A 448,798-nucleotide genomic window follows, 5' to 3' on the forward strand; every position below is an offset into this window, starting at 1 on the left:
TCGGATCCCCCCCGCCCACCAGCACCAGATCGCCCTGCACCACGCCCTTGACCACCGGACCCGTGGCAAGCACGGTGGTTGAAAACCGATGATCCGGGCCCAGTTTTTCCAGCGCGAACAGCGATGTGATGGTTTTGGCCACACTTGCAGGCGGCAGCGCGGTTTCGGGGCTATGCACTTCCAGCACCTCTCCCGTGCGGGCATCGAGTACCACGACAGATGTTGCCCCGCCCAGATCGGCCGCCCCCACCAGATCGGCAAGCCCGGCCTGCGGCACTGCCGCCACCGGGGTTGCCGCCTGACCATGCGTCAAGGATCGCGACAGGGGCCGCTGCGAGGTGCGGGGGGCCTCGGCTAACAGCGGCGTGGCCACGCTGGCCAAAAGCGCGGCCAGCAGGCCACGGCGAGTCAGGTCATGGGTCACGATTCCACCTCCGCGCCCTTTGCCTAGCGGGCGGGGGCGCGCCGATCTAGCAGCGCTCACGGCTTTGTGGTCCGCGCGGGAACCGAGCCGCTTCTCCATTCGCCCCGCGCGCGGATTTCGGTGGAAGAGGCGTCGTTCATCGGCAGATCGACGAAATACCACGAGGGCGGCGGGTCAAGGGCCAGCGCCTTGCCCCGCGTCACCCGGTGACTGCCGTAGGTTCGCGCCGCAACCGACAGCCGCGCCGCCACGCCGCTGCCCGGGCGTGCCAGTACCGCAACCGGCACGTCATTCAAAATCTCGCGCCAGCGGGCCCATTTGTGAAACTGCACCAGATTGTCGGCCCCCATCAGCCAGACAAAGGTGACGCCGGGATAGATCAGCCGCAATTGCCGGATGGTATCGGCGGTCAGCCGGGTGCCCAGCAGCGTCTCCAGTTCGGTGATTTTCACCCGGGGGTGCTGCATCACCTGCCGCGCCCGCGCCAGCCGGTTGGCCATGGGGGCGGGCTGGCGGGCCTTAAGCGGGTTGGCTGGGGTCACCAGCCACCACACCTGATCCAGCCCCAGCCGCTTTAGCGCCTCTCGCGTGATATGGGCATGGCCTTCATGTGCGGGATCGAACGATCCGCCCAGTAGGCCGATCACCATGCCCGGAACCGCCCCCGGAAAGCCCTGCCGCATCTGCCGGGCCTCCTGTTGCCTTGCCCCTTGCGTCTGTTTCGGGGCGGCGGCGGTGACTGTCAAGAAAAGTTGATGTTTAAGAAAGACGGCAGACCGCCGGGGGTTTCCCCCGGACCCCCAGAGTATTTTTGCCAAGAGGAAGGGGATTGCGGCGCGATATTATCTGACTAATATCAGATAAATTACTGATACGAGTCCGCGATGCCCGAAACCCTTGCCCGTATCCGCCGTTTCAACCGCGCCGTGACCCGCGAGACCGGCGCGATGGAGGAATCCTTTCTTGGCCGCGGCCGCCCCTTGGGGGCCGCACGGGTTCTATGGGCGATTGGAGAGGCTGGGCGCGATGTGGCCGACCTGCGGGCCGAGCTGGCGCTTGATTCCGGCCTTCTCAGCCGCATCCTGCGCGGGCTGGAGGCCGAAGGTCTGGCGCAGCTTGAACCCGATCCAGCCGACCGCCGCCGCCGCCGCGCCACCCTGACCGAGCGCGGGCAGGCCGAGCGCGCCGAATATGATCGGCTGAATGACCAGATGGCTGGGGCAATTCTGGCCCGCGCGCCGCGCCACCGCGACGCTCTGCTGGCGGCGATGGACCTTGTGGCCGTGACGCTGAACGCCGACCGGATCGACATTCGCCCCGCCGATCCCACAGACCCCTCTGCCCGCGCCTGCCTTGCCGCCTATTTCGCCCTGCTGTCGGACAAGATCAGCGGTATCAGCACGGCGCATGTTCCAGACCCCGATCCTGATGCCCCCCTGTTCCGCCCGCCCCACGGCACCTTTCTGCTGGCCTGGTGCGACCGGCTGCCGGTGGGGTGCGTGTCGCTGAAACCGCTGGAGCCCGGCGTGGCCGAGGTAAAGCGCCTGTGGGTCGACCCCGCCGCCCGTGGCCTTGGCCTTGCCCGCCGCCTGATGCGCGCGGTTGAAGATCAGGCCCGCGCCCTTGGCTACGGCGCGCTGAAGCTCGACACCAACGCCGCCCTGGCCGAGGCGATCACCCTTTACGAACGCAGCGGCTGGACCCCAATCGCCCCCTATACCGGCTTTCCGGCGACGCATTGGTTTGCCAAGCCGCTCTGACCCCAGAGCAACCGTTGCAGGCAAGGCCCCCAGTCGCTACATGGGTGCCAACCAGCGATCAGGAGCAGCCCATGGCCAGCTATCAATATGTCTACCACATGGAGAACGTCTCCAAGACCTATCCGGGCGGCAAGAAGTGCTTTGAGAGTATTCACCTCAACTTTCTGCCCGGCGTGAAGATCGGCGTTGTCGGCGTGAACGGGGCGGGTAAGTCGACCCTGCTGAAAATCATGGCCGGCATGGACAAGGATTTCAAAGGCGAGGCCTGGGCCGCCAAGGGCGCCAAGGTCGGCTATCTGGCGCAGGAACCGCAGCTTGACCCGACGCTGGATGTGAAGGGCAACGTCATGCTGGGCGTGGCCAAGCAGACCGCCGTGCTGGAACGCTATAACGAACTGGCGATGAACTATTCCGACGAGACGGCCGACGAGATGGCCGCCCTGCAAGACCAGATCGACGCCGAAAACCTGTGGGAGCTGGAGGCGACCGTTGGCGTCGCCATGGACGCCCTGCGCTGCCCGCCCGATGATGCCGATGTGGAAACCCTGTCGGGCGGTGAACGCCGCCGTGTCGCCCTGTGCAAGCTGCTGCTCGAAAAGCCCGACATGCTGCTCTTGGACGAACCGACCAACCACCTTGACGCCGAATCCATCGCCTGGCTGCAAAAGCACCTGATCGACTACAAGGGCACCATCCTGATCGTCACCCACGACCGTTACTTCCTGGATGACATCACCAGCTGGATTCTCGAACTCGACCGTGGTCGCGGCATTCCATACGAAGGAAACTATTCTGCCTGGCTGGACCAGAAGGCCAAGCGGATGCAGCAGGAAGCCCGCGAAGACAAATCCAAGCAAAAGGCGCTGGAAAAGGAACTGGAGTGGATCCGCTCTGGCGCCAAGGCCCGTCAGGCCAAGGGCAAGGCCCGTATTGCGCGCTATAACGAAATGGCCGGTCAGACCGTGCTGGAACGCTCCAGCAGCGCGCAGATCATCATCCCGAACGGCGAACGCCTTGGCAGCAAGGTGATCGAGGTCGAAGGGCTGAAAAAGCACATGGGCGACAAGCAGTTGATCGAGAACCTGTCGTTCACCGTGCCGCCGGGGGCGATTGTTGGCGTGATCGGGCCGAACGGTGCGGGCAAATCGACCCTGTTCCGCATGATCACCGGGCAGGAACAGCCCGATGAAGGCACCATCACCCTGGGCACCACGGTCAAGCTGGCCTATGTCGATCAGAGCCGCGACGCGCTCGACCCGGACAAGAACGTCTGGGAGGAAATCTCAGGCGGGGCCGAAGTGATCCACCTGGGCGACATGCAGATGAACAGCCGCGTCTACACCGGCGCGTTCAACTTCAAGGGCACCGACCAGCAAAAGAAGGTCGGGTTACTGTCGGGTGGGGAACGCAACCGCGTTCACATGGCCAAGCTGTTGAAATCCGGCGGCAACGTGCTGCTGCTTGACGAACCGACCAACGATCTGGACGTGGAAACCCTGCAAGCGCTGGAATCCGCCATCGAGGAGTTCGCCGGCTGCGCCATCATCATCAGCCACGACCGTTTCTTCCTCGACCGCCTTTGCACCCATATTCTGGCGTTCGAAGGCGATGCCCATGTCGAATGGTTCGAAGGCAACTTCCAGGCCTATGAGGACGACAAGGTGCGTCGTCTGGGGCCAGATGCACTGGAACCGAAGCGGGTGAAGTACAAGCGGTTTAGTCGGTAAGGGGCGCCGAAATCGACCGGGGGTAGATGGCCGCGCCGTTTGGTGCGTGAAATCATCCACCCTACCGCCAAATCCCCGGACGTATGCCTGTAGGGTGCGTGCTTTGCACGCACCAACCGCCGCACTCCATCGGCCAAAAGCCGCCGCCTGCCCTGTGCCGCCATGCGATCCGCCCTATCTCCATAGAGCAACCAAAGGAGGATCACATGAAAGGCATCATCGCTTGGTTCATGGGCGTGCCCCTGTTCGTCATCATTCTGCTCTATGTGTTCGGCTACTTCTGACCCCCGCAAAGGCCCGCCCCGACGGCGGGCCTTTCGCGGTCAGGCGCCCTTGGGCCGGCGCGCCTTGATCACAGCGGGGTCGGTTTCGACGCGCCCCGCCCCGATCAGATCCAGACAATAGGGCACGGCGGCGAAGACCGCCTCCAGACTGGTTCCAATCGCATTGGGGCTGCCCGGCAGAGTGATGATCAGCGTGCTACCCCGGACAGATGCGCCCTGCCGGGACAGGATCGCCGTGGGCACCACCTTGAGGTTCGCGGCCCGCATCGCCTCGCCAAAACCCGGCAAATCAAACTCTGCCACCGCGGCCACCGCCTCTGGCGTCCGGTCGCGGGGCGCAGGGCCGGTGCCGCCCGTGACCAGCACCAGCCCCGCGCCCCAAACATCGGCCAGATCGACCAGCGCCGCCGAAACGCTGTCCACCCCATCCGGCACAATCCGGCGCTGCACCTCGATCTCTGATGTGATCACCCGCCGCAGCCACTCTTCGACGGCAGGGCCACCCCGGTCCTCATATTCGCCTTTCGAGGCCCGGTCCGACACCACCAGCACCGCAATCTTCACAGCCATTCCGCCCATCCTTTTGCAGGGCGGTTTACGCCGCCGCCCCGGCACCTTACCTTGGCCTGAATACGAATCCCGCGAGGCAAGATGCAAGACCATCCCGAGCAAGGCTATCAGGTTCTTGCCCGCAAATATCGCCCCGAAACTTTCGCCGATCTGGTGGGGCAAGAGGCGATGGTGCGGACCCTGAAAAACGCCTTCGCGGCCGACCGCATTGCGCATGCCTTCATCATGACGGGCATCCGGGGCACGGGGAAAACCACCACCGCCCGCATCATCGCCAAGGGGCTGAACTGTGTTGGCCCCGATGGCACGGGCGGCCCGACAACCGAACCCTGTGGCCAATGCGAACCCTGCCGCGCGATTGCCGAGGGCCGCCATGTCGATGTGATGGAGATGGACGCCGCCAGCAGAACTGGCGTGGGCGACATTCGGGAAATCATTGATTCCGTTCACTATCGCGCCGCATCGGCCCGGTTCAAAGTGTATATCATCGACGAAGTTCACATGCTGTCGACCGCCGCCTTCAACGCCCTGTTGAAGACGCTGGAGGAACCGCCCGCCCATGTGAAATTCATCTTTGCCACCACCGAGATCCGCAAGGTTCCGGTCACCGTCCTGTCGCGCTGCCAGCGGTTTGATCTGAAGCGGATCGAGCCAGAGGTCATGATTGCCCTGCTGCAAAAGATCGCCACGGCGGAAAATGCGCAGATTTCCGACGATGCGCTGGCCCTGATCACCCGCGGGGCGGAAGGGTCGGCGCGCGATGCGACCTCGCTGCTTGATCAGGCGATTTCACATGGTCAGGGCGAAACCAGCGCCGTTCAGGTCCGCGCCATGCTGGGGCTGGCCGACCGGGGCCGCGTGATGGACCTGTTCGACCTGATCATGCACGGAGAGGCGGCGGCGGCGCTGTCGGAACTGTCGGGGCAATATTCCGACGGGGCCGACCCGATGGCCGTGCTGCGTGATCTGGCCGAGATCACGCATTGGATTTCGGTGCTGAAGATCACGCCAGAGGCGGCGGAAGACCCCACCGTGCCGCCCGCCGAACGGATGCGCGGGCAGGACATGGCGGCGCGGCTGCCGGTGCGGTCGCTTAGCCGGATGTGGCAGATGCTGCTGAAGGCGATTGAAGAGGTGGCACTGGCCCCCAATGCGATGATGGCCGCCGAAATGGCGGTGATCCGGCTGACCCATGTCGCCGACCTGCCCGACCCCGAAACTCTGATCCGCAAGCTGACGACCGACCCGCGCCCGCCTGGCCCAACCGGCGGCGCGCCCGCGGGCGGCGGTGGCACCACCGTGCATGGCGCGGTTATGCGCGCACCCATGGCGCCGATGCGCGGCCCGACCATGCAGGCCGCCGCCCCCGCGCTGGCCCATGGCGCTGTGCCCCTGATCGCCAGCTTTGCCCAACTGGCCGAGGTGATCCGCGACAAGCGCGATATGAAGCTTTTGATGGAGGTCGAAACCGGCGTCCGTCTGGTGCATTTCGCCCCCGGCCGGATCGAGTTTGAACCTGCGCCCAATGCTCCGGCGGACCTTGCCGCCCGCCTGTCACAGCGCTTGCAGGGCTGGACCGGGCAACGTTGGGGTGTCTCGGTCGTAGGGTCTGGCGGCCAGCCGACAATTGCCGAAGAGCGTGAGCGCGAACAAGACGAGGCCCGCGCCGAGGCGATGCAGAACCCGCTGGTGCAGGCCGCGCTGACGGCGTTCCCCGGCGCGCGGATCACCCAAATCCGCACCCCGGAACAACTGGTTGCCGAAGCCGCCGCCGAGGCGCTGCCCGAGGTGGAAGATGAATGGGATCCGTTCGAGGACGGCTAGCGGCGAATATTGCCCAAACCGCGGGCGATGCCTATCTAGACGCCAGATTTCAAAGGAGTGACGAGATGCTGAAAGGGTTGGGCAATCTTGGCGACATGGCCAAGATGATGAAGGCCGCCACCGAAATGCAGGGCAAGATGGCCGATTTGCAAGAGCAACTGGCCCGCACCGTCGTGATCGGCGAAAGCGGGGCCGGTCTGGTCAAGGCCCGCGCCACGGCCAAGGGCGAGGTGACGGGCCTCGACATCGACGCCTCCATTCTGGTGCCGACCGAAAAGGAAGTGCTGGAAGACCTGATCCTTGCCGCGATCAAGGATGCCCAATCGCGCGGGCAAGAGCGTAACATCGAAGAGATGCGCAAGCTGACCGAGGCGCTTGGCCTGCCGTCGAACATGCCGCTGCCGTTCTGAATGGACAACACCCGCGAGATCGAAGCGCTGATCGAACTGATGGCGCGGCTGCCGGGGCTTGGCCCCCGTTCGGCCCGCCGTGCGGTTCTGGCGCTTTTGAAGCGTCGCGGGCAGTTGATGGCCCCCTTGGCGCAGGCCATGGCGACCGTGGCCCTGAACGCACGCGATTGCACGGTTTGCGGCAATATCGGCACCGCCGATATCTGCCCGATCTGCGCCGACCCCGACCGCGCCACCGGCGAGATTTGCGTGGTGGAAGACGTTGCCGACCTGTGGGCGATGGAGCGGACCGGCGCCTTCAAGGGGCGCTATCATGTTCTGGGCGGCACCCTTTCGGCGCTGGACGGGCTGGGACCGGACGAACTGGGCATTCCGCGCCTTGTGCGGCGTGTCGCGGATGAGGGCATCTGCGAGGTGATCATGGCGCTGAATGCCACGGTCGATGGCCAGACCACCGCACATTACATCGCCGATGCCCTGACCGAGACGACGGTCCAGATCAGCTCTCTGGCGCAAGGCGTGCCGATCGGCGGCGAGCTGGACTACTTGGATGATGGCACAATTGGTGCCGCGCTGCGTGCCCGACGCCGGTTATAGGCGCAACCTCACCGCAACTGCGCCACAGTTGCGCCCGAATCCTGCGCCCAAATACCCCAAAGACAAGGGGTTTTGCGATGGCCGTGGTATCCGTAATCTTGGGTGGCATATTTGGCTTCGTAGCGGCGACAATCGCCGTTTTTTGCGGGGCCACCGCCCTTGCAGCCCTTGCAATCTGGAGCGGAACTGGCCTTACAGCTGCCGTTTTCGTGATGTTGCTGGCCTATTTCCCGCGCCATAACGCCGAACATCGGCTGGCAGCCCAGAAAGTCTGATCAGAGATCTGGATCAAATTGATCGAATTATTGCAAGATTGCCGCGCAGGCTGATCTGCAACCCACGTCAGGCCAGCGGCGACAAGATCGCCAAACCTGATCATGTGATCGAAACCCGAGATCAGACCTGACGTTGCGGTTCATACTCACGCAGTGCCATGCGGTCGCGCAACGCATGCTCAAACCCGACCCGCATCGCCACCGCCGAAAGGGGTGCGCGCAGCACCGTGGCCATCGCCCGGTCCTGCGGAAATTGCTGGTGGGCGCATTCGCGGCTGACCAGAATGACCGGCACCTTGCCGACCGCCTCTCCCAGCAGACCGACGGCGCGCTGCCCCCGCTCCAAGCCGCCGAAGCTGTCGCAATCGATCACCACCAGACCATAGTCGCGCGGCGATTCGATGATGGCATCCAGCGCGGAATAAAGTTCATCTTGCCGCTCGATGATGCCGCCCAACCCGGCCAGACGATGCGCGATTGTGTGATCCGCGCTCTGCGCCGCAACAAGCAAAACATGCAAACCAAAGCCGACTGGTGATGAACTTTCCTGCTCTAGCCCACGAAGGATCTGCATAGCGACCTCGAATTCTTGCCCTATCGCAGGCTGCAGGCCGCGAATGGCAAAACTAAGGACGCTTCCCGGCATTTCTGCCGTATTCAAACAAGAAACGATCTGTTGCGGCGACAAGATTAACCCCAAGCCTCGGCAGGAGACCAGCGTGAGCCAGACCGACTATCGCAATATGATCGACGAGCCGACCTGGGCCTTCATCAAGGCGACCGATGCGGAATATCCGCCCGATACCGCCACCCTGACCATAGCCCAGCAGCGCGCGATCTATGACCGGATGTGCCGCGCCTTTCATCGCGGCTATCCGGCAGGTGTTGTCGCCGAGGATAGGGCCATTGCCGGTGTGCCCTGCCGTGTCTTTGACGGGCCGGGGCCGATGGTGCTGTATCTGCATGGCGGGGGGTTTGTAGTCGGCGGTCTGGAAAGCCATGATGACATCTGCGCCGAAATCCGGGTGCGAACCGGCCTTGGCGTGGTCTGCGCCGATTACCGGCTTTCGCCCGAACACCTGCACCCCGCCGCCTTCGACGATTGCATCGCGGTGGCGCGCGCAGTGGGGGCCGACGGGCCGATCCTCTTGTGCGGGGACAGCGCGGGCGGCAACCTCTGCGCCGCAGTGGCCCACGCCCTGCGCCGGACGGCTGTGAAAATTCTGGGGCAGGTTCTGGCTTATCCGGGCCTAGGTGGGGATAGCGACAAGGGCAGCTATCTAACGCATGCCCATGCGCCGATGCTGACCCGCGACGATGTGCTGTTTTACAAGAACATCCGCCACGGCGCCCCATCCCCGCAAGGCGATGCCACCGTAAGCCCCTTGCAGGACACGGATTTTTCTGACCTGCCGCCCACCTTGGCGATTTCGGCGCAATGTGACCCCTTGGCCGATGACGCCCGCGATTATGCCGCAAAGATAACCGCCGCCGGGGGCTGTGCCCTCTGGGTCGAGGAGGCGGGCCTTGTCCATGCCTATCTGCGCGCGCGCCACACCGTGCCGCGCGCCGCCGCCAGCTTCACCCGCATCGTCGATGCCCTGTCTGCCATGGCCAAAGGCCAGTGGCCCCAAGGAGAGACCAAATGAACGCCCACACCAACCTGACCCATCTGGCCGAGCGCGTCGATATGGCCGCCGCCTTCCAATGGACGGCGCATCTGAACATGCACGAGGCTGTGGCAAACCACTTCTCGCTGGCGGTGAACGACGACGGCTCTCGCTTTCTGATCAACCCCAACGGCCGCCATTTCAGCCGCATCAAGGCCAGCGATCTGCTGGAACTGGACGCGAACGACCCCGCCACGATGGACCGCCCCGATGCCCCCGACCCGACCGCCTGGGGCCTGCATGGCAGCATCCACCGCGCCCTGCCCCATGCCCGCTGCGTGATGCATGTCCATTCGATCCACGCCACCGTGCTGGCCAGCCTGGCCGACAGCCACCTGCCCGCGATTGACCAGAACACCGCGATGTTTTTTGGCCGCCATGTGGTCGATGATCATTACGGCGGCATGGCGTTTGAAGAAGAGGCCGCACGCTGCGTGCATATGCTGGCCGACCCCAAGGTGACGACGATGATCATGGGCAACCATGGCGTGCTGATCATCGGCCAGACCGTCGCCGAAACCTTCAACCGGCTGTATTACTTCGAGCGCGCCGCCGAAACCTATATCCGCGCCCTGCAAACCGGGCAAAAGTTGCGCCTGCTGCCCGATGCCGTGGCCGAAAAAACCGCCCAAGAATGGGAGGCCTATCCGGGCTTTGCCAACGCCCACCTGCGCGAGATCAAGGCGCTGCTGGATGTCAAAGGGTCAGACTACGCCGCCTGATCCCTTCCTCTTGGCAAAAATACTCCGGGGGTGCGGGGGCAGGCCCCCGCGTCTTACGCCACCATGAAGGGCGCGGCTTTCATGCTATCCGGCACCGCCACCCCCAGCCGCGTCAATATCGACGGGGCCAGCGCAAGCTGGTCCAGCACCACATCCGGCCCCGGCATCTCGGCATCGCCGAAGTAATAGAAGGCAAAGTCGCGCTGCGCCTCGGTCGTCCCACCGTGATGGCCGCGGACGTCCTGCCCGTGATCGGCGGTGACGATCACCTCATACCCCGCCATCCGCCAGCGGTCGATGAACGGCGCCAGCGTGGCATCCATCTTGAAGCACGCGTCGTCCATCTCTTCGCAATCGTGATAGAAACGGTGGCCCATGCTGTCCAGCGTGCAGGTATGCAGGATGCCGTAGTCGATGCCCTTCACCTCGGCCAGCCGGGTCAGCGTGCCGAACAGGTCGTAATCGGCGGGGGTCATCTGGTTCACATGGCCATAGCCGTGCATGGTGTGAAACCGCCCATGGGTGATCGGGCCTTGTGGTTCGTCATATTCAATATCACGCACCACATCGAAAGGCGCGCGGTTGAAGAATTCGGACCAATAGGAATGCGTCACCGCCCCGGTTTTCAGGCCGGCCTTGGTCGCCTCGCTGAAAATATCGGGAAATTCCAGCCGCCGGATGCTCGCATTATCCCAGATCTTGTGAACCTGCGGTGGAACCCCAGTGTGGATCGAGGCATAGCAGCAGGCAGAGGTTGACGGCAGCACCGCCCGCATCCGCCACACCCGTGCGTCGCCATGGGCGACCCATCCTTCCAGATTGCCGAACAGCCGCCGCCAGTTGGCATAGGGCACCCCGTCAAGGATGATCAGCAGCAGTTTGCGCCCATTCGGCATGCGGTATCTCCCAGCCCCGCCGTGCGCCTCCGGCGGGGATATTTATGAACAGATGATGTCAGTTTCCGGCGCTTTCCATCTTGCGATGGGCCAGCACCTCTTCCAGCCAGCCAAGGCGCATTTCGGGCACCGAAGAGAGCAGGAGATCGGTGTAATCATCAAACGGCGGGGTCAGCACATCGGTTTTGCTGCCATAGCGGCGGACCTCTCCCTTGTACATCACAGCGATCTTGTCAGCGATGGCTTTGACCGTTGCCAGATCGTGGGTGATGAAGAGATAGGCCACCTGCTGCTGGGCCTGCAATTCCAAGAGCAGCTTGAGGATGCCATCCGCCACCAGCGGGTCAAGAGCCGAGGTCACCTCATCACAGATGATCAGCTTGGGCTTTGCCGCAAGCGCGCGAGCGATGCAGACACGCTGCTTTTGCCCGCCCGACAGTTCGGCGGGATAGCGATTCTCATAGCCTTTGCCCATTTCGATCTGGTCAAGAAGCTCTTGAATTCGCTTGCGCTTTTCCTCGCCCTTCAGGCCAAAGTAAAACTCCAACGGGCGGCCGATGATGGTGCCGACGGTCTGGCGCGGATTCATCGCCACATCGGCCATCTGGTAGATCATCTGCAATTCGCGCAGGTCGTCCTTGGTTCGTCCCGCCAGATCGCGTGACAGGTCGCGCCCGGCAAAGGTGATGCGGCCCGAGGTCGGCGGCAAAAGGCCTGTGATCGCGCGGGCAAGGGTGGATTTGCCCGATCCGCTTTCCCCCACGATGGCAAGGGTTTGCCCCGGCGCAACATCGACCGAGACATTCTTCAGCACATCGAAATGGGTGCCACGATAGCGGGCAGTCACATTGGAAACCGTCAGCACAGGTTTCGCCGCTGTCTTTTCCACATGGTCGATTGACCTGACCGAGACAAGCGCCTGGGTATAGGTTTGCTCGGGGCGGTTGATGATGTGGTCGGTGCTGCCGTATTCCACCTTTTTACCGTGGCGCAGCACCAGAATATCGTCGGCCACCTGCGCCACGACGGCAAGGTCATGGGTGATATAAAGCGCCGCGACCCCGGTTTCATGGATCGCCCGCTTGATCGCCGCCAGAACATCAATCTGCGTCGTCACATCGAGAGCGGTGGTAGGCTCGTCAAAAATCACAAGGTCGGGCTTGGGGCACAGCGCCATTGCCGTCATCGCGCGCTGCAACTGCCCGCCCGAAACCTGATGCGGATAGCGGTCGCCGAAGGTGTCGGGGTTGGGCAGACCAAGCTGAGCAAACAGACTGCGTGCCCGTGCTTCGGCCTCGGCCTTGGGCATCACGCCATGGGCAAGCGAGGTTTCGATCACCTGCTCCATCAACTTGCGCGCCGGGTTGAAGGCGGCGGCGGCCGATTGGGCAACATAGGTCACCTCTTTGCCCCGCAGATTGCGCAAGGCCCCGACCGGCGCCTCTCGGATGTCGCGCCCGTTCAGCAGGATCTGCCCGCCCGTCAGCCGCACGCCGCCCCGGCCATAGGCCATGGCCGACAGGCCGATGGTCGATTTTCCCGCGCCGCTTTCGCCGATCAGGCCAAGCACCTTGCCCTTTTCAACCGAAACCGAAACGTCATCAACCAGCACCACATGGCGCGGCGGTTCGCCGGGCGGGTAAGAGGTCGCCTCAATCCGCAGGTTGCGGATATCCAACAGGGGTTCAGGCACCGCGGCCTCCTTTCAGGCTGGTGGTGCGCGACAGGATCCAGTCGGCCACTAGGTTGACAGAGATGGCCAGCGCGGCAATCGCCATTGCGGGCATCAGGGCGGCGGATTTGCCATAGACCAGCGCATCCTTGTTTTCCTTGACCATCCCGCCCCAATCGGTCAGCGGTGGCTGGATACCCAGTCCGAGGAACGAGAGGGTAGAGATAAACAGCACTGCAAAGATGAAGCGCAGGCCGAATTCGGCAACCAGCGGCGAAAGCGCGTTGGGCAGGATTTCCCTAAAGATGATCCAGCCACCGCCCTCGCCGCGCAGGCGCGCGGCCTCGACATAATCCATCACGGTGATGTCGACGGCGACGGCACGCGACAGGCGAAAGACGCGCGTGGCATCCAGCACGCCCATCACCAGGATCAGTACCGTCAGGTTCAACGGCAGCACTGACAGCACCACCAGAGCGATGATCAGCGACGGGATGGCCATGACCAGATCGACCAGCCGCGACAGCACCTGATCGACCCAGCCCCCCTTCGTTGCCGCCACAAAGCCCAGAATAGCCCCCAGCGAAAAGGCAAGGATCGACGATGCGGCAGCCACGAAAATCGTGACCTGCGCCCCATAGATCAGACGCGACAGGATATCGCGGCCAATGGTGTCAGTGCCAAGAAGATAGGTCGAGGAGGGTGATTCCCAGACCCCACCCACGGCGGAATCAATCGGATAGGGCGCAAGAAACTGGGCGAAGATCGCCACGAACAGGAACAGCCCGGTCAGAACCAGCCCGATCAGGGCGGAAAGCGGCATTTTCATCTTGGGTGCCTCAGACGCGGGTTGGCGACGATGGCGATCACGTCGGCAAGGATGTTGAGCGAAATGTAGACGCCGGCGAAGATCACCCCCACGGCCTGCACCACCGGCAGGTCGCGCTTGGCCACATGATCCACCAGAAATTGCCCCAGCGCGTTATAGCCGAACACAACCTCGACAACGACGACGCCCACCACCAGATAGGCCAGGTTCAGCACCACGACTGAAACGATGGGTGCGATGGCATTGGGGAAAGCGTGGCGCCAGATCACCTGCATCGGTGACAGGCCCTTCAGCTCTGCCGTTTCGATATAGGCCGACTGCATGACGTTCAGAATGGCGGCGCGCGTCATCCGCATCATATGGGCCAGCACAACCAGCACCAGCACGATGACTGGCAGCGCCACGGCATGAAGTTTTTCCCAGAACCCCATGCCCGGAAAGACCATGGCCACCGGATTGAAGATAGGGATCAACTGGGTCAGCAGATAGATCACGAAATAGGCCGCCACGAACTCGGGCAGCGAAATGGTCGAAAGCGTGATGCCCGAAATCAGCTTGTCTGGCCAGCGCCCGTTATAGCGCGCGGCAACCAGACCCAGCAAAATCGCCAGCGGAACGGAAATCGCCCCCGCGCAGGCGGCCAGAAACAGCGTATTGCCAAGGCGCTGGCCAATCGCCTGCGCGATGTCCTGTCCATTTGTCAGCGCTTTGCCCAGATCGCCGGTCAGAATGCCGCCGAGCCAGTGAAAATACCGGACCATCGCCGGCTGATCCAGACCCATCTTCTCGCGAAGATTGGCCAGTGCCTGCGGCGTGGCCGACTGGCCAAGAATGGCCTGCGCCGTATCGCCGGGCAGCGCCTCAACCCCCAGAAAAATCACGGCCGAAACCGCAAGAAGGAGGAGGAGGCCCAGCGCAATGCGCTGGGCAACCAGTTTCAGAACAGGATGCACCTTGTGGTCCTTACGAATTCAGCCAGCAACGCACCTGCGCACGGCCGTTCATCAACTCGCCATTCGGATCATCCTGCCAGCCACCGATGGTGTCGCTGACACCCGACACGAAGTCGTTGAACATCGGCAGGATCAGACCACCCTCATCGCGCAGGATATTGGCCATTTCGCTGTATTCCGACTTGCGCTTGGCGGCATCCAGCTCGCCACGGGCTGCCAGCAGCAGTTCGTCGAACTTGGCGTTCTTGAACTTGGTGTCGTTCCATTCGGCGGTGGACAGATAGGCCGTGGAATACATCTGGTCCTGCACCGGGCGTCCGCCCCAATAGCTCGCGCAGAAGGGTTCGACATTCCAGACGTTCGACCAATAGCCGTCATCGGGCTCCAGCTTCACTTCCAACGGGATGCCTGCCGACTGGGCTGACGCCGCGAACAGTTGCGCCGCCTCTACCGCGCCGGGGAAGGCACCGGGGGCGGTGCGCAGGATGATCGGGCTGCCGTCATGGCCCGACTTCTTGTACAATTCGCCCGCCTTGGCGGCATCGAAGGTACGCTGCGGGATCGAATCATCAAACAGCGGATAGGCAGAGTTGATCGGGAAGTCATTGCCGACCGAGCCCAGACCGCCCAGAATTTTCTGCACCATCTCGTCACGGTTGATCGCCAGCTTCAGCGCCATGCGAACATCGTTGTTGTCGAAGGGTGCCTTGTCGCAATGCATGATGAAGACGTAATGCCCACGGCCCGCAACGGCCTTGATCGATACGCCCGGCACACCTTTCAGCAACTCCACGATCTTGGGGTCAACCCGGTTGATCATGTGAACCTGACCCGATTGCAGCGCGGCAGTCCGGGCGGTGTTGTCGTTGATCACCAGAATTTCGACCTCATCGGCATGGCCCATGGTGCTGTCGAAATAGTTGGCATGCTTGGTGAAGGTGTGGCGCACGCCCGGTTCGTTGACATTCACCTTGTAGGGGCCGGCCCCGATGGCTGCGGTCGGATTGTCCACACCGCCGCCGGGCTGGATGATGAGGTGATAATCGGCCATCAGATAGGGCAAGTCAGCATTCGCCTCGGACAGCTTCAGCGTCACCATGTCGCCTTCGGCCTTCATCTCTGCGATGCCTTTGACAACGCCCAGCGCACCCGACTGCGACTTTTCATCAGTATGGCGCTTCAGCGTGGCCACCACATCCTCTGCCGTCACGGTGGCGCCGTTGTGATATTCAACGCCCTTGCGGATCTTGAACTTCCACTCCGAAGCGTCCGGGGTCGAGGAGACCTCTTCGGCAATCCGCATGTCCAGCGTGCCGTCGGGCTTCACATCGGTCAGCATTTCGCCCCAGGTCATGTTGACCTGGAATGGCACTTCCGAAGCTGCCAGCGCCGGGTCAAGGCTGTTGGTGGATTCGCCACCCGACATGCCAACGCGGATCACGCCGCCCTTTTTGGCCTCTTCGGCGCGCGCGCCCTTGGTGAAGATGGCCGAAGCCAGCGCGGTCGAGACACCCAGCGCCGTTGCACGGCCCACGAACTCGCGGCGGGTCATGCCGCCCTGGCGCATCTGCATGACGATGCGGTCGAACTGTTCACTCATTGTCTTCTCCCTGTCAGCCGCCATTTGGCGATTTTGTTTATTTTCAAAAAGTAGAACCCGATTCTTCCCATCCGCAAAGCGGAATCTGGATCGGCCGGGGCTTAGACAAAAAGGCGCGACACCTCGTCGTCAAAGTTCCTGTCAAAAACCACGCGCTCACCCTCCCATGCGGTCAGCCGGGCGGTCATGCGCAAATGGGTGGCGGTGCCGGTCATTTCGGCCTCGGCACGGGTCCGCACCGACCAGTCGCCGCGCGACAGGCGCTGTTCCCAGATATGCACCGCACGGGCGGCCAGCGGATCGTCGGGATGCACCTCCCACAGCTCGCTCATCGTCTCGCCGGTGATCAGGCCGTGGCTCAGGTTTTCGGCATCACCCAGATCATCGTTGATCAGCAGCGCAACCTTGCCGCTGATCAGATCGGTCTCGATCCGCCGCGTGGTCTTGCCGGGGCGCAGCACCTTATGCTTCCACGCAGGTGCCATTTCGGGCTGCGGCGGCTGCCATTCCCCCTCGCTGCCCTGATGAACCGGCAGGTTCAGCCGCCCCGCCGTAACCGTCAAGGCCCCGGCCTCGGGCGACGGCCATACAAAGGGCCAATAACTGTTCGACAAGGCCAACCGCAGCCGGTGCCCCGGCGCAAGACGATAGGCCATCTGGTCAATGTCGAACGCCACCTCAACCTCTGCCCCCGGCATCATCGGCTGGGGCGCCTCGCGACTGTCACGGTGGCACAGGTTCACCATGCCATGGGCAATCCGCACCGAACTGCCATCGGGCGCTACATCATTCAGCCGCGCCACCACAAAGCCCAAGGGCTTGTCCGAAGACAGCCGCAGCACCAGCCGCGCCGCACCCAGCAGGTCCAGCGGAGCCTCCAGCGGCGCCCCGTCAAAACAGACCGACAGCGCATCATCGCCCGCCTGATCGCCCGGCATTTCGGCGTTCAGCCCCATCGGGAAAAACTCACCCGTATACATCCCCAGATGCTGCGGCGTCGCAATCACAGCCCGAAAGCGGCTTTCATCTTGGCTCAAATATCCTCGGGGGGTGCGGGGGGCAGACAGCCCCCCGTCCGCCGCCAGATGCAGCACCTCGCGCCGCACGCGCGGGCTGGGCCATTCCGCCTCGGCCACCCAATGCCCTGCGCGGTGTTTCGCACTGGCATCCGGCGGGGCGGAATGGATCATATAGGCGCGATAGGCCGGGTCATCCTCTGCCCCGTTGTCGATGCCCTTCAGCCAGCGGTCCCACCAGCGCACCGCCAGTTGCAAAAACCCGACCTGTGGTCCCGGCACAGCGGTGTGCGGGTACTGATGCACCCAAGGCCCGATGATCGCCTGCGCCGGGCCAGCGCAATTGCGCACCAGCGCATCCGAGGTGTTCATGTAATTGTCGGCCCAGCCGCTGAACGACAAGACCGGCACCGTCATGCGGCCATAGTCTTCGCAGACCGAGCCATGTTTCCAATAGGCATCGCGCGCCTGATGCGCAGCCCAGCGCGGGGCCAGCCAAGGCTCTGCCTCCAGCCGGTTCAGCCAGACCTCGCGCCAGTCATCGCGCAGCGCCGGGTCCGGCGGGCGGCTGGAATAAGACAGCATAACCGCGCCCCAGCCGAAATTCTCACCCAACAGGCAACCGCCCTTCCAGTGGATATCATCGGCAAACCGGTCGGTGGTCGAGCAGACCGAAATTACCGCCTTCAGCGCCGGCGGCTGCAAAAAGGCGGTTTGCAGGCAGTTAAAGCCGCCCCAGCTTTTGCCCATCATCCCCACGGTGCCGCTGCACCACGGCTGGGCCGCCAGCCAGGCAATCACCTCACAGGCGTCCGACAGTTCCTGTTCGGTATATTCGTCGGTCATCAGACCGTCGCTGTCGCCATTGCCGCGCATGTCCACCCGAACGCAGGCATAGCCGTGGCCCGCGACATAGGGGTGCATCATTTCGTCGCGTGGCAGGGTTCCGTCCCGCTTGCGATAAGGAATGTATTCCAGCACGGCGGGAACCGGGTGTGTCCCGGCATCGGCCGGCAACCAGACTCGCGCGGAAAGCCTACAGCCGTCGGCCATCACAATGCCCATATCCGGCAGGTCCAGAACGGCCCTCTTCTGGTCTGTCACTATCGTCATCTTTTCCCCGGATTTCTGCCGATTGGGCACCGGGAACGCCCTTTCGCCTTGCTCGAAAACGGCACTCTACAGTGCAATACGACATATACCCGCCCACATGCCACGCTTTTCCCCTGCTTGCCGCCGCCCTCGGACGGGCAGAGGGCTACGTTCGTCAAACGGTTGGAATTTCAAGAAAAACGACCATTTAAATCGTCGAATCAACTACTGCGGTTTTCGGCTCACCACGGGCGAAGGCCCGCCCCTGAATCGCGTGAAGATCCGCCATCGAAATCGGGGGCGAAAGGCACCGATTACGCATCGGGCGCAGAAAACGTCGCCGCAGGCCCTCGCCCGTCCGACCGGGTTTGCCTATGGTGATGCCAACAAAAAAGGTGCCCTCCGATGACGCAACGCCCTAACATTCTGATCCTGATGGTTGACCAGTTGACCGGCACGCTGTTTGCCGATGGCCCGGCCGATTTCCTGCATGCGCCGAACCTGCGCAAACTGGCCGCGCGCTCGGTCCGCTATGCCAATGCCTACACCCCCTCGCCGCTGTGCGCGCCCGCCCGCGCCGCCTTCATGTCGGGTCAACTGCCGCGGCGGACGCGGGTCTACGACAACGCGGCCGAGTTCACGTCCGACATCCCGACCTATGCCCACCACCTGCGCCGCGCGGGCTATTTCACAGCGCTTTCGGGCAAGATGCATTTCGTCGGCCCCGACCAGATGCACGGGTTTGAAGAACGCCTGACCACCGACATCTACCCCGCCGATTTCGGCTGGACCCCCGATTATCGCAAACCGGGTGAGCGGATCGACTGGTGGTATCACAACCTCGGCTCGGTCACCGGCGCGGGCGTGGCCGAAATCACCAATCAGCTGGAATATGACGATGACGTCTGCCACCAAACGGTGCAGAAACTCTACGATCTGTCGCGCGGCATGGATGCCCGGCCCTGGTGCCTGACCGCCAGCTTTACCCACCCGCATGACCCCTTTGTCGCGCGCCGCAAATACTGGGATCTGTATGAAGGCATCCCCGAACTGGAGCCGCCCCCAGCTCTGGCCTATGACGACATGGACCCCCATTCGCAGCGCCTGATGGACGCCTGCGACTGGCGCGGGCTGGACGTGACCCACGACCATATCCGCCGTGCCCGCCAAGGCTATTTCGCCAATATCTCCTATGTCGATGACAAGATTGGCGAAATCCTGCAAGTGCTGGAGGCGACGCGCCAAGAGGCGATCATCCTTTTCGTCTCCGACCATGGCGAGATGCTGGGCCGCAAGGGTCTGTGGTTCAAGATGAACTTCTTTGAAGGCGCGGCCCGCGTGCCGCTGATGGTCGCCGCTCCCGGCCTGACGCCGGGTCTGGTCGAAACCCCGGTCTCAACCATCGATGTAACGCCAACCCTGTGTGACCTCGCGGGCATCTCGATGGCCGAGGTCATGCCTTGGACCGATGGGGAAAGCCTTGTCCCCCTTGCAAAAGGGACACCGCGCACCAGCCCCGTGGCGATGGAATATGCCGCCGAAGGCAGCATCACCCCCATGGTCTGCCTGCGCGAAGGCCCGTGGAAATACATCCGCTGCATGGCCGACCCCGAGGTTCTGTTCAACACCGCGAATGACCCCGAGGAGGAAACTAACCTCGCCGCCGATCCGGCCCATGCCGAAACCCTTGCCCTGTTCCGCACCATGGCCGATGCCCGCTGGGATTTGCCAGCCTATGACGCCGAAGTGCGCCAATCACAGGCCCGTCGTTGGGTAGTTTACGAGGCCCTGCGCAACGGCGCCTATTTCCCGTGGGATTACCAACCCCTGCGCGCCGCATCCGAACGCTATATGCGCAACCATATGGATCTGAACGTGCTGGAAGAAAACAAACGCTTCCCGCGCGGCGAGTGACAGAAGGGGGCGCTGCCCCCCTCGGCCCATCCGGGCCTCACCCCCCGGAGTATTTCCAGAAGGGCAAGCCATTTGCCCTTCACCAAATACTCCCGCCGGAGGCAGCAACGCATCAACCCATGCGCCATCAAACAGGTCGCCGCGGGCCAAAGGTCCGCCCGGCCGTGCGGGCTCGATGCCCGCGAAGGACGGCGCCCCTAGCGCGCGTCGGCCAGCACCATCTCGGCCCCCTTCCACCCCACCATCATCGACGGCGCATTGGTGTTGCCCGCGATCAGGTTCGGGAAAGATGCGGCATCAATCACCCGCAGCCCCTCCAGCCCATGCACCCGCAACCGGGCGTCGATGACCGAGGTCGCCGCATCCGGCCCCATCCGGCAGGTGCAGGACTGGTGATAGACCGTTCCTGACCGAGCGCGGAAATCAGCGATCAGGTCATCATCCGATTGCACTTCCGGGCCGGGGCGCAATTCGCCCTCGACCCAGCGCGCCATGGCGGGCTGGGCCATGACCCTGCGCAAGAACTTCACCGCCAGCAGCATTTCCTCGACATCCTCGGGCGTCGAATAGGCATTGGCAGTGATCTCGGGATGCACCCGCGCATCGGCCGAGGAGATCCTGACATGCCCCCGGCTGGTGGGGCGGCAGTTCGACAGTCCCAGCGACAGGCCCGGGAACGGATCTGGCGTCAGCAGGGGGCGTTCGCCCGCCCTTGGCAACAGGGTCGAAAACGCCTGCATGTAAAGCTGCATGTTCGGCCGGTCGTGCTCTGGCCGCGTCTTGAAGAACCCGCCGCCGTGGTTGATCGACTTTGACAGGGGGCCACCGCCGGTCAGCAAATATTGCAGTCCGACAAATGCCTTGCCCCACCACGGCCGCAGGATGCCGTTATAAGTCGGCACCTTCATCCGCCAGGTATAGTTCAGCCCGTGATGGTCGGTGTAATGCGCGCCGACATTGGCGTTTTCGCGCAGAACCGGAATGCCAAGGCGCTGCAACAACGCCCCCTCGCCTACACCCGACACCTGCAACAGCTGCGGCGAACCGATGGCGCCCGCTGACAGGATCACCTCGGCCTTGGCGCGCAGCACCTTGCGCTGGCCGTCCTGCAAATATTCCACCCCAACGGCCCGGTTGCCTTCGAAAACCACCCGCAAAACCTGCGCCTTGGTGATCACCCGCAGGTTGGGCCGCTTCATCGCAGGATGCAGGAACGCCCGCGCCGCCGAATTGCGCCGCCGCCCCTTGATGGTCATCTGATAGGTGCCCGCCCCTTCCTGCGTCGCGCCGTTGAAATCGGGGTTCCAGGGCAGACCGGCCTCGCCGCAGGCGGCGATGTAATCTTCAACCAGCCAATGCAGGCCCTTGCGGTTTTTGCTGACAAACAGCGGCCCGCCCTGACCGCGCCATTCATCGGCGCCCGCCTCATTGTCTTCCATCGCCTTATAAGCAGCCAGAACCTCATCCCAACCCCAGCCGGGGTTGCCCGCGGCTTTCCAGTCGTCAAAATCAACCTTCTGGCCGCGAATATATACCATGGCATTGATTGAAGACGACCCGCCCAGAACCTTGCCGCGCGGAATATGATCCTGCTGGCCCGCCAGACCGGGGTCAGGTTGGGTTTTGTAAAGCCAGTTCACTGCAGGGTTGTAGAACAGCTTGCCGTAACCCAAGGGCAACTGGACATAAAACCGCATGTCGGTTCCGCCCGCCTCCAGCACCGTGACGCGGTGTTTGCCGGATTCTGTCAAGCGGTTGGCCAGCACGCAGCCCGCCGAACCCGCGCCTACGATGATGTAATCGGTCTCGTCACTCATGCGGCACCCCGGTTTGATCAAAGCAAACTAAAGCGTCGCGCGCGGCGGGCCTGCAAGTTTTCCGACAGGAAATGTCGCCTTCGGTCAGTGCTTGGGCGCGGGCAGGGCAACCGGCCCACCCGCCTCGGCCCAGCCGGAAAAGCCGTCGCGCAGATGGGCGGCCTGAAATCCCATGTCCTGCAAGGTCGCCACCGCCAAGGCCGAACGCCAGCCAGAGGCACAGTAAAAGACGAAGCGCCGATCCTGTCCGAAAATCTCTTTGAAATAGGGGCTTTCCGGGTCAATCCAGAACTCCAGCATGCCACGCGGGCAGTGGAAGTTGCCGGGGATCATGCCGCCCCGCTCTCGCTCTCGCGGGTCGCGCAGATCGACGAACAGGACCGAAGGGTCATCCAGCAGAGCAATCGCCTCCGCTGTCCCGATTTCCTCGATCCGCTGTCGGGCGGCGGCGACCATGGCCGCCGCAGTCATCTTCAATGTCACCATGGCGCACCCCCGATCAGGATGGCGGATGCGCCCATGGCGATCAACGCCCCTTCCAGACCGGGTCGCGCTTTTCGGCGAAAGCCTTGGCGCCTTCCAGTTGATCCTCGCTGGAATAAAGCCGGTCCACCGTTGGCATCAGACGTTTCGACACCCGGTTCAGCGCATCCTGGAACCGCATGTTTTCCGCCTCGCGCACCACTTCCTTGATGGCGGCGTAAACCAGCGGCGGGCCGGATTCCAGCAGGCGGGCCAGCGCCCAGGTTTTCTCCATCAGGTCTTCCGGCGCACAGATTTCCTTGATCAGCCCCCAGCGGAACGCCTCTTCCGCGTCAAACCAGCGGCCCGTCAGCAACAGGTCCATGGCGACGTGATAGGGAATGCGCTTGGGCAGCTTGATACTGGCGGCATCGGCCACGGTGCCGCTGCGGATTTCCGGCAGCGCAAAGGTGGCCGTGGTGGAACACATGATCAGATCGGCCGAAATCGCCAGTTCAAGGCCCCCGCCGCAGCAGATGCCTTGCACGGCAGCGATGACCGGCTTGTTCAGGTTGGGCAGTTCCTGCAAGCCGCCAAAGCCGCCTACGCCATAGTCACCATCGACCGCATCGCCCTCTGCCGCCGCCTTCAAGTCCCAGCCGGGGCAAAAGAATTTCTCGCCAGCCGAGCGGACGATGCAGATGCGAAGCGAGTCATCATCGCGGAAGTCGCGGAACACCTGCCCCATCACGCGGCTGGTCTTCAGGCTGATCGCATTGGCCTTGGGCGCGTCCAGCGTCACCTCCAGAATGGCGCCTTCGCGGCGGGTTTTCACCGGGCCTTCGGTTCGCATTTCCATAGCCATGTCACACCTTCCTGATCAGGGCATCCACCGCCACGGCACCCTGTTGGCGCGCGAGGATGGGGTTGATTTCAATTTCTTCCAAGGAGTCATCGTCCAGCATCCGCGCACCAAGGCGCAGGGCAATATCGGCCACCGCGCCCATATCGGCGCGGGACCTGCCGCGATAGCCATCGAGCAGCGGCCAAAGGCGCAGTTTCCCCATCGCCTCAAGCACTTGGGCCTTGGTTGCGGGCAGAACCAGCGTGACCGTATCGGCCAAAACCTCGGCCGTAACACCGCCCATGCCAAGGGTCAGCGTCACGCCGTAAACCGGGTCACGGCGCAGGCCCAGCAGGATTTCGCCGACGATACCGGTTACCATCTCTTCGGCCAGATAGCCGGTGGCGCCGGGTATTTCGGCTTGGCCGTCAAGGGTTTGCAACCCCAGCCGCACCGCCCCCGCCTCGGTCTTGTGGGCAAAACCCAGCCCTTTCAGGGCGATAGGTGCGGTCAGGCCATGGGCCTTTTCCTGCACCTCAGCCAAAGTCGCCCCGGTCACCGCGCGCGGCACCGGCACCCCTTCAGCGGCCAGCAGGGCCTTGCCCTCGGCCTCGGTCAACATCCGGGTTTCGCGCGGCGGCAAGGCGCGGGCAGGCCGCCAGCCATCAACACCCGGCACGGTCTGCGCCGCCTTGATCGCCGCCAGCGCAGTTTCAAGGCCCATCAGCGTGCAGACCCCCTGCTCCATCATCGCCGCCGCCCGCGCCTCACCAAAGTTTTCGGCCATCGAGGCAACGGGAAGGGCAATCTTGCCGGTGGTCTTTTGCGCCGACACGATGGCATCGAAAGCGGGCTGATAGCCTGAGGGGTCGCAGCGGTCAGGGCGCGGGCTGTCGATGATATAGATGGCGGCGTCATAGGCATCGAGCATGGCGGTAAAAACCTCGGTGGTTTTCGGCCCGTCACCCCAGATGAAGGTGTGATAGTCCAACGGGTTGGAGATGGTGGGGATTTCCCCCAGCACGGCAAACAGCCGGTCATGGGTGGCCTGCGGCACGGGGGGAAATTCGATGCCAAAGGGGGCTGCAAGATCGGCCACCAACCCCGCCTCGCCGCCCGAGCAGGACAGCGAGCAGATGCGCTTGCCAAGGCCCGGCCCATGGACGTGAAGGATTTTCAGTGTTTCGATCAGCTCCGATGGCGTGTTGACCTCTGCCACTCCGATCTGGCGCAGGAAGGCGCTGGAGGCTGCGCCGCCCCCGGCAAGGCTGGCGGTATGGCTGGCCGCCGCCGTGCGCGACAGTTCGGTCTTGCCCGATTTTATCGCCACAATCCCCTTGCCCATCGCACGGGCCTTTTCTGCCAAAGCGGCAAAGGCGGGGGCATCGTCAATCCCCTCGATATACAGACCCACAGCCGTCACACGCGGGTCATCCAGCAGCGCCCCGGTCAGATCGGCCAGCCCCACCACGGCGGCATTGCCAAGGCAGGCCACATAGGCCACCGGCAGGGCGCGCTGCTGCATCCCCATGTTGATCACGATGTTCGACGACTGGCTGACCAGCGCCACACCTTTCGGCACGCGGATGCCGCCATGCTGGTCGGGCCACAGCAGCGCCCCGTCCAGATAGTTGATCACGCCATAGCAGTTCGGCCCCAGAATGGGCATATCACCCGCCGCCGCAACCAGTTGCGCCTGCAATTCCGGTGCGCCCGCCTCGGTCCAACCACTGGCAAAACAGATCGCCCCGCCCGCCCCCATCGCCGCCAGTTCGCGCACCACATCGACGGTGGCAAAGCGGTTCACGCCGATGAACACGGCATCCGGCGGCTCTGGCAGGTCGGCAAGGCTGGCATAGGCCCGCAGCCCCCCAATCTCGGGCTTGGAAGGGTGGACCGGCCAGACCTGCCCGGCAAACCCCATCTTGGCGCATTGTTCGATGACGTTCAGCGCCCAGCCCGCGCCCAGAACGGCGATGTGGCGGGGGCGGAGAAGGCGGTCGAGATTCTTCATATTCTGTCCTGTCGGTGCCCCCTCACCCTGCCCTCTCGAATGGAGAGGGTGGCGAGGTGGGAAACGTGGTGCCCATGGCTAAAGGGGGCGCATTCCCTCTCCCCTTGTGGGAGAGGGTCAGGGTGAGGGGTTACGCCCCCAAAGGCCGCAGCAATTCGCGGCTGATGATGTGGCGCTGAATTTCACTGGTGCCTTCCCAGATGCGTTCCACGCGGGCATCGCGCCAGATGCGTTCCAAGGGCAGTTCGTCCATCAAACCCATACCGCCATGAATCTGGATCGCCTCATCCGCGATATGGGCCAGAACCTCGGTCGCCTTCAGCTTGGCCATCGACATGTCGGCCTCGGTCACGGTGCCTTGATCGTACTTCCACGCCGCCTCACGGGTCAGCAGTTCCGCCGCCTTCAACTCCATCGCCATGTCGGCCAGTTTGAAGGAAATGCCCTGGAACTTGCCGATCTGCTGGCCGAATTGTTTGCGTTGGGCTGCATATTCCAGCGCATGGCCCATGGCGCGTTCGGCCCGGCCAAGGCAAGTCGAGGCGACTTGCAGGCGGGTGGCGCCCAGCCAGCTGTTGGCCACCTCGAACCCCTTGTGAACCTCTCCCAGAATCTGGCGCTTGTTCACGCGGCAATCATCGAATTCCAGGATGCAGTTGGTATAGCCGCGGTGGCTGACGTTGCGATACCCGTCGCGCACGGTAAAGCCGGGGGTGCCCTTGTCCACAAAGAACGCGGTAATCTTTTTCTTCGGCCCGCGCGGGGTGTCTTCCTCGCCGGTCGCCACGAAGACGATGGCGAAGCCAGCCAGATCGGCGTGGCTGATGAAATGCTTGGTGCCGTTCAGCACCCAGTCATCGCTATCCTGCCGCGCGCTGGCCTTCATGCCCCGCAGGTCGCTGCCCGCGCCCGGCTCGGTCATCGCCAGACAGTCCCAGGTTTCGCCCCGGATACAAGGCATCAGATACTGCTCGCGCTGTTCGGCGTTGCCAGCCAGAAGGATGTTCGACGGGCGTGCCACGGTCGTCCAGTGCAGTGCGTAATTCGCCCGCCCAAGTTCCTTTTCGTAAAGCAGCCAGGACAGGGTATCCAGACCCGCACCGCCAACCTCTACCGGCATGTTCGCCGCGTAAAGGCCTGCCGCCATAGCCTTTTTCTGAATCTCGCGGATCAGCTCCATCGGCACATGGCCGGTGCGTTCTACCATCGCCTCATGCGGATAAAGTTCGTTTTCCACAAAGGCGCGGGTCGCCTCGACGATCATCGACTGTTCTTCGTTCAGCCCGAAATCCATGGCTTACCCCTTCCGCTGACCGACATACCGGCCCACCGCAGCGGGCTTTTCCAAACCCTTGTGCGCCTCGGCAATCGGACCGACGATGTTCAGGATTTTCGCCGGTGCCGCCACGGCCTTGCCGGCCTTCATATCGACATGCAGCAACATCTGTTCGACCGTCGCCACCGCCACATCGCCCTTCATGATGCGGAAGAACAGGTGCAGGCGCTTTTCGTCATGGCCCAGAACCTGCACCGTACCCGTCAGCCGGTCACCCAGCTTGGCCTCGTCCAGATGCATGATGTGGGATTCAGCGGTGTAATAGCTGTGGCCGCCCGCGACATAATCCATATCCGCGCCGATCAACCGCAGGAACGCATCGCAAGTCTCTGACGCGGCGAACAAATAGCGGCTTTCGGTCATGTGGCCGTTATAGTCGATCCAGCCCGGCAGCACTTGCAGATGCGCCATCACCAGGGGGTCGGCAGAGGGGCCGCTGGCAATCGCGGGCAGGCTGGCCTGCCAGGCATCGCGGCGGCGTTCGTCATGTTCGCGCAGCACCTTGCCCGCGCCCCAGTTGCTGTCTTTCAGCGACCGCAGAAAGCCCACGAGGTTCTGGTCGCGGATACGCTCCAGCTCGCGAATGCCATACATGCCGGATTGCGCGTCGGACTGGTTGGCGACCAGATCAACCAGCTCATCGTTGAACTCGGGTACATCCATCAGCTTGGTCCAGGGCCATTTCAGCGCCGGGCCGAATTGCGCCATGAAGTGCCGCATCCCGGCCTCGCCCCCGGCAATCCGGTAGGTCTCGAACAGGCCCATCTGGCCCCAGCGCAGGCCAAAGCCCATGCGGATCGACTCGTCGATTTCCTCGGTGGTGGCAACGCCGTCTTTCAGCATCCACAGCGCCTCGCGCCAGACGGCTTCAAGGAAGCGGTTGCCAAGGAAGGCGTCAATCTCATGCCGGATCACCAGCGGGAACATCCCGATGTCCTTCATGATCTGCACGGTCTTTTCCACCGTTTCGGCCGTGTTCTTCGGGCTGCCCGACACTTCCGACAGGGGCAGCAGATAAACCGGGTTGAACGGATGCGCGACGATGATGTTTTCCGGCGCGGGGCTGCCCTGTTGCAGGTCAGACGCCTTGAAACCGCTGGTCGAAGAGCCGATCAGAATGCCCGGATTGGCCTGCTGCAACTGGGCATAGACCTTGTGCTTCAGCTCGATCCGTTCCGACACGGATTCCTGAACGTATTCAGATCCTTCCACCGCCTCGGCCATGGTGTCGGCAAAGGTCAGCTTGCCCTCGGGCGGCATCGGCACGTCGGACAGCGACGGTAGCGCACGGCGGGCATTGGCCAGAACCTCGTTGATCTTGCGCTCGGCCTGCGGATCGGGGTCGAACACCGCCACATCCCAGCCATTGAGCAGGAACCGCGCAGCCCAACCGCCGCCGATAACCCCGCCCCCGATGATTGTTGCCTTGCGCGTCATTTTTCACTCATTTGATAGAAGTTCGATTAATCGGTGACTGGCTCAGTCTGCGCACGCCACAGCAACCTCTTGCCCCTTTTCAAGGACAGGTTCGCAGTACCAGTGGTTCACAATCGGCGCGCAAGTTCCGCCTTTCGCAAGGCATTCGCCAGCTTCGCATTGAGAGCCGTCGGAGCAGGACTTTCCGGCATCGCGTGCGGGGCGCTCGGGCTTCTTGCAGTAAGCCATCTGCGCGTACAGGCCAGTACGAGAAAACTGTCCACCCTCCGCCTGACAGCTTGTTGCTAAAGCCTTTTCCTCAGCCGTATGCGGCGGGCGATCATATTCATCGACGCAAGATGCCAGCAGAAAGGCCGCGGCAATGATTTGGACGGATCTCATGCCCATCTCACTTCCCCAACGGCGCCCGCTTTTCCAGCTTCAGCTTGGCGCGCACCTCGGCGGGCGTGATCACCCGCGCGCCCAGATTGCTGATGATCGTCACAGCCCGCTCCACCAGTTGCGCGTTGGTGGCCAGAACGCCCTTGTCCAGCCACAGGTTGTCCTCCAACCCGACGCGCACATTGCCGCCGCCCAGCACCGCCGCCGCGACATAGGGCATCTGGTGACGGCCCAGCGCAAAGGCCGACCAGAACCAGTGCTTCGGCACATTGTTCACCATCGCCATGAAGGTGTTCAGGTCATCCGGCGCGCCCCACGGAACGCCCATGCACAACTGCACCAGAACCGGGTCGGGGATGATACCCTCCTCGGCCAGCGACTTGGCCAACCACAGATGGCCGGTGTCAAACGCCTCAATTTCAATCCGCGTGCCCGATGCCACCATGCGCTTGGCCATGTCACGCAGCATACCCGGCGTGTTGACCATCACATAATCGGCTTCGTTAAAGTTCATCGTGCCGCAGTCGAGCGTGCAGATCTCGGGCCGGCATTCCACCACATGGACCACGCGCTCCTCGGCCCCCGCCATGTCCGACTTCGGCCCCATGCGGTTCATCGCCTCGGTGCCGTCGAACAGAAGGTCGCCGCCCATCCCTGCGGTCAGGTTCAACACCACATCGGTGCCCGAATCGCGGATACGCTCGGTCACTTCACGATACAGCGCCAACTCGCGCGAGGGCTTGCCGGTTTCCGGGTCACGCACATGGCAATGGACGATGGCAGCCCCCGCCTTGGCGGCGTCGATGGCGGAATTGGCAATCTGTTCGGGGCTGCGCGGCACATGCGGGCTGCGGTCCTGCGTGCCACCCGAGCCGGTGATGGCGGCGGTGATGAAGACTTCGCGGTTCATGGTAAGGGGCATCGGGGCGACTCCTGTTCGTTGTGGGCAGATTAGCGGGCTTTACGCCGTCTGCTTTGCGTTTTACGAAAGAAATATGGCAAATCACGCAACGATCTTCGCCGCATCGCGGCAACCGCTGACCTTGGCGCTGCTGGTGCTGCCGCAAGCCTCGATCCTTGAGGTCGCCTCGACCCTTGACCCCCTGCGCGCCGCTAACCGCCATCTGGGACAGGAAACCTATCGCTGGCGCGTGGTCTCGCCCGATGGCCGCGCCGTGCCGCTGACCTGCGGAATCGAACTGCCCTCGAACGGCCCGTTGCAGGCGGCCGAGGGGGCCGATGCGCTGGTGGTCATCGCAGGCTTCCGCCAATCGGAAATGGCGACCGCGCCGCTGATCCGCGACCTGTCGCGCATGTCGGGGCGGTTCCGCGCCTTGGGCGGGATTGACGCAGGCCCCTGGGTTCTGGCGCGGGCAGGCCTGCTGGATGGCTACCGCGCCACCTGCCATTGGGAGGATCACGAGGATTTCGCCGCCGCCCATCCGGGCATCGACGCGCTGCCAGACCGCTATGTGATTGACCGTAATCGCTTTACCGCCGGGGGCGCCGCGCCTGCCACCGATATGATGCTGCACCTGATCCGCTCTCGCCATAGCCCGGCACTGGCATTGCAAGTGGCAGGCAGCTTTCTGACCACCCCGCGTGATGGGCATGAGCCGCAACTGCGCCGCAAGAACCCCAGCCCCCACCTCGACCCGCGCGTCGCCACCGCCGTCGCCCGCATGGATGCGATGCTGGATACCCCCGAAACCACGCCCGAAACCGCCGCCGCCCTCGGCCTGTCGCCCCGCAGGCTGGAACAATTGTTCCAGGATAACCTCGGCATATCGCCCGCCGCCTATGCGCTGACCCTGCGCCTGCAAGCCGCGCGGCGCATGATCACCGACACCCGCCACCCCCTTGCCGAAGTGGCCCTGCGCACCGGGTTCTCCTCGCCCTCCACCCTGTCACGCGCCTTTACGCGGGCCTTTGGCCATCCCCCCCGGCACCTGCGCGCCTGAAACGTTGGCAGCGGGGGTTTCACACCCCCGCACCCCCGTGGGATATTTATGAACAGATGATGAAGGCCGTTTTGCTTTTCATCTGTTCACAAATATCCTCGGGGGTGAGGCCGCAAGGCCGAGGGGGCAGACCGCCCCCTATGCGACGTCCAGCAACCCGCGCCCCTTCAGCAGCGGCTCGACCCCCGGCATCCGGCCGCGGAACCGGGTATAGAGCACCTCTGCCTCTTCGCTGCCGCCCGCCGACAGGATGTCTTTTTCCAGCCGCGCCGCCGTGGCCGGGTCAAACGGATCGCCCGCTTCCTCAAAGGCGGCAAAGGCGTCGGCGTCCATCACCTCGGACCACATATAGCTGTAGTATCCGCTGGAATAACCGTCGCCCGAAAACACATGGGCGAAATGCGGCGTGGCATGGCGCATGCGGATGGCGCGGGGCATGCCCAGCCCTTCCAGCACCTCGGCCTGTTTCTGCATCGGATCGGCGGGGGCAACCCCATCGTGGAACGCCAGATCGACCAAAGCCGAGGCAAGGAATTCGACTGTGGCAAAGCCCTGATCATAGGTGCCCGCACCCAGCAGGCGTTTCAGCAGATCGGCGGGCATCGGCTCTCCGGTCTGCCAGTGACGGGCATGGGCCTGCAATACCTGCGGCACCTCCAGCCAGTGCTCATAAAGCTGGCTGGGCAGTTCGACGAAATCGCGCGCCACGCTGGTGCCCGAGATGAAGCCGAAGGTCACGTTCGACAGCATCTGGTGCAGCGCGTGGCCGAATTCGTGAAACAGGGTGCGCGCATCGTCATAGCTGAGAAGGCAGGGGTCGCCCTTGGCGAAGTTGCAGACGTTCACCACGATGGGGCGCACATCACCGCCCAGCCGTCGCTGGCTGCGCATCGCCGAACACCACGCACCCGAGCGTTTCGATCCGCGCGCGAAGTAGTCGCCAAGGAATACCGCAACATGCTCGCCCCTGCGCGTGACCTCCCACCCCCGCACATCGGGGTGATAGAACGGGCCGGGCAGTTCGCGGAATTCCAGCCCGAAAAGCCGTGTCGCACAGTCGAAACAGGCGGCGATCATCGCATCCAGGCTGAGATAGGGCTTCAGCGCCGCCTCATCCAGATCATGCTCGGCCTTGCGCCGCTTTTCGCTGTAATAGCGCCAGTCCCAGGCCTCCAGCGGGCCGGGAATGCCATCGGCACGCAGCATGCCCTCCAGCACCGCCGCATCCGACAGCGCTTTTTTCCGTGCCGGTTCCCAGACCCGCATCAACAGGTCGCGCACCGCCTGCGGGGTCTTGGCCATTTCAGGTTCCAGCTTGAAGGCCGCGAAGGTGGGATAGCCCAGCAGGTTCGCCCGTTCCTGCCGCAGGGCGAGGGTTTCCGCCGCAATCCCCCGGTTGTCATTGGCATTGCCATTGGCACCACGCGCCACCCAGGCCTCATATGCCTTTTGCCGCAGGGCGCGGCGGGGCGAGAATTGCAGGAACGGCACGATCAAGGATCGGTTGGTGGTGACAACCGGACCCAGCCCGCGCTCGGCCCCCGCCGCGCGGGCGGCAGCGGCGGCGAAATCGGGCAGACCTTCCAGATCGGCCTCGGCCAGTTCCATGAACCAGTCACGTTCCTCGGCCAAAAGGTTCTGGCTAAAATCGGTGCCCAATACGGCAAGGCGCGATTTCACGGCCGTCAGCCGATCCGCCTGTTCGCCGTCCAAAAGCGCGCCGGACCGCACGAACATCTGGCGATAGAGGGTCAGAACCCGCAACTCCTCGGGTGACAGGTCAAGGGTTTCGCGCCCCTGCCACAGCGTTTCAATCCGCGAAAACAGCGCCTTGTTGTTCGTCACCTCGGATGAAAAGGCCGACATTTTGGGCGCAAGGTCGCGCATCAGAGCCTCTCGGGCCGGGTTCGAATCCGCGCCCGACAGGTTGTAAAAAACGCCCGAAACCCGATCCAGCAGCCCCTCGGCCAGCTCCAGCGCCGCAATGGTGTTGGCGAAGGTCGGCACCTCGGCAGTGCCGGAAATCGCCGCGATGTTGGCACGCGCCTCGGCCAGGGCGGCGTCAAAGGCGGGGGCGAAATCTTCGTCGCGGATGTCGGCGAAGGGCGGCAGGGCAAACGGGCCGGTCCAGTCGGACAGAAGGGCATTGGTCATGGGCATCTCCTTTGCCGGGGCAATCTAGGCATCCGTGCCGCCCGTGACCAGAGACGAAGAAAGGGGGCCAGACCGGCCCCCTTTCGCGTTGTGCAAGACTGCTTAGGGCTTTACCGCCGGGAACGGCCCGATGTAGCCCACATAGCCACGCGCCTCGGCAGCGTCCTGGATCTTGTCTTCATCCGATTCGCCAAAGGGATGCTGCACGACCATGGTCAGATAGGCATGGCCGTTCACATCGGCGTACCAGTCAACCGAGGTCGCCTCGGCGCCATAAGGCGTGGTGGCGATGCGGGTCAGCGTGGCCTTGGCCATGTCATAGGCCCAGACGGCATCATTCTGATGGCCTTCGCCGGTATCTTCGCCAATGATCAGGGTGCCATAGCCGGGGATGAAGGTGATGTTGTCGGGGCTGGCAATGCCCTCCACATCACAGGTTTGCCCGGCATAGGGGCTATCGGCGGCATATTCGATGGGCTTGCCCACCACCAGCGCCTGCATCTTGTGGCCGACAAAGGCATCATCCAGCGCCATCGAATAAACCGCGCCACAGCCGTTCTTGGCCAGACGAATGTCGTTGCGCCCGCCCTTATCGGCCTTTTCGTCATTGTCGGTCATGCCCTTGCCGATTTCGGACATCGCCAAGAAAAAGGTCTTCGACACCGGATCAAAGGCCGAACCTTCCATCTTGCGGAACTCGGTCGTGGCCCCCATCATCGAGGCATAGCGCCGAGTTTCCAGACGCGAGGCCACCGCCTCCATCCCCGGTTTCACCTTCAGGCATTCCGAACGGCCCTCGGCGATCGAGACCATGAACCCTTCGGGGCATTTGCCATCAGCCGTGAAATCGGCCGTCTCGAAAATATCCGAGAATTTGGTGCCCTTTTCGATGGCATCATGGATCGTGGCATCATCGGCATGGCCAAGGTCGATCCACTCAATATCCGCCGCGCCGCCATTGTCGGCAGAGGTCTGCACCCATTTCGCGGCAAACAACTGGCCTGCCGACAGATCGCCCGCCTTGTCGGCGACAAAGCGGAACAGGCCGACGTTGGTGCCATCGTCCGAGATATAGGCGGTCTTCTGGTCGGGCATGATATTGGCCAGTTCCACCGAAACCCGGCCCATGGCGAAATGCTTGGCCACGCTGGTTTCGCCCGTTTCGCTGACGGTCACTTCGGTCGGGAAGCCGTAGCGATAGGGGTTCACCGCAGCGCGGAATTCGTCCGCCGTCATCACCCGCGGATCAAGGCCGAAATAGGCCGCCATCTGGACGGCTTCCTCATCCAGATCCTTCAATTCCTTGGCCGCTTCAACGGCGCGGGCGTCGGTGGGGTATTCTTCCGAACCCAGATGGGTATTCCACGGCGTCACCGACCCCGCACAGGGGTTCCACAGCCCGCCCACGGCCGAAAAATCAACCGGCTTGGTCCAGACCGGCTTCAGGTTGCCATCCGCATCCTGCGCCAGTTCGCTGACATACATGCCTGCGGGCAGGTCTTCGAAATGGGTGACCGAGAACACCTTGCCGCCAATCGGCAGCAACGAGGTGTAATCCGGGTTGGTCGAAGGGCCTTTTTCCGAAGCGGGCTTGCCATCCTTGTCGAGAATTTCGGCAAAAGTCGCCTCGCCCAGCTTGTCGCCCGAACGATAGAGGACATGATAGCCGGTCTTCACCGCCACGCCGTCCAGTGTCACGTTGTCCGACACCACAACCGACCGCTTGGCGGCATCATCAGCCGGAACGGGAACCGGGGCAAAGCCCAGATCGCCCGCCAGAACCGGCCCAACCGTGCCGCACAGCGCGGTGGCCGCAAGTAGGATGGAATGCAGTTTCATGATCGCCCCTGAAATACCGTAAAAGGCATGACGCCCTGGCCCGGTCTGGGGCTGAGAGGTAACAGCCTGACCGCCAGCACGATGACGGTTGCGTGAACCTTTGACGATCAGGCGCCAGACCGCCCAGAGCGGGCGCGCAAGCGGTCCTCCAGCCGTCGCAAGGCCAGAGACAGGCCGATGGTCATCGTCAGATACAGCAGCGCCGCGACGTTGTAGGTTTCGAAGTAGCGAAAGTTTCCCGCCGCCGTCACCTTGGCAAGCTGGGTGATGTCGGCCACGCCCAGCACCGACACCAGCGAGGAATCCTTGACCATCGCCACGAAATCATTGCCCAGGGGCGGCAGGATCATGCGGAAAGCCTGCGGAAAGACGATGTGGCGAAACCGTTGCCAGCCGTTCAGGCCAAGGGCCTGCGCCGCCTCGATCTGGCCCTTGTCCACCGCCTGCAAACCAGCGCGGAAAATCTCGGCCAGAAAGGAGGAATAGGCCAGCATCAGCGCAATCACCGCCCGCGCGATCAGCGGGAAATCCCGCGCCCGCCATTCGGCAAACCCCAAGGGCGACAGCGCCTTGTTCACCAGCCAGACCAGCCCCGGCGACAGCACAAAGGCGACGTAGAGCAGCAGGACCAGTATGGGAATGCCGCGCATCACCTCGATATAAAGCCGCGCAGCCTGCCGCAGCACCTTGTGGCGCGACAGGCCCATCACCGCCAGCCCCAGCCCGATCAGGCACGCCCCGAGATAGGCCACCAGCGCCACCCCCACCGTCACGCCGATACCCTTGGCCAGCGTGCCAAGCGCGGCGGCATAGATGTCGCTGGCCAGCACCTGCCAGAACAGCACAGCGCCGATGACCACAAGGATCACCAGCCACCATGGAAAATCACTGTCGGGTTTGGGTTGGGGGATCATCGGCAAGGCCACCCCCGGCAAGCACAGTGAAAACACGGCGCCGGGGGCTGCAAGGGCTTATTCGCCCATCTTGTAATCAAGGAACCATTTCTTGTTCAGACCATCCAGCGTGCCATCGGCGCGCAGGCTGTCGATGGCGGCATTGATCGGCACAACCAGATCGGACCCCTTGGGGAAGATGAAGCCGAAATCCTCGGCCCCCAGCGGTTCGCCCACGATCTTGAGGCCCCCTTCCGAAGTGGCCACATAGCCCTGCCCCGCCGTGGCATCGGTCAGCACGGTATCAACATCGCCCGCCTTCAATGCCTGAACGCTGGCACCAAAGGTTTCAAACAGCTTGATGCGCGGGTTCTGTTCGTTGCCGTCCAGCACGGCATAGACAGCGGTATAGAACGGGGTCGTGCCCGCCTGCGCGCCGATCAACAGATCGGGGTTGGCGGAAAAGGTCTTGGCATCGGTAAAGCGCGCCTCATCACCGCGCACCAGCATCACGCTTTCCGACCGCATGTAGGGGGCCGAGAAATCAACCTTTTCCTTGCGCTCGTCGGTAATCGTGATGCCGGTCATGCCCATGTCATACTGGCCTTCGGCCACCGCCGGTATCATCGCTTCCCAAGAGGTATTCTCATACTTCACAGTGATATTCAGCCGCTTGGCAATCTCGGCCACGGCGTCATATTCCCAGCCGATGGCCTTGCCATCGCTGCCGGTGAATTGCAGCGGCGGATAGGCGTTTTCGGTCACGATCACCACCTCGCGCCCCTTGAGGTCGGGCAGGTCGGCAGCAAGGGCGGGGCTGGCAAGGGCCAGCGTCAGACCCAGAAGGGCGGCGGTTTTCATAGGTGGACTCCCTGTCACAGAGCGATGCGGGACTATGGCAGGGGATCAGCGCGAAGTGCAAGACGCGCTGATCAGGGTGGGCAGGGCAGCTTCAGCCGTCTGGGCCTGCGGATGGGGACGTATCCTCTACAGTCTCGAACATTGAGAGACGTCCGGTCACCAAGCCAAACACGATAGCAAAAACGCATCCAATATTGAAAAAGAGAAAACCGGACATCGTGGCGGGAGCTAGTCCTTGGAACGCGCGGTAGAGCGGGAAGCCGTCATTAAGCCAACCGCAGGCGCTGCCAAGAAAGCCTGTCCACCAAGGGAGTACAAAAGCCAAACTAAACAACACCGAAAATGCCCATACAAGTTTGGTCGCACTGACGATCCGGTTTCGCGCGATATTCCACCTATCGGTCGGCGTACTGGAGTTTCCGATTTTCACCGGAGACACAGGTTGAACCTTGTCCACAACACCCGGCCTTTTCAGCAACGTCATTTGCCCATTGGCAAGGGAAATACTCGCGCCCAACCCAAATCCCAATAAGCCGAGCCAGAACGCCATATTGGCATATTGCACGACATAAATGTCCGTCGCCACCTGCCCGATATAGGCGGGCAGACACGCAGCATTTCTGGCAAGCTTAGGGATCCACTGTGTTGCCGTCGCGGGGTGATAGAACGGGAACGGCGGCAGGAAAAGCACAAAGCCACAAACAGCAAGCAGGCCGCAAATCAGCGCCGACACCCATATCTTAAAGCGGATCGGCATATAGTTATCCTTTGGGGCGTTCGTCTGCTTTGCAAACGATCTTACCACAGCCTACTCACAGGATTGGCGACGGAAGTTGAGCTTGAGGGCGATCGATACAGATCAATCGCTGACCCGCACCTCGATCAACCTTGGGCCATCACATGGCTGCCGAAGCGCCCAGTCGAGCATTTCCGGTTCCTGCGGCACCGACAGGAACGGCAGGTCGCAGGCGGCGGCAAAGGGTTCAAGGTTCAGGGGCGTCGGATCGCAGCCGATCACCTCGGTATTGGCGCCCCGCATCGCATCGGCAATCTCGCGGAAGGCAGCGTTGTTCCAGACAAGGAAGGTGATGGGCAGCCGCTCATCCACCGCCGTGCGCAATTCGCCGGGGCTGAACTGCAACCCGCCATCGCCGATCAGGCAGACAACCGGCACACCGGGGGCCGCCACCGCCGCCCCCACCGCCGCACCGGGGCCATAGCCCAAGGCGCCATAGCCCGTGGCCGCATTGAACCAGGCATTCGGGCGGTCGTGGTCGTAATACAGGTTGCCAGCATAGATCGGCTGGGTTGAATCCCCCACGATCAGCGCGCCGGGCATCGCGGCGCGGATCACCTCGACCATGGCCAGACGGGGGGGCATCTTGGCGTCCAGCAGCCCCACCTCGGCCCGCGCGGCAATGCGCGCCGCCTCGGCCCGCGCGGCCCCGTCACCCGATTTTTGCACCAATTGCGCCAGCAGCGCGGCGACGAACCCGGCCCCATCGGCCTGCACCGCCAGCGCCGCCGGATGGCGCGCCAGTTGGTCGGCACAAACATCGACCCGGATCATGCCAGAGGTGTCGGGCAGGCTGCCCGCAAGGTTCATATCGTAATCGGTCTGGCCAAACTCGGTTCCCAGCGCGATCAACTGATCGGCCCCGGCCATCAGGGCGCGCACCGCCTCCAGGCTGGGCGAAGCGGGCACGGTCAGCGCATGGCCGTGCATCTGGCCGCGTGCATTGGTGGTCTGGATCACCGGGGCATCCAGCCGCTCTGCCAGGGCCTGCACCGCAGCACCCTGCCCGCGCATGCCCCCCCCGGTCAGGATCACCACCCTGCCCGCCGCATTCAACAGCCGTGCCGCTTGCGCCACCTGATCTGCACTGGCCACCGGCGGCGCGGGCATGGCCACCGGGGCGGCCAGTTCGGCGCAGTCCAAAGGCATCACATCGGTCGGCACCTCCAGATGCACAGGGCCGGGGCGCCCCCCCAGCATCTGCGCAAAGGCCCAGTCGAGCGCGGGGCCGACATCCTCTGGCGTGGCGATCTGGCGCGACGGGCAGAGCGCGCGCACCATGGCCGCCTGATCGGGCAATTCGTGCAGCAGGCCCAGGCCCTTGCCCAGCGAATTGCGCCGGTTCACGCCGGAAATCACCAGCATCGGCACCGAATCCTCGCGCGCCTGCGCCATCGCGGTCAGCGCATTGGTGATGCCCGGCCCGGTGATGACACAAGCGACCCCCGGCTTGCCCGCCACGCGCGCATACCCATCGGCCATGAAGGCACAGCCCTGTTCGTGGCGCGCCGTCACATGGCGCACCGGGCTGCCCGACAGCCCGCGATAAAGCTGCACGGTATGCACGCCGGGAATGCCAAAGATCACCTCGACCCCACGGGCATGAAGCCCCTCGACCAGACGTTCTCCCACGGTTCTCATGCTTTGGTCTCCTGCCGGGCGGCAAAGGCGGCGATACGGTCACAGGCCAGCGCGATCAGCGCATCGGGCTGGGTCAGGCTGACGCGCAGCCAGCCTTGCAAGGTGGTCCCGAAACTTTCGCCCGGCATCACCGCCACCTTTTCCTCTTCCAACAGCGCCAGCGCAAAGGCTTCACCCGAAAGGCCAGTGGCGCGCACATCGATCAGCGCGAACATCCCCGCCTCTGGCTGATGCACGCGCAGGCCCGCAACGCCCTGCAAGCGGCCTGCGATCATCGCGGCGCGGTGGGCAAAGCGGGCGCGCATCCCTTCGGCGACGGCAGAAGGTTCGGCCACCGCCACCGCCGTCATGTCGGCAATGAAGGGCTGGCTGCCAAACAGCATGGTTTCCGACAGCGGCAACAGACGCCGGATGAACTCAACCGGCCCAACGCACCAGCCCGACCGGAACCCGGGTGCCGCGTGGGATTTGGAAATGGAACAGGCCACAATCGTGCGTTCGGCCAGTTCCGCGAAATCCAGCGGCGAGGCGAAGGCCACGTTGTCGAACACCAGCTCCTCATACACCTCGTCCGACAGGATCCACAGGTCATGGGCGCGGGCCAGTTCGCCCAAGGCCGCAATCTCATCGCGCCGCAATACAGCACCCGTGGGGTTGTGCGGCGTGTTCAGGAACAGCACCCGGCTGCGCGGCGTGATCCGGGCGGCCACATCGGCCACCGTCATGCGGAACCCGTTTTCGGGCCGCAGCGGCACCCGCACCAGCGTGGCCCCGGTCGAAGCGACCAGCCCTTCATAGGTGGCGTAGAGCGGATCGCCCAGCAGCACCTCGTCCCCGTCGGTGACAAGGGCGCTGAGAACGGCAAACAGCGTGGTCTGCGTGCCCGGCAGCGTCATGATGTTGTCCGGCCCAAAGGCCCGGCCCCGCCGCGCGGTATAACGGGCGGCCAGCGCCCGCAGCAGCCCAGCCTCTCCGTGACCGTTGGAATAGCCGGTGCGGCCATCCTCCATCGCGCGGGCGGCGGTTTCGATCAGCTCGGGCGGGGTGGGCACGTCCGGCTCGCCGATGGTCAGTTCGATCACCTGCTCACCTGCGTGCTTCATCGCGCGGGCGCGGGCATGTATCTGCCACTTGGCCCCGCCAAGCCCGGCAAGCCGGTCGGTTACGGGTGCATATCTCATGGGTGGTCCTTTTCCGGTTCCGGCAGGTCGGCGCCCAGAATGGCCCCCACCGCCCGCAGCCCGATCTGTTCAATCAGATCGCCACTGAAATCTTCTGGCAAAGCCGCACCTTCCAGCCACAGCCCGTCGATCACCCCGTTGCAGGCGATGGCGTCGGCGCGGCAGCGCGCGGCATCGGTGCCGGGCCGGGCAAGCGCCACGATCAGCGCCTCCAGCACGTCGCGGTAGCCGTGATAGGTTTGTCGGTGGATGGCACGCATTTCAGGATCACTGTGCAGCAGTTGCAGAAACCCCGTCCACAGTGACAGGCGCAGTGGCTCCATCACCGGGGGGCGCAAAGAGCTGGTGACGAACCGCGACAGGCGCGCGCGCGGATCATCCGGGCCTGCCGCCATGGCCGCAACACTTTCCGCCGTCATCCGCTCCATGAAATAGCGATAGGCGGCGCGGGTCAGGTCATCCTTGCCCGCAAAATAATGCCGGATCAGGCCCGGTGTCACCCCGGCACGATCTGCAATCGCGCGCACGGTGGCCACCGCAGGCCCGCCTTCGGCCAAAAGATCAAGCGCGGCCAGAACCAGCGCCTCGCGGCGCGATTCTTCGCTTTCACGACGATAGCTGCGCCGTTCGCCTGTCATCGCGGCCCCGTTGTTATACGAATGTATAATAGCGTCAGTAAAGGGCCTGCCCCGCCGAGCCTCAACCCAATTAGCGACGAGTCACAGACATATTCCGACGCAATTGACCTTTGGTCAAATTGAATGCGAGGCGAAAAAGCCGCCAATCATTCAATGATTTCACCGGGATCGACACCCCAAAGCGACTGTTTTGGCAACCAGCCCTTGTCACCCTCAACACTCAGGCGGCACCAGTCGGGTTCACATTCCAGAATGCGACCGATCACACCCGCCTCGGCCTTGAACACCACGTCAGACCCGGCATCGGGGCTGGAATGAAACTCGGCCAGTTCGGCCGTCACAAGGGCAGTGCGAACACCCGACAACAGAATGTAGTGAACCCAGCCCCCCATGCCTTCGGCATCCTCGACCCGGCGCCAGTTCTCATGCTCTGCCGTCACCCGCAGCGGCATACCGGCATGGGTGAACACCCAGTCAATGCGGTGCGTCACGCCGGGGCCGCGCCGGGCATTGCCGACGCCCCCCTTGAGGCTGACATAGCGCGGCAGGGGCAGGTTGGTGACCGGGCCACGACCTGCCTCGTTCGGCGCAACCTCTGGTGCGGCCTCTTCGGCCTCGGGGGGGACGGTTTCATCCAGCACCGCTGTCGCGGCATCCTCGGCTGCGGGCGCTTCCGGGCGCGGCAGAGGGCGGTTGGGTTTGGGCTTGATGACGATGGTTGCAGTGGCCCCCGCTTGCTGCGTGGCCTCTTGGGCGGCGGCATGGCGCACCTCCCACATCAGGCCGGTTGCGCCCAGAACGGCCAAAGCCATGGCCGTCGATCTTGCCCAGTTCATCCGAACCGCTCCTTCCGGCCCCGCGACATAGTGCTGCCGGGGGCGGTTTGTGCCTCTGCCGGGGCTTGTGCAGCGCCCCGCTTCCCGGCACTTTGCCACCAAGAGTGCCGATTTGGAAGCACAGGGAGAAAGCCGGATGCCCGCAAGCCGCCTGAGTGTTGTCGTGACGCGACGCTTGCCCGAACCCGTCGAGACGCGGATGACCGAGTTGTTCGATGTCCGCCTGCGTGAAACCGACGACAAGATGACCCGCGAAGAGCTGGCCGAAGCGATGGCCACCTGTGACGTGCTGGTGCCCACCATCACCGACCAGATCGACGCCGGCCTGATCGCCAAGGCCGGAGAGCGGCTGAAACTGATCGCCAGCTATGGGTCGGGGTTTGACCATATCGATGTGGCCACGGCGCGCAGCCGGGGCATTCTGGTGTCAAACACGCCGGGCGTGGTGACCGAAGACACCGCCGACATGACCTTGGCGCTGATTTTGGCGGTGACGCGGCGCATTCCCGAAGGGCTGGCCGCCATGCAGGCCGGGGAATGGCAGGGCTGGGCGCCCACTGCGTTTCTGGGCGGGCGTCTGGGCGGGCGGCGTCTGGGCATTTTGGGCATGGGGCGCATCGGGCAGGCCGTGGCGCGGCGCGCCCGCGCCTTTGGCATGCAGGTCCATTACCACAACCGCCGCCGCCTCCGCCCCGAGATCGAGGCAGAGCTGGAGGCGACCTATTGGGACAGCCTCGACCAGATGATCGCTCGGATGGATGTGCTGACGGTCAACTGCCCGCATACCCCCTCGACCTTCCATCTGCTGAATGCGCGGAGGCTGAAGCTGCTGAAGCCGTCAGCCGTCGTCGTCAACACCTCGCGCGGCGAGGTGATTGACGAAAACGCCCTGACCCGGGGGCTAAAGGCACGCGAGATTGCCGGGGCGGGCTTGGATGTTTACGAACACGGCACCGATGTGAACCCCGAACTGCGCAGCCTGCCGAATGTGGTTCTGCTGCCCCATATGGGATCGGCCACACTGGAAGGCCGGATCGAGATGGGCGAGAAAGTCATTATCAACATCAAGACCTTCGCCGACGGCCACCGTCCGCCGGATCAGGTGGTTCCCGCGATGCTCTGACCATTAGTCAGAACCAGATCCGCCACCAGCGGCAGATGGTCCGAGGCGCGGGCCGCCTCGGCATTGCGAAAGACGCGGATATCCTCGGCCGTCAGGCCGCCGGTCACGGCGATCCGGTCCAGCGCGAAAAGCGGGTGGCGGCTGTGATAGGTCGGCCCGCCCGCCAGAATGCGAAAGCGCGGTGCCAGACGGCCCAGACCCACCGCCAGCGAGCGTTCGTTGAAATCGCCCGCGATCAGCGTGGGCCTGTCGGCCCCCTGCCCCAGCATCCGGTTCAGCGCCGTCAATTGCTGGCGGCGCGACCGGCGCAGCAGCCCCAGATGCACCCCCAGAACCCGCAGCGCCTGCCCCTCGATCTCCAGCTCCGCCATCACCCCGCCGCGCGGCTCTATCCCCGGCAGGTCGAAATGGCGGCGGGCGGTCATGTGCAGATCGGGGCGCACCAATATCGCATTGCCATGCCAGCCCAGACTGTCGCGGCCATGATCGAAATTCAGCGCCACAAGCCCGGTGCGGTCCAGCACCATCGCCCGGTCAAACACCGGCGGGCGCGGCGGCAGGCGAAAATCGGCCTCTTGCAGCAAACAGATGTCGGCGCCCAGATCGGCGATCACCGCCAGAATACGCCCCGGATCGCGGCGGCGATCGGTGCCCAGCGCCTTGCGGATGTTATAGGTGGCAACCCTTAGCTTGATCGTCACAGGATCGGCGCCCCCAGCCGGAATACGCTTTCCATCAGCCGCCGACCTGCCCCCGAAGGCAGAACACCCTGCGCGCAATCGGGTTGCAGGCTGGCAAACCAGCCTTCCAGTTCGGCAACAGGGTCGCGGTCATAGAGGAACAGCGCCAGTTCAAAATTCAGCAACATCGAGCGCACGTCGAAATTGGCCGATCCGACCCAGCCCACCCCGTCGATCAACCCGGCCTTTGCATGCAGCATTCCGGGCAAGAAGCGGCAGACCCGGCAACCCGCGCGCGCCGCCTCGCGCAGATAGGCACCGCGGGCCAGATCGGCGGTCCATTGGTTGGAACGGTCGGGCAGGAAAATCCGCACATCCACCCCGCGCCGCGCCGCCGTGGTCAGCGCCAGCGACAGGGCCTCGGTCGGGATGAAATAGGGCGTGGCAATCCAGACGCGGGCCTCGGCACGGTGAATGGCGCTGACCAGACCGTCATGCAGCACGTCCAGCCGCTCATCCGGGCCGGCGGGCACCAGTTGCAGGGTGGCGGGGCCTTCGGCTGCAATCACCTGCGGTGCCGGATCGGCCCCAGGTTGCGCCCAGTCGGCGGCAAAGACATCGGCAAAGGCCCGCACCACTGGCCCCTCGACCGTGTAACTAAGGTCCAGCCACGGCGCACCGGGGTTGGCCAGATAGACATCACCCACATTGCGCCCGCCTGCCCAGACGCGCGCGCCATCGGCAATCACCAGCTTGCGGTGGTTGCGCAGGTTCAGATGCCCGCCCGCGCGAATGTTGAGGAAGGGCGAAAAGAACTGCAACTTGCCGCCCGCCGCAACGAAATCGGCCAAGGCGCGGCGGGGGCGCGACAGGGTGCCCAGCCGGTCGATGTTCAACCGCACCTCGACCCCCTGATGCAGCTTTTCGGTCAGGCGCTGCACAAAGGCGCGGCCACTGTCGTCGCGCTCGATAATGTAAAGCAGGATATCCAGCCGCTCTGTCGCCCGGTCGATCATGTCGTACAGCTCGGCCAAAGCCGCCTCGGGCGTCCGGTGCAGCGCGATCCGGTTGCCCGCCAGCGGCGCGGGCGCACCAAGCCCCGCAAAGGTGCGCGCCATGGCATCGGCATCCTCGGTCAGACCGCCGATGTCGGAAAAGTCGATGGCGGCAAAGCGGCGGCCCCGCTTGCGCACCCCCAGAACCAGGAACAGCGGAAGTGCTACATAGGGCAGCAGCACGATCGACAATATCCACGCGACAGAGGATTGCGGCGAGCGGCGTTGCTGCAACGCCAGCACCATCGCCAGCGCGACAGCCAGCACGCCAAGGACGACCAGAAGGTGTTCCAACAGCAGATACATAGGCCCCATGCTAGCCGCGCACCCGGCCTTATCCTAGGGCTGTCGCGGATGATGCGGGCAAAATCATCGGTCGAAACGGGTAGAATGAGTACACAAGGCGGGTTGAATCACCCGTGATCAATTCCTAGTTACCGCACAACAACAAAGCAGACCGGGACATCCATGGAAATCTTCACCTATCCGGGCTTCATCGCCCTGTTGCAGGTCATCGGCATCGATCTGGTGCTGGCGGGCGACAATGCCATCGTGATCGGCCTTGCGGCAGCAGGTCTGCCCAAGGAACAGCGCGGGCGCGCCATTCTGGTGGGGATTCTGGCCGCGACGGTGATGCGGATCGGCTTTGCGCTGATGACAACCTACCTGCTCGGCATTGTCGGGCTGGTGCTGGCAGGCGGCATTCTGCTGCTGTGGGTCTGCTGGAAGATGTGGCGCGAACTGCGCGAAGGCCATGCCGATGAGAACCGTGCCGAAGAGGCGCTGACCGGCGAGGACATCAACGCCGACGGCACCGTGGCCGGTGGCGGACCGACCAAAACCTTTGCACAAGCCGCCTGGCAGATTGTCATCGCCGACTTGTCGATGAGCCTTGATAACGTGCTGGCCGTGGCCGGGGCCGCGCGCGAACACCCCACCGTTCTGGTGGTGGGTCTGGTCCTGTCCATCGCGCTGATGGGCATTGCCGCCACCTTCATCGCGCGGCTTTTGAACAAATACCGCTGGATCGCCTATGTCGGCCTGCTGATCATCGTCTATGTCGCGCTCAAGATGATCTGGGAAGGTTGGCATCAGGTGGAGCCGATTGTTTTGGGAATGCTCTGACGATCAGGCCGCCTTCGGGCGGCCTTTTCATTGCGCCTATTCCGCCGCCAACCGCCCCGCCGCCTTGCCCGGCATCGCCAAGCGATAGCCCAGCGCCTCGGCGACATGGGGCTGACGCACCGCAGCGCTGCCCTCCAGATCGGCGATGGTGCGCGCCACGCGCAAAACCCGGTGATAGCCGCGCGCCGACAGGCCAAAGCGTTCGGCCACCCGCGCCAGCAGCGCGCGGCCTTCGGCGTCGGGGGTGGCCACTTCCTCCAGCAAGCGCCCCTCCAAATCGGCATTGACGCGCAGGCCCGGATGGTCCTGAAACCGGGCCTGCTGGCGGTCGCGCGCCGCCCTGACACGCTGGGCCGCCGTGGCAGAAGTGTCGCCGCTGGGCGGCAGGTCCAGATCGGTGAAGGCGACGGGTGGAACCTCGACCCGCAGGTCGAACCTGTCCATCAGCGGGCCGGAGATACGGCCCATGTAATCGTCGCCGCAAACCGGGGCGCGGGTGCAGGCGCGGCCCGGATCGGACAGATAGCCGCATTTGCAGGGGTTGGCGGCGGCAATCAGCAGGAACCGGCAGGGATAGCGCACATGGGCGTTGGCCCGCGCCACCACCACCTCGCCCGCCTCGATCGGCTGGCGCAGGGTTTCCAGCACGGCGCGGGGAAATTCGGGAAACTCATCCAGAAACAGCACGCCGTTGTGGGCCAGACTGATCTCGCCCGGCTTGGCCCCCTTGCCGCCGCCCACAATCGCCGCCATGGATGCCGTGTGATGCGGTTCGCGAAACGGCCTGTCGCGGGAAATCCCGCCCTCGGTCAGCAGCCCGGCCAAGGAATGGATCATCGAGGTTTCCAAGGCTTCCGCCGCTGACAGGGGCGGCAGGATGCCCGGCAACCGCGCCGCCAGCATCGACTTTCCCGACCCCGGAGAACCGACCATCAGCATGTGGTGTCGCCCGGCGGCGGCAATTTCCAGTGCCCGTTTCGCGCGCTCTTGCCCTTTGACGTCACGCAGGTCGCGCGCCGCCGGGGGGGCCGCAACCTCTCCGGCCTCGGCCGGGGTCAGGGGGGCCTGCCCAGTGTAATGGCGCACAACATCGTTCAGGCTGGCGGGGGCCAGCACCTCGGCAGCGCCGACCCAGGCCGCCTCGGCTCCGCTGGCGCGCGGGCACATCAGCGCCTTGCCCTCTGCCGCCGCCGCCATCGCCGCAGGCAGCGCCCCCACCACGCCGATCAGCCGCCCGTCCAGCGCCAGCTCGCCCAAGGCAACGGTATGTTCAACCTCGTCCTTCGGAATGATCTCCAGCGCCGCCAGCAGGGCCAAGGCGATGGGCAGGTCGAAATGGCTGCCCTCTTTCGGCAAGTCGGCGGGCGACAGGTTCAGGGTGATCCGCTTGGATGGCAGCGCGATGGACAGCGCAGAAAGGGCGGCGCGCACCCGTTCCTTGGCCTCTGACACCGCCTTGTCGGGCAGGCCCACAAGGGTGAATGACGGCACCCCGGGCGAGACCGCGCATTGCACCTCGACCAGCCGCGCCTCGACCCCCTCGAACGCCACGGTAAAGGCCCGCACCATCATTTTCCACCTCGCCCAATGGTTAACGGCTAGGGGCAAAGAATTAAGGATGGGTTAATGCGCGCCGCCTCCCGGCCTAGCCCCGCAACAGCGCCATAAACTTCGGCCAAGCCTCTGGGTCGGCCACGGTCTTGTCGCGGCAAAAGGCGTTGCAAAAGCCAAGGCGACGGCCTTCGATCTCCAGCACATGGGTCACGGGCTTGCCGGAATAGGGGCAGGCGGTGTTTTGAGCCTCCGCCCCCTCTACCGCCCGCGCGGCCATGGGCACCGGGCCGGGCCAAGGGCGGCGCGGATAGGGGCGGCGGTAAAAGTCCTGATCCGCGCCATCGACCAGCCCCATCGCCCGCCAGCGGCGGAACGACGGATGCGCCAGATGGGCCTGCACATAGGCCATCTGGCGCGGGGAAACCGGCAGATTATACCCGGCGATGCGGGCGGCCACCGGGGCAAAGAACGCATCCGCCGCCGAATAGTCACCACAGAGCCAAACCGTGCTGCCGGTCTGGTCGCGCGCCCAGTCCCAGATGGTTTCCAGCCGGGCCAGATCGGCCAACACCTCATCAGGCGGTTCGCAGCCGGTATAGCTGACGCGCAGGTTCATCGGACAATAGTCGCGCAGGGCGACGAACCCGGCGTGCATTTCTGCCGCCAGCACCCGCGCCACCGCCCGCGCCTTGGGGTCGGATGGCCACAGGCCCGCATCAGGGTGGCGGCTGGCCAGCTCTTCGGCGATGGCGATGGTTTCGGGCACCACGACGCCATCGGGGGTCCGCATGGTGGGGGCGGTCTTGGCCGGGTGATAGGCTTTCAGCATATTCGGCAGCGCGTCCGAATAAAGCCGCGCCAGATGGGTTTTCACCGGAATGCCAAAGGCATCAAACAGCAGCCAGCCACGCAAGCTCCAACTGGAATAGCCCCGGTCGCCAATCACAAGATCATAGGTCATCAATACGTCCCCTTTTGCCACAGGCTAGGGGCGATGACCCATCAGGAAAAGCCGTGATTTGTGGGGCTGTCCATCACGGACAGTGATTGATCACCCCGGCCTGCCAGCCTTGTCCGTCATAGGAAAGGCAGGTGACGGACAAATTGTCGATCTTTTGGCCCAGCACCTCGGCCGGGGTTTGCCCCAGCGCCGGGGCAAGCTGGGACAGGATCACCCCGAAATGCGCGACCACGATCAGATCGGCGCGCGGCACAGCGACCAGCCCCGCCACCGCCTGCGAAACCCGCGCCGCCGCCATGTTCCAGCTTTCGCCACCGGGGGGCGTGATGTCGCCCGGCTCCTCCCAATAAGCGCGCGACAGGTCGGGGTCGCGATTAGAAACGTCATCCCAGTGCATGCCGTCCCAATCGCCGAAATGAAATTCGCGCAGACCGGGCACATCGGGCAGGCGGGGCCGTGCCCCGGCAATCGCATCCGCCGTGGCGCGCGCGCGGATCAGGTCCGACGAGACCACCGGCGCATCGGGCAAAAATGCCTGCAACCGCGCAACCGCCGCATGGTCGGACAGATCGGCCGGCACATCGCGCCAACCGCAGAACGCCTTTTCATGCGTCGGCCCGTGGCGCACCCACCACAACCTCATCTTGCCCCCTCGGGCAATGCGCCCTTCAGCACCATCGGCAGACCGGCCATCACGCCCACCACCAGATCGGCCAGCGCCGCGATCTGCTGGTTCAGCCGCCCCTGTTCATCGCGGAACCGCCGGGCCAGCGCGTTTTCGGGCACGATACCCCAACCCACTTCGTTTGACACCACCACCACCGGGCCGGGATGAGCCTGCAAGGCCGCCAAAACGGCGGCCACTTCGGTGCCTAGATCGCCTTCGGCCAGCATCACATTGGTCAGCCACAAGGTCGCGCAATCCACCAGAACCGCGCCCTGTGCGCCCGCCAAGGCGCCACACAGGTCGCGCGGTGCCTCCACCGTCTGCCAGCCCCCGCCCCTGTCATCACGGTGCTGGGCAATCCGCGCCGCCATCTCGTCATCCCAGGCCTGCGCGGTGGCGATATAGGTCAGCGGCAGGCCAGCGGCGCGCACCAAACCTTCGGCCAGCCGCGATTTGCCCGACCGCGCGCCCCCGACCACCAGCGACACTCTGGGGAAACCTTGCAAAAGATGTGATCCGGGCACGCGTTTTCTCCGTAGCCCTTTCGACCGCATGGGAAGGAAAGGGATTGGCATGGAACGCGCCCGGTATACCGACCTTGACCTCTCGCGCCAAGCGCGCAAGGCCGAACTTCTGGATCACCCGACCGAGGCGGCATTGGCCCGCGCCTGGCGCGAGAGCCGTGATGCCGCCGCGCTGAACCGGCTGATCACCGCGCATCTGCGGCTGGCCATCGCCGCCGCCGCCCGGTTTCGCCGCTATGGCGCGCCGATGAACGATCTGGTGCAAGAGGCATCGGTCGGCCTTATGAAAGCCGCCGAAAAGTTTGACCCCGATCAGGGCGTGCGCTTTTCCACCTATGCGAATTTCTGGATCAAGGCCTCCTTGCAGGATTTCGTGATGCGCAACTGGTCGATGGTGCGCACCGGGTCCACCGCCGGGCAAAAGACGCTGTTCTTCAACCTGCGCCGCACGCAAGCCAAGCTGGAGCGGGAGGCCCGTGACCGGGGCGAGGTGCTGGATGCGGCCACCCTGCGCACGATGGTCGCCGCCGATCTCGGCGTGACCTTGGCCGAAGTGACGATGATGGAGGCGCGGTTGCAGGGCAGCGATGCCTCGCTGAACGCGCCACAGGCGTCGGATGCCGAGGGGCGCGAATGGATCGAGCTGATCCCCGATGACGCCCCCCAGCCCGAGGCGATCGTTGCCGCCGCTCATGACGGCCGCCGCATCCGCGACGGGCTGGGCCGCGCGCTGGCCGATCTGTCACCGCGCGAACGGCGCATTGTGGCCGCCCGCCAGTTGGTAGACCGGCCGCTGACGCTGGAAACCCTTGGGTCAGAGCTGGGTGTGTCGAAAGAGCGGGTGCGCCAGATCGAATTCGGCGCCTATGCCAAGCTGCGCGCCGCTCTGACTGCCGATGCGCCAGAGTTGCTGGCTCTGATTTCGTAAGGTTGCGTCCTGCCCCCGCGCCGCCTAAGTCTGGGGCAGCGGAGGGCCATGATGCTGACGGGAAAACGCATTCTTCTTGTGATCGGCGGCGGGATCGCGGCCTATAAGTCGCTGCTGCTGATCCGGCTGCTGCGCGGACAGGGGGCGACGGTGACGCCGGTTCTTACGGCGGGCGGGGCAGAGTTTGTCACGCCCCTGTCGGTCTCGGCGCTGGCGGGCGAAAAGGTCTACCAATCGCTCTTCGACCTGACGGATGAGGCCGAGATGGGGCATATCCAGCTTTCCCGCGTGGCCGATCTGATCGTTGTCGCCCCGGCCACCGCCGATCTGATGGCGAAAATGGCCACGGGGCGGGCGGATGACCTTGCCTCGACCCTGCTGTTGGCCACCGATACGCGGGTGCTGGTGGCACCGGCGATGAATGTGCGGATGTGGCAGCACCCCGCCACGCAACGCAACATCGCCACCCTGAAGGCCGATGGCGTGCTGTTCACCGGCCCGGACGAAGGCGAGATGGCCTGCGGCGAATACGGCCCCGGCAGGCTGGCGGAACCCGAGGCGATTCTGGCCGCCATTCAGGCGGCTGTGTCGGACGGCCCGCTGACGGGCAAGCATGTGCTGGTCACCTCTGGCCCCACCCACGAACCCATCGATCCGGTGCGCTATATCGCCAACCGCTCCTCGGGCGCGCAAGGCACGGCGATTGCGGCGGCGTTGCGCGATCTGGGCGCACGGGTCACTTTTGTCACCGGCCCGGCCTCGGTGCCGCCGCCCGAAGGGGTGGCCGTGGTGCGGGTGGAAACTGCACGGCAGATGCTGGAGGCGGTTGAGGCCGCCCTGCCCGCCGATGCCGCCGTAATGGCGGCGGCGGTGGCCGATTGGCGCGTGGCCAATGCCGCCGGGCAAAAGATGAAAAAGGATGGCTCTGGCAAGGCTCCGGCGCTGGAATTCGCCGAGAACCCCGACATTCTGGCAACGGTTTCCAAGGGCGCGAACCGCCCCGCGCTGGTGGTGGGCTTTGCCGCCGAGACGGAAAAGGTGGTCGATCACGCCACCACCAAACGCCTGCGCAAGGGCTGCGACTGGATCGTGGCCAATGACGTGTCGCCCGAAACCGGCATCATGGGCGGGACGGAAAACGCCGTGACGCTGATCACCGAGGCGGGGGCAGAGGTGTGGCCACGCATGACCAAGGATCAGGTCGCCCGCCAGCTAGCCGCCCGTATCGCACAGGCACTGGCATGACTCCGCTGGTTCAGGTCATCTGGGAAGACTGGGCAGACCGTGCCCTGCCGCTGCCCGCCTATCAAACCGCAGGATCGGCGGGTGCCGACATCTGCGCCAACCTGCCGCCAGAACTGCGCGCCGGAGGCATCACGCTGACCCCGATGGAGCGGATGGTGGTGCCGACCGGCATCCGCGTGGCGATTCCGGCGGGGTTTGAAATGCAGATCCGCCCCCGGTCGGGCCTTGCGACCCGGCATGGCATTACCCTGCCCAACACCCCCGGCACCATTGACAGCGATTATCGCGGCCCCTTGGGCGTGGCGCTGGTGAACCTTGGACCCGCCGCCTACACCATTCACCACGGGGACCGCGTGGCGCAATGCGTGATCGCCCCCGTGCTGCAAGCCAGCTACCGCGTGGTTGACGCGCTGGATGAAACCGACCGGGGCAGCGGCGGCTTCGGCTCTACCGGGTTCCGCTGATGCTGGTGCTGGGCCTTATGGCGACCCTGTGGGGCTTGGGTTGGGCGTTTGGCCTGCCGTCACGGCTGCGGGCGCAGACTGTCATCTTGCTATGGGCGGCGGCTATTCTGGCGCATCTGATATTGCCCGAGGAAAGCCCCCTGCGGCAGATGATCGGCGGATCAGCGGCAAGCTGGCTGGTGCTGGGCGCGGTTGCAGTGCTGGTTCTGGCCTACCGCGCCGTTTTGCAGCGGCTTAGGGCTCGCGCAGCCCCCGAAGTCGTGCCCGAAAGCGGCCCGTTCCGACAGGCCGAACTGACCCGCTATGCCCGCCACATCCTGCTGCGCGAAATCGGCGGGCCGGGGCAGTTGCGGCTGAAAGATGCCAAGGTGCTGGTGGTGGGCGCGGGGGGGCTTGGCTCTCCGGCGATCCTGTATCTGGCGGCGGCGGGGGTGGGCACCATCGGTGTGATTGACGGCGATGTGGTCGAGGCATCGAACCTGCAACGCCAGATTCTGCATACCGAAGACCGCATCGGCCAGCCCAAGGTGCAATCTGCCCAAGCGGCGGTGCAGGCGCTGAACCCCTTTGTGACCTTGCGCTCCTATAATCGCCGCCTGACGGAAGAAATCGCCCGCGACTTGATCGCCGAGTACGATCTTGTGCTGGACGGGACCGACAATTTCGACACCCGCTATCTGGTGAACCGCATCTGCGTTGCCTTGGGCAAGCCGCTGATTTCCGGTGCGATGACCCAGTGGGAAGGGCAGGTTTCCCTCTATCACCCCGCCGCTGGCGCGCCCTGTTACCAATGCGTTTTCCCCGAACGCCCCGCCCCCGGCATGGTGCCCACCTGCGCCGAGGCGGGCGTGGTGGCCCCCCTGCCCGGCATCATCGGGTCGATCATGGCGACAGAGGCCGTCAAGCATCTGACCGGCGCAGGCGAAACGCTGGCGGGGCGGCTGATGATCCATGATGCGCTTTATGCCGAAGCCCGCGTGATCGGGGTCAAGCGGCGGGCCGACTGCCCGGTCTGTGGCGGGCTGCACCAGTCCTGACCGCTTTTAGCGCCGGGGGATGCGGGGGATGGAACTGCGCTGGAATTTGTATTCTGCCGGCGGATGCGGCGGCTGGCCCTGATTGGCCTGCCAATAGCCCTTGCCACCCCGTCGCAGCCATGCCGGAACCGCCAGCAGCAGCCCGCCGACAAAGCCGCCCGCATGGGCCCAATAGGCCACGCCGCCACCATCGCTGGGCACAGAGACGCCGCTGAAAACCTGAATGCCGAACCAGACGCCCAGCACGATCCAGGCCGGAATGGCAAAGACGCGGAAGAATATCACGAAGATGAACAACACATCGACCCGCGCCTTGGGGAACAGCAACAGATAGCCGCCCATCACCCCGGCAATCGCCCCCGACGCCCCCACCATCGGCATGGCTGAGGCGGGATCAGCCGCCACCTGCAAGGCCGCCGCAGCCAACCCGCCCGCAAGATAGAACAGGACAAAGCGGCCATGGCCCATCTCATCCTCAAGATTGTCGCCGAACAACCACAGGAACCACATGTTTCCCAAAAGATGCATCCAGCCTCCATGCAAGAACATCGAGGTCAGGATCGTCTCATACCCCTGCCCCGCCATGATGTGCTGCGGCACAAGACCCCAAGTGTAGAAGAACAGGTTCAGCCGGTAGTCATCGCGAATGGTCAGCCAATACCCCAGGAACACCACCACATTGGCGATGATCAGGGCATAGGTCGCATAGGGCGTGCGCCCCGAGGGGTTATGGTCGCGGATGGGAAACATCGCACAGCCTTTTCCGAAGCCCGCCGATCAGTCAAGCAAAAGGCCCGGACAATGGCCGGGCCTTCGCGGAATGGGTCAATGCGCGGGTTATTCCATAGCCTTCATCAGATCATCAATCGCGGCGCAGACCTTTGTCGGATCGTCGCCAGCATTGGCCAGATCGGCCTGAATCTCTTGCGCCTTCTGCGCGACAGCCGCCAGCTTCTCGGGGCTTGTCGTCGCCAGTTGCTGCATCTTGGTCGTCATCTCGACCGCCTTCTTCTGCGCCTCTTCTTGGGTGCAGCTGGGCTAGTCATCCTTGCAAGCAGACAGGCCAAGCGTGGCGACCAGCGCCAAAAGAACAACACTCGACTTCATTTCACTCTCCATGAACAACCGGCATGCCAGCATCCGGTATTAACCGGACACCACAAAGGCAACAATCACACCACCGACTATGCGCTGGCGACCTCCGCCAAAAGTTGCGCATTGCCGCCCAAGGCGGTGATGTCGCTGCAAGTATGGTGTTCCGTCACCTAATGGCCGGTATCTGGCGCGGCGGTGATCAGCGGGGCGCAAAGGTCATTGCTGCCGGCCATCGACAGGCAATCAGCAGCGCGGTTTCGATTGACCCCGCAACTCTTGGGTAACCCGACCGAAGGCATGCATAACATCCGGTGGCATCAGTAAAGCCGCCGCAACCATCGCTGCGGCGGCTTGTAAGATATTCGCTGTGGCCTCAGGCTGCCTCGGCCCGCACCGCATCTTCTGTCGTGGCCCGCGGAAACAGCAGTTGCAGGCCGGGCATCAGCATCGGAACACGGGCCGCATAATCGTGATACTCGGGGAAGGTCAGCGACAGAACCTTTTCCTCCATCCGGGCGCGGGCCACCTGAAAGCACAGGCAGGCCACCGCGATCATGTAGGCGGCAACCGACCCGTTCGACATGGCGATGCCGACGATGGTCAGCGCTTCGGCGGCATAAAGCGGATGGCGCACAATGCGGTAAGGCCCGCTGGTCACAAGCGACCGCGCTGCGGGCACGACCGAGAATGATTTGCCCAAGCGCGACAGACACAGGATCGACAGAATGGTGCCCACGACCACGAACACCGTCGATGTGATCCGCAAGGCCGGGCTGATATCGACATGCGGGGTGATCCCCACCAGCATCATGCTGAAGGTGCCGATAACCGCAATCAGCCGTGGCATTACACCCGTCAGCGTGTTGCGCGGCGGCAGACGCGTCAGCGTAAAGTAAACCACCAGAGCAAGGAACAGCAGGTTGCTGAACTGCGCCAGAAAGATCAGCGAGCCATAGGGCACCTGTTCATAATTCATAAGCAGGACGGCCAGATACTTCATCGACGTTGCCGCCGAATAGCTGAACACAAGGATCAGAAATGCCTTGCCAAAACGGTCTTCGGTAGGGTTTGCCACTCGTGACTCCATTGGGTTGCCGTGCTGGGTGCGTTCCTGAAAGATCCTTTTGAACGGGTACAGCAATTGTTGGGGATATGTTTTGGGAACCGGGTCCGACACGCCGTAACGCTCTGGCCGGTTTTTGGGCAGAAAGATGGTTCCGCCGATGACATCGATCACCGACAGCAGGGCGGAAAAGTTGCGGTCATAGGCCTCTCGCTGGTTGGCGTGGTGCCAATGGTGATATTCGGGCGAGGCGATCAGCCATTTCAGCGGACCGATCGTGATGCGGGTGTTCGAATGCAGCCACAGCGACTGCGCCTGAAAGATCAGGCCGAATAGCACCATCGCAGGGGCCGAAAAGCCCAGGCAGAACACCGGAAACAGCGACAGCGTATTGGTGAATATCTGGTCGAACGGATGCACCCGATGCGAGGCCATCCAGTCCATCTCTTCGATGCTGTGATGCACCGAATGGAATTTCCACAGCATCGGAATGGCATGAGACAGCCGGTGCGCGGTGTAATAGCCGACATCGGCCACCACCAGAACGCCGATCACCTGTGCCCAGAGGGGCAAGGCGCGCACCCAGTCGGTTGCCGAATGCGGCACCGCCCAAGTATAGGCCGCCATCAACCCGCCAACCACCACCACCGATCCGGCCCGGATCAGGAAATGGTTGAACACCAGATGCGTCAGGTCCAAAAACCAGTCGTGCCGCAGGATGCGTTGCCCGGAATGCAGCGGCAACAACCGCTCCAGCGGGATGAAAATGCAGGCAAGGATAAGAAGCGCTGTGTAGTTCACGGTGATACTTCGATGCCTGCTGGGAATGGGACTTTCGAAGCGTATAATTTGAACGGCAATGTGGCCAAACTAGGGGGTCAGCGTGGACGACTGCGCACCAATTGAGGGCCGACTTTGGCAGCCTCCCGGCAGATCGTGGCAAAATTTCAGCGCGCAAGCAGAAAGAAGCCGGTAAGCGCCCCAATGTCCGAACTTGGCCGGTTTGCTCTTGGCCTGTTTACCCCTGCGGTCCCGCGCGCTCTGGCCGTCGATGGCCGCCTAACGGCGACCGGGCGCGCCGCATCGGATTGTCGAAATCGCCGACGCAAGCCCGGCTGAACTGATCTAACGACGGGCGAGGTTACCGGCTGGCTATTGCCCCGTTCGCCTGAATCAGGCGCATCTCACCTTTGTCGGGCTGCGGCATCCCGATACGCGCGGGGCGGGCTTGCAGGCACTCAACCGCGCCATGCTTGCGGTGCCAGACATCGAACAATGCCACATGATCGCCAGCCGGTTCTACCATCGGCTCAATCTTCACAGCTCCGCCATACAGCACGACCGTCGGTGCTGGCCAAGCAGATCATCGCGCTGCCCCATGTGGCGCGCGTTCCGCGCCATCGCGCAATGCAGGCGGCGCAAGAAGTTTCCTGAACACTCGCAATATGATCCGTCACGCCCTATTGCCGCCATTTTCGTGAACGATCATCTTTTGAACTTCACTGGCTCAGGGGCAGGAAATGCGGTTGATCAGGCGGATCTGGCCTTTGGTTGCGGGGCTTTTGGTGGCGGCAGGCGTGGGTTCGGCGGTGCAGGCCCAGGACCAGGTGCCGCAACAGCAAGCCTCGTTCGGGCGGGTGACGCTGGGCTGGGGCCGCTTTTTCTACAACGATCTGCTGGGCGACGGGCATGACCGCTGGCAGACCGGCGGCTATACCGTCAGCATCCTGCGTGGTGACCGTTTTGACGGCCACCTGCCAGACCGGCCCGGCCGGATTCTGGAATACCGGCTGGCCGCCAGTATCATCGCACCCGCCAGCCTGACCTCGCCCGAACCCGATGACCGGCGCTATGCAGGCACTCTCAACCTAGGGGTGCATACCCCATGGGAGTGGCGCGGAACCGAACTTTCGCTGGGTGCCGACATGGTTGTTACGGGGCCGCAGACCGGCGTCGGCCGGTTTCAGCGTTGGGCGCATGAGCGGCTGGGCCTGGAGGAACCCGAAGTTCTGGGCAACCAGATCGAGGATGGCTTCTACCCCACCCTGGTCGCCGAGGCCGGGCACACCCTAACCTTGGCTGGCGGCCGCCTGCGCCCCTTTGCCGAACTGCGCGCGGGCGACGAAAGCCTGATCCGGCTGGGGGCCGACCTCAGCTTTGGCCAGATCGGGTCCGATGACCTGATGGTGCGCGACAAGACCACAGGCCAACGCTATCGCGGTGCGCCGGGCACCTATCGGCAAGGCGTTACCCTGACGCTGGGTGGCGATGTGGCGCATGTCTTTTCCAGCGTCTATCTGCCCGAAGGCGAAGCTGCGCAGTTGCGGTCCGACCGTTACCGCCTGCGTGCCGGGCTGGCCTGGCAGGGCAAGAAAAGCAGCCTGTTCTATGGCCTGACCTACCTTTCGCCCCAATTCGAACAGCAAGCCGAAGGCCAGGTGGTCGGCGGGCTAAGCCTGCACGTGAAGTTCTGATCGCAAGCTATTGTTTTGCTCAAGGAAACTTGCGTTGTTGCAGAAATGCAATAGCGCAGCGCTCGCGAAATTGTTAACGTACAAGCAATAATAAGAACGAGCAGGCTTGCAGGTATGAAAACGGGCTCACAGGGCACGTTTGTCATCTCCTGGTCACAGACAGAAGTAGATGGCCTTCGGGCTGCGTCGCTGGAGGTTCTTGCGGTTGGTGCCACTTGGCGCTGGACCGGAGCAGCCGTGCGCGTGGACGGACCGCAGGGCCTGTTGCTTCTGGAGGCGGCGGAAGGGGCGGCAGACATTCGGATGCGCGCGGCACGCATGGTGCGGCGGTTGGTCGGTGCGGCGGTGGGAACCGCGCCGGTCGAACAGGAACAGGATGAAGCGCTGGTTCAGGACCAGAGCTTTGTGGTCACCGACGGCCATCACAGCTTTACCATAACACTGATCCCGGTGCCCGATACAGGTGCGCGGCTGTTGATGGTGGTGGGCGACCTGCCGCCGCCTGATCAGGATTTGTGGGTGGTGCGGACCGCGATTGATCGCACCCCGGCGGCGGGGGCCCAATCCTCTGGCGGGGTGATCTGCTTTACGCCCGACACCCGTATCGCCACCCCCGACGGCCCGCGCATGATCCAGAACCTGCGGCAGGGCGACCTGATCCTGACGCGCGACAACGGCGCGCAGCCGGTGATGTGGTCGGGCCATCGCCGCATGTCGGGCGCGCGGCTTTATGCCATGCCCCACCTGCGGCCCATCCGCTTTCGCACCGGCGCCCTTGGCATTGACCGCCCCGATCAGGAACTGGTCGTCTCGCCCCAGCACCGCATGCTGATCAAGGGGGCGGCGGCGCTGGCGCTGTTCAACACGCCCGAGGTTCTGGTCAAGGCCGAAGACCTGCTGAACGATGCCACCATCACCGTCGATCATGCCATGCGCGAAGTCACCTATGTGCATGTGATGCTGGAAGCGCATAACATCGTCTGGGCCAACGGGGTCGAGACGGAAAGTTTCCACCCGTCGAACACCGCGCTGGACATGATCGATCCCGCCCAGCGCGAAGGGTTGCTGGCCCTGCGCCCCGACATTGCGGTGGACCCGCACCGCTATGGCGATTATGCCCGGCGCAACCTGTCGGGGTCCGAGGCGGCGATCCTGCGACACGAAATGGCGCATTAAGGGGGCCACACGGCCCCTTTCCTTTCCCCGTTCCGCCTGTCAGCAAGGGCGCATGAAACCCTCCTCCCCCCTGCTGCGTGCCGCCCCTGTCCTGTTCCTGACCCTGTGGTCTTTGGGCTTTCCGGTGGCCAAGATGGCGCTGCACCATGCGCCGCCCATCACGCTGCTGGCCTTGCGCTATGTGCTGGTTCTGGCGTTGCTGGTGCCGGTTGCGCTGGTACTGCGCCCGCCCTTTCCGCGCGGCTGGCGGGCGGTTGGCCATGTGGCACTGGTGGGCTTTCTGATTCAGGTGGTCTACTTTGGCTTGTGCTATTTCGCCTTTCGCGTTGGCGTTTCTGCTGGAGGGGTGGCGATCATCGTTTGCCTGCAACCCGTGCTGGTCGCCCTTGCCGCCCCGCGCTTCGTGGGCGAAGCGGTGGGCCCACGGGTGTGGCTGGGGCTGTCGCTTGGCCTGTTGGGCGCGGCGCTGGTCATCTTTGGCCGCTCGGCCATTGCAGCCGAAAATGCCACGGGCATCGCGCTGGCCTTTCTTGCCCTGCTGGGCATGACCGGCGGCACCCTCTGGGAAAAGCGGTTCGGCGTCAGCCACCATCCGGTTGCGGCGAACCTGATCCAATACGCCGTGGGCGCAGCCTGCACGCTGCCGCTGGCACTGCTGACCGAAGATATGACGTCGATAAGCTGGACGGGCGAGTTTGGGGTGACGCTGGCCTATCTGGTCCTTGGCAACTCGATCCTTGCCATGTCGCTGTTGCTGGCGATGATCCGGGCAGGAGAGGTGGCGCGGGTTTCGGCCCTGTTCTACCTTGTGCCCGCGCTGTCGGCGCTGTGCGCCTGGCCCCTGCTGGGCGAGGCGATGCCACCCCTGGCTTGGGCCGGCATGGCGGTGGCGGGCCTTGGCGTTGCCATGGCCAGCAAACGCTAAAGCGCAGGAACCGCCAGACCCAGCTTGGCCGCCAGCGCGGCCATCGGCCCCGCCGCCGCGACCCAATCCGCACCACGCGACGCGTAAAGCGTGGCCTGACTTTGGTGGATCGGCCCGTCCGCCAGCACCTTCAGGTGGTTCGCGCGCAGCGTCTCACCCGTGCTGGTGATGTCGGCAATCGCCTCGGCGGTCAGGTTTTTCACCGTGCCTTCGGTCGCGCCCTGACTGTCCACAAGCTGATAGTCGGCCACGCCCTGTTCGGTCAGGTACTCGCGCACAAGCCGATGATATTTCGTGGCAATCCGCAGGCGGAACCCGTGGGCCGCGCGAAAGGCCGCCGCCGCCGCATCCAGATCGTCGATCGAATCCACGTCGATCCAGCAGGCCGGAACCGCGATGATCAGGTCGGCATGGCCAAAGCCAAGGGGGGCCAGTTCGGCCACCTGCCCTTCCCAGTCGGCCAGCTTGTCGCGCACAAGGTCGCTGCCGGTCACACCCAGATGAATGCGCCCCGCTGCCAGCTCTCGCGGGATCTCCCCCGCCGACAGCAGCACCAGTTCGACGCCCGAAACCCCCTGAACCTCGCCGGAATATTCCCGCTCGTTCCCGGTCTTGCGCATGGTCACGCCGCGCGCCTCGAACCAGTCAAAGGTTTTTTCCATCAGCCGGCCTTTGGACGGCACACCGATTTTCAGCATGGCGTGGCCCCCCGCAAATCGGCAACCATATGGGGCCGGATGATCCCGCCCACCGCCGGAATGGACCGCCCCGCGCCCAGCCGCGCCGTTAGCGCGTCATAGCGCCCGCCGCTGGCGACCGAGGGCTGGCCCTGCGGGCCAAGGAAAACGAAGGTGAAGCCGTCATAATATTCCATGCTGGTGCGGCCAAGACTGGCCTCGAACGGCAGGGTTTCCACGGCAATGCCGCGCGCGGCCAGCGCCTCCAGCCGCGCCGCGAACCGGTCCACCGCAGGCGCAATGGCGGGCAGCAAGGGGGTGATGCCGCGCAGGTGGTCAAGTGCCGCCTTGGCGGGCGCTTGCAGGCCCAAGAGGTCATACAGCAGCGCCGCCTCGGGCGCGGCGATGGGCTTGACCGCCGCGTCTTCCAGCAGGGCCGCGGCACGGGCTGCAATGTCGTCCTCGCTGCGCAGGCCGATCACCGGACCCGCCTGCGCAATCAGCGCATCGGGCGCGCCCTGCGCCAGTTTCTCCAACAGTTGCGCCCGCGCCACAGGAACCGGCGCACGCCCTGCATAACGGTCCAACAGTGCACGGAACCGCTTGGGCCGCCAGATGTGGCGCAAGAGCGCGGCCTTGCGGCGGTCGGTCGTGTCCAGCCCCCGGACAGCCGCCATCAGGATGCCGATGTCGCCTGTCACAGGGCGCAAAGGCAGACCCGCCAACAGGCCGGAAAACAGCGCGAACACCTCGGCATCGGCCTGCGCGGGATTCGAGCCGTCGAAGATTTCGAAGCCGACCTGCAGGTATTCCCGTGCCCGCGCGCCCAAGTGATCCTGCTTGCGGAACACCTCGCCCATATAGGAATAGCGTGCCGGTTCCTCGGCCTTCGACGCCATATGCGCCTGCACCACCGGAACGGTAAAGTCGGGGCGCATCATCATCTCGCCATCCAGCGGATCGGCGGTCACATAGGCGCGGGCGCGGATATCTTCGCCGTAAAGATCCAGCAGAGTGCCCGCCGGTTGCAGAATATCCGTCTCGACCGGCTGCGCACCGGCGGCGGCAAAGGCGGCGAACAGCCGTTCGGCCTCGGCGCGGATGGCGGGGCTGGTCATTGGGCCAGCATCTTGCGGACAGCGGCCACCAAATCGGCGCGCGGCACTTCGACCTGGGCGGGGCGGTCTTTCCACTCTTCCAGCGTCGCGTCTTTGGCGATCTGGGCGCCAAGGATCAGATCTTTCAAGATGACCGTGCCCTTTTCCGCCTCGTTCCCGCCTTGGATGACGGCGACAGGAGATTGGCGTTTATCGGCATATTTCAATTGGTTGCCAAAGTTCTTGGGGTTACCCAGATAAACCTCGGCGCGAATGCCCGCGTTCCGCAGGTCTGCAACCATGGACATGTAATCGGCCATCCGGTCACGGTCCATCACCGTCACCACCACCGGGCCAGCGGTATCGCCCGTGCTGCGCCCCTTGGCACGGAGCGCGGCCAGCAGGCGGTCCACCCCGATAGAGACGCCCGTTGCAGGCACATCCTGCCCGGTGAAGCGCTTGACCAAACCGTCATAGCGCCCGCCGCCCGCGACCGAACCGAACGACCGCTTGCGCCCCTTTTCGTCGAGGATTTCAAAGGTCAGTTCGGCCTCGAAGACAGGGCCAGTGTAGTAGCCGAGGCCACGGACTACGGAGGGATCGATCCTGATCTGATCAGGACCATAACCGCCCGCGCCAAGCAAGTCCGCTATTTCTTTCAGTTCCTCAACACCTTGAATGCCGATTTTAGATGTTCCGACAATGTCAGATAGATAATTTAGCGTCCTGGTATTCAAAAGCCGAACTGAGCCCAATGTATGCTTTTCGCCGTCGGCCCTTCCTGCACCTCGCTCGATAAGTAGCAGCCTCTTGGCGTCCTCGTAATACTGCCTATTTTGTTCAGCCTCATCTGCATCTTCCAAATAGGTCTGTGTACGATCAAGAATCCGATCGATCGCCATCGCAAACCCCATCACGACATCGGCCTGCGCCTCACTCAGCCCAGCACCCTTGGTGAAATCGCCGCTCTCGTCCTTCCGCCCCTCACCCAGCAGCGCGCGCACCCCGTCCTCGCCCAGCCGATCAATCTTGTCGATGGCGCGCAGGACGATGCCGCGCTCGGCGTCCTTGTCGTCACCGGCAAGGCCCGCGACCTCCATCACCCCGTTCAGAACCTTGCGGTTGTTGACCTTGACCACATAGTCGCCACGGGGAATGCCGACAGTCTCCAACGCATCGGCCAGCATCGCGCAAATCTCGGCATCGGCGGCAACGCTGCCCGACCCCACCGTATCCGCATCGCATTGATAAAACTGACGGAACCGCCCCGGACCGGGCTTTTCATTGCGCCAGACCGGGCCCATCGCATAGCGGCGGTAGGGCGATGGCAGGTCATTGCGATACTGCGCCGCCACGCGCGCCAGTGGGGCAGTCAGGTCATAGCGCAGGGCCAGCCAGTCCTTGTCCTCATCCTGCCAGGCAAAGACACCTTCGTTCGGGCGGTCTACATCGGGCAGGAACTTGCCCAGCGCCTCTACCGTCTCAACCGCGCTGGTTTCCAGCGGGTCAAAGCCATAGCGGTGGTAAACCTCGGCGATCTTGTCCAGCATCGCCTTGCGCGTCGTCACTTCCGCGCCAAAATAGTCGCGGAAGCCTTTCGGCGTTTCGGCTTTCGGGCGGCGGATTTTCGCGTCGGACATGGGAAGGCCCCCTTGTATCGGTCGGGAAACCCCTTATCGGATGGGGCTTGGGGCGGCAAGGGCGGCACGGGCATGGACAGGCAAGAAGCACTGGAAGAACGCATAGCGCATCTGATCCGCGCGGTGGATGACCTGTCGGATGTCGTGGCCCGCCAAGCGACCGAGATCGACCGCCTGACCCGCCGCGTTCAGATGCTGATGGAGCGCGAGGCAGACCGAGAGGCGCAAGGCATGGGAAGTGCGGAGGCCAATGTGCCCCCCCCTCATTGGTAGTTTTTGCCACGCAACCGGCCCTGACGCCAAACTCGGCAGGCTGCGTTCAGCCCTTGCCCCGCCACGGCACCAGCGCGCGTTCGGCAAGGCGCATCAGAATGTCGATGCCATAGCCGATCACGCCGATCAGGATGATTCCCATCACCACGATGTCGGTCAGTTGGAATTTTGACGCGACAAGGATCATCATCCCCGCCCCTTTTTCCGCCGCGACCAGTTCGGCCGCCACCACCGTGCCCCAGCAGACGCCCAAGGCCACGCGCAGGCCGGTGAAAATGTCGGGCAGTGAATTGGGGATGATCACATGCCATAAAACCTGCGCCTTTGACGCGCCAAGGCTGTAGGCGGCATGGATTTTCGACAGTTTCACCCCCGTCACCCCGGTGCGCGCGGCGATGACCATGATCCACAGGGCGGCCAGAAACAGCAGGATGATCTTGCCCGCCTCCCAGATGCCGAACCAGATGATGATCAGCGGGATCAGGGCCAAGGGCGGCACCGGGCGCATGAATTCGACGATCGGGTCAAACCAGCCCCGGAACCAGCTTGAAAGCCCCATGGCATAGCCCAGCGGAATGCCGACCACCGCACCCAGCACAAGGCCCCCCAGCACCCGCCACAGCGAAAAGCCCAGGTGTTCCCACAGCGAATGGTTCTGATAGCCGCTCTGCGCAATTTCAACCAGCCGGGCGGCTACGGCTTCGGGCGCGGGCAGCCAGATCGGCTCCATCTGCCAACCGGCATCGGGGGTGAAAGACAGCGATCCCTTGGGCGTCAGCAGCACCTCGCCATCGGCGACGCGAACCGGCACGCCGGGGGCAATCGGCTGGCCGTTGATGGCGATGACCTTTGCCCCCTGCCCGTCATTTTCGGCAGGTTTCACCAAGGCGCTGCGCCAGGCAACCGAAGTGGCCGCGTCATCGCGCACAATACCGCTGCCGCCCGTGGCCACAGGCAGGTCGGCCTTGGCGCCGGGGCGGGTCACGCGGATGGTCACCGTCCCCTCGCCCGTGGCACCCGCTTCGTTCTGGGCGGTATAGGTGAACCGGGCATCCCCGGTGAACGGCCCCGGCACATGCAGCGGCACCAGGTTAGAGCCGGTAAAGGCACCCCAGATCAGGAAAATCGCCACAACCGACAGGGCAGAGGCAAGGCGGTTGGGCCGCACCGTCGCTGTATCGCCAAAGGTCGCCGGGGCGGCGTTGCGGTTGAAAAACCGCCCCATGGCCCAAGCAGCCACAAACAGCGCGATATAGGCGGACAGAACGATCATGCCGCCACCTCGGACCGGCCCATGATTTCCTCTTCCATACCCCAGATCAGCGACAGGATTTCTTCGCGGGTGGCGGCGAAATCGGGGCGCTTTTTCACCTCTCGCAGGTCGGCATTCACGCCGGCTGCGGCAAAGGGCAGCCGGTATTCGCGGAAAATCCGCCCCGGTCGCGGGGCCATCACGATCAGCCGTTCGCCCAAAAGCAGCGCCTCTTCCACGGAGTGGGTGATCAGGATCACGGTCTTGCCGGTCTCCTTCCACAGCTTCAGCACCAGACCTTGCATCTTTTCCCGCGTCAGCGCGTCCAGCGCGCCAAGGGGTTCATCCATCAGGATCAGGTCGGGGTCATTGGCAAGGCACCGCGCCAGCGCAACGCGCTGCTGCATCCCGCCCGACAGTTCGTAAACCGGCTTTTCGGCGAAATCCGCCAGCCCGGTCAGAGCCAGCAGCCGCGCGGTGATGCGATCACGCTCGGCCTGCGCGACGCCCTTCATGCGCGGCCCGAAATCGACATTCCTGCGCACGCTCATCCATTCAAACAGCGCGCCTTGCTGAAACACCATGCCCCGGTCCGGCCCCGGCCCGCGCACCTGCCGCCCCTCCAGCGTCACGGTGCCTGCGGTCGGGTGCAGGAAGCCCGCCAGAATGTTCAAAAGCGTGGTCTTGCCGCAGCCCGAGGGGCCAAGGATCGACACCAGCTCTCCCTTGGCAATCGACAGCGAGACATCCTGCAACGCCTGCGTTGGCGTGCCGCCGGGCGGGGTGAATTTCATCGAGAGATGCTCGATCTCTAGGCCGCTCATCTTTGGTCCTTTCAACATCAAGGCGGCGCGAGGGGCACCCCGCGCCGCCACATCGGGTATCTGCCCGCGGTCAGAGCTTGGAGGCCGCTTCCAGATAGGACGCGTCCACCGCACCGTCATAGCTGTCGAGCGCCGAGGGAATGTTGCCGGTGCTTACAAAGAAATCGGCGACACTTTTCAGGAAGGCTTGCAGCCCGCCAGCCAGCCATTTGTCAGACAGCTTTTCTTCGATGGTGGGGAACTGAAAACCGTCAAGCTGCGCCTTGGTGCCCGCCTCGTCCAGACCGGAATCCTTGGCCAGAACCGGAACAAAGCTGGCCGGGTCGGCGGCGTAGGCCACGTTCTCGTCGTTCAGCACTTTCAGGAACTTGGTCACGAGGTCCGGGTTTTCGGCGGCAAAGGCGCCGGGGGTGGAAATCACGTCGAACACGCGAATACCCGCCGCCTCCTTCTCAGGGCCGGTCAGAAGCACATTGCCGTATTCCTTGGCGCGGGCCAGCGATCCGCCCCAGCCGCAGAACACGTCGATGTTGCCTTGGGCAATCGCGGCGGCGGCATCGGGCGGCGTCAGGTCAACCACCTGCAACTGCGCGGCGGTCAGGCCAAAATGCTCAAGCTGCTTCAGGAAGCCGTAATGCGCGGCGGTGCCCAGCGGCACGCCCACCTTTTTGCCCACCAGTTCCGTGGCGGCATTGTCCTTGGTGATCTCCAGATCCTTGCGGACGACGCAATTGTCATTCTCGGAATAGTTGACCGAGATGTCGATGGCCTTCAAATCCTGCCCCGCCGAGGTGGCGGTGACAAAGGGCGGCACCCCCTGGCTGATCAGGAACTGCACATCACCCGAGGCGGCGGCGGCCGACATGGCAACGCCGGTATCAAAGCTGCGCCAGTTGACCTTGACGCCCAGCGCCTTGTCAAACGTACCTTCCACCTTGGCGCGTTCAATCGGCAGCGGCCATTCAAGGAAATAGGCGACGGTGATTTCCTTCACCTCGGCCTGTGCGAAGGTGGTGGCGGCAAACAGCGCGGATGCGGCAAGGCCAGCAAGGCGTTTCATGTTATTCCTCATGATGTTGCGGAGGTCATCCGATTTACACGACTCATTTAGTCGTTGATCGGCAATCTGGCCTAACCACGCGGCAGAGACCATTCCAAAGCCGGGCACGGGCGCAGAAGCCGCCATTGGGCTCTGGCAGGAAAAGAGAAGAATATTCTCCGGCAGTTCTTAAACCGGGCGCACGCTGGCGACAGACTGATCGGGCGTGGCTTGGGTCACCACGCTTTCAGGCGGCAGGCTGCGGGTCAGCCAGACGCCGCCGCCGATGACCGATCCGCGCCCGATGGTGATACGGCCCAGAATGGTTGCCCCCGCATAGATGACCACGTCATCCTCGATCTGCGGATGACGGGGCAGGCCCTTGACCAGATTGCCCTCGCCGTCATCTTCAAACCGTTTCGCGCCAAGGGTGACGTGCTGATAAAGCCGCACATTGCGCCCGATCACTGCCGTCTCGCCAATCACCACGCCGGTGCCGTGATCGACAAAGAAGGCCGGGCCGATGCGGGCACCGGGGTTGATGTCAATCCCGGTCAGAGAATGCGAATATTCCGCCATGATCCGGGCAATCATCGTGGCACCCAGCCGATAAAGCTCATGCGCAAGGCGGTGGCGCAGGATGGCTGCGGTGCCGGGAAAGCAGAACACCACCTCATCCAGACTTTTGGCCGAAGGGTCACCCGCGTAGGCCGCCGCAATATCGGTGTCATGCAGGTCACGTACCCGGATCAGCCGCGACAGAAATTGCCCGGCGGCATCCTCGGCATAAAGGTGGCAGGCGGCGGTATCGGCGTCATCTGCCAGCAACAGCTCCAGCTCGATCTGATGGGTCAGCCGCAGCCGGGCCGAGGCAAGCGTGCGTTCCACATGGCCATCGGTCTGATCCGCCGTCAGGCCAACGGGGCCGAAATGGCGGGGGTAAAGCGCGCCGATCAGGTCGTTCAACACCTCGATGATCACGGCTTTTGACGGCAGATGCGGCGTAGGCCGCCCATGATAGCGGCGCTGCTGCGACACCGTGCGGATCAGGCGCAGGCGTTCGGTTATTGCGCCGATATCAAGGGAAACGCGGGCCTCAATCGCCCCGCTATCCTGCGTTCCATCCATGCCAAGCATGTCCTTGCCGGGGTTCACCTGTTGACGAGACGGCTAGCGGAAAGCATCCCGCCTGCCAATGGATGGAACTTTCGTTCTTGACCCGCCGGAGAGAAGTTTGTTTTCCGCCCCCACCGAAACAAAGGCACGGTCCCACAGGTCCGACAGGTTCTGGCTTGCCAGCGCGGGGCCGCTGACTGTCAGGCGGGCGACAAGACGGGCAGCGGCGGCCTCATCCAGAACCGCCGCAATGGTGGGATGTGCCAACAGCACCTCTGCCTGCGCGCGCAGGCGCGGCAGACCGGCCCCAAGCTTGGCCTGAAAATGCTGGTCGATCACCCGCAGCCGCCACAAAAGCGGGGCCAGCGCAATGGACAGGTTGCTTAGGGCTCCTTGCGGCCTGTCTTGACGGGGCAGCTCCAGCACCTCGTCAATCGGGCGCAAAAGGCCGCGCAAACGGTAGACCGCCAGATCAAGGTCACGCGGGTCCTGCGCCGACGTCACCGCCGCAAGGCTTTGATGTGCGGCCATAATTCTGCCGATCAGATCACGGTGATGGGCACGCAGCGCGGGGTCGGCGGGGTGCAAGGGATGATCGGGGAACAGATCCTCGACCAGTTCCAGCATGGCGACACTGTCATGCAGGACCAGACTGCCCTTTGCAAAGGCCTGTGCGGGTGCGCGATAGGTCAGGCGGCCCTGCCCTGCCACGCCGTTGTGGGGGCGCAAGGTTGTCATCTCCAGCGTCACGCCGCGCAGCGACAGCGCCAGTTCGATGCGCTGCGCCACGGCACAATCGGGCGGCGCTGCGATGTGAAAGACGGGATGGCGGGGGGGCATGGCGGATCCTGTGCTTTGTGGTCGGGGACGGGCTGCGGCTGGCCTGTTCAGGCGGCGGGAACGGGCCGCACCGTCAGCCCGCCTGCCCCGGTCAGCGCGCCAAAGCCGCCCTCAACATCGGCCACATCGGCCTGCCCCGCGGCCACCAGCGCCTCGACCAGCGGCCCCGACCCCGCGACCGAGCCGCAGAACAGGATCACCGGCTTGCCCGAGGTGCCCGCGCGCAGCCGCCGTGTGACGAAATCGACCACATCCGATTTGGCAACGATCACCGCGCCCTGCACCTCGCCATTTTTCTGGCGGCCCTGTTCGGACCGCACATCGATCAGGATCGCGCCTGTTTCCCAAGCGCGCAGGGCGGCGGGGCCATCAAGGCGGGTTGAATGCAATTGGGTCATCTTGGTCTCTCCGATGGGGGGATCACGAGCCGGTTTGTCGCAGGGGGGCGGCGCGCAGCCGGGGAAGGATGCGGGCGAAATCGCGGACGATCTGGGCATAGTCGTCGTGCGGAAACTCATACGGCAGCTCCAGCCGGAATTCGGACACCCGCTGCGCGATGGGGTCGTGCGACAGGTGGTCCAGAATTTCGTCCAGCGTGCCGATGATGTCGGGGGCGAAAAGGGTGCGCTTTGGCCCCTGCGGGCCAAGCGTGCGGGCATGACGGCTGGCCACATAATCGCGGTAGCGTCGGCGTTGCGCCGGGCTGGCACCGTCAAGCGGCAGGATCACCCGGCCAAGGGCAATGCGGGGGCCGACCGCACCTTGCCAACTGGCAAGAAAGCGGTCGATCAGCCCGCCCTGCGCGGCCCGAAAATCATCGGTCGCCTCGCCGGTCACGATGTTGCCGGTCAGCATGTGCCAGCCATTGCGACCCGCCCATTCCGCCGATTTCAGCGACCCGCCACCATACCACAGCCGGTTGGTCAGCCCCTTGGCGACGGGTTGCAGGCGCGGCACCTGCGCCCCCGCCGCATTGCCCGCCACCGCCTGATCGGACATGGGTTCCGACCGCAACGCCCGCGCCAAACGCTCGGCCCGGCCATGGCCAAAGTCGATCAGCGAGGGGTGGCCATCATAAAGCAGGTCGCCCAGCAGATCGCCGAATTGCGGCGGGTTGGCCGACACGCCGACATTCAGCCGCCCCTTTGACAGCACATCCACCGTCGCCAGATCTTCGGCCAGCCGGAACGGGTTTTCATAGCCCAGAGGAATGACAGCCGTGCCAAGCCCGATGGTCTTTGTGCGCTGTGTCGCCGCCGCCAGAAAGGTCGCGGCCGAGGAAATCCCGCGTTCCAGATGTCGCTGGCGCACCCAGGCGCTGTCATAGCCCAGCACCTCGCCCTCGGCGATCAGGTCCAGCGTCTGTTCCAGGCCGGTCAAGGGATCTTCCTCGGCGAAATTGCCGGGGATCAGAAAGCCGATATGGGAAAAATGTGTCATGTCACTGGTCCCGAATGAGAAACCCGGCGGCGCCAAGGGGATGCCGCCGCCGGGACCGTCGGGCTTACGATTTGGGCAGGCCCGGCGGGTTGGTTTTCGCCTGCGCCACGGCTTCGGATTCAATGCCCCAGCGGGCCAGAACCTTGCCATAGGTGCCCGATTTGATCTGGGCGTTCAGCGCGGCGGTGATGGCGGCATCAAGGCCCGACCCCTTTTTGGTGGTCACGGCAATCTCGGCGGTCAGCGGGTAGCCACCCGAGAACTGGCCCAGCAATTTGCGGTCGCCCTTCAGCGAGTTCTTGTAGGCCTCGGCGGCGTTGGGGCCGAAATAGGCATCGGCGCGGCCCGAGAACAGCGCGAGGTCGCGCGCCGCCTCATCATCGAAATAGACCAGTTCGGTCGGGGCAAGGCCGGCCGTCTTGTTCTCTTCAATCCAGTTCAGCAGGATCTGTTCCTGATTGGTGCCCGACCCGACGATGACCTTCAGGCCAGCGATATCCTTGGCCGCCTCAATCTTTTCCAGCTTGCTGTCCTTGGGGGCGTAAAAGCCCAGAAGGTCTTGGCGATAGGTGGAAAAGTCGAATTTCTCTTTCCGTTCCTCGGTCACGGTCACATTGGAAATCACGGCATCGTATTTGCCCGAAGAGACACCCAGCGGCCAGTCGGCCCAGGCGACGGGCACCAGTTCCAGTTCCAGCCCAAGGCTGTCGGCGACCAGTTGGGCCACATCGGGTTCGGCGCCCACAGCGGTGGCATTGTCGGTGGCATAGACGCCGAACGGCAATTGCCAGGGGCTGGTCGCCACGGTCAGCTTGGCCGCCGTGACAAAGGGAAAGTCCTTCGGCAGCAGGTCGATAGCCTCTTGCACCTTTTCGGCGCGGATGCGGCCGGGTTGTTCGGGCGACAGGTCAGGTTCCAGCGCCAGCGCAGGCAGGGCGACAAGGCCGGCCGCAAGGCCAAGGATAAGGGATCGCAGCGGTTTGGTCATGGCATTTCCTTTGGGGTTTTCAGGGGTGCCGCCCCCGGTCCGGTCGCGCGGGAGCGGCGCGCCGGTGGCTTTGGGGCGGTTTTCGTAGGGAACGTCGGGGTTACAGCACCTTGGCCAGAAACTCCGCCGTTCGGGGGTGGTCCGGGCGGTTGAACACCTTTTCGGGGGTGCCAACCTCCAGAATGCGGCCCTGTTCCATGAAGACGATGGTATCGGCAACTTCACGGGCAAAGCCGATTTCGTGGGTGACGATGATCAGGGTGGTGCCCGACCGGGCCAGTTCCTTGATCACGTCCAGAACCTCGTTCACCAGTTCGGGGTCCAAGGCCGAAGTGGGTTCATCGAACAAAAGCACCTTGGGTTTCAGCGCCAGCGTGCGGGCAATCGCCACGCGCTGTTGCTGGCCACCCGAAAGCTGGCGGGGATAAGCGTCGGCCTTGTCGGCCAGACCCACGCGGGCCAAAAGGCCGCGCGCCAGCTCTTCTGCCTCGGCCCGGTTCAGGCCGCGCGCGGCGCGAGGGGCCTCGATCAGGTTTTCCAGAACCGTCAGGTGAGGGAACAGGTTGAAGTTCTGGAACACCATGCCAACTTCGGTGCGGCGGCGGCGGATGTCGGCCTCTTTCAACTCATAGAGCGTCTGGCCGTGCTGGCGGTATCCGACCAGTTCGCCGTCGATGGCGATGAAGCCTTCGTCCACGCGCTCCAGATGGTTGACGGTGCGCAGCAGGGTGGATTTGCCCGACCCCGACTGGCCAAGGATCGCCGTCACGCTGCCCGACGGCAGGGTCAGCGACACATTGTCCAGCACCCGCAGCGGGCCGAAGCTCTTGGTGACATTCTGAATCAGAACCTCACCCCCACGCGGCAGGCTTTCGGCCCAACTGCCCGAAGGCACCACCGTATCGCGGCGGGTCTGGGCCACCTGTGCGGCGGGGCGCACAAGCCCAAGCCGGGTGGCGGCAACGCGGAACAGATCGGGTGGCGGGTTGCGCAGGGCGCCACGGGCATAGTGCCGCTCGATGTAATACTGGATCACCGAAAGGACGGACAGGATGACCACATACCAGACGGTGGCCACCATCAGCAGGGGAATAACCTCTAGGTTCCGGCGATAGATGATCTGGATGGTGTAGAACAATTCGGGCAGCGCCAGGATGTAAACCATCGAGGTGCCCTTGGCCAAACCGATGATTTCATTGAACGCCGTGGGCAGGATCGCCCGCATCGCCTGTGGCAGAACGATGCGCCGCGCCTGCCGCCCCTTGGGCAGGCCAAGGGCCGCCGCCGCCTCGTGCTGGCCCTGATCGACCGACAGGATGCCACCACGGATCATCTCGGCCGAAAAGGCCCCCATGTTCAGCGTCAGGCCAAGGACAGCAGCAAGGAAAGGCGTGATCGACTGGGTGGTCGGCAGCGACAGAAAGGTGATCTCGGTGAACGGCACGCCGATGACGATATGTTCGTAAAGATAGCCCAGGTTGTTGATCAGCAGCAGCAGCACGACCAGCGGGATCGAGCGGAACAGCCAGATGAACCCCCAGCTGAGCGCCACCAGCAAGGGCGAGGTGGACACCCGCGCCAAGGCCAGCACCGTGCCCAGCGCAAAGCCGAACACCGCGCCAAGGGCGGTCAGCAGCAAGGTCTGGCCAAGGCCGGTCAGAACGGCAGGGTCAAAGAACCAGCGGGCAAATACATCCCAGCCCCAGCGCGGGTTGGTGAAAACCGAATGCAGCAGCGCGGCCAGAACCACCACCGCAACCACCGTTCCGACCGTGCGGCCATGGTGGCGCGCGGGCACGATGCGGTGGCGGCTGTAATCTTGCGTGCCGGCCTGCGGCGGGGCGGCAAGACCGGGGTTGATATCGGCGGTCAAGCTCATGACAGGGCACCGCCGTATTGCACCTGGCTTAGCCCTTCGATGCGTTTCGGCGCGGCATGGGCCAGCTCGGGCGGATAGTCGCCCGGCACCTTCAGGGGGCTGGTGCCGGGCTTTCCCGCCTCGGCCCCGATGTGTTTTTCAAACGGCAGGGTCAGATACAGCTCGGGGTCAAGACGGGGGTCGAACAGGGGGCGATAACCAAGGCCCAGATACAGGCCCACCGCCTCTGGCTGGCGAAAGCCGGTGGTCAGGTAAACGCGGGTATAGCCCTGATCGGCGGCCTTTTCTTCCAGCGCCAGCACGACCTTGCGGGCAAGGCCCTGACGGCGCAGGGCGGTATGGGTCCAGATGCGTTTGAACTCGGCAGTCTTGTCGTCCAGCCGCATGAACGCCCCGCCGCCGATGGTTTCGCCATTGCGCTGCAACAGGATAAAATTGCCATCGGGGGCTGCAAAGGTTTCGGGCGGATAGCGAAACACCTCGGCCCGCGCGCCTTCGGCGTTGAAACGGGTGCCATAGCGGCTGTCGTATTCGCGGATCAGATCCTCGACCAGGGGCTGCGCCTCTGGGGCAAGGGGGTGGCTTTCGACAATCTGGTCGGTCATTGCGCGTCTCCGGTCAGAAAATCCTGCACAAGCTGCACCCAAAGGGCGGCGGCAGGGGCAAGGATGGCATCGTTGAACTGATAGCGGGGGCTGTGCAGGGGGGCGCCGTCGCCCGCACCAAGGATCAGGAAGGCACCGGGCCGTTCGTGCAGGAAAAAGGCGAAATCCTCGCTGGCGGTGCGGGGGCGGAAAGTGTCGATCAGGGCGGCGGGTCCGAACAGCGCTTCGACCGCGCGGCGCGCAATGGCGGCTTCGGGCGCATGGTTGGTGACCGGCGGGAAGCCGCGCGCATAGGTCAGGTCGGCCGTGGCCCCGAACGCCTCGATCACCCCGCGCAGGATCGCGGGCACCCGCACGGCCAGAATATCCTGCGTCGCGGGGGTAAAATAGCGCAGGGTCAGCTTGGCCTCGACCGTATCGGGAATGACGTTCGACGCCTCGCCCCCATGAATCGACCCCACCGTGACCACGGCGGCATCCTGCGGGTCGATGTTGCGTGACACGACCGATTGCAGCGCGGCAATGGCATGGGCGGCGGTGACCACCGGGTCCACCGTTTCCTGCGGGGCAGCGCCATGGCCGCCCCGGCCCTGCACGGTCAGAAACACCTGATCAATCCCCGCCATCACCGGGCCGGGCAGGATGCCCCATTGCCCGGCGGGCAGGCCCGGCCAGTTGTGAAGGCCAAAGACGGCATCCACCGGAAAGCGGGTGAACAGGCCATCGGCAATCATCGCCCGCGCCCCGGCCCCGATTTCCTCGGCAGGCTGAAAGATCAGCGTCACGCGGCCATCAAAGGCGCGCGTTTCGGCCAGATGCTTGGCGGCAGCCAGCAAAATGGCGGTGTGCCCGTCATGGCCGCAAGCGTGCATCACCCCCTTCGCCACCGAGGAAAACGGCAGCCCCGTCGCCTCGAAAATCGGCAGCGCATCCATATCGGCGCGCAGGCCGATTGACCGGGTGCCGCTGCCCGCCTGCAAGGTGGCCACGACGCCGGTGCCGCCCACCCCTGCCGTCACCTCATACCCCCAGCCGCCCAGCAGACCGGCGATGATGCCCGCCGTGCGGTGTTCTTCACGTGACAGTTCGGGGTGGCGATGCAGATCGTGGCGCAGGGCGATGAATTCGCCAATCCCGGCGGCAATCGTAGCCAAGGTATCGGGGCGCAAGGGTAGGCTGTGCAGGGTCATGGCTTATTCCGCCGCCGTCTCGTGCCGCTGCGCGGCAAGGTGGCGGCTGGCCTTGAACGGCAGGCCAAGGTGATCGCGCAAGGTAGCCCCTCGCAGAACGCGGCTATACCGCCCCCGCGCCTCCAGTTGCGGAATGACCTGCGTGACGAAATCCTCCAGCCCTTCGGCCTGCACCGAAAAGCCAAGGATGAAGCCATCGGCGGCCCCCGCATCGATCCAGCGGATCAGCTTGTCAGCCACCTCTGCCCCGGTGCCCAGAAAGGTCGGGCGCGGGGTTGCCACCTCCAGCGCCACCTGCCGCAGCGTCTTGCCGTTTTTCGCGGCATCGGCCTTGATGCGGTCGGTGGTGGATTGAAAGCTGTTCTTGCCCACATCGCCCACACCGGGAAACGGCGCATCCAGATCATATTGGCCAAAGTCGTGGTGGTCGAAGAACCGGCCCAGATAGGCCAGCGCCTCATCAATCGTCAGCAGATTGCGGATGGCGTCATACTTCGCCTCGGCCTCGGCGCGGGTGGTGCCGACGATGGGGGCAATGCCGGGGAAAACCTTGACATCATCGCGCGCCCGGCCATGGGCCTGTGCAGCGTCCTTGACCTTGCGCGTGAACTCGGCGGTGCCTTCCAGCGTGTCCACGTTGGTAAAGACCGCATCGGCGTATTTGCCCGCCAGCGCGATGCCCGGCCCTGAAGACCCGGCCTGAAAGATTACCGGCTGGCCCTGCGGGCTGCGCCCGATGTTCAGCGGGCCTTCCACTTGAAAGAACCGCCCCTTGTGGTGCAGCACATGCAGGCCCGCAGGGTCAAAAAACTGACCCGTCTCGCGGTTGCGCAGAACCGCGCCCTCATCCCAGCTATCCCACAGCCCTTGGGTCACCGCCAGATATTCGTCGGCAATCTCATAGCGCAGCGCATGATCGGGATGGGCGCGGCTATAGTTCCGACCACTGCCCTCCAACGGCGTGGTCACCACATTCCACCCGGCCCGGCCGCCGGAAATCAGGTCCAGAGAGGCGAACTGCCGCGCCACGGTGAACGGGTCGGAGTAGCTGGTCGAAACCGTGCCCGCCAACCCGATCTTTTTCGTCGCCATGGCCAGCGCCGACAGGATCGTCAGCGGCTCGAACCGGTTCAGGAAATGCGGGATCGACTTTTCATTGATGTAAAGTCCGTCTGCGACGAAGGCAAATGCGATGCCCGCCGCCTCGGCCTTTTGCGCAACATCGATCAGGAACGGCAGATTGACCGAGGCATCGGCCGGGCCAGAGGGGTGCTTCCACGAATTCATATGGCCACCTGCGCCGTGTAGCATGATGCCAAAGGGGATGTTTCTGGTCATGGGGCGGTCCTTTCAGGCGGCGCGGCGCAGACCGGCCTCGGCCAAAAGCTCGATGGCTTGCAGGCGGGCGGTGCGGTCGGCGGTGGGAAGATCAAGGATGAATTCGGTCACGCCAAAGCGGTGGTGCAGGGCGTCCAGCTCGGCCCGCACCTCGGCCCCAGTGCCGATCAGAACCGAGGGGCGGCGCTCTTCCAGCGCATAGGGCTGGCCGCCCGCCTGCCGGGCATATTCGGCGGCGGCCTCGGGGGTGGGCAGGTTGACGGAATGGCCATCGGCCAGCGTCACCTTGTAGATACGGTGTTCCGCCCCCTGCGCCTCGGCCTCGGCCCGCGTCGGTGCGATGATGGCTGCCAGCGCCAGGGATGCCTTGCGGTCGGCTGCGCCTTCATAGGCGGCAAGGGCACGGGCGACGGCCTCGGGGTTGCCATCGTGATGCCCGGCATAGGTGAAATCCCACCCCAGACGGGCGGCAAGGGCGGCGCTGTCGGGCGAGGCGCCCAGCAGGAACTTTTGCGGCTGAAGCGGCGGGCGCGGCAGGGCCACGGCGCCATGCAGCGCGTGGGTTTCGGGCAAGCTGTCGGTCAGGAACTGCTCCAGCTCCTCCAGTTTCGCCTCGAAACTGCGGCGGGGTTGCCCATGCTCCGATTGCAGCGCGCGGGTGCCGAACGGCAAGCCGCCCGGTGCCTTGCCGATGCCAAGGTCAACCCGCCCCGGCGCAAGGGCCGACAGCACGCCAAACACCTCTGCCACCTTGAAGGGGCTATAGTGCTGCAACAACACCCCACCCGTGCCGATACGGATACGCCGGGTAGCAGCCAGCAGATGGGCCACCACGATCTCGGGCGCGGAACTGGCCAGTTGCGGCGTGCCATGATGTTCAGCGACCCACAATCGGTGATAGCCCAGCCGCTCTGCCGTCTGGGCAAAGGCGACCGAGGTCTGCAACGCCTCGACCACCGTGCTGCCGGGGGCGATGGGGCTTTTGTCCAGAAGGCTGATCCGATAGGGCATTTCGTGGCGTCCGTTTGCAACCGCTTTAATCACGACAATTTCAGTAGATAAAACACCCACAGGCAAGACATGGGGCGTTCTTTTGTTCTGCCGGAAAAGGGCTGCGATCTGCCGCGCAACTGCGCATCGGCGAAAGAATGTTCCCCCGGCCAGCCTGCCGGAGAGGATGGTGCCAAGGGCAAAACCCGCCTCGACAACAGGCAGCATTTCCAAAGACACCCCGGCAGAGAACAGACGCCCTGCCACCGCCTGTGATCAGAGAAAACCGGGCCTGTATCGCGGGTAATGCGCGTCCGGCATGCCGTGAAACCGACTCGGCCCGCCGCAACTGCGGACCTGAACGGCTTCTGACCAAGGCCTGCTGCGCCGTGTTATGCTCATGCGCCCAAGGCGGAACGCAGCATCGCTTCATGGGGGCAACGCGGCAGGCAAGCAATTGTAATGGAACGGAATAGCAAGGAGCTTACGGTGCTTCTTCCCAAAGGGCAGACCACCAAAGAAGCCTGCCGTCCCCTTTTTCACCCCCTATCCAGAACGAAACCATCGTTTCCTCTGCAACTTTTGGAATGGCTGGCCCCGCTCGACCACGTTAAAAATCTACAAAAGAAATCGTTATTAATTGGAGCCTCCCATGCCCCTCCGCATCATCGGTTTTGCCGGCAGCCAAAGCAGCCCCTCAAAGACCCGCAGCCTTGTTGATATTGCCGCCACCCGCACCGCTGCCCGCTTCGGCGGCACCACCGAAACCTATGACCTGACCGACCTGCAACCCGCGCTTGGGGCTGCCGGATCACTCTCCGACATTCACGGCAAACCGCGCGCCATCATTGATGCGATCCTGTCTGCCGACGCGCTGATCGTTGGCAGCCCGGTTTACAAGGGCAGTTATACCGGGCTTTTCAAACATCTGTTTGACCTGATCGATCCTACAGAGCTGGCGGGCAAGCCGGTCTTGCTGACGGCAACCGGCGGCGGCGACAAACATGCGCTGGTCATCGAACATCAGTTGCGCCCGCTGTTCGCGTTCTTTGAGGCGGCGGTCCTGCCGACCGGCGTCTATGCCTCGGCGTCAGATTTCGCAGCCGGCAGTCTGGCATCCGATGCCCTGTTGCAACGACTGGACCGCGCCATCGGCCAGTTTGCGCCCTGGGTATCATCCTCGGTGGCAGAGCGAGCGGCCTGACCGGCGCGGGACTGCCCTCTACTATGGGCAGTCCTTGGGCCTGGGGGCGACGGAGTGGCCCTTGCTTTCCCGAAGAACTTGCGATCCTTCGCCGACTGGCACGCACAGACTACCCGGCAAAGCAAAAGGCCCGCCAGTGTTGCACTGGCGGGCCTTTTCATCTGTGGCGTGCCTAGCCCAGAATCTCGACAGTCAGATCGGCATGATGGGCCGCCGCAACATCGGGATGCGACCGCAGGCGGCTTTTCAGATGGTTGATGCCGACGTTGCGGAACAGCGGGTTCAACGGATCGACCGTCAGCCCGCGTTCAAGCTGTTGCAGATCATCCGGCAAGGGCAGCACGGGAATATCGGCATCATAGCGCGCGCCAAGGAAGAAGGCGAAAGAGAACCTCTCAATCCCCGGTGGCGGGGCCACGACGTCATGCACATCGGCGCGGACAAAGCCGTTGGTCGCCAGTTCCAGCAACTCGCCCGTGTTGATGACAAAGGTGCCCGGCACCGGCGGCGCCTCCAGCCACTCGCCTTCCAGCGTCTGCACCCTCAGGCCCGGCACCACGTCTTGCAAAAGAATGGTGATCAGCCCGCCATCCTTGTGCGCGCCAACCCCCTGATCGGTTTCGGCCACATCGCGGCCCGGATAGCGGATCAGCTTCAATAGCTGGGTCGGCTGGGGGTCATAAACGGCGGCAAAGGCATCCTCGGGCTGACCAAGTGCAAGCGCGATGGCTTTCAGCAGATCAATGCCCAACGCCGTCACCCGCGCCTGATAGTCCAGCACAATCTCTTTCAGCTCTGGCACCGCCTCTGGCCATTGGTTCGGGCCGTGAAGCCGCGCCCAGCCGGGACTGTCCGGCCCGATAGGCCGGGCCGCCCCTTCGGTGTTGAAGTCGATCTGTTCGCGCCAGTCCTGCTTGCCCCGCGTATGTTCCAGCCCCGCGCGGTTATAGCCGCGGAAATGGGGCGAGCGGACCATCTCGATCTTCAACTTTTCCTCGGGCGGCAGGGCGAAGAATTTCTTCGAAGCCGCCACCAGCCGGTCGATCAGCGCCTGCGGCACGCCGTGCCCCGTCAGATAGAAAAAGCCGTGATCATGCAGGATGCCGCGCAGATCGGCGACAAAGGCCGCCCGCTCGGTCGGGCTGCCGTGAAAACGCGAGGCATCAAGAACCGGCAGGTTCGCGGTTGCACTCATGGGGATACTCCTTCTGCGGCCAGATCAACGGGCCGGTCTTGGGTTCGGGTTCGCGCATCGGGCCCGTTTGCCTTGCGCCAGTCCGACAGGCGGCGCGCGGCCTCCAGCAACACAGGCTCGGGTTTGGCAAAGCAGAAACGGATATGGGTTTTCACATCGCGGTTGCCGTAAAAGCCCGAGACGGGAATGGCGGCCACCCCGGCCTCGCGCACCAGCCGTTCGGCAAAGGCCAGATCGTCGGGTGCGCCGCCGGTTTCAGGCAGGCGCAGCGTGGCGAAATAGGTGGCGGGCACCGGGTCGGGCTGAAACCCCGCCGTGCGCAGGGCGTTCAGGAACAGGTCGCGCCGCACCTGCAACCGCGCCTTCAGCCCGGCGAAATAGGAATTCGGCAGGTTCAGCCCCGCTGCCACCGCCGTTTGCAGGGCGGGCGAGGTGGTAAAGGTCACATATTGATGCGCCCGCTGAATCGCCGACAACAAGGGTGGTGCTGCACTGACATAGCCCACCTTCCAGCCCGTCACGGAAAAGCTTTTCCCCGCCGACCCGATCCGCACCGCCCGGTCGCGCAAACTCGGATGGCCCAGAACCGAACGGAAGGGCCGCCCGTCAAAGACGATATGCTCATACACCTCATCCGACACCACGGTCAGGCCAAATTCGCCCGCCAGTCGCGCCAGCAGGTCGATCTCGGCCAGCGAGAACAGCTTGCCAATCGGGTTCATCGGCGTGTTGACCACAATCAGCCGGGTGCGCGGCGTGATCGCGGCGCGCAAGGCCTCCTCGTCCAGCGCCCAATCGGGCGGGGTCAGCCGCACCGGCACCACCACCGCCCCGGCCCGCGCCAGCACCGGGCGATAGCTGTCATAGGCCGGTTCCAGAATGATCGCCTCATCCCCCGGATTGATCAGCGCCAGAAAGGTCGAAAGCAGCGCTTCGGTCGCACCCGATGTCACCAAAACCTCGCGGTCGGGGTCCAGCGTCAGGCCGGCAAAGCGCAGGGCATTGTCGGCCACCGCCTGCCGCAGCACCGGCAACCCCTGCGACGGCGGATATTGGTGCGACCCGCTGCGCAACGCCTGGGCGGCGACCTCGATCAGTTCGGGCGGCTCGAACCCTTCGGGAAAGCCCTGCCCCAGATTGATCGCCCCCAGTTGCCAAGCAAGGCGCGACATGGATTCGAAAACTGACGTTCCGAGACCGGCGAAGACGGAGTTTGTGGTCAGGTTCTGCATCCTTGTTCTTGGCCCGGCGGGGAGGAGGTGCCCGCCGGGCCGGTCCTTCAGGCAGCGACGCGCACGGTTGCAGCGGCAGCGTCCAACGCCTGACGAAGATCGGCGATGATGTCCTCGGGATGCTCGATCCCGATCGACAGGCGCACATAGCCGGGCGTCACCCCCGCAGCCAGTTGCTCGGCTGGGGTCAGTTGCTGATGCGTGGTCGAGGCGGGGTGGATCGCCAGCGACCGCCCGTCCCCGATGTTCGCTACATGGTGGAACAGCCCCAGCGCGTCGATGAAGGCGCGGCCCGCCTCGACCCCGCCCTTGACCTCAAACCCCACAAGCGCGCCGTGACCGCCCTTCAGATAGGCATCGGCGCGGCGGCGGTGTTCGCCGGTTTGCAGCCCCGGAAAAATGGTGCGCGTGACCAGCGGATGGCCGTTCAGGAACTGGGCCACCTCGGCGGCGTTCTCATTGTGCTGGCGAATGCGCAGCGGCAGGGTTTCCAGCCCCTGAATGAACAGAAAAGCGTTCTGCGGCGCCACCGCAGCCCCAATGTCGCGCAGCAGTTTCACCCGTGCCCGCAAGATATAGGCGATAGGGCCAAGCGGCTTTGCCGCCTCGGTCCAGACCGCCCCATGATAGGCGGCATCGGGTTGGGTCAGCAGGGGAAAGCGCGCGCCATGCGCCTCCCAATCAAAATTGCCGCCGTCCACGATGGCCCCGCCAATCGCCGTGCCATGGCCGCCGATGTATTTCGTGGTCGAATACACCACCACCGCTGCGCCATGCTCCAACGGGCGGGCGGTCAGGGGGGCGGCAGTATTGTCCAGAATCAGCGGCACGCCGATCTTGCGGCCAAGCGCAGCAACCTCGGCAATCGGGAAGACTTGCAGCTTGGGGTTGGGCAGGGTTTCGCCAAACCAGGCGCGGGTCTTGTCATCCGTTGCCTTGACGAAATTCTGCGGATCATCCTGATCGACGAACCGCACCTCGATGCCGAACTGCGCCAGCGTCTGCGACAACAGGGTGACCGTGCCGCCATAAAGATCGGTCGAGGCGACGATATTGTCACCCGCCTGCGCGATGTTGGTCAGCGCAAAGAACGTGGCCGCCTGACCCGAGGCGACGGCAAGGGCCGCCACCCCGCCCTCAATCGCCGCAAGGCGTTCCTCGAACACGTCAGAGGTGGGGTTTTTGATGCGGGTATAGATCTGGCCCAACTCTTCCAGCGCGAACAGGCGCGCGGCGTGGCCGGTGTCCTGAAACTGAAAGCTGGTGTTCTGGTAAATCGGCACCGCCAGCGACCCGGTCGCCGGATCGGTGCGCCAGCTGCCGCCATGCAGGGCCAGAGTTTCGGGGTGCAGGCTGGTCGTAGTCATGGGATTCTCCTTGTTCGGCGGTTGGGGCCGCCGATTGGGCGGGTCTGGCCCATAGGATCACCTAAATCACGCTTAATTCTATCGTCTTTTTTCCTGGCAAAATGGAATGCCCTTCCCTCGGAACCGCATAAAACAGCGGCAGCGTTCTTTTCTAAGCAGAGACACGCCTGAAAACCACGAGTCGTGCCCTCTGACGGGGTTTTTGATCTTTTTACAGACCAAGACACGACTCATTAAATCGTGATTCTCGCTTCCGCCCCGGAAAGATTTTCTGCGGCGCAGCGCGGGCATGGCAAAAACTTCCACGCTCGCCATGAAATTTGAAAAAACATAACAAAATCAATGGGCGCAATTGACGTTTCCGCCACAAGTCATTCCATTTAAGCCCATAAAACAGGCGAAAGCCAAACAAGAGAGCATGACGAATGAGCAATTTGAGCATCTTTGGCAAAGCAGGCCGCGCCCTTGCCGCCGCCGCCGTGGCCGCCGCCACCCTGCCAACCGTGGCCAGCGCCGGCCCCACGCTGGACCGCATCAACGAACGCGGCGTTATCAAGGTGGGCGTCGGCACCACCCCCGGCTTCTTTGCCCCCGACAGCAACGGCAAGTGGCAGGGCTTTTTCATCGACTATGGCCGCGCCCTGTCGATTGCCGTCTTTGGCACGCCGGACAAGGTGGAATTCACCTCGTCCTCGCCGCAGCAACGCCTGCCCGCGCTGCAAGCGGGTGAGTTCGATGTGCTGCTCTCAGGCGTGACCGTCACCACCACCCGCGCCTTCAAGCTGGGCTTTCACTTTGGCCCGACGGTGTTTTACGACGGTCAGGCGATCCTTGCCCGCAAGGATCTGGGTGTGACCAGCGCGGCAGAGCTGGACGGCGCCACCATCGGCGTGCAGTCGGGCACCACGGGCGAATTGAACATCGCCGACTTCTTCCGCAAGACCGGCAAGCAGTTCACCCCGGTAACGATTGAAGACACCTCGGAATTCCTGTCGGCGCTGGAAACCAACCGCGTCGATGCGATCACGCAAGACAGCTCTGACCTTGTGGGCAAGCTGCAACAGCTCAAAGACCCCTCGGCCTATGTGCTGCTGCCCGAACGCCTGTCGAAAGAACCGCTGGCCCCGGCCATCGTGGGCGGCGATGACCGCTGGCTGGAGATCATAAACTGGACCGTCTACGCCACCATTCAGGCCGAAGAATGGGGCATCACCCAAGCCAATGTCGATGAGTTCCTGAAGTCGGAAGACCCCGCGATCCAACGCTTCCTTGGTGTTGACCCGTCCTTTGCGCAAGACATCGGGCTGGATCCGAAATGGGCCTATAACATCATCAAGACCGTGGGCAACTATGGTGAGATCTATGACCGCAACCTTGCCCCCCTTGGCTGGGAGCGTGGCTATAACCAGCTGTGGACCAAGGGCGGCCTCCTTTACTCGCCCCCTTTCCGGTAAGACCGCGTGACCCTCCCTGTCACGTCAGACGGCCAAAGCCCCCACCCCTTCGCGCGCGGAAAGTTTGCCGCACTGGTCGAATGGTGGGGGCCACGGCCCTGGTCGCAGATCGCGGCGATCCTTGGGATCGCCGCGCTTCTGCTTTGGTTCGGGCTGAATGTCGCGGCCTCGTTGCAGCGCGCGGGCATCACCCCCGGTTTCGGCTTTCTGTTCCGCTCGGCGAATTTCCAGATCGGCGAGAGCACATTGGCCTTTCAGGCGGGCGATACCTATCTGCGCGCGATTGCGGTGGGCATCGTCAACACGCTGAAAGTGGCCGTGGCGGGCTGTGTGCTGGCCACAGCGCTGGGCGTTGCCATCGGCATCGGCGGGCTGTCGGCAAACCCGATCCTTGGCGGACTTGTGCGGTTTTATATCGAGGCAATCCGCAACACGCCGCTGCTCTTGCAACTGTTCTTCTGGATCGCCCTGGCCCGCAACCTGCCGGGGCCAAAGCAAGCACCGGGCGGGGCGGGGTTTTACCTGTCGAACCGCGGCATTTTTGTTCCTGCGCTGACCTCGGCCAGCGGCTGGCTGGTGCCGGTGGCGGTTGTGGCCGGGTTGGGACTGGCCGCAATCGTTGCCAGCCGGTTTCTGTCGCGCGGGCGCGGACTGGTCTGGCTGGCTGCCGTTGCCCTGTCGGCGTTGGCCTTGTCTGCCTTGGGTGTCGGGCTGGATATTGCGCATCTGCAAGGCTTCAACATCCGGGGCGGCATGTCGCTGTCGCCCGAGTTTGCCGCTCTGCTGACCGCGCTGACCGTGAAATTCTCCGCCTCCATCGCCGAGATCGTGCGCGCAGGCATCTTGTCAGTGCCCGTCGGCCAGCGAGAGGCGGCGCGGGCGTTGGGCCTGAACGACTGGCAGATCCTGCGGCTGGTGGTTCTGCCCCAGGCATTGCGGGTGATCGTGCCGCTGATCACCTCCAGCTTCCTTGATCTGGCCAAGGATTCCAGTCTGGCGGTTGCGATCGGCTATCCCGATCTGGTCAGCATTCTGAACACAACGGCCAATACCACGGGGCAGGCAATCGAAGCGGTGTTCATCATGACCGTCAGCTTCCTTGCGCTGAACCTGTCGGTTGCCGCCCTGATGAACCGCTATAACACGCGCGTCGCCCTGCGCGGACAGGTGAAACGATGACACTTTCCTCCACCCTGCGCCGCGCCTTTGCCGGGCCCGCAAACATCGCGCTGTCCTTGGCCACGCTGAGCATTCTGGCGCTGATCCTGCCGCCCTTGTTCGGCTGGGCGGTTACCCATGCCGTCTGGCAGGGTGACATGGAAACCTGCCGCGCGGCCAGCGGGGCTTGCTGGGCGTTCTTGCAGGCCAAGGCGCGCTTCATCCTGTTCGCCTTTTACCCTGCCGAGCAGCTTTGGCGGCCTGTTCTGGTGGTGATGGCCCTGCTGGTGCTGATGATCCTGTCGACCCTGCCGCGCCTGTGGGGCAAGGCCCTGCTGACGCTGTGGCCCATTACCCTGCTGTCGGCGTGGTGGCTGATGGCGGGCAGCGGCCCCCTGCCCCGCGTCTCGGTGAACGACTGGGGCGGATTGCCGGTGACATTGCTGGTCTGGACCACCTGCATGGCCTTTGCCCTGCCCACCGCTGTGCTGCTGGCGCTGGCCCGGCAATCGCGCATGGGCGGCCTGCGCAGCCTGTCGGTCGCCTATATCGAGGTGATGCGGGCCACGCCGATGGTAGCGATCCTGTATTTCGCCATGCTGATCCTGCCGATGGCCCTGCCGAACGGCATCATCCTCGACAAGATCGCGCGCGCCACAATCATGACCGCCCTGTTCTTCACCGCCTATCTGGCCGAGGTGGTGCGCGGCGGCTTGCAAACCATTCCGGCAGGGCAGGCAGAGGCGGCATCGGCCCTTGGCCTTGGCTATTGGCGCACCGTGCAGCTGATCGTGTTGCCGCAGGCGCTGAACAAGGTGATCCCCGGTCTGGTCAACCTTGCCATCGGCTTTCTGCTGGCCACCTCGTTGCTGGCGGTGATCGGGGTGTTCGACCTTTTGAACGCGGCCAAAGCCTCAACCACCGATCCTGCCTGGATGGGTTTTTATGATGAGGCGTATATCTTCGCCGCGCTGATCTATTTCGTGCTGTGCTTTGGTGGGTCGCGTTACAGCCTGTGGCTGGAACGACGGCTGCAGCGGCACTAACGGGCCGCTCAGGCCGGGGTGCGCTTGCTGCGCAACCCGGCGCCCGCCGCCCCCAAGATCAGCGCCGACCCGGCCCAGAACAGCTCTGGCCGGTAGAATTTTGGAAGCAGCGGGTGGTTTGCATCGCACAGCGACAACAGCAGCGCGCAGACATAATCATTGCCCCAAAGACACTGGCTGGCCTGCACATAGCTGCCATAGCCGCGCGCGACCACCGGCCCGAACACGACATACCACCACAGCACGGCCAATCCCACAGCCAGACTGCCAAGCCCCGCAAACAGCCGGGGGCGCAGGATGCGATCAGACATCTTCCAGCACCCCCAGGTTTGCCAGCAGGGCAGACCGCATGGCGATCAGCGCCGGGTCATCGCGGCGGCGGGGGTGGGGGCTGTCCACACGCACCTCTTGCACAATCCGCGCCGGACGCGGGCTGAACAGGATCACCCGGTCGGCCAGCAGCAGCGCCTCTTCCACGTCATGCGTGACAAGGATCGCGGTAAAGCCGCGCGCCTGCCACAGCCGCACAAGGTCTTTTTGCAGGTTCAGGCGGGTCAGGCTGTCCAGCTTGCCCAAGGGTTCATCCAGCAAGAGCAGACGGGGGTCATTCACCAAGGCCCGCGCAATCGCCGCGCGCTGCGCCATGCCGCCCGAAAGCTGATGGGGAAAGGCCTCGCCAAACGTCTCCAACCCGACAAGCGCCAGCGCCTCATCCACACGGGCGCGCTTGGCCGCCAGCTCTCCCCGCGCCTCTGGCCCCGCCTCGACATTGCCGCGCACGGTCCGCCAGGGGAACAGGGTGGCGTCCTGAAACACCAGAATACGGTCAGGTCCGGGGGCGGTTATGGGGGTGCCGTCGCCCGAAACCCTGCCCCGCACCGGCACCTCCAGCCCCGCCGCCAACCGCAGCAGGGTGGACTTGCCGCAGCCAGAGGGGCCAAGCAGCGCCACAAACTCGCCCGGCTGAATATCCAGCGTCACATCCTCCAGCACAGGCAGAACCGTCTTGCCAATGTCATAGCCATGCGAGACGCGGTCAAAACTCAGCCCCAAGGGGCGAACGGCGGTATGATCCGGCATCACAGGATTCCCTTCTGCCAGCCCAGCACCCGGTCACGCACCACGAACAGTGCGCGCACCAACCCTGCGCAGATCAGCGCCATGACCACCAATGCCGCATAGACATTGGCATAGGCCGAATAGGCGGTGTTGAATTGCAGATACCAGCCAAGGCCGAACTTCGCCCCCAGCATCTCGGCCACGACCAGCACGGCAAAGCTGTAGTAAAGCCCCATGAACAGGCCGACGAACACATTGGGCAACGCCGCCGGAATGGCCACATTCCGCACCTGCCAGCGGGCAGATGCCCCCAGCGTGCGCGCCACGTCATAATAGGCGCGGTTGACCTGCGAAATGCCAGAGGCGGTCAGGATCGCCACCGGAATGCCCGAAGCCAGCGCCACCAGAAAGACCGAGGCATGGAACGTGCTGGGAAAGATGAAAAAGGCACAAGGAATCCAGGCGCTTGCTGGAACCGGGCCGATCAGTTTCAACAGCGGCATTCCCCAATAGGCGAACCGCTTTGACCAGCCAAGGCCCACACCTGCCACAAACCCCACCGCGATACCCAGAAAGAACCCCAGCCCCCACAGCCGCGCCGTATAGGCAACGCAGATCAGCAGACGGTCCCAATCGGTCACATAGACATGCAGCAGGCCTTGGGGCGGCGAAAAGAACGGCTTTGGCAGCCAGCCTAGCTTGGCGGTGACAATCTCCCACCCCAAGAGCCACAGGCCCAAGGCAATGAACCACGGGCCATAATGGGTCAGCGTGCCCCCCTGCCAGCCACGCAGCGGCACAAGGAAAGCCAATGCCAGAAAGACCAAGGCGACAAGGCCGGACAGGATGGCGAACAACCCCGTCGCGCCCCATTGGATCACATCGGGCAGGCCCCATGTCACCACGGCGGTCGCACCCCAGGCCAGTGCGGCAAAAATCCCCTCCCGCCACGGGCGGAAGGGGTTTGCGGCCGAAAGCCCGGCCTGTCTGAAATCAATCGCTTCGGTCATGGAAATCAGGCAAAAATGTCAATGGTGATGCGGCTGGCAATCTCTTCCGGGTCGGTCGAGGCATCGACGACGCCGGTCAGCTTCAGGTCTTCATAACCGCGTTTGACTTCATCGCGCAGTTTGTCGCCGAACCAGTGGTCGTGATAGGTGAAGGAGGCCAGAACCTCGGTCAGCGTCTCCACCGACATGCCGGGGCGCAGGGTGTCGAAATACCATTGCGCCACCTCGTCCGGGTGCTGGGCGGCGTATTGGTGAACCTCTAGGTTCGCCGCCGCCACGCGCTTCAGCGCCTCTTTGTTCGCCTCATAATAATCGCCGTTCACACCCAGCACGCAGCAAACGCGGTCCTTGAAGGTGCCGGTCTGGGTATCAGCCACGCGGTGGAACTTGTGTTCCTTTTCCCAGCCGTAGGCCCAGGGGTCCATATGGGCCAGCGCGTCTGCCTCGCCACGCAGCACAGCCTCGGCCACCAGATCGAAGGGGAAAACCTTCCACGTCACATCCTGCTCGGGGTCGATCCCGGCCTTTTTCAACGCGACCGAGAAGGCCACGCGCGAGGGCGACATCACATCAAAGGTGCCGATAGTCTTGCCCTTCAGGTCGGTCAGCGTCTTGATGCCGCTGTCCTGTTTGGTCAGGATGCTTTGGCAACCGCCATGCGAGCCGGCAAACAGTTTGACATCAAAGCCCTGCTCGATGGGTTTCAGCCAATCATACAGCAACCCCGGCCCCGCCTCGGCCTTGCGGGTGGCAAGCGCCTGAATCAAGGTCTGCCCGCTGGCGCCCTGATAGAACAGCTCCACATCCAGCCCGTGCTTGGTGAAAATGCCCTTGTCCAGCGCAAAGCCCACCGGCGAATGGCAGGCTGCAACCTCGGTCCATTCCAGCTTGATCTTGGTCAGGTTGCCCGCAATGGCATAGCGCGTACCCTGCCCGGTCAGGATGCCCGCCGCCCCGATGCCCGCCGCCGCAGCGCCGGTCTTCAAAAGCTGCCGACGCGACAGAAGCCCGTTCGATTTTACTGGCATGGTCTTGCCCCTCATTTGATTGGTTGCCACGAGGATAGGGGTTTCGCGCAGGAAACGGTTTTCGAAGTTGGCCTGCGAAAGAGCAGATTTCGGCCCCGAAAATTATCTACTGGATAACTTTATTTTTATCACGGCAGATATGCGAATCGCGCTGCCGCACCCATAGCTGTACCAGGATCTATCCCCGGCCAACGGAACTGAGACGACCCTTACGATCAGCCCCACAGTCACCACCACATCGGGTTGGGATCAAACCGCCGATAGACACATCGTCGATGATGCCGGTCAGCGCCTCGGGTAACAGCACTTGGCAACTCCCCCGTCGGTCAGTCCAATATGATGCGGCTGGAAAGCGGCATCTTCCCCACCCGCCCACATCAGGAGACTACCGCAACCGCAATTCCGCTTCACAGAATCAGCGTTGCGCACCCGCTGATTCCCGAACCGGGCAGCGAATTCTTTCCCCGCACCGCCCCGCCACAGCACAAGCCTTTCGTCCGGGCGGCAAATTTACATCCATTCAATCTATAGACAAATAACACCCCATAATCGCACCCTAGGGGAAGCCAACGAACCCCTGCGAAAGACATCGCCATGACCCGCCAGATCCACTTCAACGCCTTTGAGATGAACTGCGTTGCCCACCAGTCGCCCGGCCTTTGGGCCTATCCCGGCGACAGGTCGTGGCAATACAAGGATGTGGAATACTGGCAGGATCTGGCGCGCATTCTGGAGGGCGGGTTCTTTGACGGCATCTTCATCGCCGATGTGATCGGCTATTACGATGTCTATCGCGGCAAGAATGACGATGCGATCCGCGAGGGTGCGCAGATTCCAGTGAACGACCCGCTGCAACTGGCCGTGCCGATTGCGCTGGCAACCGAGCATCTGGGCATCGGCATCACCGCCTCGACCAGCTTTGAACACCCCTATACCTTCGCCCGCCGCCTGACGACTGCCGACCACCTGACCAAGGGGCGGGTGGGGTGGAACATCGTCACCTCTTACCTTGAAAGCGGGGCGAAGAATGTCGGCGAAGGCGGGCTGCGTCGCCACGACAACCGCTATGAGGTCGCCAGCGAGTATCTGGAGGTGATCTACAAACTGCTGGAAGGCAGTTGGGAAGATGGCGCGGTGCTGCGTGACCACGAACGCCGCATCTTTGCCGACCCTGCAAAGGTTCATGAAATTCGCCACAAGGGCAAATTTTTCGACGTGCCGGGCTATCACCTGTCGGAACCCTCGCCCCAGCGGACGCCGGTTCTGTTTCAGGCCGGAGCCAGCGCCAATGGCATCGAGTTTGCCGCCAGCAATGCCGAATGCATCTTTGTCGCCGCCCCCACCAAGCCTGTGTTGAAGGGCTATATCGACCGGCTGAAGGCGCAGGCCGCGCGGTACGGCCGGGCGGGGGATCATCTGGTTTACAACCTGACCACCGTGATCGTCGATGAAACCGACGCCAAGGCGCAGGCCAAGTATCAGCGCTATCTTGACCACGCCTCTTATGACGGCGCGCTAACCTTTGTTTCGGGCTGGAGCGGGGTGGATTTCGCCCAATACGCCCCCACCGATCTGGTGCGCAAGATCGACACCAATGCCGTGAAGTCGCTGCTGGAACATTTCACCAATGGTCAGCAATGGTCGGTGGCGGAACTTGCGCAATGGGCGGGTATCGGCGGGCTTGGCCCGGTGATCGTGGGCGGGCCGGAAAAGGTCGCCGATGAATTGCAGGCCTGGCAAGAGGAAACCGGGGTGGACGGGTTCAACCTGGCCTATGCCGTGGCGCATGAGACCTTTGAATCGATTGCCGGTTACCTCGTGCCCGAACTGCAACGCCGTGGGGTTTATCGCACCGCCTATACCCCCGGCACCCTGCGCCACAAGCTGTTCGGCAAGGGCGACCGGCTGGCCGCCCCCCACCCCGGTGCCAGCTATCGTGACCTTGGCGCCCGTCTGGCCGCCGGTCAGGTCGCTGCCGAATAACCGACGACAAGGAACCCCCGAGATGGGACGCACCGAACGAGACTGGCCGCTGGCCGCGCGCTACGCGGAACTCAAGACCCACTTTCAGCCGATCTTTGACCGCATCGCCGAAGGGGCCCCTGCACGAGAGGCAACCCGCGCCCTGCCCCACGAACAGATCGGCTGGCTGAAAGCAGCGGGCTTTGGCGCCCTGCGCGTGCCGGTTGATCAGGGGGGCAGCGGGGTGACGATCCCTGATCTTTTCCGCCTGCTGATTGATCTGGCCGAGGCGGACAGCAACATCGCCCAGTCGCTGCGCGGCCATTTCGCCTTTGTCGAAGACATTCTGGCCCGCCCCGAGGCGGTGGCAAAGCCGTGGTTCGCCCGTTTCGTCGCCGGTGAGATCGTCGGCAACGGCTGGTCCGAAGTGGGCGATGTGAAGCTGGGTGAGCGCAAGACGCAACTTGTGCCGCAGGGCACCGATTTTGCGCTGGAGGGGGTGAAGTATTACTCGACCGGCGCGATCTTTGCCGAATGGATCGACGTTCTGGCCACCCGCAGCGACGATGGCACGGCGGTGATTGCGGCGGTGGACACGCGGCAGCCCTCGGTCCAGCGATCCGATGACTGGACCGGCTTTGGCCAGCGTACCACCGGCAGCGGCACCACCACCTTCACAACTGCCCCTGTCGCCGCGGCGCATGTCTTTCCGTTTGAAACCCGCTTTCGCTATCAGACCGCGTTTTACCAGACCGTCTTGAACGCGGTTCTGGCCGGATCGGCGGCGGCGGCGGTGCGTGATGCGGCCGCGTTCCTGAAGGCGCGCAAGCGGGTTTACAGCAGCGGCACCGCGCCGGTTGCGGCGCAAGACCCGCAGCTTTTGCAGGTGATCGGCCGCGCCCATGCCTTTGCCGAAGCTGCCCGCGCCACCACCCTTGCCGGGGCCGAAGCCGTGCAGACCGCCTATGAAGCGCAATTCCTGAACGATGAGGCCGCCGAAAAGGCTGCCAATATTCAGGCCGAACTCGCCTCTGCCCGCGCGCAATCTGCCGCGGCCGATCTATCCTTGCGCGCCACAACCGACATCTTCAACGCGCTGTCGGCCTCGGCCACCGATGCCGGGCTGGCGATTGACCGGCACTGGCGCAACGCCCGCACCGCCGCCAACCACAACCCCCTGATCTTCAAGGAACGTATCCTTGGCGACCATGTGGTCAACGGCACCGAACCCCCGTTCCTGTGGCAGATCGGCACGCCCGACCTGCCCAAAACCGAAAGATAATCCCATGGGATCGCTTAACCAGACCCAGATCGACCACAGTATCCACCCCCGCGTCAATTCAGCCGATCCGGTCCCGCCGCGCCCCCGCCCGGCAACGCCCCCCCATGGGCTGAAGGACGATGCCGAGGCCATTGCCATCGCCCGGCGGCTGGCCGCGCAATTCGCCCCCGGTGCCGCCCTGCGCGACCGAGAGGGGCTGCTGCCCCTGGCCGAGCTGGACGCCTATTCGCAAAGCGGCCTGTGGTCGATCAACGTGCCCAAGGCCTATGGAGGGCCGGGCCTGAGCCATGCGACGCTGGCCAAGGTGATCTCGATCATCGCCGCCGCAGATCCGGCGATTGCCCAGATCACCCAGAACCATCTGGCCATCCTCAACACCGTCGATCTGGAAGGCACCGAGGCCGAGAAAAAGCGCACCTTCGACTGGGCGCTGCAAGGCATCCGCTTTGGCAATGCGTTTTCCGAGCTGAACAGCAAGACCGTCGCCGCCTTTGAAACCACCGTGCGGTTTGACGGCGACGAGGCGGTGGTGAACGGCGAAAAGTTTTATACCACCGGCGCGCTTTTGGCCCATGTCATCCCCACCGTCGCCATCGACAACGGCACCGCCTATCTGGTCTTCATTGACCGCGACACGGCGGGCCTGACCGTGACGAACAACTGGTCCAGCTTTGGCCAGCGCACCACCGCCTCGGGCGGGGTCAAGCTGGACAATGTGCGCGTGCCCAAGGACCGGGCGGTTCGGCTGAAATCATTTGACGAACACCCCACAATCGCGGGCCCCTTGTCGCAGATCATCCAGGCCGCGATTGATGTGGGCATCGCGCGGGGGGCGATTGACGATACCATCGCCTTCATCCGCAATCACAGCCGCCCGTGGATCGACAGCGGCAAGGAAAAGGCCAGCGAAGACCCCCTGAGCATCATCGCCATCGGCGACCTGAAAATCTGCCTGCACGCGGCAGAGGCTCTGCTGGACATCGCGGGCCGGTCCATCGATGTGGGCTATGCCGAACCCACGCTGGATAACGTCAGCGAGGCGACGCTGCGCACCGCCGAGGCCAAGGTTCTGACCACCCAGATCGCCATTGAAGCCACGAACAAGCTGTTCGAACTGGCCGGCACCCGCGCCACTCTGAACCAGCACGGGCTGGACCGTCACTGGCGGAACGCCCGCGTTCACACGCTGCATGACCCTGTTCGGTGGAAGTTCTACCACATCGGCAACTTCTATCTGAACGACGCCCATCCGCCACGCCACCCCTGGAACTGAGGTTCGGGGCCAGCGGACCCACCAAGGGTGGCGGCCAAAAGGTCGCCGCCCTGTTGAATGGCGCAAGCACTGTCATAGCCCACGCCAGAAGAATACTGTTCCCCTTGGCAGGCCAGCTTTGGAATGGCGTTTTTCGAATGCCGACGGACAATGACTACATAAATGATCGTGATTTAATCGCGCAAACCGGCAGCAGGCAGAAACGACATGACCCAGCACAGCAAAGGCACCGCGCATCACGTCACTGTTGTGGGCGGCGGGCTTTCGGGCGCGGCGATTGCCTATCACCTTGCCCGTCAGGTTGACCCCACCCTGGTGCAGATTACCGTGATCGAACCGCGCGCGGAGCTGGGCCAGGGTCTGGCCTATTCTACCCCCGACCCCGACCACCGTCTGAACGTGCCCGATCACAAAATGTCGCTGTCGGTGGACGACCCCGAAGATTTCCACCGTTGGCTGCATTCGCCCGAAGGCCCCGTTCTGCCCGGCGCTTCGGCCACCCTGAGGGGAGAGATTTTTGCCCCCCGCCACGTCTTTGCCAGCTATGTCGCCGCCCGCCTGCGTCCCTATCTTGCCAGCGGCCAGATCCGGCATCTGCAAGACACCGCGACTGGCGCCGAGGAGCTGGCCGATGGCAGGCTGGTCCTTCGCACCGAAGGCGGTGCAAGGATCTTCGCGGACCAGTTGGTCCTCTCGATCACCCACCCCGCCCCGCGCCTGCCGGCCGAGATTGCCAGATTGGCCGGGCACCGCACCCTGATCGCCGATGCCTATGCCCCCGGCGCGCTGGACGGGATTGCCCCGACTGACCGGGTTCTGGTGCTGGGCTCGGGCCTGACCGGGGCCGATGTGGTCGCAACGCTGGTTCAGCGCGGGCATCTGGCCCGGATCGACCTTTTGTCCCGCCATGGCCGCTTTTCTGCGCCGCATGGCCCGGTGCAGGCCGAAACCAGTGGCGACTTTGCCAAGGCCCCTGAAAAAACCGCCCTTGAACTGCTGCGCCGGGTTCGCGCGGTTTTGCAGGCCGATGCGGCGGCAGGGCTGACATGGCACGCCGCCTTTGACCGGCTGCGCGCCCAAGGGCCTGCCATTTGGGCCGCCCTACCCCAGCCAGAGCGGCGGCGCTTTTTGCGCCATCTGAGGGGCTTGTGGGATGTGCACCGCTTTCGCATCGCGCCGCAGACCCATGACATCTTGCAAAAATCCATTGCCGCCCGCCGGGTTCTGCCGGTCGCCGGGCAAATCACCATTGCGCAGGCCAACGGCCGAAAGGCCACGCTGCAAATCCGCCTGCGCAAAAGCCAAGAGCTTTTGACGGTCGAGGTTGACCGCATCATTCTTGCCACCGGCCCGTCGCACAGCGATGCGATCCGCCAGTCGCCATTCCTGACCGCGCTGGCCGGGCTGGGGCTGATCGCGCCCGATCCCTTGGGCCTTGGCCTTGCAACCGCCCCAACGGGGGCCGCGCGCCATATCGACGGAACCGCCGATGAACGCATCCTGATCGGCGGCCCCTTGGCCCGTGGCACGGTGGGCGAATTGATGGGCGTGCCAGAGGTCACCTCTTGGGCCGCGCGCCTTGCGACGGAACTCCTTGGCCGGGTTCCGGTTGCGGCGACAACCGTGGCCGCCGGATGATCCACCGATGCGCTATTTGTTGATCAGCCCCCGGCGACTGGCCCCCGAGGCACGCAAGCGCTGCGGCATGCCGAATGGCCAACTGATCCAGCATACCCCCGACAGCAGCCGGGGCCTGCGCCATGCCGAAGAGGATCTGGAGCGCGCGATCAGCAGTTGCGGCCCCCTGCCTTGGCTGGTTGCCGCTGGCCCGGCAGTTGCGCTTTTGCAGCATGTGGTGACCAGAACCCTGTCGGCCCGGATCATGGGCGCAATCCTGCTGCACCCCGCAGACTGGGCTGAGGACCGCATCGCCCTGCCCCTGACCGATACGCCCTTTGCCTTTCCGGTTCTGACGCTGGGGGCATCTGCCTTTCGGGTTGCGGCCTGGCAGGCGGTGGAATTACCAGCCAATTCGCAAGACCAGATTCTGTTGACCCCTGCCTTCACATCCCTGCTGGCCGCGCGCCGGGCGGCCTTGCAGCGGGCGGGCGCTCTGGTCAGCTAGGGGCCCGCCCTACCCGGCGCGCAGGCTCGCGTCGCCCCGCCCCGCGTCGCCCCGCGCCAACCCGGTGTTTGCCATCTCCAGCAAGGTCTTGCGGTCCAGAACCGAGGCGACGGCATCGCGCACCTCCAGCATGGTTAGCCGAACCGAGCAGGCCCGCACATCCCGACAATCGGAACAGGGCACATAGGCCGTGCGGCTGGCGCAGGCGATCGGGGCCAGGGGGCCGTCCAGCACCCGCAACACCTCGCCGACCGAAACCACATCTGCGGGCCGGGCCAGCCGATAGCCCCCCGTTCGTCCCTTGCGGGTGCTGACGATGCCCGCAACCCGCAGCTCGGCCAGAATCGTATCAAGGAACTTTTTGGAAATGCCATGCCGCTCGGCCATATCGGCCGATTGCAGCACCGTCTCCGGGTCGGACATGGCAAGGTCGGACAGGGCCTTCAGCCCATATTTGCTTTTCATCGTCAACATTATCTCGCCTCCTCCTGCCCCGGCCAGGTGATACCATGGCCGCAGTGTCGGTCCATACCCCCGATTGGCCAAAAGCGTAAATGACCACTGCGGGGATATTCATTTCCGGCAGGGGCGCAACCCGCCCCCTCGGTGCCCGTCAGAGAGAATGTTCTTTCCGGCCCCATCGGAATGGCGAAATTTTTCACCTCTATCCACCAAAACCTTTGGAATCGCGGGCAGGCGTGGCGCGGCCTATCATGCAGCAGGAAATCTCGACAGGAATAGTCCATATGCGTGATCATCGTTTTGGCAGCACCTCCTGTGCCGACATCGGGGGGGATCATGGCTGACCGCCTGCCCCGTCCAATCATTGTGAACGCGTTCAACATGAATTGCGTCGGCCATATCAACCATGGCCAATGGACCCATCCGCGCGACACCTCGGTGAATTACAAACGGCTGGAGTATTGGACCGGCCTTGCAAAAACGCTGGAGCGCGGACTGTTCGACGCGATCTTTCTGGCCGACATTCTGGGCACCTATGACGTTTATGGCGGCGGCATCGATGTGACCGCGCGCGAAGCGGTGCAACTGCCGGTCAATGATCCGCTAATGCTGGTTTCGGCGATGGCCGCCGTGACCAAGGGCCTTGGCTTTGGCGTTACCGTCAATGTGAACAACGAAGCGCCCTACAGCTTTGCCCGGCGGATCAGCACGCTGGATCATCTGACCGATGGTCGCATCGGCTGGAACATCGTCACCGGCTATCTGGACAGCGCCGCCCGCGCCGTGGGGCGCGACGGGCAAACCGGCCATGACCTGCGCTATGATCAGGCCGACGACTATCTGGAGGTGCTGTATAAGCTCTGGGAAGGGTCGTGGGAGGAAGATGCCGTGCGCGCCGACCGCGCGGCCCGCGTCTATGCCGACCCGGCCAAGATTCACCCGGTTCACCATCGCGGCCCCTTCTACCGCGTCGATGGCTATCATCTGTCCGAACCCTCGCCCCAGCGCACGCCGGTGCTGTTTCAGGCCGGCACCTCGGGGCGCGGGCAGCGCTTTGCCGCGCGCCATGCCGAATGCGTCTTTATCTCGGTGCCCGACAAGGCGGCGGCCCGCGCCGCCTCTCGTGCCATTCGCCAAGCGGTGGCCGATGCCGGGCGCGATCCGCAAGATGTGCGCATCCTGAACGGCATTTCCGTGATCACCGACGCAAGTCGCGCCGCCGCTTTTGACAAGCTGGCCGAATATCGCGCCGCCTCCAGCCCCGAGGCGGGGCTGGCGCATTATTCGGCCTCTCTCAACATCGACTTTGGCCGCTATGGGCTGGATGATCCGATCCCCTTTGGCCAGACAAATGCCATCCAGTCGGCGGCGAAACTGGCCGAAAGCCGGGGCTGGACCAAAAGGCAACTCTTGGACCAACTGGCCCTTGGCGGGCGCTATCCGCTTGCGCTTGGCACGCCTGCCGAAGTGGCGGACGAGCTGGAATCATGGGTGCGCGAGGGCGAGATTGACGGCTTTAACCTGTCCCGCATCGTCACCCCCGAAAGCTATGCCGACTTTGCCGATCTGGTGGTGCCCGAACTGCAAACCCGCGGACTTTACAAGACCAGCTACGGCCAGGGCACCCTGCGCGCCCGCATTTTCGGCCAAGGCGACCGCCTGCCTGCAACCCACACCGCCCATGCATTCCGCATCGGCACCCAACTGAAAGGAGCGGCGGAATGAGCGCGCTTCCCACCCCTGAAATCTTCTGGTTCCTGCCCACCTCAGGCGATACCCGCTATCTGGGCCGGTCCGATTTTGGCCGCCCGCCAACCAGCGCCTATATGCGTGACATCGCGGTCACGGCCGAACGGCTGGGCTATGATGGCCTGCTGATCCCCACCGGCTCCAGTTGCCAGGACCCTTGGGTCACCGCCTCCAGCCTTGTGCATGTGACCAGCCGCATCAAGCTCTTGGTGGCTTTGCGCACCTCGATCATGGGGCCGACCGCCTCGGCCCGGCAGGCTGCCACGCTGGATCAGGCGCTGAACGGGCGGCTGTTGCTGAACGTGGTGCCGGGGGGGGATGCGACCGAACTGGCCGCCGATGGCGTGTTTCTGGCCCATGACGAACGCTATGAGGCGGCGGATGAGTTTCTGACCGTCTGGCGCAGGCTGCTGGCCACCGACCAGCCGGTGGATTTCACCGGCAAGCACATCCGTGTGGAAAAGGCCCGCAACTTTTATCCGCCGGTGCAGGCGCCCTATCCGCCGCTCTATTTCGGCGGATCGTCCCCGGCGGCCCATGACCTCGCCGCCAAGCATGTCGATGCCTATCTGACCTGGGGCGAACCGCCCGAAGCCGTGGCCGAAAAATTCGCCGACATCCGCGCCCGCGCCGCCAAACTTGGGCGCAAGGTGCGCTTTGGGGTGCGCCTGCACGTCATCGCCCGCGAAACTGAGGCTGAAGCCTGGGCCGAGGCTGACCGCCTGATCTCTCGTCTGTCGGACGAAGATATTGCGGCGGCCCAAGGCAATCAGGCGAAAATGGATTCGCATGGTCAGGCGCGGATGGCCGCCCTGCACGGCGGGCGGCGCGACAAGCTGGTGGTCGGCCCCAACCTGTGGGCCGGGGTCGGTCTGGTACGCGGCGGGGCGGGCACGGCACTTGTGGGCAACCCCGAACAGATCGCCGAACGTCTGCGCGAATATCAGGCCGCCGGGGCCGATACCTTTGTGCTGTCGGGCTATCCGCATCTGGAGGAGTCGGTGCGCTTTGCCGAACTGGTCTTCCCCCTGCTGGGCAAAGAGGCGGTCACCGAACGCGGCGCGCTGCAAACCGGCGGCGCGTTCGACGTGCGGTCCGATCTGCGCCGCGCGGCGGCAAGTTAGGGCGCTGGCGGCACCTTGCTGCCCCGCAGCACGGGTGCCGCAACTGCAATATTCTCTTTCAGATATGGCCTTTGGAATGGCCACCGCCCCCGACCCGCCGTTAATGTCGTGTAAGTTACTCGTGAATCTTTTGCCGGTCGCGTTGCCAATACTGTGACCCGTCGGCAGCCACTGAAAACCCCCGCCAACACCCTGGCAAGCCCGCCCACCCCGGCGGGCAACAGCCCCTCCTTGCCCCGAGGCACCGATGACCAACACCACCCTTGACGGCCCTCTGTCCGATAGCCGCCCCGCCCCCCGACTGCCCGATCTTGCTTTGCGCGAAACCGCCGAGGCGATCTTTCGCAACACCTTTGCCATCGCGCTGTTCCTGCTGGCGTGGGAGCTTGCCCCCCGCCTTGACCTGATCAACCGCACCTTCCTGCCACCCTTTTCCGAGGTGGTCGTGAAAGGGTGGGAATTTGCCCTGTCCGGCAAGCTATGGCCGCAGATCTGGGTCAGCCTGCAACGCGCCTTTGGCGGCTTTGGCCTTGGCGTCATCATCGCCGTGCCGCTGGGGCTTCTGTTGGGGTATTTCCGCAAGCTGGATGCCTATCTGAACCCGCTGCTGCAACTGTTGCGCCAGACCAATCCGGTGTCGCTGTTCCCGGCCTTTATCCTGTTCTTCGGCATCGGTTATCTGACCAATGTCGCCATCATCTTCTGGGTGGTGGTCTGGCCGATCCTGCTGTCTACCGTCACCGGCGTGCAGCAGGCCGATCCGGCGCTGGTGAAATACGCGCGGTCGGTCGGGCTGAAACCCTTTGCGCTGTTTCGCAAGGTCATCCTGCCCTCGGCGCTGCCCTCGATCATCACCGGCATGCGGCTAGCGGCCACCTATTCCTTCCTGATGCTGGTCGTGTCCGAGATGGTCGGCGCCTCCAGCGGGCTGGGATACCTGATCGTCAACGCCCAATACCTGATGAGCATTCACCTTCTTTACGTCGGCGTCATCGTGCTGGCCCTGCTGGGCATTGCCGCGAACTGGGCGCTGGTTGCGCTGGAACGCCGCCTGACCGGCTGGAAGCAAGACTTCCGCGCCTGATCCTCCTCCCCTGACATTCCCACGGAGCTTGAAATGTCGAACCTTCTTACCCCCACCCGCCGCCAGTTTGGCACCCTGCTTGGCACCGGCCTTGCCGCTGCCATGATCAACCGCCGCGCCGCCGCCGGCACGCTGCGCAAGGCCCGCGTCTTCGTGCCGCCACTGAACGCCAACTGGACCAGCGGGTATGAGCTGATCGAGCTGGCCGATGCCAAGGGCCTGTTTGCCAAACATGGCGTGGAAATCGAATGGGCCGTGCTGCCCTGGGATCAATACACCGTGGCGCTGGACAGCGGGGCCCTCGATTTCGCGCCCTATGCCGATTATGCCTATTTCATCAACGTCTATGACAAGGGTCTGAAGGCGAAAGAGGTCGTGTCCTCGACCCTGCCCTTCATTCCCGGCAGCGCGGGCGAAGGGCTGATCGTGCTGAAGGACGGCCCGATCCAGAAACCGGAAGACATTCGCGGCAAGAAGATCGGCACGCAATGGCCCACCTTCTCGGGCGTGTGGTTCGCTGCCGACTGGCTGAAAAAGTACGGCGTCAGCAAGGATGAATACGAAATCGTCCCCGTTCCGCAGGCGCAGGCCGAACAGGTGCTGCTGCAAGGCGGCATCGATGCCGCCATCGTCTATCAGCCGATCGACATCGAACTGGCACGCAAGGGCCAGACCCGGCAGCTATTCTATGTGTCCGACATCGCGGGCCGTTTCGTTACCCGCGGCGGCACGATGGCGTCGGAAAAGTTCATCGCCGAAAACCCCGACACCGTGCGCGGCTATGTCAATGCCATCGCCGAGGCGGCCGAGATTGCCAACGCTGATCCGGCAGCGGTGATCAAGCTGGGGCTGGAACGCGGCAAGCTGGACCCGAAATACCTGCCCGCGCTGTATAACCGTGATGACAAGGACGATTACAGCCACCTGAAATGGGCAGCCAAGGGTCTGCACGTCGAGGAAGATCTGGCCTTCTGGCTGAAACTTGTCGAGGACGCCGACATCGTTCCCAAGGGCAAGCACAAGCCGACCGACTTTTACACCAATGAATTCAACGCCCTTGCCTAAGGGGCCGCCCCGGCCCGGCAACGGGCCGGGGCCTTGCAGCATGGAACAATGACATGAGCAGCACGATCCAGATCCAGAACCTTGGCAAGGTCTTTCCCCTGCGCGGGGCGGCGGGCAAGACAGGGGCCACCTTTACCGCGCTTGACGACATCAACCTAGAGGTCAGGGCGGGCGAGTTTCTGTCCATCGTCGGGCCGTCGGGCTGCGGAAAATCATCCCTTCTCGACATTCTTGCCGGGCTGGTTCCGCCCAGTTCGGGGCGTGTGCTGATTGACGGTGCCACCATCACCGGCCCCTCGCCCGACCGGGCCGTGGTGTTTCAGCAATACGCTCTGCTGCCATGGCGCACCGCCATCAAGAACATTGAATTCGGGCTGGAGGCCAAGGGAATTCCTGCTCGCGAACGCACCGAAAAGGCGCGGCACTTTCTGCAACTGGTCGGGCTGGAGGGGTTCGACAATCATTACCCGCACGAACTGTCGGGCGGCATGAAGCAGCGCGTGGCCATCGCCCGCAGTCTGGCCTGCGACCCCGGTGTTCTGTTGATGGACGAACCCTTTGCCGCGCTGGACGCGCAGACCCGCGAAATCCTGCAAGACGAGTTGCTTCGCATCTGGGAAACCGCTGGCACCACCATCGTCTTCATCACCCATGGCATTGATGAGGCGGTCTATCTGGGACAGCGCGTCGCTGTGATGAGTTCGCGCCCCGGACGCATCAAGACCGTGGTGGACATTCCGCTGACCAACCGCTGGAACGCAGGTCAGGATACCCGCAGCACCCCCGAATTCACCCGCCTGCGCCATGAAATCTGGGGCTTTCTGCAAGATGAATACCGCAAGGCCGAAGCGCAGGAACGCGTGGCCGTCGCCGCAGCACATCAGGTGACAGCGGCAGAATGATCCGCCTGCTCGCCAGCACAACGGGCGTTTTTGCACCCTGACCCTCTCCGTCGGCCGGTGCCCCCGGCCGCCGCTTCTTTCAAAGGCAAGACCATGACCAGCACCGACCAGCCACTTGATTTCCTGTGGTTCATCCCCTCGTCCGGCGATGGCAGTTATCTCGGCACCGATTTTCTGGCCCGCGAAGGCGACCCGGATTACTTTCGTGAAATCGCGCAGGCGGCGGACCGGCTGGGCTATTCTGGTGTGCTGATCCCGACCAGCGTCGCCTGCGAGGAGTCCTTTCTTCTGGCCGCCAATCTGGCCGCCTATACCCAGCGGCTCAAGTTTCTAGTGGCGGTGCGGCCCGGCACGGCCTCGCCCGCCTATTACGCGCGCCTTGCCTCCTCGCTGGACCGGGTGTCGCGCGGGCGGCTTTTGCTGAACATCGTGGTGGGCGGCAGCGCGCAGGAACTGGCGGGTGACGGCATCTTTTTGCCGCATGACGAACGCTATGACCACGCGCATGAATTCTTTGACGTGTTCAACAGCCTCTTGGAAACCGGCCATGCTCATCTGGATGGCAAGCACATCAAGGCCCACCACGCCCGCCTTGGCCTGCCGCCCGTGCAAACCCCGCGCCCGCCGCTGTACTTTGGCGGTTCGTCCGGGGCCGCGCATGATTTTGCCGGGGGCAGGGTTGAAAAATACCTGACATGGGGCGAACCCCCGGCGCAGGTGGCCGAAAAGATCGCAAGCGTCCGCAAATCGGCCGCCGCCCATGGGCGACAGGTGACCTTTGGCATCCGCCTGCATTTCATTGTCCGCGAGACCGATGAAGAGGCCTGGGCCGCCGCCGACCGGCTGATCGGGCACCTGTCCGACGAAACCATCGCCGCCGCACAAGAGGTGCAGCGCAACCAGTCGGACTCGGTCGGGCAGGAACGGATGCGCCGCCTGCATGATGGCCGCCGTTACCGGCTGGAGGTATCGCCAAACCTGTGGGCGGGCGTGGGCCTTGTGCGGTCGGGCGCGGGCACGGCTTTGGTGGGGTCACCCGCCACGGTGGCCGCGCGGTTGCGCGAATATCAGGCCCTTGGCATCGATACCGTCATCGCCTCGGGCTATCCGCATCTGGAAGAGGCGTATCGCGTAGCCGAACTTCTGTTCCCCGAAATCGGCATCACGCCCCCGGTAGCACCGCTGCGCAGCTCTTTCGGGGAAAAGCAGGTGTTCGGCGGTGGGGGTCATGGCGGCAATGTGAAGACGGCGCCTTAAGGCCCTTTCAAAACACGCGGCCATCGCGCGCACTGCGGGAAGGACGCGGCAAAAGGTTGTGCGCCGGCGCCCTCTAAACCTCCTCGACCATCACCACCCCCTGCATCGCCTTGATCGCGCCCTTGATCTGGGGCGTCACGGGGTAGGGCTGTGGTAGAAGAAGGTCGATCTCTCGCCCATCCTCTTCGGGAATGCAAAGCGTGATCTGCGCCTTCACGCGCCCCTGCACCGTGGCCAGCAAGGCGGCAAGCGAGGGGATCGCCTCGGCCCGGTTCAGGTGGATGCGCAGGTCGGCCGAACCGGCTTGCGCAATCGCGGCATCGGGGGAGGCGACCGAGTTGGCCAGCAGTTTCACGCCCTCACCATCAGGGTCGACCCGAACGCTGAGGATCACGTTCTTGCCTGGCTCCAAGAGGTCGCGGGCGACCTCCAGCACATCGGAAAAAACCGTCACCTCATAAAGGCCCGTCGGGTCGGACAGGGCGACGAAAGCAAAGCGGTTGCCCTTGGCCGATTTGCGTTCCTGCCGGGCACTGACGGCACCGGCGACCTTGGCGACGAAGGGCTGGCCCTTCTGCAGGGCCTCTTGCGTGATCTGGGCCAGGGTCTTGACCCCATCACGCTTCAGCGCGGTCATATAGTCGTCCAAGGGGTGGCCGGAGAGGTAGAAGCCCACCGCCAGATGCTCATTGCCCAGCCGTTCCACCGGCAGCCAGTCATTCCGGTTCACCATGCGCGGCTCTGGCAGGTCGGCACCAGCCTCGCCGAACAGGCTGACCTGAGACGAGGTTTTCGCCTCATGGATCGCCGCCGAATAGGCCACCAGCCCGTCCAACCCCTCGAACACCCGCGCGCGGTTGGCGTCCAGCACGTCAAAGGCGCCCGCACGGGCCAGCATTTCCAACGGGCGCTTGCCGACGCGCTTCAGGTCAACCCTGCGGGCAAGATCGAACAGAGTGGCGAAGGGCTTGTCGCCGCGGGCTTCCACGATCAGCCGCATCGCATCGACGCCGACGTTCTTCAGCGCGCCCAGCGCGTAAACCACCTTGCCGTCCTTCACGTCAAAGGTCGCAAGGCTGCGGTTGACACAAGGGGGGACGGTTTCAATCCCCATCTTGTCCAGCTCTCGCTTATAGACGGCCAGTTTGTCGGTCAGATGGATATCGCAGTTCATCACCCCGGCCATGAATTCAACCGGATGGTTCGCCTTCAACCAGCCGGTCTGATAGCTGACCACGGCATAGGCGGCGGCGTGGGATTTGTTGAAGCCGTAGTTGGCGAATTTCTCTAACAGGTCAAAGACCTCGCCCGATTTCTTCGCATCAATCCCGTGGGTCTTGGCGCAACCTTCCACGAACTTGGGCCGTTCCTTCGCCATTTCCTCGGCGATCTTCTTGCCCATCGCGCGGCGCAGCAGGTCGGCCCCGCCAAGGGAATAGCCGCCCATGACCTGCGCGATCTGCATCACCTGTTCCTGATAGACGATGATGCCTTGGGTTTCCTTCAGGATATGGTCGATGGTCGGGTGGATCGACTCAAGATCACGCTGGCCGTTCTTGACCTCGCAATAGGTCGGAATGTTCTCCATCGGGCCGGGGCGATACAGGGCCACCAGCGCCACGATATCCTCGATGCAGGTGGGCTTCATGCGCCGCAGCGCATCCATCATGCCCGACGATTCCACCTGGAACACCGCCACCGTCTTGGCGGCGGCGTAAAGATCATAGGTGACCTTGTCGTCCAGCGGGATATGGCCGATGTCATTCTCTGCCCCCGCAGGCGGGGCAAAAAGCTGCCGCCCATCCTGCGCCACATGCAACGGGCGCCCGCCTTTCAGAATCAGTTGAATCGCGTTCTGGATCACCGTCAGCGTCTTCAGGCCCAGAAAGTCGAACTTCACCAGCCCCGCCGCCTCGACCCATTTCATGTTGAACTGGGTGGCGGGCATGTCGGACCGCGGGTCTTGATACAAGGGCACCAGCTCGTCCAAGGGACGGTCGCCGATCACCACACCGGCGGCGTGGGTGCTGGCGTTGCGATAAAGCCCTTCGATCTGTTCGGCGTAATTCAAAAGCCGCCCGACCACCTCTTCCTTCGCCGCTTCGCGCAGGCGCGGCTCATCTGCCAGCGCCTTGGTGATCGAAACCGGCTTTACCCCTTCGACCGGGATCATCTTGGACAGCTTGTCCACCTGCCCGTAAGACAGTTGCAGCACGCGGCCCACATCGCGCACGGCGGCCTTGGACAGCAGGGCGCCAAAGGTGATGATCTGCGCCACCTTGTCGCGGCCATATTTGCCCTGAACATAGCGGATCACCTCTTCCCGCCGGTCCATGCAAAAGTCGATGTCGAAGTCGGGCATCGAAACCCGCTCCGGGTTCAAAAACCGCTCGAACAGCAGGGCATAGCGCAGGGGGTCAAGGTCGGTGATGGTCAGCACATAGGCCACCAAGGAACCAGCCCCCGACCCACGCCCAGGCCCGACAGGAATGCCCTGCGCCTTGCCCCATTTGATGAAGTCGGCCACGATCAGGAAATAACCGGGAAACCCCATCTTTTCGATGATGCCCAGTTCAAACCGCAACCGCTCCTCATAAACCTCGCGAGGTTCGGCCAAGGGGATCACGGCCAAGCGCCGCTCCAGCCCTTCCCACGCCTGACGGCGCAACTCCTCCACCTCATCCTCGGCGAAAACCGGCAGGATCGGCTTGCGCTTGTAGACCATGAAGGCGCAGCGGCGGGCGATTTCGACGGTATTCTCCAGCGCCTCGGGCAGGTCGGCGAAGAGGGCGCACATTTCGGCTTCGGATTTGAAATAATGCTGCGGTGTCAGGCGGCGTCGGGGCTGCTGCTGATCGACATAGGCCCCTTCGGCAATGCAGATCAGCGCGTCGTGCGCCTCGTACATCTCGGACTTGGGAAAATAGACATCATTGGTCGCCACCAAGGGCAAACCCATCTCATAGGCGGTTTCGACATGCCATTCTTCCGAAGCGGCTTCCGCCGGGGTCGGCTTGCCGCCCTCGCCCGGATGGCGCTGCAATTCCACATAAAGCCGGTCGGGGTAAATCGCCGCCAAGGCCTGCATCAGCGCCCGCGCCTTTGTCCCTTGCGAGGCGACCAGCAACCGCCCGAACGGCCCATCCGGCCCTCCGGTCAGACAAATCACCCCCTCGGCATGTTCCGCCAACTGATCCAGCCGCACCTGCGGCAACTGCCCGCCCGCATCGATATAAAGGCAAGAGTTCAGCTTCATCAGGTTCATGTACCCCGCCTCGGACTGCGCCAGCAGCACGATGGGCGCAGGCAGACGCGGCTTTTCGCCGGGCTGGCCGGGGTCATAGGTCAGGCTGATCTGGCAACCGATGATCGGCTGCACGCCCGCATCCTTGGCGTGGGATGAAAACTCCAGCGCACAGAACATGTTGTTGGTGTCGGTCACCGCAATCGCGGGCATCTCGGCCGCCGCAGCCAGCTTGACCAGTTTTTTCACCGGAACCGCGCCTTCCAGCAACGAATGTTCGGTGTGGGTGCGCAGGTGAATGAATCGGACGGGGTTTGCCATGGCCAGACCCTAAGCCGCCAGCCCGCCGACGCCAACCCCGCGCGCATTCTATGCCAAAGCCAAAAGCTGCTTTCGGCTGGGAGTGAAAACTGCCCCTTGCCAGATTACCGGGCAACCGCTTCACTATCGCCACCAACGGGCGCGAAAATGCCCGCCGGGGCCGCGCGCCCGCTTTACGCCGCATCGGGTGGCCGCGCATCATCGCCCCAAACGAAAAGACCGCGGCAGGTAGATGACATGAGCGAGATCGCGTTTCACCTGAACGGAACGCCGGTTCGCATTTCGGGCGAACACCCGACGCGAACCCTGCTCGACTGGCTGCGAGAGACGCGCGGTCTGACCGGCACGAAGGAAGGCTGCAACGAAGGCGACTGCGGGGCCTGCACGGTGATGGTGACGGATGAGGCTGGACCAAAGGCGCTGAACGCCTGCATCCTCTTTCTGCCGCAACTCCACGGCAAGGCCGTCCGCACGGTCGAGGGGCTGACCGGCCCCAAAGGTCAGGCCCACCCGGTGCAAGAGGCGATGGTCGCCCATCACGGCACGCAATGCGGCTTTTGCACCCCTGGTTTCGTCATGTCGATGGCCGCCGCCCATGCCACTGGCCGCAAAGATCACGACGATGTGCTTGCGGGCAACCTCTGCCGCTGCACCGGCTATGCCCCGATCATCCGCGCAGCTGAAGCCGCCGAAAGCGCGCCCGTACCGGACTGGATCGTCGATGACCCCATTCCCCTTCTCGAAATATCCTCGGGGGGTGAGGCCGGAGGCCGAGGGGGGCAGACAGCCCCCCTGCGACCGCAGTCGTCCGACGAGTTGGCCGCAGCCTACCTCGCCACCCCCGACGCCACCCTGATCGCCGGGGCCACCGATGTCGGCCTGTGGGTTACCAAACAACTGCGAGACCTCGCACCAGTCATCTTCCTGAACGCCATCGCCGACCTGCAACAGATCGAAACCACCCCCGACAGCATCCGCATCGGCGCGGGTGTCACCATCGAAACCCTGCGCAATGCGATGAGGGTCGCTCACCCCGCTCTCGCCGAAATGCTCCGCCGTTTCGCAAGCGTTCAGGTTCGGAACGCCGCCACCATCGGCGGCAATATTGCCAACGGCAGCCCCATCGGCGACGGCCCGCCCGCGCTGATCGCGCTTGGCGGTACGCTGCATCTGCGCCGGGGCGACACCCGCCGCGACCTTGCCTTGGAGGACTTCTTCCTCGACTACCGCAAGCAAGACCGTCAGCCGGGCGAATTCGTTGAGGCTGTGACGATCCCCGCCACCGCCCCCGGTCTTCGCATCTACAAGCTGTCAAAACGCTTTGATCAGGATATTTCGGCGGTCTGCGGCGCTTTCAACCTGACGGTTGAAGGCGGCACGATCACCGCCGCCCGCATCGCCTTTGGCGGCATGGCGGGCATACCAAAGCGCGCCACCGCCACCGAAGCCGTCCTTCTGGGCCGCCCCTTCACCGAACCCACCATCCGCGCCGCCATGGCCGCGATGACGCAGGACTTCCAACCCCTGAGTGACATGCGCGCCAGCGCCGCCTACCGGATGCAAACTGCGCAGAACATGGCTTTGCGCTATTTCCACGACCTGAACGGCACCCCCGTGAACGTACTGGAGGTCGCGCCATGAGCATCGGCAAACCCCTTCCCCACGACTCCGCGCCCATCCAGGTAACCGGACAGGCCCGCTATACCGACGATATCCCCCTGCCCGCAGGCACCCTGCACCTTGCCTTCGGCCTGTCGCCCATCGCGCATGGCACGATCACCGCGCTGGACCTTTCGGCTGTCCGCGCCGCGCCGGGTGTGGTGATGGTGCTGACGGCGCAGGATTTTGACGAGGTTCCCGACTGCTCGCCCTCCACCCACGACGAACCCCTGCTTTCGACGGGCGAGGTTCATTTCGTGGGCCAACCCATCTTCCTTGTCGCTGCCGAAACTCACCTTGCCGCCCGCAAGGCGGCGCGTCTGGCCAGAATGGAATTCGCCGACCTGCCCGCCCTGCTGACGGTCGAAGACGCCCTTTCCGCCAATTCGCGCTTTGAACAAGGCCCGATCATCTGGACCAAGGGCGATGCGGCCCAAGCCATCACCAACGCCCCGCATATGGTGGAAGGCGAATTCGAGGTCGGCGGGCAGGAACACTTCTACCTTGAAGGCCAGGTCGCCGCCGCCTTGCCGCAAGATGACGGGATGCACGTCTATTCCTCAACCCAGCACCCCACCGAGATCCAGCACAAGGTCGCCCACGCCCTTCACCTGCCGATGAGCGCGGTTCGCGTCGAGGTGCGGCGCATGGGCGGCGGCTTTGGCGGCAAGGAAAGCCAAGGCAACGCGCTGGCCATCGCCTGCGCCGTCGTGGCCGCCCGCACGGGCCGCCCAGCCAAGATGCGCTATGACCGCGACGATGACATGGTGATCACCGGCAAGCGGCATGACCTGAAAATCCGCTACCGCGCCGGGCATGACGCCCAAGGGCGGATTCTGGGGGTAGAGTTCACCCACTTGATGCGCTGCGGCTGGTCGCAGGATCTGTCACTGGCCGTCGCCGATCGCGCGATGCTTACGGCCGACAACTGCTATCACCTGCCCGACATCCGCATCGAAAGCCACCGGCTGAAAACCAACACCTGCTCGGCCACCGCCTATCGCGGCTTTGGCGGGCCACAGGGCATGATCGGCATCGAACGGCTGGTCGATCACATCGCCTTTGCAGTGGGCCGCGAACCTTTGGAGGTGCGCCGCCTCAACTTTTACCGCGCCGCAGAGCCTACTGGCCCCGGCACCGGCCACCGCTATGGCGGCCCCCATTCCCCCGCCAATGCCGCGCCGCAAACCACGCCCTATCACATGCCGGTCGAGGACTTCATCGCGCATGAGTTGGTGGCTGAGTTGGAGAAATCCAGCAACTACACCGCCCGCAAGGCCGAAATCGCCGCCTGGAATGCGAAAAACCCGATCCTGAAACGCGGGATCGCCCTGACCCCGGTCAAATTCGGCATCTCCTTCACGCTCACCTGGCTCAATCAGGCGGGGGCCTTGGTGCATGTCTATCAGGATGGCTCGATCATCCTGAACCACGGCGGCACCGAAATGGGTCAGGGCCTGAACCAAAAGGTCGCGCAGGTCGTGGCCGATGTGTTCGGGGTCGATACCTCGGTGGTAAAGATCACCGCCACCGACACCGCCAAAGTGCCTAACACCTCGGCCACTGCGGCCAGTTCCGGGTCCGACCTGAACGGCATGGCCGCCCGCAATGCCGCCAAAACCATCAGGGCCCGCATGGCTGATTTTCTCGCCGACCGTCACCAGACCACCGCAGACAAGGTGCGCTTTGAGGGGGGCGAGGCCCATGTCGCGGGCGAAAGCTACCCCTTCGCCAAACTCGCCTCGCTTGCCTATCAGGCGCGCGTTTCCCTGTCTTCAACCGGGTTTTACGCCACGCCGAAAATCAACTGGGACCGCATCAACGGCAAAGGCCGCCCGTTCTTCTACTTTGCCTATGGCGCGGCAGTCAGCGAGGTGGTGATTGACACGTTGACGGGGGAAAACCGCATCCTGCGCACCGACATCCTGCACGACACCGGCAACCCGCTGAACCCGGCCATCGACATCGGCCAGATCGAGGGCGCCTATGTGCAAGGCGCCGGCTGGCTGACGACCGAGGAGCTGGTCTGGGACGCCAAGGGCCGCCTGACGACCCACGCGCCTTCCACCTATAAAATCCCCGCCTGCTCTGACCGCCCCCGCATTTTCAACGTCGCCCTGTGGAACCAGCCCAACCGCGAAGACTCGGTAGGCCGGTCAAAGGCGGTGGGCGAACCGCCCTTCATGCTGGGCATCTCGGCCTTCCTCGCCCTCCGCGACGCGATTGCGGCCTGTGGCGATGGTCGCCGCTATCCGGCGCTGAACGCCCCTGCCACGTCGGAACGGGTGCTGATGGCGGTGCGCGAACAGCAGGGGCTGGCATGAGCAGGCTTGCACAATTGCAATCTCTGATTGTTTTTGCAAAACGCGAAGGGCCAAATGTTTGACCTTTCCGAACTTTCCGCCGCAACCAATGCCCACGGCACCGTTGCCCGCGTGGTCATCGCCCATCACGAAGGATCGTCCCCGCGCGAGACCGGCACCGCCATGCTGGTCTGGTCCAATGGCCAACAGGGCACCATCGGTGGCGGCGCGCTGGAATGGCAGGCGGTGCAGACTGCCCGCGTGCTCTTGGCCACCGGAGGCAGCCGCCTTGACCGCCTCTCCCTTGGCCCGAATCTCGGGCAATGCTGCGGCGGCGCTGTCACCCTGCTGACCGAAGTTTACACCCCTGCCACCCTGCCCCGGCCCGAAGCGGGCCTTGTCGGCCGTGCAACCGACGCCTCCCCGATGCCCCTCGCCGTCAAGCGCCTGCTCGACCGCGCCCGCGCCCAAGGCACCCTGCCCGCCCCGCAACTGCTGCAAGGCTGGCTGGTCGAACCCCTCGCCCAGCCCCTGCGCCACCTGTGGGTCTGGGGCGCGGGCCATGTCGGGCGGGCACTGGTTGATGTCATGGCCCCGCTGCCAAACCTTGCAATCACATGGGTCGATGTGGCCCCCGACCGCTTTCCTGAAACCATCCCCCCGACCACCCGCGCGCTGCCCACGCCCGCCCCCGAAGCCGCCGTGACACTGGCCCCGCCCGATGCCGACCACCTGATCCTGACCTTCAGCCACGCACTCGATCTTGACCTCTGCCACCGCCTCCTCGCTCATGGCTTTGCCACTTGCGGCCTGATCGGCAGCGCCACGAAATGGGTGCGCTTTCGCAACCGCCTTGCCGCACTCGGCCATTCCCCAAAGGACATCGCCCGCATCACCTGCCCCATCGGCGACCCGGCCCTTGGCAAACACCCACAAGCCATCGCCATTGGCGTCGCGGCCAGCTTCCTCAACCCGGCCCGACAGGCCTGCACCCTCCCGCGCGCAAGCAAGACCTGACCCCATCATCTGTTCATAAATATCCCACGGGGGTCCGGGGGTGTGAAACCCCCGGCGCCAGCCAACAGCCCAAAGGCCCAGCATGTTCGACCTTATCGTGAAAAACGCGAACCTCCCCGATGGCCGCACCGGCATCGACATCGCGGTGACCAATGGCACCATTGCCGCCGTCGAACCCGGCATCACGGCCGAGGCGCGGGAAACAATCGACGCCACAGGCCGTCTCGTCTCGCCGCCCTTCTGCGACCCGCATTTCCATATGGATGCCACGCTTTCGCTGGGCCTGCCGCGCATGAACCGCTCTGGCACCCTGCTGGAAGGCATCGCGCTTTGGGGCGAACTGCGCCCCATGCTGACGCGAGAGGCGCTGGTCGAACGGGCCTTGCGCTATTGCGATCTGGCGGTGACGCAGGGCCTTTTGAACATCCGCACCCATGTTGATACCTCTGACCCCCGCCTTGTGACGGTCGAGGCGATGCTGGAGGTCAAGGAACGCGTCGCCCCCTATATCACGCTGCAAACAGTCGCCTTCCCGCAAGACGGCTATTTCCGCGCGCCCGAAGGTGTGAAATCGCTGGAACGCGCCTTGGACATGGGTGTCGATATTGTCGGCGGCATCCCCCATTTCGAACGCACGATGGAAGATGGCCGCGCCTCGGTTCAGGCTTTGTGCCGCATCGCTGCCGACCGTGGCCTGCCGGTCGATATGCACTGCGATGAAACCGATGACCCGCTGTCGCGCCATGTGGAGACGCTGGCGGCGGAAACCATCCGCCACGGACTGCAAGGCCGGGTCGCCGGGTCGCATCTGACCTCGATGCATTCGATGGACAATTACTATGTCTCGAAACTCATCCCCCTGATGGCCGAGGCGCGGATGAATGTGATCCCCAACCCCTTGATCAACATCATGTTGCAGGGCCGGCACGATACCTATCCCAAGCGGCGCGGCATGACGCAGGTGAAGGAGTTGATAGCGGCGGGGCTGAACGTCAGCTTCGGCCATGATTGCGTGATGGACCCGTGGTATTCGATGGGCTCGGGCGACATGCTCGAGGTCGGGCATATGGCCATTCATGTCGCGCAAATGGCGGGGCTGGATGAAAAGGCTGCGATCTTCCGCGCCCTGACCGAAAACTCTGCCGTGACCATGGGGCTGGAGGGATACGGCCTTTCCAAGGGTTGCAAGGGCGATCTGGTGGTGCTGCAAGCCCGCGCCCCGGCCGAGGCGCTGCGGCTGAAATCGGTCAAGCTGGCGGTGGTTAAAGGCGGCAAGGTCATCGCCCGCACCCCGGCACGCGAAGGGGCGCTGTTTCTGGACGGGCGGCCAGAGCGGGTAGATCCGGCAACGGGCTTTGCGCCGGAGTATTGACCCCCTCCCCAGCCCTCCCCCTTTTCAGGGAGAGGGGGCGGCAATCCGGACCGCCCTTTGCAATGCCGCGCTTCCCTTCCCCTGTCAGGGGGAGGGAGAGGGAGCTACCCCCAGAACCCCTCATGGACTGCCGCGGCTTCCTTCTCCAGCATCGGGCCGATCACCTCAACCTTGCGCTGACCGGCGGCGAAAACCACCTCGCAGGGCAAATCAAGCGTCGGGTTTTCCGGGTGGTTGCCGGTGATCTTTTTCAGGTCGCGCTCGGTCAGGCCATAGACCACCCGTTTCAGCCCGGTCCAATAGATCGCGCCGGCACACATCGCGCAGGGCTCGGCGCTGGTATAGATGGTGCAGTGCTTCAGCAGATCATGCGACAGGGTGGTCGAGGCACGCGTCATCAGCACGCGCTCGGCATGGCCGGTCATGTCATGGTCGGGCATGAAGGCATTGTGCTGCGTCATCAGCACCGTGCCATCCGGTCCCACCAGAATGCAGGCGAAGGGGTGGTTGCCCGCGTCGCGCGCCTTGCGGCTTTCTTCGATCGACAGGCGCAACAGCGCAACATGGTCCAGCGCGGATTCGGTCATGGGGCTCTCCTTGGGGGCTGTCCCTAGCATATGCCGCACCCTTGCCCCTACACTGCCCCAGTGCAACCCCGATGCACCCCCCGCTTTCGGCGCCCTGATACAGGTTTCCCGCTATGACCGATGGCACGAGGCCCGGATTGCCCGATTTTCAGGCAAGACAGCGCGGAAACAAGGCACCCCGCGCCAGACAAAACGCATCCCGCGCCGCTTTCAGACCATACGGTCAAGAATTGATTTCCTTGCCTCAGATCCAGAATTTCAAATCTATATCATACAGATAACCAAAAAGATCAAAGCTACGCCTGCCGCCAGAAGCAGCCAGATTTACCGCTTATCAACACAGCGCCCAGATGCTTGAATCGCTTGTGGGGGGCCGTGTTTCCGGTCTAGCCTGCTTGGGAAATATGCAGATCGGGTAGGGGACCTGGTAGAAAGATGGGCGGGCGCGGGCTGGAATGGGATGAAATCCCGCTTTTCCGGCCTAGTCCGGCGGCAGAACCGGGATGTTCGGGAAATCTTGAAACTGTTTCATGCGCCCGCAGCGTAGGCAGGCAATCCTCCCCTCGCCCACACTCTGCCCCTGTCCCACCGGCCACCCTGCCCGGCTGAACCACGGAGCGTCGATGGAGCCTTCCTCCCTTCCCCCTCGTCTGGAACTGACCGGCATCACCAAGCGCTTTCCGGGGGGGCTGGCCAATGACCATGTGGGCTTTGCCGTCAGGCCGGGGGAAATTCATGCCCTGTTGGGCGAAAACGGCGCGGGCAAATCCACCTTGGTCAAGATGATCTACGGCATCATGCAGCCCGACGCCGGCGAGATTGCATGGAACGGCCAGCGTGTCACGATCCAGAACCCCAAGGCCGCGCGGCGGTTGGGCATCGGCATGGTGTTTCAGCACTTTTCGCTGTTCGAGGCGATGACCGTGCTGGAAAACATCGCGCTTGGCATGGATGCCAACATTCCCGCCCGCGCGCTGGAGGCGAAGATTTTGCAAGTCATGGGGCAATATGGCCTGAAACTCGACCCGCATCGCATCGTTTCAACGCTCTCGGTAGGCGAGCGGCAGCGGATTGAAATTGTGCGCGCCCTCCTCTTGAACCCCAAACTGCTGATCATGGACGAACCGACCAGCGTGCTTACCCCGCAAGAGGTGGAACAGTTGTTCGTCGTGCTGCGGCAACTGGCGGCGGAAGGGTGTTCGATCCTGTATATCAGCCACAAGCTGCATGAGATCAAAGCCTTGTGCGATACCGCCACCATCCTGCGCGGCGGCAAGTTGGTGGATACCTGCGACCCCAAGGTGGAAACCAGCCGCTCGATGGCCGAAAAGATGATCGGCGGAAGCCTTAAAGACATTCAGCGCAGCGCCGACCGCGGCTTTGGTCCGGCCAAACTGTTGGTCAAGGGGCTGTCGCTGACGCCCCCCGGCGCCTTTGCCGTGGCGCTGCGCGACATCAGCTTTGCGGTCCGCGCGGGCGAGATTTTCGGCATCGCGGGTGTAGCAGGAAACGGGCAGAACTCGCTTCTGCTGGCGCTGTCGGGCGAAGAGGTGGCACCTGATCATGGTGCGGTTGTGGTGAATGGCGATGCGGTGGGCGGGCTGGCCGCCAAAGAGCGGCGGCTGAAGGGCATGGCCAGCGTGCCCGAGGAACGCAATGGCCATGCGGCGGTGCCCACCTTCAGCCTGACCGACAATGCGGTGCTGACGGCGCGCGACCGGCTGGGCATGGTGCGCGCGGGCCTGATCGACGCACGGGCGGCGCGAACCTATGCGGGCGAGGTGATCGAGGCGTTTTCGGTCAAAGCCACCGGGCCGGGGGCAGCGGCGGAAAGCCTGTCTGGCGGGAATTTGCAGAAATACATCATGGGTCGCGAAATCCTGCAAAAACCGCAGGTTCTGGTGGTCAGCCAGCCGACCTGGGGGGTGGATGCGGGCGCAGCTGCGGCGATCCATCAGGCGCTGGTCGATCTTGCTGCCACCGGGTCGGCCATCGTGGTGATCAGTCAGGATCTCGATGAACTTTTGTCGCTGTGCGACACGCTGGCCGTGATCAACGAGGGGCGCTTGTCGGCTCCGATGAAGGTGGCGGATGCCAGGATTGAAGAAATTGGCCTCTTGATGGGCGGCATCCACGGCGAAGGGGGCAGCACCCATGCGGCTTAAGCTGGAAAAGCGGCAAGAGCCGAGCATGGCGATGCTGATCGCGACGCCGATCCTTGCGGTGGTGGCGACCATGTTTATCGGCATGATCGTATTCGATTTTCTGGGGATCGACGGCTTTCGCGCCGTGATCGACATCTTTCTGACGCCGCTGCTCGCCAGCTATAAATGGCAGGATGTGGCGGTAAAGGCTGCCCCCCTGATCATCATCGCGCTGGGGCTGTCTGTGGGCAACCGGGCGCAGGTGTGGAACATCGGTGCCGAGGGGCAGTATATCATCGGCGCGCTGGCGGCGGCGGGGGTGGGCATCGCCTTTGGCCCGGTGGGCGGGTTCTTCGTGATCCTGCTGATGATCATCGCGGGTATGATCGGCGGCAGCGCTTGGGCGGCGGTTCCCGCCGTGCTGCGCACCCGCTTCAACGTGAATGAAATCCTGTCCAGCCTGATGCTGACCTATGTGGCGGCTCAGGTTCTCAGCTATATGGTCGGCGGTCCGTGGAAAGACCCCAACGGCCGTAACTTTCCCGCCACCGCCCCCCTGACCGAAGCGCAATCGCTGCCCATCGTCGTGCCGGGCACCACGATTCACCTTGGCGTGCTGATCGCCCTTATCCTGCCCTTCGTCTTTTGGCTGGTGATGAGCCGGGCGGTCTTTGGCTATCAGGTGCGGGTTGTCGGGTCGTCACCGCAAGCCGCCCGTCATGGCGGGTTCGACAGCCGCCGCACCATCATTTCCACATTGATGATCGGCGGGGCAATGGCCGGGCTGGCGGGCGCGTTGGAGTTTACTGGGGCGCTGAAGGCGATCAACCTGGGCTTCCCGTCGGGCTATGGCTTTAGCGCGATTATCGTCAGTTTCCTTGGCCGCTTGCATCCCATCGGCTGCCTGATTGCGGGCATCGTGCTGGCCGTTACCTATGTCGGCGGGCAGGTGGCGCAGACCACCGTGCATATTCCCAACGCCACGGCGGGGATCTTTCAGGCGATGATGCTGTTCCTGATCCTCGCGTCCGACATCCTGATCCGCTACCGCGTCCGGTTTGTCCCGTCCGCCAAACCCCAAGCCGTTGCGGGAGAGTAAGATGACCGTGGATCTGATCATTGCCGCGCTGATGACCGTCGTGGGCCTGACCACCCCCATCCTGCTGGCCGGATTGGGAGAGTTGGTCACCGAAAAGGCGGGTGTCCTGAACCTTGGGGTCGAAGGGATGATGCTTATGGGTGCCATCAGCGGCTTTGCCGTGACGGTGTTCACCTTCAACCCCTGGCTGGGCGTTCTGGGCGCGGCCTTTGGCGGCGCGGCCAGCTCGATGCTGTTTGCGGTGCTGGTTTTGCAACTCAACTCCAATCAGGTGGCGACCGGGCTGGCGCTGACCATATTCGGCACCGGGCTGTCGTCGCTGATCGGGCTGTCCTTCGTGGGGCGGATCGTGCCGCCCTTCACCTCGCCCTTCCCCGCAGCGCTGTCGCGCCACCCCTATTGGGAAGTGATTTTCGGCTATTCGCCCATCGTCTATTTCGCGGTTCTGATGGTCCCGCTGACGGCGTGGTTCCTGCACCGCACCCGTGCGGGCCTGATCCTGCGCGCGGTGGGGGAAAACGACCATTCGGCCCATTCCATCGGCTATTCGGTGGTGGGCGTGCGTTATGCGGCAATTGCCTTTGGCGGGGCGATGGCGGGCATTGGCGGGGCCTATTTCAGCATGGTCATCACGCCGATGTGGGCCGAGAAAATGACCGCAGGCCGTGGTTGGATCGCGCTGGCGCTGGTGGTCTTTGCCGGTTGGCGCACCGGGCGGCTGCTGGCCGGGGCCTATTTCTTCGGCATCCTTATGGCGTTGGAGCTTTATGCCAAGGCCGCCGGATTTTCCTTCATGCCGTCGCAGTTCTGGGCGGCGATGCCCTATCTGATGACCGTTGTTGCACTGACCATCATCTCGGCCCGTGGCACGCAAGGCGCCAATGCGCCCGCCTGCCTTGGCAAGCCCTTCCTACCCTCAACCTAAAAAACCAACAGGAGAGTAATCATGGCAAATGTTTCCCGCCGCGCGTTGATGAAGGGGGTCGGTGCCGCCGCCACCCTGTCGATGATCGCGCAGATGGCCAAAGCCGAAGGCAAGGTGAAGGTCGGTTTCATCTTCCTTGGCCCCATCGGCGACTATGGCTGGACCTGGGCCCACAACAAGGGCCGCGAGGCGATTGACGCCGCTTTGGGCGACAAGGTCGAAACCGTCTATGTCGAGAATGTCGCCGAAGACGCCTCGGCCATTCCGCTGATCCGCGACCTTGCCAATCAGGGCTGCAAGCTGATCTTCACCTGCTCTTACGGTTACATGGACCAGACCATTCAGGTCGCCTCCGAATTCCCCGATGTGAAGTTCGAACATTGCACCGGGTTCAAGCGGGCGGACAACGTCTCGACCTACAATTCGAAATTCCACGAAGGCCGCGCCGTTCTGGGCACCATCGCAGGCAAGATGTCGAAATCGGGCGTGCTGGGGTATCTCGGCTCCTACAAGGTGCCAGAGGTGGTTCTGGGCGTGAACGCCTTCTGCCTTGCCGCGCAAAAGCAGAACCCCGATGCCAAGGTAAAGCTGGTGATGATCGATTCGTGGTTCGATCCGCCGAAAGAGGCTGCGGCCACTGACACGCTGATCAACTTGGGTTGCGATGTCGTCACCACCCACACCGACAGCCCCGCCGCGCTGCAAATTCTGGAACAAAAAGGGCTTTATGGCTTTGGTCAGGGCGCGGACATGTCGTCTTTTGCACCGAACGCCCATCTGACCGCGATCGAAGACATCTGGGGCCCCTATTACGTTCAGCGCGCGCAAGCCATCGTCGATAGCACTTGGAAGTCGGAAGACACCTGGGATGGCATGAAGGAAGGCACCGTCGTGATCTCGCCCTACAACAAGGCGGTTCCGGCGGATGTAGCGGCGCTGGCCGATGCGGTTCAGGCCGGTTGGAAAGACGGCACCTATGACATCTTCAAAGGTCCGATCTACGATCAGGACGGCAACCTGAAGGTCAAGGAAGGCGAGACGATGACGCTGGCCGATCTGGCCGTGATCGACTGGTTCGTCAAAGGCGTCGAAAGCGCCGCCTGACCCCGGTCTTGCGTGACCGAAAGGGCGGGCCAAGGCCCGCCCTTTTCATTTGGGGTTGCGGCATTTTCACCATATACATTAACATATTTGAATATATACTACTGACGCACACCGGAGGGAGGAACGGGAATGGCGCATGTGGTGGTATTGGGGGCGGGCCTGGGCGGGTCGATCATGGCCTATGAGTTGCGCGACCAGTTGCGCAGCGAAGACAGGATCACGGTGGTGACGAAAGAGCCGAAGTATCACTTCGTGCCGTCAAACCCCTGGATCGCGGTCGGCTGGCGGCAACGAGAGGAGATCACCGTCGACCTGGCCCCGGTGATGGCGAAAAAGGGCATCGACTTCAAAGCCGTGGCCGCCGAGCGGGTCATGCCAGAGGAAAACCGCATCGCGCTGGCCGATGGCACCTCGGTTTCCTATGATTATCTGGTGATCGCCACCGGCCCCGAACTGGCCTTTGACGAGATCGAGGGCTTTGGCCCCCATGGCGGCCACACCCAGTCGGTCTGCCATATCGACCATGCGGAACAGGCACGCGGGGTGTTTGAAAAGCTGTTGAAAAACCCCGGTCCGGTGATCATCGGCGCGGCACAGGGCGCAAGCTGTTTTGGTCCGGCCTATGAATTCCTGTTCATCCTGGAAACCGCGCTGCGGCGTGCCAAGATCCGCGACAAGGTGCCGATGACCTTCGTCACCGCCGAACCCTATGTCGGCCACCTTGGCCTTGATGGTGTGGGCGACACCAAGGGCCTTCTGGAATCCGAAATGCGCGCCAAGCACATCAAATGGATCACCTCGGCCCGTGTGCAAAAGGTGGAAGAGGGCAAGATGTGGGTTGAAGAGGTGGCCGATGACGGCACCGTCAAGGCCACGCGCGAGATGCCCTTTGCCTTTTCGATGATGCTGCCCGCCTTTCGCGGCATTCCGGCGGTGCGCGGCATCGACGGCCTGTCAAACCCGCGCGGCTTTACCATTGTCGACAACCACCAGCAGAACCCGAAGTATCGCAATATCTTTGCCGTCGGGGTCTGCGTGTCGATCCCGCCGATGGCCCCTACCCCGGTGCCCTGCGGCGTGCCCAAGACAGGGTTCATGATCGAATCCATGGTCACGGCCACTGCCCACAACATCGGCAATATCGTGCGCGGCAAGGAACCTGATCGCGTCGGCACCTGGAACGCGATCTGTCTGGCCGACTTCGGCGACGGGGGCGTGGCTTTCGTGGCCCAGCCGCAAATTCCGCCGCGCAACGTCAACTGGTCGTCCAGCGGCAAATGGGTGCATCTGGCCAAGGTCGGGTTTGAGAAATACTTCCTGCGCAAATTGCGCAAGGGCACCTCGGAACCGTTCTACGAGGCCTTCGCGCTGAAAACCCTTGGCATCGACAAGTTGAAAGCCACGACAGAAGGCTAACGGGGCGAAGCCTGCGCGCGACGGGCCTGCGTCGCGCGCAGGCTGGCATCTCGGGGGCAGGCATGACAGTCTGCGCCCGATCCTAGCCTTGCCTGACGGAAAGACCCAATGACCTACGATTTCCTGATCATCGGCGGTGGCATCGCCGGTGTTTCCGCCGCCGCCCGCCTCGCCCCCCTTGGCCGCGTTTTGGTGCTGGAGGGCGAGGCCCATCTGGCCCACCACGCCTCGGGCCGGTCGGCGGCGCTTTATGAGCCGAACTATGGCCTGCGTCCGGTGGTCGAACTGTCGCTGGCCTCGTCCGATCATTTTCACGGCGCGGGTGACCTTCTCAGCCCCCGTGGCCTGATGATCCTTGGCAAACCCGGCGAGGATGCCGCCTTTGCCGCCGACATCGCCGCGATGGACCTGCCCCGCATCGAGATGGATCAGGCCCGCGCCATGGTGCCGATTCTGAACCCAGAAATTGTCACCATGGCCGCCTTTGGCGATCACGCCTGGGACATTGACACCGACCTGCTGATCCAGCGCTTTGCACGCGAGGCAAAGGCGAATGGTGACATTCTGACAAATGCCCGCGTCACCGCCATCCGGCGCGACGGCGGGCTGTGGCATGTCACCTCTGGCGCGGGCGAACATTCTGCGCGGGTGCTTATCAACGCGGCTGGGGCCTGGGTTGACCAGATAGCCACCATGGCCGGGGTAAAACCGCTGGGCTTTACGCCCAACCGCCGGTCAATGGCGCGCATCCCGGCACCGGGCGGCCATGATGTCAGCAAATGGCCGATGATGTTCGGCGTGGGCGAAACCTGGTATGCCAAGCCCGATGCCGGCGCGCTGATCGTCAGCCCGGCCGAGGAAGACCCGCAAGAGCCGCATGACGCCTGGGCCGATGACATGGTTCTGGCCGAAGGCCTTGCGCGGTATGAGGAAATGGTGACCGAACCCGTCACTCGCCTCATCTCCAACTGGGCGGGCCTGCGCACCTTTGCCCCCGACCGCGTGCTGGTGATCGGGCACGATACTGCGGTGCCCGATTTCTTTTGGCTGGCCGGTCAGGGCGGCTACGGCTTTCAAACCTCGCCCGCCGCCAGCCTGCTGGCCGCCGACCTTATCGCGGGCCGCACGCCTGCACTGGCCGCCGATGTCGTGGCCAGCCTGTCGCCCGCGCGCCTCGGCTGACCATCGGCAAGAAACGCCAACCGCCTCTCGGCGCCTGATGACATCGGGCGCCGGTTTTGCGACGATGGCACATGATCCGCATCGCCCCTGCCATCACCGCCCTCGCCCTGATCCTCACCCTGTCCGCCTGCGGCTCCCGCGCGCCGCGGGCCCCTGTGGAGGAGCCGTCCAGAGTTTCCATCACCTCGGCCAATTTCACCGATGCAAGCCCGGTCGAATGGTCGGGCACCGCCCCCACCGATCACCCGGTCCATGGCATCGACCTGTCGGTCTGGAACGGCCAGATCGACTGGCAGCAGGCGCGCGCCAATGGTGTGAACTTTGCCTTTCTTAAGGCGACCGAGGGCGGCGACCGCGTTGACGCCGCCTTTGACGCCAACTGGCGGGCTGCGGCCCAAGCGGGTGTGCAACGCGGGGCCTATCACTTCTTTTACCACTGCCGTGCCGCCTCGGAGCAGGCCGACTGGTATATCCGCCACGTCCCGCGCAGTGCAGGCGCGCTGCCCCCCGTGCTGGATATGGAATGGAACCACCAATCCCCCACCTGCCCCGGCAAGCGCCCCAAGTCCGAGGTGCAGGCCGATGCCCGCACTTTCATTTCAGCCCTGACCCGGCATTACGGCAAGCGCCCGATCCTTTACACCACCGTTGATTTCTATGAGGAAAATCAACTTTGGGAAATCTCGGGTGTCGATTTCTGGCTGCGCTCGGTCAAGGAACACCCGTCCGACCGTTATCCCGGCCAACACTGGACCTTCTGGCAATATTCCGGCACCGGCCTTGTGCCCGGCATTAACGGCAAGGTCGATCTGAACGCCTTTTCCGGCAGCCGCGCCCAATGGCAGGCCTGGCTGGCCCGCGCCACCGGATAAGAAAAGGCGAGCCTGACGGCCCGCCTTCCCCTTCACCAAATATCCTCTGGGGGTCCGGGGGGCGAAGCGCCCCCGGCCTTGGCAGGTCAGCCATCCACCCGGATCTTGACGTTCTTGGGGTCGAAGGGGCTGTCCTCAACCACCTCGGCATCCCATTCCTTCAGCAGCATCTTGACCTTCAGCTTGGTGCCCACCTCGGCCAGTTCCGGCGAGACATAGCCCATGCCGATCTGCTTGCCAAAGGCCACCGAATAGCCGCCCGAGGTCAGACGGCCAACCTTGACGCCATCCTTCAGCAGAGCCTCTTTGCCCCACGGGTCGGTATCATCCGGCCCGTCGATCAGCACGGTCACGCATTTGGAACGAATGCCGGTGGCCAGCATCGCCTCTTTGCCCTGAAAATCCTTGTTCAGGTCAACGAAACGGTCCAGCGCGGCCTCCAGCGGCGTAGCATCGCGACCCAACTCGTTGCCAAAGGCGCGGTAGCTTTTTTCCTGACGCAGCCAGTTCTGCGCACGGGCACCAACCAGCTTCATCCCGTGCTTTTCGCCCGCTTTCAGAAGCTGTTCCCAGAGGTTGCGCTGCATCTCGATCGGGTGGTGCAGTTCCCAGCCCAACTCGCCGGTATAGGCCACGCGGATCGCGTTGACCGGCACCATGCCCAGTTCGATCCGGCGGGCCGACAGCCAGGGGAAGCGCTTGTTCGACAGCGCGGTTTCCGGCTCGGCGTCGCGGATCAGTTCGGCCAGGATCTTGCGGCTGTTCGGACCGGCGATGGCGAACACGCCCCATTGGGTCGTGACATCGTTGATCTCGATATGGCCGAACTTCGGCGCCATATCCTCGGCGCATTTGCGAAGGTAATCGGCGTCGTAATCGGTCCAGGCCCCGGCGCTGACAAGGTAATAGTCATTCTCGCCATTGCGGACGATGGTGTATTCCGTCCGCGTCGTGCCCGCAGGGGTCAGCGCATAGGTCAGGTTGATGCGGCCCACCTTGGGCAGCGCGTTGCAGGTGAACCAGTCGAGGAACGCCGTCGCCCCCGCCCCGCGCACGGTGTGCTTGGTAAAAGCGGTGGCGTCGATCAGACCGGCGGTCTCGCGGATCGCCTTGGCCTCTTCCACCGCATATTGCCACCAAGCGCCGCGACGGAAGCTGCGGGCGTTATGGTCGAAATCTTCCGGCGCGTCCTTGGGGCCGTAATAGATCGGGCGTTCCCAGCCGTTCACCTGACCGAATTGCGCGCCCAGCGCCTTTTGCTTGTCGTAGACCGGGGCGGTGCGCAGCGGGCGGGCCGCTTCGCGCTCTTCATCCGGGTGGTGCAGGATGAAGACATGCTCATAGCATTCCTCGTTCTTCTTCACCGCATATTCGGTGGTCATCCAGTTGCCGTAACGCTTGGGGTCAAGCGAAGCCATGTCGATCTCGGCCTCGCCTTGCGTCATCAGCTGGGCCAGATAGTAACCCGTGCCACCGGCAGCCGTGATGCCAAAGCTGAAGCCTTCGGCCAGCCACATGTTGCGCAGGCCGGGCGCCGGGCCCACCAGCGGGTTGCCGTCGGGGGTATAGCAGATCGGGCCGTTGAAATCGTCCTTCAGGCCCACGGTTTCCGAGGTCGGAATCCGGTGGATCATGCTCATGTACTCCGCCTCGATCCGCTCCAGATCCAGCGGGAACAGGTCGGCGCGGAACGATTCCGGCACGCCATAGGCGAAACGGGCAGGCGCGTTGCGCTCATACGGGCCAAGGATCCAGCCGCCACGCTCTTCGCGCACATACCATTTGGCATCGGCATCGCGCAGCACCGGGTGTTCGGCGTTGCCCGCCTTGCGCCAGGCCACCAGCGCGGGGTCCGGCTCGGTCACGATATACTGGTGTTCCACCGGAATGGCGGGGGTGCGGATGCCCAACAGCTTGGCGGTGCGCTGCGCGTGGTTGCCGGTCGCGGTCACCACATGCTCGGCATGGATTTCGTATTTCTCGTCCGTCGGAACAAGGTTGCCGCCGACATCGGCCATGCGGGTGACCGAAACGATCCACTCGCTGCCGGTCCAACGATAGGCATCGACCTGAATCTTGCGCTCGATCGTGGCACCCAGCTGGCGGGCGCCCTTGGCCATGGCCTGCGTCACGTCGGCGGGGTTGATGTAACCGTCCTGCGGGTGGAACAGCGCACCCTTCAGGTCTTCGGTCCGCACCAACGGCCAGCGTTCCTTGATCTGCGCGGGCGTCAGGAATTCGTGATAGACCCCGGCCGTTTCGGCGACCGAGGAATAGAGCATGAATTCGTCCATCCGGGCATCGGTCTGCGCCATGCGCAGGTTGCCGCAGATGGAAAAGCCCGCGTTCAGGCCGGTCTCCGCCTCAAGGCTCTTATAGAATTCCACCGAGTATTTGTGGATGTGGGTTGTCGCATAGCTCATGTTGAACAGCGGCAACAGGCCTGCGGCGTGCCAGGTGGACCCCGCCGTCAGCTCGTCGCGCTCGACTTGCAAGACATCCCAGCCCGCCTTGGCCAGATGATAGGTGATGCCGGTGCCAACGGCACCCCCGCCGACGACCAGGGCTTTGACATGGGTTTTCATGAACGCGACTCCGCGAGAATGGGTTTCATCCATAGATGCCGCATGGCCCGGTTTTTTGCGACGGCGCGCCGACATGTAACAGCGAAAAACGACATGCCTGCCGGAAAGCGGCATCACCGCGGCATCACGGACACTTGACCAGCCACAAGCGCGGGGCGAAAAACACCGAGATGAGCGTTCAAACCGCCCTTGGCCGCCTGCGGGCGGCACTGATGCTCTTGCCCGCACTATTGGCGCTGGCGGTGCTTGCGCTGGTGCCGGTGGGGGTCATGCCCGCACAGGATTCGTCGGGTGGCATCGTTATGGTGATCTGTTCCGGCGATGGCCCGGTCAGCATGACCTTCAACCCCGCCACCGGCGAGGTGACGCCGGCCAAGCCAACCCCGGCCAAGCCCGGCTGTGATTGGACGATGGCGCAGTTCATCAGCGATCTCGGCCAGCCTGTCGCGCTGCCCCTGCCCGCCTTTGGCACCCGGCGCGCCGCGCCGGCGCTGGCCGCTGACCTGTGGCGCCCGGCGCATGATCCGCGCGGCCTTCAGGCCCGCGGCCCCCCTTCTGTGATCTGATTTCCCCAAAATTCCGAAATCAATCTCAGGAGTCCTTCGATGGCATCCGTCGAAACCAATGGGCCAGCCCGTGCCCAAAAGCTGTATTTTGCCGTCTGGCGCTGGCATTTCTATGCCGGGCTTTACGTTATCCCCTTCCTTTTGATGCTGTCGCTTACGGGCGCGCTGATCATCTGGTTCACGGCCGTCGCCCCCGAATACGGAGACCGGCTGCCCGTCGCTGTCAACGGGGTGGCGCTTACCGTCACGCAACAGATTGATGCCGCGCTGACAAACCACCCCGACGGGGCGGCAACCGCCTATATCACCCCAATTGATGCGACCACCCCTGCGCTGGTGCAAATCACCGCGACGACAGGCGCGCGGATGGTGGCGGTTGATCCCTATACCGGCACCGTCCTGTCCGACCGTCCCAAGGCAGGCACCTGGAACGAATGGCTGACCGACCTGCATGGCACCCTGTTTCTGGGGCCGGATGGTGGCCTGGGTGATTTTCTGATCGAGGCGGCGGCAAGCCTTGGCCTGCTGCTGATTGTCACCGGCATTTATCTGGTATGGCCCCGGAACGGCGGCAAGCTTTCGGCCGTATTCATTCCCAACCTTGCCGCCAAGGGCCGCGCCTTCTGGAAATCGCTGCATCAGTCGCTTGGGTCATGGATCGCGATTTTTCTGGTGTTCTTCCTGATCTCGGGCCTGGCTTGGGCGGGGATCTGGGGCGGCAAGTTCGTGCAGGCCTGGAGCAGCTTTCCCGCCGAAAAATGGGGCGCACCCCTGTCAGACAAGACCCATGCCAGCCTGAATGACACCGCGCTGAAAGAGGTGCCATGGGTGCTGGAACTGGCCCCCTTGCCCGAAAGCGGCAGCCAGACCGGCGTACAATTGCTGCCCGAGGGCACGCCCGTGACCTTTGAAACCGCCGTTGCAGGGGCCCGCGCCCTGGGATTCACCGCGCGAGTGCAGGTGGCGGCCCCCGCCGATGACACCGGCGTCTGGACCCTTTCCCGCGATTCCATGAGCTATGACAGCCCCAACCCCACCGCCGACCGCACCGTGCATATCGACCGTTATAGCGGCAAGATTCTGGCCGATGTCCGTTTTGCCGATTACCCTTTGGGTGGCAAGGCGATGGCCGTGGGCATCGCCTTGCACGAAGGGCAGTTGGGTTGGTGGAATGTCGCGCTGAACTGGGCGTTCTGCGCCTCGATCTGGGGCGTCAGCCTGTCGGGTCTGGTGATGTGGTGGAAACGCCGCCCCGATGGCGCACTGCGCCTGGCAGCTCCTCCAGTTCCTGCCGACGTGCCCTTGGCCAAGGGTGTGGTGCTGATTACGCTGGCCCTGTCGCTGGCCTTCCCGGTTCTGGGCCTGACCCTGCTGGCGATTCTGGTGCTGGACGTGGTGCTCCTGTCCCCCATCCCCTTCCTGAAACGCGCGCTGTCATAGCGTATAAGCGCAGGGCTGGTACATTGCCCGCCCCGCCCCCTTTCGGGCGTCAGTTGCCCGATGAACAGAACTTGGTGCCCGCCTTGGTCTGGCACCCTTCGGTCATACTGCGAACGGCGGGCAGATCTGGCTTTTTGGCAATACTTGGCTGCGGCGTATCGGCGGCGGCTGTCGGGACCGGCATGGCCGCAGGCTCCGGGGTTTCGACGGCCGTCCTCGCGCCGACGCCCATCCTGCCGGTGATGGTGGCAAAATAGCTGGCGGGCGTCATTTGCCCAAGGCCCTGCCCCGTATGTCTGCTCTGGTTGGCATAATCCACTCCGCCCACGGCAATCAGACAGATCGTCCCGAAGCCAAACAATCCCTTGTTCATTGCCATCTCCTGCACCCCAGCGCCCGCCCGGCCTAGCGGCCAATACGGGCGACATTCCGGCAACAAGCGTGCATTATCGGGCCGTCAGCCGGGCCGCAGCCGCCCCAACGCCACCGCCAGCGCAAAGATCACCGCCGCCACCGCCACGATCGACGGACCAGCGGGCGTATCCTGCGCCATGGCCAGCGCCAATCCGCCAAGGCTGGAGGCGGCACCCACGCCGATGGCCAGCCCCGCCATGCCTTCGGGCGTGCGGGCCAGCGCACGGGCGGCGGCGGCAGGGATGATCAGCATCGCGGCGATCAGCAGCGCGCCCACCACCTTCAGCGCCACGGCCACCACCACGGCCAGCGCCAGCGTCAGCACCAGCCGCTCTCGGTCGGAGTTCAGGCCGCTGGCATGGGCCAGATCTTCGTTCACCGTCGCCGTCAACAGCGCCTGCCAGCGCCAGACCATCAGCGCCAGAACCAGCACCGCCCCGCCCCAGATGAAGGCCAGATCGCCCTTGGTCACCGCCAGAATATCGCCGAACAGCCAGCTTTGCAGATCGCTGCGCACCCCCGGCACAAAGGAAATTGCCACCAGCCCAAAGGCCAGCGCCGAATGCGCCATCACCCCCAGCGTGGTATCCATCGCCCAGCCCCTGGCCGCCAGCGTGGACACCACCAGCGCCATCGCCAGCGCCACGCCCAGCGTGCCCACCGAAACCGGCAGGTTGAACGCCAGCGCCAGCGCCACGCCCAGAATCGCAGCATGAGAGGTGGCATCGCCGAAATAGGCCATCCGCCGCCAGACGACAAAGCTGCCCAGGGGGCCGGTGGCCAGCGACAGGCCAACCCCGGCAAAGGCGGCGCGGATCAGGAAATCGTCAAACATGGTCGTGGCCGTGATGATCGTGGGAATGGTCGTGGCTGTGGTCATGCGCGTGTTGATACAGCGCCAGCGCCCCTTGGGTACCAAGCCCGAACAGGGCGCGGTATTCTGGCGCGTTCGACACCACGCGCGGCGCCCCTTCACAGCAGATATGGTGGTTCAGGCAGATCACCCGGTCCGATGCCGCCATGACCACATGCAGATCATGGCTGACCATCAGCACCGCTGCCCCGGTATCACGCCGCACCTCTTCGATCAGGCGGTAGAAGGCCGCCTCGCCGGGTTGGTCCAGCCCCTGCGTCGGCTCGTCCAGCACCAGAATCTGCGGATCGGTCAGCAAGGCCCGCGCCAAAAGCAGCCGCTGGAACTGTCCACCCGACAGCGCCGCCATCTGCCGCCCGCCCAAGCCCTCCAGCCCCACACGGGCCAGCGCCGCGTCTGCCGCCGCATCATCCACCCGCCTTGGCAGCGACAAAAAGCGCCGCGCCGTCATCGGCATCGCCCGGTCCACCGCCAGCTTTTGCGGCACATAGCCGATGCGCAGCCCTTCGGCGCGGATCACCCGCCCCTGCCAGGGTGGCACAATCCCCAACAGCGCCCGCAGCAGCGTGGATTTGCCTGACCCGTTAGGACCAAGAATCGTCACGATCTCGCCCGGCTGGATCGCCAGCGTGATGTCATGCAGCACCTCGGTCGCACCAAAGCGCACGCACAGGGTATCGGCGGCAATCAGGCTCATGCTGCCTCCGCGCAGGCGGGGCATAGGCCGACAGCCTCGATGTTCGATCCCTCGACCGTAAAACCAACGGCAGCAGCGGCCTCGGTCAGCGCGGTGCGGATCGGCTCTGCCGGGGCCTCGGCCACCTTGTCGCAGGCACGGCAAATCAGAAAGGCGGGGGAATGCGCCTCGCCGGGGTGCATGCAGGCGGTAAAGGCGTTCAGGCGGCGGATGCGGTGGGCAAGCCCTTGCTCCTCAAGGAAATCCAGCGCGCGATAGGCCACGGGCGGCTGGTTGCCATAGCCCTCGGCCGAGAGCCGCGTCAGCACATCATAGGCCCCCAGCGCGCGGTGGGATTCGAGCAAGATCTCCAGCACCCGGCGGCGCACCGGCGTCAGGCGCTGCTTGCGCTCGGCGCATAGGGCATCGGCGCGGGCAAGCGCATCGGTTGCGCAATGGGCATGGTCATGGCGGGCAAAGGCCAGATCGGGGGCTTGGCAGCCGGGACAGGACGCATCGTGCAGGTGGGCCATGATTGCCTCTTGCAATGTTATACTATCACAATATATCCCTTTCGCCATCGCCGCGAAAGAGGTCATGATGCGTTATACCATAGCTTTGGCACTTGCCACCGTGCTGCCCCTGCCCCTTTGGGCCAAGGTGCCGCATGTCGTGACCGACATTCCGCCGGTTCACGCGCTGGTGGCGCAGGTGATGGGCGATCTGGGTCAGCCAGTGCTGTTGCTGGCCAAAGGGGCTGATGAACATGACTTTGCCCTGCGCCCCAGCCAGATGGGCGATATCGCCGACGCGGGCCTTGTGGTCTGGATCGGGCCGGAACTGACCCCATGGCTGGACCGGGCGCTGCAAGGATCACCCGCCGCGCAACTGGCGCTTTTGGAGGCACCCGGCACCCAGACCCGCGACTATGCGCCGGGTGAGGATGACGAGGCGGAAGGCGACGGTCATGTCCACGGTGCCATCAACCCCCATGCCTGGCTTGACCCCGGCAATGCTGCCGTCTGGCTGCGGCTGATCGCCGCCGATCTGGCGCGGCTGGACCCCGAAAACGCCGCCACCTATGCCGCTAATGCCGATACCGCCCGCGCCCGGCTGACCGCGCTGGATGCCGAGGTGACGGCCAGCCTTGCCCCGGTCAAGGACAAGCCCTTCGTCACCTTTCACGCCGCCTATGGCTATTTCACCGCGCATTACGGGCTGAATCCTGCGCCCTCGCTGGCCCTTGGCGATGCAGCGGCACCGGGGGCTGCACGGGTGGCGGAATTGCAAGCGCAGGTGACCGCCGATCACATCACCTGCCTGTTCCCCGAGGCGCAGCACGACCCGGCCCTGCTGCGTGTGCTGACCGAAGGCACCGGCGCAACCCTTGGCGGTGCGCTTGACCCGGTGGGGTCCAGCTATGACCCTGGCCCCGATGCCTATGCGGCGATCCTGAAAGGCATCGCCAGCACGCTGGCCGACTGTCTCAATCACTGAACCCGGCAAGCCGTCCCCCCTTCCCCCCTCTGCATGGGCCAAGGGGGGCACCGACCCCGAAACTGCGGCTTACAGCCGCGCGATGATGTTGCCGCTGGTCTCGACCCGGCCAAACTCTCCATCCAGGTCGGCCAGCGTCAGCGCCAGCACATCGGCGGCGGGCATCACCCGCCCGTCACCCAGACGCTGACCAAAGTTGATCAGCGCGTCAGAGGCCACGGTGACTTGATACCCCAGATTGCCAGCCATCCGCGCGCTGGAGTTCACGCAATAATTCGCAGCCCCACCCGCGATGACCAAAGGCGGATTGCCCAAGCCCGCCAACCGCTCGGCCAGATCGGTGCCGATGAAAGCGGACGATCCCTGCTTGATCACAACGGCCTCGCCCGGCGCGGGCGCCGCACAGACCATCACCTGCGCCCCCGGCGCGTCGCGGTGGAAATCATCCTCAGGGTCGGTGCCGTGGTGATGCACATGGATCACCGGCAGCCGCCGCTTGCGAAAGGCGGCCAGCAGGGCGGCAATCGCCACCTCTGCCCCCGGATTGGCCCAAGGGTTGCCCCGGTCGCGCCGCGCAACAAAGGCCCGCTGCACGTCGATCACCACCAGCGCCGCCATGGGTCAGCCGCCCAGAAAATCGACCTTGCCCACCTCGACCCCGTTTGACCGCAGGATGTTATAGGCCGTGCCCATGTGGAAGTAGAAGTTTGGAACGGCATAGCCGTGCAGGTATTGCGCGCCGGGGAACGACAGCTCGCGCGGACCAGCCTTGATGGCGATGATTTTCGCCTCTGCCCCCTCGAACGCCGCATCGGGAATGGTCTGGATGAAGGCGATGGTCTTGGCGATACGTTCCTTCAACTCTGCCAGCGTGGTTTCCGTATCCGGGAAAGACGGGTTTTCCGTACCCGACAGCCGGGCCGACGCACCCTTGGCGTGATCGGTCGCGATCATCACCTGCCGCGCAAAAGGGAACATGTCGGCGATCAACCGCAACTGCGGAATGACCTCTGGCTTCAGCCTCTTTGCCTCGGCAAAAGCCTCTGCCTTGTCGATGATCTTGGACAGTGCGGTCAGGGAATGGACGAAATACGGAACGGGCGATTGCATCGCGGACCTCTCAGTTGGTTGACGGCATCAAGCACCTGATGCCGCCAACCTGCAAGAGCGGTCACACCCCTAGGCACCAGCGCATCACGGCCTTTTGCGCGTGCAGGCGGTTTTCGGCCTCATCAAAGATCACAGAATGCGGACCATCCATCACAGCGCTGGTCGCCTCGTCATTCCGGTGCGCGGGCAGGCAGTGCATGAACAGGCTGTCGGGGTTGGCGGCCGCCATCAGCGCCTCATTCACCTGATAGGGGCGCAGCTGATTGTGGCGGCGTTCCTTGGCGGATTCCGGGTCGTGCATCGACACCCAGGTATCGGTGACGACCAGATCGGCACCCGCGACAGCCTTGAACGGATCACGCTCGATCAGCACCTTGCTGCCCTTTTCGCGGGCAAAGCCAACGAACTCCGGCTCTGGGTCAAGGGTTTGTGGGCCGGTGAAGGTAAAGTCGAAGCCGAACTGCCCGGCAGCATGCAGGAAGCTGGCGGCGACATTGTTGCCGTCACCCGCCCAGACCACCTTTTTCCCGGCAATCGGGCCGCGGTGTTCTTCATAGGTCATCACATCGGCCATGATCTGGCAGGGATGGGTGCGGTTGGTCAGGCCGTTGATCACCGGCACGGTGGCATGTTCGGCCATTTCCAGCAGGGTCTGTTCCTCGAACGTGCGGATCATGATCAGATCGACATAGCGCGACAGCACGCGGGCGGTATCGGCAATCGTCTCGCCGTGGCCAAGCTGCATTTCCTTGCCCGACAGCACCATGGTCTGCCCGCCCAACTGGCGCACGCCGACATCAAACGACACGCGGGTGCGGGTAGAGGGCTTTTCGAAGATCAGCGCCACCATGCGCCCCGCCAACGGCTGGTCGTCATCAGGCGTTCCCTTTGGGCGACCGTTGCGCGCGGTTTTCATCGCATGGGCGCTGTCGATCATGGCCCGCAACTCGGCGGCGTCAGTCTTGTGGATATCAAGGAAGTGCTTCATCGGAATGGTCTTTCGTGTGGGTAGCGCCGGGGGCTGTCTGCCCCCGGACCCCCGAGGATATTTAGAGAAGGGGAAATATGCGGTCCGCCCTCTCTCTTCGTCGGCTGCGATGCTGGGTTTCGGTCGCGGCTGTCATGGGGCCTCAACCGCCGTGGCGGTGGCGTCCAGCCGTTTCAGCGCCTCGGCAATATCCACATCGGGGATATTCAATGCGGGCAGAAGGCGGATCACGTTGTCCGAGGCGGCAACGGTAAGAAGGTTCTGGCCATAGCCCGCCTTGACCACATCGGTGTTGGGGGCGACGCATTTCAGGCCCAGCATCAGGCCCTGCCCGCGCACGGAGTCAAAGACCTTGGGATGGGCGGCGACCAGACCTTCCAGACCTTGCCGGAACAGGGCGGCCTTGCGGTTCACTTCCGACAGGAAGGCCGGGTCGGTGATAATCTCGACCACCTTTGCCCCCACGGCGCAGCCAAGGGGGTTGCCGCCATAAGTGGAGCCGTGGGTGCCTGCGGTCATGCCCTTGGCGGCCTTTTCGGTTGCCAGCACCGCGCCTAGGGGAAAGCCGCCGCCAATGCCCTTGGCGACCATCATGATGTCGGGCGCGACCCCCGCCCATTCATGGGCGAACAGGCGCCCGGTGCGGCCCATGCCGCATTGCACCTCGTCAAAGATCAGCAGCGCGCCGTGCTGGTCGCACAGATCGCGCAGGCCTTTCAGGCAGGCGTCGGGCATGGTGCGGATGCCGCCCTCGCCCTGAATGGGTTCGATGATGACAGCGCAGGTCTTGTCGCTGATCGCAGTCTTCAGCGCCTCGTGATCGCCAAAGGGAAGCTGTTTGAAGCCGGGCATAAGGGGGCCATAGCCCTTGGTCATCTTTTCCGATCCGGCAGCGGCGATGGCGCCGGTGGACCGGCCATGGAAGGCACCGTCAAAAGCGATGATTTCTTCACGCGGGGTGCCTAGATCATAGTGATACTTGCGCGCCATCTTGATCGCCAGTTCCGCCGCCTCAGTGCCCGAGTTGGTGAAGAACGCCGTATCGGCAAAGGTGTTCTCGACCAGCAGGTCGGCCAGATGCTCTTGTTCCGGGATGCGGTAGACGTTCGACACATGCCACAGTTTTTGCGCCTGTTCGGTGATCGTCTCGACCAGTTCGGGCGGGCAATGGCCCAGCGCGTTCACCGCGATGCCCGACCCAAGGTCAAGATATCGCGTGCCATCCTCGGCGGTCAGCCAGCAGCCCTTGCCATGGGTAAAGGCCATGGGCGCGCGGTTATAGGTCGGCAGGACGGCGGAAATCATGCGGAAGCTCCCGTAGTGAAGGCCAAGGAGTGCCAAGGCCGGGGCGAAAGGTCAACAATGGATGGGGGTGTGGCAGGCGGCCACGGGTGATCAGCGCGCTGTCAGGCGCGTCGGCGTCGGATAAACAGGGTCACCGCGTTGATCATTCCGCCCGGATAGCGCGGGCGGGCCGCCCTGTCCAATGGTTTATTGCGATGGGGGTTTATTGCATCAGCCGGGCGGCAAGGCGGTTCTGCCGTTCGATCACATGCGGCAGATCGAGCGTGGCCAGATGCCCGGCGCGCACCACCTGCCTGCCTTCCACGAACAGATCGCGCACGCGGGTCGGGCCACACAGCATCAGGGCGGCCACCGCATCCCATGCGCCTGCAGCCTCAATCCCCCGCATATCCCAGATCGCCAGATCCGCCCGCTTGCCGGATTCGATACTGCCCAGATCGCTGCGGCCCAGCACCTGCGCGCCGCCAAGTGTGGCAATCTCCAGCGCCTCACGCGCGCTCATTGCGTCAGCGCCGCGCGCGACCCGTTGCAACAGCATGGCCATCCGCGCCTCGGCCACCAGATTGCCGGCGTCATTGCTGGCCGACCCGTCGACGCCCAGCGCCACCTTTACCCCTGCATCCCGCATGGCCCGCACCGGGGCGATGCCCGACCCAAGGCGGCAGTTGGAACAGGGGCAATGCGCCACGCCGGTGCCGGTGCGGGCGAAAAGGCTGATCTCGCCCACATCCAGTTTGACGCAATGGGCGTGCCACACGTCATCGCCCGTCCAACCGAGGTCTTCGGCATATTGCCCGGGGCGGCAGCCGAACTTGGCAAGGGAATAGGCGATATCCTCTTCATTCTCGGCCAGATGGGTGTGCAGCATCACGCCCTTGTCGCGCCCCAGCAGCGCCGCCTCGCGCATCAGGTCGCGGCTGACCGAAAATGGCGAACAGGGCGCAAGGCCCACGCGCACCATCGCCCCCTCTTTCGGGTCGTGGTGGGCATCGACGACGCGGATCATGTCGTCAAGGATCGCCGCCTCCCGCTCCACCAGCGAATCCGGCGGCAACCCGCCCGCACTTTCCCCAATGCTCATCGCGCCCCGCGTGGGGTGAAACCTCAGTCCAACCTCGGCCGCCGCCGCGATGGTATCGTCCAGCCTTGAACCGTTCGGGTAAAGATACAGGTGGTCCGAGGTCATCGTGCAACCCGATAGCGCCAGTTCGGCCAAACCGATCTGCGCCGATACAAACATCTCCTCGGGTCCGAACCGCGCCCAGATCGGGTAGAGCGTCTTCAGCCAGCCAAACAGCAGCGCATCCTGCCCGCCCGGCACCGCGCGAGTCAGCGTCTGATAAAGGTGATGATGGGTGTTCACCAAACCCGGCGTCACCACGCAACCCGTGGCATCGACCACCTCGGCCCTCTGCGCCACCAGCCCCTGCCCCACGGCTGCAATCACCCCGCCGCGCAGCAGCACATCGCCCACAAACTCGCGGCGGGTGGCATCCATCGTCACCACGGTGGCGTTCTTGATCAGAATTTCAGGCATGGCTGTTCCCTTGCTGCCCCTTCGGCAAACGGGAACGACCGGGCGACAGAAGGGGGAAGGACTCGGCTCCGGCAGGCCAAGAATAGCCAAAAGAAGCGCCGGATCAAACCCTTTGCCCTTCTGGAAATACTCTCGGGGGGTCTCGGGGGGCAGACGGCCCCCCGCCTGTCCACAAGCGCTGTCAGGTGTTCAGCAGCGCCAGCGCCTCGGCATGGATTTCCCGGTTGGCAGCCGCCAGAACCCGGCCACCATCGTGGCAGGGCCGCCCGTGCCAGTCAGTAACAATCCCGCCAGCCGCCTCGATCACCGCAATCGGGGCCTGCACGTCATAGGCCTGCAAACCCGCCTCAATCACCAGATCGATCTGGCCCGCAGCGATCAGGGCATAGGCATAGCAATCCATACCATAGCGCACCAGCTTGGCCTTGGGCGCGACACGGCGGAAGGCCGCGCCCTCGTCAGGCGCGCCCACTTCGGGAAAGGTGGTGAACAGGATCGCCTGCGACAGCGGGCGGGCGCCACGGGCCTTCAGCACGCCCTTGCCCATCGGGCCGTTCACTTGGGCCCGGCCAAAACCGCCCTCGAACCGCTCACCAATATAGGGCTGGTCGATGATGCCATAGATCGGCCCGCCCGCGTCGCGGATCGAGATCAGCACCCCCCAGGTCGGCGTGCCCGACAAATAACCGCGCGTGCCGTCAATCGGGTCCAGCACCCAGGTCAGGCCCGATGTGCCCTCGGTCCGGCCAAACTCTTCGCCCAGAATCGCATCCTGAGGGCGGCGGCGGGCCAGTATCTCGCGCATGCGTTGTTCCGACAGACGGTCAGCGACGGTAACCGGATCAAACCGCACGGTTTCCTTGGAATCGGCATCCAGCCCCGGCTGACGGAAATGCGCAAGCGTTGCCACCCGCGCGGCATCGGCCAGCTCATGCGCCGTGGCGATGATGTCGGAAATCTCTTGGTCATTCAGCTTCGTCATACCAGCCCCCAACGGAGCCGTGACAAAAAGAAGCCCCCGTGCCGGGCTATCGGCACGGGGGATTCGGGTCAAGCCAAACGGCCCGTCAGTCAGTCTTTCAGACCGTCAGACTTTCAGGCTGCGTCAGAAAGAACGCGCGCCAGATCAAACAGGCGACGGCGCTGCGCCTCGGGGATCGAATAGTAGGACCGCACCAGTTCCAGCGCTTCCTTGTCGGCCATCAGATCGCCGGTGGCGTGGGTCAGGTCGGCAGCACCTTCGGACAGACCTTCGAAAAAGAAGGCAATGGTCACGCCCATGGCATCGGCAATGTCCCAAAGACGAGAGGCGCTTACCCGGTTCATGCCGGTTTCGTATTTTTGGATTTGTTGAAACTTGATCCCAACCTTGTCAGCCAGTTGCTGTTGGGTCATGCCAATCATCCAGCGACGATGACGAACGCGCTTACCAACATGGGCATCAACAGGGTGCTTCATTACTCTCTCCAATACAGGGTTACTCAGAACCACAAACGACGCGGCCTGTGCTTTCTAGTAAGCAATTTTCTTGCCAAATCTCGCACAAGCCTAACGAATCTGCATTTCCTTTTCGGATGCCTGCAAACCTGTCTTTTTGGATATGTCCTATTATACAAGTGAAGAAGAAAACCCGACTGAGGTGAGGTTGTCTCGCTAGGATTTCGTCGGGCAACACAAATTCCCGTTATGCGGGTAATCCGTTTTGCGATGCAAAATGCAAAGATTTTCGGCGATGATTTGCGCATTTTGCAAATCTCTCGGCCAAGACTTGCCAAACCTCTTGTATTCGGCACCTTTGGAACAGGAAAATGAGGAACCGAATGCGCATCTGGCAGATCGAACATCTGGGCGAAGGCCCGTTTCTGGCGCAAACGACAACGCCACAACCGGCTGCGGGACAAGCTCTCGTCCGGGTTGAAGCGGTCGGCCTGAACTTTGCCGACCTTCTGATGCGCGACGGCAAATATCAGGTAAAGCCCGCCCTGCCCTATGTACCGGGGATGGAAATGGCCGGAACCGTCGAAAGCCTTGGCCCCGGCACCCTTGGCCCCGCGCCAGGCAGCCGGGTGCTGGCCTATGTGGGACAGGGCGCGCTGGCCGAATGGGTCTGCGCCCCGGCCGACCGGCTACTGCCCATTCCCGATACGATGCCCTTCGATCATGCGGCGGCATTTCCCATCGCCTATGGCACCTCTCATCTGGCGCTGGACCACAAGGCCCGCCTGCAACCGGGGGAACGTCTGCTGGTGCTGGGCGCCGCCGGGGGCGTCGGGCTGACCGCGGTCGAGATTGGCGCAAGGATGGGGGCCGAGGTGATCGCCTGCGCGCGCGGCGCAGAGAAATTGGCCGTCGCGCAGGCCGCAGGGGCCACAATCCTGATCGACAACGACACCCCCGACCTGAAAGCCGCCTTCAAGGCGCTGGGCGGCGTTGATGTGGTCTATGACACCATCGGCGGCGAGATGGGCGAGGCGGCCCTCTCTGCCCTGCGGCCAGAGGGGCGGTTCCTGACCATCGGATTTGCCGGGGGCACGCCGCCTCAAATCAGGGCGAACCACCTGCTGGTCAAGAACATCAGCGTCATGGGCCTGTGGTGGGGCGGCTATCTGAATTTCGCACCCGACGTGCAGGATGCCAGCCTGCGCCAGTTGCTCGCGTGGTATGCAGCGGGTGGCCTGCGCCCCCATGTCAGCCACAGCCTACCGTTCGATCAGGTGCCACAGGCGCTGGACCTACTGGCGGCCCGCAAATCGACCGGCAAGGTGGTGATCACCCGCAGCTAGCCTAAACCACGCGCAGCTCGGCCCGCTCGTTCACCACCGGCTTGCCACCGGGGCGCTGTGCATAGGCGCGGCGCAGCATTTCGGCCAGCGCAGTGACGGCGGGCGAATGGGCGGGCGTTGCCGCGTAAAGGTTGACCTTCATCCGCGCCAGTTCCGGCAAGGTGCCGCCATGGGCGATGCGTTCGACATAGGGCGGCTCTGACCCGGCCAGCACAGTATGCACCGCCAGATCGGCGCTGACCGAGGCTTCGACCGTGCGGGTGCTGTCGCTTTCCACCGCCATCTGCCAGGGGATGCCCGCCAGATCCAGCGCCGCCTGCACGCCCTGCCGGAAAATGCAGTGCTGCTCGTAAGCCAGCCGCAGGGGACGCTGCCGCCAGGCCACGCCCCCCGGCGCGCCAACCCAGATCAGCGGCAATTCGGCCACCGTCTCGCCCCCGGTCTCGACCACGGCCTCGGTTGTCAGGATCACATCGCATTCGCCACGCGCAAACTGCCCCTTCAGCACCCGCGTGAACGAGGACAGCAACCGCACCCGCATCTTGGGGTAATCGCGCGCGAACTGCTTCAGCACCTGCGGAATCGCCGGGTAAACGATGTCATGGGGCACACCCAGCACCACCTCGCCCTCATATTCATCGCGGGTCAGGCGGGCAAAGGCCTCGTCGTTCAGGGCGAGCATCCTGCGGGCATAGCCCAGCAACTGCTCTCCTGCCGCCGTCAGCCCGACCTGCCGCGCGCTGCGGTCCAGCAGGGTGACATCCAGCATCTCTTCCAGCCGCTTGATCTGCATCGACACGGCTGATTGCGTCAGGTTCAGAAAGCCCGCCGCCCGTGTCACCCCGCCGGCATCGGCGATGGCCACGAAAGACCGCAGCGACGTCATATCCAGATTGCGCGGCATATCACATTCCCTGATGCGTTACGTCAAAAGCATTCATTTCAAGAATGAATACGATTCGGGTAAATGGATCAAGCATTCTGATGGGTTCCCGCCCACAGATTACGAAACCCGATGATACCCCCGATGTTACCAGGAAAGGATTTATCATGCTGGCCCCCGCGAACACCTGCTGCACCGCCCTGCAATCTCCGGCCCTTGCACAGCCCGCGCCGCATGCCACCCGCAAGCAAAGCCTGCTGGCCCGCCTGCTGACTGCGCTTGCCCTGCACCGCCAGCGCCAGCACCTTGCGCGGCTGGATGATGCGATGCTGAAAGACATCGGCCTGACCCGAGAGGCCGCCCAACACGAGGCGCAGCGCCCGATCTGGGATGCGCCGGGCCATTGGCTGCGTTGATCCTGCGGATTTTGCAGCGGAAATTCTTGAAATCCGGCCAAAGGGTTCCGATATTGTCCGCATAAGGCGATGCGGCGCCATCCGCGCAGCCCTGCCACATGCAACATCGGAGGCTATTCATGGCACAGTTTGACACGATCAGGACGGTAGGCGTCGGCGCCAGCGCCCAGATCGACGCGGGCCTTCGCGCCCATATGAACAAGGTCTATGGCCTGATGTCCGTGGCGATGCTGCTTACCGGCGCCGCTGCTTGGGCTGTGGCAGGCCTTGCTGTGACCACTGATCCCTCGTCCGGGATGCAGATTGGGGCTGGGGAATATCTGACCAGCTTTGGCTATGCGCTCTATGCCTCGCCGCTGAAATGGGTTGTGATGTTCCTGCCGCTGGTGATGGTTTTCGCCTTTGGTGCCGTGATCAACCGCCTGTCGGCCTCGGCGGCGCAACTGTTTTTCTATGTCTATGCGGCCGCCATGGGCCTGTCGCTGTCGTCGATTTTCCTGGTGTTCACCGGCACCTCGATCGCGCAGACCTTCTTGGTGACCGCAATCGCCTTCGCGGGCCTGTCGCTTTATGGTTACACGACCAAGCGTGACCTGTCGGCCTTTGGCTCGTTCCTGATGATGGGGCTAATCGGCATCGTCGTCGCCTCAATCGTTAACATCTTCCTCGCCTCGTCGGCGCTGGCTTTTGCCATCTCGATCATCGGGGTGCTGCTGTTTGCGGGCCTGACCGCCTATGACACGCAGAATATCAAGAACACCTATATCCAGCACGCCGCCATGGGCGACCGCGAATGGCTGGGCAAGTCGGCGGTGATGGGGGCCTTGCAGCTTTACCTCGACTTCATCAACCTGTTCATGTTCCTGCTGCAATTCATGGGCAACAACCGCGAATAAGCGGGCAGGACCAGAAAGACGAACGGGCCGGGGTTCTCCCCGGCCCTTTTCATTTCAGACCACGGCCCCGAACAGTTTGCCCACGCCCGCCGTAACTGCCATGGCCACAGCGCCCCAGAAAGTGACGCGCAGCACGGCACGGGCCACCGGCGCGCCGCCTGCCCGCGCGCCCACCGCCCCCAGCAGCGCCAGAAAAGCCAGCGACAGCGCCGTGACCCAAACCGTGATCTGTACCTCAGGCACCAGCGCCGCCGTCGCCAAAGGCAGCGCCGCCCCCACCGCAAAGGTCATGGCAGACGCGGCAGAGGCCACCAGCGGCCGGGCCTCGCTATGGGCCGAGATACCCAGCTCATCACGCACATGGGCGGCCAGCGGGTCTTTGGCGTGCAGCGCCTCGGCCACTTGTCGGGCAAGGTCGGGCGGCACACCGCGATCTTCGTAAATCCCGGCCAGCGCCCGCAACTCTTCTGCCGGATCGGCCTCGATTTCGGCCCGCTCACGGGCAATATCGGCCTGTTCGGTATCGGCCTGCGACGACACCGACACATATTCCCCCGCCGCCATCGACAAGGCCCCGGCGGCCAGCCCCGCCGCACCCGCCACCAGAACCTCGGCCCGGCCAGAGGCTGCCGCAACCCCGACGATCAGCGAGGCGGTTGAAACGATGCCATCATTCGCCCCCAGAACCGCGGCGCGCAGCCAGCCGACGCGCGCGATGAAATGTTCTTCCCGGTGGTTGCGTTCCATTCCGACCTCCAAAACGAAAAACCGCGCCCAAGGGGCGCGGCTTTCGGACCAAGGTCAAGGCAGATCTTACTTGATCTTGCCTTCCTTGTATTCCACATGCTCCCGCTTTACGGGATCGTATTTCTTCACGACCATTTTGTCGGTCATGGTGCGGGCGTTCTTCTTGGTCACATAGAAGTGGCCTGTGCCCGCCGTCGAGTTCAGACGGATCTTGATCGTCGTCGGCTTTGCCATTGCAGTCTCTCCTTGGGCCTGGGCCCAAGCCCATGGGTGAATTCTTGAAGTCCGCCTTTTACCGATGACCCCGGCAGAGTCAACAGGGGGCGGGCGGTTTTTTAGGGGATTACAGCCCCTGAAGCTCCTTTGGCAACAGGCTTTCGGGCAGGTTCTGGAACGCCACGGGCCGCAGCCAGCGACGAATGGCCAGCGTGCCGACCGAGGTGGCACCGAAATTGGTCGAGGCCGGGTATGGCCCGCCATGAACCTGCGCATCCACCACCTCTACCCCGGTGGGAAAGCCGTTGGCCAGCACCCGGCCGGCCTTGCGCGCAAGGGTGGGCAGCAGGGCACGGGCGGCTTCGGTATCGGCGTCGTCCATGTGCAGGGTGGCGGTCAATTGCCCCTCCAGCGCCTGTGCGACGGCCAGCATCTGGGCAGCGTCACGGGCGCGGATCACGATGCCAAGGGGGCCGAACACCTCTTCGGCCAAGACATGGTTGCCCAGCCAATCCTCGCCCGACACTTCGAACAGATAGGGCGAGGCGTTGCGCAAGGTGCAGGTGGTGGCGACGAGTTCGCGCACCCCCGCCTGTGCCGCCACATGGTCCGCCCCGCGGCGATAGCTGTTGGCGATGCCTTCGGTCAGCATGACCTGCGGACCGATGGCGGCAACGGCGGTCTGCGCGGCGGCGGTGAAGGCATCGCCCTCTGGCCCCGCCAGCACCACCGCAAGGCCGGGGTTGGTGCAGAACTGGCCAGCAAACAGGGTCAGCGACCCGGCCCAGCCCTTGGCGATGGCCTCGCCCCGGTTGGCCACGGCGGCGGGCAACAGGAACATCGGGTTCACACTGCCCAGTTCGCCGAAGAATGGAATCGGTTCGGGACGCGCCGCGCACAGGTTGAACAAGGCGCGCCCTGCCCCCAGCGAGCCGGTAAAGCCCACCGCCTTGATCGCCGGATGCTGCACCAGTGCCTCGCCCGCCTCGCGCCCCGGCGACTGGATCAGCGAGAACACGCCGGGGTGCATGCCGGTGGCCTTGATGGCGGCGTCGATGGCCTCGGCCACCACCTCGGCGGTGCCGGGATGGGCGGGGTGGCCCTTGACCACCACGGGGCAACCAGCGGCCAAGGCCGAAGCGGTGTCACCGCCAGCGGTCGAGAAGGCCAGCGGGAAGTTTGACGCGCCGAACACGCCAACCGGGCCGATGGCAAGCTGCATCATGCGGATATCGGGGCGGGCCGCGGGCTGACGGTCGGGCTGGGCCGCGTCGTGGCGCAGATCGAGGAAATTGGTGCTGCGGATGTGGGCCGCGAACAGGCGCAACTGGCCCGTGGTGCGACCCCGTTCCCCATCCAACCGCCCGGCGGGCAGGCCGGTTTCCACCGTGCCGATGGCGGTGATGGCCGGGCCGCGCGCCTCGATCTCATGGGCGATGCGGTCGAGGAAGGCGGCGCGCACCTCTCGCGGCAGGGCGGAGTAGATCGGGAAGGCGTCTTCCGCAGCGCGGCAGGCGGCATCGACATGGGCGGCGGTGCCGACGGCGAAGTCGCGCGCGGGGCCGGTGACGGGCATGTTCTGAAAGGTGGTTTCGCCCGCGACCCAGTGGCCTGCGATCAGGTGGTGTCCGTTTGGCATCGTGGTGTCCTTTGGCAGCGGAAGGGCGGGGGTTTCACACCCCCGCACCCCCGTGGGATATTTATGAACAGATGATCAGAAGTGAAAGGCTTCCGTAACATCGCGACGACCGAGGGTCAGGGCATCGGCGACATGGGTCATCGGGGCAAGGTCAACCTCGGACTGGCCGGTGGCGACCAGTTCGGCCATGCGCGCGTAAAGGGCGGGATATTCACCCATGATGGTGTTTTCGCCCGCCGTGGCCTGCCCGTCGATTTCCAGCACATTGCCACCCATGCGCAGGGCCAGATGGCCTGCATCGGTTTCAACCGTGATATCCCAAGTTTGCGGGCCGGTTTGCCGCCAGTCAAAATCGGCGGTGACATTGCCGGAAAAGGTCAGCGCTGCCGCGATGGGGGTCTGGCGGTTTTCGGGGAATGTCAGGGTGGCGGCAGTCAGGTGGACGGGCGCGGGCAGGATATGGGTCAGGATCGACAGCGCATTGATGCCCGGATCGAACACGCCCATGCCGCCGGGTTCGAACACCCAGTCCTGCCCGGGGTGCCATTTGCGCACGTCCTCTCGCCAGGTGATATGGGCGCGGCGGATGGCCTTGTCCGCCAGCCAGGCCCGCGCCGGGGCGACGGCATGGGCCATGCGGCTGTGCCAGGTGGTGTAAAGGGTCAGGCCATTGGCCTTGGCGAGGGCATGCAGCTCATGCACCTCGGCCAAAGTGGCACCGGGGGGCTTTTCCAGCATGACATGGCGGCCTGCGCGCAGCGCCGCCTCGGCATAGGCAAAGCGCGGCACCGGCGGCAGCGCCAGCGAGACCACCGGCACATCGGAACGCTCCGCCAGAAAGGCCGCGAAATCGGTGAAGGCGGGCACCCCCGGCACCGAGCCGTGACGGCTGACCGTGGCGGCCAGCTCCCAATCGGGGCTGTTGGCTATGGCGGGGACGTGCTGATCGACCGCGATCTTGCCGATGCCTACCAGAGCAACTTTGGTCCGTTCTGGCATCAGTGCGAGTCCCGGCCAACCGGCGCGCCACGGGAGCCTTTCAGGAAGTCGAGATCGGCCCCGGTATCGGCGCCCTGCACATGCTGTTGATGCAGCCAGGCATAGCCCGACTGATATTGCTCATGCAGCGGTTGCCAGGCGGCAAGACGCGCGGCCAGTTCGGCATCAGAAATATCCAGATGCAGGCGGCGGTTCGGCACGTCGAGTTCAATGAAATCGCCATTCTGCACCACGGCCAGCGGGCCACCGGCGGCGGCTTCGGGCGAGGTGTGCAGGCAGACCGTGCCATAGGCGGTGCCCGACATGCGCGCATCGGAAATGCGGACCATATCGGTAATGCCCTTGCGCAGCACCTTGGGCGGCAGGCCCATATTGCCCACCTCGGCCATGCCGGGATAGCCCTTTGGCCCGCAGTTCTTCATCACCATGATGCAGGTCTCATCAATGTCGAGCGCCTCGTCATTGATCTTGGCCTTGTAGTCGTCGATGTCTTCAAACACCACTGCGCGGCCCCGGTGGGTCAGCAGATGCGGCGAGGCGGCAGAGGGTTTCAGCACCGCGCCCTTGGGCGCTAGGTTGCCCTTCAACACCACGATGCCACCCGATTGCGCCAGCGCCTTTTCGGCGGGCAGGATCACGTCATCGTTGTGGTTGGTTACATCCTTGACCTGATCCCACATCGTCTCGCCCGAAACGGTCAGCGCATCCTTGTGCAGCAACCCCGCCTCGCCCAGCCGCTTGATCACCACGGGCAGGCCACCGGCGTAGAAGAACTCTTCCATCAAGTATTTGCCCGAGGGCATCAGGTTCACCACCGTCGGCACATCGCGGCCGCAGCGGTCCCAATCGTCAAGTGTCAGGTCCACCCCCACCCGGCCCGCGATGGCCAGCAGATGAATCACGGCATTGGTGGAACCGCCGATGGCGGCATTGGTGCGGATGGCGTTTTCAAAGGCCGGTTTGGTCATCACGTCAGAGGGCTTCAGGTCATCCTTGACCATCTGCACGATGCGGCGGCCCGACATTTGGGCCATCACCCGACGGCGTGAATCCACCGCCGGAATGGCGGCATTGCCGGAAAGCGCCATGCCAAGAGATTCCGCCATGCTGGCCATGGTACTGGCCGTGCCCATGGTGTTGCAGGAACCTGCACTGCGCGACATGCTGGCTTCGGCCTCGGCGAATTCATCGGCGCTCATCTCGCCTGCCTTCACCGCCTCGCTGAATTTCCACAGATGCGTGCCAGAACCGACCCGCTCGCCCTTGAAATAGCCGTTCAGCATTGGGCCGCCGGTGACGACGATCGACGGCAGGTCGGTCGAGGCGGCAGCCATCAGCAGGCTGGGCGTGGTCTTGTCGCAACCGACCAACAGCACGCAGCCATCCATCGGCTGGCCGCGCATCTGTTCTTCCACCGACATGGCGGCAAGGTTGCGGAACATCATCGCCGTCGGGCGGAAGGCGGATTCGCTGGTGGAAAAGGCCGGCACCTCAACCGGGAAGCCGCCCGCCTCATAAACGCCGCGCTTCACGAACTCGGCCAGCACGTTCAGATGGGCGTTGCAGGGCGTCAGCTCTGACCAGGTGTTCAGAATGCCGATGACCGGGCGGCCATCGAACAGATCATGCGGAAAGCCCTGATTCTTCATCCAGCCGCGATGGTAGATCTGGTCGCGGCCGGTGCCGCCGAACCATTCCTGAGAACGCAGGGGACGGGGCCATTTGGCGGGCTTGAAAGTCATTTTATCCTCACAGGGCTTTCACGGCCAGCGCACCCGGTTGGGCGGGCGCGAAGGCAAGGGTATTGCGCAAGGCCAGGCCAAAGGGCGCGGCCTCAATCTCGAACGTGTCGCCCGCCTCGGTCTTGATGCCATCGGCAAACGACAGGGTGGCGGTGCCGAACATATGCACATGCAGGTCGCCCGGCTGGCGGAACACGTCATATTTGAAATGGTGGTGTTCCAGATTGGCGAAGGTGTGGGACATATTCGCCTCGCCCGACAGGAACGGCTTTTCCCAGATTACCTTGCCCGCGCGGATCACCCGGCTGGCGCCCCGCACATCGGCGGGCAACTCGCCCACCAGAATCTCGGGGCCGAAACTGGCCTGACGCAGCTTGGAATGGGCCAGCCACAGGTAATTCACCCGTTCCGTCACATGGTCGGAAAACTCATTCGCCACGGCCCAGCCGACACGGCAAGGCGTGCCATCGGGGGCGATCAGGTAGATGCCTGCAAGCTCTGGCTCCTCGCCGCCATCCTCGGCGAAACCGGGGGCCTCCAGCGGCTTGCCGGGGGCGACGGCGGCATGGCCGTTGCCTTTATAGAACCATTCCGGCTGCGCACCTACCGAGCCAAGGGCAGGACGACCGCCCTCCAGCCCCATGCGGAACATCTTCATGCTGTCGGTCAGGGTTTCTTCCCCGCCCAGCTTGGCGTGCATCGCATCGCGGGCGGATGCTGACCCAAGATGGGTCAGCCCCGTTCCGGTCAGGTGCATGTGGCACAGGTCGGGATGGGTGATGGGCAGCGCCAGCCGCCCCTCTTCTGCCGCGCGCAGCAGATCAACCGGCGCGCCAAGGCCGTGGGCGTTGATCACCTCGGCCAGCGAACGCCCCGAAGCGATCGCCTCACTCGCCAGGTCATAGGTCGAGGTTGCGCCTTTGACCTCGGCCGCCTCAGACCCTTCGCGCACCACGACGGCAAGGCTGCCATCGGGGCGGTGGATTTGCGAAATCAGCATCAGGGGCCTCATTTATTCTTGTTGTAAACGTCGAAGATCACGGCGACGAGCAACACCAGACCCTTGATCACCTGCTGGTAATCGATGCCGATGCCCAGGATCGACATGCCCATGTTCATCACACCCATGATCAGCGCGCCGATCACCACGCCGACAATCTTGCCCGACCCGCCCGTCATCGACGCGCCGCCGATAAAGACCGAGGCGATGGCGTCCAGTTCGAACCCGACACCCGCCTTGGGTGTGGCGCTGTTCAGACGCGCGGTCACGATCATGCCCGCCAGCGCCGCCAGCACGCCCATGTTGACAAAGCACAGGAACACCAGCCTGTCGGTGCGGATGCCCGACAGCTTTGCCGCCTTTTCATTGCCGCCCAGCGCATAGATACGCCGCCCGGTCACGGTGTTTTCGGTGAAAAAGGCATAGATCGCGGTCAGCACGGCCAGAACCACCATCACATTCGGCAGGCCACGGAACTGCGCCAGTTGCCAGCCGACAAAGGCGGTCGCCCCGGCGATGATCAGGTTGCGGCCCCAGAACAATCCGGTCGGCTCGGGTTCAATGCCGAATTCGGCATCGCGGGCACGGGCGCGGAAACCCAGCCAGAACTGCAACCCGATGGCGATGGCAATCACGATCAGCGTCAGTCCATGCGGGCGACCGATGCCGGTCAGATCGGGGATGAACCCGTTGGACAGCGCCTGAAAGCCCTTGGGGAATGGCCCGATGTTCTGCCCGCCCAACAGCCACATGGTGGCGCCGCGAAACACCATCATGCCCGCCAGAGTCACGATGAACGACGGAATGCGCCAGAAGGCCACCCAATAGCCCTGCACCGCGCCGATGATGCCACCGACCACCAGTGTCAGCGGAATGACGATGTAGAACGGCAGCCCCACCTTGACCGTCAGCCAGGCCGCCACCGCGCCGGTAAAGGCCGCAACAGAGCCGACCGACAGGTCGATATGCCCCGCCACGATGACCAGCAACATGCCCAGCGCAAGGATGATGACATGGCCGTTTTGCAGGAAGATGTTGGTGATGTTCTGCGGTTGCAGAAAGTTCACCGGCTGCGGTTGCACCTGCAAAAGAATGGAAAACAGCGCCACGATGGCGACCAGCGCCACAAGCATGCCGTTTTCCCGCAGATGGCTGCCCAGATGGGCGCCCAGACCTTTTTGCTCTGCCATCACGCAGCCTCCCCCTCGTTGTCTTTCTTCTGACCGTTGTCGCGGATGATCAGGGCCATGATCCGTTCCTGGCTGGCTTCCTCTTTGGAAAGTTCCCCCAAGATACGGCCCTCGTTCATCACATAGATGCGGTCGCACATGCCCAAAAGCTCGGGCATTTCCGAACTGATCATCACGATGCCGCGCCCTTGGGCGGCCAGATCGTTCATGATCGTATAGATTTCAAACTTGGCCCCCACGTCGATGCCGCGCGTGGGTTCATCCAGAATAAGAACCTCCGGTTCGGTGAACAGCCATTTGGCCAGAACCACCTTTTGCTGGTTGCCGCCCGACAGGTTCACCACCTTTTGCTGCACGCTTGGCGTGCGGATCGCCATGGCCTTGCGATAGCGCTCGGCCACCTCGGTCTCGCGCCGTTTGTCCAGCACGCCACCGTTGGAAACCCCCGGCAGGTTGGCCAGCGTGGTGTTCCTGACGATGGGTTCTTCCAGAATCAGACCCAGAACCTTGCGGTCCTCGGTCACATAGGCCAGCCCGGCATCGACGGCCCTGGTCACGCTGCTGGTATCGGCGGGCTTACCGTTCATCAGGGCTGTGCCGGTGATGTCGCGGCCATAGCTGCGGCCAAAGAGACTCATCGCCAGTTCAGTGCGCCCCGACCCCATCAGGCCGGCGATGCCGACGATCTCGCCCTTGCGCACGGTGAAACCGGCGTCCTTGATGACCTGACGGCCCACCTGTTCGGGGTGCCAGACGTTCCAGCCCGACACCTCCAGCAATACCTCGCCGGGGTTCGAAACCCGGTCGGGGTATCGATGCGCCATATCGCGGCCCACCATGTCGCGGATGATGCGGTCCTCGGTAATCTCGTGCTTGTCCATGGTGGACACGGTGGACCCGTCGCGGATGACGGTGATCCGGTCGGCCACGCGGGAAATTTCATTCAGCTTGTGGGAAATGATGATCTGGGTAACGCCTTGCGCCTTCAGCTCCAGCATCAGGTCGAGCAGCTTCTGGCTGTCGTTTTCCTGCAGGGCGGCGGTGGGTTCGTCCAGAATCAGCAGGCGCACATCCTTGGCCAGCGCCTTGGCAATCTCGATCAGTTGCTGCTTGCCGACGCCCAGCTTGCCCACCTGCGTCGTGGGCACTTCGGACAGGCCCACCTTTTTCAGCAACTGCTCTGTCTGCTTGAAGGCCTTGGGCCAGTTGATCACACCGCCCTGCGCCACCTCATTGCCCAGAAACAGGTTCTCGGCGATCGACAGCAGCGGCACCAGCGCAAGTTCCTGGTGGATGATGATGATGCCCTTGTGTTCGCTGTCACGGATCGAGCGGTTTTCCAGCACCGCACCATCATAGTGGATCTCGCCCTCATACGACCCATGCGGATAGACGCCAGAAAGCACCTTCATCAGCGTCGATTTTCCGGCCCCGTTCTCGCCGCAGATGGCGTGAATCTCGCCCTCCTCAACGGTCAGGTTCACGCGGTCCAGCGCACGCACACCGGGGAAGGTCTTGCCGATCCCCCGCATTTCCAGCAGCGTTCTGGTCATCTGGCATCCCCCCGGAAGAAAAATGGCCCGCCGCAGGACAGCGGCGGGCCAAGAATTGCAGGCTTACTTCAGCTGGTCAGCGGTGTAATAGCCCGAGGTGACCAGAACAGCTTCGTAGTTCGCGGCGTTCACCGGCTGGCTTTCCAGCAGGTAGGACGGCACGACCTTGACGCCGTTGTCATAGGTTTTCTCGTCGTTGATCTCGGGCGTGCCGCCGGAAATGATCGCATCGACCATCTTGACGGTGACCTTGGCCAGTTCGCGGGTGTCCTTGAAGATCGAGGAATACTGCTCGCCCGCGATGATCGACTTGACCGAGGGCACCTCGCAGTCCTGACCGGTGACGATCGGGAACTTCAGATCGCCAGAGCCATAGCCCACGCCCTTGACCGACGACAGGATGCCGATCGACAGGCCGTCATAGGGTGACAGCGCGCCGTGCAGAACCTTGTCGCCGTAGTTGGCAGACAGCAGGTTGTCCATGCGGGCCTGGGCGACCGCACCGTCCCAACGCAGGGTGCCCACAACTTCCATGCCCATCTGGCCCGACGGAATGGCAATCTCGCCCGAGTCGATCATGGGTTGCAGGACCGACATCGCGCCGTTGTAGAAGAAGAAGGCGTTGTTGTCGTCGGGCGAGCCGCCGAACAGTTCGACGTTCAGCGGCTTGGTGTCGGGGAAGCGTTCCTTCATCCCTTCGACAAGGCTGGTGGCCTGTTGCACGCCGACCTTGAAGTTGTCGAAGGTGGCATAATAGTCCACATCGCCCGAATCGCGGATCAGGCGGTCATAGGCGATAACCTTGATGCCGCTGGCGGCAGCATTGGCCAGCGCGTTCGACAGCGTGGTGCCGTCGATGGCGGCGATGATCAGAACCTTCACACCCTTGGTGATCATGTTCTCGATCTGGGAAAGCTGGTTCGGGATGTCATCTTCTGCATATTGCAGATCGGTGTCATAGCCCGCTTCCTTGAACTGCGCGACCATCGATTCCCCGTCCGAGATCCAGCGGGCCGAGGATTTGGTGGGCATCGCGATGCCGACGGTGCCCTTGGACTGGGCAAAGGCCGGCAGGACGTGGGCCGAGGCGGCAGCGGCGGTCAGCGCCAGCAGCGCGCGTCTTGAAATTTGCATGGTATTCCTCCCCATGGCCGCGCGTTGGCGGCGTGTCAAAAGCCGGATGCATCCGATGCCCCCGACCGTGCGCGACTGTTGCAATGGCCGGACATATCCGTCAAATCATGAATTGCGATGATGCAATGACAGAATTGGTATATCAATGTCCGACGACCGCGACAGTCTTCAGCGCCGGGGCCTGAAACTTGGGCATCTGCAACTGATCGCCGAATTGGCGGAAACCGGGCAGCTTGGGCTTTCGGCGCTGCGATTGGGCATCGCGCAACCCGCCGCGTCGCGCATGCTGGCGGAAATGGAACGCATCGTGGGGCAGGATCTGTGCCTGCGCACCGGGCGCGGTATGGTGCTTACCCCCGCCGGGCTGGCGCTGGCGGCGCGGGCGGCGCGCATCCGGCTGGAAATGCGCGATGCCGCGCGCGAGATGGAGGAACACGCCCGCGGTGCCTTTGGCAACGTGCGGATCGGGGCGGTGACAGCCCCCGCGCTGGAAATCGTGCTGCCGGTGCTGCGCACCTTTCGCCTGACCCATCCGGGGGTGACGGTGGATGTGGCGGTGGCACCGTCCGATACGCTGAACACGCAGTTGCTGGATGGCCAGATCGACTTTGCGCTTGGCCGCCTGCCCGCCGCCCCGGCCGAAGCCGCCCTGCTGGACATGGACGAGATGGGGGATGAACCCGTGTCGCTGCTGGTGCGGCGCGATCATGCCTTGCTGGCCGGCCCCCTGCGTGACCCGGCCCGGCTGCTGGAGTTCGACTGGGTGATCCCCGGTGGCGACAGCCCCCTGGGCCGCGCCGTTCTGGCCCATCTGGCACGACTGGGCCTGCCGCCACCGCCCCGCCGCCTTTCCACCGCATCCTTCCTGCTGACGCTGGCGCTGATCCAGCAATCGAACGCGATTGCCCCTTTGGCCCGTGCGGTGGCCGATCAGTTCGCGCGCGGGCCGGATGCGCCCTATGCCGAATTGCCGATCGATCTGGGGATCGTCGTGGCCCCCTATGGCCTGCTGACGCGCAAAGGGGCCATTCTGCCGCCCGCAGCCCGGCTGCTGGCACGGGCGATGCTGAACGCCGGGCGGCGCACGGCGGGCTAGCCGAGGATTTGCGCGGATGGCCTGTAAGCCGGATTCTGTCCGGGGGTTTCCCCCCTGGATGACCATTCCTCTGCCGCTCGTGTTGCCACGGCGGTCAAGCTGCCAACCCGGACCTCTGGGCTGAAGTGTCCCTGCGGAGGTCTCTGCCATCGCCTTTCGGCAGTCGCAGACCTTTCCGCGCAAGGTCCCTATTCGGCATTGCTCCGGGTGGGGCTTGCCGTGCCGTCCCGGTTGCCCGGTCCGCGGTGGGCTCTTACCCCACCGTTTCACCATCACCCTGCATGCAGGGCAGACTCTTCTCTGTGGCGCTTTCCCTGGGGTTGCCCCCGCCGGGCGTTACCCGGCACCCTTACCTCATGGAGTCCGGACTTTCCTCGAGGCATTCGCCCCGCGGTCATCCAGCCATCCGCGCGGGCCGGGGATTACGCCGGGCGCGACACCGCGTCAATCGCCCTTGCCGGAAATCCGTGGCAGGATGGGGAATATAGCCGTAATGGTGCCCCATGCCCCTGTTTGCCCCATCCCAACTGCCCGCAAAATGCGACCTGATCGCGGCCCGCGACAATCTGGCGTTCTTTGACAGCCAGTCGATCACATTGCCCCGCCCCATCACCGCGCTGGACGGCTGGAACCTGCAAATGGCGCGCGCCCTGCCCCTGATGGCACTGGCCTCCCGCATCCGCGATGCCATTTCGGCGCGCTTTGGCGTCAAGCGGATCGGCGGGTTTTCCGGGCAACGGGCGACAGCGGTGCAGCCCGGTGATCACCTTGATTTCTTTCTGGTCGAACGATCCGAACCCGAAGTGCTGACCCTGACCGAGCGTGACCGCCATCTGGATGTGATGACCTGCCTCACCACCACGGACGGGCGGCTGGCCATCACCTCTTCGGTCATCACACACAACTGGTTCGGGCAGGCCTATATGCTGCCGGTCGCCCCGGCGCACCGGCTGATCGTGCGGCTGATGCTGCGGCGGTTGGCACAAGACTTGGCCGTTCAACCCGCTGGGTAACGCTGCGCCAGATCGGCAGCCAAGCCGGCATCCACTCTGTCCAGCGGCCCCGTCGCCCAAGGCCGAAACCGCAGGCGAAAGGCGGCAAGCTGCGCCTCTTGGGGCGCATCGGGATAACCAAAGACGCGCGTATTTGCGGCGAAACTGTCCGGCGGGGCCTCGCCCGCCTTGGGCCAGACCGACAACCCGGCCAGGGCCAGCCGCCGCCAATCGAACCGCGCGCCCGGGTCGCCCTTGCGCAACGGGGCCATGTCGGAATGGGCAATCACCCGATACGGCGGAATAGACCAGCGCGCCAAGACGCCCGCCAGCACCCGCTCCAGCGCCGCCATTTGCGGTTCAGGGAACGGCTGACTGCCGGAATTGGCCATTTCGATTCCGATGGAATGGCTGTTGATATCGGACAGCCCTGCCCACTCGCCTGCACCGGCATGCCAGGCGCGATGCGCCTCATCTACCAGCGCCTCGGTCTCTCCGGCCTCGGAAATCAGCCAATGTGCCGAAACCTCATGTTCCGGGGCGCACAGCCGATCCCGCGCCTCGGCGCAACTGGCCATGGCGGTGTAATGCAGTACGATTAGCGTTGGCCGCACGCCCCCCCGCCGTTCCCCAAAGTTGGGCGAGGGGTAGGCGCTCACTGTAGCGCGGTGCGGAAGGGGCGCGGATCCCACGAGCAGGCAAAGCCGTCGCCATCGGGGTCCAGCCCCTTGCGGTCACGCTCTGGCCCGCCTGCCTCAAGGAACGCTTGCTGCGCCAGATCGGGCGAAGGATATTTCGCACAAGCCCGGTCGGGGTTGGTGAACCCAAGGCCCGACCGCTTGTAGATCGGCTCGCCGACGTTGTTTGTGGCCGCCAACGCGAATTGCACGATGTTCGGCCCTTCCGCGCCGGTGCGCGACGGCAGGGCGGTGGGCTGATCAACCGTATATTGCGCCTTGTTACGCTCAATCCGGGCCTTGTCGCTTTCGATGGTCTCGCGCGCTGAAACCGCACCAAAATCATTCTCGTCCGAGATGGTCTTGGGTACATTGGGCATCTCGCCCGTGTCTTCCTGAATGGTCGTAGGCGCGTTGCCGCGCGGGCGCACGCCAGTTGCGGGCGGAGCGGCAGCATAGGTCGGCGCGGCAGTGGCCGGTGCCGCGCCATTGGCTCGCGCAATCGCCGCCGCAGCACCTTCGGTCGAAAAACCGGGCTGCGCCGCCGCAGGGGCCGCAGGCTGGCCATAGGTCTGCGCCGCCCCGTTCTGCTTCATATAGCTGTTGTAATCCTGAAAGCCGGCACCCGAATCCGGCGTCGCCGGGGTGCAGGCTGCCAGCCCAAGGGCCGCCATCATCGCAAACTGGACACGCATATTCACACTGCCTCGATCAAAGTTGGGCGTCGTTTCACGTCTTTTCGCGCCCTTACCACCATTTTGCAGGCTTGGAAACAAAGCCCGCCGCCCGTTCCAGCACATAGGCGTGATTGAGAAGGTCGCCCTCCTCCCACGGCTTGCCGATCAGTTGCAACCCAAGGGGCAGACCCTTGGCATCCAGCCCTACCGGAACCGACACGCCGGGCAGACCGGCAAGGTTCACCGTGACGGTGAACACATCGTTCAGATACATCTCGACCGGATCGGCCGATGCCATCTCGCCAAGACCAAAGGCAGACGACGGGGTGGCAGGCGTCAGGATCGCGTCGATCCCGGCGGCAAAGGCCAGTTCGAAATCACGCTTGATCAGCGCGCGCACCTTGCGGGCACGGTTGTAATAGGCATCATAGAAGCCCGCCGACAGAACATAGGTGCCCACCATCACGCGGCGCTGCACCTCGGCCCCAAAGCCTTCGGCGCGGGTTTTCTCATACATCTCGGTGATGCCATCGCCCTGCGCCAGCGTGGCACGGTGGCCATAGCGCACCCCGTCATAGCGGGCGAGGTTGGACGACGCTTCTGCCGGGGCCACAACGTAGTAGGCGGGCAGCGCGTATTTGGTATGCGGCAGGGAAATATCGACAATCTCGGCCCCGGCATCGCGCATCATCTCGATGCCCTTCTGCCACAGCGCGTCAATCTCGGCCGGAATCCCGTCCAACCGGTATTCGCGCGGAATGCCGATCTTCTTGCCACGAATGTCGCCGGTCAGCGCCGCCTCAAAATCGGGCACCGCCAGATCGGCGCTGGTCGAATCCTTGGGGTCATGCCCGGCCATCGAGCCAAGGAAAATCGCCGCATCGCGCACCGATTTGGTCATCGGCCCGGCCTGATCAAGGCTGGAGGCAAAGGCGACGATGCCCCAGCGCGACACACGCCCATAGGTCGGCTTGATCCCGACGATGCCGGTAAAGGCCGCAGGTTGACGGATCGAGCCGCCGGTATCGGTGCCGGTCGCCGCAAGGCACAGGTCCGCCGCCACCGCCGCAGCCGACCCGCCGGATGAACCGCCGGGCGTCAGTTGACGGCTGTCAACCTTCCACGGGCTGACCACCGGGCCATAGCAGGCGCTTTCGTTGGAACTGCCCATGGCGAATTCATCCATGTTCAGCTTGCCCAGCATCACCGCGCCGTCGCCAAACAGCTTGGTCGTGACGGTCGATTCATATTCGGGCTTGAAGCCTTTCAGGATGTTCGAGGCCGCTTGGGTCGGCACGCCCTTGGTGGCGAACAGATCCTTGATCCCCAATGGAATGCCGCACAGCGACGGCGCACCGCCCGCCGCAATCCGCGCATCCGCCGCTCGCGCCTGATCCAGCGCGATATCGGGGGTCTTGTGAACAAAGGCGTTCAGCCCGTCGGCGGCATCGATTGCCGTCAGGCACGACATCGTCAGGTCAACGGCCGAAATATCGCCCTTGCGCAGCGCCGCGCGTGCGGCGGCGATCGTCCAAGAATTCGCGCTCATTCCACCACCTTCGGCACGGCAAAGAACCCTTCACGCGCATCGGGCGCGTTCTTGAGGATCTGGTCCTGAATGTTGCCGTCGGTCACCACATCGGCGCGGCGTTTCAGCCGCATCGGCGTGACGGACACCATCGGCTCCACCCCGTCCACATTCACTTCGTTCAACTGCTCCATGAAACCCAGAATGCCCGAAAGCTCGCGCGCCAGATCGGGCAGACGGTCTTCCTCCACCCGGATGCGGGCCAGTTTGGCCACCTTCCGCGCGGTATCAATGTCGATGGACATGGGATCACCCTTGGTTTTCGTTCGGCCCCGTTTAGCCGCGTGCCCCCCGCCCTGCAAGGCGTTGGGCGGCCTGCGCGGCCCGGTTTTCAACATTTGCGCACAGGCAAAGCTGCGCCGAAGCACCCCGGCTGTCATCAAACCGTCTGGCCGAACCGCGCAGATGCCCTAACTTGTCACAGGGGCAACCGCAAAGGGCATTCCATGAAAATCATCTGGCTGGGCCATTCGGGCTTTCGCATTGAAATCGAACAGGCGGTGCTGCTGGTCGACCCCTGGCTGACCGGCAACCCGATGTTCCCAGCAGACCGACGGGCAGAGGCGCTGGCGGGGGCGACCCATATCCTGCTGACCCACAGCCATGGCGACCATGCCGCCGATGCCGCCGCGATCTCTGCCGAAACCGGCGCGCCGGTGGCCTGCATCCACGAACTGTCAGAATGGCTGGGCGGCAAGGGCGCACAGACCATCGGCTTTGGCAAGGGCGGCACCATCGACTGCGGCGGCGCAAAAGTTACCATGGTCAACGCCACCCATTCAGCCAGCATCGACTTTGGCGGTGGCCCGCTGCTGCCCGCAGGGTCGGCGGCGGGCTTCATGATCGCGGGCGAGGGCCATGTGATCTATGTCTCGGGCGATACCGACATCATGGCCGACATGGGCTGGATGGCCGATTACCACAAGCCCGACATCGGCATCCTGTCCTGCGGCGGGCATTACACGATGGATATGGACCGCGCCGCCTATGCCGCGCGGACCTTCTTTCAGTTCCGCACCGTAATTCCCTGCCATTACCGCACCTTCCCCCTGCTGGCGCAGAATGCCGATGCCCTGCGCGCGGGCCTGCCGCCGGGGATTGAGGTGGTGGAACCCCAGGTGCTGGACCCCATCAGCTTCTGACCCTTTCGCCGCAGGGCAACGCGCCCTATCCTGCCTGAAAACCGGGGGAAACGATGGGCAAGATTGCCGTGATGGGTGCAGGTGCCGTGGGCTGTTACTACGGCGCCCTGCTGGCGCAGGCGGGTGAGGATGTGACCCTGATCGGCCGCCCCGCGCTGGTTCAGGCCGTGGCGCGGCAGGGCCTGTTGCTGGAAAAGGGCGGCCAGACAGCTGCGATTGCCCTGACCGCCACAGACAGCCCGGCAGGCGTTGCCGGGGCCAACGTCGTGATCATCGCCGTGAAATCCGGCGACAGCGCCGAGGCCGCCCGCCAGATCGCGCCGCATCTTGCGCCCGATGCCACGATCCTCAGCCTGCAAAACGGCATCTCGAACGGCGAAACCCTTGCCGCTACGCTTGGCCGCCCCGTCATCCCCGTAGTGGTCTATGTCGCCACCGACATGGCAGGCCCCGGCCACGTCCGCCATCATGGCCGGGGCGAGCTGGTCTTTGCCCCCGGCCCCCGCGCCGAACCCGCCGCCGCCCGCTTTCGCGCCGCAGGCATCGACGCGCAGGTTTCGCCCGATGCCGCCACCGCGCTTTGGACCAAATTCGCCATCAACTGCTGTTTCAACGCCGTCTCGGCCCTGACGCGCCAACCCTATGGCACCATCGCCGCCCAACCCGGCGCGCTCGACACGATGCGCGTGGTGCTGGACGAATGCTGCGCCGTCGCCAAAGCCGAAGGCATCCCCCTGCCCGATGACCTGTGGCACCGGATCGAGGCGATCACCCATCAGATGGCGGGCCAGTTCTCCTCGACCGCGCAAGACATGATGCGCGGCAAACCAACCGAAATCGATTATCTCAACGGCGAAATCCACCGCCGCGCCGCCCGCCATGGCATCGCCACCCCGGTCAATACCGCGCTTTGGGCCTTGGTGAAACTGGCCGAAAAATCCGCCTAATCGCGCCGTCCGGCGAAAAAGTCTTTCAGCAACCGCTCCGCCTCACCGGCCGCGATGCCATCGTAAACCTCGGGCACATGATGGCACTGGGGGTGCGAATACACCCGCGCGCCCACTGTCACCCCGCCGCTTTTGGGGTCGCTTGCCCCGAAATACAGCCGCCCGATCCGCGCAAAGGAAATCGCCGCCGCACACATCGGGCAGGGTTCCAACGTCACATAAAGGTCATGCCCCCCCAACCGCTCGCTGCCCAAGACCGCACAGGCCGCCCGCAGCGCCAGCACCTCGGCATGGGCGGTGGGGTCGTGCAACTCCCGCGTCCGGTTCCCCGCCCGCGCCACTACCCGGTCGCCCAGAACCACGCAGGCCCCCACCGGCACCTCGCCGCGCGCACCCGCCGCCCGCGCCTCTTCCAGCGCAATCTCCATGAAAGACCGGAAGCCGCGTTGCTCTTTCATACTGGCTCAAATATCCTCGGGGGTCCGGGGGCAGACGGCCCCCGGCGCTAACCGCGTGCGCAAAGGTTCCCGTTCATGGCCGAAAACACAACCCCCGAAGGGGACCGCATTGCCAAGGTCCTGTCCCGCCGGGGCGTCGCCTCGCGCCGAGAGGCAGAGCGGCTGATCGAAGCCGGAAAGGTCAAGGTCAACGGCAAGACCATCACCTCGCCCGCGCTGAACGTGACCGACAAGGACAAGATCACCATTTCCGGCCACCCGCTGCCGGTTCTCGAACCGCCGCGGCTGTGGCTGTATTACAAACCCGAAGGTCTGGTCACCTCGGCCTCTGACGAAAAGGGCCGCGATACGGTGTTCGATCACCTGCCCGAAGATCTGCCGCGCGTCATGTCGGTCGGGCGGCTTGACCTCAATTCCGAGGGCCTCCTTCTGCTCACCAACGACGGCGAGTTGAAGCGCCGGCTGGAGCTGCCTTCGACCGGCTGGCTGCGCAAATACCGCGTGCGGATCAACGGCAACCCCACCGACCCCGATCTGGAACCCTTGCGCAAGGGCATCACGGTGGATGGCGAACGGTTTCAGCCGATGCACGTCACGCTGGACCGGGTGCAAGGTGCCAATGCCTGGCTGACCATCGGCCTGCGCGAAGGCAAGAACCGTGAGATTCGCCGCGCGATCAATGCGATAGGGCTGATCGTGAACCGCCTGATCCGCACCAGCTATGGCCCGTTCCGTCTGGGCGATCTACAACCCGGCCAAGTCGAAGAGGTGCGCCAGCGCGTGCTGAAGGACCAGTTGGGCGAAGGCGGGGCCACCGACCCCGAAGAGGCCCCCGCCCGCCGCCGTGGTCCCACAATCGCCCGCCCCGCGGCCCAGAAACCCCGCCTGAAACCCGGCGAGGCGCTGAAAGACCTGTCGGAAACCTGGCAAAAGGCCACCACCCGCCGCCGCACGCCCGACAGCGCCGATACCGCCGACCGCACACCCCGTGGCCGCGCCGCGCCCGAGGGCGACGCGCGCAGCGCCAAACCAACGGGCAAACCCTTTGGCAAACCCGCCGCACCGCGCAGCGCGGCTGACGCCCCCCGCCCACCGCGCAAGCCTGCCGCGCCTCGTCCCGGCTCTACCCGCAACGCCCCCCGCCCACCGGCAAAGCCCGGAAAATAGCGGCGAATCGCCTCTTGCGCGTATGACGCGCGCGCCGACGTGATGTCAGGGGAAAATTCCCGCCGAATCCCCCCAAGCCCCACTGGCAAGGGCCTTGGCCCTTGCCTATAGTCACCACGTCGGCATAGCAAAGCAGGGGTGTCATGTCAGGCCAGGGCCTTCAGTCGCTTGCCTATTTCGTCCTTCTTGCGCTGATCCTTTATGTCGCCGCTTCGGGGGGGGCATAATGGCCCAGCGTTACGGTGGAAAGTTCAGCCCCGACGCCGGTCCACAGGCCGCAACGGACAATGCTCCCCTGGCAGCGCCGCCGCCTTCGCGCGCGCGGAAACGGTCGAAATGGCTTTATTTTACCGCCTTCGCCTTTCTGATCCCGGCGTTCCGGGGCAGCCCGCGCGAAATGGTGATCTCGCTGGTCGCAGGCGGGCTTGTGGTCCTTGCCGCCTGGCTGACGCAGGAAGGCGCCCGCGCGCAAGACGAATATGACGCCCGACGTGTCGCTCGCCGCCCGGCCATTCCGCGCAAGATATTTGCCGCCGTCATCCTGGGCGCAGCCCTGTTCGCCGGTGGCCTCGTCGCGCAAGCCAACCCGGTCTATCCTGTGCTGTTTGCGCTCCTGGGCTTTGCCCTGCACCTGATGGCCTTTGGCCCCGACCCCTTGCGCGACAAGGGGATGGCAGGGATGGACCCGTTCCAGACCGGGCGCGTCGCCAAAGCGGTGGACGAAGGCGAAGCCTACCTTTCGGACATGAAAGACGCGATCCTGCGCGCCAATGACCGGATGCTGGAAGGCCGGGTTGACCGCTTTGCCACCGCCGCCCGCCAGCTTTTCCGCACGGTCGAAGGCGATCCCGCCGACCTGACGGCAGCGCGCAAGTATCTGTCGGTCTATCTGATGGGCGCGCGCGACGCGACGGTGAAATTCGCCGACCATTACGCCCAGACCCGCGACCCAAAGGTCCGCGCCGATTATGAGGCGCTGTTGACCGATCTGGAAACCACCTTTGCCGAACGGTCAAAGGCGCTGCTTGCCGGCAGCCACACCGATCTGGATGTTGAAATACAGGTGTTGCGTGAACGCCTGAAGATGGAAGCCTGACCCCCTTTTTGTGAGAGTGATCATGACCGACAATATCCGCGACCAGGCCGCCGCCGCCCTTTCAGAAGTTGAAAAAGTCACCGCCACGCTGTTGCCCGAACCCGGCACCGCCGTGGTGCCGCTGGCCGATGCCACACCCGCGCAAGCCGATGAGATCAGAAAGCGCATGGACGAGATCGACATGACCAACACCCAGTCGATCATTTCCTTCGGCGCGGGCGCGCAGGCGGAACTGCAAGTCATCAGCCAGGAAATGCTGTCGGGCGTGAAGAACAAGGATGTTGGCCCCGCCGGCGACAGCTTGCGGGAAATCGTCTCGACCATCCGCGGGTTTTCGGGCGATGAGCTGGACGTCGGCCGCGAGCGGAGCTGGTGGGAAAAGCTGACCGGGGCCGCCGCCCCTTTGGCTCAGTTCGTTGCAAAGTATGAAGAGGTTCAGGGCCAGATCGACAAGATCACCGAAAACCTGCTGATGCACGAACACACCCTGCTGAAGGATGTGAAAAGCCTTGATATCCTTTATGAAAAAACGCTGCGGTTCTACGACGAACTCGCGCTTTACATCGCCGCAGGCGAGGCCAAGCTGAAGGAACTTGACACCACCGCCATCCCGGCCAAAGACGCGGCGGTCAAGGCCGCACCAGAGGCGGATCAGGTGAAAGTGGCGCAGGAATTGCGCGACCTGCGCGCCGCCCGCGATGATCTGGAACGCAGGGTGCATGACCTGAAACTGACCCGTCAAGTCACCATGCAATCCCTGCCCTCGATCCGCCTTGTGCAGGAAAACGACAAATCGCTGATCGCCAAGATAAACTCGACCTTGGTCAACACCGTTCCGCTGTGGGAAACCCAGCTTGCGCAGGCTGTCACCATCCAGCGCAGCAAAGAGGCGGCAGAGGCGATCAAGGACGCCAATGACCTGACCAATGAGCTGCTGACCGACAACGCCGAAAACCTGCAAGAGGCCAACCGCGTGGTGCGCACCGAGATGGAGCGGGGCGTTTTCGACATCGAGGCGGTGCAAAAGGCCAACACCAGCCTGATCGCCACCATCGAGGAAAGCCTGCAAATCGCCGATGAAGGCAAGGCGCGCCGCGCGAGCGCCGAGGAACAACTGATCAAGATGGAGCATGACCTGCGTGACACGCTGGCTTCGGCCCGCGCCCGCACCACCGGGTCGGCCACGGATCTTGGAGCCTCGACCGGGGAATGACGCGCGCGTTGCGCCCCTTTGGCCTGATGCTGGCGGTGGGCCTTGCGCTGTCCGCCTGCGTCACCCCGCCCGCGGGGCGCAATGTTACGCCGCCCGCGCGGCCCATCGCGCAGACCCCGCCCGCCAATGCGCCCGACACCCCTGCCAGTGCAGCGGCGCGGGCCTATTACGGGCAGGTGCAGCAGGCCTTGCTGTCGCAAGGCTTGTTGCGCACCGATGGGGGCGGGCCGGACACGCCGTTTTCGGCCGATCTTCTGACGCGCAATTTCATCAAGATCGCGCTTTATGATGAATATGACCGGGGCGGCGCGCCCTCCAGCGTCGGCCAGTTGCGGCGCTGGAATGCGCCGGTGCGGGTGGGCCTGCGCTTTGGCGCCTCGGTTTCCGCCCAAAGGCGGGCGACAGATACAGCCATGGTCGGATCTTACCTTGCGCGGCTGTCGCGGTTGACCGGGCATGCCATCGCGCTGGATGACATCGCGCCGAATTTCTACGTCTATATGGTGTCAGAAGACGAACGCCGCGCCCTTGGCCCCGAGATTCGCGCCGCCATGCCCGAACTGGGGCCGGGCGACGTGCGCAGCGTCACCGATATGCCGCGATCCACCTATTGCATCGTACTGGCACAATCGGCGGGCAGCACAGGTGTCTATCAGCACGCCTTTGCCGTGATCCGTTCCGAACACCCCGACCTTTTGCGCCTGTCCTGCGTGCATGAAGAGATTGCCCAAGGCCTTGGCCTGCCCAATGACAGCCCCCTCGCCCGCCCCTCGATCTTCAATGATGATGAGGAATTCGCCCTGCTGACCCGGCAGGACGAGATGATGCTGCGGCTGCTATACAACCCCGCCCTCCGCCCCGGCATGACCGAGGCCGAGGCCCGCCCCATTGTGACCGACCTTGCCAAAGGGCTGGTCGGTGGTGAATCATGACCCCGTTTCAGGGGAAGGAGTGACCCATGGTCTTCGATTTTCTCAAAGGCGAATTCATCGATGTCATTTCCTGGCTGGACGACACGCGCGACACGATGGTGTGGCGGTTCGAACGGCGCGGGAATGCGATCAAATACGGTGCCAAGCTGACCGTGCGCGAGGGGCAGGCGGCGGTTTTCGTGCATGAGGGGCAGCTGGCCGATGTGTTCGGCCCCGGCCTTTACATGCTGGAAACCAACAACCTGCCGATCCTGACGACCTTGCAGCACTGGGACCACGGCTTTCAGTCGCCCTTCCAGTCCGAAATCTATTTCGTCAACACCACGCGCTTCAACGACCAGAAATGGGGCACCAAGAACCCGATCATGGCACGCGACCCCGAATTTGGTCCGGTGCGCCTGCGCGCTTTTGGCACCTATTCAATGCGGGTTTCCGATCCGGGCACCTTCATCAAGGAGATCGTCGGCACGGATGGAGAGTTCACCGCCGACGAAATCTCGAACCAGATCCGCAATGTGATCGTGCAAGAAGCCAGCCAGACCCTGGCGAAATCGGGCATTCCGGTGCTGGACATGGCCGGGAACACCGGCGATCTGGGCAAGCTGATCGCCACGGCGATCACGCCCAAGGTGGGCGATTACGGCCTGTCGATCCCGGAATTCTATATCGAGAACATCAGCCTGCCCGAAGAAGTCGAAAAGGTGCTGGACAAGCGCACCTCGATAGGGGTCGCGGGTGATCTGTCGAAATACATGCAGTTCAACGCCGCGGAATCGCTGGACAATCCCGGTTCCGGCGCGGGCACGATGATGGGCGCGGGCATGGCCGCCGGCATGGGGGCCGCGATGGGTCAGAACATGGGACCATGGGGCGCGGCCCCGGCCGCCGCAGCGCCCGCCGCCCCGCCGCCACCGCCCCCTGCGGGCAAGGCCTGGCATATCGCGGACAATGGCCAGACCAAAGGCCCGTTCAGCGAGGCTGACCTTGCACAGATGGCGCAAACGGGCAGTCTGACCCGCGCGACGCTGGTTTGGACCGCCGGGCAAGACGGCTGGAAACCCGCCGCCGACACCGATCTGACGCGCCTTCTGGCGCAGGTGCCGCCGCCCCCGCCTGCGGTGTAACGTGGTCCCCAAGGTCACACAGGAACACCGCTGGCCGTGCAGCGCCTGCGGGGCCGAGTTGCGTTTTGCCCCCGGGCAAACGCAACTGGTGTGTGACCATTGCGGCCATGTCGAAACCATCCCCGCCGCCGACGCTCCCCGCCGCGCCCGCGCGCTTGGGGAACTGGATCTTGCCCAAGGCCTGCGCGACGATCTGCCGGATGAGGCGACGGCAGAGGTGCGCACCACCCGTTGCCCCAACTGCGGCTCTGTCGTCGAATTTCAGGGCGCCAGCCACGCCACCGAATGCCCGTTCTGCGCCACCCCCGTCGTCATTGATACCGGCAGCCAGCGGCGGTTGAAACCGCAGGCCGTCGTGCCCTTTCAACTGACCGAGGCGCAGGCGCGCGACAGGCTGACCGGCTGGCTGGGGGGGCTGTGGTTTGCGCCGAACCGCCTGTTGGAATTCACCCGCAAGGGCCGCGCCATGGCGGGCATCTATGTGCCCTACTGGACCTTTGATGCCGACAGCGCCAGTCGCTATTCCGGCGAAAGGGGCGATTACTATTACACCACCGAATGGGTCACGGTAGAGGTGAATGGCCGGACCGAGCGTCGCCAGCAACAGGTGCGCCACACCCGCTGGACCAGCGTTTCCGGGCGGGTTGCGCGGGCGTTCGACGATGTGCTGATCCTCGCCTCCACCAGCATTCCGCCCCATCTGGGCAATGCGCTGTCGAACTGGGATCTGTCTGCCCTTGCCCCCTATTCGCCTGATTATCTGGCGGGTTTTCAGGCCGAAGGCTACACCGTCCCCTTGTCTGACGGTCATTCCCGCGCGCGCGACTGGATGGGCCGGGTGATCGCCGAGGATGTGCGCCGCGACATCGGTGGCGACGAACAGCGCATCACCGACATCGACAGCACCTTCCGCGCCGAAACCTTCAAGCACATCCTGCTGCCGATCTGGATGGCTGCCTATAAATACAACGGGCGCAGCTATCAGTTTCTGGTCAACGGTCAGACCGGAGAGGTGCGCGGCGAACGCCCCTACAGCATCTGGAAGATCACCCTTGCCATTCTGGCCGTGGCGGCCATCGTCGGCGTCGCCTTCTACCTGAACGATCAGGGCATGCTGAACCGCTGAGGGCGCTCTTGCCGTAAATGGGTTGGCACAGGATACCGCCCGTTCCAATGGGCCCCTCCCCTGCCGCCGTGGGCGATAAATAGTCCCCTAGCGTGATGTTTGAGATCATGCACCTTACCGCGCATCCCAAGCGCCCGCAGTTATTTGCGTTGCACGCACGCCAAAAGGGCCGGGGGTACGCCCGAGCCGAATGCTCCCGGCGCGCCACCCGTGAAAACATGACTCTTAAAAACAGATATTCGTGATCCGCCGCCAAGGCACCCGCCTGCGGTTGACACCCCCTCCCCACGGGTCTAGCCCGGCCCTGTTCCAACCGGAACGCCGCATCAGGACGCTGCGATGATCCTTTCCGAGACCGATGCCACGATGCAGGGCAAACACGTCCTGCAAAACCGTAACTATCGCCTCTTCCTCACCTCGCGCACCTGCTCGTCGCTGGGGTTTCAGTCGCTGACCGTGGCGCTGGGGTGGATGATCTACGACCTGACCGGCAGCGCCTGGATGCTGGGCTGGGTCGGGTTCTGCCAGTTCCTGCCGATGCTGCTCCTGACCTTCGTGGTCGGCACCGTCGCCGACCGCTATGATCGCCGCCGCATCGGGCTGATCTGCCAATGGGTACAGGCGGTCACCGTGCTGACCCTCGGCACACTGGCTTGGCACGGGCTCTTGACCGCGCCGGGTATTCTGGCCGCCGTCGCGGTCCTTGGCGCGGCACAGGCGTTCGAACGGCCCACCATGGCCTCGCTGGTGCCCGGCATCGTCGGGCCCGCCATGCTGCAACGCGCTATCGCCACCTCGACCTCTTTCATGCAGACGGCGCTGATCGTCGGGCCATCGCTGGGCGGCATCCTCTATGGCGTGGACAGGCTGGTACCGTTTTTCACCTCTGCCGTACTGTTTCTGGCCGCAGGCATCGCCGTCTCGCGCATCCGGCTGATAGCACCACCTGCGGCCCGAGCGCCCGTGACCCTTGCGACGGTTTTTGCCGGGGTTGCCTTCATCCGCCAAACGCCTGCCGTGCTGGGCATGATCTCGCTCGATCTCTTCGCCGTCCTCCTCGGCGGAGCCACAGCACTTCTGCCGATTTACGCCAGCGACATCCTAGACGGCGGCCCCTTTGCGCTTGGCCTCTTGCGCGCGGCACCCGCCATCGGCGCGCTTCTCATGTCGTTTTACGTCGCGCGCCACCCGATCCGGCGCGGCGCGGGCAAAAAGATGTTCGCCGCCGTCGCCGTCTTTGGCCTTGCCACCATCGTCTTCGCGCTGTCCACCAACATCACCCTGTCCATTCTGGCGCTCCTCGTCGTCGGCGCCTCCGACAATATCAGCGTCGTCGTCCGCTCCTCGCTGGTGCAGCTGATGACACCGGATGAGATGCGGGGCCGGGTCAATGCCGTGAACTCGCTCTTCATCGGCACCTCGAACCAGTTGGGAGAGTTTGAAAGCGGCATGGTGGCGGGTGCCCTTGGCCCGGTGGCGGCGGGTGTCATCGGCGGCGTCGGCACGCTGGCCGTTGTGGCGCTGTGGATGGCCGCCTTCCCCACCCTGCGCCGGATCGAACGGCTGGACGGCACCTGATCCCTTCCTCTTGGCAAAAATACTCCGGGGGAGTCGCGGCACGCGACGGGGGCAGCGCCCCCTTCCCTGGTTGACAGCACAAGCCCCCTTGCCCATAGCGACAAGGACGACAAAGGGACCGCCGCCATGCACTATGACCCGACCCGCACCCTGCCCGAAGCGCGGATTGCCGACCTGCCGAACCCCTATTTCGGCAAGGTGCGCGATTGCTATGATCTGCCGGATCAGCGCCGCATCCTGATCTCGTCAGACCGGATTTCCGCGTTTGACCGTATTCTGGCCGTCATCCCCTACAAGGGCCAGGTGCTGACCCAGATGGCGCGGTTCTGGTTCGATGCCACAGCCGACATTTGCCCCAACCATGTGCTGGCCTACCCCGACCCCAATGTGGTGGTGGGCAAGCTGGTCACCATCCTGCCGGTGGAAATCGTGGTGCGCGGCTATCTGGCGGGCACCACAGGCACCTCGGTTCTGACGATGTACAAAAAGGGCGTGCGCCAGATGTATGGCCACACATTGCCCGACGGGATGCGCGACAATCAGGCGCTGCCCGCCCCGATCATCACCCCCACCTCCAAGGCCTTTGACGGCGGCCATGATGAGCCGCTGACCGAGACCGAAATTATCGCCCAAGGCCTGCTGACCCAAGCGCAGTGGAATGACGTGTCGGCCAAGGCGCTGGCGCTGTTCGCGCGCGGGCAAAAGATGGCCGCCGAACGCGGTCTGATCCTTGTCGATACCAAATACGAATTCGGGCTGGATGCCGCGGGCAACATCCTGATCGCCGACGAAATCCACACCCCCGATTCCAGCCGCTATTGGATCGCACACAGCTATGCCAAAGCGTTCGAGACGGGCGAGCGCCCCGCCTCTTTCGACAAGGATGTGATCCGCGCCTGGGTCGCCGCGCGCTGCGACCCCTATGTAGATGACATCCCCGAGATTCCGGCCGAGATGATCGAAAAGACCGCCCGCGCCTATATTGAGGCCTATGAGATGATCACCGGCACCGCTTTCGTGCCCGATCTGACGGGCGAAACCGTGCTGGCGCGGGTGCGCAGCAACCTGCGGCAATTCTTCACCACCTGAGCAAATGTTTGCGCAAACACCGCGCTTTCGGCTAAATCCGGCGAACGGGAATGGAGGAACCAGATGATTCTCAGCGCAGGTGAGGCCCTGATCGACATGCTGCCACGCACCGCCACCAGCGGTGAGGCGTGTTTTGCCCCCTATGCGGGCGGTGCCGTGTTCAACACTGCTATCGCACTGGGGCGTCTGGGCGCGCCCTCGGCCTTTTTCTCGGGCGTGTCCACCGACATGCTGGGCGAGATTCTGGCAGAAACGCTGGCGGCCTCTCAGGTGGAGACCCGGTTCCTCGCGCGGTCCGACCGCCCCACCACGGTTGCCTTTGTCAAACTGGTGAACGGTCAGGCGACCTATGCGTTTTATGATGAAGGCACCGCTGGCCGGATGCTGGCCACCGCCGACCTGCCCGCCCTGCCGCCCGAAATCAGCACCGTCTTTGTCGGCGGCATCAGCCTGGTGAACGACCCCGCCGCCAGCACCTATGAGGCGCTGCAAGCGCGTGAGGCGGCGACCCGCGTCACCATGATCGACCCCAACATCCGCCCCGGTTTCATCGCAGGCAAGGAAACCGAATACCGCGGCCGGATTGAGCGGATGATCGCGCGGGCGGATCTGGTGAAGCTGTCGGATGAAGACCTGCACTGGCTAATGGGTGAGGGCGATCTGACCACTCTTGCGCGCGGCCTTCTGGCCAAGGGGCCAAAGGCCGTCTTCATCACCGAAGGCGCCAAGGGCGCCCGCGCCGTTACCGCCCGCCAAGACCGCTTTGTCCCCGCCCACAAGGTCACCGTCGCCGATACCGTCGGCGCGGGCGACACCTTCAACGCGGGTGTCCTTTGCGCGTTGCACGAGGCCGGTGCATTGACCAAGGCGCGTGTCGGGGTGCTGACCGATGCCGAGCTGGATGCCGCCCTCTCTCTGGGCGTCGCCTCTGCCGCCATCACCGTCAGCCGCCCCGGCGCAAACCCGCCTTGGCGGAACGAATTGTGAGGGCCGTTCTTCAGCGCGTCAGCCGCGCCAGCGTTTCCGTCGATGGAGCCGTGGTCGGCGAGATCGGCCCCGGTCTGATGATCCTCGTTTGCGCCATGCAGGGCGATACCGAGGCGCAGGCCGACAAACTGGCCGCGAAAATCGCCAAGCTGCGGATTTTCAAGGATGAGGCGGGCAAGATGAACCTGTCGGTCAAGGACGCGGGCAACGCTGCCCTGATCGTCAGCCAGTTCACCCTTGCCGCCGACCTGCGCGGCAACCGCCCCGGCTTCAGCCCCGCTGCTGCCCCGGATGAGGGCAAGCGGCTTTATGATTATTTCACCACCCGGATTGCGGCCGAAGGCATTGCGGTCGCAAACGGCATCTTCGGCGCCGATATGGATGTGTCACTGGTCAATCAGGGGCCGGTGACCATCTGGCTGGACACCGACACCCTGTAACCTGCCTATCCGCGATCAGTTGAACGGGTTGGCATCGCCGCCCTTGCTCAGTGCATCAGAACACTCGACCAGCGCATTGATCGAGGCGTTCGATCCGGCCAGCGAATAATCGACCACATCCGACCCATCGGCGCTGCGCAGATAAAGCCGGCTGCCCTGCGCCACCTCGATCAGGAAATTCACGCCCTGATCACTGTCGGGCAGGTCGAACAGGACCGAATTCTTGTAAAGTTCTGCCCCCGTCAGGTTCCAGGGCGCACGGCTGCCGATGGCAACTTGCAGATCGGCGGTCTGGCCTTCGCCGAAATCCCAAGAGGTGGAATAGAACTGCAACCGCACCGATTTGTCCTGAAACACCCAGATGGTGAAACTGTCGCTGCCGCCGTCCACCGCTGCCGTGCAGGACATCGTGCCATCGTCCAGCGCAATCACCTCGACCTGCCAGTGTTTGTGCTGAAACACGATCTGCGATTTCGCTTCAGCCAACGCCGGTGCCGCCGACAGCGCCATAACCCCGGCGAAGACCGCGCCTAGAATAGCTTTTTTCATACCCTAACTCCCTCACGAATTGGTGATAGGAATAATGCGGCAAGTGCGCGCTGCAAAATGAAAAAGGCGGTCATCCGCAAGATGACCGCCCGAAATCGTTTCCAAAATCCACCAGAATGACGGGTTTCGATCAGTCCGCCCATTCCCAGGGCCGGGTGAACCCGCCCAGAACCGATGTAACCTTGGCCTCGTCAACCGCGCCATCCCGCGAAAGGCGCGCCACCAGCCCGCGCTTTTTATCCTCGATCACCTCGGTGACCTGTGCGGCAAGCCCGGCCCCGGCCAATGCCGCATCATAGGTGCGCGTGATCGCCAGCCGCCGCAGATCGGGTTTGAACACCTTGCCCACCGCCGTCTTTGGCAGTTCCGACAAAATCTCCAGATGCTTCGGCACGGCGGCCCGCTCACTGATATGGTCCTGCGCATAGGACATCAGTTCGTCCTCCGTCGCTGCGGCCCCCTTGACCAGTTCGACATAGACGCAAGGCACCTCGCCGGCATGGGCATCGGGTTGGCCGATAGCGCCCACCATCGCCACCGCCGGATGGCCCATCAGTACCTCTTCTATCGTAGCGGGGTCGATGTTGTGGCCCCCCCGGATGATCAGATCCTTGGCGCGCCCGGTGATGTAAAGATAGCTTTCCGCATCCAGCCGGCCCAGATCGCCGGTGCGCAAAAATCGCCCCTCGGCGAACAGGTCGCGGTTCTTGTCCACCTCGGTATAGGTTGACCCTTCGAACACGCCGGGGTTGGCGACGCAAATCTCGCCCACCTCGTCCACTGCGCAATCGCGGAACCCTTCGGGCGTCTTTTGCAGGATGCGGACGTGGCTATAGGGAAAGGGCAGCCCGACCGAACCGATTTTCTTTCGCCCCTCGGGCGGGTTACAGGCCACAAGGCAGGTCGCTTCGGTAAGGCCATAACCTTCGATGATCTGGATGCCGGTGGCCTTTTCGAACCGGGTGAACAGCTCTAGGGGCAAGGGGGCAGAACCGGAAAACGCACCGCGCAGGGTGGAGATATCGGCATTGATCGGGCGCTGCATCAGCGCCGAAAGTGCTGTGGGCACCGTGATCAGATAGGTGCATTTCCAGCGCTCGATCAGCTTCCACAGATTGTCGAACACGCCTTCACCCCGATAGCCCGCAGGGGTGGGAAAAATCACATGCGACCCGGCGGCGATCATCGACATCAGCACCGGATAGGCGGCAAAGACGTGAAACAGCGGCAAGGGACACATCACCGCATCGGTTTCGCGGAACAACAACTTGTGGCCGACCCAACCGTTATAAACCATGCCCGACACCTTGTGCTGGGCCACCTTGGGCATGCCCGTGGTGCCGCCGGTGTGGAAATAGGCCGCCACCCGGTCGGCCGGGTCATCGGGAAAGGTCAGCCGGTCGGCAGGCTGGCGCGCAATGCCTGCGGTGAAATCAACCGTCCTGGCGTTGTGGGCCACCGGGTTCTTTGGCCGGATCAAGGGCACGATCAGCGATTTCAGCCCCGCCAGATAGCGCACCAGATCCACCTCGACCACGGCTTTCACGCCGGGGGCAAAGCGCACCGCTTCGGCCACCTTTTGCGGCACGTCTGTTTTCGGGAACGCTTTCAGGGTGACGACGACCTTGGCTTTGGTCTCGCGCAGGATGGCGCTGATCTGTTCGGGCTCCAGCAGGGGGTTGATCGGGTTGACGATCCCGGCAACCGCCCCCCCCAGCAGAGTGATCGCCGCCTCAAGGCAGTTGGGCAGAACATAAGCCACCACATCCTGCGGCCCCACGCCCAGTTCGCGAAACAGGTTAGCGGCCTGGGTGACCTTGCCGTGCAATTCGGCCCAGGTCAGCGTGATCGCCTTTGATCCCGGATCGGACAGCAGTTGATACGAGATTGCGGGCCTAGCCCCATGGGCGGTTTTGGCGCGGCCCACATATTCGTGCATGGTCCGGGCAACATCGCGCGCGGCCCATGGAGTTTCATCCTCGATGGCCCGGCTGTCCGCGATGGACGCAAAATTCCCCATGATCCCCTCCCAAGGCTCCGCCTGCCGCGGATGTCATTGGCATAAATGATGGGCAGTTTTGCCGGCCTTGCCAAGAAGGACGCAGCGTCCATGGGCAAATCGGCGGGTCAGGGACGATCCAGCCCCGGAAGGAGCCGGTGCCGGCTCGTCGCCCCTTACGCCGCTTGCGGAATGCGCAGCACCTGACCCGGATAGATCTCGTCGGGTTGCGACAGCATCGGCCTGTTTGCCTCGAATATGTCCATATAGCGGTTGGCGTGGCCCAGTTCAGCCTTGGCGATATGCGACAGGGTTTCCCCCTTTTTCACGGTGTGAAAACGTGGTGCCGGGGCATTCGGCTCATCCTCGGCCTCGACCGAAGCGACGCCCTGCACGTTGCCAACTGCAAGGATGACCTTTTCCTTGACCTCGGGCGAAACGGCCTGCCCTTCCAGCTTTACCTTGTCGCCCTCGACCTTGATCTCCAGGCCGGTGGTGTCCAGACCAAGATCGGAAACCTCTTTTTTCAGAACCGCCGGGGTCGGGGCGGCATCGGGGGTCTCGGTTTCCAGCTTTTTGCCCGAACCATGCAGAAAATCCCAAAAGCCCATTACACTTCTCCATGATGTTCACGTCCCACAGCGGGTCCGTGCACATCATGCGTAGCGGGTGAATGTAACGCGCGGGGAAAAGCGGGTGATTTCTCCCGTCAGTCCAACGACCCATCGGTGAACTGCAACCGCGCCAGCCGCGCATAAAGCCCGCCCTCGGCGACCAGCGCCTCATGGCTGCCGGTCGCGACGATGCGGCCCTGATCGAACACCACGATCCGGTCGGCTCGTTTCACGGTGGCCAGTCGGTGCGCCACCACCAGAACCGTGCGGCCCTGGCCCAGACGCTCGACCGCCTCTTGCACCAGCCGCTCGCTTTCGGCGTCCAGCGCGCTTGTAGCCTCGTCCAGCAGCAGCACGGCGGCATCGCGCAGAATGGCCCGCGCAATGGCGATGCGCTGCTTTTGCCCGCCCGACAGCATCACCCCACGTTCGCCTAGATAGGTGTCATAACCCATAGGCAGAGCTGCGATAAAGTCATGGGCGGCGGCGGCGCGGGCGGCAACCTCCACCTCCTCATCACTCGCCTCCGGCCGGCCAAAGCGGATGTTTTCGCGCGCCGAGGCGGCAAAGATCACCGGGTCTTGCGGCACCAGCGCCAGCGCATGGCGGAAATCGGCGCGGCTCAGGTCGCGCAGGTCGATCCCGTCCAGCCGGATCGCACCGGATTGCGGATCGTAGAACCGCATCAACAGGTGCAGCACCGTCGATTTCCCTGCACCAGAGGGACCGACCAGCGCCACCGTCTCGCCCGGTTTCACCACCAGCGAAACGCCGTCCAGCGCCGAAACGCCTGGGCGCGCGGGATAGCGGAACTGCACGTCGTCAAACACGATCTCGCCCCGCACCGGGCGCGGCAGCGCCATCGGCACCGCAGGGTCGCGCACCGTATCCTCTGCCCCCAGCATCTCGACCAGACGTTCGGTAGCACCCGCCGCGCGCTGCAACTCGCCCCATATCTCTGACAGGGCGCCAACTGACCCCGACACCAGCACCGCGTAAATCACGAACTGCACCAGTTCGCCCGCGCTCATCGTGCCAAGCCGCACATCGCGCGCGCCCATCCACAACACACCCACAACCCCGGCAAAGACGAGGAAGATCACGATGACCGTCATCACCGCCCGTGTCCTGATCCGCTGTTGCGCCGAATCGAAGGACCGCTCGGTCGCCACGGCAAATTCGCCGCGCGTCTGGGTTTCGTGGGTGAAGGCCTGCACCGTCTGCACCGCCAGCAGCGCCTCTGACGCCTTGCCAGAGGAATTGGCGATCCAGTCCTGATTTTCCCGGCTTAAACTCCGCAACCGACGCCCCAGCACGATGATCGGCACCACGACGGCGGGCACCACCAGTAGCACCAGCCCCGTCAGCTTGGCCGACGTCAGCGCCATCAGCACGATGCCCCCCAGCAGCATCAGCACATTGCGCAACGCAACCGACACCGAAGATCCGATGACCGACAGAATCAGCGTGGTATCCGTGGTGATCCGGCTAAGAACCTCGCCGGTCATCACCTTTTCAAAGAACGCCGGGCTCATCCCCAGCACGCGGTCAAACAGCGCGCGGCGCAGGTCGGCCACCACCCTTTCGCCCAGCCGGGTAACGAAATAATACCGCATCCCGGTGCCCAGCGCCAAAAGCCCGGCAATGCCAATGGCCGCCAGAAAATACTGGTCCAGCAGATGGATCGACTCATTGAAGCCGTCCACCACCCGGCGCACCGCTATCGGCAGGATCAGACTGACGGCAGAAGTGATGACCAGCGCCACCCCCGCAAGGGCTGCCATGGTGCGATAGGGCCGTATAAAGGGCCAAAGCGCCTTCAGCGCGCCAACCCGCCGCGATTTCTCGCGGCTTTCTGCGGTGGTATCAGCCATGCTCGGCCCCTATCCTGCCAGACCCGTCCTTTCAGACCCGCGGCTTATGCCCCCAAAGCCCGGCACCGCGCAAGCGTGGCGGGCTGTCGCGCCCTATTGCACGATGCAGGATTTGCCGCGCCCGATGGCCTTGCACACCGCACTGACCCCCGGCGGCAGCACGGTGGACGGCGGATCGGCCTTTTTCTGATAGGGAAAGTCCGGCAACTGCCCATCGGACACCCCGCACAGGAAGGTCATCGAATACCACGTCACCGCCCCGGCAAAGGTATCGGTCAGCAGCATGCCCGAATGGCTTTCGCTGCCGATCACCTGATACGAGCCTTTGCAGTACTCTGCCGCCTCGTTCATGCACTTGTTCGGGCTGCGCTTGCATTTCACATAATCAACCGTCACGCCCGAGGGCGTGTCGATCTGCTCGATGCTGTCGGCCATCGCCAGACCGGGCAACAGCAGGATCAGAAAAACCAGGAATGCTCGCATATCGGCCTCTGTTGGGCTTTTCGGGCGGTTTACGGGGTTTTGGCCAGTTTGGAAAGTCACAACGCCGCAGGCTGGACCCGATGGACAGGCGGACCGAGTCGCGCAAGACTTGGGCCGCACCGAAGGAGGCAGGGATGAGCCAGACCGACCCAAGGATCGACACCTTTTTCGCCCAAGCGCCGGTCTGGCAGGCCGAGCTGCTTTTGCTGCGCCAGATCGTGCTGGGCTGCGGGCTGACCGAGGAATGGAAGTGGAGTTCACCGGTCTATACCGCGCAGGGCGGCAATGTGGCGATCCTCTGGGGCTTCAAGGATCGCGCGACGCTGGGGTTCTTCAAGGGCGTGCTGCTGGCAGATCCTGAAGGAATACTGGCCCCGCCGGGCGACAATTCCCGCTCGGCCCGCGTCGTGAACTTTACCAGTCTTGCGCAGATCGTGGCCCTTTCGCCGGTGCTGCAAGACTATCTTGCTCAGGCGATCGAGGTCGAAAAGGCGGGCATGAAGGTGGATTTCGCCAAGGACGACCTGCACATGCCGGAAGAGCTGGCGCAGACCCTGGCCACCGACGCACCCTTGCGCGCGGCGTTCGACGCGCTGACGCCGGGCCGCCAACGCAGCTGGATCCTGCATATCGGTCAGGCCAAGGCGGCGGCAACGCGGCTTGGCCGGGTTGAAAAGGCCCGCCCCGCCATTCTGGCGGGCAAGGGGCTGAACGACCGCTAACCCCAGCCGCCCAGCAGGATATTGCGCGTCACCTGTTCCACCGGGCGGTCGCGGGCGATCAGGCCTGCCACCCACTCGCAACTGGCGGCGTTGAACACCGCGCCCTTGCCACGCCGATACTCTGCCATGCAGCCATTGCCCCGGCTGGCGCGGCCAACCGTCTCAGGCGTGACCGCGCCATAGACATTCAGCGCCACCTCTTCGGCATCCGCCGTGCCGATGAAACTGTCGCGGTCATGCGGCCCGGTGTGGTGCGACAGGGTCGTCGCGGGCGACAGGCCGACAATGGTCAGCGGTCCGTCCAGCGCCGCCTCTTCCGACGGTTCGGGCAGGCCCTGACGGAAGGTGAAATCGATCCCGTCCACCTCATAGCCGAAAATCTTCGACGCGGCCCCTAGCACATCGCCATAGCCCAGCCCCGTGCCCCGCATCGCCCAGTGATCAGGCCGCCAGATCAGGAACCCGCCGGTGCCATGGGCGGCGCAGCGGCTCCACCCGGCATAGACGCCCATCGCCCCGGTCAGGCCCATGGTCCGGGTGGCGGGCCGGGCCACCTGCGGGTCGTCCCAATAGCTGGTCAGACGGCGCGGGTCGGGTGTGGGGTCTTCGGCATGAGCGCGGGATTTGAAACAGGTCTGGGTGGTCAGATCATCCGAAAGCCGGGTTTGCCAAAAGAAATTGCCACCAAACCGCGCCAGTTCGCCCCCCCGGTCCAGCCAGCCGTCCAGATGGTCGCGCATCTCCCATGTCCAGTATTCGTCATGCCCGGCAATCAGCGCGCGGGGGTATCCATCCAGCTCTACCGCGTTCCGATGCAGATCGTGCTGGGTGGTATAATCCAGCGCGATGCCCTGCGCTTCGCACCACAGGGCAAAGGGCCGCTCAAACGCCGCCCAGCCGGACGAGGCGTATTTCTTCGAAATCCTCTTGGCACGGGCATAGTTCATATGGGGATAGCGCGGCTTGGTCAGCAAAGGCGAGGCATGGGGGATGCGCGGCGCATCCGATGGCCAGCGCACGAACCCCTTGGCCCAGGGGCGCAGCAGGCTGACATGAGGTGCGAAATCATCACCCTTCGGCCCCGACAGCCCCTGATAATGGTTCGACCCGCCCCAGTCGTTATAGGCGCACCAAGTGCCCGTCGCCAGAACCATGACGATCTTGGCGGATGGCTTGCTGGCCCGCAGCACGAACATATGCTGGCTTTCATGCCCCGGTACTGTCAGCGTGATGGTGTAAACTCCGCTTTGCCACTCCGCGGGGATCGGCAGGGCCAGCGCCTCGGGCCAGTTGCAGCCGGTTTCCGAACAATCGGCAGGGGTATGGGCAAAGGTCGTGGCGATCTCGGCGCGATAAACCACCTGCGGCACCAGCCCGTCGCGGGCAATCGTGAGGCTGGCCTTGTCTGCGGTCGAGGTCAGATGCAGCCGCAGGGTGTCACCCGGCAGATAAGACAGCGCATCGGTATAGCCCCAGACCTGCGGGCGGTTACGGTCGGACGAGGCCATTTCATAGTAATGCCCGGTAACGGGATCACCGTCATCAAAGGGGCCTGCGGTGAAGAAACCGTTCATCCCCCCATCCTTTGCGCCACATCCAGCATCCGGTTGGAAAAGCCCCATTCGTTGTCATACCAGCCGAACACCCGCAGCATTCCGCCCTTGGTGACCCGTGTTTCCGGCAGGGCCATGACGATACTTTCGGGCCGCGCGCGCAGGTCGGTGGAAACCAGCAGTTTTTCAGTCCAGCCGATCACGCCCCCCACAGCGCGCAGGGCGGCGTTCACCTGATCCACTGTCGGCACCCTTTCCACCATCACCGCCAGATCGACGGCGGAAACCGAGGCGGTCGGCACGCGGACCGCCGATCCTTCGATCCGCCCGGCGATCTGGGGCAGCACGGTATCCAGCAGGCGCTGCGCGCTGGTCGTTGTCGGCACCATTGACAGGGCGGCGGCACGCGAGCGGGCATAGTCGGCGGCAGGCGCATCGACCGTGGGCTGGCTGCCGGTATAGCAGTGGATCGTCGTCATAGACCCGGTGACAACGCCCCAGTTTTCATCGATCAACCGCGCCAAAGGGGCCAGCGCATTGGTGGTGCAAGAGGCGTTCGAGACGATGCGCTGATCCGCCAGCGTGGCGTCATTTGCGCCCAGAACCACGGTAAGGTCGGCCGCTTGCGAGGGGCCAGAGATCAGCACCCGCCGCGCGCCTGCCGTCAGGCCACGTTCGGCCACCGCGCGCGCATCGGCGCGGCCGGTGCATTCCAGCACTACGTCAACGCGGGACAGATCAAGGCCCGAAATATCGGATGTGCGGTGCAGCGGGATCGCCTTGCCATCGACCACCAGCGCGCCATCAGTCAGGGCCACCGTGCCCGGCCATGGGCCAAAGACCGAGTCGAATTCAAACAGATAGGCGCACATCGCGGCATCGGCGATGTCATTGATGCCGGCGATGGTCATGCCGGGCACCGCCCCCTTGGCCCAGGCCCGCAGAACCGACCGTCCGATGCGGCCGAAGCCGTTGATGAAGATGCGCATCCTGTCTCTCCGCCTTGGTCTTTTGGGCCGTCCTGGCCTGTTTGGCCGTCTTGGGCGCAGTCTCACCACCTTCGCGCGCGTCCCGCAATGGCTGCAATCATATTTGATCAAATCGCCCGGCTTTCCCTTGTGCGGAACCCGCGTCATGATGGCGGGAAAGGAGCCGCCGATGGAAAATCTGGAACCGGGCTATGACATTCCCGCCCTGCCGGGCTGGCGCGAGGATCAGGTGCAGACCCCTGCCCTGCTGGTCGATCTGGACGCGCTGGAGGCGAACATCGCCCGCATGGCGGCGGCGGCGCAGGCGGCGGGCGTTGCGCTGCGCCCCCATGGCAAGATGCACAAATCAGCCGATGTGGCGCGGCTGCAGATGGCGGCGGGGGCGGTGGGCCTGTGCTGCCAGAAGGTATCAGAGGCCGAGGCCTTCGTGCGGGCGGGCCTGCGCGATGTGCTGGTCACGAACCAGATCGTCGATCCGGCCAAGATCGACCGGCTGGCGCGGCTGGCCGGAATGGCGGCGGTGGGGGTCTGCGTGGACAATGCGGCCAATGTGGCCGACCTGTCGGCGGCCTGCCTGCGGCATGGCACCACCCTGCGCGTGCTGGTCGAGGTGGATACCGGGCAGGCGCGCTGCGGTGTGGACACCCCGGATCAGGCGGTTGCGCTGGCCCGTGCCATCCAATCCGCGCCAGGTTTGGACTTTGGCGGGGTGCAGGCCTATCAGGGCGCGATGCAGCATCTGCCCACCCATGCCGAACGGCAGGCGGCGTTTCAGGCATCGCAGGCACGGCTGGTGCCGGTGCTGGCGGCCTTGCAGGCGGCGGGTATCGCCTGCCCCACCGTGACCGGGGGCGGCACCGGGTCTTGGGGGTTCGAGGCGGCAAGCGGTCTGTGGACCGAGCTGCAATGCGGGTCTTATGCCTTCATGGATGCCGATTACGGGCGGATCACTGGGGCCGGAGGGAGTCGGCTGGACGCAGAATGGCAGAATGCCCTGTTCGTGCTGGCACAGGTGATGAGCTTGTCGCGCGGTCGTGCGGTCTGTGATGCGGGGCTGAAGGCGATGACGGCGGAAAGCGGGCTGCCGCTGGTCCGGGGCCGCGAGGGCGTGACCTATCAGGGTTATTCCGACGAACACGGCCAGTTGGATGACCCAGCCGGGCGGCTGCGGCTGGGCGACCGTATCCGCCTTGTGCCGGGCCATTGCGACCCGACCTGCAACCTGCATGACTGGATGGTCGCCACGCGCGGCGGGGTGGTGCAGGCTTTGTGGCCCGTCACCGCGCGCGGCAAGGTGTTTTAGGGTCGGTGCGTGCCAAACACGCACAGCAACCTTAGGCCAACGCGCCCGCCTTGGCGTGGATGTGGCTGACAAGGCCGGGGTCAAGCCGCAGGCGCGCGGCCAGCAGGGCCAGATAGCCTTTTTCCACGGCCCCCTCTGGGTCCACAGCCATGACCGAAGCGGCATAGACCTCGGTCGCCTCCTCCTCGGTCGTGGCCAGCTTGACCACATCGCCAATCTCCAGCGGCGCGGCCAGTTCGTCGGCGATCAGCGCCTGCGCATCCCCGCCAAGGCCAAGGTGCGACAGGCCGCCGGTGATGCGGGCCTGTTCGTCTGCCGTGATCTGGCCATCAGCATTGGCAGCCGCGATCATCGCCTTGAGCAGCCGGTGCGACAGGGCATCGGCGGCCTCCTGATCCTGCGGCATGAAGTTGGGGGCGGGCGGGGGCAACTCAACCGGATCGGCCTGCGTCTCCTGCGCCTGCGCGTCCTTGCCAGCCTTCCAATCCTCATAGGCCTTGTAGGCGAGGCTGCCGATCAGCGCGGCCCCACCCACCTTGACACCAGTGCCGATCATCCGGCGGCCACCGCCGGTCAGGATCGCGGCCAGAAGGCCGCCGGCAATTGCGCCCTTGGTGGCGCCCGACTGGTTGTTCCAGGTGGCCTTGGCCTTGCCCAGCATGTCATTCGCGCCCTGACCAGAGGTCAGATCCTTTACCCCACCAATCAGGCTATCAAGAAAACTGGCCATGGAACCCTCCGCTTGGCTGTGCCCATGACTATGTGCATGCCGCGTGACGCACTCAAGACGCGCCCCAGCCCCCCCCGCCCGGCGTCAGCATTTCAAAGGCCGCGTCGGCGGAAAGGTGCCGTTCGTCATTGCCATTCAGGGTTTCCACCCGGCCATCTGGCCAGAGAACGCGATTGACGCCACAGGCGCCGGGCTGACCGCCCGCCATGCCGAAGGGCGGAATTTCACGGCTGCCGCACAGCGTGGTGACGGTGACGGACTCAAGGAATCTCAAGACCCGCCGCGCGCCGTTGCCGCCGTGATGCTGACCTGCGCCACCAGAGCCTTGGCGGATGCCGAAAACTTCCAGCCGCACGGGGAAGCGGCGTTCCAGAATTTCGGGGTCGGTCATGCGGGTGTTGGTCATATGGCTTTGCACCGCGTCGCAGCCGTTGAACCCCGGCCCCGCCCCAGTGCCACCAGCGATGGTTTCGTAATTCTGAAACCGCTCATTGCCCCAGACGAAATTGTTCATCGTGCCTTGCCCCGCCGCCAACACGCCCAAAGCGCCATAAAGTGCGTTGCAGGCGGCTTGGGAAACCTCGGTATTCCCGGCAATCACGGCTGCCGGGGGTGCCGGGTTCAGCATCGAGCCTTCGGGCACGATCAGGGTGATGGGGCGCAGGCAGCCTTCGTTCAGGGGTATGGGTTTGCCGACAAGGGTGCGGAAGACATACAGCACCACGGCGCGGGTAATGGCGGCGGGGGCATTGTAATTGCCGGAATGCTGCGGGCTGGTGCCGGTGAAATCCACCACTGCCGTGCGGTCGGCATGGTTGACGCGGATGGCCACGCGTATTTCCTGCCCGGTGTCCATCGGATAGCGGAAACTGCCATCTTGCAGCCGGTCAATCACGCCGCGCACCATCGCCTCGGCATTCTGCTGCACATGGGTCATGTAGGCGCGCACCGTATCCGCGCCGTGGCTGTCGCAGACGTTCAGCAACCCGCGCCGTCCGGTTTCATTGGCCGCAATCTGGGCCTTGAGGTCGGCCATGTTCTGGTCAACCGCCCGGCAAGGATAGGGGCCAGAGGCCAGCAGGGCACGGGTTTCGCCTTCGGCCAGTTCGCCAGCACGGACAAGGTGGAAGAGGTCGATCAGCACCCCTTCCTCGGCGATGGTTTTCGAGTCGGGCGGGGAAGACCCCGGCGTCCGCCCACCGATGTCGGCGTGATGGCCACGCGAACCCAGCCAGAAGGCCGGTTCATCGCCGATGAACACCGGGGTGATCACCGTCACATCGGGCAGATGGGTGCCGCCGTTGAAGGGGCTGTTCAGCATCCAGGCGTCGCCGGGTTTCGCGGTGCCCTTTGTCGCCGCGATCACGATTTTTACCGCATGCGACATCGACCCCAGATGCACCGGCACATGGGGTGCGTTGGCCACCAGATCGCCCGCACCGTCAAAGATCGCGCAGGAAAAATCCAGCCGTTCCTTGATGTTGACCGACCAAGAGGTGTTGGCCAGCGTGGCCCCCATCTGATCGGCGATGGACATGAAGAGGTTGTTGAACACCTCTAACAGAACCGGGTCGGCCTGCGTTCCGGCGGCGGGCGGGCGGGCCTGCGCCTCGGTCCGCTCAAGGATAAGGTTGGCTTGGGCGTCAACGCGGGCGGTCCAGCCGGGTTCGACAACCGTGGTTCCCGTGGCTTCGCGCAGGATCGCGGGGCCGATGATGCGGGTTGCGGTTCCAAGAGTGGGGCGGTCGTAGAGGGGCACGGCTTGCCACTGGCCGCCGATGAAGATGGTCAGGTAGTCCAGCGGGTCGGCGGTGCCTTGCTGCGCGGGCGTTTTGGGCAGCGTTGCGCCCTGACCAATCGCCTCAACCGCCAGAAATTCAAACACCAGCCCCCGTTCGGGCGAGGCAAAGCCGAAACGGGCGCGGTGGGCGTTTTCAAATGCCTGCGCCATGGCTGCGGGCGGGCCAAAGGGCACGGGCAGCGGCTGGTGCTGGCCCTCGTATCGCAGATGGGCAAGGCGGATGACCTGCGCATCGGTAACGCCCTGTTCGGCCAGCTCGGCGCGGGCCTCGGATTCGAGGTCTGCAATCCGGGCAGCGGCCTGCGTATGATCGGCCACAGGCGCATCGAACTGGCCTTCACGCAGGGCGCGCAATTCGGCCAGCCCCATGCCAAAGGCCGACAGCACCCCGGCAAAGGGGTGCAGGAACACCCGGCCCATCCCCAGCGCATCGGCCACGCCGCAGGCATGTTGCCCACCCGCACCGCCAAAGCATTGCAGGGTATAGCCGGTCACATCATGGCCACGCTGGACGCTGATTTTCTTGATCGCATTCGCCATGTTGTCGATGGCGATGCGCAGGAACCCCTCGGCCACCTGCTCGGGCGGTTGCGGCGGCTGGCCAGTGGTGGTGGCGACCTGCGCCGCAAGGGCTGCGAACTTTTCGCGCACCACATCCACATCCAGCGGCTGATCCCCACCGGGGCCAAACACCGCCGGGAAGTGGGCAGGCGACAGGCGGCCCAGCATCACGTTGCAATCGGTGATCGTCAGCGGCCCGCCGCGGCGGTAACTGGCCGGGCCGGGGTTGGCGCCCGCGCTTTCGGGGCCAACCTGAAAGCGCCCATCACGGAAGGTGCAGATCGACCCACCACCCGCCGCAACGGTGTGAATATCCATCATCGGCGCGCGCATCCGCACACCCGCGACCTCGGTTTCAAACGATCGTTCAAATGTGCCTGCGTAATGGCTGACATCGGTGGACGTGCCGCCCATGTCAAAGCCGATCAACTGGTTGAAACCAGCCGCCTCGGCGGTTTTCACCATGCCGACGATGCCGCCTGCGGGGCCGGACAGAATCGCATCCTTGCCCTGAAACCTGCCTGCCTCGGTCAGACCACCGTTTGATTGCATGAACAACAGCCGCCCGGTGGCGCGGCCCATGTCCAGCGCCCCTTCGACCTGCGCCACATAGCGGCGCAGGATGGGCGAGAGGTAAGCATCAACCACCGTCGTATCGCCCCGCGCCACCAGCTTGGCCAGACGGCTGACCTGATGGGAAAGGGAGATTTGGGTAAATCCCTCCTCCTCGGCAATCGCGCCCAGCCGCGCCTCATGCGCGGGGTTCAGCCAGCCGTGCATCAGCGCCACCGCCACGGCGCGGATGCCTGCGGCATGCGCGGTTCGCAGCGCCGAACGGGCGGCGGCTTCATCCAGCGGGCGGACCTGATCGCCATTGGCGTCAAGACGGCCCGGCACCTCGACCACCTGTTCATAGAGGAGATCGGGGCGGCGGATGTTCAGGGCAAACAGGTCAGGCCGGGCTTGGGTGCCGATGCGCAACAAATCCCCGAAGCCTTCGGTGATCAGCAGCAACACCCGCTCACCCTTGCGCTCCAGCAGCGCATTGGTGGCAACGGTGGTGCCCATCTTCACGGCGGAAATCGCGCCTTCGGGCAGGGGATCGGCGGTGCCAAGGCCAAGGCTGTCGCGGATGCCCTGCACGGCCGCATCGGCATAGCGTTCAGGATTTTCCGACAAGAGCTTGCGGGTCTCCAAGCCGCCATCCGGCCTGCGGGCCACGATGTCGGTAAAGGTGCCGCCCCGGTCGATCCAGAATTCCCAAGCCATGCCGCCCCCATCTTTCGGCCCTTGGTGCGGGCCGATCCGCCCCAAGTCAAGCCGAAGCGTTGCGTGGCGGCCCAGCGCGCCGCACGGTGCCGCCAGCCGGGGTTAACCCATCGCCCCTATTTCTGCCGCCCGAAACAGGTGCGGCGTTACGCCGGAATTTCAGCGCATGGGTGAGATATGAACAAGGCGATTACTCAGGGTCTGGTATTGATGCCGCCAGCATTTTCGGCAGGTCTCAACCTGTGGTCGCGAGAAGACGGATTGCCGGGTCAGGGGTCTTATCTGGCGCAGGCCAATGCCGCCTATGTGCCCTCGGATCAGGATTTCGGCGGCTGTCTGGAGCTGCAAAAGACCACGACAACGCAAAAGCTGCGGTGCTTTCAGAACATCCCCTGTCAGCCGAGCCTGTATCTGCGGGTAACGGCCAAGGTAAAGACCATGTCGGGCGCGCTGCCCTCGGTTGCCATTGCGGGCTGGGCCGGAACCTCGGGCGGCGCGAATGTGACCACAGCCCAGCAGGTCGGGCCAAGTGTGGCGCTGACCGGCTATGGCACGGTGGTAACGGTGACGGCCATCATCGGGTCGGGCAACCGGCAAGGGGTGGACATGGTCTGGGGCACCGCGCCCGCCTTTGGCCATTTCGGCCTGAACCTGACCGGCGCGAATGGCGGAATCGTGCGGATCGACGACATCCAGATCGAAGATGTCACCGATGTCTTTCATGCCGAGATGTTCAACTGGGTCGATGTGCGTGATTACGGCGCCAAGGGCGACGGCATCACCGACGACCGCGATGCGTTCGAGGCGGCGGATACCGCTGCCGCTGGCCGCACTGTCGTGGTCTCACCCGGCAGCTATTTCATCGGGTCGAACCTGACCTTTGACAATCCGGTCAAGTTCGAGGGCACCATCACCATGCCCGATGCGGCCCGTCTGGCCTGCACCCATGATTTCGATCTGGAAACCTATGCCTCTGCCTTTGGCAATGAGCTTTTGGGGTTCAAAAAGGCGCTTCAGGCGCTGTTCTATTTCACCGACCATGTGGAGTTGGACCTTAAGGGGCGCCGGGTAGAGCTGGACGGCCCAATTGACGTGGCCACCCTGTCGGGGCTTACCAACTTTGCCCAGCGCCGCCTGATCTGCAACGGCCAGTTGACCACCCTGCCCGGCACCCCATGGGCCACGGCCACGGTGACCTCAACCGCCACCTATACCACCGCCAACACGCAAAAGCTTACCGGCGTGACCAATATCGCGCAAATTCCGGTGGGCGCGCGCATCAGCGGCACCGGGGTGGGGCGAGAGGTTTATGTGACGGGGCGCAACCTGGCCACCGCCACACTGGACCTGTCGGCCCCCTTGGTCGGCGGTTCGGGCACCCGCAGCTATACGTTTGACCGTTACAAATACATGCTGGACTTCTCGGGCTTTGCGCAACTTTCCAAGTTCGAGCTGGTCAATCTGGAAATCCTGTGTGGCGGCGATGCCAGCGGCGTTCTTCTGGCCGCAACGGGCAGCACCTTTCGGGTGGCCGATTGCGTGATCAACCGGCCCAAGGACCGTGGGATTACCTCTTACAATCAGGGGTGCCAGGGCTTGCTGATCGATGATTGCCAGTTCCTGTCGAACGAACAGGGCGTGCCCGCGCAGACCCGCACCACCCTTGCGCTGAACACCAATCAAAACGACGTCAAGATCCGCAACTGCCGCGCGGCCAAGTTCGGCACCACGGTCGTGATGCAGGGCACAGGCAACCTGATTTTAGGCAACCACATCTTTCAGGGCGATGACGAACCAACCGGCACCCGCCGCGCCGCCATCGTGCTGACGACGCCTAATTCCATGACCACAATTACCGGCAACTACATCGACAATTGCTTTGTTGAGCTGACGAACGAACATTCCGACCAGCCTGACTACAATGCGCAATACAGCTTTGGCGGGCTGACCATCACCGGCAACACCTTTACCGCACAAAGCGTCGGCGCGTGGTTTTCATGGATCGTGGTAACCCCACGCGGCACGGGGCATTTCATCTCTGGCTTGTCAGTGATGGGCAATGTGTTTCGCTGCCGCGAAGTGTCGATAGACCGGGTTGAACGGGTCGATACCACCTATGCGCCGCTGGTCTATACCGGGTTCCGCAATGTCATCTTTGACGCGAACACCTATAACGGCGTGTCGCAGGAAACCTCTAGCCCGCTTTTGATCGAACATGTTCAGGCCACCGCCAGCGACACTTGGGTGGTGGATGGGGCGGGCTATATGCCCTTCCTTGGCCGGGCGCGGAATGTGACGGGCGTGGTGCTGGAAGGCGCGCTGACCAATGCGGCCAATGCCACGCAATGGGCGCAGCCCTATGCGCTGACCGAACAGGGCGCGTCAGGCGGGCAGGTCAACCTGAAATGGCCCTCGGCGGTCAAGGGGCGGGCGCAGGTGACCATTCGCTGCGACAACCCTATCTGAGATATGGCCTATCTGATGTGGCCTATCTGAAGGGGCCGGTTTAAGGCAACCGCAGATCTTCGGCGGTCAGGCGGAAAGCCTTGCCAAACCCCGCGTTCAGCAGGGCGATCTGCGGCACCAGCCGGACAAAGGCGAAATCGGCGAAATCGACATAAAGTTTCGCCTTGGGATGCGCGGCCAGCCACTGGTCGCGCATTGCTGTGCGGGCCGGGTCATCGGCCGCGACAAATTCCGCCCGCGCCTGCACCATCAGGCGCGGGTGGGTCAGCGGGTCGCCCCGAAAATCGCCCCGGTCGCCGACCTCGCCAAGCATCATCGAACACAGCGGGTTGGCGCGCAGCCCGGCGAAATGCGATGCAAGGGCCGAAATCAGTGTGATCGGCCCGCCATCCGGACCTAGGCCAAAGGCGATACGGCTGATCATCGGGGCCGCCGTTGCCGGATCGGCATAGGCCAGCGCGGCATGGGTCGCGCCTTGCAACAACGACAGGGCCAGTGCGCGCGCCGCATCATCAGCGGGCTGAACGGGGTCGGGGCGGGTGGTCATGGTGTCGCGGGCCGTTGACAGGGGGCGGGTCCGGGCGTTTGGTAGCGGTGTTTCATGACGCCCGCCAGCATTTGGCCCTACCTTCCTTTCGGGACAGCCCCACCATGACCCATGCCAGCGATCCGGCGCAACCCGCGGCGGAGTTTCTGCCAAAGCTCGTCACCACCTTGCGCGAAGGTTACCGTGCCACCGACCTGCGCGCCGATGCCTTGGCCGGGCTGACGGTCGCCATCGTCGCGCTGCCCCTGTCGATGGCCATCGCCATCGCCTCGGGCGTCGGGCCAGAGCGGGGGCTGTTCACCACCATCATCGGCGGGTTTCTGGTTTCGGCGCTTGGCGGCAGCCGGTATCAGATTGGCGGGCCAGCGGGTGCCTTCATCGTGCTGGTCGCGGCTTGCGTGGGCCAGATCGGCCTGCCGGGGCTGCTGCTGGCCACCATCCTGTCGGGGCTGATGCTGGCCGCGCTGGGGCTGTTCCGTCTGGGCACCTATATCCGCTTTATCCCCTATCCGGTCACGGTGGGATTTACCGCAGGCATTGCGGTGATCATCTTTTCCAGCCAGATCAAGGATCTGCTGGGCCTGACCCTGCCGGGCAAGGAACCATCTGACATCCTGCACAAGATCCCCGCGCTTTGGGCCGCGCGCAGCACGCTGACACCGGCGGCGCTGGCCGTGGCGGCAGGCACCATTGCGGTGATTGTCGGGGTAAAGCGGTGGAAACCACAGGCCCCGAACATGCTGATCGCGGTCGTACTGGCCTCGGTCGCCGCCGCTGTGCTGCATATGCCGGTAGAAACCATCTTTACCCGGTTCGGTGCCCTGCCCCGCGTGCCGCCCGCCCCCAGCCTGCCGCCCATGGGGGTGCAGGCGGTGCTGGCGGCTCTGCCCTGGGCCATCAGCTTTACGCTGCTGGGGGCGATTGAATCGCTGCTGTCGGCCGTGGTGGCCGATGGCATGTCAGGCCGCCGCCACCGCCCGAATGCCGAACTTTTGGCGCAAGGCGTCGCCAATGTCGGATCGGCGCTGTTTGGCGGCATCTGCGTGACCGGCACCATTGCCCGCACCGCCACCAATGTGCGCGCGGGCAGCCGGGGGCCGGTGTCGGGCATGCTGCATGCGGTTTTCGTGCTGGTGTTCCTGCTGGTCGCGGCGCCGCTTGCCGGCTTCATCCCGTTGGCTGCCCTTGCCGGGGTGCTGGCCGTCGTCGCCTGGAACATGGTGGAGCGCGAGGCAGTCTGGCAACTCTTGCGCATATCGCGCGCCGATGCGGTGGTGCTGCTGGTCACATTCCTGCTGGTGGTGTTCCGCGATCTGTCCGAAGGCATCGTGGTGGGCTTTGCCCTGTCGGGCATCGTCTTCATCCACCGCATGTCGGATGCGACCACCGTCGATCACGCAGCACCCGAGATCGAGGGCGAGGCGGCGAATGGCCAAATCGTCTATCACCTGCACGGGCCGTGGTTCTTTGGTGCCGCAGCGCGACTGGGGGCGCTCTTGGATCAGGTGGCCGAAAGCCGCAGCGTCTTTGTCGTCGATTTCACCGATGTGCCGCTGATCGATTCTTCGGGAGCGCATGCGATGGAAATGCTGGCGCGCAAGCTGCACCGCAAGGGCGGGCGGCTGTTCCTGATCGGCACAAGGCCGGATGTGCGCCATGCGCTGCACAAGGCGGGGGTGCATGACCCGCTGGCCCGCTTTGTGCCGAACCTTGCCGCCGTGTAAAAGGCCTTGGTTCAGAACGGGTCGGCCGGATAGCCCACGCCCGTCAGATACAGCCCGTCGGGCGGGGACACCGGCCCGCAAGCCGCGCGGTCGCGCGCCTCCAGCGCCGCCTTCACATCGCCCGGCGCCCATGCGCCTGCGCCTACCCGCTCCAGCGTGCCCACGATCGAGCGCACCTGATTGTGCAGGAACGACCGGGCGCGCAGGGTAAAGCGGTATTCGGTGCCGCCCGGATAGGGCAATTCGGCCACCGCAATCTCATCCAGCGTCTTGACCGGGCTTTTCGCCTGACAGATCGAGGCGCGAAAGGTGGTAAAGTCGTGCAACCCCACCAGATGCGCCGCCCCTTCCCGCATCGCCGCCAGATCCAGCGGGTTCTTCACCTGCCAGACATGCCCCCGGTCATGGGTTGCAGGTGCCCGCCGCACGACCAGACGGAACAGATAGCGCCGCTCGATGGCCGAAAACCGGGCGTGGAAATCATCGCCCACCCGCGCCACGGCCAGCACCGAAACCGGATGCGGCCGAAGGTGGTGATTCAGCGCCTCGCCCACGCGAAACGGCTCCCATTCGCGGACCAGATCGCAATGCGCAACCTGCCCGGTGGCATGAACCCCGGCATCGGTGCGCCCCGCCGCCGCAATGGTATGCGCCCCCGGCTCCAGCCGCGCCAGTGCCTCTTCGATCACGCCCTGAACCGAGACTTGCCCCTGCGCCTGCCGCTGCCAACCGGCAAATGGGCCACCGTCATATTCGATTTTCAGGGCATATCTGGGCATACCCCCCGGTTACCCCCACCGCACGGCTCTGTCCATTCCCCCCTCACCCTGACCCTCTCCCCCGAGGGGAGAGGGGGAGGCACGCATCGGGCAGGGCGGGAAGCTGAAAAGGGGGCACTCCCTCTCCCCTCGGGGGAGAGGGTTGGGGTGAGGGGGGCCTCCCACCCGAATTGCCGCACCCCGCCGCCCATTCCCCCTACACATACCCCGCCCCCGCCCCTATCTTGATCTCGCAAGAACCAGAGCAGCGCCGTTGAGCCTTTCCTCTCTCACCAACCAGATCGCCCGCAGCCTCACCTCCCTCGCCGGGGGTGAACCCAGCTTGCGGCTGGGCGTCACCGGCCTGTCACGGGCGGGCAAGACGGTGTTCATCACCGGGCTCGTGGCGAACCTCCTCGACCGCGGCCGCATGCCGCAACTGCGCGCTGCCGCGCAGGGCCGGATCGAGGCGGTCTATCTGCAACCCCAACCCGACGACACGCTGCCCCGCTTTTCCTATGAGGATCACCTTGCCGCGATGACCGGCGATGACCCGCACTGGCCCGACAGCACCCGCGCCGTCAGCGAATTGCGCCTGTCGTTCCGCACCCGGCCCACCGGCTTTCTGTCGGGCCTGACCGGCCCGCGCGTCCTGCATCTCGACATCGTGGATTACCCCGGCGAATGGCTGCTGGACCTTGCCCTGCTGGACAAATCGTTCGACGACTGGTCCGAGGCCACCCTTTCGCGCATTGCAAACCGCCCCGAGGCCGCCGAATTTCTCGCCACTGCCCGCGCTGAGGATGGCGCGCTGCGGCTGGATGAGCAAAAGGCCCAAACCCTCGCCGCCCTCTTCACCACCTACCTGCGCGCCGCCCGCAAAAAGGGCTGGTCTGACTGCACCCCCGGCCGGTTCCTTTTGCCCGGAGAGCTGGAGGGCAGCCCCGTCCTGACCTTCGCCCCCCTGCCCAAGCCGGCGATGACCCCGCGCGGCAGCCTGTGGCGAGAGATGGCGCGGCGCTATGACGCCTACCGCGACAAGGTGGTCCGCCCCTTCTTCCGCGAGCATTTCGCCAGGATCGACCGCCAGATCGTGCTGGCCGACGTGCTGGGCGCCATCCACCACGGCCCCTGGGCTGTCGAAGACCTGCGCCGCACGCTGGCCGAGGTTCTGGGTGCCTTTCGCCCCGGCCAGAACTCGTGGCTTTCGGGCCTGCTGGGCGGCCACCGGGTTGAAAAAATCCTGTTCGCCGCCACCAAGGCCGACCATCTGCACCACGAACAACACCCCGCCCTGACCATGATTACCGAGGCCCTGTTGCGAGAGGCCAAATCCCGCGCCGATTTCGCCGGGGCCGAAACCATGGCCCTGTCGCTCTCGGGCCTGCGCTGCACGGTTGAGGACCGTTTGGGAGAGGGCAATCTTCCCGCCGTGCGCGGCCGCCTGTTGGAAAGCGGCAAACAGGCCCTGATGTATCCCGGCGAATTGCCGTCCGATCCCAACCGCCTTTTGTCTCCCGCGCGTCAGGGTGCGGAAAACTGGCTCGATGCCGATTATGGCCTGATGGCCTTTGCCCCCGCCCGCACCTCCCTTCGCCCCGGTGAAGGCCCGCCCCATATCCGGCTGGACCGCGCCGCTGAATTCCTGTTCGGGGATGAACTCTGATGCGCCCCAAGATCATAGCCGAAATCACCCCCGCCCTGCCCGGCGACGCCCCCGCATTGGCTCGCATCCTTGGCGACTGGGTACGCGAGACCGGCTGGATGCGCGTCCTGCATAGCCGCGACGAAGACCTTGCCCACCTGCGCCGCCGCATCGCCCTTGGCGGTGTCCGCATTGTCCACCTCAAGGGACGCCCCGCCGGGTTCATCGACCGCGCGGGCGCAGAAATCCTGTCGCTCTACATCACCCCCCATGCTCGCCGCCAAGGGTTGGGAAGTGCACTGTTGGCCGAGGCGAAAGAGGCCGCCCCCCGCCTGACCCTGTGGACCTTCCAAGCCAATACCCCGGCCCGCACCTTCTGGGCAGCCCAAGGCTTTGTCGAGGCCGAAAGCACGAGCGGCCAGAACGACGTGGACCGGAACGACGAAGGCCTGCCCGACATCCGCCTGACATGGAACGGAACCGCCTGAATGGCCGCCAAAGCCGAACTTCCCGACCCCACCCTTCCCCGCCTCGCCCGCCCCGCCATGGTCGAGCTGGATGACACAAACCCCGCCGACCCCGGCCTTGCCGACGCCCCGCCCGAGGCCGAAGGCCGCGCCATGCTGGCCGCCGCACGGCTGGCCACGCGCCGCGCATCGCCACTTACACGCTTTGCCATGTGGGTGTTTTCGGCCCTGTTCTCGCTGGTCCTGTCGGTCGCGGCCTACAACTTTGTTACCGGCCTTCTGACCGCCAATTCGGTGATCGGCTGGATGGCCTTTGTCCTCGTCGGCCTTGCAGTCGTGGTCCTGATCCTGCTGGCGATCCGCGAACTTGCCGCCATCTTCCGCATGGCCCGGCTGGACCGCCTGCGCCAGCGCGCCGCCGAGGCGCATGTGAAGGGTGATCTCAAAGCCGCCCGCCTTGTGACCGCCGACCTGAAATCCCTCTACTCCTCCCGCCCCGACCAAAGCTGGGGCTTGGCCCGTCTGGCCGAGCGGGAAGGTGACATGATGGACGCCGACGCCCTTTTGAACCTGACCGAGACCGAACTGATGGCCCCGCTCGACCGCGCCGCCTTGGCCGAGGTCGAGGCGGCGGCGCGGCAGGTTGCAACCGTCACGGCGCTGGTGCCGATGGCGCTGGCCGACGTGGCCACCGCGCTGTTTTCAAACCTGAAAATGATCCGCCGCCTGTCCGAGATTTACGGCGGCCGTTCCTCGACCCTTGGCAACCTGCGTCTGATGCGCCGGGTGTTCACCGCCCTTCTGGGCGCGGGGGCGATCTCGCTGGCCGATGAACTGATCGGCGGCTATGCCTCGGGTGGTGTCCTTGGCCGCCTGTCGCGCCGCTTTGGCGAAGGGGTCGTCAACGGCGCCCTGACCACCCGCGTCGGCATTGCCGCAATGGAGGCCTGCCGCCCGATGCCCTTCACCGCCCAGCCCCGGCCCGGCACCACTGCCACCACCAGCCGCGCGCTGGCAGGCTTTCTGAATCGGGCCAAAGAGGCCCAGTCCTGAATTCCTTCCTCTTGGCCCAAATACTCCACGGGGGTGCGGGGGTGCGGGGGTGTGAACCCCCGCCGCCAACAGATCAACCCCGGCGCAACTGCGGCAGTCTGCGCGCCGCTCAGCCCGGCCCCAGCGTAAAGCACTCCATCCCCTTGGCCTGCAACCGCAGGCAGGCGCGCTCGGCCTCCTGCTGGCCAAGGCCCAGGAAATTCGCATCATACCCGCCGCTTTTCTGCACGATCTTGCGCAGGCTTTGGCCCAGCGTCTCGCCTTCGGACAATTGGGTTTTCATCAGAACCTTGTCGGCCTGCGACCAGCTATTGTAGCGCCCGATGTTGATGCCCCAATGCCGCCCGCCAGAGGTAGAGACCTGCGTCACCACCTCTTGCTGGGGCTCCACCTCGGCGGCGGCAAGCTGTTCAGGCACCGGATCGTCATAGATCGGCGCGCGGCGCTTGGCCGGACGAACCGAGGTTTCCATCAGCGCGACCGGCGCCACTTCGGTCTTGGCCGTCACCCGCAGCGGCGCGGGCACCTCGGCAGCGGCGACGGTCTCAACCGCGGCGACATCGGCAAGCACCTGCTCCAGCGGTAGGGGCGGTTCCAAGGGCTGTGCGGCAGCCACTTCCAGCGCCTGCGCATCAAGCGTAGCGGGTTCGGGCGGCGGGGCCGCAGCCTCTGCCACCGCGCTGGCGATGGAATCGGCAATGGCATCCACCTGCTCACTCGCCGCCGCAACCGTTTCATGGTCAGGCCGTGACAAGGGCCGCTGAGAGGCCGCCGGGGCCATCACCACGCGCAGGGTCTTGCCCGCCCCGCCCTCGACCTCTGGCAGATCCTCATCGACATCATCCGCCGCCATCGGCGCATTCGACGCCACCAGCTCTTCATCCGCCGGGCGGGCCGGAACCGGGGGCTGCACCGTCACGTTGCGCTTGGCCTTGGCAAAGCCCAGATCCAGCAGATCGGCCATCTTGGCGTTGCGCATGTCGGTCGAGGTGCCGCCAAACACGGTCGCAATGATCCGCACGCCGTTACGCTCGGCCGAGGCGGTCAGGTTGAACCCCGCAGGCACGGTAAAGCCGGTCTTGATACCATCGGCGCCGGGATATTTATCCAGAAAACGACGGTTGGTGTTTTGCACCGTCGCCATCCCCGCATCTGTCGAACGGCGCGAGAAGATGTTGTAATATTGCGGAAAATCGTAGAACAGATGCCGTCCCAGAATGGCCATGTCATGCGCGGTGGACAAATGGCCCTGCGCCGTCAGCCCGTTGGCATTTTTGAACGTGGAATTGGCCATGCCCAGCTTTTTGGCCGTGCGCGTCATCCGGGCGGCAAACTTGTCCTTGTCGCCACCGATGGCATCGCCCAGCGCCGCCGCCGCGTCATTGGCCGATTTCACCGCCGCAGCGCGGATCAGATAGCGCACCTGAATCTTTTGCCCCGCCTTCAGCCCCAGCCGGGAAGGCGGCTGTGCGGCGGCGTTCTTTGACACCGTGACCATGCTGTCCAACGACAGGCGGCCCGCCTCGATTTCCTGAAAGGTGATGTACAGCGTCATCATCTTGGTCAGCGAGGCCGGATGCAGCCGCGTATCGGCATTTTCCGAATACAGCGTTTCGCCCGTCCGGGCGTCCATGACATAGGCCGCATAGGGGGCCGCGCCGGTTTCCTGCGGACCAGCACAGGCGGCAATGAAAGACATGGCCACAAGGACCATGAACTGCCGAATGAACTGCCCCAGCCAGGAGGTCACCTTGGTGATCATCTGCTCTGCCTCGTCTCGCGGCTTCGTTCGTGCGAAGTCGCATTATTTGGGTCAGGGTAGCACAGCAGAAATTGCCCGAAAACCCCTTTATTTCAAAGGGTTTTCGATTAATCCTAATGCTGTCGCCCAAGGCGCGGAAGCTATATGTAGTGGCTAGCAGCCACCTTACCCACCAGATCGGCCAGCCCGGACAGGCTTTCCAGCGTGTGAAACCGGCGCTCGCCCTGTGGTGGATCGGCGGATTCCAGCGCCCATGTCAGGCCATGTGGCACATGCACGCCCCAGCCCCCTGCTGAAATCATGGGCAGAACATCCGATTTCAACGAGTTGCCAACCATCATCCCCTGATCGGCCCCGGTGCCGTGGCGGGCAAAGATTGTCCGGTAAACATCTGGCTTTTTGTCGGACACAATCTCCACCGCCTGAAACAGATCGCCCAGACCAGATTGCGCCACCTTGCGCTCCTGATCCAACAGATCCCCCTTGGTGATCAGGATCACGCGGTATTCTGCCGCCAGCGCCGTCACCGCCTCGCGCGCATGGGGCAACAGGTTGACCGGATGGGCCAGCATCTCGCGCCCCGCCGCCAGAATTTCGCCAATCACCGTTGCGGGCACCCGGCCATCCGTCACCTCGATGGCGGTTTCGATCATCGACAGGGTAAAGCCCTTCACGCCAAAGCCGTAACGGTCCAGATTGCGCCGCTCTGCCGCTAGCAGCCGGTCATGCAGATGGTCCGGCGCGGCATGGTCGGCCAAGAGGTTGGTGAACCGCTCTTGCGTCAGGCGAAAGAAGCTTTCGTTCTGCCACAGCGTGTCGTCGGCATCGAATCCGATAGTTGTCAGCATTGTTTCCCCCTTGGGCGCAGGGTTTGCCGGGCCAGACCCTTTTCGCAAGCCGGAAAATCGCTATATTGTCGGCAGAACCCCACCCCGCCGAATCCTTCAGTCCGAGGCTGCCTTGCCCTTTCGCACCCCCGTCATGTCCGACAAAACGCCCGGCGGCCCCGGCAGCGATGCCTCGGTGCTGACCAAGACCAAGCCAAAGACCCAGCGTCCGCCGCTGTACAAGGTCATGCTGCTGAATGATGATTACACGCCGATGGAATTCGTGGTTCATGTGCTGGAACGGTTCTTTGGCCTAAGCCACGCGCAATCGTTTGAAATCATGCTGACGGTTCATAAAAAGGGCCTCGCGGTCGTGGGTGTGTTTTCCTACGAAATTGCCGAGACCAAGGTGGCGCAGGTGATGGATTTTGCCCGCCGTCACCAGCACCCGCTGCAATGCACCATGGAAAAGGAATAGGCCGCATCTGGCCTGACCATGCGCTCCACCCGACTAGAGATGGCCCTGGATCAGGGCGCCTTCGCGCCGCCTGCGGGCGATATTCTGGTGCTGCGCCCGCGCGCGGGCGACGATCTGTCCGCCCTGTCGCGCGACAGGGTTGTGGTTGAAACCGGCTTTCGCCCCGACCATGACCATTTCACCGCCAAGGGGTATCGCACCACCGGTGGCCCCTTTGGCAGCGCCGTCATCTGTCTGCCGCGCGCCAAGGCCGCCGCGCTGGCGCTGATCCATCAGGCGATGGCCTCGGTTCCTGCGGGCGCGCCTGTTCTCTTGGACGGCCAAAAGACCGACGGCATCGACCCGGCCATCAAGGCCTGCCGCGAGGCGGGGTTTGACATGGGCGAGTCGCTGTCAAAAGCCCATGGCAAGGCGATTTGCCTGACGGCCGCCCCCGCCCCCGCCGGTTGGGCCGCCCCCCCCCGCGCGGTTGAGGGCGGGTTCGTCACCCTGCCCTTCTGCTTTTCCGCCGACGGGCCGGACCGCGGGTCGGCGCTGCTGGCCGCCGTCCTTCCCGACCGCCTGCCTGCCCATGTCGCCGACCTTGGCGCTGGCTGGGGGTATCTGGCGCGCGCGATCCTGTCGCGCCCCGGTGTGCAGCACCTCGATCTGGTCGAGGCCGAAGCACAGGCGCTGGATTGCGCGCGCCAGAACGTGCCCGATCCGCGCGCGGCCTTTCACTGGGCTGATGCCACTGCCTTCAAGCCAAAACACATGTGGGATGCCGTGGTGATGAACCCGCCCTTCCATACGGGCCGAGAGGCAGAGCCAGATCTTGGCATCGCCTTCATCCGCACCGCGCATCGCTACCTTGCGCCCTCGGGCACGCTGTGGCTGGTTGCCAACCGCCACCTGCCCTATGATCGCACACTGACCACGCTGTTCCGCCAGATCGAAGACATCGGCGGCGATGCCACCTTTCGCCTGACCCGCGCCGCCCTTCCCATCCGCAGCCGCTGAGGTTTCCATGTCCTTCTCCATCGACGGCAAGACCGCCATTGTTACCGGCTCGGCCAATGGCATCGGCCTTGCCATCGCCCGCCACTTCCTTGACCGGGGCGCGCGGGTGATGTTCGCCGACATGGACGAGGAGCGGCTGGAGGCCGAGATTGGCGCCGAGGCCCGCAGCGAAGGGGCGGTGCGCCTGTTCGCGGGCGATCTGCGCGACAAGCTGACCATCGCCAACCTGCTGTCGGCCACGATTGATGCCTTTGACCGGGTGGATATTCTGGTCAATGCCTCGCGCAAGGTCGTGTTCGCCAACCCGCTGAAACCCGGCGAGGATTGCGTGGACGAGATGATCCAGCAAAATCTGATGACCGGGCTGCGCCTGTCGCAGATGACGGCAAAGCGGATGATCGCGCAGGCGCCCGAGGATGGGCCGGCGGGGGCCATCATCAACCTCTCGTCCATCGCCGCACGGCGGACGCAGGCCAATATGATGGGCTATTCCATCGCCTGCGCGGCGGTGGAACAGATGACCCGCTCGCTGGCCATGGCGCTGGCGCCGCACCGCATCCGGGTGAATGCGGTGTCGGTGGGTTCGGTCATGTCGGCCAGCCTGCAAACGGCGCTGAAGGAAGATCCCGCCTGGCGAGAGACGATCATTGCAGCCACCCCCCTGGGCCGCATCGCGCCCGCGTCAGAGGTGGTGGAGACGGTGCAATACCTCGCGTCGGACGCCGCATCCTTTGTGACAGGGCAAGTGATTTCGGTCGATGGCGGGCGCGGCGTGATCGACGCCGCGATGCCCCCCGCGCATTAAGGCCCCTCCCGCCAGCCCATGTCCGGGCGGATCAGGAAACGCACCGCGCATCCCCGCCCGTGCGCGACATGTCCGCTGGAGACGGTTCCACCAGAACACCCAGAGGCCAGCGCCCGATCCGAGCAGGCGAGAAGCGCCCGCCGGGGGCGGGTCGGGCGCAGGCCGGGCCTTATGGGTCCGGCGGGGCAACCTGCTGTTGTATGGCATGGCGAAGGCGATGGCCTTCGCCAGACCGAGCGGGGTGATCCATAGGACTCAGACCGAATGCAGCCCCGTCCCAGACTATCCCACCCTATTCCGGGTACTGCGCCCGGCACTGCGCCACAGCGCTGGCCGAGGCGCGGGCCAGTTCGTTGCGCTTGGCCTTCAGCCCTGCCAGCTTGCGCCCTTCGGCGGCCAGATCGATCGCCACGGCCTTGCGGGTGGTGCGGGCCTTTTCGTCCATGCACATGCGCGGGGGGCGCGGCTTTTGCCCCTCTGCTGCGGGTGGGCCGTACCAGCACGGCTCCCACACCGGAACGTAGACGGTGGTTTCCTCATAGGCATAGCCGCGCCGGATGTTGCCTTCGCTTTCCGCGATCAGGCGATCCAGCGTGCGCTGATCCCTGATCGCACCATTGATACAGCGTTCCTGCGGCGTACCACAGGCGGCCAGCAGAATCAGCAGGGGCAAGGCAAAACGCTTCATGACACACTCCTAAACCTTTGCCGCAGTATACCCCGCCCGCTCCGATATGCCATATCAGCCGCGTTGAGCCTGCCCTGCCCCGGTGCTAACAGGGGGCTGAAAAACCGGAGGGGCCGATGCCAGAACCGTTCACCACCGAAAAGGCCGCCGCCGCGCAATGGTTCCGCACCCTGCGCGACCAGATCGTTAGCGCCTTCGAGGCGCTGGAGGATCTGCCGGGCCAAGGCACCCCCGGCCGGTTCGAGGTGACGCCCACCACACGCCCCGATGGCGGCGGCGGGTTGATGAGCGTGCTGCGCGGCGGCCGGGTCTTTGAAAAGGTCGGCGTCAACTGGTCAGAGGTGCATGGCACCCTGGGAGAGCGGGCGCAAAAGGCCATGGCCGCGCGCGGCGTGCCGGGCATGGACAGCGATGCCCGGTTCTGGGCCAGCGGCATCAGCCTTGTCGCCCATATGCAAAACCCCCATTGCCCCGCCGTTCACATGAACACCCGCATGCTCTGGACACCGGGCGCCTGGTGGTTCGGCGGCGGGGCCGACCTGAACCCCTGTCTGGAATACCCCGAGGATACCGCCCATTTCCACGGCCAGATGCGGGCCGCCTGCGATGCCCATGACCCCGGCTATTACCCCCGCTTCAAGGCTTGGGCGGATGAGTATTTCTTTGTCCCCCACCGCGGCCGGGCGCGCGGCGTGGGTGGCATCTTTTATGACGATCTGAACACCGGCAACTGGCAGGCCGATTTCGCCTTTACCCAATCCGTAGGCCGCGCCTTCCTGCCTGCCTTCCTGCCGGTCACCGAACGCCGCCTTGGCACCGTCTGGTCCGACGCGGACCGGGAAACCCAGTTGATCCACCGTGGTCTTTATGCCGAATACAACCTTGTCTATGACCGGGGCACCAAATTCGGCCTTGAAACCGGGCATGATGCCAACGCGGTTCTGATGAGCCTGCCCCCGATTGCGAAATGGACCTGAGGGAAAGACCATCATGGCGGACGTGACGATCAAGGCAGCGTATGCCACCGTGGCCGAAGACGAAGGTTTCCGCTTTGTCGGCTTTGTCGAGGGGGATGACGAAGGCTATGCCCTGTTCCGCCAGCCGCTTTCCGGTGGCCCGGTGTGGTTTGAGCTGAACGACGAAGATTTCGGCGACGAAGATGCGCTGGTTTCCGTCACCGCCACTGACAAGGGGCTGGAGATCGCGCTGATCCCCGCCATGGCCCCGCGCTTTGGCTGGGCCAGCAGCGTCTCGGTCAAGGCAGGCGCCCGGTGTGACGGGCGCGAACAGGCGTTTGCCGCGCTGCGCGAAATGCTGGGCGCGCTGTGGCACGAGGCGTAGCAAATTCCTTCGAAGGAATTTGGGCGCTCAATTGGTCAGCAGGTAATAGCTGTTCAGCTTTGCCCCGTTGTTCTGCACTGCCACATGAAAATAGCCGTTCCAGGCCGGGGTAAAGCTGCATGACATCTTGTCCGACCAGCTTACTTCAAAGCAGATCGTGTTGCCGTTCTCATCCGTGACCAGCACATCAAGATTGGCGTCGCCATCGCCGATCACAGCCACCTCGGCATAGGATTCGCCGTAAAATGGCACCTGCCACACATCGGTCTGGCCCGCAGACAGGGCCGACAGGGTTTGAGACGCCCCGCCCATGCGGCCCCGTGTTCCCTCGGCCTCGGCATCCTCGACCAGACCGGCAAGGGTTTCATCCTCGCCCGCCAGTTCGCGCGCCTTGGCCAGCATCGCCTTGGCATCCACTGGCGCGCCGGTGCCGTCTTCCTGCCCGGCAAGTGCAGTGCCTTCGGTTGTCTTGCTGCGCTCGACGGTCTTGGCATCGACCGAAGCGGCCAGCCGTGCCGCTGTCAGCACAGACAGGGCATCCTTGCGCGCCAACCCGATCTGAAACAGCTCTTGCGCCATGGCCAGCGTGACCGCCCCGCCCGGCGCTGCCACCGGGGCATTGGCCACAAGGTTGGGCTTTTTCTCCTCGGCCCAGACCGGCATGGCCGCTGCAACAAGGCAGGCAGACAGCAGCGCAGTCAAATTCACGGTGGTCTTCATGGCCCGGACACTCCTTTGGCAAATGCCCGATGGGCGATGCGCACCAGCTTTGCATCGCGCGCCGGGCCGGGGCAAGCAGGTGCGGATTGCGATTTCGCACCAAGAAATGCCGCAGCCCCGCTTTCCCCCGTCGCCACACCGCGCTAGCCATGTGCGGGAAGGAGATACCCATGACCCCGCGCGACATTCTTGCCCGCCTGCTGGCCTTTGACACCGTATCATCGCGCCCGAACATCGACCTGATGCTGTGGGTGCAGGGCCTTTTGGCCGAAGGCGGAATTGATGCCGTGCTGATCCCCGATGCAGGCGGCGGCAAGGCCAACCTGTACGCCACGGTCGGGCCACAGGGCATGGGCGGGGTGATGCTGTCAGGCCATACCGATGTTGTCCCGGTTGAAGGCCAGCACTGGACCAAGCCGCCCTTTGCCCTGACCGAAGAGGCGGGCCGCTATTACGGCCGGGGTGCCGCCGACATGAAGGGCTTTGTTGCCTGCGCCATCGCCGCAATGCTGGATGCCGCACAGCGCCCGCTGAAGGTACCGCTGCATCTGGCGCTGTCTTATGACGAAGAGATCGGCTGCATGGGCGTGCGCAGCCTGATCGACATGCTGCAAGGTGCCCCGGTGCGGCCCCGGTTCTGCATTGTGGGCGAACCGACCGGAATGCAGGTGGCCACCGGCCACAAGGGCAAGGTCGCGCTGCGGGCCACTTGTGTGGGGCGAGAGGGGCATTCGGCCCTTGCCCCGCTTGCGCTGAACGCGCTGCATCTGGCGGCGGATTTCGTCAACCTTGTGCGCGACACCCAAGGGTTTGTCGTCGAACACGGGTTGCGCGACGGGGATTATGACGTGCCCTATTCCACGCTGCATGTCGGCAAGCTGAATGGCGGCGTTCAGGTCAATATCGTGCCCAATCATGCGGTTGTGGATTTCGAAATCCGGTCGCTGGCGGGTGAGGATGTGGATCGCCTTATCGACATTCTGCGCATCGGAGCCGAGGACATCATCGCCCCCCTGCGCGCAGACTTCCCCGAGGCGGAGATTCGCATCGAACGGCTGTGGGATTACCCCGGCCTTGGCACGCCGTCAGAGGCGGCGGTGGTCAATTTCGTCAAGGGCCTGACAGGGGCGAATGGCACGATCAAGGTGGCCTTCGGCACCGAAGGCGGGCTGTTCGATCAGCGCCTTGGCATTCCCACCGTGATCTGCGGGCCGGGGTCGATGGCGCAGGGCCACAAGCCGGACGAGTTTGTGGCGGTCGAGCAGATGGAGCGTTGCGAGGTGATGCTGGCTGCATTGATCGGGCATCTGGAAGCCGGCATCTGACCGCACAGGTTTCGTTTTTCTGCACAATAGCCCTGTCGTTTTGACGATCAAACGCATCATTTCCGCCAGCTTGCCCGGCGCTTTTGTTTGGTTAGCCGCCTAATCTGACCAAAAGGTCATGTGGTGGAGAGCAGGATGACATTCACGAAAATCGCGGTGCTGGGTCTGGGCAAGGTTGGCCATCTGGCGGCGGAACTGCTGGTTGACAGCGGGTTTCAGGTGACCGGCATTGACGCGCGCGCAGTCAATGCCCCCTTTGCCACCAAAGCGGTCGATCTGTCGGACACCGCCGCGCTGAAAGACACGCTGGCCGGGCAAGAGGCGGTGCTGTCCTGCCTGCCCTACCATCTGAACATCGGCGTTTCGACCGTGGCCCACGCCCTTGGCCTGCATTACTTTGACCTGACCGAAGATGTGCCCACCACCCGCCACATCCGGGAACTGGCCAAAACCTCCAAAGGCCTGATGGCCCCGCAATGCGGCCTTGCGCCCGGTTTTGTCGGCATCGTCGCCGCCGATCTGGCGGCGCAGTTTGACACCGTCCGCTCGATCCGCCTGCGCGTCGGCGCCCTGCCGCAGAACCCCACCGGCCTTTTGGGCTATGCCTTCAACTGGTCGCCAGAGGGCGTTGTGAACGAATACCTGAATGATTGCGAGGTGATCGAGGAGGGCGTTCTGAAAACCGTCTCGGCCATGGAATGGAACGAGGCGATCTATATCGACGGCATGCAGCTGGAGGCGTTCACCACCTCGGGCGGGCTTGGCACGATGTGCGAGACCTATTTGGGCAAGATTGAAAACCTTGACTACAAGACCATGCGCTATCCGGGCCATGTGCGGCTGATGAACTTCTTCTTCCACGAACTGCTGATGCGCGAAAACCGCGCCGAGGCGGGCCGTATCCTGACCAACGCCAAGCCCCCGGTGGATGAGGATGTGGTTTACGTCCATGTCGCCGCCGAAGGCCGGGTGGATGGCCAGTTGCGCCGCAAGGAATTCGTGCGCAGCTACTACCCGATTGAAATCGGCGGAAAATCCCGCACCGCGATTGCCTGGACCACCAGCGCCTCGGTCGTCGCGGTGATCGAAATGGTGCGCGGCGGCGCGCTGCCTGCCAAGGGGTTCCTCAAGCAAGAGGAAATTCCCCTGAAACCCTATCTGGCAACCCGCACCGGCGGCTATTACACCACCGGCCACAAGGCGCGCCACGCCTGAACCACAGGTGCGTGCTTTGCACGCACTCCTTCCTACCCCCGTGGCGCCGCAGCCCGCCGCAGCCGGTCGTTGATCGCCCGGCCAAGGCCGGTCTCGGGAATGGGTGCGATGGCGATGGTGCCGCCCGGCCCCGCCAGCGCATCAGCCTGCCGCAACAGGTGGAACAGGGTCGCGGCAGCCTGAACCAGATCGCCCGTCGGCGACAGGTTCAGATCGGCAGCACCAGGGCCAAAGCCAAGACGCACCTCTCGGGGGCGCGGGGCATCGGCATTCAGCCGCACCGCCGCACCGGGGGCATAGTGGCTGAGAAGCTGGCCCGGTGCGTTGGGTTTTGCAGCATCGCCACCTGCCGCGATGGGGCCAAGTAGCGCCTCTAGCGCCTCGACCGGCACACCACCGGGGCGCAGGAGGCTGGGCGGTCCGTCAAGGCCCAGAATCGTCGATTCCACCCCCACCGCACAGGCCCCGCCATCGACCACCGCTTCGATCCGGCCATCCAGCCCTGCCAGCACATGGTCGGCCCGGGTCGGGCTGATCTTGCCCGAAGGGTTGGCCGAAGGTGCTGCCAAAGGCCCACCAAAGGCGCGCAGCAGCGCCTGCGCCACCGGATGGGCGGGCACGCGGATTGCCACGGTCGGCAGTTCCGCCGTGACCAGCGGCGACAGGCCCGCATCGGCGCGCAGGGGCAGCACCAGCGTCAGCGGGCCGGGCCAGAAGGCCGCCGCCACCGCGCGGGCGCGGTCATCAAACAGTGCCAGCCGCTCTGCCGCTGCAAGGTCGGGCACATGGGCGATCAGCGGGTTGAAGCGCGGTCGCCCCTTGGCCTCGAATATCCGGGCAACGGCAAGGTCACTGGTCGCATCGCCGCCAAGGCCGTAGACCGTTTCGGTCGGAAACGCGACCAGCCCGCCCGCCCGCAGCAGGGCGGCGGCAGTCTTGATCCCGTTAGGATCAGCCAAAAGTCGCAGGGTTTCGGGCATGACGTGACGTAGCGTTCACTGTTGAAGGATGGGGCGCGGCGGGTAGTGTTGGCGCAACGCCCTTATCCGGCCCCATTACCCGACGCAGGCCCCCTTGCCAAGTCGCCCGAACGGAGACTGCCATGCCCTACCGCGCCCCGCTGTCCGATTTTCGCTTTTTGCTGGGCAGGGTGGTCGGCTTTGGTCAGGTCGCGGCCACCGACCTTTTCGCCGAGGCGCAGCCCGAAACCGTCGAGGCGATTTTGTCCGAGGCGGGGCGTCTGTGCGAAAACACCCTCGCCCCCCTGAACCGGGCAGGGGACAAGGAACCTGCGCGGCTGGAAAACGGCGTCGTGCGCACCTCGCCCGGCTATGCCGACGGGTATCGCGCCATTACCGCAGGCGGCTGGGTCGGCATTGCGGCGGCACCGGAAAATGGCGGCATGGGCCTGCCGTTGACGCTGGCCACCTGTGTGAACGACATGATGGGGTCGGCCTGTCTTGCGCTGCAACTGAACCCATTGATGACGCAAGGCCAGATCGAGGCGTTGGAGCATCACGCATCGGATGCGATCAAGGCGCTCTATATCCCCAAGCTGATTTCGGGCGAATGGTGCGGCACCATGAACCTGACCGAAGGTGGTGCTGGCAGCGATGTGGGCGCCCTGCGCACCAAGGCCGAGCGGAACGGCGATGGCACCTATGCCGTCACCGGGCAGAAGATCTTCATCACCTGGGGTGACAACGATTTTTCCGGCAACGTCTGCCACCTCGTCCTTGCCCGCCTGCCCGATGGCGCGCCGGGAACGCGCGGCATCAGCCTGTTCATGGTGCCCAAGTTCCTGCCCAATGACGATGGCAGCCTTGGGCCGCGCAACAGCCTGAAGGTCGTCAGTCTGGAACACAAGCTGGGCCTGCACGGCAGCCCCACGGCGGTGATGAGCTATGAGGGTGCCACCGGCTGGCTGATCGGCAAGGAACACGGCGGGATGGCCGCGATGTTCACCATGATGAACAACGCCCGCCTTGGCGTGGGCATGCAGGGCGTTGCCGTGGCCGAAGCGGCATTTCAGCAGGCGCTGACCTATGCGAGCGAGCGCAAGCAGGGCAAGACCCCCTTGGGCGATGGCGCGATCATCGACCATGCCGATGTGCGCCGGATGCTGGGCCAGATGAAGGCCGAGGTATTTTCAGCCCGTGCCATTGGCCTCGCCTGCGCCGTGGCGCTGGATATGGCGCGCGCCACAGGCGATGCGGCATGGGCGGCACGGGCGGCCCTGCTAACGCCCATCGCCAAGGCTTATGGCACCGATGTCGGCAATGAGGTGGCCTATATGGGCGTGCAGGTCCATGGCGGCATGGGCTTTATCGAGGAAACCGGCGCAGCGCAGTTTGGCCGCGATGTGCGGGTGACGGCGATCTACGAAGGCACCAACGGCATTCAGGCGATGGACCTTGTGGGCCGCAAGATGATGGACGGAGGCGAGGCCGCCTTTCGCCTGCTGGGCGAGATAGAGGCGGCGGCGCGGGCTGCGCGCGCGCACCTGCCCGACCTTTCGACCGATGTCTGGAACGCCGCCGAAGGCTTGCGCGAGGGGACCGAGGCGCTGCTGACAATGGCCCCGAATGACCGCAACGCCGGGGCCGTGCCCTACCTGCGCGCCTTTGCCCGCGTCCTTGGCGCGCATTACCACCTGACCGCCGCGCTGGCCGATCCGTCCCGCCTGCCCCTGGCCCGCTTCATGATCCGCCGCCTGTTGCCCGAACATACCGCGATGCTGGCGCAGATGCGCGAAGGGGCCGAGGGGATCTATGCCCTGACGCCAGAGGCGCTGGTGGGGTAAAGGCGGAATGGTGCGTGAAATCACGCACCCTACGGCACGGGGCGAACGGGCGCGACCTTGGGTGGGCTGCGTGGTTTCACGGCCCCCTTGGCACGCCACTCTATTTGGGAAATGACATCCCCCATGTCGCCCCCCATGTCCAACGCCCTCACCTTCCCCTTCCCCGATGCCCCCGCCCCCGGCGCAGCGGTGCAGGTTGCCTCCGGCATCCTGTGGCTGCGCCTGCCGCTGCCGATGGCGCTGGACCATGTGAACCTTTATGCGCTGGACGATGGCCCCGGTTGGACCCTTGTTGATACCGGCATAAACAGCCGCACCTCGCGCACGATGATGCAGGCGCTGCTGGATGGCCCGCTGGCAGGAAAACCCGTTACCCGTGTGATCCTGACCCATCACCACCCTGACCATGTTGGCCTTGCTGGCTGGTTGCAAGACCGGGGCGCGGAACTGCTGGCCACCCGCACCGCCTGGCTTTATGCCCGGATGCTGACGCTGGATGTGCAGCCCAGCCTGACCCCGCAGGCCCGCGAATTCCTGATCCGCGCCGGAACACCGCCCGCCCTGCTGGCGAAACGCGAAGCCGACCGCCCCTTCAATTTTGCCGATGTCGTTCACCCCCTGCCCACCGGCTTTACCCGCATTGCTGAGGGCGACGTGATTCGCGCCGGGGGCCGCGACTGGCACATCCGCCTTGGCCACGGCCATGCCCCCGACCATGCGACGCTGTGGAGCGAAGACGACACCCTGATCATCGGCGGCGATCAGTTCCTGCCCGGCATCTCGCCCAATATCGGGGTTTACCCGACCGAGCCGCAGGCGGATCCGCTGGAGGACTGGCTTGCTTCTTGCCGGGCCTTCGTGCCCCATGCCCGCGACCATCACCTTGTGCTGCCCGGCCACAAGCTGCCCTTTACCGGCCTGCCCTTCCGTCTGCGCCAGATGGCCGAGAACCACGAACAGGCGCTGGCCCGGCTGACCGGCCGCCTTGCCACCCCGATGACCGCCGCCGAAACCTTCCCCGCCCTGTTCAAGCGCGAGATTGGCGAGGGCGATTTTGGCCTCGCGCTGGCCGAGGCGGTGGCGCACCTAAACTGGCTCTTGCGGCGGGGACTGGTTTCCCGCAGCCTGCGGGCAGATGGGGCATGGCTTTGGCAGGCGGGGGAAGAATGACATGGCGAAACTGACGCCCGAGGCCGATGCGGCGCTTGATGCCGCCGTCGCCAAGGCCGCCGACCTTCACCCGCCACAGGGCGCAATGACCGATGATCTGGCGCTGTTTGCGGGCACGCCCTTGCCAGAGCCCCAGGAAACCCCACTGGATCAGAAAAGCCCGGCCGAATGGGCACATGACCGATTGATCCTTTATATCCGCAACTTCGAACAGCAGCTTGACGCCGATCAAGAGGTGGCGATGGGCTTTGCAGGATCAGACGCCGGGGTTATCAGCATTGAGGGGATCGGCTTTTTCGCGCCCGACCTGCTGACCTTTTATGGCCGCGACCAAGACGGCATGAAAACCCAGCTTGTCCAGCACGTCAGCCAGTTGTCAGTGATGCTGCGCGCCGTGCCCAAGGCCGAACCCGAAGAACCCGCCCGCCGCATCGGGTTTCGCCTGACCACCGGCTGGCAGGGCGGTGAGGCAGGGGATGCGTCGGCCTGACACCGCCTACAGCACCTTGACCAGCCGGTAAACCACATGCCCGGTTTCGTCATCCAAACGGCTGACGCCGGTGGGCTGAAACCCCTGCCCTTCCCAAAACGCCCGCCCGCGCGGATTTTCCTGAAGAACGGCCAGATACAGCCGCGGGCAACCCTCCGCACGGGCCAACCCTTCGATATGACCCAGAAACTGCCGGCCATAGCCCCGGCCCCGCGCATCAGGATGCAGGATCATCAGGCCCAGATAGGCATCTTGCGGCTGCGGAAAGCCAAAGGACAATTCAGCCAGCCCCACCAGCGCGCCCTCTGCGAACAGCCCCAGCCGATGTGACCGGGCTGGGTCGCATCCCGGCGGGCCATCCGTGAAGAAATCGGCGGCCTTTTGCGGGCCGGGGGGGGCCCGGTCAGCCAGCAGCCAATAATCAGCGGCTTGCCGGTTGAACGCCTCGACCAGCGCCAAATCGGACAAGGGGTCAAGCGGGCGGATCGTCGGCTGCATCACAGGGCAACCTCAGCGCGGGGCATCATCGGCAAAGGCAATTCTCACGACCTCCAGCACCATGGCCCCTGCCGGGCGCCGCCATGTCACTTCGTCCCCGACCTCGGCCCCCATCAGCGCGCGCGCCAGCGGCGATTGTGGCGCGATACGGCCCAGGGCCGCATCCCCCTCATCCTCGCCCGTAATCTCATACTTGGTCTCGTGCCCGTCCTCATCAGCCACTGTCACCACCAGACCAAAGGCCACCGACCGCAGGTCATGCACCGCTGGATCAACCGGAATCGCCCCGCGCAGCCGGGCCTCCAGGTAACGGATGTCACGTTCGGCCGCCGCCTCGGGCAGTTTGTCCAGCCGTTCGGGGCGCGCGCGCAGGCGGGCCAGATCGTCCTGCACCTCTGCCAGCCGGACGCGCAAGCTGGCCAGCCCGCGCGGCGTGACATAGTTCGGATGCGGCGAAATCGGCAGATCTGGCAGCGGCTCCAGCTCTCCGGTGCCTTCCTTGACAAAGGCGCGGCTCATCGCACGATCACCTCCAAGGGATCATAAAGAATGCCCTGCCCCCAGGCGGCGGCAGGCAGGCTGTCGGGTTTGAACCTGATGCCTGCCAGATCGGTCCGGGCAAAGAACCGCCGTTCGGTCACCACGCCTTCGGGGTCGCGCCAGTCCGCACTGATCGCCCCGTGCAGGATCGTGCAGCGGAAATAGATATCAACCTGATGAAACCCGCTGGCGGGGTCGTGGAATTCATTCACCAGCGCCGGGTCGCCCACGCTGATGCGCAGCCCGGTTTCCTCGGCAACCTCGCGCACAAGGTTGTCGGGCAAGGATGCCCCCGCCTCAACCCCGCCGCCCGGCGCGCACCACAGGTCCGACACGCCGCCGGGATAGGCATTGACCAAGAGCAGCCTGTCCTGATGGACAATCAGCGCACGGGCAGCAAGGCGGGGAGAGCCGGGTCGGGGAGATCGCGTCTTCATCGCCGCAAGCTGGCGCGGCCTAGCAGCTTTGTCCAGCCCGTCGGACACAAGGCCGCCAAGAGGCCGGGGCAGAAGGCAACCTTGCCCCGCCACCACCGGCGCGGGGCAAAAGTGGATGCAACGCAACGGCATTTTGTCAGCCCTCACCCCAATGTGGCTTGAATCGCCGTCAAAAGGTGGCGATTTGTGTCTGGTCATGATCGGCGCGTGGCCCCGCAACGGTTCGCCCCGCCACCACCATCACCGCAGCGCCATTTCTGCGGATTGCCCCGGAGACGAGCATGAGGCTTTCTTGCAAAGCGATCCGCGTGGCAGGCAGGGCCGACACCTGCGCCCCGATGTGGCAAGGCGGGCGGGCATGAAGGCCCGACTGGTGGCCTTGATGGCTCTGCTGGCACCGGGTCCGGTGGCGGCGCAGGATTGCGTGGTGCTGCTGCATGGGCTGGCGCGCCATGCCACCTCTATGGCCCCGATGGCGGCGGCCTTGCGGGCGCAGGGCTATCATGTGGTGAACCGTGGTTATCCCTCGGCGTCGGCCCCGATCGAAGATCTGGCGCAGGGCATCAGCGACCGGGTCGCGGCTTGCCCTGCCGGTGCGCGTATTCATTTCGTCACCCATTCGATGGGCGGCATCCTGTTGCGGCAATGGCTGATCACGCAGCGTCCGCACAACCTTGGCCGCGTCGTCATGCTGGCCCCGCCGAACGAAGGGGCGCAACTGGTCGATCAGTTGCAGGCGCTGGCGCCCTTTCACTGGCTGAACGGTCCGGCGGGGGCCGAACTGGGCACCGGCCCCGCTTCGGTTCCCCGCGCTCTGCCGCCTGCCGATTTTCCCCTTGGCATCATCGCGGGGGACAGGTCGCTGAACCCGGTCTGGTCGGCGATGATCGAGGGGCCGAACGACGGCAAGGTGGCGGTGCGCGAAACCCGGCTGGCGGGCATGACCGACCATTTGGTACTGCCGGTCACCCACACCTTCCTGATGAACAACCCCACCGTCATTGCCCAGACCATCCTGTTTCTGCGCGAAGGCCAGTTCAACCATGGCCTGACCGGGCGCGATGCCCTGCGCATTGCCCTTGCACGCAGCTAGCCCCCCTGCACAGGATCACCGGGCCTATGCCCCGAAAGAGGCCGCCATGACCAGCAAACGGCTTTACGCCAATATCGCTAAATCCATCTCTCGTCTTTGCGGGCGGCCCGGCACCTTTCTGCTGGCCGTCTCGACCATTCTGGTCTGGATCGTGACCGGCCCGCTGTTCGGTTTTTCCGACACCTGGCAACTGGTGATCAACACCGGCACCACCATTATCACCTTTCTGATGGTGTTCCTGATCCAGAACACCCAGAATCGCGACACCGCCGCCATCCAGTTGAAACTGGACGAGTTGATCCGTGCCACCAGGGGCGCGCACAACGCCCTTCTTGATCTGGAAGAACTGGACGAAAAGGCGCTGGAAGAATTCCGCGACCGCTATGAAGAGCTGGCGCGCTCGGCCCGCACGCGCCGCGCCTCGGGGCTGGAGGATACCGATACTCCTGACGCCTGATCCGGTCAGGATCGCCAGACTCGCCCGGTTGGTCACATTGCGCTATACTGGGCGCTATACTGGGGTCATTGGAAAACAGGTGATGATGCCGATGCGCCTTGCTGCACTTTCCTCTCTGCTGTTGCGGTGCCTTGCGGTCGCGCTGGCTTTTGCCGTGTCACCCGTCCATGCCGGGGAAGGCCGCGTGGCGCTGGTGATCGGCAATGAGGCGTATGAGAACGCCCCACCGCTGGCCACTCCGGTCCGCGATGCGCAAGACATGGCCCGCGCTCTGCGTGATCTGGGTTTTGACGTGACGGTGCTGACCGATGCCAACCCCGATGTGTTCAAGGCCGTGCTGGGCGCCTTTGCCGCCAAGGCCGCAGGTGCAGATACGGCGCTATTCTATTATTCCGGCCATGCCTTTCAGCAAGGCGGCCTGAACCGTCTGGTGCCGGTCTCGGCCCGGCTGGACGATCCGGCCAAGCTGGCCGATGAAACCCTTGCCCTGAACGAGATTGCCACCGCGATCCGGCCCAAGGACGGGCAATTGCTGATCTTTCTGGATGCCTGCCGCACCAATCCCTTGCCCGATGCGCCGCAGGATGCGGGTCTTGCGCAATATGATGCCGGTTCCGGCAGTTTCGTGGCCTTTGCCACCGCCCCCGGTCAGGTCGCCTGGGACAAGGGGGCCGATGGTGCCAACAGCCCCTTTACCGGCGCGCTCTTGCGCCATGTTGCCGAACCGGGGCAAAGCCTGTCGGACCTGATGATCCTTGTGCGCAACGATGTCAGCGACCAGACCGGCGGCAAGCAGATCCCGTGGGAGCAGTCTTCGCTGCGCAGCCAGTTCCGTTTTGCCCCCGCAGGTCAGCCGGCGACCGAAGCCACCGCCCCCAGCTTTGACGCCCCCAGCTTTGACACTGTCGATGCCGATACCGTTCTGCTGGACGACACCGCTTTGGCAGAGGCCGATCCGGTTCGCCTTGCCGCGCTGTCCTCGGAAACCCGCAGCCTTGCGACCGTTGCCCCTGTATCCCCCGATGCCCCCCGGATCGCGGGATCAGATGTGGCGCCTGGCGGCGTGGCCCTGCCCGAAAACCTGCCCGAAGGGGTGCAGCAAGAGTTGAAGCGCGTCGGCTGCTATTCCGGCAAGGTCGATGGCGACTGGGGCAACGGCTCTCGCCGGGCGTTGGGGCGCTATTTCGATGCGGTGAAATCTGACAGCAAGGAAACCGAGCCGACGGCAGAGGTGTTCGTGGCCCTGACCAAAGCGGCAGAGAAAACCTGCAAGCCGCAGCCCGTGGCGGCCAAACCCGCCACCAAAAAGTCCGGCACCTCTGCCAAGAAATCAGCCCCCGACACCACGAAATCGAACGGTAACACGACCAAGAAGCAAGCGCCTGCCCAAGCCGCCCCCGCCCCTGCGCCCGAAAAGAAAGGCCCGCGCTGCAAGTTCCTTGTGGTGGCTGTGGTCTGTAGCTAGCCCCCTGCGCAGGCAGAGGTTCCCACCCTACCGCTCCTTGAGCAGAGGCACCACAGAGCTGCCGCAAGCACCGCCTTGACCTTTACAACGAAGGGGAAAGGAAGGCTTGCTGCGGCAAGCCCCCCGATCCGTCAGTCCTGCGAAATCACCGCATCGGCCGTGCGTGACCCTGCCACCGCGCGGCGGATGTTGGGCAGGTCGTTGCCGTCAATCCAGGCCCGCGCCGCCTCGGCCGTCTTGCCATGATGGGCCCAGCGCGCCACCAGCCTGCGGTCCAGTTCCGCCTCTGGCACGTCGATCCAGACCGTCAGGTCATAGCGCGCCTGCTGCCACGGTTCTTCATCCAGCAGCAGCCAGTTGCCCTCGACCACCAGAATCTTGTCCGCCGCTGTGACCACATCTGCCCCGGCGCGAGAGATTTCAAGATCGCGGTCAAACAGTGGAATCGCCACCTCATCCTCATGCCGCAGCCGGGTCAGCAGATGCAGAAAGCCATGCACGTCAAAGGTTTCCGGTGCGCCTTTGCGGTCTCGCTGGCCGCGCGCAATCAAGATGCCGTCATCATAGTGAAACCCGTCCATCGGCACCGCCCGCGCGCCTGCACCCAAGGCCTGCACCAAGGCCGCCGCCAGCGTTGATTTCCCCGCGCCGGGCGGCCCGGCCAAGGCCACCAGAAACCGCTTTTGCCCCGCCTCTTCTGCCCGCGCCCGGATTGTCGCCGCCAAGTCCTGTGGTGTCATGGCATCCCCCTTTTGGTCACCCTTGCCGATCCGCCCGGCGGGGTCAATCCGACCGTTGCCGGTCGAATTTTCTTGATTCCCCGCCCCTTGCCCCCCATCTGTGAGGAACCCGCCGCGAGAAAACCAACCCCGCCACGACGAGCGCCACGACGAGGACCGCCTGCCTTCATGCCCCTTTTCCTGATCGCAGCCCTGCCGTTTCTTGGCGCCCTTATGCCGGGGTTGACCATCCGCGCCGGGCGGTCGGCCTATGCGGTGGCATCGGCGGTATTTACCGCTTTGGCGCTGTTCGGCGTGCTGCAACACGCGCCCGCCGTGATGGCCGGGCAGGTCGTGACATGGCGGATGGACTGGTTGCCACAGGCGGGCCTTGCTCTCAGCCTGCGGCTGGACGGGCTGGGGTTGCTGTTTGCCGGGCTGATCCTTGGGATCGGCCTGCTGATCCAGCTTTACGCCCGCTTTTACCTGTCGCCCGCCGATCCGGTAGGGCGGTTCTTTGCGTTCCTCATGCTATTTCAGGGCGCGATGCTGGGCATCGTTCTGTCAGGCAACATCCTGATGATGGCCGTGTTCTGGGAGATGACCTCGCTGTCATCTTTCCTACTGATCGGCTATTGGCGGCACCTGCCCGGCGGCCGTCAGGGCGCGCGGATGGCGCTGGCCGTTACCGGCGCGGGCGGGTTGGCGATGCTGGCCGGGTTGATCCTGTTGGGCCAAGTGACGGGAAGTTATGAGCTTTCGGACATTCTGGCCAAGGGCGATCTGGTGCGCCAAAGCCCGCTGTACCGGCCCATTCTGGCGCTGATCCTGCTGGGCGCTTTTACCAAATCGGCGCAGTTCCCGTTCCATTTCTGGCTACCGCAGGCGATGGCAGCCCCCACCCCGGTTTCGGCCTATCTGCATTCGGCGACCATGGTGAAGGCCGGGCTGTTCCTGATGGCGCGGCTTTGGCCGGTGCTGGCGGGCACCCCGGAATGGAGCGTGCTGGTCGCCGGTGCGGGGCTGGTGACGATGCTGCTGGGCGCGGGCGTGGCGCTGTTTCGCACCGATCTGAAGGCGATTCTGGCCTATTCCACCGTCAGCCATCTGGGCCTGATCACCTTTCTTCTGGGCCTTGGCACCGAGGAGGCCGCCAGTGCCGCGATGGTGCATATCCTTGTCCATGCCAGTTTCAAGGCCGCCCTGTTCATGCTGGCGGGCATAGTGGATCACGCCGCCCATACCCGCGACATTCGCCAGTTGGGGGGCCTGCGCCGCCTGATGCCCGTCACCTTTGCGCTGGCGCTGGTGGCCACGCTGTCAATGGCGGGCATTCCACCCTTGAACGGGTTCCTGTCCAAGGAGCTGATGCTGGAGCAGGCGGCCCATGCGGGCACACCGGTCGCCTTGGCGGCCCTGTTCGGCGCGGCGCTGTCGGTCGCGTATTGCCTGCGGTTTCTGGCGGGCACCTTCCTTGGGCCAGAGCGCGCCGATTACCCCCATACCCCGCATGATCCCGGCCCCGGCCTGTGGGCCGCGCCTGCGCTGCTGGTGGCTGTGGTCATCGCCACCGGCCTTTTCCCCATGCTGCTGGCCCCCTTGGCCGCCGCCGCTGCCGCGGCAGTTACAGATGTGCCGCAACACTTGCATCTGGCGCTGTGGCATGGGCTGGGGCCTGCCGCGCTATGGATGTCGCTGGGGGCCATCGGGCTGGGCCTGACGCTATGGGGGGGCTGGCCGCGTCTTTCCTTGCTGCCTGCAATGCCCGAGGCGAAAACGATCTACGATCTGAAAATTGCCGCACTTGTCGCCCTGTCGCGCAGCGTGAACCGGTTGGTTGACCATGGCCGCCTTGCCCCACCCCTTGCCATCGCCAGTCTGACCATCCTTGACGTCGGCCTCTGGGCCTTCCTGACCGGCAGTCACACCCCCGGAACCCGTGCGCTGACACCGCTGGAACCCGCGCCGCTGGCTGGCTTTGTCCTGCTGGTGGCGGCCACCCTTGGCACCGTCGCCTTCCATCGCCAGCGGCTTTTGTCGCTGTTGCTGATCGGGATTGCCGGGCTGATGATCTCGGCCTTTTTCGCCTGGGCGGCGGCACCCGACCTTGCCCTGACCCAGATCACGGTAGAGGTGGTGACGGTTCTCCTCATGCTCCTCTCGCTGTCGTTCCTGCCCGCCCTGACCCCCGCCGAAAGCCGCGCCACGCGCCGGCTGCGAGATGGTCTGATCGCGGGGACAGTGGGCCTTGGGGCCGCCGCACTTACCTATGGCCTTCTGGTCCGCGACTTCGCGTTTCCAACAATTTCCGCCTTTCATCTGGCGAATTCCAAGCCCGGCGCGGGTGGCACCAATGCGGTCAACACCATCATCGTCGATTTTCGCGGCTATGACACCTATGGCGAAATCATCGTGCTGGGCATCGCCGCCTTGGTGATCTTTGCGCTGGCCGAGGTGCTGCTGGCTCCCGGACCCGCCAATAACCGCCTGCTGGCCCGCAGGCCGGACCCGGCCCGCGCGGGCGACCGTCATCCGATGATGCTGGTCGTCGTGACGCGGTTCCTGCTGCCCATCGCGCTGATGGTCGGGGTCTATATCTATCTGCGCGGCCACAATCTGCCGGGGGGCGGCTTTGTCGCGGGGCTGGTGGTGGCCATCGGCTTTTTGTTGCAATACCTCGCCTCTGGCCATGGCTGGACCGAGGCGCACCAGCGCGTCAACCATCATGCGCTGATCGGCGCGGGGGTGCTGGTCGCCTCGGCCACCGGCATCGGCGCGTGGCTGGCGGGCAGGCCATTCCTGACTTCGGCCTATGGCTATATCCACCTGCCGCCGCTGGAAGAGTTTGAATGGGCCACCGCTGCCGCCTTTGATCTTGGGGTGTTCCTGTGCGTGCTGGGGGCGGTGATGCTGGCCTTGGCCTCGCTGTCGCGGCTGGCGCAGCGCGGGGGCGAACGGGTGGCCCCCCGCGCCCATGACGTGCTGTCGGAAGAGGCGGAGAACTGACATGGAAATCCTGCTTGCCGCCGCCATTGGCCTACTGACCGCCGGGGGGATCTATCTTATCCTGCGGCTGCGGACCTTTCCGGTGATCCTTGGGCTGTCGCTGCTGTCTTATGCCTGTAACCTGTTCATCTTTGCCGCGGGCCGCCTTGCGCCGGGGCTGGTGCCGATCATCCACAAGGGGTCTGCGGGCTATACCGACCCCTTGCCACAGGCGCTTGTGCTGACCGCGATTGTGATCAGCTTTGGCATGACGGCGGTTCTGGTGATGCTGGCCATCGGGGCGCATCTGGGTGGTGGCGACGACAAGGTGGACCTGAACGAATGATGGGCAACCTGATCATTCTGCCAGTCGTCCTGCCCGCCGTTCTGGCCGGTCTGACCGTGCTTCTGGCGCGGGATAACCTGCGTTTGCAACGGGTTATCGGCTGTGTCGGCATGCTGGTCTTCGCAGCGCTGGCCCTGTGGCTGCTGCTGCATTCCAACGCGCCGCAAGCCTACCGCCTTGGCAACTGGCCTGCGCCCTTTGGCATCGTGCTGATGCTGGACCGGCTGTCGGCGCTGATGCTGGCGCTGTTGGGTGCGGTCGCGCTGCCGGTTCTGGCCTATGCCATCGCCACCGGATGGGATGCGCGGGGGCGGCATTTCCATGCGCTGTTCCTGTTCCAGTTGATGGGCCTGTCGGGCGCGTTCCTGACCGCCGATGCCTTCAACCTGTTCGTGTTTTTCGAGGTGCTGCTGATCGCCAGTTATGGCCTGATGGTTCATGGCGGCGGCGATGCGCGGCTGCGGGCGGGGCTGCATTATGTGGTGACGAACCTTGTGGGATCGACCCTGTTCCTGTTCGCACTGGCCACGATTTATGGCGTGACTGGCACGCTGAACATGGCCGATCTGGCGCAGAAATGGCCGCTGCTGCCGCCCGGCGATCAGGCGCTGGCGCGGGTGGCGGCGGGGCTGCTGCTGCTGGTCTTTGCCGTCAAGGGGGCGCTGGTGCCGCTGCAATTCTGGCTGCCCGGCACCTATGCCAATGCGCCGGGGCCGGTGGCGGCGCTGTTTGCGATCATGACCAAGGTGGGCGCCTATGCCACGCTGCGGCTGGGAACGCTGGTGTTTGATCAGGGGCCGACGGCGGGCATGTGGGCCAGCCTGCTGTGGCCCGCCGCCCTGCTTACGCTGGCGCTGGGGGCCTTTGGGGCCTTGGGTGCGCGTGGCCTGTCGCGGCTGGTGGCCTTTACTGCCATCGGGTCGATGGGCACGGTGTTTCTGGCGCTGTCGGCGGGCACGGTGCAGGCCACAACGGCAGGCCTTTACTATATGATCCATTCCACCCTTGCCGGGGCGGCGCTGTTCCTGATTGCCGATCTGGTGCTGTCGCGGCGTGGAAACCACCGGCTGGAGGATACCCGCCCCATCGCCCAAAGCGGCCTGATCGCCGCACTGTTCATGGCCGCCGCCATCGCCATGGCCGGGGTGCCGCCGCTATCAGGCTTTCTGGGCAAGTTGTTGGTGTTGAACGCCCTGCCCTTTGTGCTGGGATGGGCCACGATCCTGATTGCCAGCTTTCTGACCCTGCTTGCGCTGGCACGCGCCGGGTCTGCCCTGTTCTGGAAGGGCAGCGGCCAGCCGCCCGCGCCGCACCCGACGCAACCCATGACCCTTGCTGCCACTGGCACACTGTTGGCAGGCCTTGTCGCACTGACGCTTTTCGCAGGCCCGCTCACCACATGGTTGTCCGAAACCGCGCAAGACCTGCACGCGCCCGCCGCCTATGTGGCGGCCACCGCCTTGCAGGGGGGAAACTGATGCGCCGCCTGTTTCCCCACCCCTATCTGACCGTCACGCTGGTGGTGCTGTGGCTGCTGCTGGTCAACCGGCTGGCACTGGGCAGCGTGGTCATGGCGCTGATCCTTGGCACCGCCATTCCGCTGATCACCGCGCGTTGGTGGCCAGGCACGCCGCCGGTGGCGCGCCCGCTGGCGCTGATCTCCTACATCGGGCTGGTGATCTGGGATGTGATCATCGCAAATCTCCAGGTGGCAAGGATCGTGCTGTTCATGCCAACCGCCCGCATCAAAAGCGCCTGGATCACCGTGCCGCTGGATCTGACCAGCCCCGAAGCGATCACCCTTCTGGCGGGTACCATCACCATGACGCCCGGCACGCTGACCGCCGACATCGCATCGGACGGGAAATCGCTGCTGATCCATTCGCTGCATGCGCCCGACCCCGATGCCATCCGCGATGACATCAAGGTGCGCTATGAGGCCCGGCTGAAAAGGATATTCGCGGAATGATCGCCTATGCCCTTACCTTTGCCATCGGGTGTTTCGCATTGGCCCTGCTGATGAACCTGATCCGGCTGGCCACCGCCAAGGCACCGGGTGACCGCATTCTGGCGGTGGATACCATGGTGATCAACGTCATCGGCCTGATCGTGCTTTATGGCATCAAAACAGCATCCGGCCTGAATTTCGAGGCGGCGATCCTGTTCGCCATGACCGGCTTTGTATCTACCGTCGCCTTCGCCAAATTCCTGCTGCGCGGAAACATCATCGAATGATCCTTGACCTGCTGATCACCGCAGCCCTGATCATCGGCGGCGCTTTCGCGCTGATCGGCAGCTATGGCCTGTTGCGCCTGAAAGACCCGTTTCAGCGGCTTCACGCGCCGACAAAGGGCAGCACGCTGGGCGTTGGGGCGGTTCTGGTCGCCTCGGCCCTTGCCCATTTCGCACGCGGGCAAGGAGCATCGTGGCACGAGGTTCTGGTGACGGGCTTCATCTTCCTGACCGCGCCCCTGACCGCGCTGTATCTGGCGCGGGTGCATCTGCATCGGGCGGAGCCGAAGCCGCCGCTGCCCTCACCGGCCACCGGGTCTGGTTGGGCCAGCCGTGATCTTGGGTTGGAAAACATCCAACCTGAGCGCGAAAAGGAATAATTCCCCGTTAATAAACCATTGTTTCTGTGGCATAGTTTCTGCGCGATGCGCGAAAAGCGTGCGTAACAGGCAGGCAACGAACCTGCGGGGCATCAAAGGAACAGTGAAATGATCAATGAATTCAAAGCCTTTCTGATGAAGGGCAATGTCATGGACCTTGCCGTTGGTATCATCATCGGCGCGGCCTTCACCGCAATCGTCAACAGCCTTGTGGGCGACCTGATCAACCCGATCATCGGTCTGATCCTGGGCGGCATCAATTTTTCCGACATGTTCCTTGACCTGTCGGGCACCAATCCGGCCTCTCTGGCAGCCGCCAAAGAATCGGGCGCTGCGGTGTTCGCTTATGGCGCGTTCATCACTGCCGTGATCAACTTTGTCATCATCGGCTTCGTGGTGTTCATGCTGGTCAAGGCGATGAACAAGCTGATGCCGCCCAAGGCGGCAGAGCCCGCGCCGCCCGCCGGCCCGACGGAAGTGGACGTGCTGAAAGACATTCTGGCCGCCCTGAAGAAATAAGCGGCAGAGCAGTGCAAAAGGCCCCCGGATCGCCTCCGGGGGCCTTTTTCGTTACATGGCCAGCGCCTCGGCCCCGGTGATCGAGGGCAGGCCGAGGGCGGCCCCGACGGCGGCATAGGTCAGCTTGCCCGCATGGACGTTGAGGCCATTCAGCAGGTGCTTGTCCTCGGCGCAGGCACGTTTCCAGCCCTTGTCGGCCAAGGCCAGCATGAAGGGCATGGTGGCGTTGCCCAAGGCTTGGGTCGAGGTGCGGGCCACGGCGCCGGGCATGTTGGCCACGCAATAGTGCATGATACCATCCACCTCATAAATCGGGTCCTGATGGGTGGTGGCGCGGCTGGTTTCAAAGCAGCCGCCCTGGTCAATCGCCACATCGACCAGCGCCGCGCCGGGTTTCAGCTCCTTGAGCTGCGCCCGGCTGATCAGCTTAGGGGCTGCCGCGCCGGGGATCAGCACGGCACCGATGATCAGATCGGCCTCGCGTGCAAGGGCAATGGTGTTGCCCGCCGAGGCGTAGGCATTCTTGAACTGCCCGCCGAACACGTCATCCAGATAGCGCAGGCGGTTCACGGAACGGTCGATCACCGTCACATCAGCGCCCATCCCCGCAGCCACCTTGCCCGCATGTGTGCCGACAACACCGCCGCCGATGACCAGCACCTTGGCAGGCAGCACGCCGGGCACGCCGCCCAACAGAACCCCGCGCCCGCCATTGGCCTTTTGCAACGTCCACGCCCCCACCTGCGGTGCCAGACGGCCCGCAACCTCGGACATCGGGGCCAGCAGCGGCAGGCCGCCGCGATCATCGGTGACGGTTTCATAGGCGATGCAGGTGGCACCCGAGGCAAGCAGATCATGGGTCTGCTCAGGGTCGGGCGCGAGGTGCAGATAGGTGAACAGCACCTGACCGGGCCGCAGGCGCTTGCGTTCCACCGCCTGCGGTTCCTTGACCTTGACGATCATGTCCGCCTTGGCGAACACTTCCTCTGCCGTGTCGATGATCTTTGCCCCGACGGCGGTATAGTCGGAATCGGAAAAGCCGGCCCCAAGGCCGGCCTTCGTTTCGATCATGACCTCATGGCCATGGGCAATCGCCTCGCGCGCGGCATCCGGCGTCATGCCGACGCGGAATTCCTGCGGTTTGATCTCTTTCGGGCAACCGATTTTCATATGAACCTCCAAAGGGGCCTCCCCGCCCCGTGTGGGATCAGGATTGCGCGAATCCGCTGCGGGAAGTTTGAATTTCCTGTGGCAGTTCTGGCGAGCCGTGGTAGATTTTTCGCAGAATTTGGAAAAATGCCGCAGGAAATCCCATGGATGCCAGCCTTGACGCCACCGACCGCCGCCTTCTGACCGTGTTGCAGCGCGAAGGCCGCATCACCAATGCCGAGCTGAGCGAGCGGGTGAACCTGTCACCTTCCGCCTGCCACCGCCGCGTTCAGCGGCTGGAGGAGGATGGCTATATCGCCCGCTATGTCGCGCTGCTGGATACCCGCAAGATCGGCAAGCCAACCACGGTTTATGTGGAAATCACCCTGCAAGGGCAGGCCGATGAGTTGCTGGACGCCTTTGAGCGCGAGGTGGCCAAGGTGCCGGACATTCTGGAATGCCATCTGATGGCCGGGCAGGCCGATTACCTTTTGAAGATCATGGCCGAGGATACCGAGGATTTCGCCCGCATCCACCGCCAGTATCTGTCACGGCTGCCCGGCGTGCGGCAGATGCATTCCAGTTTCGCGCTGCGGACGGTGGTGCAGACCACGGCGCTGTCGGTGTGAAAGGCGGGGGCCAGCCCCCGCACCCCCGGGATATTTATGAACAGATGATGATCAGGCGAAAAAGCCCGGGCCTGCGCGTTTAAGCAGATCGGCGGCGAGGTCGCGGCCCATGGCGGCGCCATCGGCGGCAGAGCCATGGCGTTCGCCCGCGATCACCTGAGTTCCGTCAGGGCGCAGGATTTCGCCGCGCAGCCACAGGGTTTGGCCCTGTAGTGTGGCAAGCCCGGCAATCGGGGTTTCGCAAGACCCATCAAGATGCAGAAGGAAGGCGCGTTCGGCCGCCAGCCGCAGCCCCGTTTCGTGGTGGTGAATGGCGTCCAGAAGCGCCTTGGTGCGGGCATCATCGGCGCGGCGTTCGACACCGATCGCCCCTTGGGCCACAGCGGGCAGCATGTGATCGGGGTCGATGGCCGACCGGGCGACATGGGCCATGCCCAGCCGGTTCAGGCCTGCCATGGCAAGGAAGGTGGCCGCCGCGACGCCATCGCCCAGCTTTTTCAGCCGGGTTTGCACATTGCCACGAAATTCAACCAGTTGCAGGTCAGGGCGGCGGTGCGCCAGTTGGGCGCGGCGGCGAAGCGAGGACGAGCCGACCGTGGCCCCCTGCGGCAAATCCTCCAGCGTGGCGTAAGCGGTGGAGACGAAGGCATCGCGCACGTCCTCTCGCGGCAGATAGCAATCCAGCAGCAGCCCCTCGGGTTGCAGGGTCGGCATGTCCTTCATCGAATGCACGGCGATGTCGATGCTGCCATCCAACAGCGCCTCTTCAATCTCGCGCGTGAACAGGCCCTTGCCGCCGATGTCTTTCAGCGCACGGTCCTGAATCTGATCGCCGGTGACCTTGATCACCACGATCTGGAAAGCGTCCTGCGGCAGGGCAAAGGCCGCCATCAGCCGGTCGCGGGTTTCATGCGCCTGTGCCAGCGCAAGCGGAGAGCCTCGGGTGCCGATGTTCAGCGGGCGGTCTGGTGTGGGCAAATCATGGGTCATGGCCAGACCAATACCCGCGACCAAAGCGCCGATCAACCGCCTGCCGCTTGACATGCCGCCGCAGGCGGGCAAGGCAAGGGGCGAATGGAGACCCCGATGACCAAGCTGATCCTGCGCGCCCTTGCCGGTGAAACCCTGCCCACCCCGCCCGTCTGGATGATGCGGCAGGCCGGGCGATACCTGCCGGAATACCGCGCGACGCGGGCGCAGGCGGGCGACTTTCTGTCGCTGTGCTACAACCCGGAACTGGCCGCCGAGGTGACCTTGCAGCCGATCCGCCGCTATGGCTTTGATGCGGCGATCCTGTTCGCCGACATTCTGTTGTTGCCGCAGGCGCTGGGGCCGAAGCTGTGGTTTGAAACCGGCGAGGGGCCGCGGATGGAAACGACGACGACACCAGAACAGGTGGCGGCGCTGCGTACGTCCGGGGCGATCCACGACACGCTGTCGCCAATTTATGAGACCATCCGCATCCTGCGCCGCGAACTGCCTGAGGAGACCACGCTGATCGGCTTTGCCGGGGCGCCCTGGACGGTGGCGACCTATATGATCGCCGGGCGCGGATCGAAAGATCAGGGCGCGGCCCATGCGCTGAAGGCCGCCGACCGCGCCACCTTTGCCGCGTTGATCGACCGGATTACCGAGGCCACGGTGGAATACCTGTCGGCGCAGATCGAGGCCGGGGCCGAGGTGGTCAAGCTGTTTGACTCGTGGGCCGGTAGCTTGAAGGGCGCAGATTTCACCGATTTCGCGGTGGAACCCACCCGCCGGATCATCGCCGTGCTGAAGGTCCGCCATCCCGAGACTCCGGTGATTGCCTTTCCGCGAGAGGCAGGGGCGGGCTATATCGGCTTCGCCAAGGCCACCGGGGCCGATTGCGTGGCCATCGACAATTCGGTCAGCCCGGAATGGGCGGCGGAAAATGTGCAGCCCGGCGGTTGCGTGCAGGGCAATCTTGCGCCCGGCCATATGGTGACGGGCGGGCAGGATCTTATCGACGCCACCCGCCGCGTGGTCGATGCCTTCCGGGGCGGGCCCCATATCTTCAACCTGGGCCATGGCATCACGCCGGATGCCGACCCGGCCAATGTACAACTGATGGTCGATACGGTGCGGGGCGCCTGACCTGCGCCATCTGATCAACTCTGGTTTCAGATTGGGTCACAGATATTGACTTATCCTCGCCGGGGCGGAAGGGTCGCCCCAACCTTGGGAGGGATCAGATGAACTGGGCGCATGTATTGGCCAGCCGCTCGTCGCGGATGAAGGCTTCGGAAATCCGTGAATTGCTGAAGCTGCTGGATCAGCCCGACATCATTTCCTTCGCGGGCGGCATCCCTGACCCCGCGCTGTTTCCGGCCGAAGCCTATCGCACGGCCTATGCCAATGCCCTGTCGGATGACCGCGCGGCGGGCGCTCTGCAATATTCGATCTCGGAAGGCTACAAACCCCTGCGCGACTGGATCGCGGCCGACATGACCCGCCTAGGCATTCCCTGCGATGCGGGCAACATCCTGATCACGAGTGGCAGCCAGCAGGCGCTAGATTATCTGGGCAAGCTGATGATCAGCCCGAATGATACGGTTCTGGTCGGCTGGCCCACCTATCTGGGCGCCTTGGGGGCCTTCAACGCCTATGAGCCGAACTATGACCGGCTGGACCCGCGATCGAACCTGTCGCCAGCCGATTTTGCCGCGCGGGCAGAGGCCAAGGGCGGCCGGGTGAAATATGCCTATCTGTCGGTCGATTTCGCCAACCCCACCGGCCAGACGCTGGACCGTGCCGCGCGCGAGGCGGTGATTGATCTGGCCGATGCGATGGACATCGCGGTGGTTGAGGATGCCGCCTACCAGACCCTGCGCTTTGATGGCGAACCGATCCCGCCGATCCTGGCGCTGGAAATCGCGCGCAAGGGCAGCATCGAGGAGTGCCGGACGATCTATTGCGGCTCATTCTCGAAATCGCTCGCCCCCGGCCTGCGGGTGGGCTGGGTTTGTGCGGCGAAAGAGGTGATCGGGCGGCTGGTTTTGATGAAGCAAGCTGCCGATCTGCATTCCTCGACCGCGAACCAGATGGTGACGGAAGAGGTGGCGCGCCTGCATCTGGCCGATCATGCCGAAACCCTGCGCGCCGTTTATTCCGCCCGCCGCGACCATATGCTGGCGGCGTTGCAGCGCGAAATGCCTGCGGGCGTGGAATGGACCCGGCCTGAGGGGGGGATGTTCGTCTGGATCACCCTGCCCCAGCATATCGACGGCGCCGAACTGCTGGCCCAGTCGCTGAAATCCGAACGGGTGGCCTTCGTTCCCGGCCGCGCCTTTTTCGCCGACGGATCGAACGGCAACACCATCCGCCTGTCGTTCTCTTGCGCGAACGAGGCGATGATTGACGAAGGCATCAAACGCCTTGGCCGTCTGGTCAAAGCCGCCTGATCATGCAGCATCTGTGGATCGCCGCGACGCTGATTGCGGCGATTGCGCAAACCGGGCGCAATGCGGCGCAGGCGGGGCTGACCAAGACCATCGGCACGGCGGCGGCAACGCAGGTGCGGTTTTTGTTCGGCCTGCCCTTTGCGCTGCTGTTTCTGGCGCTGGTGGCGGGGTTTGGCCCCGATGCGGTGCCACCGCTGACCCTGCGCGCGGTGGGTTTCACCGCGCTGGGGGCCGTGGCGCAGATCGGCGGCACGGCGATGATGCTGCGCCTGATGCAAAGCCAGAGTTTCGCCGTCACCACCGCCTGGCTGAAAACCGAACCCGTGCTGCTGGCCATCGCGGCCTTTGCCGTGTTGGGCGACCCACTGACGCTGCCCACCCTTTTGGCCATCGCGCTGGCCACCGCCGGCGTGGTGGTGATGACGCTGAAACCCGGCGCTGCCAGCCGCCTTGCGCAGGCGCGCCCCGCGTTTGCCGGGCTGATGGCGGCGTTTCTGTTCGGGCTGTCGGCCATCGGGTTTCGTGGCGGGATCACGGCACTGGAGCAGGGCGGCTTTCTGATCCGCGCCACCACCATCCTGTGCCTGAGCCTTGCGCTGCAAACAACGATCCTTGGCCTGTGGATGGGCCTGTTCGACCGGCGTGGCCTGATAGCCAGCTTTCGCCACTGGCGCGGGTCGGTCACCGCCGGGTTTCTGGGGGCCTTTGCCTCTCAGTTCTGGTTCATCGGCTTTTCGCTGACCTCGGCCGCGAACGTCCGCACGCTGGCGCTGATTGATCTGGTCTTTGCCCAGATGGTTTCGGCTTGGGTTTTCCACCAACCCACCAGTCGCCGCCAGATGGCAGGCATGGCGCTGATCGTGGCGGGGGTGGCTGTGTTGCTGAGGGCAGAGATTTAGCGGCCAACCCATCTCCGGGCGGATCAGGAAACGCAGCGCGTTTCCCCGCCCGTGCGCACCGTTTCAACAAGAGTCGGGTCCACCAGAAGCCCGAGAGGTCAGTGCCTACCCCGGTGGGCGAGAAGCGCCCGCAGATGGCGGGGCGGGCGCTGGCCGGGCCTTTGAGGCCCGGTGGTTCTAATTGCAACTTCACCGCGTGTCGAAGGCGATGGCCTTCACCAGATTGGGGCACTGCCCAATGAAAAGGGCGGCCTGAAGGCCGCCCTTTCCGCATTCCCAAACGGGATGGATCAGAAATCCATACCGCCCATGCCGCCGCCGCCCGGCATTGCCGGAGCAGCCTTGTCGGCGGGCTTGTCGGCGATCATCGCCTCGGTGGTGATCAAGAGCGAAGCAACCGAAGCCGCATCTTCCAGAGCGGTGCGGGTCACCTTGGCCGGGTCGATCACGCCGAACTTGAACATGTCACCATATTCTTCGGTCTGGGCGTTGAAGCCGAACGAAGCATCAGCCGATTCGCGGATCTTGCCAGCCACGACAGCGCCATCGACGCCAGCGTTTTCAGCGATCTGGCGCAGCGGAGCTTCCAGCGCGCGGCGGACAATGGCGATACCGGCGTCTTGGTCGGAGTTCGCACCCTTCAGGCCGTCCAGCGACTTCGCGGCCTGAACCAGCGCCACGCCACCACCCACGACGATGCCTTCCTGCACGGCCGCACGGGTCGCGTTCAGGGCGTCATCCACGCGGTCCTTGCGTTCCTTCACTTCCACTTCGGTCATGCCGCCAACGCGGATGACGGCAACGCCGCCCGCCAGCTTGGCCACACGCTCTTGCAGCTTTTCGCGGTCGTAGTCCGAGGTGGTTTCCTCGATCTGCGCGCGGATCTGGGCCACGCGGGCTTCGATCTCGGCCTTGTCGCCAGCGCCATCAACGATGGTGGTATTGTCTTTGTTGATGGTGATCTTCTTGGCACGGCCCAGCATGTCGATGCCGACATTTTCCAGCTTCATGCCCAGATCGTCGGAAATCACCTGACCGCCGGTCAGGATCGCGATGTCTTGCAGCATCGCCTTGCGGCGATCGCCGAAGCCCGGAGCCTTGACGGCAGCGATCTTCAGGCCGCCACGCAGCTTGTTGACGACCAGCGTGGCCAGAGCCTCGCCTTCAACGTCTTCGGCCACGATGACCAGCGGGCGCTGCGACTGGATCACGGCTTCCAGCAGCGGAACCATCGGTTGCAGCGACGACAGTTTCTTTTCGTGCAGCAGGATGTAGGCGTCTTCCAGGTCGGCAATCATCTTGTCGGCGTTGGTGACGAAATAGGGCGACAGGTAGCCACGGTCGAACTGCATGCCTTCAACCACGTCGGTGGTGGTTTCCAGGCCCTTGTTCTCTTCGACGGTGATCACACCCTCGTTGCCGACCTTCTGCATCGCATCCGCGATCTGACGGCCGATTTCGGCCTCGCCGTTGGCGGAAATGGTGCCAACCTGCGCAACTTCGGCGGTGTCCTTGACCGGACGTGCCGCAGCCTTGATCGCCGCAACGACCTTGGAGGTCGCAAGGTCGATGCCGCGCTTCAGGTCCATCGGGTTCAGGCCAGCGGCCACCGATTTCAGACCGTCCTTGATGATGGCCTGCGCCAGCACGGTGGCGGTGGTGGTGCCGTCGCCCGCTTCGTCATTGGTGCGGGAAGCGACTTCCTTCACCATCTGGGCGCCCATGTTCTCGAACTTGTCAGCCAGTTCGATTTCCTTGGCAACGGTCACACCGTCTTTGGTGATGCGGGGCGAACCGAACGACTTTTCGATCACCACGTTGCGGCCTTTCGGGCCAAGCGTCACCTTCACCGCATCGGCGAGGATGTTGACGCCGCGCAGCATGCGGTCACGAGCGTCCGACTGGAATTTTACGTCCTTGGCAGCCATTGCTGTTCTCCTTGGAAATTAGTTGAGGGGGAAAAGCGGTCTCAGGCCAGAATGCCGAGAATGTCGCTTTCCTTCATGATCAGCAGTTCTTCGCCGTTCACGGTCACTTCGGTGCCCGACCATTTGCCGAACAGCACCCGGTCGCCGGCCTTGACCGACGGAGCGATCAGCTCGCCCGAATCCTTGCGCGCGCCTTCGCCGGTCGAGACGACCTCGCCTTCAGCGGGCTTTTCCTTGGCGGTATCGGGGATGATCAGCCCGCCCTTGGTCTTTTCCTCGGACTGGACGCGACGGACCAGCACGCGGTCATGCAGCGGTTTGAAAGCCATCTGGTAACACTCCCTAGGTTCCAGGAACTATGGTTCTTAGCACTCATGATGGACGAGTGCTAACGAACGCTTAGCTAGGCCTCGTGCGGCCATGAGTCAACTGTGCAATGATGAAATTTCTGCGTCAGTTCCCCCCGCCCCTTGGCGGCGGCGGCCAACGGTGCCACCCTTGCTGGCAGAGGTAAGAGGTTGCCATGCGTCTGTTTTCCGAGCGTCTGTTCCCCGCATTTCTGCTGTCATTCGGTCTGGGCTTTGGCGCCGCCAGTGCCGCCTGTGTCGGGCGCGACCTGATCGCCGATCTGCCGCAAGCGGAGCGGCAAGCCTTGCAGGCCGCCACCGACACCGTCCCCTTCCCCTCGGGCAACCGCTGGCGGGCCGAAAAGGCGGGGCAAGTGGTTGACCTGATCGGCACCTATCATCTGGACGATCCCCGCATTGCGCCGATGCTTGCCTCGGCCCTGCCCGCGCTGGACAAGGCCACCGCCCTTTTGGTCGAGGCCGGGCCCGACGAGGAAAAGGCGCTGAAAGAGCGTATCGCCCGCGAACCGGCGCTGCTGGTCATCACCGATGGCCCCACCCTGCCCGAAACGCTGCCCCCAGAAACCTGGACCCGCCTGTCGCAAGCCATGGCCGACCGCGGCATCCCCGGCTTTATGGCTGCCAAGTTCCGGCCCTGGTATATCTCGATGATGCTGTCGATTCCGACCTGTGCCCTGACCGACATTGGCACACCGAACGGGCTGGACAGGCAGTTGATCGATGCCGCCACGGCGCGCGGTACGCCGGTGCAGGCACTGGAACCCTATGACACCGTGTTCCGCATCTTTGACACTCTGTCCCGGCAGGATCAGGAGTCGATGATCACCTCTGCGCTGGCGATGGTGGATGGCGCCGAAGACATGTCCGCCACCCTTGCCGCGCAATATTTCGCCGGTGAAAACCGCCTGATCTGGGAATTCATGCGCGCCGAAACGCTGAAGCTGCCCGGCTATACCCCCGAACAGGTGGCGCAGGAATTTGCCACGATGGAAGAGACGATGATCAACGCCCGCAACCGGGCGTGGATTCCGGTGATCGATGCGGCAGCTGCAAAAGGCCCGGTTCTGGTGGCCTTTGGCGCGCTGCATCTGCCGGGCGAACAGGGCGTGCTGAACCTTCTGGCGCAGGACGGCTGGGCGATCACCCGGCTCGACGGGCCATGATTGGACCGCGCTTTTTAATGTGCAAGCGGGCTGCGGCATCCTCGGCCCGTGACAACAGGGTTCTTGTGGGCTAAAGGGGCGCCAAACTTCCGATCTTCAGAGGCAGACCCATGACCACCCTCGTCTTCGGCCACAAATCCCCCGACACCGACTCGACCGGATCGCCCATCGTCTGGGCCTGGTATCTGTCCGAGGTGAAGGGCACCCCCGCCAAGGCCGTGCTGCTGGGCGAACCCAACACCGAAGCGGCCTTTGTGCTGCGCCATTGGGGCCTGGACAAGCCCGCGATCATCGCGGACGTGACGGCCGACGACAAAGTGGTGATCGTGGACACCAACAACCCCGCCGAACTGCCGCCTTCGATCAATGACGCCAAGATCCAAGCGATCATCGACCATCACATGCTGGTTGGCGGCATCAAGACCAAGACCCCGATCGACATCACCATCCGCCCGCTGGCCTGCACCGCGACCGTGATGCACGACCTGATGGGCGCCGATGTGGCCAAGGCGCCCAAGGCGATCAAGGGCGCGATGCTGTCCTGCATCCTGTCCGACACGCTGGAATTCCGCAGCCCGACCACCACCGCCCATGACCGCGCCGTGGCCGAGAAACTGGCCGCCGATCTGGGCGTTTCGATCAACGAACTGGCGACCGCGATGTTCGAAGCCAAGTCGGACGTGTCGTCCTTCTCGGATGCCGAATTGCTGCGGATGGACAGCAAGGAATACAACGTCGCGGGCAAGGAACTGCGCGTCTCGGTGCTGGAAACCACCGCGCCCAAGGTTCTGTTGGACCGCAAGGCCAGCCTGATGGCCGCGATGCCCGCCGTGGCAACCGAAGACGGTGCCGATCAGGTGCTGCTGTTCGTCATCGACATCCTGAAGGAAGAGGCCACGCTGCTGGTGCCGAACGATCTGGTCAAAGGGCTGGCAGAGGCCTCGTTCGGCGTGAAGGTTTCGGGAGACACCGTGGTGATTCCGGGCCTGATGAGCCGCAAGAAGCAGATCATCCCGGCACTGAAGCTGTAAGCGGCGGCAGCGGGGGTTTCACAGCCCCGCACCCCCGTGGGATATTTATGAACAGATGATGGGGGGCGGTTGCGCCCCTTTTTCTTTTACACGGCGCGGGCTAGGGATGGGGCGACCCGAGGGGATGCCATGACCGAACTGATCACTTCGCTTGCCGATATTTCCGACCGTTATGACGTGGTGTTCTGCGACCTTTGGGGTTGCCTGCACAATGGCAAGGCGCCCTTCCCTGCCGCGGTGGCGGCCTTGCAGGCGTTCCGGGCCAAGGGCGGCAAGGTTGTTCTGATGACCAACGCTCCGCGCCCTCGGATGGCGGTGGAGCGGCAGTTGGTGGGCATGGGGCTGCCGCGCGATGCCTGGGATATCATCGTCGCCTCGGGCGATGCGGCGCAGGCGGCGCTGTTGCATGGGGCCGTGGGGCGCAAGGTGTTTCATATTGGCGCCGACAAGGATCTGCCGTTCTTTGAGGAGATCACGCCAGAAAATCAGCCCCTTGTCGGGGAACCTATTCAGCGTGTGGGGATGCTGGAGGCCGAAGGCGTGGTCTGCACCGGCCTTGCCGATGACAGCACCGAGACGCCCGAAGACTATCGCACCACGCTTTTGCTGGCAAAATCGCGCGACCTGCCGATGCTGTGTGCCAACCCCGACATCGTGGTGGATATGGGGGAAAAGCGGGTCTGGTGCGCGGGGGCTTTGGCCGAGGACTTCGTGGCCATGGGCGGCGCGGCCAGCTATTATGGCAAGCCGCATCCGCCGATTTATGATCTGGCCCGCCAGCGCCTTGGGCTGGAGGAGGCGCGCATCCTGTGCATCGGGGACGGCATCGCCACCGATATTCAGGGCGCGCAAGCCGAAGGGTTGGACGCGCTGTTCATCACCGGCGGTATTGCCACCGCACATTTCGGGCCAGACCCGGTCAACCCCGACAAGGCCCTGCTTGACAGCTGGCTGGCGCAGCAACGCCTTTCGCCCCCTTGGGCAATGCCGTTCCTGGCGTAACGGTCCGGTAACATTATTGCGGCCTTGGTCGCATTATGGCACAATTCATGCGCGATCATATTGCGCTGCGGCGCAGCATGATCTATGCTGCACCGCATGAGCACCGGGAATCGCGACATGCTTGACAGCCAGCACAATCTGCCTCGCGGAACGATCTGCATTGAAGATCTGGAGGTGGGCATGGTCCGCTATCTGGATAAAACGGTGACCGACCGCGACATTGAGCTGTTTGCCGAAGTGTCAACCGACCGCAACCCGGTGCATCTGGACGACGCCTATGCTCAGGATACCATTTTTCAGGGTCGGATTGCCCATGGCATGCTGACCGCCGGGCTGATTTCCGCCGTCATTGGTGAACAACTGCCCGGCCATGGCACGGTCTATCTGGGCCAGAGCCTGAAGTTCATGGCCCCTGTCCGCCCCGGCGACCGGGTTCATGCCGAGGTCAAGGTGATCGCCATCGACCACGCCCGCCGCCGCGTGACCCTTGAAACCCATTGCGCGGTGGGTAATACCGTGGTCCTGAAGGGCGAGGCGCTGGTTCTGGCGCCTAGCCGCAAGTTCGACTAGCGGGGCTTTCCCCGCCGATCCGGGGAAAGATGCAGGTTCACCGTCACTGGCAGGGTTTGCCCGAAGCGGCGCGCGGCGCATCCGTCGCAATGGGCAATTTCGACGGCCTTCACCTTGGCCATCAGGCGGTGATTGCCGAGGCGCGCGGCCATGCCCCCCTTGGCGTCGTGACCTTCGAGCCGCATCCACGCGAGTTCTTTCGCCCCGACGCCCCGCCCTTTCGCCTGATGAACGCCGAGGCGCGGGCCAACCGGCTGGCCAAGCTGGGGGTAGACCACCTTTATGAGCTGCCCTTTGACGCCACACTTGCGGGCCTGACCCCGGATGCCTTTGTCGAACAGGTTCTGGTCAATGGCCTTGGCGTGGCCCATGTGGTCGTGGGCAGTGATTTTTGCTTTGGTAAGGGCCGCAAGGGCACGGTCGCAACCCTGAAATCGCTGGCCACCCGCCACGGCTTTGGCATCACCGTGGCTGAGATGGTCCGCCACGGCCCGGATGAGATTTCGTCAACCGCGATCCGCGCCGCTTTGGCCGAAGGCCGCCCGCGCGATGCCGCCGCCATGCTGGGCCATTGGCACCGCATTGACGGCGAGGTGATCCACGGCGAAAAGCGCGGGCGCGAGCTGGGCTATCCTACCGCGAACATGTCTGTCGCGGGACTGCACCTGCCAAAGCTGGGGGTCTATGCCACGCGCGTCGATGTGCTGACCGGGCCGCAGGCGGGCAGCTATCTGGGGGCCTCCTCGCTTGGGGTGCGGCCGATGTTTGGCGAAAACGCCCCGAACCTTGAAACCTTCCTTCTGGATTTCAAGGGCGATCTTTATGGCCAGCACCTGTCGGTTGCGCTGGTCGATTATCTGCGGCCAGAGATGAAATTCGACGGATTGCCCGCGCTTTTGGTGCAAATGGCCGCAGACGTGGAACAGGCCCGCAGGATATTGTCGGCGCCATGACCACCTTGCGCCCCCGGTTCTGGGAAACCGTTCCCCTGTCAAAGATGACCGCCCCCGAATGGGAGGCGCTGTGCGATGGCTGCGGCAAATGCTGTCTGAACAAGATCGAGTATGAGGATACGGGCGAGGTGGAATATACCCGTGTCGCCTGTCGCCTGCTGGATGGGCAGACCTGCCGCTGCACGCAATATGAAATCCGCCATCAGTTCGTGCCCGATTGCGTGCGCCTGACGCCCAAGACCCTGCCGAAAATTGCCTATTGGATGCCGAAGACCTGCGCCTACCGCCTGCTTTGGGCCGGAGAGCCGCTGCCCGACTGGCACCCCCTTGTTACAGGCGACCCCGAAAGCCCGCATGCGGCGGGCCAGTCGGTGCGCGGCTGGACCGTGCCAGAGTTCGAGGTGGATGAGGACGACTGGGACGATTACATCATCGAGGAAACGCCCTGATGTGGTTTACATCCGACAATGCCTCGGGTGCTGCGCCCGAAATCATGACGGCACTTCAGGCGGCAAACGCCGGGTACGCCCGCAGCTATGGGGCCGATGACCTGATGGCGCAGGTTACCACGCAACTGCGCAACACGTTTGAGGCACCAGAGGCCGCCGTCTATCTGGTCGCCACCGGCACCATCGCCAACTCGCTGTGCCTTGCCCTGACCTGCCCGCCCTGGGGCGCGGTGTTCTGCCATGAGCATGCCCATGTCGCCGAGGATGAATGCGGCGCGCCCGAATTCTACACCCACGGGGCCAAGCTGGCCCTGGTGCCGGGTGACCATGGCAAGATGACGCCCGAAACGCTCGCCCCTGTGCTGACCCGCACCGGCACCAGTGTGCATGGCGTGCAAAAGGGCATGGTCACCATCACCAATGTGACCGAAGCAGGCACCGTTTACACCCCTGCCGAGATTGCCGCCCTGACCGCCGCCGCCCAAGGCCTGCCCTGCCATCTGGACGGCGCGCGCTTTGCCAATGCGCTGGCCGCAACTGGTGCTACGGCGGCAGAGATGACATGGAAGGCCGGCATCGACCTTGTGTCCTTCGGCGGCACCAAGAACGGCTGTCTGGGGGTCGAGGCGGTGGTGATCTTTGATCCCGCCAAGGCGTGGGAGTTTGAGCTGCGCCGCAAGCGGGGCGGGCATCTGTTTTCCAAACACCGTTTTTTGTCGGCGCAAATGTCGGCCTATCTGCAAGACGGGCTGTGGCTGCGGCTGGCAAGCCATGCCAATGCCATGGCTGCGCGTCTGTCCGCCGGGCTGATGGCCAAACCCGGCGTCACACTGACCCATCCGGCGCAGGCCAACATCCTGTTCCCCGAATGGCCCGCAGGCACCCATGCCCGTCTGCAAGCCGCCGCAGCCGCCTATTACGACATGCCCGCGCCGAAGGGCCGTGAGGCTGCGCGGCTGGTGACAAGCTGGTCCACAACCACCGACGATGTGGATCGTTTCCTGTCTGCCCTTTAGGCCAGATGTGCCGCCACCAAGGGCGCAAGCGCGGCGGCATGGGTCACCGGCAACATATGCCCCGCCCCGTCCACGCATTCGCGCCGCGCATCGGGCAAACGCCGCGCCAAGGTGGTCTGGATTGCCGCTACAACGGGCGGGCTGGCGGTGCCCTCTACCAGCAGCACCGGACAGCGCAGCCCCTCCAGCCGCCCTGCGGCCAGCAGTGCAGCCTCATCCTGAACCAGCACGCCGTTCTGCGCCGGGATGATTGCGATCCGCGCCACCATATAGGCCCGCAACCCCGCAGGCAGGCTGGCGAAGTCAGCCCCGCCGCCCCAGTCGGCGTAGAACGCCGCTGCCGCCGCCTCGGCCCCGCCCGCCGCGATCAGCCTTGGCAACTGCGCATTGCGCGATTGAAAGGCCACAAAGGCCGGGTCACCTTCCGCCGCGGCAAACAGGACAGGTTCAACCAGAACCAAACGCTTCACCAGATCGGGCCGCTCTAACGCCAGCCGCAGGGCGACCGTTGCGCCAAATGAATGGCCGATCACATCGACGGGCGACCCAAGCATTCCGGCCGCCGCTGCCGCCTCGCGCACCGCCTGTGCGTGCAAATCGCTTTGCCCGTCCCAATCCGGCTGATGGCCATGGCCCGGCTGATCAGCAGCCACCAGCCGCACGCCCGACAACAGCGCAGACAGCGCGGACCACTCCCCGGCATGCGACAGCGAACAATGCAGCGCCAGAACCGGGGGCGCGTCGCTTGGCCCCCACGCGCGGTGGGGCGGCAGATCAGTCATTCACAGCTTGCCCTGCAAATACAGGTCCAGATCGTCCAGCCGATCCTGCCCCCAGAATTTCTGATCGCCCACCACGAAGAACGGCACGCCAAAGACCCCGGCTGCCACGGCATCCTCCAGGTTGGCGGCATAGGTTTCCGCCGCCATCAGCATGCCCCGGTCGGCCACTGCCGGGTCGAACCCGTTTGCCGCCAGCGCGGCGCGGATCACCTCATCATCCGAGAAATCCTTGCCTTCTGCCCATAGCGCCCGTCCAATCGCCTGCACGAACCCGGCCAGATCGCCGCCACCCGCTGCCTGCGCCGCAATCAGCGCATAGGCCGCCGGGGCCGGGTTGGCCGACCGGAACAGGGGGGCGGCGTCCAATGTCACGCCCAGTTTGCGCGCCTGCCGCGCCCGGTCTTGCGTGCCATAGTCGTTGCGCGATGGGTGACGCTCTTCGCGCACCTTGCCGCCAGTACGCGGGAAAAGCTGCGCCACATCCAGTGGCCGATACACCAGCTTTGCGCCATGTTTCGCAGCAATCTCGGCCGGGCGGCGGCCCGCCAGATAGACATAGGGCGACTGCAGCGCCAGAAAGTAGTCAATCTGTGTCATTTCGCGCCCGTTTCCCTGCCCCGCATCGGTTTGCAAGACCCTAGCCGGGTGATAAGCGGTGTCAACGCAACGAATCCGCCCCGACCGGAGATCCCCATGCCCGCCCTCACCGAACCCAAACTGATTTCCGGCAACGCGAACCTGACGCTGGCCCGCTCTATCGCGCGGCGGATGTCGATGCACCGGGGCACCTCGGTCAATCTGGTCGATGCGCGAGTCGAACGCTTCAACGATCAAGAGATTTTCGTCGAGGTGTTCGAGAATGTGCGCGGCGAGGACATGTATGTCATCCAGCCCACCTCGAACCCGGCGAACGACAACCTGATGGAACTGTTGATCATGACCGACGCGCTGCGCCGGTCTTCGGCCAGCCGCATCACCGCTGTGATCCCCTATTTCGGTTATGCACGGCAAGACCGCCGGTCAAAGGCCCGCACTCCGATTTCGGCCAAGCTTGTCGCGAACCTGATCGAGACGGCAGGCATTGACCGCATCCTGACGCTGGACCTGCACGCCGCACAGATTCAGGGATTCTTCGACATTCCGGTGGACAACCTTTATGCCAGCCCGATCTTTGCACTGGACATCGAGCATCACTTCAAAGGCCAGATGGAAGACCTGATGATCATCTCGCCCGACGTGGGCGGTGTGGCGCGGGCGCGTGAACTGGCCAAACGGATCAACGCCCCCCTCGCCATCGTGGACAAGCGGCGCGAGAAGGCGGGCGAAGTGTCCGGCATGACGGTGATCGGTGATGTGAAGGGCCGCAAGTGCATCATCGTCGATGACATCTGCGACACCGCGGGCACGCTGTGCAAAGCCGCCGAAACGCTGATGGAGGCGGGTGCGACCGAGGTTCACAGCTATATCACCCATGGCGTCCTGTCGGGGCCTGCGGTGGAGCGGGTGCAGAATTCGGTGATGAAATCGCTGGTGATCACCGATTCCATCGAGGCGACCGACAAGGTCAAGGCGGCGAAGAACATCCGCATCGTGCCGACCGCACCGATGTTTGCGCAAGCCATCCTGAACATCTGGGGCGGCATGTCGGTGTCGTCGCTGTTTGAAACCGATACCCTGACCCCGATCTATGAAGGGTTCTACCCGCGCGGCTGACCGGAATGGTGAGTGGGGACCACGCAACTTACCCAAATGCCCTAGGATGCGTGAATTCACGCACCGTTCATGCCACGTCCCAGTCATCCTCGTCCCGCACCGGGCCGAGGGCGGTCCAGTCTGCGCGCACCCGCGCGATGCGTGTGTCGCCCCAGGTGCGAAACACCAGGTGAAAGCCGGTTGCGCTGATGTTTTCGGCCACAAGGTCGGCGCGGGCGTTATGGCGATGGTCGATGTCCCACATCGCTATGCCCACCAGAACCGAAGGCGGCGCGATGAACGGCTCCTTGAACGTCACGATATGGCGGCTTTCACGCTCGCCAGTGCCGGTCCACATCTGCCCGCCATCGGCATAGTCGGAAAACAGCACCCGCGTGCCTTGCTGGATACCGACGCAAGTGGTTGAAATACGCTTCATCCCCAACGCTCCCCTAGGTGCAGGATAGAAGCCGCTCGGGGCCGGGCCAAGACGATTTTGTGACGAAAAAGGGCCCCGAAGGGCCCCGATCCGTCATTTGCCTGTGATCGCTCAGTGATGCGAAAGCACCGCATCCCGCAGTGCCAGAACGTCGTTCACCACCTTGTCGGCGGCGTTCTTGTCCTCTGGCAGTGCGGCGGCAGCCAGCGAGCGGGCCTCGGCCAGAATGTCATCCAGCACGGTGCCGGTGGCTTCCTCGACCGGAACGGCACGCTCGGCCAGAACCGTCACATTGGCCGCGCCGATTTCGGCAAAGCCGCCTGTCACGACATAGGATTTGACACCCTCGGTCGTCACCGCGCGCAGCAGGCCGGGACGCAGCGTGGTGATGGTGGGGGCATGCCCCTCCATCGCCGTCATGTCGCCATCGGCGCCCGGAATCATGATCTCGGTCGCCTGTGCGGAAGCGAGCTTCCGTTCAGGGCTGACCAAATCGAACTGCATGGTGCCAGCCATGTCGCCCCCTTACGCCGCAGCCGCGGCGAGTTTGGCAGCCTTGGCTTTCACTTCTTCGATGTCGCCGACCATGTAGAAGGCGGCTTCCGGCAGGTGGTCATATTCACCGGCAACAACCGCCTTGAACGAGGCGATGGTCTTTTCCAGCGGCACCTGAACGCCGTCCGATCCGGTGAAGACCTTTGCCACGTCGAACGGCTGGCTCAGGAAACGCTCCAGCTTGCGGGCGCGGGCAACGGCGGTCTTGTCGTCTTCGGACAGTTCGTCCATCCCGAGGATGGCGATGATGTCCTGCAGCGACTTGTAGCGTTGCAGCACCTTCTGCACGCTGGTTGCCACGGTATAATGCTCTTCGCCAATGATCAGCGGATCGAGCAGACGCGAGGTCGAGCCCAGCGGGTCCACAGCCGGATAGATGCCTTTTTCCGAGATCGCACGATCCAGAACGGTCGTGGCGTCAAGGTGGGCAAACGAGGTGGCGGGCGCCGGGTCGGTAAGGTCGTCGGCCGGAACGTAGACGGCCTGCACCGAGGTGATCGAGCCATTCTTGGTCGAGGTGATGCGTTCCTGCATGGCACCCATGTCGGTCGCCAGCGTCGGCTGATAGCCCACGGCCGAAGGGATACGGCCCAAGAGAGCCGACACTTCCGAACCCGCTTGGGTAAAGCGGAAGATGTTGTCCACGAAGAACAGCACGTCGGCGCCGGTCTCGTCGCGGAACTGTTCGGCCAGGGTCAGACCCGACAGCGCAATCCGCATCCGCGCACCCGGAGGCTCGTTCATCTGGCCATACACCAGCGCGATTTTCGATTTGGTCAGGTCTTCGATGTCGATAACACCGGACTCGATCATTTCGTGATAAAGGTCGTTGCCTTCACGGGTCCGTTCACCCACACCGGCGAACACCGACACGCCCGAGTGAACCTTGGCGATGTTGTTGATCAGTTCCATGATCAGAACCGTCTTGCCCACACCGGCACCGCCGAACAGGCCGATCTTGCCGCCCTTGGTATAGGGGGCCAGAAGGTCGATCACCTTGATGCCGGTCACCAGAATCTGGCTTTCGGTCGCCTGATCGGCAAAGGCCGGGGCGGGTTGGTGGATCGCGCGGGTGGCCGTGGCGTTGACCGGGCCCTTTTCGTCCACCGGCTCGCCGATGACGTTCAGGATGCGGCCCAGCGTGGCCGAACCGACGGGGACCGAAATCGGCGCGCCCAGATCTTTCACGGCAGCGCCGCGAACCAGACCTTCGGTTGCGTCCATCGCAACCGCGCGGACGGTGTTTTCGCCCAGGTGCTGTGCGACTTCCAGAACCAGCCGCTTGCCATTGTTGTCCGTCTCAAGCGCGTTCAGAATCGCCGGCAGCGCGCCTTCGAACTGAACGTCCACGACAGCGCCGATCACCTGCGTGACTTTGCCTTGTGCCATTGTCGTTTCTCCGGTTCCTCAGAGCGCCTCGGCGCCCGAAATGATTTCGATAAGCTCTTTGGTGATCGCGGCCTGACGGCTCCGGTTGTAGCGGATCGTCAGCTTGTTGATCATGTCGCCCGCGTTGCGCGTCGCGTTGTCCATGGCGGACATCCGCGCACCCTGTTCCGAGGCGCCGTTTTCCAAAAGAGCGGTAAAGACCTGCGTGGCCACGCCGCGCGGCAGAAGGTCGGCCAGAATGCCTTCCTCTGACGGCTCATAGTCATACAGGGCCGAAGCGCTGCCCGCAGGCGCATCAAACGCCGCCGGGATCACCTGTTTCGCGGTCGGGATCTGGCTGATCACCGACTGGAAGCGGTTGTAGAACAGCGTCGCCACGTCGAATTCGCCGCCGTCATAGCGCGACAGGATTTCCCGCGCGATCCCTTGCGCGTTCGAATAGCCCAGCCGCTTGACGTCGCTCAGATCAACATGACCGACGAAGTACTGGCCATAGTCGCGCTTCAACTGCTCGCGGCCCTTCTTGCCGACGGTCAGAACCTTGACCGTCTTGCCTGCCGCCAGCAGTTCCTGAATCTTCGCCCGCGCAAGGCGGACGATGGTGGTGTTGAAGCCGCCGCACAGGCCACGCTCTGAGGTCATGATGACCAAAAGCTGCACCTTGTCGGCGCCGGTCCCGGCCAAAAGGCGCGGGGCACCAGCAGAATTGGCAGCGCCCGAAGCCAGCGCACCCATCACCGCATTCATCCGCTCGGCATAAGGCCGGGCGGCTTCCGCAGCTTCCTGGGCGCGGCGAAGTTTCGCCGCGGCCACCATCTGCATGGCCTTCGTGATCTTCCGCGTGTTTTTGACGCTTTGGATCCGGTTTTTAAGGTCCTTAAGGCTGGGCATGTCCCTGTCCTTTCAGGCCGCTCAAGCGAAGTCTTTTGCGAATTCCGCGATCGCGTCTTTCAGCTTCTGCTCGTCGGCACCCTTGATCTTGGGATCGGCGCTGGTGATCCAGTCCAGAATATCCTTGCGCTTGGTGCGCAGGAACTTGACCAGACCAGCCTCGAACCGGCCCACGTCCTTGACGGCAATCTTGTCAAGGAAGCCGGCGGTGCCCGAATAGATCACGCAGACGATTTCCGCGTTGGTCAGAGGCGCGTATTGCGGCTGCTTCATCAACTCGGTCAGACGCGCGCCCCGGTTCAGCAGGGCTTGCGTCGAGGCGTCAAGGTCGGAACCGAACTGGGCAAACGCCGCCATTTCGCGGTACTGTGCCAGCGACAGTTTCACCGGACCGGCAACCGTTTTCATCGAGTTGGTCTGCGCGGACGACCCCACGCGGCTCACCGACAGACCGGTGTTCACAGCCGGGCGGATGCCCTGGTAGAAAAGCTCGGTTTCCAGGAAGATCTGGCCATCGGTGATCGAGATCACGTTGGTCGGGATAAAGGCCGACACGTCGCCGCCCTGGGTTTCGATGATCGGCAGCGCCGTCAACGAACCAGCGCCGAAATCCTCGTTCAGCTTGGCCGAACGCTCCAGCAGGCGAGAGTGCAGATAGAACACGTCGCCCGGATAGGCTTCGCGGCCCGGCGGGCGGCGCAGCAGCAGCGACATCTGGCGGTAAGCCACGGCCTGCTTCGAGAGGTCATCATAGATGATCAGCGCATGGCGGCCGTTGTCGCGGAAGAATTCCGCCATGGCGGTTGCCGAATAGGGCGCCAGGAACTGCATCGGCGCGGGGTCCGAAGCGGTGGCAGCCACGACGATCGTGTAGTCGATCGCGCCGGTCTCTTCCAGCTTCTTCACCAGCTGCGCCACGGTCGAGCGCTTTTGCCCGATGGCGACGTAGATGCAGTAAAGCTTCTTCGATTCGTCCGAACCGGCAGCCTCGTTATAAGACTTCTGGTTCAGGATGGTGTCCAGCGCCACGGCGGTCTTGCCGGTCTGACGGTCGCCGATGATCAGTTCGCGCTGGCCGCGGCCAACCGGGATCATGGCGTCCACGGCCTTCAGGCCGGTTGCCATCGGTTCATGCACCGATTTGCGCGGGATAATGCCGGGGGCCTTGACGTCGGCCACACGACGCTCGGTCGCCGCAATCGGGCCCTTGCCGTCGATCGGGTTGCCCAGACCGTCAACCACGCGGCCCAGAAGGGCGTTGCCAGCGGGCACGTCCACGATGGACTTGGTGCGCTTGACGGTGTCGCCTTCCTTGATGTCCTGGTCGGACCCGAAGATAACGATACCGACGTTATCGACTTCCAGGTTCAGCGCCATGCCGCGGATGCCACCGGGGAATTCCACCATTTCACCGGCCTGAACATTGTCCAGCCCGTGAACGCGGGCGATACCGTCGCCAACCGACAGCACCCGGCCCACTTCGGCCACTTCGGCTTCTTTGCCAAAGTTCTTGATCTGCTCCTTGAGGATCGCAGAGATCTCAGCAGCCTGGATTCCCATCACCCAACCTCTTTCATTGCATTCTGCAGGGAAGCGAGCTTCGACTTGACCGACGTGTCGATCATGGTCGAGCCCAGCTTGACGATAAGTCCGCCGATAAGGGTCTCATCAACGGTGGTGTTCAGCTTGACGGTCTTGCCGATCTTGGCCTTCAGCGTCTCAGCCAGCTTTTTCGACTGTGCGGCGGTCAGCTTGGCAGCAGAGGTCACCTCTGCCGTGACTTCGCCTTTTTCATCGGCGATGCGGGCCTTGAGGTTCGCGACCAGATGCGGCAGCACGAACAGGCGGCGGTTGCCCGCCATCAGCGCCAGCGTATTGGCGGTCAGCGCCGACAGACCCAGCTTTTCACCAACAGCGGCAATGGCGCGGGCCTGCTCTTCACGGGTGACAACCGGAGATGCGATCACCTCGCGCAGCTCGGGGCTGGCGGCAAGCGCCTCTCCCAAAGCATCGGCATCGGTTTCCAGCGCTTTCAGCGCCTTGCCGTCCTTGGCAAGCTCGAACAAGGCTTGGGCATAGCGCCCTGCAATGCCGAGCGAGATCGAAGCTGGTTCGGACACGTCATCCCTTCCGCTGTCTTAGGCCCCCCTTCACCGTCCTCGGGTCACGACCCGATTGGCGGCGTACACTGGGGCATACGTCTTCAGATTTCGGGCGTCATTAGCAGAGGGATTGTAACGTAGCAACCGGGAAGGCCTGCCAAGGGTCGCCAAAAAAGATGCGGCAAATATGTGTTCGCTGCACTGCGGCAGGAAAGGCACGGCCCTGCGGGCACTTTCTCCAGCAAGATCGGGCAGAATCACGCGCGCCTTCACGGCCTCCTCACGCGGCGGTGATCAGGATTCGTGGCGCGGCGTCACCTGCGGCGTGGGCACCGGCTGCCCCACCCCTTCCAGCACCCGAAGCGGACGACGCACTACCGCCCCCAACCCGCCACGCGTCGGCGCATAGGTCTGCTTTGACGCCTCGATCATCAAAACGCCGCCAGACAGCCAGGGCAACCGCCGTCCGACCCCTTCCCAGAACCCTGCTGTGCGCAGCCAGAACGGCGCCTGACTGGGCGGGGCGTGCAGCAGTGTCCGGCTGACCTCGGGGGTGAAGCCATGCTGCTTGATCAGTGCTTCAAGCTGTGCCGCCGAATAGGGGCGGCCCACACCGAAGGGCGTCGCATCGCTGCGCGACCACAGGCCTGCGCGGTTGGGCACCACGAACAGCACCCGCCCGCCGGGGCCAAGCACGCGGTGCGCCTCTTCCAGCAGGGCGGCGGGGTGGTCCGAGGTTTCCAGCCCGTGCATCATCACCAGCCGGTCCACCAGCCCGGTCGAAATGGGCCACTGGGTTTCCTCGCACAACACGCTGACATTCTCCATGCCCGCGGGCCAGGGCATCACCCCCTGCGGACCCGGCATCAGCCCGATCACCCGGCGCGCCTCGGCCAGATAGGGCCGCAGCAGGGGCACGGCAAAGCCGAACCCCACCACCGTCTGCCCGCTTAACGGCGGCCAGAATTCAACCACGCGGTCGCGGATCGCGCGCTGCGCCACGCGCCCCAATTGGGTGCGATAGTAAAAGTTCCGCAGGTCCAGCACGTCGAGGTGCATTGCAGCCGCCCGCCCTTCGGTTCAAACTGCCTCAACATACCGAGGAAAACGCAGAAAACCATGCCGCTTGAACTCGTCACGATCCCCTGCCTGCAAGACAACTATGCCTATCTGCTGCATGCTCGCGGCACCAACCGGGCCGCCTTGGTCGATGCGCCCGAAGTCGGGCCGATCCTGAAAGAGCTGCTGAAACGCGAATGGCTCTTGTCTGATATTTTCCTGACACATCATCATGATGACCATATTCAGGCTGTGGCGGAACTGCGCGAGGTGACGGGCGCCAAGGTCTGCGGGGCAGAGGCGGATCGCCATCGACTGCCGCGGCTCGACTGGTCGCTGGAACAGGGCGATCTGGTCGAGGTGGCGCGGGAATCAGGCCGGGTGATTGACGTGCCCGGCCATACCCGGGGCCACATCGCCTTGCATTTCCCCGGCTCGAATCTGGCTTTCACCGGCGACAGCCTGATGTCGGGCGGCTGTGGACGCCTGTTCGAAGGCACCCCGGCCGAGATGTTCGCGAGCCTGCAAAAGCTGGCCGCCCTGCCGCCTGAAACCGTGATCTGCTCGGGCCATGAATACACCGCCTCGAACCTGCGCTTTGCCGCGACGATCGAACCCGAGAACCCCGCGCTGCAAGCCCGCATCGCCGCCTGCACCGCCGCGCGGGCCGAAGGCAAGGCTACGGTGCCGGTGCTTTTGTCGGAAGAGCTGGCAACCAATCCTTACCTGCGCTGCCACCTGCCGCAGGTCAAAGCCGCCGTCGGCCTGCCAGATGCCAGCGAGCTTGAGGTCTTTACCGAGATTCGCGCCCGCAAGGACCGGTTCTGATCCGACCAACCCGTAGGCTGCGTGATCTCACACGCCCTTCGCAGCCCCCTTGCAAATACCGCGCCGCGCCCCAAATACCCCTTGCGACAGGGCCGTGACGGCTCGCGCGCTTCCGAAATGATCACATTTTGTGCCGCTTTCGAAAGAAAGCACAAATCCGGTGCGATGGGGCTTGAAACCTGTCCCAGAAAACCGATCCTTTACCTTATGAGGCCATGGTCGAGGTGACGCCCTCGACCCGCAGGAACAGGAGCACTCAACGTGCCATCTTTTACCACGACGCTGGAACAGGCCATTCACGCCGCGCTTGCCCTTGCCAATGCGCGCCGTCACGAACTGGCCACCCTGGAACACCTGCTCTTGTCCCTGATTGACGAGCCTGATGCGGCGCGCGTGATGAAGGCGTGTTCGGTCAATCTGGATGATCTGCGCAAAACGCTGGTCGAATTCATCGACGATGACCTGTCCACCCTTGTAACAGAGGTTGAAGGGTCAGAGGCCGTGCCCACCGCCGCGTTCCAGCGCGTGATCCAGCGCGCGGCGATCCATGTGCAATCCTCTGGCCGCACCGAGGTGACGGGCGCCAATGTGCTGGTGGCGATCTTTGCCGAGCGCGAATCGAACGCCGCCTATTTCCTGCAAGAACAGGACATGACCCGCTATGATGCTGTGAATTTCATCGCGCACGGCGTGGCGAAAGACCCATCCTATGGCGAAACCCGCCCCGTCTCTGGCGCCGATGAAACCCAGCACGAAACACCGAAGGGCGAGGCCGGAGAGGCAAAGGAATCCGCCCTGTCCAAGTATTGCGTCGATCTGAACGTCAAGGCCCGCAAGGGCGACGTTGATCCCCTGATCGGGCGTGAACAAGAGGTGGAGCGTGCCATTCAGGTTCTGTGCCGCCGCCGCAAGAACAACCCGCTGCTGGTGGGTGACCCCGGCGTTGGCAAGACCGCCATTGCCGAAGGTCTGGCCAAGAAGATCGTGGACAAGCAGACGCCGGAAATTCTGGCTCATGCCACGATTTACAGCCTCGACATGGGAGCGCTGCTGGCCGGAACCCGCTATCGCGGTGACTTTGAAGAGCGGTTGAAGCAGGTGGTGAAGGAGTTGGAAGATCACCCCGACGCGATCCTGTTCATCGACGAAATTCACACCGTCATCGGCGCTGGTGCGACCAGTGGCGGTGCGATGGATGCCAGCAACCTTTTGAAGCCCGCGCTTCAGGGCGGCAAGCTGCGCTGCATGGGCTCGACCACCTACAAGGAGTTCCGTCAGCATTTCGAGAAGGACCGCGCCCTTAGCCGCCGGTTCCAGAAGATTGACGTGAACGAACCCACCGTGCCGGATGCGATCAAGATCCTGCAAGGTCTGAAACCGCATTTCGAAGATCACCACGACGTGCGCTACACCGCCGATGCGATCAAATCGGCGGTTGAACTGGCCGCGCGCTATATCCACGACCGCAAACTGCCTGACAGTGCGATTGACGTGATCGACGAGGCGGGCGCGGCCCAACACCTGTTGCCCGAAGGCAAGCGCCGCAAGACGCTTGGCACCAAAGAGATTGAGGCTGTGGTCGCCAAGATCGCCCGCATCCCGCCGAAAAATGTCTCGAAAGATGATGCGGAAACCCTGCGCGATCTGGAAAAGACGCTGAAGCGCGTGGTTTTCGGTCAGGACAAGGCGGTTGAGGCACTGTGCTCGGCCATCAAACTGGCCCGTGCTGGCCTGCGCGAACCCGAAAAGCCCATCGGCAACTATCTGTTCGCCGGGCCGACGGGTGTGGGCAAGACCGAGGTGGCCAAGCAACTGGCGTCTTCGCTGGGTGTGAAGCTGCTGCGCTTCGACATGTCGGAATATATGGAGAAACACGCCGTCAGCCGCCTGATCGGCGCCCCCCCCGGCTATGTCGGCTTTGATCAGGGCGGCATGCTGACCGATGGCGTCGATCAAGACCCGCATTGCGTGCTGTTGCTCGACGAAATGGAAAAGGCGCACCCGGATGTCTACAACATCCTGTTGCAGGTTATGGACCACGGCAAGCTGACCGACCACAACGGCCGGACGGTGGATTTCCGCAACGTGATCCTGATCATGACCTCGAATGCCGGCGCGACCGAAATGTCGAAATCGGCGATCGGATTCAACCGCGACCGTCGCACCGGCGAAGACACCGCCGCGATTGAACGCACCTTCACGCCCGAATTCCGCAACCGTCTGGATGCGGTGATCTCTTTCGCGCCCTTGTCGAAAGATGTCATTTCGCAGGTGGTGGAAAAGTTCGTCTTGCAACTCGAAGCGCAGTTGATGGATCGCAATGTTCACATCGACCTGTCGCCAGAGGCGGCGGTCTGGCTGGGCGACAAGGGCTATGATGACAAGATGGGCGCGCGCCCCTTGGGCCGCGTGATTCAGGAAAACATCAAGAAGCCGCTTGCCGAAGAGCTGCTTTTTGGCAAGCTGGTCAAGGGCGGCACGGTGCATGTGGGCGTCAAGGATGACGCGATCCACCTGACCTATGAAGAGCCGGGCAAGCCAAGGCTCACAGGGCAAAAGCCGCCGCTTCTGACGGCGGAATGAACAGAAAGGCCCCCCAAGCGGGGGCCTTTTGCTTTCGCCCAAGGGTGCATGAGAACACGCCACCCACCAAAGCGCTGCCATCCAACACCTTGCCCATCTCTCGCCCAACTAACGAAATGGCGGGCTGATAAAACAGACCACACCACATCCATAGGATGCGTGCTCCGCACCGCGACACCGGCGCAAGCGCCCCCTGTGTGGAGAGGGGCGGGCCATCCGCCACCGCCTCAAGCCCGACACTCTCTCAGAATTCCCATTTCCCCCGCCGCACGCCTCGCCTAGCCTTGCCCCATGACAAAAGCCCCCAGCCCCCGCACCCGCGTTCGCCGTCTGCACGACAAGGCCGCTTATGACCTCGACACCATCCACGCGATTCTGGATGCGATGCCGGTCGCCCATGTTGGCCACCTGATCGACGGCTTTCCCGTCGTCACCCCCACCCTGCAATGGCGCGAGGGGGACCACATCTACTGGCACGGATCATCCGCCAGCCGCATGACCCGCGCGGCCACCGGCGGGCCGGTCTGCGTGACCGTGACGCTGACCGATGCCATGGTGCTGTCGCGGTCAGGCCTCGAACATTCGGTCAATTACCGCTGTGTGATGGTGATGGGCACAGCGCAGGCCGTCACCGACCCGGCGCTCAAGGCCAGGCATCTGGAAACCATGATGGAGCAGATGTTCCCCGGCCGCTGGCCCCAACTTCGCCCGATGACGGCGCAGGAACTGAAGGCAACCGCCATCCTGACACTGCCGCTGAATGAAGCGTCGGCCAAAGTCTCTGCCGCCGCCCCCGGCGACAGCGACCCGGCAGAGGATAAGGATTGGCCGGTCTGGGCCGGCAACCTGCCGATCACCCTGACCATGGGCGCACCGCAACCCGCGACAGACCTTGCGCCCGGCATCCCCCTGCCCGATCATGCGGCGGGCTATCGCTTTGGCAAGGCGCCGAAATGACCGCTGTCCTCTTCGTCTGCCTGGGCAATATCTGCCGCTCTCCCACTGCCGAAGCGGTGCTGCGCACCAAGGCAGCGGGGATGGACCTGACAGTGGACAGTTGCGGCACCGGCGGTTGGCACGAAGGAGAGCCGCCCTATCTTCCCGCCATCGAGGCAGCGGCCCGCCGGGGCTATGACCTGCGAGCGCTCAGGGCCCGCCAGATCTCCGCCAGTGACTTTCACCGCTTTAGCCATATCCTCGTCATGGACAGATCAAACCTGCGCGACACCTTGTCGCGGATGCCGCCCGGTGGAACACGGCCCCGCCTGCTGCTGGACTATGCGCCAGATCTTGGCAAAACCGACATCGCCGACCCTTGGTACAGCCGCGATTTCGATGGTGCACTGGATCTGATCGAGGCCGCCTGCGACGGCTTTATCAGAACATTGCAATCACAGGGCTGATTACTGGGCCGCGCAATAGGCCTCTGCCTGCGCGGAGAACGCGGTATAGCGCTCCCAGAACGCATCGTCGGAACTGCTTTTCGACATCTTCACCGACTGCGCTTTTTCCGGGTCTTTGAAGAACCCGGCCACGCGACGTTGGTCACCGCCCTGCAACGTGAAATCGGCCACCTGCTGGATACAGCCACAGAGCGCCCGGTTTGCAGCCCCGCGGTCCGAGCGCAGGCAGGCGCTCTCAATCGGCCCGGCCGATGCAGCACCCGCAAAACAGGAAAAGGACATAGCCGCAAGGGCTGCCCGCACGATCATCTTGGTCATCATCTGCCTCAGTGTCCCCCGCGCGGTTTTTCCCGCCGGGTATTTTTCTGCCACGCAGTCTAGCCATCCCAAGCAGTTTTTTCAATCCCACCGGATGTTTGGCGGAATCTGGCCCATCCCTCCGCCCCAAGCCCCGCCAAATTGTGTCCACCACCTTCGGCCCCCCCATATCCTGCCCCCGCACAGTCGTCACCGGCCGCCCTGCCCTGCGACTCACCCGCGCGCCAGAATCCCCTTCCCGCGTTGCATCCAACCCGATATACGCCCGCCCATGACCCAGCTTGACCTCATCCGCAATTTCTCCATCGTGGCCCATATCGACCACGGCAAATCCACCCTCGCCGACCGTCTGATCCAGATGACAGGCACGGTGGCCGAACGCGACATGAAGGCCCAGCTTCTCGACTCGATGGATATCGAGCGGGAACGCGGCATCACAATCAAGGCCAACACGGTGCGGATCGAATATCCGGCCAAGGACGGCAAGACCTATATCCTGAACCTGATCGACACCCCCGGCCACGTTGACTTTGCCTATGAGGTTTCCCGGTCGATGCGCGCCGTCGAAGGCTCGCTCCTGGTGGTTGACGCAAGCCAAGGGGTAGAGGCGCAAACCCTCGCGAACGTCTATCAGGCCATTGATGCGGGCCACGACATTGTGCCCGTGCTGAACAAGATCGACCTTCCGGCGGCCGACCCCGACCGCGTCAAGGAAAACATCGAGGATGTCATTGGCATCGACGCCTCGAACGCGATCCCGATTTCCGCCAAGACCGGCCTCGGCATTCCAGACGTACTGGAGGCCATCGTCACCCGCCTGCCCGCGCCCAAGGGCGATGCCAACGCGCCACTGAAGGCGATGCTGGTTGACAGCTGGTATGACGCCTATCTTGGCGTCGTCGTCATGATCCGCATCGTCGATGGCGTGGTCAAAAAGGGCGACCGCATCAAGATGATGCAGACCGGCGCCGTCTACGGCATCGACAAGCTGGCGGTTCTCAAACCCCAGATGGTCGATATTGCCGAACTGGGGCCGGGTGAGATCGGCATCTTCACCGCCAGCATCAAGCAGGTCCGTGATACCCGCGTCGGTGATACCGTCACGCATGAGAAAAAGCCCTGCGCCGAGGCACTGCCCGGCTTTAAACCCGCCCAGCCCGTGGTGTTCTGCGGCCTTTTCCCGGTTGATGCGGCGGATTTCGAAAACCTGCGTGACGCCATCGAAAAGCTGGCCCTGAACGACGCCTCGTTCAGCTATGAGATGGAAACCTCGGCCGCTTTGGGTTTCGGCTTTCGCATGGGCTTTCTTGGCCTTTTGCATCTGGAGGTTATCCGCGACCGTCTGGAGCGCGAATATGACCTTGACCTGATCACCACCGCGCCCTCGGTGGTCTTCAAGCTTTACATGAAAGACGGCGAGGTGCGCGAATTGCACAACCCCGCCGATATGCCCGACCTGACCTATATCGACCATATCGAAGAGCCGCGGATCAAGGCTACCATCATGGTGCCCGATGATTATCTGGGCGACATTTTGAAACTGTGCCAGGACCGGCGCGGCATTCAATTGAACCTGACCTATGCCGGCACCCGCGCCATGGTGGAATATGACCTGCCCCTGGCAGAAGTGGTATTCGACTTTTACGACCGCCTGAAATCGGTCACCAAGGGTTATGCCAGCTTTGACTACCAGATTTCCGAATACCGCGAGGATAACCTCGTGAAAATGTCGATCATGGTGAATGATGAGCCGGTGGATGCCCTAGCCATCATGGTTCACCGCGACCGGGCTGAATCCCGTGGCCGCGCCATGGTGGAAAAGCTGAAAGAGCTGATCCCCCGCCATATGTTCAAGATCCCGATCCAGGCCGCCATCGGGGGCCGCGTGATTGCCCGCGAAACCCTGTCCGCCATGCGCAAGGACGTGACCGCCAAGTGCTATGGCGGTGACGCAACGCGGAAGCGCAAGCTCTTGGACAAGCAGAAAGAGGGCAAGAAAAAGATGCGCCAGTTCGGGAAGGTGGAGATTCCGCAGACGGCGTTTATCAATGCGTTGAAGATGGATGGGTGAGGCGCGGCCCCGGCTTTAGCCGGGGAGAAAAGGCTCCAGTGGAGCGTTTTCAGTGCCGAACGCCCGCGAAAGCCTTCGCGGGCAGGCGTTTACTTTTTTGCTTTGGATTTTTTATTACCCAATGTAGGGTCGCAGAGGTAGAAAATACCATAGAGAAACCTGACAATAGGGGAGTCAATTGGCTGAAGCGACCTTGTTACCCGACACACGCGATACGCCAGTAGTATTAACTCTTACAATCGAGAACTCACAGCCAATCGAGCTTTCAGCTTTTGTGGGAGCTTTTACCTCCTTAGCGGCAGAGTACCGAAGAAGCGTCAAACAGAATGACGATCTGGAGGATGAGGCCGTCATATTCGTTAAACAGGTTAGATCAGGGTCAATCATTGCTGATTTGATACCTGTAGTGGCGCCAGCACTCCCCATCATAGCGTCTCATGTAGATCAAGTCTGGCAAGCAATCGAATTTGTGGAAAAATGGGGAGAGAGGATAAAGAAGCTGGCTTCCGGCTCTATCCCGCCTAGCTTTGGAAAATCCGACCTGAAAACATTTTCAGATGCCATGGAGGCCATCGCACGAGACCCTAATGGATCATCAAAATTAGAAGCTGCTACTTTTGAAGACGGAAAACGTCAAGTTAGGGCGGCCTTTAAGTTCTCTACAGGGCAAGCTCTAGAAGCATCTAAAAAAATTGACGCTGAGTACAAGAGAATCGAAGCCAAGTCGGACCGCTCCGTTGAACGGGTTCTTATGGTATTTACCCGCTCCGACATCAAGGATGCTCCTACCGAGAAGCGTAGTGGAGAACGGGTGTTAATACCAGAAATAGACAATCGCGATATCCCACTTATTTATGCATCAGAGCTTTCTGAGCAGAGAATAAAGCATGAAATCCGAGAGGCTGACGATAATATTTTTAAGAAGGGGTTTGTTGTTGATGTGATTGTTATACAGAAAGGTGAAAGGGCAATAGCTTACAAAGTAACAAATGTTCACGATGTAATTGATCTGCCAGACTGACGGCTTGAGTGTCAGACGCTGCTTTTTAAACACGAGTTTAACGTCGTTCTATGCGATGTGGTGAGTGAGGCCCCCCGGCGCGATAAGGCAGCCGTCCTGTGGACGGATGCCCGCGCCGTTGACCGAAGGCCAGCGGCCGAAGGGCAAGGGGTTATCCACCCACGCCAACGGTGCCAAATTCTGATGGGGCCGCCCCGGTGGGCGCGAATGCGTCCGCCGCCCGGGGGGCGGACGCAGCAGAATTTCGTCATATCGCCGAAATTCTGCAAGGGTGGCAATCCGGCCTGCCAATGGCCTCAAACAAACCTTTCCAAACCCTTAACATTAAACACAAACCAAAGCCTTTCCAATACCTTACCCCGGATTTCACTCGCGAAATCCGGGTCAGAGTTTTCCCTGCGGGCCTCGCTTCATGCCGCCCGCAACTCCACCCTGGAAAGGTCCGGCACCGCCCCGTTTGACAGCGCGGCCAGTGGCACCCCGTCCATCAGAATCGTCACCTCGCCCGCCTGATCGACCGACAAGGAAAGCTCGGGCGCGGGGTGGGCCACGGCGTCGTAATAGACCACCAGATGGTCCAACTGCGGGTCGAAATCGCTGATATGGGCCATCTCACCCGCCCCCAAATTCAGGTCATCCAGCAGAAAGCGGTCCTCGCCCTCGCCGCCATTCCCCCAGTCATCGGCCCCCAGGTGCAGATCATCCGCGCCCGTCCCGCCGTTCAGAAAATCCGCCCCCTCGCCGCCAAACAGCGCGTCATTCCCGTCGCCGCCCTCCAGTGTATCCTGCCCCGCGCCGCCTTGCAGCCAGTCATTTCCGCGACCGCCCGACACCACATCATCCCCCGCGCCGCCCGACAGCACATCATTTCCGCCGCCGCCTTCCAGCACATCATTCCCCTCATCGCCGGTCAGGCTGTCATCGCCCTCGCCACCGGCAAGCCGGTCATCACCCGCGCCGCCCTGAAGGTCATCCTTGCCATCGTTGCCATGAAGCAGGTCGTTCCCCGCCCCACCGAAGACGAGGTCGTCCCCCGCCCCGGCCTCTACGGCGTCATGGCCAGCGCCACCATCAATCGTGTCATCGCCGTCGCGGCCGCCCAGCAAGTCCTGCCCCGCGCCGCCGCTGATATTGTCATCGCCGCCGTGCGCGGAGTGGATGTCATCCCCCTGCCCTCCGGTCCAATCCTCCGCGGGGTCAGCGGTGGAGGGGATGTCGTCGGAATGGGGCATGCCATCTTCCAGGGCGGCAGGGGGCGAGATCACAGGATCATCGGCCAGAATGTCGCCCAGTGACGCCGGCTCTTCGTGGGTATCCGGGGTATCCCCCTCGTCCCCATCCGGGCCATCATGGCTGGCCGGAACCAGCGAGTCGACCATTATGCCCGCAACCAATGCCCCCATCAAACCGATCAGACCAAGCACTTACGCCTCCGTCTCCCGTTGGCCAGGGGTGGGGCCGCGAGGTTGATTGCCAGAAATTAACCGCTTGAAAACCAATGGCTTCCAAGGCATGATCCTAGCACAAAGTGCCATGATCCGGCCTGCAATCTGGCAGGATGGTAAACGGCAACAACGGGCTTTCCTTTTCGCCCGATTTCCCCTATACGCCGCCATCCCCTGACGGGGAGCCAAGGGCCCTGCTGGACGACATCCCGGCTTGTGCCGTCACCCAAAACCGCAAGGAGACATCCGATGTCGATCACCGTCGAAGAAAAAGCCCGCCTGATCAAGGAATACGCGACCAAGGAAGGCGACACCGGTTCGCCCGAAGTTCAGGTTGCGATCCTGTCGTCGCGCATCGCTACCCTGACCGAGCATTTCAAGTCGCACAAGAAGGACAACCACTCGCGTCGTGGCCTTCTGATGCAGGTCGCGCTGCGCCGCAAACTGCTGGACTATCTGAAGTCCAAGGACGAGGCACGCTACACCTCGCTGATCGCCCGTCTGGGCCTGCGCCGTTAAGCGTATCCGGTTTTCGGATTGAAACGCCCGTAGCGCAAGCTGCGGGCGTTTTCCTTTGCTCGGCTTACGCTGCCGGATTGTCACGCCAGATCCGCCAGTTTAACGCCGCCGCCACGCTGAGCCAGAGGATGTAGGGCAACAGCAGCAGGCCCGCGACCCAGTCGAGCCCGAAGGCAACCACGATCAGCCCAGCCACCACCAGCCACAGCAGCGCAAGAATACCCATACCCGCCTTGACCCGGTGCGCGCCAAAGAAAACCGGGGTCCACAAGGTGTTCAGGGCAATCTGAGCCGACCACAAGGCCAGCGCCAGCCCCGCCCCCGGCACCACTGCCAACCGCGCACCCGCCCAGGCAATCAGGATGTAAAGCGTGGTCCAGACAACCGGAAACACCCAATTGGGCGGTGTGAAGGATGCTCGCCGCAGCCCGCGATACCACTCGCCCGGCGGAAAGATCACGCCAGACGCCGCCGCAGCAGCACAGGCGAACAGGAGGGTGAGGAAGATCATGGCGGTCTCCGCGAATTTGATTTGCCTTTAAGGTAGGGCATCGCCCGCCTGCCGCAACCCGCCACCCCAGCAATGAAGCCGCGCAATGGGGCCCGGGATTTGATCGAACACTTCCCATCCGCCACTTTTTCCTGTATGGCCCCCGCCATCTGTGACGTGAGGCCGCCCCCCCGGCCGCATGCAAAGGATAGGGGGAGGCGGCAATGGGGCCGCCATACACGGAAGACCCGGCAGGGGCCGGGAGTGCTTCCAAGAGGATGCTAGATGTTCCATACCACAACGAAATCAATCCAGTGGGGCGGTGAAACGCTGACTCTGGAAACCGGCAAGGTTGCCCGTCAGGCAGATGGCTCGGTTATCGCCACCTTGGGCGAAACCTCGGTCATGGCCAACGTGACCTTTGCGAAATCGCCCAAGCCCGGCCAGGACTTTTTCCCCCTGACCGTGCATTATCAGGAAAAATACTATGCGGCCGGCAAGATCCCCGGCGGCTTTTTCAAACGCGAAGCGCGCCCGTCCGAGAAAGAGACGCTGACCTCGCGTCTGATCGACCGGCCCTGCCGCCCTCTGTTCGTTGAAGGTTTCAAGCATGAAGTGCTGGTCATGGCGACCGTGCTGTCTTGCGACTTGCACAACGACCCCGACATCGTTGCCATGATCGCCGTTTCGGCCGCGCTGACCGTTTCGGGCGTGCCGTTCATGGGCCCGATCGGCGCCGCGCGCGTTGGTTTCACCAACGGCCAGTATGTGCTGAACCCGGCCATGGATGACATGACCCAACTGCGCATGAAGCCCGAGCAGCGGCTTGATCTGGTCATCGCAGGCACCAAGACCGCCGTGATGATGGTGGAATCCGAAGCCTATGAGCTGTCGGAAGCCGAGATGCTGGGCGCGGTCAAGTTCGGCCATGACGCCATGCAGCCGGTGATCGACCTGATCATCGACTTTGCCGAACTGTCGGCCAAGGAACCCTTCGACTTCTCGCCCCCCGACATCTCGGCGATCTATGGCAAGGTGAAAGCGGCTGGCGAAACCCAGATGCGCGCCGCCTTTGCGATCCGCGACAAGCAGGACCGCACCAACGCCATCGGCGCTGCGGTTGACGCGATCAAGGCCGCCCTGTCGGAAGAAGACCAGAAGGACGCCAACCTTGGTTCGGCGATCAAGCAACTGGAATCCGCGATCCTGCGCGGCGACGTCGTGGCAAACGGCATCCGTATCGACGGGCGCGACACCAAGACCGTCCGTCCGATCATCGCGGAAACCGGCATCCTGCCGCGCACCCATGGGTCGGCCCTGTTCACCCGCGGCGAAACCCAAGGTCTGGTTGTGACCACCCTTGGCACCGGCGAAGATGAGCAGATCATCGACGCGCTGAACGGCAACTATCGGTCAAACTTCCTGCTGCACTACAACTTCCCGCCCTATTCGGTTGGCGAAGTTGGCCGCGTGGGTTCGCCCGGCCGCCGCGAAATCGGCCATGGCAAGCTGGCATGGCGCGCGTTGCAGGCGGTTCTGCCTGCGCCGACCGACTTCCCCTACACCATCCGCGTCGTGTCCGAGATCACGGAATCGAACGGCTCGTCCTCGATGGCTTCGGTCTGCGGTGGCAGCTTGTCGATGATGGATGCGGGCGTTCCGCTGAAGGCGCCAGTTGCCGGTGTGGCCATGGGCCTGATTCTGGAAGATGACGGCAAATGGGCCGTGCTGACCGACATCCTGGGCGACGAGGATCACCTCGGCGACATGGACTTCAAGGTCGCGGGCACCGAAGCGGGCATCACCAGCCTGCAAATGGACATCAAGGTTGCGGGCATCACGCCCGAGATCATGGAGCAGGCCCTGGCGCAGGCCAAAGACGGCCGTCTGCATATTCTGGCCGAGATGGGCAAGGCGCTGTCGGCCCCGCAAGGCTTCAGCGAATATGCCCCCAAGATCGAGACCCTGAGCATCCCGACCGACAAGATCCGGGAAGTGATCGGCTCTGGCGGCAAGGTCATTCGTGAAATCGTTGAAGTGTCGGGCGCCAAGGTCGATATCAACGATGACGGCATGATCAAGATCGCCTCGAACGATCAAAAGGCGATCAAGAAGGCCTATGACATGATCTGGTCGATCGTGGCAGAGCCGGAAGTGGGCCAGATCTACACCGGCAAAGTTGTGAAGCTGGTCGATTTCGGCGCCTTTGTGAACTTCTTCGGCAAGCGTGATGGTCTGGTGCATGTGTCCCAGATCGCCAACAAGCGCCTGACCCATCCGAATGAAATCCTGAAGGAAGGCCAAGAGGTCAAGGTCAAGCTGCTGGGCTTTGACGAGCGCGGCAAGGTGCGCCTTGGCATGAAGATGGTCGATCAGGAAACCGGCGAGGAAATCGCCGAGAAGAAGGAAGAGTCGGCCGAAGGCTGACATCGGTCATTTTTCGCCGATCAGGGGCCGCGATTGCGGCCCCTTTTTCTTTGTCGCTTGGCAACTTTCACAACTTATAATAGATGAAAGAGGTGCAAAAAATTCAATCTAAAGTTGTTTATGGTAATAATCATGAGCTTACGTTCCATACTCCCCTCTTGGAAAATTCAACGTGAATGGCTGCGGCTGAAACAACAGGTCAGTCAGGTTGAGTGGCTGTTTTTCGGGGCCATGCGGCGCGCAAGTTATGATAGAAACCGTCACAAGCTGGTTTCGGTGACCGAGGGCAATCAGCCTTTGTGCCCCGATGTTGCCGTCATCCTGATATTTCAACCCAAAGGGATTCTGCCTTCGCTGATTGAAGAGCTGACCCATTTTACCACCAATGGCATATCTCCGGTCGTGATCTCGAACTGCCCGCTTTCGGTCGCTGACCGTGGCTTGTTGCAAGCGCACTGCCACTTGGTGATCGAACGACCGAATTTTGGCTATGACTTTGGCGGTTACCGCGAAGGCATTCTGGTGCTGTCCGAACGCGGTGCGCAGATCCGTAATCTGTTCGTCAAAAATGACAGCATCTGGTTTCCTGTCTCAAATGACTGCACGCTTTTGGATCGCGCCCTGGAGTCCAAATCGGATATCTATGGCATCTACCTGAATGAAACGCCAAAACAGGCGCATAGGGCGCATTTGCAGTCTTACTTTTACCGTTTCAGTCCTCGGCTTGTGAACGACCCCATATTTTTAGATTACTGGCGAAATATTCTGCTAACCGACAACAAATTCATGGTCATCCGCCAGTGTGAAATGAAGCTGACAGAAGCATTTCGTGCCAAGGGTTTCAGCATCGAGCCGCTGTATCGGATGTCAGACATGCAAACCGCGCTCAAAGCTCTTAGCAATGCCGAACTGGAGGATGTGCTGCACTATCAGATTCAGGTCGATACACGATCAATTCATAGTGTGGGCGGCCTCATGGGGCACAGTGGCGAACCAGGATGGCGTGAAAAGGTGGAGGCGCTGATCGATCAAGGGAAAGTTGGCAAGTATTTCCTGATTGCGCATCCCTTAGCCCTTATACAGAATCTTCATTGTCCGATTCTGAAAAAGGACCGCCAACCGATGTATCGCTTGCAACGCGCTGAAATTTCACGTGCAGGAATGGCCATGTTGCTTCCAGATGTCGTGCGCTCAGAGATTATGACCTGGGATGCAGCGTGAAAGGCGCCAGTCATACATTTTGTAGATTTGGCAGCCGATCACCATCATACTGATAGCCATAAAGATCGATATCAACTCGGCAGCATTGCGCAATCAACGCGCGCGTTTCATCGGTGTAAAAGCTGCGCCAATCGCGGCTGGCTGGCGCGCGCCATTCACCTTTTGCCTTTTGTGTCGGAAGTTTAAGGTCAATACCCAGCGCGTTGCCGACTTCGGCAATGTTATGTCCAAGGCTCTCGTAAAAGATCACGTGATCAGCCCGGAATCTTCCCTTATAATTGCATAGTTCGGACTGAACCATGCGACAGGCCCGATTGCGCCCTTCAAGCCTGTCGATCAAGCGGCGCGAAAAGGTCAAGCGCGACACCTTGTGAACAAACCGGGTAAACGTCTCTCGCTGCACCTCAAGTGGATGGCTCTTTATGTCGGTATTCCGGTAGTTGTCATAGAACTCTGACACCGCGCGATCCCAAGGGTTTCGTGCGAGGGTGATAACCTTGTAGGACAAGATGTCCTCACCCATCACATGAACCAGACGCGACAGCGAGGAATGTACCCGTATCGTCCGTGGCCAACCCTTGCTGTAGTGCCCAACCTGGGCCTGTGTCGGTAGCGGGTTTTCCAGATCGTCAACATTGACGCCCATCACCAGATCACCTGCTGCAAGATGCGGCATGAAGGCCCATTGCACGGACGAGCTTGCGACCTTTCTCGGGCGAACAAGAAGGAAGCGTTTGGAGTGGCTTATGATCACGAAGTCGGCCCTTGGCATCAAACGAAGATTCGGATGATGCGAGAGAACCCGCTTCTCGTCCAGCGCACATTAAAAGAAAATTAACCTCCGCACCGCGGAAGGTTTGAATTGCCCAGTATGGCGGCCGGTCCTCCGGCCGCCACGTCGAACATGGCACGCTTATACCGGACGCTTGGCAAAGCGCAGATAGGGCAGCTTGATGTCCAGCTCGCCATATTTGGCCTTGGCATCCTCGGTCGGAACCGACAGCGCCACGATCACATCCTGACCCGGCACCCAGTTGGCTGGGGTGGCGAAGGGCACGCCGTCGGTGGCTTGCACCGCATCCAATGCGCGCAGGATTTCGGCGAAGTTCCGCCCCACCGACATCGGATAGGTCATCGTCAGCCGCACCTTCTTGTCCGGCCCGATGATATAGACGGTGCGCACCGTCGCTGTGTTGGCCGGGGTGCGACCTTCGGCGGGCAAATAGTATTCGGCGGGCAGCATGTCATAGGCTTTGGCCACGGTCAGGCTGGTATCGTCGATGATCGGGAAATCGGCGGGGGCACCGGCAAACGCCTCGATGTCGCGCTTCCATTTGCCGTGGTCTTCGACCGAGTCCACCGATACGCCAATCACCTTGGTCTTGCGCTTGGCAAATTCGGGGGCCAGCTGGGCAACCGCACCGAATTCTGTGGTGCAAACGGGTGTGAAATCGCGCGGATGGCTGAAGACGATGGCATAGCCATCGGCCAGCCACTCATGGAAATGGATGGTGCCAGCGGTCGAGTCGGCGGTGAAATCCGGCGCGATGTCGTTGATGCGGATACCCATGGCGATCTCCTTGGGGGGTTAGTTTGGGGTGTTTGTGGCTGCGATATAGCGGTTTTGGAACGAAGTTTCACCCGTCGCGCACCATCTGAACAAAAAGAATGATGATTTGCCAGACCCGACTGCGGATACGGAATATTCTTCCCCTGCGGGCAGGGCGCGGGGAACGGTGAAGACTGTCGCGATTTGATCAAATTTGGCGCAGACCCGCTTGCGCCGCCGCACGCAGAATGCCATTTTTTGCCGCGCAACAGGAGGGCTGCCATGATCATCCGCCGCGAATTCTACATCAACGGGGCCTGGGTTGCCCCCGCCAAAGCGCGCGATTGCGCCGTGATCGACCCTTCGACCGAGGAAGAGGTGGCGATCATCAGTCTGGGCGACCAGACCGATACCGATGCCGCCGTTGCCGCCGCCAAGGCCGCCTTTCCCGGCTGGGCCGCAACGCCGCCCGCAGAACGCCGCGCCGCTGTCGTCCGCATTCTGGAACAGTACGAGACCCGCAAGGAAGAACTGGCCCGCACCATCAGCCTTGAGATGGGCTCGCCGCTGGAACATGCCCGCACCCAGCAGGCCCCCTGCCTGCCCTTGCACACCAAAAACTTTCTGACCGCGTTCGACACGCTGGAATGGGTGCGCCCGCTGGGCCCGCACGCCCCAAACGACCGTATCGCGCTGGAGCCGATTGGCGTGGTGGGCCTGATCACGCCTTGGAACTGGCCGATGAACCAGATCGCGCTAAAGGCCATTCCGGCGATTCTGGCGGGTTGCACCTGTGTGCTGAAACCGTCCGAGGAAAGCCCGCTGAACGCGATGATCTTTGCCGAGTTCTGCCATGACGCAGGCCTGCCTCCGGGCGTGTTCAACCTGGTGAACGGCGACGGGCCGGGCGTTGGCAGCCAGCTTTCGACCCACCCGGATGTTGAAATGATCTCGTTCACCGGATCAACCCGCGCGGGTAAGGCGATTTCCGTTGCCGCCGCACAGACGCTGAAGCGGGTCACGCTGGAACTGGGGGGCAAGGGCGCCAATGTGATCTTTGCCGATGCCGACTACAAAGCGGTGGAACGCGGCGTGCGCCACATGATGGACAACACCGGCCAGTCCTGCAACGCACCCAGCCGCATGCTGGTGGAACGCCCGATCTATGACCGCGCGGTGGAAATCGCCGCGCAGGTTGCTGACAGCATCAAGGTTGGCCCCGCCAGCGCAGAGGGCAACCACATCGGCCCGGTGGTGAACAAGCGCCAGTGGGACCAGATTCAGGGCTATATCCAGAAGGGCATCGACGAAGGCGCGCGGCTGGTTGCCGGGGGCCCGGGCCTGCCCGACGGCTTTAACCGGGGTTTCTATGTGAAGCCCACGATCTTTGCCGATGTCACCCCCGGCATGACGATTGAACGCGAGGAAATCTTTGGCCCGGTTCTGGCAATGATTCCCTTTGACGGCGAGGAAGAGGCGGTGCGCATCGCCAATGACACACCCTATGGCCTGACCAACTATGTCCAGTCGCAAGACGGGGCCAAGCGCAACCGCATGGCGCTGCGCCTGAAATCGGGCATGGTGCAGATGAACGGCAAAAGCCGCGCCGCCGGATCGCCCTTTGGCGGGGTGAAATCCAGCGGTCGGGCACGAGAGGGCGGCGTCTGGGGGCTGGAAGAATTCCTGGAGGTCAAGGCCATCTCTGGCTGGGACCCGGCGACCGAGTAAACCGGCCAGACATACCCAAAAGCCCCGGCCCTTGCGCCGGGGCTTTTTCTTTGTTGCCTGCAACAGAGAACTTGACACATGTGTCGATTTTTGGCGAGATCACCCGGCAACCCCGGAGCACGCCCATGAGCCAGCACCCCCGCCTGACCTCTCCTCTGCAATTGCGCGGCCAGACCCTGCGCAACCGCATCGTCTTTGGCGCCCATACCAACAACATGGCCGATATGGGCCTGCCCGGCCCCCGGATGGAGAATTATCTGGTCGAACGTGCCCTTGGCGGCGCGGCGATGGTGGTGTGCGAGCCGGTGCCCGTACATCGCACCGGGGTGCTGACGCGCGGCAATGTGCTGCCTGAAAGCGATGCGATCATTCCGCATTTCCAGAAGATCACCACCCGCATCCGCGAGGCGGGGGCGGTGGCGATCCAGCAATTGTATCACGTCGGCGCGCACGGCGATTCTGACCTGTCGTTTCAGCCACACTGGTCGCCCTCGGGCGGGCCAAGCTATCACGACAGCGACGGCTCTCACCGCATGACGGAAACCGAGATCGAGGAGTTGCTGGAGGCCCATGCCGCTGCTGCCCGCCGCGCCAAGGCCTGCGGCTGGCAGGGGGTAGAGGTCTGGGCCGCCTATCACTCGCTGGTCGATCAGTTCTGGACGCCGTGGTCAAATACCCGCGACGACAAATGGGGCGGCAGCCTTGAAAACCGCACCCGGTTTTCGCGCGAATTGATTGATCGTATCCGGCGCGAATGTGGTGAGGATTTCATCGTCGGTCTGGCGATCAGCTATGCGCCCGGCTACAAAGTGGCGCTGCAAGCAGAATCCATGTGCGAAATCATCGGCCTGCATGATGCCACCGGCCATGTGGACTATGTGACCTGTGGCGCCGGCAGCTATCTGGAATTCGACGCGATCATCCCGCCCTTCACCCATGGCGAAAAGCTGACCACCCCGATGACGGCGCAGCTGAAAGCCTTGGTCAAACATGCGAAGATTACCAGCGAGGCCGGGGTGCGCACCCCCGACAATGCCGAAACCATCCTGTCCTCGGGCGAGGCGGATCTGGTTTCGATTGTCCGCGGCCAAATCGCCGACCCGCATCTGGCCGCCAAGGTCACCCAAGGCCGCAGCGAGGATATTCGCGGCTGCATTTCCTGCAACCAGATGTGCTGGGGTCGGCGCAGCCGGGACTACTGGATTTCCTGCCTGATCAACCCTTCTGCGGGGCGGGAATGGGAATGGGGTGGCGACAGGTTCACCCCCGCCACCACCGCGCGCAACGTTCTGGTGGTGGGCGCGGGCCCTGCGGGGCTGGAGGCGGCGCGGGCCGCTGCCGAGCGCGGGCACAGGGTTGAGGTGGTTGAGGCCTTGCCCGTGATCGGCGGCCAGTTCCGACTGGCGGGCCAGCAACCGCGCCGGGCGCAGATCATCGATCTGATGGATTGGTACGAACGCCAGTTCACCAAACTGGGCGTGACCCTGCGGCTGAACACCTTTCTGGACGAAGACGAAATCGCGTCCCATCCCGCCGATACGGTCATTCTGGCCACCGGGTCGCTGCCGGATGAAACCGGGTTTCAACGCTGGCGCCCCGATCTGGGCGAATTGCCCGGCATCGGCCTTGGTGGCGTCTGGTCGCCCGAGGCCGCCATGCGGCGCGAGGCGCGGCTGGGCGATGCGGTTGTGGTGTATGACGAAGGGTCAAACTGGCGCGGCGTCGGCACCGCCTGGGCGCTGGCTGAGCGCGGCCACAAGGTCACCATCGTCACGCCCGAAGCCATGGTGGGCAAAGAGATTACCCGCACCGCCGCCGACGGCGCTGCACGGCGCTATATGGCCAAGCTGGGCGTGCGGTTCCTGACCGAACACAGCCTGTCGGCCTGGCACGGCAACGGGGTCACGGTGCAGAACATGCTGACCGGGGCAGAGGAAACCCTGCCTGCCAGCGGGTTGATCATGTCCACCACCAACCGGTCGTTCGACCCCTGGCCCGAGGCGTTTGCGGGTAAAGACACCCACCGGATCGGCGATTGTTCGGCCCCCAGGCTTGCCGCCTATGCCTTTCACGAAGGCCGCAAACTGGCGCTTGCCCTATAGGGCAGGCGCAAAGCTGCCCGATTGCGCCATGGCCCAGGCCTTGGCAAAACCCTTGGCCGAGGCAGGGTCAGCCAGCAGCTGGCCCGGCGCAAGCGTGGGGTAGATGTCCGACAGCGGCAGCGCCCCGGTCGTCGCCCCGATGCGGCGCTGAAAGTGGTGCGACATCAGCTGCGCGGGGTGGTCCACCCCCGCCGCCGCGGTCAGTTCGGCCAAGGCATGCAGCGTGTTCTTGTGGAAATTCGCCACCCGCTCGGCCTTGTCGGGCACCACCAAGGCGCGTTGGCGGGCGGGGTCGGGGCTGGTCACCCCCGTCGGGCAGTGGCCGGTGTGGCAAGACTGGGCCTGAATGCAGCCGATGGCGAACATGAAGCCGCGCGCGGCATTGCACCAGTCGGCGCCCAGCGCCATGATCCGCGCCATATCGAAGGCCGTGGTGATCTTGCCACTGGCCCCGATGCGCACCTTGTCGCGCAGCCCGGCGCCGATCAACGCGTTGTGGGCAAAGGACAACCCGTCGCGCAACGGCATGCCCACATGGTCCATGAATTCCAACGGGGCGGCGCCGGTGCCGCCCTCTTTCCCGTCGATCACGATGAAATCGGGGGTGATGCCGGTTTCCACCATTGCCTTGCAGATCGCCAGAAATTCCCACGGGTGGCCGATGCACAGCTTGAACCCCGCAGGCTTGCCGCCCGACAGGTCGCGCAGGCGGGCGGTAAACTCCAGCAGGCCCACCGGCGTTGAAAAGGCCGGATGGGCCGAAGGAGAGACGCAATCCACACCCATCGGCACGCCACGAATGGCCGATATCTCTTCGGTGATCTTGGCGGCAGGCAGCACGCCACCATGGCCGGGCTTGGCCCCTTGCGACAGCTTCACCTCAATCATCTTGATCTGGGTGTCCTTGGCGGTTTCGGCAAAACGGGCCGGATCAAACCCGCCATCTGCGGCCCGAGCGCCGAAATAGCCCGATCCCAGCTCCCACACCAGATCGCCGCCGCCTTCGCGGTGATAGGGGGAAATGCCACCCTCGCCTGTATCGTGGTAAAACCCGCCCGCCTTGGCGCCCCGGTTCAGGGCGCGCACCGCATTGGCCGACAGCGCCCCATAGCTCATCGCGGAAATGTTCAACAGAGAGGCGGAATAGCTGCCAACCTGCACCCGCATCGTTTCAGCCTTGGCCAGGGGGCGGGGGGCCAGCGAATGGTGCAGCCATTCGTATTCGTCCTGATAAACATCAAGCTGCGTGCCGAAGGGCCGCTTATCCAACGCCTTCTTGGCGCGCTGATACACAATCGCACGCTTGTCACGGGCAAAGGGCGCACCATCCTTGTCGCCCTCAAAAAAATACTGCCGCATCTCTGGCCGGATACCCTCCAGCAAAAAGCGCAGCCGGGCGGCGATGGGATAGTTGCGCAAGATCGCGTGGCGCGTCTGAAACAGGTCATAAACCCCGACAGCCACAACAGCCGCCAGCACCAGCGCCACCACCTCCAGCCCCGCGCGCCCGCCGGGCCACAGTGTCGCCGTCAAAACCGCAAGCACCAGCAAGATCGCAGGCCAGGTCAAAAGCGCATAGCGCAGTTCAAACGCGGTTTTCATCGGGCATGGTCTCCGTTCGGGCCATGTTCATCATGCCCAGATTTCGGGCAGGTTAACGGGGAAATGTGACGGTCAGAACGGACAATCTGCCGTAAAACTCATCCAGTTGCCCGTCTCAGGGTGATGCAGCCCCAGAGTTTCGGCATGCAGCATCAGGCGTGAATGGTCGGCGCGTGTTTCCGGCGCATAGATCTGGTCGCCCAGAATGGGATGGCCCAGCTCCAGCATATGCACGCGCAACTGATGGCTGCGCCCGGTCAGCGGCGAAAGCTGCATCCGGGTTTCACCGGGGGCGCGGCCAATAACCTGCCAGTCGGTCAGTGCCGGTTTGCCCTGATCGAAGTTGACCATCTGGCGCGGACGGTTCGGCCAATCGACCGAGAGGGGCAGATCAATCCGGCCCGCCTCGCCCGCCACCTCGCCCAGAACGCGGGCGACGTAGGTCTTTTTCGCGCGGCGATGTTCAAACTCTTGCCCCAGAAATCCCTGCGCCTGCTTGGTCCGGGCAAAGATCATCACGCCAGATGTGTCACAATCCAGCCGGTGCACCACCAGCGCATCCCAGTATTCGGCCTGCAACCGGGTGATCAGGCAATCGGCCCGCCCTTCCAGCTTGCCGGGAACCGACAGCAGCCCCTCGGGCTTGTTGGCTACGATGATCTGCGCGTCCTGATACAGTATATTCAGCGGCACATCGGGCGGGGTGTAGGTGAATTCGATCCTCATCGGATGGTGTGACCATCGGCGCGCAGGGCAGCGGCAAGGTGGCGGATATGGGTGGGGCCAACCTCGCAACAGCCGCCAACGATGGTGGCCCCCAGATCAACCCATTGCAGCGCAAAGGCGGTATAGCGTTCGGGCGTCAGGTCGTGGCGGTGAGTATAATCAGGTGCCGCCCCGCCATCAGGCAGGGGCAGGCCCGAGATTTCGCTGAACCCGTTGGCATAGGCACCAAAGGGCAGGCCAAGGGTGGAAAGTTCGCGCAGGGCTGCCAGCATCGCCTCGGGCAGCGAGCAATTGGCCAGAACCGCTGCCGTCGGATGTTCGGCAATCACCTCGCGCAGGCCAGCAACGGGTTCGCCCGAGCGCAGACGGCTGCCATCGCGGTCATCGACCGAAACCGACAGCCAGACCGGCACCCCTGCCGCCTGCGCCCCGGCCAAGGCCCCGCGCGCCAGATCCAGCGAAGACATGGTTTCGATCAGGATTACATCGACATGGGGTGCCATGATCCGCGCCTTTTCGGCGTAAAGGGCGGTTGAAACGGCAACCGGGGGCGTCAGATCGGGGCGATAGCTTTCGCCCAAGGGCCCCATTGACCCCGCAATCAGGCCGCGCCCAGCGTGGGCCCTGGCCTCATGCGCCTCGGCCAGCGCGCGCAGATGCAGGGCGTGATAAAGGGCATCAAGTCCAACAGGCTCTAGCCGGTCATGCAGGATGTTGTAGGTGTTGGTGGTGGCAACTGAGGCCCCGGCGGCAAAATAATCCTGATGGATTTCCCGCACGAGACCGGGGTGGTCAATCATCACGCGCGTCGCCCATAGGGCACCGGGGTTGTCGCCTGAGCGTGCGATGAGTTCCTGGCCCATACCGCCATCCAGCAGGGTGATTTCAGCCATGATTACCTCGTCAGGATCAGGCGAGCGGCAAGGCCCGCGAAAAGAACCGCCGCCAGCTTGTTCACGAACACCATGCGCGCGCCGATAGCGTTGCCCGCATATCCCGCCAATGCGCCGAAGACCACCGTTGTCCAGGTGCCATTGAACGCAAAGATACCGCCCAGAATGACGATCTGCTGCCAGACCGGCAGGTTCGCCCCCGGCACCACGAATTGCGGCAGGAAGGCCAGAAAGAATAGGATCGGCTTAGGGTTGAGCACATTCGACAGGATGCCGCGCAGGAAAGCGCGGGTCAGCGAGGGCGTGCCCTGCCCTTCAGGCAGATCGCCCGCGCGCCAGCTTTTGACCGCAATCCATAACAGATACGCCGCCCCGGCATAGCGAATGGCCGAGAGCGCCGCCGGATGGGCCGCGACCAGCGCCGACAGGCCCAGAGCCGCCAGCGCGATGTGCCAGAATACCCCAACGCCCACGCCAAGGCCCGCAACCACCCCGGCGCGCGGGCCGCCCTGCACGCCGCAGGCCGTGGCAAAGACGATGTCCTGACCGGGCGCAAGATTGACCACCAGCCCGCCAATCAGGAAGGTCAGGAACTGGTCGGCGGTCAGAAAGGCGATATGGTCCCACATGCCCGCACCATCGGGTGCGTAATGGCGAAGATCAAGAAGCTGATTTGACCTTTTGGTGCATTGCGGCAAGGCTGGGCTAAGAGGTGCCCGATGGATTATGAAACCGTTCCCGCCGCCCAGTTCGGCCATGCGCTAACCGGGATCAGCATCAACCTTCTGGTGCGCGATGTGCGGGCCGAGGCAGCCTTTCTGGCGCTGGTTTTCGACATGGCGGTGCACCGGCTGTCGGATGCGTTCGCGATTGTGCTGCATGGCGGGCAACCGTTCCAACTGCATTCGGATGCCACCTTTGCCAATCACCCGTTGAGCGCCCTTTTGCCAGTGGCCGGACCGCGTGGGGCTGGGATAGAGCTGCGCCTGCACGAAGCAGACCCCGACCTTGCGGCAGAGCGGGCGGCGCGGCTGGAAAACGCGATTGTGCTACAGGCACCGACCGACAAGCCCGGCCACGGCTTGCGCGAGGCGGTCATCCTGTGCCCGGCAGGCTATGCTTGGGTGCCGTCACGGCGGATCTGATACGGCAGGTTAGTCGCGCCCCACCGCCTGCGGCAGACCGTCATCAAGGGTATAATAATCGCCTTTGTCGGCCACAAAGATATGCTGCGAAATCTGTCCGCCCGTCGGATTGTCGATGACGCCCGCCTCGACCGAAAAACTGCCGTCCGAGGCGCGAAAATACAGGCTTGACCCGCAATCGGGGCAAAAGCCACGCGCGCTACCGCCATCCGTTATATGTTCGGCAACGTGGCGAGCCTGCCAGTCCATCGCCTCCTCCTCTGTGTCGAAAGAGGCCGCATAATGCCCTGAAAGTTTACGGCATTGCGAACAATGGCAGGACCAGACGGCTCCCATCGGACCGGGCAGGCTGAAACGGTTGGCACCACACAAGCACGAGCCATGCAAGGTTTCTGCCAGTGTGGGCGCTGCGGGCGGGCCTTCGGGGCTGTAATAATCGCCCGCGACCTCGCCAAACCAGTGGCTTTCTATGTGCAGGCCAGTCGGGCCATCCAGGGCGCCGGCGGCAAGGGATATGCGCGCCTCTCCTTCCGGCTGCCACAGCAGAAAGGCCCCGCAGTCGCGGCAAAAGCCGCGCTGCGCCTCGGGCGAGGCGCGATACCACGCAAGGCCCCGGTCTTCGACCAGATGAAAGTGGTTATGCGGCACCGAAGTTGCCGCCCAATAGTGCCCCGATTGCTTGCGGCATTGTGTGCAATGGCAGGCGACCACATCGCGCAACGGAGGTCTCACATCGAAAACCACGCCGCCACACAGGCAAGAGCCGCGCATCATGCCGCCTCGTAGAAAACTTCGGCCAGCAAGGGCACCAGCCAGTCTTCATCGGCCTTGGTAAAGGCGGCGGGGGTGTTGCTGTCCAGATCCAGCACGCCCAGCAACTGCCCTGCCCCGTTCCAGACCGGAAGCACCAACTCCGACCGCGTGGTCGAGGAACAGGCGATATGGTCGGGGAAATCTTCGACATCGGGCACGTTCTGAATTTGGCCGGTGCGGGCCGCAGCGCCGCAAACCCCGCGCGCAAACGGGATGACAAGGCAGCCATGCCCGCCCTGATAGGGCCCGATCTTCAGCAACTCTGGTGCAACGACACGGTAAAATCCCGTCCAGTCGGCAAAGGGGTGGTGGTTGTGAATTTCGCACACCACAGTCGCCATCAGCGCGACGGCGTCAGTTTCGCCGTGGCAAAGGGCGCGGATCGAGTCCGTGACTTCATCATAATTCATCTTAGTACCCCAAAGCGCAGCCGTCTTTGCGTGGATCGGAGCCGCCGATCAGCACGCCGCTGTCATCGATCAGGATGGCCTGCGCCCCGCCGATCGGATCGTGCGGCACCGACACCTGATGGCCCATGGCCGCCAGTTCGGTGCGCACGGCCTGCGAATAACCGCGCTCGACCTGCATCCCCTCTTCGCCGCTGAAACAGCGGGGGGCGTCGATGGCAGATTGCAGGTCCATGCCGTAATCCACCAGATTTGTGACAAAGCGGGCATGGCCATTGGGCTGATATGCGCCGCCCATCACACCAAAGGGCATGATCACCCGCCCGTCGCGTTTCAGCATGCCGGGAATGATAGTGTGCATCGGGCGCTTGCCGCCCGCCGCCTCATTCGGATGACCGGGTTCAAGGCTGAACCCCGCTCCCCGGTTTTGAAAGTTGATGCCGAACTTGGACGAGGCAAGACCCGCGCCAAAACCCCAAAAGATCGAATAGATCAGCGAAACCGCCATGCCGTCGCGATCTACCACGGTGATATAGACGGTGTCCTTGTGGACGGCCTCGGTCAGCGGCGCAGCGCGGTCCATGGCGCGGTTGGGGTTGATCAGCACGGCCAGTTTCGCCGCCGTTTCGGGGGCCAGCATATGGTCCAGCCGCGAAGTAGTTTCCGCGATAAAGCGGTTGCGGGCGTCATAGGCCAGCTTGGCGGCCTCGGCCTCGATATGGGCGCGCTGGGGGCCAAAGGGGTCCATCGCGGCAAGGTCAAAGTGTTTGAGGATGTTCAGCATCAGGATCGCGGTCGCACCCTGCCCGTTCGGCGGATGTTCGACCAGTTCGACGCCATGATATTCGCCCGTCACCGGCTCCGTCCAGTCGCACTGCGTCGCCGCCAGATCCTGCAAGCTATGGCTGCCGCCAAGCGCACGCAGCGAGGTGATCATGTCTTCGGCCACCTCGCCTTCGTAAAACCCGGCGCGACCCTGGGCGGCGATGCGACGCAACACCTCGGCCTGACCCGGGGCGCGGAAAGTCTGGCCAAGGCCCGGCACCTGTCCGTCGATCAGATAGTGGCGGCGAGCGTCACCTTGCAGGCAGGGGGCATCTTCGGCCCAGTCAAAGGCGACGCGCGGGGCCACGGGCACGCCCTCTTCGGCATAGCGGATGGCCGGGGCCAGAACACGGTCCAGCCCAAGGGCACCCCAATCGGCATTCAGGCGGCAAAAGGCGTCGATCGCACCGGGCAGCGTCACCGCCTCTATCCCGCGAATCGGCATCTTTTGCAGGCCTTTGGCGCGCAATTGATCGGCCGACAGGCCGACAGGCGAGCGGCCAGACCCGTTCAGGGCACTAATGTCATTTGACCCGGCGGGCTTCAGCAGCACAAAGCAATCGCCGCCGATCCCGGTCATCTGGGGTTCACAAATGCCAAGAAGAACCGCCCCTGCAATGGCAGCGTCGGCGGCATTACCGCCCGCTTGCAGGATCTCGATGGCGACTTTGGCAGCAAGCGGATGCGACGTGGCGCACATCCCGTTGGCGGCATAGGTGGCCGAGCGGCCGGGCAGATGGAAATCGCGCATTAGGGTACCTCCGCCGCCGAACCTAGGGAGGCGCGCGGCAGAAGCCAAGCCTAGAGAACCTCGGCATCGCGGACTGGGTGGGGGCTGTTACCGCGACGCCGAGGGAAGCCTTATGCAGCTACCACGCCAGATTTTCAGCGGGTCCGGGCGGATTGACGGGAAAATAATGGCGTAATTGCGGCACAATCTGCGCATCAGCCACAATCTGCCAACCAGCCAGGGATTGTCACACAGGAAGCGAGAATTGCAGATAATTCCGCCCGGCCAGCCGGTGATATTCTAGCCCGGTCGTCAGGGTACGAATCAAATTCCAGCCAAAGCCTCCTTCTGGCAGGTCGCCACCCAGATTGGGCGGATCACCCGCAGGCAACCGCTCTTCCGGCATCGGCAGGCCGGAATCGATGATCTGGCAATGCAGGCACGCGGGATCGACGGTCAACCGCAGCTCTATTTCCCCCGGATAGCGGGCATAGGCATGTTCGACCACGTTGTTCAGCACTTCTGCCAGAACCAACTCTGTCGTGCTGCGGCCATCGGCCGTCAGCATGGTGAGTTGGCGCGCGCGCATCACGCGTTGCAGCGCAAGGCTTACCGCATCAGGTTGCGCTGGAATCAAGAAGTGCAGAGACGTCCCTTCAGTCGATGCCATCGGAACCTTACAGTCACACCGCATCTTGCAGACCGTCATCCCAACGGTCGTGAAGGGTGAAAATGCTGTCCATCCGGGTCAGGCGAAACACCTTTTGCACCGTGGGCGTCAGGCCAAGCAACTCCAGCGGGCGCTCTCCCCCCAGCGCCTTGCGCACTGCCACAACGGCACCAAGCCCGGAGCTGTCGATAAAAGTCACCTGCGACAGGTCAAGTACGACACGCCCTTGACCTTCAAGGGAAATTTCGCGCATCCGATCCTTGAACTGAATTGCGCAGGCCGCATCGATGCGGTCCTGCGCCACGCGCGCCAGCAGCAAATTGCCCTGCTTTTCGACCGTAATATCCATCTGACACCTCCGCCGGGAACAGCGTCAGATTAAGCGGCAGAGGTTACCAAAGCGTAAGCGCGATCAGTTAAGCTGAAACTGCAACGGATAGCGACCATCCTCGAAATCGCCGAACAGGTCGGGCAGATCGGGGTGGGTCACGGGCTGGCCCGTTTCGTCCGGCACAAGGTTCTGCTCGGACACATAGGCGACGTAATAGGACTGATCATTCTCGGCCAGCAGATGATAGAAGGGCTGGTCCTTCGACGGGCGGCTTTCCTCGGGGATCGCCTCGTACCAGGCGTCGGTATTGTTGAAGATGGCATCGACATCAAAGACCACACCACGAAACGGATGCTTGCGATGGCGCAGCACCTGTCCGATGTGATACTTGGCGTCGGTCTTCAACATAACACTACCCCCAGCCTCATATTTACTCCTGACAGCGGGGGCTGTCCATGTCGGGGGCGGGGGTGTCGGGGAAACAATACCGTTGCATGATGGCGACAGTTGGGGGCCCGTCTCGCGGAATTCTGATCGGATTGCAGATGTTGCGGCATTTCCCTTGGGGGGCTTTTCCCCTAAGGTGCCCTCAAAAGTGAATGCGCGAGGGGCAGATGAGCAGAACTCTCCGTGCGTCGATCCTGTTACTGGCTCTTGCCTCTTGTGGGGGTGGGAACTTTTCGGCGCCCCGTGATCTTGACGACGCATGTTCGATCTTGCGTCAGCGGCCCGGATATTTGCGGGCGATGCAGGCAACCGAGCGGCGCTGGGGCATTCCAGTGCATGTGCAGATGGCCGCGATCCATCAGGAATCGAAATTTGTCGGCAATGCCCGCACTCCGCACCGCTTTGCGCTGGGGGTCATTCCGATGGGGCGGCAATCGTCGGCCTATGGCTATAGTCAGGCGCTGGACGGCACCTGGGAAGAGTATCAGGACGAAAGCGGCCATCGCGGCGCGCGGCGCGACCGGATCGAGGATGCTACCGATTTCATGGGCTGGTACATGCGCGGCACCACCGACCGGCTGGGCATTTCGCCGGGTGATGCGGAATCGCAGTATCTGGCCTATCACGAGGGGCGGACCGGCTTTGCCAACCAGTCTTATCTGGGCAAGCCCTGGCTGGTCGATGTGGCTGCCAAGGTTGGCAGCCGCGCCGAACTTTATCGCCAGCAACTGGAATATTGCCGCTGACTGGTCGGCGGCGGCCTAGTTCTGCCGCCGCTCAATCTCATCCTTGATGTTGAAAAAGCCGGGGGCAAAGCCCTTGCCGGTGGTCAGATCGCCAAGGATCACGGTGGTCTGCTGTCCGACATCATCGGTGATGATCCACTGACGCAACGTCACCGGGCTGGCGGTAAACACCAGTTCGATCGTGCCATACTCGGGATGCTCGGGGTCTTGCGCGATCACGCGGGTGGTGTTGTCCACCTCTTTATGGCCCATGACCATCTTGGCTTTGCCCAAGTTGATCTTGTCGGCCAGAATAAGGCTAAGCGGCGTGCGGCGCAGCGGATATTGTTCGGGCGGCTGGTTCGACTTGGCATCAAAAATCGCCACATTCCCGGACGAGGCCAGCACCAGACTTTTGTCAGGGGGCGCGTATTCGAACCTCACCCGCCCGGGCCGCTGGATGAACAACTTGCCCAGCACGACCGACCCATCGGAATTCACCTGGGTAAAGTCCGTCCGAACCGAAGAAATCGTGTTCAGATAGGCCGACAGATCGGCCAGCGGAATCGGCGCGGCCACGGCGGGCAGCGTCAGGGCGATCAGGGCAAGCGGGGCCAAAAGGGCGGTGCGTCTGTTCATACCCCCTATATAGGCCGAACCAACGCCGCCTGCACCCCCTGCCCCGGTCACATGGCGGCGAGTTGCCTGTAACAGAAACCACCCGATTTCAGCGGCTTGGCGGGACGTCGGCGAAAGACAGGCCAAGACAGGTTTCCTTGCTTGGATGCCGTTTTTTACGCAAGAAAGACGCGTATGATTGGAAATTATGCAGAATAAAGCACGGACAATTTTCATATATATCGAATTATCTTCTGAAAACAGGTATCCAAAGCACCAACTTTGCCAAGAACTGCCAGAGGATTTGCCTATCCTGCCCGAATTCCCACAGCGAACGGGCAGGAGAGGCAGATGAAAGTCGTTGTTCTTGGCGCAGGCGTGATCGGCGTGACTTCGGCCTGGTATCTGGCCCGCGCGGGCCATGAGGTGACGGTGATCGACCGGCAGGACGGCCCCGCGCTGGAAACCTCTTTCGCCAATGCAGGCGAGGTCAGCCCCGGCTATGCCAGCCCTTGGGCCGCGCCGGGCATTCCGATGAAGGCGATGAAGTGGCTGTTCATGCGCCATGCGCCGCTGATCATCCAGCCGCGCGCCGATTGGGCGACGATTTCGTGGATGGCGCGGATGCTGTCGAACTGCACTTCGGCGGCCTATGCCGTCAACAAAAGCCGGATGGTGCGGTTGGCCGAATACAGCCGCAATTGCCTGATCGCGCTACGCGCCGACACCGGCATCAGTTATGACGAACGGACCAAGGGCACCCTGCAACTGTTCCGCACCGAAAAGCAGGTGGAAGCAGCGGCCAAGGACATCAAGGTTCTGAAGGCCGATGGCGTGCCGTTCGAGGTGCTGGACGCCGTGGGCTGCATCGCCGCCGAACCGGGTCTGGCCACCAGTCGCGACAAGATCGCAGGCGGGCTGCGCCTGCCGGGGGATGAAACCGGCGATTGCTTTAAATTCACCAATGCGCTGATGGAACTGGCCAAGGCGGCGGGCGTGACCTTCCGCTGGAAGGTGGGGATTCAAGCGCTGGAGGCCGAGGCGGGCCGCGTGGTTGGCGTGCGCACCGATGCCGGGCGCGTTACGGCAGATGCCTTCGTGCTGGCTTTGGGCAGCTATTCTCCGGCTTTGGCGCGGCCCTTGGGCATGTCTCTGCCGGTTTATCCGGTAAAAGGGTATTCGATCACCGTGCCGATCACCGATGCCTCAAAGGCTCCGGAATCGACGGTGATGGATGAAACCTACAAGGTGGCGATCACCCGCCTGGGCGACCGGATCCGCGCCGGTGGCATGGCCGAAATTGCCGGCTTTGACCTGACCTTGCGTGAGAAACGCCGCGAGACGCTGGTGCATTCGGTCGAGGATCTGTTCGGCGGCGCGGGCGACCAGACCAAGGCCACCTTCTGGACCGGCCTTCGCCCGATGACACCCGATGGCACGCCCATTGTAGGCCGCTCCAGCCTGTCCAACCTGTTCCTGAACACCGGGCACGGCACGCTGGGCTGGACCATGGCAGCAGGGTCGGGCCGCCTGCTGGCCGACCTTATGTCGGGTCGGGCGGCAGAGATCGAGCATGCCGATCTGGGCTATGCCCGCTATCTGCGCGCACCCCTGCGCAGCCAGACCGGGCGACAGCCCGTCGCCGCCTGAGGCCAGTTCAGGTTAGACAAATGCCGCGAAAGCGTTGGATTTTCCGGCGCTTTCTTCATTCATGTCATAAGTTTACCACAAATTTCCTTCAGCCGTGTCGGCCTGAACCGCAACCGCCGCGCACAGACAGGGCTGGAATCTCGCAATTGACTTCGCAAGGGATTTTTGCTGTCTCGCCCACAGGTTCCGGTGTGCGTCCCGCCACTCCAACCCATTTGGCCTATGCGCCACGAGGAGGATTACCTTGCGCCATTTTTCCTTTCCGCTTGCCCTGACCGCCGCCCTGTGGGGCACCACCGCATTGGCCCAAGCCACGCCCGAAGGCGCGGCAGAGCTGACCGCGACCTTGCAGACCTATCTCGGTGCTACCGCCGGTGTCGTCTCGGTCGCGCCCGAGGGCGATGCTTACGGTGTGAAGATCGACTTCACCCCCCTGCTGGCCAAACTTCCGGCAGAGGCGGGCGAGGCCACTGTCACGCCGATCACCTTCCAACTGACCGACAATGGTGATGACACCTGGGCCTATGCGCAGGACCAAAGCTTTGCGCTGACGGTGAAAGCGCCGGGCAAGGCCGACATCAGCCTGAACATCGCCAACCTCGAGGGCACCGGCACGTTCGATGAGGCGCTCCAGTCGTTCTCGACATCTTCGACCACGATCACCGACCTTCAGATGAAGGAACTGGTCACCGATCCGGCCGGCACCACCACCGATGTGCAGTATTCGGTCGCCTCGACCCAGTATGACAGCACGGCGGTTGCGGGGGCCAATGGCGGTGTCGATAGCACCATGACCTATTCGGCGACCGGCTTTGCCGAAACCTTCACCATCCCCGGCGGCGAGGGCATTCCGCCAACCGTGATCGGCGTGAAGGCCAATGACTACACCGGCAATGGCGTGGTTCAGGGCCTGCGCCCCGATGCGGTTTACAAGCTGGTCGCCTTTTTCGTCGCCAACCCCGAGGCCGCCGCGATTGCCGCCAAGCAGGGCGATCTGAAAACCATCGTGACCGAAGGGCTGCCGATCTTTAATCACCTGACGGCCAATGCCGCGATGGGGGGTGTGTCGGTTGAAACGCCTATGGGTCCGCTGTCGATTGCCACCGCCAAGGTGGATGTTGAGGCCAATGGCATTGTCGAAACGGGTCTGGTGCGCGAAGCCATCGCCATCAGCGGCCTGACCCTGCCGCCGGGCCTGGTGCCCGAATGGGCCACCACACTGGTGCCCAGCGATGTGACGCTGGATTTCGGCCTGTCACGCTTTAACCTTGATGCGCCGGTGCGTCTGTTCCTGCAAGCTGCCGACCTGACGAAAGAGCCGCCCGTCGGCCCAGAGGTCGAACAGCAATTGCTGGCCGCCCTGTTGCCCGAAGGCGTGGTTGACCTGACCATCGCCCCCGGGACCACCACCGCCCCTGACTACACGCTGGGTTACACCGGCACCCTTTCGTTCGGGCCGCAAACCACGGTTCCTGTCGGCAAAGCCACGGTCTCGCTGACCGGGATGGACAAGGTGACCGCTACGGTTCAGGCCGCTCCGCCTGAGATCAACCAGCAGTTCGCCCCCTTCCTTGCCATGGCGACCGGCATGGCCAAGCCCGGCGACGGTGGCGCGCTGATATGGGAGCTGGAGACGACGGCCGCTGGCGGCATGCTGATCAACGGCACCGACCTGTCCGGGATGGCACAGTAATGGCAACGCCGGGTCTGGTCATTTCGCGCGAAAGCCCGACGGGGCCGGACCTGGCGCTGTTGTTCGAACGCCACACGGCAGACATGCACGCCGACACGCCACCCGAAAGCATCCATATGATGGATGCCTCGGAGCTGGATAGTCCCGACATCGCGTTTTTCGTGATGCGCGATGCCGGGCGCCCGGTGGCCATGGGCGCCTACAAGCGAATCTCGCCCACCCATGCCGAGATCAAGTCAATGCATGTTCTGGCCGAAGATCGCGGTCGCGGCCTGTCGCGTCAGATGCTGGCCCATCTGGTTGCCGAGGCACAGGCCGACGGGTTGAAGCGCCTGTCGCTGGAAACCGGCGTACAACCAACCTTCATCGCCGCCCGCGCGCTGTATGAGCGGGCAGGCTTTACCTATTGCCCCCCGTTCGAGGGCTATGGCGCAGACCCGAATTCGGTTTTCATGACCCGCCAGCTTGATTGACGCCTTGATCGGCGGCGCAACCTGCCGCAAAAGGGGCGCGTGGTCCCGTAGCTCAGCTGGATAGAGCAGCCGCCTTCTAAGCGGCCGGTCGAGGGTTCGAATCCTTCCGGGGCCGCCACCCTTTCCCATCACTAGAGCTTCAAGGCAGCGTAAGGGCCGCCGACCGACAGGGTGCCTCCAGGAGTGCGGCAAGCTCCGGATCGAGGTGCAGCAAGCTGAGGGAGACACCGGCCATATCAAGCGAAGTGTAGTATGGCCCGACAAGGCAGCTGTGAACACCGATACCGCGAGCCTTGAGCCTTTGCCGGACGCGGCGCAGGATGATGTACAGCTCCATCGCCGGAGTGCTGCCCAGCGAATTGACAAGCACCGCGACCTGATCCCCTTCTGACGGGTGCATTTCGGCGAGTATCCGGTCCAGCAGCAGATCCGCGCTTTCGTCGGCAGAGATCAGCTTTTGGCGCACCACGCCCAGTTCGCCATGAACACCCACCCCGATTTCAATCTCATCCGGCCCAAGATCGAAGCTTGGTCTTCGGGTTTCGGGTGGGCTGCCCGGCTCCAGCGCCAGACCCATTGTATAGGTCCGGGCATTGGCGCGCCGCACAACGGACTCGCAGGTATCAAGCGGCATCATCCGGTCTGCCGCGGCGCCAGCAATCTTGAAGATGAAGACGTTACCCGCAACGCCGCGCCGCGCCGCCCGCGACTCGACCGGCGAAGAGGCGATGTCATCCGTCGTTATGATGGATCGGACAGCAATCTGCTCTTCGGCAGCCAGTTCGGCGGCCATGTCAAAGTTCATGACATCGCCTGAAAAGTTGCCATAGATATAAAGCACACCCGCCCCGCGATCCGCAAACTGGGTGGCGGCAAGGATCGGACCCGGCGGGGGCGATGCAAAAAGATTGCCGACAGCGGCAGCATCGGCAAGCCCACGCCCGACATATCCCCAAAAGCTGGGTTCATGCCCGGCACCGCCACCGATTACGATGCCAACTTTGCCTGCACGCGGGCCATCTTTCGCGACGATCGCGCGCGGCGTATCGGGCAGCGCCATGATCAACCGCTCATGTGCAAGCAGTGCGCCTTTAAGCGCTTCGTCCACCGCATCTTTCGGAGCGTTGATAAGCTTTTTCACATGATTGCGCGCCGGAAGCGGGGCCTGCGACGGAACGGCGCGGCGCGGCGCATCCTTGTAGCCCTCCGCCGTAAGAATACCGCGCCCGGTAACCGCATCCGTCACCAGAACATTGGCATGCCCCCCGCGCAAGGCGGCAAGGATTGCTGCAACCTTGTCAACCCCACCGGCCACGGCGATCCGCTGAGGGATACGCCGCAATGCCGCCAGATCGATGCCGATGGTGCGTTCGTGCATCGGTCCGATCACGGGTTCCCCCCGCGCATCAATGAACCGACCGACGATACTTCCAACCGCATCCTGATAATGCGCATGCTGTACCCCACCCTCCAGAAAGCCGCTGGTATGGATGGTGCTTTCCGGTCGGAGCGATGAAATCCCCATCACGATCCGGTCGGCCTCGGCCAGAATTGCGAGCTGTTCGGCAAGAACCGGTTCCTGCATCAGCATGCTGCGCATCACGGCAGAGGAAACGATGGCGGGCGCAGAGATCGGAATACTTCTGGCATTCAGCGCCTCGGCCATTCGCGCGGCACATGCCTCTGGTGTCCAGGGAATTTTTGCCGTGGTGCCGCCGGTCGCCTGGATCACCCGCACATCCTGAAGGCCGGGGTGGTCCAGGGCCTCTGCCAAGGCAAGAACCGTGCGCCCCCAGGTTACGGCCAGCGTATCACCAGATTTGACAAAGCGCGTCAGCGCCTGCGCCCCCGCAGCCCCCAGCCGGGCGATCAATGGCCTGTCTCCGCCATCGGTTGGAATGACAAGGCAATCCTGCAAACCAAAATGGTCGCGCAGTGCCTGTGCGATGGACAAGGTGCGGAACTTATCGGGATCAATCTCGATATTCACGATGCCGCGCGTGCGCGCATCGGCCAGATAGGCATTCACCGAAGGGCGCGACAATCCCATCTTTTCCGCGATATCGCTTTGGGTCAGCCCCTCTTCGTAATAAAGCCACGCGGCCCACAGCAACGCATCGTCACCATAGCGCAATGGCATGGCGAAAACGGTGTCGCCGTCGCCTGCCTTGCTGATGGCGCGCGGCGCCATCAGTTATGCCCGCCTGACAGATGCGGAGCCAATCCATCACGCAGGGCGGCAATGATGATTGCTGCCGATGCGGCTCCGGGGTCGACATGGCCAAGACTGCGCTCGGCCAAACGTGCCGCGCGCCCGACAGAGGCTGCCATGGCGCGTGTCGCATCGCGCCCCCCCTCGGCGGCGACAACGGCGCGATCAAGCCGCGCGAGTGGCCCTTCCGCCGCCAGGCTGGCGGCTCTGGCGGCGGGTGCCCAGACATCCATCATTGTCTTGTCGCCGGGCCGCGCCTTGCCCCTGTCTGCGATGCCTTCGGCAAAATCGCCGATAATCGCAGGCAATTCCTCTGCCGCAATCGTGGTTTGGCCAGCAAACCGTTGCCCTGCCCGCATGAAAGCACTTGCATAAAGTGGCCCGGATGTCGCCCCCACCGCATTCAGGAACGCGCGGGCTGCCACCGCGAACAAATCGCCCGCAGCGGTGCCACGTGCTGCCGCCTCGGCACCAGATTGCACCACCATGGCAAAGCCATCGGCCATTGCCGTGCCATGGTCGGCATCGCCGATCGCACCATCCAGCGCCCCCAGTTCAACCCTGGCATCCGCCAGACGACGTGCAATCACACGAAACAGGAAGACGACTTGTTGGGCATCCAGTTGGGTCATATACGCACTTGGCCTTAAACGCGGCCCCATGGCAAGGGCAGAGCCGGTTCGCGGCCCGTCAGGCCAGCCGCCGCAGCACCGAATGGCCCAGCGTGGTCAGGATCATGCAGCAAGAGGTTGCCCCGGCATCCAGCACGCCGCGCGACCGTTCGCCCAACCGGCTGGCCCGTCCGATCTTGGCCACCAGATCAATCGTGCTGTCGCGACCCTGTTCTGCGGCGGTGATCATGGCGGCAAGGGCGGGGGCAAAGCCCTGCGCCTTGGCGGCATCAAAGGCGGTGACGGCGGGAACCAGCGTGTCGATCAGAGTTTTGTCACCGACCTGCGCATTGCCGACGCCCTGCACGCCCGCCAGCCCGGCGTTCAGCATGGCCGAAAAGGTTTCGGCATCAAGCTGATTGTGGCCTTTCAGCGCACCTGCCATGTCTTCGAACATCAAGCCATAAAGCGGCCCCATCGACCCGCCGATTTCCGACATCAGCACATCGGACAGAACCAGCATGGCGGCATCCAGAGTCATGTCCTTGCCGTGAATACGCTCTGCCGTGCGGCCAAAGCCCTTGGCCATGTTGATGCCGTGGTCACCGTCCCCGATCTTGCCGTCAATTTCTGACAGCCAAGCCTTGTTGGCCACGATCACCTCGGCCAGTTCCTCGACAATGGCCGTCTGGCCCGCATTCGTGATTGCGTTCATCTTGATCCCCTGATGCGTCAAAGTGCGGCCGAGGCGGTTTCGACATCAAGCAGCGCCTTCAGTTCGGCATCAAGTGCCATGACCGTCAGCGTCGCCCCCACCATTTCCAACGAGGTGAAATAGTTGCCGACCAGCGCCTTGTGGACCGTCATTCCCATGGCGGTCAGCCCGGTCTCGATCCGGTCAAAGATCACATAAAGCTCGTTCACCGGCGTCGCACCAAGGCCAGAGACCAGAACCGCCAGTTCGGTTCCGGCGGGCAAGGCGTGATCGTCCATTACGATCTTCAGCATGTCGTCGGCGACCTCGCTCGCGGTCTTCAACGCCTCAATCCTTGTGCCGGGTTCGCCGTGGTGGCCGATGCCCACCTCCATTGTGCCGGGTTCGATCTGGAAATTCGGGTGCCCCACGCCGGGCAGGGTGCAGGGTCCAAGGCCCACGCCGACCGACCGGCAGGCATCGATGGCCTTTTGCGCCGCCGCCTGCACTTCGGCCAGAGGCGCGCCGGTGGCTGCCTTGGCACCGCCGATCTTCCACATGAAAATTTCGCCCGCCACCCCGCGCCGCTTGGCGCGTTCATCTTGCGGCGCGGAACAGACGTCATCATTGGCGACGACGGTGGCCACCTCGATCCCGTCCTTGGCAACCATGCGGGCCGCCATTTTCACGTTCATGTTGTCGCCCGCGTAATTGCCGTAAAGAACGGCAACACCTGCCCCGCCGTTGGCGGCCTTGATCGCATCGGCAAAACTTTTCGCCGTGGGCGAGGAGAACAGCTCCCCCACCGCCACCGCATCCACCATGTTGCGCCCGGCATAGCCGATGAACGCAGGCTCGTGACCAGACCCGCCGCCGGTGACGATGCCCACACGGCCCGCCTTAGGGGCTGCGTTCGACACCACAACGCGCGGGTTTGCCGCATCCAGATGCACCAGATCGCGGTGCGCCTTGACGAAACCTGCCACGGTTTCATCCACCAGATCGTCGGGATTGTTGATGAATCTTTGCATGTTATCTCTCACTTCACCGTATATCCGCCATCGACCAGCAGGTCGGCGCCATTGATCATCGCAGCCTCGGATGAGGCCAGGAACACCGCAGCCGCCGCGATTTCATGTGGTTCGGCAAAGCGGCCCATGGGAATCTGCGCCTTCATCGCCTCGCCTTTCGGCCCGTCCCATGCCTTGCGGCCAAGGTCGGTCAGAACCACCGTTGGCGAGATGGAATTGACGGTAATCCCATGGCGGCCCCACTCCAGCGCCAGCGTCTTGGTCACGCCGAGAATACCGAATTTCGACGCGCAATAGGCCACATGACCATCAATCGCGACCGATCCGGCCTGACTGGCCAGATTGACGATCCGCCCGCCCTTGCCAGCGGCAATCATCGCGCGCCCCACGGCTTGGGCCATCAGAAAGCTGCCTGTCAGGTTGACGGCAATGGTGCGGTCCCATGCGGTGGCCGTCAATTCTTCGGCGGGGGCAAGGTCAACGATGCCCGCGCTGTTGACCAGAATATCGATCCCGCCCATCTCGGCCTGAACGGCGGCCACTGCGGCGCCAACGCTGGCCGCATCGGTGACGTTGCAGGTAAAGGCCCGCGCCCCGCTCAGGCCCGAAGCCTGTGCCGAGGCCGCCTCAAGGTTCATGTCCAGCAAGGCCACACGCGCGCCCTTGGCGGCAAAGGCCTGCGCAATCGCCGTGCCGATCCCCGAGGCAGCGCCGGTCACGACGGCAATCTTGCCGGCAAGTGAAAAGTCGAAAGTCGGAGGGGCCATGGGGTGTTCCTTGATGCTCGGGCCGTGGGTGGTGTGCCCCCGGGCCGGGGAGAGCGGCCCAGGAGCAATGCCGTCGTGGTCAGGTTACTGGCGAGCGGCCAGCAGCGCATCCACATTGTCGGCAGTCACAGGCGTCCATGGAACGCTGTATTCCTTGGCCTTGCCGTCGGCCCAAGGCATGTCGGGATAGGCTGTCCAGATTTCCGACATCGGTTTGTAGTCGGGCAGCACCGCAGCAATCGCCAGATCCAGCGCGCCTTGGGCCTGTGCAGCCCCGTCTTGCAGGATTGACGCCATGTTGCCGTCCTTGACCGCGTGCAGCGCATCGGTCACGCCGTCGATACCGGCAATGGCGAAGGATTTGGGGTCAAGACCTGCGGCCTTGACCGCCTCGATCGCGCCCAGCGCCATTTCGTCATTCTGGCCGATGATGCCGTTGATTTCGCCGGGATGGGCGGTCAGCCAGTTTTCCATCAGGGTCTGCGCTTCGGCGCGGCTCCAGTTCGCGGTCTGATCCTCCAGCACCTTCACATCGGGGCATTCGGCCAGGGCCTTCTTGTTGCCTTCCAGACGCTGGATCTGTGCCGATTGCCCAACCGGACCTTCGATGATGACGACGTTGCCTTTGCAGCCGATCTTGTCGAGGACGTATTTCGCCTCCATATAACCCGACTGCACGTCATCGGACCCGACATAGGCTGCCAGCTTGTCGCTGTTGACGCGGGTGTTCGACCCGAAAACCGGGATGTTGGCGGCAGCGGCGGCATCAACGGCGGCGGCACCGGCCTCGATGTCGATCGGAACGAAGATGATCGCATCAAACCCTTGGGTGATCATGGTTTCGAACTGATCTTGCTGGGTCAGCGCGTCATATTTGCCATCGAACACGGTCACATCGACCAGACCCTGCTTGACCGCCGGGTGGTTTTGCAACGCTTGCGCCCAGATCTGCATGAACTCGGCGTTCAGGCCATAGACGGCGGCCCCGATCTTGGGCTTGTCGTCGGCGAAGGCCGCACCGGCCACAAGGGCCAGGGTGCTTGCCATTGTCAAAAGCTTCTTGGTCATTCGCGTTTTCCTCCCATGGATACGCTGGTTGTGTCGCCGGTGCCAATCGCCCCGGCTGTGGCAAGACAGGGTGATCAGTCCTGCTTGTTCTTCGAGCGGTCCATCATGACGGCGGCGACGATCAGGACGCCCTTGATGACCTGCTGGTAGTAGGATTCGACCCCAAGCAGGTCGAGCCCATTGTTCATGACGCCGATCAGCAGCGCACCGATCAGCGTGCCCGACACCCGGCCGATGCCGCCCGCAAGGCTGGTGCCGCCGATGACAACCGCCGCAATCGCATCCAGCTCATAGGCGATACCCGCCTGGGGCAGGGCCGAGCCGGTGCGGGCGGCAAGGATGATGCCTGCAAGACCTGCAAGGCCACCCGAGATCACATAAACCGCAAAGCGGATGCCGTTGACCGGCAGGCCGGAAACCTTGGCGGCATGGGGGTTGCCGCCCACCGCATAGACATGGCGGCCAAAACGGGTCTGGGTCAGGACGAAATGCGCCACGGCAAAGGTGCCTAGCAGCACAAAGATCGGAACCGGAACACCGAACAGGCTGCCTGTGCCGATCCAGCGAAAGCCCTCGGACAGGGCCGGAATGGGCCGCCCGCCGGAATAGAGCAGCGTCAGCCCCCGCGCCGCCGATAGCATGCCAAGCGTCGCAACGAAGGCGGGAACACGGAACCGCGCGACGATTGTGCCCGACACACCGCCACAAGCCATGCCAACCACCAACCCGATGGCAATCGCCAACAGCGCAGGCCAGGGCGCACCCGGAATGAACCCGGTCGTGGCTGTGGTGGCGAACGACGAGGCCACAACCCCGGTCAGCGCGACCAGCGAGCCGACCGACAGGTCAATGCCCCGCGTCAGGATGACAAAGGTCATTCCGATGGCCAGCACCCCGTTGATCGAGGTTTGCCGCAACACGTTCAGGATGTTGCGCGTCGTCAGGAAGTTTTCGCTGATGAAGGTCAGCGTCACACAGGCCAGCGCAAGGGCGATAAGTATGCCATACTTTTGCGCAATCGCACCCGCCGTCAGGCGCGGGCCTGCCGTGGTCTGCTCGTTCCGTTCCATAGTCTTGATCCTCCCTCTGCGTCCCGCCTTCAGGCGGCAAGATGCAGCAATCGTTCTGCCGAAAGTTCCCCCCGGCGCAGTTCTCCGGCCATTTTGCCGTCTTTCAGGACGATGACCCTGTCGGCCATTCCCAGAATCTCATCGGTTTCGGATGACACCATCAACACCGTGCCGCCCGCCTTGGCGAATTCGGACATCACCCGGTAAATCTCGCGTTTCGCGCCGACATCGACGCCCCGTGTCGGTTCGTCCAGCAACAGGATGCGCGGTTCGGTCAGGAACCATTTGCCAAGGACAACCTTTTGCTGGTTGCCGCCCGACAGGCTGGCCACCCCCAACGCATCGCTGGCGGTCTTGATGCGCAACTCCTCGATCATGCGGGCCGCCGAAGCGCCTTCGTTCGCGGCCTGCATCACACCTGTCGGTGACAGGCGGTCCAGCGTGGCAAGGCAAAGATTGTCCCGCACACTTGCCGACAGGACAAGGCCCGAGCCTTTGCGGTCTTCGGTCACATAGGCGATACCTGCTGCGATGGCATCAACCGGGGTGCCTATGGTCACGGGCTTGCCTGCCAGTTCAATACTGCCGCCCTTTGCATCAGACAGGCCGAACAGACGGTCGAACACCTCGGTTCGCCCTGACCCCATCAGCCCGTATATCCCCAGAATCTCGCCCTTGTGAGCGGTGAATGAAATACCCCGCACCCCACGCGCCGCAGTCAGGTCGGTCACTTTCAGCGCCGGTTCCGGGCTGGGCGTATTGTCCTTGATGAACTCTTCTGTCAGGGGCCGCCCGACAATCAACTGGATCAACTGATCCTTGTTGATATCGGCAATCGCGCCGTCCTGCACAAAACGGCCATCGCGGAACACGGTATAGCTGTCGGCGATGGCAAAGATTTCAGACAGGCGGTGGCTTACGTAAATCACGCCCTTGCCACGCTGTTTCAGCATGGCGATGGCGGCGAACAGATACTCTGCCTCCGCCTCGCCCAAGGCGCTGGTGGGTTCGTCCAGAATGATGACCTCGGCGTCATAGCTCAGCGCCTTGGCAATCTCGACCAATTGGGTCTGCGCCACGGTCAGGTCCATCATCAGCGAAGTGGCGCGGATGGCAAAGCCGAAACCGTCCAACAGATCCTGCGTCTGACGGTTCAGGGTGGCAAAGTCGATGCGGCCAAAGCTGCGCAGCGGTTCGCGCCCCATGTAGATGTTTTCGGCAACCGTCATGGCGGGCACCGGCGACAGCTCTTGCTCGACCATGGCGATGCCGTTGGCCAGCGCCTCTGCCGGACTGCTAAAGGAAACCTCGCGGCCATTGCGCCGGATCACGCCACCGTCGCGCTGCTGGATGCCCATGACGATGGTCAGAAAGGTGGATTTTCCAGCCCCGTTGCCGCCACACAACGCATGAACCGATCCTGCCTGAAGTCGGAAACGACCATCGCGCAGCGCCGGAACGCCGGAAAAGCTTTTGGCGAGGTCAGTGACCTCGAGTACTGGCTGCATGTCTCCCCCCTCGGCGTCAAAAATCATCAGATATTCGACATATGTAAAACTACGCGTCTTTCGATTTATGTCAATATGACTCTGACTTTTGATAAATCGCCGAAGGGATCCAATTAATATATTGATTTATTTATATTATACAGAAACTGCGCTGCCAAACGCGCAATCACGATGCCATCAAAATCCGCCATGGGGCAGGCAAGCTGCAAGAATCGCAGGACAGAACTCGGACCTCCTTGGTCGATTCTGCCCTCTGAACCGAAACCTCAGCATGTTCTGTTGCCCTGCCACCCTGACCAAGCCAAAGCGGGAGATGCGATTGGCCTTGACCACCTCTGCTGACCGCCCGGTTCGGGTTGGACGAACGTCGCATGGTTCTGCCCGTTTGGCCGACCTAGGGTTCTGCCATGCTGCGGATCATTGCCGGGATATTCCTGTTTCTTTTCCCCTCCCCCTGGGCCAGCGCCGAACCGCTGGACCGGGCCGGTATTGCCGCGCTGATCCAGCCGCCCTATGCCTTGGGCGATCCGGTGAACGACAAGGGGGTGTGGACGCTGCTGAACTCGGGCGGCGCCCCGGCAGGCTTTGCCTTCGAGACGCAGGAACTTGCCCCCCTTCCCGGCTTTTCCGGCGCGCCTATCAACCTGTTCGTCATGCTGGATGGCGAGGGGCGGTTCCTCAAGGTCAGCCTGATTTCGCAGAACGAACCGATCTTTGTCTCGGGCTTGGGCGAGGCCCCTTTCCGAAGGTTTCTGGAGCAATACGCCGGGCTGTCGATCAACCAGCCCATGACCATCGGCTCGCCCTATGGCAAAGCAGGCGCGGGCAGCGAGCTGACCTATCTGGACGGTGTGACCAAGGCCACCGCCAGCGTGCGGATTGCGCATGACAGCCTAATGGCGGCAACCCTGCAAGTCGCGCGCGAAAAGATGCAAGGCATCTCGGTCGGCCCGCCCGCCTGGCCCGACCCTGACCATGCCGAGGCATTGGATTGGCAAGCCTTGGTCGATCAGGGGCTGGCCGGGCATCTGCGCATCACCAATGCGCAGGCCGATGCAGCGTTTCAGGGCACAACCTGGGCCGATGACGACCCAGAGGCAAAAGCCGATGCGGCGGGCAATTATCTTGACCTGTGGCTGGTTGATCTGGGTCCGCCCTCGATTGCACGGGCCGTACTGGATGCGGACGGTCTGGCGGCGCTGGCGCGGCTGCACCACCTGTCGCCGGATGAAGAACCACTTCTGGTGATCGACACCGCGCGCCACGGACTGGTTAGCCCCGAATTCGTGCGCAACACCGCGCCCGATCGACTGTCCGCCGAACAGGATGGCCTGCCCGTCGCGCTGAAGGACGCCGATCTGACCTTTGGCACACTGCCCGGCGTGCCGCAGGGCGTGGCGATGATCCTGCGGGTGGACCGGCGGCTGGGGTTTGACCCCACACGCGACTGGCGTCTGAAGGTGCAGGCGGTGCGGCTGCACGGTGTGTTTCAGGCGGCGCCCGGATCGGTCGATTTTCCGCTGACCCATCATACCGATGCCCGGTTCTACAAGCGCGCCGAGGCGACAACCCCGATTTCACCCTGGCGCGAGGCGCTGCGCAACCGGGCGGGCGATATGGTCGCGCTGGCGGTCTATCTGGTGGTTCTGATGGCCGCGCTGCTGGGTGCGGTGCGCTGGACGGCGTCGCATCCGGCCTTTCCTTGGGCGCGTCGGGGGGCGCAGGCTCTTACGCTGGGCTTTGTCGGCTGGTGGGGTCAGGGGCAGCTTTCCATCGTCACGCCGCTGGCCGTGCTGCGCACCGCGATGGACGGCGGCAGCTATGCCTATCTGCTGTATGATCCCTTTTCCCTGCTGATCTGGGCGGCGGCGATTGCAGGTTTCGTGCTGGTCGGGCGCGGGTTTTTCTGCGGCTGGCTGTGCCCTTTTGGCGCGCTGCAAGAGTTTGCCCATGCCCTTGGCCGCAGCCTGCACCTGCCCCGGTGGGAGCCGTCTGCCATATGGGACCACCGCCTGAAATGGGTGAAATACATCGCGCTGGCCGGGTTGGTGGCGACGGTGCTGATCTCTCCCGATGACATCGATACTGCGGTCGAGGTCGAGCCGTTCAAGACCGCGATCACCACGTTTTTCGTGCGCGACTGGTATTATGTGGCCTATGCCGGTCTGTGGCTGGCGCTGGGGCTGTTCACCTATAAAGGGTTCTGTCGCTACATGTGCCCCTTGGGTGCCTTGATGGCGATTGGCGGGCTGCTGCGGATGCGGCAGTGGATTCCGCGCCGGATGGAATGCGGATCGCCCTGTCAGTTGTGCCGCGTGCGCTGCCCCTATGGGGCGATCAGCGCCAAGGGGAAGATTGAATATTCCGAATGCTTCCAATGCCTTGACTGCGTGACGATTCACGATGACGCAAAAACCTGCGTGCCGCTGGTTCTGGCGGCCAAGGGGCGCAAACTGGCGGGGACGGCAAGATGAAACGGCGGCGATTCCTGCAAATTCTGGCGGCATCAGCAGCGGTGCCGGGGGGCGCTGTAGCTATGGACTGGACGGGCCAAGCCTTGGGGGCCGAGGTGTCGTTGCGGCTGCGAGGTGGGCCAAAGGGGGCCGCAGGCCGGGTGCTGGCCGACCTGCCCGCCGTTCTGGCGGCAATCGAGCGGGAGTTCAGCCTTTATGATCCGCAGTCGGCACTGTCGCGGCTGAATGCTGCGGGGCGGATTGATCATCCCTCCGACCAGATGCTGCAATTGCTGCACCTGTCCGACGATATCCACGCCGCAACCGATGGCCTGTTCGACCCGACGGTTCAGCCCCTGTGGCAGGCGCTGGCGCAGGGGGGGGATGTGGTTGCGGCGCGGCAGGCAATCGGCTGGCAGCGGGTGGCGTGGCAGGGCGCGGTGCAACTTGCCCCCGGTCAGGCGCTGACGTTCAACGGCATTGCGCAGGGCTTTGCGACCGATCTGGTGTGCGCGCTGCTGGCGCGGCACGGCTTTGATCAGGCACTGGTGAACATCGGCGAATTTGCGGCGCTGGGGGGCCCATGGGCGCTTGGCATCGAAGACCCCACCTTTGGCCAGTTGGCGCTGCGGCATCTGACGGGCGGGGCAATTGCCACCTCCAGCCCGATGGCCACACTGGTCGGCGGCAGGCCCCATATCCTGCATCCGCAGGGCGGGCCTGCATTGTGGTCTACCATCGCGGTCGAGGCGGACATTGCGGCACTGGCCGATGGGCTGGCGACGGCGCTGGTGCTGGCACCGCGCAGCATGGCAGAGCGGGTACTGGCACAGGTGCCGGGGGTGCGACGCATAACGCTGGTGGGGTTTGACGGCGATCTGACAACGCTGGCTGCCTGACAGTCGCAGACGATCAGCGTTCTGGGGCGGTGAAGCCTAACCCCAGATCGGCATAAAGTGCCGCCACCCTTCCATCGGCCAGCGCCGCCGCAATGGCGTCATCCACCGCATAGCCCAGATCGCGGTGGCTTTGATGCACCGCCGCCCCCAGCGTCCAGCGGCTAAGGGAAAAGCCCGGCAGGGGCGGCGTATGCACCGCAACCCCGTCACCCGCCCCGTACTGCAATTGCGCCAATGGCCCCATTACCGCCATCACCCTGCCTTCGTGCAGCGCCTGCATGGCGGCATCAACCGTAGGAAACCGCAGGATATGCGCCGCAGCCCCGGCCCCAAGGGTGGAGGTCAGGAAAAAATCGCTGATGGAATCGTTCTGCACACCCACAGTATCATAGCGGAAAAAGGCGGGCACCGGCGCATCCTTGATCCGCCCGCCACTGTCGGGTTCCGTCGCCGCATCCGGGTAGGCCGCGCGCGAAAAGGCAATCGCGATCCGCTCGTCCGCATATTGCCCGGTCAGCACGGCCTGCTCGACCCGGCAGATGAAATCGCTGTTGTAAGGCACCCGCAGCATGACATTCGAGACATGCCCGCCAATCGCCGCGCCCTTCCAGACATAGTTCATCAGGTCAGCCTCGACCGTCTCACCCGCCTGCACAAACCGGAACTGCGCTTTCACGCCCAGCGCCTTGGCGATGATACGGCCTATGCCGATGTCGATGCCCTTCGGCTCGTCATCCTGTTGCCAGCTATAGGGGGGGAAATTCTCGTAGACAGCGATCTCTATGAACCCGCGCGCGACAATCTCGTCCAGCGTCTGGCCAACAAATTCATGCGGTGTGTTCTGTGGGCGCTGCCCCGGCTTGACCCCTTCGCACCGCGCAAAGGCCATGCCGGGGCAGGCAAGAGCAGCAATCAGGGCATGGAGGACCCGACGTCGCTGCATCTGTTCCCCCTAATGCGCTGCCGAAAGGCCGATGGTCAGCATTTCGGCGGCGTGCTTTTCGGCCGCATCCGTGCCGTCCAGCGCCAGCGCCGCACGCAGCGCCGCCGAATCCGCCTTGGGCGCGCCAGAGGCGGTTTTCACCTCGGCGGCAATCGCCATCAGCTCTTCCCTCAGCGCCGCCGCATCGCCCTTGTTCGCGGCCAGCTCATCACGGATCGCCTTTAGACGGTCGGCATGAGGTTCCAGCGCGCCGTCCTCGGGCCGGGTTTCGATATAGGTGCGAATGGCCCAGCCGGCCTTTTGGCCCAGAACCTCGCCAAAGGCGGGCATCTTGGTGGTGCCATCTTGGGTATAGCCGTGCTGAAATCGCTCGACGAACCATTCGTCGCCATATTCCTCGGCCTCAAGAAACCGCAGGTCTGGGGCAAGCCCGCCGGACACGGCACCCAAACCGTGGCAGCGCGCGCAGTTCTGGTTGAACCCGCTGTCGCCGGTCATAACCGCCTGCCACCACACGTCATCGCCCGCCTTGGCGGCACGATAGGGGTTTTCGGTCAGCCATTCCTCGCCCACCTCTGGCAGGGCATCGGTATTGACCGGCTGCGGCGTCACATCGCCATGGGCATGGGCAAGGCCCGCCGCGGCCAGCGTGATGCCGATAAACAATCCCCCAAAGCGCATGAACATCGTCTCCTCCCGGTCTCCTGTCGGGTTGATACCTATCCGCTGGTGGGGGAACGGGCCTATGCGACCTTGGTGCAAAACACCGAATCCAAGCCTAGGACTTTCGTCCTATTGGGCCGGATGCCTCCTTTCGCCCACCATGATGGGGGGAGGAAAGTGCAATGCTGGCAAAGATTTCTGGCATGCTGACGGCTGCGGTTGCGGCCGTTGCTTGGTCAGGGGCCGCATTGGCCGAGGTCAAGGTGAACATCCTGTATCTGCGGCATGAGGTGGCCCGCCCCCCCGTGCTGTCAAACCTTGATCCGGTGCCAGAAAATCTGGGGATAGCCGGGGCGGAACTGGCCGTCAACGAGGTGGCGACGACCGGCAGGTTCCTCGGCCACAACTATGCGTTGACGGTGCTGTCGGTGCCGCCCGAGGGCGATTTCACCGCAGCCGCACGGCAAGCGCTGGGGCAGGCGCAGCTTGTGCTGCTGGATGCGTCCGCGCCCGACATGCTGGCCGTGGCCGATCTGCCAGAGGCGGCAAACGCGCTGCTGTTCAACACCTCCTCTGGCGAGGGGCGGCTGCGTGACGCTGATTGCCGCGCAAACCTGCTTCACACCGCCCTGGAAACCGCAGCCCGCAGCGACGCGCTGATGCAGGTGCTGCAAGCCAAGCAATGGCGCAGACTGGCGATGATCGTGGGGCCAAAGCCCGCCGATCAGGATTTCGCGGCGGCGCTGCGCCATTCCGCCGCCAAATTCGGGCTAACGATCGAGGGCGAGAAGGACTGGACCTTTGATACCGACCTGCGGGAATCGACGATGGACGAGATTCCGCGCTTTACTCAGGATCTGCCCGACCATGACGTGCTGCTGGTCGCCGATGAAACCGATGATTTTGGCCGCTATGTCGAACATAACACCTGGGCACCGCGCCCGGTTGCCGGGTCGGACGGGATGGTGCCGACTGCATGGTCGCCCGTGATCGAGGCTTGGGGTGCCGCCCAGTTGCAAGACCGTTTCACCCGCCAGACAGGCCGGGGCATGGCGGCCCAGGATTATGCCGCCTGGATCGCCGTGCGTGCCATTGGCGAAGGGGTCACCCGCACCGGCAGCGCCGCCCCCGCCACCCTGCGCGCCCGTCTGCTGGACCCTGCACTGGCGCTGGACGGGTTCAAGGGCTGGAGCCTGAGTTTCCGCGACTGGAACGGCCAGTTGCGCCAACCCGTCGCGGTGGTGAACGCCCGCGCACTGGTGACGCTGGCCCCCCTGCCCGGCTTTCTGCATCAGGTGAACGAGATGGACACCCTTGGCCTTGACCGCCCCGAAAGCACCTGCACCGCCTTTGGAGGCACCCCATGAAATATCTGGCCTGCCTTATCACCCTTGCCGCCACCCCCGCCTTGGCCGACGAGGCCTGGGTGACCAATGAGAAAGACAACACCATCAGCGTGATCGACATCGCGACGCAAGAGGTGACACGCACCATCGAAACCGGCGAACGCCCACGCGGCATCACCTTTTCCAAGGATTTTTCGCGCGTCTATATCTGCGCCTCGGACAGCAACACCGTGCAGGTGATGAACCCGGAGACGGGCGAGATTCTGAACGATCTGCCCTCTGGTGAAGACCCCGAACAGTTCGTGCTGCACCCCGATGACCGCCACCTTTACATCGCGAATGAAAACGACGCCGTGACCACCGTCGTTGATGTGCAGGACCGCAAGGTCGTGGCCCAGATCGATGTAGGGATCGAACCCGAAGGCATGGCGGTTTCGCCCGATGGCAAGGTGGCGATTGCCACCTCGGAAACCACCAGCATGGCCCATTGGATCGACACTGCCACCCACCAGCTTTTCGCCAATACCCTGGTCGATAGCCGCCCCCGCCATGCAGAGTTTACCGCCGATGGGGCGCAGCTTTGGGTCAGCGCGGAAATCGGCGGCACGATCACGGTGTTCACAACTGCCGATCAGGCAGAGGTGGGCAAGGTCCATTTTGCCATTCCGGGCGTCAATCAGGATCTGATCCAGCCGGTGGGCTTTCGCTTTTCACCAGATGGGACCAAGGCCTATGTTGCCTTGGGTCCGGCGAACCATGTCGCCGTGGTCAACACCCAGACCCTTGAGGTTGAGAAATACATCCTAGTCGGCCGCCGGGTCTGGCATCTGGCCTTTTCGCCCGACAATTCGCTGATTTTCACCACCAACGGCGTGTCGGGCGACGTAACGGTGATTGACGCCGCCACCGATGAACCCGTCAAGTCGATCAAGGTCGGTCGCTTTCCCTGGGGTGTCGCGATGCGCCCCACCCCCGCAAACTAAGACAGGAGAGCCGATGCAATCCTTGCCCTGCACCGCACTTTGCCTTGCCCTTGCCCTGCCAACCATGGGCGCCGCCCAAACTGCTGGCCTTCTCTCGCGGGAAAACCGCGAAGACCTGCCGCCCCTGACGCTGGCCTCTGGTGAGCCTGTGTCAAAGGGGCCGCTGCATCTGAAATCGGGCACCTATTACACGCTGGAAATCAGGGCCGACGGCAGTCAGGAACTGGCGCTGGAAGGGGCAGGGTTTTTTCACGCCATCTGGGTCAATGAAATCGTGATCAACGATATCGAGGTGCGCCCCCTTGGCGTCGCCTCGCTGGAGTTTGATGATGAGGGTAGTGCCGAAATCTCTTTCATCGCGATCAAGCCGGGCAGCTATGAGCTGCGCGTTCCCGGCACCACCGGCGACAGCCAGCGGGTGGAGATTGTGATCGAGTGAGCGCGGGCCTTCAGATCAGGGGTGTCAGCTATACCTATGGGCCAAAGGCGGCGCTGTCGGACATTTCGTTCGCGGTTCCGGCGGGCAGATTCTGCGCCCTTCTGGGGCCGAATGGCGCGGGAAAATCGACCCTGTTCAACCTGCTGACGCGGCTTTTGGTGCCGCCATCGGGCCAGATCATGGTCGCGGGGCATGATCTGGCCAAGGTGCCGGGGCTGGCGCTGGCGGCGATGGGCGTGGTGTTTCAGCAACCGACCTTTGACCCCGAATTGTCGGTGCGGCGGAACCTGTTGTTCTTTGCCGCCCTGCATGGCCTTGCCGGGCGCGAGGCGGCAGCGCGGATCGATGCCGCGCTTGAGCGGCTGGCAATGCGCGAGCGCGCGGGCGAACGGGCGCGCGATCTGAACGGTGGCCACCGGCGGCGGATGGAGATTGCCCGCGCCCTGATTCACCGCCCGCAGTTCCTGCTGCTGGATGAGCCAACCGTGGGCCTTGATGCCGCCAGCCGCCGGTCTGTCACCGACCATGTTCACGCCCTTGCCGCCGACGGGATGACGGTGCTGTGGGCCACGCATCTGACGGATGAGGTGGCCCCTGATGACCAGTTGGTGATCCTGCATCAGGGCCGGGTTCTGGCCGATGGCACCGCCCGCGACATCGCTGGCCCCGACGGGCTGACCCCGACCTTTCTGGCGCTGACGGGAGGAGAGGCATGAGCGCCCGGCTGATCGCCCTGCGCGCCATCCTGCTGCGCGAGGCGCTGCGCTTTACCCAACAGCGCAGCCGCTTCATCGCGGCACTGGTGCGCCCGCTGGTCTGGCTGTTCGTCTTTGCCGCCGGGTTCCGCGCTGCCCTTGGCCTGTCGATCACCCCGCCCTATCAGACCTATATCACCTATGAGACCTATATCCTGCCCGGCCTCTGCGGCATGATCTGCCTGTTCAACGGCATGCAATCCTCGCTTTCCTTGGTTTATGACCGCGAGATGGGGGCGATGCGGCTGTTGCTGACCTCGCCCCTACCGCGCTGGTGGCTCTTGTTTGCCAAGCTGATCGCGGGGGCCGTGGTGGCGGTGTTGCAATGCGTGGCCTTTCTGGGCATTGCGGCGATCTATGGCATCCGTCTGCCGTTGGTGGGGTATCTGGCGATCCTGCCTGCGATACTGATTGCCGCGCTGATGCTGGGGGCGCTGGGGCTGTTGCTGTCATCCCGCATACGGCAACTGGAGAACTTTGCCGGTGTGATGAACTTTGTCATCTTCCCGGTGTTCTTCCTGTCCTCGGCCCTTTACCCCTTGTGGAAGATGCGAGAGGCCGGTCCCCTGCTGGCCGATCTGTGCGCGCTGAACCCATTCACCCAAGCGGTCGAACTGATCCGGTTTGCCGCCTACGGTCAGGCGAACCTGCCCGCACTGGGCTGGACGGTGCTGGCCTTTGTCCTCTTCGCGGCACTGGGGGTGCGGGGGTATGATCCGGGCCGGGGGCTGACGAAAAGCAAAGGCTGATCCCGCTTTGCGACCATCGGGCTACGACCATCGGGCCATCGCAAGGGCCTGTGGGTTTTGCTAGCATCCCAGAATAAGTGAGGAGGATCGTGATGCGTCTGGCTGCTGTGTTTGTTGTGCTTTCGGTCTTGCCCGCCACAGCCGATACCGAGGCCGACCAATACGGCACGCTGAACCCGGAAGAGCTGTCGATCAATCGCGTGCTGAAAGACATCGAGGACGGCATGACCTCGATGACCAACTGCGCCACCGGCTATTTCATCACCAAATCGGGCGACCATACCAATGCCCGCAAAGTCTTCACCCGGTGCGCGCAAGATGGCTATTCCGGCGCGATGACCTGGATGGGCCAGATGGATGACAACGGCCTTGGCGGCCCCGAAAACCCGGCCGCCGCCGCCGCATGGGACCGGCAGGCTGCCGCTACCGGCGATCCGGTGGGCCAGTTCAACCTTGGCCTCGACCTGTTGCGCGGGCGCGGTGTGGCGCGTGATGAGGTCGCCGGGCGGGCACTGATAGATCAGGCCGCAGACCAGGGCCTTTCGATGGCCCGCCGCCTGCAAGGGGCCGATTATGACACTGACGAAGTGACCCCCGATGCCGATAACTGGAAATATGGGCAGCGGCTGTTCTAGGTCTTGGCCTTTGGTCGAATAGGACCGCAGGCCCCGACGCGCTAGGCTTTCATGACCAGAGGAGGAACTATCATGAAATGGACGAAACCGAAGGCTGTTGAGATTCGCTGCGGCATGGAAATCAACATGTACGGCCCCGCCGAAGACGATCTGCCGCCCTCGTTCTAAGGACTGGCCATGATCATCCGGGTCCTCGGTGCCGCAGCCGGCGGCGGGGTCCCGCAATGGAACTGCGCCTGCGCCAACTGCATGGCCGCCCGGCGCGGGGACCTGCCACGCATGACCCAGTCATCCGTGGCAGTTTCCGCCGACGGGGTTCATTGGGTCATCCTGAACGCCTCGCCCGACATTCGCGCCCAACTGACCGAAACGCCCACCCTGACCCCGCCGGGTCTGCGCGGCAGCCCGGTTTGCGCGGTGGTGGTGACGAATGCCGATGTTGACCACATTGCGGGCCTGCTGACCTTGCGCGAAATGACGGCGTTCGAACTGTTCGCCTCGCCCGAAACCCATTCCGCTCTGGCGGCAAACCCGGTGTTCGGCGTGCTGGATTCTACACTGGTAGCGCGTCGGGAGATTGTGCCAGACGTAGCGTTTTCTCCCGCCCCCGGCCTGATCGTCACCGCCTTTGCAGTGCCGGGCAAGGTTGCCCTGTTTCTGGAAAAAACTCATGGATACGAGATGCGCCTTGGTGGCCAGACCGTAGGCCTGCGCCTTAGCGATGGGCACAAGACCGCCTTTTACATTCCCGGCTGTGCCGCCCTACCACCCGATCTGATCGCGCGGCTGGACGGAGCAGACCTGTTGTTGTTTGACGGCACCGTCTGGGCCGATGACGATATGCTGCGCAGCAAAACCGGGGCCAAGACCGGCGGGCGCATGGGCCATATGCCGATCAGCGGGCCTGACGGTAGCATGGCGGCACTGGCGGGCAGCCGGATCGGCCGCCGCGTTTATATCCACATCAACAACACCAACCCGGTCCTTGACCCCGCCAGCCCGGAGCGCGCAGAACTGGCCGCAAAGGGATGGGAAATCGCCCAAGACGGGCGGGAGTTTGCGCTATGACCGATCTGACCCCGCCCCCTTCGACGTTTGAGGCGCGGCTGCGCCAGATCGGGGTTGAGCGGTATCACGACCGCCACCCGTTTCACAAAATGCTGCACGGCGGGCAGTGCAGCATTGATCAGGTCCGCGCCTGGGTGGTGAACCGCTGGTATTACCAGTCGCGCATTCCGATGAAGGATGCAGCCTTCCTTAGCCGCGTCGAAGACCCCGCGTTGCGCCGGTCATGGCGGTCGCGGATTGAGGATCATGACGGCACCGATAGCCAGCCCGGTGGCATCGCCCGCTGGCTGAAACTGGCCGAGGCGGTGGGGCTGGACCCCGATTATGTCGCAGCGGGCCGTGGGGTTCTGCCTGCCACCCGTTTTGCCGTGGATGCCTATGTGCATTACGTCCGCGAACGTCCCTTGTTGCAGGCCGTTGCCTCGTCGCTGACCGAACTGTTCGCGCCCAAGATCCATGCCGAGCGGATCACCGGCCTGCTGGAGCATTACAATTTCGCCACCCCCGAAACGCTGGCCTATTTCCGTCACCGGCTGACCGAAGCGCCCAAGGATGTGGCTTTTGGCTTGTCATGGGTCATCGACCACGCCCGCACGGCGGAGGAGCAAGACGCCGCCTCCGCCGCCCTGACCTTCAAGACAGAGGTGCTGTGGGCGCAGCTTGATGCCCTTTACCACGCCTATGTTGCGCCGGGGCACATCCCGCCCGGCGGCTGGCAACCGGGCGAGGGCCTGTTGTGACCCCCGCCACCGTGCCCCACCTGCCGCGCGGCGTGCGCCTGCACCATGACCGGGTGAGGGGCACCATGGTGCTGCTGGCCCCCGAACGGGCGCTGATGCTGGATGAGGTGGGCGCGGCAATTCTGGGCCGTGTGGATGGCGCGGCGGAGGTGGGACAAATCGCCGAAAGTTTGGCGCAAGAGTATGACGCACCGCTGGCCGAAGTTTCGGCGGATGTGGCCGAATTCCTGTCAGACCTGGCCCGTGAGCGTCTGGTGGACCTGCATGGCTAACCCCCCCGCCCCCATCGCCATGCTGGCTGAACTGACACATCGCTGTCCGCTGTCGTGCCCCTATTGCTCGAACCCGCTGCAACTGGCGGGGCGAGAGGCGGAGCTGACCACCGAAGACTGGGAGCGCGTCTTCCGGCAGGCGGCAGAGATCGGCGTGTTGCAGGTACATCTGTCGGGGGGCGAACCCGCCTCTCGCCGCGATCTGGAGGCGTTGGTGGGTGCCGCATGCGACGCGGGGCTTTACACCAACCTCATCACCTCTGGCATCGGCCTGACGCCCGACCGCTTGCAGGCAATTGCTGACCGGGGGCTGGACCATATTCAACTGTCGGTGCAGGGCACCACGGCCATCAGCGCCGACCGGGTGGGCGGCTATCGCGGCGGCTTTGACCGCAAAATGCTGATGGCCGAGGCGATCCATCGCATCGGCCTTGCGCTGACGCTGAACGTGGTGATGCACCGCCACAACCTTGAGGAACTGCCCGAGGTCTTCGACCTTGCCGAACGCCTTGGCGCGCGACGGGTGGAAATTGCCTGCGTGCAGTTTCAGGGCTGGGCGCTGAAGAACCGCGCCACCCTGCAACCGACCCGCCAGCAGGTAGACCGCGCCAAGGCGCTGGTGGCCGAAGCGCGCACCACCCGCGCCGGGCGGCTGGTGATCGATTTTGTGCCGCCCGACTACTATTCCGACCTGCCCAAGGCCTGCATGGGCGGCTGGGGCACCACCGGCCTGAACGTATCCCCCGACGGGCAGGTGCTGCCCTGCCATGCCGCGCAGACCATTCCAAGCCTGACCTTCTCGAACGTGCGCGACCGCGATCTGGGTTGGATCTGGGCCAACGACCCCGCCTTCAACGCCTTCCGCGCGACCGACTGGCTGCCAGAAGCGTGTCGCGCCTGCGACCGGGTCGGGGTGGATTTCGGCGGCTGCCGCTGTCAGGCCATGGCAATCCTGGGCGATGCCAGCCTGCCCGATCCGGTCTGCCGCCGCACACCGGGGCGCGCGGCGCTGGATGCCGCGCTGGTCGCCGAAGGCAATGCACCGGGGCTGGATGCGGCAATTTTCCGGCGCATGGGTGCGATTGCTGGCTGATCTACGACCACAAGGCCGGCCAAACTACGACCCTAAGGGCCGCTTGGCTTGATGCAGGTCAAAATGCCTTTGGGGGGCGTTGCGCAATACTCGGGCCAGAAACGCACCCACCCAAAGAGGTTGACATGACCCACCATTTGACCGCCGCCCTTGGCCTTGTCCTATGCGCCGCCCTGCCCGCCATGGCGCAGGAAGACACCACGTCCCAGACCATCAAATTGGATGCAGGCAAGGCATTTTTTGATGCCACCTGCCGCCGCTGCCATTCCACCGATGCCGACAAGGCCAGCTATGGCCCCTTGCTGGATGGCGTGGTCGGGCGCAAGGCCGGCAGCTTTGCAGGTTATCCCTATTCCGCCGCGCTGAAAGGGGCCGGTTTCGTCTGGACGCCCGGCGCCCTGCGGGCCTGGATGGAGGATAACGATGCCTTCGTACCCGGCACCAAGATGCGCCATGTCGGCGTGACCGACCCGACAGTGCAGGATTTCATCCTGTCCTACCTCGGCTCTCTACAGGGTTAGGGGCCATGACCGGATCGGCAACCACCGACCTACTACCAAGGTCGCAAATCGGTGGCCGACCGAGGCAGGGCAAGCCAATCCTTCGATAAACTCATTATATTACAGATGGTTAATCCGAGGCCAATCTACGCCGTCCTTGCATATCTAGCCACAGGGGCAGCCCCCGCAAGGCCCTTACGACGAAGGTGCAATACCCCCGGGCTGCCGTGGTCCGCATGATTTTCACGGGACCGCGGCACGCCCATGGAGGGGGTAGGCTTCAGTCTTTCCAACATCTCAGGGAGGACACAATGAATCGTTTCGTCATCGCCGTTGCGGCGGCATTGATGACGGCGTCGCCGGTCATGGCCGGCGTCACCGAAGAGGATCTGGCCAACGATCAGACCACCACACAGGACGTGGTTTCCAATGGCATGGGGCGCAATCTGCAACGCTTCAGCCCGCTGGAAACGCTGAACAAGACCAACGTCAAGAATCTGATGCCTGTCTGGGCCTTCTCGCTTGGCGGCGAAAAGCAGCGCGGGCAGGAAACCCAGCCGCTGGTGCGTGATGGGGTGATGTATATCACCGGATCTTATTCGCGGCTTTGGGCGATTGACCTGAAGACCGGCAAAGAGCTGTGGCAGTATGATGCCCGCCTGCCAGAAGGCATCCTGCCTTGCTGCGACGTGATCAACCGGGGTGCAGCCCTTTACGGCGACAACATCTATTTCGGCACGCTCGATGCCCGCATCGTGGCCTTGAACGCCAAGACCGGCGATGTGGTGTGGAACAAGAAGATCGCCGAATACAAGGAAGGCTATTCCTATACCGCCGCGCCCCTGATCGTGAACGGCCTTGTCATCACCGGCAACTCTGGCGGTGAATTCGGCGTCGTTGGCGAGGTTCAGGCCCGCAACGCCGAAACCGGCGAGACGGTGTGGACGCGCCCGGTGATCGAAGGGCACATGGGCACACTGAACGGCAAGGAATCCACGATGACCGGCACGCTGAATGCGACCTGGCCGGGGGATCTGTGGAAGACTGGCGGCGGTGCGACCTGGTTGGGCGGGTCCTATGACATCGACACCAATACGCTGGTGTTCGGCGCGGGCAACCCTTCGCCCTGGAACAGCCATTTGCGCAACGCGGGCAAGCCGGTTGAAGGCAATACCGGCGACAACCTTTATGCCGCCAGCCGTCTGGGGATTGATCCGGCGACGGGCGAGATCAAGTGGCACTTTCAGACCACGCCGCGCGAAGGCTGGGATTACGATGGTGTGAACGAGGTCGTGGCTTTCGTTGACAAGGACGGCAACAAGAAATTCGCCACTGCCGACCGCAACGGGTTCTTCTATGTGCTGAACCGCGAGGACGGCAAGTTCGAGCACGCCTGGCCCTTTGTGAAAGACATCACCTGGGCCAAGGGCATCGATGAAAACGGCCGCCCGGTCTACAACGAAGAAAACCGCCCCGGCGACCCGACCGCCGCAGCCGATGGCAAGAAGGGCGAGGTCGTGTTCGCATCTCCCTCGTTCCTGGGCGGCAAGAACTGGATGCCCATGGCCTTCAGCCAGAAAACCGGGTTGTTCTATGTACCGTCGAACGAATGGGGCATGGACATCTGGAACGAGCCGATCACCTACAAACAGGGCGCGGCCTATCTGGGCGCGGGTTTCACCATCAAGCCCAACTACGAAGACCACATCGGCAGCCTGAAGGCGATTGATCCCGCGACCGGCGAATGGAAGTGGGAATACAAGAACGGCGCACCCCTGTGGGGTGGCGTGATGACCACCGCTGGCGGCCTTGTGTTCTTCGGCACCCCCGAAGGCGAGTTCAAGGCGCTGGATGACGAGACGGGCGAAGAGCTGTGGAGCTTCCAGACCGGATCGGGCATCGTCGGTCAGCCGGTGACGTGGGAACAGGATGGCGAGCAATATGTCTCGGTCGTCTCGGGCTGGGGCGGTGCTGTGCCTCTGTGGGGCGGCGAGGTGGCCGAGAAGGTCAACTACCTGAACCAGGGCGGCATGGTCTGGACGTTCAAACTGCCCAAGCAACTGGCCTCTAACTGACCATGCAGCTCTGAACTGCTCCCTTTGCCCCCGGTGACATGCGTCGCCGGGGGTCTCTCATGGGGTCGCAATCGCCAGAACCCCTGCCTAAAACTTCGGCTTGCGCCCTAAATCACGAAAATAATTTTCTCCTGCGTAAATTTTCGATTGCTTCCTTTCAGATTTGGGTTTGTCCTTGGTTACGGGCTGGCCCTGCCACAACATGGGAAACGGCGGCGACCAGAACCTCTCAGGACGCCCGTAGTTACGGGAAACGCGCGGGAACGCAGATCCGGCAAAACGAGATCGCGGCCCTTCAACACTGGAACGGGGAACAGTCTGATGGAGAGGTTCATATGTCGTCGATTTCGACGGACACGCCCGGTGCTGTGACAGAGAAGCGCGGCAACCTGGTTCGCGCTCTAAGCTGGAAAGGCGCCTTCTGGATCGCGGCAGGCGTGCCGCCCCTTGTCCTATTCTCAATCGGCGGGATCGCGGGCACCACGGGCAAACTTGCCTTTGTGGTGTGGATGGTCTCGATGCTGATGGGGTTCCTGCAATCCTTCACCTATGCCGAAATGGCGGGCATGTTCGGCAACAAGTCGGGCGGCACCTCGGTTTACGGGGCGACGGCGTGGCTGCGCTATTCCAAGCTGATCGCGCCCTTATCGGTGTGGTGCAACTGGTTCGCCTGGTCGCCCGTGCTGTCCTTGGGGTGCGCGATTGCCGCTGGCTACATCCTGAACGCGCTGTTCCCCATTCCGCTGGCCGACTCGCAGCCGGTGCTGGACTGGATCACCGCCAACCTGTCCAGCCTGACGGCCGACAGCCCGCGCGTGCTGGAATACATCACTGCGAACCCCGGCACCGCCCCCGCCGATGCGGTGCAGGCGCTGCTGTCAGGCGATGCGATTGCCGCGCTGACCCCGGCAATCCGCAACTGGTCGGCGCTGGAACTGCCAATTCCCGGCCTTGGCGTCCTGCATTTCAACACCACCTTCCTGATCGGCACGGTCTTGATGCTGATCATGCTGGCCATCCAGCACCGCGGCGTGAATTCCACGGCCACGGCGCAGAAATGGCTGGCGGTGATTGTGCTTGTGCCGCTGCTGCTGGTGGGCCTTGTGCCGCTGTTCACCGGGGCGATCAACTATGCCAACGTGACCAACCTTGTTCCCCCCACCGCCGCCTATTCGGGCGAGGACGGCACTTGGAACATCGGTGGTTGGACGCTGATCCTTGGCGGTTTGTACATCGCGGCCTGGTCCACCTATGGCTTTGAAACCGCCGTCTGCTACACCCGCGAACTGCGTGACCCGTCGCGCGACACGTTCAAGGCCATCTTCTACTCGGGCCTGCTCTGCTGCGTGTTCTTCTGCCTGATCCCGTTTTCGTTTCAGGGCGTTCTGGGGCTCTCGGGCATGCTGGAACCCGGCATCGTTGATGGCACCGGCGTCGCCGAGGCGCTTGGCGGCATGATCGGCGCGGGCCGCGTCGTGGCGCATCTGTTCACCATCCTGATGATCATGGCGCTGTTTCTGGCGATCATGACCGCAATGGCCGGGTCTTCGCGCACGCTTTATCAGGGGTCGCGCGATGGCTGGCTGCCCAAATATCTGGGCCATGTGAACGAACAGGGCGCGCCCACCTCGGCGATGTGGACCGACTTTGCCTTCAACCTGTTCCTTCTGGCGCTGGCCTCGGACGTGTCGGGGTATTTCTACGTTCTGGCGATTTCGAACGTGGGCTACATCCTGTTCAACTTCCTGAACCTGAACGCCGGGTGGATTCACCGCATCGACTCGGGCCACATGGAACGCCCGTGGAAAGCGCCGACCTGGCTGATTGGCCTGAACACGGTGCTGGCCTTTGTGAACGCGCTGTTTCTGGGCGCGGGGGCCAAGGTTTGGGGCTATTCCAATGCGCTGATCTCGGGCCTGATCTTTGCAGCGCTGATCATTCCGGTTTTCTGGTATCGCCACTACTACTGCGACAAGGGCGTTTTCCCGCCCGAGGCGATGGAAGATCTGGGCCTTGGTAATGACGACACCACCCTTGGCCCGCGCAAGGCCGGATTCCTGCCCTATCTGGCGCTGATCCTTGGCGCGGCCATCGTGATATGGGCGAACTGGTTCTTCGTTCTGCCGGGCTAAGCCCCCCGCCAGCTTTTAAACCACCCCCGGCAAGTGTTGCTTGCCGGGGGTTTTTCTTTGTCCCGAATAAAAAACGCGCCGGAAAAACCGGCACGTTGCAGTTTGGGGACGACAGGAAGGGTCAGTCCGGGAAGATACCGGGCGAGGTTTCGGCGCCGTCATCAAACTGCGCCAGGTAATCCACGATCATCGGGCGGTTGACGGCGAAACCCTTATAGGTCGCCAGTTCCTCGGGCAGGTCGCGCAGCACCCGGTGCAGGCGGCGGCCCCATTTCGGCACCGTCACGATGTCTTCCAGCGAACACAGATAGCAGCGGATCGGGAAGGCGATGGCGTTCGAACGGGGCAACCGCCACAGCGTCTGCAACTCTACTCGCAGAAACTGTTTTTCGCCCACATTTCCGGGCGTGATCGTGCGCTTTTCCGGGCCCCATTTGTGATAATTCTCGGGGCTGGTATCAAGACGCGGATTGACCGTCATCGTCCAGTTCAGCCGCCGCACCGGGGCGCCTTGTTGCAGGTTCAGCAGAAACTTCAGCGCGCGCTGAAACACCCCCATCTCATGCGCCTTGGGCACCGGGGCGTGCCATTCGAAAAAGTTCATGCCGATGTCGAAATCCAGACTCCAGTCGGCCTGGCTGGTGATCATGCCGGCATCCATCCACAGGTTGCCATCGCGCTGGTCCAGCAAGGCATGGTCGCCTTGGGTCTGGCGGGTGATGTATTCCATCGGGCCGCAGGGCAAAGTTGTGGCATCCAGAAATGTGAACCGTTGTTCGATATTCAGCGGCCGGTTGATCCAGTGCCAGCGATCGCCGTCGCGGTGCAGGGTGAACAGGTCGGGGTAATCCTCGGCCTTGGTGGTCATCACCAGTTCCAGAAAATCCCAGCCCGCCAGTTCCATATGCGGCAGCGACTGGCAGCGCAGCGGATCTTCGGCCAGCGTGATTTCCCGGTCGCGCATCTCGGCGACGTAATGCTCGTCCACGTCAAAACGGTTTTCAAACACCGATCCGGCCCGCCCGCCTTTGTGCAGTTCCAGATTGACCGAGTACATATAGCTGTCCTGATCAAACGGGAACGGAAAGCGGCGCACGGCCTGAGGCGAGTTGCGGAAGGTATAATCGCCGCGAAAGGTTTCGTCGTTGAAGCGCAGGGTCATCGCGGCCTCCTACAGGTCAAGGGCAAGGTCCGCGCCGGAAAAGCGCGAAACGCAGGGCATGATGCGGGTCTGGCTGGCCTTCTCGGCGTCGTTCAGCCAATGATCGTGGTGTTCGATATGACCATCGCAGCGGATAACGGCAGTTTCACAGCGCCCGCAGGCACCGCCGCGGCAGGACCAGTCGGGCTGCACCCCCGCCGCCTCCAGCGCCTCGAGCAGGCTTTGATGCGGGCCGACGGTGATCTTGCGGCCAGACCGCGCCAGCGTCACATCAAACGGCGCGCCGGGCGGGGGCGACAGGAACGCCTCAGAATGCAGGGCACCTTTGGGCCAGCCAAGGCGGGCGGCGGTTTCAGCCACGGCATCAATCAGCCCCTCAGGCCCACAGGTATAGACATGGGTGCCCAAGGGCTGGCCCGCCAGAACCGCGCCAAGGTCCATCCGGTTGCCTTCGTCACTGACATGCAGATGCACCTGCGGCAGATCGGGCAGCAGCGGCAGTGCCGCCGCCTCGTCCCGGCTGCGCACGGCATAATGCAGCTCAAACGGGGCATGAAGGCGGGCGATTTGTTTTAGCTGCGCCAGAAACGGCGTGATGCCGATGCCGCCCGCAATCATCAGGTGGCGCTTGGCCCGCAGATCCAGCGAGAACAGGTTGACCGGAACGGTCACACGCAGCAGATCGCCAAGCCTGAGCCGGCTGTGCATATAGCGCGACCCGCCCCGGCCCGCATCCTCACGCCGCACGGCAATTTCATAGCCCGAACTGTCCACCGGATCGGAAATCAGCGAATAGGAATTGCGCCGCAAAACCGCACCATCGGGCATTTCCACCACCACATGGGCACCCCCGGAAAACACCGGCAGCGCCGCGCCTTCGGGGTGTTCAAAGCGAAAGCGGGTAACGTAGGACGACAGCGGGGTGATGGCGGCCACGCGCAGCATCTGGGTGATCATGGCTTGATCTCCTGCACCGCGGGCACATCGCCGGGGGTTTCTGCATCGACACAAACGCCCTGAAACGCCCCCAGACGGCGTGAGTAATGGTCACGCACGAACAGCGTCAGCCCGCAATGCGCGCAAAGAAAGGGGTCGGTCGTCACCCCTTCGGTGATGCCCTTGCAATGAACGCATTGCATCCGCCGGGCAATTCCCCCGCGATGTTCGGTTTCAATCGCATCGGCAGGCAGACCTGCCGCCAGCGCCTCGGCAACCGCCTGCCCGATCATCCCCTCGCTGCCTGCCACATAGAGGCGCGTACCCATATGCGCATCGGCCAGCGCCTTGCGATAGCGGTCCAGCGCCGTGGCAAAGCCCGGCACCTCGACATAGGATTTCGCCCCCAGTGCCCGCAATGCCGGGCCGTGCCCCGTGCCCGCCGGGATAAAGATCAGATGCGCGCGGTCCATCACGGCGGCATCCTGCGCAGCAAGGTCAAGGATCGCCTCGGCCCCCTCGCCCTCGGCTAGCATCAGCGCCGAGGAGGAACCGTGAGAGGACAGACCGGAATAAACCGGGCGGCTGGGGATAGAGGGCGTAAATTCGGTGCGTGGCATGGGCAGTCCCTGTTGTGGCCAGGGGGCCGTCTGCTGCGGCCCGCCCGGAATTTCGCCTTAACCCTTCGCGGTGCGGCGCTTTTTCTCGATGTCAAAGAACGGCATCGGGCTGGTGGTGGCGGCAATCTCGCCATGAGTGGCGCAGTTGACGGTCAGCTTGGTGCCCTCATTCGCGCAATCCACCGGCAGGCGGGCGATGGCCACCGTCCAGTCGTTCAGCGGCGAATACATGGCTTGGGTCACCAGACCCACCTGTTTGCCGCCCTGCATCACCGGCGCACCATTGCCGGGCGGGTTCTTGCCCGCCAGCTTCAGGCCCCAGATCTTGAAACGCTCTTTGCCCTTCAACCGGTAATGCTCTTCCGCCCCCCGGAACCCTGTCTTGCCGAGACTGACCGTGAAGTCGAGGCCCAGTTCCCACAGCGTGTCTCCGCAGGGCTGGTCATCGAACGGATACATCTCGGAATTGTCATAGGGGAAGAACAGCAGATAGCTTTCGGTGCGCAGCAGATCCAGCGTGGTGAACCGGCAGGGGATGATGCCCATCGCCGCCCCTTCTTCCAGAATCCGGTCCCAGATCATCGGCGCATCCTGCCCGCGCACGAACAACTCATACCCCCGCTCACCCGTATATCCGGTGCGGGAAATCATCGCGGGTTTGCCGAACAGGCTGGTCTGCATCTGCGCGAAATAGGGCAGATCGCGGATGCCCGACACATGGGGGGCCAGATAATCCACCGCCAGCGGCCCTTGCAGCGACAGGTCGTGCAGGTTGTCGTCAAACCGGATCGAGACATCGCGCCCAGATGCCGCCATCGTCAGTTGCTCAAACCCCTGACCGGAACCATGGACGACCATAAATGCATTCGGCCCGGTGCGGTAGATCACGCAATCATCCACGAACTTGCCGCCGTCGTTCAGCATCGCAGCGTAAACCGAGCGGCCCGGCATCAACTTTTCTATGTTGCGCGTGGTGGCGCGGTCGATCACATGGCTGGCCGCCGGGCCGGTGATGTGGACTTTTTTCAGACCCGACACATCCATCAGCCCCGCCTTGGTGCGGATGGCCATGTATTCGGCAAGGGGGTCGCCGTCATAGGACCATGCGGTGCCCATCCCGCTCCAGTCTTCCAGGGCCGAGCCGAGGGCGCGGTGGCGGTCGCCAAGGGTCGAAAAGCGCCAGGATGCCGTCATGATTTCCTCCGAGTTCGCGTTGTTCCTGTGGCCATGGTCAGGACCGTGGCCGTTCCTTTTTCGGGTCGTAATGCGGGAAGGCGGTGATGCGGGCGGGGATACGCTTTTGCAGCGTATCCAGCTTGCCCACCTCAATCTCGGTCCCCGTCTCGGCATGGGTCACATCCACCCGCGCCAAGGCGATCTGCTTGCCCAACAGAGGCGACCACATGGCAGAGGTCACCTCGCCCACCTGTGCCCGCCCGATATGCAGGCAATCGCCGTGGCCCACCGGGATGCGACCCTCGATCTCCAGACCGACGAACTTGACGCGCGGGTTTTCCTTGCGGCGGATCAGCGCCTCGCGCCCGATGAAATCTTCGGCTTTGGATTTCAAGGGCACGGTAAAGCCGATGCCCGCCTCGAACGGGTCAGTTTGGTCGCTGAAATCATAGCCGGCAAAGATGAGGCCGGATTCGATGCGCAACAAATCCAGCGCGGCAAGACCCATTGGGCGAATTCCCATCGGTTCGCCTACCGTTGCAATCGCGTCAAACACCGCCGCGCCATCCTTGGGATGACAGAACACCTCATAGCCCAGTTCGCCGGTATAGCCGGTGCGCGACACCACCACCGGCGCGCCCTCTGGTCCACCGATCCGGCCCACGGTAAAGCGGAACCAGTCCACCTCGCCCACTGCGGCCTGATGCGGCGCGGTCCAGATCACGCCTTTCAGCAGATCGCGCGACTTTGGCCCCTGCACCGCCAGATTGTGCAACTGATCGGTCGATCCCCGGATCATCACGTTCAGCCCCAGCGCCTGCGCCTGTTCGCGCATCCATTCGCCGCCGAAATCGCTGCCGCCGATCCAGCGGAAACGGTCTGGCCCAAGGCGGAACAGCGTGCCATCGTCGATCATCCCACCATGCGGGTAGCACATCGCCGAATAGACCACCTGCCCCGTGCCCAGCTTTGTCACATCGCGGGTCAGCACCCATTGGCACAAAGCCTCGGCATCCGGGCCGGTGATCTCGAACTTGCGCAGCGCCGATAGGTCCATCATCACCACGCCCTCGCGGCAGGCGCGGTATTCCTCGACCGGATCGCGCCCGGCAAAGGTGTTGGGCAGCCAGAAGCCCTTATACTCCACAAAATCCCGCGTCAGCGCGGCGAAACGGTCGTGAAAGGCGGTCTGGCGGGTCATGATCGGGTCGGCCTCGGGCATGGGGCGCCAGGCGACGGCGCGCTGAAAGCGCTCGGTCGCGGCATAGCTGCGGACATGGATGTCAGAGAGGTGCCAGCCATTGGCGGGCGAGGTGTCATCGGGGCAGGCAGAGGAGACGCAGACCAGATCGGTCATCGCGCGCAGCAGCACATAGTCACCGGGGCGCGACCACGGCTCATCCGTCATCACCACCCCGTGCCCGTCGATCCAGGTGTTGAAGAAGAAATTCGCCGCCATCCAGCCGTGACGTGGGGCAACGTCGAACTTCGCCAACGCGCCATTGAAATTGTCGGAACAGTTGGCATGGCCGGGATAGCCGATGTCGTCATAGTATTTCGCCGAACAGGCCATGGCAAAGGCGTCGTGGCGGCCGCAAGTGTCCTGCACCACCTCGACCAATGCGGTCATGTCCTGATCGAAATACTTCGAATGCAGGCCCGGCATGGCGTAGCTGTGGCCAAGAATGGTGCGGGTCGTCGTCACATCCAGCGGGTTCTGTATTCCCCGGTCCAGCTTGCGGGCGTCAAAGCACTGAAAGTCGGTGCATTGGCGGCCATCAACGTCGATGATCTGAAAATACTCGCCCGCACGGATGAAATAGCTTTCGGCAGTGGCCGATTTCACCCGCAGATCAAGGATCGGGTCCGCAAGCGGGTCCGACAGGTCAAACCCCAGCTTTGGCCGCCCCGCTGCGCGTTTGATCAACAGGGTCAGGGGGCTGGCCGTATCCTGCGCGCTGGGGTCCATCGCCTGCCCCGGTGCGGCCACCACCAGCCAGCCCGCGCCAGTGGCAGTAAATTCGGCCCGGTCGCCCGCGGGACTTGCCGCACCGAACAGGGTGACGGCGCAGCGGCCCTCAAGGCTGATCCCGCGCGCCGTTAGCGCGCGTGACAGCCGACGCAGGCTGTCATCAGCGCTTGCCAGCAGCGCGCGCAGGCCCAGAGGCTCGGCATCCGCCACGACACCCAGCAGCCCCGCATCGCTGCGCCCGTCAACCGTACTGGTCACCAGTTCGGCACGTTGCCCGCCCTCGGCGTTGATCACCATGATCCGGTCGCCCGGACCAGTGGCCACCAGCACTGCCCCGGCACCGGCAACGGTGTGACGCTCTTCTGCCGGGCCAGTGGCCAAGGCCCCCACAAGGCGCGGGCGCGTGGGCACTGGCGGACCGGGCCGCAACAGGTTCGGATAGGTAATCTGGCTCATTGTGAACCCTTGTTCACGAAGAAAAAGAGGGGGCGGCGGGGAACGTCCGCCCCCCAGTAGGGGATCAGTTCCGCAGATAGGCTTCCATCGAATCGTCCAGCGCGTCCTTCCACGGCGTGTGGTGCGCCGGGGCCATCGTGCCGGTCATGACCGATTTGTAGGAATGGTTGCGGAAGGCCATGATGTCGTCGGCCTTGTGGTGCTTCCATTCAAAGAAAGCCTCACAAGCGCCATCGACATCAAAGTTGGGGTAATCGGTGTCGGCGATCAGTTCCTTGACATAAGCGCCCTGATACTTGATCGCATATTTCACATCATCGGAGGCAACCTCGCGCTCTTCCCGCTCTGCCACATCGGCCAGCAAAACGGCCTTGTCGGCGGGCACCGCAATGCGCCCCATGATGATGTCCCGCACATACCACGCCTGCGCGTCGAACATGTTGAAGGTGAACCACTGGTCCTGCATGCCCAGATAGAACAGCGCCGGATTGTGAACGTAGACCACGCCCTTATAGAGGTCTGCCGTCGCCAGCCGGTTCTTGGTTTTCAACCGAAGATCGTCGGGCAGGAAGGGGAAATAGTGCTTGTAGCCGGTGCAAAGAATGATCGCATCAACCGGCTTTGACGTGCCATCCTTGAAGAAGGCGGTCTTACCCTCTACCCGAACCAGCGCCTGCTTTTCTTCCCAGTTATCCGGCCAGTTGAAGCCCATCGGGGCCGAGCGATAGCAAGAGGTCACCGTCTTCGCACCATACTTCCAGCACTGCGAGCCAATGTCTTCCGCCGAATAGGACGACCCCACCACCAGCACATCCTGTCCGGCAAACTCGCGCGCATCGCGGAAATCATGGGCATGGATAATGCGGCCATAGAACTGATCGAAACCGGGATAGTCGGGCACATTCGGCGATGAGAAATGGCCCGAGGCGCAGATCACATGGTCAAACCGCTCCTTGTAAACATGGTCGGTTTTCATGTCGTGAACGGTGATGGTGAAATCCTGCGCAATGGGGTCGAACTCGACCCAGCGCACCACCGAGCTGAACCTGATCCAGTCGCGCACGCCCGCCTTGTTCACCCGGCCCTCGATGTAATCGACCATCACGGCGCGCGGCGGGTAAGAAGCGATCTGCTTGCCGAAATGTTCCTCGAACGAATAGTCGGCAAACTCCAGGCCCTCTTTCGGGCCGTTGGTCCACAGATAGCGGTACATCGAACAATGCACCGGTTCTCCGTTCTCATCCACGCCGGTGCGCCAGGTGTAGTTCCACAAGCCACCCCAGTTCGCCTGCTTTTCAAAGCAGACAACCTCTGGAATCTCGGCCCCTTTTTGCGCGGCAGACTGAAAGGCCCGCAACTGGGCAAGGCCGGAAGGACCGGCACCGATGATGGCTACGCGTTTCGTCATGTCAGGCTCCCTGTTTCCGGTATGGACCAGATTTAACAACTGGTTCTTTCGGCATGGACCAATCTGACAGGCGACTCGCCTTTTGCGTCAAGAATTTTTCTTCTGTGGAATGCAACTTTCGTAGATTCCCGCGTTCATCCGGGGCAGAAAGCCGGTATAGGTTATTTTATGAGCAGCCCTTCCTTCGCCCAGCGCCTTGCTGTCACTGGTTCCCTACCCCGTCTGGGCGCGCGGAATCGGGCACCGCTGCGGATCGGGTTCCTCACCCCGCTGTCTGGGCCAGAGAAAGACTGGGGCCAGCCGGGGCTGGATGGCTGCCGGATATGGACCGACTGGATCAATGACCGCGGCGGGCTGATGGTGGCGGGCAAGCGCGCCCGGATTGAAATTGTCGCCCATGACAGCGCCGCTGGCCCCGCCGCCACGCTGGAGGCCGCGCGCGAGATGGTGGAGCGCCACCGCGTTCGGCTGATCCTGACGCTTGGCGGTGACAGTTTTGCCCCCGCCCTGCCCTATCTGATGGCGCGGCGCGTTCTGGTGGCCACGCTGCTGCCGTCTGACCTGTCGCCAGACACGCCCTATCTGATCGCGCCGGCAGAGGTGCATCCGCTGTTCAACGTCACCGGCGTCGAATGGCTGGCCCGCGAACGCCCCACAGCGCAACGCGTCGCCCTGTGCAGCCAGAGCGACAGCCTTGGCCTGCCCTCGCTGGCCGTCTATCGCGCTGCGTTCGAGGCGGCGGGCCGTGCGATGGTGAAAGAGGTGCGCTATGCCCCCGACACCACCGATGCCCCCGGGATCGTCCGCGCCATGTTGGCCGAAAACCCCGATGTACTGTGTTGGTGCTCCTCGGCTCCGCCGATGATGGCCGCGCTGACCGAGGCGGCCTTTCAACAGGGGTTCCGGGGCGAGATTCTGGCCTGCACCGCCGACGATTACCCCCAGATGATCGCCCGAACCTCTGCCGAATTCATGGAACGCTATACCTTTCAGTTCCCTGATTTCGACGACCCTGCGCTGGCCGATACCGCATTTTTCTTCCGTCGCCCCAAGGCGTTCTTTGATGCCTATAACACCCGCTTTCCCGGCGAATGGACGGCGGTAAGCTGGGAATATGCCTCGATCCTTGATCTGTGGCACAGCGCGGTGGAAATCGCCGACACGACAGAGCCGGTTTCGGTGCTGGCCGCGATGAAGCGGGCGCAGGAAATGCCGCACGCCTTTGGCACCGCGCGGTGGTGGGGTGAACAGGTGTTCGGTATCGATAATGCGCTGGTCGGTGATTGGCCGGTGGTGTCGATCCGGAGCGGCAAGGCGCGGATTCAGGAGTTTGGCTCGGTGCTGGACTGGCTGGGGCGAAATGAGGCGCGGTTGCTGCATCACCTTCAGGATCTGGGCCAGACGTGGCATCAGCGGCTGGCCCGTAGGCGCAAGATGCGGCCTAATCCTCTTGCATCAAAAGCTTCTGGTCTTCGATCAGGCTCAACTTCATGAATTCGGTCGCTTCTTCGATATCGCGCGCGGCAATGGCGTTGAACAGGGCGTTATAGCCGCGCTGATAGGCGGCAATGCGATTGGGCGTCAGATGGCGGCGGTACATCGCGGCGCGAAAACTTTGCCGCCGCGCGTCGATCACCAGATTGTAGCAGGCGATCAGCAGGGGGTTGCCGGTGCCCGCCGCGATCTGGCGGTGAAATTCCTCTTCCAACCGCACAAAGGCCCCGGCATCGGTCTGCACCGCCTCCATCTGCGAAAGGGTCTGGCCCAGCGCCTCGATCTGGCGCGGCGGCATCGAGACGATGGCAAGGCGCACCATCTCGGGTTCCAATATCCCGCGCACAACTTGCAACTGCAAAGGCCCGGTTTCGGCGGCAACCGGCGCGACGGACTCACTGGCCCCGTTCGCATCATAGGTGACGAACGATCCAGAGCCCGCGCGACGGCGGATCATGCCGCGCAGCTCCAACTGGTCCAATGCCTCGCGCACCGTGTTGCGCGCTACGCCCAGATCTTGCGCCAACTGCCGTTCCGAAGGCAGCCTCTCATCCGCACCATATTCCTGCGAAACGATCCGCATGGTCAGCGTGTCGATGACATATTGCACCGTAGCACCGACAACAGTTTCGGCGGGGGCGGGCGGGGAGTTGCGAACGGGGGAAACCGACACTTTGAAATCCTGACGTCAGCCCATGGCGGGCCAGTGCAGAATAGCCGCTGGCCCAACGGAAAAGCCAGCCGGGAAACGCCCCCAGACGGATATGGCTTCTCCCCAACCGGTTGCAGCAAACGCCGCACACTCCGTTTGGCCGATCCGCCCCGGCCCGTGCCTGGAATTGTTCAGGCCGCGATCAGGCAACATCCAACCGGCGCGCCGCCGCTTCAATGGCATGAAAAGCCGACCCTGCCGCCGACCGCATCGCCCACAGCGCCAGTTGCCCCTCGGTGCGGCGGATCAGGAAGACCGACATATGCTCCAGCCCGGTCCGTAGGGCGCTGCCGGGCACAAAGCGGGAGGCATCAATATTCACCAGCTTTTCCAACAGCGCCTCAAGCGTCGCTACACTGGCGGCAATCTCGAACACCGCCCAGCCGTCGGTCTGTTCAGCCACCGAACAGCCCGGCGCTTCGGCCTTCAGCGCGCTGGCGAAATCGTCCTCGGCGCGGCCATCGGCCTCGATCATCCACGCGCCGGGCCCAGTCCAGAAAGCGCTGGTCGCCCCGGCATTGGCCCAGCCGCCGGGGCCGGGCAGCGGCAGGCCAAAGGGCTGCGGCGCGCCCCCGCCCTGCCGCAGCGCCAGCGAGGCCAGTGCCAGTCCGGCGTTTTCGGTGATGGTCAGGGTACCGATGCGAACGGCCTGCGGCACGGCATGGCCCAGCGCAGAAATCGGGGAAAGGTCAGTCACGCAGGCGCCCTCCATCCGGGTCAACAAAATGCGGGGAAACCACGCGCAGGCGGGTGGATTTCCCCTCCAGCGGGTTGGCGGCCACGATCACCTCGCCCAGTCGCGCCACACCATCGGTCAGGAACCCAAGGCCGATAGCGGAACCGACATGGGGCGAGAAACAGGCAGAGGTGATCCAGCCCTGATCGCTCCAGGTATCCTGCGCCGCGCCTTCGGCGAACAGATGCGCGCCTGCGGTGACAGGATCGGCCGGATCAACCGGTTGCAGGCCCACCAGAATGCGGCTTTCGGCCAGCATCCCTTCGCGGCGGGTCATCACCGTGCCGATGGCATCCTTTTTGGCCGAAACCATCTTGCCCATGCCTAGCATCTGCGCCGTGGTCTGGCCGTTCAGCTCATTCCCCGCCGCATGGCCCTTTTCGATCCGCATGACGCCCAGCGCCTCGGTGCCGTAGGGTGTGGCACCCAGATCGGCCCCCACCTGAACCAGCCGCGCCATCAGCGCATTGCCGTATCGTGCGGGCACCGCAAGTTCATAGGCCAGCTCGCCCGAGAACGAGATGCGGAACAGCCGCGCCCGCAGCCCACCACAGACCGTCAGCGGCGCGCAGGCCATGAAGGGGAAAGCCTCGTTCGACAGATCAAACCCGTCCACCACCCGCTCCAGCAGCTTGCGCGCATTCGGCCCGGCGACGGACAGTTGCGCCCAGGCATCGGTGGTGGAAATCAGTTGCACATCCAGATCGGGCCACAGGCATTGGCGGGCGAATTCCATCTGGCGATAAACCGGCCCGGCCTGCGCCGTCGTGGTGGTGACGACGTAGTGATCCTCGGCCAGACGCGCGCAGGTGCCATCGTCATAGGCATGGCCATCCTCGCGCAGCATCAGGCCATAGCGCACCATGCCGACCTTCAGGCTGGCCATCGGGTTGGCGTAAAGCCGGTCAAGGAAGGACCCGGCATCGCGGCCCTGCACATCCACCTTGCCCAAGGTGGTCACGTCGCAGATGCCGACGCCCGCACGGGTGGCCAGAACTTCCCGGTCCACGGTTTCGCGCCATGTCGCCTCACCCGGCCGGGGGAAGTATTGCGCCCGCATCCATTGGCCCACCTCGACAAACACCGCGCCTTGGGCGGCGGCCCAAGGGTGGGTGGGCGTCAGGCGGCGGGGGCGGAAATTCGGCCCCGTATCGCCGCCACCCAGAACGGCCAGCGAAACCGGCGTATAGGGCGGGCGGAAAATCGTGGCGCCAGTCTGGGGGATCGACTGGCCCGTCAGCTCCGCCATCACCGCCAGCGCGGTTACATTGGCGGTCTTGCCCTGATCGGTCGCCATGCCCAGCGTAGTCCAGCGCTTGAGGTGTTCAACCGGGCGCATGTTTTCCTGATGGGCCAGCTTGATGTCTTTCACGGTTACATCATTCTGAAAATCCACCCAGGCGCGGTGCTTGCCGGGAACGTGCCACAGGGGATGCTGGTTGCCCTTGGCGTCGCTGGCCGCCGGCAGGTCAGGCAGGCTTGCCGCAATGCCCAGATCGGCCAGCGCCGCCTGTGCCGCCTGCGCGCCATGGGTCAGCGCGGCTTGGGTCGTGCCCTGCCCCGCCGCAGCCCCGGCCACGCTCAGGCCGGGCGGGCCACCGGCGGCTGCGGGCAGAAACGCCAGATGCGCGTCGGACCAAACCGGGCGACCGCGATGGTGCGAGGCGAGATGCAGGTTCGGGTTCCACCCGCCCGCAACGCCCAAAGCGCCCGCCTCAACCCAGACCGGCGCGCCATCGCGCGTGATCTGCACATGGCTCAGCCCAAGGCGGCCCCGGGTATCGCTCACCACGGCCCCGGCATACAGCGGGTATTGGCCCAGCGCCTTGGCATCGCGGCGCGGGTCGATGACGGCAGTAACCTGCATGCCCTTGGCCACCAGATCGGCGGCGGTGCGGTGGCCATCATCATTGCTGGTAAAGATCGCCACCTTGTCCGCGGGGCTTGCCGCCCAGCGGTGGACATAGGCGCGCAAGGCCCCGGCCAGCATGATGCCGGGGCGGTCATTGTTGGCGAATGGGATGTGCCGCTCCGTCGTGCCCGCCGCCAGAAGCGTGCGTTTGGCAGTGATGCGCCACAGGGTTTGCCGCACGGTCTGCGGGGTGGGCAGATGGTCGCCCACCCGCTCCACCGCGCCATAGATGCCGTGATCGAAAGCGCCGAACACCGTGGTGCGGCGCAGAATGCGCAGGTTGGGCAGGCTGGCCAGTTCCGCCTCTACCCCCGCTACCCAATCGGGCGCTATGGCATCGCCAAGGGTTTCCCCCTCGGCCAGCAGGCGGCCACCAAGGCGGAAATCCTCATCGGCCAGAATCACCCGCGCCCCGGACCGTGCTGCCGTCAGCGCAGCCGCAAGGCCAGCAGCCCCCGCGCCAATCACCAGCAGGTCGCAATGCAGGAACCCTTTGTCATAGGCATCCGGGTCGGCCTGCATCGACATGGCGCCCAAACCCGCCGCACGGCGGATCATCGGCTCATACAGCTTTTCCCAGAAGACCTTGGGCCACATGAAGGTCTTGTAATAAAAACCCGCCGCGAAGAACGGCGACAACAGGTCATTCACCGCCAGCAGGTCAAAGTTCAGCGGGCCAACATGGTTCTGGCTGGTTGCCTGCAACCCGTCGAACAGTTCGGCCACCGTGGCCCGCGTGTTCGGTTCTGCCCGCGCGCCGCTGCGCAGCGTAACCAGCGCATTCGGCTCTTCTGACCCTGCCGCGAAAATCCCGCGCGGGCGGTGGTATTTGAAACTGCGGCCCACCAAACGCACGCCGTTTGCCAAAAGGGCAGAGGCCAGCGTATCGCCGGGATGACCAGTGTAACCCTTGCCGTTGAACGTAAAGCGCAGGGTCTTGCTGCGGTCGATCAGACCGCCGGAAAGCCGGGTCATTTCTGCCTCCGAAGTGCCACATCACGCGCAAGCTCCGCACCCAATATCTCATGCGTCACGGTGTTGCGGGTCACGACCAGCCAGCTTCGGTCGCCCTGTTCGTGAAACCACAGTTCGCGGTGAACGCCCGCCGGGTTGTCGCGCAGGTAGACGTAGTCGCAAAACGCCGCCAGCGCGCCCTCGGCCATGCCGTCGGGGCGGTTCAGCAGGCTGGCGTCGCCCAGATAGGTGAACTCCTGCGCATCGCGCGGGCCAAGCAGGGGATGGGGGATCAGCATATTGGCGCCTTCAGTGCAGGTTGGGTTGGGCACCCATGCCCTTTTCATCAATGACATAGCCGCGCTCAAATCGGTCCAGCCGCATGAAACGCGTGGTGTCGTGGGTCTGGCCGGTGGCAAGCAGGTGGGCAAAGGCATAGCCGCTGGCTGGCGTCGCCTTGAACCCGCCATAGCACCAGCCCGCGTTCAGATAGAGGCCACCCACCGGCGTCTTGTCGATGATCGGCGTGCCGTCCATCGACATGTCCATGATGCCGCCCCAGGCGCGAAGCAGCCGCGCCCGCCCGATCATCGGCATCAGGGCCATGCCGCCCTCGGCCACATCCTCGATCACGGGCAGGTTGCCGCGTTGGGCGTAAGAGTTGTAACCGTCGATGTCGCCCCCGAACACGAGGCCGCCCTTGTCGGACTGGCTGACATAGAAATGCCCCGCGCCAAAGGTGATCACGCCGGGGATCAGCGGTTTCAGCCCTTCCGACACAAAGGCCTGCAAGACGTGGTTTTCGATGGGCAGCCGCATCCCGGCCATCGCCATCACCCGGCTGGAATTGCCCGCAACCGCCACGCCCACCTTGCCCGCACCGATATAGCCGCGAGAGGTTTCGACACCCAGAACCCGGCCGTTTTCAATGCGGAACCCGGTGACTTCGCAGTTCTGGATCAGATCGACCCCATGCAGATCGGCCCCACGGGCATAGCCCCAGGCCACGCCGTCATGCCGCGCGGTGCCCGCCCGCCGCTGCACCAACCCGCCCTTGATCGGAAAGCGCGCATTGTCAAAGTTCAGGAAGGGCGCCATCTCGCGCACCTGATCGCGGTTCAAAAGCTCCGCATCCGCCCCGGCCAGCAGCATGGCATTGCCGCGCCGCCGATAGGCATCGCGCTGGCCATCCGTATGGATCAAGTTCAAAATCCCGCGCTGGCTGACCATCGCGTTGAAGTTGAACTCTTGCTCCAGCCCCTCCCACAGCTTCATCGAGAATTCGTAGAAGGGTTCGTTGCCCGGCAGCAGATAGTTCGACCGGATGATCGTGGTATTCCGGCCAATGTTGCCAGACCCCAGCCAGCCCTTTTCCAACACCGCGATCCGCGCCTTGCGAAAGGTCTTGGCAAGGTAGTAGGCCGTGGCCAGCCCGTGCCCGCCGCCGCCGACAATGACATAATCATAGGCGGGCTGCGGGTCGGGATTGCGCCACAGGGGCTTCCACCCCTTGTGGCCTGTCAATGCCTCGGCAATGACGCGGAAACCGGAAAAGCGCATGGGGTTTGTCCGTCAGATGTCAAGCGTGGTGTCACGCTCCCACTGGGTCAGGTGGGCGGTGTAGGCGTTCCATTCCTGGGTCTTCAGCTTCAGATAGGCAGCGGAAAACTCGGTGCCCATCGCGGCCTTCAGCCCCTCATCCGCGTCATAGGCGCGAATGGCGTCCAGCAGGTTCAGCGGCAGCTTGGGCGCGCCGGTGACGGTATGGCCTTCGGCATACATATCAATGTCCCAGCGCTTGCCGGGGTCTGCCTTGGATTTCAGGCCCGACAGGCCCGCCGCGATGATGACGGCCTGCAACAGATAGGGGTTCACCGCGCCATCGGGCAGGCGCAGCTCAAACCGCCCCGGCCCCGGCACGCGCACCATATGGGTGCGGTTGTTGCCAGTCCATGTGACCGTGTTCGGCGCCCAGGTCGCGCCCGAAATCGTGCGCGGCGCGTTGATGCGTTTATAGCTGTTGACCGTGGGGTTGGTGATCACCGCCAGCGCCGAGGCGTGCTTCATGATCCCGCCCAGGAAATGGCGGCCCTGATCCGACAGGCTCAGTTCCTTGCTGGGGTCGGAAAAGGCGTTTTTGCCATCCTTGGTCCAGACCGAAATATGCGCGTGGCAACCGTTCCCCGTCAGCCCCATGAAGGGCTTGGGCATGAAGGTCGCCCGCAGCCCATGCTTTTCGGCGACCGAACGCACCATGAACTTGAAGAACGAATGCTTGTCGGCGGTGGCCATCGCACCATCGTATTTCCAGTTCATTTCGAACTGGCCGTTCGCGTCTTCGTGGTCGTTCTGATAGGGCTCCCAGCCCAGCTCCAGCATGTGGTCGCAGATCTCGGCGATTACATCATAGCGGCGCATCACCGCCTGCTGGTCATAGCAGGGCTTCACGGCGGTATCCGCCCCGTCTGAAATGGCCATGCCATCGGGTGTCAGCAGGAAGAATTCCGGCTCCACCCCGGTTTTCACCTCCAGCCCCATGTCGGCGGCTTCGGCGATCATCCTTGCAAGCGTGTTGCGCGGGGCCTGCGCCAGATCGGGGCCGCCCGCCATCACGCAATTCGACGCGACCCAAGCCACATCCTTTTTCCACGGCAGTTGAATGACCGAAGGGGCATCGGGCACCGCCAGCATGTCAGGGTGCGCGGGCGTCAGGTCCAGCCAGGTGGCGAACCCGGCAAAGCCTGCGCCATCCACCTGCATATCGGCAATCGCCTGCGACGGAACCAGCTTGGCACGCTGCGCGCCGAACAGGTCGGTGTAGGAAATCATGAAGTATTTTATGCCCTTCTCGCGGGCAAAGGCGGCAAGATCGGTCATTCTGGTGTCCCTGTTGAAGGATGGGGGGTGCGGGCGGAATGCGTTGCCCCGCCCGTCAAAATTGGTTCAAAGGCCCGATTTTCCGGGAATCCAGTCGGTGCCCGCAAGGGGAACGCCCGCCATGGCCGCCGCCTCGATGGTCAGGGCGCACAGGTCTTCGGGTTCCAGATTGTGGACATGGCTTTTGCCGCAGGCGCGCGCGATGGTCTGGCATTCCAGCGTCAGCACGGCGAGGTAGTTGCGCAGCCGCCGCGCCGCCTCTACCGGGTCAAGGCGCTTCATCAACTCGGCATCCTGCGTGGTGATCCCGGCGGGGTCTTTGCCTTCGTGCCAATCGTCATAGGCATCGGCGGTGGTGCCAAGGGCCGCGTATTCCGCGCTCCACTTCGGGTCATTCTCGCCCAGCGCAATCAGCGCGGCGGTGCCGATGGCGACCGCATCGGCCCCCAAAGCCAGCGCCTTGGCCACATCGGCCCCGGTGCGGATGCCGCCCGACACGATCAGTTGCACCTTGCGGTGCATACCCAGATCTTGCAGCGCCTTTACCGCTGGGCGAATGCAGGCCAGCGTCGGCTGGCCGACGTGTTCGATGAACACATCCTGCGTGGCAGCGGTACCGCCCTGCATGCCGTCAAGCACCACCACATCGGCCCCGGCCTTCACCGCAAGTGCTGTGTCATAATAAGGCCGCGCGCCGCCGATTTTCACATAGATCGGCTTTTCCCAACCCGTGATCTCGCGGATTTCAAGGATCTTGATCTCCAGATCATCCGGCCCGGTCCAGTCGGGGTGACGGCAGGCCGACCGCTGGTCAATCCCCACCGGCAGGTTGCGCATGTTGGCGACGCGCTGGGTGATCTTTTGGCCCAAGAGCATCCCGCCGCCGCCGGGTTTGGCCCCCTGCCCCACCACAATCTCAATCGCATCGGCGCGGCGCAAATCGTCGGGGTTCATGCCGTACCGGCTGGGCAGATATTGATAGACCAGCTTTTCGGAATGCCCGCGTTCTTCATCCGTCATCCCGCCGTCGCCGGTGGTGGTCGAGGTGCCGGCCATCGTGGCCCCCCGGCCCAAAGCCTCTTTCGCCGGGCCGGACAGCGCGCCAAAGCTCATCCCGGCAATGGTCACCGGGGTTTTCAGCTCAATCGGCTTTTTGGCAAACCGGGTGCCCAGAACCACCGTCGTATCGCATTTCTCGCGGTAGCCCTCCAAAGGATAGCGACTGATCGAGGCGCCCAGAAACAGCAGGTCATCGAAATGCGGCACGCGGCGCTTGGCGCCACCCCCGCGGATGTCATAAATGCCGGTCGCAGCGGCACGGCGGATTTCTGAATTGATTTCGGGGCTGAAGGTCCAGCTGTCGCGCGGCTTGGTTTGCGGGGTCTTGTCCATTCTACGGTCCTCAGTACGCGCCAGCGTGATCAACGTGGAAATTATAAAGCTTGCGGGCAGAGCCGTAGCGCTTGAACTCCTCCGGCTTGGCATCGGCACCAGACCGGGCCAGAAGGTCGGTCAGAATGGCGATATGTTCAGGCCGCATCTCTTTTTCGATGCAGTCGGACCCCAGCGATTTCACGCTGCCGCGCACGAACAGGCCCGCTTCGTACAGACTGTCGCCCAAGGCATCGCCCGCATCGCCCAAGACCACCAGATTGCCCGATTGCGCCATGAAGGCCGACATGTGGCCGACGTTGCCGTAAACGACGATGTTGATGCCCTTCATCGAAATACCGCAGCGGGAAGAGGCATTGCCCTTGATCACCAACAGCCCGCCATGGCCGGTGGCCCCGGCATATTGGCTGGCATCACCTTCGATGATCACGGTGCCCGACATCATGTTTTCGGCCACACCCGGCCCGGCCGATCCGGTCACATGCACCGTCGCCTGCTTGTTCATGCCCGCGCAGTAATAGCCGGTCGATCCCTTCACCGTCACTTCGATGGGGGCATCCAGACCCACGGCAACGGCGTGGGCGCCACGAGGGTTTTCAATCGCCCAGGCGGTCTGGTTGGTCTTGGCCGCCTGCGCCTGTAACATCGCGTTCAACTCGCGCAGGGGGGTGGTGGCCATGTCGATGGTCTGCATTCTCAACGCTCCCAGAAATACACGGTGGCGGGTTCGGGTTCCCAGATGCGGGCGTCGTCAATGCCGGGCAGCTTGGCGAAGGCGCGGTATTCGGACCCGAAGGCCACATAATCCGCCGTCTCGGCCATCACAGCAGGTTTGCAGGCGACCGGATCGCGCACCACACCAAAGCCGTTCTTGGTGCCGACGACAAAGGTGAAGAACCCGTCAAGATCCTGCAACGTGCCGTCCAGCGCCTGCCCCAGATTGGCCCCTTCGGCGAGACGCGACGAGATATAGCAGGCCGCCACCTCGGTATCGTTCTGGGTCTGCGGCACAAAGCCCTTGGCCGACAGAACGCGGCGCATCTGGTTGTGGTTTGACAGGCTGCCGTTGTGCACAAGGCACTGGTCATCGCCGGTTGAAAACGGGTGCGCGCCAAGCGTGGTCACGGCACTTTCGGTGGCCATCCGGGTGTGGCCGATGCCGTGGCTGCCGCCCATATCGCGGATGCCAAAGCGGGCGGCAACATCCTTGGGCAGGCCGACCTCTTTGAAAATCTCCATCGAATGGCCGGTGCCCATGATGCGCAGCCCCCGCGCCGTCAGGAACGCCCGCGCCGCCGCCTCGGTGCCGTCGGGCAGCGACAGAACGGCATGGGTATCCAGCACCTTGACCGTGACCGGCGCGCCCAGCACCTCGGCCAGCGCCACCTCCAGGCCCGCAAAGGCCACCTTGGGTGTATCCGACTGGATCGTCATTTTCAGACCATCCTGCGCGTCGCCATAAATCGCGATGCCCGCGCTGTCAGGGCCGCGGTCGGTCATGGTGATCAGCATGTCGGTCAACATGCTGCCCAACTCTGGCCGCAGCGCCTCGTTCTTCAAAAACAGTCCAACGATGCCACACATGAGTGCCTCCGTTCTTTACCGGCGATCTGCCGTCATGGATTGACTATTAGGAAACTAATTTGCCGTGCAAGATATTTTTCACGAAAAGAAGCAAGTTTGCCAGACAAGAAAAAAGCGCCCGAAATTTGGGCGCTTTTTCGGGAGTGGCAGGGGTCGCGGGCTACTTTGCTTGCGGGTAGGTGATGATCGACAGATAGCGCGCAGGCAGATCGACCAAAGTCTCCGGCCCATGCGGCGCGTCTGAGTCGAACAGCAGACTGTCGCCCGGCTCCAGCCGGTAAATCTGGTCGCCGTGGCGGTAATCGACCACACCCTCCAGCATATACAGCATCTCGATCCCTTCGTGCTGAAAGGTCGGAAAACGGTCACTCTCGGTTGAGAGCACGATCAGATAGGGTTCGACCACCACGCCTGAATTGTTCGACCCGATATGGCCCAAAAGGTGATATTGATGCCCCGCGCGGGTGCCCGCGCGTTCAATCTCTACCCCCTGCCCGGCCTTGACGTGCATCGCGCCGCGCACCTCCTCATAGCCGGAAAACAACTGCACAAGCGGCACGCGCAGCGCATTTGCCAGAACCTGCAACGTGGTCAATGAAGGCGAGATCACCCCGTTCTCGATCTTGGACAGCATCCCCACCGACAGCCCGGTCTGCGCCGCAAGGTCCGATCCGGTCATCCGCTGGCGTTTGCGCAATTCGCGCACCTGACGGCCAATCGCAACCTCCAGGTTCTTCTCGCGGCCATCGCGCAGGGCATGGGGGTTCTGGGTCAGGCGCGCGTCGCTGGCGGCCACTTGGTCGGTCATTGCCTGTCTCTTGTCCTGCACCGCCCCTATGCGGTCGGGCAATGGTGAAAGACTTGTCCGGCAGGGTCAAGGCGGCTGGCCGGCAGGCGCAGGTTCAAACCGGGGGCGCAAGCCCTTCGACGATTACCACATGGGCGATGCTGGCCGCCTCGCGCCGCGCCAGCGCCGCCTGATATTCGCCCGAGGCGTAGCAGGCCTTTGCCGCTGCCAACGACGGGAATTCGATCACCACATGGCGGTCCAGCACAGGCCCCTCCATCACCTCGCTTGCCCCGCCCCGCGCCAGAAACCGTCCGCCATGCGCGGCAAAGGCCACCGGGGCCAGCCGTTGATACTCGGCATAGGCGGCGGGGTCGGTCACGGTAACATGGGCAATCCAATAGGCGGTCATGGGGCCTCGATCAGCAGGGTGTGGGCGATTTCGGCGGCATCATCCAAATGGTCGCGCACCGCCTGCGCCGCCCCTGCCGGATCGCTGCGGCAGATCGCGGCACAGATGCGCGCCATGTGGGCGGGGCCAGAAATGCGGCGGTTGGTGCTGGCCAGCGTCAACGCCCGCAGGCGCGAGATGCGCCCGTTCAGCCGCTTGACGATCTCCCAGGCAATGTCATTTTCGGCGGCGGTAAAGATCACCTCGTAAAAGGCGGTCGTCGTGTCGCGCGCCCGGCTGGCCACCCCTTCGCTGACCGCCACCTCCAACACGGCCAGCGCGGCTTGCAGGCGGGCGTGCACCTTGGCATCGGCCTTGCGCGCGCAGGCGGCGGCGGCATCTGCCTCCAACAGGCGACGAATGTCATAGATCTGGCGCGCGCGCGGCCAATCCAGCGTGGCCACCACCGGCCCGCTGCGCGGCATGGTTTCAACCAGCCCCTCGGCCTCCAGCACCCGGATCGCCTCGCGCACGACAGAGCGCGAAACGCCCAACTGGTCGCACAAAGTGCGTTCAACCAGACGATCACCGCCGTTGAACCGGGCAGAGATGATGGCGTTGCGCAACCGCTCTACCGCCAGCTCGCGCAGCGTGGTCGGTGAATGCTCTATCCGCAGGTCGGTGTCATGCGTGTTATCCATGCCCCGTTTTAACGATCCGCGCCCGACCTCGCAACAAAAAGTTGACATTCGGTATTATGGTATACCAACATACCAAAAATCCCACCCCGGAGGCCGCCATGCCAGCACAGATTCGCAAGACCTACCTCAACATCGAAACCACACTGATCGAAGGGGGCCGTGCCGCGCCAAAACCGCTACGGCTGATCTCGGCGGCGGCTGTGCTGAAAAACCCTTGGGCCGGACGCGGCTTTGTCGAGGATCTGAAGCCAGAAATTCACGCCGTCGCCCCCGAACTGGGCGCGCTGCTGACCGCGATGATCCTTGAGGCGGCGGGCGGGGCCGACAATGTGGAAGGCTATGGCAAGGCCGCCGTAGTGGGCCTTGACGGAGAGCTGGAGCACGCCAACGCCCTGATCCACACCCTGCGCTTTGGCAACCATTACCGGCAGGCGCTGGGGGCCAAGACCTATCTGGCCTTCACCAATGTGCGCGGTGCGGCCAACACGCCAGTAATGATTCCGCTGATGGACAAGAATGACGAAGGTCGCCGTTCGCATTACCAGACCATTCATTTCGCCATTCCCGATGCTCCTGCGGCGGATGAGATCATCGTGGCGCTTGGGGCCTCGACCGGGGGGCGTCCGCATCACCGCATCGGCGACCGTTATCAGGATCTGAAGGATCTGGGCCATGATGTCGCAAACCCTGCGGCTGTCTGACGGCGCGACCGCCCGCTTGCTGGTGGCGGGCGCGGGCGAGCCGTTGCTGCTGATCCATGGTGTCGGCCTGCGGGCCGAAGCCTGGGGGCCGCAGATCGACGCGCTGGCGACTTCGGCACGGGTGATCGCGGTCGATATGCCGGGCCATGGCGACAGCACGCCACTGCCAGAGGGCGCGCGCCTGCCCGATTACGTTGCCTGGGCCGCGCGTGTCATTGCGGCGCTTGGCCTCGGGCCTGTCAATGTTGCGGGCCATTCGATGGGATCGCTGATCGCGGCGGGCCTTGCTGTCGAACACCCTGATCTGGTTCGCCGGGTTGCCCTGCTGAATGGCGTTCACCGCCGGGATCAGGCGGCCCGTGCCGCCGTTCTGGCCCGCGCGGATCAGATTTCCACGGGGCATGGCAGCATCGATGCCCCTCTTGCGCGCTGGTTCACCGAAGATCAGGCCGCACAGCGCCAGCAGGTCGCAGGCTGGCTAGGTCAGGTCAGCACCGCTGGCTATGCCGCTGCCTACCGTGCCTTTGCCGAGGGTGATGGCGTTTATGCCGACCGCCTTGGCGAAATCCGCTGCCCGCTTCTGGCGCTGACCGCCGATGGCGATGCCAATTCCACGGGGCTGATGTCTCACAGCATGGCCGCGCAGGCTCGATTGGGCCGCGCCGTGGTAATTCCGGGCCACCGCCATATGGTTAACCTGACCGCCCCCGGAACGGTTTCGGATGCGCTGAGAAACTGGCTTTCAACCAAGGAGTTTCAGGAATGACACCTGTCGATCCCCGCGCGCTGCGTGATGCCTTCGGCTGCTTCATGACCGGCGTCACGGTTGTCACCACCACGACGGCCGAAGGCAAACCGGTGGGCTTTACTGCCAATTCCTTCTCGTCGGTCTCGCTGGATCCGCCGCTGTTGCTGGTGTCGATCGCCAACAGTTCTTCCAACCTGACGGCCTTTGCTGCTGGCAAGGGTCTTGCCGTGAACATTCTGGCCGAAGGACAAAAGGATGTCTCGTCAACCTTCGCGCGCCCGTCCGATGACCGCTTTGCCAGCGTCTATTGGCGCCAAGGTCCGGTCGGCTCGCCGCTGATCGCAGGGGTCTCTGCCTGGTTTGACTGCACGCTGGAACAGGTGGTTCCGGCGGGCGACCACACCATCCTGATCGGCCGCATCGGCGCGTTCGAGGCAACCCCCGCACCCGGCCTTGGCTATTACCGGGGCGCCTATGTCACCCCGGCGCAGACGGCAGCGCAACTGCCCACCGGGCCGGATGTGGTGATCACCGCCATTCTGGAATGCGAAGGCAAGGTTCTGCTGCAAGATGACGGACGCGGCGGGCTGACCCTGCCCATGGCCCGCGTTGGCCGCGAAGGCGTGCAGGTGGCTCTTGCCCAACTGATCGCCGGCACCGGCCTGCCCGCCACGGCAGGCGAGATTTACGCCGTTTATGACGATGTGGCCCAAGGCAAGCAGCACATCGCCTTTCGCTGCCCCGCCAGCCCCGGCACGCCCGCCAAGGGCAGCTTTGTCGATCGTTCGCCCGAAGGGGTTGCCGATGTTACCGACCCCGCCATGCTGACCATGCTGGAACGTCTGGCTGCCGAGGCGCGCATGGGCAATTACGGCCTTTACTTCGGGACACATGAACAGGGACGCGTGCAACGGATCGGGGAAAGGAAAAACCCATGAAATTCTCACTCTTCATCCATATGGAGCGCGTTTCGGCCGAGGACGACCAGCGCCAGCTTTATGAGGAGATGATCGAGCTGTGCCGCATTGCCGACGAAGGCGGAATGCACGCCATCTGGACCGGCGAACACCACGGCATGAACTTTACCATCGCGCCCAACCCCTTGCTGAACCTTGTCGATCTGGCACGGCGAACCAAGAATGTGCGTCTGGGCACCGGCACGGTGATTGCGCCCTTCTGGCACCCGATCCGCCTGGCGGGCGAGGCGGCGATGGCCGACATCATCATGGACGGGCGGCTGGACCTTGGCATCGCGCGCGGGGCCTATTCTTTCGAATATGAACGGCTGATGCCCGGCATGGATGCCTGGGGCGCGGGCGGGCGGATGCGCGAACTGATCCCGGCGGTCAAGGCGCTGTGGGACGGCGATTATACCCACGACGGTGAATACTGGCAGTTCCCGAAAACCACCGCTTCGCCCAAACCCCTGCAACAGCCCGGCCCGCCGATCTGGGTCGCCGCGCGCGACCCCAACAGCCATGACTTTGCCGTCTCGCAAGGGTGCAACGTGCAGGTGACGCCGCTTCATCTGGGCGATGAAGAGGTGGTCAGCCTGATGGACCGTTTCAACGCCGCCTGTGCCGCCCATCCGCATGTGCCGCGCCCCAAGATCATGGTGCTGCGCCACGCCTATGTTGCCGACAGCGAGGCGGATGCCCAACTGGCCGCCGACGAAATCAACAAGTTCTACTGCTATTTCGGGGCCTGGTTCAAAAACGAACGCCCGATTTCGCAAGGGTTGATTCAAGAGCTGACCGACGCCGAAATCGCCGCCCATCCGTTCTATTCCGCTGCCGCCATGCGCAAGAACCAGATCATCGGCGAACCGGCCGAAGTGATCGAGCGGATCAAGGGCTATGAAGCACTGGGCTATGACGAGTTCAGTTTCTGGATCGACACCGGGATGAGCTTTGCGCGCAAGAAAGCCTCGCTTGAACGGCTGATCCGCGATGTAATGCCCGCCTTCGCCTGACACCGCCTGACAGGGAACCCCGATGGACCGCTTTCAGCATTATATCGACGGCCAGTTCGAAGATGGCAGCGCCAGTTTCGACAGCCTTGATCCCGCAACCGGCACGCCTTGGGCCACCATGCCCATGGCCACGGCGGGCGATGTGGACCGCGCGGTAAGGGCGGCCCATCGGGCCTTCGTCGCTGGTCCCTGGCCCGCGCTGACGGCTTCGGCACGGGGCAAGCTGTTGATGCGGCTGGCCGATCTGGTGCAGGCGGCAGCCCCCGATCTTGCGCGGTTGGAAACCCGCGATACGGGCAAGATTATCCGCGAGACATCGGCCCAGATCGCCTATGTCGCGGAATATTATCGCTATTACGCGGGCCTTGCCGACAAGATCGAAGGCGCGCATCTGCCGATCGACAAGCCTGATATGGAGGTGTGGCTGCGCCGCGAACCCGTGGGCGTGGTGGCCGCCATCGTGCCGTGGAACAGCCAGTTGTTCCTGTCGGCGGTGAAACTTGGCCCGGCGCTGGCCGCAGGCTGCACTGTGGTTCTGAAAGCGTCTGAGGACGGCCCAGCCCCCCTGCTGGCTTTTGCGCGGCTGGTTGAACAGGCGGGCTTTCCGGCGGGCGTCGTCAATATCCTGACCGGCGGGCCAGAGGCGGGGGTGGCGCTGACTACGCACCCCAAGGTGGCGCATATCGCCTTTACCGGCGGGCCGGAGACCGCGCGGCATATCGTGCGCGGATCGGCCGAAAACCTAGCCAAAGTGTCGCTTGAACTGGGCGGCAAATCGCCCTTCATCGTGTTTGAAGATGCCGATCTGGACAGTGCGGCGAATGCGCAGGTTTCGGGTATCTTTGCTGCGACCGGGCAAAGCTGTGTGGCCGGGTCGCGCCTGCTGGTGCAGCGCAGCGTCAAAGATGCCTTTCTGGCCCGGCTGAAAGCCAAGGCCGAAGCCGTGGCCATCGGCGCGCCCGACCGGATGGAAACCGAGGTTGGCCCCCTTTGCACCGCACGCCAGCGTGACCGCATCGCCGCGTTGATTGCGCAGTCGCTGGCGGCAGGGGCAAAGCTGGTTACCGGCGGGCAAGCCCCAGAAGGCGCGGGCTTTTACTTTCCACCGACAATTCTTGATTGCAGCGAGGTGCCCGACGCCCCTGCCCTTCAACAGGAATTCTTTGGCCCTGTGCTGTCGGTCGTGACCTTTGATACCGAGGAACAGGCGCTGGCCCTTGCCAATGATACCGCATTCGGCCTCGCCTCGGGCGTCTTCACCCGCAGCCTGACCCGCGCGCATCGCATGATCCGGCGCATCCGCGCCGGGGTCGTCTGGGTGAACACCTATCGCGCGGTGTCGCCCATCGCGCCCTTTGGCGGCCACGGCCTGTCGGGCCATGGGCGGGAGGGCGGCATGGCGGCGGCATTGGATTACACCGCGGTCAAAACCGTCTGGCTGCGCACATCGGACGACCCGATCCCCGACCCGTTCGTGATGCGCTAGGGCTGCATCCGCCCGGTGTCGCGCAGGCGAACGTGCCAGGACAGTGCCTCTTCCAGCACATGGGGGGTGTGGCCGCCCAGTTTGCAGGCGCGGGCATGATAGTCGGCCAGCAGCGGGCGCCATTCGGGCGCGGCGCAGTTGTCGATCACCCGAAGCGCCCGTTCGCGTGGGGCAAGGCCGCGCAGATCGGCAAGGCCATGTTCGGTGACCAGAATATCCACGTCGTGCTCGGTATGATCGACATGGGAAACCATCGGCACCACCGAAGAAATTCGGCCACCCTTGGCGGTGGATTTCGACACAAAGATCGACAGCAGCGCATTGCGGGCAAAATCGCCCGATCCGCCGATGCCGTTCATCATCTGCGTGCCCATCACATGAGTGGAGTTGACGTTGCCGTAGATATCCACCTCCAACGCGGTGTTGATGGCGATCAAGCCCAAACGGCGCACCACCTCCGGGTGGTTCGAAATTTCCTGCGGGCGCAGGATCAGCCGCGATTTATAGCGCTCGAACTCTGGCATAACCTGCGCGTTCTTCGCCTCGGACAGGGTGATCGAGGAGCCAGAGGCAAAGGTCAGCTTGCCCGCATCCATCAGATCGAACGTCGAATCCTGCAATACCTCAGAATACATCTTCAGGTCATGGAACGGGCTGTCGATCAGCCCGTGCAGCACGGCATTGGCAATCGTGCCGATGCCGGCCTGCAAGGGGGCAAGGCGGTTGTCCATCCGGCCCGCCGCCACCTCGTTCAGAAAGAACGCGATCAGATGCCCGGCAATGGCGCGGGTTTCATCATCGGGCGGCTGGATCGCGGCAGAACTGTCCTGCTTGTGGGTCAGCACGATGGCCGCGATTTTCTCGGGTGGAATCGGAATATAGGGCAGGCCGATACGGCTGTCGGGCGTCACGACTGGAATCGGCATCCGGTTGGGCCGGTAGGTCGGAATGAAGATGTCATGCAGCCCTTCGAACGACAGGGGCTGCGCGGTGTTGATTTCAACGATGACCTTGGGTGCGAGGATGGCAAAGGACGCCGAATTTCCAACGGAAGAGGTGGGGATGATCCCCCCTTCCTCGGTAATCGCCGCTGCCTCGATCACGGCAATATCCACGCCCGGAATCTGCCGGGTGCGCAATTGTTCGACCGTTTCCGACAGATGTTGGTCGATGAACATCACCTCGCCCGCGTTGATTGCGCGGCGCAGGCCCGGGTCAGACTGAAACGGCATGCGGCGGGCGGTCACATGCGCCTCGGCCAGAATCTTGTCCAGGTCATGGCCCAGGCTTGCCCCCGTCATCAGGGTGATCTTCAGCGGCTCGGTCTTTGCCCGCTCGGCCAGCGCCAGAGGCACCGCCATCGCCTCGCCCGCGCGAGTAAAGCCTGACATGCCAACGACCATGCCATCCTTGATCATGGCGGCGGCTTCGGGGGCGGACATGATGCGCTGATGCAAGGCGGCGTTGCGGATACGGTCCTGCATGGGATGGCCTTTGTTCAGGGGCATGATCTTGTTGCCGTAAACGACGGCGGCACTCTTGCATACAATTGCATGCTGAACTCTGCCATGCGAAATTTGCATGGCTATATTAAAAAACAAATAACTCAGTCACCCACGCAGCGCCGCCTTCCACGCGTGCCACGATGCCTTGGGCAACCGCACCTGCGTGTCAAAATCAACATGCACCAGCCCGAAGCGCTTTTCATATCCCAGCGACCATTCGTAATTGTCCAGCAGAGACCATGCCATGTATCCGGCAAGCGGCACACCATCGGCAATGGCCCGGCGGCAGGCCTGCAAATGGCTGGCGAAATAGGCGATCCGGTCGGCGTCGTCACACCCCCCGCCGCGCAGCACATCAGGCGCGGCCATGCCGTTTTCGGTGATATAGAGCGGCAATATACCCGTATAGTCGTGCGCGACCCGCACCAGAAAATCATGCAGGCCCTGGGGGTAAATCTCCCAACCCATCGCCGTCTTGGGCAGCGGCCCCTCTACCTCGGCATGGGCGGGCCATGGGCCATCCGTCGGCGCAATGCGTTTGCAGGTGTAGTAGTTCAACCCGAACCAATCCAGCGGGGCCTGAATGGTGGCGAAATCATCCTGCCAGCCTGCGGGCATATGCGGGGCAAAGGCCTGCATTACCTCATCGGGATAGCTGCCCTTGAAAAGACCTTGAGCAAAGAACCTGTTGTAATGGGCATCATACCTTTGCGCTGCGGCGGCAGCCTGAGGTGTGTCATCGGCCGGGTGGGCATATTCGAAATTGCACACCGCCCCCAGATTGCCCATGCCAAGACCCCGCATCACCTGAATGGCGCGGCCATGGGCCAGAAGGATATGGTGCATCGCCCGCGCGGTGGCGCGAATGTCGCGCAGGCCCGGCGCATGCAGGCCCAGAAAATGCGACAGAAAGCCCACGCACCACGGCTCGTTGATCGGCGCGGCAGACCACACCCGGTCGCCCAAGCGGCGGCAGACGACCTGCGCATAATCGGCAAACCAGTTGGCAATATCGCCGTTGCGCCAGCCGCCCAGATCGGCCAGCGCCGACGGCAATTCCCAATGATACAGCGTCAGCGCCGGTTTGATGCCGCGCTCCAGCATCCCATCCACCAGCCGGTCATAGAAATCGAGACCCTCGGCATTCACCGCGCCCCGCCCCTCGGGCAGGATCCGCGCCCAGGATGTGGAAAAGCGGTACAGGTCAAACCCCGCCGCCGCGATCAGGTCCAGATCCTCGGGCCAGCGGTGGTAATGGTCGCAGGCAACAGCGCCATCCTCGGCCCGCACCACGTTGCCGGGGGTGGCGGCAAAACTGTCCCAATGGGTCTGCCCCGCGCCGCCAAAGCGATGCCCCTCGATCTGATAGGACGAGGTGGCGGCCCCGAACAGAAACCCCGGCGGAAACGTGCTGCGGTTGGGAATCATGGCCTGTCCTTTACACTCCTGGCGCCGGTCCGGTTGACGCGCCCACGATCAGCGGCGCCTCCAGCAATTCGCCCACTGGCTTGGGAACCGCGGCCTTGCCCAGCTCGATCTGGCGCAGCAGCAACCGCGCACAGCGCCGCCCGGCATCGCGCACCGAGGACCGGGTGGCGGTGAAAATCGGCTCATCCCCGCCATTGCGCAAATAGCTCAGGTCGTCGTCATGCGTCACGATCGACACATCGCGCCCCAGCACCAGCCCCAGATCGCCCAGCGCCCGCCGCACCCCCATCGCCGACAGCAGCGAAGAGGTCAGGAACGCCGTCGGCCGCTGTGGCCCCGCCAGCATCGCCATCGCTTCGTGGTATCCCTGCGCCTCGGTCATCTCGCCCGACGCCATCAGCCCCGGATCGGCCTGCACCCCGCGCGCGGCCAGCGCCTGTTCAAACCCCAACCGGCGGCGATGGGCGAAATCCATCGTCTCGATCCCGTTGATCAGCGCAATACGGCGGTGGCCCAGATCAATCAGAAACTCTGTCGCGCGGTGAAAGGCGCGGATGTTGTTCATATCCACCCAGGAATAGGGGCCGGTTTCCAGCGTGGCGCGGCCATGCACCACGAAAGGCAACCCCAGTTCGCGCAGCAACCCGATCCGCGGCTCTGCCATTTTGGGGCTATGAACGATGCAGCCATCGACATTCCTCTTGGACCGGATCTCGCGGTAAATCCGGTCCTGATCCTCATCCGGGACAATGGTCATCAAAAGATCATAGCCGGACCGGGCATAAACCTCGCCCGCGCCAGCGATGAAATCGGCGAAAACCGGGTTCACAATTTCATGCTGGGTCGAGATTGGAATAACATGGCCGATTGCCATCGCCCGCCCGGTGGCCAGCCGCTTGGCCTGCGTATTGGGCCGATAATTATAGCGCCGCGCCGCATCCTCGACCCGCGCGCGCGTGACCTCTGACACCTCGGGATACCCGTTCAGCGCCCGGCTGACGGTGGTGGGTGACAGGTTTAACTGATCTGCCAGATCCTTAAGGTTCATCCCGCAAGCCCGGCGGTCAACCGGCCAGCAGCTTGTGCTGCGCCATTCAAACCGCTTTGATTACTTTGACGCTATCGACAGCAAGCGCCAAGGTCAATGCGCCCACGCCGGAAACCCTCGCCCCATGACACTGCCACTTCCTCAGTAAAATAAAGCTTCAAAGTACAGGCGCTATCAGAATCGTTGACTTTACACGCGCCCTCGCCCACCTTTCGCCAACCAAAGCGCTTTGGAACGGGAGTACCCATGCGCTTTATTGCTCCGGCATTTCGAACGGGCGGGTTTGGGAGGAAGATATGAAAAGATTGCTGACGCTTGGCGTGGCGATGGCCGCGCTGACGACCACGGGCGCTTTTGCGCAAGACCTGAAATTCGCCCCCGGCGAAGACAGCCGGTTCCACTGGGATTCGTTCGAAGCCCTGAAATCACAGGACCTGAAGGGCCAGAAGATCACCGTCCTCGGCTCTTGGCTTGGGCCGGACAAAGAGCTGTTCGAAAGCGTCGCCGCGTATTTTGAGGCCGCAACCGGCGCCGACATCGTCTATTCCGGCTCGACCAGCTTTGAACAGCAGATCGTCATCGACAGCGAAGCAGGCTCGCCCCCCGATATCGCAGTCTTTCCGCAACCGGGCCTTGCCGCCGATCTGGCAAAAAAGGGCTATCTGCTCCCCTTGGCCGATGGGGTCGAACAATGGGTGAAAGACAATTACGCCGCCGGGGATAGCTGGGCCGCCTATGGCCGCTATGCCGGCAAGGACGGGGCAGAGCATATGTATGCCTTCCCCTACAAGGCCGATGTGAAGTCGCTGGTCTGGTATGTGCCCGAGAATTTCACCGATGCGGGCTATGAAATTCCGCAGACCATGGAAGAGCTGAAGGCGCTGACCGAAAAGATCGTGGCTGATGGCGGCACCCCGTGGTGCATCGGTCTCGGCTCGGGCGGGGCCACCGGCTGGCCTGCGACCGATTGGGTCGAAGACCTGATGCTGCGCATCAACACCCCCGCCGACTATGACGACTGGGTGACCAACAAGCTGAAGTTCGACGACCCCAAGGTCATCGCCGCCATCGACGATTTCGGCTGGTTCGCCAAGACCGACGCCAATGTGGCTGGCGGGGTGGCCTCGGTTGCCGCCACCGACTTCCGCGACAGCCCCAAGGGCCTCTTCTCCTCGCCGCCGCAATGCTACATGCACCGTCAGGCGTCGTTCATCCCGTCGTTCTTCCCCGAAGGCACGGTGATCGGGCAGGATGCCGACTTCTTCTATTTCCCCGCCTATGCCGACAAGGATCTGGGCAAGCCCGTCCTTGGTGCGGGCACTATGTTCGGCAAGCTGACCGACAATGCGGCCTCGGACGCCTTCATCGCCTTCCTGCAAACCCCCATCGCCCATGAAATCTGGATGGCGCAAACCGGCTTTGTCACCCCCTACAAGGGCGTGAACACCGAAGTCTATGGCGATGCCACGCTGAAAAAGATGGGCGACATCCTGCTGAACGCCTCGACCTTCCGGTTCGACGGGTCTGATCTGATGCCCGGTGCGATTGGCGCAGGTGCGTTCTGGACCGGCATGGTTGATTTCACCGGCGGCAAGTCGGCGGAAGATGTGGCCAAGCAGATTCAGGCCACCTGGGACACCTTGGGCAAATAACCCCCACCGCATCGCCCGCCCCACACACGGGGCGGGCGCATTTGCCATAACCTGCCCCTTGCGGCGGGACGGAGGAGGACCATGGAACAGATCCTGTTCGGCCTGACCACCATCATCGTCGGCGTTTTCGGCTGCGCGGCATGGTTCTGGGGCACCAATTTCCTGCTGGACGCCGCGCTGCCCGCGCGTGGCCCGAATGCCGCGCGCAACATCACCCGCGCGGGCCTGATCCGGCCATGGTTGTTTCTTGGACCGGCGCTTTTGGCGCTTGGGCTTTACCTCGTCTATCCGGTCTTCGAATCCATCTGGCGCAGCCTGCACGATTCCGCGGGCGAAAACTGGGTGGGCCTGTCGAACTATACTTGGCTGTTTTCCGACCCCAAGTTTCAGGAATCCATCCTGAACAACCTTGTCTGGCTGCTGGTCGTGCCGTCGCTTTCCACCTTTTTCGGCCTGATTGCGGCACAGGTGACCGACCGCATCCGCTGGGGCAACCTTGCCAAAAGCCTGATCTTCATGCCGATGGCGATTTCCTTTGTCGGCGCGGGCGTGATCTGGAAATTCGTCTATGATTTCCGCGCCGAAGGCCGCGACCAGATCGGGCTGCTGAATGCCATTGTGCAGGCCTTGGGCGGCGATCCGCAAACCTGGTTGTCAATCCCGTTCTGGAACAACTTTTTCCTGATGGCGGTGCTTATCTGGATTCAGACCGGCTTTGCCATGGTGATCCTGTCCGCCGCCCTGCGCGGCATCCCGGAAGAAACGGTCGAGGCGGCCATTCTGGATGGTGCCAACCCCTGGCAATTGTTCTTCCGCATCAAGGTGCCGCAGATCTGGGGCACCATCGCCGTGGTCTGGACCACCATCACAATCACCGTGCTGAAGGTGTTCGACATCGTGTTCGTGATGACCAACGGCCAGTGGGGGTCTCAGGTGCTGGCGAACTTCATGTATGACTGGATGTTCCGCGGCACGCCCGATTACGGGCGCGGGTCAGCTATTGCTATCGTGATCATGGCCTTGGTCACGCCGATCATGGTCTGGAACATCCGCAACGCCCGGCGGGAGATGCAGTGATGGAAAATATCGCCGGAACCAAGGCCCGCCTGACTTGGGCCGTGAACCTTGCCGCCCTGCTGCTGGTGATCGTCTGGACGGTGCCGACACTGGGCCTGCTGGTCTCCTCCTTCCGTGACAAGGACCAGATCGCGGCTACCGGCTGGTGGCAGGCGGCTTTCCCCTCCACCCAATCCGACTTTTTCCGTGCAGGCACAGCGGCGGATCAAAAGCAGGAAGGCGACCTTTGGGTCATCGCGGGCAATGCCTTTGAACCCGGTCAGGTGATCAGCGCCTGGGGCACCACGTCGAAGGCGCCCGATGCGCTAAAACCGGGTGACGTGGCCGATCTGAAAGACGGCCAGAAACTTACCGTGGCGGCAGATGGCGCCTATCGCCTGACCTCGCCGACCCAATTCGAAGAGGGGCGCGGGATGCGCATCTTCTTCACCTCGACCCAACCGCCCAAGTTCACCACCGACAATTACGTCAAGGTGATCGGGGCCGAAGGGCTGGGCCGCGCCTTCCTGAACACGATGACGGTGACGATTCCGGCCACGCTGATCCCGATCCTGATCGCCGCCTTCGCCGCCTATGCGCTGGCGTGGATGGATTTTCCCGGCCGGTCGCTGATCATCGCGGGCATCGTCGGCCTGCTGGTGGTGCCACTGCAACTGGCGCTGATCCCGCTTTTGAAATTCCACAACGACATCGGCCTTGGCAAAAGCTACCTTGGCATCTGGCTGGCCCATACCGGCTTTGGCCTGCCGCTGGCGATCTACCTCTTGCGCAGCTACATGACCGGCCTGCCGCGAGAGATCATCGAAAGTGCCCGCGTCGATGGCGCGACCGAGTTCCACATCTTCCGCAAGATCATCCTGCCGCTTTCCTTCCCCGCACTCGCCTCTTTCGCGATCTTTCAGTTCCTGTGGGTGTGGAACGACCTGCTGGTCGCCACCGTCTTCCTTGGCAACCGCCCCGACCAACTGGTGATGACCGGGGTCTTGCGCGAACTCCTCGGTTCCAAGGGCGGTGACTGGGAAATCCTTGCGGCCTCGGCCTTCATCTCCATCGCAGTGCCGCTGATCGTCTTCTTCTCAATGCAAAAATACCTGGTGCGCGGTCTGCTGGCCGGCTCGGTCAAAGGTGGCTGAATGAACATGCTGAAAAAAGACCCCGACTGGTGGCGGGGCGCCGTGATCTATCAAATCTACCCGCGCAGCTTTCAGGATACGAATGGCGACGGCATCGGCGATATGGCGGGCATTGCCCAGCGCCTTGGCCATGTCGCCTCGCTGGGGGTAGATGCGATCTGGATTTCGCCGTTCTTCACCTCGCCGATGAAGGACTTTGGCTATGACGTGTCGGATTACTGCGACGTTGACCCGATGTTCGGCACGCTGGCCGATTTCGATCAGGTGATTGCAACCGCCCATTCCCACGGGCTTAAGGTGCTGATCGACCTTGTGCTGTCGCATACCTCTGACCAGCACCCCTGGTTCAAGGACAGCCGCGCCAGCCGCAGCAACCCCCGGTCGGATTGGTACGTCTGGTCCGACCCAAAGCCCGACGGCACGCCGCCGAACAACTGGCTGTCGATCTTTGGCGGCTCTGCCTGGCAATGGGATGCACGGCGCGAGCAATATTACCTGCACAACTTCCTGACCTCGCAGCCCGACCTGAATTTCCACTGCGCCGCGATGCAAGAGGCGCTGCTGGATGTGGCGCGGTTCTGGCTGAAACGCGGGGTTGATGGCTTCCGGCTGGATACGATCAACTTTTACATGCACGACGAACTTTTGCGCGACAATCCGCCCCTGCCGGTGGCAGAGCGCAATGATCAAACCGCGCCCAAGGTCAACCCCTACAACCACCAGCGCCACCTCTACGACAAGAACCACCCCCGCAATATCGAGTTCCTGAAGCGTCTGCGCGCCGAGATGGACCCCTATGGCGCAGCGGCAGTGGGCGAGATTGGCGACAGCCAGCGTGGCCTTGAAATCCTTGGCGAATACACCAGCGGCAATGACCGGATGCAGATGTCTTATGCGTTCGAAATGCTGTCGGGCCACGCCCCCCTGTCGGCCAGCTTCATCGCCGACACTTTCCACAAGGTGGATCAGGTCGCGCCCGGCGGCTGGGCCTGCTGGGCCTATTCCAACCATGACGTGGCCCGCCACATCAGCCGCTGGAACCTGTCCGATGCCGGGGCGCGCGCCTATGCGACCCTGCTGATGACCCTGCGCGGATCGGCCTGCATCTATGAGGGCGAAGAGTTGGGCCTGCCAGAGGCGCAGATTGCCTATGACGATCTGCAAGACCCCTATGGCATCCAGTTCTGGCCAGAGTTCAAGGGCCGCGACGGTTGCCGCACCCCGATGGTCTGGACCCAGAATGCCACCAACGGCGGCTTTGCCGGCAATGCAAAGCCGTGGCTGCCCGTGCCCGCCGAACACCTGCCCCTGGCCGTCGATGCGTCAGAGGCGAACCCGGCCAGCCTGATCCACCACTATCGCCGCGCCATCGCGCTGCGGCAGGCGCACCCTGCGCTGCGCGTGGGCAGCATGACGGGAACCAAGGCCACCGGCAGCGTGCTGACCTTCACCCGCCAATCGAGCACGGAAACCCTGTTCTGCGCCTTCAACCTGTCGGACGCGCCTGCGACTGCACCCGCCCCTTCCGGCACATGGTCGCCCAGCGCGCCCGATCTGACCGACATCGCCCCCAAAGGCGGAACCCTGACGCTGGCCCCCTGGGCCTATGCGATCCTCACTTCAACGGGAGGCTGAGATGACCGATCTTTCCCTGCGCAATGTCGTCAAATCCTATGGCGAGGTCAGCGTCCTTAAAGACATCAACCTAGAGATCAAGACGGGCGAGCTGATCGTTTTCGTCGGCCCCTCGGGCTGCGGCAAATCCACCCTGCTGCGCATGATCGCCGGGCTGGAGCGGATTTCCGGCGGCGATCTGCTGATCGGCGGGCAGCGCATGAACGACGTGCCCCCGGCCCAGCGCGGCATTGCGATGGTGTTTCAAAGCTATGCGCTTTACCCCCATATGACCGTGCGGCAGAACATGGAATTTGCCCTGCAAATCGCCAAGATGCCCAAGGCCGACATCGACAAGGCCGTCGAGAATGCCGCCCGTATCCTGCAACTGACGCCCTATCTTGACCGCCTGCCCAAGGCGCTGTCGGGCGGCCAGCGTCAGCGCGTCGCCATCGGCCGCGCCATCGTGCGCGACCCCAAGGTGTTCCTGTTCGATGAACCGCTGTCGAACCTTGACGCCGCGCTGCGCGTCGCCACCCGGATCGAGATTGCCCAGCTGAAAGAGGCGATGCCCGACCGCACCATGATCTATGTGACCCATGATCAAGTTGAGGCGATGACTTTGGCATCTCGCATCGTCGTTCTGGCCCGCAAGGGCATCGCCCAGGTCGGCACGCCGCTGGAGCTGTATGAACGCCCGGTCGATGAATTCGTGGCGCAGTTCATCGGCTCGCCCGCGATGAACCTGCTTCCGGGTGAAATCATCGCCACCGGTGCCGAAACCGTAGTACGGCTGGACGGTGGCGGCACCGCGCGGTCCGCCGTGCCGACGACTGCCGCCGATCAGGGCCGCAAGGTCAACGTCGGCGTGCGGCCCGAGGATATGGTGGCCGTCCCCGCCGAAGGTCTGTTCGCCGGAGAGATCGAGATTGTCGAAGCCTTGGGCGAGGTAACACAGCTTTACGTCGCCCGCCCCGGTGGCGGCGCGCATATCATCGCCAAGCTGCCCGGCATCCACCCTGACCTGCGGCACAAGACGGTGACCTTTGGTGCCAGCCCCGCCAAGGTGCATATCTTCGCCGATGGCCGGTCGCTGCTGTATCGCTAACCTCGTCAGGGGCGGTCCTCCGCCTTCTTTGGCTGGATGAAACAGCTTCCCCCTTCTGCGCCACCGGCACCTCTGGCAAATTGCCGGAGCCGGTGCAATCAATGGCGGGGCCGTCATGGCACGCAGAAGGGAACCGATTTCATGACCGATGCCTTCCCCCGGATGACCGGAACCCCCTTCACCCCCGACTGGTTCGACACGATCAGCGTCAACACCCCTGCCGCCGAGCGCCGCGCCAGTAGCCTTGCGGGCCGCCGCACGGTGAAAAAAGACTGGCAGGCCGCTTGGCTCGCCCGCGCCATCACCTGCATCGACCTGACGACCCTTGCGGGCGATGACACCGCAGGCCGGGTGCAGCGCCTCTGCGCCAAGGCCCGCAACCCGGTGCGTGCCGATCTGCTGTCGGCCTTGGGGCTGGAGGGGCTGACGGTTGGCGCCGTCTGCGTCTATCCTACCATGGTTCCCCATGCCGCGAAGGCGCTGGAAGGCAGCGGCATCCCCGTCGCCTCGGTCGCCACCGGCTTTCCGGCGGGGCTGACGCCGCTGCCCCTGCGGCTGGCCGAAATCCGTTACGCGGTGGAACAGGGCGCGGCCGAGATCGACATCGTGATCACCCGCGAACTGGCGCTGACCGGGCAATGGCAGGCGCTTTACGACGAAATCCGCCAGATGCGCGAAGCCTGTGGAGATGCTCATATGAAGGCCATCCTTGCCACCGGCGATCTGAAAACCCTGACCAATGTGTACAAGGCCAGCATGGTCGCCATGCAGGCAGGCGCCGATTTCATCAAGACCTCGACCGGGAAAGAGGAGGTGAACGCCACCCTGCCCGTCTCCCTTACCATGGTGCGCGCCCTGCGCGATTTCCGCGATCTGACCGGGCAATGGGTGGGCTTCAAGCCCGCGGGCGGCCTGAAAACCGCCAAGGATGCGATGAACTGGCTGATCCTGATGAAAGAGGAGCTGGGCACGCGGTGGTGCATGCCCGACCTGTTCCGCATCGGGGCGTCGTCGATGCTGGGCGATATTGAACGCCAGTTGGAACACCACGTCACGGGCCGCTACTCGGCCGCCAACCGCCACGCGCTGGCCTGAGGACAGACCCATGCCCACCATCAAGGACATCATGGAAACCATGGAATACGGTCCCGCCCCCGAAGCCCATGCCGAGGTTTCCGCCTGGATTGCCGCGCGCCCTGTGATTGGCCATTTCATCGCTGGCAGGTTTGTCGAACCCACGGGCAAAACCACCGAAGTCGTCAACCCGGCCACCGAAGCCGTGCTGACCAAAGTGGCCCTTGGCTCCGAGGCCGAGGTGGATAGCGCCGTCCGCGCCGCCCGCGCCGCATTCCCCAAATGGTCCGCCCTGCCGGGGCATGAGCGGGCGAAATACCTCTACGCCATCGCCCGCCATGTGCAAAAGCGCGAACGCTTCCTGTCGGTTCTGGAAACCATCGACAACGGCAAGACCATCCGAGAGTCGCGCGACATCGACATTCCTCTGGTCGCGCGCCATTTCTATCACCACGCCGGTTGGGCCGAATTGCTGGACTCCGAGTTTCCCAACCATGCACCCGTCGGTGTCTGCGGCCAGATCATCCCGTGGAACTTTCCACTGCTGATGCTGGCATGGAAGGTCGCGCCCGCCTTGGCTGCGGGCAACACCGTGGTGCTGAAACCCGCCGATCTGACGCCCCTCACCGCCCATGCCTTTGCCGGGATTTGTGTGGAAATCGGCCTGCCCCCCGGCGTCGTCAACATCGTGCAGGGCGACGGCGCCACCGGGGCCGCGATTGCCGGGCACCCGGATGTGGACAAGGTGGCCTTCACCGGCTCAACCGAGGTGGGCCGCGTGATCCGCCGCCAGATTGCCGGATCGGGCAAGAAGCTGTCCTTGGAACTGGGCGGCAAATCGCCCTTCATCGTGTTCGAGGATGCCGATCTGGATGCTGCCGTCGAAGGCGTCGTCGATGCCATCTGGTTCAATCAGGGCGAGGTCTGCTGCGCCGGTTCCCGCATTCTGGTGCAGGAAGGCGTGTCCGAGCGTTTCTTTGACAAACTGCGCGCCCGCATGGCCACCATGCGCGTCGGCGACCCGCTGGACAAGACAATGGATGTCGGTGCAATCGTCTCGGCCACGCAGCTTGGCCGGATCAACGGCCTGTTGGCCCAAGGTCAGGCCGAAGGTGCCACCCTGCACCGTGCGCCCGGCGCCCTTCCCGCCAAGGGTGCCTTCTGCGCGCCCGGCTTCTTCACCGGCACCGCCCCGGCCCATACCGTCAGCCAGACCGAAATCTTCGGCCCCGTCGCCACTACCCTGACCTTCCGAACCCCGGACGAGGCGATCACTTTGGCCAACGACACCCGCTATGGGCTGGCGGCAAGCGTTTGGTCCGAGAATATCAATCGAGCGATTGAAACTGCCGCGAAGGTCAAGGCGGGCCTAGTCTGGATCAACGCCACCAACATCTTCGATGCAAGCGCCCCGTTCGGCGGTTTCCGCGAAAGCGGCTATGGCCGCGAAGGGGGCCGCGCGGGCATGGCGGAATACCTGACGACCAAATGGGAAAAGGTGGGCAAGGCGCGGCCTGCGCCCGTGCTGGTGCCCGATGTGACTCCGGCGGCCAAGGCCCAAGGAAGCGACATTGACGTAACCGCCAAACTCTACATCGGCGGCAAACAGGCCCGCGCCGATGGCGGCCAAAGCTATACTGTCCGTGGCAAGGGCGGTACGGTTCTGGGACAAGCCGCCCTCGCCAACCGCAAGGATGTGCGGAACGCGGTCGAGGCCGCAGGCAAGGCGACAGGCTGGGGCGGCCTTACCGCCCATAACCGCGCACAGGTGTTGTATTTTCTGGCCGAAAACCTAGTGCAACGTCGGGCGGAATTCGTGGCGGCACTGGCTGCGACCGGCACCCCCAAGCCCGAAGAAGAGGTGGACCTAACGATCCGCCGCGCCTTCTGGTATGCCGCACAGGCCGACAAGTTCGACGGTGCGGTAACGGCCACCAAGTCGAACCATGTCACCATGACGGTGAACGAACCCTTCGGCACCATGGGTATCGTGGCCCCCGATGAGGCGCCACTGCTTGGCCTGATGTCGCTGATCTTGCCCGCCATCGCCATGGGCAACCGGGTGGTCGCGGTCGCCAGCCAAAGCCAACCGCTTGTCGCAGCGCGCCTTTATCAGGTGCTTGAAACCTCGGATATTCCCGATGGCGTCATCAATCTGCTGACGGGTGAGCGGGATGTGTTGGCAAAAACGCTGGCGGAACACGACGACGTTGCGGCCCTGTGGTATTGCGGCAGCGCCGAGGGGTCGACCATGGTCGAAAAGGCCAGCGCGGGCAACCTGAAACCCGTCTGGTCAGACCTTGGCCGCCTGCGCAAGTGGCACGACTCGGAACAAGGCCAAGGTATGGAATACCTGCGCCGTGCGGTGCAGGTCAAAACCATCTGGCTGCCCTACGGCGCCTGAGGCCCCGGCGATTTAGGCGGGGGCGGCTCAAGCCGCCCGGCGCTTGGCCTCGATCACTTCCCAGATACGAGCGGCGGTGTTGGTGCCGTCGAACCGCTCCAACTCCTGAATGCCGGTGGGCGAGGTCACGTTGATCTCAGTCAGCCAGTCGCCGATCACGTCGATGCCGACGAAAATCTGCCCTTTTTCGCGCAAGGTTGGCCCGATGCGACGGCAAATCTCCAGATCGCGCTCGGTCAGGCCGACTTTTTCGGGCCGCCCGCCGACATGCATGTTCGACCGGGTTTCCCCCGCCTGCGGCACCCGGTTGATGGCGCCCACCGGCTCGCCATCAACCAGAATCACCCGCTTGTCGCCCTTGGAGACATCCGGCAGGAACTTCTGCACGATCATCGGCTCGCGACTCATGCCCGTGAACAACTCGTGCAGGCTGGCAAGGTTGCGGTCATTCGGGTCCAGCCGGAACACCCCCGCACCGCCGTTGCCATACAGCGGCTTGAGGATAATATCGCCATGCCGCGCCTTGAACGCGCGGATCGTCGCCAGATCGCGCGCAATTGCGGTGGGCGGCGTCAGATCGGGAAAGCGCAGAACCAGCAGCTTTTCAGGAAAATTTCGCACCCAGAACGGATCATTGACCACCAGCGTTTTAGGGTGAACCATGTCCAAAAGATGGGTGGAGGTGATATAGCCCATGTCGAACGGCGGGTCTTGCCGCAGCCAGACCACATCATAATCAGCCAGATCCACCTCGGTTTCCGGGCCGTAGGTCACATGGTTGCCCTGCTCGCGCCGCAGCTCGATCGGAAAGCCCCGCGCGATCACCCTGCCCTCGACAAAGGCCAGCTTGTCCGGCGTGTAGAAGAACAGCGAATGCCCCCGCGCCTGCGCCTCTAACGCGATGCGGAATGTCGAATCGGCGTTGATATTGACCGACCCGATCGGGTCCATCTGCAAAGCGACCTTCAGGGCCATGACGCATCCTCCGGGATTTCAAGGCCCCTTGATGGCCGAAGCCGCGCCGGGATGCAATTCACGCCGCGAAGGCGTTTTCCAGAATCTCCACCCGGCCCTGCCCATCGACCAGCGCCAGATCAAAGCGGCATGGCGTCAACTGCCCCGCCGGTTCACCGCCAATGAATTCCGCCGCCGAGGCACAGATGCGTGCAATCTGCGCCGGGCCCAGCTTCAGCGCCGCCTCCGCATGGGTGCGGCTGGCCTTGACCTCAATGAAAATCACCTCCGCCCCATCGCGCGCGATCAGATCCACCTCGCCCGAAGCGCCGCGCCAACGCCGGGCGCAGATTTCACGGCCGGAGAGCGAATAAACCCGCTCCACCGCCTCTTCGGCATGCAACCCTTTACGATAGGAAACCAGTCCGCTCATTCCCGCCCCCGTAGCAGTGCCATCCGGTACACCTCTTTGCGCGGCAGGCCGTAAGCTTCGGCCACCGCCGCCGCCGCATCCTTCACCGACATCGCCTGCAAGGCGTGATCCAAGGCTTTCTCCACCGTTTCGGCATCCGCCGCCACCTCTGCCCCGCGATCGACGACCACGACGATTTCGCCCTTCACCTCACGCTCTGCAAAGGCGACCACCAGTTCTGCCAAAGTCCCGCGTGTGATCTCTTCGAAGCGTTTGGTAAGCTCCCGACAAACGGCGGCCTGGCGCATCCCTCCCAGATATTGGGCCAGATCGCCTAACAATTGGTTAATCCGCTTTGGCGATTCATAGAGGATCAGCGTCGCGCGCACCGGGGCCAGTTCTTGCAGAAACGTCGCGCGCGCCGATTTCGCATTGGGCGGAAAGCCCGCGAACAGGAACCTGTCCGATGGCAGGCCCGAAACCGTCAGGGCACACAGGACTGCCGATGGACCGGGTGCCGCGATCACCGGCAAACCTCGCGCAGCCGCCTCGCGCGCCAGCTCGAATCCGGGGTCCGACACCAGCGGCGTTCCCGCCTCTGACGCATAGGCGACGCTTTTGCCTTCGGCCAGCGCGCCCAGCAGACGCGGCAGCGCCTGCCCTGCGTTATGATCATGATACGCCACCATGGGCCGCCCGTTCAGGGGCACGCCATGAATCTCCATCAGGTGGCGCAGGGTCCGGGTATCTTCGGCCGCCAGCACATCCGCGCTGGCCAGCGTATCCAGTGCGCGCAGCGTGATGTCGCGCGCCGCCCCGATCGGCGTTGAAACGAAATGCAGACCCGGCGGCAAGGGGCGAAGTTCGGCCGCAGCTTTGACGATCGTCACCGCGACCTCCCTGACAAGTTTACTTCCTGCCGCGAACTGCTTACGCTTCGCATCCAGTTACCCAGCCTTCGGGCACCCAGCCTTCGGGAGTGAGGATTTCCCATGTTGTCTCTTTTGCGCCGCGCCCGCAAGTCGCTGGCCCAGATCGCCCTTGGCCTGTCTGCCGTTGCCTTGGCCGCCTGTACCCCCGGAACCGGCCCTGCCCCCACGGTAGGCAGCAGCGGCAAGGTTCAGGTCGCCCTGCTTGTTCCCGGCGGCTCTGGTCAGGCCAGTGACGAGATGCTGGCCAAGTCGCTGCAAAATGCCGCGCGGATGGCGATTTCGGATCTGAACGGTGTGCAGGTCGATCTGCGCGTCTATAACACCGCAGGCCAGCCATCGCAGGCCGCCAGCATGGCCACCAAGGCCGTGGCCGAGGGCGCGCAGGTCATCCTTGGCCCGGTTTACGCGCAAGAGGCGAATGCGGCAGGCGTGGCTGTTGCCTCGTCCGGGGTCAGCGTTCTTGCATTCTCGAACAACCCCGATATCGCGGGCAACAACGTCTTCGTGCTTGGAACCACCTTCGACAGCGTGGCCCGCACCCTTGGCCGCTATGCCGTCGGCACTGGCAAATCAAGCGTGATGATCGTGCATGACAAGACCGCCGCAGGCGAGATTGGCCGCGCCGCCATTCAGCGCGGCTGGACGGCCGCGGGCGGGTCAGTCGTGGGCACCGCCAGCTATGAATTCTCGCAAAATGGCATCGTGCAGGCGGCCCCGCAGATCGCGGTGCAGGCCAAGGGCGCAGGCGCACAGGCCGTGTTCCTGACCGCCGATACGGCGGGCGCGCTGCCGCTGATCAGCCAGCTTTTGTCCGAAAACGGCCTGCCCACAGGCGCTGTGCAATATGTCGGCCTGTCGCGCTGGGATATTCCAGCGGCCACGCTGTCGCTGCCCGGCGTGCAGGGTGGGCTGTTCGCCATTCCCGATCCGGGCACTTACGGCGCTTTCCTGTCGCGCTATCAGGCCTCGTTCGGCGAATCGCCCAACCCGATCCTGACTGGGCTGGCCTATGATGGCATCGCCGCCATTGGCGCGCTGTCGGACAAGGCTGCGGGCGGGCCGATCCCCAAGGCAGCATTGACTCAAGGCGCGGGCTTTCTGGGCGTGAACGGCATTTTCCGCCTGCGCAGCGATGGCACGAATGACCGAGGCCTTGCCGTGGCGCAGGTCACCAGCGGCACCTACAAGGTGGTGCAGGCCGCGCCAAAAGCTTTTGGCGGCGCAGGGTTCTGATACCGGACAGGAGCAGACACCCATGCCGCTTCCACAATCGGGGCCGGATCTTCTGATCCCGGCCCCGGACCTTATCGACCCGCCCACCCTGCTGGCCGCCATCGCCGCCGAGGTTGAGCGCGGCGGCGATACCCGCGCCAACCGTGCCGTGGCCGTGCGTCATCTCGCAGCCGCCAAGGCCCGCGCGAATGAGATGCTGGCCGCTGCCTTCCGCACAGCCCCGCATGAGGCGCGGGCGCTGATCTCGGCGCAAGCTGCGCTGACCGACGGGCTGGTCTGGGTGGCGCTGTCGGTCGCACGAGAGCTGCTACACCCCCAGCCCAATCCCAGCCAGGGAGAGCGTATCGCGGTTGTGGCCGTGGGGGGGTACGGCCGGGCCGAAATGGCCCCCTATTCCGATGTGGACCTGTTGTTCCTGACACCCTGGAAGGTGACCGGCTGGGCCGAAAGCGTCATTGAATCGATGCTTTACATCCTGTGGGATCTGAAACTGAAGGTCGGCCATTCCAGCCGCACCGTAAAAGACTGCCTGCGTCTGGGCCGCGAAGACATCACCATCCGCACCGCCCTGCTGGAACATCGCTTTATCGCAGGCCATGCCCCGCTTGCGCAGGAGCTGAGCGAACGCCTCTGGGCTGACCTTTTCCGCAACACTGGGCCGGAGTTCATCGAGGCAAAGCTTGCCGAACGCGCCGAGCGCCACAAGCGGCAGGGCAACCAGCGCTATGTGTTGGAACCCAATGTCAAAGAAGGCAAGGGCGGCCTGCGTGACCTGCAAACCCTGTACTGGATCGGGAAATACCTGCACCGCGTGCAATCGCCCGCCGGTCTGGTGGCGGCGGGCCTGTTCAGCGAAGAGGAGTTCGCCACCTTTCAGCGCGCCGAAGATTTCCTGTGGGCCGCGCGCTGCCACATGCACTATGTCACCAACCGCGCCACCGATCAGTTGACCTTCGACCTTCAGGTCGAGGTGGCAGAGCGGATGGGCTATCACGATGCCAGCGGCAGGCGGGCGGTCGAGATTTTCATGCAGGACTATTTCCGCCACGCCACCCGCGTCGGCGAACTGACCCGCATCTTCCTGACCGAGCTCGAGGCCCGTCACGTGAAGCCAGAGGCGCGGCTGAAGGGCATTTTCACCCGCAAACGGCTGAAGCCCGGCTACAAGGTGTTGCAAGGCCGCATCGACGTGGCCGACCCTGCCGCCTTTCTGGCCGATCCGCTGAACTTCTTGCGGATTTTCGAAGAAGGCATGCGCACTGGCTATCTGATCCACCCCAATGCCATGCGACTTCTGGCCGCCAATCTGGACCGGATGGATGACGATACCCGCGACGCGCCAGAGGCGTCGCGCATATTCCTTGACCTGCTGCTGAAACACGGCAACCCCGAACGCGCCCTGCGGCGGATGAACGAGTTGGGCGTGCTGTCGGCCTATATCCCGGAATTTGAACCCATCGTCGCGATGATGCAGTTCAACGTCTATCACCACTACACGGTGGACGAACACATCATCCAGACCATCAGCGTTCTCGCCCAGATCGAGCGGGGCGAGCTGGTCGAAGACCTGCCGCTGTCGTCCTCGATCCTGAAGGCCGGGGTCAACCGCAAGGTGCTTTATGTCGCGCTGCTGCTGCATGACATCGGCAAGGGGCGCCCCGAAGACCATTCAATCCTCGGCGCCCAGATCGCGCGGCGCGTGGCCCCCCGGCTGGGGCTGACAGATGAGGAATGCGAGACCGTCGAATGGCTGGTGCGCTGGCATCTTCTGATGTCCGACATGGCGCAAAAGCGCGACATCGGTGACCCGCGCACCGTGCGCGACTTTGCCAAGGCAGTGAAAACCCGCAAGCGGCTTGACTTGCTGACCGTGCTGACCGTCTGCGACATTCGCGGCGTGGGGCCGGATACCTGGAACAACTGGAAAGCAATGCTGGTCCGCCAGTTGCACGCCAGCACGACCGAGGCGCTGGAAGGTGGGTTGGAGAACTTCAACCGCGAAAAGCGCGAGGATGAGGCGAAAGCTGCGCTACGCGCTCGTCTGGCCGGTTGGTCCACCGCGGAACTGCGCGCCGAGGTGGGGCGGCACTATGCCCCCTATTGGCAGGGCCTGACCACCGACACGCAAGAGGTCTTCGCCCGCCTGCTCCGCGGTCTGGGCGATGATGAGATCAGGATCGACCTGCATCCCGAACCCAGCCGCGACGCCACCCGCGCCTGTTTTGCGCTGGCGGACCATCCGGGCATCTTTTCCCGCCTTGCCGGGGCCTTGGCGCTGGTAGGCGCCAATGTCGTCGATGCCCGCACCTATACCTCAAAAGACGGCTATGCGACGCCGGTGTTCTGGATACAGGACCGCGAGGGTAAGCCCTATGAGGTCGCGGGCCTGACCCGCCTGCGCCAGATGATCGAACGCACGCTCAAGGGCGAAGTCGTTGCGCGACAGGCGCTGGCCGGCCGCGACAAGGTGAAAAAGCGCGAGCGCGAATTCCGCTTTCCAACCCACATCACCTTCGACAACGAAGGCTCGGAAATCTACACCATCATCGAGGTCGATACCCGCGACCGGCCCGGCCTGCTCTATGACCTGACGCGCACGCTGGCCGCCAACAACATCTACATCGCCAGCGCCGTGATCGCGACCTATGGCCGGCAGGTGGTGGACAGCTTTTACGTCAAGGACATGTTCGGCCTGAAACTGCACGCCAAAAGCAAGCAAGAGGCGCTGGACCGCAAGCTGCGCCAGGCCATCGTCGAAGGCACCGAAAGGGCCGAGGCATGAGGCCGATTTCCCTGATCCGCTCGGTCCTGACCGTGGGCGCATGGACGCTGCTGTCACGCGGCGCGGGCTTTGTGCGCGATGCGATGATGGCGGCCTATCTGGGCACCGGGGCGATGGCCGATGCCTTCAACGTCGCCTTCTCGCTGCCCAACATGTTCCGCCGGTTCTTTGCCGAGGGCGCCTTCAACCAGGCCTTCGTGCCGATGTTCGCCAAAAAGCTGGAATCGGGCGAGGATGCCGGCGGCTTTGCCGAAGATGCCTTTAACGGCATGGCGGCCATTCTGGCGGTGTTTTCGGTTCTGGGCACCCTTGCCATGCCGTTTCTGGTCTGGGCCATGGCGTCCGGCTTTGTCGGCAACGAACGGTTTGATCTGGCAGTGATCTATGGTCAGATCGGGTTCAACTATATCCTGTTCATCTCGCTCGTCGCCCTCTTGTCGGGCGTGCTGAACGCCTATGGCCATTTCACCGAGGCCGGGTTCGTGCCGGTCCTCCTCAACCTGATCTTCATCGCGGCGATGTGGCTGGCCACCTGGGCGGGCTGGAACATGGGGATGACGCTGGCGTGGTGCGTGCCGATCACAGGCGTCGTGCAACTGGCCTTCACCATGTATTCGGCCCACCGCGTCGGCTTTCGCTATCATCTGCGCCTGCCGCGCCTGACGCCAGAGTTGAAGCGTCTGGCGATCATCGCCGCGCCTGCCGTTCTGGCCGGGGGGGTGGTGCAGATCAACATGATCGTGGGCCGTCAGGTCGCGAGTTACACCGAAGGGGCCGTGTCGTGGCTGGTCTATGCCGACAGGCTTTACCAATTGCCACTTGGCGTAGTCGCCACCGCCATCGGCACGGTCCTGCTGCCCGACCTTGCCCGCCGCTTGCGCGCTGGCGATGCCGTGGGCGGCCGTGCCAGCTTCAACCGCGGCACCGAGTTCGGCCTTGCCCTGACCCTGCCCGCCGCCGTGGCGCTGGTGGTGATTGCATGGCCCTTGACGCAGGTGCTGTATCAGCGCGGCGCCTTCACCGCCGCCGATACCGATGCCACCGCCCTTGTGCTGGCGATCTATGGCGCAGGCCTGCCCGCCTTTGTTCTGACCAAGGTGCTGCAACCGCTTTACTATGCCCGCGAAGACAGCCGCAGCCCGTTTCGCTTTGCCATTATCTCGATGATCGTCAACGCCGCCATCGCCTTTGGCGGAATGCCCCTGATCGGCTTTTCCGCCGCCGCATGGGCCACCACCATCGCGGGTTGGTTCATGGCAGCCCAACTGTGGCTCGGCGCGCGGAAAATGGGCGAGGAGGCGCGCTTTGACGACCGGATGAAAGCCCGCCTGCCGCGCATCCTGCTGGCCTGCGTGGTGATGGGCGGGGTTCTGGGCGCGCTCGCATGGGCGCTGGCCCCGGCACTGGCCAGCCATGGCTGGCGCTATCTGGCGCTGGCGTGTTTGGTTATGGCGGGCATCGCCAGCTATTTCGGGACCGGCTTTGTCATCGGCGCCTTCCGCCTGTCAGACCTGCAATCCTTCCGCCGTCAGCGCTGACGCAGGCGCGCGTAAACCTCGCGCGCGCCGCCGGGCGAGACCAGATAAGACAGCAGGAACCCGGTCACAAAGGCCGGAATCTCGGCCACGACATCCCAGCCCCATCCGAAAATGGGCGACACCAGAATGCGGAACAGCAACAGCGACCCGATCATGGTGAACGCCCGCCACCGTTTGGCCCCGTCATTCCTCAACCGGTGCCACAAGATGAAGCTGACACCCCCGATCAGCCCGTAAATCGGCACCCAGCCGCCAATCAGCGGCGTCTGGATCGTGGGCAGCACCGCCGTATAAACCAGCGCGCCTGCGATGCCAGAGATCACAAAGATCGCCAGCACGGCCCACCAGCGGAACGCCTCGCCCACGAACTTGCCCAAGGCCAGCAGGAACACCGCCACGAACAACAGGTGGCTGACCGACAGATGCACGAACGGATAGCTGACCAGCCGCCACATCCCATTCAACGGGTATTGATGCGCCTCAACCATGGCGCGCATGAAAACCGGGGAATAGGCCATCTCTTGCACCGCCGCCGACCGCCAGCCAATCGCCGTCGGCCCGCCCGCGATGCCCGCCTCGCCCGCCGACAGCACCACCTCCAGCGCGATCATCGGCAAAACCAGCAGCCAGGCCACCCAAGGCACCGGATTCAGCGGCGAAACCTTTTCTTCCTGCATCACACACTCCCACGGGCCATGATTGACGCCCCTGCCGCCCAGCGATAAGCCCGATGGGCACAACTTTCCAGAGGATCCCCAGATGTCCGAGCCGGTCCAAACGCCTCAGACCCAAGCCAGCGCCCGCTTCACGCCCCGCATCTTTTCGGGCATTCAGCCGTCGGGCGGCCTGACCCTTGGCAACTATCTTGGCGCGCTGAAGCGCTTTGTCGAAAAGCAGGATGAGGGGATCGAGACGATCTATTGCCTTGTCGACATGCACGCCATCACCGTCTGGCAAGACCCCGAACGCCTGCGTCAGCAAACCCGCGAAGGCGCCGCCGCCTTTATCGCCGCGGGCATCGACCCGGCGCGCTCGATCCTGTTCAACCAGTCCCAGGTTTCGGCCCATGCGGAACTGGCGTGGATCTTCAACTGCGTCGCGCGGCTTGGCTGGATGAACCGGATGACCCAGTTCAAGGACAAGACCGCCGGCAAGAACGCCGAAGCGGCCAGCCTTGGGCTTTACGCCTATCCCAGCCTGATGGCCGCCGACATCATGGCCTATCACGCTACCATGGTTCCGGTGGGCGAGGATCAGAAACAGCATCTGGAGCTGACCCGCGACATCGCAATCAAGTTCAACAACGATTACGGCGTCGATTTCTTCCCCGTGGTCGAACCGCTGATCGAAGGCGCTGCGACCCGCGTGATGTCCTTGCGCGACGGCACCAAGAAAATGTCGAAATCCGATCCCTCGGATCAAAGCCGCATCAACCTGACCGATGATGCCGACATGATTGCCGCCAAGATCCGCAAGGCCAAGACCGACCCAGAGCCCCTGCCCGGCTCGGTAGACGGGTTGCGCGACCGGCCCGAGGCGAAGAACCTCGTGAACATCTACGCCGCTTTGTCCGGGCAGACGGTGGCCGAGGTCATTGCCGAAAATGCGGGCGCCCAGTTCGGCAGCTTCAAGCCCAAACTGGCCGATCTGGCGGTGGCGAAACTGTCGCCGATCACGGTTGAGATGAACCGCCTGATGAAAGACCCCGCCGAGATCGACCGCATCCTTGGCAACGGCGCCGACCGCGCCGAAGCCATCGCCCGCCCAATCTTGGAGCGGACCAAGGACATCGTGGGGATGATCCGGTCGCGGGCGCGCTGACCCTACGCAGAACTGGCAGGGAACAGGCTGCCCTCAAGTCAACTCCTGGGCGCCCCATAGATCAGGGCGTCCAGCTCTTCCTCTGACAACTGCTTGTCACGCCGGGGCAAGAGAACAAGCCTGTCGCCATCAACCAGAACCGGAGGAATTGGAAGGTTGCGTGCTATAAAACCGTGGGCGATCAGCAGGCCGCTGGCATCGTAACGCGCGGTGCATCTTACGCAGTACCAACTGGCACAATCATCCACAGAATCATTGCCCAGCCGCATTTTGCAACCCTGCCCATCACCGCCTTGCATAAGTACAAACCCATACCGTGCGGCTCCACATGCAGCACAAACGCCCTCGTAAAGCACGAAGCTGCCGTCCGCCGTTATCCGGCGGTTGGCATCTGTAGCCGACGCAGTTGCCGCAAGATTGGCGTTTCGTGCAGTCGGGTCGGGCAATGCGTCATCATAGCCCCGTTCGGCGCGCGCAATCATTTCGGGTGAGCGATGCCACAGGACAAAGTAGTTTCCATCGGGTCCGGTCAGAAACTTCGTCTGCCCCTCAGCCACTTTCGACAAATCAACAACGACATTCCTGGCTCCAACCGAAGCATCTGAGGTCAGCGCGCCAAGCAACCCCTTGGCCGCAGCGCCCGACGCAACCAGACCCGCCCCGGCAAGCGCGAAATTCAGCATGTCCCTGCGCGTCTTGGTCATGGCCATTTCCGCTGTTCCATTGGCTTAGCGTAACACCGGCAAACCGCCGTTCAAAGCTGAACCCGTCACGGAATCGATTCACTCCGCTGCCAATCTGGTCGCGGGGGCGCCCCGCCCCCGTCTGTCCCCGCTCGCTGGCCCACGCTATTAGGGCCGCGCCCCCGGCCCTCCCCCGGACCGGGGGCTTTTTCTTGTCGCGGTCCGGCTTGCGGTTCGCAGGCCCATCGGCGATGATCTGGCCCGAAGGGGAGAAATCATGCGTAAGTTTCTCGTCGTTCTCGACGATACCCGCGAATGCCTGAATGCCATGCGTTATGCGGCGATGCGGGCTTCTCATACGGGGGGGGGCGTTCAGATCCTGTCGATCATCCCGCCCGATGAGTTTCAGCACTGGATGGGCGTCGCCGACCTGATGCGCGCCGAAGCGCGCGAGCGGATCGAGGCGCATTTCGAGGTCTTCGCCAAATGGATGCGCGACAAGCAAGGGGTGAACCCTGAACTTGTGATCCGCGAGGGTGATCCGGTGAATGAAATTCTGGCGCAGATCCGCGAAGACAGCGAGGTTGCGATCCTGGTTCTTGGGGCGGGCACCGAAAAGAACGGCCCCGGCCCGCTGGTCAGCCACCTGACGCGCAACGCGGGCACCCTGCCGGTGCCGATCACCATCGTTCCTGGCGACATGTCAAAGGAACGGCTGGAGGCGATCAGCTAAGATCATGAAGACAATCGGCCTGTTGGGCGGTATGTCTGCCGCTTCAACCCAAACCTATTACCGGCGCCTGTGCGACCTGACGCGCGAGGCTATGGGTGGGCTGCACTCCCCCGACCTGATCATCCGGTCGCTGGATTTCGCGCCCATCGCAGCCGCGCAGGCGGCAGGCGACTGGGAGGCATTGGCGCAGCGTCTGAATGCCGAAGCGCGCCTTCTGGAACAGGCCGGGGCACAGGTGATCGTATTGGCCACCAACACCATGCACAAGCTGGCGGCCCAGATGATGCAGGGGGTCTCGGTCCCGCTGATCCACATTGCCGAAGCCACCGCACAGGCCATCGCATCGGCCGGCCTGCACCGCCCCGGCCTGATGGCCACGGCCTTTACCATGGAACAAGGCTTTTACACCGACGCCCTGCGCGCAGCGGGCCTTGCGCCCGTCCTTCCCGCCGCACCAGACCGGGCCGACATTCACCGCATTATCTATGACGAATTGTGCAAGGATGTGGTGACGCCACCCTCTCGCCTGTTGTTCGAGGAAATTGCCCGACGGCTGGAACAGGCCGGGGCTGACAGCCTTGTTCTGGGCTGCACCGAGGTGGGAATGCTTTTGAACGCGCAAAACGTGCCGGTTCCGGTTTTCGACACGGTGGAAATCCATTGTCAGGCCGCGATCAGGACTGCTTTGGGCACCTGATCCGGCCGTAACGTCATGCGCATGCCGCAAGGCACCATCCCGCATCCGTGCCTTTCTGCGGCGCAGCAAAAACCCTATATTGCCGGCAGGGAGGCAGACGAAAGGATTTATCATGTCCAACCGTGTCGCCAAACCGGCCAGCCTTGCCGTTACGCCAAGCGAAGTTCCCGGCTTGGCCTATTTCACCGAAGCCGGCGCTGCCGCACCTGCCGAGAAATCTGCCCGAAAGCCCGCCAAGCCAACCGCCATCGACCAGATGTTCGCCTATTACACGGCTGAATGATCAGGGGGATTGATTGGGGCCTGACCTTGACTCGGGGCTTTGCCGGGCGCATATCCGACTGGAATAGTAGGGAAGCCCCGCCATGTTCATTCAAACCGAATCCACGCCGAACCCCGCCACGCTGAAATTCCTGCCCGGCCAGTCCGTGCTGGAACTGGGCGCTGCTGATTTTCCCAATGCCGACAGCGCCGCGAAATCGCCGCTGGCCGCGCGGGTCTTTGCGGTTTCCGGGGTAACCGGGGTCTTCCTTGGCACCGATTTCGTGACCGTGACCAAGGCCGACGATGTGGAATGGCAGCATATCAAGCCCGCCATCCTAGGTGCCATCATGGAGCATTATCAGTCCGGCGCGCCTGCGATTGAAGGCGAAGGTCAGGCCGCCCATGCCACGCATGACGGCCCCGATGGCGATATCGTCAGCCAAATCAAGGAACTGCTGGATACCCGTGTCCGCCCCGCCGTGGCACAGGATGGCGGCGACATCACCTTTCACGGGTTCGACCGTGGGGTGGTTTACCTGCACATGAAGGGTGCCTGCGCTGGGTGCCCCTCGTCCACGCTGACGCTGAAGATGGGCATCGAAAACCTGCTGCGCCATTACATCCCCGAGGTGACCGAGGTTCGCCCTGTTGCCGCCTAAGGCCATTCTGGCATTCGACACATCGGCGGCGCATTGCGCCGCCGCTTTGCTGTCGGGGGGCCGCGCTTTCCTGAAGTCCGAAGCGATGGACAAGGGGCAGGCCGAACGCCTGATGCCCCTGCTGCACGAATTGCTGGCCGAAGGCGGCATCGGCTGGCATGATCTTGCCGCCATCGGCGTCGGCACCGGCCCCGGCAACTTTACCGGCGTGCGGATCAGCGTTGCGGCGGCGCGGGGGCTGGCGCTTGGCCTTGGCATCCCCGCCATAGGTGTCACCCGGCTGGAGGCGCTGGCCCACGGTCTGCCGCGCCCCCTGACTGTGGCCGAAGATGCCCGGCGAGATGAGGTTTATCTGCAAACCTTTACCGCCGATGGCCCCGGCCCTGCCACCCTTGCCCCAGCTTCGGCCCTTCCGGCAGGGGCTCTGACCGGATCGGCCGCGCCCGGCGGCCTGCCCGCTGCCATGCCACTTGCTCAGGCCATTGCCGAAATCGCCGCCGCGCGCCTTGGCACCGATCAGCCCCGGCCCGCGCCATTCTATCTGCGCGGTGCCGATGCCGCTCCGCCGTCCGACCCGCCCCCTGTGATTCTGCCATGACGCCGCAAAACATGGCCTCTCTACATGCGGCCTGTTTTACCATGCCTCGCCCGTGGTCGGCCCACGAATTTGCCGAGATGCTGTCCAGCCCAATGGTTTTTACCCTGACTGCGCCAGACGCCCTCCTTCTGGCCCGCGTCGTTGCTGACGAGGCTGAGTTGCTGACCCTTGCCGTCGCCCCCGCCGCCCGCCGCAACGGCCTTGGCCGCCAGTTGGTGCAGCAGTTTCTGGCCGAAGCGCAGCGGCGCGGTGCCGAATCGGCCTTTCTGGAAGTGGCCGCCTCCAATCAGCCCGCACAGGCGCTTTACCTAGCGGCAGGTTTCACCCAAGCGGGCAAAAGGCGCGGCTATTACCACATGCCCGATGGCACAAGCGACGATGCGCTGATCCTGATTTTCGCTTTTCCGCAAGAAGTTTAGCGCGCGAGCGTCCGGCCGGCGATGCGGCCCCAGATTTCTGTTGACCCTTCGGTCAGGTTTTCCCCTACTATGGCCCGGAACCCGCTGCACGTTGCCCGGTTCGGGCGGTGACAGCGGGGCAACGAACCTTGAAACCGGGAGATTACAATGACCATTCTCAAGCACCTTCTGGGTGCAGCCGCGACGCTGGCGCTGACCTCTGCCGCCGCCATGGCTGAACCAGCGCTGATTTTTGACCTTGGCGGCAAGTTCGACAAATCCTTCAACGAGGCCGCCTTCAACGGCGCCGAGAAATGGGCCAAGGAAACCGGCGGCACCTATAAAGAGCTGGAAATGCAGTCCGAGGCGCAGCGCGAACAAGCCCTGCGCCAACTGGCAGAAAGCGGTGCCAACCCCATCGTGATGACGGGCTTTGCCTTTGGCGATGTGCTGAACACCGTCGCCCCCGATTATCCCGACACCAAATTCGCCATCATCGACATGGTGGTGGAACAGCCCAATGTGAAATCGGTGGTCTTCAAGGAAGAAGAAGGCTCGTACCTCGTCGGCATCATGGCGGCCAAGGCGTCGAAAACCGGCACGGTCGGCTTTGTCGGCGGCATGGATATTCCGCTGATCCGCAAGTTCGGCTGCGGCTTTGCCGAAGGCGTGAAATCGGTCAACCCCGATGCCAAGATCATCGCGGGCTTCACCGGCACCACGCCTGCCGCCTGGAACGATCCGGTCAAGGCCGCTGAAATCGCCAAGGGCGAAAAGGCCCAAGGCGCCGACGTGATCTTTGCCGCCGCCGGGCAAAGCGGCCTTGGTGTGCTGCAAGCTGCGGCTGACGAAGGCATCCTGTCGGTCGGCGTCGATTCCAACCAGAACCACCTGCACCCCGGCTCTGTTCTGACCTCGATGCTCAAGCGTGTCGATGTCGCCGTCTATGATGCGTTCAAGGAAGGTGAAAACCTGACCCCCGGCATCAACGTGCTTGGCCTTGCCAACGAAGGCGTGGGCTATGCGATGGACGAGAACAACGAAAAGCTGGTCACGCCGGAAATGAAGGAAGCGGTCGATGCCGCTGCGGGCAAGATCAAATCGGGCGAACTGGTCGTGCATGACTACATGGCCGACAACACCTGCCCGGCGGTGGCGTTCTGATGGTCGAAAAGACCGATGTGGGGCGGCAGGCAACTGCCGCCCCCTCTTCCTACGCAATCGAGCTCAAGGGCATTTCCAAAGCCTTCGGCCCGGTGCAAGCAAACCGTGACATCAACATCGCCGTGCCGCGCGGCACGATCCACGGCATCATCGGCGAAAACGGCGCGGGCAAATCCACGCTGATGTCCATTCTTTACGGCTTTTACAAAGCAGACGCTGGCGAGATTCTGATCAACGGCACCCCCACCACCATCCCCGACAGCCAGAGCGCCATTCGCGCCGGTATCGGCATGGTGTTTCAGCATTTCAAGCTGGTGCAGAACTTTACCGTGCTGGAAAACATCGTTCTGGGCGCGGAAGAGGGCTTTGCCCTCAACACCTCGCTGTCGAAGGCCCGCAAGGCACTGGCCGATCTGTCGCACGAATACGAGCTGAATGTCGATCCCGATGCGATCATCGAGGATCTGTCCGTCGGACATCAGCAGCGTGTCGAGATTCTCAAGGCCCTGTATCGTCAGGCCGAAATTCTGATCCTTGATGAACCCACCGGCGTGCTGACCCCGGCCGAGGCCGATCACCTGTTCCGTATCCTTGCCAGCCTCAAGGCGCAGGGAAAGACCATCATCCTGATCACCCACAAACTGCGAGAGATCATGGAGGCGACCGATCATGTCAGCGTCATGCGGCGCGGCACGATGGTGGCCACGGTGAAAACCACCGACAGCAGCCCAGAACAGCTGGCCGAACTGATGGTGGGCCGCAAGGTGCTGCTGGATGTCGCCAAAGGCCCCGCCAACCCCGGCCCCGTGGTGCTGTCGGTCGAAAATCTGCGCGTGCAGGACGAGCAAAAGGTTGAACGCCTGAAAGGCGTCAGCTTTGAAATTCGCGCCGGAGAGGTTCTGGGCATCGCCGGCGTCGCCGGGAATGGGCAGTCCGAATTGCTGGCGGCTCTTGGTGGCATTCAAAAGGCCACTGGCAGCGTGACGCTGAAGGGGCAGCCCCTGCCGCTATCTGGCCCCGGCGCCGATGGCCGCACCCGGCGCGAGGCGGGCATGGGCCACATTCCCGAGGACCGCCAGCTTCTGGGCCTGATCATGGATTTCACGGCCTGGGAAAACTCTGCGCTTGGCTATCACAACGCCGCGAAATACCAGAAGAACCTGCTTCTGATGGATAATACCGCCATCCGCGCCGATACCGAGGCCAAAATGGCCACTTTCGACGTGCGCCCCCCGATCCCCTCGCTGGCGGCCAAGAATTTCTCGGGCGGGAACCAGCAAAAGATCGTGGTGGCACGAGAGATTGAAAGCAACCCCGACATCCTTTTGATCGGACAGCCCACCCGCGGTGTGGACATCGGCGCGATTGAATTCATTCACAAGCAGATCATTGCGCTGCGCGATGCAGGCAAGGCGATCTTGCTGGTCTCGGTTGAACTGGATGAGATTCTCAGTCTGTCAGACCGCATCGCCGTGATGTTCGATGGCCAGTTGATGGGCTTTCGCGACCCTGAAACCACCAATGAGCGTGAGCTGGGCCTGCTGATGGCGGGCGTTACCGATACGAGCAAACCAGACGCGGGCAAGGCGGCATAACATGGCAAAACTTCCCCGCTGGGCCGATCTGGCGCTGGTTCCCTTGATCTCGCTGGTTCTTGCAGCCCTGGTCTCGGCCATTGTGCTGGTGCTGATCGGCCAAAGCCCAATGCAGGCGCTGTCGGTCATGGTTGACGGCGCGCTCGGCTCGGCCTCGGGCTGGGGTTACACGCTGTATTACGCCACCTCGTTCATCTTCACCGGGCTGGGCGTGACCATCGCCTTTCATGCAGGCCTGTTCAACATCGGGGGTGAAGGTCAGGCCCAACTGGGCGGGCTTGGTGTGGCGCTGGCCTGCCTGTTCCTGCCTTGGCCACACTGGACGGTGGCGCTGGTCGGGGCTTCCCTCGCCGCCGCGCTGTTCGGCGCGGCCTGGGCCGCCATTCCCGCCTGGCTGCAAGCGAAACGCGGCAGCCATATCGTGATCACCACGATCATGTTCAACTATATCGCTGCCGCCCTGCTGATCTATATCCTGGGCGAAATTCTGCGTCCGGTGGGCAGCATGGACCCGGCCTCGGCCCGCTTTCCCGCAGAACTGGGCCTGCCGCATTTCCACGAAATGCCGATCTTGCGCGACTTTTTCCTGAAATACGGCCCAGATGGCGCAGTCAAACTCAGCGCGCAGGGCCTGCCGGTCTATTCCCGCGTGCCCGCCAACATCACCTTCTTCCTCTCTCTCATTGCGGCCTTCGGGGTCTGGGTTCTGCTGTGGCACACCCGGCTGGGGTATGAGATGCGCGCCTTTGGCAAACAGGAAAAGGCCGCGCGTTATGCCGGGATTTCGGCCTTCAAGATCATCATGGTCGCCATGCTGCTGTCGGGCGCACTGTCGGGCCTGATGGCAATCAACAATGTCATGGGGCAGGCCGAGCGGCTTTTGCAGAACTCGGCCGAAGGGGCGGGCTTCATCGGCATCGCCGTGGCGCTGATGGGGCGCAACCACCCCCTTGGCGTGGTGCTGGCCGCCGTCCTGTTCGGCTTTCTCTATCAGGGCGGCGCGGCGCTTGGCTTGAACACCAGCATCCCGATAGAACTGCGCACCGTGGTTCAGGGCCTTGTGATCCTGTTCACCGGCGCGCTGGATTACATGGTCCGCATCATGTTGACCTGGGTCTTTTCGCTGCGCCAGACGGAAAGGGCTGCGTGATGGATTACGCCACCCTGCTGCAAATCCTCGATTCCACCATCCGCCTTGGCACGCCGCTTCTGCTGGCTTGCCTTGCAGGCCTCTACTCCGAACGCTCGGGCATTTTCGACATCGGGCTGGAAGGCAAGATGCTTGCCGCCGCCATGGCCTCGGGCGCGGTGGCGGCGCTGACGGGCAATGTCTGGTTGGGCCTTCTGGCGGGCATCGCCGCTTCGATGATCTTCGCCCTGATCCACGGCCTCGCCTCGATCACCTTTCGCGGCAACCAGCTTATTTCGGGCGTGGCGCTGAACTTCGTCGCCTCGGGCATCACCGTGCTGATCGCGCAAAGCCTGTTCGGCCAAGGGGGGCGCACCCCGCCGCTGGAAGGGGCCGCCCGCTTCAACCCCATCACCCTGCCCTTCGCCGAACAGGTGCAAGGCGTTCCCGTCATCGGCCCGCTTTATTACGAGGTGATCTCAGGCCACCCGATCCTCGCCTATATCGCCTTTCTTGCCGTGCCGGTAACGTGGTGGCTGCTTTACCGCACCCGCTTTGGCCTGCGCCTGCGGGCTGTGGGAGAAAACCCGGCGGCGGTGGATACGGCCGGCATCTCGGTCACCGGGCTGCGCTATGCCGCCGTGGCGATCACCGGCCTTCTCTGCGGCATCGCCGGGGCCTATATGGCCACCGCCCTGCAAGCGGGCTTTGGCCGCGAAATGACCGCCGGTCGCGGCTATATCGCGCTGGCAGCGCTGATTTTTGCCAAGTGGAGACCGTGGCAAGCACTGATGGCCACCATGCTGTTCGGTCTTTTTCAGGCACTCGCCCTGCGCCCCGATGTGATCGAGGGCATCGCCGGCATCAAGATTCCCTCCGCCGCCCTTGATGCCCTGCCCTATGTGCTGACCGTGCTGGCGCTGGCGGGCTTTGTCGGCAAGGCCACCCCGCCCCGCGCGGGTGGAGAGCCTTACGTCAAGGAACGCTAACCCCATCATCTGTTCATAAATATCCCACGGGGGTCCGGGGGTGTGAAACCCCCGGCGCAGGCAACAAGGAACCACGATGGACGCGCTTTCCCTCATCCAGTCCCGCGCCGGAACCGAGCCCGTCCGCCTTGGCCTCATCCTCGGTTCGGGCCTTGGACATCTGGCGCAGGCGGTCGATGGTGTCGCCATCCCCTATGCCGACCTGCCCGGCTTTCCCCATGTGGGCGTGTCGGGCCACAACCCCACCCTCGTGATTGGCATGTTGGAGGGCACCCGCGTCGCGGTCTTCGGCGCACGCGAGCATTTCTATGAAAACGGCAACCCCGCCGCGATGCGCCCTGCACTTGAACTTTTGAAGGCGCTGGGGGCCTCGGCGCTGATCGCCACAAATGCCGCAGGCTCCTTGCGCCCCGAGATCCGGCCCGGCGACCTGATGCTGCTGTCCGATCACATCAATTTTTCCGGCCTCAACCCCTTGATCGGCGAGCGCACGGATGCCCGTTTTGTGCCCATGACCGACGCGCATGACCCTGCCTTGCGCGCCCGCCTCCGCGCAGCGGCAGAGGCCGAGGGCATCCCCCTGCCCGAAGGCGTCTATGCCTGGTATTCCGGCCCCAGCTTTGAAACCCCGGCCGAGATCCGCGCCATCCGCATTCTTGGCGGCGATGCCGTCGGCATGTCCACCGTGCCAGAGGTCATTCTGGCCCGCTTTCTTGGCCTGAAGGTCGCCGCCATCTCGACCATCACCAACATGGCGGCGGGCCTGTCAGACGAACAGATCAGCCACGAGCATACCAAGGCCATGGCCCCCTTGGGCGCGGCCAAGCTGGAACGCATCCTGCGCGCCTTCCTGCGTAGGATGTGAGACCTTCAGGCCATCATCGCCAACCGAATGAGTCCAGCCCGGACAATCGTTTGACAAGCCCTGCCCTTGTGCGCATGGCTTGAAAAAACAGGCATCGAACCATCATCCGCCCATGCAATTGTACCTCCCGATCGCCGAGGTCTCGATCAATGCCTTTCTTCTGACTGGCATCGGCGCAATCGTGGGCTTTTTGTCCGGCATGTTCGGTGTGGGTGGCGGCTTTCTGATCACCCCCCTCTTGCTGTTGATCGGCGTGCCCCCCGGTATCGCGGTCGCTACCGGCGCCAATCAGGTCGTTGCCTCCTCGATCTCGGGCGTCTTGGCGCAGTTCCGCCGCAAGGCCGTCGATGTGCCGATGGGTCTTGTGCTGATGAGTGGGGGCCTTGTCGGCTCTTGGATCGGCTCCAAGGTCTTTGCCTGGATGACCGCGCTGGGGCAGGTCGATCTGTTCGTTCAACTGTCCTATGTGGCGTTTCTGGGCATCATCGGCACGGTGATGTTCATCGAATCAGCGCGTGCGATCTGGCGCAGCAAGCGTCCCGGCAGCGTGCCGGTGCGCCGGGCCCATACCCATGGCTGGATGCACGGGTTGCCCTTCAAGATGAAATTCCGCGCCTCTGGTCTTTATATCTCTGTCCTGCCACCCATCGCGGTCGGAACCTTCGTGGGCTTTCTGGGCGGCATCATGGGGGTGGGCGGCGGTTTCATCCTTGTGCCAGCGATGATCTATTTGCTGGGCATGCCAACCAAGGTCGTCATTGGCACCTCGCTGTTCCAGATCATCTTTGTTTCGGGCTTCACCACGGTTCTTTACGCGGTGAACACCCATACCGTGGACATGCTGCTGGCGCTTTTGCTGATCGTCGGCGGCGTGATCGGGGCGCAGGTCGGCGCGCAAGTTGGCCTGCGGCTCAAGGCCGAACAATTGCGCATCCTGCTGGCGATTCTGGTGCTGGCCGTCGCCATCAAGATCGCCTTCGACCTGCTGTTCCAACCGACAGAGCTGTTTTCCATCAATATCGGGCGGCTGCCATGATCCGGGCGCTGACCCTTGCCCTTTGCCTGCTGGCCCTGCCGGCCGCCGGTTCGGAGACCATCGTGGCGGGTCTGTCGCAAAGTCGTGTGTCGATCACCGCCAATTTCGACGGCTCGGAAATCCTGATCTACGGCGCGGTCAAGCGGGATGCGCCCGAACCCGAAGACGCGCCGATGCAGGTGATCGTCACTGTCGAAGGCCCGTCAACCCCGCTGACCATCCGTCGCAAGGAAAAGACCGCTGGCATCTGGATCAACCGGTCCGCGGTCAATGTCGGTTCTGCGCCCAGCTTTTACGCCGTGGCCACCTCTGGCCCGTTGGACAAGATTCTGTCCAGCACCGAAAACCTGCGCCACAAGGTGTCGCTGGATCAGATCATCAGCGATGTCGGCATCACCGCGCAGGCCGAAAATTCGGATGATTTCATCACCGCATTGAAACGTATCCGCATTGCCGACGGCAGCTATCGGCTGGATGACAACAGCGTCATCCTGAAAGAACAGACCCTGTTTCGCGCCGATGTCCAACTGCCTGCGAACCTTACCGAAGGGGCCTACCGCGTCCGCATCCTGCTGACCCGCGACGGCAAGGTGGTAGACAGTTCTGAACAGCGCATCTTCGTGCATAAAGAGGGGCTGGAGCGGTTCCTGTTCAACATGGCCAAGCAGCAATCCTTCCTTTACGGCCTTGCCTCGCTGGCGATGGCCGTGGTGGCGGGTTGGGCCGCCTCGGCCGGGTTCAGATTGCTGCGGCGCTGACGCGGGCCAGTACGGCCGGGAATATGGACCGCATCGTCAGGCACCGCGTGGCGTTCAGCACCAAAAGCGCCGCCCACAACCCGTGATCGCCCATTGCCCACGTCAACACGACCAGCGTCACCGCATAGACCGCCACCGACAGCGCCATGGTGCGCAGCATCTCACGCGTCATCAACGCGCCGATGAAGATGCCGTCATAGATCCAGCTTGCGAAACTGATCACCGGGGCCACGATCAACCAAGGCAGCAGCGTGCGTGCTTCGGCCCGCACATCGGGCGCCGTGGTCATCAGGTCGATCAGCCAGGGCCCAAAGACCAGGAGCACCAGCGAGATCAGCCCCGCCCCGATCAGCCCCCATTGCATGGTCAGCCGGGATGCCTGCCGGAACTGCGGCAAGGACCGCGCGCCCAGCGCCTGCCCGGCCAGCGTTTCGGCGGCAATGGCGAACCCGTCCAGCGCATAGGCGGTTATTTCCAGAAACTGCAACAGCACCTGATTGGCCGCCAGCGTCACATCGCCATACCGCGCGCCCAGAAACAGGAAGGCGGTGAAGGACAGCTGCAACAGGATTGACCGCAGCATGATGTCGCGGCTGGCGTGGAACATACGGCGCAAGGCCGCACGATCCCACAGCCGCGCCAGCGCCGCCGCCAGATCGGACAAGAACGCATCCCGCGCCAGCCACAGCGCAAAGATCACCCCCACATATTCCGCGATCAGCGTGGCCGTCGCCACCCCCGGTACGCCCCAGCCCAACCCCAGCACGAACCAGACCGACAGCACCACGTTCAGCCCGTTCTGCACCAGTTGCAGCCACAAAACGCCGCGCGTCCGCTCCATCCCCACCAGCCAGCCGGTCAGCGCGTAAATCGCCACCGTCGCAGGCGCCCCCCAGATGCGGATGGACAGGTATTGCCGCGCCAGCCGCTCGACCTCCTCACTGGCGGGTGCCACCGCAAAGGCCGCGCCGAACAGCAGCGCTTGCAGCACGATCAGCCCCAGCCCCGCCGCCCCGGCCACCATCAGCGCCCGCAGCAAGATCGCCGACCGCTCCACCCCGTCGCCCGCGCCATGGGCCTGCGCGGCAAGGCCCGAGGTGGACATGCGCAGGAACCCGAACACCCAGTAAAACGTGGCCAGCACCATCGCGCCCAGACCCACGGCACCAATCGGCGCGGCAAGGCCCATCTGGCCGATGACGGCGGTGTCCACCGCCCCCAGCAAGGGCACCGTCGCATTCGACAGCACCACCGGCAGCGCGATTTTTACCACGCGGGCATAGGTGATACTGTTCATTCCGCAGGTTGCCCCGGTGCGGGGGGCATCAAAAGATGCACCGTCCCCAACGCGAAAGGTCGGTCACGGTTGTCCTGCCACGCCTCGACCGTCACACTGGAAAAACGGCGGCCCGAGCGCAGAATCCGCGCCCGCGCATAGGCGTCGCGCGGCAAGCCCGACCGCAGGTAATCCACCGTAAAGTCAATGGTGCGTGGCAGGGGCGGCAGCGCCTTGCCCGCCACCTCTGCCGGGTCGATCCGCCCGGATTCGAACTCTTCCCACAGCGTGGCCCAGGCCAGGCTGACGATCGCCGTCACCTCCAGAAACGCCGCCGTCACCCCACCGTGCAATGCTGGCAGGGTGGGGTTTCCGATCAGCTTGTCATCATAGGGCAGCACCGCCGTCAGCTCATCGCCGCGCCGGTCAAAGACAATGCCCAGAAACTGCACATAGGGAATGCCGCCAGCCAGCCATGCCAACGCCCCGTCGCGCCGCGATTTCACCACCTGAACCGGCTCTGGCCGCTTGCGGTTGCCGCTCATTTCCCGCCCTCCCGCGCGCGTTCCAGCGTGAAGACGCCGTTGCCCATCGCAACCGGGCGCGCGGTATCCTCATCCATCGCCAACACCCGTACAAAGGCCACGCTGCGCGTCGCATGGTGGCATTCGGCGCGCGCGGTGATGGCCTGCCCCGGTGTGGCCGGGCGCATGTAGTCAATCCGCAGGTCCAGCGTCGCGGTGGACAAGGGCGCAGACGGATGACTCATCGCCGCCGCCCCCGCCGCCGTATCCATCAAGGCCGAGATTGCCCCGCCATGCAGCACCCCCGTCGCCGGGTCACCCACCAGCCGCGCATCATAGGGCATCGTGATAGCGGCCAACCCCGGGCCCAACTCGCTCAGGTCCATGCCCAATTCGCGCGCATGGGGAATGGCCTCGATAAAGCGGCGCGCAAAGGTCAAAAGATCGGTCATCGCATGTTCCCTTCCCGCGCCATAATCCGCCGCTTCTGTCCGGACGCAACCCCTTCCGGTTGTTGCATCAAATGCTGTCGCGTCCTAGGCTTTGCACCAAGAGGAACACCATGACCGACACCCCCCGCCTCAACTTCAAGGAAATGTGCGCCCGGTTCGACGTGACCCCGCGCACCTTGCGTTATTACGAATACATCGAACTGCTCGCCCCACAGAAAGAGGGCCGCGCCCGGTTCTACAGCCCGCGAGAGGTGGCGCGCATGACGCTGATCTTGCGCGGCCGTCGCTTTGGCTTCTCGCTGGAGGAGATTCGCCAATGGCTGCTGATCTACGGCAAGAAGGGCGAAAAGCAGCAGTTGGAGGCGTGGCTGCAAATGGCCGACCGGCAATTGGCCGAGCTTGACCGCCAACGCAGCGAGCTTGATGGCACGATTGACGACCTGCGCAGCCTGCGCACCACTGCGGCGAACGAATTGGCCAAGCACGACTGAGCCGACATCACGTCACATCCGTTTCTGACGCCACGTCATATTTACGTTAACGTCAACTTTGCTCCTATCATGGTATCCGAACCGCCTGGGCTGCCCCCGCGCAATGGACACCATGACCCGACACACAACCGACACCCTGACGATCCGCCAGATGTGCGACGCTTTCGGCGTTACCCCCCGCACCTTGCGCTTTTATGAGGCGAAAGAGCTGCTGTCCCCGCTGCGGCAGGGCACGCGGCGGCTGTTCTCTCACAAAGACCGCGCGCGGTTGACGCTGATCCTGCGCGGAAAACGCTTTGGCTTTTCGCTAGAGGAAATCCGGCAGCTTCTGGGCATGTATGACCCCGCAGGCTCGAACGGGGCGCAGTTGGAAAAGACCCATGAAATCGCGCTGGAACGCCTTGCCCTGATGGAAGCGCAGCGCGCCGACCTTGATATCGCGATCACCGAACTCAAAGGGCAGCTGGTTGAAATTCAGGGCAGGATCGCCCGGTTTCGCGCCGCCGCCGAATGACTGACCACGACGGGAGGAGCCGCCGATGACCACCTATACCGCACCCTTGAAGGATATGCAGTTCCTGCTGCATGACGTCCTGAACATCACGCAATCCGACACTCCCGGTTATGCCGATCTGGACGCAGGCTTCACCTCGGCCGTGCTGGAAGAGGCGGCAAAGCTGGCGCAAGACGTACTGGCCCCGCTGAACGCCGTGGGCGACCGGATGGGCTGTGTGCTGGAAAACGGCGTCGTCCGCACCCCCACCGGTTTCAAGGCCGCGTTCGACCAGATCCGCGAGGGCGGCTGGACGGCGCTCGACTGCGACCCCGAGTATGGCGGTCAGGGTCTGCCCTACCTGATGAACTCGGTCGTCGGCGAAATCTTCGTCTCGGCCAACATGGCGTTCAACATGTATCAGGGCCTGACCCACGGTGCCTATTCCGCAATCCATGCCCATGGCACGGCTGAACAAAAGGCCAAATACTTGCCCAAGATGGTGACCTGCGAATGGACCGGCACCATGAACCTGACCGAACCGCATTGCGGCACCGATCTGGGCCTGATGCGCACCAAGGCAGAGCCGCAGGCCGATGGCAGCTATCTCATCACCGGACAGAAGATTTTCATCTCGGCCGGCGATCATGACATGGCCGACAACATCATCCATCTGGTGCTGGCCAAGGCCCCCGGCGGCGGTGAGGGGACCAAGGGCATCTCGTTGTTCATCGTCCCCAAATTCCTCGTGAACGATGATGGCACCCCCGGCGCGCGCAACGCGGTATCCGTCGGCAAGGTTGAAGAAAAGATGGGCATTCACGGCAATGCCACCTGCGTGCTGAACTATGACGGGGCGACCGGCTGGCTGCTGGGTGACCTGCACAAAGGCATGCGCGCCATGTTCACCATGATGAACGAGGCGCGTCTGGGTGTCGGCCTGCAAGGTTATGCCGTGGCCGAGGCCGCCTATCAGAACAGCCTTTCCTATGCCAAAGACCGCCTGCAAGGCCGCGACGTGACAGGGGCCAAGAACCCCAAAGGCCCCGCCGATCCGCTGATCGTACACCCTGATATCCGCCGCAACCTGATGGATCAGAAATCCTTCGTCGAAGGTGCTCGCGCCTTGACCTTCTGGGGTGCCAGCCTGATTGACGCCGCCCACCATGGCGACGCGGCGGCAGACGGGCTGATCGGCCTGCTGACGCCGGTGATCAAGGGGTTTCAGACCGACAAGGGCTTTGACATGGCGGTGCAGGCCCAGCAAATCTGGGGCGGGCACGGCTATATCGAGGAACAGGGCATGTCTCAGTTCGTCCGCGACGCCCGCATTGCGCAAATCTACGAAGGGGCCAACGGCGTGCAGGCGCTGGACCTCGTGGGCCGCAAGCTGGCGCAGGATGGCGGCAAGCATGTCATGGCCTTCTTTGAGCTGGTCAAGGCCGAGTGCAAGGCCCATGACGGCGATGACCGCATGAAGCCGTTCACCGATGCCCTGAAAGCGGCGTCAAAACAGATGCAGGCTGCAGGCATGTTTTTCATGGCAAACGGCATGAAGAACCCCAATGCGGCGCTGTCCGGCAGCTACGATTTCATGCACCTGATGGGCCATGTCTGTCTTGGCCTGATGTGGACCCGCATGGCCAAGGCGGCCTATGCCGCGCTGGATGCAGGCGGCGGCGATACCGGCTTTCTGGAAACCAAGGTCGCAACCGGGCGCTATTACATGGCCCGGCAACTGCCCGCCTGCGCCATGCACCTTGCCCGCATCGAAAGCGGGGCCGATCCGGTCATGGCACTGGCCGCCGAGGCGTTCTAAGCTGTCAGCAAATTCCTTGAAGAAAGGAATTTGCGCCCAGCCCGACCGGAGGTTCCCAGATGCCCAAGCGTTTCCGCCTGACCCGCCGTTTTCCCGTCGCGATGACCGAAGAAGGCTATCGCCGGCTGAAACGCTTTGCCACCGATGCGGGCCTAGATGAAGGCGAGGCGCTGTCGTTCCTGTTCGAGCATTTCGACAGCGTGATGCACAAGGACAACCTGACCCACCGGCTCAGGCTGTTCAATTCGGAGCTGGAAGACCGCAAACGCTGATCGGCGTGCAGGCGGAAACGGCGGACGCCTCCGGCGGGGGAGTATTTGGGCCAAGAGGAAGACCGGTTGGTCCCCCCCTGTCCCATCATCACCCCCGGCTTGGCTATCCAGTTGGATGGGACAGGGCTTCCCCTTGGGCGGCCATCGGCTCTCCAGCCTGTGCCGTAACGGAAGACTTGCAGGAGAAGGGTTAACAAATCCTTCTTCCTCTTGGCGAAAATACTCCGCGGGGGTGCGGGGGCGCGAAGCCCCCGCTCTTCGGCAGCAAACAGGAGGAACGCATGACAGCACAACTCTACTGCTTTGGCGAAAGCGGCAATGCCTACAAGGTGGCGCTGATGCTGACGCTGACCGCCACCCCTTGGCAGCCGGTCTTCGTCGATTTCTTCAACGGCGCGGCCCGCGGCCCGGCTTTTCGCGCGATCAACGAGATGGGCGAGGTGCCGGTGCTGGTGATGGGCGGACGAACGCTGACACAATCTGCCGTGATGCTGCGCCATCTGGCCAAGGCGACCGGCCAGTTCGGCTGGACGACCGAGGAGGAGGAAGACGAAATCCTGCGCTGGCTGATGTGGGACAACCACAAGCTTTCGACACAAGTAGGCACCACCCGCTTTCTGATGAACTTCCTGCCTGCCGACAAGCGCCCCGAACAGGCCATTGCGTTCCTGCAAGGCCGCCTCAAGGCCGCTTACACGATCCTGAACAACCATCTTGCCAGCCGTGATTGGGTGGTCGCCGGGCGCGCGACCATTGCCGACTTGTCGCTGTGTTCCTACCTTTATTACCAAGAGCCTTTCGGCTTTGCGCGTGCCGATTGGCCCCATATCGACGCCTGGCTAGCCCGCATCGCGGCGCTGCCCGGCTGGCAACACCCCTATGATCTGATGAGCCGGGCCTTCCCGCCCGCCACCGCCTGAGGAGACCCCTATGACCGAAGCCTATATCTACGATTCCGTTCGCAGCCCGCGCGGCAAGGGTCGCGCCGACGGCGCGCTGCATGAGGTTACCTCGGTGTCGCTTTCGGCGCAGATGCTGAACGCGGTCAAGGACCGGAGCGGCCTGACCGGCCATGCGGTTGAGGATGTGATCTGGGGCAATGTCACGCAGGTGGGTGAACAGGGCGGCTGCCTTGCGCGCTCTGCCGTGCTGCTGTCAGATCTGGATCAGTCGATCCCCGGCCTTGCCATCAATCGCTTTTGCGCCAGCGGGATGGAGGCGGTGAACCTGGCCGCCAATCAGGTGCGGGGCGGGGCGGGGCAGGCCTATATCGCTGGCGGGGTTGAGATGATGGGCCGCGTGGCGATGGGCAGCGACGGGGCGGCGATTGCCGTTGACCCGACGCTGGCCATGAAAACCTATTTCGTGCCGCAAGGCATCAGCGCCGACATCATCGCCACCGAATACGGGTTCACCCGCGAACAGGCCGATGCGCTGGCGGTGGAATCTCAGCGCCGCGCCGCTGCGGCTTGGGCGGACAACCGCTTTGCCCGCTCCATCGTTCCGGTCAAGGACCAGAACGGCCTGACCATCCTCGCCCATGACGAATACATGCGCCCCGGCACCAATGTGGCGGCGCTGGGGAAACTGGACGCCAGCTTCAAGATGATGGGCGAGGTGATGCCCGGCTTCGACAAGGTGGCGATGATGAAATATCCGCATCTGGAGCGGATCACCCATATCCACCACGCCGGGAATTCCTCTGGCATCGTCGATGGCGCGGCGGCCATTCTGATCGGCAACAAGGAATTCGGGCTGGCCCATGGCCTGAAACCGCGCGCGAAAATCCGCGCCACGGCCAAGATCGGCACCGATCCCACCATCATGCTGACCGGCCCGGTTCCGGTGACGGAAAAGATTCTGAAAGACAGCGGCATGTCGATAAAAGACATCGACCTGTTCGAGGTGAACGAGGCTTTCGCTGCCGTCGTCCTGCGCTTCATGCAGGCGTTTCATGTGGACCCGGCCATCGTCAACGTCAACGGCGGGGCCATCGCCATGGGCCACCCGCTGGGGGCATCGGGGGCCATCATCATCGGCACCCTGCTGGATGAATTGGAGCGTTCGGGCAAGGGCGTGGGCCTTGCCACGTTGTGCATCGCCTCTGGCATGGGGGCCGCCACCATCATCGAGCGGGTCTGACACCATGCCTCGCCGCCAGCCGCCAGATTCCGCCGACTGCCGTAGCGTCACTTGCCTTGCGGCCTTGAAAAAGGTCATACAGGCTGACCATCTCGCGGGCTTCGCGAGTGAGGGTGACGATGTACGGACGAATTGCAAATCTGATGGCCTGGCGGGCTGGCCTGATGATGGCAGGCTGCGCGGACGCTTTGGCGCGCGAGCATCTGTATCCCTATGCCGTCTATTTCGGCGACCGCTTGCAAGCCATGCCGTCCTCGACAGAGCTGGTGCAGGCCTACCGCACCATTCACGGCGCCCTGACGGCCCTTGGCGCGCGCCAGTTGGAGGCGCGGGTCATCGCCCTGGGTCTGCCCAAGGGCGGGCGCTTTCGGATCTGGGTCGATTGGTGGGCCGAACTGGACGACGGGTCGTGCAGGCTGGTGGCGCAAACCGTGGAATACATGCGCGAGACGGCCGAAGGCTCGCGCTGCGAAATGACCGAATGCAGCGGTTGGGCGCCGCCTGCATCCATCGCGGCCCGCTAGCGGCCCTTGCCGCGCCTTTCGGGCCGCCCGCAACAGGCAGCACGCAAAGGGAGGCGCACTGATGCCCAAACTCGACCTTACCAAAGTTCCGGTCAAGACCGGCTCGATCTACCCCGAACCCTATGCCTCAATGATGAAGGGCCGCAGTTCGCTGCGCTTGGGCGATGCGGCTGGGCTGACGCAGTTCGGCGTCAACCTTGTCATGCTGGAACCGGGCGCGGTTTCCAGCTTGCGCCACTGGCACATGGCCGAAGACGAATTCGTCATGGTGACCGAGGGTGAATGCGTCATGGTGCAGGACGATGGCGAAACCGTGATGCGGGTGGGCGATTGTGCGGGCTTTCCCGCCGGGTCCACCAACGGCCACCATTTCCTGAACCGCAGCGACAAACCCGCCAAGTTTCTGGTGATCGGCAGCAAGGCCAAGCGAGAGGTCGCCACCTATTCCGACCACGATTTCGCAATCGAAATCGAGGGCGGCAAGGCGCGCTTTACCTATCGTGACGGCACCGACTGGAAAGGTGTGCGGTGAAGGTCGACCCCGCCCTTGCCCCGCTGAACCGCGCAGACAACGGCACGGAAACGCTGCATCTGTCTGATGCGGGCGGGCTGCGGCAATTCGGTTGCTATTTGGAAACCCTGCCGCCCGGCGCAGGCTCGTCCGACCGCCACTGGCATTCGCATGAGGATGAGTTCCTGTTTCTGCTGTCGGGCAGCACCGTGGTGATCGACAATTTCGGTGAACACCTGCTGTCCCCCGGCGATGCCATCTGCTGGCCGCATGGCGAGGCGAATGCCCACCGGGTGGAAAACCGGGGCGACCAGCCCTGCCGCTATCTGATCCTCGGTTCGCGCGTTGAACGCGACATCTGCCACTACCCAGACCTTGGCCGCCGCCTGATCAACACGCCGACCACCTGGGCTGTGGTCGCCGACGATGGCACCCACCTGCGCGGTGGCGATCTGCCAGCGTATCTGCTGAACCTGTCGCCGCTCTGGGGTCAACCCGCCGAAGGCCCACCCCAAACCCGCATCCTGCCCGCCGCTGCCCGCGCATGGGTGGATGAGGGCGCTTTGACCCACCCGATCATCGGCGGCGGCCTTGGCCCCTATCGCCACTCCGTTCTGGGCGACCTTGGTGGCCTGTCACAATTCGGCGTCCATTTGGAAGAGCTTCCCCCCGGCAGCCAGTCCTCTTTCCGCCACTGGCATGAGGGCGAGGATGAGATGATCCACCTCCTCTCCGGCACCGTCATTCTGGTCGAGAACACCGAGACCGCCCTGCACCCCGGCGATACCGCCGCTTGGCCTGCGGGCCAACCCATCGGACATCAGTTGCAGAACCGCAGCGACGCACCCGCGATTTACCTGACCATCGGCACCCGGCATGTCCGCGATGTCATCCATTATTCCGATCATGACCTGATCACCCACAAGGACGGCAAGGCCCGCCGCTATCTGCACCGCGACGGCACGCCTTACCCGCAAGGAGGACCCAAATGACCGATTTCACCAGTGTTACCGATGCCGATGGCGTTGCCGTCATCACCTGGGATGTTCCGCAAAAGTCGATGAACGTCATGTCAACCGAGGCGTTTGCCCTGCTGTCTGATCTGGTCGATCAGGCGCTTGCTGACTCTGCGGTGAAGGGCATCGTCATCACCTCTGGCAAAAAGGATTTCGCGGGCGGGATGGACCTGAACGTCATCGCGCAAATGCGGGCGGGTGGCGCGCAGGCGATCTTTGACGGCGTGATGATGATGCACAAGGTTCTGCGCAAGATCGAGCTTGCGGGCATGGACCCGAAAACCAAAAAGGGCGGCAAGCCGATTGCCGCCGCCCTGCCCGGCACCGCCCTTGGCATCGGCCTTGAACTGCCTCTGTCCACCCACCGAATCTTTGCCGCCGACAATCCCAAGGCCAAGATCGGCCTGCCCGAAATCATGGTCGGCATCTTCCCCGGCGCGGGCGGCACCACGCGCCTGTCGCGCAAGCTGGGCGCGATGATTGCAGCGCCTTTCCTGCTGGAAGGCAAGCTGAGTGACCCCAAATCGGCCAAAGCCGCTGGTCTGATTGATGAGGTGGTTCCTGCGGATGAGCTGCTGGCCCGCGCGAAAGACTGGGTGCTGAATGCCAAGGATGCCGATCTGGTCAAACCCTGGGATGACAAGGGCTATAAAATGCCCGGCGGCGCGCCCTATCACCCGGCGGGCTTCATGACCTTCGTGGGCGCCAGCGCCATGATCAACTCGAAGACCCAAGGCGTCTATCCTGCCGCCAAGGCCCTGCTGGCGGCTGTGTATGAGGGCGCGATGGTGCCCTTTGACGTGGCCCTGAAGATCGAGGCGCGGCAGTTTACCTCTGTGCTGCTGAACCCCTCGTCCTCGGCGATGATCCGCAGCCTCTTCATCAACAAAGAGGCGCTGGACAAGGGCGCAAACCGCCCCAAGGTCGCCGATCAATCGGTGAAGAAACTGGGCGTGATCGGCGCGGGCATGATGGGCGCGGGCATCGCCTATGTCTCGGCCAATGCGGGCATCGAAGTGGTGCTGATTGACGCCAGCCAAGAGTCGGCGGATCGCGGCAAGGCCCATTCGGCTGACCTTCTGGACAAGGGCGTCAAGCGCGGCAAGGTGACCCCGGCGAAGAAAGAAGAGGTGCTGGCCCGCATCACCGCCACCACCGATTATGCCGCCCTTGCCGGGGCCGATCTGATTGTTGAGGCGGTGTTCGAGGATGTGGCCGTCAAGGCTGGCGTGACGAAAAAGGTGCTGGCCGCCGTTGGCCCCGACTGCATTTTCGCCACCAACACCTCGACCCTGCCGATCACCCAACTGGCCCATGCCTCTGACAAGCCGGCGAATTTCATCGGCATCCACTTCTTCTCTCCCGTGGACAAGATGAACCTTGTCGAGATCATCAAGGGCCACGAAACCGGCGATACCGCCGTCGCCAAGGCGCTGGATTTCGTGCGCCAGATCCGCAAGACCCCCATCGTGGTCAACGACGCCCGCTTCTTCTATGCCAACCGCTGCATCATCCCCTACATCAACGAAGGCATCCGCATGGTGGCCGAAGGTGTGGAGCCGGCGCTGGTCGAGAATGCCGCCAAGCTGGTCGGCATGCCGCTGGGCCCGCTGCAACTGGTCGATGAGACCTCGATTGATCTGGGCGTCAAGATCGCCAAGGCCACCAAGGCCGCGATGGGCGACGACTATCCCGATGAGGCCGTGGACAAGGTGATCTTCTGGATGGCCGATCAGGGCCGTCTGGGCCGCAAGGCCAATGCGGGCTTTTACACCTATTCCGACAAGGGCGACCGTCTGGCCCTGTGGGAGGGGCTGGAGCCGAAATACCCGCTCGACAAACTGCAACCCTCGCTGACCGACGTGCAGCATCGCCTGCTGTTTGCGCAAGTTCTGGAAGCGGTCCGCGCGCTGGAGGAAGGCGTTCTGACCGACATCCGCGAAGGCGACGTGGGCGCCATCCTTGGCTGGGGCTTTGCGCCGTGGTCGGGCGGGCCGTTCTCGTGGCTCGACATCCTCGGGGCCGCCCGCGCGGTCGAGATTTGCCGCGGCCTGACCGCCCAGTTCGGCCCCCGCTTCCACGCCCCCGCCTTGCTGCGGGAGATGGCCGAAAAGGGCGAGACCTTCTATGGCCGCTTTGGTGGGCAGAAACAGGCGGCCTAAGCGCCGAAATCGTCGAAGGCATAGCCGAACCGGGCTATGTCTTCGGCAGAAAGATCAGCCAGCAGCGCGGCATCGGCGTCGGAGTAATACCCCCGCCAGTCACGCTGCCGGTCGCTTTCATTGGCACGGCCCAAAGGCGTCAGGCGAAAACCCAAATGCGCCTCGAACGGGGCAATATCCTGGGCCAGATGCTCCAGCCGAAGGAAATTCGCGGCTCGCTCTTCGCCCCGCGCATCCCGCAGATAGGCGCCATAGGGCCACAGGCGAAACGCGGTCTGTGTCTGCGGATGGTTCAGAAACCCGCTGAAATCATGCGATTTCGCCAGACCCACCGCCGGATGGGCAAAACCCTGCACCCGCAACCAGTGGTAATAGCTGACCGCCCGGTCCCACGGATTGCGGACCAGCGTGACCAGCCTCATCGCCTCCAGTTCGGCGCCCGACAAAACCCCGTCAATATCGGCCAGCGTCGAATGCTTCCACAACCGCCCCGCCGCCTTCAGCGCCTTCACCCGCGCCCGCCGTGCCCGCGCCTTTGGCGTGTCGCCGATCAGAATGTCGTCCTTCATCGCCCGCGCCTCCAGCGCCAGCGACAAGGCGGTGCCCCCGGTCTTGGGGATATGCACGAACACATAGCGCCGCCCGCGAGAGATGATCATGGCAAGCCCCCCGCATCAGTCCGGGACGCTCTGCGGGGGATATTTATGCCAAGATGAAAGCGAAAGGCCAGCGCCCCCTCCTCTTGGCCCAAATACTCCCACCGGAGGCATCCGCCGCCCGCCATCATGCAACCAAGGTAGGCAGCTGCAGATCGAAGCCACGCAATTCGTCGGGGAACAGCGGGGCGGTCCGGTCGCGCAGCGTCGCATCGAACCGAGCGCTGGCGGCGGCAAGCACCGTATCTGGCAAGCGGCTGGTGATCAGCAACCGCATCAGAACATCCTGCCGCCCAATGGCACCGTCTGATCGGGCGATAACAGCACCACCTCGCCCGCTTCATCCGGCACGCCCAGCACCAGCACCTCGCTCATCACCTTGCCAATCTGGCGTGGCGGAAAATTGACTACCGCCATAACCTGCCGCCCGATCAGCCCTTCGATGGTATAATGCCGGGTGATCTGCGCGGAAGAGCGTTTCTCGCCGATCTCGCCGCCAAAATCGACCCACAGCTTATAGGCGGGCTTTCGCGCCTCGGGGTAGGGTTCGGCGCGGGTGATGCGGCCGACACGAATATCCACCTTGGCGAAATCGTCATAGGTGATCGTCACTTTCCCAACTCCGCACCACGATCTGCTGCCGCCTTGACCGCGCGGGTTAGCAGGGCCGGAAAGCCGGTTTCCCCATCCATCAGCACCGCAAGCGCCGCCGCCGTTGTTCCGCCTGGCGAGGTCACATTGATGCGCAATTGCGCCGCCGCTTCGGGAGAACGGTAGGCAAGTTCCCCCGCACCGCACACGGTGGCACGCGCCAGCTGCATCGCCACCTCGGGCGACAGGCCCTGCGCCACACCGCCTGCCGCCATCGCTTCGATCAGGTGGAAAACATAGGCCGGGCCAGAGCCGGACACGCCGGTGACGGCATCAATCTGATGCTCACCATCCAGTTCGACCACTTGCCCCACCGCGCTCATCAATGCGCGACCAAGGGCCAGCCCCTCGGCCCCGGCAGTGGCATTGGCACAAATGCCGGTAATGCCGCGTCCCACCATGGCCGGGGTGTTGGGCATGGCGCGCACGACCGGGGTGCGGTCGCCGAACACCTGTTCGAAGGTAGCAATCGAGGTGCCCGCCGCGATAGAGACCACCAGCGTCTTGCCATTGCCCAGCGCCTGCAAGGCGGGCAATGCCGCGCCCATCATCTGCGGCTTGACCGCCAGCAGCGCAACGGCAGGTGCAGGCGGCACGCCTTGGTTCAGATGAACACCAAGACCTTGAAGCCAGTCTGTCGGATTTGGCTCGATCACCCAGACCGCCGTGGGGGGCAACCCTGCCTCCAGCCAGCCCGCAAGCAGGGCCGACCCCATCTTGCCGCATCCCAGCAACACAATCCCGTCGCGGGCAACCTTTTCAAGCGCCATTCCAGCCTCCGTTCATCGAACGGCAGGTTAGGCGCGGCCGTAGGCCTCGGCAATGGCAACCTTCATCGCGTCGGCGGGGGTATGACCCGCCCAGGCCACCAGTTGAAACGCCGGATAGAACCGCTCCGCCGCCATCACAGCGCCGCCGATCAGCCGGTCGATCTGTTCCAGCGCGGCACTTTGCCCGCCCGCCAGGCACAGACCATAGCGCCAGACCATCAGCTTCTGCTCGGCCCACCAGGTAAATGCGCCGTTCCACACCATGTCGTTGCAGCGGTTCAGCACATCATAAAGCGCCGCCTCGCGGTCGTCTGGCGGCTCCATCTCGAACGTGCATAGCAGGCGCAATGTCTCATCATGGGCCGACCATGCCAGCGTCAGGGAATAGGTCCGCCACTGGCCTTCGACCGACATGGCGATCTGGTCATCGGTCACGCGATCGAACTCCCAGTCGCGATGCGCGGCGATATCCTCGACAATGTCGATGGGGTGCAGGTCATCCGACAAATGAAATTCTTCTGAAACCGACATACGCCCCTCATCATGAAGCTGCCCGAGAACATACGATCTCAACAGACTGGGTGTCAGACCATAAGCTGCGGCTGACGGGGAAATGCTTACTAGATATTGAGGATATTGGAAGGTGTCGGGGGGTGTGTAAAGCGGAAACTGGGCAAATCTTCTGTGGACAAAACCGAAATCCGGCCAAAAAACACGCCGCAGACCGATCTGGCCTGCGGCGCCAATTGTTTCCGAATGAAAAACAGTCTCTGTGTGCGCCTAATGCGCGTTCACCGGAGCAAGGTCATTCTGGCGGGCCAGTTCAAAGGCCATGTGCCGATCGGCAACCAGGGCAAGGCGCTCTCCATCCGGGCGGTTCACAGAATAGACGGTGGACAATTCGCCCACCTGCTCGCGCACCTCATCCGGCAGATCCGCAACTGCGACCGGGCGCACATAGACGATGCTGTCGTCCCGTTGGGGCAGCGCGTTGAAGTTCATGTTCATCCTAAGATCTCCCCTATTTTCGCCCGATGCGGATGGTCTGCACCACCGTGTCGGGCACCGAGCGCCGCAGATCGATATGCAGCAAGCCATGGTCCAGATGCGCGCCCGCTACCTCGACCCCGTCGGCCAGCACGAAACTGCGCTGAAACGCGCGCGCCGCAATGCCGCGATGCAGGAACACCCGGTCCGCGCCGTCATCGGCCTGACGGCCCCGGATCACCAGTTGCCGATCCTCGACTGTGATCGCCAGATCCTCGTCGCGGAACCCGGCCACCGCCAGCGTGATGCAATAGGCATTCTCTGCCGTCGCCTCGATATTGAAGGGCGGATACCCTTCCGAGGCAGTCTTGGCCGTGCGCTCGACCAGCCGTTCAAGCTGTTCGAACCCCAGAAGATGCGGATGCGCACCAAAGGAAATCTTCGTCATCTGCCCTGCCCTTGCGAAAGCGACATGGTTGGCGGGCCCCACACGGGCACCCATGCGGTGAATATGGGCCTGCCAACGCCCCCCTGCAAGGCCCCGGGGCAAAGCGATTATTTGATCAATTGCCCCAATTTTCTCGCCTGCACCCCTGCGAATCATGTAATCTGATTGCAGAAGCAAGAAGACCGGATGTCATCCAGCCATGCACGCCCCCAGCGAGATGAATTTTGAAGAGATGTTGCGCGTCAAGCTGGAGGTGCTGCGCCGCGAACATCGCGATCTGGATGAGGCGGTTCAGGCGCTTGAACTGACCGGGCGGCCCGATCAACTGACCCTGCGGCGGCTGAAAAAGCAGAAACTGGGCCTCAAGGACCAGATCGTGAAGATGGAAGATCAACTGATCCCCGACATCATCGCGTAGCGGTGCGTGAAATCACGCTCCCCTCCCCATATCCAAGCGTTCTTGCCCTGTGCTGCCCCCCGGTATAATCGGCAGACAGGCAGGATTGGGGCAGGCAACATTGGGGGCGCATATGGCCGTGGATGTCGGGATCATCATGGGAAGCCAGTCAGACTGGCCGACGATGAAAGAGGCCGCCCTGATCCTTGATCAGCTTGGCATCCCTTATGAGGCAAAGATTGTCAGCGCCCATCGCACGCCCGACCGGCTGTGGACCTATGGCAAGACCGCTGCCGAACGGGGGTTGAAGGTCATCATCGCGGGCGCCGGCGGCGCCGCCCATCTGCCCGGCATGATGGCATCAAAAACCCGCATTCCCGTGGTGGGCGTGCCGGTGCAGACCAAAGCCTTGTCGGGCATCGATAGCCTTTATTCCATCCTGCAAATGCCCAAGGGCTATCCGGTCGCCACCATGGCCATCGGCGCGGCGGGTGCCGCCAATGCGGGCCTGATGGCGGCAGGTATCCTTGCCATTTCCGATCCCGCCCTTGCCGCCCGCCTTGATGCCTGGCGCGAGGCCCTGTCCGCCTCTATCCCCGAGGAGCCGAAGGATGAGTGACGTTTTGCAAACCGGCGCCACCATCGGCATTCTGGGGGGCGGCCAGTTGGGCCGGATGCTGTCGGTCGCAGCCAGCCGCCTTGGCTTCAAGACCCACATCTTTGAACCGGGCGCCAACCCGCCCGCAGGCCATGTGGCCGACCGGGTGACCACCGCGCCTTATGAAGACCTGAATGCCCTGCGCACCTTTGCCGCTTCGGTCGATGTCGTCACCTATGAGTTCGAGAATGTGCCGACCGAGGCCTTGGACGCGATTGAGGCCCTGCGCCCCATCCGCCCCAACCGCCGCGCGCTGGCCATTTCGCAGGACCGCATTCTGGAAAAGGATTTCCTGAACCAGATCGGCCTGACCACCGCCCCCTATGCCGCGCTGACCACCGCCGCAGAGCTAGAGGCGGCACTGCTGAAGGTGGGCCACCCGTCTATCCTGAAAACCACGCGGCTGGGCTATGACGGCAAGGGGCAGGCGCGGATCATGTCGCTGGCCGATGCCGCACCCGCGCTGGCATCGATGAACGGCGCGCCTTCGGTGCTGGAAGGGTTCATCGACTTTAGCCATGAAGTTTCCGTCATCGCCGCCCGTGGGCTGGATGGTTCCGTCGCCTGCTATGATCCAGGCGAGAATGTCCACAAGGACGGGATTCTGGCCACCACCACCATCCCCGCCCGCCTGTCACCCAGCCAGCGCACCGATGCCGTGCTGCTGGCCGCCCGCATCCTGAACGCGCTCGATTATGTCGGCGTGATGGGAGTGGAACTGTTCGCGACGCCCCAAGGCCTGATCGTCAACGAAATCGCCCCCCGAGTGCATAATTCCGGCCACTGGACGCAGAATGGCTGCGCGGTCGATCAGTTCGAGCAACATATCCGCGCCGTAGCCGGCTGGCCTCTGGGCGACGGCAGCCGCTTTGCCGATGTGGTGATGGAAAACCTGATCGGCGACGATGTGCTGCGCGTGCCTGCAATTGCCAAGGAACGCGACGCCGCCATCCACCTTTACGGCAAGGCCGAGGTGAAACCGGGCCGCAAGATGGGCCATGTGAACAGGGTCAAACGCACCTGACCGACGGGCAAAGAAAAACCCCCGGCAAGCCGGGGGTTGATCGGATGGGCCTCGCGACCCCAGTTTTCGGAAAAACGCCTTAGATTGCGCCTTCGCGTTGGGCCTTCTTACGCGCGAGTTTGCGCGCACGGCGGACCGCTTCGGCTTGCTCACGCGCTTTTTTGACGGAGGGCTTCTCGAAATGCTGCTTGAGCTTCATTTCCCGAAACACGCCTTCGCGCTGGAGCTTTTTCTTCAGGGCCCGAAGGGCCTGTTCGACGTTATTGTCACGAACGCTGACCTGCATGTGGTTGTCACCACCTTCCTAAGCTAGAGTTGCACGATAAAGTGCAGGCGTGCGGGCCATAGCAAAGGCGGGGCCGCTTGTCTACATCGCTGGAAAGGTTCGGGCCATGCAGGACACAAACACGATGGATCAGGCGAAAGAACGGCTTTTGGCGGCAGCCCTACCCCATGTTCCCTTTGACGGGTGGAGCGATACGACCTTTCGTGCGGCAGTCGCCGATTCGGGTCTGGGTGACGCGCTGGCCCGCGCGATCTGTCCGCGCGGCGCGCTGGATCTGGCGGTCGCCTATCACAAGGCGGGCGATGCGACGATGCAGGATCGGCTTGCCGCAACCGACCTGACATCCCTGCGTTTTCGCGACCGGATCGGGCAGGCGGTGCTGTTTCGGTTGCAGGATGCCGACCCCGAGCTGGTGCGCCGGGGGTCTGCCCTGTTCGCCCTGCCACAGCACGCCAGCGAAGGCGCGCGCCTGATCTGGGGCACCGCCGATGCCATCTGGCGGGCCTTGGGCGATAGCTCAACCGACCTCAACTGGTACACCAAGCGCGCCACCCTGTCGGCGGTTTACGGGGCCACCGTGCTGTTCTGGCTGGCCGATACCTCTGACGAGAAACAGGCGACGACGGACTTTCTGAACCGCCGTATCGACAATGTGATGCAGTTCGAAAAGGCCAAGGCCGCATTCCGTGACAACCCCTTGGGCAAAATGCTGGCCCGTGGCCCCTTGCGCCTGCTGGGGGCGATCCGCGCGCCCCGCGACACCAACGACCTGCCCGGCCACTGAGGACATCATGCAGCTTTCCGATTCCATGCTGGCCATCGAGATCAGCGAACCCGGCGCGCCCGACGTGCTGAAGCCCGTCTCGGTGGCCGTGCCGGTGCCCGGCCATGGGCAAATCATCGTGCGGTTGGCCTATGCCGGGGTGAACCGCCCCGACGCCCTGCAACGCGCGGGCCTTTATGCGCCGCCCCCCAGCGCCTCGCCTCTGCCGGGGCTGGAAGGGGCGGGAACGGTGGTAGAGACGGGCCCCGGCGTGACCCGCTGGAAGATTGGCGACAAGGTTTGCGCCCTGTTTCCAGGCGGGGCCTATGCCGAGTATGCCGCCTGCCATGAAAGCCACGCGCTGCCCATTCCGCAGGGCCTGAGCCTGCGCGAGGCGGCCTGCCTGCCCGAAACCTGTTTCACCGTCTGGTCAAACATCGTCATGCGCGGCGGGCTGAAGGCGGGCGAGCGCTTTCTGGTTCACGGCGGCACATCCGGCATCGGCACCACCGCCATCCAGATCGCCCGCGCCTTGGGCGCTCGGGTCTTCGCCACCGCTGGCAGCCCCGAAAAGGCCAAGGCCTGTGAGGGGATCGGTGCCGAGCGCGGCATCAACTATCGGGATGAGGATTTCGTCGCCATCGTCAAAGAGGCAGGCGGTGCCGACCTGATCCTTGACATGGTGGGCGGCCCCTACCTGCCGCGCAACGTCAAGGCGCTGGCCGATGACGGGCGGCTGGTGCAGATCGCCTTTCTGCAAGGGCCCAAGGTCGAGTTGAACTTTGGCGAGGTGATGATGCGTCGGCTGACCATCACCGGCTCAACCCTGCGCCCGCAATCGGATCAGGCCAAGGCCCGTATCGCCGCCGCGGTGGAGGCCTATGTCTGGCCGATGGTGGCCAGCGGCAGCTTCAAGGTCATCATCGACAGCGAGTTTCCCCTGAAAGATGCCCCCGCCGCCCATTGGCGTATGGAAAGCAGCGGCCATATCGGAAAGATCGTGCTGAAGGTGGAGTAATGGCGCCCCTCTCCCCTTGGGGGACAGGGAAGGGTGAGGGGGTCAATCCCCCAGCTTGCGATGCACCTCGTCCAGATCAACCTCGGCCAGCGGCATCTTGTTGTCGGGGTCGTCGAAGTCGTATTTGAAAAGCTGGAAATCCTTCTTGTAGATTTCCCAGACCAGATGGCGCGACAGATCATCGAAATAATCGCTGACCTTGTGCAGCCGCTTTGGCCCGTGCCCTTCGCTTTCGTTGAACCGGGGGATCTTTTTCAGGTCGATCTTGTGCTTGGTCTTGATCTTTTTCAGGACCTTGGCCATGCCCTCGTCGAATTTCTCGGTAAAGAAAATCTGGTCATATCGCCCGCCGTTCACGATGAAGGTGCTGATATGGCCTGACATGGCCGACCAGTGGATGTCCGGCTCCATCGGTTTGCGGAACCGGATCGTGTCGCGCGCGAACAGCAAAAAGCGGCGAAAGCTGGCAATCTGGTCAAAGTCATCCTTGCCCTCTGGCCCGCCAACCTCGGCCCCATAGCGCTGCACCAGCATCGGCACCAGATTGCCGCGATAGCGTTTGCCATTCCGTTGCACGCCGCAAATCTTGTCGAAAAAACTGGACAGGATGCGAGCGTATGGGTTGCGCACACAGGTGAAGGCCAAGGACTTGTGGCCCTTCACATTCGCCTCGATCAGAGGCTGGCTGGCCTCTATCGCCCATTTGTGCATGCCAGCTTGGGCATCGTGGATATCGCCGTCGAAAAACTTGCCATGGTCGGAATAGAACATGATCTGCCCGATGGTCGAGCAGGCGCATTTCGGCACCACGCGGTAAACCACGCTTTCACTTTCCGTCATCCAGGTGCCGGGAAACCCCATCAGTCACTCCACTTCGACCACCGTTTTGCGCCCGGCCCGGTCAGACCGCCACAAAAAAGCAAAGAAACTCTATCTTTACAATGTCTGTCCGCGCAAATTAGGGAAACAGTCAACCGCTCTGTGCCCTACTGTCGGTGTCATGGCAAGAATCGCCTATATCCTTCTGTGCCACAAAGACCCCGATGGCATCATCGCTCAGGCGCAACGCTTGACGGCGGCGGGCGATTTCATCTCGATCCATTTCGATGCCCGCGCCTCGCGCGAGGCCTATGAGCGTATTCGCGAAGGGCTGGACGGCAACCCCGCCGTGACCTTTGCCCGCAAGCGCATCAAATGCGGCTGGGGCGAATGGAGTTTGGTGCAAGCCACGCTGAATGCCATCGAAGCTGCGGTCGATGCCTTTCCCCGCGCCACGCATTTCTATATGCTGTCGGGCGATTGCATGGCGATCAAATCGGCCGAATTCGCCCATGATTTTCTGGACCGCAACGAGACCGACTTCATAGAAAGCTTCGATTTCTTTAACTCTGACTGGATCAAGACCGGCATCAAGGAAGAGCGGCTGATCTATCGCCACTGGTTCAATGAACGAAACAGCAAGGCGCTGTTCTATGCCTCGATGGAATGGCAAAAGCGGCTGGGGCTGACGCGCAAGGTGCCCGCCGACATGGCGATCCAGATCGGCAGCCAATGGTGGTGCCTGCGCCGCCAGACGATGGAAGCGCTGCTGGAGTTCGTGCGCAAGCGGCGCGATGTGGTGCGTTTTTTCCAAACCTCGTGGATACCGGACGAGACGTTCTTTCAGACGCTGGTGCGCCATCTGGTGCCCGAACACCAGATCAGCACCCGCACCCTGACCTTTCTGATGTTCACCGATTACGGCATGCCGGTGACGTTTTACAACGACCACTACGACCTGTTGCTTAGCCAGGATTACCTGTTCGCCCGCAAGATCAGCCCCGAGGCGAAAGAGCTGAAAGAGCGGTTGGGCAAGCTTTATGCCGCCAAAGGCGTGCGGTTCGACATTTCGAACGAAGGGCGCAGCCTGTTCAAATTCATGGTTGACCGGGGCCGCCTTGGCCGCCGCTTTGCGCCGCGCTTTTGGGAAACCGAAAGCTCGCTGGGCCGTGAACGCACGCTGATGATGGTGACCTGCAAGAAGTGGCATGTCGCCAAGCGGCTGGTGGACCGGGTGCGCCAGGTCACCAACATGCCCGCGCTGGACTATCTGTTCAACGAGGCCTCTACCCCCCTGCCCGATCTGGGTGGCATCCAGTCCACGCTGGAAAAGCGCACGCGCCACCGCCGGGCGCTGGTTCGGATGCTGTATGATTACTGGCAGACCGACCGGCTGATCTTTTGCATTGATCCGGCCAACATCGATCTGATGCAGGATTTCTACAACGACAAGGCCAAGGTGCGGTTGCTGGAGGTGGATTGCGACTTCACCGACGAATACCTGCTGGGCCATGCCAAACGCGTCGGTCTGGCCGGCGAACGCACGCCCAAGGAAACCATCGACCGGATTCTGCCGACCATCCGCTATGACGTGAAATTCGAAAGCGACCGCATCCGCGACGCGGGCTTTGCCAACATCTACCGCGTCCGCCAATCGGCCAGCGTTGATGAAAACACCGTGCCTCTGGCGGAATTCCTTGATATTCCAATGGAGAAAGCGCGCGAGATCGCGGGCACTCATTACCTGTTTGTGGACTGACCCATGGCCTATACCTACGACCCCCAGAATATCTTTGCCCGCATCCTGCGCGGTGAAATTCCAAACAAGACCGTGGTGGAAACCGCCCACACGCTGGTGTTCCACGACATCCACCCCCATGCGCCGGTGCATGTGCTTGCCATTCCCAAGGGGGCCTATGTGAATTTCGACCATTTCGCGGCCGAGGCCAGCGCGGAAGAGATCGTCGATTTCCACCGCACCGTGGCGCAGGTCATCGTCGATCTGGGCTTGTCGGGTGAGGCCGGGTATCGCGGCATCACCAATGCTGGCAAGGCCGGGTTGCAGGAAGTGCCGCACTACCACATGCACATTCTGGGCGGGCGGGTGCTGGGCCGTCTGGTCGATCCGGCCTGATTGCGCAAGCTCCGGGTCGCGGGAGCGCGGCCCGACCCCCATTCTGGCTCCGCAACCAGGAGGCCAGAATGATCCGTTTCACCCCAATCCCCACCAAAACCGTCCGCGCCTATCAGACGGGCGGGCCTGATGCCAATGGGCAGGTGCCCGAGCGGCACATCGCGGAAGGCACCGGCAATCCGTGCCGTCATTGCCTGCGGATGATCCCCGAAGGCGCGGGCCTGTTGATCCTGTCCCATCGCCCGTTTCCAACGCCCCAGCCCTATGCCGAAACCGGCCCGATCTTTCTATGTGCCGATGCTTGTCAGGCGGAGGGTGGCGAAGACCTGCCCGAAATGTTGGCCTCGCCCGAATATATCGTACGGGGTTACGGGCAGGATGACCGCATCGTCTATGGCACGGGTGGGGTCATACCGACGCCTGGCATTCCGGCGCGGGCGGCGAAACTGCTGGCCGATCCGGCCATCGCCTATGTCCATGTCCGTTCTGCCCGCAACAACTGCTATCAGGTCAGGATCGACCGCGCTTGATCCTGCGGGACGGTGTGCCTCGCAATTTACGCTGCCCCGGATCACGTCCGGGGCAACGAGGGATATAACGCCAACACCAATCCTAAACCGGCGACTTCCCCTCTGCCAACCGCGCCAAAAACTCGGCCATCCGCTTGGTCCGCGTCTCTGCCCGCTTCGCCGTGGTTAAGCGGTAGTAAATTGCATAGCGCTCCTTGGCATCCAGCGCCGCAAATGTCTTCTGCGCCGACTGTGGGGCTGTTGCCAAAGCCTCCAGAAAATCCACGGGCAGATCAGCCCCCTTGCCGCCCGAATAAGTCGCCTCCCAGCGCCCATTCGCGCGCGCCGCCTCCACGGCTGCCAGCCCCGCCGCCTGCATACGTCCCGAGACGATCAGCCGTTCAGCATGAGCGCGGTTGAGCTGGCTCCACGCCGAGCCGGGTTTGCGTGGCGTAAAGCGTTGTATCCACTGGGTTTCACTTTGCGTCTTGCGCACACCATCAATCCAGCCCCAAGCCAAAGCCTCTACCACCGCCTGCTGCCAGTCGATCGAGACCACGCCTGAACCCTTTTTGTGATACAGTACCCAGACTTCGCTTTGTGTGGCATGGTTCGCCGCCAACCAATCATGCCAGTCCACTGCTGTCGCAAACGCCTGCAGAGTCACTGTGCATCCCAATCGCGCAAGAACCGCTTCGGAGCTGCGTCGCGCCACTGCTGCACCAGCCGCGCCCGCGCCCAACCCGGATCAATCCGCCCCGCCCGCACCAGAACCAAATTGTGCGGGGCGTAATGCGGATGCAGAAAGAACGTCTCGGGGTCAGCCGCCATCAACATCTCACGCTCATCTGCTGCTGCTTTGAACACCGCCGCTTCCTCGTAATACGACCAATAGCACCACATCTTGCCAAAGGCTTTCAACGCCTCATGCCCCCAGGGTGTGGCAAGGGTGATCTCGGGCAGATCAAGCGCCAGAGCAAAAGCCTTCAACTCCGCCCAATTGTGGATCACCCGACACTCCCTTTGCGTTCCCTACGCTCAAAGAGGTCTGAGGGTTGGGAAACCCCCAGCTTTTACCTCAATGCGCCGCAGCCCATGTCGCTCCGACACCCGCCTCCACCGTCAATGGCACTTTCAGTTGCACCGCAGGGTGCGAGGCCCCCTCCATCACATCCTTCGCCACCTTGATCAGCGCATCCGAGGCATCCTCGCCCACCTCGAACAGCAGTTCGTCATGCACCTGAAGCAGCATCTTTGCATCCATCCCGGCAATCGCGGCAGGCATGCGGATCATGGCGCGGCGGATCACATCGGCCGCCGTGCCCTGAATGGGGGCGTTGATCGCCGCACGCTTGGCAAAGCCCGCACCGGGGCCTTTGGCGTTGATTTCCGGCGTGTTGATCTTGCGACCGAACAGGGTCTGCACATAGCCCCGCTCTTTGGCAAAGGCGATGGTCTGGTCCATGTATTCGCGGATGCCGGGGAACCGTTCGAAATAACGGTCGATGAAGCCCTGCGCCTCGGCCCGGGGAATCCGCAGGTTGCGGGCAAGGCCAAAGCCGGAAATGCCATAGATGACGCCAAAGTTGATCGCCTTGGCCCGGCGGCGGATGTCGCTGGTCATCTGGTCCAGCGGCACGTTGAACATCTCGCTGGCCGTCATGGCGTGAATATCCAGCCCGTCGCGGAACGCCTGCTGAAGGGCGGGAATATCGGCAATATGGGCAAGGATGCGCAGCTCGATCTGGGAATAGTCGAGGCTGACCAGAACCCGGCCTTTCGGGGCCACAAATGCCTCGCGAATGCGCCGCCCCTCTTCGGTACGGACCGGGATGTTTTGCAGGTTGGGGTCGGTTGAGGCCAGCCGCCCGGTGTTGGCCCCCGCGATGGAATAGCTGGTATGCACCCGCCCCGTTTCCGGGTTGATCGCGGTTTGCAGCGCATCGGTGTAGGTGGATTTCAGCTTGGAAAGCTGCCGCCAATCCAGAATCCGCGCCGCAACGCGCGCGCCTTGGGGGTGCGTGTCTTCCAGCGTGGTGATGTCTTCCAGCACATCGGCGCCGGTGCCATAAGCGCCGGTCTTGGTTTTTTCGCCCCCCGGCAGGCCCAGCCGGTCAAACAGAAACTCACCCAGCTGCTTGGGCGAGCCGACGTTGAATTTCTCGCCCGCCGTATCCTGAATTTCATCTTCAAGCTGCGCCATTTTCTGCGCAAAGGCGTTGGACATGCGCGACAGGGTATCGCGGTCCACCTGAATGCCCGCCATTTCCATATCGGCCAGCACGGGCACCAAGGGGCGCTCCAGCGTCTCATAGACCGTGGTGACGCGGACTTTCGGCAGTTGCGGCTTGAACATCTGCCACAGGCGCAGCGTTACGTCGGCATCCTCGGCGGCATATTTCACCGCCTTGTCAATTTCGACCTGATCAAAGGTCACCTGCGCTTTGCCAGAGCCGATCAACTCTTTGATCGGAATGGTCTTGTGGCCCAGATACTGCTCGGCCAGATAATCCATGCCGTGGTTATGCAGGCCCGCGTGCATGGCATAAGACATCAGCATCGTGTCATCCAAGGGCGCGATGCGAATGCCGTGGCGGGCGAAAATCTTCCAGTCATATTTCATGTTCTGGCCGATTTTCAGGATACTGGCATCCTCCAGCACCGGTTTCAGCGCAGCCAAGGCCTGATCCAGAGGGATTTGCCCCGCCACCCGTTCGCTGGACCCAAAGAGGTCACCGCCGCCCTGACGATGGCTCAACGGGATGTAACACGCCTGCCCCGCCTTGACCGACAACGAGATGCCCACCAGCTCGGCCTGCATTTCATCCAGGCTGGTGGTCTCGGTATCCACCGCCACGCGGCCCGCCTCGGCAATGGCGGCGACCCATCGGTTCAGTGCATCCATATCGCGCACGGCTTCATAGCCGGCATGGTCAAAGGGCAGACGGTCGGGGGTTGCCGCGGGTTCGGCATGGGCACCCGAAACTTCAAACCCCTTGCTCGCCTCGATCAGCGGGGCCGCGACCTTCAGCTTGGTCGCAACACGGGTCGCAAGGGTGCGAAACTCCATCCGCGACAGAAACTCCATCAGCGGCTCGGCCTCGGGGGCACGCACCGTCAGCTCATCCAGACTGACCTCAACCGGAACATCGCGTTTCAGCGTCACCAACTCGCGCGACAGGCGGATCTGGGCGGCATTGTCCACCAAGGTCTCGCGGCGTTTGGGCTGCTTGATCTCGCCCGCCCGCGCCAACAGACTTTCCAGATTGCCATATTCGTTGATCAGCAGAGCCGCGGTTTTCAGCCCGATCCCCGGCGCGCCGGGCACGTTATCGACCGAATCCCCCGCCAGCGACTGCACATCCACAACCCGATCCGGCCCGACGCCGAATTTCTCGATCACCTCGGCCTCGCCGATCGGGCGCTGCTTCATCGGGTCGTACAGGCCCACCCCCGGCCCGACCAATTGCATCATATCCTTGTCAGAGGTGATGATGGTGCAATCGCCCCCCGCTTCCTGCGCCTGCCGGGCCAGGGTGGCCATGATGTCATCCGCCTCGAACCCCTGGATTTCAATGCAGGCGACGTTGAAGGCGCGGGTGGCATCCCGGGTCAGGGGGAACTGGGGCCGCAGGTCTTCGGGCAACTCGGGGCGGTTGGCCTTGTATTCGGGGTAGATGTCATTGCGAAAGGTCTTGGACCCGGCGTCAAAGATCACGGCGATATGGGTCGCCTTGGCCTTGCCCGCCGACCCGCTGGAAAGCTCGCTCCAGATGAGGTTGCAGAACCCGGCAACCGCCCCCACCGGCAGCCCATCAGACTTGCGCGTCAGGGGCGGCAGCGCGTGATAGGCGCGAAAGATAAAAGCCGAGCCATCGATCAGATGCAGATGATCGCCCTTGCCGAATGCCATATGCCCGCCCTCCTCTGCTGTCCGGGGATGAGTATTGGCACGAACCGGCGCGCGCTGCCACCCGGCAGGGCGTTTGGATCAGGGCTGATTGGCCCAGATTGACAGGGCAACCGCCTGCGGCGTCGGCGTCCACAAACCAAAGCGCAGCCCCGCGCCGCGCAGTTGCGCCCCAATCCAGACATTGCAGGTGCGAAACAGGTCGAACCCGCCGAGCCCGTGCCAAAAGCCATCGGTGCCGGTGAACCCCGCCACGGCAACCGGCTGCGGCTGGCCCTGCGGATCGCTGGCAAAGCTGTCGCGGATACCGCTGCGCAGGCGGGCGTATTGCGCGGGGCTAAGGTGTATCCAGTTCAGCCCCGGCACCTCTTGCCCCGCCAGATCGCCCCAGGCATCGACCCGCATCACCGAGGCGTCGCCCGTGGCCGCCTGCCACACGGCCCCAGCCGAAATATCGCCGTAGCTGCCCGCCGTGGTGTAAAACGCCTCTGACCCCCACCCCACCACCAGCCAGCGGGCGTCGGGGTGGTTAACCGGCACACCGCGCTGCTCAGCGGCAAAGGCAAAGGTCTGACGGGTGGCGGAATCAAGCGGCAACAGAAAATCATAGTGAATCGGCCCGCGCAGCAGCCCGACCACAACGCCCGTAGCTGGCCAGTTGTCACCAGACGACACCAATGCCCCGGCAAGTCCGGCAAGGTAATATCCGCATGGCACCAAAAGCAGCACCGCGATCGCCCGCCGCAGCCAGCGCCCGAACACGTCTAGATCGTCGGCTTAGTGGTCGTCGTGGGCGTGGTCGCGGTCGATAACATAACGCTTGTCGCAATAGCCGCATTCGACAAAGCCGGTGTCTTGGGGAATCGACAGCCAGACACGCGGATGGCCCAAGGCCCCCTCTCCCCCGTCGCAGGCCACTTTCTTGGTGGTGACGACTTGGGTTTCCGGCGCGGCGATGGTCATGGGGTGCCCCTTTGGCTTGGCGATATACGCACATTCTAGCGATCTGGTCGGGGCGGGCAAGGGCCGGACGCGCGCGCGCCGCTTCTGGCCGTTGACAAGCCGCCGCCCCTCCTCGACAAACCGGGGCAACCGAGAGGCGCCATGTCCTACATCCCCTTCCCCAATATCTCGCCAGAGATTTTCACCATCAGCCTTGGCTCTTGGGAGTTCAGCCTGCGCTGGTATGCGCTGGCCTATGTCGCGGGACTGTTGATCGGCTGGAAGCTGATCGTGACCATCCTGAAGTCGCCGCGCCTGTGGCCGAACGGCGCCCCGATGCAGCCCGAAGCGGTAGAGCGGTTGCTGACCTGGGTCATCCTTGGCGTCATCATCGGCGGGCGACTGGGTTATGTACTGATTTACGATCCGGCATTTTTCTGGGCCAACCCGTCGCAGATTCCCGTCGTCTGGCATGGTGGCATGTCGTTTCATGGCGGTTTTATGGGGGTTGTCGTCGCGGGGATCCTGTTTTGCCGAAGGGAGGGCATCCCCATGCTGACGATGGCCGATCTTATGGCCATTGCCACACCTGCTGGCCTGTTCTTTGGCCGCATCGCCAATTTCATCAACGCAGAGCTGTGGGGCCGCCCCACCGACCTGCCCTGGGGCGTGGCCTTCCCGGGCGAGGCGGCGCAAAGCTGCCCCGACCTCTTGACCATCTGCGCCCGCCATCCCAGCCAACTTTATGAGGCGGCGCTGGAGGGCCTGGTGCTGTTCGCCGTTCTGGCCTGGGCCATCTGGCGCGCAGGCTGGCTGCGCTATCCGGGGCGCGTGGCGGGGCTGTTCTTTGCTGGCTATGGCCTGTCGCGCTTTGCCGTCGAATTCGTTCGCCAGCCCGATGCGCAGTTCATCACGCTGGGCAATCCCTTGGGGTTGGCGCTGCATCTGGGCGGCTATGGCCTGACCATGGGGCAACTGTTGTCGCTGCCGATGATCGTGGCGGGCATCTGGTTCATCGCCCGCGCAAGGGCCGCATGACGGCGCTGGCCGATATTCTGAAGGCCCGCATTGCCGCCACGGGGCCGATGCGGCTGTCCGATTACATGGCCGAATGCCTGCTGAACCCCCAGCACGGTTATTACTCCATGCGCGACCCCTTTGGCACGGGCGGCGATTTCATCACCGCGCCCGAAATCTCGCAGATGTTTGGCGAGCTTTTGGGCCTTGCCCTTGCGCAATACTGGCTGGACCTTGGCCGCCCTGCCCCCTTTACGCTGGCCGAGCTTGGCCCCGGCCGGGGCACGCTGATGGCCGATGTGCTGCGCGCCACCCGCGCGGTGCCCGGCTTTCACGCCGCCGCAAAGGTGCATCTGGTTGAGGCCAGCGCCACCCTGCGCCGCGTCCAGCGCCAAACGCTGGGCGATCACACCGTCACATGGCTGGACCGGGCCGAAAGTTTGCCGCAAGCGCCCCTGTTCCTTTTGGCCAACGAATTCTTCGACGCGCTGCCCATCCGCCAGTTCACCCGCGATGCTGCAGGATGGCGCGAAACCATGGTCGGGCTGGAAGGTGACAATTTGCGCCTTGGTCTGTCCACCCCCGGCCCCTTTGGCGCGGTAGAGGACCGTCTGGACGATACCACGCCCGGCGATGTGGTGGAAATCTGCCCTGCCGCCGGGCCGGTCATGGCCGGGGTCGGCCAACGCATCGCCGCCCACGGCGGGCTGGCAATGATCATCGATTATGGCAACTGGACCTCGCTGGGCGATACGTTTCAGGCGATGAAAGCGCACCGCTTTACACACCCCTTGGCTGAACCGGGCGAGGCTGACCTGACGGCCCATGTTGCCTTTGAACCCTTGGCTGATGCGGCCCTGCCCGCCAACCATGCCTTTGTGAATCAAGGCTATCTGCTGACCACGCTTGGCATTGGCGCGCGCGCTGACCGGCTGGCGCAGGGCCTGACCGGCGCGGCGCTGCTGGCGCATCAGGCCGCCACTCGCCGCTTGACCGCACCCGAGGAAATGGGACACTTGTTCAAGGCGCTGGCTATCTTTCCGCCCGGTGCCCCGCTGCCGCCCGGATTCGCATGACCCTTGACCTGATCACTTCAGCATCCCTGGCCCCGCGCCACGGGTTTTTCACCCGCAAGGGCGGGGCGTCCTCGGGCATTTTTTCGGGGCTGAACTGCGGCACCGGGTCAAGTGACCAAAGCGAGATCGTGGCCATCAACCGTGCCCGCGCTGCGGCCGCCCTTGACCTTGCACCAGAGGCGTTGGTGTCGCTGCATCAGGTGCATTCCGCCGATGTGATCGCCGTGACCGGCCCTCTGGCAGACAAGCCCCGCGCCGATGGCGTGGTTACCGCGACCCCCGGCCTTGGCCTTGCCATCCTGACCGCTGATTGCCAGCCCGTGTTGTTTGCCGATGCGGGCGCAGGTGTGATCGGGGCCGCCCATGCCGGATGGCGCGGTGCAAAAGAGGGGGTGCTGGAAGCGGTTCTGGACGCGATGGAGAGCTTGGGCGCCAGCCGGGCAAACACCGCCGCCGTGATCGGGCCCACGATCAGCCAGCGCGCCTATGAGGTTGGGCCTGAGTTTTTTGAGGCCTTTACCGACGACGACCGCGCAACCAACCGCTTTTTCACCAGCGGTTCGGGCGACCGGTATCTGTTCGACCTGCCGTCCTATGGCCTGTGGCGGCTGCGGCAGGCGGGGGTGGGCAGCGCCGAATGGACCGGCCATTGCACCTATTCTGATCCGGCGAGATTCTTTTCCTTCCGCCGCACCACCCATGCGGCCGAGGCGGATTACGGGCGTCTGATCTCAATCATCCGTCTTTAGGGTGCGCCTTTTGGCCCGGATTTTGGCGCTTTTGGCGCAACAATCTGGCCATATCATTTCCCAAAAAGAAACAAGTTATGGAAAATCAGTCCTTTACAAACAAGGCGTCACCGCCACGGTTCCCGCCCCTTTGCGCCCTCAATTCCGCGTTTCAGTCCAACCTGCGCCGCAAAGCCCTGCGAAACATGGGGCATACCGGAAAACCGGACCAGACCAGGAGAGCAAGATGACCAAGCAGCGCCGCTGGATGAAATCCGCTATCGCCGCCTCGATCGAGGTTCAGGTGGCCTTACCTTGGGCACGCGCCACCCGCCGCCGTCCCGAGGCGATGAAAACCAAGCCTCAACAGCCGATCCGGGCGCTTGCCGCCCGCTAAGTCCCCGCAAATGTGGCAGGGGCGATTCGTCTTTTGGCAGAGCGCGCCCCGCCCCAGTCACCGCTTTTGTAACGAGTTTTGTGAACAGTTTGCGTTGCTACAGGTACTTTGTGTTGCAATCTATGCGTAATGTGCAGACCCCTTTGACAACCCTGACGCGTTTCGCCTAAATTTCCCCTTAGTTGCCCTAAGATGATGGCGGCTGGGGAAATTGTAAGACCCTACTGGGCTGCCCTCGCCGCGCCGGACACCTTGTTCGGTCATGTTCGGTCAAGGCCGCCCCGGCGTTCTCTGGCGCCACATAAGGGGCGGCCTGAGCATTTCAGGCCTCCCCTTTTCACCCATGCGCCCCGGCTATCCCTTGAACCACCCGGCATATTCGGCGCGCAGCAGGTTCTTTTGCACCTTGCCCATCGTGTTGCGTGGCAAATCGGCCAACACAATCGCCGCCTTGGGTTGCTTGAACCGCGCCAGCCGGTCGCGTAGGCCCGCCAGAACCGCCTGCGTATCCAGTATCACGCCTTTTTGCGGTGTCAGCACGGCAAAGACCGCCTCGCCAAAATCCGGGTGTGGCAGGCCGATCACCGCGCTTTCCAGCACGCCGGGCAGTTCATCCAGCAACATCTCGACCTCTTTGGGATAGATGTTGAATCCGCCGGAAATGATCAGATCCTTGGCCCGGCCCACGATGGTCACATAGCCATCGCTGTCCAGCGTGCCCAGATCGCCGGTGATGAACCAGCCATTCTCGCGCAGCTCTTCCCGCGTCTTCTCAGGCATCTGCCAATACCCCTGAAACACGTTCGGCCCGCGCACTTCGATCACGCCGACCTCACCCGACGCCACCGCACCCGCCTCGCCCATCAGCCGCAACTCCACCCCCGGCAAGGGCTGACCCACCGTTCCTGCCCGCCGGTCGCCGGCATAGGGGTTAGAGGTGTTCATGTTCGTTTCCGTCATGCCATAGCGTTCCAGAATGCGATGACTGGTACGGGCCTCAAACTCCCGATGGGTCTCGGCCAGCAGCGGGGCCGACCCGGAAACGAACAGCCGCATATGCCCGGTCAGCGCCCGGTCGAACCGAGCATCGTCCAAAAGCCGCGTATAGAAGGTTGGCACCCCCATCATCGCCGTCGCGCGCGGCAGCAAACCAATCACCTGATCAGCGTCAAAACCGGGCAGGAAAATCATCGCGCCGCCCGTCAGCAGGCTGATGTTTGACGCCACGAACAGCCCATGCGTGTGAAAGATCGGTAGCGCATGCAGCAGCACATCATCTTTGGTGAAGTGCCACAAATCAGCCAGCACCTGCGCATTCGACAACAGGTTGCCGTGGCTCAGCATCGCCCCTTTTGATCGCCCAGTCGTGCCCGAAGTGTAAAGGATCGCCGCCAGATCACCGGCCCCGCGCGCAACAGGTGCAAAGCTGTCGGGCTGCCCCGCAGCAAGTTCGGCCAGTTCGCCGCCGCCCGTGGCCCCCAGCGTGATAAGCCGCGCACCATTCCGCGCCGCAACCGGGGCCAGCGCCGCCTGCCGGACCGGATCGCACAGGAACACCCTTGGCGTGGCATTGCCCAGGAAATACTCCACTTCCTCGGGCGTATAGGCGGTGTTCAGCGGCAAAAACACCGCGCCCAAGCCGACGGTCGCCGCGTAAACCGCCAGCGCCTCGGGTGATTTCGCCACCTGCACCGCCACCCGATCACCGGGCAGCACGCCAGCGACCCGCAGGGCGTGGGCCTGCCGCGACACCAACCGCAGAAAGGCATCACCCGTGATCTCGCGCCCGTCGGCCAAGATCAGCAGCGCCGTCTCACGACCGGAAAGCGGGGTAAACAAGGCATCGAACAGCGTATTCGTCATGGCGTGGGCTTCCTTCAGCTCTTGCCACGGTTCTGCCACGGCCAAGGCAGTTTGCTCAAGCTGCGTCACAACCCGCCCGCGAAAGGCGCCAAAAACACCCTTTGGCGGACATTTTCCTGCCCCGGTTCGCTTGCAAGTTGAATTTATGTAAAACGGGAGGAAGCAATGCAGCTTTACCGCAACCTGATCGCCCTGCTGGGTCGCAAGTCCACCACCGCAGCCCCTGATGCGTTCGCTGATCGCCTGTCGCGGATCGGCCTGCGCGAAGCCCGCCGCAGCCAGGTCTGCTCGGCGCTCTTCAGATATTCACCTCAACACCTGGAAGCCTGAGCGCCTTCAACAGATCGCGCACCTCCTGACGTGCAGCGACATTCGAAAGGTTCAACTGGTCCACGCCAGTATCTTTCAGGTCCAGCACCGTCAGGCCGCGCGGAAACAGTTCGCGAAAGATCACCCGCTCGGCAAAGCCAGGCGCGACACGAAAGCCGATCCGGCGCGACAATTCTTCCAGCGCCGCGCCTACCTTGCGCTTGTTGTGCATCACCTGCGCGCCAACGCGATTGCGCAAAACGATCCAGTCGATGGGCTTCAGCCCGGCCTGCGCCCGCAATTGCCGCGCATTCCATACCATTTCCGAATAGATCGACGGCCCGATGATCTTGCCTGTCTCGGCATCAATCCGCGCCAACAGGTCGAAATCGACAAAACTGTCGTTCAGGGGCGTAATCAGCGTATCGGCCAGCGAATGGGCCACCTGACTTAGCCGCGTATGGCTGCCGGGGCAGTCGATGATGATGAAATCGCTGACGGGTTCCAGTGCCGCCACCGCCGCCGACAGCCGCGCATCATAGGGGTTTTCGCCGGGCAGCATCTGCGCCGGTTCCACCTCTGGCAGATCGCGGTAATCGGGCGAGGGCAGGTCGATTCCGGTGCGCGACAGATAGGCGCGGCGGTTTTCGACATAGCGACCAAAGCTTTTCTGCCGCAGATCCAGATCAAGCGCCCCAACCCGGCGCCCCATCCGCACCAGCGCCGTCGCCACATGCATCGAGGTGGTGGACTTGCCCGATCCGCCCTTCTCGTTTCCGACGACGATGATATGCGCCATTCTTTCCCCCGGCAGATTTCTTGCAGCATTCATAAGCGGCAAGGCGCCGGGAAGGAAGCGGCAAGGCGCCGATTACCGCCCTGTTGCGGGCCCAAGGTCACGTTTTGCCGCCGCCTGCCGTCGCGCCCCGCGTAAGCTGGCCAGCCGCAACAGCCGCCGGAAGGTCGGGCATTCCAGATGCGACGGCGCCCGGCAATCAGCAACATGGCGCAAGGTGTCGCGCAGCGCGGCCAGATCGCGGATCTGACGGTCCAGATCATCGGCCCGCGCGCGCAACTCGCCACGGGGAATATCGGGCCTGCCGTCCTTGCCAATCATCCCGGCAATATCGGCCAGCGAAAAGCCCGCTGATTTACCCAGCGCCACCAGCGACAATCGCAACAACGCCTCTGGCCCGTATTGGCGGCGCAGACCATGGCGGCCTTCGGACGCGATAAGCCCGATCTCCTCGTAATAGCGCAAGGCAGAGGGCGGCAGGCCAGTGCGGGCGGCCAGCGCCCCGATGTCCAGCGATTTCATTATTGACCTCAAGTGAACTTTAAGTGGCAGATTGCCTGCCTTGGATGATTCGAGCAAGCGAGGTTCCCATGTCTGCCCTCTCCCTGACCGCACCCCGTACCCGTCTTGCGACGGCAGGCCCTGCACTGGCGATGCTGCTGGCGTCCTTGGGCACCAGCATTGCCAACATCGCCCTGCCCCGCCTTGCCGAGTCGTTTCAGGCCCCCTTTGGCGTGGTTCAGTGGGTAGTGCTGGGCTACCTGTTGGCCGTGACCGTCGCAATTGTCGCAGCCGGGCGGCTGGGCGACCGCTTTGGCCACCGCCGGATGCTGGCGGCGGGCCTGTGGGTCTATACCCTTTCCGCAGCGCTGGGTGCCATTGCCCCTTCGGTCTGGGTGCTTATCATTGCGCGGGTGGCGCAGGGCTTTGGCGCGGCACTGATGATGGCGCTTCCGGTGGCGCTGTTGCGAGAGACGACGCCTCCAGAACGGCTTGGCCGTGCGATGGGGCTGATGGGCACCACATCGGCCATTGGCACCGCCCTTGGCCCGGCGCTGGGCGGGGCGCTGATCGCCGCCGCCGACTGGCGCGCGACCTTTGCGCTGCTGGCTGGACTGGGGCTTGTTGCGTTGGCTGTGGTGGGCGGTGGCGGGCAAGCCACTGGCGCGGCCCGCCGCTTGCCCGACCGGGCGGGGGCGGTGCTTTTTGCTTTGGCCGTCATGGCCTATGCCCTTGCGATGACAGCGGGGCCGCGCAATCCGGCGTGGATGGCCGGGTTGTTGCTGGGCGCGGTTGTCGGAATGGGGGTGATGCTGGCGGTCAGCCGACGCGCAGCGATGCCATTCCTGCCCGTATCCTCTCTGGCTGCACCGGGGCTGCGGGTGGCACTGTTGGCAAACATGCTGGTGACGACGGTGATGATGGCCACATTGGTCGTCGGCCCGTTCTATCTGACGCGTGGGCTGGGCCTGACCGCGTGGCAGGCCGGGCTGATCATGGCTATCGGGCCGGTCACCTCGGCCCTGACCGGCGTTCCGGCAGGGCGGCTGGTGGACAGCGTGGGCAGCCTGCTCGTTGCGCGGATCGGGTTGGCAGTCAGCATCACCGGGGCGCTGCTGATGGCCATGCTGCCCGCTCGGATCGGGCTTTGGGGATATGTTGCCGCCATTGCCCTGATGCCGCCCGGCTTTCAGTTGTTTCAGGCCGCGATCACCACACGGGTGATGGAAACCGCCGTGGCTTCAGAGCGCGGACTGATCTCTGGCCTGCTAAGCCTGTCGCGCAATCTGGGTCTGGTGACGGGGGCCTCGCTGATGGCGGCGGTCTTTGGCTGGATTGCTGGCAGCCAGAACATCGCAGGCCTTGGAGCGGCAGCGGCCGGTCAGGGGTTGGCGGCAACCTTCTTGCTGGCGGCAGGCCTGCTGGTCGTGGCCTTGGGGTTGACCCGCATCATCCGGCGCTGAAAACGAAAAGGCCCCGGAAAACCGGGGCCTTTCCTGTCAGAAGGGCGTTGGCTCAGAAACCAAGGCCCGCGTACTTGTTCTTGAACTTCGACACGCGGCCGCCGGTGTCCATCAGCTTGGCGGTCTGGCCGGTCCAGGCGGGGTGCGACAGTGGATCGATGTCGAGCGACAGCGTTTCGCCTTCCTTGCCCCAGGTGGAGCGGGTGGAATAGGTCGTACCGTCGGTCATTTTCACTTCGATGAAGTGATAGTCGGGGTGAATACCGTCTCTCATGGCAGCCGCTCCTTACTCGGATTTCGCTTTGTAGGTCGAATCTTCCGCGATCCGGGCCGACTTGCCGCGGCGCGAGCGGAGGTAATACAGCTTGGCGCGACGGACCTTGCCGCGGCGCACGACATCGATCGAATCGATGTTGGTCGAGTACAGCGGGAACACACGCTCCACGCCTTCGCCGAACGAAATCTTGCGGACGGTGAACGAGGCAGAGATGGTCGCGCCACCCTTGCGGCCGATCACGACGCCTTCATAGTTCTGCACGCGGGTCCGGGTGCCTTCGGTGACCTTGAAGCCAACGCGAACGGTGTCGCCGGCCTTGAAGTCTGGGATCTTCTTGCCAAGCGCAGCAATCTGCTCGGCCTCAATCTGTGCGATCAGGTTCATCGCCTGTCTCCTGTTGCTCGCGGTTAGGGTCCGCGAAGTGAAGCCGTTCCAGAGCTCCTGGTCTTCGATCGAGTCCCCGCGATGACCGCGAGCCCGCCGGAGATGGAAAGGCGTTTTCCTGTACCTTTTCCTGCGGCCCAGCCCGCCGAAGAAGACGGGTTCGATAGCAAAAGGAATCGGGTCCGGCAGGCTTTCACCCCGGACTGGCCGCGTATAGGGGGGATGGGGGTTCGGGTCAAGGGCCAGCAGGGGCTACGGCGGCACCGGATTTCACGCGCAAAATTCCGGTTATCAATTTGATATTAATATATAAAATATTGAAGATTAGGGGTTTGTTGAGAGGTTTTCGGTGGGTGGTGCGTGCGAAGCACGCATCCCACGGCGTGGTGGCGGTATGGGCGCGGCTTCCCACCCTCTCTTTCAAGGGAACGCGTACTACCCCTTGCTCCGATACTTGGCCCACAGATCGGGGCGGCGAGTGGCAGTGATCTGTTCGGCCTGGGCGTGGCGCCATTTGGCGATGGCGCCGTGGTTGCCGCTGGTCAGTACCTCTGGGATATCGGCACCCTGCCAGCTTTGCGGGCGGGTGTATTGCGGGTGTTCCAAAAGGCCGTCGGAAAAGCTTTCTTCCTCGGTCGAGGCCTGGTTGCCCAGAACGCCGGGGCGCAGGCGGACGGTGGCGTCGATCAGGGCCTGTGCCGCAATCTCGCCGCCGGTCAGCACGAAATCGCCCAACGAGACCTCTTCAATCTGCCAATGGTCCAGAACGCGCTGATCGACCCCTTCGAACCGGCCACACAGCAGCGTGACGCCATCGCAATCGGCCAGACGACGGGCGGTGGCCTGATCGAACGGCCTGCCGCGGGGCGAGAGGTACATCACCGGCCAGCGGGCACGGTCGGTGCTGGCGCCCTGCATCGCGGTGCGAAGGGCAGCATCCACCACATCGGCACGCAGCACCATACCCGCGCCGCCACCGGCGGGCGTATCATCGACATTGCGGTGCTTGCCTTCGCCAAAGCCGCGCAAGTCGTGGGTTTCCAGCCGCCACAGCCCCATATCCAGCGCCTTGCCCATCAGCGACAGGCCAAGGATGCCGGGAAAGGCATCGGGGAACAGGGTGACGATGCGGGCCTCCCACGCCCCTTTCAGGCGCGGCTGTTCGTCCATCAGATCGCGCGGCTTCAGGCTGGCGCGGATGGAAAGGCGGCCATGGGATTTGGGCGGTTCTTCGGTCATGGGGGCCTTGTAACCGAAGGGGGAAGACGGCGGAAGAGTGTGCGAAGGCCGCTTAGGCCGCATCCGGGCGCGCAGTGGCGGCAACTTCGTCATTGGCCATCTCTACGCGGGCGGCCCGCTCTGCCGCCTCGGCGCCAAGCCGTTCCATCTCTTCGGCCATCCACGGGTCCCAGATCAGCCGTGCCAAAGGCACCGACAGAAAGCTGAGAGACAGAGGAAACCACGCAGGCCAGCCGACCACCGCGCCAAGCGTGCCGCCAATGCCCCGGCCAACGCCGAACAGCACCGCAACAAGCAGGCATTGCGCCACCACTTGCGTCAGCGCATGCAACAAAACGGCGGGATCGCACCACTGTGCCGCGCTGCGTGGCCAGGCCTGCGGGCGAAGCACGATCAGCCACAGCGTGAAGATCATGGCAAAGGCGTAAACCGCAGGCCAGCCTGCCCCACCCAGCCCCGCCAGCAGCGGGCCAAAATACAAAAGCGCCATTGCCGACATCAGCAAGGTCGCACGATCGAACATTCTGGTGTTTGCCATTCTGGCACCGTCCCGCTGTTGTTGTCGGCGCCTTGCGGCGCGGTCTAGTCCAACCCCTCGGGCAGATCGACGACGATCTTGCGGGCGGTCAGATCAACTGTGGGCACAGCAGCAAGCGTGAATGGCACCATCAGGGCAGATTTGAGGCCGGAGCCGGAAACTTCCAGAATATCGCCTGCGCCATGATTGTGAACCGCCTGCACGGTGCCAAGAGCAGCACCCCCGGTATCCTGCACGGCAAGGCCTATCAGGTCTGCGTGGTAATATTCGTCATCGGGCAGATGCGGCAAGCGCGCCCGGTCGGCATAAAGCTGGGTGCCGCGCAGGGCATCGGCCTCTTCCTTGGTCTTGACGCCCTGAACGCGGGCACCAAGGCCCCCGGCAACTGGCCGGGTCAGGGTGATGCGAAAGCTGCGCGCGCCGTCTTCGGTATAAAGCGGGCCGTAATCGGCGATGGCCGTGGGCTCGGCGCAATAAGATTTCAGGCGAACTTCGCCCGCCACGCCGAAGGCTCCGGCAATTGCGCCGACACAGATGCGGTCAGGGTCTGTCATCGCCCATCCTTTCGCAAAAGCGGGCGGCCCGAAGGCCGCCCGTTCAGATCACTCTTCAGCCGGAGCAGCAGCGCGAGCGGCCTTTTTGGCAGCGCGTTCGGCCATTTGCTTGCCGGGAACGGCAGCCTTGGGGTTCGAGCGGGTTTTCTTGGCCAGAACGCCAGCCGCTTCCAGGAAACGGGCCACGCGGTCGGTCGGCTGGGCGCCGGTTGCCAGCAGTTCCTTGACGCGGTCAAGGTTCATCACAACGCGCTTTTCGTTGTCCTTGGCCAGCATCGGGTCATAGGTGCCCAGCTTTTCCAGAAAACGGCCGTCGCGCGGCATGCGGCTGTCGGTCACGACGATGGAATAGTGCGGGCGCTTTTTCGAGCCACCACGGGCCAGACGGATCTTCGTTGCCATGTCATTTCTCCTTTTTCGATGGCGATTGCCGGCAGATGCCGGTTATTCCTTGGGTTACTTTTGCAGTTTCTCGTGATGCCTGATGACTTCGGAAATGATGAAGTTCAGGAATTTCTTGGCAAATTCGGGGTCCAGATCGGCCTGTTGGGCCAGGGCTTCCAGACGCTCGATCTGGCGGGCTTCGCGCGCCGGGTCCGACGGCGGCAGGTCGTGTTCGGCCTTTAGCTTGCCCACGGCTTGGGTGTGCTTGAACCGCTCAGCCAAGGTATAGACAAGGATGGCATCCAGCCGGTCGATCGACTGGCGATGCTCGCCAAGGATTGCGGCGGCGCGGGCGGCGTCGGTCATGGCCTCTCCTTTGGTCATCATTGCGGCACCGCTTCGGGGCCGGGGTGGCGCCAGGTCTGAACCTGCCCATGAATCTGGTCGGCCTTGGTCGTTTCCAGATGCGCGCCCATGCGGGTGGCAAGCGCGGCAGAGCGGGCGTTGCCTTCGGCAATCAGGCTGATCGCGGTGGTCCAGCCAAGCGTTTCATAGGCCCAGCGGCGGGCGGCGCTTGCGGCCTCATAGGCAAGGCCCCGGCCTTCGGCGGCGCGCGACCAGATGGTCCAGCCAATCTCGGGTTCAGGCCACCCTTCAGGGAACCATGGCCCGGCCATGCCAAGGGGTTCGCCGCTGGCCTTGTCGGCAAAGACGAACATCGAATAGCCCCGGTGCAGCCAGTGCCCGGTCATGTGACAAAACCCGCGCCATGCCAGCCCGCGGTCCAGCGGCCCGCCGATAAAGCGCGACCGGTCCGAGGCGGCGCATTCAGCCCAAGGCTCAAAATCCGCCGTCTCGGGGCCACGCAGAACCAGCCGCTCGGTCTCAAGCCGCGGAATACCGGATAGGGCGATCATGCCAGCCCCCGCAGGTCATGCACGATCACCACATCGCCGGGGTCTATGCCGGGGCGGGTGGCATCGATCCGGCCGCCAAGGCGCTGGCCCAGCGCCACAGACCGCGCATTGCCACCGTCGATGATGTTGACGATCTCGTCCCAGCCAAAGGTTTCGCGCGCCCAAGCCATCACCGTGCGGGCAGCCTCAAGTGCAATGCCCTTGCCCTCGGCTTCGGGCACGACGAACCAGCCCAGTTCCGGTTCGGGGTATTCGGCGGGGTGGTAGATACCAACCTCGCCCATATAGGTGCCGTCCATGTCCACCGAGAACGGGCCATAACCCATCAGCGGCCATTGCCCGACCTCTGACGCCCAAAGCCGCCACGCTGCGTTGCGCGGCAGCGGCCCACCCTCCCAGACCGAACGGTCAGAGGCGTAGAAGGCAGCGCGATGTTCGAAATCGGCCAGAGCCGGCATCCGCAGGGTCAGGCGCGGGGTGCTTAGTGTCGGGGCAAGCCCCCTCACCCTACCCTCTCCCCCGAGGGGAGAGGGGGCCATACCCCCACCCGCAGCGCAACGCTGCTCCCTCTCCCCTTGGAGGAGAGGGCTGGGGTGAGCGGCCTCGCCACCAATATGCGCGCCTGCCTGCATCACTTCTTTTTCATCAGCCCCGACAGGCCCGAGGGCAGCGACAGGCCGGGGAAGCCGCCGCCCATGCCCATGCCCTCTTTCATGCCTTTGGCCGCCTCGGCCATCTGTTCGGGCGACATCTTGGACATGTCAGGCATACCGCCCTTGCCCATCATCTGCTTGATGGCCTGCTTCATCATGCCGCCCTTGCCCATCTTCTTCATCATGTCAGCCATCTGCTTGTGCTGCTTGAGAAGACGATTCAGTTCAGCCACATCAAGGCCCGCCCCGGCGGCGATGCGCTTTTTGCGGCTGGCGGCCAGCAGATCGGGGTTCGCCCGTTCCTTTTTGGTCATCGAGTTGATCAGCGCGATCTGGCGCTTGAGCATCTTGTCGTTGAAGCCCGCAGCCTCGGCCTTTTGCGCCATGCCGCCCATGCCGGGCAACATGCCCATCAGGCCCTGCATGCCGCCCATCTTCATCATCTGCTCAAGCTGCATCTTCAGGTCGTTCATGTTGAACAGACCCTTGGCAAAGCGCTTGGCCATGCGCTCGGCCTGCTCGGCCTCAAACGTCTCGCGCGCCTTTTCGACAAGCGCCACGATGTCGCCCATGCCAAGGATGCGGCCCGCGACACGCTCGGCCTCAAAGGTTTCCAGCGCGTCCATCTTTTCGCCAAGGCCGACAAAGCGGATCGGCTTGCCGGTGACGGCACGCATCGACAGGGCGGCACCGCCACGGCCATCGCCGTCCATCCGCGTCAGCACGACGCCCGAGATGCCGACCTTGGCGTTGAACTCGGTCGCGACGTTCACGGCGTCCTGCCCGGTCAGACCGTCGACCACCAGCAGGGTTTCACGGGGTTGCGCGATGTCGCGGACCGCCTGCACCTCATCCATCAGCACTTCGTCGATGTGCAGACGACCGGCAGTATCCAGGAACAGCACGTCATAGCCGCCAAGGTTGGCTTGGGTCTTCGCGCGCTTGGCGATCTGCACGGCAGTTTCGCCCTTGACGATCGGCAGGCTGTCCACGCCGATCTGGGTGCCAAGGATGGCAAGCTGCTCCATCGCCGCAGGGCGGTTGGTGTCAAGGCTGGCCAGCAGCACCCGCTTGCCGTTCTTGTCTTTCAGGCGCTTGGCCAGTTTCGCCGTGGTGGTGGTTTTCCCCGAGCCTTGCAGACCGACCATCAGGATCGTCGCAGGCGGATTGTCGATTTTCAGCGCATCGGGTTCACCGTCACCGGCCAGAAAGCGGACCAGTTCGTCATGGACAATCTTGACGACCTGCTGGCCCGGCGTGACCGATTTCGTCACGGCCTGCCCGGTGGCCCGCACCTTGACCGCCTTGATGAAATCGCGCGCAACGGGCAGCGAAACGTCGGCCTCCAAGAGCGCGGTCCGCACCTCGCGCAGCGCGGTCTCAACGTCGGCCTCAGACAGGGCACCCTGTTTGGTCAGGCGGTCAAAGACACTGCCAAGGCGCTCTGAAAGGCTTTCGAACATCGGTCGGCTCCGGTTACTGGTTGCCCCGATATGGGGCGGCGGCGGTATTTCCCAAGGCCAATGCGAAACGGCACCTGCGGGCGCAACGCGCTGGCAGATGGCGATCCCTTGCATGGGCAAAGGGACCGGAAGCGTGGGGCTTCCGGGGAATTGGGTCGGGCGATACGCTTATTGCTTCCCAGAGTCAACCGCGCTTGGGCTTTCGCGGCTGAAGCCAGGCCTTCATCGCAGTTACGGCCTGGGTCGTTCCGGTATCGGCGGAATAGGTGCCGGTCAGCGGGACCACCTTGCCATCGATCAGCACCAGAACCGCCCGTTGCAGCGGATGGCCGGATTTTGTGCGCTCCTTGCCCGGGTCGGCCTCCAGCTTTGCCTGCCGGATGTCCGACAGCTCCAGCCGGATGCCTGAACGACCAAAGACCGAGCGGCGGGCAATCACCACCTCGCCTGCTGTGCGGTCAAAGGTGGCTACGGTTTCGCGCACAAAGACCACAAAGGCGATAAGCAGCATTCCCATCGGCAGGGCTGCCCTCTCGGCCTCGGCGCTGTTGCCTGCAATGGCATTGGCAATCACCACGGCGGCGAAAATAGCAATCCCACCGCCGATAATCGCCGCCAGCAGCAAAGGGCGAGAGCGCAGGATCAGACGGTCAGTCGAGTTGACGACAATCTTCATCACTTTCCCTCCGCGCATCATTTTGCGCCCATTTTCACATTCGCTCAATCACGACCTTGCATCCCGGCTGGCTTCGGCCTCATCTGTGCGCGACTGCACAGGAGTTCGGCATCATGGACAACTGGGACGAAATCCGCACCGCCTTTCAGGTGGCTCGGCTGGGCACCGTTTCGGGGGCGGCGGATGTGCTGGGCGTGCACCACGCCACGGTGATCCGCCATATCGATGCACTGGAAAAACGCCTTGGCGCGAGGCTGTTTCAGCGCCACGCCCGTGGCTATACGCCCACAGAGGCGGGGCGTGACCTGCTGTCGGTGGCCCAGACCACCGAAGAGCAGTTCGGCCAGCTTGCCAGCCGCATCAAGGGCCAGGGCGAGATGGTGTCGGGCGAGTTGGTCGTCACCGCGATCACCGGGCTGTCAGACTTGCTGGTGCCCGTCCTCAGCCAGTTTCAGGCCGAACATCCGCAGGTTCTGGTGCGCTATCTGTCCGACATGCGGCTGTTCCGGCTGGATTACGGCGAGGCGCATGTGGCCATTCGCGCCGGGGCCACGCCGCAGGAACCCGACAATGTGGTGCAGCCCTTGGGCAGGATGCGCACAGCGCTTTACGCCTCTCGCAGCTATGTCGAGGCGCATGGCCTGCCGAAATCAGAGGCAGATCTGGCACAGCACCGCTTTGTCGGCCCGGATGACCCCGAAAGCCGCGCGCCCTTCAGCCGCTGGCTGCGTGAGAATGTCAGCGAAGACCGCATCACCATGCGCATAACCGAGCCGTCTTCGGGCGTGGCGGCGGTGCGTGCGGGCATGGGGCTTGGCTTTATCACCACCGAATATGCCAAGACGCGGCCCGATCTGGTTGAGGTGCTGCCACCACGGCCAGACTGGGAATCGCCCTTGTGGATCGTCACCCATGTCGATCTGCACCGCACGCTCAAGGTGCAAAGTTTCCTGAACTGCCTGAAAACCGCAGCGACAGGCTGGGCCTGCATATGACCGCCACTGTGACGCCCCGGCAGGGCCATCTGGCCATGCTGGCCTTTTCGGCGCTGGTGGCGGGATCGTTCAGCCTTGGCGCAATGGCGGCCCCGCATGTGTCGCCCAGCGCGCTGACGGTGCTGCGGTTCGCGCTGGCTTGCGCCGTTGCGGGCGGGTTTGTCTGGGCGCGGGGCGGGGTGACGCGGGCAGCGTTTCATGCGCCTTGGCGGCATCTGGTGCTGGGCGGGCTTTACGCCGCGTATTTCGTGCTGATGTTCGAAGGGCTGCGCACCGCCAGCGCGGTTTCGGAAAGTGCGGTCTTCACGCTGACCCCGATCATGGCGGCGGGGTTCGGCTGGCTGATCCTGCGGCAGGTCACGACGCCGCGCATGGCGATGGCGCTGGCCTGTGGGGCGGCAGGCGCGCTGTGGGTAATCTTTCGCGCCGATCTGTCCGCGTTGCTGGGATTCCATGTTGGCCGGGGTGAGGTGGTTTATTTCTGGGGCTGCGTGGCCCATGCGGTTTATGCGCCGCTGGTGCGGCTGTTCAACCGGGGCGAGCCGCCTGCGGTTCTAAGCCTTGGGGTGATGATCTCGGGGCTGGTGCTGGTAAGCCTGTGGGGCTGGCGCGATGTGGTGGAAACCGACTGGGCCGCGCTGCCCAATATCGTGTGGATCTGCCTTGTCTATGTGGCCGTGGCAGCGACGGCGGTGACCACGATCTTGCTGCAATATGCCGCGATCCGCCTGCCTGCGGCCAAGGTGATGGCCTATACCTATCTGGTGCCAAGCTGGGTGATTTTGTGGGAGCTGGCATTGGGCCATACCGCGCCGCCCCTGATGGTGCTGGGCGGTGTGGCGCTGACCGTGGTGGCGCTGCTGCTTTTGCTGAAGGATGAACACAAATGACCCGTGCGCGCGATCTTGGCCTGCCATTTCCCGGCACCCCCGGCCCGTTCAACGCCATCACCGATGTGGCGGGCGTGCGGGTGGGCTTTTGCACCCTGACCGATCCGGCCAAAAAAATGCGCACCGGCGTGACGGCCATCCTGCCCCGCCCCGACCACGGGCGGCCCCAGCCGGTCTGGGCCGGCCATGCCGTGCTGAACGGCAATGGTGAGATGACGGGCACCCATTGGATTGACGACGCCGGATACTTCATCGGGCCGGTGCTGATCACCAACACCCATGGCATCGGCGCCGCCCATCATGGTGCCGTGCGCTGGATGATGGAAACCTATGCCGACTATTTCACCGACACCCATGCCTGGGCCATGCCCGTGGTGGCCGAAACCTATGACGGTGTGCTGAACGACATCAACGCCCTGCATGTGACGGCGGATCATGCCGTTGAGGCCATTCGGGGCGCCCAAGGCGGGCCGGTCGCCGAAGGCTCGGTCGGCGGTGGCAACGGCATGATCGCCTATGAGTTCAAGGCGGGCACCGGAACCTCTTCTCGTCAGGTGAATGTGGGCGACGCGGGCTATACCGTCGGCGCGCTGGTGCAGGCCAACCATGGCCAAAGGGCGTGGTTTCAGGTGCTGGGGAAACCCGTGGGCGCGCTGATGCCCGAAGGGGCGTTCCGCCGGAAGGAGCAGGGGTCGATCATCGTGGTGATTGCCACCGATGCGCCCTTGTCGCGCACCTCGCTGCGCCATCTGGCGCGGCGGGCGGGAGTGGGGATTGGTCGGGGTGGCACTCCGGGGGGGAACAGTTCGGGCGACATCTTTCTGGCGTTTTCCACCGCCAACCCCGGCCCGATGCCACAAGAGGCCGGGCCGCTGGTCAACCGGGCAGAGCTGAATAACGAACTGCTGGACCCGATCTATCTGGCGGCGGTTGAGGCGGTGGAGGAAGCCGTGGTGAATGCCATCGTCGCCGGAGAGGATGTGGCGGCGGTCAAGCCCGCCGGCGTGGTCGTGCCGGGGATCGACCGCGACCGGCTGCGGGATTTGTTCGCACAAGGCTGAGCGGGCGCCCTACCCCGCCTTCGCCGCCTGAACCGCCTGTTTGATAGCAACGGTCAGGGTGGTGACCAGTTCGGCCAGCTCCTCTTCGCTGGCGTTGTAAGGCGGTGCGAGGATGACGGTATCGCCCGCCACGCCATCGACATTCCCAGTGCAGGGGTAGCATATCAGCCCATGATCAAAAGCAATGCGGCCGATTTCGCCATGCACCTTCAGCCCCGGCGCAAACGGGGTTTTCGCCGCCGGATCGCGCACAATCTCCAGCCCCGTGAAATACCCCCTGCCCCGGATATCCCCAACCTCTGGCACATCGGCCAAGGCGCGGGCCAGTTCGGCGCGCAGGGTTTCGCCGCGCACCTTCACATGCGCCAACAAGCCATCCCGTTCCACCACGCGCTGCACAGCAACGCCTGCGGCACAGGCGGCGGTGTGGCCGGTAAAGGTGTGGCCCGTCATCACCGCGCCGTGGGCGGCGGTCAGCGCATCACCCACCTTGGCGGAATAAAGCGCCGCCCCAAGCGGCACATAGCCCGCCGCAAGCCCCTTGGCGACCGACAGGATATCGGGGGCGATGCCGTCCTGCTCCAGCGCCATCCAGGTGCCGGTGCGGCCCGATCCGCACATCACCTCGTCCCCGATCACCAGAACGCCGTGGCGCTGACAGACGGCCTGCATCGCCTTGGCATAGCCCGCAGGCGCTGGCACCACCCCGCCTGCCGCCCCTACAACGGGCTCAAAGATGAACGCCGCCACCTTTTCAGGGCCAAGGCGCAGGATTTCGGCCTCCAGTTCCGCCGCAAGATGGGCCACCAGCGCCGCCTCATCCGTGATACCTTCGGGCATCCGGTAGCTGTTGGCAGGCGAGAGATGAGAGACCTCGAGCAGACTGCCTTCAAACGCATCGCGGCGCGATTTGAATTCCGACACCGACAGCGCCCCAAGGGTATTGCCGTGCCACGAGCGCCGCCGCGCGATGAAGCGACGGCGCGATTGCTGCCCGATGGCGGTCTGGTATTGCAGCGCGATCTTCAGGCAGCTTTCCACCGCCTCGGACCCCGAGGACACCATCACCGAATGCGGCAGGCCGGTGTTGCGGGCCATGATCTCTGCCAGTTCATCCGCTGCGTCAGAGGTGAACAGATAGCGGTAGGCATGGGCGATGCGGTCCATCTGCGCCTTGACCGCCTCGGTCACCTCGGGGTGGGCATGGCCAAGGCAATAGACGGCTGGCCCGCCCGAGCCATCCAGATACCGCTTGCCCGTCACATCATAAAGATAGCTGCCCCGCCCGTGCGAGATGCGGGGCAGGTTTTGGATGCCATAGCTGCCGGAGCGGTTCGGAGTTGTCATTGCGTCGATACCTGCGGTCAAAGGGGTTGGCTACAGGCTAGGGGTCTGGCTGTGGCGGTCTAGCCCGCTGCCGACAGGGGCACGGCGGGAAAACGGCGCGGGCCTTGCGTCCTGGGGTGCATAAAGGCCGGCGTTGAACACACGGCCCACGGACTGCCCGGCGGGGTCTTTGGGGGCCAAGGCCTGCCGGGGGTCTTCCGACTGATACCTGGGCAGGCATTGCCATTGGGTATTTCTGGTGGACCAGACACTTGCAGAAACCGCACATGCGGGCGAGGAGGCAATGTGCTTCCTAATCCACACCGACTTCGGCTGGCTGATCGCCAGTCTGCCCTAGATCAGCCCTTCCTTGCGGAACAGTGCCTTCAGGTCCGCCTCTGGCCGCGCGCCGAAATGGCTGATCACCTCTGCCGCCGCCACGCAGCCCATTCGGCCAGCGGTTGCCAGCGTCTGGCCCGTCGCCATGCCATAAAGAAACCCGGCAGCGAACTGATCGCCCGCGCCCGTGGCATCGACCGGCACCACGCGGCGCACCGGAACCACGGCGCGGTCATCGCCCATCATCAGGATGACCTCATCCCCCGAACGGGTGCAGACCACCAACCCGCAATCCTTGACCGCCTGCGCCAACGCCGCGTCAAGATCGCATTGATAAAGGCTCGACCATTCGTGTTCGTTGCCGATCACATAATCCAGCTCGCGCACCAGATGGCGGAACCCGTCGCGGTGGCGATCCACGCAGAACGGATCGGACAGCGCAATGCCTGCCTTGCCGCCGCCCTGCTGGCACAGCTTGGCCGCACGTTCAAACGCCTGCTTGCCCTTGGGCTTGTCATACAGATAGCCCTCAAGAAACAGCACTTCGGCCTTGCCCGCCACGTCATCCGACACATCCTCTGGCCCCAGTTCCGAGGAGATGCCCAGATAGGTGTTCATAGACCGCTCACCATCCGGCGCCACGAAGATCATGGAGCGCGAGGTCGGCAACTCGCCGCCCGGCACCGGCGGGTTGACGAAATCGGTGCCCTCATCCGCCATGGTGCGGGCATAGAACCGGCCCAAAGCATCATCATGCACCCTGCCAATGAAGGCGGTGGTCAGCCCAAGGCTGCCCAGACCCGCCAGCGTGTTGGCCACCGACCCGCCCGGCGCCTGCACCCGGTCTTTCATCGCGGCATAAAGCAGCTCGCCCCGCTCGCGTTCGACCAGTTGCATGATGCCTTTTTCAATGCCCATCAATTCAAGGAAAGAATCGTCGGCAGACGAGAACACATCGACGATTGCATTGCCGATGCCCACAACCTGATAGCGCTTCATGCGGTCTTTTCCTCGAACTGGCAGTCTGCGGCGATGATGCAATCGGCGCAGCGGGGTTTTCTGGCGGTGCAGATATACCGGCCGTGCAGGATCAGCCAGTGGTGGGCGTGCTGTAGAAATTCAGCCGGAACATTATCTTCGATGGCGCGTTCCACCACCGTTTCATCTTTGCCCGGCGCAATGCCGCTGCGGTTGCCGATGCGAAAGATGTGGGTGTCCACCGCCTGCGCGGCCTGATGGAACCACATGTTCAGCACGACATTGGCGGTCTTTCTGCCCACACCGGGCAAGGATTGCAGCGCCGCACGGGACGAGGGCACCTGACCGCCGAAATTGTCGATCAGCAGTTGGGAAAGGCGGATGACGTTTTTCGCCTTGTTGCGAAACAGTCCAATCGTCTTGATATGCTCGATCAGCCGTTCCTCGCCCAAGGCCAGCATCTTTTCGGGCGTATCGGCAATCGGAAACAGACCGCGCGTGGCCTTGTTCACCCCGGCATCGGTCGCCTGCGCCGACAGGGCCACGGCGACCAGCAGGGTAAAGGCGTTCACATGCTCCAGCTCCCCTTTCGGTTCGGGGTTGGCGTCACGGAAACGCGAAAAGATGCGGTGCATCGTGGGGTAATCAAGCTGGCGTGCCATGGCAAAGGGTATGCCCGCGCCGCCGGGTTTGGGCAAGCGCAGGTTTCGCGCAGGAATCGGGTCGCAACGTTGGGCCACCCGGCCTAACTTTGCCGCCAAGGAGACCGCCATGACCGACCAATCGCCCAGCTATCATTACAATGTCATCGCCCGCGCGCTGAAGATCATCGATGAGGGCGGGCCAGGCCTGTCTCTTGATGACCTCGCCGCGCGCATGGGCATGTCGCCCAGCCATTTCCAGCGGGTGTTCTCGGCCTGGGTCGGCATTTCGCCCAAACGCTATCAGCAGTATCTGACGCTGGATCACGCCCGCCGCCTGCTGGCCGACCGTTTCACGGTGCTGGAAACCTCGCTGGAGGCCGGTCTTTCAGGCGGGGGCCGCCTGCACGATCTGTTCCTGCGGTGGGAGGCGATGAGCCCCGGTGACTATGCCAAGGGGGGTGAGGGGCTGGTGATCAACTGGGGCTGGTTTGACAGCCCCTTTGGCCCCGCCATCGTCATGGGCACCGACAAGGGCATCTGCGGCATGGGCTTTGCCGCCGAGATGGGGCACGATCCCGCGCTGGTTGACCTGACGCGACGTTGGCCCAAGGCGCAATTCATCGAAAACGCCGATGCCCTCCGCCCATGGGTGCAGGCTGCCTTTGGCGCAGACCCCGATGGCCCTACCCCGCTGCACCTGATCGGCGCACCCTTTCAGATCAAGGTGTGGGAGGCGCTGATGCGGGTGCCCTCTGGCCATGTGACCACATATTCCGAGATTGCGGGCGCGGTGGGCCACCCCGCCGCGATGCGCGCCGTCGGCACCGCCGTGGGGCGCAACCCGATAAGCTTTCTGATCCCCTGCCACCGCGCACTCCGGCGCGATGGCGGGCTTGGCGGCTATCACTGGGGGCTGCCCGTCAAGCGCGCAATTCTGGCATGGGAGGCCGCAAGAGCCGATGCCATCCCGGTTTCGTGATGCGCGGAAACTTGCGCCAAGAGGGCAAGTCGCTGTCGCTATAGGCGAAACACTGCTATTCAAACGGTCGAGGGCACATCAGGCCCTGCAATATTTCGAGGCGTAACATGAGCTTCAAGACCCCTCTTCTTGCCACCCTGTCCGGTGTTGTCCTGCTGGCTGGCTGTGTTGACCCCAACACCTCGGGCGATCCGAATGCCCGCACCAAGAACGGCGCCATGATCGGCGGTCTGGTCGGTGCCTTGGGTGGAGCGGCTGTCAGCGATGACGACAAGCTGAAAGGTGCGCTGATCGGTGGCGCGCTGGGTGCCGGTGCCGGTGCGCTGATCGGCCAGAACCTGGACCGTCAGGCGGCAGAACTGCGTGGCAGCCTGTCGAATCCCAACATCACCGTGACAAACTATGGCGACTATCTGGTCGTGAACATGCCGCAAGACGTGCTGTTCGCCACCGACAGCGCCGAGTTGCGCGGTACGCTGACCCGCGATGTGCAGGCGGTTGCCAACAGCCTGGTCAAATACCCCAACAGCACCATCCAGGTGATCGGCCATACCGACAGCACCGGGTCGGATGCCTATAACATGGACCTGTCGCAGCGCCGCGCCTCGTCGGTCGCCAATGTTCTGTCCTATTCGGGCGTTCCGTCGTCGCGCATCCAGACCATCGGCAAAGGCAAGACCCAGCCGATTGCCTCGAATGCGACCGAGGCAGGCCGTGCGCAGAACCGTCGGGTGGAAATCATCATCCGGCCCTACCGCTAAGTCAGCGCCGATATTTTAGGCAAAGGGCCGGATTTCCCGGCCCTTTCGCATTGAAGGCAGGCGCAGATTGGTCATATTCTTCGACCAATCGCGGGGGACGCTATGCCTTTCCACAAGATCGAAGCCGAGAAACTGTCACATAGCGTGGTTCGTCAGGTCGAACTGCTGATCTTGCGCGGTATCCTGCGCCCCGGTGAGCGCCTGCCGTCAGAGCGCGAACTGTCCGAGAAACTGGGCGTGTCGCGGCCCAGCCTGCGCGAAGCGGTCGCCGATTTGCAGGCACGGGGCCTGCTGATCAGCCGCCCCAACTCTGGCATCTTTGTTGGCGATGTGCTTGGCTCTGCCTTCGCGCCAGCGCTGATCCAGCTTTTCGCCAGCCATGACGAGGCGGTGTTCGACTATATCGCCTTTCGTCGCGACATGGAGGGACTGGCCGCCGAGCGCGCTGCGCGGATGGCCTCTGACACCGATCTACAGGTGATCAGCACGATCTTTGCCAAGATGGAGGCCGCCCATCAAAAGCGCGACCCGACGGATGAGGCCGAGCTGGATGCCAGCTTTCACATGGCGATCATCGAAGCCAGCCATAATGTCGTCATGCTGCATATGATGCGGTCGATGTATGACCTGCTGCGCGGCGGTGTCTTTTATAACCGCCAGATGATGTTCAGGAACCGCATCACCCGCGATCAGCTGCTGGACCAGCACCGCGCCATCAACTCGGGCCTGCAACGCCGCGACCCAGCCGCGACCCGCGCGGCGGTCGAGGCGCATATGGACTATGTTCACAGCGCCCAGTCAGACCAGATTCGTGCCGAGCGAAACGAGGCCATTGCGCGCCAGAGACTGGACCATGAAAATACCCGCTGACTTGTGGGGCAGCCTGCCAGCCCTGTTGTGAAAACCCTGTCGCGAAAAGCCGCAAACGCAAAAGGCCCAAGGTTTCCCCTGGGCCTTTGTGCATTCTGGTGCAGCGATCAGTGCAGCTTTGCTTCCACCTGTGCAATCGCCTCATCAATCGAGGCCGCGGCACTGGCAGCGGTCTTTTGCTTGGCCAGCACGGTTGACGCAGCAGCCACGGCCACATCGACGGCATGCTCGCGCACCTTGCGCACCGCAGCCGTTTCAGCCGAGGCGATCTGGTCTTGCGCCGCAGCCAAACGGCGGGCGATCGACAGTTTCAGATCATCCTTGGCCTTTTGCGCCGCAATGCCAGCCTCTTCCTTGGCCGAAGCCACGATGCGGTCGGCCTGCTCCTGCACTTCTTTGTGCTTCTTCTCATAGGAAGCCAGCAGCGCACGCGCCTCATCCCGCAGCGCCTTGGCCTCTTCCAGTTCGCCCTTGATCGTCGCCGCGCGACCATCAAGCATACCGGCAATCTTGGCCGGAACCTTGGCGACCAGCAGGATCGCCACGAACAGGATGAACGCCACCGACACCACGAAATCGGTGTTGTGCAACGAGAAGAACGGACCAGAGGCCGCCATCGCAGGCGTTGCGGTCAGGGCTGCAAGGGTAAAGCTGAGTTTCTTCATGGCTTACCCTTTCAACGCGGCTGCGACCGCAGCCTTCACGGCTGCCGGATCGGCCTGACCGCCCAGCGCTGACACCACGGCATCCGCCGTATCCAGCGCCACCGCAGACACGGCCTGCTCTGCCCCGGCCCGAATTTCGGCCAGCGCCTTTTCCGATTCTGCCGTTTTCGCGGCAATTTCGGCATCGGCCTTGGCAATCGCGGCGTTCAAATCGCCCTGAATGTCGGCCTTGGCCTTGGCGACGATACGGCCCGCCTCTGCACGGGCAGCAGCCAGCGCGTCGTTATAGGCCTTTTCAGCGGCAAGCGCCTTTTGCTTCAGCTCTTCTGCCGCAGCAAGGTCGTTGGTGATGGTGCCACGGCGTTCGGCCAGAACCGCCCCGATCCGGGGCAGGGCCACGCGCCACAGCACAAGAAAGATCACGACAAGCGCAACCGCCAGCCAGAAGATCTGGTTCGCCCAGGTCGTGATATCAAGCTGCGGCATCCCGGTGGCGTGCCACGCCGGTGCCGCTTCATGCGCTTCGGTCGCCATGTCATTTCCTCACGGTCTTGAAACACTAGGCCGGCGGGGCAGCGCGCCCCTCCGGCCGAGACGTTAGACGGTCAGGATCAGACTGCGAACATCAGCAGCAGAGCGATCAGGAACGAGAAGATGCCCAGAGCTTCGGCAAATGCGATGCCGACGAACAGGTTCGCGGTTTGCGAAGCGGCAGCCGACGGGTTGCGCAGGGCGCCCGCCAGGAAGTTGCCGGCAATGTTGCCCACGCCGATACCAGCGCCGCCCAGACCGATAGCAGCCAGACCAGCACCGATGTATTTGCCGAGAAGGGCGAGTTCACCAACTTGTTCCATGTTTTTCTCCTTTGGTATGCGATGTTTGAGGATAGGGTTCAGACCTTAGTGGTGGGCATCGCCCACCGCGTCTTTCAGATAGACGCAGGTCAGAATGGTAAAGACATAGGCCTGGACCACAGCCACCAGCAGTTCCAGCCCGTAGATGGCCGAGACAGCGCCGATTGCAACGGGCGAGATCACCGCCATCGAGGCAAAGCCCGCGAAGACCTTCATAACGGCGTGGCCCGCCATCAGGTTACCCGCAAGACGAATAGAATGGCTGACGGGGCGCACGAAGTAGGAAATGATCTCGATCACCGCCAGCACCGGGCGCAGCGCCAGCGGCGCCGACGATACCCAGAACATGCCCAGAAAGCCGATGCCCTTGCGCGCCAGACCCAGCAGGGTAACGAACAGGAACACGATCAGCGCCAAGGTCACAGTGACGGCAACATGGCTGGTGGGTGTAAAGCTTTTCGGCAGCAGGCCCAGCAGGTTGGAAAACAGGATGAACAGGAACAGCGTCATCACGAAGGGGAAGTATTTCACCCCGTCATGGCCCGCCACATCCTCGACCATCTTGTGGATGAAGCCATAGATCACCTCGCCCACCGATTGCAGGCGGGTCGGAATGACGGCGCGGCCACGAGAGCCGACAACCATCAGCAGAGTGATCACCAGAACCGCAACGGCCATCCAGACGGTGACATTGGTGATGTCATACCAATGAATGTTCTGCGTGCATTCGTTGATCAGCGGCGTTGCCGGATCATCGTGGCAGAACCAGCGTTTCACGACGAACTGGTCCATCGGGTGAATTGCAAAGGCGCCTTCAGCCACGTCTGTCATCCTTCGGTTCCGGCAGGTCACCCTGCCCTTGTCGTTGCGCCTCGGCCTTGGCCTGCATGTCGCGCGCGGTGCCAATCACCGTGCGGATGCCCGCCACAAAGCCAAGCAGAACAAAAATCACCAGGAAGATGGGGCGCGTGCCGAACACATGGTCCAACCCAAAGCCGATACCGAGGCCGATCACCATGCCGGCAACCAGCTCGGACACCATCCGCCAGGCCACTTCGCCCTGCGAAAATCCCTTGCCTGTTTCCGCTGGCTCGGCCCTTGCCGCCTTGGCCGCCGCCAGCTTCGCCTCAAGGGCGCGCAGGCGGTCAGGATCGGGCGTTTCAGGCATCATCAGGCCCCCGGAACAGTCGCCGCGAACCTACGCAGCACGCGAATGTGAGTCAAGCAAAGCATCAACCAGCAAGAGCCTGATATTAAACGATTTTCTAAATATCCCTCAACGCCCCGGTTCAGATTTCGGCACATTTCCGCCGCAAGTCATATTCAACCTTTCGGTTGACGATCTCCCGAAACCCCGGCCAGATACGCGCATGACCGACCCCCTCAGCCCCGTCTTCGCCGCCCTTGCCGATCCGACCCGCCGGGCGATCCTGTCAATGCTGCTGGAAGATGACATGGCCGTCACCGATGTGGCCGAACCCTTCCAGATGAGCCTGGCCGCCATCTCGAAACACCTTCAAGTGCTGGCCGACGCCCGTCTGATCACCCGCGAAAAGCGTGGTCGCGTCATCTGGTGCAAGCTCGACCCCGACGCCTTCCGCGCCGCTTCGGTCTGGATGCAGGGCTTCGGGCAGTTCGAACCCGTTGACCTTGATGCCTTCGAACGCTTTCTGGAAACCGAATTCAGCGCCCCGCCCGAAGACTGAATCCCCCTCATCTGTTCATAAATATCCCGGGGGGTCCGGGGGGCTGGCCCCCCGGCCTTCGGTCAGGCGTTCTTCGCCAGCCGCTCTTCCAGCACATCAAACGGCAGGCCCGGCTCGTCCTTGGCACAACGGATGACCAGACTGGTCTTGACCGAGGCCACATTGTCCGCCGCCGTCAACTGATCGGTCAGGAAATGCTGAAAGCTCGACAGGTCGGGCGCCACGCATTTCAGGATAAAGTCGATCTCGCCGTTCAGCATGTGGCACTCGCGCACCAGGGGCCATTCCTTGCAGCGCCGCTCGAACGCAGACAGGTCCACCTCGGCCTGACTGCGCAGCCGCACCATGGCGAACACCCGCACCTCAAAGCCCAGTTCGCGGGCATCGACATCGGCGTGATAGCCCTTGATATAGCCCTGCTCTTCCAGCGTCCGCACCCGGCGCAGGCAGGGCGGGGCCGAAATACCGACCCGGCTGGCCAGCTCCACATTCGTCATCCGCCCGTCGGCTTGCAGCTCTGCCAGAATGCGGCGATCAATCGGGTCCAGCTTCGAGACGGCCATGGGTGACTCCATTTTGGGCGTTTGATAGGCCAGCGGCACGCTCTGCGCAATAATATTACGCAAATGCACCCCTATATTTCGCGCTCTTGCGGAAACTGCCTGCCTTTACGGCGGCCGATCCGGGGCCTTTCGCGCCCCGGTTTCACCGCCTATATCGGGCGGGACGAATCCGGCAGAGGGTATCATGGGCGAGACGCGGCACACAAAGGTTCTGATCATCGGCTCCGGCCCCGCAGGCTATACGGCGGCGGTCTATTCGGCCCGCGCCATGCTGAACCCTATCCTTGTGCAGGGCCTGCAACCCGGCGGGCAACTGACCATCACGACCGAGGTCGAAAACTGGCCCGGCCAGACCCATATCCAGGGCCCCGACCTGATGGTGAACATGGAAGCCCATGCGACGGCCATGGGGGCCGAGGTGATCTCGGATTACATCACCTCGCTTGACCTCGGCTCGCGCCCCTTCACCGCGCGGGCCGACAGCGGCACCACCTATACCGCCGATGCGGTCATTCTGGCCACCGGCGCGCAGGCCAAATGGCTGGGCCTGCCATCCGAGGAAAAGTTCAAGGGCTTTGGTGTTTCCGCCTGCGCCACCTGTGACGGCTTTTTCTATCGCGGCAAAGAGGTGGTGGTGATCGGCGGCGGCAATACCGCCGTGGAAGAGGCTTTGTTCCTGACCAACTTCGCCACCAAGGTAACGCTGATCCACCGCCGCGATACCTTGCGCGCCGAAAAGATCATGCAGGACCGGCTGTTCAAGCACCCAAAGATCGAAATGCTGTGGAACAGCGAGGTCACCGAAGTTCTGGGCTCCGATGCCCCCACCAGCGTGACTGCCGTGCGCACCCGCAATCTGGTGACGGGCGAGGTGAAAGACGTGCCCTGCCACGGCTTTTTCGTCGCCATCGGCCATGCTCCCGCCAGCGAGCTGGTGAAGGATCAGCTTCCGTTGCATTCGGGCGGTTATGTCTCGGTCGAAGCGGGCAGCACCCGCACCGCGATTCCCGGAGTCTTCGCGGCGGGCGATCTGACCGACCATATCTATCGTCAGGCGGTCACTTCGGCCGGGATGGGCTGCATGGCGGCGCTGGATGCCGAACGCTGGCTGGCAGAACAGGGCTGAATCGGCGAAAAACGGGACATGTCCTTTCGGATAGGTGTTCTTACCGGTCTTCCGGCAAATGACTGAAAAACATCATAAAATTCGAAATACCCAGAAATCTGCGTTCACAACCGGGAAACATTGCATCTTCAACCCACAGAATAGTGCCCGGATCGAGTTTCTGGCATAAAGAGTTTACGCGAGGGAGATTTGAAAATGGATGTTGGTTTAATGGTTCTGTCCCTCGCGGCTGTGTTTGTATGTGCCTCTGCCCTGTTGGCGGGTGCCATGGGGATCCATGGTGCCAAGGCGCGCGGTCAGCTTGTTGCGGTTCGTACCAAAGGCTGACCACCGCGCCAGCTTTGTTTCTGGCTCGTTCTGCCGTGCGTTATTTGTTTCCTCCTTTCTGTCATTACGATTGAAAGGCATCTCCTTTGCCACGCCTTGAGTGATGCCATGTTTATGCCCTGACCGCCGCGATGCCCCGGCGGTCAGGGCTTTTTTATCGCCCCGCACTCCCCCGCGGCCATCGCGCGCCCATACCGTTGCGGTGAGACAGGTTCCGCATTCTGGGCGGGCGAAGGAACATTTTCGCGCCGCATCCGCCACCGGCGCAACGCCAATCCACGCGCTGCCATTCCTGCCGGAAAACCGCCTTTTCCCACGGAACCTGCGCTGTTTCGCTTGAAACTCGCCCGATTCCGTCGCTAATTCCGCGCCAAACGGCGACCCCGCCCCTCTCAGGCAGCACAAGCGAGCACGGCCATGGCCCTTTCAAATCACGCTCCGATCCCGGAGCTTTATGTTTCCAACGAATCCGCCCAGAAGCTGAAGGTCGAGGCCGGTGGCCTGCCGTCGTGGGATCTGACCCAGCGTCAGGTCTGCGATCTGGAACTGTTGATGAACGGCGGGTTCAACCCGCTGAAGGGCTTCCTGTCGGAAGAAGATTACAACGGCGTCGTGGAAAACATGCGGCTGGCCGATGGCACGCTGTGGCCGATGCCCATCACGCTGGATGTGAACGAAGGCTTCGCGGAAAAGATCGAACCCGGTCAGGATATTGCCTTGCGCGATGCCGAGGGTGTCATTCTGGCTATCCTGTCGGTCACCGACAAATGGGTGCCGAACAAATCGAACGAAGCGGCCAAGGTATTCGGCGCCGATGATCTGGCCCACCCGGCCGTGAACTATCTGCACAATACCGCCGGCAAGGTCTATCTGGGCGGCCCGATCACCGGCATCCAGCAGCCGGTGCATTACGATTTCAAGGCCCGCCGCAACACCCCAAACGAATTGCGTGCCTATTTCCGCAAGCTGGGCTGGCAGAAGATCGTGGCCTTCCAGACCCGCAACCCCCTGCACCGCGCGCATCAGGAGCTGACCTTCCGCGCCGCGCGCGAAGCACAGGCCAACCTGCTGATCCACCCGACCGTCGGCATGACGAAGCCGGGCGACGTGGACCACTTTACCCGCGTGCGCTGCTATGAGGCGGTGATCGACAAATATCCGCAATCCACCACCACCATGTCGCTGCTGGGTTTGGCGATGCGCATGGGTGGCCCGCGCGAGGCGGTCTGGCACGGCCTGATCCGCAAGAACCACGGCGTGACCCATTTCATCGTTGGCCGCGACCACGCCGGCCCCGGCAAGAACAGCCAGGGTCAGGATTTCTATGGCCCCTATGACGCGCAAGACCTGTTCAAGAAATACGAGGCCGAAATCGGCGTAACCATGGTTGATTTCAAGCACATGGTCTATGTGCAGGAAAAGGCCCAGTATTTCCCGGCGAACGAGATCCCCGAAGGCTCGACCGTGCTGGACATTTCCGGCACCGAACTGCGCCGCCGCCTGCGTGAAGGGCTGGACATCCCGGAATGGTTCTCGTTCCCCGAGGTCGTCGCGCAACTGCGCAAGACCAGCCCGGCGCGTGACAAGCAGGGCTTTACCGTGTTCTTCACCGGCCTTTCCGGTTCGGGCAAATCGACCATCGCCAACGCGCTGATGGTCAAGCTGATGGAGATGGGCGGGCGCCCGGTTACGCTGCTGGATGGCGATGTGGTCAGGAAACATCTGTCGTCAGAACTGGGCTTTTCGAAAGAACACCGCGACATCAACATCAAACGCATCGGTTATGTCGCAAGCGAGATCACCAAGAACGGCGGCATCGCCCTGTGTGCCCCGATCGCGCCCTATACCGCCACCCGCCGCGCTGTGCGCGAGATGATCGAAGCCTATGGCGCCTTTATCGAGGTGCATGTGGCGACCAGCATCGAGGAATGCGAAAAGCGTGACCGCAAGGGCCTTTATAAACTGGCGCGGGAAGGCAAGATCAAGGAATTCACCGGCATTTCCGACCCATACGAGGCCCCGGAAAAGCCCGAACTGCGCATCGACACCACTGGCACCGACGTGGATGCCTGCGCGCATGAAGTGATCTTGAAGCTGGAGGCCATGGGTCTGATCAAGGCCTGAGCTTTCCAAACAACCAAAGGGCCGCCCATTTGAGCGGCTCTTTTCGTTTCACAATTGTGCGATGGATTGGTGCGTCCCTACGGCATCACCTCGAACTTATCGACATCGACCATCCCGTGATCGGTGATCTTCAGATGCGGGATCACCGGCAGCGCCAGGAAGGCCAGTTGCAGGAACGGCTCTTCCAGCACCACGCCCAGCGATTTGGCCGCAGCCCGCAGGGCGATCAGCTCTTGATGCACCGCCTCGAACGGTTTCAGGCTCATCAACCCCGCCACAGGCAGCGCCAGTTCGGCCAGAATTTTGCCCCCTTCAACCACAACAAACCCGCCCTCAATCTGCCCCAGCCGGTTGGCTGCCACGGCCATATCGCCCGCATCCGCGCCCACCACGGCGATGTTGTGGTGGTCATGGCAGACGGTCGAGGCAATCGCGCCCCTTTGCAGCCCGAAGCCCTTCACGAACCCGGTGGCGATGTTGCCGTTCACCCCATGCCGTTCCACCACCGCAATCTTGATGAGGTCGCGCGCAAGGTCTGGGCGCTTGTCGCCATCCACGGGTGCGATGTCATAGGTCAGATGTTCGGTGATGATCTTGCCGGGAATGATGCCGATCACCGGAGTTTCCACACGGTTGCCGCCGGTGCGGAAACTCTCTGCCGTCACGGGACGGGCCTTGACCGAATGCCGCGCCACGGGGGGGATGGTGTCGCGGGCGGCAAAGGCGGCTGCGGTCACCTCGACCCCGCCGGCGTAGACCGCCGACACATGGCAGCCCTCCAGCCCGTCAATCACCGCAATATCGGCCCGCCGACCCGGCGCGATCAGGCCCCGGTCTTTCAACCCGAACGCCTCGGCCGCCGACAGGCTGGCGGCGCGGTAAACCGCAAGCGGAGGCGCGCCCAGCGCAATTGCGGTGCGGATGATCCAGTCCAGATGGCCATGTTCCGCAATATCCAACGGATTCCGATCATCGGTGCAAAGACACAGATAGGGTGAATGACGTTCGGTCAGCAGCCCCACCAGCGCGTGCAGATCCTTCGATACCGACCCTTCGCGGATCAGAACCCGCATCCCCTTGCGCAGCTTTTCCAGCCCCTCGTCGTAGCTCGTCGCCTCATGCTCGGTGCGGATCCCGGCGGAGAGGTATCCGTTCAGGTCAGCCCCCCGCAGCAGGGGCGAGTGGCCGTCGATGTGCCGCCCGTTCCACGCCTCCAGCTTGGCCATGCAGCCTTCATCCAGCATCAACACGCCGGGGTAATTCATGAACTCGGCCAGCCCGATGTTGCGGGGGTGGTCCATCAGCGGGATCAGGTCCGCCGCCTCCAGCCGCGCACCAGTGGTTTCCATATGGCTTGAGGGCACGCCGGACGACAGTTGCACGCGAATATCCATCAAGGTGCGGGTGGACGCCTCCAGGAAATAGCGGATGCCGGTCAGGCCGCAGACATTGGCAATCTCATGCGGGTCACAGATCGCCGTCGTCACGCCATGCGGCAGGACGCAGCGGTCGAATTCGAAGGGCGTGATCAGCGAGCTTTCGATATGCAGGTGGGTATCGATGAAGCCCGGCACCAGCACCTTGCCCGCCACGTTCACCTCTCGTCGGCCCTGATAGCTGCCGAAGGTTCCGACGATGGTATCGCCGCAAATCGCCACATCGGTTTCAACCAGATCGCCTGTGATCAGGTCGAACACCCGCCCGCCTTTCAGCACCAGATCAGCAGGCACCTGCCCCCGTCCCTGCGCGATACGGTCAGACAGCGGGGCAGCGGCCGGAATATGGGGCATGGCAGTCTCCTTTCACCATAGGGAAGCGCAAGGGGCTGGCTGGTGCAAGGGCGTTGCGGCCTTACGGCCCCCATTGGTAATGGATGTCATAGCCCTCAGAACCCAAGGCACGAAAACCGGCCCCCAAGTAGAAAGCATTCGCCGCGCTGTGCCGCAGCGCCATCAGGCGGACCGGCGTGCCAAGGCTGCGCGCCTTGTCCTTGATCGTTTCGACAATCCACCGCCCGATACCCTTCCCCTGCTGGTCTGGCGACAGATAGAAGTGATCAAGGTAAAGATGGTCCCCACGGTTGCGCAGGACGTAAAACCCGGCAACCAGCCCATCTGTCTTGATCAGCGTGGTATCCCCCGCACAAAACCCGTCCAGCAGGCGGTGGCGGGCACGGTCGGTATCAAACCGGCCAAGCGCCTCAAGACTGGGGCGCATCGCTGCAACCCGGATATCGGCCAGATGCCCGGCATCCTCGGGGGATGCCTGTTGCGTACTGATCCGCTCCATCGCGATACGGGATGTCATACCTGACTCCTTGGGTGGCGGGCGGCAAACCCCTGTGCACTCGGTCGCTAACCGTAGCTTGAACCCACCCGCGTTCTGCCGCAAGACGAAGGGGCAAAAGGAATCCTCATGCGTCCCCTGCGCGGCATTACCTTCAAACTCTGCTCGGTCCTGATCTTCATCGTCATGCAGGCGATGATCAAGGCGACCACTGGTCATGTGCCGGGGGGCGAGGCGGTGTTTTTCCGGTCGCTGTTCGCCATTCCGGTCATCGTGCTGTGGCTGGCGGTGGTGGGAGACCTGCGCCAAGGCTTGGGCACGGCGAACCCGTGGGGCCATGTCTGGCGCGGGTTGATGGGCACGCTGGCAATGGGGTTGGGGTTTTCGGGGCTGGCCTATCTGCCGCTGCCGGAAGTCACCGCCATCGGCTATGCCGCGCCGCTGCTGACAGTGATTTTCGCAGCGATGTTTCTGGGCGAAGAGGTGCGGCTGTTCCGCATCTCGACCGTCATCCTTGGCATGATCGGCGTGCTGATCGTGCTGTCGCCGCGCCTGACGGTTGTCAAAGGGGCTGCTGGCACAACAGAGGCCTTTGGCGCTGTGGTTGTGCTTGGAGGCGCGATCTTTGCCGCGCTGGCGCAGGTGACCGTGCGCAAGCTGGTGGCAAGCGAACGCACGCCGGTGATCGTGTTCTGGTTTTCCGTCACCGCCACCTGTCTGTCCCTGATCACCATTCCCTTTGGTTGGGTCATTCCCACACTGGGCGAGGCTGCGCTGCTGATAGGTGCAGGCCTTCTGGGCGGTGCAGGCCAGATTCTGCTGACCTCCAGCTACCGCGAGGCGGATGCCTCGCTGGTGGCGCCATTCGATTATGCCTCGATGATCTTTGCGCTGCTGATCGGCTGGTTCATCTTTGCCGAGGTGCCCACGCCAACCGTGCTGGGCGGGGCCGCGCTGGTGGTTACGGCGGGGTTGCTGATCATCTGGCGCGAACGGCGGCTGGGGCTGGAACGCGCCCGCCAGCGCAAGGCGATGACGCCGCAGGGGTAAGACCTAGGGCTGAACCCGATGCACCGGCATGGCAAAGGCCACATCGCCGCGACGGTCCGCCAGATACAGCCCCAGCGAAGCCGCCAACGTCACGGCAGACCCGATCAGCGCGGTTGTGCCATAGCCGCCAATGGCCATGCCCGCCGCAAAAATTGCCGCCGCACAAACATCGCTGACCAGCTTTTGCAGCGCGAACAGCGCCGCCGCAGCCCCGGTGCGCCCATTGGTCAGATCCTGATAATAGCCGATTGGCAGGGTCAGAATGGCCGCCCCGCCCATGCCCGCCAGCAGCGGCAAAAGCCACAGCGACCAGTGCCCCACCAAGACCGGCATCAAGGCCAGATGCCCGGTATAAATCGCCGCGCCGACGGCGATTTGCGTGGCCCGCCGGACCCGCCCTGCCAGCCGCGACAGCACAAGCATGAAGGGCACCTCCCACCCGGCGACCATGCCGACATAGAGTGCCACATCCCCCGCCGACCGACCGGGATTGGCCTGAAAGATCAGCGAGACCAGCATCATGTAAAGCGTGCCAATCGACAGCACGCCCCCCAACAGCCCCATCCGCAGCAAGATTTCCGGGCGGGCGATTTCGGCGAAACTCTGGATCAGGTTCAACCCCGAGGGCGCGTGATTCCACGCCCCCCGGCCATCGCGCGGCCACATGAACACTGAAACCGCCACCAGCCCCGCGCTGAAAATCGCCCCCGCCAGATAGATCTGGCCAGGAACGAACCTGTCGGCAAAGGCAAAGGTGAACCAGATCAGCAGCGCCAGAAACCCCGCCGACAGCCCCGCCCGAATGACCGCCTGCACCCCGTCGCGCCCCGGCTGCCCCGCCATGACCAGACCGGCCAGCGCGAAAGACTGGCCCAGTAGGCTCCACGCCAGCGGGAACATCACGCCATGGGCCACAATCAGGCTGACGACGCCGGGATGGACCAGCATCGCCAGATTGCCGATCAGCGCCGCGACCGAGGTGGCAATGACCAGCGTCTTGCGGTTGGCCCGCAGATCGCCGATCACCCCGATCAACACCGAGGCTGCCACCGAAAAGCCCGAGGAAAACGTCATCAGCAGCGCCAGCCCGTTATCTGACAGCCCCACCTCGTGAATGGCGATGCGCGACAGATAGGGGTAGATCGCTGCACTATGGGCGCCTTGCAGCACCAGCATCAGCGCCAGCATCCGCAGTACGGGCTGGCGGGCAATCTGGGCAAGCGGGCTCATTCCGGAATGACCTTGCCGGGGTTCATGCGGTTTTCGGGGTCAATCGACTGTTTGATTGCGCGCATCACGGCCAGCGCCACCGGGTCTTTGCGCCGCTTCATCGTGGCCAGTTTCGACAGGCCCACCCCATGTTCGGCCGAAAAGCTGCCATGCAAGTCCTGCACCACATCTTCGACCGCCTCGACCACGGCGTCATAAAGCGCGGGGTCGTCGCGGGTCGGATAGACGGTGTAATGAATGTTGCCGTCACCCAGATGCGCCACCGACAGCGTATCGCAACCGGGGTCCAGCGCGGGCAGGCGGGCCTCGATCCGGGCAAAGAATTCGGGCACCAGATGCAAGGGCAGCGCGATGTCGGTATCAATCGTCGGCTGGCGCGCGATGGTGATTTCGGCGGCCAGTTCGCGGCGGTGCCACATGGTCAGACGCTGCGCCTCATTCTGCGCGATCTCGGCATCCAGCACGGCGCCTTCCTCAATCAATTGACCAAGGGTTTCCTCCAGCAGCGCGGTCAGCGGCACGGTGCCATCTTCGGCCACCGCCGCATCGCGGGGGGCGGTGGCGGCGATTTCGACCAGGATATTCGTCTCATACCGCTGCCCGCCAAAGGGCAGCGCCACATCGGGCCGCGCCTCGGCCAGCCGCTGCATATAGGTGGCGGGCATGTATTCAAACGCCTCGACCAGCCCGCCCGTCACTTCGCGCAGTCGGTTCAGCAATGCCAGCGCATCAGGCAAGGACCGCGCCGCCAGCGTGGCGGTGGCATAGGCGCGCGGGGCGGGCACCAGCTTCATCACGGCGGCGGTGATGATACCCAGCGTGCCCTCTGCCCCGATGAAAAGCTGTTTCAGGTCATAGCCGGAATTGTCCTTGTGCAGTTCCGACATCAGGTTCAGCACCCGGCCATCGGCCAGCACCACCTCCAGCCCCAGACACAGCGCGCGGGTGGAGCCATAGCGCAGCACATTGCTGCCGCCCGCATTGGTCGAAAGCACGCCCCCGATCATCGCCGAGCCGCGCGCCCCGAACCACAGCGGGAAATACATCCCCTGCCTTGCTGCCGCATCATGCAGGCGCGACAGGATCACCCCGGCCTCGACCACCGCCGTCCGTGCCTCGGACCGGATCTCGCGAATGCGGTTCAGCCGTTCGACCGACACCATCAGGCCGCCCGTCGTCATCGCACCGCCGACAAGGCCGGTCAGGCCCGAAACAGGCACCACAGGCACGCCATGGCGCGCGGCAATCTGCACCACACCCGCCACCTCGGCTGTACTGGCCGGACGGGCGACGATGGCGGGGTTGGGGGAATAGTGGCCCGACCATTCGGCGCGGTAGCGGGCAAGGTCATCGCCGGTCAGCACATGAGACGCCCCAAGAAGGGCGACAAGATCGTCGTGAAGGGACATTTGCAACGCAACTCCGGGAACGGTCGGAAGATGCCTGTTTCCTACAGCAAAGACCAGAGGAGCGGATGCCCGGCAGCGTCAGGAAATCTGTCGGATATTTCAGGGAGAGAAGGATTTCACCCGGCCCAGAAGCTCCAGCACCTTGGGGCCCAGGCCCGCAACGATCTTTTTCACCCCTTCGGCGTTGGGGTGAATGCCGTCAGCCTGCATCATCGCATGCGCTGCCGCCGGGTCGGCCATCTCTGTCAGGGGCGCGAAGAACGAGGGCAGAAGAACAGCGCCGTATTGCGCCGCAAGATCGGGGTAGATCGCATCGAACCTGGCCTTGTAATCGGCGCCGAAGTTGCCTGGTGCCTTCATGCCCACCAGCAGCATCGGCAAACCCCGCGCCTGTCCGCCCTTCAAAATCGCCTCAAGGTTCGCGCGCGCCTCTTCGGGGGACAGGCCGCGCAGCATGTCATTGCCCCCCAGCTCCACGATCAACGCATCGGTTTCGGGCGTCAGGCTCCAATCCAGCCGCGACAGCCCGCCCGCCGTTGTATCGCCAGAAACCCCGGCATTCACTACCACCACATCGCGGCCCTGTTCGGTCAGCCATGCCTGAAGCTGCGGCACCAACCCCGCCTCGGGCGCCAGCCCATAGCCCGCCATCAGACTGTCGCCCAGTGCCACAACCGTGATGGGTTCGGCCCATGCAGGTGCAGAAAAGATCAACCCGACAGCCATGCAGACATTGCGGATCGCCCGGCCCGACGCATATCTGAACCGAAGCGTTGAAAGGTGTAACATGGCGGACCCTGTCCTTAGGCTGGAAGACGTGGGCCTGACCCTGCGCGGCAATGCTGGCCCTGTCGAGATACTTAGGGCCATTTCGCTGACTGTCATCCCCCAAGAGACGGTGGGGCTGGTAGGGCCATCGGGGTCAGGCAAATCGTCGCTGCTGATGCTGATGGGCGGGTTGGAGCGCGCGACGGCGGGGCAAGTCACAGCCCTAGGGCAGGATCTGGGCGCGATGGACGAGGACGGGCTGGCGCGGTTCCGACGGGGCCGCATGGGGGTGGTGTTTCAGAACTTCCACCTGATCCCCACGATGACCGCACTGGAAAACGTGGCCCTGCCGATGGAGATTGCGGGCACGCCCGACGCCTTTGCCCGGGCCGCAGCAGAGTTGGAGGCCGTTGGCCTCTCCCACCGCGCCGACCACTATCCCGCCCAGCTTTCGGGGGGAGAGCAGCAGCGCGTGGCGCTGGCCCGCGCCGTGGCCCCCCGCCCGACGATTCTGCTGGCCGATGAGCCGACCGGCAACCTGGACAGCGCCAATGGTGCCGCGATCATGGACCTGCTGTTTGCCCTGCGCGACCGTCATGGCGCCACGCTGATCATGGTGACGCATGCCCCCGAACTGGCGGCGCGCTGCGACCGGATCATCCGGCTGGCCGATGGCCGGATTGACGGGCCTTCGGCATGAGCCTGCGCCTTGCCGCCCGCATCGCCCGCCGAGAGTTGCGCGGCGGCATCGCCGGGTTCCGCATTTTCCTGATCTGCCTGGCGCTTGGGGTCGCGGCGATTGCGGCTGTGGGCATGGTCCGCTCTGCCATCGAGGCGGGGTTGAGCGAACAGGGCGCCGTCATCCTGGGCGGCGATGCGCAGGCCGAGTTTACCTATCGCTTTGCCAGCGAGGCCGAAAAGGCGTGGATGGCGGGCGTGGCCAGCCAAGTGTCCGAGATTGTCGAGTTCCGGTCTATGGCGATTGCGGGCGACGATCAGGTGCTGACGCAGGTCAAGGCGGTGGACGGGGCCTACCCTTTACTGGGCAGCCTTGCCCTGCAGGGCGACCAGACGCTGGCGCAGGCCTTTGCGGGCAAGGACGGCCTGCCCGGCGCGGTGATGGAGCCTTTGCTGGCCGACCAGATGGCCTTGCGCCCCGGCGACCGCTTTCGCCTTGGCACGCAGGAATTTGTGCTGGCCGCCCTGCTGGCGAAAGAACCAGACAGCGCCACCGGCGGCTTTCAGATGGCCCCGCGCACCCTTGTGCGGACCGCCGATCTGGCACGGTCGGGGCTGTTGCAGCCGGGCACGCTGTTTGACACCTCTTACCGGATGGCTCTGCCGCCCAAGGCCGATGTGGCCGCGCTGAAGACCGAAGCGGAGGCCAAGTTCCGCGAAACCGGCCTGCGCTGGACCGACCGGCGCCGTGCGGCCCCGGGGGTGGAGCGGTTTGTCGATCAGGTGGGCGCGTTTCTGATTCTTGTCGGGCTGTCGGGCATGGCGGTGGGCGGGATTGGCGTTGCCTCGGCGGTGAGGGCCTGGGTTGAGGCGCGAATCTCCACGCTGGCCACCTTGCGCACGTTGGGGGCGGATAGCCGCCTGATCTTTCGCGCCAGCCTGATGCAAGTAGCGGTGCTGTCCGGGCTGGGCGTGACGCTGGGGCTGGCGGCGGGCGTGGGCCTGCCGCTGCTGTTCGCACAGCAGATCGCCGCCGCCCTGCCCTTTCCGGCAACCATTGCGCTTTACTGGCGCCCGGTATTCGAGGCGGTGTTTTACGGCGTGACCTCGGTCTTTCTGTTCGCGCTATGGCCCCTTGCCCGCGCCGCGCGGATCAGGGCGGCGGCGCTGTATCGTGGAGGGTTAGGAGGCTGGCCCGCGCGCCGGCATATCGCGGCGGTGGTGGCGCTGGCCGGGCTGCTGATCGGCGGGGCGGCAGTGCTGTCTGGCGCATGGACGCTGGCACTGGGCACGGCAGGCGGGGTGTTGGCCGCGCTGGGGTTGCTGGCGTTGGCAGCGGTCGGGCTTATGCGGTTGACGCGCCGGTTGGCGCGGCTGCGGGCCATACAGGGGCGGCCCGCGCTGCGGCTGGCGCTGGCCGCGATTGGCGGGCCACGGGCGGGCACCGTGCAGGTGGTGCTGGGCCTTGGCCTTGGCCTGTCGGTTCTGGCCGCCGTGGGGCAGATCGATACCAATATCCGTCAGGCGATTGCCCGCGACCTGCCAACCCGCGCGCCCAGTTTCTTTTTCATCGACATCCAGCCCGACCAGATTGACCCGTTCCGCGCGATGATTGCCGCAAATCCTGCCGTTACCCGGCAGGAAAGTGCCCCGATGCTGCGCGGCGTGATCACCCGGATCAACGGGCAGGATGCGCGCAAGGTGGCGGGCGATCACTGGGTGGTGCGCGGCGACCGGGGGCTGAGCTACGCCGACGCCCTGCCTGCGGGCACCACGATCACCGAAGGCGCGTGGTGGCCCGAGGGCTACACCGGCACGCCCCAGATGAGCTTTGCCGAGACCGAGGCCAAAGAGATGGGCCTGAAGCTGGGCGATGTGCTGACCGTGAATGTGCTGGGCCGCGACATTGAGGCCCCCATTACCAGCCTGCGGGCGGTGGATTTTTCCAACGCCGGGATGGGCTTTGTCATGGTACTGAACGCGGCGGCCTTACAAGGCGCGCCGCATAGCCATATCGCCACCGTTTATTCTGGGCCGCAGGCAGAGGCAGGCATTCTGCGGCAGGTGACCAAGGCCTTCCCCAATGTAACCGCGATCAGCGTGCGCAACGCGGCGGCCCGCGTGGCCGAGGCGCTGTCGGCGATTGCCGATGCGGTGACGCTGGCAGCACTGGCCACTTTGGTCACCGGCTTTGCCGTGCTGATTGGCGCGGCGGCAACCGGAGAGGCTGTGCGACGGCAAGAGGCGGCGGTGCTGCGGGTGCTGGGCGCATCGCGTGGGCGCATTCTGTGGTCATTCGCGATGCGTGCAGCGCTGACCGGGGCGGCGGCGGGGTTGGTTGCAATTGTCGCAGGCGGAGTGGCCGGCTGGGCGGTGATGCGCTTTGTCATGGACAGCAGCTATCAATTCGCCTCCCTGCCCGCGCTGGTCGTTGTTGCAGGCGGGGTGCTGGCCACGCTGCTGGCCGGGTTGGCCTTTATGCTGCGCCCGCTGGCGGCGCGGCCCGCACAGGTGCTGCGCTCGGCCGAATGATCAGTTTGCAGGCACGGTGCGCAGCTCCAGTTGCAGGATGGCGGGACCGGGGCCATCTGCGGTCTCCTCCTGCAACGCGGTGGCGCTGCGGGTGGTCTGGCCAAACCCGGCCTCGGCCAGTGCGGCATTCAGACCAGAGCGGGTTGAGACGTCGCGGGTGACATCAAGGCTGGGCTGGGCAAGAAAGCCAAGATCTTCGACAGGCGATTGCGCTGCAGCGGGGGTCAGCACGATGATTAGCCGCTCAGCGCCCAGAACCGCGTCGGAAATCTTGAACAGGCCCTTTTTCAACCTGTCGCCCGGCTGCAACCGGCCCGAATACCAGTGCGAGATTGACCAGTCGGCCCCGATGTAAAGCACGTTCACGTCAACCAGAATAGCCATGCGGTTTTCGGCCACGACATGCACCTGATCACCGGGAATCAACCGGGGAATGGCGCTGGCGGGCATGGGCCGCAGCGCATCCTTGTTGGGGCCGGCCAGCAGTTGAACATCGACATCCAGCCCGCCCGCCCCCACCGCGCCCGCCATTTTCGTAAGATTGATCGCCTTGGCCATGGCGCCCAACAGCGCGCCCATCGCCTGCGCCACGCCCTCCGCATCCTTGTCGGCGGTTGAAACCGAGGGCGTGGTGGTCAGATCGTCAGCCAGCCCGGTCGCAGGCAGAACCCAGACCGCATCGGGGCGGGGGCTGTCCGGCAGGATTGCAAGGCGCAGATCGGCACTGGCATCGCCTGCGGGCACAAAGGTGATGCGGGGGCCTGCGGCTTTAATCAGCACCGGCAGGGCGGTTGTCAGGGCATCGGTTGCAAGGCTGCCCGCAGGCGGCAGGGCGACGGTCAGGCCAAAATCAAGACCGGCGCCGATCTTGCGCAGCATCAGACCCTTGGGCAGCGCATCGGGCAAAGCCTTGCCCTGCTGCACAATTGGAACGGCCTGCGCGCCAAAGGTCTGAACCTGCGTCAACCGGGCATAGCCCAGCGCATCCGGGGTTGCATCCGCCGCCGTCGCCATCACCGCCAGTACATCGCCGGTGGCCAGACCATGCAGGCTGCCAGCCGGAATTGTGAATTCCTGTTCACCAACGCGGGCCACCCATTGATCCACCCGCCTGCCCGGCAGGCCGGAAAAAGCCACCTGACCCAGATCGCCTTCGAACATCGGGGTGGTGCGGGCAATCGAGGTGGTGGCGTATTTGCGCAAGACCTCTTGCCCGATCTGGCCATAGGTGGCGTTCGGATATTCGGCCAGCACCTGCATCAGCGTATAGGTGAACACCCCCTGCGGCACGCGGCCCGGCTTGCCCTTGGGCAAGTTCTTTTCGGGCGTCACCTCGGTCGTCTGGGCGGCAAAGAAGGCGACGAAGCTACCCGTCTGTGGCCCTGCGGCCCCCACCTCCACCGGTGCATCTGGCTCGGCACGCGGATCGGACGGGGTTCCACGGGTGCGTGCGGCGGCAGCCTCAATCGCCGCGCCAGAGATACCCAGCGCCTGCGGCGTCACTTGCCGCGTGCGCAGCTCTTCTTCGCCATCAGGCGCGCCGCGCGTGACGGTGCCCGAGTGGCAGCTATCAAACACCGCCCAGACATTCGCCCCCTTGGCGCGCAACCTATCGATCATCGCGCCGATCTCGTCATCGACCAGCGCATTCTGCACATGGCCCACGTCGGCCAACCATGGCCCGATGTCACGGGGCAAAAACACCTCGTCCAGACCATCCAGTTCAGATTCGGGGTCGGCGGCAGGGGCCTGGGTGCCGTGGCCGGAAAAATGCAGATAGACGAAATCGCCGGGCTGTACGCGGGCCGTCAGCGCCGCCATCCGGTCGCGGATATGGCCCAGCGTGGGGGTGTCGGTGGCACCGGGAACGCCATCGGCCAGCACCACCACATTCTGCGGGGTGAATTTCACCGGCGCCTCGGTCGTCAGATATGTGGCGACCAGTGCCATGTCATTGGCCGGACCTTTCAGCCAGTATTTCCGGTCCAGCGCGGGATACTGGCTGACCCCGATCAGCAGTGCGTAATTCTCGCGTGCCAGCACAGGCACGGACGCAAGGATCAGCGTGATCGCGAAAGCCAGACGGCGCACCGTAGCCTCAGTTCGTCATCAGGGCGTAGGCCGCACCTTTGGGGCCGTGGTTTTCCACCTTCATGGTAAAGCCTGCGGTCTGATCAGGCCGCCAGCCGCAATAGGCAATCGGGCTGCGGTCGGTATCGGAACACACAAGGCGGCCCTGCGCGTCATAAACGGTCAGGTTCAGGTCGGTGGCATCCTTGGCCTCGACATAGATCTCGGCATATTCGCCACCAATAAAATCAACCGCCGGATAGGTATCGGTGCCGCCGTTGCCCAAGCTGCCAATGTTGTAAACCGGGCCAGAGGTAACACCCCGCGCCCCTTCGTCGCGGGTGTCTTCGATCAGGCCTAGTACGGCATCATCGCCTGCGGCAAGCTCTTCGGCTTTGGCCAGCATCTCTTCCCACGCCAAAGGCGCGCCCTCGCCCGCGGCTGCCCCTTGCGCGGAAAGCGTGCCCTTGGTGGGGTTCAGCCCCTTGCGCAATTTCGCCGCCGACAGGATCAGCACAGCATCGCCCGTCTCCAGCCCGGCTTGGTAAAGTTGCGCCGAAAGCTGCGCGGTGCGGACCGGCGACAGCGGTTCCGCAATGGCGGGCAGCGCAAGGGCAAAGGACAGCAGGACGGCAAGGCGCAGCATATGACCCCCTATGGCTTGGTGACGACCCATAGTCGCCAGCCGCAGCGCCCCTGTAAACCAAGGATTTCGGCGGGGCATTTTTTGCCGCAGGCCCAGCCGAAATAGCCGTTCGGCGCGAAAGACGGCCGCTGTTGCCGATGTTGGTGCGGCCTGATCAGGCGCAGCCCAAGCCCTCTGGCACGGCGGGGCCACAAGCGTGCTGTCGGTGCGGTTGCAGGGCTTGCCGAACACCATCGCGCCAAACTCTGCCCGCCACCGGCGGAAAAGGGTTTCGCACTGCGGATCGGCTGGCCTAAGCTGCCCCCCGGAACAGGGGCAGCAGGCGATTCCGGTATGAGACGACTTTTCCTGTGCCTAGCCTTGCTGGCGGCCTGCGCGCCCTGGAACCAGCCGATCAACCAGCCCCTGCACGGCGCCAATGCCCCCTTGGTCGAGGATGGCGCGGGCGTGGGAGAAACCTGGGTGGGGCTGGCCTTTTCGGGCGGGGGCATGCGCGCCTCGGCCTTTGCCTATGGCATGTTGCAGGAATTACAGGCGCAGACGACCGGCACGCCCGATGGTTTGCTGAATTCGGTGCGCCTTGTCTCTGGCGTGTCGGGCGGATCGGTGACGGCAGCGCAGTTCGGCCTTTACGGCCCCGGTGGCCTGACGGATTACCGAGAGCGGTATCTGCTCACCAATGCCGAAAAGTACATGGCCACCACCGCCTTTAACCCGCTGACCATCGCCAAGGGCATCGCAGGGGGCGCGAACGGGCGTGCCACCTTCGGCCGCTATCTGGACGAGACGCTGTTTCACGGCGCAACCTTTGCCGACCTGCGCCAGCGCAGCCATGTGAAAACCTGGATCAACGCCACCGATATTGCCAACAACACACCCTTCCTGTTTTCGCCCGAAACCTTTGACGCCCTGTGTTCCGACCTGTCAAAGCTGCCGGTGTCAGAGGCGGTTGCGGCATCTGCCGCCTTCCCCATTGCCTTCACGCCTGTGGTGCTGGAAACCCGGCCAGGCACCTGCCGCTATAAAGAGCCGGACTGGCTGACCGCCGCGCGGTTCAACCCCGAAGCCACCGCCACGATGCGCGCCTATGGCCAGACGTTGGAAAGCTATGCCGTGGGTGGCGACGTGAAATACGTCAAGCTGCTGGATGGCGGCATCACCGACAATTTCGGCACCACTGGCCTTGCGTTGGAATGGGCGCGCGCGCAGCAGCCCTATGCGCCGATGACGGCCCAAGAAGCGGTGCGGATAAAGCGGATGCTGTTTCTGGTCGCCAATGCCGGGGTGGAAAGCGAATATGGCTGGACGCAAAAGGTGCCGGGGCCGGGGGGCATGGGCCTTGGCATGTCAATCGCCACCGCCTCGATGTATGCGGCCACGCGGTCGGGCTATGATGCGATGCGGGGCGAGTTGCGGCGATGGGAGGGCGATCTGGTCGAATGGCGCTGTTCACTGGGGCCTTCCGAGGTACGCCAGTTGCGTGGGTCGCTGGACGGCTGGGATTGCCGCGACGTCAAGGTGTTTGTCGGCCAAGCCGGGGTGGAAAATCTGCCCGCCCCGTTGCAAAAGGAAATGAACAAGGTGCCCACCCGCCTGCGCCTTCCGCCAGATCAGGTGGATCTGGCGATAAGGGCAGGCCGCCTTGCCACGCGCGCCACGCCCGAATTCAACGGCTTTCTGGCGGCACTGGAGGGCAATGACGTGGACAGCCGCATTCAAAAGGGCATCGCTGCCGGTGGGCGGCGCATCACGCCGATCAACTAGGAACACCATGACAGGCCCGACAATGACTGGCCCTACCCTGACCGTCACCGCCGACCGCTTTCGCCTTGCCGAAACCTTCACCATCTCGCGCGGGTCAAAAACCGAGGCGCAGGTGCTGACCGTGTGCATCACCCGCGACGGCGTGAGTGGCTGGGGCGAATGCGTGCCCTATGCCCGGTATGGCGAAACGCTGGACAGCGTGACAGCCCAGATCATCAGCCTGCCCGCCAGTATCACGCGCGAAGGATTGCAGCGGTTCCGCCCGCCGGGGGCCGCGCGCAACGCGGTGGATTGCGCTTTGTGGGACTGGGCGGCGAAGAAAGCCGGTCGCCGGGTGTGGGATGTGGCGGGCCTGCCCGCCCCCGGGCCGGTGGTGACCGCTTTTACCCTGTCGCTGGACAGCCCCGAAAACATGCGCGCGGCGGCGGCGCGGAATGCGGCACGACCGCTGCTGAAGATCAAGCTGGGCACCCCTGATGACATGCCCCGGCTGGAAGCGGTTCGGCAGGGGGCGCCCCATTCCACCCTGATCGTCGATGCCAACGAAGGCTGGACACCCGAGGTTTATACCGACCTTGCCCCCCATCTGATCCGCCTTGGCGTGGCGCTGGTCGAACAGCCGCTGCCTGCGGGTGCCGATGACATGCTGGCCGAGATTGCCCGCCCCCTGCCGGTCTGCGCCGATGAAAGCGCCCATGCGACCGATGGGCTGGCCGGGTTGGTCGGTAAATATGACCTCGTGAACCTGAAGCTGGACAAGACCGGCGGTCTGACCGAGGCGCTGCTGGCGCGGGACGAAGCCCGCAGGCTGGGCCTTGGCGTGATGGTGGGCTGCATGGTGGGATCGTCGCTGGCCATGGCCCCCGCCGCGCTGCTGGCACAGGGGGCGGCGTTCTGCGATCTGGATGGCCCGCTGCTGCTGGCCCAAGACCGCCCCCATCCACTGACCTATCAGGGCTCCACCCTGCTGCCGCCAGACGCCGCGTTGTGGGGTTAGGGCCAAAACCCTCTTGACCCCATGCGCCCGCAGGCCCAAGACGCGGCCAACCCCAGTTGCGAAAGGTTTCCCCCGATGACCCGCACCGTTTACGTCAATGGCGACTACTTGCCCGAAACCGAAGCCAAGGTTTCCGTGTTCGACCGTGGCTTTCTGATGGCCGATGGCGTTTATGAGGTGACCTCGGTTCTGGGCGGCAAGCTGATCGACTTTCAGGGCCATTGCGTCCGCCTTGCGCGCAGCCTGTCGGAACTGGACATGACCAACCCGATGACCGACGCCGAATGGCTGGCAATGCACCGCGAACTGGTGGCGCAAAACGGTATTCAGGACGGGATGATCTATTTGCAGGTCACGCGCGGCAACCCCGGCGACCGTGACTTTGCCTTTCCCGGCCCCGATGTGACACCGACCGTGGTGGCCTTTACCCAAGCGAAGCCCGGTCTGGCCGAAAACCCGCAAGCCGCCATTGGCATCCGCGTGATCTCGATCCCAGACATTCGCTGGGGGCGACGCGACATCAAGACGGTGCAGCTGCTCTATCCGTCGATGGGCAAGATGATGGCGAAAAAGGCGGGTGTCGATGACGCCTGGTTCGTCGAAGAGGGCCATGTGACCGAAGGCACCTCGAACAACGCCTATATCGTCAAGGGCAACCGCATCATCACGCGCCCGCTGTCCAGCGATATCCTGCATGGCATCACCCGCGCCGCCGTGCTGCGCTTTGCCGCCGAAGCGCAGATGGTGGTGGAAGAGCGTCTGTTCACCGTGGAAGAGGCCAAGCAGGCGGATGAGGCCTTCATCTCTTCCGCCTCGGCTTTTGTGATGCCGGTGGTGGAACTTGACGGCGCGCAGATCGGTACCGGCAAGCCGGGCAAGCTGGTTCCGCGCCTGCGCGAGATTTATCTGGAAGAAATGCGCAAGGCCGCAATTTGACGACATGATCCGCGCGCCCTTTACGCTGGCGGGGTTCGGGCGCGGGGTCCGCTTTGGGCTGGCGCTTGCCCTGCCCATCGGGCTTTACGGGCTGGCATTCGGGCTGGTTGCAGCGCAGGCGGGGATGGGCTGGGGCTGGGCCACCGGGTTCAGCACGGCGATCTTTTCCGGTTCGGCCCAACTGGCCACGATCAGCGTTCTGCAAACCGGTCATGCCACCCTGACCGCCGTTGCTGCGACGGTTCTGGTGATGAACGCGCGCTACCTGTTGTTCGGCGCGACTTTGCAGCCTTGGCTATCACAGGCCGGACCGGCCCGCGCCCTGCCCAGCCTGCTGTTGTTGGGCGATGCCAACTGGATCATCACGATGCGCGCGATTGACGCGGGCGAAAAGGACCGCGCCTTTCTGGCCGGAACCGGCATTCCACCGCTGGTGGTCTGGCTGGGTGGAACGGTGGTTGGCGCGATGTTTGGCAGCATCCTGCCCGATCCCAAGGCGCTGGGGGCTGATCTGATGCTGCCCGCTTTTGCTGCCGCAATGATGGCGGTGATGGTGCGGGGGCCCGCCTCACTTGTCCCCGTCGCGGTGGGCGCGGTGTCGGCTTTGGGCGTCGGGCATCTGGCTGGGCCGGGCTGGGGCATTGTTGCCGCGGGGCTGGCCGGGGCCGGGTTTGCCGCCCTGACCGCCCGCCCCAAAGGGCACGCCAATGCTGCCTGACCTGCCCGCCTTTCTGCTGGTTGCCGCCGCCGCTGCCGTGGCCTGCCGGTTTGCTGGATATGTGGCGATGCGCTGGCTGCCCCCGTCGCACCGGCTGGACGCCGCCTTGCGCGCCACCCCGCTGGCGGTGATGGCGGGCATCACCGCAATGGCGCTGGCCGTAGGCGGGATGACCGAGGCATTGGCCCTGACTCTGGCCGGTGTGGTCGCCCTTGTCACGCGCAACGATGTGGGGGCGGCGGTGGCGGGGGTCGCGTTTGGGGCTGTGCTGCGCGCCTTTGGCCTTTAGCCAGCCGCAACCGCCGCCGTCAAAGCTTCCGTCAGAACCGGAGCCAGCCGCGCGGCCCAATGCGCCTGCCCCTCGGAAGTGGCGATCAGATCGTTCCGCACCTCGATCAGCGTGTTCAAGCGGCCCGTTTGCAGGGCGTGCCGGTCAATCGCATCGCCGGGCAGATGGCCGGAATAGGGTTCATTGTCTCCGACGCAAAGATCGCTCTGCACGGCCAGCCCTGCGATCAGCGGGGCCGAGAGCCGGTCGTCCAGGTGGCTATACAGGATACCAGCCTGCCAGGGTCGGGGCGGACGCCCTTTCAGGCAAGGGGTGAAGGAATGCACCGCAACAATCACCGTATCGGCCTGCCGGGCCGCCAGACTGGCCAGCGCCGCGTGATAGGGGCGGTAAAGCCGGTTCAGACGCTGCTCGGTATCCGCCGCACCGGCATGGCGGTTGGCTGGAATGATGGTGCCGTCATACAGCTTCATCACCAGCGTAGGGTCATCCTCTCCCCGGTTCGGATCAATCACCAGCCGCGAAAAGGCCGAGCCGATCACTGGGCTGTCCAGTAACTGCCCCAGCGCCCGTGCCACCCCCCAGGCCCCCACATCCCACGCGATGTGGCGGGCCATGTCCTCGGGGCCGATTCCCAAGGTGCCGCCCGAAATCCAGCCCGGCACCGCATTCGAGGCATGATCACAGGTGATCAGCCAGCGGCCGGGCCGTACCTCTCCCTCGATCTGATAGGCCTCATCCATCCTTCACTCCCTCTTTTCCGCTGCATGGCGCGGGATTTTGCGGATGAAAAGAGATTGTGTTACGCTTGCGCAGAAAAGTTAGCGCTAACGCGCCACAACCGTTGCCGCCTTGTCGCTTTTGCGCGATAAAACGCGCGGCCTGCGACAGATGAAAAAGGAAACTGCCATGAGACGCCTGCGCAACGTGAAAATCGTCGCAACGCTGGGGCCTGCCTCCAACGATTATGCGATGATCCGCGCCCTGTTTGAGGCCGGGGCCGATGTGTTCCGCCTGAACATGAGCCACGGCACCCATGCCGACATCGCCGCCCGTCATGCCATCATCCGCAAGGTCGAGGCCGATCTGGATCGCCCGATCGGTATTCTGGCCGACCTTCAGGGGCCAAAACTGCGCGTCGGCACCTTTGCCAACGGCTCGGAAGAGCTGATCGAGGGTGCCAAGTTCCGCATGGACCTGTCTGCCGCCCCCGGCGATGTGAACCGCGTGCAACTGCCCCACCCCGAGATTTTCGCAGCGCTGGAACCCGGCGCCAGCCTGCTGGTGAACGACGGCAAGATCCGGCTGGAAGTGGTGGATTGCGGCAAGGATTACGCCAATTGCACCGTGACCGTGGGCGGCACGATTTCCAACCGCAAGGGCGTGAACGTGCCCGACGTGGTGCTGCCGCTGGCGGCGCTGTCGGAAAAGGACAGGGGCGATCTGGAATTTGCCTGCGAGCTGGGCGTGGACTGGCTGGCACTGTCGTTCGTGCAGCGCCCCGAGGATGTGATCGAGGCGCGAGGCCTTGCCAAGGGGCGCGCCGCCATTCTGTCCAAGATCGAAAAACCCGCCGCCGTAAAGGCCTATGACGCCATCCTGCAAGTGTCGGACGGGATCATGGTGGCACGCGGCGATCTGGGCGTTGAACTGCCGGTCACCTCGGTTCCGCCGATCCAGAAACGTCTGGTGCGCGGCGCGCGTGCGGCGGCCAAGCCGGTGATCGTGGCGACCCAGATGCTCGAATCGATGATCGAATCGCCGGTGCCGACCCGCGCCGAAGTGTCCGACGTGGCGACCGCGATCTACGAAGGCGCCGATGCGGTGATGCTGTCGGCCGAATCCGCCGCCGGGAAATATCCGATCGAGGCGGTGACGACGATGAACAACGTCGCCATGTCGGTGGAAAAAGACCCGACCTATCGCCAGATCATCGACGCCAGCCGCGTCGTGCGCCGCGAAACCATCGCCGACGGCATCGTTTCCGCCGCGCGCGAGATCGCCGAGGCGACCAACATCAAGGCCATCGTCTGCTTCAGCCAGTCGGGCAGCACGGTCAACCTGGTGTCGCGCGAACGGCCCAAGGTTCCGATCATCGCGCTGACGCCGCTGATGTCCACCGCTCGGCGCTCGGCGCTGATCTGGGGTGCGCATTGCGTGATCACCGAACCGCAAGACCGCTTCAAGGGTGCGGTTCTGGCGGCGGTCAAGGCCGCGCGCGACCATGGCTTTGCCGGTGAGGAAGACATGATCGTGCTGACCGCGGGCGTGCCTTTCAACGTCAAGGGCACGACGAACATCCTGCGCGTCGCCCCCTGCGACGAACGGTTGATTTCGCGCGTCGACCCAGAGTAACCTGACAGGGTGAACATATTTGCGGGCAGGGCCTGTGTATGGATACCGATCTTATCCTTGTGGTTGGCATTGTTGTCTCTGCGCTGACCTTCCCTGCCCTGCTTGCCGCCTTTTCCGAAAGCCGCCCCCCAAGGGCGGCTTCGGTCATTCTGCTGGTCGGGGGCGTGCTGATCGTCTACGCCCTGACGCAAAAGCCCACAGGCTACAGCTTTGGCGAAATCCCCGATGTGTTCGTTCGGGTGTTCCGGCGCGTTCTGGGTTAACTCGGCCCTTGCCCTTTGCCCGCTGCCCCCCTATAGGGGCCACTTCGACTACCCCGCGAGGCCGGCGAATGTGGCATGCCGAGTCGCGCGCGAACACTGGAGAGTGAAATGCCCAAGATGAAGACCAAATCCGCTGCGAAAAAGCGGTTCTCCTTCACGGCCAATGGCCATGTGAAGGCTGGCGTGGCCGGCAAGCGCCACGGCATGATCAAACGCTCGACGAAATTCATCCGCGACGCATCCGGGACGATGATCCTGTGCGACAGCGACGAGAAGATCGTCAAGAAATACATGCCGTATAACCGCTAAGGAGAGCCAGAGATGTCCCGCGTCAAATCCGGCGTCGTTACCCACGCCCGCCACCGCAAGGTGATCAAGGCCGCTTCCGGCTACTACTCGGCTCGCTCGCGCAACTTCCGCACCGCGACCCAGGCTGTTGACAAGGCCCAGCAATACGCCACGCGCGACCGCAAGGTCCGCAAGCGCCAGTTCCGCGCCCTGTGGATTCAGCGTATCAACGCTGCCGTCCGCCTGTTCGATCTGGAAATGACCTATTCGCGCCTGATCGACGGTCTGAACAAGGCCGGCATCGAGGTGGACCGCAAGGTTCTGGCCGATCTGGCTGTGCATGAGCCCGAGGCATTCAACGCCATCGCTGCCCAAGCCAAGGCCGCTCTGGCCTGATCTTCGGTCAGCGCTGTTTGAAAAGCCCCGCCCCCGTGCGGGGCTTTTTCATTGCGGGGCTTTTCCCGTATCAGTCCCGGAAGGCACAGCTTTCCAGATGGTCATTCACCAACCCGCAAGCCTGCATGAAGGCATAGGTGATGGTGGGACCGCACAACTTGAACCCCTCGGCCTTCAGCGCCTTGGCAAGAATTTGCGATTCCGGCGTCTGGGCGGCGACATCCGACAGGCTGCGTGGCCGGTTGATCAGCGGGCTGCCCCCGACGTGCCGCCAGATAAAGGTTGAAAATCCCTCGCGCGCCTCGATCCGCAGAAAGGCCTGTGCGCCCAGAATCGTTCCTTCGATCTTGCCGCGGTGGCGGATGATGCCCGGATCGGCCAGCAGGCACTGCACCTCTGCCTCGCCCCAGGTGGCGATGATGGCGGGATCAAAGCCTTGAAAAGCCGCGCGAAATGTCTCGCGCCGCCGCAGAATGGTGATCCAGCTCAGCCCGGCCTGAAAGCCTTCCAGAATCAGGTTTTCCCACAGCGCGCGGCCGTCCCGCTCTGGCTTGCCCCACTCCTCATCATGATAGGCGACATAAAGCGGTTCTGTGCCACACCACGGGCAACGCAAGATTTCAGACATCGACAACTTCCTATTTCATTCAAATGTTCACTGTTTACCCCAAATTTACATTCATGGCTACAATCTGGCACAGAAGATTGGATCGGGGGTTGCCATGGCGAATGGTCCGAAAAAAACCAGGGTAGAGTCGATTGCCGGCCCGCAAAGCCCGCTGGGCGTTGCCATCTCGGCGCAGGATCAGGTGACTATGGACATGGTGCGCGAGGCCATAGTCACCAAACGCGCCCGTCTGGCATGGCAGCCGGTGGTTCTGGCGCGCGATCCGACGCGGGTGGCGTTTCACGAAGGTCTGATCCGCATTCTTGACCATCAGAATCGTGTCATCCCCGCCCGCGACTTCATCGATGCGGTCGAAGCACATGAGACGGGCCGCCAGATCGATTGCCTGGCGCTGGAGATTGGGCTCAACACACTCGCCCGCCACCCCGGCCTGCGGATTTCCATCAATATGTCGGCCCGCTCCATCGGGTATCCACGCTGGATGCGGGTGCTGAAACGCGGTCTTGCCGCCAGCCCGACGATTGGCGAGCGGTTGATTCTGGAAATTACCGAAAGTTCCGCCATGCTGGTGCCCGAACTGGTGATCAGCTTCATGGAAGAGTTGCAGCGCGAAGGCATCGCCTTTGCGATGGATGACTTTGGCTCCGGCTATACCGCAATCCGGTTCTTCAAGGACTTCTGCTTTGACATCCTGAAAATCGATGGCCAGTTCATCCGCAACATTCATGCCGATCCCGACAATGCCGCCCTTGTGGGCGCGTTGATGTCGATTGGCCGCCACTTCCATATGTTCACCGTCGCCGAGGCGGTTGAAACTGCGGCAGAGGCGAAAGTGCTGCAAGCCATGGGGGTGGAATGCCTGCAGGGCTATCTGTTCGGTGCGCCGTCGCTGAAACCGGATTTTGCCACCCAAGCCCCCTTGCGCAAGGCTGGCTAAGACGCTTTGCTGCCCCTGCGGCAATTGGCTGTGGCCCGCGCGCTTGCTTTTCGCGGGTGCAGCGCCTAGCCATGCTGCAAGGCGGCAGGAACGCCGTCGGGGAGTTTCGGGAGAGGGCGCCACATGACCAATGTTGTAATCGTTTCGGCGGCACGGACCGCCGTGGGAAGTTTCAATGGCTCTTTCGCAGCCACACCGGCGCATGAGCTGGGTGCTGCAGTGATCGAGGCCGTGGTCGCACGGGCCGGAATTGAAAAAGGCCTCGTGTCCGAGACGATTCTGGGTCAGGTGCTGACGGCCGGTCAGGGCCAGAACCCCGCCCGGCAGGCCGCGATCCGTGCCGGTCTGGCGAAAGAGGCCAGCGCCTGGTCGCTGAACCAGGTCTGCGGCTCGGGCCTGCGGGCCGTGGCGCTGGGGGCCCAGCATGTGCAACTGGGCGATGCCGATATCGTCGTTGCCGGGGGGCAGGAAAGCATGTCGCTGTCGCCCCATGTCGCGCATCTGCGCGCGGGCCAGAAGATGGGCGACATGAACTTCATCGATTCGATGATCCGCGATGGTCTGTGGGATGCCTTCAACGGCTATCACATGGGCCAGACCGCCGAGAATGTCGCCAATCAGTGGCAGATCAGCCGCGACATGCAGGATGAATTCGCCGTCGCCAGCCAGAACAAGGCCGAGGCTGCGCAAAAGGCCGGCAAGTTCAAGGATGAGGTCATCCCCTTCACCATCAAGACCCGCAAGGGAGACATCGTGGTGGATGCCGACGAATACATTCGCCACGGCGCGACCATCGAAGCAATGCAAAAGCTGAAGCCCGCCTTCGTCAAGGACGGTTCGGTCACCGCGGCCAATGCCTCGGGCCTGAACGATGGCGCGGCGGCGGTGCTGCTGATGAGCGAGGCAGAGGCCGCCAAGCGCGGGCTGACCCCGCTGGCACGCATTGCCTCTTATGCTACCGCCGGGCTTGATCCGTCGATCATGGGCGTTGGCCCGATTTTCGCCAGCCGCAAGGCGCTGGACAAGGCGGGCTGGAAGGTCGGCGATCTGGATCTGGTCGAAGCGAACGAGGCTTTTGCCGCGCAGGCCTGTGCTGTCAACAAGGACATGGGCTGGGATCCGTCGATCGTGAACGTCAACGGCGGCGCCATTGCCATCGGCCACCCGATCGGAGCCTCGGGCGCGCGCATCCTGAACACGCTGTTGTTCGAACTAAACCGCCGGGGTGCGAAAAAGGGCCTGGCAACGCTGTGCATTGGCGGCGGCATGGGTGTTGCCATGTGTATCGAACGCGCCTGAGCCGGAAAATTCCTGCTGCAAATGCGAAATGGGCGCGCAATAAAGTTGCGCGCCCTTATTTGTTTCGGTAACGGTATTTCAACAACCCTTGGAGGAGGATCTCATGGCACGGGTGGCTTTGGTAACGGGCGGTTCACGCGGAATCGGTGCGGCAATTTCCGTGGCGCTGAAGGCGGCAGGCTATAAGGTCGCCGCCAACTATGCCGGGAATGATGAGGCGGCAAAAGCATTTACTGCCGAAACCGGTATTCCGGCCTACAAGTGGTCGGTCGCCGATTATGACGCCTGCAAGGCCGGTATCGCGCAGGTTGAGGCGGATCTTGGCCCCGTAGATGTGCTGGTGAACAACGCCGGGATCACCCGCGACGCGATGTTCCACAAGATGACGCCGCAGCAGTGGAAAGAGGTGATCGACACCAATCTGACAGGCCTGTTCAACATGACCCATCCGCTGTGGTCTGGGATGCGTGACCGCAAGTTTGGCCGGGTGATCTCGATCTCGTCGATCAACGGGCAAAAGGGGCAGGCGGGCCAAGCGAACTATTCCGCCGCGAAATCGGGCGATCTGGGCTTTACCAAGGCGCTGGCGGCAGAAGGCGCGCGCGCGGGCATTACCGTGAATGCGATCTGCCCCGGCTATATTGCCACCGAAATGGTCAAGGCGATTGATGAAAAGGTGCTGAACGAACGTATCATCCCGCTGATCCCGGTGGGCCGCCTGGGCGAACCGGAAGAGATTGCGCGCTGCGTGGTGTTTCTGGCCTCGGATGACGCGGGCTTCATCACAGGCTCGACGATCAGCGCCAACGGCGGGCAGTTCGTCGTCTGATCTGGCCGACAGAGTATCGAAAGGCCCCCACCTGGGGGCCTTTCTTTTTTCCTGACCTTCGCTAGACATCCAGTCGTAAGAATTTGTGGGACATTGGATGACACGGCAACGCGCGACCACCATCGGCTTCACCGCCATCCTGATGTGGGCGCTGCTGGCGCTGCTGACAATCGGCTCCGCCCCGGTGCCCCCCTTTCTGCTGAACGCGCTGTGCTTTGGCATCGGCGGCGGGCTGGGGCTGATCTGGTTGGCGTTGGGGCCGGGCTTTGACGTGCTGCGGGGCATTTCCTGGAAGGTCTATGCCTTCGGATCGATTGCTTTGTTCGGCTATCACGCGCTGTATTTTACCGCCTTTCGCATTGCCCCCGCAGCCGAAACCGGGCTGATCGCCTATCTGTGGCCGCTGTTCATCGTGCTGTTGTCCGGCCTGTTGCCGGGTGAGCGTCTGGGTCCGCTGCATATTTTGGGTGCGCTGATCGCCTTTGCCGGCGCTGCACTGATCCTGCTGGGGCGCGGCGATACGGGGGCTTCTGTTCCGGTGGCAGGGTTGGTGCTGGCATTTTTGTGCGCCATCACCTGGGCCGCCTATTCGGTGCTGTCGCGCCGTCTGGGCCAGGTGCCGACCGAAAGCGTGATTGTCTATTGCCTTGCCACGGCGGCCCTGTCGCTGCTGGTGCATCTTGCGTTTGAGGAAACGATCTGGCCCGCATCCCGCTGGGGCTGGCTGTCGGTGATTGCGCTGGGGCTGGGGCCGGTGGGTGCTGCCTTTTTCACTTGGGATGTCGGCATGAAAAAGGGCGACATCCAGTTGCTGGGTGTCGCCTCTTATGCAGCCCCGTTGCTGTCTACACTGGCTCTTGTCGCCGGTGGACGGGCACAGGCAACCCCAATCTTGCTGCTGGCGGCAGCTCTGATTACCGGCGGGGCGGCGCTGGCCGCCCGCGCCAGCCTGCGGCCTGTCAGGCCTGCTGAAGACGGCTGATCTCTTCCTTGATGCGCAGTTTCTGCTTCTTCCACTCGGCAATCTGAATATCGTCCGACGCCGGCGCGCGCTGCGCCGCTTCGACCATATGGGACAGGTTATCGTGCTTCTTCTTCAATTCGGAGATATGGGAAGCGACAGTCATCAATCAGTCCTCCTGATGGTTACGACAGGATCAGTGCAGCACGGATATTGAGTCGTGTCACCAATTCTTCGCACCCCTGTCACATCGCGGGGCGAATGGTCGCGGTGAATTTCAGTCAAACTCGGCGGAAAGCGGCGCGGCATGGCGCAAGACCTCATTTGCGCGGGGGGTATAGCTCTCACGGTCGCCATCATGGGCGGCCCCGTTATGAATGACAAAGGGCGCAAGCAGGCGGAACGGCGCCCGCCCGCCCTTGCGCGCCCGCAGGATCACCCGGCTTGCCGCCCGCCCTTGTCGCGCCGCCAGCGGCAGCACGGTGGCAGAGCCCAACCGGCTGCCAAGCGTGCCCAGAACCTCTGGCAGACCGTCGGCACCAAAGATCATCGTCAGCCAGCCACCCGGACGCAGACGGCGGGCGGCGGCCTGCACCCAATCGGCCAGCGGGGTTTCCACCTGCATCGCCGTGGCCCGCGCCTTGCGGGGCGACGGCGTACCCCCCTTGGGGTAGTAGGGCGGATTGGCGATCACATGGTCGAAATCTACCCGCAAGGGGCGCGGCATATGGGACAGATCGCCCTCCTCCACCTGCATCGCCTGCCCGTTGGCCGTGGCGTTGCGCCGGGCAAGATCGGCGTAGCCTGCCTGTAGTTCCAGCCCGGCCAGCACGAGCCCCGGCACCCGCGCGCCAAGGCACAAGGCCGCAGCCCCTGCCCCGCAACCCAGATCAAGCACCGATTGCCCCGGTTCCGCCGGGCAGGCCGCCGCCAGCAGCACCGGATCGGTCGCCGCGCGATACCCTTGCAGCGGCTGCCACAACACAAGCCTCCCGCACAGGAAGGCATCCTGCGACAAATCGCCCCCGGCAAATGTCATCGCGCCACCTCAACCCCGTTGTCACGCAAGGCTGCGCTGGCCAGAAACCAGTCTCTATCCGCCACCATCAGGCGCCGGGGGATGAACCCAAGCCCACCTTCCAGGATGCTCGTGTGGACGTCCAGCACAAAGCTGTCTATACCCTCGCCCTGAAGCAGGGCCTGAGCGAAGGCGATGGCAGTGGGGTCGGTGGTCTGAAGCAGCAGTTTCATACCGCCAGTGTTGCGGCCCCCGCCCGGAAAAGTCGAGACCCGTGGGGAATGGTGATGAGCCTGGATATTGCCGCCAAGACACCGCATGATCAATTGGCCGAAATGCTGGCTGCGGATATGGCCGCGGTGAATGCGCTGATCCGTGACCGCATGGCCAGCGAACACGCCCCCCGCATTCCCGAAGTGACCGCCCATCTGATC

Annotated in this window: 443 protein-coding genes, 1 tRNA gene and 1 other RNA gene (2 of these 445 running past the window's edge); 217 read left to right on the top strand and 228 right to left on the bottom strand. The window is 63.6% G+C overall.

Annotation, left to right across the window (positions count from 1 at the left end):
* Positions 1–424, bottom strand: partial view of a D-alanyl-D-alanine carboxypeptidase/D-alanyl-D-alanine endopeptidase gene (dacB, locus tag JI744_RS00535; protein WP_328756615.1) — the 5' portion only. The gene continues 1,079 nt to the left of window position 1, outside the view; the window shows 424 of its 1,503 coding nt (coding positions 1–424); its start codon is at positions 422–424; the stop codon falls past the left edge of the window.
* Between the two features lie 56 nt (positions 425–480).
* Positions 481–1,107 carry a nicotinate-nucleotide adenylyltransferase gene (locus JI744_RS00540; protein WP_202657242.1) on the bottom strand — a complete coding sequence of 209 codons (627 nt, stop codon included), beginning with the start codon at positions 1,105–1,107 and terminating at the stop codon, positions 481–483.
* 201 nt (positions 1,108–1,308) lie between these two features.
* Between JI744_RS00540 and JI744_RS00545 the strand changes: the two genes are divergently transcribed.
* Together JI744_RS00545 and ettA are read left to right on the top strand one after the other, a co-directional pair.
* Positions 1,309–2,184 carry a helix-turn-helix domain-containing GNAT family N-acetyltransferase gene (locus JI744_RS00545; protein ID WP_202657244.1) on the top strand — a complete coding sequence of 292 codons (876 nt, stop codon included), beginning with the start codon at positions 1,309–1,311 and terminating at the stop codon, positions 2,182–2,184.
* 71 nt (positions 2,185–2,255) lie between these two features.
* The gene (gene ettA, locus JI744_RS00550) at positions 2,256–3,911 is read left to right on the top strand and encodes an energy-dependent translational throttle protein EttA (RefSeq protein ID WP_202657254.1); all 1,656 of its coding nucleotides are present in this window, start codon (positions 2,256–2,258) and stop codon (positions 3,909–3,911) included.
* Between the two features lie 323 nt (positions 3,912–4,234).
* Here the strand turns inward: ettA and mog are convergent, their stop codons facing one another.
* Positions 4,235–4,759: a molybdopterin adenylyltransferase gene (gene mog, locus JI744_RS00555; protein ID WP_407927492.1), complete on the bottom strand. Its 525-nt coding sequence runs from the start codon at positions 4,757–4,759 to the stop codon at positions 4,235–4,237.
* A gap of 87 nt (positions 4,760–4,846) precedes the next feature.
* On the opposite strand from mog, the gene JI744_RS00560 reads away from it, so the two are divergent.
* The 3 genes from JI744_RS00560 to recR all read left to right on the top strand — a co-directional run bounded on the left by JI744_RS00560 (position 4,847) and on the right by recR (position 7,596).
* On the top strand, positions 4,847–6,589 hold the full coding sequence (locus tag JI744_RS00560; protein ID WP_202657258.1) for a DNA polymerase III subunit gamma/tau: 1,743 nt from the start codon (positions 4,847–4,849) through the stop codon (positions 6,587–6,589).
* A 65-nt stretch (positions 6,590–6,654) separates the two neighbouring features.
* Positions 6,655–6,999, top strand: coding sequence for a YbaB/EbfC family nucleoid-associated protein (locus JI744_RS00565; protein WP_202657260.1), 345 nt, complete (start codon positions 6,655–6,657; stop codon positions 6,997–6,999).
* Entirely contained in the window at positions 7,000–7,596 is a 597-nt protein-coding gene (gene recR, locus JI744_RS00570) for a recombination mediator RecR (protein ID WP_202657262.1), read from the top strand. It abuts the gene before it with no gap.
* Positions 7,597–7,992: 396 nt separating this feature from the next.
* Here recR and JI744_RS00575 read toward each other — a convergent pair whose 3' ends face one another.
* Complete coding sequence (locus JI744_RS00575; protein ID WP_202657264.1) at positions 7,993–8,559, bottom strand: hypothetical protein; 567 nt, start codon at positions 8,557–8,559, stop codon at positions 7,993–7,995.
* A gap of 31 nt (positions 8,560–8,590) precedes the next feature.
* On the opposite strand from JI744_RS00575, the gene JI744_RS00580 reads away from it, so the two are divergent.
* Positions 8,591–9,520, top strand: a complete 930-nt coding sequence (locus JI744_RS00580) for an alpha/beta hydrolase (RefSeq protein WP_328756620.1) — start codon at positions 8,591–8,593, stop codon at positions 9,518–9,520.
* Complete coding sequence (locus JI744_RS00585; RefSeq protein WP_202657266.1) at positions 9,517–10,263, top strand: class II aldolase and adducin N-terminal domain-containing protein; 747 nt, start codon at positions 9,517–9,519, stop codon at positions 10,261–10,263. Before JI744_RS00580 ends, JI744_RS00585 begins: the two co-directional genes overlap by 4 nt.
* A gap of 53 nt (positions 10,264–10,316) precedes the next feature.
* Here the strand turns inward: JI744_RS00585 and JI744_RS00590 are convergent, their stop codons facing one another.
* The 6 genes from JI744_RS00590 to JI744_RS00615 all read right to left on the bottom strand — a co-directional run bounded on the left by JI744_RS00590 (position 10,317) and on the right by JI744_RS00615 (position 18,342).
* Positions 10,317–11,159, bottom strand: coding sequence for an alkaline phosphatase family protein (locus JI744_RS00590; RefSeq protein ID WP_202657268.1), 843 nt, complete (start codon positions 11,157–11,159; stop codon positions 10,317–10,319).
* 58 nt (positions 11,160–11,217) lie between these two features.
* A complete protein-coding gene (locus tag JI744_RS00595; RefSeq protein ID WP_202657277.1) occupies positions 11,218–12,852 on the bottom strand; it encodes an ABC transporter ATP-binding protein in 1,635 nt (544 codons plus the stop codon).
* Positions 12,845–13,660, bottom strand: a complete 816-nt coding sequence (locus JI744_RS00600) for an ABC transporter permease (protein ID WP_202657279.1) — start codon at positions 13,658–13,660, stop codon at positions 12,845–12,847. The genes JI744_RS00595 and JI744_RS00600 overlap by 8 nt, the downstream gene beginning before the upstream one ends.
* The gene (locus tag JI744_RS00605; protein ID WP_202657281.1) at positions 13,657–14,613 is read right to left on the bottom strand and encodes an ABC transporter permease; all 957 of its coding nucleotides are present in this window, start codon (positions 14,611–14,613) and stop codon (positions 13,657–13,659) included. The genes JI744_RS00600 and JI744_RS00605 overlap by 4 nt, the downstream gene beginning before the upstream one ends.
* Positions 14,614–14,623: 10 nt before the next feature.
* The gene (locus tag JI744_RS00610) at positions 14,624–16,213 is read right to left on the bottom strand and encodes an ABC transporter substrate-binding protein (protein WP_202657283.1); all 1,590 of its coding nucleotides are present in this window, start codon (positions 16,211–16,213) and stop codon (positions 14,624–14,626) included.
* A 101-nt stretch (positions 16,214–16,314) separates the two neighbouring features.
* A complete protein-coding gene (locus JI744_RS00615) occupies positions 16,315–18,342 on the bottom strand; it encodes a CocE/NonD family hydrolase (protein WP_236019184.1) in 2,028 nt (675 codons plus the stop codon).
* Between the two features lie 384 nt (positions 18,343–18,726).
* On the opposite strand from JI744_RS00615, the gene betC reads away from it, so the two are divergent.
* Positions 18,727–20,235 (top strand): choline-sulfatase, encoded by a 1,509-nt coding sequence (gene betC, locus JI744_RS00620; RefSeq protein ID WP_202657285.1) that lies wholly within the window; start codon positions 18,727–18,729, stop codon positions 20,233–20,235.
* Positions 20,236–20,432: 197 nt separating this feature from the next.
* Here betC and JI744_RS00625 read toward each other — a convergent pair whose 3' ends face one another.
* The 8 genes from JI744_RS00625 to JI744_RS00660 all read right to left on the bottom strand — a co-directional run bounded on the left by JI744_RS00625 (position 20,433) and on the right by JI744_RS00660 (position 29,448).
* Complete coding sequence (locus JI744_RS00625; protein ID WP_202657287.1) at positions 20,433–22,052, bottom strand: GMC family oxidoreductase; 1,620 nt, start codon at positions 22,050–22,052, stop codon at positions 20,433–20,435.
* Between the two features lie 84 nt (positions 22,053–22,136).
* Positions 22,137–22,538 (bottom strand): rhodanese-like domain-containing protein, encoded by a 402-nt coding sequence (locus JI744_RS00630; protein ID WP_202657289.1) that lies wholly within the window; start codon positions 22,536–22,538, stop codon positions 22,137–22,139.
* Between the two features lie 40 nt (positions 22,539–22,578).
* Positions 22,579–23,379, bottom strand: a complete 801-nt coding sequence (locus JI744_RS00635; RefSeq protein ID WP_236019185.1) for a carnitinyl-CoA dehydratase — start codon at positions 23,377–23,379, stop codon at positions 22,579–22,581.
* A gap of 1 nt (position 23,380) precedes the next feature.
* Entirely contained in the window at positions 23,381–25,372 is a 1,992-nt protein-coding gene (locus JI744_RS00640; RefSeq protein WP_202657291.1) for an acetate--CoA ligase family protein, read from the bottom strand.
* A 130-nt stretch (positions 25,373–25,502) separates the two neighbouring features.
* The gene (locus JI744_RS00645) at positions 25,503–26,666 is read right to left on the bottom strand and encodes an acyl-CoA dehydrogenase family protein (protein ID WP_202657300.1); all 1,164 of its coding nucleotides are present in this window, start codon (positions 26,664–26,666) and stop codon (positions 25,503–25,505) included.
* Positions 26,667–26,669: 3 nt separating this feature from the next.
* A complete protein-coding gene (locus JI744_RS00650) occupies positions 26,670–28,145 on the bottom strand; it encodes a carnitine 3-dehydrogenase (RefSeq protein WP_202657301.1) in 1,476 nt (491 codons plus the stop codon).
* A gap of 42 nt (positions 28,146–28,187) precedes the next feature.
* The gene (locus JI744_RS00655) at positions 28,188–28,526 is read right to left on the bottom strand and encodes a hypothetical protein (RefSeq protein ID WP_202657302.1); all 339 of its coding nucleotides are present in this window, start codon (positions 28,524–28,526) and stop codon (positions 28,188–28,190) included.
* A 7-nt stretch (positions 28,527–28,533) separates the two neighbouring features.
* The gene (locus JI744_RS00660; RefSeq protein WP_202657303.1) at positions 28,534–29,448 is read right to left on the bottom strand and encodes a BKACE family enzyme; all 915 of its coding nucleotides are present in this window, start codon (positions 29,446–29,448) and stop codon (positions 28,534–28,536) included.
* 73 nt (positions 29,449–29,521) lie between these two features.
* Here JI744_RS00660 and JI744_RS00665 point away from each other — a divergent pair, with 73 nt between their 5' ends.
* Positions 29,522–30,487 (top strand): GlxA family transcriptional regulator, encoded by a 966-nt coding sequence (locus JI744_RS00665; protein ID WP_202657304.1) that lies wholly within the window; start codon positions 29,522–29,524, stop codon positions 30,485–30,487.
* 138 nt (positions 30,488–30,625) lie between these two features.
* Here the strand turns inward: JI744_RS00665 and JI744_RS00670 are convergent, their stop codons facing one another.
* The 9 genes from JI744_RS00670 to JI744_RS00710 form a co-directional block, all read right to left on the bottom strand.
* On the bottom strand, positions 30,626–32,641 hold the full coding sequence (locus JI744_RS00670) for a M3 family metallopeptidase (protein ID WP_202657306.1): 2,016 nt from the start codon (positions 32,639–32,641) through the stop codon (positions 30,626–30,628).
* 102 nt (positions 32,642–32,743) lie between these two features.
* Positions 32,744–34,480, bottom strand: a complete 1,737-nt coding sequence (locus JI744_RS00675) for a PhoX family protein (RefSeq protein ID WP_202657308.1) — start codon at positions 34,478–34,480, stop codon at positions 32,744–32,746.
* A gap of 107 nt (positions 34,481–34,587) precedes the next feature.
* Positions 34,588–35,394: an amino acid ABC transporter permease gene (locus JI744_RS00680; protein ID WP_202657309.1), complete on the bottom strand. Its 807-nt coding sequence runs from the start codon at positions 35,392–35,394 to the stop codon at positions 34,588–34,590.
* 57 nt (positions 35,395–35,451) lie between these two features.
* The gene (locus JI744_RS00685; RefSeq protein WP_202657310.1) at positions 35,452–36,234 is read right to left on the bottom strand and encodes a transporter substrate-binding domain-containing protein; all 783 of its coding nucleotides are present in this window, start codon (positions 36,232–36,234) and stop codon (positions 35,452–35,454) included.
* 91 nt (positions 36,235–36,325) lie between these two features.
* Positions 36,326–36,991, bottom strand: coding sequence for a hypothetical protein (locus tag JI744_RS00690; RefSeq protein ID WP_202657312.1), 666 nt, complete (start codon positions 36,989–36,991; stop codon positions 36,326–36,328).
* A 102-nt stretch (positions 36,992–37,093) separates the two neighbouring features.
* Positions 37,094–38,671, bottom strand: coding sequence for a 5-guanidino-2-oxopentanoate decarboxylase (locus JI744_RS00695; RefSeq protein WP_202657314.1), 1,578 nt, complete (start codon positions 38,669–38,671; stop codon positions 37,094–37,096).
* Positions 38,668–39,852, bottom strand: a complete 1,185-nt coding sequence (locus JI744_RS00700; RefSeq protein WP_202657316.1) for a pyridoxal phosphate-dependent aminotransferase — start codon at positions 39,850–39,852, stop codon at positions 38,668–38,670. The genes JI744_RS00695 and JI744_RS00700 overlap by 4 nt, the downstream gene beginning before the upstream one ends.
* The gene (locus JI744_RS00705) at positions 39,849–40,490 is read right to left on the bottom strand and encodes a TetR/AcrR family transcriptional regulator (RefSeq protein ID WP_202657325.1); all 642 of its coding nucleotides are present in this window, start codon (positions 40,488–40,490) and stop codon (positions 39,849–39,851) included. The genes JI744_RS00700 and JI744_RS00705 overlap by 4 nt, the downstream gene beginning before the upstream one ends.
* Before the next feature lie 146 nt (positions 40,491–40,636).
* Positions 40,637–41,326 carry an SH3 domain-containing protein gene (locus JI744_RS00710; protein WP_236019186.1) on the bottom strand — a complete coding sequence of 230 codons (690 nt, stop codon included), beginning with the start codon at positions 41,324–41,326 and terminating at the stop codon, positions 40,637–40,639.
* Between the two features lie 136 nt (positions 41,327–41,462).
* Between JI744_RS00710 and JI744_RS00715 the strand changes: the two genes are divergently transcribed.
* The gene (locus JI744_RS00715; RefSeq protein WP_202657327.1) at positions 41,463–42,449 is read left to right on the top strand and encodes a 2-hydroxyacid dehydrogenase; all 987 of its coding nucleotides are present in this window, start codon (positions 41,463–41,465) and stop codon (positions 42,447–42,449) included.
* On the opposite strand, the gene JI744_RS00720 is transcribed toward JI744_RS00715, so the two are convergent.
* Complete coding sequence (locus tag JI744_RS00720; RefSeq protein WP_202657337.1) at positions 42,425–43,150, bottom strand: endonuclease/exonuclease/phosphatase family protein; 726 nt, start codon at positions 43,148–43,150, stop codon at positions 42,425–42,427. The genes JI744_RS00715 and JI744_RS00720 overlap by 25 nt on opposite strands.
* Positions 43,147–44,490, bottom strand: a complete 1,344-nt coding sequence (locus JI744_RS00725) for a phospholipase D-like domain-containing protein (RefSeq protein ID WP_202657339.1) — start codon at positions 44,488–44,490, stop codon at positions 43,147–43,149. The genes JI744_RS00720 and JI744_RS00725 overlap by 4 nt, the downstream gene beginning before the upstream one ends.
* A gap of 162 nt (positions 44,491–44,652) precedes the next feature.
* Here JI744_RS00725 and JI744_RS00730 point away from each other — a divergent pair, with 162 nt between their 5' ends.
* Entirely contained in the window at positions 44,653–45,309 is a 657-nt protein-coding gene (locus JI744_RS00730; protein ID WP_202657341.1) for a TerC family protein, read from the top strand.
* Between the two features lie 36 nt (positions 45,310–45,345).
* Here the strand turns inward: JI744_RS00730 and JI744_RS00735 are convergent, their stop codons facing one another.
* The 4 genes from JI744_RS00735 to cobU form a co-directional block, all read right to left on the bottom strand.
* Entirely contained in the window at positions 45,346–46,881 is a 1,536-nt protein-coding gene (locus JI744_RS00735) for a YifB family Mg chelatase-like AAA ATPase (RefSeq protein WP_202657343.1), read from the bottom strand.
* Positions 46,882–46,954: 73 nt separating this feature from the next.
* Positions 46,955–47,824, bottom strand: a complete 870-nt coding sequence (locus tag JI744_RS00740) for a glutathione S-transferase (protein WP_202657344.1) — start codon at positions 47,822–47,824, stop codon at positions 46,955–46,957.
* A 73-nt stretch (positions 47,825–47,897) separates the two neighbouring features.
* The gene (locus JI744_RS00745; RefSeq protein WP_202657346.1) at positions 47,898–48,467 is read right to left on the bottom strand and encodes a histidine phosphatase family protein; all 570 of its coding nucleotides are present in this window, start codon (positions 48,465–48,467) and stop codon (positions 47,898–47,900) included.
* On the bottom strand, positions 48,464–49,015 hold the full coding sequence (gene cobU, locus JI744_RS00750) for a bifunctional adenosylcobinamide kinase/adenosylcobinamide-phosphate guanylyltransferase (protein WP_202657348.1): 552 nt from the start codon (positions 49,013–49,015) through the stop codon (positions 48,464–48,466). The genes JI744_RS00745 and cobU overlap by 4 nt, the downstream gene beginning before the upstream one ends.
* A 49-nt stretch (positions 49,016–49,064) precedes the next feature.
* Between cobU and JI744_RS00755 the strand changes: the two genes are divergently transcribed.
* Genes JI744_RS00755 through JI744_RS00770 form a run of 4 tightly spaced genes read left to right on the top strand, consistent with a single transcriptional unit; the run spans position 49,065 to position 52,689 of the window.
* Positions 49,065–49,943 carry an RNA polymerase factor sigma-32 gene (locus JI744_RS00755; RefSeq protein ID WP_202657350.1) on the top strand — a complete coding sequence of 293 codons (879 nt, stop codon included), beginning with the start codon at positions 49,065–49,067 and terminating at the stop codon, positions 49,941–49,943.
* A gap of 51 nt (positions 49,944–49,994) precedes the next feature.
* On the top strand, positions 49,995–51,188 hold the full coding sequence (gene coaBC, locus JI744_RS00760) for a bifunctional phosphopantothenoylcysteine decarboxylase/phosphopantothenate--cysteine ligase CoaBC (RefSeq protein ID WP_202657357.1): 1,194 nt from the start codon (positions 49,995–49,997) through the stop codon (positions 51,186–51,188).
* Entirely contained in the window at positions 51,185–51,652 is a 468-nt protein-coding gene (dut, locus tag JI744_RS00765; RefSeq protein WP_202657358.1) for a dUTP diphosphatase, read from the top strand. Before coaBC ends, dut begins: the two co-directional genes overlap by 4 nt.
* Entirely contained in the window at positions 51,652–52,689 is a 1,038-nt protein-coding gene (locus tag JI744_RS00770) for a HesA/MoeB/ThiF family protein (protein WP_202657359.1), read from the top strand. The genes dut and JI744_RS00770 overlap by 1 nt, the downstream gene beginning before the upstream one ends.
* A gap of 6 nt (positions 52,690–52,695) precedes the next feature.
* Here JI744_RS00770 and JI744_RS00775 read toward each other — a convergent pair whose 3' ends face one another.
* The 4 genes from JI744_RS00775 to JI744_RS00790 form a co-directional block, all read right to left on the bottom strand.
* Positions 52,696–53,439: a rhomboid family intramembrane serine protease gene (locus tag JI744_RS00775; RefSeq protein ID WP_202657360.1), complete on the bottom strand. Its 744-nt coding sequence runs from the start codon at positions 53,437–53,439 to the stop codon at positions 52,696–52,698.
* Positions 53,440–53,526: 87 nt separating this feature from the next.
* Positions 53,527–53,685, bottom strand: a complete 159-nt coding sequence (locus JI744_RS00780) for a hypothetical protein (protein WP_202657361.1) — start codon at positions 53,683–53,685, stop codon at positions 53,527–53,529.
* A gap of 472 nt (positions 53,686–54,157) precedes the next feature.
* Positions 54,158–55,648, bottom strand: a complete 1,491-nt coding sequence (locus JI744_RS00785) for a sterol desaturase family protein (protein ID WP_202657365.1) — start codon at positions 55,646–55,648, stop codon at positions 54,158–54,160.
* A 340-nt stretch (positions 55,649–55,988) separates the two neighbouring features.
* Complete coding sequence (locus JI744_RS00790; protein WP_202657366.1) at positions 55,989–56,153, bottom strand: hypothetical protein; 165 nt, start codon at positions 56,151–56,153, stop codon at positions 55,989–55,991.
* Positions 56,154–56,367: 214 nt separating this feature from the next.
* Here JI744_RS00790 and JI744_RS00795 point away from each other — a divergent pair, with 214 nt between their 5' ends.
* From JI744_RS00795 to JI744_RS00805, 3 genes are all read left to right on the top strand, one after another.
* Entirely contained in the window at positions 56,368–57,321 is a 954-nt protein-coding gene (locus JI744_RS00795) for a lipid A-modifier LpxR family protein (RefSeq protein WP_202657367.1), read from the top strand.
* A gap of 114 nt (positions 57,322–57,435) precedes the next feature.
* Positions 57,436–58,497: a Hint domain-containing protein gene (locus JI744_RS00800; protein WP_202657368.1), complete on the top strand. Its 1,062-nt coding sequence runs from the start codon at positions 57,436–57,438 to the stop codon at positions 58,495–58,497.
* A 52-nt stretch (positions 58,498–58,549) separates the two neighbouring features.
* Positions 58,550–59,422, top strand: a complete 873-nt coding sequence (locus tag JI744_RS00805) for a DMT family transporter (RefSeq protein ID WP_202657369.1) — start codon at positions 58,550–58,552, stop codon at positions 59,420–59,422.
* Here the strand turns inward: JI744_RS00805 and hisG are convergent.
* Genes hisG through hisS form a run of 3 tightly spaced genes read right to left on the bottom strand, consistent with a single transcriptional unit; the run spans position 59,419 to position 62,836 of the window.
* The gene (hisG, locus tag JI744_RS00810) at positions 59,419–60,120 is read right to left on the bottom strand and encodes an ATP phosphoribosyltransferase (protein ID WP_202657370.1); all 702 of its coding nucleotides are present in this window, start codon (positions 60,118–60,120) and stop codon (positions 59,419–59,421) included. The genes JI744_RS00805 and hisG overlap by 4 nt on opposite strands.
* The gene (locus JI744_RS00815) at positions 60,114–61,217 is read right to left on the bottom strand and encodes an ATP phosphoribosyltransferase regulatory subunit (protein ID WP_202657371.1); all 1,104 of its coding nucleotides are present in this window, start codon (positions 61,215–61,217) and stop codon (positions 60,114–60,116) included. Before JI744_RS00815 ends, hisG begins: the two co-directional genes overlap by 7 nt.
* Entirely contained in the window at positions 61,214–62,836 is a 1,623-nt protein-coding gene (gene hisS / locus JI744_RS00820; protein WP_202657373.1) for a histidine--tRNA ligase, read from the bottom strand. Before hisS ends, JI744_RS00815 begins: the two co-directional genes overlap by 4 nt.
* Before the next feature lie 72 nt (positions 62,837–62,908).
* On the opposite strand from hisS, the gene JI744_RS00825 reads away from it, so the two are divergent.
* Positions 62,909–63,109 (top strand): SlyX family protein, encoded by a 201-nt coding sequence (locus JI744_RS00825; RefSeq protein WP_202657376.1) that lies wholly within the window; start codon positions 62,909–62,911, stop codon positions 63,107–63,109.
* Between the two features lie 46 nt (positions 63,110–63,155).
* Here the strand turns inward: JI744_RS00825 and JI744_RS00830 are convergent, their stop codons facing one another.
* From JI744_RS00830 to JI744_RS00890, 13 genes are all read right to left on the bottom strand, one after another.
* Positions 63,156–64,382: an ABC transporter permease subunit gene (locus tag JI744_RS00830; RefSeq protein WP_202657378.1), complete on the bottom strand. Its 1,227-nt coding sequence runs from the start codon at positions 64,380–64,382 to the stop codon at positions 63,156–63,158.
* Positions 64,379–65,185: a taurine ABC transporter ATP-binding protein gene (locus JI744_RS00835; protein ID WP_202657380.1), complete on the bottom strand. Its 807-nt coding sequence runs from the start codon at positions 65,183–65,185 to the stop codon at positions 64,379–64,381. Before JI744_RS00835 ends, JI744_RS00830 begins: the two co-directional genes overlap by 4 nt.
* 70 nt (positions 65,186–65,255) lie before the next feature.
* Positions 65,256–66,245: a taurine ABC transporter substrate-binding protein gene (locus tag JI744_RS00840; RefSeq protein ID WP_236019188.1), complete on the bottom strand. Its 990-nt coding sequence runs from the start codon at positions 66,243–66,245 to the stop codon at positions 65,256–65,258.
* A gap of 168 nt (positions 66,246–66,413) precedes the next feature.
* Positions 66,414–67,352 carry a serine O-acetyltransferase EpsC gene (gene epsC / locus JI744_RS00845; RefSeq protein ID WP_202657384.1) on the bottom strand — a complete coding sequence of 313 codons (939 nt, stop codon included), beginning with the start codon at positions 67,350–67,352 and terminating at the stop codon, positions 66,414–66,416.
* 42 nt (positions 67,353–67,394) lie between these two features.
* Positions 67,395–68,180: a glutathione S-transferase family protein gene (locus JI744_RS00850; RefSeq protein WP_202657386.1), complete on the bottom strand. Its 786-nt coding sequence runs from the start codon at positions 68,178–68,180 to the stop codon at positions 67,395–67,397.
* 47 nt (positions 68,181–68,227) lie between these two features.
* Entirely contained in the window at positions 68,228–68,578 is a 351-nt protein-coding gene (locus JI744_RS00855) for a rhodanese-like domain-containing protein (RefSeq protein ID WP_202657388.1), read from the bottom strand.
* A 22-nt stretch (positions 68,579–68,600) separates the two neighbouring features.
* Complete coding sequence (locus tag JI744_RS00860) at positions 68,601–69,620, bottom strand: LLM class flavin-dependent oxidoreductase (protein WP_202657390.1); 1,020 nt, start codon at positions 69,618–69,620, stop codon at positions 68,601–68,603.
* Positions 69,621–69,684: 64 nt separating this feature from the next.
* Positions 69,685–70,608: an ABC transporter substrate-binding protein gene (locus JI744_RS00865; protein ID WP_202657392.1), complete on the bottom strand. Its 924-nt coding sequence runs from the start codon at positions 70,606–70,608 to the stop codon at positions 69,685–69,687.
* Positions 70,609–70,708: 100 nt separating this feature from the next.
* Positions 70,709–72,487 (bottom strand): amino acid ABC transporter permease/ATP-binding protein, encoded by a 1,779-nt coding sequence (locus JI744_RS19415; RefSeq protein WP_202657393.1) that lies wholly within the window; start codon positions 72,485–72,487, stop codon positions 70,709–70,711.
* Positions 72,484–73,092 carry a GNAT family N-acetyltransferase gene (locus tag JI744_RS00875; RefSeq protein ID WP_202657394.1) on the bottom strand — a complete coding sequence of 203 codons (609 nt, stop codon included), beginning with the start codon at positions 73,090–73,092 and terminating at the stop codon, positions 72,484–72,486. Before JI744_RS00875 ends, JI744_RS19415 begins: the two co-directional genes overlap by 4 nt.
* Positions 73,089–74,282, bottom strand: a complete 1,194-nt coding sequence (locus tag JI744_RS00880) for a M20 aminoacylase family protein (protein WP_202657395.1) — start codon at positions 74,280–74,282, stop codon at positions 73,089–73,091. The genes JI744_RS00875 and JI744_RS00880 overlap by 4 nt, the downstream gene beginning before the upstream one ends.
* Positions 74,283–74,285: 3 nt before the next feature.
* The gene (locus JI744_RS00885; RefSeq protein WP_202657396.1) at positions 74,286–75,620 is read right to left on the bottom strand and encodes an LLM class flavin-dependent oxidoreductase; all 1,335 of its coding nucleotides are present in this window, start codon (positions 75,618–75,620) and stop codon (positions 74,286–74,288) included.
* Positions 75,621–75,632: 12 nt separating this feature from the next.
* A complete protein-coding gene (locus tag JI744_RS00890) occupies positions 75,633–76,631 on the bottom strand; it encodes an MsnO8 family LLM class oxidoreductase (RefSeq protein ID WP_202657402.1) in 999 nt (332 codons plus the stop codon).
* Positions 76,632–77,262: 631 nt separating this feature from the next.
* Between JI744_RS00890 and msuE the strand changes: the two genes are divergently transcribed.
* On the top strand, positions 77,263–77,814 hold the full coding sequence (msuE, locus tag JI744_RS00895; RefSeq protein WP_202657403.1) for an FMN reductase: 552 nt from the start codon (positions 77,263–77,265) through the stop codon (positions 77,812–77,814).
* A 172-nt stretch (positions 77,815–77,986) separates the two neighbouring features.
* Here msuE and JI744_RS00900 read toward each other — a convergent pair whose 3' ends face one another.
* From JI744_RS00900 to JI744_RS00910, 3 genes are read right to left on the bottom strand one after another with little or no spacing between them, the layout of a single operon-like run.
* Positions 77,987–79,009 (bottom strand): isopenicillin N synthase family dioxygenase, encoded by a 1,023-nt coding sequence (locus tag JI744_RS00900; protein ID WP_202657404.1) that lies wholly within the window; start codon positions 79,007–79,009, stop codon positions 77,987–77,989.
* Positions 79,006–80,241, bottom strand: a complete 1,236-nt coding sequence (locus tag JI744_RS00905; protein ID WP_202657405.1) for an aminotransferase — start codon at positions 80,239–80,241, stop codon at positions 79,006–79,008. The genes JI744_RS00900 and JI744_RS00905 overlap by 4 nt, the downstream gene beginning before the upstream one ends.
* 47 nt (positions 80,242–80,288) lie before the next feature.
* On the bottom strand, positions 80,289–81,608 hold the full coding sequence (locus tag JI744_RS00910) for an O-acetylhomoserine aminocarboxypropyltransferase/cysteine synthase family protein (RefSeq protein ID WP_202657411.1): 1,320 nt from the start codon (positions 81,606–81,608) through the stop codon (positions 80,289–80,291).
* Positions 81,609–82,033: 425 nt separating this feature from the next.
* On the opposite strand from JI744_RS00910, the gene JI744_RS00915 reads away from it, so the two are divergent.
* The 3 genes from JI744_RS00915 to JI744_RS00925 are packed head-to-tail and all read left to right on the top strand — an operon-like array spanning position 82,034 to position 85,266.
* A complete protein-coding gene (locus JI744_RS00915) occupies positions 82,034–83,062 on the top strand; it encodes an amino acid ABC transporter substrate-binding protein (protein WP_202657412.1) in 1,029 nt (342 codons plus the stop codon).
* A gap of 6 nt (positions 83,063–83,068) precedes the next feature.
* Positions 83,069–84,241, top strand: a complete 1,173-nt coding sequence (locus tag JI744_RS00920; protein WP_202657413.1) for an amino acid ABC transporter permease — start codon at positions 83,069–83,071, stop codon at positions 84,239–84,241.
* Positions 84,238–85,266, top strand: coding sequence for an amino acid ABC transporter permease (locus tag JI744_RS00925; protein WP_202657414.1), 1,029 nt, complete (start codon positions 84,238–84,240; stop codon positions 85,264–85,266). The genes JI744_RS00920 and JI744_RS00925 overlap by 4 nt, the downstream gene beginning before the upstream one ends.
* An 8-nt stretch (positions 85,267–85,274) precedes the next feature.
* On the opposite strand, the gene JI744_RS00930 is transcribed toward JI744_RS00925, so the two are convergent.
* From JI744_RS00930 to JI744_RS00945, 4 genes are read right to left on the bottom strand one after another with little or no spacing between them, the layout of a single operon-like run.
* Positions 85,275–85,577: a hypothetical protein gene (locus JI744_RS00930; RefSeq protein ID WP_202657415.1), complete on the bottom strand. Its 303-nt coding sequence runs from the start codon at positions 85,575–85,577 to the stop codon at positions 85,275–85,277.
* On the bottom strand, positions 85,570–86,346 hold the full coding sequence (locus JI744_RS00935; RefSeq protein WP_202657416.1) for an ABC transporter ATP-binding protein: 777 nt from the start codon (positions 86,344–86,346) through the stop codon (positions 85,570–85,572). Before JI744_RS00935 ends, JI744_RS00930 begins: the two co-directional genes overlap by 8 nt.
* On the bottom strand, positions 86,346–87,335 hold the full coding sequence (locus JI744_RS00940) for an ABC transporter permease (protein WP_202657421.1): 990 nt from the start codon (positions 87,333–87,335) through the stop codon (positions 86,346–86,348). The genes JI744_RS00935 and JI744_RS00940 overlap by 1 nt, the downstream gene beginning before the upstream one ends.
* 5 nt (positions 87,336–87,340) lie before the next feature.
* The gene (locus tag JI744_RS00945; RefSeq protein WP_202657422.1) at positions 87,341–88,378 is read right to left on the bottom strand and encodes an ABC transporter substrate-binding protein; all 1,038 of its coding nucleotides are present in this window, start codon (positions 88,376–88,378) and stop codon (positions 87,341–87,343) included.
* A 579-nt stretch (positions 88,379–88,957) separates the two neighbouring features.
* Here JI744_RS00945 and JI744_RS00950 point away from each other — a divergent pair.
* The 5 genes from JI744_RS00950 to JI744_RS00970 all read left to right on the top strand — a co-directional run bounded on the left by JI744_RS00950 (position 88,958) and on the right by JI744_RS00970 (position 95,005).
* On the top strand, positions 88,958–90,346 hold the full coding sequence (locus JI744_RS00950) for an LLM class flavin-dependent oxidoreductase (RefSeq protein ID WP_202657423.1): 1,389 nt from the start codon (positions 88,958–88,960) through the stop codon (positions 90,344–90,346).
* Between the two features lie 22 nt (positions 90,347–90,368).
* Positions 90,369–91,607 carry an acyl-CoA dehydrogenase family protein gene (locus tag JI744_RS00955; RefSeq protein ID WP_202657425.1) on the top strand — a complete coding sequence of 413 codons (1,239 nt, stop codon included), beginning with the start codon at positions 90,369–90,371 and terminating at the stop codon, positions 91,605–91,607.
* Between the two features lie 4 nt (positions 91,608–91,611).
* Positions 91,612–92,880 (top strand): SfnB family sulfur acquisition oxidoreductase, encoded by a 1,269-nt coding sequence (locus JI744_RS00960; protein WP_202657426.1) that lies wholly within the window; start codon positions 91,612–91,614, stop codon positions 92,878–92,880.
* A gap of 207 nt (positions 92,881–93,087) precedes the next feature.
* Entirely contained in the window at positions 93,088–94,518 is a 1,431-nt protein-coding gene (locus JI744_RS00965; protein WP_202657427.1) for an FAD/NAD(P)-binding protein, read from the top strand.
* A 7-nt stretch (positions 94,519–94,525) separates the two neighbouring features.
* Entirely contained in the window at positions 94,526–95,005 is a 480-nt protein-coding gene (locus JI744_RS00970) for a hypothetical protein (protein WP_202657428.1), read from the top strand.
* A 9-nt stretch (positions 95,006–95,014) separates the two neighbouring features.
* Here the strand turns inward: JI744_RS00970 and JI744_RS00975 are convergent, their stop codons facing one another.
* Positions 95,015–95,479 (bottom strand): RrF2 family transcriptional regulator, encoded by a 465-nt coding sequence (locus JI744_RS00975; protein ID WP_202657429.1) that lies wholly within the window; start codon positions 95,477–95,479, stop codon positions 95,015–95,017.
* A gap of 324 nt (positions 95,480–95,803) precedes the next feature.
* Here JI744_RS00975 and JI744_RS00980 point away from each other — a divergent pair, with 324 nt between their 5' ends.
* The 6 genes from JI744_RS00980 (at position 95,804) to ssuD (JI744_RS01005) (ending at position 102,648) form a co-directional block, all read left to right on the top strand.
* Positions 95,804–97,192 carry an LLM class flavin-dependent oxidoreductase gene (locus tag JI744_RS00980; RefSeq protein ID WP_202657430.1) on the top strand — a complete coding sequence of 463 codons (1,389 nt, stop codon included), beginning with the start codon at positions 95,804–95,806 and terminating at the stop codon, positions 97,190–97,192.
* The gene (gene ssuD, locus JI744_RS00985; protein WP_202657432.1) at positions 97,189–98,340 is read left to right on the top strand and encodes an FMNH2-dependent alkanesulfonate monooxygenase; all 1,152 of its coding nucleotides are present in this window, start codon (positions 97,189–97,191) and stop codon (positions 98,338–98,340) included. Before JI744_RS00980 ends, ssuD (JI744_RS00985) begins: the two co-directional genes overlap by 4 nt.
* A 247-nt stretch (positions 98,341–98,587) precedes the next feature.
* Positions 98,588–99,424, top strand: coding sequence for an ABC transporter permease (locus tag JI744_RS00990; protein WP_202657434.1), 837 nt, complete (start codon positions 98,588–98,590; stop codon positions 99,422–99,424).
* Positions 99,425–99,457: 33 nt separating this feature from the next.
* Entirely contained in the window at positions 99,458–100,489 is a 1,032-nt protein-coding gene (locus JI744_RS00995; protein ID WP_202657436.1) for an ABC transporter substrate-binding protein, read from the top strand.
* 53 nt (positions 100,490–100,542) lie between these two features.
* Positions 100,543–101,391: an ABC transporter ATP-binding protein gene (locus tag JI744_RS01000; protein WP_202657438.1), complete on the top strand. Its 849-nt coding sequence runs from the start codon at positions 100,543–100,545 to the stop codon at positions 101,389–101,391.
* A gap of 93 nt (positions 101,392–101,484) precedes the next feature.
* Positions 101,485–102,648, top strand: coding sequence for an FMNH2-dependent alkanesulfonate monooxygenase (gene ssuD / locus JI744_RS01005; RefSeq protein WP_202657440.1), 1,164 nt, complete (start codon positions 101,485–101,487; stop codon positions 102,646–102,648).
* Between the two features lie 73 nt (positions 102,649–102,721).
* Here ssuD (JI744_RS01005) and dnaE read toward each other — a convergent pair whose 3' ends face one another.
* Positions 102,722–106,213: a DNA polymerase III subunit alpha gene (gene dnaE / locus JI744_RS01010; RefSeq protein ID WP_202657442.1), complete on the bottom strand. Its 3,492-nt coding sequence runs from the start codon at positions 106,211–106,213 to the stop codon at positions 102,722–102,724.
* Between the two features lie 237 nt (positions 106,214–106,450).
* Here dnaE and xdhA point away from each other — a divergent pair, with 237 nt between their 5' ends.
* The 4 genes from xdhA (at position 106,451) to JI744_RS01030 (ending at position 112,564) form a co-directional block, all read left to right on the top strand.
* A complete protein-coding gene (gene xdhA, locus JI744_RS01015) occupies positions 106,451–107,854 on the top strand; it encodes a xanthine dehydrogenase small subunit (RefSeq protein ID WP_202657444.1) in 1,404 nt (467 codons plus the stop codon).
* Positions 107,851–110,196 (top strand): xanthine dehydrogenase molybdopterin binding subunit, encoded by a 2,346-nt coding sequence (gene xdhB, locus JI744_RS01020; protein ID WP_202657446.1) that lies wholly within the window; start codon positions 107,851–107,853, stop codon positions 110,194–110,196. Before xdhA ends, xdhB begins: the two co-directional genes overlap by 4 nt.
* A gap of 54 nt (positions 110,197–110,250) precedes the next feature.
* Positions 110,251–111,192, top strand: coding sequence for a xanthine dehydrogenase accessory protein XdhC (xdhC, locus tag JI744_RS01025; RefSeq protein ID WP_202657448.1), 942 nt, complete (start codon positions 110,251–110,253; stop codon positions 111,190–111,192).
* Positions 111,193–111,274: 82 nt separating this feature from the next.
* On the top strand, positions 111,275–112,564 hold the full coding sequence (locus tag JI744_RS01030) for an amidohydrolase family protein (protein ID WP_202657450.1): 1,290 nt from the start codon (positions 111,275–111,277) through the stop codon (positions 112,562–112,564).
* 104 nt (positions 112,565–112,668) lie between these two features.
* On the opposite strand, the gene JI744_RS01035 is transcribed toward JI744_RS01030, so the two are convergent.
* Complete coding sequence (locus JI744_RS01035) at positions 112,669–113,151, bottom strand: nucleoside deaminase (RefSeq protein WP_202657452.1); 483 nt, start codon at positions 113,149–113,151, stop codon at positions 112,669–112,671.
* Between the two features lie 623 nt (positions 113,152–113,774).
* Here JI744_RS01035 and JI744_RS01040 point away from each other — a divergent pair.
* From JI744_RS01040 to JI744_RS01070, 7 genes are all read left to right on the top strand, one after another.
* Positions 113,775–115,316: an ABC transporter ATP-binding protein gene (locus tag JI744_RS01040; protein ID WP_202657455.1), complete on the top strand. Its 1,542-nt coding sequence runs from the start codon at positions 113,775–113,777 to the stop codon at positions 115,314–115,316.
* Entirely contained in the window at positions 115,306–116,394 is a 1,089-nt protein-coding gene (locus JI744_RS01045; protein ID WP_202657457.1) for an ABC transporter permease, read from the top strand. The genes JI744_RS01040 and JI744_RS01045 overlap by 11 nt, the downstream gene beginning before the upstream one ends.
* Before the next feature lies 1 nt (position 116,395).
* Entirely contained in the window at positions 116,396–117,319 is a 924-nt protein-coding gene (locus tag JI744_RS01050; protein WP_202657459.1) for an ABC transporter permease, read from the top strand.
* A gap of 21 nt (positions 117,320–117,340) precedes the next feature.
* Complete coding sequence (locus JI744_RS01055) at positions 117,341–118,423, top strand: BMP family ABC transporter substrate-binding protein (RefSeq protein ID WP_236019190.1); 1,083 nt, start codon at positions 117,341–117,343, stop codon at positions 118,421–118,423.
* Positions 118,424–118,552: 129 nt separating this feature from the next.
* Positions 118,553–119,839, top strand: coding sequence for an NAD(P)/FAD-dependent oxidoreductase (locus JI744_RS01060; protein ID WP_202657460.1), 1,287 nt, complete (start codon positions 118,553–118,555; stop codon positions 119,837–119,839).
* A gap of 108 nt (positions 119,840–119,947) precedes the next feature.
* Positions 119,948–121,021, top strand: a complete 1,074-nt coding sequence (locus JI744_RS01065) for an NAD(P)/FAD-dependent oxidoreductase (protein WP_202657462.1) — start codon at positions 119,948–119,950, stop codon at positions 121,019–121,021.
* 71 nt (positions 121,022–121,092) lie between these two features.
* Positions 121,093–121,893, top strand: coding sequence for a glycoside hydrolase family 25 protein (locus JI744_RS01070; protein WP_202657463.1), 801 nt, complete (start codon positions 121,093–121,095; stop codon positions 121,891–121,893).
* Positions 121,894–121,979: 86 nt separating this feature from the next.
* Here JI744_RS01070 and JI744_RS01075 read toward each other — a convergent pair whose 3' ends face one another.
* Positions 121,980–124,478, bottom strand: a complete 2,499-nt coding sequence (locus tag JI744_RS01075) for a GcvT family protein (RefSeq protein ID WP_202657464.1) — start codon at positions 124,476–124,478, stop codon at positions 121,980–121,982.
* Between the two features lie 170 nt (positions 124,479–124,648).
* Between JI744_RS01075 and JI744_RS01080 the strand changes: the two genes are divergently transcribed.
* Together JI744_RS01080 and JI744_RS01085 are read left to right on the top strand one after the other, a co-directional pair.
* Positions 124,649–125,044 carry a hypothetical protein gene (locus tag JI744_RS01080; protein ID WP_202657465.1) on the top strand — a complete coding sequence of 132 codons (396 nt, stop codon included), beginning with the start codon at positions 124,649–124,651 and terminating at the stop codon, positions 125,042–125,044.
* A 39-nt stretch (positions 125,045–125,083) separates the two neighbouring features.
* Positions 125,084–126,484: a PepSY-associated TM helix domain-containing protein gene (locus JI744_RS01085; protein ID WP_202657466.1), complete on the top strand. Its 1,401-nt coding sequence runs from the start codon at positions 125,084–125,086 to the stop codon at positions 126,482–126,484.
* Positions 126,485–126,533: 49 nt separating this feature from the next.
* On the opposite strand, the gene JI744_RS01090 is transcribed toward JI744_RS01085, so the two are convergent.
* From JI744_RS01090 to JI744_RS01105, 4 genes are all read right to left on the bottom strand, one after another.
* Positions 126,534–126,857, bottom strand: a complete 324-nt coding sequence (locus JI744_RS01090; protein ID WP_202657467.1) for a hypothetical protein — start codon at positions 126,855–126,857, stop codon at positions 126,534–126,536.
* An 84-nt stretch (positions 126,858–126,941) separates the two neighbouring features.
* Positions 126,942–127,733 carry a metal ABC transporter permease gene (locus JI744_RS01095; protein WP_202658226.1) on the bottom strand — a complete coding sequence of 264 codons (792 nt, stop codon included), beginning with the start codon at positions 127,731–127,733 and terminating at the stop codon, positions 126,942–126,944.
* Entirely contained in the window at positions 127,726–128,469 is a 744-nt protein-coding gene (locus JI744_RS01100) for an ATP-binding cassette domain-containing protein (protein ID WP_202657468.1), read from the bottom strand. The genes JI744_RS01095 and JI744_RS01100 overlap by 8 nt, the downstream gene beginning before the upstream one ends.
* Positions 128,466–128,981, bottom strand: a complete 516-nt coding sequence (locus JI744_RS01105) for a Fur family transcriptional regulator (RefSeq protein WP_202657469.1) — start codon at positions 128,979–128,981, stop codon at positions 128,466–128,468. Before JI744_RS01105 ends, JI744_RS01100 begins: the two co-directional genes overlap by 4 nt.
* A gap of 67 nt (positions 128,982–129,048) precedes the next feature.
* Between JI744_RS01105 and JI744_RS01110 the strand changes: the two genes are divergently transcribed.
* Entirely contained in the window at positions 129,049–129,945 is an 897-nt protein-coding gene (locus JI744_RS01110) for a zinc ABC transporter substrate-binding protein (protein WP_202657476.1), read from the top strand.
* A 69-nt stretch (positions 129,946–130,014) separates the two neighbouring features.
* Here the strand turns inward: JI744_RS01110 and JI744_RS01115 are convergent, their stop codons facing one another.
* The 7 genes from JI744_RS01115 to JI744_RS01145 form a co-directional block, all read right to left on the bottom strand.
* On the bottom strand, positions 130,015–130,563 hold the full coding sequence (locus JI744_RS01115; RefSeq protein WP_202657477.1) for an isochorismatase family protein: 549 nt from the start codon (positions 130,561–130,563) through the stop codon (positions 130,015–130,017).
* Positions 130,564–130,566: 3 nt separating this feature from the next.
* Positions 130,567–131,055, bottom strand: coding sequence for a DUF1993 domain-containing protein (locus JI744_RS01120; RefSeq protein ID WP_202657478.1), 489 nt, complete (start codon positions 131,053–131,055; stop codon positions 130,567–130,569).
* Between the two features lie 61 nt (positions 131,056–131,116).
* Positions 131,117–132,043: an ornithine carbamoyltransferase gene (gene argF, locus JI744_RS01125; RefSeq protein WP_202657479.1), complete on the bottom strand. Its 927-nt coding sequence runs from the start codon at positions 132,041–132,043 to the stop codon at positions 131,117–131,119.
* 132 nt (positions 132,044–132,175) lie between these two features.
* A complete protein-coding gene (locus JI744_RS01130; protein ID WP_202657481.1) occupies positions 132,176–133,348 on the bottom strand; it encodes an aspartate aminotransferase family protein in 1,173 nt (390 codons plus the stop codon).
* A 202-nt stretch (positions 133,349–133,550) separates the two neighbouring features.
* Positions 133,551–134,885 carry an 8-oxoguanine deaminase gene (locus tag JI744_RS01135; RefSeq protein WP_202657483.1) on the bottom strand — a complete coding sequence of 445 codons (1,335 nt, stop codon included), beginning with the start codon at positions 134,883–134,885 and terminating at the stop codon, positions 133,551–133,553.
* 181 nt (positions 134,886–135,066) lie between these two features.
* Positions 135,067–135,867 carry an inositol monophosphatase family protein gene (locus tag JI744_RS01140; protein ID WP_202657489.1) on the bottom strand — a complete coding sequence of 267 codons (801 nt, stop codon included), beginning with the start codon at positions 135,865–135,867 and terminating at the stop codon, positions 135,067–135,069.
* Positions 135,868–135,980: 113 nt separating this feature from the next.
* Positions 135,981–136,343 carry a helix-turn-helix domain-containing protein gene (locus tag JI744_RS01145; RefSeq protein ID WP_202657490.1) on the bottom strand — a complete coding sequence of 121 codons (363 nt, stop codon included), beginning with the start codon at positions 136,341–136,343 and terminating at the stop codon, positions 135,981–135,983.
* A 362-nt stretch (positions 136,344–136,705) separates the two neighbouring features.
* Between JI744_RS01145 and JI744_RS01150 the strand changes: the two genes are divergently transcribed.
* A complete protein-coding gene (locus tag JI744_RS01150; RefSeq protein WP_202657491.1) occupies positions 136,706–137,668 on the top strand; it encodes an NADPH:quinone oxidoreductase family protein in 963 nt (320 codons plus the stop codon).
* A 1-nt stretch (position 137,669) separates the two neighbouring features.
* Here the strand turns inward: JI744_RS01150 and JI744_RS01155 are convergent, their stop codons facing one another.
* On the bottom strand, positions 137,670–138,572 hold the full coding sequence (locus tag JI744_RS01155) for a LysR family transcriptional regulator (protein ID WP_202657492.1): 903 nt from the start codon (positions 138,570–138,572) through the stop codon (positions 137,670–137,672).
* Positions 138,573–138,718: 146 nt separating this feature from the next.
* On the opposite strand from JI744_RS01155, the gene JI744_RS01160 reads away from it, so the two are divergent.
* Together JI744_RS01160 and JI744_RS01165 are read left to right on the top strand one after the other, a co-directional pair.
* Complete coding sequence (locus JI744_RS01160; protein ID WP_202657493.1) at positions 138,719–138,967, top strand: DUF1127 domain-containing protein; 249 nt, start codon at positions 138,719–138,721, stop codon at positions 138,965–138,967.
* A 119-nt stretch (positions 138,968–139,086) separates the two neighbouring features.
* Positions 139,087–139,863: a Bax inhibitor-1/YccA family protein gene (locus JI744_RS01165; RefSeq protein ID WP_202657494.1), complete on the top strand. Its 777-nt coding sequence runs from the start codon at positions 139,087–139,089 to the stop codon at positions 139,861–139,863.
* Positions 139,864–139,917: 54 nt separating this feature from the next.
* Here JI744_RS01165 and JI744_RS01170 read toward each other — a convergent pair whose 3' ends face one another.
* The 9 genes from JI744_RS01170 to chvE all read right to left on the bottom strand — a co-directional run bounded on the left by JI744_RS01170 (position 139,918) and on the right by chvE (position 150,083).
* Positions 139,918–140,610, bottom strand: coding sequence for a VIT1/CCC1 transporter family protein (locus tag JI744_RS01170; RefSeq protein WP_202657496.1), 693 nt, complete (start codon positions 140,608–140,610; stop codon positions 139,918–139,920).
* Between the two features lie 66 nt (positions 140,611–140,676).
* Positions 140,677–140,844, bottom strand: a complete 168-nt coding sequence (gene rpmG / locus JI744_RS01175; protein ID WP_096785002.1) for a 50S ribosomal protein L33 — start codon at positions 140,842–140,844, stop codon at positions 140,677–140,679.
* Between the two features lie 109 nt (positions 140,845–140,953).
* Entirely contained in the window at positions 140,954–142,465 is a 1,512-nt protein-coding gene (locus JI744_RS01180; RefSeq protein WP_202657497.1) for an aldehyde dehydrogenase (NADP(+)), read from the bottom strand.
* Between the two features lie 75 nt (positions 142,466–142,540).
* Positions 142,541–143,464, bottom strand: a complete 924-nt coding sequence (locus JI744_RS01185; protein WP_202657498.1) for a Gfo/Idh/MocA family protein — start codon at positions 143,462–143,464, stop codon at positions 142,541–142,543.
* Entirely contained in the window at positions 143,464–145,206 is a 1,743-nt protein-coding gene (gene araD / locus JI744_RS01190) for an L-arabinonate dehydratase (RefSeq protein ID WP_202657499.1), read from the bottom strand. The genes JI744_RS01185 and araD overlap by 1 nt, the downstream gene beginning before the upstream one ends.
* 7 nt (positions 145,207–145,213) lie before the next feature.
* Positions 145,214–146,206, bottom strand: a complete 993-nt coding sequence (gene araD1, locus JI744_RS01195; protein WP_202657500.1) for an AraD1 family protein — start codon at positions 146,204–146,206, stop codon at positions 145,214–145,216.
* An 8-nt stretch (positions 146,207–146,214) separates the two neighbouring features.
* Positions 146,215–147,396, bottom strand: a complete 1,182-nt coding sequence (gene mmsB / locus JI744_RS01200; RefSeq protein ID WP_202657501.1) for a multiple monosaccharide ABC transporter permease — start codon at positions 147,394–147,396, stop codon at positions 146,215–146,217.
* Positions 147,396–148,949 (bottom strand): multiple monosaccharide ABC transporter ATP-binding protein, encoded by a 1,554-nt coding sequence (gene mmsA / locus JI744_RS01205; RefSeq protein ID WP_202657502.1) that lies wholly within the window; start codon positions 148,947–148,949, stop codon positions 147,396–147,398. Before mmsA ends, mmsB begins: the two co-directional genes overlap by 1 nt.
* 63 nt (positions 148,950–149,012) lie before the next feature.
* Positions 149,013–150,083, bottom strand: a complete 1,071-nt coding sequence (gene chvE / locus JI744_RS01210) for a multiple monosaccharide ABC transporter substrate-binding protein (RefSeq protein ID WP_202657503.1) — start codon at positions 150,081–150,083, stop codon at positions 149,013–149,015.
* A gap of 145 nt (positions 150,084–150,228) precedes the next feature.
* Between chvE and JI744_RS01215 the strand changes: the two genes are divergently transcribed.
* The gene (locus JI744_RS01215; protein ID WP_202657505.1) at positions 150,229–151,179 is read left to right on the top strand and encodes a LysR family transcriptional regulator; all 951 of its coding nucleotides are present in this window, start codon (positions 150,229–150,231) and stop codon (positions 151,177–151,179) included.
* A gap of 8 nt (positions 151,180–151,187) precedes the next feature.
* On the opposite strand, the gene rnpB is transcribed toward JI744_RS01215, so the two are convergent.
* Positions 151,188–151,589: RNase P RNA component class A (rnpB, locus tag JI744_RS01220), an RNA gene on the bottom strand.
* A gap of 93 nt (positions 151,590–151,682) precedes the next feature.
* On the opposite strand from rnpB, the gene JI744_RS01225 reads away from it, so the two are divergent.
* Complete coding sequence (locus JI744_RS01225; RefSeq protein ID WP_202657507.1) at positions 151,683–152,192, top strand: DUF2867 domain-containing protein; 510 nt, start codon at positions 151,683–151,685, stop codon at positions 152,190–152,192.
* Here the strand turns inward: JI744_RS01225 and JI744_RS01230 are convergent.
* From JI744_RS01230 to gatC, 4 genes are read right to left on the bottom strand one after another with little or no spacing between them, the layout of a single operon-like run.
* Positions 152,177–152,785, bottom strand: coding sequence for an N-acetylmuramoyl-L-alanine amidase (locus JI744_RS01230; RefSeq protein ID WP_202657510.1), 609 nt, complete (start codon positions 152,783–152,785; stop codon positions 152,177–152,179). The genes JI744_RS01225 and JI744_RS01230 overlap by 16 nt on opposite strands.
* 41 nt (positions 152,786–152,826) lie before the next feature.
* Positions 152,827–153,543 (bottom strand): hypothetical protein, encoded by a 717-nt coding sequence (locus tag JI744_RS01235; RefSeq protein WP_202657511.1) that lies wholly within the window; start codon positions 153,541–153,543, stop codon positions 152,827–152,829.
* A gap of 52 nt (positions 153,544–153,595) precedes the next feature.
* Positions 153,596–155,074 (bottom strand): Asp-tRNA(Asn)/Glu-tRNA(Gln) amidotransferase subunit GatA, encoded by a 1,479-nt coding sequence (gatA, locus tag JI744_RS01240; protein ID WP_202657513.1) that lies wholly within the window; start codon positions 155,072–155,074, stop codon positions 153,596–153,598.
* The gene (gatC, locus tag JI744_RS01245; protein ID WP_202657515.1) at positions 155,071–155,358 is read right to left on the bottom strand and encodes an Asp-tRNA(Asn)/Glu-tRNA(Gln) amidotransferase subunit GatC; all 288 of its coding nucleotides are present in this window, start codon (positions 155,356–155,358) and stop codon (positions 155,071–155,073) included. The genes gatA and gatC overlap by 4 nt, the downstream gene beginning before the upstream one ends.
* A 201-nt stretch (positions 155,359–155,559) precedes the next feature.
* Between gatC and JI744_RS01250 the strand changes: the two genes are divergently transcribed.
* Both JI744_RS01250 and JI744_RS01255 read left to right on the top strand, forming a co-directional pair.
* Positions 155,560–156,255, top strand: coding sequence for a metal-dependent hydrolase (locus JI744_RS01250; protein ID WP_202657517.1), 696 nt, complete (start codon positions 155,560–155,562; stop codon positions 156,253–156,255).
* Between the two features lie 53 nt (positions 156,256–156,308).
* Positions 156,309–157,202 carry a ketopantoate reductase family protein gene (locus JI744_RS01255; RefSeq protein ID WP_236019191.1) on the top strand — a complete coding sequence of 298 codons (894 nt, stop codon included), beginning with the start codon at positions 156,309–156,311 and terminating at the stop codon, positions 157,200–157,202.
* On the opposite strand, the gene JI744_RS01260 is transcribed toward JI744_RS01255, so the two are convergent.
* Complete coding sequence (locus JI744_RS01260) at positions 157,199–157,660, bottom strand: nucleoside deaminase (RefSeq protein WP_236019192.1); 462 nt, start codon at positions 157,658–157,660, stop codon at positions 157,199–157,201. The two genes, JI744_RS01255 and JI744_RS01260, sit on opposite strands and share 4 nt — an antisense overlap.
* Before the next feature lie 75 nt (positions 157,661–157,735).
* On the opposite strand from JI744_RS01260, the gene JI744_RS01265 reads away from it, so the two are divergent.
* From JI744_RS01265 to dtd, 10 genes are all read left to right on the top strand, one after another.
* Positions 157,736–158,827: a pseudouridine synthase gene (locus JI744_RS01265; RefSeq protein WP_202657519.1), complete on the top strand. Its 1,092-nt coding sequence runs from the start codon at positions 157,736–157,738 to the stop codon at positions 158,825–158,827.
* Positions 158,828–159,053: 226 nt separating this feature from the next.
* Positions 159,054–159,923 carry a 5-bromo-4-chloroindolyl phosphate hydrolysis family protein gene (locus JI744_RS01270; protein ID WP_202657521.1) on the top strand — a complete coding sequence of 290 codons (870 nt, stop codon included), beginning with the start codon at positions 159,054–159,056 and terminating at the stop codon, positions 159,921–159,923.
* 22 nt (positions 159,924–159,945) lie between these two features.
* Positions 159,946–161,136 carry a toxic anion resistance protein gene (locus JI744_RS01275; RefSeq protein ID WP_202657522.1) on the top strand — a complete coding sequence of 397 codons (1,191 nt, stop codon included), beginning with the start codon at positions 159,946–159,948 and terminating at the stop codon, positions 161,134–161,136.
* Complete coding sequence (locus JI744_RS01280) at positions 161,133–162,068, top strand: DUF2927 domain-containing protein (RefSeq protein WP_202657523.1); 936 nt, start codon at positions 161,133–161,135, stop codon at positions 162,066–162,068. Before JI744_RS01275 ends, JI744_RS01280 begins: the two co-directional genes overlap by 4 nt.
* A gap of 26 nt (positions 162,069–162,094) precedes the next feature.
* A complete protein-coding gene (locus JI744_RS01285; protein ID WP_202657524.1) occupies positions 162,095–163,192 on the top strand; it encodes an SPFH domain-containing protein in 1,098 nt (365 codons plus the stop codon).
* Between the two features lie 88 nt (positions 163,193–163,280).
* Entirely contained in the window at positions 163,281–164,318 is a 1,038-nt protein-coding gene (locus JI744_RS01290) for a primosomal protein N' (replication factor Y) - superfamily II helicase (RefSeq protein WP_407927487.1), read from the top strand.
* 339 nt (positions 164,319–164,657) lie between these two features.
* Positions 164,658–165,896: an MFS transporter gene (locus tag JI744_RS01295; protein WP_202657526.1), complete on the top strand. Its 1,239-nt coding sequence runs from the start codon at positions 164,658–164,660 to the stop codon at positions 165,894–165,896.
* A gap of 126 nt (positions 165,897–166,022) precedes the next feature.
* Positions 166,023–166,985, top strand: coding sequence for a phosphoribosylaminoimidazolesuccinocarboxamide synthase (locus tag JI744_RS01300; protein ID WP_202657527.1), 963 nt, complete (start codon positions 166,023–166,025; stop codon positions 166,983–166,985).
* A 63-nt stretch (positions 166,986–167,048) separates the two neighbouring features.
* Positions 167,049–167,972, top strand: a complete 924-nt coding sequence (locus JI744_RS01305; protein WP_202657528.1) for a carbohydrate kinase family protein — start codon at positions 167,049–167,051, stop codon at positions 167,970–167,972.
* The gene (dtd, locus tag JI744_RS01310; protein ID WP_202657529.1) at positions 167,969–168,412 is read left to right on the top strand and encodes a D-aminoacyl-tRNA deacylase; all 444 of its coding nucleotides are present in this window, start codon (positions 167,969–167,971) and stop codon (positions 168,410–168,412) included. Before JI744_RS01305 ends, dtd begins: the two co-directional genes overlap by 4 nt.
* A 15-nt stretch (positions 168,413–168,427) precedes the next feature.
* On the opposite strand, the gene JI744_RS01315 is transcribed toward dtd, so the two are convergent.
* The 5 genes from JI744_RS01315 to JI744_RS01335 form a co-directional block, all read right to left on the bottom strand.
* A complete protein-coding gene (locus JI744_RS01315) occupies positions 168,428–168,961 on the bottom strand; it encodes a DUF1176 domain-containing protein (RefSeq protein ID WP_202657531.1) in 534 nt (177 codons plus the stop codon).
* A gap of 130 nt (positions 168,962–169,091) precedes the next feature.
* Positions 169,092–170,981: an acyl-CoA synthetase gene (locus tag JI744_RS01320; protein ID WP_202657532.1), complete on the bottom strand. Its 1,890-nt coding sequence runs from the start codon at positions 170,979–170,981 to the stop codon at positions 169,092–169,094.
* A gap of 155 nt (positions 170,982–171,136) precedes the next feature.
* Positions 171,137–171,571: a peptidoglycan-binding protein LysM gene (lysM, locus tag JI744_RS01325; protein WP_202657533.1), complete on the bottom strand. Its 435-nt coding sequence runs from the start codon at positions 171,569–171,571 to the stop codon at positions 171,137–171,139.
* A 98-nt stretch (positions 171,572–171,669) separates the two neighbouring features.
* Positions 171,670–173,448 (bottom strand): ABC transporter transmembrane domain-containing protein, encoded by a 1,779-nt coding sequence (locus tag JI744_RS01330; protein ID WP_202657539.1) that lies wholly within the window; start codon positions 173,446–173,448, stop codon positions 171,670–171,672.
* A gap of 93 nt (positions 173,449–173,541) precedes the next feature.
* Positions 173,542–173,931, bottom strand: coding sequence for a hypothetical protein (locus tag JI744_RS01335; protein WP_202657540.1), 390 nt, complete (start codon positions 173,929–173,931; stop codon positions 173,542–173,544).
* Positions 173,932–174,065: 134 nt separating this feature from the next.
* Between JI744_RS01335 and JI744_RS01340 the strand changes: the two genes are divergently transcribed.
* Complete coding sequence (locus JI744_RS01340; protein ID WP_202657541.1) at positions 174,066–174,653, top strand: YdeI/OmpD-associated family protein; 588 nt, start codon at positions 174,066–174,068, stop codon at positions 174,651–174,653.
* Here JI744_RS01340 and JI744_RS01345 read toward each other — a convergent pair.
* Together JI744_RS01345 and JI744_RS01350 are read right to left on the bottom strand one after the other, a co-directional pair.
* Positions 174,650–176,227 carry a N,N-dimethylformamidase beta subunit family domain-containing protein gene (locus JI744_RS01345; RefSeq protein ID WP_202657542.1) on the bottom strand — a complete coding sequence of 526 codons (1,578 nt, stop codon included), beginning with the start codon at positions 176,225–176,227 and terminating at the stop codon, positions 174,650–174,652. The two genes, JI744_RS01340 and JI744_RS01345, sit on opposite strands and share 4 nt — an antisense overlap.
* Positions 176,224–177,195: a type I glyceraldehyde-3-phosphate dehydrogenase gene (locus JI744_RS01350; protein WP_202657543.1), complete on the bottom strand. Its 972-nt coding sequence runs from the start codon at positions 177,193–177,195 to the stop codon at positions 176,224–176,226. The genes JI744_RS01345 and JI744_RS01350 overlap by 4 nt, the downstream gene beginning before the upstream one ends.
* 169 nt (positions 177,196–177,364) lie before the next feature.
* Here JI744_RS01350 and JI744_RS01355 point away from each other — a divergent pair, with 169 nt between their 5' ends.
* Positions 177,365–178,498 (top strand): DSD1 family PLP-dependent enzyme, encoded by a 1,134-nt coding sequence (locus tag JI744_RS01355; RefSeq protein ID WP_202657544.1) that lies wholly within the window; start codon positions 177,365–177,367, stop codon positions 178,496–178,498.
* Between the two features lie 31 nt (positions 178,499–178,529).
* Here JI744_RS01355 and JI744_RS01360 read toward each other — a convergent pair whose 3' ends face one another.
* A complete protein-coding gene (locus JI744_RS01360) occupies positions 178,530–179,228 on the bottom strand; it encodes a tellurite resistance TerB family protein (protein WP_202657545.1) in 699 nt (232 codons plus the stop codon).
* Positions 179,229–179,280: 52 nt separating this feature from the next.
* A complete protein-coding gene (locus tag JI744_RS01365; RefSeq protein WP_202657546.1) occupies positions 179,281–182,859 on the bottom strand; it encodes a hydantoinase B/oxoprolinase family protein in 3,579 nt (1,192 codons plus the stop codon).
* A gap of 177 nt (positions 182,860–183,036) precedes the next feature.
* Between JI744_RS01365 and JI744_RS01370 the strand changes: the two genes are divergently transcribed.
* The gene (locus tag JI744_RS01370; protein ID WP_202657547.1) at positions 183,037–185,325 is read left to right on the top strand and encodes a glycosyl hydrolase family 28-related protein; all 2,289 of its coding nucleotides are present in this window, start codon (positions 183,037–183,039) and stop codon (positions 185,323–185,325) included.
* A 40-nt stretch (positions 185,326–185,365) separates the two neighbouring features.
* Here the strand turns inward: JI744_RS01370 and JI744_RS01375 are convergent, their stop codons facing one another.
* Positions 185,366–185,872 (bottom strand): HugZ family pyridoxamine 5'-phosphate oxidase, encoded by a 507-nt coding sequence (locus JI744_RS01375; RefSeq protein WP_202657548.1) that lies wholly within the window; start codon positions 185,870–185,872, stop codon positions 185,366–185,368.
* Positions 185,873–185,976: 104 nt separating this feature from the next.
* Between JI744_RS01375 and JI744_RS01380 the strand changes: the two genes are divergently transcribed.
* Complete coding sequence (locus tag JI744_RS01380; protein ID WP_202657549.1) at positions 185,977–187,596, top strand: SulP family inorganic anion transporter; 1,620 nt, start codon at positions 185,977–185,979, stop codon at positions 187,594–187,596.
* Between the two features lie 11 nt (positions 187,597–187,607).
* Here JI744_RS01380 and truA read toward each other — a convergent pair whose 3' ends face one another.
* Positions 187,608–188,375: a tRNA pseudouridine(38-40) synthase TruA gene (gene truA / locus JI744_RS01385; protein WP_202657550.1), complete on the bottom strand. Its 768-nt coding sequence runs from the start codon at positions 188,373–188,375 to the stop codon at positions 187,608–187,610.
* A 253-nt stretch (positions 188,376–188,628) separates the two neighbouring features.
* Between truA and JI744_RS01390 the strand changes: the two genes are divergently transcribed.
* Genes JI744_RS01390 through JI744_RS01400 form a run of 3 tightly spaced genes read left to right on the top strand, consistent with a single transcriptional unit; the run spans position 188,629 to position 191,519 of the window.
* Positions 188,629–190,020 (top strand): YcjX family GTP-binding protein, encoded by a 1,392-nt coding sequence (locus tag JI744_RS01390; RefSeq protein WP_202657552.1) that lies wholly within the window; start codon positions 188,629–188,631, stop codon positions 190,018–190,020.
* Complete coding sequence (locus JI744_RS01395) at positions 190,020–190,487, top strand: GNAT family N-acetyltransferase (RefSeq protein WP_236019194.1); 468 nt, start codon at positions 190,020–190,022, stop codon at positions 190,485–190,487. Before JI744_RS01390 ends, JI744_RS01395 begins: the two co-directional genes overlap by 1 nt.
* Entirely contained in the window at positions 190,488–191,519 is a 1,032-nt protein-coding gene (locus JI744_RS01400; RefSeq protein ID WP_202657554.1) for a YcjF family protein, read from the top strand.
* A 109-nt stretch (positions 191,520–191,628) separates the two neighbouring features.
* Here the strand turns inward: JI744_RS01400 and JI744_RS01405 are convergent, their stop codons facing one another.
* Complete coding sequence (locus tag JI744_RS01405) at positions 191,629–193,281, bottom strand: D-alanyl-D-alanine carboxypeptidase family protein (RefSeq protein ID WP_407927488.1); 1,653 nt, start codon at positions 193,279–193,281, stop codon at positions 191,629–191,631.
* A 140-nt stretch (positions 193,282–193,421) separates the two neighbouring features.
* Positions 193,422–194,129: an HAD family hydrolase gene (locus JI744_RS01410; RefSeq protein ID WP_202657556.1), complete on the bottom strand. Its 708-nt coding sequence runs from the start codon at positions 194,127–194,129 to the stop codon at positions 193,422–193,424.
* A 133-nt stretch (positions 194,130–194,262) separates the two neighbouring features.
* Here JI744_RS01410 and clpS point away from each other — a divergent pair, with 133 nt between their 5' ends.
* From clpS to JI744_RS01425, 3 genes are read left to right on the top strand one after another with little or no spacing between them, the layout of a single operon-like run.
* Complete coding sequence (clpS, locus tag JI744_RS01415) at positions 194,263–194,586, top strand: ATP-dependent Clp protease adapter ClpS (protein WP_202657558.1); 324 nt, start codon at positions 194,263–194,265, stop codon at positions 194,584–194,586.
* An 18-nt stretch (positions 194,587–194,604) separates the two neighbouring features.
* Complete coding sequence (locus JI744_RS01420; protein WP_202657560.1) at positions 194,605–195,585, top strand: class I SAM-dependent methyltransferase; 981 nt, start codon at positions 194,605–194,607, stop codon at positions 195,583–195,585.
* 7 nt (positions 195,586–195,592) lie between these two features.
* Positions 195,593–196,390 carry an SDR family NAD(P)-dependent oxidoreductase gene (locus JI744_RS01425; protein ID WP_202657562.1) on the top strand — a complete coding sequence of 266 codons (798 nt, stop codon included), beginning with the start codon at positions 195,593–195,595 and terminating at the stop codon, positions 196,388–196,390.
* 292 nt (positions 196,391–196,682) lie between these two features.
* Here the strand turns inward: JI744_RS01425 and JI744_RS01430 are convergent, their stop codons facing one another.
* Positions 196,683–197,078, bottom strand: a complete 396-nt coding sequence (locus JI744_RS01430) for a hypothetical protein (protein WP_202657564.1) — start codon at positions 197,076–197,078, stop codon at positions 196,683–196,685.
* Positions 197,079–197,194: 116 nt separating this feature from the next.
* Here JI744_RS01430 and hemF point away from each other — a divergent pair, with 116 nt between their 5' ends.
* Both hemF and JI744_RS01440 read left to right on the top strand, forming a co-directional pair.
* Positions 197,195–198,055 carry an oxygen-dependent coproporphyrinogen oxidase gene (gene hemF, locus JI744_RS01435; RefSeq protein ID WP_202657566.1) on the top strand — a complete coding sequence of 287 codons (861 nt, stop codon included), beginning with the start codon at positions 197,195–197,197 and terminating at the stop codon, positions 198,053–198,055.
* Between the two features lie 13 nt (positions 198,056–198,068).
* A complete protein-coding gene (locus JI744_RS01440; RefSeq protein ID WP_202657568.1) occupies positions 198,069–198,419 on the top strand; it encodes a hypothetical protein in 351 nt (116 codons plus the stop codon).
* Between the two features lie 27 nt (positions 198,420–198,446).
* Here JI744_RS01440 and JI744_RS01445 read toward each other — a convergent pair whose 3' ends face one another.
* Positions 198,447–199,139 (bottom strand): hypothetical protein, encoded by a 693-nt coding sequence (locus tag JI744_RS01445; RefSeq protein WP_202657570.1) that lies wholly within the window; start codon positions 199,137–199,139, stop codon positions 198,447–198,449.
* A gap of 170 nt (positions 199,140–199,309) precedes the next feature.
* Here JI744_RS01445 and argE point away from each other — a divergent pair, with 170 nt between their 5' ends.
* Complete coding sequence (argE, locus tag JI744_RS01450; RefSeq protein ID WP_202657571.1) at positions 199,310–200,464, top strand: acetylornithine deacetylase; 1,155 nt, start codon at positions 199,310–199,312, stop codon at positions 200,462–200,464.
* 135 nt (positions 200,465–200,599) lie between these two features.
* The gene (locus tag JI744_RS01455) at positions 200,600–201,679 is read left to right on the top strand and encodes a saccharopine dehydrogenase C-terminal domain-containing protein (RefSeq protein ID WP_202657572.1); all 1,080 of its coding nucleotides are present in this window, start codon (positions 200,600–200,602) and stop codon (positions 201,677–201,679) included.
* A 32-nt stretch (positions 201,680–201,711) separates the two neighbouring features.
* Here the strand turns inward: JI744_RS01455 and JI744_RS01460 are convergent, their stop codons facing one another.
* Positions 201,712–202,659, bottom strand: a complete 948-nt coding sequence (locus JI744_RS01460) for an L-threonylcarbamoyladenylate synthase (RefSeq protein ID WP_202657574.1) — start codon at positions 202,657–202,659, stop codon at positions 201,712–201,714.
* A gap of 122 nt (positions 202,660–202,781) precedes the next feature.
* Between JI744_RS01460 and JI744_RS01465 the strand changes: the two genes are divergently transcribed.
* The 3 genes from JI744_RS01465 to JI744_RS01475 all read left to right on the top strand — a co-directional run bounded on the left by JI744_RS01465 (position 202,782) and on the right by JI744_RS01475 (position 206,142).
* On the top strand, positions 202,782–204,482 hold the full coding sequence (locus JI744_RS01465; protein ID WP_202657575.1) for an acyl-CoA dehydrogenase: 1,701 nt from the start codon (positions 202,782–202,784) through the stop codon (positions 204,480–204,482).
* A gap of 135 nt (positions 204,483–204,617) precedes the next feature.
* Positions 204,618–205,652: an MBL fold metallo-hydrolase gene (locus JI744_RS01470; protein ID WP_202657576.1), complete on the top strand. Its 1,035-nt coding sequence runs from the start codon at positions 204,618–204,620 to the stop codon at positions 205,650–205,652.
* A gap of 1 nt (position 205,653) precedes the next feature.
* A complete protein-coding gene (locus JI744_RS01475) occupies positions 205,654–206,142 on the top strand; it encodes a DUF6173 family protein (protein WP_202657577.1) in 489 nt (162 codons plus the stop codon).
* 6 nt (positions 206,143–206,148) lie between these two features.
* On the opposite strand, the gene JI744_RS01480 is transcribed toward JI744_RS01475, so the two are convergent.
* Genes JI744_RS01480 through JI744_RS01490 form a run of 3 tightly spaced genes read right to left on the bottom strand, consistent with a single transcriptional unit; the run spans position 206,149 to position 207,617 of the window.
* On the bottom strand, positions 206,149–206,640 hold the full coding sequence (locus JI744_RS01480; RefSeq protein ID WP_202657578.1) for a GNAT family N-acetyltransferase: 492 nt from the start codon (positions 206,638–206,640) through the stop codon (positions 206,149–206,151).
* 12 nt (positions 206,641–206,652) lie between these two features.
* The gene (locus JI744_RS01485; protein ID WP_202657579.1) at positions 206,653–207,159 is read right to left on the bottom strand and encodes a GreA/GreB family elongation factor; all 507 of its coding nucleotides are present in this window, start codon (positions 207,157–207,159) and stop codon (positions 206,653–206,655) included.
* Entirely contained in the window at positions 207,156–207,617 is a 462-nt protein-coding gene (locus JI744_RS01490) for an NUDIX domain-containing protein (protein WP_202657580.1), read from the bottom strand. The genes JI744_RS01485 and JI744_RS01490 overlap by 4 nt, the downstream gene beginning before the upstream one ends.
* A gap of 358 nt (positions 207,618–207,975) precedes the next feature.
* On the opposite strand from JI744_RS01490, the gene JI744_RS01495 reads away from it, so the two are divergent.
* The 3 genes from JI744_RS01495 (at position 207,976) to JI744_RS01505 (ending at position 210,632) form a co-directional block, all read left to right on the top strand.
* Positions 207,976–208,710: an alpha/beta fold hydrolase gene (locus JI744_RS01495; protein ID WP_202657581.1), complete on the top strand. Its 735-nt coding sequence runs from the start codon at positions 207,976–207,978 to the stop codon at positions 208,708–208,710.
* A gap of 46 nt (positions 208,711–208,756) precedes the next feature.
* Positions 208,757–209,167 carry a low affinity iron permease family protein gene (locus JI744_RS01500; protein WP_202657583.1) on the top strand — a complete coding sequence of 137 codons (411 nt, stop codon included), beginning with the start codon at positions 208,757–208,759 and terminating at the stop codon, positions 209,165–209,167.
* Positions 209,168–209,249: 82 nt separating this feature from the next.
* Positions 209,250–210,632, top strand: coding sequence for a caspase family protein (locus JI744_RS01505; protein WP_202657585.1), 1,383 nt, complete (start codon positions 209,250–209,252; stop codon positions 210,630–210,632).
* Between the two features lie 131 nt (positions 210,633–210,763).
* Here JI744_RS01505 and JI744_RS01510 read toward each other — a convergent pair whose 3' ends face one another.
* Positions 210,764–211,372: a nucleoside triphosphate hydrolase gene (locus JI744_RS01510; RefSeq protein WP_202657587.1), complete on the bottom strand. Its 609-nt coding sequence runs from the start codon at positions 211,370–211,372 to the stop codon at positions 210,764–210,766.
* A 168-nt stretch (positions 211,373–211,540) separates the two neighbouring features.
* Between JI744_RS01510 and JI744_RS01515 the strand changes: the two genes are divergently transcribed.
* From JI744_RS01515 to mscL, 7 genes are all read left to right on the top strand, one after another.
* Complete coding sequence (locus JI744_RS01515; RefSeq protein WP_202657589.1) at positions 211,541–214,357, top strand: monovalent cation/H+ antiporter subunit A; 2,817 nt, start codon at positions 211,541–211,543, stop codon at positions 214,355–214,357.
* 1 nt (position 214,358) lies between these two features.
* Positions 214,359–214,682 carry a Na+/H+ antiporter subunit C gene (locus JI744_RS01520; protein ID WP_202657591.1) on the top strand — a complete coding sequence of 108 codons (324 nt, stop codon included), beginning with the start codon at positions 214,359–214,361 and terminating at the stop codon, positions 214,680–214,682.
* A complete protein-coding gene (locus JI744_RS01525) occupies positions 214,682–216,160 on the top strand; it encodes a monovalent cation/H+ antiporter subunit D (RefSeq protein ID WP_202658231.1) in 1,479 nt (492 codons plus the stop codon). The genes JI744_RS01520 and JI744_RS01525 overlap by 1 nt, the downstream gene beginning before the upstream one ends.
* Positions 216,157–216,651, top strand: coding sequence for a Na+/H+ antiporter subunit E (locus tag JI744_RS01530; RefSeq protein WP_202658232.1), 495 nt, complete (start codon positions 216,157–216,159; stop codon positions 216,649–216,651). Before JI744_RS01525 ends, JI744_RS01530 begins: the two co-directional genes overlap by 4 nt.
* The gene (locus JI744_RS01535) at positions 216,648–216,917 is read left to right on the top strand and encodes a K+/H+ antiporter subunit F (protein WP_202657592.1); all 270 of its coding nucleotides are present in this window, start codon (positions 216,648–216,650) and stop codon (positions 216,915–216,917) included. The genes JI744_RS01530 and JI744_RS01535 overlap by 4 nt, the downstream gene beginning before the upstream one ends.
* A complete protein-coding gene (locus JI744_RS01540; protein ID WP_202657593.1) occupies positions 216,914–217,294 on the top strand; it encodes a Na+/H+ antiporter subunit G in 381 nt (126 codons plus the stop codon). The genes JI744_RS01535 and JI744_RS01540 overlap by 4 nt, the downstream gene beginning before the upstream one ends.
* Positions 217,295–217,402: 108 nt before the next feature.
* Positions 217,403–217,813, top strand: coding sequence for a large conductance mechanosensitive channel protein MscL (gene mscL / locus JI744_RS01545; RefSeq protein ID WP_202657594.1), 411 nt, complete (start codon positions 217,403–217,405; stop codon positions 217,811–217,813).
* Positions 217,814–217,864: 51 nt separating this feature from the next.
* On the opposite strand, the gene ald is transcribed toward mscL, so the two are convergent.
* Positions 217,865–218,983: an alanine dehydrogenase gene (ald, locus tag JI744_RS01550; RefSeq protein ID WP_202657597.1), complete on the bottom strand. Its 1,119-nt coding sequence runs from the start codon at positions 218,981–218,983 to the stop codon at positions 217,865–217,867.
* Positions 218,984–219,126: 143 nt separating this feature from the next.
* Between ald and JI744_RS01555 the strand changes: the two genes are divergently transcribed.
* Entirely contained in the window at positions 219,127–219,591 is a 465-nt protein-coding gene (locus JI744_RS01555) for an Lrp/AsnC family transcriptional regulator (RefSeq protein ID WP_202657598.1), read from the top strand.
* 51 nt (positions 219,592–219,642) lie between these two features.
* On the opposite strand, the gene hemC is transcribed toward JI744_RS01555, so the two are convergent.
* Entirely contained in the window at positions 219,643–220,581 is a 939-nt protein-coding gene (gene hemC, locus JI744_RS01560) for a hydroxymethylbilane synthase (protein WP_202658233.1), read from the bottom strand.
* Between the two features lie 96 nt (positions 220,582–220,677).
* On the opposite strand from hemC, the gene hemE reads away from it, so the two are divergent.
* The 3 genes from hemE to JI744_RS01575 all read left to right on the top strand — a co-directional run bounded on the left by hemE (position 220,678) and on the right by JI744_RS01575 (position 223,912).
* Positions 220,678–221,706, top strand: coding sequence for a uroporphyrinogen decarboxylase (hemE, locus tag JI744_RS01565; protein WP_202657599.1), 1,029 nt, complete (start codon positions 220,678–220,680; stop codon positions 221,704–221,706).
* Between the two features lie 98 nt (positions 221,707–221,804).
* A complete protein-coding gene (locus tag JI744_RS01570) occupies positions 221,805–223,013 on the top strand; it encodes an aminotransferase-like domain-containing protein (RefSeq protein WP_236019195.1) in 1,209 nt (402 codons plus the stop codon).
* A 2-nt stretch (positions 223,014–223,015) separates the two neighbouring features.
* The gene (locus JI744_RS01575; protein ID WP_202657600.1) at positions 223,016–223,912 is read left to right on the top strand and encodes a DMT family transporter; all 897 of its coding nucleotides are present in this window, start codon (positions 223,016–223,018) and stop codon (positions 223,910–223,912) included.
* Between the two features lie 290 nt (positions 223,913–224,202).
* Here the strand turns inward: JI744_RS01575 and groL are convergent, their stop codons facing one another.
* Together groL and JI744_RS01585 are read right to left on the bottom strand one after the other, a co-directional pair.
* Positions 224,203–225,840, bottom strand: coding sequence for a chaperonin GroEL (gene groL, locus JI744_RS01580; RefSeq protein ID WP_202657601.1), 1,638 nt, complete (start codon positions 225,838–225,840; stop codon positions 224,203–224,205).
* A 41-nt stretch (positions 225,841–225,881) separates the two neighbouring features.
* A complete protein-coding gene (locus tag JI744_RS01585) occupies positions 225,882–226,169 on the bottom strand; it encodes a co-chaperone GroES (RefSeq protein WP_202657602.1) in 288 nt (95 codons plus the stop codon).
* Positions 226,170–226,363: 194 nt separating this feature from the next.
* Here JI744_RS01585 and JI744_RS01590 point away from each other — a divergent pair, with 194 nt between their 5' ends.
* The 7 genes from JI744_RS01590 to JI744_RS01620 all read left to right on the top strand — a co-directional run bounded on the left by JI744_RS01590 (position 226,364) and on the right by JI744_RS01620 (position 232,392).
* Complete coding sequence (locus tag JI744_RS01590; RefSeq protein ID WP_202657603.1) at positions 226,364–227,371, top strand: TraB/GumN family protein; 1,008 nt, start codon at positions 226,364–226,366, stop codon at positions 227,369–227,371.
* 110 nt (positions 227,372–227,481) lie between these two features.
* Complete coding sequence (locus JI744_RS01595) at positions 227,482–228,402, top strand: manganese-dependent inorganic pyrophosphatase (RefSeq protein WP_202657604.1); 921 nt, start codon at positions 227,482–227,484, stop codon at positions 228,400–228,402.
* Between the two features lie 129 nt (positions 228,403–228,531).
* Positions 228,532–229,404: a TIGR01459 family HAD-type hydrolase gene (locus JI744_RS01600; RefSeq protein WP_202657606.1), complete on the top strand. Its 873-nt coding sequence runs from the start codon at positions 228,532–228,534 to the stop codon at positions 229,402–229,404.
* A 117-nt stretch (positions 229,405–229,521) separates the two neighbouring features.
* A complete protein-coding gene (locus tag JI744_RS01605; protein WP_202658235.1) occupies positions 229,522–229,974 on the top strand; it encodes a MaoC family dehydratase in 453 nt (150 codons plus the stop codon).
* Positions 229,975–230,003: 29 nt separating this feature from the next.
* Positions 230,004–230,927 (top strand): bifunctional riboflavin kinase/FAD synthetase, encoded by a 924-nt coding sequence (locus JI744_RS01610; protein ID WP_202657608.1) that lies wholly within the window; start codon positions 230,004–230,006, stop codon positions 230,925–230,927.
* A complete protein-coding gene (locus JI744_RS01615; RefSeq protein WP_202657609.1) occupies positions 230,924–231,376 on the top strand; it encodes a YcgN family cysteine cluster protein in 453 nt (150 codons plus the stop codon). The genes JI744_RS01610 and JI744_RS01615 overlap by 4 nt, the downstream gene beginning before the upstream one ends.
* Positions 231,376–232,392, top strand: coding sequence for a threonine aldolase family protein (locus JI744_RS01620; protein WP_202657610.1), 1,017 nt, complete (start codon positions 231,376–231,378; stop codon positions 232,390–232,392). Before JI744_RS01615 ends, JI744_RS01620 begins: the two co-directional genes overlap by 1 nt.
* Here the strand turns inward: JI744_RS01620 and JI744_RS01625 are convergent.
* Positions 232,389–233,174, bottom strand: coding sequence for an alpha/beta fold hydrolase (locus tag JI744_RS01625; RefSeq protein WP_202657611.1), 786 nt, complete (start codon positions 233,172–233,174; stop codon positions 232,389–232,391). The two genes, JI744_RS01620 and JI744_RS01625, sit on opposite strands and share 4 nt — an antisense overlap.
* The gene (locus JI744_RS01630) at positions 233,175–233,771 is read right to left on the bottom strand and encodes a 2-hydroxychromene-2-carboxylate isomerase (protein WP_202657617.1); all 597 of its coding nucleotides are present in this window, start codon (positions 233,769–233,771) and stop codon (positions 233,175–233,177) included.
* A 96-nt stretch (positions 233,772–233,867) separates the two neighbouring features.
* Here JI744_RS01630 and JI744_RS01635 point away from each other — a divergent pair, with 96 nt between their 5' ends.
* On the top strand, positions 233,868–234,887 hold the full coding sequence (locus JI744_RS01635; protein WP_202657620.1) for a ribose-phosphate pyrophosphokinase: 1,020 nt from the start codon (positions 233,868–233,870) through the stop codon (positions 234,885–234,887).
* A 67-nt stretch (positions 234,888–234,954) separates the two neighbouring features.
* On the opposite strand, the gene JI744_RS01640 is transcribed toward JI744_RS01635, so the two are convergent.
* From JI744_RS01640 to JI744_RS01670, 7 genes are all read right to left on the bottom strand, one after another.
* Positions 234,955–235,305 carry an H-type lectin domain-containing protein gene (locus JI744_RS01640; RefSeq protein WP_202657622.1) on the bottom strand — a complete coding sequence of 117 codons (351 nt, stop codon included), beginning with the start codon at positions 235,303–235,305 and terminating at the stop codon, positions 234,955–234,957.
* A gap of 111 nt (positions 235,306–235,416) precedes the next feature.
* Positions 235,417–235,821 (bottom strand): F0F1 ATP synthase subunit epsilon, encoded by a 405-nt coding sequence (locus JI744_RS01645; RefSeq protein WP_202657624.1) that lies wholly within the window; start codon positions 235,819–235,821, stop codon positions 235,417–235,419.
* 9 nt (positions 235,822–235,830) lie between these two features.
* Positions 235,831–237,249: a F0F1 ATP synthase subunit beta gene (gene atpD, locus JI744_RS01650; RefSeq protein ID WP_202657625.1), complete on the bottom strand. Its 1,419-nt coding sequence runs from the start codon at positions 237,247–237,249 to the stop codon at positions 235,831–235,833.
* 18 nt (positions 237,250–237,267) lie between these two features.
* A complete protein-coding gene (locus JI744_RS01655; RefSeq protein ID WP_202657626.1) occupies positions 237,268–238,140 on the bottom strand; it encodes a F0F1 ATP synthase subunit gamma in 873 nt (290 codons plus the stop codon).
* Between the two features lie 21 nt (positions 238,141–238,161).
* On the bottom strand, positions 238,162–239,700 hold the full coding sequence (gene atpA, locus JI744_RS01660; protein WP_202657627.1) for a F0F1 ATP synthase subunit alpha: 1,539 nt from the start codon (positions 239,698–239,700) through the stop codon (positions 238,162–238,164).
* The gene (locus JI744_RS01665; protein WP_202657628.1) at positions 239,700–240,260 is read right to left on the bottom strand and encodes a F0F1 ATP synthase subunit delta; all 561 of its coding nucleotides are present in this window, start codon (positions 240,258–240,260) and stop codon (positions 239,700–239,702) included. The genes atpA and JI744_RS01665 overlap by 1 nt, the downstream gene beginning before the upstream one ends.
* A 276-nt stretch (positions 240,261–240,536) precedes the next feature.
* Positions 240,537–241,301, bottom strand: a complete 765-nt coding sequence (locus tag JI744_RS01670) for a methyltransferase domain-containing protein (RefSeq protein WP_202657629.1) — start codon at positions 241,299–241,301, stop codon at positions 240,537–240,539.
* Positions 241,302–241,361: 60 nt separating this feature from the next.
* Between JI744_RS01670 and gloB the strand changes: the two genes are divergently transcribed.
* The 4 genes from gloB to JI744_RS01690 all read left to right on the top strand — a co-directional run bounded on the left by gloB (position 241,362) and on the right by JI744_RS01690 (position 246,115).
* Positions 241,362–242,129 (top strand): hydroxyacylglutathione hydrolase, encoded by a 768-nt coding sequence (gene gloB / locus JI744_RS01675; RefSeq protein ID WP_202657632.1) that lies wholly within the window; start codon positions 241,362–241,364, stop codon positions 242,127–242,129.
* Positions 242,130–242,390: 261 nt separating this feature from the next.
* Positions 242,391–244,712: an ATP-dependent Clp protease ATP-binding subunit ClpA gene (gene clpA, locus JI744_RS01680; protein ID WP_202657633.1), complete on the top strand. Its 2,322-nt coding sequence runs from the start codon at positions 242,391–242,393 to the stop codon at positions 244,710–244,712.
* A gap of 291 nt (positions 244,713–245,003) precedes the next feature.
* Complete coding sequence (locus JI744_RS01685) at positions 245,004–245,669, top strand: pyridoxamine 5'-phosphate oxidase family protein (protein WP_202657634.1); 666 nt, start codon at positions 245,004–245,006, stop codon at positions 245,667–245,669.
* The gene (locus JI744_RS01690) at positions 245,666–246,115 is read left to right on the top strand and encodes a low molecular weight protein-tyrosine-phosphatase (protein WP_202657635.1); all 450 of its coding nucleotides are present in this window, start codon (positions 245,666–245,668) and stop codon (positions 246,113–246,115) included. Before JI744_RS01685 ends, JI744_RS01690 begins: the two co-directional genes overlap by 4 nt.
* Here JI744_RS01690 and JI744_RS01695 read toward each other — a convergent pair whose 3' ends face one another.
* Entirely contained in the window at positions 246,116–246,433 is a 318-nt protein-coding gene (locus JI744_RS01695; protein ID WP_407927489.1) for a hypothetical protein, read from the bottom strand.
* 271 nt (positions 246,434–246,704) lie between these two features.
* On the opposite strand from JI744_RS01695, the gene lepA reads away from it, so the two are divergent.
* Both lepA and JI744_RS01705 read left to right on the top strand, forming a co-directional pair.
* Positions 246,705–248,504, top strand: a complete 1,800-nt coding sequence (gene lepA, locus JI744_RS01700) for a translation elongation factor 4 (RefSeq protein ID WP_202657636.1) — start codon at positions 246,705–246,707, stop codon at positions 248,502–248,504.
* 178 nt (positions 248,505–248,682) lie between these two features.
* The gene (locus JI744_RS01705; protein WP_202657637.1) at positions 248,683–249,525 is read left to right on the top strand and encodes a hypothetical protein; all 843 of its coding nucleotides are present in this window, start codon (positions 248,683–248,685) and stop codon (positions 249,523–249,525) included.
* Between the two features lie 410 nt (positions 249,526–249,935).
* Here the strand turns inward: JI744_RS01705 and JI744_RS01710 are convergent, their stop codons facing one another.
* Complete coding sequence (locus tag JI744_RS01710) at positions 249,936–250,949, bottom strand: calcium-binding protein (protein ID WP_202657638.1); 1,014 nt, start codon at positions 250,947–250,949, stop codon at positions 249,936–249,938.
* Positions 250,950–251,219: 270 nt separating this feature from the next.
* Between JI744_RS01710 and rpsO the strand changes: the two genes are divergently transcribed.
* Positions 251,220–251,489, top strand: coding sequence for a 30S ribosomal protein S15 (rpsO, locus tag JI744_RS01715; protein WP_202657640.1), 270 nt, complete (start codon positions 251,220–251,222; stop codon positions 251,487–251,489).
* A 64-nt stretch (positions 251,490–251,553) separates the two neighbouring features.
* Here rpsO and tspO read toward each other — a convergent pair whose 3' ends face one another.
* Positions 251,554–252,000: a tryptophan-rich sensory protein TspO gene (gene tspO / locus JI744_RS01720; RefSeq protein ID WP_202657641.1), complete on the bottom strand. Its 447-nt coding sequence runs from the start codon at positions 251,998–252,000 to the stop codon at positions 251,554–251,556.
* A gap of 264 nt (positions 252,001–252,264) precedes the next feature.
* On the opposite strand from tspO, the gene pnp reads away from it, so the two are divergent.
* Together pnp and JI744_RS01730 are read left to right on the top strand one after the other, a co-directional pair.
* A complete protein-coding gene (pnp, locus tag JI744_RS01725; protein WP_202657642.1) occupies positions 252,265–254,406 on the top strand; it encodes a polyribonucleotide nucleotidyltransferase in 2,142 nt (713 codons plus the stop codon).
* Positions 254,407–254,538: 132 nt separating this feature from the next.
* Complete coding sequence (locus tag JI744_RS01730; RefSeq protein ID WP_202657643.1) at positions 254,539–255,627, top strand: rhamnan synthesis F family protein; 1,089 nt, start codon at positions 254,539–254,541, stop codon at positions 255,625–255,627.
* Between the two features lie 10 nt (positions 255,628–255,637).
* Here the strand turns inward: JI744_RS01730 and JI744_RS01735 are convergent, their stop codons facing one another.
* Together JI744_RS01735 and JI744_RS01740 are read right to left on the bottom strand one after the other, a co-directional pair.
* On the bottom strand, positions 255,638–256,399 hold the full coding sequence (locus JI744_RS01735; protein ID WP_328756687.1) for a sulfotransferase family 2 domain-containing protein: 762 nt from the start codon (positions 256,397–256,399) through the stop codon (positions 255,638–255,640).
* 141 nt (positions 256,400–256,540) lie between these two features.
* Positions 256,541–257,197: a peroxiredoxin gene (locus JI744_RS01740; RefSeq protein ID WP_202657646.1), complete on the bottom strand. Its 657-nt coding sequence runs from the start codon at positions 257,195–257,197 to the stop codon at positions 256,541–256,543.
* Positions 257,198–257,458: 261 nt separating this feature from the next.
* Here JI744_RS01740 and JI744_RS01745 point away from each other — a divergent pair, with 261 nt between their 5' ends.
* Both JI744_RS01745 and JI744_RS01750 read left to right on the top strand, forming a co-directional pair.
* Positions 257,459–258,904 (top strand): aldehyde dehydrogenase family protein, encoded by a 1,446-nt coding sequence (locus JI744_RS01745; protein WP_202657648.1) that lies wholly within the window; start codon positions 257,459–257,461, stop codon positions 258,902–258,904.
* A 125-nt stretch (positions 258,905–259,029) separates the two neighbouring features.
* Entirely contained in the window at positions 259,030–261,006 is a 1,977-nt protein-coding gene (locus JI744_RS01750; protein WP_202657650.1) for an oxidoreductase, read from the top strand.
* On the opposite strand, the gene JI744_RS01755 is transcribed toward JI744_RS01750, so the two are convergent.
* From JI744_RS01755 to JI744_RS01770, 4 genes are all read right to left on the bottom strand, one after another.
* The gene (locus JI744_RS01755) at positions 261,001–262,608 is read right to left on the bottom strand and encodes an FMN-binding glutamate synthase family protein (protein WP_202657652.1); all 1,608 of its coding nucleotides are present in this window, start codon (positions 262,606–262,608) and stop codon (positions 261,001–261,003) included. The two genes, JI744_RS01750 and JI744_RS01755, sit on opposite strands and share 6 nt — an antisense overlap.
* Positions 262,609–262,680: 72 nt before the next feature.
* Positions 262,681–263,334 (bottom strand): pseudouridine synthase, encoded by a 654-nt coding sequence (locus tag JI744_RS01760; protein ID WP_236019196.1) that lies wholly within the window; start codon positions 263,332–263,334, stop codon positions 262,681–262,683.
* Complete coding sequence (locus tag JI744_RS01765) at positions 263,331–264,227, bottom strand: homocysteine S-methyltransferase family protein (protein WP_202657654.1); 897 nt, start codon at positions 264,225–264,227, stop codon at positions 263,331–263,333. Before JI744_RS01765 ends, JI744_RS01760 begins: the two co-directional genes overlap by 4 nt.
* Before the next feature lie 2 nt (positions 264,228–264,229).
* Complete coding sequence (locus JI744_RS01770) at positions 264,230–264,856, bottom strand: LysE family translocator (protein WP_202657656.1); 627 nt, start codon at positions 264,854–264,856, stop codon at positions 264,230–264,232.
* A gap of 90 nt (positions 264,857–264,946) precedes the next feature.
* On the opposite strand from JI744_RS01770, the gene JI744_RS01775 reads away from it, so the two are divergent.
* Positions 264,947–265,372, top strand: coding sequence for a VOC family protein (locus tag JI744_RS01775; RefSeq protein ID WP_202657658.1), 426 nt, complete (start codon positions 264,947–264,949; stop codon positions 265,370–265,372).
* Positions 265,373–265,381: 9 nt separating this feature from the next.
* Here JI744_RS01775 and JI744_RS19035 read toward each other — a convergent pair whose 3' ends face one another.
* The 6 genes from JI744_RS19035 to hspQ all read right to left on the bottom strand — a co-directional run bounded on the left by JI744_RS19035 (position 265,382) and on the right by hspQ (position 269,556).
* On the bottom strand, positions 265,382–266,146 hold the full coding sequence (locus tag JI744_RS19035) for a GFA family protein (RefSeq protein ID WP_236019197.1): 765 nt from the start codon (positions 266,144–266,146) through the stop codon (positions 265,382–265,384).
* Positions 266,143–266,595, bottom strand: a complete 453-nt coding sequence (locus JI744_RS01790; protein ID WP_202657660.1) for a GAF domain-containing protein — start codon at positions 266,593–266,595, stop codon at positions 266,143–266,145. Before JI744_RS01790 ends, JI744_RS19035 begins: the two co-directional genes overlap by 4 nt.
* A gap of 1 nt (position 266,596) precedes the next feature.
* Entirely contained in the window at positions 266,597–268,168 is a 1,572-nt protein-coding gene (locus JI744_RS01795) for a gamma-glutamyltransferase family protein (RefSeq protein WP_202657662.1), read from the bottom strand.
* A gap of 226 nt (positions 268,169–268,394) precedes the next feature.
* The gene (locus tag JI744_RS01800) at positions 268,395–268,784 is read right to left on the bottom strand and encodes an ATP-binding protein (protein WP_202657664.1); all 390 of its coding nucleotides are present in this window, start codon (positions 268,782–268,784) and stop codon (positions 268,395–268,397) included.
* Positions 268,785–268,830: 46 nt separating this feature from the next.
* Positions 268,831–269,166, bottom strand: coding sequence for an STAS domain-containing protein (locus JI744_RS01805; RefSeq protein WP_202657666.1), 336 nt, complete (start codon positions 269,164–269,166; stop codon positions 268,831–268,833).
* Positions 269,167–269,229: 63 nt separating this feature from the next.
* Positions 269,230–269,556 (bottom strand): heat shock protein HspQ, encoded by a 327-nt coding sequence (hspQ, locus tag JI744_RS01810; protein ID WP_202657672.1) that lies wholly within the window; start codon positions 269,554–269,556, stop codon positions 269,230–269,232.
* Positions 269,557–269,762: 206 nt separating this feature from the next.
* Here hspQ and JI744_RS01815 point away from each other — a divergent pair, with 206 nt between their 5' ends.
* The gene (locus tag JI744_RS01815) at positions 269,763–270,341 is read left to right on the top strand and encodes a transglycosylase SLT domain-containing protein (RefSeq protein WP_202657673.1); all 579 of its coding nucleotides are present in this window, start codon (positions 269,763–269,765) and stop codon (positions 270,339–270,341) included.
* Between the two features lie 15 nt (positions 270,342–270,356).
* On the opposite strand, the gene JI744_RS01820 is transcribed toward JI744_RS01815, so the two are convergent.
* Positions 270,357–270,959, bottom strand: coding sequence for a LolA family protein (locus JI744_RS01820; RefSeq protein WP_202657674.1), 603 nt, complete (start codon positions 270,957–270,959; stop codon positions 270,357–270,359).
* A 330-nt stretch (positions 270,960–271,289) separates the two neighbouring features.
* On the opposite strand from JI744_RS01820, the gene JI744_RS01825 reads away from it, so the two are divergent.
* The 4 genes from JI744_RS01825 (at position 271,290) to JI744_RS01840 (ending at position 274,872) form a co-directional block, all read left to right on the top strand.
* A complete protein-coding gene (locus JI744_RS01825; protein WP_202657675.1) occupies positions 271,290–272,588 on the top strand; it encodes a D-amino acid dehydrogenase in 1,299 nt (432 codons plus the stop codon).
* A 244-nt stretch (positions 272,589–272,832) separates the two neighbouring features.
* Complete coding sequence (locus JI744_RS01830; RefSeq protein WP_202657676.1) at positions 272,833–274,281, top strand: hypothetical protein; 1,449 nt, start codon at positions 272,833–272,835, stop codon at positions 274,279–274,281.
* Complete coding sequence (locus tag JI744_RS01835; RefSeq protein ID WP_202657677.1) at positions 274,281–274,754, top strand: GNAT family N-acetyltransferase; 474 nt, start codon at positions 274,281–274,283, stop codon at positions 274,752–274,754. Before JI744_RS01830 ends, JI744_RS01835 begins: the two co-directional genes overlap by 1 nt.
* Positions 274,755–274,795: 41 nt before the next feature.
* Positions 274,796–274,872, top strand: a tRNA-Arg gene (locus JI744_RS01840).
* Between the two features lie 21 nt (positions 274,873–274,893).
* On the opposite strand, the gene JI744_RS01845 is transcribed toward JI744_RS01840, so the two are convergent.
* From JI744_RS01845 to JI744_RS01880, 8 genes are all read right to left on the bottom strand, one after another.
* Positions 274,894–276,945 (bottom strand): bifunctional sugar-binding transcriptional regulator/dihydroxyacetone kinase subunit DhaK, encoded by a 2,052-nt coding sequence (locus JI744_RS01845; RefSeq protein ID WP_236019198.1) that lies wholly within the window; start codon positions 276,943–276,945, stop codon positions 274,894–274,896.
* Positions 276,945–277,598 carry a dihydroxyacetone kinase subunit DhaL gene (dhaL, locus tag JI744_RS01850; RefSeq protein WP_202657678.1) on the bottom strand — a complete coding sequence of 218 codons (654 nt, stop codon included), beginning with the start codon at positions 277,596–277,598 and terminating at the stop codon, positions 276,945–276,947. The genes JI744_RS01845 and dhaL (JI744_RS01850) overlap by 1 nt, the downstream gene beginning before the upstream one ends.
* A 58-nt stretch (positions 277,599–277,656) precedes the next feature.
* The gene (gene dhaL, locus JI744_RS01855) at positions 277,657–278,292 is read right to left on the bottom strand and encodes a dihydroxyacetone kinase subunit DhaL (RefSeq protein WP_202657679.1); all 636 of its coding nucleotides are present in this window, start codon (positions 278,290–278,292) and stop codon (positions 277,657–277,659) included.
* Between the two features lie 17 nt (positions 278,293–278,309).
* On the bottom strand, positions 278,310–279,302 hold the full coding sequence (locus tag JI744_RS01860) for a dihydroxyacetone kinase subunit DhaK (RefSeq protein ID WP_202657681.1): 993 nt from the start codon (positions 279,300–279,302) through the stop codon (positions 278,310–278,312).
* Positions 279,303–279,310: 8 nt separating this feature from the next.
* Complete coding sequence (locus tag JI744_RS01865; protein ID WP_202657683.1) at positions 279,311–280,069, bottom strand: GolD/DthD family dehydrogenase; 759 nt, start codon at positions 280,067–280,069, stop codon at positions 279,311–279,313.
* An 84-nt stretch (positions 280,070–280,153) separates the two neighbouring features.
* Entirely contained in the window at positions 280,154–281,137 is a 984-nt protein-coding gene (locus JI744_RS01870) for a substrate-binding domain-containing protein (RefSeq protein WP_202657684.1), read from the bottom strand.
* 74 nt (positions 281,138–281,211) lie between these two features.
* Complete coding sequence (locus tag JI744_RS01875) at positions 281,212–282,207, bottom strand: ABC transporter permease (RefSeq protein WP_202657685.1); 996 nt, start codon at positions 282,205–282,207, stop codon at positions 281,212–281,214.
* 29 nt (positions 282,208–282,236) lie between these two features.
* Positions 282,237–283,715, bottom strand: a complete 1,479-nt coding sequence (locus tag JI744_RS01880; RefSeq protein WP_202657686.1) for a sugar ABC transporter ATP-binding protein — start codon at positions 283,713–283,715, stop codon at positions 282,237–282,239.
* Between the two features lie 407 nt (positions 283,716–284,122).
* Between JI744_RS01880 and JI744_RS01885 the strand changes: the two genes are divergently transcribed.
* Positions 284,123–286,189 carry a 4Fe-4S binding protein gene (locus tag JI744_RS01885; protein WP_202657687.1) on the top strand — a complete coding sequence of 689 codons (2,067 nt, stop codon included), beginning with the start codon at positions 284,123–284,125 and terminating at the stop codon, positions 286,187–286,189.
* Positions 286,186–287,067: an FAD:protein FMN transferase gene (locus tag JI744_RS01890; protein WP_202657688.1), complete on the top strand. Its 882-nt coding sequence runs from the start codon at positions 286,186–286,188 to the stop codon at positions 287,065–287,067. The genes JI744_RS01885 and JI744_RS01890 overlap by 4 nt, the downstream gene beginning before the upstream one ends.
* A 13-nt stretch (positions 287,068–287,080) precedes the next feature.
* Here the strand turns inward: JI744_RS01890 and JI744_RS01895 are convergent, their stop codons facing one another.
* The gene (locus tag JI744_RS01895) at positions 287,081–288,010 is read right to left on the bottom strand and encodes a transporter substrate-binding domain-containing protein (RefSeq protein ID WP_202657689.1); all 930 of its coding nucleotides are present in this window, start codon (positions 288,008–288,010) and stop codon (positions 287,081–287,083) included.
* A gap of 9 nt (positions 288,011–288,019) precedes the next feature.
* On the bottom strand, positions 288,020–288,691 hold the full coding sequence (gene pedF / locus JI744_RS01900; RefSeq protein ID WP_202658240.1) for a cytochrome c-550 PedF: 672 nt from the start codon (positions 288,689–288,691) through the stop codon (positions 288,020–288,022).
* 164 nt (positions 288,692–288,855) lie between these two features.
* Here pedF and JI744_RS01905 point away from each other — a divergent pair, with 164 nt between their 5' ends.
* The 14 genes from JI744_RS01905 to JI744_RS01970 all read left to right on the top strand — a co-directional run bounded on the left by JI744_RS01905 (position 288,856) and on the right by JI744_RS01970 (position 301,460).
* Positions 288,856–290,040, top strand: coding sequence for an ABC transporter substrate-binding protein (locus tag JI744_RS01905; RefSeq protein WP_236019199.1), 1,185 nt, complete (start codon positions 288,856–288,858; stop codon positions 290,038–290,040).
* A complete protein-coding gene (locus tag JI744_RS01910) occupies positions 290,037–291,002 on the top strand; it encodes a YVTN family beta-propeller repeat protein (protein WP_202657690.1) in 966 nt (321 codons plus the stop codon). The genes JI744_RS01905 and JI744_RS01910 overlap by 4 nt, the downstream gene beginning before the upstream one ends.
* A 13-nt stretch (positions 291,003–291,015) precedes the next feature.
* The gene (locus JI744_RS01915) at positions 291,016–291,441 is read left to right on the top strand and encodes a cupredoxin domain-containing protein (protein ID WP_202657691.1); all 426 of its coding nucleotides are present in this window, start codon (positions 291,016–291,018) and stop codon (positions 291,439–291,441) included.
* Positions 291,438–292,157, top strand: coding sequence for an ABC transporter ATP-binding protein (locus JI744_RS01920; RefSeq protein ID WP_202657693.1), 720 nt, complete (start codon positions 291,438–291,440; stop codon positions 292,155–292,157). The genes JI744_RS01915 and JI744_RS01920 overlap by 4 nt, the downstream gene beginning before the upstream one ends.
* Positions 292,154–292,945, top strand: a complete 792-nt coding sequence (locus JI744_RS01925; RefSeq protein ID WP_202657695.1) for an ABC transporter permease — start codon at positions 292,154–292,156, stop codon at positions 292,943–292,945. Before JI744_RS01920 ends, JI744_RS01925 begins: the two co-directional genes overlap by 4 nt.
* Before the next feature lie 92 nt (positions 292,946–293,037).
* A complete protein-coding gene (locus JI744_RS01930; protein WP_202657697.1) occupies positions 293,038–293,580 on the top strand; it encodes a tetratricopeptide repeat protein in 543 nt (180 codons plus the stop codon).
* Between the two features lie 72 nt (positions 293,581–293,652).
* Entirely contained in the window at positions 293,653–293,748 is a 96-nt protein-coding gene (pqqA, locus tag JI744_RS01935; RefSeq protein WP_202657699.1) for a pyrroloquinoline quinone precursor peptide PqqA, read from the top strand.
* 9 nt (positions 293,749–293,757) lie between these two features.
* Positions 293,758–294,648, top strand: coding sequence for a pyrroloquinoline quinone biosynthesis protein PqqB (pqqB, locus tag JI744_RS01940; protein ID WP_202657701.1), 891 nt, complete (start codon positions 293,758–293,760; stop codon positions 294,646–294,648).
* Entirely contained in the window at positions 294,645–295,388 is a 744-nt protein-coding gene (gene pqqC / locus JI744_RS01945; RefSeq protein ID WP_202657703.1) for a pyrroloquinoline-quinone synthase PqqC, read from the top strand. Before pqqB ends, pqqC begins: the two co-directional genes overlap by 4 nt.
* Entirely contained in the window at positions 295,385–295,660 is a 276-nt protein-coding gene (pqqD, locus tag JI744_RS01950; protein ID WP_202657709.1) for a pyrroloquinoline quinone biosynthesis peptide chaperone PqqD, read from the top strand. The genes pqqC and pqqD overlap by 4 nt, the downstream gene beginning before the upstream one ends.
* The gene (gene pqqE / locus JI744_RS01955; RefSeq protein WP_202657710.1) at positions 295,653–296,753 is read left to right on the top strand and encodes a pyrroloquinoline quinone biosynthesis protein PqqE; all 1,101 of its coding nucleotides are present in this window, start codon (positions 295,653–295,655) and stop codon (positions 296,751–296,753) included. Before pqqD ends, pqqE begins: the two co-directional genes overlap by 8 nt.
* A 125-nt stretch (positions 296,754–296,878) precedes the next feature.
* Positions 296,879–297,274, top strand: coding sequence for a c-type cytochrome (locus JI744_RS01960; protein WP_202657712.1), 396 nt, complete (start codon positions 296,879–296,881; stop codon positions 297,272–297,274).
* Positions 297,275–297,564: 290 nt separating this feature from the next.
* Entirely contained in the window at positions 297,565–299,328 is a 1,764-nt protein-coding gene (locus JI744_RS01965) for a PQQ-dependent methanol/ethanol family dehydrogenase (RefSeq protein ID WP_202657714.1), read from the top strand.
* A gap of 335 nt (positions 299,329–299,663) precedes the next feature.
* Positions 299,664–301,460, top strand: a complete 1,797-nt coding sequence (locus JI744_RS01970) for an APC family permease (protein ID WP_202657716.1) — start codon at positions 299,664–299,666, stop codon at positions 301,458–301,460.
* Positions 301,461–301,581: 121 nt separating this feature from the next.
* Here the strand turns inward: JI744_RS01970 and JI744_RS01975 are convergent, their stop codons facing one another.
* From JI744_RS01975 to JI744_RS02000, 6 genes are all read right to left on the bottom strand, one after another.
* The gene (locus JI744_RS01975) at positions 301,582–302,622 is read right to left on the bottom strand and encodes a heme-dependent oxidative N-demethylase family protein (RefSeq protein ID WP_202657718.1); all 1,041 of its coding nucleotides are present in this window, start codon (positions 302,620–302,622) and stop codon (positions 301,582–301,584) included.
* 9 nt (positions 302,623–302,631) lie between these two features.
* Entirely contained in the window at positions 302,632–303,579 is a 948-nt protein-coding gene (locus tag JI744_RS01980; protein WP_202657720.1) for a PDR/VanB family oxidoreductase, read from the bottom strand.
* Positions 303,576–304,178 carry a dimethylamine monooxygenase subunit DmmA family protein gene (locus tag JI744_RS01985; protein WP_202657722.1) on the bottom strand — a complete coding sequence of 201 codons (603 nt, stop codon included), beginning with the start codon at positions 304,176–304,178 and terminating at the stop codon, positions 303,576–303,578. The genes JI744_RS01980 and JI744_RS01985 overlap by 4 nt, the downstream gene beginning before the upstream one ends.
* A gap of 57 nt (positions 304,179–304,235) precedes the next feature.
* Entirely contained in the window at positions 304,236–305,372 is a 1,137-nt protein-coding gene (locus JI744_RS01990) for an aminomethyltransferase family protein (RefSeq protein ID WP_202657724.1), read from the bottom strand.
* 37 nt (positions 305,373–305,409) lie between these two features.
* Positions 305,410–307,782, bottom strand: a complete 2,373-nt coding sequence (locus tag JI744_RS01995) for a DUF1989 domain-containing protein (RefSeq protein ID WP_202657726.1) — start codon at positions 307,780–307,782, stop codon at positions 305,410–305,412.
* 64 nt (positions 307,783–307,846) lie between these two features.
* Complete coding sequence (locus JI744_RS02000; RefSeq protein WP_202657728.1) at positions 307,847–309,190, bottom strand: NAD(P)-binding domain-containing protein; 1,344 nt, start codon at positions 309,188–309,190, stop codon at positions 307,847–307,849.
* Positions 309,191–309,358: 168 nt separating this feature from the next.
* Between JI744_RS02000 and JI744_RS02005 the strand changes: the two genes are divergently transcribed.
* The gene (locus JI744_RS02005) at positions 309,359–310,684 is read left to right on the top strand and encodes an ABC transporter substrate-binding protein (protein WP_202657730.1); all 1,326 of its coding nucleotides are present in this window, start codon (positions 309,359–309,361) and stop codon (positions 310,682–310,684) included.
* On the opposite strand, the gene JI744_RS02010 is transcribed toward JI744_RS02005, so the two are convergent.
* The 12 genes from JI744_RS02010 to JI744_RS02065 form a co-directional block, all read right to left on the bottom strand.
* Entirely contained in the window at positions 310,632–311,357 is a 726-nt protein-coding gene (locus tag JI744_RS02010; RefSeq protein WP_328756698.1) for a FadR/GntR family transcriptional regulator, read from the bottom strand. The two genes, JI744_RS02005 and JI744_RS02010, sit on opposite strands and share 53 nt — an antisense overlap.
* Positions 311,358–311,538: 181 nt before the next feature.
* Positions 311,539–312,093, bottom strand: a complete 555-nt coding sequence (locus JI744_RS02015; protein ID WP_202657733.1) for a sarcosine oxidase subunit gamma — start codon at positions 312,091–312,093, stop codon at positions 311,539–311,541.
* Entirely contained in the window at positions 312,086–315,019 is a 2,934-nt protein-coding gene (locus JI744_RS02020; protein WP_202657740.1) for a sarcosine oxidase subunit alpha family protein, read from the bottom strand. The genes JI744_RS02015 and JI744_RS02020 overlap by 8 nt, the downstream gene beginning before the upstream one ends.
* On the bottom strand, positions 315,016–315,297 hold the full coding sequence (locus tag JI744_RS02025; RefSeq protein ID WP_202657742.1) for a sarcosine oxidase subunit delta: 282 nt from the start codon (positions 315,295–315,297) through the stop codon (positions 315,016–315,018). The genes JI744_RS02020 and JI744_RS02025 overlap by 4 nt, the downstream gene beginning before the upstream one ends.
* Positions 315,298–315,307: 10 nt before the next feature.
* The gene (locus JI744_RS02030; protein ID WP_202657744.1) at positions 315,308–316,558 is read right to left on the bottom strand and encodes a sarcosine oxidase subunit beta family protein; all 1,251 of its coding nucleotides are present in this window, start codon (positions 316,556–316,558) and stop codon (positions 315,308–315,310) included.
* Positions 316,559–316,570: 12 nt separating this feature from the next.
* Positions 316,571–317,875 carry a type III glutamate--ammonia ligase gene (glnT, locus tag JI744_RS02035; protein WP_202657747.1) on the bottom strand — a complete coding sequence of 435 codons (1,305 nt, stop codon included), beginning with the start codon at positions 317,873–317,875 and terminating at the stop codon, positions 316,571–316,573.
* 66 nt (positions 317,876–317,941) lie between these two features.
* On the bottom strand, positions 317,942–319,267 hold the full coding sequence (locus JI744_RS02040; protein ID WP_202657749.1) for an FMN-binding glutamate synthase family protein: 1,326 nt from the start codon (positions 319,265–319,267) through the stop codon (positions 317,942–317,944).
* Between the two features lie 10 nt (positions 319,268–319,277).
* Positions 319,278–319,961 (bottom strand): GltB/FmdC/FwdC-like GXGXG domain-containing protein, encoded by a 684-nt coding sequence (locus JI744_RS02045; protein ID WP_202657751.1) that lies wholly within the window; start codon positions 319,959–319,961, stop codon positions 319,278–319,280.
* Between the two features lie 2 nt (positions 319,962–319,963).
* The gene (locus tag JI744_RS02050; RefSeq protein ID WP_202657753.1) at positions 319,964–320,851 is read right to left on the bottom strand and encodes a class II glutamine amidotransferase; all 888 of its coding nucleotides are present in this window, start codon (positions 320,849–320,851) and stop codon (positions 319,964–319,966) included.
* A gap of 160 nt (positions 320,852–321,011) precedes the next feature.
* Positions 321,012–321,659, bottom strand: a complete 648-nt coding sequence (locus JI744_RS02055; protein ID WP_202657755.1) for a helix-turn-helix domain-containing protein — start codon at positions 321,657–321,659, stop codon at positions 321,012–321,014.
* Positions 321,660–321,753: 94 nt separating this feature from the next.
* The gene (locus tag JI744_RS02060) at positions 321,754–322,050 is read right to left on the bottom strand and encodes a DUF1330 domain-containing protein (protein WP_202657757.1); all 297 of its coding nucleotides are present in this window, start codon (positions 322,048–322,050) and stop codon (positions 321,754–321,756) included.
* On the bottom strand, positions 322,047–322,730 hold the full coding sequence (locus tag JI744_RS02065) for a GntR family transcriptional regulator (protein ID WP_202657759.1): 684 nt from the start codon (positions 322,728–322,730) through the stop codon (positions 322,047–322,049). Before JI744_RS02065 ends, JI744_RS02060 begins: the two co-directional genes overlap by 4 nt.
* Positions 322,731–322,828: 98 nt before the next feature.
* On the opposite strand from JI744_RS02065, the gene JI744_RS02070 reads away from it, so the two are divergent.
* From JI744_RS02070 to JI744_RS02090, 5 genes are read left to right on the top strand one after another with little or no spacing between them, the layout of a single operon-like run.
* The gene (locus tag JI744_RS02070) at positions 322,829–323,431 is read left to right on the top strand and encodes an amino acid synthesis family protein (RefSeq protein ID WP_202657761.1); all 603 of its coding nucleotides are present in this window, start codon (positions 322,829–322,831) and stop codon (positions 323,429–323,431) included.
* Positions 323,403–324,197 (top strand): alpha/beta fold hydrolase, encoded by a 795-nt coding sequence (locus JI744_RS02075; RefSeq protein ID WP_202657771.1) that lies wholly within the window; start codon positions 323,403–323,405, stop codon positions 324,195–324,197. The genes JI744_RS02070 and JI744_RS02075 overlap by 29 nt, the downstream gene beginning before the upstream one ends.
* A complete protein-coding gene (locus tag JI744_RS02080; RefSeq protein WP_202657772.1) occupies positions 324,194–325,117 on the top strand; it encodes a flavin reductase family protein in 924 nt (307 codons plus the stop codon). Before JI744_RS02075 ends, JI744_RS02080 begins: the two co-directional genes overlap by 4 nt.
* Complete coding sequence (locus tag JI744_RS02085) at positions 325,114–326,151, top strand: LLM class flavin-dependent oxidoreductase (RefSeq protein WP_202657773.1); 1,038 nt, start codon at positions 325,114–325,116, stop codon at positions 326,149–326,151. The genes JI744_RS02080 and JI744_RS02085 overlap by 4 nt, the downstream gene beginning before the upstream one ends.
* 22 nt (positions 326,152–326,173) lie before the next feature.
* Positions 326,174–327,637, top strand: coding sequence for an aldehyde dehydrogenase (locus tag JI744_RS02090; RefSeq protein ID WP_202657774.1), 1,464 nt, complete (start codon positions 326,174–326,176; stop codon positions 327,635–327,637).
* Here the strand turns inward: JI744_RS02090 and JI744_RS02095 are convergent.
* The 3 genes from JI744_RS02095 to JI744_RS02105 all read right to left on the bottom strand — a co-directional run bounded on the left by JI744_RS02095 (position 327,634) and on the right by JI744_RS02105 (position 331,618).
* Positions 327,634–329,121, bottom strand: coding sequence for an acetyl-CoA hydrolase/transferase family protein (locus JI744_RS02095; protein ID WP_202657775.1), 1,488 nt, complete (start codon positions 329,119–329,121; stop codon positions 327,634–327,636). The genes JI744_RS02090 and JI744_RS02095 overlap by 4 nt on opposite strands.
* A 126-nt stretch (positions 329,122–329,247) precedes the next feature.
* Positions 329,248–330,570 carry a GH1 family beta-glucosidase gene (locus tag JI744_RS02100; protein ID WP_202657776.1) on the bottom strand — a complete coding sequence of 441 codons (1,323 nt, stop codon included), beginning with the start codon at positions 330,568–330,570 and terminating at the stop codon, positions 329,248–329,250.
* Positions 330,571–330,580: 10 nt separating this feature from the next.
* Positions 330,581–331,618, bottom strand: a complete 1,038-nt coding sequence (locus JI744_RS02105; RefSeq protein WP_202657781.1) for a LacI family DNA-binding transcriptional regulator — start codon at positions 331,616–331,618, stop codon at positions 330,581–330,583.
* Between the two features lie 296 nt (positions 331,619–331,914).
* Between JI744_RS02105 and JI744_RS02110 the strand changes: the two genes are divergently transcribed.
* The 7 genes from JI744_RS02110 (at position 331,915) to JI744_RS02140 (ending at position 341,680) form a co-directional block, all read left to right on the top strand.
* Entirely contained in the window at positions 331,915–333,270 is a 1,356-nt protein-coding gene (locus JI744_RS02110) for an ABC transporter substrate-binding protein (protein ID WP_202657782.1), read from the top strand.
* A gap of 81 nt (positions 333,271–333,351) precedes the next feature.
* Positions 333,352–334,347, top strand: coding sequence for a carbohydrate ABC transporter permease (locus tag JI744_RS02115; protein WP_202657783.1), 996 nt, complete (start codon positions 333,352–333,354; stop codon positions 334,345–334,347).
* Positions 334,347–335,480, top strand: coding sequence for a carbohydrate ABC transporter permease (locus tag JI744_RS02120; protein ID WP_202657784.1), 1,134 nt, complete (start codon positions 334,347–334,349; stop codon positions 335,478–335,480). Before JI744_RS02115 ends, JI744_RS02120 begins: the two co-directional genes overlap by 1 nt.
* Positions 335,481–337,115, top strand: coding sequence for an alpha-amylase family glycosyl hydrolase (locus JI744_RS02125; protein ID WP_202657785.1), 1,635 nt, complete (start codon positions 335,481–335,483; stop codon positions 337,113–337,115). It begins immediately after the preceding gene.
* A gap of 1 nt (position 337,116) precedes the next feature.
* A complete protein-coding gene (locus JI744_RS02130) occupies positions 337,117–338,202 on the top strand; it encodes an ABC transporter ATP-binding protein (protein WP_202657786.1) in 1,086 nt (361 codons plus the stop codon).
* A 141-nt stretch (positions 338,203–338,343) separates the two neighbouring features.
* Positions 338,344–339,297, top strand: a complete 954-nt coding sequence (deoC, locus tag JI744_RS02135) for a deoxyribose-phosphate aldolase (RefSeq protein ID WP_202657787.1) — start codon at positions 338,344–338,346, stop codon at positions 339,295–339,297.
* 10 nt (positions 339,298–339,307) lie between these two features.
* Entirely contained in the window at positions 339,308–341,680 is a 2,373-nt protein-coding gene (locus tag JI744_RS02140; protein WP_202657789.1) for an aldehyde dehydrogenase family protein, read from the top strand.
* 27 nt (positions 341,681–341,707) lie between these two features.
* Here the strand turns inward: JI744_RS02140 and gshB are convergent, their stop codons facing one another.
* Genes gshB through rsmI form a run of 3 tightly spaced genes read right to left on the bottom strand, consistent with a single transcriptional unit; the run spans position 341,708 to position 343,936 of the window.
* The gene (gshB, locus tag JI744_RS02145) at positions 341,708–342,655 is read right to left on the bottom strand and encodes a glutathione synthase (protein ID WP_202657791.1); all 948 of its coding nucleotides are present in this window, start codon (positions 342,653–342,655) and stop codon (positions 341,708–341,710) included.
* A 58-nt stretch (positions 342,656–342,713) separates the two neighbouring features.
* Positions 342,714–343,067: a YraN family protein gene (locus JI744_RS02150; protein WP_202657793.1), complete on the bottom strand. Its 354-nt coding sequence runs from the start codon at positions 343,065–343,067 to the stop codon at positions 342,714–342,716.
* Positions 343,064–343,936, bottom strand: coding sequence for a 16S rRNA (cytidine(1402)-2'-O)-methyltransferase (rsmI, locus tag JI744_RS02155; RefSeq protein ID WP_202657795.1), 873 nt, complete (start codon positions 343,934–343,936; stop codon positions 343,064–343,066). Before rsmI ends, JI744_RS02150 begins: the two co-directional genes overlap by 4 nt.
* 102 nt (positions 343,937–344,038) lie before the next feature.
* On the opposite strand from rsmI, the gene JI744_RS02160 reads away from it, so the two are divergent.
* The 3 genes from JI744_RS02160 to murJ are packed head-to-tail and all read left to right on the top strand — an operon-like array spanning position 344,039 to position 349,531.
* Positions 344,039–345,211: a penicillin-binding protein activator gene (locus tag JI744_RS02160; RefSeq protein WP_202657797.1), complete on the top strand. Its 1,173-nt coding sequence runs from the start codon at positions 344,039–344,041 to the stop codon at positions 345,209–345,211.
* Between the two features lie 22 nt (positions 345,212–345,233).
* A complete protein-coding gene (locus JI744_RS02165; RefSeq protein WP_202657800.1) occupies positions 345,234–347,993 on the top strand; it encodes a [protein-PII] uridylyltransferase in 2,760 nt (919 codons plus the stop codon).
* Positions 347,990–349,531: a murein biosynthesis integral membrane protein MurJ gene (murJ, locus tag JI744_RS02170; RefSeq protein WP_202657802.1), complete on the top strand. Its 1,542-nt coding sequence runs from the start codon at positions 347,990–347,992 to the stop codon at positions 349,529–349,531. The genes JI744_RS02165 and murJ overlap by 4 nt, the downstream gene beginning before the upstream one ends.
* On the opposite strand, the gene JI744_RS02175 is transcribed toward murJ, so the two are convergent.
* A complete protein-coding gene (locus JI744_RS02175) occupies positions 349,522–350,208 on the bottom strand; it encodes a rhomboid family intramembrane serine protease (protein ID WP_202657811.1) in 687 nt (228 codons plus the stop codon). The two genes, murJ and JI744_RS02175, sit on opposite strands and share 10 nt — an antisense overlap.
* Before the next feature lie 82 nt (positions 350,209–350,290).
* Between JI744_RS02175 and trpS the strand changes: the two genes are divergently transcribed.
* The gene (gene trpS, locus JI744_RS02180; RefSeq protein WP_202657812.1) at positions 350,291–351,352 is read left to right on the top strand and encodes a tryptophan--tRNA ligase; all 1,062 of its coding nucleotides are present in this window, start codon (positions 350,291–350,293) and stop codon (positions 351,350–351,352) included.
* A gap of 38 nt (positions 351,353–351,390) precedes the next feature.
* Here trpS and JI744_RS02185 read toward each other — a convergent pair whose 3' ends face one another.
* Positions 351,391–352,056, bottom strand: coding sequence for a Rieske (2Fe-2S) protein (locus JI744_RS02185; RefSeq protein WP_202657814.1), 666 nt, complete (start codon positions 352,054–352,056; stop codon positions 351,391–351,393).
* 256 nt (positions 352,057–352,312) lie between these two features.
* On the opposite strand from JI744_RS02185, the gene JI744_RS02190 reads away from it, so the two are divergent.
* The 13 genes from JI744_RS02190 to JI744_RS02250 all read left to right on the top strand — a co-directional run bounded on the left by JI744_RS02190 (position 352,313) and on the right by JI744_RS02250 (position 362,920).
* Entirely contained in the window at positions 352,313–352,768 is a 456-nt protein-coding gene (locus JI744_RS02190; RefSeq protein WP_202657816.1) for a universal stress protein, read from the top strand.
* A 4-nt stretch (positions 352,769–352,772) separates the two neighbouring features.
* Complete coding sequence (locus JI744_RS02195; RefSeq protein WP_202657817.1) at positions 352,773–353,465, top strand: aspartate/glutamate racemase family protein; 693 nt, start codon at positions 352,773–352,775, stop codon at positions 353,463–353,465.
* Between the two features lie 112 nt (positions 353,466–353,577).
* Entirely contained in the window at positions 353,578–353,748 is a 171-nt protein-coding gene (locus JI744_RS02200; protein ID WP_202657818.1) for a hypothetical protein, read from the top strand.
* An 82-nt stretch (positions 353,749–353,830) separates the two neighbouring features.
* Positions 353,831–354,388: a NifU family protein gene (locus tag JI744_RS02205; protein WP_202657819.1), complete on the top strand. Its 558-nt coding sequence runs from the start codon at positions 353,831–353,833 to the stop codon at positions 354,386–354,388.
* Positions 354,375–354,986 (top strand): tRNA (adenosine(37)-N6)-threonylcarbamoyltransferase complex dimerization subunit type 1 TsaB, encoded by a 612-nt coding sequence (tsaB, locus tag JI744_RS02210; protein WP_202658243.1) that lies wholly within the window; start codon positions 354,375–354,377, stop codon positions 354,984–354,986. Before JI744_RS02205 ends, tsaB begins: the two co-directional genes overlap by 14 nt.
* Positions 354,983–355,405, top strand: coding sequence for a GNAT family N-acetyltransferase (locus JI744_RS02215; RefSeq protein WP_202657820.1), 423 nt, complete (start codon positions 354,983–354,985; stop codon positions 355,403–355,405). Before tsaB ends, JI744_RS02215 begins: the two co-directional genes overlap by 4 nt.
* A gap of 147 nt (positions 355,406–355,552) precedes the next feature.
* Positions 355,553–356,548: a BMP family lipoprotein gene (locus JI744_RS02220; RefSeq protein WP_202657821.1), complete on the top strand. Its 996-nt coding sequence runs from the start codon at positions 355,553–355,555 to the stop codon at positions 356,546–356,548.
* Positions 356,548–358,143 (top strand): ABC transporter ATP-binding protein, encoded by a 1,596-nt coding sequence (locus JI744_RS02225; protein WP_202657822.1) that lies wholly within the window; start codon positions 356,548–356,550, stop codon positions 358,141–358,143. Before JI744_RS02220 ends, JI744_RS02225 begins: the two co-directional genes overlap by 1 nt.
* Position 358,144: 1 nt before the next feature.
* A complete protein-coding gene (locus tag JI744_RS02230; RefSeq protein ID WP_202657823.1) occupies positions 358,145–359,293 on the top strand; it encodes an ABC transporter permease in 1,149 nt (382 codons plus the stop codon).
* Positions 359,293–360,261, top strand: coding sequence for an ABC transporter permease (locus tag JI744_RS02235; protein WP_202657824.1), 969 nt, complete (start codon positions 359,293–359,295; stop codon positions 360,259–360,261). The genes JI744_RS02230 and JI744_RS02235 overlap by 1 nt, the downstream gene beginning before the upstream one ends.
* A gap of 76 nt (positions 360,262–360,337) precedes the next feature.
* The gene (locus JI744_RS02240) at positions 360,338–361,126 is read left to right on the top strand and encodes a purine-nucleoside phosphorylase (RefSeq protein WP_202657826.1); all 789 of its coding nucleotides are present in this window, start codon (positions 360,338–360,340) and stop codon (positions 361,124–361,126) included.
* Between the two features lie 112 nt (positions 361,127–361,238).
* Positions 361,239–362,162, top strand: coding sequence for a sulfite exporter TauE/SafE family protein (locus tag JI744_RS02245; protein WP_202657827.1), 924 nt, complete (start codon positions 361,239–361,241; stop codon positions 362,160–362,162).
* Positions 362,159–362,920 (top strand): TIGR02186 family protein, encoded by a 762-nt coding sequence (locus JI744_RS02250; protein WP_202657828.1) that lies wholly within the window; start codon positions 362,159–362,161, stop codon positions 362,918–362,920. Before JI744_RS02245 ends, JI744_RS02250 begins: the two co-directional genes overlap by 4 nt.
* On the opposite strand, the gene JI744_RS02255 is transcribed toward JI744_RS02250, so the two are convergent.
* The 3 genes from JI744_RS02255 to JI744_RS02265 are packed head-to-tail and all read right to left on the bottom strand — an operon-like array spanning position 362,901 to position 365,172.
* Positions 362,901–364,217, bottom strand: a complete 1,317-nt coding sequence (locus JI744_RS02255) for an MATE family efflux transporter (protein ID WP_202657829.1) — start codon at positions 364,215–364,217, stop codon at positions 362,901–362,903. The two genes, JI744_RS02250 and JI744_RS02255, sit on opposite strands and share 20 nt — an antisense overlap.
* Complete coding sequence (locus tag JI744_RS02260; protein ID WP_202657830.1) at positions 364,214–364,741, bottom strand: PaaI family thioesterase; 528 nt, start codon at positions 364,739–364,741, stop codon at positions 364,214–364,216. The genes JI744_RS02255 and JI744_RS02260 overlap by 4 nt, the downstream gene beginning before the upstream one ends.
* Positions 364,738–365,172, bottom strand: a complete 435-nt coding sequence (locus tag JI744_RS02265; RefSeq protein WP_202657831.1) for a PaaI family thioesterase — start codon at positions 365,170–365,172, stop codon at positions 364,738–364,740. The genes JI744_RS02260 and JI744_RS02265 overlap by 4 nt, the downstream gene beginning before the upstream one ends.
* Positions 365,173–365,282: 110 nt before the next feature.
* Here JI744_RS02265 and JI744_RS02270 point away from each other — a divergent pair, with 110 nt between their 5' ends.
* The 10 genes from JI744_RS02270 (at position 365,283) to JI744_RS02315 (ending at position 374,602) form a co-directional block, all read left to right on the top strand.
* Entirely contained in the window at positions 365,283–365,663 is a 381-nt protein-coding gene (locus JI744_RS02270; RefSeq protein ID WP_202657832.1) for a MerR family transcriptional regulator, read from the top strand.
* Between the two features lie 112 nt (positions 365,664–365,775).
* Positions 365,776–366,177, top strand: coding sequence for a MerR family transcriptional regulator (locus tag JI744_RS02275; protein ID WP_202657833.1), 402 nt, complete (start codon positions 365,776–365,778; stop codon positions 366,175–366,177).
* A 25-nt stretch (positions 366,178–366,202) separates the two neighbouring features.
* Positions 366,203–367,975, top strand: a complete 1,773-nt coding sequence (locus JI744_RS02280; RefSeq protein ID WP_202657834.1) for an acyl-CoA dehydrogenase C-terminal domain-containing protein — start codon at positions 366,203–366,205, stop codon at positions 367,973–367,975.
* Positions 367,976–368,034: 59 nt separating this feature from the next.
* The gene (locus JI744_RS02285; protein WP_202657835.1) at positions 368,035–368,247 is read left to right on the top strand and encodes a hypothetical protein; all 213 of its coding nucleotides are present in this window, start codon (positions 368,035–368,037) and stop codon (positions 368,245–368,247) included.
* Positions 368,248–368,528: 281 nt separating this feature from the next.
* Complete coding sequence (locus tag JI744_RS02290) at positions 368,529–369,167, top strand: glutathione S-transferase family protein (RefSeq protein WP_202657836.1); 639 nt, start codon at positions 368,529–368,531, stop codon at positions 369,165–369,167.
* Between the two features lie 10 nt (positions 369,168–369,177).
* Positions 369,178–370,389 carry an acetyl-CoA C-acetyltransferase gene (locus tag JI744_RS02295; RefSeq protein WP_202657837.1) on the top strand — a complete coding sequence of 404 codons (1,212 nt, stop codon included), beginning with the start codon at positions 369,178–369,180 and terminating at the stop codon, positions 370,387–370,389.
* A gap of 167 nt (positions 370,390–370,556) precedes the next feature.
* Complete coding sequence (locus tag JI744_RS02300) at positions 370,557–370,913, top strand: hypothetical protein (protein WP_202657838.1); 357 nt, start codon at positions 370,557–370,559, stop codon at positions 370,911–370,913.
* A 61-nt stretch (positions 370,914–370,974) separates the two neighbouring features.
* Positions 370,975–371,445 carry a cupin domain-containing protein gene (locus JI744_RS02305; protein ID WP_202657839.1) on the top strand — a complete coding sequence of 157 codons (471 nt, stop codon included), beginning with the start codon at positions 370,975–370,977 and terminating at the stop codon, positions 371,443–371,445.
* The gene (locus JI744_RS02310; protein WP_202657840.1) at positions 371,442–372,416 is read left to right on the top strand and encodes a cupin domain-containing protein; all 975 of its coding nucleotides are present in this window, start codon (positions 371,442–371,444) and stop codon (positions 372,414–372,416) included. Before JI744_RS02305 ends, JI744_RS02310 begins: the two co-directional genes overlap by 4 nt.
* Positions 372,413–374,602 carry a 3-hydroxyacyl-CoA dehydrogenase NAD-binding domain-containing protein gene (locus tag JI744_RS02315; protein ID WP_202657841.1) on the top strand — a complete coding sequence of 730 codons (2,190 nt, stop codon included), beginning with the start codon at positions 372,413–372,415 and terminating at the stop codon, positions 374,600–374,602. The genes JI744_RS02310 and JI744_RS02315 overlap by 4 nt, the downstream gene beginning before the upstream one ends.
* On the opposite strand, the gene JI744_RS02320 is transcribed toward JI744_RS02315, so the two are convergent.
* The 7 genes from JI744_RS02320 to JI744_RS02350 all read right to left on the bottom strand — a co-directional run bounded on the left by JI744_RS02320 (position 374,599) and on the right by JI744_RS02350 (position 378,114).
* Positions 374,599–375,261, bottom strand: a complete 663-nt coding sequence (locus JI744_RS02320) for a sulfotransferase family 2 domain-containing protein (protein WP_202657850.1) — start codon at positions 375,259–375,261, stop codon at positions 374,599–374,601. The genes JI744_RS02315 and JI744_RS02320 overlap by 4 nt on opposite strands.
* A gap of 124 nt (positions 375,262–375,385) precedes the next feature.
* Positions 375,386–375,535: a hypothetical protein gene (locus JI744_RS02325; RefSeq protein WP_202657852.1), complete on the bottom strand. Its 150-nt coding sequence runs from the start codon at positions 375,533–375,535 to the stop codon at positions 375,386–375,388.
* Positions 375,535–375,870 (bottom strand): tRNA-binding protein, encoded by a 336-nt coding sequence (locus JI744_RS02330; protein ID WP_202657853.1) that lies wholly within the window; start codon positions 375,868–375,870, stop codon positions 375,535–375,537. The genes JI744_RS02325 and JI744_RS02330 overlap by 1 nt, the downstream gene beginning before the upstream one ends.
* Positions 375,867–376,679, bottom strand: coding sequence for a pyrroline-5-carboxylate reductase (gene proC, locus JI744_RS02335; protein ID WP_202657855.1), 813 nt, complete (start codon positions 376,677–376,679; stop codon positions 375,867–375,869). Before proC ends, JI744_RS02330 begins: the two co-directional genes overlap by 4 nt.
* Positions 376,680–376,706: 27 nt before the next feature.
* Positions 376,707–377,210: a type III secretion system chaperone family protein gene (locus tag JI744_RS02340; protein ID WP_202657857.1), complete on the bottom strand. Its 504-nt coding sequence runs from the start codon at positions 377,208–377,210 to the stop codon at positions 376,707–376,709.
* A gap of 249 nt (positions 377,211–377,459) precedes the next feature.
* Positions 377,460–377,687, bottom strand: a complete 228-nt coding sequence (locus tag JI744_RS02345) for a DUF1150 family protein (RefSeq protein ID WP_202657859.1) — start codon at positions 377,685–377,687, stop codon at positions 377,460–377,462.
* Positions 377,688–377,700: 13 nt separating this feature from the next.
* Positions 377,701–378,114, bottom strand: a complete 414-nt coding sequence (locus JI744_RS02350; RefSeq protein WP_202657861.1) for an Hsp20 family protein — start codon at positions 378,112–378,114, stop codon at positions 377,701–377,703.
* 199 nt (positions 378,115–378,313) lie between these two features.
* Between JI744_RS02350 and JI744_RS02355 the strand changes: the two genes are divergently transcribed.
* The 3 genes from JI744_RS02355 (at position 378,314) to JI744_RS02365 (ending at position 380,193) form a co-directional block, all read left to right on the top strand.
* The gene (locus tag JI744_RS02355) at positions 378,314–378,532 is read left to right on the top strand and encodes a YdcH family protein (protein ID WP_202657863.1); all 219 of its coding nucleotides are present in this window, start codon (positions 378,314–378,316) and stop codon (positions 378,530–378,532) included.
* Positions 378,533–378,644: 112 nt separating this feature from the next.
* Entirely contained in the window at positions 378,645–379,130 is a 486-nt protein-coding gene (purE, locus tag JI744_RS02360) for a 5-(carboxyamino)imidazole ribonucleotide mutase (RefSeq protein WP_202657865.1), read from the top strand.
* On the top strand, positions 379,123–380,193 hold the full coding sequence (locus JI744_RS02365; RefSeq protein WP_202657867.1) for a 5-(carboxyamino)imidazole ribonucleotide synthase: 1,071 nt from the start codon (positions 379,123–379,125) through the stop codon (positions 380,191–380,193). The genes purE and JI744_RS02365 overlap by 8 nt, the downstream gene beginning before the upstream one ends.
* A 79-nt stretch (positions 380,194–380,272) precedes the next feature.
* On the opposite strand, the gene rpsU is transcribed toward JI744_RS02365, so the two are convergent.
* A complete protein-coding gene (gene rpsU / locus JI744_RS02370) occupies positions 380,273–380,479 on the bottom strand; it encodes a 30S ribosomal protein S21 (protein WP_101919315.1) in 207 nt (68 codons plus the stop codon).
* Between the two features lie 106 nt (positions 380,480–380,585).
* On the opposite strand from rpsU, the gene JI744_RS02375 reads away from it, so the two are divergent.
* Positions 380,586–381,263: a COQ9 family protein gene (locus JI744_RS02375; RefSeq protein ID WP_202657876.1), complete on the top strand. Its 678-nt coding sequence runs from the start codon at positions 380,586–380,588 to the stop codon at positions 381,261–381,263.
* Positions 381,264–381,270: 7 nt separating this feature from the next.
* Positions 381,271–382,260 carry an NAD(P)H-quinone oxidoreductase gene (locus JI744_RS02380; protein WP_202657878.1) on the top strand — a complete coding sequence of 330 codons (990 nt, stop codon included), beginning with the start codon at positions 381,271–381,273 and terminating at the stop codon, positions 382,258–382,260.
* A gap of 42 nt (positions 382,261–382,302) precedes the next feature.
* Here JI744_RS02380 and JI744_RS02385 read toward each other — a convergent pair whose 3' ends face one another.
* On the bottom strand, positions 382,303–383,121 hold the full coding sequence (locus tag JI744_RS02385) for a sulfotransferase family protein (protein ID WP_202657880.1): 819 nt from the start codon (positions 383,119–383,121) through the stop codon (positions 382,303–382,305).
* Between the two features lie 139 nt (positions 383,122–383,260).
* Here JI744_RS02385 and JI744_RS02390 point away from each other — a divergent pair, with 139 nt between their 5' ends.
* The 3 genes from JI744_RS02390 (at position 383,261) to JI744_RS02400 (ending at position 385,743) form a co-directional block, all read left to right on the top strand.
* Complete coding sequence (locus tag JI744_RS02390; protein ID WP_202657882.1) at positions 383,261–384,838, top strand: DUF5928 domain-containing protein; 1,578 nt, start codon at positions 383,261–383,263, stop codon at positions 384,836–384,838.
* A gap of 3 nt (positions 384,839–384,841) precedes the next feature.
* Entirely contained in the window at positions 384,842–385,213 is a 372-nt protein-coding gene (locus tag JI744_RS02395; RefSeq protein WP_202657893.1) for an HIT domain-containing protein, read from the top strand.
* 68 nt (positions 385,214–385,281) lie between these two features.
* A complete protein-coding gene (locus JI744_RS02400; RefSeq protein WP_202657895.1) occupies positions 385,282–385,743 on the top strand; it encodes a DUF1203 domain-containing protein in 462 nt (153 codons plus the stop codon).
* 82 nt (positions 385,744–385,825) lie between these two features.
* On the opposite strand, the gene JI744_RS19300 is transcribed toward JI744_RS02400, so the two are convergent.
* The 5 genes from JI744_RS19300 to JI744_RS02425 form a co-directional block, all read right to left on the bottom strand.
* Complete coding sequence (locus JI744_RS19300) at positions 385,826–386,362, bottom strand: YdeI/OmpD-associated family protein (RefSeq protein ID WP_202657897.1); 537 nt, start codon at positions 386,360–386,362, stop codon at positions 385,826–385,828.
* Positions 386,363–386,385: 23 nt separating this feature from the next.
* Positions 386,386–386,733, bottom strand: coding sequence for an MmcQ/YjbR family DNA-binding protein (locus JI744_RS02410; RefSeq protein ID WP_202657899.1), 348 nt, complete (start codon positions 386,731–386,733; stop codon positions 386,386–386,388).
* 67 nt (positions 386,734–386,800) lie between these two features.
* A complete protein-coding gene (gene polA / locus JI744_RS02415; RefSeq protein ID WP_202657901.1) occupies positions 386,801–389,635 on the bottom strand; it encodes a DNA polymerase I in 2,835 nt (944 codons plus the stop codon).
* A gap of 78 nt (positions 389,636–389,713) precedes the next feature.
* Positions 389,714–390,394, bottom strand: a complete 681-nt coding sequence (locus JI744_RS02420; RefSeq protein WP_202657903.1) for a TIGR02117 family protein — start codon at positions 390,392–390,394, stop codon at positions 389,714–389,716.
* 15 nt (positions 390,395–390,409) lie between these two features.
* Positions 390,410–390,595, bottom strand: a complete 186-nt coding sequence (locus JI744_RS02425) for a zinc-finger domain-containing protein (RefSeq protein WP_202657905.1) — start codon at positions 390,593–390,595, stop codon at positions 390,410–390,412.
* 141 nt (positions 390,596–390,736) lie between these two features.
* Here JI744_RS02425 and lgt point away from each other — a divergent pair, with 141 nt between their 5' ends.
* From lgt to JI744_RS02445, 4 genes are all read left to right on the top strand, one after another.
* Positions 390,737–391,612, top strand: coding sequence for a prolipoprotein diacylglyceryl transferase (gene lgt / locus JI744_RS02430; protein WP_202657907.1), 876 nt, complete (start codon positions 390,737–390,739; stop codon positions 391,610–391,612).
* Positions 391,609–392,667 carry a class I SAM-dependent methyltransferase gene (locus tag JI744_RS02435; RefSeq protein ID WP_202657916.1) on the top strand — a complete coding sequence of 353 codons (1,059 nt, stop codon included), beginning with the start codon at positions 391,609–391,611 and terminating at the stop codon, positions 392,665–392,667. Before lgt ends, JI744_RS02435 begins: the two co-directional genes overlap by 4 nt.
* Positions 392,664–393,416, top strand: coding sequence for a peptidoglycan editing factor PgeF (gene pgeF / locus JI744_RS02440; protein ID WP_202657918.1), 753 nt, complete (start codon positions 392,664–392,666; stop codon positions 393,414–393,416). Before JI744_RS02435 ends, pgeF begins: the two co-directional genes overlap by 4 nt.
* A gap of 226 nt (positions 393,417–393,642) precedes the next feature.
* Positions 393,643–393,792 carry a hypothetical protein gene (locus JI744_RS02445; protein WP_202657920.1) on the top strand — a complete coding sequence of 50 codons (150 nt, stop codon included), beginning with the start codon at positions 393,643–393,645 and terminating at the stop codon, positions 393,790–393,792.
* Between the two features lie 354 nt (positions 393,793–394,146).
* Here JI744_RS02445 and JI744_RS02450 read toward each other — a convergent pair whose 3' ends face one another.
* The gene (locus JI744_RS02450; protein ID WP_202658244.1) at positions 394,147–395,655 is read right to left on the bottom strand and encodes a malonate--CoA ligase; all 1,509 of its coding nucleotides are present in this window, start codon (positions 395,653–395,655) and stop codon (positions 394,147–394,149) included.
* Positions 395,656–395,820: 165 nt separating this feature from the next.
* On the opposite strand from JI744_RS02450, the gene JI744_RS02455 reads away from it, so the two are divergent.
* The gene (locus JI744_RS02455) at positions 395,821–395,985 is read left to right on the top strand and encodes a hypothetical protein (protein WP_202657922.1); all 165 of its coding nucleotides are present in this window, start codon (positions 395,821–395,823) and stop codon (positions 395,983–395,985) included.
* Here JI744_RS02455 and JI744_RS02460 read toward each other — a convergent pair.
* Positions 395,954–396,763 carry a division plane positioning ATPase MipZ gene (locus tag JI744_RS02460; RefSeq protein WP_202657924.1) on the bottom strand — a complete coding sequence of 270 codons (810 nt, stop codon included), beginning with the start codon at positions 396,761–396,763 and terminating at the stop codon, positions 395,954–395,956. The two genes, JI744_RS02455 and JI744_RS02460, sit on opposite strands and share 32 nt — an antisense overlap.
* 72 nt (positions 396,764–396,835) lie before the next feature.
* Entirely contained in the window at positions 396,836–397,282 is a 447-nt protein-coding gene (locus JI744_RS02465; protein ID WP_202657926.1) for a helix-turn-helix domain-containing protein, read from the bottom strand.
* Between the two features lie 68 nt (positions 397,283–397,350).
* Between JI744_RS02465 and JI744_RS02470 the strand changes: the two genes are divergently transcribed.
* The gene (locus JI744_RS02470; protein ID WP_202657928.1) at positions 397,351–398,724 is read left to right on the top strand and encodes an MFS transporter; all 1,374 of its coding nucleotides are present in this window, start codon (positions 397,351–397,353) and stop codon (positions 398,722–398,724) included.
* 52 nt (positions 398,725–398,776) lie between these two features.
* On the opposite strand, the gene rpmE is transcribed toward JI744_RS02470, so the two are convergent.
* The 11 genes from rpmE to JI744_RS02525 form a co-directional block, all read right to left on the bottom strand.
* Entirely contained in the window at positions 398,777–398,998 is a 222-nt protein-coding gene (rpmE, locus tag JI744_RS02475; RefSeq protein ID WP_202657938.1) for a 50S ribosomal protein L31, read from the bottom strand.
* 12 nt (positions 398,999–399,010) lie between these two features.
* Entirely contained in the window at positions 399,011–399,385 is a 375-nt protein-coding gene (gene rplS / locus JI744_RS02480; protein WP_202657939.1) for a 50S ribosomal protein L19, read from the bottom strand.
* A gap of 435 nt (positions 399,386–399,820) precedes the next feature.
* A complete protein-coding gene (gene trmD / locus JI744_RS02485) occupies positions 399,821–400,624 on the bottom strand; it encodes a tRNA (guanosine(37)-N1)-methyltransferase TrmD (protein ID WP_202657941.1) in 804 nt (267 codons plus the stop codon).
* A gap of 52 nt (positions 400,625–400,676) precedes the next feature.
* Positions 400,677–401,162 (bottom strand): hypothetical protein, encoded by a 486-nt coding sequence (locus JI744_RS02490; protein WP_202657943.1) that lies wholly within the window; start codon positions 401,160–401,162, stop codon positions 400,677–400,679.
* Between the two features lie 44 nt (positions 401,163–401,206).
* Positions 401,207–401,716, bottom strand: a complete 510-nt coding sequence (gene rimM, locus JI744_RS02495) for a ribosome maturation factor RimM (RefSeq protein ID WP_202657945.1) — start codon at positions 401,714–401,716, stop codon at positions 401,207–401,209.
* A 48-nt stretch (positions 401,717–401,764) separates the two neighbouring features.
* A complete protein-coding gene (gene rpsP, locus JI744_RS02500; protein ID WP_202657956.1) occupies positions 401,765–402,118 on the bottom strand; it encodes a 30S ribosomal protein S16 in 354 nt (117 codons plus the stop codon).
* Between the two features lie 54 nt (positions 402,119–402,172).
* On the bottom strand, positions 402,173–402,466 hold the full coding sequence (locus JI744_RS02505) for a chorismate mutase (protein ID WP_202657958.1): 294 nt from the start codon (positions 402,464–402,466) through the stop codon (positions 402,173–402,175).
* Positions 402,467–402,483: 17 nt separating this feature from the next.
* Positions 402,484–403,017 carry a GNAT family N-acetyltransferase gene (locus JI744_RS02510; RefSeq protein WP_202657960.1) on the bottom strand — a complete coding sequence of 178 codons (534 nt, stop codon included), beginning with the start codon at positions 403,015–403,017 and terminating at the stop codon, positions 402,484–402,486.
* Positions 403,014–403,523 (bottom strand): GNAT family N-acetyltransferase, encoded by a 510-nt coding sequence (locus JI744_RS02515; RefSeq protein WP_328756734.1) that lies wholly within the window; start codon positions 403,521–403,523, stop codon positions 403,014–403,016. The genes JI744_RS02510 and JI744_RS02515 overlap by 4 nt, the downstream gene beginning before the upstream one ends.
* Before the next feature lie 125 nt (positions 403,524–403,648).
* Positions 403,649–405,133: a signal recognition particle protein gene (ffh, locus tag JI744_RS02520; RefSeq protein ID WP_202657964.1), complete on the bottom strand. Its 1,485-nt coding sequence runs from the start codon at positions 405,131–405,133 to the stop codon at positions 403,649–403,651.
* Between the two features lie 184 nt (positions 405,134–405,317).
* Positions 405,318–405,809 (bottom strand): hypothetical protein, encoded by a 492-nt coding sequence (locus tag JI744_RS02525; RefSeq protein WP_202657966.1) that lies wholly within the window; start codon positions 405,807–405,809, stop codon positions 405,318–405,320.
* Positions 405,810–405,922: 113 nt separating this feature from the next.
* Between JI744_RS02525 and JI744_RS02530 the strand changes: the two genes are divergently transcribed.
* The 3 genes from JI744_RS02530 to JI744_RS02540 are packed head-to-tail and all read left to right on the top strand — an operon-like array spanning position 405,923 to position 408,755.
* A complete protein-coding gene (locus JI744_RS02530; RefSeq protein WP_202657968.1) occupies positions 405,923–406,804 on the top strand; it encodes a LysR family transcriptional regulator in 882 nt (293 codons plus the stop codon).
* Positions 406,801–407,694, top strand: a complete 894-nt coding sequence (locus JI744_RS02535) for a DMT family transporter (RefSeq protein ID WP_202657970.1) — start codon at positions 406,801–406,803, stop codon at positions 407,692–407,694. The genes JI744_RS02530 and JI744_RS02535 overlap by 4 nt, the downstream gene beginning before the upstream one ends.
* A complete protein-coding gene (locus JI744_RS02540) occupies positions 407,691–408,755 on the top strand; it encodes a P1 family peptidase (RefSeq protein ID WP_202657971.1) in 1,065 nt (354 codons plus the stop codon). The genes JI744_RS02535 and JI744_RS02540 overlap by 4 nt, the downstream gene beginning before the upstream one ends.
* Positions 408,756–408,764: 9 nt before the next feature.
* Here the strand turns inward: JI744_RS02540 and JI744_RS02545 are convergent, their stop codons facing one another.
* The 3 genes from JI744_RS02545 to nth all read right to left on the bottom strand — a co-directional run bounded on the left by JI744_RS02545 (position 408,765) and on the right by nth (position 412,060).
* Entirely contained in the window at positions 408,765–410,102 is a 1,338-nt protein-coding gene (locus JI744_RS02545) for an aspartate aminotransferase family protein (protein WP_202657973.1), read from the bottom strand.
* Positions 410,103–410,435: 333 nt separating this feature from the next.
* Entirely contained in the window at positions 410,436–411,419 is a 984-nt protein-coding gene (locus JI744_RS02550; protein WP_202657975.1) for an adenosine kinase, read from the bottom strand.
* On the bottom strand, positions 411,416–412,060 hold the full coding sequence (gene nth / locus JI744_RS02555) for an endonuclease III (RefSeq protein ID WP_202657977.1): 645 nt from the start codon (positions 412,058–412,060) through the stop codon (positions 411,416–411,418). Before nth ends, JI744_RS02550 begins: the two co-directional genes overlap by 4 nt.
* A gap of 109 nt (positions 412,061–412,169) precedes the next feature.
* On the opposite strand from nth, the gene JI744_RS02560 reads away from it, so the two are divergent.
* From JI744_RS02560 to JI744_RS02570, 3 genes are all read left to right on the top strand, one after another.
* Positions 412,170–413,021 carry a methylated-DNA--[protein]-cysteine S-methyltransferase gene (locus JI744_RS02560; protein WP_202657979.1) on the top strand — a complete coding sequence of 284 codons (852 nt, stop codon included), beginning with the start codon at positions 412,170–412,172 and terminating at the stop codon, positions 413,019–413,021.
* A 107-nt stretch (positions 413,022–413,128) separates the two neighbouring features.
* Positions 413,129–413,782 (top strand): OmpA family protein, encoded by a 654-nt coding sequence (locus JI744_RS02565; protein WP_202657981.1) that lies wholly within the window; start codon positions 413,129–413,131, stop codon positions 413,780–413,782.
* Between the two features lie 102 nt (positions 413,783–413,884).
* Complete coding sequence (locus JI744_RS02570) at positions 413,885–414,652, top strand: FadR/GntR family transcriptional regulator (RefSeq protein WP_202657983.1); 768 nt, start codon at positions 413,885–413,887, stop codon at positions 414,650–414,652.
* A 107-nt stretch (positions 414,653–414,759) separates the two neighbouring features.
* Here JI744_RS02570 and JI744_RS02575 read toward each other — a convergent pair whose 3' ends face one another.
* The 5 genes from JI744_RS02575 to JI744_RS02595 all read right to left on the bottom strand — a co-directional run bounded on the left by JI744_RS02575 (position 414,760) and on the right by JI744_RS02595 (position 417,339).
* Positions 414,760–415,317 carry a F0F1 ATP synthase subunit B gene (locus JI744_RS02575; protein WP_202657985.1) on the bottom strand — a complete coding sequence of 186 codons (558 nt, stop codon included), beginning with the start codon at positions 415,315–415,317 and terminating at the stop codon, positions 414,760–414,762.
* A 3-nt stretch (positions 415,318–415,320) separates the two neighbouring features.
* Positions 415,321–415,851 (bottom strand): F0F1 ATP synthase subunit B', encoded by a 531-nt coding sequence (locus JI744_RS02580; RefSeq protein WP_202657987.1) that lies wholly within the window; start codon positions 415,849–415,851, stop codon positions 415,321–415,323.
* Positions 415,852–415,928: 77 nt separating this feature from the next.
* Positions 415,929–416,171: a F0F1 ATP synthase subunit C gene (locus tag JI744_RS02585; protein ID WP_202657989.1), complete on the bottom strand. Its 243-nt coding sequence runs from the start codon at positions 416,169–416,171 to the stop codon at positions 415,929–415,931.
* A 45-nt stretch (positions 416,172–416,216) separates the two neighbouring features.
* On the bottom strand, positions 416,217–417,002 hold the full coding sequence (locus JI744_RS02590) for a F0F1 ATP synthase subunit A (protein ID WP_236019200.1): 786 nt from the start codon (positions 417,000–417,002) through the stop codon (positions 416,217–416,219).
* Positions 416,986–417,339 carry an AtpZ/AtpI family protein gene (locus JI744_RS02595; protein ID WP_202657991.1) on the bottom strand — a complete coding sequence of 118 codons (354 nt, stop codon included), beginning with the start codon at positions 417,337–417,339 and terminating at the stop codon, positions 416,986–416,988. The genes JI744_RS02590 and JI744_RS02595 overlap by 17 nt, the downstream gene beginning before the upstream one ends.
* 202 nt (positions 417,340–417,541) lie before the next feature.
* Between JI744_RS02595 and JI744_RS02600 the strand changes: the two genes are divergently transcribed.
* On the top strand, positions 417,542–417,877 hold the full coding sequence (locus JI744_RS02600; RefSeq protein ID WP_202657993.1) for an ArsR/SmtB family transcription factor: 336 nt from the start codon (positions 417,542–417,544) through the stop codon (positions 417,875–417,877).
* A 62-nt stretch (positions 417,878–417,939) separates the two neighbouring features.
* Here the strand turns inward: JI744_RS02600 and JI744_RS02605 are convergent, their stop codons facing one another.
* Complete coding sequence (locus JI744_RS02605; RefSeq protein WP_202657995.1) at positions 417,940–418,440, bottom strand: Lrp/AsnC family transcriptional regulator; 501 nt, start codon at positions 418,438–418,440, stop codon at positions 417,940–417,942.
* Positions 418,441–418,624: 184 nt separating this feature from the next.
* Between JI744_RS02605 and trxB the strand changes: the two genes are divergently transcribed.
* The gene (gene trxB, locus JI744_RS02610) at positions 418,625–419,566 is read left to right on the top strand and encodes a thioredoxin-disulfide reductase (protein ID WP_202657997.1); all 942 of its coding nucleotides are present in this window, start codon (positions 418,625–418,627) and stop codon (positions 419,564–419,566) included.
* 744 nt (positions 419,567–420,310) lie between these two features.
* Positions 420,311–422,017, top strand: a complete 1,707-nt coding sequence (locus tag JI744_RS02615) for a bifunctional sulfate adenylyltransferase/adenylylsulfate kinase (protein WP_202657999.1) — start codon at positions 420,311–420,313, stop codon at positions 422,015–422,017.
* A gap of 77 nt (positions 422,018–422,094) precedes the next feature.
* Here JI744_RS02615 and ade read toward each other — a convergent pair whose 3' ends face one another.
* Both ade and JI744_RS02625 read right to left on the bottom strand, forming a co-directional pair.
* The gene (ade, locus tag JI744_RS02620) at positions 422,095–423,807 is read right to left on the bottom strand and encodes an adenine deaminase (RefSeq protein WP_202658001.1); all 1,713 of its coding nucleotides are present in this window, start codon (positions 423,805–423,807) and stop codon (positions 422,095–422,097) included.
* A gap of 61 nt (positions 423,808–423,868) precedes the next feature.
* Positions 423,869–424,324: a GNAT family N-acetyltransferase gene (locus JI744_RS02625; protein WP_202658003.1), complete on the bottom strand. Its 456-nt coding sequence runs from the start codon at positions 424,322–424,324 to the stop codon at positions 423,869–423,871.
* Between the two features lie 108 nt (positions 424,325–424,432).
* Between JI744_RS02625 and JI744_RS02630 the strand changes: the two genes are divergently transcribed.
* On the top strand, positions 424,433–425,353 hold the full coding sequence (locus tag JI744_RS02630) for a DMT family transporter (RefSeq protein ID WP_202658005.1): 921 nt from the start codon (positions 424,433–424,435) through the stop codon (positions 425,351–425,353).
* Positions 425,354–425,356: 3 nt separating this feature from the next.
* Here the strand turns inward: JI744_RS02630 and JI744_RS02635 are convergent, their stop codons facing one another.
* From JI744_RS02635 to JI744_RS02645, 3 genes are all read right to left on the bottom strand, one after another.
* Positions 425,357–426,583, bottom strand: coding sequence for an MFS transporter (locus tag JI744_RS02635; protein ID WP_202658007.1), 1,227 nt, complete (start codon positions 426,581–426,583; stop codon positions 425,357–425,359).
* Positions 426,580–427,992, bottom strand: coding sequence for an FAD-binding oxidoreductase (locus tag JI744_RS02640; RefSeq protein WP_202658009.1), 1,413 nt, complete (start codon positions 427,990–427,992; stop codon positions 426,580–426,582). The genes JI744_RS02635 and JI744_RS02640 overlap by 4 nt, the downstream gene beginning before the upstream one ends.
* Positions 427,993–428,091: 99 nt before the next feature.
* A complete protein-coding gene (locus JI744_RS02645) occupies positions 428,092–428,781 on the bottom strand; it encodes an arylesterase (RefSeq protein ID WP_202658011.1) in 690 nt (229 codons plus the stop codon).
* Between JI744_RS02645 and JI744_RS02650 the strand changes: the two genes are divergently transcribed.
* Positions 428,780–429,460 carry an ABC transporter ATP-binding protein gene (locus JI744_RS02650; protein WP_202658013.1) on the top strand — a complete coding sequence of 227 codons (681 nt, stop codon included), beginning with the start codon at positions 428,780–428,782 and terminating at the stop codon, positions 429,458–429,460. The genes JI744_RS02645 and JI744_RS02650 overlap by 2 nt on opposite strands.
* A complete protein-coding gene (locus JI744_RS02655; protein ID WP_202658015.1) occupies positions 429,457–431,970 on the top strand; it encodes an ABC transporter permease in 2,514 nt (837 codons plus the stop codon). The genes JI744_RS02650 and JI744_RS02655 overlap by 4 nt, the downstream gene beginning before the upstream one ends.
* On the opposite strand, the gene JI744_RS02660 is transcribed toward JI744_RS02655, so the two are convergent.
* A complete protein-coding gene (locus JI744_RS02660; protein WP_202658017.1) occupies positions 431,971–434,061 on the bottom strand; it encodes a caspase family protein in 2,091 nt (696 codons plus the stop codon).
* Positions 434,062–434,068: 7 nt separating this feature from the next.
* A complete protein-coding gene (locus JI744_RS02665; protein WP_202658019.1) occupies positions 434,069–434,686 on the bottom strand; it encodes a hypothetical protein in 618 nt (205 codons plus the stop codon).
* 333 nt (positions 434,687–435,019) lie between these two features.
* Between JI744_RS02665 and JI744_RS02670 the strand changes: the two genes are divergently transcribed.
* The 5 genes from JI744_RS02670 to JI744_RS02690 all read left to right on the top strand — a co-directional run bounded on the left by JI744_RS02670 (position 435,020) and on the right by JI744_RS02690 (position 439,390).
* A complete protein-coding gene (locus JI744_RS02670; RefSeq protein ID WP_202658028.1) occupies positions 435,020–436,450 on the top strand; it encodes a patatin-like phospholipase family protein in 1,431 nt (476 codons plus the stop codon).
* Between the two features lie 22 nt (positions 436,451–436,472).
* On the top strand, positions 436,473–437,447 hold the full coding sequence (gene dgcA / locus JI744_RS02675) for an N-acetyl-D-Glu racemase DgcA (protein WP_202658030.1): 975 nt from the start codon (positions 436,473–436,475) through the stop codon (positions 437,445–437,447).
* 75 nt (positions 437,448–437,522) lie between these two features.
* Complete coding sequence (locus JI744_RS02680; protein ID WP_202658039.1) at positions 437,523–438,383, top strand: D-amino-acid transaminase; 861 nt, start codon at positions 437,523–437,525, stop codon at positions 438,381–438,383.
* 4 nt (positions 438,384–438,387) lie between these two features.
* Positions 438,388–439,101, top strand: coding sequence for an AzlC family ABC transporter permease (locus JI744_RS02685; protein WP_202658041.1), 714 nt, complete (start codon positions 438,388–438,390; stop codon positions 439,099–439,101).
* Positions 439,091–439,390: an AzlD domain-containing protein gene (locus JI744_RS02690; protein ID WP_202658043.1), complete on the top strand. Its 300-nt coding sequence runs from the start codon at positions 439,091–439,093 to the stop codon at positions 439,388–439,390. The genes JI744_RS02685 and JI744_RS02690 overlap by 11 nt, the downstream gene beginning before the upstream one ends.
* On the opposite strand, the gene JI744_RS02695 is transcribed toward JI744_RS02690, so the two are convergent.
* Positions 439,387–440,133: an N-formylglutamate amidohydrolase gene (locus JI744_RS02695; RefSeq protein ID WP_202658052.1), complete on the bottom strand. Its 747-nt coding sequence runs from the start codon at positions 440,131–440,133 to the stop codon at positions 439,387–439,389. The genes JI744_RS02690 and JI744_RS02695 overlap by 4 nt on opposite strands.
* A gap of 166 nt (positions 440,134–440,299) precedes the next feature.
* Between JI744_RS02695 and pyk the strand changes: the two genes are divergently transcribed.
* From pyk to rplT, 4 genes are all read left to right on the top strand, one after another.
* Positions 440,300–441,745, top strand: coding sequence for a pyruvate kinase (gene pyk / locus JI744_RS02700; protein WP_202658064.1), 1,446 nt, complete (start codon positions 440,300–440,302; stop codon positions 441,743–441,745).
* A gap of 38 nt (positions 441,746–441,783) precedes the next feature.
* Positions 441,784–442,008 carry a hypothetical protein gene (locus tag JI744_RS02705; protein ID WP_202658066.1) on the top strand — a complete coding sequence of 75 codons (225 nt, stop codon included), beginning with the start codon at positions 441,784–441,786 and terminating at the stop codon, positions 442,006–442,008.
* Positions 442,009–442,116: 108 nt separating this feature from the next.
* Positions 442,117–442,317, top strand: coding sequence for a 50S ribosomal protein L35 (gene rpmI, locus JI744_RS02710; RefSeq protein WP_202658068.1), 201 nt, complete (start codon positions 442,117–442,119; stop codon positions 442,315–442,317).
* 12 nt (positions 442,318–442,329) lie between these two features.
* Complete coding sequence (gene rplT, locus JI744_RS02715; protein ID WP_202658070.1) at positions 442,330–442,692, top strand: 50S ribosomal protein L20; 363 nt, start codon at positions 442,330–442,332, stop codon at positions 442,690–442,692.
* 70 nt (positions 442,693–442,762) lie between these two features.
* Here the strand turns inward: rplT and JI744_RS02720 are convergent, their stop codons facing one another.
* Positions 442,763–443,320 carry a DNA-3-methyladenine glycosylase I gene (locus tag JI744_RS02720; protein WP_202658072.1) on the bottom strand — a complete coding sequence of 186 codons (558 nt, stop codon included), beginning with the start codon at positions 443,318–443,320 and terminating at the stop codon, positions 442,763–442,765.
* Between the two features lie 94 nt (positions 443,321–443,414).
* Between JI744_RS02720 and JI744_RS02725 the strand changes: the two genes are divergently transcribed.
* The 4 genes from JI744_RS02725 (at position 443,415) to yddG (ending at position 447,367) form a co-directional block, all read left to right on the top strand.
* Positions 443,415–444,257 (top strand): EAL domain-containing protein, encoded by an 843-nt coding sequence (locus JI744_RS02725; RefSeq protein ID WP_202658074.1) that lies wholly within the window; start codon positions 443,415–443,417, stop codon positions 444,255–444,257.
* 123 nt (positions 444,258–444,380) lie between these two features.
* Positions 444,381–445,556 carry an acetyl-CoA C-acetyltransferase gene (locus JI744_RS02730; protein ID WP_202658076.1) on the top strand — a complete coding sequence of 392 codons (1,176 nt, stop codon included), beginning with the start codon at positions 444,381–444,383 and terminating at the stop codon, positions 445,554–445,556.
* 103 nt (positions 445,557–445,659) lie between these two features.
* Complete coding sequence (gene phbB, locus JI744_RS02735; protein WP_202658078.1) at positions 445,660–446,385, top strand: acetoacetyl-CoA reductase; 726 nt, start codon at positions 445,660–445,662, stop codon at positions 446,383–446,385.
* A 97-nt stretch (positions 446,386–446,482) separates the two neighbouring features.
* Positions 446,483–447,367: an aromatic amino acid exporter YddG gene (gene yddG, locus JI744_RS02740; RefSeq protein WP_202658080.1), complete on the top strand. Its 885-nt coding sequence runs from the start codon at positions 446,483–446,485 to the stop codon at positions 447,365–447,367.
* Here yddG and JI744_RS02745 read toward each other — a convergent pair.
* The 3 genes from JI744_RS02745 to JI744_RS02755 all read right to left on the bottom strand — a co-directional run bounded on the left by JI744_RS02745 (position 447,345) and on the right by JI744_RS02755 (position 448,597).
* On the bottom strand, positions 447,345–447,512 hold the full coding sequence (locus JI744_RS02745) for a YdcH family protein (RefSeq protein ID WP_202658246.1): 168 nt from the start codon (positions 447,510–447,512) through the stop codon (positions 447,345–447,347). The genes yddG and JI744_RS02745 overlap by 23 nt on opposite strands.
* Positions 447,513–447,623: 111 nt before the next feature.
* Positions 447,624–448,385 (bottom strand): tRNA1(Val) (adenine(37)-N6)-methyltransferase, encoded by a 762-nt coding sequence (locus tag JI744_RS02750; protein WP_202658082.1) that lies wholly within the window; start codon positions 448,383–448,385, stop codon positions 447,624–447,626.
* On the bottom strand, positions 448,382–448,597 hold the full coding sequence (locus JI744_RS02755) for a putative signal transducing protein (protein WP_202658084.1): 216 nt from the start codon (positions 448,595–448,597) through the stop codon (positions 448,382–448,384). The genes JI744_RS02750 and JI744_RS02755 overlap by 4 nt, the downstream gene beginning before the upstream one ends.
* Before the next feature lie 54 nt (positions 448,598–448,651).
* Here JI744_RS02755 and JI744_RS02760 point away from each other — a divergent pair, with 54 nt between their 5' ends.
* Positions 448,652–448,798, top strand: the beginning of a protein-coding gene (locus tag JI744_RS02760) for a polyprenyl synthetase family protein (RefSeq protein WP_202658086.1). Its footprint extends 855 nt past the window's final position; the window shows 147 of its 1,002 coding nt (coding positions 1–147); it begins with the start codon at positions 448,652–448,654; its stop codon lies beyond the right edge, outside the window.

It is taken from the genome of Fuscibacter oryzae (assembly GCF_016765795.1).
Classification (GTDB): Bacteria; Pseudomonadota; Alphaproteobacteria; order Rhodobacterales; family Rhodobacteraceae; genus Fuscibacter; species Fuscibacter oryzae.

What these genes read in the sequence shown, in the direction of transcription:
- JI744_RS00540 (WP_202657242.1), bottom strand. Translation starts at nt 1,107, where the DNA reads ATGCGGCAGGGCTTTCCGGGGGCGGTTCCGGGCATGGTGATCGGCCTA.
- JI744_RS00545 (WP_202657244.1), top strand. Translation starts at nt 1,309, where the DNA reads ATGCCCGAAACCCTTGCCCGTATCCGCCGTTTCAACCGCGCCGTGACC.
- ettA (WP_202657254.1), top strand. Translation starts at nt 2,256, where the DNA reads ATGGCCAGCTATCAATATGTCTACCACATGGAGAACGTCTCCAAGACC.
- JI744_RS00560 (WP_202657258.1), top strand. Translation starts at nt 4,847, where the DNA reads ATGCAAGACCATCCCGAGCAAGGCTATCAGGTTCTTGCCCGCAAATAT.
- JI744_RS00565 (WP_202657260.1), top strand. Translation starts at nt 6,655, where the DNA reads ATGCTGAAAGGGTTGGGCAATCTTGGCGACATGGCCAAGATGATGAAG.
- recR (WP_202657262.1), top strand. Translation starts at nt 7,000, where the DNA reads ATGGACAACACCCGCGAGATCGAAGCGCTGATCGAACTGATGGCGCGG.
- JI744_RS00585 (WP_202657266.1), top strand. Translation starts at nt 9,517, where the DNA reads ATGAACGCCCACACCAACCTGACCCATCTGGCCGAGCGCGTCGATATG.
- JI744_RS00590 (WP_202657268.1), bottom strand. Translation starts at nt 11,159, where the DNA reads ATGCCGAATGGGCGCAAACTGCTGCTGATCATCCTTGACGGGGTGCCC.
- JI744_RS00600 (WP_202657279.1), bottom strand. Translation starts at nt 13,660, where the DNA reads ATGAAAATGCCGCTTTCCGCCCTGATCGGGCTGGTTCTGACCGGGCTG.
- JI744_RS00610 (WP_202657283.1), bottom strand. Translation starts at nt 16,213, where the DNA reads ATGAGTGAACAGTTCGACCGCATCGTCATGCAGATGCGCCAGGGCGGC.
- JI744_RS00615 (WP_236019184.1), bottom strand. Translation starts at nt 18,342, where the DNA reads ATGACGATAGTGACAGACCAGAAGAGGGCCGTTCTGGACCTGCCGGAT.
- betC (WP_202657285.1), top strand. Translation starts at nt 18,727, where the DNA reads ATGACGCAACGCCCTAACATTCTGATCCTGATGGTTGACCAGTTGACC.
- JI744_RS00625 (WP_202657287.1), bottom strand. Translation starts at nt 22,052, where the DNA reads ATGAGTGACGAGACCGATTACATCATCGTAGGCGCGGGTTCGGCGGGC.
- JI744_RS00630 (WP_202657289.1), bottom strand. Translation starts at nt 22,538, where the DNA reads ATGGTGACATTGAAGATGACTGCGGCGGCCATGGTCGCCGCCGCCCGA.
- JI744_RS00635 (WP_236019185.1), bottom strand. Translation starts at nt 23,379, where the DNA reads ATGGCTATGGAAATGCGAACCGAAGGCCCGGTGAAAACCCGCCGCGAA.
- JI744_RS00640 (WP_202657291.1), bottom strand. Translation starts at nt 25,372, where the DNA reads ATGAAGAATCTCGACCGCCTTCTCCGCCCCCGCCACATCGCCGTTCTG.
- JI744_RS00645 (WP_202657300.1), bottom strand. Translation starts at nt 26,666, where the DNA reads ATGGATTTCGGGCTGAACGAAGAACAGTCGATGATCGTCGAGGCGACC.
- JI744_RS00650 (WP_202657301.1), bottom strand. Translation starts at nt 28,145, where the DNA reads ATGACGCGCAAGGCAACAATCATCGGGGGCGGGGTTATCGGCGGCGGT.
- JI744_RS00655 (WP_202657302.1), bottom strand. Translation starts at nt 28,526, where the DNA reads ATGAGATCCGTCCAAATCATTGCCGCGGCCTTTCTGCTGGCATCTTGC.
- JI744_RS00660 (WP_202657303.1), bottom strand. Translation starts at nt 29,448, where the DNA reads ATGCCCCTTACCATGAACCGCGAAGTCTTCATCACCGCCGCCATCACC.
- JI744_RS00665 (WP_202657304.1), top strand. Translation starts at nt 29,522, where the DNA reads ATGGCAAATCACGCAACGATCTTCGCCGCATCGCGGCAACCGCTGACC.
- JI744_RS00670 (WP_202657306.1), bottom strand. Translation starts at nt 32,641, where the DNA reads ATGACCAATGCCCTTCTGTCCGACTGGACCGGCCCGTTTGCCCTGCCG.
- JI744_RS00675 (WP_202657308.1), bottom strand. Translation starts at nt 34,480, where the DNA reads ATGAAACTGCATTCCATCCTACTTGCGGCCACCGCGCTGTGCGGCACG.
- JI744_RS00680 (WP_202657309.1), bottom strand. Translation starts at nt 35,394, where the DNA reads ATGATCCCCCAACCCAAACCCGACAGTGATTTTCCATGGTGGCTGGTG.
- JI744_RS00685 (WP_202657310.1), bottom strand. Translation starts at nt 36,234, where the DNA reads ATGAAAACCGCCGCCCTTCTGGGTCTGACGCTGGCCCTTGCCAGCCCC.
- JI744_RS00690 (WP_202657312.1), bottom strand. Translation starts at nt 36,991, where the DNA reads ATGCCGATCCGCTTTAAGATATGGGTGTCGGCGCTGATTTGCGGCCTG.
- JI744_RS00695 (WP_202657314.1), bottom strand. Translation starts at nt 38,671, where the DNA reads ATGAGAACCGTGGGAGAACGTCTGGTCGAGGGGCTTCATGCCCGTGGG.
- JI744_RS00700 (WP_202657316.1), bottom strand. Translation starts at nt 39,852, where the DNA reads ATGAGATATGCACCCGTAACCGACCGGCTTGCCGGGCTTGGCGGGGCC.
- JI744_RS00705 (WP_202657325.1), bottom strand. Translation starts at nt 40,490, where the DNA reads ATGACAGGCGAACGGCGCAGCTATCGTCGTGAAAGCGAAGAATCGCGC.
- JI744_RS00710 (WP_236019186.1), bottom strand. Translation starts at nt 41,326, where the DNA reads ATGAACTGGGCAAGATCGACGGCCATGGCTTTGGCCGTTCTGGGCGCA.
- JI744_RS00715 (WP_202657327.1), top strand. Translation starts at nt 41,463, where the DNA reads ATGCCCGCAAGCCGCCTGAGTGTTGTCGTGACGCGACGCTTGCCCGAA.
- JI744_RS00725 (WP_202657339.1), bottom strand. Translation starts at nt 44,490, where the DNA reads ATGTATCTGCTGTTGGAACACCTTCTGGTCGTCCTTGGCGTGCTGGCT.
- JI744_RS00730 (WP_202657341.1), top strand. Translation starts at nt 44,653, where the DNA reads ATGGAAATCTTCACCTATCCGGGCTTCATCGCCCTGTTGCAGGTCATC.
- JI744_RS00735 (WP_202657343.1), bottom strand. Translation starts at nt 46,881, where the DNA reads ATGATGGTGCGGGCCTTTACCGTGGCGTTCGAGGGGGTCGAGGCGCGG.
- JI744_RS00740 (WP_202657344.1), bottom strand. Translation starts at nt 47,824, where the DNA reads ATGACCTATGATCTTGTGATTGGCGACCGGGGCTATTCCAGTTGGAGC.
- JI744_RS00745 (WP_202657346.1), bottom strand. Translation starts at nt 48,467, where the DNA reads ATGAGGTTGTGGTGGGTGCGCCACGGGCCGACGCATGAAAAGGCGTTC.
- JI744_RS00755 (WP_202657350.1), top strand. Translation starts at nt 49,065, where the DNA reads ATGGAACGCGCCCGGTATACCGACCTTGACCTCTCGCGCCAAGCGCGC.
- coaBC (WP_202657357.1), top strand. Translation starts at nt 49,995, where the DNA reads ATGCTGACGGGAAAACGCATTCTTCTTGTGATCGGCGGCGGGATCGCG.
- dut (WP_202657358.1), top strand. Translation starts at nt 51,185, where the DNA reads ATGACTCCGCTGGTTCAGGTCATCTGGGAAGACTGGGCAGACCGTGCC.
- JI744_RS00770 (WP_202657359.1), top strand. Translation starts at nt 51,652, where the DNA reads ATGCTGGTGCTGGGCCTTATGGCGACCCTGTGGGGCTTGGGTTGGGCG.
- JI744_RS00775 (WP_202657360.1), bottom strand. Translation starts at nt 53,439, where the DNA reads ATGTTTCCCATCCGCGACCATAACCCCTCGGGGCGCACGCCCTATGCG.
- JI744_RS00780 (WP_202657361.1), bottom strand. Translation starts at nt 53,685, where the DNA reads ATGACGACCAAGATGCAGCAACTGGCGACGACAAGCCCCGAGAAGCTG.
- JI744_RS00790 (WP_202657366.1), bottom strand. Translation starts at nt 56,153, where the DNA reads ATGGTAGAACCGGCTGGCGATCATGTGGCATTGTTCGATGTCTGGCAC.
- JI744_RS00795 (WP_202657367.1), top strand. Translation starts at nt 56,368, where the DNA reads ATGCGGTTGATCAGGCGGATCTGGCCTTTGGTTGCGGGGCTTTTGGTG.
- JI744_RS00800 (WP_202657368.1), top strand. Translation starts at nt 57,436, where the DNA reads ATGAAAACGGGCTCACAGGGCACGTTTGTCATCTCCTGGTCACAGACA.
- JI744_RS00805 (WP_202657369.1), top strand. Translation starts at nt 58,550, where the DNA reads ATGAAACCCTCCTCCCCCCTGCTGCGTGCCGCCCCTGTCCTGTTCCTG.
- hisG (WP_202657370.1), bottom strand. Translation starts at nt 60,120, where the DNA reads ATGCTGAAAATCGGTGTGCCGTCCAAAGGCCGGCTGATGGAAAAAACC.
- JI744_RS00815 (WP_202657371.1), bottom strand. Translation starts at nt 61,217, where the DNA reads ATGACCAGCCCCGCCATCCGCGCCGAGGCCGAACGGCTGTTCGCCGCC.
- hisS (WP_202657373.1), bottom strand. Translation starts at nt 62,836, where the DNA reads ATGTCCGACGCGAAAATCCGCCGCCCGAAAGCCGAAACGCCGAAAGGC.
- JI744_RS00825 (WP_202657376.1), top strand. Translation starts at nt 62,909, where the DNA reads ATGGACAGGCAAGAAGCACTGGAAGAACGCATAGCGCATCTGATCCGC.
- JI744_RS00830 (WP_202657378.1), bottom strand. Translation starts at nt 64,382, where the DNA reads ATGATCGTTCTGTCCGCCTATATCGCGCTGTTTGTGGCTGCTTGGGCC.
- JI744_RS00835 (WP_202657380.1), bottom strand. Translation starts at nt 65,185, where the DNA reads ATGAGCGGCCTAGAGATCGAGCATCTCTCGATGAAATTCACCCCGCCC.
- JI744_RS00840 (WP_236019188.1), bottom strand. Translation starts at nt 66,245, where the DNA reads ATGAAACGCCTTGCTGGCCTTGCCGCATCCGCGCTGTTTGCCGCCACC.
- epsC (WP_202657384.1), bottom strand. Translation starts at nt 67,352, where the DNA reads ATGGATGGAACGCAGGATAGCGGGGCGATTGAGGCCCGCGTTTCCCTT.
- JI744_RS00850 (WP_202657386.1), bottom strand. Translation starts at nt 68,180, where the DNA reads ATGCCCCCCCGCCATCCCGTCTTTCACATCGCAGCGCCGCCCGATTGT.
- JI744_RS00855 (WP_202657388.1), bottom strand. Translation starts at nt 68,578, where the DNA reads ATGACCCAATTGCATTCAACCCGCCTTGATGGCCCCGCCGCCCTGCGC.
- JI744_RS00860 (WP_202657390.1), bottom strand. Translation starts at nt 69,620, where the DNA reads ATGACACATTTTTCCCATATCGGCTTTCTGATCCCCGGCAATTTCGCC.
- JI744_RS00865 (WP_202657392.1), bottom strand. Translation starts at nt 70,608, where the DNA reads ATGACCAAACCGCTGCGATCCCTTATCCTTGGCCTTGCGGCCGGCCTT.
- JI744_RS19415 (WP_202657393.1), bottom strand. Translation starts at nt 72,487, where the DNA reads ATGAGCTTGACCGCCGATATCAACCCCGGTCTTGCCGCCCCGCCGCAG.
- JI744_RS00875 (WP_202657394.1), bottom strand. Translation starts at nt 73,092, where the DNA reads ATGACCGACCAGATTGTCGAAAGCCACCCCCTTGCCCCAGAGGCGCAG.
- JI744_RS00880 (WP_202657395.1), bottom strand. Translation starts at nt 74,282, where the DNA reads ATGACCCTGCACAGCCTACCCTTGCGCCCCGATACCTTGGCTACGATT.
- JI744_RS00885 (WP_202657396.1), bottom strand. Translation starts at nt 75,620, where the DNA reads ATGACCAGAAACATCCCCTTTGGCATCATGCTACACGGCGCAGGTGGC.
- JI744_RS00890 (WP_202657402.1), bottom strand. Translation starts at nt 76,631, where the DNA reads ATGCCCTATCGGATCAGCCTTCTGGACAAAAGCCCCATCGCCCCCGGC.
- msuE (WP_202657403.1), top strand. Translation starts at nt 77,263, where the DNA reads ATGCCCCTCCGCATCATCGGTTTTGCCGGCAGCCAAAGCAGCCCCTCA.
- JI744_RS00900 (WP_202657404.1), bottom strand. Translation starts at nt 79,009, where the DNA reads ATGAGTGCAACCGCGAACCTGCCGGTTCTTGATGCCTCGCGTTTTCAC.
- JI744_RS00905 (WP_202657405.1), bottom strand. Translation starts at nt 80,241, where the DNA reads ATGCAGAACCTGACCACAAACTCCGTCTTCGCCGGTCTCGGAACGTCA.
- JI744_RS00910 (WP_202657411.1), bottom strand. Translation starts at nt 81,608, where the DNA reads ATGACTACGACCAGCCTGCACCCCGAAACTCTGGCCCTGCATGGCGGC.
- JI744_RS00915 (WP_202657412.1), top strand. Translation starts at nt 82,034, where the DNA reads ATGAGCAATTTGAGCATCTTTGGCAAAGCAGGCCGCGCCCTTGCCGCC.
- JI744_RS00925 (WP_202657414.1), top strand. Translation starts at nt 84,238, where the DNA reads ATGACACTTTCCTCCACCCTGCGCCGCGCCTTTGCCGGGCCCGCAAAC.
- JI744_RS00930 (WP_202657415.1), bottom strand. Translation starts at nt 85,577, where the DNA reads ATGTCTGATCGCATCCTGCGCCCCCGGCTGTTTGCGGGGCTTGGCAGT.
- JI744_RS00935 (WP_202657416.1), bottom strand. Translation starts at nt 86,346, where the DNA reads ATGCCGGATCATACCGCCGTTCGCCCCTTGGGGCTGAGTTTTGACCGC.
- JI744_RS00940 (WP_202657421.1), bottom strand. Translation starts at nt 87,335, where the DNA reads ATGACCGAAGCGATTGATTTCAGACAGGCCGGGCTTTCGGCCGCAAAC.
- JI744_RS00945 (WP_202657422.1), bottom strand. Translation starts at nt 88,378, where the DNA reads ATGAGGGGCAAGACCATGCCAGTAAAATCGAACGGGCTTCTGTCGCGT.
- JI744_RS00950 (WP_202657423.1), top strand. Translation starts at nt 88,958, where the DNA reads ATGACCCGCCAGATCCACTTCAACGCCTTTGAGATGAACTGCGTTGCC.
- JI744_RS00955 (WP_202657425.1), top strand. Translation starts at nt 90,369, where the DNA reads ATGGGACGCACCGAACGAGACTGGCCGCTGGCCGCGCGCTACGCGGAA.
- JI744_RS00960 (WP_202657426.1), top strand. Translation starts at nt 91,612, where the DNA reads ATGGGATCGCTTAACCAGACCCAGATCGACCACAGTATCCACCCCCGC.
- JI744_RS00965 (WP_202657427.1), top strand. Translation starts at nt 93,088, where the DNA reads ATGACCCAGCACAGCAAAGGCACCGCGCATCACGTCACTGTTGTGGGC.
- JI744_RS00970 (WP_202657428.1), top strand. Translation starts at nt 94,526, where the DNA reads ATGCGCTATTTGTTGATCAGCCCCCGGCGACTGGCCCCCGAGGCACGC.
- JI744_RS00975 (WP_202657429.1), bottom strand. Translation starts at nt 95,479, where the DNA reads ATGTTGACGATGAAAAGCAAATATGGGCTGAAGGCCCTGTCCGACCTT.
- JI744_RS00980 (WP_202657430.1), top strand. Translation starts at nt 95,804, where the DNA reads ATGGCTGACCGCCTGCCCCGTCCAATCATTGTGAACGCGTTCAACATG.
- ssuD (WP_202657432.1), top strand. Translation starts at nt 97,189, where the DNA reads ATGAGCGCGCTTCCCACCCCTGAAATCTTCTGGTTCCTGCCCACCTCA.
- JI744_RS00990 (WP_202657434.1), top strand. Translation starts at nt 98,588, where the DNA reads ATGACCAACACCACCCTTGACGGCCCTCTGTCCGATAGCCGCCCCGCC.
- JI744_RS00995 (WP_202657436.1), top strand. Translation starts at nt 99,458, where the DNA reads ATGTCGAACCTTCTTACCCCCACCCGCCGCCAGTTTGGCACCCTGCTT.
- JI744_RS01000 (WP_202657438.1), top strand. Translation starts at nt 100,543, where the DNA reads ATGAGCAGCACGATCCAGATCCAGAACCTTGGCAAGGTCTTTCCCCTG.
- ssuD (WP_202657440.1), top strand. Translation starts at nt 101,485, where the DNA reads ATGACCAGCACCGACCAGCCACTTGATTTCCTGTGGTTCATCCCCTCG.
- dnaE (WP_202657442.1), bottom strand. Translation starts at nt 106,213, where the DNA reads ATGGCAAACCCCGTCCGATTCATTCACCTGCGCACCCACACCGAACAT.
- xdhA (WP_202657444.1), top strand. Translation starts at nt 106,451, where the DNA reads ATGAGCGAGATCGCGTTTCACCTGAACGGAACGCCGGTTCGCATTTCG.
- xdhB (WP_202657446.1), top strand. Translation starts at nt 107,851, where the DNA reads ATGAGCATCGGCAAACCCCTTCCCCACGACTCCGCGCCCATCCAGGTA.
- xdhC (WP_202657448.1), top strand. Translation starts at nt 110,251, where the DNA reads ATGTTTGACCTTTCCGAACTTTCCGCCGCAACCAATGCCCACGGCACC.
- JI744_RS01030 (WP_202657450.1), top strand. Translation starts at nt 111,275, where the DNA reads ATGTTCGACCTTATCGTGAAAAACGCGAACCTCCCCGATGGCCGCACC.
- JI744_RS01035 (WP_202657452.1), bottom strand. Translation starts at nt 113,151, where the DNA reads ATGACCGAATCCGCGCTGGACCATGTTGCGCTGTTGCGCCTGTCGATC.
- JI744_RS01040 (WP_202657455.1), top strand. Translation starts at nt 113,775, where the DNA reads ATGGAGCCTTCCTCCCTTCCCCCTCGTCTGGAACTGACCGGCATCACC.
- JI744_RS01045 (WP_202657457.1), top strand. Translation starts at nt 115,306, where the DNA reads ATGCGGCTTAAGCTGGAAAAGCGGCAAGAGCCGAGCATGGCGATGCTG.
- JI744_RS01050 (WP_202657459.1), top strand. Translation starts at nt 116,396, where the DNA reads ATGACCGTGGATCTGATCATTGCCGCGCTGATGACCGTCGTGGGCCTG.
- JI744_RS01055 (WP_236019190.1), top strand. Translation starts at nt 117,341, where the DNA reads ATGGCAAATGTTTCCCGCCGCGCGTTGATGAAGGGGGTCGGTGCCGCC.
- JI744_RS01060 (WP_202657460.1), top strand. Translation starts at nt 118,553, where the DNA reads ATGGCGCATGTGGTGGTATTGGGGGCGGGCCTGGGCGGGTCGATCATG.
- JI744_RS01065 (WP_202657462.1), top strand. Translation starts at nt 119,948, where the DNA reads ATGACCTACGATTTCCTGATCATCGGCGGTGGCATCGCCGGTGTTTCC.
- JI744_RS01070 (WP_202657463.1), top strand. Translation starts at nt 121,093, where the DNA reads ATGATCCGCATCGCCCCTGCCATCACCGCCCTCGCCCTGATCCTCACC.
- JI744_RS01075 (WP_202657464.1), bottom strand. Translation starts at nt 124,478, where the DNA reads ATGAAAACCCATGTCAAAGCCCTGGTCGTCGGCGGGGGTGCCGTTGGC.
- JI744_RS01080 (WP_202657465.1), top strand. Translation starts at nt 124,649, where the DNA reads ATGAGCGTTCAAACCGCCCTTGGCCGCCTGCGGGCGGCACTGATGCTC.
- JI744_RS01085 (WP_202657466.1), top strand. Translation starts at nt 125,084, where the DNA reads ATGGCATCCGTCGAAACCAATGGGCCAGCCCGTGCCCAAAAGCTGTAT.
- JI744_RS01090 (WP_202657467.1), bottom strand. Translation starts at nt 126,857, where the DNA reads ATGAACAAGGGATTGTTTGGCTTCGGGACGATCTGTCTGATTGCCGTG.
- JI744_RS01095 (WP_202658226.1), bottom strand. Translation starts at nt 127,733, where the DNA reads ATGTTTGACGATTTCCTGATCCGCGCCGCCTTTGCCGGGGTTGGCCTG.
- JI744_RS01100 (WP_202657468.1), bottom strand. Translation starts at nt 128,469, where the DNA reads ATGAGCCTGATTGCCGCCGATACCCTGTGCGTGCGCTTTGGTGCGACC.
- JI744_RS01105 (WP_202657469.1), bottom strand. Translation starts at nt 128,981, where the DNA reads ATGGCCCACCTGCACGATGCGTCCTGTCCCGGCTGCCAAGCCCCCGAT.
- JI744_RS01110 (WP_202657476.1), top strand. Translation starts at nt 129,049, where the DNA reads ATGCGTTATACCATAGCTTTGGCACTTGCCACCGTGCTGCCCCTGCCC.
- JI744_RS01115 (WP_202657477.1), bottom strand. Translation starts at nt 130,563, where the DNA reads ATGGCGGCGCTGGTGGTGATCGACGTGCAGCGGGCCTTTGTTGCGCGG.
- JI744_RS01120 (WP_202657478.1), bottom strand. Translation starts at nt 131,055, where the DNA reads ATGCAATCGCCCGTTCCGTATTTCGTCCATTCCCTGACCGCACTGTCC.
- argF (WP_202657479.1), bottom strand. Translation starts at nt 132,043, where the DNA reads ATGAAGCACTTCCTTGATATCCACAAGACTGACGCCGCCGAGTTGCGG.
- JI744_RS01130 (WP_202657481.1), bottom strand. Translation starts at nt 133,348, where the DNA reads ATGATTTCCGCCGTCCTGCCGACCTATAACCGCGCGCCCATGGCCTTT.
- JI744_RS01135 (WP_202657483.1), bottom strand. Translation starts at nt 134,885, where the DNA reads ATGCCTGAAATTCTGATCAAGAACGCCACCGTGGTGACGATGGATGCC.
- JI744_RS01140 (WP_202657489.1), bottom strand. Translation starts at nt 135,867, where the DNA reads ATGACGAAGCTGAATGACCAAGAGATTTCCGACATCATCGCCACGGCG.
- JI744_RS01145 (WP_202657490.1), bottom strand. Translation starts at nt 136,343, where the DNA reads ATGAAGCACCCTGTTGATGCCCATGTTGGTAAGCGCGTTCGTCATCGT.
- JI744_RS01150 (WP_202657491.1), top strand. Translation starts at nt 136,706, where the DNA reads ATGCGCATCTGGCAGATCGAACATCTGGGCGAAGGCCCGTTTCTGGCG.
- JI744_RS01155 (WP_202657492.1), bottom strand. Translation starts at nt 138,572, where the DNA reads ATGCCGCGCAATCTGGATATGACGTCGCTGCGGTCTTTCGTGGCCATC.
- JI744_RS01160 (WP_202657493.1), top strand. Translation starts at nt 138,719, where the DNA reads ATGCTGGCCCCCGCGAACACCTGCTGCACCGCCCTGCAATCTCCGGCC.
- JI744_RS01165 (WP_202657494.1), top strand. Translation starts at nt 139,087, where the DNA reads ATGGCACAGTTTGACACGATCAGGACGGTAGGCGTCGGCGCCAGCGCC.
- JI744_RS01170 (WP_202657496.1), bottom strand. Translation starts at nt 140,610, where the DNA reads ATGGAACGCAACCACCGGGAAGAACATTTCATCGCGCGCGTCGGCTGG.
- rpmG (WP_096785002.1), bottom strand. Translation starts at nt 140,844, where the DNA reads ATGGCAAAGCCGACGACGATCAAGATCCGTCTGAACTCGACGGCGGGC.
- JI744_RS01180 (WP_202657497.1), bottom strand. Translation starts at nt 142,465, where the DNA reads ATGCCAAACGGACACCACCTGATCGCAGGCCACTGGGTCGCGGGCGAA.
- JI744_RS01185 (WP_202657498.1), bottom strand. Translation starts at nt 143,464, where the DNA reads ATGCCAGAACGGACCAAAGTTGCTCTGGTAGGCATCGGCAAGATCGCG.
- araD (WP_202657499.1), bottom strand. Translation starts at nt 145,206, where the DNA reads ATGACTTTCAAGCCCGCCAAATGGCCCCGTCCCCTGCGTTCTCAGGAA.
- araD1 (WP_202657500.1), bottom strand. Translation starts at nt 146,206, where the DNA reads ATGCTGATTTCGCAAATCCACCGCCCCGATGGCAGCCTTGCCGTCGTG.
- mmsB (WP_202657501.1), bottom strand. Translation starts at nt 147,396, where the DNA reads ATGGCAGAGCAAAAAGGTCTGGGCGCCCATCTGGGCAGCCATCTGCGG.
- mmsA (WP_202657502.1), bottom strand. Translation starts at nt 148,949, where the DNA reads ATGACCAGAACGCTGCTGGAAATGCGGGGGATCGGCAAGACCTTCCCC.
- chvE (WP_202657503.1), bottom strand. Translation starts at nt 150,083, where the DNA reads ATGCAAATTTCAAGACGCGCGCTGCTGGCGCTGACCGCCGCTGCCGCC.
- JI744_RS01215 (WP_202657505.1), top strand. Translation starts at nt 150,229, where the DNA reads ATGTCCGACGACCGCGACAGTCTTCAGCGCCGGGGCCTGAAACTTGGG.
- JI744_RS01225 (WP_202657507.1), top strand. Translation starts at nt 151,683, where the DNA reads ATGCCCCTGTTTGCCCCATCCCAACTGCCCGCAAAATGCGACCTGATC.
- JI744_RS01235 (WP_202657511.1), bottom strand. Translation starts at nt 153,543, where the DNA reads ATGCGTGTCCAGTTTGCGATGATGGCGGCCCTTGGGCTGGCAGCCTGC.
- gatA (WP_202657513.1), bottom strand. Translation starts at nt 155,074, where the DNA reads ATGAGCGCGAATTCTTGGACGATCGCCGCCGCACGCGCGGCGCTGCGC.
- gatC (WP_202657515.1), bottom strand. Translation starts at nt 155,358, where the DNA reads ATGTCCATCGACATTGATACCGCGCGGAAGGTGGCCAAACTGGCCCGC.
- JI744_RS01250 (WP_202657517.1), top strand. Translation starts at nt 155,560, where the DNA reads ATGAAAATCATCTGGCTGGGCCATTCGGGCTTTCGCATTGAAATCGAA.
- JI744_RS01255 (WP_236019191.1), top strand. Translation starts at nt 156,309, where the DNA reads ATGGGCAAGATTGCCGTGATGGGTGCAGGTGCCGTGGGCTGTTACTAC.
- JI744_RS01260 (WP_236019192.1), bottom strand. Translation starts at nt 157,660, where the DNA reads ATGAAAGAGCAACGCGGCTTCCGGTCTTTCATGGAGATTGCGCTGGAA.
- JI744_RS01265 (WP_202657519.1), top strand. Translation starts at nt 157,736, where the DNA reads ATGGCCGAAAACACAACCCCCGAAGGGGACCGCATTGCCAAGGTCCTG.
- JI744_RS01270 (WP_202657521.1), top strand. Translation starts at nt 159,054, where the DNA reads ATGGCCCAGCGTTACGGTGGAAAGTTCAGCCCCGACGCCGGTCCACAG.
- JI744_RS01275 (WP_202657522.1), top strand. Translation starts at nt 159,946, where the DNA reads ATGACCGACAATATCCGCGACCAGGCCGCCGCCGCCCTTTCAGAAGTT.
- JI744_RS01280 (WP_202657523.1), top strand. Translation starts at nt 161,133, where the DNA reads ATGACGCGCGCGTTGCGCCCCTTTGGCCTGATGCTGGCGGTGGGCCTT.
- JI744_RS01285 (WP_202657524.1), top strand. Translation starts at nt 162,095, where the DNA reads ATGGTCTTCGATTTTCTCAAAGGCGAATTCATCGATGTCATTTCCTGG.
- JI744_RS01295 (WP_202657526.1), top strand. Translation starts at nt 164,658, where the DNA reads ATGATCCTTTCCGAGACCGATGCCACGATGCAGGGCAAACACGTCCTG.
- JI744_RS01300 (WP_202657527.1), top strand. Translation starts at nt 166,023, where the DNA reads ATGCACTATGACCCGACCCGCACCCTGCCCGAAGCGCGGATTGCCGAC.
- JI744_RS01305 (WP_202657528.1), top strand. Translation starts at nt 167,049, where the DNA reads ATGATTCTCAGCGCAGGTGAGGCCCTGATCGACATGCTGCCACGCACC.
- JI744_RS01315 (WP_202657531.1), bottom strand. Translation starts at nt 168,961, where the DNA reads ATGAAAAAAGCTATTCTAGGCGCGGTCTTCGCCGGGGTTATGGCGCTG.
- JI744_RS01320 (WP_202657532.1), bottom strand. Translation starts at nt 170,981, where the DNA reads ATGGGGAATTTTGCGTCCATCGCGGACAGCCGGGCCATCGAGGATGAA.
- lysM (WP_202657533.1), bottom strand. Translation starts at nt 171,571, where the DNA reads ATGGGCTTTTGGGATTTTCTGCATGGTTCGGGCAAAAAGCTGGAAACC.
- JI744_RS01330 (WP_202657539.1), bottom strand. Translation starts at nt 173,448, where the DNA reads ATGGCTGATACCACCGCAGAAAGCCGCGAGAAATCGCGGCGGGTTGGC.
- JI744_RS01335 (WP_202657540.1), bottom strand. Translation starts at nt 173,931, where the DNA reads ATGCGAGCATTCCTGGTTTTTCTGATCCTGCTGTTGCCCGGTCTGGCG.
- JI744_RS01340 (WP_202657541.1), top strand. Translation starts at nt 174,066, where the DNA reads ATGAGCCAGACCGACCCAAGGATCGACACCTTTTTCGCCCAAGCGCCG.
- JI744_RS01345 (WP_202657542.1), bottom strand. Translation starts at nt 176,227, where the DNA reads ATGAACGGTTTCTTCACCGCAGGCCCCTTTGATGACGGTGATCCCGTT.
- JI744_RS01350 (WP_202657543.1), bottom strand. Translation starts at nt 177,195, where the DNA reads ATGCGCATCTTCATCAACGGCTTCGGCCGCATCGGACGGTCGGTTCTG.
- JI744_RS01355 (WP_202657544.1), top strand. Translation starts at nt 177,365, where the DNA reads ATGGAAAATCTGGAACCGGGCTATGACATTCCCGCCCTGCCGGGCTGG.
- JI744_RS01360 (WP_202657545.1), bottom strand. Translation starts at nt 179,228, where the DNA reads ATGGCCAGTTTTCTTGATAGCCTGATTGGTGGGGTAAAGGATCTGACC.
- JI744_RS01365 (WP_202657546.1), bottom strand. Translation starts at nt 182,859, where the DNA reads ATGGCTTGGGAATTCTGGATCGACCGGGGCGGCACCTTTACCGACATC.
- JI744_RS01370 (WP_202657547.1), top strand. Translation starts at nt 183,037, where the DNA reads ATGAACAAGGCGATTACTCAGGGTCTGGTATTGATGCCGCCAGCATTT.
- JI744_RS01375 (WP_202657548.1), bottom strand. Translation starts at nt 185,872, where the DNA reads ATGACCACCCGCCCCGACCCCGTTCAGCCCGCTGATGATGCGGCGCGC.
- JI744_RS01380 (WP_202657549.1), top strand. Translation starts at nt 185,977, where the DNA reads ATGACCCATGCCAGCGATCCGGCGCAACCCGCGGCGGAGTTTCTGCCA.
- truA (WP_202657550.1), bottom strand. Translation starts at nt 188,375, where the DNA reads ATGCCCAGATATGCCCTGAAAATCGAATATGACGGTGGCCCATTTGCC.
- JI744_RS01395 (WP_236019194.1), top strand. Translation starts at nt 190,020, where the DNA reads ATGCGCCCCAAGATCATAGCCGAAATCACCCCCGCCCTGCCCGGCGAC.
- JI744_RS01400 (WP_202657554.1), top strand. Translation starts at nt 190,488, where the DNA reads ATGGCCGCCAAAGCCGAACTTCCCGACCCCACCCTTCCCCGCCTCGCC.
- JI744_RS01405 (WP_407927488.1), bottom strand. Translation starts at nt 193,281, where the DNA reads ATGATCACCAAGGTGACCTCCTGGCTGGGGCAGTTCATTCGGCAGTTC.
- JI744_RS01410 (WP_202657556.1), bottom strand. Translation starts at nt 194,129, where the DNA reads ATGCTGACAACTATCGGATTCGATGCCGACGACACGCTGTGGCAGAAC.
- clpS (WP_202657558.1), top strand. Translation starts at nt 194,263, where the DNA reads ATGTCCGACAAAACGCCCGGCGGCCCCGGCAGCGATGCCTCGGTGCTG.
- JI744_RS01420 (WP_202657560.1), top strand. Translation starts at nt 194,605, where the DNA reads ATGCGCTCCACCCGACTAGAGATGGCCCTGGATCAGGGCGCCTTCGCG.
- JI744_RS01425 (WP_202657562.1), top strand. Translation starts at nt 195,593, where the DNA reads ATGTCCTTCTCCATCGACGGCAAGACCGCCATTGTTACCGGCTCGGCC.
- JI744_RS01430 (WP_202657564.1), bottom strand. Translation starts at nt 197,078, where the DNA reads ATGAAGCGTTTTGCCTTGCCCCTGCTGATTCTGCTGGCCGCCTGTGGT.
- hemF (WP_202657566.1), top strand. Translation starts at nt 197,195, where the DNA reads ATGCCAGAACCGTTCACCACCGAAAAGGCCGCCGCCGCGCAATGGTTC.
- JI744_RS01440 (WP_202657568.1), top strand. Translation starts at nt 198,069, where the DNA reads ATGGCGGACGTGACGATCAAGGCAGCGTATGCCACCGTGGCCGAAGAC.
- JI744_RS01445 (WP_202657570.1), bottom strand. Translation starts at nt 199,139, where the DNA reads ATGAAGACCACCGTGAATTTGACTGCGCTGCTGTCTGCCTGCCTTGTT.
- argE (WP_202657571.1), top strand. Translation starts at nt 199,310, where the DNA reads ATGACCCCGCGCGACATTCTTGCCCGCCTGCTGGCCTTTGACACCGTA.
- JI744_RS01455 (WP_202657572.1), top strand. Translation starts at nt 200,600, where the DNA reads ATGACATTCACGAAAATCGCGGTGCTGGGTCTGGGCAAGGTTGGCCAT.
- JI744_RS01460 (WP_202657574.1), bottom strand. Translation starts at nt 202,659, where the DNA reads ATGCCCGAAACCCTGCGACTTTTGGCTGATCCTAACGGGATCAAGACT.
- JI744_RS01465 (WP_202657575.1), top strand. Translation starts at nt 202,782, where the DNA reads ATGCCCTACCGCGCCCCGCTGTCCGATTTTCGCTTTTTGCTGGGCAGG.
- JI744_RS01470 (WP_202657576.1), top strand. Translation starts at nt 204,618, where the DNA reads ATGTCCAACGCCCTCACCTTCCCCTTCCCCGATGCCCCCGCCCCCGGC.
- JI744_RS01475 (WP_202657577.1), top strand. Translation starts at nt 205,654, where the DNA reads ATGGCGAAACTGACGCCCGAGGCCGATGCGGCGCTTGATGCCGCCGTC.
- JI744_RS01480 (WP_202657578.1), bottom strand. Translation starts at nt 206,640, where the DNA reads ATGCAGCCGACGATCCGCCCGCTTGACCCCTTGTCCGATTTGGCGCTG.
- JI744_RS01485 (WP_202657579.1), bottom strand. Translation starts at nt 207,159, where the DNA reads ATGAGCCGCGCCTTTGTCAAGGAAGGCACCGGAGAGCTGGAGCCGCTG.
- JI744_RS01490 (WP_202657580.1), bottom strand. Translation starts at nt 207,617, where the DNA reads ATGAAGACGCGATCTCCCCGACCCGGCTCTCCCCGCCTTGCTGCCCGT.
- JI744_RS01495 (WP_202657581.1), top strand. Translation starts at nt 207,976, where the DNA reads ATGAAGGCCCGACTGGTGGCCTTGATGGCTCTGCTGGCACCGGGTCCG.
- JI744_RS01500 (WP_202657583.1), top strand. Translation starts at nt 208,757, where the DNA reads ATGACCAGCAAACGGCTTTACGCCAATATCGCTAAATCCATCTCTCGT.
- JI744_RS01505 (WP_202657585.1), top strand. Translation starts at nt 209,250, where the DNA reads ATGATGCCGATGCGCCTTGCTGCACTTTCCTCTCTGCTGTTGCGGTGC.
- JI744_RS01510 (WP_202657587.1), bottom strand. Translation starts at nt 211,372, where the DNA reads ATGACACCACAGGACTTGGCGGCGACAATCCGGGCGCGGGCAGAAGAG.
- JI744_RS01515 (WP_202657589.1), top strand. Translation starts at nt 211,541, where the DNA reads ATGCCCCTTTTCCTGATCGCAGCCCTGCCGTTTCTTGGCGCCCTTATG.
- JI744_RS01520 (WP_202657591.1), top strand. Translation starts at nt 214,359, where the DNA reads ATGGAAATCCTGCTTGCCGCCGCCATTGGCCTACTGACCGCCGGGGGG.
- JI744_RS01525 (WP_202658231.1), top strand. Translation starts at nt 214,682, where the DNA reads ATGGGCAACCTGATCATTCTGCCAGTCGTCCTGCCCGCCGTTCTGGCC.
- JI744_RS01535 (WP_202657592.1), top strand. Translation starts at nt 216,648, where the DNA reads ATGATCGCCTATGCCCTTACCTTTGCCATCGGGTGTTTCGCATTGGCC.
- JI744_RS01540 (WP_202657593.1), top strand. Translation starts at nt 216,914, where the DNA reads ATGATCCTTGACCTGCTGATCACCGCAGCCCTGATCATCGGCGGCGCT.
- mscL (WP_202657594.1), top strand. Translation starts at nt 217,403, where the DNA reads ATGATCAATGAATTCAAAGCCTTTCTGATGAAGGGCAATGTCATGGAC.
- ald (WP_202657597.1), bottom strand. Translation starts at nt 218,983, where the DNA reads ATGAAAATCGGTTGCCCGAAAGAGATCAAACCGCAGGAATTCCGCGTC.
- JI744_RS01555 (WP_202657598.1), top strand. Translation starts at nt 219,127, where the DNA reads ATGGATGCCAGCCTTGACGCCACCGACCGCCGCCTTCTGACCGTGTTG.
- hemC (WP_202658233.1), bottom strand. Translation starts at nt 220,581, where the DNA reads ATGACCCATGATTTGCCCACACCAGACCGCCCGCTGAACATCGGCACC.
- hemE (WP_202657599.1), top strand. Translation starts at nt 220,678, where the DNA reads ATGACCAAGCTGATCCTGCGCGCCCTTGCCGGTGAAACCCTGCCCACC.
- JI744_RS01570 (WP_236019195.1), top strand. Translation starts at nt 221,805, where the DNA reads ATGAACTGGGCGCATGTATTGGCCAGCCGCTCGTCGCGGATGAAGGCT.
- JI744_RS01575 (WP_202657600.1), top strand. Translation starts at nt 223,016, where the DNA reads ATGCAGCATCTGTGGATCGCCGCGACGCTGATTGCGGCGATTGCGCAA.
- groL (WP_202657601.1), bottom strand. Translation starts at nt 225,840, where the DNA reads ATGGCTGCCAAGGACGTAAAATTCCAGTCGGACGCTCGTGACCGCATG.
- JI744_RS01585 (WP_202657602.1), bottom strand. Translation starts at nt 226,169, where the DNA reads ATGGCTTTCAAACCGCTGCATGACCGCGTGCTGGTCCGTCGCGTCCAG.
- JI744_RS01590 (WP_202657603.1), top strand. Translation starts at nt 226,364, where the DNA reads ATGCGTCTGTTTTCCGAGCGTCTGTTCCCCGCATTTCTGCTGTCATTC.
- JI744_RS01595 (WP_202657604.1), top strand. Translation starts at nt 227,482, where the DNA reads ATGACCACCCTCGTCTTCGGCCACAAATCCCCCGACACCGACTCGACC.
- JI744_RS01600 (WP_202657606.1), top strand. Translation starts at nt 228,532, where the DNA reads ATGACCGAACTGATCACTTCGCTTGCCGATATTTCCGACCGTTATGAC.
- JI744_RS01605 (WP_202658235.1), top strand. Translation starts at nt 229,522, where the DNA reads ATGCTTGACAGCCAGCACAATCTGCCTCGCGGAACGATCTGCATTGAA.
- JI744_RS01610 (WP_202657608.1), top strand. Translation starts at nt 230,004, where the DNA reads ATGCAGGTTCACCGTCACTGGCAGGGTTTGCCCGAAGCGGCGCGCGGC.
- JI744_RS01615 (WP_202657609.1), top strand. Translation starts at nt 230,924, where the DNA reads ATGACCACCTTGCGCCCCCGGTTCTGGGAAACCGTTCCCCTGTCAAAG.
- JI744_RS01620 (WP_202657610.1), top strand. Translation starts at nt 231,376, where the DNA reads ATGTGGTTTACATCCGACAATGCCTCGGGTGCTGCGCCCGAAATCATG.
- JI744_RS01625 (WP_202657611.1), bottom strand. Translation starts at nt 233,174, where the DNA reads ATGACTGATCTGCCGCCCCACCGCGCGTGGGGGCCAAGCGACGCGCCC.
- JI744_RS01630 (WP_202657617.1), bottom strand. Translation starts at nt 233,771, where the DNA reads ATGACACAGATTGACTACTTTCTGGCGCTGCAGTCGCCCTATGTCTAT.
- JI744_RS01635 (WP_202657620.1), top strand. Translation starts at nt 233,868, where the DNA reads ATGCCCGCCCTCACCGAACCCAAACTGATTTCCGGCAACGCGAACCTG.
- JI744_RS01640 (WP_202657622.1), bottom strand. Translation starts at nt 235,305, where the DNA reads ATGAAGCGTATTTCAACCACTTGCGTCGGTATCCAGCAAGGCACGCGG.
- JI744_RS01645 (WP_202657624.1), bottom strand. Translation starts at nt 235,821, where the DNA reads ATGGCTGGCACCATGCAGTTCGATTTGGTCAGCCCTGAACGGAAGCTC.
- atpD (WP_202657625.1), bottom strand. Translation starts at nt 237,249, where the DNA reads ATGGCACAAGGCAAAGTCACGCAGGTGATCGGCGCTGTCGTGGACGTT.
- JI744_RS01655 (WP_202657626.1), bottom strand. Translation starts at nt 238,140, where the DNA reads ATGCCCAGCCTTAAGGACCTTAAAAACCGGATCCAAAGCGTCAAAAAC.
- atpA (WP_202657627.1), bottom strand. Translation starts at nt 239,700, where the DNA reads ATGGGAATCCAGGCTGCTGAGATCTCTGCGATCCTCAAGGAGCAGATC.
- JI744_RS01670 (WP_202657629.1), bottom strand. Translation starts at nt 241,301, where the DNA reads ATGCACCTCGACGTGCTGGACCTGCGGAACTTTTACTATCGCACCCAA.
- gloB (WP_202657632.1), top strand. Translation starts at nt 241,362, where the DNA reads ATGCCGCTTGAACTCGTCACGATCCCCTGCCTGCAAGACAACTATGCC.
- JI744_RS01685 (WP_202657634.1), top strand. Translation starts at nt 245,004, where the DNA reads ATGACAAAAGCCCCCAGCCCCCGCACCCGCGTTCGCCGTCTGCACGAC.
- JI744_RS01690 (WP_202657635.1), top strand. Translation starts at nt 245,666, where the DNA reads ATGACCGCTGTCCTCTTCGTCTGCCTGGGCAATATCTGCCGCTCTCCC.
- JI744_RS01695 (WP_407927489.1), bottom strand. Translation starts at nt 246,433, where the DNA reads ATGACCAAGATGATCGTGCGGGCAGCCCTTGCGGCTATGTCCTTTTCC.
- lepA (WP_202657636.1), top strand. Translation starts at nt 246,705, where the DNA reads ATGACCCAGCTTGACCTCATCCGCAATTTCTCCATCGTGGCCCATATC.
- rpsO (WP_202657640.1), top strand. Translation starts at nt 251,220, where the DNA reads ATGTCGATCACCGTCGAAGAAAAAGCCCGCCTGATCAAGGAATACGCG.
- tspO (WP_202657641.1), bottom strand. Translation starts at nt 252,000, where the DNA reads ATGATCTTCCTCACCCTCCTGTTCGCCTGTGCTGCTGCGGCGGCGTCT.
- pnp (WP_202657642.1), top strand. Translation starts at nt 252,265, where the DNA reads ATGTTCCATACCACAACGAAATCAATCCAGTGGGGCGGTGAAACGCTG.
- JI744_RS01730 (WP_202657643.1), top strand. Translation starts at nt 254,539, where the DNA reads ATGAGCTTACGTTCCATACTCCCCTCTTGGAAAATTCAACGTGAATGG.
- JI744_RS01735 (WP_328756687.1), bottom strand. Translation starts at nt 256,399, where the DNA reads ATGCCAAGGGCCGACTTCGTGATCATAAGCCACTCCAAACGCTTCCTT.
- JI744_RS01740 (WP_202657646.1), bottom strand. Translation starts at nt 257,197, where the DNA reads ATGGGTATCCGCATCAACGACATCGCGCCGGATTTCACCGCCGACTCG.
- JI744_RS01745 (WP_202657648.1), top strand. Translation starts at nt 257,459, where the DNA reads ATGATCATCCGCCGCGAATTCTACATCAACGGGGCCTGGGTTGCCCCC.
- JI744_RS01750 (WP_202657650.1), top strand. Translation starts at nt 259,030, where the DNA reads ATGAGCCAGCACCCCCGCCTGACCTCTCCTCTGCAATTGCGCGGCCAG.
- JI744_RS01755 (WP_202657652.1), bottom strand. Translation starts at nt 262,608, where the DNA reads ATGAAAACCGCGTTTGAACTGCGCTATGCGCTTTTGACCTGGCCTGCG.
- JI744_RS01760 (WP_236019196.1), bottom strand. Translation starts at nt 263,334, where the DNA reads ATGAGGATCGAATTCACCTACACCCCGCCCGATGTGCCGCTGAATATA.
- JI744_RS01765 (WP_202657654.1), bottom strand. Translation starts at nt 264,227, where the DNA reads ATGGCTGAAATCACCCTGCTGGATGGCGGTATGGGCCAGGAACTCATC.
- JI744_RS01770 (WP_202657656.1), bottom strand. Translation starts at nt 264,856, where the DNA reads ATGTGGGACCATATCGCCTTTCTGACCGCCGACCAGTTCCTGACCTTC.
- JI744_RS01775 (WP_202657658.1), top strand. Translation starts at nt 264,947, where the DNA reads ATGGATTATGAAACCGTTCCCGCCGCCCAGTTCGGCCATGCGCTAACC.
- JI744_RS19035 (WP_236019197.1), bottom strand. Translation starts at nt 266,146, where the DNA reads ATGATGCGCGGCTCTTGCCTGTGTGGCGGCGTGGTTTTCGATGTGAGA.
- JI744_RS01790 (WP_202657660.1), bottom strand. Translation starts at nt 266,595, where the DNA reads ATGAATTATGATGAAGTCACGGACTCGATCCGCGCCCTTTGCCACGGC.
- JI744_RS01795 (WP_202657662.1), bottom strand. Translation starts at nt 268,168, where the DNA reads ATGCGCGATTTCCATCTGCCCGGCCGCTCGGCCACCTATGCCGCCAAC.
- JI744_RS01805 (WP_202657666.1), bottom strand. Translation starts at nt 269,166, where the DNA reads ATGGATATTACGGTCGAAAAGCAGGGCAATTTGCTGCTGGCGCGCGTG.
- hspQ (WP_202657672.1), bottom strand. Translation starts at nt 269,556, where the DNA reads ATGTTGAAGACCGACGCCAAGTATCACATCGGACAGGTGCTGCGCCAT.
- JI744_RS01815 (WP_202657673.1), top strand. Translation starts at nt 269,763, where the DNA reads ATGAGCAGAACTCTCCGTGCGTCGATCCTGTTACTGGCTCTTGCCTCT.
- JI744_RS01820 (WP_202657674.1), bottom strand. Translation starts at nt 270,959, where the DNA reads ATGAACAGACGCACCGCCCTTTTGGCCCCGCTTGCCCTGATCGCCCTG.
- JI744_RS01825 (WP_202657675.1), top strand. Translation starts at nt 271,290, where the DNA reads ATGAAAGTCGTTGTTCTTGGCGCAGGCGTGATCGGCGTGACTTCGGCC.
- JI744_RS01835 (WP_202657677.1), top strand. Translation starts at nt 274,281, where the DNA reads ATGGCAACGCCGGGTCTGGTCATTTCGCGCGAAAGCCCGACGGGGCCG.
- JI744_RS01845 (WP_236019198.1), bottom strand. Translation starts at nt 276,945, where the DNA reads ATGGCGCCGCGCGCCATCAGCAAGGCAGGCGACGGCGACACCGTTTTC.
- dhaL (WP_202657678.1), bottom strand. Translation starts at nt 277,598, where the DNA reads ATGACCCAACTGGATGCCCAACAAGTCGTCTTCCTGTTTCGTGTGATT.
- dhaL (WP_202657679.1), bottom strand. Translation starts at nt 278,292, where the DNA reads ATGAACGCAATCACGAATGCGGGCCAGACGGCCATTGTCGAGGAACTG.
- JI744_RS01860 (WP_202657681.1), bottom strand. Translation starts at nt 279,302, where the DNA reads ATGCAAAGATTCATCAACAATCCCGACGATCTGGTGGATGAAACCGTG.
- JI744_RS01865 (WP_202657683.1), bottom strand. Translation starts at nt 280,069, where the DNA reads ATGGCCCCTCCGACTTTCGACTTTTCACTTGCCGGCAAGATTGCCGTC.
- JI744_RS01870 (WP_202657684.1), bottom strand. Translation starts at nt 281,137, where the DNA reads ATGACCAAGAAGCTTTTGACAATGGCAAGCACCCTGGCCCTTGTGGCC.
- JI744_RS01875 (WP_202657685.1), bottom strand. Translation starts at nt 282,207, where the DNA reads ATGGAACGGAACGAGCAGACCACGGCAGGCCCGCGCCTGACGGCGGGT.
- JI744_RS01880 (WP_202657686.1), bottom strand. Translation starts at nt 283,715, where the DNA reads ATGCAGCCAGTACTCGAGGTCACTGACCTCGCCAAAAGCTTTTCCGGC.
- JI744_RS01885 (WP_202657687.1), top strand. Translation starts at nt 284,123, where the DNA reads ATGCTGCGGATCATTGCCGGGATATTCCTGTTTCTTTTCCCCTCCCCC.
- JI744_RS01890 (WP_202657688.1), top strand. Translation starts at nt 286,186, where the DNA reads ATGAAACGGCGGCGATTCCTGCAAATTCTGGCGGCATCAGCAGCGGTG.
- JI744_RS01895 (WP_202657689.1), bottom strand. Translation starts at nt 288,010, where the DNA reads ATGCAGCGACGTCGGGTCCTCCATGCCCTGATTGCTGCTCTTGCCTGC.
- pedF (WP_202658240.1), bottom strand. Translation starts at nt 288,691, where the DNA reads ATGCGCTTTGGGGGATTGTTTATCGGCATCACGCTGGCCGCGGCGGGC.
- JI744_RS01905 (WP_236019199.1), top strand. Translation starts at nt 288,856, where the DNA reads ATGCTGGCAAAGATTTCTGGCATGCTGACGGCTGCGGTTGCGGCCGTT.
- JI744_RS01910 (WP_202657690.1), top strand. Translation starts at nt 290,037, where the DNA reads ATGAAATATCTGGCCTGCCTTATCACCCTTGCCGCCACCCCCGCCTTG.
- JI744_RS01915 (WP_202657691.1), top strand. Translation starts at nt 291,016, where the DNA reads ATGCAATCCTTGCCCTGCACCGCACTTTGCCTTGCCCTTGCCCTGCCA.
- JI744_RS01925 (WP_202657695.1), top strand. Translation starts at nt 292,154, where the DNA reads ATGAGCGCCCGGCTGATCGCCCTGCGCGCCATCCTGCTGCGCGAGGCG.
- JI744_RS01930 (WP_202657697.1), top strand. Translation starts at nt 293,038, where the DNA reads ATGCGTCTGGCTGCTGTGTTTGTTGTGCTTTCGGTCTTGCCCGCCACA.
- pqqA (WP_202657699.1), top strand. Translation starts at nt 293,653, where the DNA reads ATGAAATGGACGAAACCGAAGGCTGTTGAGATTCGCTGCGGCATGGAA.
- pqqB (WP_202657701.1), top strand. Translation starts at nt 293,758, where the DNA reads ATGATCATCCGGGTCCTCGGTGCCGCAGCCGGCGGCGGGGTCCCGCAA.
- pqqC (WP_202657703.1), top strand. Translation starts at nt 294,645, where the DNA reads ATGACCGATCTGACCCCGCCCCCTTCGACGTTTGAGGCGCGGCTGCGC.
- pqqE (WP_202657710.1), top strand. Translation starts at nt 295,653, where the DNA reads ATGGCTAACCCCCCCGCCCCCATCGCCATGCTGGCTGAACTGACACAT.
- JI744_RS01960 (WP_202657712.1), top strand. Translation starts at nt 296,879, where the DNA reads ATGACCCACCATTTGACCGCCGCCCTTGGCCTTGTCCTATGCGCCGCC.
- JI744_RS01965 (WP_202657714.1), top strand. Translation starts at nt 297,565, where the DNA reads ATGAATCGTTTCGTCATCGCCGTTGCGGCGGCATTGATGACGGCGTCG.
- JI744_RS01970 (WP_202657716.1), top strand. Translation starts at nt 299,664, where the DNA reads ATGTCGTCGATTTCGACGGACACGCCCGGTGCTGTGACAGAGAAGCGC.
- JI744_RS01975 (WP_202657718.1), bottom strand. Translation starts at nt 302,622, where the DNA reads ATGACCCTGCGCTTCAACGACGAAACCTTTCGCGGCGATTATACCTTC.
- JI744_RS01980 (WP_202657720.1), bottom strand. Translation starts at nt 303,579, where the DNA reads ATGATCACCCAGATGCTGCGCGTGGCCGCCATCACCCCGCTGTCGTCC.
- JI744_RS01985 (WP_202657722.1), bottom strand. Translation starts at nt 304,178, where the DNA reads ATGCCACGCACCGAATTTACGCCCTCTATCCCCAGCCGCCCGGTTTAT.
- JI744_RS01990 (WP_202657724.1), bottom strand. Translation starts at nt 305,372, where the DNA reads ATGACGGCATCCTGGCGCTTTTCGACCCTTGGCGACCGCCACCGCGCC.
- JI744_RS01995 (WP_202657726.1), bottom strand. Translation starts at nt 307,782, where the DNA reads ATGAGCCAGATTACCTATCCGAACCTGTTGCGGCCCGGTCCGCCAGTG.
- JI744_RS02000 (WP_202657728.1), bottom strand. Translation starts at nt 309,190, where the DNA reads ATGACGAAACGCGTAGCCATCATCGGTGCCGGTCCTTCCGGCCTTGCC.
- JI744_RS02005 (WP_202657730.1), top strand. Translation starts at nt 309,359, where the DNA reads ATGAGCAGCCCTTCCTTCGCCCAGCGCCTTGCTGTCACTGGTTCCCTA.
- JI744_RS02020 (WP_202657740.1), bottom strand. Translation starts at nt 315,019, where the DNA reads ATGACCCGGCTTTCCGGCGGTCTGATCGACCGCAGCAAGACCCTGCGC.
- JI744_RS02025 (WP_202657742.1), bottom strand. Translation starts at nt 315,297, where the DNA reads ATGCTGATCCCCCATCCCCTGCTTGGCCCGCGCGATGCGCAGGAGTTC.
- JI744_RS02030 (WP_202657744.1), bottom strand. Translation starts at nt 316,558, where the DNA reads ATGCGCTTTTCCGGTTTCCGCGTCATTGCCGAGGCATTGACAGGCCAC.
- glnT (WP_202657747.1), bottom strand. Translation starts at nt 317,875, where the DNA reads ATGACCGATCTTGCCGCCTTTGCCCGCGAGAAGGGCATAAAATACTTC.
- JI744_RS02040 (WP_202657749.1), bottom strand. Translation starts at nt 319,267, where the DNA reads ATGGACAAGACCCCGCAAACCAAGCCGCGCGACAGCTGGACCTTCAGC.
- JI744_RS02045 (WP_202657751.1), bottom strand. Translation starts at nt 319,961, where the DNA reads ATGCAGACCATCGACATGGCCACCACCCCCCTGCGCGAGTTGAACGCG.
- JI744_RS02050 (WP_202657753.1), bottom strand. Translation starts at nt 320,851, where the DNA reads ATGTGTGGCATCGTTGGACTGTTTTTGAAGAACGAGGCGCTGCGGCCA.
- JI744_RS02055 (WP_202657755.1), bottom strand. Translation starts at nt 321,659, where the DNA reads ATGACCGACCAAGTGGCCGCCAGCGACGCGCGCCTGACCCAGAACCCC.
- JI744_RS02060 (WP_202657757.1), bottom strand. Translation starts at nt 322,050, where the DNA reads ATGACCGCCTATTGGATTGCCCATGTTACCGTGACCGACCCCGCCGCC.
- JI744_RS02065 (WP_202657759.1), bottom strand. Translation starts at nt 322,730, where the DNA reads ATGGATAACACGCATGACACCGACCTGCGGATAGAGCATTCACCGACC.
- JI744_RS02070 (WP_202657761.1), top strand. Translation starts at nt 322,829, where the DNA reads ATGCCAGCACAGATTCGCAAGACCTACCTCAACATCGAAACCACACTG.
- JI744_RS02075 (WP_202657771.1), top strand. Translation starts at nt 323,403, where the DNA reads ATGATGTCGCAAACCCTGCGGCTGTCTGACGGCGCGACCGCCCGCTTG.
- JI744_RS02080 (WP_202657772.1), top strand. Translation starts at nt 324,194, where the DNA reads ATGACACCTGTCGATCCCCGCGCGCTGCGTGATGCCTTCGGCTGCTTC.
- JI744_RS02085 (WP_202657773.1), top strand. Translation starts at nt 325,114, where the DNA reads ATGAAATTCTCACTCTTCATCCATATGGAGCGCGTTTCGGCCGAGGAC.
- JI744_RS02090 (WP_202657774.1), top strand. Translation starts at nt 326,174, where the DNA reads ATGGACCGCTTTCAGCATTATATCGACGGCCAGTTCGAAGATGGCAGC.
- JI744_RS02095 (WP_202657775.1), bottom strand. Translation starts at nt 329,121, where the DNA reads ATGCAGGACCGTATCCGCAACGCCGCCTTGCATCAGCGCATCATGTCC.
- JI744_RS02100 (WP_202657776.1), bottom strand. Translation starts at nt 330,570, where the DNA reads ATGATTCCCAACCGCAGCACGTTTCCGCCGGGGTTTCTGTTCGGGGCC.
- JI744_RS02105 (WP_202657781.1), bottom strand. Translation starts at nt 331,618, where the DNA reads ATGAACCTTAAGGATCTGGCAGATCAGTTAAACCTGTCACCCACCACC.
- JI744_RS02110 (WP_202657782.1), top strand. Translation starts at nt 331,915, where the DNA reads ATGAAAAGATTGCTGACGCTTGGCGTGGCGATGGCCGCGCTGACGACC.
- JI744_RS02115 (WP_202657783.1), top strand. Translation starts at nt 333,352, where the DNA reads ATGGAACAGATCCTGTTCGGCCTGACCACCATCATCGTCGGCGTTTTC.
- JI744_RS02120 (WP_202657784.1), top strand. Translation starts at nt 334,347, where the DNA reads ATGGAAAATATCGCCGGAACCAAGGCCCGCCTGACTTGGGCCGTGAAC.
- JI744_RS02125 (WP_202657785.1), top strand. Translation starts at nt 335,481, where the DNA reads ATGAACATGCTGAAAAAAGACCCCGACTGGTGGCGGGGCGCCGTGATC.
- JI744_RS02130 (WP_202657786.1), top strand. Translation starts at nt 337,117, where the DNA reads ATGACCGATCTTTCCCTGCGCAATGTCGTCAAATCCTATGGCGAGGTC.
- deoC (WP_202657787.1), top strand. Translation starts at nt 338,344, where the DNA reads ATGACCGATGCCTTCCCCCGGATGACCGGAACCCCCTTCACCCCCGAC.
- JI744_RS02140 (WP_202657789.1), top strand. Translation starts at nt 339,308, where the DNA reads ATGCCCACCATCAAGGACATCATGGAAACCATGGAATACGGTCCCGCC.
- gshB (WP_202657791.1), bottom strand. Translation starts at nt 342,655, where the DNA reads ATGGCCCTGAAGGTCGCTTTGCAGATGGACCCGATCGGGTCGGTCAAT.
- JI744_RS02150 (WP_202657793.1), bottom strand. Translation starts at nt 343,067, where the DNA reads ATGAGCGGACTGGTTTCCTATCGTAAAGGGTTGCATGCCGAAGAGGCG.
- JI744_RS02160 (WP_202657797.1), top strand. Translation starts at nt 344,039, where the DNA reads ATGTTGTCTCTTTTGCGCCGCGCCCGCAAGTCGCTGGCCCAGATCGCC.
- JI744_RS02165 (WP_202657800.1), top strand. Translation starts at nt 345,234, where the DNA reads ATGCCGCTTCCACAATCGGGGCCGGATCTTCTGATCCCGGCCCCGGAC.
- murJ (WP_202657802.1), top strand. Translation starts at nt 347,990, where the DNA reads ATGAGGCCGATTTCCCTGATCCGCTCGGTCCTGACCGTGGGCGCATGG.
- JI744_RS02175 (WP_202657811.1), bottom strand. Translation starts at nt 350,208, where the DNA reads ATGCAGGAAGAAAAGGTTTCGCCGCTGAATCCGGTGCCTTGGGTGGCC.
- trpS (WP_202657812.1), top strand. Translation starts at nt 350,291, where the DNA reads ATGTCCGAGCCGGTCCAAACGCCTCAGACCCAAGCCAGCGCCCGCTTC.
- JI744_RS02185 (WP_202657814.1), bottom strand. Translation starts at nt 352,056, where the DNA reads ATGACCAAGACGCGCAGGGACATGCTGAATTTCGCGCTTGCCGGGGCG.
- JI744_RS02190 (WP_202657816.1), top strand. Translation starts at nt 352,313, where the DNA reads ATGCGTAAGTTTCTCGTCGTTCTCGACGATACCCGCGAATGCCTGAAT.
- JI744_RS02195 (WP_202657817.1), top strand. Translation starts at nt 352,773, where the DNA reads ATGAAGACAATCGGCCTGTTGGGCGGTATGTCTGCCGCTTCAACCCAA.
- JI744_RS02200 (WP_202657818.1), top strand. Translation starts at nt 353,578, where the DNA reads ATGTCCAACCGTGTCGCCAAACCGGCCAGCCTTGCCGTTACGCCAAGC.
- JI744_RS02205 (WP_202657819.1), top strand. Translation starts at nt 353,831, where the DNA reads ATGTTCATTCAAACCGAATCCACGCCGAACCCCGCCACGCTGAAATTC.
- JI744_RS02215 (WP_202657820.1), top strand. Translation starts at nt 354,983, where the DNA reads ATGACGCCGCAAAACATGGCCTCTCTACATGCGGCCTGTTTTACCATG.
- JI744_RS02220 (WP_202657821.1), top strand. Translation starts at nt 355,553, where the DNA reads ATGACCATTCTCAAGCACCTTCTGGGTGCAGCCGCGACGCTGGCGCTG.
- JI744_RS02225 (WP_202657822.1), top strand. Translation starts at nt 356,548, where the DNA reads ATGGTCGAAAAGACCGATGTGGGGCGGCAGGCAACTGCCGCCCCCTCT.
- JI744_RS02230 (WP_202657823.1), top strand. Translation starts at nt 358,145, where the DNA reads ATGGCAAAACTTCCCCGCTGGGCCGATCTGGCGCTGGTTCCCTTGATC.
- JI744_RS02235 (WP_202657824.1), top strand. Translation starts at nt 359,293, where the DNA reads ATGGATTACGCCACCCTGCTGCAAATCCTCGATTCCACCATCCGCCTT.
- JI744_RS02240 (WP_202657826.1), top strand. Translation starts at nt 360,338, where the DNA reads ATGGACGCGCTTTCCCTCATCCAGTCCCGCGCCGGAACCGAGCCCGTC.
- JI744_RS02245 (WP_202657827.1), top strand. Translation starts at nt 361,239, where the DNA reads ATGCAATTGTACCTCCCGATCGCCGAGGTCTCGATCAATGCCTTTCTT.
- JI744_RS02250 (WP_202657828.1), top strand. Translation starts at nt 362,159, where the DNA reads ATGATCCGGGCGCTGACCCTTGCCCTTTGCCTGCTGGCCCTGCCGGCC.
- JI744_RS02255 (WP_202657829.1), bottom strand. Translation starts at nt 364,217, where the DNA reads ATGAACAGTATCACCTATGCCCGCGTGGTAAAAATCGCGCTGCCGGTG.
- JI744_RS02260 (WP_202657830.1), bottom strand. Translation starts at nt 364,741, where the DNA reads ATGAGCGGCAACCGCAAGCGGCCAGAGCCGGTTCAGGTGGTGAAATCG.
- JI744_RS02265 (WP_202657831.1), bottom strand. Translation starts at nt 365,172, where the DNA reads ATGACCGATCTTTTGACCTTTGCGCGCCGCTTTATCGAGGCCATTCCC.
- JI744_RS02270 (WP_202657832.1), top strand. Translation starts at nt 365,283, where the DNA reads ATGACCGACACCCCCCGCCTCAACTTCAAGGAAATGTGCGCCCGGTTC.
- JI744_RS02275 (WP_202657833.1), top strand. Translation starts at nt 365,776, where the DNA reads ATGACCCGACACACAACCGACACCCTGACGATCCGCCAGATGTGCGAC.
- JI744_RS02280 (WP_202657834.1), top strand. Translation starts at nt 366,203, where the DNA reads ATGACCACCTATACCGCACCCTTGAAGGATATGCAGTTCCTGCTGCAT.
- JI744_RS02285 (WP_202657835.1), top strand. Translation starts at nt 368,035, where the DNA reads ATGCCCAAGCGTTTCCGCCTGACCCGCCGTTTTCCCGTCGCGATGACC.
- JI744_RS02290 (WP_202657836.1), top strand. Translation starts at nt 368,529, where the DNA reads ATGACAGCACAACTCTACTGCTTTGGCGAAAGCGGCAATGCCTACAAG.
- JI744_RS02295 (WP_202657837.1), top strand. Translation starts at nt 369,178, where the DNA reads ATGACCGAAGCCTATATCTACGATTCCGTTCGCAGCCCGCGCGGCAAG.
- JI744_RS02300 (WP_202657838.1), top strand. Translation starts at nt 370,557, where the DNA reads ATGGCAGGCTGCGCGGACGCTTTGGCGCGCGAGCATCTGTATCCCTAT.
- JI744_RS02305 (WP_202657839.1), top strand. Translation starts at nt 370,975, where the DNA reads ATGCCCAAACTCGACCTTACCAAAGTTCCGGTCAAGACCGGCTCGATC.
- JI744_RS02315 (WP_202657841.1), top strand. Translation starts at nt 372,413, where the DNA reads ATGACCGATTTCACCAGTGTTACCGATGCCGATGGCGTTGCCGTCATC.
- JI744_RS02320 (WP_202657850.1), bottom strand. Translation starts at nt 375,261, where the DNA reads ATGATCATCTCTCGCGGGCGGCGCTATGTGTTCGTGCATATCCCCAAG.
- JI744_RS02325 (WP_202657852.1), bottom strand. Translation starts at nt 375,535, where the DNA reads ATGCGGTTGCTGATCACCAGCCGCTTGCCAGATACGGTGCTTGCCGCC.
- proC (WP_202657855.1), bottom strand. Translation starts at nt 376,679, where the DNA reads ATGGCGCTTGAAAAGGTTGCCCGCGACGGGATTGTGTTGCTGGGATGC.
- JI744_RS02340 (WP_202657857.1), bottom strand. Translation starts at nt 377,210, where the DNA reads ATGTCGGTTTCAGAAGAATTTCATTTGTCGGATGACCTGCACCCCATC.
- JI744_RS02345 (WP_202657859.1), bottom strand. Translation starts at nt 377,687, where the DNA reads ATGAACATGAACTTCAACGCGCTGCCCCAACGGGACGACAGCATCGTC.
- JI744_RS02350 (WP_202657861.1), bottom strand. Translation starts at nt 378,114, where the DNA reads ATGACGAAGATTTCCTTTGGTGCGCATCCGCATCTTCTGGGGTTCGAA.
- JI744_RS02355 (WP_202657863.1), top strand. Translation starts at nt 378,314, where the DNA reads ATGCACGCCCCCAGCGAGATGAATTTTGAAGAGATGTTGCGCGTCAAG.
- purE (WP_202657865.1), top strand. Translation starts at nt 378,645, where the DNA reads ATGGCCGTGGATGTCGGGATCATCATGGGAAGCCAGTCAGACTGGCCG.
- JI744_RS02365 (WP_202657867.1), top strand. Translation starts at nt 379,123, where the DNA reads ATGAGTGACGTTTTGCAAACCGGCGCCACCATCGGCATTCTGGGGGGC.
- rpsU (WP_101919315.1), bottom strand. Translation starts at nt 380,479, where the DNA reads ATGCAGGTCAGCGTTCGTGACAATAACGTCGAACAGGCCCTTCGGGCC.
- JI744_RS02375 (WP_202657876.1), top strand. Translation starts at nt 380,586, where the DNA reads ATGCAGGACACAAACACGATGGATCAGGCGAAAGAACGGCTTTTGGCG.
- JI744_RS02380 (WP_202657878.1), top strand. Translation starts at nt 381,271, where the DNA reads ATGCAGCTTTCCGATTCCATGCTGGCCATCGAGATCAGCGAACCCGGC.
- JI744_RS02385 (WP_202657880.1), bottom strand. Translation starts at nt 383,121, where the DNA reads ATGGGGTTTCCCGGCACCTGGATGACGGAAAGTGAAAGCGTGGTTTAC.
- JI744_RS02390 (WP_202657882.1), top strand. Translation starts at nt 383,261, where the DNA reads ATGGCAAGAATCGCCTATATCCTTCTGTGCCACAAAGACCCCGATGGC.
- JI744_RS02395 (WP_202657893.1), top strand. Translation starts at nt 384,842, where the DNA reads ATGGCCTATACCTACGACCCCCAGAATATCTTTGCCCGCATCCTGCGC.
- JI744_RS02400 (WP_202657895.1), top strand. Translation starts at nt 385,282, where the DNA reads ATGATCCGTTTCACCCCAATCCCCACCAAAACCGTCCGCGCCTATCAG.
- polA (WP_202657901.1), bottom strand. Translation starts at nt 389,635, where the DNA reads ATGGCATTCGGCAAGGGCGATCATCTGCATCTGATCGATGGCTCGGCT.
- JI744_RS02425 (WP_202657905.1), bottom strand. Translation starts at nt 390,595, where the DNA reads ATGACCATCGCCGCGCCGGAAACCCAAGTCGTCACCACCAAGAAAGTG.
- lgt (WP_202657907.1), top strand. Translation starts at nt 390,737, where the DNA reads ATGTCCTACATCCCCTTCCCCAATATCTCGCCAGAGATTTTCACCATC.
- JI744_RS02435 (WP_202657916.1), top strand. Translation starts at nt 391,609, where the DNA reads ATGACGGCGCTGGCCGATATTCTGAAGGCCCGCATTGCCGCCACGGGG.
- pgeF (WP_202657918.1), top strand. Translation starts at nt 392,664, where the DNA reads ATGACCCTTGACCTGATCACTTCAGCATCCCTGGCCCCGCGCCACGGG.
- JI744_RS02445 (WP_202657920.1), top strand. Translation starts at nt 393,643, where the DNA reads ATGACCAAGCAGCGCCGCTGGATGAAATCCGCTATCGCCGCCTCGATC.
- JI744_RS02450 (WP_202658244.1), bottom strand. Translation starts at nt 395,655, where the DNA reads ATGACGAATACGCTGTTCGATGCCTTGTTTACCCCGCTTTCCGGTCGT.
- JI744_RS02455 (WP_202657922.1), top strand. Translation starts at nt 395,821, where the DNA reads ATGCAGCTTTACCGCAACCTGATCGCCCTGCTGGGTCGCAAGTCCACC.
- JI744_RS02460 (WP_202657924.1), bottom strand. Translation starts at nt 396,763, where the DNA reads ATGGCGCATATCATCGTCGTCGGAAACGAGAAGGGCGGATCGGGCAAG.
- JI744_RS02465 (WP_202657926.1), bottom strand. Translation starts at nt 397,282, where the DNA reads ATGAAATCGCTGGACATCGGGGCGCTGGCCGCCCGCACTGGCCTGCCG.
- JI744_RS02470 (WP_202657928.1), top strand. Translation starts at nt 397,351, where the DNA reads ATGTCTGCCCTCTCCCTGACCGCACCCCGTACCCGTCTTGCGACGGCA.
- rpmE (WP_202657938.1), bottom strand. Translation starts at nt 398,998, where the DNA reads ATGAGAGACGGTATTCACCCCGACTATCACTTCATCGAAGTGAAAATG.
- rplS (WP_202657939.1), bottom strand. Translation starts at nt 399,385, where the DNA reads ATGAACCTGATCGCACAGATTGAGGCCGAGCAGATTGCTGCGCTTGGC.
- trmD (WP_202657941.1), bottom strand. Translation starts at nt 400,624, where the DNA reads ATGACCGAAGAACCGCCCAAATCCCATGGCCGCCTTTCCATCCGCGCC.
- JI744_RS02490 (WP_202657943.1), bottom strand. Translation starts at nt 401,162, where the DNA reads ATGGCAAACACCAGAATGTTCGATCGTGCGACCTTGCTGATGTCGGCA.
- rimM (WP_202657945.1), bottom strand. Translation starts at nt 401,716, where the DNA reads ATGACAGACCCTGACCGCATCTGTGTCGGCGCAATTGCCGGAGCCTTC.
- rpsP (WP_202657956.1), bottom strand. Translation starts at nt 402,118, where the DNA reads ATGGCAACGAAGATCCGTCTGGCCCGTGGTGGCTCGAAAAAGCGCCCG.
- JI744_RS02505 (WP_202657958.1), bottom strand. Translation starts at nt 402,466, where the DNA reads ATGACCGACGCCGCCCGCGCCGCCGCAATCCTTGGCGAGCATCGCCAG.
- JI744_RS02510 (WP_202657960.1), bottom strand. Translation starts at nt 403,017, where the DNA reads ATGATCGCCCTATCCGGTATTCCGCGGCTTGAGACCGAGCGGCTGGTT.
- ffh (WP_202657964.1), bottom strand. Translation starts at nt 405,133, where the DNA reads ATGTTCGAAAGCCTTTCAGAGCGCCTTGGCAGTGTCTTTGACCGCCTG.
- JI744_RS02525 (WP_202657966.1), bottom strand. Translation starts at nt 405,809, where the DNA reads ATGAAGATTGTCGTCAACTCGACTGACCGTCTGATCCTGCGCTCTCGC.
- JI744_RS02530 (WP_202657968.1), top strand. Translation starts at nt 405,923, where the DNA reads ATGGACAACTGGGACGAAATCCGCACCGCCTTTCAGGTGGCTCGGCTG.
- JI744_RS02535 (WP_202657970.1), top strand. Translation starts at nt 406,801, where the DNA reads ATGACCGCCACTGTGACGCCCCGGCAGGGCCATCTGGCCATGCTGGCC.
- JI744_RS02540 (WP_202657971.1), top strand. Translation starts at nt 407,691, where the DNA reads ATGACCCGTGCGCGCGATCTTGGCCTGCCATTTCCCGGCACCCCCGGC.
- JI744_RS02545 (WP_202657973.1), bottom strand. Translation starts at nt 410,102, where the DNA reads ATGACAACTCCGAACCGCTCCGGCAGCTATGGCATCCAAAACCTGCCC.
- JI744_RS02550 (WP_202657975.1), bottom strand. Translation starts at nt 411,419, where the DNA reads ATGAAGCGCTATCAGGTTGTGGGCATCGGCAATGCAATCGTCGATGTG.
- nth (WP_202657977.1), bottom strand. Translation starts at nt 412,060, where the DNA reads ATGGCACGCCAGCTTGATTACCCCACGATGCACCGCATCTTTTCGCGT.
- JI744_RS02560 (WP_202657979.1), top strand. Translation starts at nt 412,170, where the DNA reads ATGACCGACCAATCGCCCAGCTATCATTACAATGTCATCGCCCGCGCG.
- JI744_RS02565 (WP_202657981.1), top strand. Translation starts at nt 413,129, where the DNA reads ATGAGCTTCAAGACCCCTCTTCTTGCCACCCTGTCCGGTGTTGTCCTG.
- JI744_RS02570 (WP_202657983.1), top strand. Translation starts at nt 413,885, where the DNA reads ATGCCTTTCCACAAGATCGAAGCCGAGAAACTGTCACATAGCGTGGTT.
- JI744_RS02575 (WP_202657985.1), bottom strand. Translation starts at nt 415,317, where the DNA reads ATGAAGAAACTCAGCTTTACCCTTGCAGCCCTGACCGCAACGCCTGCG.
- JI744_RS02580 (WP_202657987.1), bottom strand. Translation starts at nt 415,851, where the DNA reads ATGGCGACCGAAGCGCATGAAGCGGCACCGGCGTGGCACGCCACCGGG.
- JI744_RS02585 (WP_202657989.1), bottom strand. Translation starts at nt 416,171, where the DNA reads ATGGAACAAGTTGGTGAACTCGCCCTTCTCGGCAAATACATCGGTGCT.
- JI744_RS02590 (WP_236019200.1), bottom strand. Translation starts at nt 417,002, where the DNA reads ATGACAGACGTGGCTGAAGGCGCCTTTGCAATTCACCCGATGGACCAG.
- JI744_RS02595 (WP_202657991.1), bottom strand. Translation starts at nt 417,339, where the DNA reads ATGCCTGAAACGCCCGATCCTGACCGCCTGCGCGCCCTTGAGGCGAAG.
- JI744_RS02600 (WP_202657993.1), top strand. Translation starts at nt 417,542, where the DNA reads ATGACCGACCCCCTCAGCCCCGTCTTCGCCGCCCTTGCCGATCCGACC.
- JI744_RS02605 (WP_202657995.1), bottom strand. Translation starts at nt 418,440, where the DNA reads ATGGCCGTCTCGAAGCTGGACCCGATTGATCGCCGCATTCTGGCAGAG.
- trxB (WP_202657997.1), top strand. Translation starts at nt 418,625, where the DNA reads ATGGGCGAGACGCGGCACACAAAGGTTCTGATCATCGGCTCCGGCCCC.
- JI744_RS02615 (WP_202657999.1), top strand. Translation starts at nt 420,311, where the DNA reads ATGGCCCTTTCAAATCACGCTCCGATCCCGGAGCTTTATGTTTCCAAC.
- ade (WP_202658001.1), bottom strand. Translation starts at nt 423,807, where the DNA reads ATGCCCCATATTCCGGCCGCTGCCCCGCTGTCTGACCGTATCGCGCAG.
- JI744_RS02625 (WP_202658003.1), bottom strand. Translation starts at nt 424,324, where the DNA reads ATGACATCCCGTATCGCGATGGAGCGGATCAGTACGCAACAGGCATCC.
- JI744_RS02630 (WP_202658005.1), top strand. Translation starts at nt 424,433, where the DNA reads ATGCGTCCCCTGCGCGGCATTACCTTCAAACTCTGCTCGGTCCTGATC.
- JI744_RS02635 (WP_202658007.1), bottom strand. Translation starts at nt 426,583, where the DNA reads ATGAGCCCGCTTGCCCAGATTGCCCGCCAGCCCGTACTGCGGATGCTG.
- JI744_RS02640 (WP_202658009.1), bottom strand. Translation starts at nt 427,992, where the DNA reads ATGTCCCTTCACGACGATCTTGTCGCCCTTCTTGGGGCGTCTCATGTG.
- JI744_RS02650 (WP_202658013.1), top strand. Translation starts at nt 428,780, where the DNA reads ATGGCGGACCCTGTCCTTAGGCTGGAAGACGTGGGCCTGACCCTGCGC.
- JI744_RS02645 (WP_202658011.1), bottom strand. Translation starts at nt 428,781, where the DNA reads ATGTTACACCTTTCAACGCTTCGGTTCAGATATGCGTCGGGCCGGGCG.
- JI744_RS02655 (WP_202658015.1), top strand. Translation starts at nt 429,457, where the DNA reads ATGAGCCTGCGCCTTGCCGCCCGCATCGCCCGCCGAGAGTTGCGCGGC.
- JI744_RS02665 (WP_202658019.1), bottom strand. Translation starts at nt 434,686, where the DNA reads ATGCTGCGCCTTGCCGTCCTGCTGTCCTTTGCCCTTGCGCTGCCCGCC.
- JI744_RS02670 (WP_202658028.1), top strand. Translation starts at nt 435,020, where the DNA reads ATGAGACGACTTTTCCTGTGCCTAGCCTTGCTGGCGGCCTGCGCGCCC.
- dgcA (WP_202658030.1), top strand. Translation starts at nt 436,473, where the DNA reads ATGACTGGCCCTACCCTGACCGTCACCGCCGACCGCTTTCGCCTTGCC.
- JI744_RS02680 (WP_202658039.1), top strand. Translation starts at nt 437,523, where the DNA reads ATGACCCGCACCGTTTACGTCAATGGCGACTACTTGCCCGAAACCGAA.
- JI744_RS02685 (WP_202658041.1), top strand. Translation starts at nt 438,388, where the DNA reads ATGATCCGCGCGCCCTTTACGCTGGCGGGGTTCGGGCGCGGGGTCCGC.
- JI744_RS02690 (WP_202658043.1), top strand. Translation starts at nt 439,091, where the DNA reads ATGCTGCCTGACCTGCCCGCCTTTCTGCTGGTTGCCGCCGCCGCTGCC.
- JI744_RS02695 (WP_202658052.1), bottom strand. Translation starts at nt 440,133, where the DNA reads ATGGATGAGGCCTATCAGATCGAGGGAGAGGTACGGCCCGGCCGCTGG.
- pyk (WP_202658064.1), top strand. Translation starts at nt 440,300, where the DNA reads ATGAGACGCCTGCGCAACGTGAAAATCGTCGCAACGCTGGGGCCTGCC.
- JI744_RS02705 (WP_202658066.1), top strand. Translation starts at nt 441,784, where the DNA reads ATGGATACCGATCTTATCCTTGTGGTTGGCATTGTTGTCTCTGCGCTG.
- rpmI (WP_202658068.1), top strand. Translation starts at nt 442,117, where the DNA reads ATGCCCAAGATGAAGACCAAATCCGCTGCGAAAAAGCGGTTCTCCTTC.
- rplT (WP_202658070.1), top strand. Translation starts at nt 442,330, where the DNA reads ATGTCCCGCGTCAAATCCGGCGTCGTTACCCACGCCCGCCACCGCAAG.
- JI744_RS02720 (WP_202658072.1), bottom strand. Translation starts at nt 443,320, where the DNA reads ATGTCTGAAATCTTGCGTTGCCCGTGGTGTGGCACAGAACCGCTTTAT.
- JI744_RS02725 (WP_202658074.1), top strand. Translation starts at nt 443,415, where the DNA reads ATGGCGAATGGTCCGAAAAAAACCAGGGTAGAGTCGATTGCCGGCCCG.
- JI744_RS02730 (WP_202658076.1), top strand. Translation starts at nt 444,381, where the DNA reads ATGACCAATGTTGTAATCGTTTCGGCGGCACGGACCGCCGTGGGAAGT.
- phbB (WP_202658078.1), top strand. Translation starts at nt 445,660, where the DNA reads ATGGCACGGGTGGCTTTGGTAACGGGCGGTTCACGCGGAATCGGTGCG.
- yddG (WP_202658080.1), top strand. Translation starts at nt 446,483, where the DNA reads ATGACACGGCAACGCGCGACCACCATCGGCTTCACCGCCATCCTGATG.
- JI744_RS02745 (WP_202658246.1), bottom strand. Translation starts at nt 447,512, where the DNA reads ATGACTGTCGCTTCCCATATCTCCGAATTGAAGAAGAAGCACGATAAC.
- JI744_RS02750 (WP_202658082.1), bottom strand. Translation starts at nt 448,385, where the DNA reads ATGACATTTGCCGGGGGCGATTTGTCGCAGGATGCCTTCCTGTGCGGG.
- JI744_RS02755 (WP_202658084.1), bottom strand. Translation starts at nt 448,597, where the DNA reads ATGAAACTGCTGCTTCAGACCACCGACCCCACTGCCATCGCCTTCGCT.